The organism is Sulfitobacter geojensis (assembly GCF_000622325.1).
GTDB lineage: Bacteria > Pseudomonadota > Alphaproteobacteria > Rhodobacterales > Rhodobacteraceae > Sulfitobacter > Sulfitobacter geojensis.
The window spans coordinates 115,344-570,374 of sequence record NZ_JASE01000005.1 but is presented as its reverse complement, the minus strand read 5'-3'; the positions used below and the strand labels follow the sequence as shown (position 1 = coordinate 570,374).

The window sequence follows — 455,031 nt, the reverse complement described above, 5'->3', positions numbered from 1 at the left end:
TTGAATCGTTCAGACCTTCGGGAATATGCGCGGGGTCCAATATCACCGCGGCCGCCGTCACCGGCCCCGCCAAAGGGCCACGGCCCACTTCATCCACACCGGCAATGCGGGTGTAACCTTGCGCCATTGCGGCGCGCTCAAATTCAAAATCGGGTTTCATGGTTCTTCAAGACCTCAAACCCGTCAAAGGCTCAATACAAAAAAGGGAGGATGCCCGAACATCCTCCCCAGTCTTCCGGGCAAAGGGACACCCACCCGGATCAAGGCGCGATGTTATCCTCGCGCCAAACGGTATCCGTGCTGGCGCAAACACCGCGCCTCATATCCGCGCCGTTCACCGCGCCCGGTATTAAAGGTATAATTGCACTGGCTCGGCAGGCGGTGGGCAAAGCGATAATTACGCTGCAAGCACCGGCTGGCGAACATGCGCACATGACCCCGGTGGGTTTTGACCTGACGCAAACACTGCTGTGGCAGGTTCTTGCGGCTCACACGATCTGGCAGCGGGCGCGGTTTTGGCTGGTCATAGCGCGGCGGCTGGTAGGCCGGCTGGCGCTGCACCGGTTTTTTATGGACCGGCTTTTTATAGACGGGTGCGCGGTGGACCGGTTTATGCTGGTGATGGCTGGCCTGCTTTTTCTTGTCATTTCTGTCGTGGATAATCTTGCCCACAACAGCCAACCCCAAAAGCGCGGCAACCGCATTCACGGTTTGGCGGTCACCGGCTACAGCCGGAAGCGCACCAAGGGTTGTCAGCGCAATCGACGCAGCCGTAACAGTGGCGATAAACTTGCGGTACATATCTGTGATCCTCTCTGTTGCGCGGTGCAGGACAGCCCGCGCTTTGATGGGATCACTTTCGGCCGGGGCAAGTCAGACAGGCAATAACAGCGCCCCGCTATCAGATAACAGCTGGCTCAACAGCGGCTGGATATTGAATATCACCGTACAAAAGCCCAAGGATGTTGACATGAAACACCTAAACCTTCCCCTCGCCTTCGGGCTTTTGATCGGCCTTGCCCTGCCCGCGCATGCGGCGGGGTGTTATGCCGATTACAAAGCCAAAAAGGACGACCCCTTGCGCCTGCATTATGGTGTTGCGCAAATTAACGGGGCCTGTGATGCCAGATCAGCCGCCGCTGAACTGGCCCCGCGTCTTGCCGCACAGGGCTGGACGTTGCTGCATGTCGTTTCCACTTTCGGGGACGAAGGACTTGACCAAAGGAAAGACAGTGCCGGACAAAACTACCTCCGCTTCTGATGTGCGCCGTTTTGTCGGAATCGGCATTGCCGCGATTGTCGCTTTGCTGGTCGTCGGGGCGCTTGTGCTTTTCTGGACCTTGCCTGACGCAAACCTGTTCAACGCACAGGTCGAACGCATTTTTGTCGAAAACGACGATCTGACCAGTGGGGCAACGATCAAGCTGCTGGAGATCCTTGCGCAATCGGGCACGGCATTTTCCGACACGCTGGCCAGTTACCGGATGGTGATCTTTGTGCTCTTGGTATTTGCCGCTGCAATGCTGATCGCCGCATTGGTCTTTCTAATCATGCTGATCGGGTTCAACCGCCGCATGGCCCAGATCGAACGCGCCGGTATTCAGGTGAATTCCCTGTTGATCAGCCGCGAGGAAAACACCGTTTACCTGAACAACCTTGGTTTCAAACTGACCGATGCCGCGATGGAAACCATGTCCGTTCTAGCGGAGGCGCGGATGGATAATGATGTGATGTCAGGGTCCGAGATCGAAGGCGTCATATCGGGCCGGCTTGCCGCTGATTGTGACGAAGCGGCAGGCGCGACGCGGATCAAACGCTTGCGCGACACGTTAGGCAACCAGATCGTCAGCGAATTGCTGGTCAAAAATATCGCCCGACGCGGGTATATGTTGGCGATCGACAAGGACGTGATCAAGGTGATCTGACGCGGCACCTCTGGTCATTCTGCCCCGCGCAGGTCTAGGGTGCGCGAAAACCCCTGACCAAGGATCCCCCCATGCCCGCCCCAGTGAACACTTTTAAAAAGGCCCTTTCCGAAGGGGAAACCGTTTTCGGCTGCTGGGTCGGCCTTGCCGATACGCTCAGCACCGAGCTGATGGGCACAGCGGGTTTCGACTGGTTGGTGATTGACGGCGAACACGGGCCGAACGATTTGCGCAGCATTCTGGCACAGTTGCAGGTCTTAGCGGCCTCCGACAGCCATCCGGTTGTGCGCGTGCCGGTTGGCGAAACCTATATGTTGAAACAGATGCTGGACGCCGGTGCGCAAACCGTGTTGGTGCCAATGGTCGAAAGTGCGGATCAGGCCCGCCAGTTGGTGCGCGACGTGACCTATCCGCCGCATGGGGATCGCGGTGTCGGTTACGCCCTCAGCCGTGCTGCGCGGTTCTCGCAGATCGCCGATTACGGTACCACGGCAGATGCGCAAATCTGTCTACTGGTGCAGGTCGAAAACCGCAAAGGGCTGGCCTCGTTGGATGATATCCTTGCGGTTGACGGCATTGACGGTGTGTTCATCGGCCCGGCCGATCTGGCCGCCGACATGGGGCATATGGGCGACAGCCTTCACCCCGATGTGCAGGCCGCAATCATGGACGCGCTAAGCCGTATCCGCGCCGCGGGCAAAGCACCCGGCATCCTCTCGACCCATGATCCGATGACCGAAGCGGCCATTGCCGCCGGTGCGCAATTTGTGGCCGTGGGGGCGGATGTTCTTTTGCTCAGCCATGCCGCCCAAACGCTTAGCGCCCGTTGGAAAGACCCCAGATAACATGAGTGTTGGAATTTTTCTGTTGGGGCTGGCCTATGTGCTCAGCCAGTTCTTTCGTGCTTTCCTTGCAGTACTGTCGGAAATCCTTGAGCGCGATCTGGGGGCCATGCCTGACGATCTGGCTTTCGCTTCGGGTCTATGGTTCCTGACCTTCGCCGCCTGTCAGATCCCCATCGGAGCGGCGCTTGACAGCATTGGCCCGCGTCGCACCGCGGGTTGGCTGTTGCTGGTCGGCGGTGCGGGCGGCGCAGCAGTTTTCGCACTGGCGACGGCACCGATACATATCACCATCGCCATGGCCCTGATCGGGGTCGGCTGCGCACCTGTGCTGATGGCCTCCTACTATATCTTCGCCCGCGAATACCCTCCCGCGACCTTTGCCATTCTCGCCTCCGTCATGGTCGGTGCGGGCAGTCTGGGCAATCTGGTCGCCGCCTATCCGATGGCACTGGCGGCTGAAATCATGGGTTGGCGCAGCGCCCTTTGGGGCTTGGCAGGATTGTCAGCTTTGGTCGCGTTCGGCACATTGGCTTGGGTCAAGGATCCGCCGCGCGTCACCGACGGCATCAAGGGATCAATGTCCGAACTGCTGCGCATCCGTGCGCTTTGGCCGATTTGCCTGTTAATCGGGGTCAGCTATGCCTTTCCCGGTGCGGTGCGCGGTCTTTGGATCGGGCCTTATCTCGCAGATGTGTTCAATACAGACACGACCAGTATCGGGCAGGCCAGTTTGCTTATGGGGCTCGCCATGGTGCTGGGGGCACTGGCGTACGGCTTTGCGGACAAACTCAGCAGGTCGCGTAAATGGATGATCGCGGCCGGTACCGCGCTGACCATGGCGGCAGGTGCTGGGCTGGTTGTATCGCCGTCGGGCAATTACACCGCCAGTGTTTTCCTGATGTGCGCCATCGGCTTTTTCGGGGCCACCTATCCGGTGCTTATGGCCCACGGCCGCAGCTTTCTGCCCAGTCATCTGATCGGGCGGGGCGTGACCTTGCTGAACCTGTTCAGCATCGGTGGCGTCGGGGTGGCGCAGTTCTTGTCAGGCCGCGTCTACCGCGCATCGCTGCCCGGCGACACAGCGGCAGCACCCTATACCGCCGTCTTCACCCTGTTCCTGATCGCCCTGACGCTGGGATGTGCCGCCTATCTGTTCAGTCAGGACAAATCAGACTGACTGTCCCTTCATACGCGCGGCGGCCAGCGTATAGCCGCCCGCTCCCCCGTCGATGAAGTGCACGTGGTCATCCGTCATGATCGACGGCACGATACAGGTCATCATCGCCTCGTCCTGCGTCGCCGTGCCATAGTCGATATAGCCTTTTGCCTTGGCGGCGCTCAGCACTTCCTCGATCTGCGCCTGCGTGGCCGGATCACAATCCAGCGTCATCTTCAGCCCGTCATCACGTTTGCGAAAATCCGCGTTCTCTCCGACCACGCGGGCATACCGTCGCGCATCAAACCCGCCGACTTTTAGTCCTGTGCGGATCAACAGCCATGCCACGAAGGATTCAAACAGAACCTTGCGCCGCGCCTTCCCGATTGCGCCACCGCCACGGGTCGCATGCGCCTCAAGCGTGGCCCCTTTCGGGGGCCATCCCGTGCCCGGACCAGTGGCCGGTGCAGGGTGCCCGCCGCGATCCAACCCTTTGGCAAGGCTGACAATTTTGTCATAAACCCGGGTGATCACGCTGTCGTCAGTGCCCGCAACAGGGGCCACGAGGATCGACAGAATCGTACCATTGCGCGCCGGCATTGCTGACCATCGACAAGAAAGCCCCGTCAAATCGGGCAAATCACCCTGTGCTGCGGGGGGGATCGCGTAATGGCCGGCCTTCATTTCCGCCTCGGCCCAATTCATGCCGCCGCCATCAAACATCGCATAATCGACACCATCCGACACCTGAAACCGCGCCACCCGCACATCCTGCGCCGCCGCGCGTACATCTGCGACAGGCACCAAAGCCACCCGCATTTCGATGCCGAATTCTGCCTGCGCCCAGTTGGCCACGCGCGCCAATGCATCGCGCGCAACACTTTCGCTCTGGGGCGGGACCGCAAATCCTGCCCCGTCTCCACCGAAAACAAAAGGAAACGCGGCACCGTCAAGGGCATTCATCATCGCGGAAATTACCGCCGCACCCACCATATTGACGGTCTTGTACTGCCCCCCCTGCACCAGACCTGTCGAATTGACGATGTCAGAAACACCCACGAACCAGTCCTGCGGCAGCGGCGTAAACCTGTCGGTTTGCGTCAGCTGGTCAAACTCCCTGACACGCGCCAATTGATCGTAAAATCTGTCACTTTGGGTCATGCGATCTGCCTTGTTGACTGGTGCCTGCTTATCACGTGGTGCCAATCACAAGCCAGCCCGCAACGCAGGGGTCTTTCCACGGATCGGCAAGCGGTGTATGTGCGCCGCACCACCCCTTATATAACGGAGAAATAAGATGGGTTATCGCGTCGCCGTCGTGGGCGCCACTGGCAATGTGGGCCGCGAAATGCTGAACATCCTGGCTGAACGCCAGTTCCCTGTGGACGAGATCGTGGCCTTGGCCAGCCGTCGTTCCTTGGGGACGGAAGTAAGCTTTGGCGACAAGACGTTGAAATGCAAAGACCTTGATACGTTTGATTTCACGGGATGGGACATGGCCTTGTTCGCTGTGGGCTCTGAAGCGACCCAGAAATACGCCCCCGGTGCCGCCAAGGCAGGCTGTGTGGTGATCGATAACTCGTCGCTGTATCGCTATGATTCCGACGTGCCGCTGATCGTACCCGAAGTGAACCCGCAAGCGGTGCATGATTACGCCAAGAAAAACATCATCGCGAATCCCAACTGTTCGACCGCGCAGATGGTTGTCGCGCTCAAGCCGCTGCATGATCGCGCGACGATCAAACGCGTCGTTGTCAGCACCTATCAATCCGTGTCCGGTTCCGGCAAGGAAGGTGCAGACGAGCTTTGGGATCAGACGAAGTCGATCTATAATCCCACGTCCGATGTGCCCCCGAACAAGTTCACCAAGCAGATCGCGTTTAACGTGATCCCGCATATTGATGTGTTCATGGAAGATGGGTCGACCAAAGAAGAATGGAAAATGGTCGCCGAGACGAAAAAGATCGTCGACAAAAACATCAAGGTTACTGCGACCTGTGTGCGCGTGCCCGTGTTCGTTGGTCACTCCGAAGCGATCAACATCGAATTCGAGGACCATCTGGACGAAGACGAAGCCCGCGATATTCTGCGCGAAGCGCCCGGCATCATGGTGATCGACAAGCGTGAAGACGGCGGATACGTCACACCGGTGGAATGCGTCGGTGACTTCGCCACCTTCATCAGCCGCATCCGGCAGGACAGCACGATTGATAACGGGCTGAACCTGTGGTGCGTATCGGACAACCTGCGCAAAGGTGCGGCATTGAACGCGGTTCAGATTGCCGAACTACTGGGTCGTGAAGTACTTAAGAAAGGGTAACACCCTTTCACCCGCCTGAATTTCAAATCGCCCCTGCCCAACGCGGGGGCGTTTTACGTTTCAGTGGGCAAGGGCCGCCATTCGGTATCAATCACCTCGAACTCCGGCGCATCGTCATTCTGGACGACCGGATTCTCCTTTATCCATTGCTGGCCATGCGGATGTCCGGGCATCGGTGCCCCGAACCGTTTCACCAGCTTGCGGTACCGGAACCCGACCGCGGCCGTATTGCACAGATGCCGCCCGTCTTTTTCGCCGTATATCGCCAGCCCCGTTCCCTGCGCGCGCAGATAATATCCCTGTTTTCGCAAACCCTCCGTCAGGGCAGCCCAATCAGGTGCCGTTTCAAATAGGGGGGCCAAGTGGTGTTTCGGTGGCGCAGTTCCGCAAGGTTCCGGTGCTGGTTTGCCCAAAGGGCCGGTATCAAAACACTGACCCAAGGTGCCGTGCGGATGGCCGGGCATCGCCGCGCGAAAGCGGCGCACCAAAATCCCATAGCCAAACCCGAGTTCGGAGCCTTTGCAAACGCGGGTGCCACAGGACCGCTTGTACAGCGCGATGCCGCCCCCTGCCGGTCGCAACTCGTATCCGTGGCGGGCCAACCGCGCGGCCAGATCACGCCACCCCGTCGCTTCGGCAAAATCACGGGCGAGGAGCGCTTGAAGAGCGGCGACAAGCGCGTCTTCCGCCCGATTGGACGGTTTTGGATGCAGGCGGCGCGCGACTTCTTTCGCAAGCAGGTGCCGCACCAGATGCCCGATTGTGACATCCTGACCCGACGCAACGACGCCTGCATCATCCAGCAACTTTGGCGGCAATTTCAAGGTTACGGTTTCCAGCTTCATACCGGAAGACTGAGACCGAATCAGTTAATGCCGCGTTAAAACCGTTCCGCCCGCAGCACATCACAATCACTGACCGACACGACGCCAATATGGCGCTCCACCACGGCAAAAGCACCGTCCAGCAGATCATCCAGCCGTTCCGGTTTGATAATGCACACCACCTGCACCATGCCCGATGCGCGACTGACCTGACCGGACCTGCTCCATGCACCTGATTTACCGGCCCCCCCCAGAACGGGCAGCACGGTATAGCCTGTCACACCTGCCTTGGTCAGCGCATCGGTCAGGCGCGATTGCATGACAGCTTCGATCGTAATTTCGACCCTTTTCGCGCGATGGGTTTGCATCGGTTAGCCTCCGGTCACGGCTTGGGACACTGCCACATAAAGCGGAATACCAAGCGTCAGGTTAAACGGGAATGTTACGCCCAGCGACAGTGTCAGATACAGCGATGGGTTCGCTTCCGGCAATGCCACACGCATGGCGGCAGGCACGGCAATGTAAGACGCCGAGGCCGAGAGCACCATCATCAACGCAATTCCCCCGCTCGACAGGCCCAGCGCCATTGCAAAGCCAAGCCCGATGGCCGACCCGATCAGCGGCATCAGCACACCAAAGGCCAGCACCGCCGGGCGCAAGATCTTGCTGCCCTCGCGCAGCCCGCGCCCCGCGACCAGCCCCATATCCAACAGGAACAGGCACAAGACCCCCTTGAACGGTGACACGATGAAACTGGATATTTCTGCAAGCCCGTCTTCGCCCGTGGCCCAGCCGATAACAAACGACCCCACCAACAACACAATCGACCCGTTCAACATGATTTCCCGCAGCAAGGCGCTGTCCATGCCCTTGTTGCCGTCCGCACTGCCGCCTTTGGCCACCAGCCAGAGGGCGGACAGAATTGCGGGGGCTTCCATCGCGGCTGCGACCGCGACCATAAAGCCCTCATATCCTACGCCGCTGCTCTCCAGAACCGATGTGGCCGCCACAAAAGTCACGATTGAAATGGACCCGTAATGTGCCGCGACCGCTGCCGCATCCAGCCGGTTCATCTGTGTCATCAACCGCAGCAGGGCAAAGGCGATGAGCGGCAGCACAGCAGACAGAACCACCCCCGCCAACAGCGCCAGCCCGAGGGTGGCGTCAATCCCATGCGCCGCGACGCTGACGCCGCCCTTGAACCCGATAGCAAACAGCAGATAGATCGACAGCCCTTTGGCCACGGCTTCGGGAATGCTAAGATCCGAGCGCGCCAGCGCCGCGGCAACACCCAGCACAAAACACAGGATAATCGGCGAGATCAGGTTCTCCGCCGCCAGAGACAGCAATTGCTCCATGGAAACTTCCCCTTAAACGGTGTGGAATTTTCCGGTTTCGGGGTTGTAATGTTCCAGCCCGCCTTCACCGATATCCGTCCACAACCCATGCAATGTCAGCTTGCCCTCGTTCACCAATGACTCCACCCACGGGAAGGTCATCAGGTTTTCCAACGACGTCACAACCGCATCTTTTTCAAGCGCGCGCATCTGTTCTTCGGGGTCCTGAACATCTGCAACCGCCTCATAACGCGGGCGCAGGATATCCATCCAGCGGCCGACAAAACTGTCCTTTGCTTCCAGTTCCGGCGCATGGCCTTTGCACATGTCGATACAGCCCTTGATGCCACCGCAATTGGAATGGCCCAGCACCATCAGGTTACTGACCTTAAGCACCCGCACCGCGTATTCCACAGCCGCTGACGTCCCGTGATGGTCACCATCGGGTTCATAGGGCGGCACCAGATTGGCAATATTGCGGTGAATGAAAAATTCGCCCTGATCTGCGCCGAAAATCGACGTCACATGCACACGGCTGTCACAGCAGGAAATCACCATCGCGCGGGGGTGCTGCCCGTCACTGGCCAACCGTCGATACCACGCTTTATTGTCGGCATAGCCGGTCGCTTTCCAGCCGTGATAGCGTTGCACCAGGTAGCTTGGCAGCGGTTTCACTCGATCCAGCATTGGGAGTCATCCTTGTTTAAGTTCAGACGGGGGTATCCTAATTTTTCGACAGTTTCGAGAGAAAATGCATCCCGCCCTCAACCATTTCATCATCACTTGGGTGCAGAACACCAACAGCCGTGGGGGCTGATGTAAGGGTGAATAAACATGCAGGTTCTGCAAATTAAACCGATGGAAAGCGTAAGCGTCGATCAGGATCGACTTGGTGCGCTTTATTCTCAACTAGGTGCGGCCAGTGCCGAGGATGTGGTCTGCCGCGCTCTCGAAGAACTGGCGCTGCGCATGTCTCATTGCGAAAGCCTGTTTCGCGAGGCGCATTGGGAGGAATTGCGTAAAAACACACGGTCGCTGATTGCCATTGCGGACCAGATCGGCATGCGCGCCCTCAGCAATGTGGCCTGCGACGTCACCACCTGTATTGATCAAGGCAACGGTGTAGCCATCGCCGCCACCCTGTCACGCCTGATGCGGGTCGGGGACAGATCGCTTACGGCTGTTTGGGACATTCAGGATATCACAATCTAGAACAAGGCCCCATTGCGGGGGCGCGCAAAAAGCGTAGGTTGACCGAACCCGATGTTACAAACAGGTCCACCATGCCCCTTTCCTTTGCCCCCTACAGCGACACCACCATCCCCTTGCATGTCTTATCAGAAGAGCAGCTTGATGCCTGGCTGGGAACACAACCCGAAGCCACGCAAAACGCGCTGGCTTCACAAGGGTTTACCGGTGCACTGGGTCAAACCGCCAGCATCGCCGGGCAGGATGGCCTCCCGCTTATGGCCGTGGCCGGATATGGCACCGCTGCGGCGCGCCGACGCGGCCGGTTTCACCTCGCGGGGGCGGCGGCGAAATTGCCCAAAGGCGACTACCGCATCACCAGCGATCTGGATCCGGGCACGCTGGCGGTCGAAGCACTCGGCTGGCTCCTCGCCAGCTACCGGTTTGATCGCTACCGCAAGCAACCACCGCTGCTGGCACGGCTGGTGGCCCCCGAAGGGATCAATGCCCCCCGCATCGAAGCGCAGGCCAATGGCGAGGCGCTGACCCGCGATCTTATCAACACCCCCGCCAACGATATGGGGCCACCCGATTTGGAACAGGCTGCGCGGGATCTGGCCGACCGGCAGGGCGCAGTCATCACCGTCATCACGGGCGATGATTTGCTCGCACAGAATTTCCCGCTGATCCACACGGTCGGGCGCGCTGCGGATCGTGCCCCGCGCCTGATCGACATGCGCTGGGGCGATACCGGCCCCAAACTCACGCTTGTCGGCAAAGGCGTATGTTTTGATACCGGCGGGCTGAACCTGAAACCCGGGGCCTCCATGGGGCTGATGAAAAAGGACATGGGCGGTGCTGCCGCCGTTCTGGGACTTGCCCAGATGATCATGACGATGGGCGTACCCGTGCAACTGCGTGTGCTCATCCCTGCGGTGGAAAACGCGGTCGCAGGCAATGCCTTCCGCCCCGGCGACATCCTGACCTCGCGCAAGGGTCTTACCGTTGAAATCAACAATACCGACGCCGAGGGGCGTCTGGTGCTGGCCGACGCCCTTGCCCTCGCGGATGAGGAACAGCCCGATCAAATCATCTCAATGGCAACCCTTACCGGCGCGGCCCGTGTCGCCGTTGGCCCCGACCTCGCCCCCTATTTCAGCGATGATTCCGCATTTGCCAGCGCCCTCGAAACGGCCGCCCTCAAAGAATGCGATCCCGTCTGGCGCATGCCCTTTCATACTCCTTACGAGGCGATGATCGAACCGGGCATCGCCGATCTGGACAATGCGCCAAAAGGCGGCTTTGCCGGTTGTATCACCGCCGCCCTGTTCCTGCGCCGCTTTGTCAGCGACAGCCCTTATGCGCATTTTGACATCTACGGCTGGCAACCCGCCGACGCGCCCGCGCGGCCCAAGGGCGGCACCGGCCAAGCCACTCGCGCGCTTTTTGATGCCCTTCCCGCGCTGTTGAAACTGTGAGCGATCCGCGCCTGACACCGGACCCCGCGACTGTCACGCAGGACACACCGGCGCAAATCGCCCGTCCCGTCGTGGACCTGTGCCGCGCCCCTTCCGGCCCGCGCGACCGCCAATTGCTGTTCGGCGATGTCCTGCGCCTGCTCGATACAGCTGCCGGATGGTCCTATATTCAGGCGGAAAAAGACGGCTACTGCGGCTATATCTCCTCTGACAGTCACGGCACCCTTACCACGCCGACGCATTATGTCAGCGCGCCCGCGACCCATCTTTACAGCGACGCCGATTTCAAATCACCCGACCGGATGCGCCTTAACCACACCAGCCGTGTCACCGTCACCGCGCAATCCGGCAGGTTCGCAAAAACCAGTGCAGGGTTCATTCCTGCCGCGCACCTCACCCCAATGGACCAGCACCAAACAGACCCCGCTCAGGTGGCGGCGCTTTACCTCGGCACACCGTATCTTTGGGGGGGCAACAGCCGCGATGGCATCGACTGCTCCGGCCTAGTCCAAGCCGCACTATTATCCTGCGCCATCCCCTGCCCCGGCGACAGCGACATGCAGATGACACTCGGCAAAAGCGCCGACGGCTCCTATCGGCGCAATGATCTGCTGTTCTGGAAAGGCCACGTGGCGCTGGTTACCGACGGTGACACCCTGATCCACGCCAACGCCAGCGCAATGGCCTGCGTCTACGAACCCATCGCAACCGCCATTGCCCGCATCGCAACCCAAGGCGACGGGCCGGTTAAAGCACACCGTCGGCTATAACCGCCTCTTCCCCCTCTTTTTGGCCTTATATACTGTCCGCACCTTCAGCCGGACACCGTCTGTGGCGTTTACGCGCCGCTGCGCTAATCCACGGCACGGATCAGTTTACGCTCCAACACCCGCAACACAGCCCGCAAATCCCCGCCGCGCTTCAACACCTGACCGCCGGCCCCGATCACCGCATACTCCCCTTGCTTGTTGCGCAGTTTGGGGCGCTTTTCGATCCGGTACAACGGCACTTCCGCTGTACGGCGAAAAACCGAAAACACCGCGACCTCGCGTTGGTGGGAAATACCGTAATCGCGCCACTCCCCCGCGGCGACCATCCGACCATAAAGTGACAGGATCACCGACAGTTCGGTGCGGTGAAACGCCACCTGTTCGGGCGGGCGTTCGAACGGCGTGGCATTCGGGGGAAGGTGCATTGTCATGTCTTCACAGTTGCGCTGTTTCGTAATCAGATCAAGAGGAGGGACAATCAAATTTGTTGAAAGCGTTACAGAAAAGTGCAAATGTCCGAAATTATGAAACATGAAAGCAGCCGCAGATGACACCGCAAGACCGTGCACGCAAATCCGCCGACCTGATGTTTGCATCTGACTCTGCCTCGCGCGGGCTTGGAATAGCGATCACAGATATTGGCCCCGGTCACGCTGTTTTGCAGATGAAAGTGCGCGCCGACATGCTGAACGGACATGGCATTTGTCACGGCGGTTTCATCTTTACACTGGCCGACAGCGCCTTCGCTTTTGCCTGCAACAGCTACAACCAGCTTGTCGTCGCCCAGCAGAACCAGATCACCTATGTCGCCCCCGGTCAGGAGGGCGAAATGCTGACCGCAACCGCCACCGAAACCTCCCGCACCGGGCGTTCCGGTGTGTATGACGTGACAGTGACGGGCGAAGACGGCCGCACCGTCGCCTTGTTTCGCGGCCTGTCCCGCACGATCAAAGGCCAACATTTCGACGAAGAAGGAACCCCCGCATGAAAGACCTGACCCCCGCCCGCGACACGCTGGATGCCATCGAAATCGCCAGCCGTGACGAGATTGCAGCCCTGCAATTAAAGCGGATGAAATGGTCCCTGCGCCACGCCTACGACAACGTGCCGTTCTACAAGAAAAGCTTTGATGACGCGGGCGTGCATCCTGATGATCTGCACGATCTGTCCGATCTTGCGAAATTCCCCTTCACCGTCAAAACCGATCTGCGCGACAATTACCCGTTCAAAATGTTCGCCGTTCCGCGCGAACAGGTCGCTCGCATCCATGCCTCTTCAGGCACCACCGGCCAGCCCACCGTTGTCGGTTATACCCAAACAGATCTTGATAACTGGGGGTCGGTCGTGGCGCGCTCGCTGCGGGCCGCTGGCCTGCAACGCGGCGACATGCTGCACAACGCTTATGGCTATGGGTTGTTCACAGGCGGTCTGGGCATTCATCTGGGGGCGGATGCGCTTGGCCTGTCGACCTATCCCATCTCCGGCGGCATGACCCCCCGTCAGGTGCGCCTGATCGACGACTTCAAACCCAAGGGCATCACCGTCACCCCGTCCTATTCCCTGTCGATCCTTGATGAATTCGCCGCCCAAGGGCTGGACCCGCGCGACAGCTCGCTTGAAGTCGGGATTTTCGGCGCTGAGCCTTGGACCAACGCCATGCGCCACGAAATCGAACAGGCCTTTGATATGCATGCCGTTGATATCTATGGCCTGTCCGAGGTCATGGGACCGGGCGTGTCGATGGAATGTGTCGAAACCAAAGACGGGCTGCACATCTGGGAAGACCACTTTTACCCCGAAATCATCAACCCGGAAACCGGTGAACCCGTGGCCGAAGGCGAACAAGGCGAACTGGTCTTTACCTCACTGACCAAAGAGGCGTTTCCGATCATCCGGTATCGCACCCGCGACCTGACGCGGCTATTGCCCGGCACGGCGCGTTCCATGCGGCGGATGGAAAAGGTGACGGGGCGCAGCGACGACATGATTATCCTGCGCGGCGTGAATGTCTTTCCGACCCAGATCGAAGAGGCGCTGATGGCGACCAAAGGCCTTGCGCCGCATTTCCAGATCGAGCTGTCACGCCCTGACCGGATGGACCAGATGCGTGTGCTTTGCGAATGCGCCGACGCCAGCGTGAGCGCAGAGATGCGCGAAACCGCAGCCAAGGCTATGTCCGCCCATATCAAACAAACCGTCGGCATCAGCGTCAAAATCGAAGTGGCCGATGTGGGCGGCGTGGCCCGCTCCGAGGGCAAGGCCGTGCGGATCGTGGACAACCGCCCGAAAGGGTAACGGTTAGCCGCAATCAATCGCGATGATCGTATCCGTGTCATCCAGTTTGATGTTCAACCGCGCCGGATTGAAATCAGTCGTCACCGGATCGCCTAAGCGGTAGGTGCGTTTCGGATCGGGCAAGGACAGGTCAACCACCGCGTCCTGCCCAATCAGGTTCTGATAGGCGGCCGCGTTACACGTATCCGGCCCGCTGGCTGGCTGCGCAGTGCCCGCCGGTTTGGACATCGGCGCGGCCGTACATCCCGCCACCACGACCAGCGCCATCACCGGACCTGCATAAAATACATTTTTCATCTGCTTTCTCCTTCTAATTCCGTGCCGTAACGGGCCATGAACATATCGACCGCGCCCTCGACGACGCGGGTAATCTCTGCTTCCGTCACCGATTTGCTGACCCCGAAAATCAGGCGCGGCCAGATGTCTGCTTTGCAAAGCTCGCCGAACTGGTCCGCCGCAAGCATGTAATCGTCAACCTTCAACACGCCGCGGGCTTCGGCGGCTTCAAAATACTCTGCCATTTCGCTTTGCATCATGACAGGACCCGAATTGTAGAAACTTTGCCCGATCGCTGGAAACCGGTCGGATTCCGCGACGCACATGCGAAACACCTGCAACCCGAATGTCGAGGTGATGAACCGCAGAAAATGATACGCCGTTTCGTACAGAACTTTGCGCGGGGCCGCGTCCATATCAATATGATCCAACGCCTCCTTGGCCTGACGGGCACATTCGGCCGTAGCAACCTCCATGAACAACACACGTTTGTCGGGAAAATAACTGTAAAGCGTGGCCTTGGATACCGCTGCGACCCGCGCGATTTCATCCACGCTCGCCCCTTCAAAGCCGTCCGCCAGGAAGACGGCCCGCGCCCCTTCCAGAACCTGATCATACTTGCGGCCCTTGCGGACCTGAGGAGTGGAAAGGGACATGAATGCTCCGCGGTGGGTAAAAAATAGAATATAAACCGTTTCGTTTAGTTCCAAGCCTTAATCCTACGTAACCCCCTTGCAGCAGGCGAACTTTGAATTTAGAATTATTCTAAATAGCAGGGGTATGCCGATGCGTTTTTCGTTCAACAGGAAGCGGTTCAAGGATCTGAGCGAGCAGGAAGTGCTGGCGCTTGCCATTTCATCCGAAGAAGACGACGCGCGGATCTATCGCGGATATGCTGAAACGCTGCGAGCTGAATACCCCGACTCTGCGGCAGTATTCGATGGCATGGCCGCCGAAGAGGACATCCACCGCCAGCGCCTGATTGATCTGCACCTGCAACGTTTTGGTTCCGTGATCCCGCTGATCCGGCGCGAACATGTGTCGGGCTATTACGCACGCCGCCCTGTCTGGTTGATCGAAAACCTCGGGCTTGAACGGATCAGAACCGAAGCCGCCGCAATGGAACGCGATGCGGAACGTTTCTATCTGGCCGCTGCCGCGCGCACCAAAGACGCGGCAACCCGCAAATTGCTCGGCGATCTGGCCGCTGCCGAAGCCGGTCACCAGAACACCGCCACCGACCTGTCTGCACAGCATCTGGACCCCGATAGCGCTGCCGCCGAGGATGATCAGGAACGCCGCCAGTTCCTGTTAACCTGGGTACAGCCGGGGTTGGCGGGATTGATGGACGGCTCTGTTTCGACCCTTGCGCCGATCTTTGCCACCGCTTTCGCGACGCAGGACACGTGGACGACCTTCCTTGTCGGTCTGGCCGCTTCTGTCGGCGCGGGCATCTCGATGGGCTTTACCGAAGCGGCCTCTGACGATGGCTCCCTTTCTGGGCGCGGCTCGCCTTGGAAGCGCGGATTTGCCTCCGGCATCATGACCACATTGGGCGGGTTGGGCCACGCGCTGCCCTATCTGATCCCCGATTTCTGGACGGCCACCACCGTGGCTTTTGTCGTGGTGTTTGTCGAACTCTGGGCAATCGCGTGGATCCAGAACAAATACATGGACACCCCGTTTTTCCGCGCCGCCTTACAGGTTGTTCTGGGCGGTGCCCTTGTCTTTGCCACGGGTGTGCTGATCGGGTCGGGATAGGCTTGCACGTGCTTGGTTTGCTGGATACTCCTGAACCATGCTCGCGATCTTTCTGAAAACATTGCCGTTCTTCGCCCTGATCGGGTTGGGTTTCTGGGCAGGCCGCACCCGCTTTTTCACCGCAGAGGCGACGGCATACCTTACGAAATTCGTGTTCTACTTTGCCCTGTCGGCCATGCTTTTCCGGTTTTCGGCCAATCTGTCGATGGCCGAGCTTTGGGATACGCGCCTTTTCGCGGCCTATCTATGGGGCACCGCATTCGTCTATGGCATCGCCACCATCGTCGGGTTCCTGCGCGGGCTCGACATTCCCACCACCGCCATCGAAGCCCAGTGTGCGGTCATCGGCAACGCCGGTTTTCTGGGCGTGCCAATGCTGACCCTGCTGCTGGGACCAGAAGCGATCGGCCCCGTCCTGTTGGCCTTGGCCATTGATCTGATTGTATTTTCCAGCCTCATCGTCATTCTCATCACCGGTTCACGGGATGGACAGGTCAGCCTGCGCATGCTGCGCAACATCGGCGTTGGTCTGCTGAAGAATCCGATGATCGTGGCGATCTCGGCCGGGTTTCTGTGGTCCGGCCTGCAGATCCCGATCCCCGATCCGATGAACGATTTCCTTGCCATCCTTGGCGGTGCCGCGACCCCCGGTGCGTTGTTTGCCATCGGCGCTTCGCTGGCCTTTACCGCCCCTGACAACATGCCCGTCGCCGGTTGGCTGACCTTTTGCAAACTCGTTCTGCATCCGCTGTTCGTCGGGTTTGCCGCCCTGTTCCTGTTCGGCGTTGATCCGTTCAAGGCCGGCGTCATCATTGCCGTTGCGGCCCTTCCTGTTGCGGGCAATGTCTATATGCTGGCGCAGCATTATGGTGTCGCACCGGTGCGGGTTTCGACCGCCATCCTTGTGTCGACCGCCATCAGCATTCTTACCGTCAGCCTTGTTATCGGCTGGATCACCACCGCCTGAACCGCTTTTCGCAAAGGACAACCCGATGAAAACCATATCCGAGAATGCCAGTTTTGGCGGCACACAAGGGGTCTATTCCCATGCCTCCACCGCCTGTAACTGCGAGATGACTTTCGGCCTGTTCCTGCCCGCCGAAGCGCGCGATGGCCCCGTGCCGGTGCTGTGGTATCTGTCGGGTCTGACCTGCACCCACGAAAACGCCATGAACAAAGCCGGTGCGCAAGCATGGGCGGCAGAGCATGGCATCGCGGTGGTCTTCCCCGACACCTCGCCGCGCGGCGATGATGTGGCCGATGACGAGGCCTATGATCTGGGCAAAGGTGCCGGTTTCTATGTGAACGCCACCCAAGACCCTTGGAAGCCGCATTTCCAGATGTGGGACTATATCGCCGAAGAACTGCCCGCCTTTCTGGGCGCGCATTTTGCGCTGGATATGGATCGCCAAGGCATCACCGGCCACTCGATGGGCGGCCATGGCGCTCTGACGCTGGCGATGAACCTGCCCGGACGGTTCCTGTCGGTTTCCGCCTTTGCGCCCATCGCCAACCCCACGGGCAGCGATTGGGGCCGCAAACAACTGACCGCATATCTGGGCGAGGATGACGCCAAATGGGCCAAACACGACGCCAGCCTGCTGATGGCCGATGTGGGTTTTGACGGCCCTGTCCTGATCGACCAAGGGACCGCTGACCAGTTCCTTGACCTCTTGAAACCCGAAGCCTTGGCCGCCGCCCTCGCAACCAAACGCCAGCAAGGCAGTTTCCGCATGCAACCGGCGTATGATCACAGCTATTTCTTCGTCTCTACCTTCATGGAAGACCACGTCGCCTTTCACGCCGAAGCGCTGTACGGGGGCTGATCAATGACCGCCCTTTACATCGACGCCGACGCTTGTCCGGTCAAAGCCGAAGCCGAACGCGTGGCGACCCGCCACAAGATCCGCATGTACGTGGTGTCCAACGGCGGGCTGCGCCCGTCACAGAACCCGCTGGTGGAAACGGTGATCGTGCCGGATGGACCCGATGTGGCGGACATGTGGATCGCAGAGCGTTGCGGCACAGGCGATGTGGTGGTCACCGGTGACATTCCGCTGGCCGCAAAATGCGTCGAAGCCGGCGCAAAAGTCCTGAAACATAACGGCGAGGCCTTGACCGCAGCCAACATCGGCAACGTACTGGCGACCCGCGATCTGATGACTGATCTGCGTGCCGCTGACCCGTTTCGCCAGGGCGGCGGCAAAAGCTTTACCAAAGCGGACCGGTCGCGGTTTCTGGATGCGCTGGAGCGCGAGCTGCGCGCAGCGGCACGGTTGTGATCGTTTTCTTCAAAAGAAACCGGCCGGAAACTTCAAAAGTTTCCGCACCCGAACGGAGATGACAGAATGACACCTCAAGCCGTGGTTTTCGACATCGGAAACGTGCTGATCGAATGGCAACCGGAACGCTTTTTCGACAGCGTTATCGGCGCGGACCGCCGCCGTGCGATGTTCGCCACCGTCGATCTGCATGCCATGAACGATCGCGTCGACAGTGGTGAAACCTTCCGCGATGTCATTATCGAAACCGCGCGCGCCACGCCGGAATGGCACAATGAAATCATGCTCTGGCATGACCGCTGGCTGGATATGGCATCCCCCGCGATTGACCATTCCGTCCGGTTGATGGCCGCCCTGCAATCACGCAATATACCGGTCTTTTCCCTGACGAATTTTGGCATCCAGACCTATGAACTTGCCGCCACGCGTTACCCGTTTTTACGCCAGTTCGACCGCGATTTCATCTCGGGGCACCTTGGCGTCATCAAACCCGATGCCGCCATCTATGCCGCTCTTGAAGAAACCAGCGGCCTTCCCCCGCGGGCCCTGCTGTTTACCGACGACCGCATTGATAACATCAATGCCGCCGCGCAACGGGGCTGGCAAACCCATCACTTCACAGGCCCGCAAGGTTGGGCCGACCGGCTTGTCTCGGCAGGCCTGTTAACCAAGGACGACGCAACATGAGCATTCCCATAATCCCGTTCACCGAAGGCGAAGCTGTGCTGGACTGGATCGGCCTGACCGATGCGCTGGCGTCTGGTCACACCCGACCAAAGGCAGAAATTGGCGATACGTTTCTCTATCGCGGCAAGGACACATTGCTCAGCCGCGCAGCATGGATTGACGGTCTGGGCATTGCGGTGAAAACCGCCACCATCTTTCCCGACAATCCGGCCAAGGACATGCCGATGGTGAACGGGGGCCTGAACCTTTATGCGGACGGCGACGGCACGCTTGAGGCGATCGTCGACTTCCACCTTGTCACCAAATGGAAAACCGCCGGCGACAGCCTGCTTGCCGCCCGCCGCCTTGCCCGCCCGGACAGCCGCAACATTCTGATCGTGGGCGCTGGCAATCAGGGCCGCGCCTTGCATGCCGCCTATTCTGCGGCCTTTCCCGATGCGACCTTCACCCTGTGGAACCGCAGCCCGGCCAATGCGGAAAAGATGGCGGGTGAATTGCCCAACATCACCGTCGTGCAGGATCTGCAAACCGCTGTGACAGAGGCCGACATCATCACCAGCGCCACCATGTCCACCGATCCGCTGATTAAGGGCGCGTGGTTGCGCCCCGGTCAGCATCTGGATCTGATCGGTGCCTACCGCCCGGACATGCGCGAAGTCGATGACGAAGCGATCCAGTGCGCGCGCGTGTTTGTGGACAGTTTCGACACCACAATCGGCCACATCGGGGAAATCAACATACCACTGGAGGCCGGCACAATTTCGCGGGACCACCTGATCGCAGACTATTACGAACTGGACGCGTTCAAACGGCAAAGCGCGGATGACATCACCCTGTTCAAAAACGGCGGCGGTGCGCATCTGGATCTAATGACCTCGCGCTACATCCTTGACCGGTGGACCGCCCAAGCATGATCTGGCTGCTGCTGGTCCTTGCCCTGATCATCGCAACGCCACTGGTCATCGAACAGCGGCGCCGCGTGATGAATGACACAGCGCGCGGATCAGCCACCGGCAGCTTTGTCGAACTGTCCCAAGGGGTGACCCATTTCGAATGGCACGGGCCTGCGCGCGGGCCGGTGTTGGTCTGTGTGCACGGGCTGACCACCCCGAGTTTCGTCTGGCGCGGCATGACGCGGGCGCTTGTGCTGATGGGCTATCGCGTCTTGACCTATGATCTTTACGGGCGCGGCTTTTCCAGCAAACCCAAAGGTCCGCAGGACCGCGCCTTCTTTGTCAATCAACTGGCCGAACTTCTGGCGCATGAAGGGGTCGGCGATGATCTCACGCTGGTGGGCTATTCCATGGGCGGGGCGATCAGCACCTGTTTCACGCAGGCCTATCCCGACCGCGTGCACCAACTGGTCCTGTTGGCCCCCGCAGGCATGCGCATTCCAGACGGCGGCATCATTGGTTTCATCAGGGATACACCGCTGATTGGCGATTGGCTGGCCCTCGCCCTGTATCCGCGCCAGTTAAAGCGCGGGATTTTGGCCGAACAAAACCTGCCTACATCCGTGCCCCGCATCACCGATTTGCAACTGCGCGAGCTTGAGGTTAAAGGCTTTGTTCCGGCCGTTCTGGCCAGCCTGCGGGGCATCCTGAACGAAAACCTTGCCCCCGATCACAAGGCGATTGCAGCGCGTGGCACACCTGTTCTGGCAATCTGGGGCGGCACGGACGCGGTGATCCACCCCTCCTCTATCGGCACCTTGGCCGAATGGAACCGCGATGCCCGCCACGAACTCATCGACGGTGCCGGCCACGGGCTGACCTATACCCATACCAACGACGTTTTGCGCCTGATGCGCAGCTGGCTCAAACCCCCGACGGTTTAGGCCGTCACCAGCCCTTCAAGCCGGCGTTCGCGCACCGGCAAATGCACCACCGCGCTGAACGCCCCGATGGCCACACCAATCCACCACACGCCCGTATAACTGCCAAAGGCGTCATACATCCGCCCGCCCAACCAGACGCCCAGAAAACTGCCCATCTGGTGGCTGAAAAAGATGATTCCATACAAGGTGCCCATATAGCGCAGCCCGTAAATATGCGCGACCAAACCGGAGGTCAGCGGCACCGTTGCCAACCACAGCGACCCCATCGCGACCGAAAACAGGATCACCGTCACTGGCGTGATCGGGAACATGATAAACAACGCCGCAACGATGGTGCGCCCCGTATAAATGCCCGCCAGCAGATATTTCTTGGAATATCGCTTACCGGCCCAGCCTGCCGCCAAGGTGCCTGCAATATTCGCCAACCCGATCAGTGAAATCGCCACCGCACCCAGCGCCGATGTCGTGGTGATCCCGATGTTATGCAACACCCCACCGGCAAGGATAGGGCCACACATCTCGGTCACAAAGGCCGGGAAATGCGCGGTGATAAAGGCCAGTTGATAGCCACAGGAAAAGAACCCCAGAAAGATCAGCGTATAGGACGGATCCTTGAACGCCTTTCGCAAAATCTGCCCCAGACTTTCCTCCAGCTCTGCCTTGCTGGCCATCGCAGGCGCGCGCATCAGGGGCAATGTCAGGATCAGCGACAAGACCACCGCAGCAAAGACCAAAAACGTGCTTTGCCACGTCAGGAACGTCAGTAGCCATTCCGCCACAGGCGCGCCGAACACCTGTCCTGCACTGCCCGCAGCGGTCACAATCGCCAAGGTCATCGACCGGTTCTCATCACTCGCCGCGCGCCCCACAACCGCAAGAATGACGCCAAAACCTGTACCCGCGATGCCGAACCCCACCAGCCACGCATAGGCCTGATGCTCGACCGGCGTGGTCGAATTGGCCGACAGAACCAGCCCGACAGCATAAACGATCGCGCCGATGATGATCGCCCGCTTGTCACCGATCTTTTCCGCCATGGCACCGAAAATCGGCTGGCCAATGCCCCATGCCAGGTTCTGGATCGCAATCGCCAGTGAAAATTCGGCCCTTAGCCAGTTGAACTCTTGCGCAATCGGAATCTGGAAAACGCCAAAGGACGCGCGCACCGCGAAACTGACCATGATGATCACGCAGCTGACTATCAAAACGGGGGTAAACATCGGGGTGCGTTGGGACATCGGGGCTTCCTTGGAATTGTCGCGCCACGTTAGTCAAAAGCCGCCTGCGGTCAAATCATCCCTTGTGATGCACCTCGCACATTTCGCGATGAGAACCGCTTTCCAAGCCATTCGGATTTACGCTATGGGAGGGCATGACCAGCTTGCGCGAAACCTATGACAGCCTGATTGCCGCCGGCACGCTTCACGCCGATCCGGCGCAAGAATCCGTGCTGCCCGAGTTTGATCGCATCCGCGCGGCCCTGCTGACGCCCGCGAAAAAGGGGCTGTTTCGCAAGGCCCCCGAACCGCCAAAGGGGTTGTACCTGTGGGGCGGCGTCGGACGGGGCAAGTCGATGTTGATGGACATGTTCGTCGAACATCTGGACGGCATTCCCGCGCGGCGGGTGCATTTTCACGCCTTCATGCAGGAAATTCACGCTGCGATGCACGAGGCACGCAAAACCGGCGTTGATGATGCAATTGCACCGGTTGCGGCGGATGTTGCCGCCTCTGTGCGCTTGCTGGCTTTTGACGAAATGCAGATTACCGACATCACCGATGCGATGATCGTGGGGCGCTTGTTTCAGGCGCTGTTTGCCGCGGGCGTTGTGGTTGTCACCACCTCAAACCGCCTGCCCGACGATCTTTATAAAAACGGCCTTAACCGCGATCTGTTTGTTCCATTTATCGAGCTGATCAAGGACAAGATGGTCGTACATGAACTGGCCAGCCCAAAGGATTACCGACAGGACCGACTTGCCGGTACGCAGGTCTATTTCACCCCTGTGAACGCCGATGCGCGCGCCGCGATGGACGCGGTCTGGAACGATCTTGCCGGCGATGCGGGCGCGCCGCTGATCCTGCGCGTCAAAGGCCGCGATGTGGAAATTCCGCAGTATCACAACGGCATGGGGCGTGCGCGGTTTCATGATCTGTGCGGGACGCCACTGGGCCCTGCCGATTATCTGGCGCTGGCCGATGCCGTGCGGGTTCTTTTGCTGGATGGCATTCCAAGCCTGGGGCGCAGCAATTTTAACGAAGCGAAACGCTTTGTGACCCTGATTGATGCGCTCTATGAGGCCCGCGTGCGGCTGATCTGCTCTGCCGCGGCACAGCCCGAGATGCTGTATCTTGAAGGCGAAGGCACGTTTGAATTCGAACGCACCGCCTCGCGTTTGCGCGAAATGCAGGCCGAAGGCTGGGGCGTCTAATTTCCGATCAGCGAAAAGCTGTCGCGCGTGACCTGATCCTGCGGATGGTAGGGCGCATCACCCATATACAACGTCCAGATCCCGCCAGCGATAATCGCCAGTCCGGTCAGTACAAAAACAACCTGCGACATGCCGCGCCTATCGGCCGTTTCAGACGGTTTTCTGGCAGGTTTTTCCTGTCGGTCCATCGCGCTCTTCCTCATGGCATATCAGCTGTCACACCGCAGCGGTGCGCCTGAATTTACAAGGATACTAAGCGCGTTCCGCGCCATCGCGCAAAGGAGCGGCTAAAAATTATCCGTTCTGACGCAAAACTGCACCAGCCAGATAAAGCGAGCCACAAATCAACACCCGCGCCTGTGGGTCCGACGCCACAATTTCCCGCAAGGCTGACGTCACATTCTCTGCTTCAATCGCCTCGATGCCCACTGCGCGCGCAGCGTTTGCGGTTTCTTCTGCCGACAAAGTTGCCGCCTCACCGGGGATCGACACCGCATGCAGGGTCTGCACATGTTGCGCAAGCGGGCGCATATAGCCGGTGACATCTTTCGTGTTCAGCATCCCGCAGATCAGATGCGTCGGGCGTGCACCGCCCTGCGCCAAGACCGCCGCCAAGGCATGCCCCGCCGCCGCGTTATGTCCACCGTCCAGCCACAGCTCTGCGTCCCCTGCAATTTCCACCAAAGGTCCGGTTTTCATGCGTTGCATGCGTGCGGGCCAATAGGCTTGGGTCACCGCCGCTTCGCACGCCGCCGCATCAATGCCAAAATGGCGCAAGGCCGCCAACGCCGCACCGGCGTTTTGCACCTGATGTGCGCCCAGCAGATTTGGCATCGGCAGATCCAGCAATCCGCGTTCGTCCTGATACACCATCCGCCCCGCTTCAACGCCCACATGCCAGTGCTGACCATAGGCCAGCAACGGTGCGCCCTTACGCGCCGCCACCGCTTCGATCACGTCCAGCCCCGCCTCGTCCTGCGGACCCACCACACAAGGCACGCCGCGTTTGATGATCCCCGCCTTTTCGCCCGCGATTTCCGCCAGTGTTTCGCCAAGGTATTGCTGGTGATCCAGCGACACAGGCGTGATCACACTTAGCGCGACCTTATCGGTCACATTGGTTGCATCCAACCTCCCGCCAAGCCCGACTTCCAGCAGTGTGAAATCGGCAGGTGTACGGGCAAACGCATGCAATGCAGCGGCGGTCGTGATCTCGAAATAGGTGATCATCTTGCCGTCATTCGCGGCGTAACATTCATCCAGAACCGCCGTCAGCGCGTCCTCGTCAATGATCTGCCCCGCCAGTCTGATCCGTTCGTGGAACCGTGCCAGATGCGGCGAGGTATAAGCGTGCACCGTCTTGCCCGCCGCCTCAAGTCCGGCGCGGATCATGGCTTGCGTCGACCCCTTGCCGTTGGTGCCCGCCAGATGGATCACCGGCGGCAGTTTTTCCTGCGGGTTGCCCAATGCCTCAAGCAAACGGAACATCCGGTCCAAGGTCAAATCCATGACCTTGGGGTGCAGGGCCATCATCCGTTCAAGGATGACATCCGAATTCTGCGCGGTCATTTTGCGTCTGGTTCCGCAGCCACATCGGCCTCACTCAGCGCATGATCCAACTCGCCCCCTTCCTGCGGGGGGGGCAAATCACCGCGCACGGCCGGGGGCAAACCCAGCAACATGCGGGTGATGTTGATCAATTCATCGCGCAACTGCGTGCGCGGGGTCACGCGGTCCAGCATCCCGTGATCCAGTAGATACTCAGCGCGCTGAAACCCGTCGGGCAGTTTTTCGCGAATGGTCTGTTCGATCACGCGCGGTCCGGCAAAACAGATCAGCGCATTGGGTTCCGCAATATGCACATCACCCAGCATTGCGTAACTGGCCGTTACACCGCCCGTCGTCGGATGGGTCAGCACAACGATATAGGGCAGGTTTGCTTCCTTCAGCATCTGCACCGCCACGGTGGTACGCGGCATCTGCATCAGTGACAGAATACCCTCTTGCATACGGGCACCGCCCGCGGCGGAAAACAGGATCAAGGGCCGCTTGAGCTTTACCGCTTCTTCAGCGGCGGCAATGATCGCATTGCCGACATACATCCCCATAGATCCCGCCATAAACGAGAAATCCTGACAGGCGGCGACAATCGGCGTGCGCCCCATTTCACCGGTGGCGACCAACATCGCCTCGGCTTCGCCGGTGGCTTTTTGCGCGGCTTTCAACCGGTCGGGGTATTTCTTTTGATCCCGGAAATGCAGTGGATCAGGCGTCGGGGCAGGCACGTCGACTTCGACGAAAATACCGCCGTCAAACAATGACGTGAACCGTTCACGCGCACCGATGGGCATGTGATGGCCGCAGTTGGTGCAGACATTCAGGTTGTCGGACACTTCACGGTGAAACAGCATCGTGCCGCAGTCATCGCATTTGGTCCACAGGTTGTCCGGCGTCTCGCGACGCGAAAAGATCGAGTTGATCCGCGGGCGGACATAGTTGTTGATCCAGTTCATACGACGGTCCCTGATACCTTGGTTTGCACTCAGATAAGCGTGCAGCGACGATATTGCAATCAGCGCCTGATGGCCAGCCGTGCCGCCAGCCAGAACACAAACATCATCGCGAAATCTACCGGCAACCATGCACGCAGGGCCGCCGTGTCTTCCATACCAAAGGGTGTAAGATAGAGCGCCAGACCGGACAGCTCGTCGGGCAGCGATACGAATACCATCGCCGAAACATTGTTCCACAGATGCACCGCAATCGCAGGCCCCAACGACCCAGACCGCGCGGTCAGGTCGGCCATCAACAGGCCGAAAACCCCCGCCCAGATCGCAATCATCACGGCATTATCGCCCGCTGTGTCCGGCAAATAATGCCCCAACGCGAACAAGACTGACGGCAGCACCATCCAGATCAGCGGCGAACGGAACCGCGCGGCCAGTTGCTGCTGCACATAACCTCGAAATACGATCTCTTCGGCGCTGACCTGTAACAGGACGAAAAACAGCGAGGGCAGCAACAAGACCAACCATGTGGCAAAGGGCAGGTTCGGCACGAAATCGCCCCCCATGTCCCATGGGGGCAGCAGGAAAACCAGCGCCATCACCGATAGAACCGCCAGCGACACCATCCTGAAATCACGCCTGAGCAGCGGCAGCGGGCCAAGCAGGGTCACAAACGCGCGGTCGTGCAACAGCCGTGCACTGATTCCCGCGCCAACGGCCATGAACATAAAACTGGACAGCAGGATATACATCGCAAGCGGCGAGGTACCCCCATTAAGGTCGCGCATTAATTGCGGACGAGCGGCGCACAGCCCCTGAATCGTCTGAAAGAATATCTGGCTCAGCGACACATAGACGAAAACCGCCAACACCATGCCGGCCGCAAACCGCCAAAACGCCGGATGCTTGCGCGCCGGTGCGACAAAAGCCTCATGCAAATGATACACAGACATCAAACCTCTTTCGGCGGGTCGCTGGGTGGAAGGGTTTCCATCTCCCGGGGGATCTCCACGCCCGACGCGATCAACACATCCGCAGCACCGGCCAGATGCCCTGCCACCGTGCGCAGCAGACTTAGCAAAACAACGCGGTCGCTTTCGATCACGGAACGGAACTGCTCCGCTCCGATCCGCAGAAACCGCACCTCTTCGGCTGCAACCAGATGAAGCTGGCGCGGCTCGTCCAGAATAACCGCCAGATCACCGATCAACCGCCCCGGTGCCACATCCGACACGTGATGCATGATGCCGTCTTCGTCCTCGTGGCCCAGTTCGGCCAGCCCCGACAGACACAGATAGGCCGCATCAGCCCTGTCGCCTGCTGAAAATATCCGCTGGCCGGCTTCGGCAGTGTACCATTGCGCGGCAAAAGCCAGCAAACGCTGGTGACGCCGGTCCAGCGAGGCAAACAGGTCATTGCGCGCGATAATCCGCAGCTTGCGGCGCAGATCATCCGAGGCAGAGTCCTGTTGATCCAGCTGCTCTGTGGTGTCGACACCGTCGATCTGCCCGTTATTGATTTCAACATGCATGTCAAAATCCTGTGGGGCCGCAAAGGTGTCATCGATGTAGATCTGTGTGGTCTGGGGCAACAGAATGCTTAACCGGTCGCGAATGCGGGCCTGTGCCTCGGCATCTTTGCCCACCAATAGCTGGTTCAACACCAAAACATCGGGGCGTTTGATCACAGCGCGGCCAAATGCGGCACGTTGCTGGAACGCCGCTGGCAAATTCGAACCACCTATCGTTGTGGGCACGTCGAACAGGTTCTGCGACACCAGCCGTTTCATATCATGTTTGGCCAGAATATCGGTCACAACATCGCGGGCAAGATCCGCTTGCAACCCTGCAACAGCGGAAAAACGGCCGTATAAAAGGTTTTCCAGAATTGTCAGCCGTGGCAGATAGTTATCAGGCTCTATCGGGACAAACATCTCATTTGCCTGCTCACGCAACTGCGGCCCCTTGGCTTTGCGAATGCGCAAAATCTCTTTCTTAAAGCTTTCAGGAAAGGCCGGCCCGATCTGTTCGGCGGTAAAGGCAAAAGGCACCGTTAACAGCAGTGCAAACTCGTCGGTAGAAAGCGCCTGATCGCCCTTGTCACGGCGTCGCTGTGCGATATCGACAAGCTGCTCGTAAAGCGGTTCTTCGATGCCCAGCGCGATAAACAACGGATGATCCGTGCCGTCGCGCCCGAAGGTACGGTGCAACATTTCAACCAGCGTTTGTGAAATCGCGATGCCCTGTTCGGCCAACCCCTGATCAATCACCATGGCCAGAAAGCTGTGTTCGGCGGCCAGACCGACCTGACTGATATCACGGCGCGGGGCGGCAAACATCAGGTTCCCGCCCAAAGGCACCGCCGGATTGAACTTATCAGGATCGAACCGGTATATCGCCTTGTCCAGTCCTTGCGCGACCAGCTTGCGGTGCACTTCGCCGCGCAGGGCGACGATCCGGCGGGCCAGTTCCGGGTGTTTTTCCGGGTCCATTTGCGCGTCCAGCATCCGGTCGAAAATCTCATCCGCCGTGCCTAACGCTTCGGTGATGTCGTACCAGAAATCATGGACGTCCTTCACGCTGTTCAGATCGGCGATTTCGGGATCAAGCCAATCCGCGCGGGTGCTATCGGGGCTGTTGCCTGACCGGCGCGCCTCGATGGTGGCGCGGTCGATGTGTTTGGGGTCCCAAAGTACAGTCTTGGGGCTGGTGCGCAGCGGCATCAACAGGTTGCTCCCCACGTTCCCCTGAAACAGATAGGGCTGCGCCTGCGCATATCCGATGCGGGCGGCAACCACCGCTTGATGCAAACCCGCCAGATCTTGACCCGCGATCGTGATCTGTCCGCGTGTCGGGTTGATCTCGCGGGTCAGCACCTCGGACAACAGGGTGCGTTCGGTCTGGTTGCCAACTTGCAAAGCCACTTTGCTGCCCGCTGGAATGTTCAGGGTGATATTACGCAACACCATATCGCCGCTGGCATTACGCACCGACACATTGGCCAGCTCGATGTCCCCGTGCAGATGCGGAATCTCGTCCGCCTCCCCCTCGAACAGGTCCTTGTCAATCATATGCGACGGCGCGAAACGTTCGTTTACCACCTCCCAGCGCAGCGCCATGTCCTGCGTCTGGTTATAATACAGCAACAATTCCTTCCACGGGTTGCTCAGATCCTTATAGGCGGCAAGGGCCGCGACCAGCGCCCCCACGGTAATCTCGCCCTTGATCGCCAGATACCCGCCCACGGCATAAAAGAAAAACGGCGTCAGTTGTGTGATGAAGTTGTTCAGGAACTTCATAAAGAACTTCTTTTGATAGATCCTGAACCGCACATCAAACAGACGTCCCAACCGGTCGGTAAAGGCCGCCAGCCGATACCGCCACCCGCCGTTGGTGCGCAAATCAGTGATCCCCGCGGCCGTTTCACCAATCTCCGACGCGAACTGGCGCACTTCCTTGATCCGCTCCTTGTTCAGCAGGTTGATCTGGCGTTGTAACCGCGGGATCAGCCATGCCTGCAACGGGATCAGCGCCACACCGGCCAACCCGAACCACACCGATTGCAGAAACAGGAACACCACGATGATCAACATCTGTCCGGCCTGAAACACCGGTTGCGCCACCGCATCGCCCATCAACCCGCCCATCGGCTCGGCCTCCGATGTGACCATCGACACCAGCTCCCCCTGACTGGTGTTCTGGAAATAGCTGCTGGGAAAACGCATCATCCGGTTGATCAGCCGATAGCGGAACCGGCGCAGCATGCGTTCGGCGAGCACACCCTTCATGGTGTTCAGCCGCATCTTGAGCAGCCCGTGCACCAGCACCGCGCCCAGATACCCCAAACACAACACCATCAGGAATTGCACTTGGGAAACCTCGGTACCCAGCAGGTCGATCACCTCGGACTGCGCCCCGATCGCGTCGTTGATAATACGCTTGGGCAGCTCAAGCGTGGCATACAGAAACGGAAAGGTGAAAAGCGTGAATGCCAGCAAAGCCATCTGTTCGCGGCGTGAATACTTCCAGATAAAGGAAAAGATGCTGCGTTCCATAAGGTGTCTTTCGCTGGGGTTCGTTCGTAATTAGGCCTGCCGCCGCGTCATTACAACATGAGCACTTGGCCTTGCAGCACCGCCGCCACCCGACTATTCCGGATTAAACGACTTTCAGGGAGCCAAGCCGATGTCCACCAACCAACGTTTTGACAAATCCAAATTGCCCAGCCGCCACGTAACCGAAGGGCCCGCCCGCGCGCCGCACCGGTCCTATTATTACGCCATGGGCATGACCGACGTAGAAATCCACCAGCCCTTGGTCGGCGTCGCCACCTGCTGGAACGAAGCTGCACCTTGTAACATCGCGCTGAACCGTCAGGCGCAAGCCGTTAAGGTTGGTGTGAAACAGGAACAGGGTTCGCCGCGCGAATTCACCACCATCACCGTCACCGACGGCATCGCGATGGGTCACGAGGGTATGCGTTCCTCACTCGCCTCTCGCGAAGCGATTGCCGACACCGTTGAACTGACCATGCGCGGGCATTGTTACGACGCGCTGGTGGGTCTGGCCGGTTGTGACAAATCCCTGCCCGGCATGATGATGGCGATGATCCGCCTCAACGTGCCCTCCGTGTTCATGTACGGCGGTTCGATCCTGCCGGGCAAAGCGCCCGAAGGCGCTGATGTGCCTGCCGCATTCGCCGACCGTGACCTGACCGTGCAAGACATGTTCGAAGCGGTCGGCAACTGGCAGGGCGGCACCATGACCGAAGCCGAGCTTGAAATCCTCGAGCGCGTCGCCTGTCCTTCCGCCGGTGCCTGTGGCGGCCAGTTTACCGCCAACACCATGGCCTGTGTGTCCGAAGCGATCGGCCTTGCGCTGCCGAATTCCTCCGGTGCGCCTGCGCCTTACAAATCGCGTGACGAATATGCGGTCGCCTCCGGTGCCGCCGTGATGAACCTGATTGAAAAGAACATCCGCGCGCGCGACATCTGCACCCGCGAAGCCTTTGAAAACGCGGCGCGTATCGTGGCCTGCACCGGTGGCTCCACCAACGCCGGCCTGCACTTGCCTGCCATGGCGCATGAAGCCGGCATCGAATTCTTCCTCGAAGATGTCTGCGAAATCTTCCGCGACACGCCGCACTTTGTCGACATGAAACCCGGTGGCGCTTATGTGGCCAAAGACCTGTATGAGGCCGGCGGCGTCCCTGTGGTGATGAAAGAACTGCGCAAGGCGGGTCTGATCCACACCGATTGTCTGACCGCAACAGGCTACTCCATGGGCGAAGAACTCGACCGGATCGAACGCGAGGCAGACGGCAAAGTCATTCACGCGATCAGCGACCCGATCAGCAAAACCGGCGGTGTTGTCGGCCTCAAAGGCAACCTTGCCCCCGAAGGTGCCATCGTGAAGATCGCCGGCATGGCCGAAGAAGACATCGTCTTTACCGGTCCCGCGCTGGTGTTTGAATGTGAACAGGACGCTTTCGAGGCCGTGCAGAACCGCACCTATTCCGAAGGCGACGTGTTCGTGATCCGCAACGAAGGGCCGCGCGGCGGTCCGGGCATGCGCGAAATGCTGGCGACCACGGCGGCGTTGTCCGGTCAGGGCATGGGCAAAAAGGTCGCATTAATCACCGATGGCCGTTTCTCGGGCGCGACGCGTGGTTTCTGCGTTGGTCACGTCGGGCCAGAGGCGGCGATGGGCGGTCCCATCGGCCTACTGCAAAACGGCGACATGATCACGTTGAACGCCATCGACGGCTCCATCTCGGTTGATCTTTCGGACGATGAACTGGCCGCGCGCAAGGCGGCCTGGTCCGGTCCGCGGGAAACCAACTATGCCTCCGGTGCCTTGTGGAAATACGCCCAATTGGTCGGCCCAACCTATCTGGGCGCGGTCACGCATCCGGGCGGCAAGGCGGAAACCCATGAATACATGGATCTGTAAAACCACTGTTGCGGCCCTTGCCCTGTCCCTTCTCGCGGCCTGCGAGGAGGGTCAGGGCGGTGCCGTCCTGCAAGGGTCGGACACCGGGGCCGCGTCCCCCAAAGCCATCGCGCTGTCTCAGGCAAACATGGCCTTCGGGGCCGTCACCTTGGTCGCGCCGAACGGGTTTTGCATCGACAAAGCATCGTTGCGGCAGAATTTTGCGTTGATGTCGCGCTGCGAAGCGCTCGGCGCGCCTTCCGCCGGGGCAAACGCGCCTGTCGGCATCTTGACGGCAAGCTTTTCAGCCGCCAGCGCCACGATCCCCAGCCCAAGCGAAACCGCTGCAGCCTTCGGCCTGAACACCGTGACGGATCCCGTTGTATCTGATCGCAGCGTGACGTTTCGGGCCAACGGGCGCGCCCCTGCCAAAGGGCTAAGCGAAACCCATTGGCGCGGCACCGCCCGTGTGGGATCACAAATGATGGGACTGGCCCTGCATGGACCGTCTGGCGGGCGCGCCATCGGTGCAGAAGGGCGCGCAATACTCGATCAGTTGATCAGCAGCCTTGCCGCCGACGGGTGAATTGTTTCCACTTTGGCAACACGGGCATTTAATACCCTGAACTGTCGCCAATTTATTTGTATGAAACCCTTCGCCCCGATAAAGTCACCGCAACGCAGAATAATCCACCAAGGCACGCGCAGACATGTCCAAAATCTCTTTCAGCTTTCTGGACGGCAAAGTGTTTTCCAGAAACATGCTGCGCTGGGCGCGGGCTGCGCGGCGTGCGCCTGAGACCGAATTGCCGCTGTTGCGCCGTCAACGTGCGCGGGCGCGGGCACTGAAAACCCATCTGGACAAGCTGATCCACACCGCGGACGAACGGCTTGCCCTGCCGATGATCGGCTCCACCAGTTTTCCCAAACCACATAACGCCGATTGGGCATGGCGGCCGGAATTGTGGCGTGGTCCTTTGCCAACACCGGGTCTTTCCGCCGTGCAAACTAAATCCATGCTCGGGGATGAAGTCACGCTGTTTCACGACTGCGAGTTTTCCGAACTGACCCTGCGCCAGTTGCGCAACCTGCGCGAAGCCGACCTTGCCCCCTATGGCCTGCGGCTTGATGTTTTCCAGTTCGACGGCTCTTTCCTGTCGCTGGTCGTCGACCTGCCCGAAGACGGCACAAACGGCCTAAAACGCACCCATCTTCTGCGCATGGACGCGATTGTGGAAATGGAAAAACCGCTGGAAATCTTTGCGCGGCTGAATATCAAACACGGGCCGAACACCGAACAGATTGTGCGCGAACTGCCCCTGAACGAAGAAAACCACAGGGTCGAATTTGATCTGGCCTATTCCAACCTCAATGAGAAACGGGTTGAACGGGCGTGGATTGATCTGATCTTTGAAGGGCCGCAAATGAATCAGGTGGTCCTGCGGGATCTTACCTTCTCGCGCCGTCCGCGCGCGCATCTTTAGGAAGGGCCCATCGCCATGTCGCCGCTGCAACTGACCAAAACCAAAATGAAAGAAGGTGTCTGGCAAGGCATCATCACCGGAGCTGTGGACGAAGATGCCCCGCAGATCGAAGTGACCCACGAGGCAACCGTCATCAGCGATATCGTCATGACCCATAATCAAAGTGCGGATCACTGGACACTGTCCGTGCCGATCCCCACCCAGGCGATTGCGGACGGGGTTCAGACATTGATCATCCGCGACAAGGAAGCGGGCGACAAAATCGGCCATATCACCCTGATCGCCGGCGAAGCTTTGGAAGATGACATTCGCGCTGAAATGGACCTCTTGCGCGCGGAACTCGACATGCTCAAAAGCGCTTTCCGCCGGCACTGCGTCGAAACGACTTAAGACGCGGCTTTTGCCTGCTTGCGCCACCCCGACGGGGTCTGGCCGGTCACACGCGCAAATTCGCGGTTAAAGTTGGATTTCGTCGCAAACCCCGCATCAAGCGATACCTCAAGCACGGATTTATCCGTTTCCGCCAACAGCCTGCGGGCCTCGTTGACGCGGAAATCATTCACAAACTGCGACAGGTTCATGCCGCAGATCCGGTTGACGGCATTCGACACCCGCCGGTCCGGCAGCCCCAAACGCCGCGACAGTTTGCGCAGGCTCAGCTCTTCGTTACGGTGCAATCCTTCCTGCTCGAACAATGCGGTCAGCCGCGCGATAATTTCCCCGTCCTCATCGCTGGCGGGCGGTGTCGGGGGAGGGGCTTGTTCCTGGCCCGTATCCGCCGCCGCCGTTTGACCAAGCGCGGCAGACAGGCCGATCACCAGCACAAAGGCGGTTTGCACAAAGGTGACAATCAACCCGATGTGCCGCCCGCCGTTCTGCACAAAATCATAGATCAGATAAACATCCGTCACACTTGATGCGACCAACGCAGCCCCGGTCAGACGTATCGCCCGCAAGGCACCGGTGGCATCGGATATCCGCGAAAGCGGCAATGCATCACTGCCACGCCAAGCAAGCCGCAACAGCAACACCCCAAACCCCAGATAGGTCAGCAGGATCGGCGGATCGACCATCATCGGCTGGAACACCAACACCAGCCAGTTCACCGCGATCACCGCCAACGGCCACAGATTGCGCCGCGACAGCGTATCGGCCAGCGAAAGATACGCGAGATAGGCAAACACCGGCAGACAAGGCGCAAGCATCGCGATCAACGGGGCGACCGCTTCGATCTGATAGCCCCAGCGCAGACACAGCAGCAGGGATTGCACCGCATAAAGCGCCACGACCAGCGCAAACAACCGATGCGCAGTGCGCGTCATATCACGGGTCACGCACAGCCGGATCAAAACAAGGCAAAGTGCGAATGTCGCAAAAAGCGGCAGCGGAACAAAAAGCATATCAGACGGTCACATCCTTAAGGTTTCGCGGTCCTGCATATCCTTGATCGCGATGCAGGACGACCTCAAACGCGTTCTAGGACGCCTGCAGTTGCTGCGCCTCTTAGGTTTGGTGCATCACTTTCACCACAAGGACCAAGATCATGTTCACCTTCAGAACCATCGCCAAAGCCGCCGCCATCCTCGCCGCTTTCGGCACCACCGCATGGGCAGGGTATGAAATCACCCGTGCGCCTTACGCCGGCACAACCGGTTTCACCTATGGCGCGGCCTTCGCCCCTGCCCGACAAAGCGAGGTGGATTTTCACATCTGGTACCCCGCACAGCCGGGCGGGCGCGCCATCACCGTGGGGGGCAACGGCGTGTTCTATGGCACGCCTGCGGGCCGCGATGCGCCGCATGCCACGGGCCAACACCCCATGGTCGTGATCTCGCACGGGGCGGGGGGCAATGCCGGACAATTCGGCTGGATCGCCGCCGCGCTGGCCGATGCGGGGTATGTTGTGGTTCTGCCCAACCATCCTGGCACCACGACCGGCAATGCCTCCGCCCACGCGGCAGTACGCGTCTGGGAACGGCCCAAAGATGTCTCCGCCGTGCTTGATGAAATCACCGGCAATCCCGATGCTTATCCGTTCATCGACACCTCCCGTATTGCCACACTCGGGTTTTCAGCAGGGGGGTATACCGCAATGGCCCTTTCCGGCGCGCGGGTGAACCCGGACCTGTTGCAAACTTTTTGCGATGACACGGACCACGGCATGTCCGATTGCGCCTTTCTGGCCCATTTCGGCGTTGATTTGCACAGCGTTGATTTATCGCCCGCCGCGCAGGACCTGACCGACCCCCGGATCAAAACCGCCGTAATCGTCGATCCCGGCATCGTCGAAACCATGACGCCCGAAAGCCTGCGGAGCATTGAAACGCCAATGTTTGTGATCAATCTCGGCGCGCAGGAAACTGTCCCGATTGGCGTTTATGCCAAAGATGCCGCCGCGATGATTCCCAACGCGACCTATGTTGCCGTGCCCGATGCAATCCACTTCAGCTTTCTGGCCGAATGCAAAGCCAAAGGCGCGGCCATCCTCGCCAATGAGGGGGAGCCTGACCCGCTTTGCGATGATGCAGGAGGGCGTGCGCGGGCCGATATCCATGCGGAACTGACGCAGCTTATTGTCGGCAACCTGCAATCAGCACTGTGATGCAGGGCACATAAAAAGGGCGGCTGTGACCGTAATCACTGCCGCCCTTGTTCAAATTCCGGCGCGTTTGCGTACCGGTCAGATTACTCTTTTGGACCCAATGCGGACAGACCTTTCAGAATATCAATGGCATAGGCCAGCTGATAATCCTCCTCGCGCAATTCAGCCGCCTTTTCAGCCTTCTCACGGTCTTCAAGGATCTGTTTTACCTGATCGTCGGACAGACTGTCATTGTTCAGACTGCCGCGCAAATCCGCCTCCGAACGGCGTGGACGCAGGGCTGACTCTTCTTCCGCATCGGCTTCAGGCGTCAGGCGCGGCTGTGCCACAACGATGTCAGGCGATACGCCCAGCGCTTGGATCGACCGGCCTGAAGGCGTGTAATAGCGCGCCGTGGTCAGACGCATCGCGCCGTTGCCGCGCAGCGGCATCACCGTCTGGACCGACCCCTTACCAAAGCTTTTCGTGCCAACCACGATGGCGCGGCGATGATCCTGCAACGCCCCCGCAACGATTTCCGACGCAGACGCAGACCCGCCATTGATCAAAACCACAATCGGCTTGCCCATGCTCAAATCGCCCGGCGTCGCGTTCACGCGGTCGCCGTCGGCCAACTCGCGGCCACGGGTGCTGACGATCTCGCCCTCCTCAAGGAACGCATCCGAAATCGCGATGGCCTGGTTCAACAAGCCGCCGGGGTTATTGCGCAAATCCAGAACGATACCATTGATGTTTTCGATGCCGCCCGCCGCTTCGACCTGTGCTTCCCAACCTTCTTTCATCTTCGGATAGGTCTGTTCGTTAAACGTCGTCAGGCGCAATACCGCGGTGTCGCCCACGGTGCGGGCTGTCGCCGCCGTCAACTGGATGGTGGCGCGGGTCAGGGTCACATCGAACGGTTCTGCCTCGCCTTCGCGTACCACGGTGATCACGATGTCCGATCCAACCGGCCCGCGCATCAGTTCAACCGCATCGTCCAGCACCAGACCCAACAGGGTCTCGCCGTCCACATGGGTGATGAAATCGCCCGCTTCGATGCCCGCTTCATCCGCTGGTGTGCCGTCAATCGGCGACACCACTTTGACAAAGCCCTCTTCCTGCGTGACCTCAATGCCCAGCCCGCCGAATTCACCGCGCGTCTGCTCGCGCATCTTGGCCGCGTCCTTGGGCGACAGATAGCTTGAATGCGGATCAAGCGAGGTCAGCATGCCGTTGATCGCCGCCTCGATCAGCTCGCTGCTGTCGGTCTCTTCAACATATTGGGCACGGATGCGTTCGAAAATATCCCCGAACAGGTCCAGCTGCTCATAGACGTTTTCGGTCTTGGCACTTTCCTGCGCCAACAGCGGGGCCGCAATCTGGGTTGTGGCAACCACGCCCAGCGCCGTACCCCCAAGGGCCGCCATTACAAACTTTTTCATCGTCTTATCCATCCTCGTCCGTTCGGAACCATAATTCTGGATCCTGTGGCGTGTTATCTTCTCTTACTTCTATATAGAGCGTTTCTGAACGCTCAGTGCCAGACCCTTCACGAAGGGGTGACAATTCTTCGCCGATTTCCGCAGTTGCGCCCCCCATCAGCCCGATTGGTGTGCCCCCTGCGATGACCTGCCCTGCTTCTCCGTAAACCACATCCAGCCCTGCAATGACAAATAGCGCGTTTGCCTGCGGTTCAAGAATCACCACATTGCCAAAATCCAGCAAGCCGCCGGTGTACCTTATCGTCGCCGCCGTGGGGCTGGTAACGATGGCGCCGGGGCGTGTGGCAAGGATCAGACCGGGGCGTTTGACCCCCGCCGCATCCGCCTCGCCCGCGCGGCGCAGGACCAACCCCTGAACCGGCAAAGGCAGATCGCCGATCTTGCCATCAAGGGTCGCGCGCGCGGGCTCCGTTTCATTTGTTACGATCTCGGACAATCCGCTGGCGAACCCGTCTAGCGTTTCGGTCGAGGCAATCAGGATGCCCGTGCGCACCGGATCGGCGGTAAACCGTTTAGGCAAATCCGTGCGCTCCGCCATCGCCTGATTAAGTGCTGTGCGTGCCGATTGCACCTCCGTCAGCCCCGTTTGCAAACGTTTCGCCGCATCCGCCTGAAGCGCGCGCAAGGTCTGCACATTCTCCAGATCCTGACGCAAGGCATCCGCCTGCCGGTTCAACGCCGGCGTCAACTCGGCCAGCAACATCCCCGCCCGTGCCGTGCCCATCGGCCCCTCCGGGTGCAACAGAATGACAGGTGACGGTGCGCCGCCCATGCTTTGCAAAACACCCAGCAATTCGGCCACTTCCGTATCGCGCGAGGCCAGCTTGGCCGTCAACTGCGCCTCGTTGATCGCCGCCTGACGCAGCCCGGCCCGCATCGCGCCCAATCCGGTTTCAAAGGCCTGTATCGTCTGCGTCAAGGCCCGCACCCTGTCGCGCGCGCCGTCGGCCTGATCCAGCATGGTGGACGCAGATTCCAGCGCAGAAACCGCCGTGCGCGCCTGTTCCTCAATAGATTGCGCCGCCACGGCGACAGGCCACAGCAACGCCAATATGACGGCAAACCGGATCATTTGATCAACGACACACCCGTCATTTCAGCCGGCTGTTCCAGCCCCATCAACGCCAGCAAAGTCGGGGCAAGATCGGCCAGCCGCCCGTCGCGCAAAACCGCGCCCTCCGGTCCGCCAACCAGAACGACAGGCACCGGATTAAGCGTATGCGCGGTATGCGCACCCCCTGTTTCAGGATCAATCATCACCTCGCAATTGCCGTGATCCGCCGTCACGATCATCGCACCGCCCGCCTTTTCCAGCGCGTCCAGTGCACGCCCCAAACCGGTATCCACCGCGCGACACGCCGCCATCGCCGCCTCCAGATCACCAGTGTGGCCGACCATATCAGGGTTGGCATAATTCACGACGATCAGGTCATAGCCCTCTTCAATCGCTGCTACAAAATGGTCACTCACCTCGCCCGACGACATTTCAGGCTGCAAATCATAGGTCGCAACATTGGGTGACTTCGGCATCTGCCGCGTTTCCCCGTCAAACGCGACTTCCTCGCCGCCGTTCAGGAAAAACGTCACATGCGGATATTTCTCGGTCTCGGCCAACCGGAATTGACGCAACCCCTGCTTGGCCACCCAATCACCCAAGGTATTGGCCAGCTCGGGCTTGTGATACATCGTGCTCATATAGGCCGCATGCGCTGTGGAATATTGTGCCATCCCCATCATCGCCGCCCATGCGGGGCGTGCGCCAACTGCGAACCCGTCAAAAGCCGGATCGCCCAAAGCCGCCAAAATTTCGCGCGCGCGGTCCGCACGGAAGTTCAAACAGAACAACCCGTCACCGTCCTGCGCACCGCCATAGCCGCCCAGCACCGTCGCCTGAATAAACTCGTCATCCTCCCCACGCGCATAAGCCTTATCCACGGCTTCCTGCGCCGTGTCTTCGGACAAACCCGCACCGCGCAAAACCGCCTGTACCGCTTTCTCCACCCGCTCCCAGCGATTGTCGCGGTCCATCGCGAAATACCGCCCCGTCACGGTAACAATCTTTACCGCGTCGGGCAGCGCGGCCTCCAACGTCTCGAAATACCCCTTTGCAGAGCGCGGGGCCACATCGCGCCCGTCGGTCAAAGCGTGGATCACCACCGGCACACCGGCAGCATCCAGCGCCCGCGCCGCCGCAATCATGTGGTTCACATGGCCATGCACCCCGCCATCGGACACCACACCCATCAGATGTGCCGTGCCGCCGCTCGCCTTCATCTTGCCAATAAACTCAATCAAAGCACCTTGCTGCGCAAAGGTGCCTTCTTCGATCGCAAGGTCGATCTGCCCCAGATCCATCGCAACCACGCGCCCTGCGCCGATGTTGGTATGGCCCACTTCGGAATTGCCCATCTGCCCGCGTGGCAGTCCAACGTCAGGCCCGAAAGTGGTCAGGGTCGCATTGGGACAATCGCGCAAAAGACGGTCCATGGTCGGGGTATCGGCCAGCAAAGGCGCGTTGCCCTCGGAGCGGTCGCTCAGGCCCCATCCATCCAGAATGCAAAGAACCACAGGTTTGGGAGTGTTCATTTTCGCGCGCCTCAGCTTTTTTTGCTTACCGCCTTTTAGCCCCATCGCCGCGCCGCGTGAACCGCTTATCCAACAGTTGCGCAAGAACCGGATTGGCCGCCTTTCCCATCTGCGCCAAACAGGGCCGAATACAGGAGATTTATCATGCACTTTACGGCCCTGCCCACCACCGCCGTGCGCGCCTTGCAAAACGGCGGGACCGACGCCTATGCACTGGCCTGCGAAACCGCCACCTCTGATGGCGCGGGCACACCCTGCCGCCACTGCCTGACCCATATTCCCAAGGGCGAGGACATGCTGATCCTCGCCTACCGGCCCTTTGCCAAGGCGCAGGCCTATGCCGAAACCGGACCAATATTTTTATGTGCACGCGACTGCACGCGGGGCGGCGGCACATCCTTGCCACCGATCCTGACCACGTCCCCCGACTATCTGCTCAAAGGATACTGCGCGCAGGACCGCATCGTTTACGGCACCGGCAAGATCGTCACACCAGCCGAAATTGCGGCCTATGTTGCAGATGTCTTTGCCGACAAGAACGTCGCCTATATCCATGTCCGTTCCGCCCGCAACAATTGTTACCAGTTGCGCATCGACCGCCCCTAACCAACCCTTGCCGCGCCAGCGCGCTTTGGGCATAACGAGGGGCATAAGAAAGCCCCAGCCAAGGACATACCCATGAGCCAGCCCGCGCCAGAGACCAAGGTCGTGAACACCTACCGCATCGCCTGTGACGGCAGCGAAGGGGCGTTGGGCCATCCGCGCGTCTGGCTGCAAATCCCCAAGGACACAGGATTTGTCGAATGTGGCTATTGCGATTGCAAATTCGTCCACGCCGATTTTGAAGGCAAAGTCTGATATAGACGGCGACATCCGGGGGTTGAACTGATCTGCCTGCGGATGAAACATCTGTGGATGAGTTTATGCGCAAGATGATGCCAGCGGCCGCGCATAACCTTGCTGGCAGCGCCTGTCGCTTCGTGGCATTAGGGGCCATGCCCTAAAGGAGATTTGCGCATGACATTCGGCAAAGGCCACCACCTGCACCTGATTGACGGTTCTGCGTTTATCTTTCGCGCTTATCACGCTCTGCCGCCCCTGACGCGCAAGTCCGACGGCTTGCCCATCGGCGCCGTTGCAGGGTTCTGCAACATGTTGCACCGCTATGTCGAAGGCAACACCGGCCCCGATGCCCCGACCCATGTGGCCGTGATTTTCGACAAGGGCAGCCATACGTTTCGCAACGACATGTATGATCTGTACAAGGCCAACCGCGACGCCATGCCCGAGGATTTACGTCCGCAAATGCCTTTGACGCGCAGCGCGACGGAAGCCTTCAATATTGCCTGTAAGGAAAAAGAGGGCTTTGAGGCAGATGACATCATCGCCACCCTCGCCGTTCAGGCCCGTGCCGCTGGAGGACAATGCACCATCATTTCGTCGGACAAGGACCTGATGCAGCTGGTCGGCGACGGTGTTGAAATGCTCGATGCGATGAAAAACAACCGCATCGACCGTGAAGGCGTGTTTGCCAAATTCGGCGTCTATCCCGAACGGGTCGTCGATGTGCAGGCCTTGGCGGGCGATTCGGTGGATAACGTGCCCGGTGCCCCCGGTATCGGCATCAAAACCGCCGCGCTTTTGATCAATGAATACGGCGATCTGGATGCTTTGTTGGAGCGCGCCGGCGAGATCAAGCAACCCAAACGCCGCCAGACCTTGATCGACAACGCCGACCAGATCCGCCTGTCGCGCCGTCTGGTGCAACTCGATGAAAACACCCCGCTGGATTTCACCATTGATGATCTTGAGGTGCGCGACCCCGATCCCGAAACCCTGCTGGGATTCCTCGCGGAGATGGAGTTCCGCACCCTGACCAAGCGCATTGCCGACCAGATGGGCAAAGAGGCCCCCGTCATCGCCGATGCCCCCGCCGCGCCGGATGCGCCAGTGGTTGCGGATGTGCCGTTTGACCCTGAAAAATACGAACAAGTCAGCGATGCCGAAGCCCTGCAACGCTGGATTGATGCGATTTACGAGGTCGGCTATGTCGCCGTGGATACCGAAACCACCGGCCTGAATGAAATGACCGCCGAACTGGTGGGCATTTCACTGGCGACGCAACCCGGCACCGCCTGCTACATCCCGCTGATCCACAAGGCTGGTGCCAGCGACGATCTGTTCGGCTCGGAGGATCTGGCCGACGGGCAGATGAAAACCGAAGACGTCCTGCGCATGCTCACCCCGATGTTGGAGGATCCCGCGATCCTGAAAATCGGGCAGAACATGAAATACGACGCCAAGATTTTCGCGCAAATCGGCATCACCGTCGCGCCCTTTGATGACACCATGCTGATGTCCTATGCCCAACACGCGGGACTACACAATCATGGCATGGACACCCTGTCGGAACGCTATCTGAGCCACACGCCGATCCCCATTAAACCCCTGCTCGGCTCGGGTAAATCCGCCATTACCTTCGACAAGGTGCCACTGGACAAAGCCGTTCAATATGCCGCCGAAGATGCCGATATCACCCTGCGTCTGTGGCAGTTTTTGAAACCGCAACTGCACAGCGCGCAGGTCACCAAAGTCTATGAAACGCTCGAACGGCCGCTGGTGCCGGTGCTCGCGGCGATGGAACGCTCCGGCGTCAAGGTTGATCGTGATACGCTCAGCCGGATGTCCAATGCCTTTGCCCAGAAAATGGCAGGGCTGGAAGACGAGATTTACGAGATTGCAGGCCGTAAATTCAACGTCGGATCGCCCAAGCAGTTGGGCGAAATCCTGTTTGACGAAATGGGTATCGAAGGCGGCAAAAAGGGCAAGACCGGTGCATATGCCACCGGCGTCGATATTCTCGAAGACCTTGCCACCGAACATGAACTGCCGGCCCGTGTCCTTGACTGGCGCCAACTGAGCAAACTCAAATCCACCTATACCGATGCGCTGCAAACCCACATCAACGCCGACACCGGCCGCGTGCACACCTCCTATTCCATTGCCGGGGCCTCCACCGGTCGGCTCGCCTCCACCGATCCGAACCTGCAAAACATCCCGATCCGTTCCGAGGAAGGACGCCGCATCCGAGAGGCCTTTATCGCGGAGGAGGGCAAGACACTGGTGGCGCTGGATTATTCCCAGATCGAGCTGCGCATCCTTGCCCATATCGCCGACATTCCTGCGCTCAAAGAAGCCTTTGAACGCGGCGATGACATTCACGCCATGACCGCCTCCGAAATGTTCGATGTGCCCATGGACGAAATGACACCCGACATTCGCCGCCGCGCCAAGGCGATCAACTTTGGCGTGATTTACGGCATTTCCGGTTTTGGTCTCGCCCGCAATCTGCGCATTCCGCGCAGCGAAGCGCAGGGGTTCATCGACCGCTACTTTGAACGCTTCCCCGGAATCCGTACCTACATGGACGACACCAAGGCGTTCGCGAAAGAGCACGGTTTTGTGCAAACCCTGTTCGGGCGCAAAATCCACACGCCTGAAATCGCCTCCAAAGGGCCGCGTGCCGGATTTGCAGCGCGCGCCGCCATCAATGCGCCCATTCAGGGCACCGCCGCCGATGTCATTCGCCGCGCGATGATCCGCATGCCCGACGCGATCAAGGATTTGCCGGCCACTATGTTGTTGCAAGTCCACGACGAACTCTTGTTCGAGGTCGAAAAAGGACAGGAGGACGCCCTGATTGATGCGGCCCGTGACGTCATGGAAAATGCCAGCGATCCAGTAGTGAAACTGGCCGTCAAACTGACCGTGGATGCCGGCAAAGGGGCCAATTGGGCAGAGGCGCATTAAGCGCCGTGCCGCCGGTTCTCTATTCCTTTCGCCGCTGCCCCTATGCAATGCGCGCCCGTCTGGCCATCGCCAGCGCGGGGGTGCAGGTTGAACTGCGCGAAATCCTGTTGCGTGACAAACCGCAGGCATTTCTTGATGCCTCGCCCAGTGGAACGGTGCCCAGTCTTGTCTTGAGCGACCAGGTTATCGACGAAAGCTTCGACATCATGCTGTGGGCACTAAACCACGCCGACCCGCAAGGGTGGCTCAACATGCCGGCGGAGGGTCACGCGCTGATCACCCGCGTGGATGGCCCGTTCAAAACCGCCCTTGATCGCACCAAATACGCGACGCGCTACCCCGACGAAGATCCGAAAGAACACCGCGCTGCCGCCGCTAGCTTCCTAACCGAACTTGATGCGCAAATTGACGGACATATCTTCGGCAAACCAACGCTTGCCGATTTCGCCACGTTGCCCTTCGTCCGCCAGTTCGCCTTTATCGACAAACCGTGGTTCGATGCGCAGCCATGGCCCGACCTTCAGGCGTGGCTTACTGCTTTTCTGGCGTCTGATCTCTTTGCTCAAATCATGTTAAAATATCCTCCGTGGCAATCCGGTGACGCGCCGCTTCTTTTCCCAGATTAACCAACCGAACGTTGACATCTCGTTAACGCAACAGGCGCGCACGTCGGATTAACATGCGCCCGAAATTGCCAACGGTGCACCGCAGGGTGCATGGGGGGTGCACAGGGGGTGTACGCATGGCACAGCCGATTCGCCCTTGAAAATAAGGGCGTTAACCAAATTCCAGTTGTAGGGGCGCAAATTCGGGCGGCGGCTAGGCCGTCATCCAGCCCAATGTCTCTTCGGTTGGTCCGTTTGGCGCATATTCGCCACTGATCCAGCCGTCATACCCTGTCGCTTTGAGCCGCGCGAACAGCGCGTCAAAATCCACCTCCCCCGTTCCGGGCGCACGGCGATCCGGTGCGTCGCCGATCTGGACATGCCGTATCAGCGGCAGGTACTGATCAAACACCGCCACCGCATCGCCGTGGATCATTTGCGCGTGATAGCTGTCATATTGCAGGCCCAGATTTGGCGCATCAACTGCCCTTATCACCTCGGCCGCCAAGGCATAATCGTTCAGGAAATACCCCGGCTGCGCTACAGAATTCAGCGGTTCCAGCGTCAGGGTCAGCCCCGTTGGCGCCGTCTGCGTCGCCCATTTCAGGTTATCGATCAGCGTCTGCTTTGCCACATTCCCCGCTGCGACGCCTGTCATCACATGCACAAACGACACCTTCAGCGCCTGGGCGTAACGAAAGACGCGTTTCATATCATATTGAAAACGCTCCACCATTTCCGGTTGGGCTGCAAATCCGCGTGCGCCCCCCGTATAGTTTGGCGGCGGCGCGTTGATCAGTACCATTCGCTGGCCATTCGCGATCAGCGCACGTTGGGTGTCCTTGGCCGCGACATCATAGGGAAACAGCACTTCAACCGCCTCGAACCCCGCAGAAGCTGCAGCGGCAAAGCGATCCAGATAAGGAAGTTCGGGCCAGAGATGGCTTAGATTGGCGGCAGGTCTCATTGTCATTCAGGCATCTTCGGGCAATTCATCAGAAGGGATGATGCCAAAGAATGCGCCCTGTGACCACAGACCAAACCAACCCTCGTGGTGCACCCCCAGTTCGACAAGACGGTAAAAGCTTTTGCGGTCGATCAGCGCTTCCAGATTGCGCCGGATCAACACATAGGGGGCGGGTTCTCCGGTTTCAGGGTCGCGCTCAACGCGGATCGGGTTGGACGGGCCGGCGACGGCTGTATCGCCTACATTGCTGGAAAAGCTCAGTTTTTGCGCGTCTCCCTCACCCTCTGCCTCGAAATCGACAGCAACAAACGGCGCATCTTCAACCGTGATCCCGACCTTTTCGACCGGCGTCACAAGGAAATACTTGTCCCCTTCCCGCCACAGAATCGTCGAGAAAAGTTTGACCAGTTCCGGTCGCCCAATCGGGGTTCCTTCGTAAAACCAGGTGCCATCGCGTTTGATGTGCATGTCCAGATCACCGCAAAACGGCGGGTTCCATTTCTCCAACGGCGGCAATCCGCGTGTTTTCGCTGCGCGCGCAGCCTCCGCCAGTGTACTCGCAGTCGGGGTAACGGGATTTTGTCCGCTCATTGCTTTTGCCATTTCCTGTGAAAGAGGTAGGTTAGACTAAACCGATATAACCCTTAGGAAGCAAATGTCATGACCCAAGCCGACGACATGGTGGCCCAGATTGAAACATTGGGCGCAAAGCTTGGCACGGCCAAGCAGTCGATCACCAACCGTTTTATCGGGCAGGAAAGGGTGGTCGACTTGACGCTGACCGCACTTTTGTGTGGCGGTCACGGTCTGCTGGTCGGGTTGCCCGGTCTTGGAAAAACTCTGCTGGTCGAAACCCTTAGCACCGTAATGGGGCTGGATGGCAGTCGTGTTCAGTTCACGCCGGATCTGATGCCCGCCGATATTCTGGGTTCCGAGGTGCTGGATACAGCGCCGGATGGCAGCCGTGCGTTCCGCTTTGTCGAAGGGCCGGTGTTTTGCCAGCTGTTGATGGCTGATGAAATCAACCGCGCCAGCCCGCGCACCCAATCCGCGCTGTTGCAGGCGATGCAGGAAAAGACCGTGACCGTCGCGGGACAGGACCGCACTTTGGGTATTCCGTTTCACGTTTTGGCGACCCAGAACCCGATCGAACAGGAAGGCACCTATCCCCTGCCAGAGGCGCAGCTGGACCGTTTCCTTGTGCAAATCGACGTCGCCTACCCTGACCGCGATACCGAACGCGATATCCTGCTGGCGACCACGGGTGACACCGATGCACAGGCCACACAGGTGTTCACGGCGCAAGAGTTGCTTGATGCGCAACGCTTGTTGCGCCGCATGCCGGTTGGCGACTCTGTTGTTGAATTGATCCTTGATCTGGTCCGCGCATTCCGTCCTGAAGAAGAGGGCGCGAGCGAGCGGGTGCGTGACACTGTCGCTTGGGGGCCCGGCCCGCGTGCCGCGCAAGCCTTGATGCTGGCCGTCCGCGCACGCGCCTTGTTGCAAGGGCGTCTGGCACCGTCTGCGGAAGACGTGCTCGATATGGCGCGGCCCGTGTTGTCGCACCGGATGGCGTTGAACTTTGCTGCCCGCGCCCGCGGAGACAGCCTGCAGGGGTTGATCGATGAAACCGCCATCCACCTGACCGGAACGAAAGCAGCCGCGTGAATACCCCCGTCACCCTTCGCGCCACCGCCGAGGATCAGGCCGCGCGCCTGCCGGCATTGCTGGCGCGCGCCGAACATCTTGCCGGCGCGGTGTTGCTGGGTGCGCACGGGCGCAGGCGGTCCGGCGTGGGCGATGATTTTTGGCAATACCGCCCCGCACAACAGGGCGACAGCCGGCGGATGATTGATCACCGCCGGTCCGCTATGGGAGATCAGGAATTTGTGCGCGAGCGCGAATGGCAGATCGCGCAATCGGTGATGCTTTGGGTGGATCAGGGTGCCTCCATGCGGTTTTCCTCCGACAAGGATTTGGCAGAAAAAGCGGACCGCGGGCGGGTTCTCGGGTTGGCGTTGGCGATCCTGCTGCTGCGGGGCGGCGAACGGGTCGGCCTGACCGGCACCCGCCTGCCGCCGCGCACCGGTAATCCGCAAGTGTTGCGGCTGGCCGAAATGTTCTGCCAGGATGACGACACCGATTATAGCCCGCCAGAACATCGCGCCATGATCCCGCATGCCCGTGCGGTGTTCATCTCCGATTTCATGGGGGACCTAGATGGCGTACAAACCGCGCTGACCAAAGCGGCGGATCGCGGGGTGCGCGGGGTGATCTATCACGTGCTGGATCCGTCCGAAGAAGTGTTTCCTTTTACCGGACGCACGATATTCGAAAGCGTCGGCGGCACGCTGCGCCATGAAACGCTAAAGGCAAATGACCTCAAGGGGCGTTATCTGGCGCGTTTGGCAGAACGCAAAGCGGAGCTTCAGCGCCTTTGCGCCCTGACCGGTTGGCAATACGGGCTGCACCATACGCACACCTCCGCGCAATCGGCGCTTTTGTGGCTATACGGCGCGCTGGACGCCCGCGCCGGAGTGGCCGCATGACCGTTCTGGGAAACATCGGCTTCACCGCGCCCTGGCTGTTGCTGGCGCTTCTGGCATTGCCCATCCTCTGGCTGATCCTTCGCGCGGTCCCACCTGCGCCAATCCGCCGACGCTTTCCCGGTGTCGCATTGCTGCTTGGGCTCAGTGACGACGAAACTGTTTCCGACCGCACCCCATGGTGGCTTTTGTTGCTGCGGATGTTTGCGGTGGCCGCGATCATTCTGGGGTTGGCAGGACCGGTCCTGAACCCGCAAGCGGATCAAACCCCGGGGGATGGTCCCTTGCTGATTGTGCTGGACGGATCATGGGCGGGCGCGACCCGTTGGCCCGAACAAACCGCCGCGATAGAGGCGCAGTTGACCCGTGCAAGCCGTGCTGAACGCACCGTCGGTTTCCTGACGCTCACCCGCCCCGATGCCCCGGCGTTCCAGTCTGCAGATGTCTGGCGTTCCCGTTTGGCAGGGCTTGCCCCTGCCGCGTGGCAACCCTCATCAACCGACATCGAAAAATCTACTGAAATCATGGGCGAACTTGGCGCATTCGATACGATCTGGTTCAGTGATGCGCTTGACTTTGAAGGGCGCGATACGGTGCTGGACGCCATGCAGGCACGCGGCACCGTCGAGGTCTATCAGACGGCGGCCAATGTGCTGGCCATCGCGCCTGCAACTTACGAAGATAGTATCGTCAAACTGTCGGTAGCCCGTGCAGCCGCAGGACCGGAACGAACGGTGGTCGTACAGGCCGAAGGGCGTGACCCTGCGGGCAATGCTCGCATCCTCGCCTCGGCAAATGCGGTGTTCGGCAATGGCACGACCCAAGCCACGGCAGAGCTGTCCCTGCCCGCAGAGCTGCGCGCACGCATCACCGGTTTCGCCATCGCGGGGCAACGTTCAGCTGGCGCAATCACGCTGGTGGATGACGCCCTGCGCCGCCGCGAAGTGGCGCTGATCGGCAGTGACAGCGACCGCGAAGGCCTGCAACTGCTATCGCCCTTGCATTATATCGAACAGGCGCTGGCCCCGACGGCAGACCTGATCGATGGTTCCATAACCGATGTGCTGCCCGCCAATCCTGATGTGATTGTGTTGGCAGACGTGGCGACCCTGGCCGATGCAGAAGCAACACCGCTGCTGGAGTGGATTGATCAGGGCGGCATGCTTGTCCGCTTCGCTGGTCCACGGATTGCCGCCAGCGACATCAGCCGCTTTGACGAAGATCCCTTGATGCCCGTGCGCCTGCGCGCTGGCGGGCGCAGTGTGGGCGGCGCGATGAGTTGGGGCGAGCCCAAATCGCTGGATGCGTTCAAGGACAGTTCGCCCTTCTTTGGCCTGTCGGTGCCCGACGATGTTGTGGTGTCAGCGCAAGTTGTGGCGCAACCCGACCCCACATTGGCGGACCGCGTGATCGCATCGCTCAGCGATGGCACGCCGCTGGTGACACGCAAGGTTGTGGGCCAAGGGCAAATTGTTCTGTTTCACGTCACAGCAACAGCGGAATGGTCCACGCTCCCGCTGTCCGGTCTGTTTGTCGAAATGCTGGAACGGCTCGCTCTGTCCTCCGCAGCGGCCTCGCCTGATGCGGGGGATCTGGCCGGCACCACTTGGACCCCGCGACAGGTAATGGATGGATATGGCGTCCTTTCCGATGCCGGAAATCTGCCCGGTGTCGATGGCGGCGATCTTGTTGGCGCGCCCGCAGGCCCTGCCTTGCGCCCGGGGATCTACAGCAGCGGCGAGCGGCGTCTTGCACGCAATGTGTTCGGTGCCCAAAGCACGCTGACACCAGCCAGCTGGCCCCTTGATGTGCCCGTGCGGGGTCTGGCCGTTCCCCCCGAACAACCGGTGGCGGGTTGGCTGCTTAGCCTGTCGATCCTGTTGCTGTTGGCTGATATCGTTGCATCGCTGGCCCTGTCGGGCAAGTTGTTGCGCCGCAGCAATGCAGCAGCTCTGGTGTTTCTGGCGCTGCCGTTTGCGGGCATCGCCCCGTCCGCAGACGCGCAAACGGATGCCGACGCTTTCGCGCTTGCCGCCACGACCGAGGTATCGCTGGCCCATGTCATCACCGGTAACCCGCAGGTCGACGAAATCGCAGCCGCAGGCCTGCAAGGGCTGTCGGACACGCTGTTTTTCCGCACATCCATCGAACCGGCCCCCTCAACCTCCGTTGATCTGGAGACGGATGAGCTGGCTTTTTTCCCGATGCTATATTGGCCCGTCACGCCGGACCAACCGCGCCCCTCTGCCGAGGCCTATGTCAAGCTGAACGACTATCTGCGATCCGGCGGCCTGATCCTGTTCGATACACGTGACGGCAATATCGCCGGTTTCGGCACCGCCAGCCCGAATGGGCGCAAACTGCAAGACCTTGCCGCGCCGCTGGACATTCCTCCGCTTGAACCGGTGCCCGAAGACCATGTCCTGACGCGCACCTTCTATCTGCTGCGTGATTTTCCGGGGCGCCACACCAGCCGCGACATCTGGGTCGAGGCCGCGCCGCCGAATGCCGAACAGATAGAGGGCATGCCATTTCGCAACCTGAACGACGGGGTCACACCCGTGGTGATCGGGGGCAATGACTGGGCCGCCGCATGGGCTGTGCGCCCTGACGGTGCGCCACTGGTTCCCATTGGACGCGGCTATGGCGGGGAACGGCAGCGCGAACTTGCCAACCGCTTCGGAGTGAACCTGATCATGCATGTGCTGACAGGAAATTATAAGTCGGATCAGGTGCATGTGCCTGCTCTGCTGGAACGGCTGGGCCAATGACCGCAACACTTGTATATGATCCGCTGATCCCGTTTTCCCTGCTGATCGTGGTGACAATCATCGCGCTGATCGGGTTGATATTGGCGATCCTGCGCGGGCTGAACGGATGGGCTTTGCGCGGGGCCGCAGCAGCGGTGGTGCTGGGCGCATTGGCAAATCCGTCTTATCAGCAAGAAGACCGCGCGCCGCTCAGCGACATTGTCCTGTTGGTCGAGGATGAAAGCGCAAGCCAGAAACTGGGCGGGCGGGCCGCGCAAACATCCGACGCGGCACAGGCGCTGGCCGCACAGATTACCGCACGGCCAAATACCGAAATCCGCCGGATCACCGTGCCCGATGGCATGGGCGATGCAGGAACGCAGGTGATGACGGCCATCACCGATGCGCTGGCCGAGGAACCGCAGGCGCGCATTGCCGGCATTCTGGCGATCAGCGACGGGCGTGTGCATGACGCTGATCTGCCTGTCGATCTACCCGCACCGATGCATCTGCTGATGACGGGTAAAGAGGCCGACTGGGACCGCCGCTTGACGGTCAGCAACGCACCTGCCTTTGCGATCATTGGCGAAGCGGTCACGCTGACCTTGCGCATTGATGACCTCGGGAATGCGCCGGCGGGCGAAACCCTTGCGCCGCTGGACATCTCCATCGACGGCGAACCGGCGCAGACCTTTCGCGTGCCGATTGGTCAGGACCTTGAGCTGCCCGTGACCCTGCCCCATGGCGGGCGTAATGTGATCCGGTTTTCCCTGCCGGAAGCGCCCGGCGAGTTGACCGACCGCAACAATGCGGCCCTGATCCAGATGAACGGGGTGCGCGACCGGTTGCGGGTGCTGCTGGTCAGTGGTGAACCACATCCCGGCGGGCGCACATGGCGCAACCTGTTGAAATCAGACAGCTCTGTCGATCTGGTCCATTTCACGATTCTGCGCCCACCGGAAAAACAGGACGGCGTGCCGGTAACCGAACTGTCGCTGATCGCCTTTCCCACCCGCGAGCTGTTCATGGAAAAGATCGAGGATTTCGACCTGATCATCTTTGACCGCTATCAACGGCGCGGCATCCTGCCCGCGCTCTATCTCGACAATGTCGCGAACTACGTGCGTCAGGGCGGTGCGGTTCTGGTGGCTGCCGGTCCTGATTTTGCAACGGCTGACAGCATTTACCGCTCGCCCTTGGGTGCGGTCATCCCCGCCACGCCAACCGCACGCGTGCTGGAAGAACCCTACAGTCCGACTGTGACGGATTTGGGTCAGCGCCATCCGGTAACGACCAATCTGCCCGATAACGGCGATTGGGGACGCTGGTTGCGCCAGATTGATGTCGCCGAACCGCAAGGCAATGTGGTGATGGAAGGCATCGACGGACGCCCCTTGCTGGTGCTGAACCGCGTTGAGGAAGGGCGCGTGGCACTCCTCGCCTCGGACCATGCATGGCTGTGGAGTCGCGGATATGAAGGAGGCGGACCGCAGTTGGAACTGCTGCGCCGTCTGGCCCATTGGATGATGAAAGAACCAGAACTTGAGGAAGAAGCGCTGGTTGCCACGGCCGAGGGCCAAAGCATGCGGATCACACGCCGCACCTTGGGCGAAACCGTGCCACCGGTCACCGTGACCGGACCGGACGGCAGCACCGTTGAGGTACCGCTGACCGAAAGTGCAGATGGTGTGTTTGACGGGGCGTTCGAAGGCCCCGAGATGGGGCTTTATCGACTGGATAACGGCGATCAGACCTCTGTGATCGGCCTTGGCCCTGCAGCCCCGCGCGAATTTGTCGAGACCATTGCCAGCGGCGATGCCTTGGCACCGCTTGTTACTTCGGTACGCGGCGGCGTGGCACGTCTGGAGGACGGTTTGCCCCGGTTGCGCAACGTGCGTGCAGGGCGTCCTGCGGCGGGGCGCGGCTGGCTCGGGATCACGCCGCGCGGCGCTTACGAAACCCGCGATATTCGCCAGACGGCGATCCTGCCCGGATGGTTGGTTTTGTTGCTATCGGCGGCGTTGATCACCGCTGCATGGCTGCGTGAAGGACGCCGTTAAAGCGCGCGCAGCAGCAGGCCACCGGCGAGGAACACAACCGCAATACCTGCCAGCACCTCAAGACCCGCCATCGCCCGCGCGAGCTGGGGTGAGCCGCTGAGCCCTGCCAACATACCGCCGCGCAGACCACCGGCCACCAGCCCGACAAAGATGGTGACAAGCGCTGTGCCGAACGCCATCGCAAAAGCACCCGCAATGCCAAGCCCGCCAATGCCCATTTGCCATGTGATGATCAGCACAAACAACGCACCGGTGCAGGGGCGCACCGCAATGCCCGCGATCAGCATCAAAGCCTCGCGCAGGCTTGTCACATTTTCGACCTGATCCAGCGAAGGACCATGGGCATGCCCGCAACTGGCGCAGTGGTGGTCGTGCCCTTCATGGGCGTGATCATGGGTGTGGTCGTGGTCATGCGTGTGATCATGCTGGGTGCCCGACGCGCGCGACGACAGCTTGCGCACACCACGCCAGACCAGCCACAAACCGATCAACGCGATTGCACCATAGCTGACGGGTGCCATAATCGCTTCGGTCATCTCCACCATCGCTTCGCGGCCAAGGTTCAACACCAGCACACCGGCATAGACCAGAAGCACCGCCGTAACCGCCTGACCCAGCGATGCCGCCAAGGCGATCAGCGACAGGCGCAGCATCGGAACCTTACGCGCAAATCCATAGCCCCCGATCAGGACCTTACCGTGCCCCGGCCCGGCCGCATGTGCCAGCCCATAGGCGAAACAGCCCAACAGCACCGTCGTGATTGCGGCCGCTTCTCCTGCACGGACAAGGCGCAAGGCGCGCGCAATACCGTTCTGGAAATCGCGTTGCTGGGTTGCAGCCCAAAAACCCAAACGGTCAAACCCGCCGGTGAACCAGAACCACCCCAACGCGACAAAAACGAGGCAGGCGGCGATACTCAGGACATGTCGCATGTCACACGCACCGTGGTGGCCATCAGGACGCCAATGTCTGGCGTGTTTTCGTCCGACATTTCATCCATCGCCGCCAATTGGTCGCTCACCTCTTGCATGCGCGCCTGAACATCGGGCACCTCGAATGCCTTGTCGCAGGACGTCGTACCCTTGATGCGTACCGGCAGTGTGACGTCATAAGCGCTGTAATAGGTTGGATCGTAAGGCTTGATCTCGATCGGGGCACCGACGGTTTGATCCTGCGTCACTTGCCGCACATGGGTCGTGGTAATACGCGCGTTTTCATAGACGGCCGTGGCCTGCATCGGCGCAGAAAGCGTCAAGGTGCGCCCGTCTTGCGTGATCACCAGATCGCCGTTGAACCCTTCGGACCATTGCATGTCAAACCCTTGAAGATCGGCTGTTTCCGCTTCGGTCAACACACCGTCAAAGTCGGGGTCAAGCCCGCGGTCTTCGGTGATCAGCAGCGAATAAAACTCGTCATAGGCCCATGTGATCCGCACTTCGCTCAGTTGGCCCTTTGCGTCGAACTGCAAGTCCAGTCCGGTATCCACAAAGATATGCGGATGGGCAGCCAGCGGCGCGGCGGTCATCAGGGATAAGGTAAGGGCGAGCACGTGTTTCATGGTATTTTCGAAATAGGGCATCGGATCGCGCACAACAAGATCACGATCATTCAATCCTGATCTGAACACTTGCCGACTGGCCTGTGGCATCGACCACCGAAATTCGCGAAAACCCTTGATCCAAAAGCGGTAATTGAATGTCGCGGCGGTTCAGGCCGGTCAAAACCGGCACCCCGTCGATAAGGACAGTCAGCGGAAATACGCCAGCCGCAAGTTTCAGCGGCAGCCCGTCACCGTTCCGGCGCAGCACCGCACCTTCTGGAGGGAACCGCACCACCGGCGCATTCACGGTTTTGCGAAACACCGCGTCGCGGGGCCGGAACCGTTGCAGCGGCACCGGCAGGGCCGCCGTGCTAACGATCAACGTTTCGGGCGGTGGCGGAGGCAGCAGCGCCGGCACCGGACTGATCCGACCGAAGGCTTCGAACAGGACAGGAGCCGCCAGCGCACCGCCAAAGGCACCGGGCACAGGCGTGCCATCGGGCCGCCCTAGCCAGACGCCAATGACATGCGCCCCGTCAAATCCGATGGCCCATGCATCACGATGGCCATAAGACGTGCCGGTTTTATAGGCGATGTGACGGACATCTGCCGCGCCCTTGGGTGGGGCGATACTGGCAAGGATATGTGACACCTGCCAAGCGGATGCAGGGGACAGGATGTTGCGCGGCGGTTGCGTAACGCCCTGCCGCCAGATCAACGGATGTACCACACCGCCTTGCGCCAGCCCGCCATAAAGCTGCACAAGGTCATTCAGACTTAGCCCCACACCGCCCAATGCCACGGCCAACCCCGCCTTGCCGGCAAGTTGCGGTTTGGCACCCCCCTTGCGCATCAGCCCCATCAGTCGCGCCGGACCCAGTTCTTGGGTCAACAGCACCGGCGGGATGTTCAGCGACAGTTGCAACGCCTCGCGCACGGTAACGTCGCCGCGAAACGCACCGTCGAAATTCTGTGGCGCATAACGGCCAAAGGCCACGGGGGAATCGTCGATCAATGTATCAGGGTGCGCCAACCCCTGATCGAACGCCATGGCGTAGATAAATGGTTTCAGGGTCGATCCGGGCGACCGCAGAGCCCGCGTCATATCCACAAAACCCAAAGCACCGCCTGTGTCCGCATAAGCGGGCGACCCGACCGAGGCCAGGACCGCGCCACTGCGATGATCCGCGACGACAATCGCAGCGGATACGCCAGCGGGGTGCCCCCGCACTGCACGGGCGGCAAGGGTTTCCATCTGCGCCTGCATCCGCGCATCCAGCGTCAGATCATGGCGCAAGGCAACGGGATCCTGTGCATGCAGCCGGTCCGTCAGATGCGGGGCAAGGCGCACAAGCGGACGCATGGTTTGCGGGATTGCGGCCATGCGGATTTGATCGGGTGCCGCGACCCTTGCCAAAACCCGCGCACGGGCTGCTTTTGCGGCCCTTGGATGACGGTCCGGTCTGCGTGTTTCGGGGGCTTGTGGCAGGGCGACCAGCAATGCCGCCTCTGCCATCGTGAGCCGCCGCGGCTCTTTGCCGAACCATGCCAGACTGCCCGCCCGCAGCCCCTCCATCGCGCCACCATAAGGCGCGTGGGCAAGATAAAGTGTCAGGATCTCATCCTTACCGAGCTGTTGTTCCAACGCCAAAGCCAGCCTGATCTGGCGCAGTTTGCCGGCCCATCGTCCGGTACCGGAGTTTTCCAGCAATCGCGCCACCTGCATCGTCAGGGTCGATCCGCCGGACACAACACGCCCCGACATAACCGCCTGACCCGTGGCGCGCAGCAAGGCCAGCGGATCAACGCCGCTGTGACGGTAAAACCGCTTGTCCTCATATGCGATCAACATCGACACGAACGCCGGGTCCACTTGATCCAACCGCAGTGCCAGTCGGACGCGGCCATCCTCGACCGGAAACACCCGCATCAAAACGCCGTGCCTGTCGCGCATCTCGACCGAGGTTTCGACCAGCACGGGCGGCAAAACGGTGGCACCAACCCAACGGTCCACTTCGTCACGCAAAGCAGCTGCACCCCAGAGGGCCAACACCAGCACAAAAGGGACAAGCCGGCGGATCATGGCGTGACAGTCACCGATCCGGTTGCGGTATTGGCGCGGTATTCAGCGCGGTACATGTCTTCGACCGTGGCGGCGGGGTGATGATAAACCCCCGGTGTCACAGCCCGCACAACATAGGCCAGTTGAAACGGCTTTGCCTCGCGATGGTTCACGGCCGCGACAAAGCGGTCACTGCGGAATTCCGCGTTTTCGCTGTCTTTGGTTTGAAGCCAGTCGAGCGCGCCAATCTCGCCACTGCGCAAAAGGTTCGGGTTGTCGATTTCAAACCCTGCCGGCAGCGGGTCGTCGATGATCAACCGCGCGCCGACTTCCTCAAAGGGGGTGACCTCCAGCACCACAACCAGCCGCGTGCCGGATGGGACAGGCCCCTCAACCGGTGTTCCTTCCATCGTGAAGGTACGGCGCGTGATTTGATATCCGTACCCGCCCGCATCCGGGGCAACTTCGGGCACGCCGTAGGCGGTCATCGTGACGTCCATCGCGCTTGCGCTGATGTTCTCGATCATGGAACTGCCGCCGGTACCCGCGTTCAGGCGTTTCACGACGGGACCACTGGCATCAACCCCATCCACCCTTAGCTTTGCCACCGCATCCGGCGTGCTTAATGCATGTGCTGCCAGCACAACTTGCGCCGCTTCCTGCGTGGACAGGCGGCTGTTGCCAGCATGCAAGCTCGCGGTCAGGGCAACGGGGTCAAGCGCGTCACTTCCAGCTTCGGCGCTGAATTTCAGGACAGCGGCGGTGTCGCGCAGGGGCGTGCCGAAATCGTCGCGCCATTGTCGGGTCGGCGTGTCCCTGTTCAACATCGCGCCCGCCTTGCGGAACATCGCATCAGCCCGCAGCGGATCGCCATAGGCGGCCAGCGCCGTTCCCAGTTGGGCCAGCGCCAGCGGTGTCGCAAAATCCTGTGCTTTGGTATCCGCATAATATCGCAGGTCCCCCATGCTGGCCGCACCGGCACGTGCCAGTACCAGCAGCGCATAAGCGATATCTTCGCCGCCCTGATCGAAATCGGGCGCATAGCTGATCCGGTTGCGCAGATTGTCCATCGCCAGCGAATAGGCAAGGTCCGGTATCGCGTGGCCCTGCGCGCGGGCGCGGAACAGGAAATCGGTGACATAGGCGTCCAGCCAGAATTCACCGGAATTGGCCCGCCATAGCCCGAATGCACCGTTACTGGATTGTCGCGTCAAAATCCGCGCGATGGCCTGTGTGATCTTGTCGTTGATCTGCGCCGGTTCTCCCAGCCCTGCCGATTGCGCGACCGAACTCAGGTAAAGCAGCGGCATCGCACCGGAGGTGAGTTGTTCGGTGCAGCCATAAGGGTAGCGGTCAAGCTGCTGTAGCAAACCCGGCACGTCAAACCGCGCCAGCGGACCGGCAGTCAGGGTGGCGGTGCCCGTGCCCGCACGCAGACCGGCAAAGACATTGTCGTCAAAGGTGAAGGTTTCGCCCGCCCCGAGCGAGAATTGCCGGGTCAGCGCCACCTCTGGATCATTATCGCGCACCGGCATGTTCAGCACCTTGCGCAGCTCGGCCCCCTCCGGTGTGGTCAATACAATAGTGATCAGGTGATCGCCGATTTCACGTGCGGTGACCGGTATGTTCAACCGCGCGCTGGCGTTTTCATCCAGACGCACTGTGGCAGGCACATCGCCCAATGCAACACCGGCATCCGCATAGATCTGCAACGCGACATCACCCGCAGCCCCGGACGCATGTACCAGTTCCAGCAACAAGCGGCTGCTGTCTTGGGGGGCAAGGAAACGCGGCAGTGAGGCGGTGACGACAACAGGGTCTTTCGCAACAACATCAAACGTTGCATCGCCCACAGCGTCTGGCGACCAGGCCACAGCCATCAAGCGGATCGTCCCGTTGAAAGCCGGTTTGATGATCTCGACCTCGGCGTAACCATCCGCGCCAACCGCCACGGGGCCCGTAAAAAATGCCATCAGTTTTTCGGTCGGCGGCGGCGATTGCACCTGAACGCTGGCCGCCGCATCGCCGCCAGAGCGGACTGTGCCCAATGCGCCGTTCATCCCGTCGATCAGCCGCCCATAAATATCGCGCAACCCAACCCCCAGACGGCGCTGGCCAAAGTAGTGGTCTGTAGGATCAGGCGCATCAAAACCGGTAAGGTTCAGGATACCCAGATCAACCGCGGCAAGGGTGACATAGGCGGTCTGCCCTTCAGCAATACCATCGACCAAAACGCGCGCCGTCACGGTGCCCGCCTGCCCATCAAGCTGTTCGGGCACATCAAAACTGACGTTCAGCTTTTTGTCAGCCGGAGCAACGGCAGCATGGACCAATCCCAGTTGACGGCTGGGGTTCAGCCCTGCCGCAACATCCATCCCGCGCAGCACCGAGGCCGTCACATAGGCACCGGTGCCCCAGTCTGCATTCACCGTCAAAGCCACTGTATTTTCGCCCGCAGTAACCGGCACGACGCGGCGTTCAATCACGCGATTAGACAGCACGCTGATCATCGCTACGCCCTCACCGCCAGCGACAAGGCGCAGGGTGGCGGTATCGCCGGTTTCATAGGTTTCTGCGTCAAGGGACAGGTCCAGCCGGTCAGGCGTATCTGTCCCACCGTCACCGCCGTACCAACCGGCAGAAAACTCAATCGAGGATACAGTATACGGGCTGCCGATGCGTTCCGCGACAAGCTCGTACCTGCCCCATTCGGTCGGAGCGGTGATCCGCATGGCAGTGCCATCCAATGCCACATCGCCCGTCGCAACACGGATGCGCCGCGTGACGGGTTCCCACTCCCAATTGCCGTAAAGCTGATACCATTGATACCGTGTTTCGACCTTGTTCACGGTCCAGCGCACAGGCATTTTGCCGGCGGTGCCATCGGGGTTCATTGCGACCAGATCAAAGGCGGCGTCAGCCCCTTCGGGCAGCACCTCGTCAAACGCGGGCTTGATCCCGATCAGGGTCGTTGCAGGCGTGACCGCCTTTTCAACGCGCCGCTCTACCGGACGCCCCGACCCTTCAGCGACACGCAAAGTCACAGTGGCATTCAACGGGGTTTGTGGCTCCTCGTCCAGTTGCGGCAAGCGCAGGGCCAGCGCGGCGCGCCCCTGAGCATCTGTTGTGGCACCTGCGATCACTCGGGTCTGCCTGCGAAAATCCGTATCGTAGCGGCCAAATCTGTAGCCGTGCCAACCGCTTTGTACGCGCGTGGGGCTCAGCCGCACATCGCCGTCCACCTTCAGGTTCGCACCGGGTGCCCCGAAAAAATAGCGCACATCGACACCAAGGGGCGGCGTTTGATCAAGGCGCAAGGGCGCATCAGGCAGGGTGATGTCAAAGTCGATCCGCTCGGGCAGGAAATCCTCTACCAGCACGGTTTGGCTGGCCAGCGCCGGTGCGGCAAGATCGGTGTGAATATCCAACCGCCACGCGCCACGTGGCACATCCCCGCCCAAAGGCAGCGCAAAAACATGACCGCCCGCTTTGCTGTCGCGGCTAAGCTGACGGCTGTATTCAACCCCGTCAGGGCGTTTCAGAACGGCGGTCACCGGCAGCCCTTGCGATGCGCGGGCCTGACCATCGCGCGTCAGCACCGTGGCATAAATCACCTCGCCCACGCGGTACGCCCCGCGATCCGTTGTCAGAAACGTATCAATCGGCGGGGCGGGCGCGTGGCCTTCCACGCCGCGGTCGGACAGATCGAATGCCGGATCCGTCAGCGGCAGGAAGGCTACATCGCTGCTGCCCTCTTCGGCCATCAACAGAGCCGGTTGCGCGGCACCGTTGCCGCGCGTCAGCCCCGCCGGAAATTGTGCAAATCCGTCAGCGTCGGTCGTCACCTCGCCCAGCACCGCATTGGCGCGGCTGATCAAGCTAACCTTGATCCCTGCCGCCCCCCTGGCATTGCCAAGCCTGCGCACGGCGATGTGCATGCCGTCCGTCCCGCTCCATGTTGTAATGCCCAAATCGGACAAGACAAACCATTGCAGCGCAGCGGGGTTTTCATACCGGTCCTGACCTGGCACCGCAGCGCTGAGCGTGTAAACACCCGCAGGCTGATCCTCCAGCGCCGCGGCAAGAGGCAAGCGAGTGGTCATATCCACGTTCAACTCGTTCTGCACCGTGGCTTCGCCGGTCCAGACCTCATTGGCCAGCGCATCCGTGAAACGGTCATCTTCATGTGCGCTTAGCGGACGTCCGAAATAACTTTCGCGGATGGCGCGCACCAGATTGCGATCACTGACCCGACGCAAGGACAGTTCAAGCGTAGTCGCATTCACCGTCTCGACCGGCAAGGCTGCATCGGCACTACGCGGCAGGACATAGGCACGGCCCGCGAAACGGACCGAAGCGGCGCGATCCCGCACATAAAGCTGTAGGGTTACATCCTTGTGCAGTACTTCACCGCTTGCCGCTGGCAGGCCCGCGCGAAGGGTGACCGTATAGCGTGCGCCATGTTCCACCCCGTCGATGCAAAGCTGGCTGTCGTCGGTTTGTACAACCAGACCGCGCCCTTCAACACGCACGAAGGGTTCGTAATCGACGCCCGCCTGTACCAGTTTTTCGGAAAACTCCGTGCAGATGCGCGGCGCGGCTGCATTGTTGTCAACGCGATGCTCCGTGACGCGGAACCCGTATTTACCAATGGCATCCTCAAGCGCAGCACTCAGATCGTCGCGCGGGGTGATGTCCAACGCAAGGCGCAGCGCCGGTATCATGTCGCGGCCCCGATTATTGGCTTCAAGCGCTTGCGCCAATACGCGCAACGCCTCCACACGCGAACCGGACTGATCCGCCCGAAAATACCCGTTGATTGCCGCCTGCAACGCGGCGCGTCGGGCGCTGCGCCGTTCAGCGTTCTGGCCGGATTTGGCCCGCAGCAGGGACAATCGCGCATATGCTGTCCACAAATCCGCGCTGTCTGACAGGGCTGCAGCCTTGCCCGCCCAGCGTTGGGCCACAACGGTTTCACCCGTTTGTTCGGCGCGGATCATCGCGGAGGTCAGATCCTCTATCGTTTCCCCGTCAAAACTGTAGCGCGCCGCGTTCGCCGCGACCAATGCGCGCGCCGCTTCGAAATCACCCGTCTCCAGAAACGCCAAATCATTTTGCCGCGCCGCCTGAGCGGCCAAAACACGCGGTTCTGTCGCGGTCTTTTGTGCCGAAACCGCACCGACGTAAGGCTGACGTTCCGTGATGGCCGATTTCGGGAAACAGGCGTTGTTGCGGGTGTTAAACGTATAGGCGACACAGGCCTCTTCGGCAGAACACGCACGCGCGCAAGCGGCTTGTGTGGTGTCGAACAGATTGGTCAGATCAGCACCGAAGAAATCCGTATCCCGCGATTGCAAATACCGCTGTTCAGGCAGCGCATTCTGGGCTGCCGACTGTATCGCGCCGAGGCTCAAAAACGCCCATGCCAATCCTGCTGCCATCACAAGCCGCATCGGAAATCTCCTTTTTTTATCCTCTCAGCCTGACACGCCGACAGGGAGTCGGGCAAGTCTCGGGCGTGGGGTTTAAGGTATTGTTCACCGGTTTACGCCAATCTGCGCGAAACGAAGGGTCCGATCGGAGCACGGATGAGCCTTGCCAACAAATTAACCGAGGAACGGCGCAACCGGCTTGCCGCCGAGCGTATGCTCGAGCTGAAAAAGGCGGAACTCTTTGCTGCGAACCGGAAATTGGGGAAACACGCCCAGCAATTGAGCGAGGAAATCGTCGAAACACGTGCGCAGGTGGCCACGATCAGGGGCGAAAACCAGCGGGTTAAATCCGATCTGAACGTTGCCAACGAAAAGATCGCGATCGCCGAGCGGCGGCTGTGGCATTCCATCGAAACCATCAGCGACGGCTTTGCTTTCTTTAACGCCGACAATGAAATGATCATGGCCAACCGCGCCTATCTCGCGATTTTTGACGGGCTTGACGTCATTTGCCCCGGGGTGAACTATATCACCATCCTGCAAGTGCTGACGGATGAAGGGATCGTGAAAACCGGCGCACTCAGCAATGCCGGCTGGCGCGAGATGATGGCCGAACGCATCCAGCAGCGCGACCCCGAGCCGATTGTGATCCAGCTGTGGAACGGAAGCTATATCAAACTGGTCGATCAGCGCGGGCCCGAAGGGGATATGGTGTCGCTGGGCCTCGATATCACCGCAACCGTTGTCTATGAAGAACAGCTGAAGGAGGCACGGTCCGTGGCGGAAAGCGCCAACCGCGCCAAGTCTGCTTTCCTTGCCAACATGAGCCATGAAATCCGCACCCCGATGAACGGCGTTATCGGCATGGCAGAATTACTGGCCGAAAGTGATCTTGACGAAGAACAGCATCTGTTTGTCCAGACCATCAAAAACTCTGGCGAGGCGTTGCTGGTGATCATCAACGATGTGCTGGATTACTCGAAGATCGAGGCCCAAAAACTGGAGCTGCACCCGCAGCCATTCGATCTGGAAAGGGCGATTGTCGAAGTTCTGATGCTGTTGCAGACATCGGCACAGGCCAAAGGGCTGCCGTTGCTGTTGGATTATGACCTGTTTTTGCCGACCATGATGGTCGGTGATCCGGGGCGCGTGCGGCAGGTGATGACCAATCTGATCGGGAATGCGGTCAAATTTACCGCGCAAGGGCATGTGTTGATCCGTGTTACCGGCGTGCCTGATCCGGCGCTTGGCACCCTGTCCCTGCATGTGGTGGTTGAAGATACAGGCATCGGGATACCGGCGGATATGGTGGGCCATATCTTTGGCGAATTCAATCAGGTTGAAAACGAACGCAACCGGCAATTTGACGGCACCGGCCTTGGCTTGGCCATTTCGCAGCGGCTGGTCGTCATGATGGGCGGCGAAATTTGGGTGACATCGGAGGATGGCGTAGGATCCTGTTTCGGGTTTCGTGTGGAAATGGGTCTGACCGGGGACAGTGCAATTCCGCAATGGCAGCCACCACAGGGGCTGCGTCACGCATTGATTGTCGACGATGTCGACATCAATCGCAGTATCCTGCAACGTCAATTTACCCAGCTAGGGGTAAAGGTAACCGCTTGCAGTTCCATCGCGCAGGCAGAGGCGGCGATCGGCGATGACATCGACCTGTTGCTTGCGGATCAGGAATACGCACCCCCGCTGCTGGACCACCTGAAATCCCTTGGCCGCAGCGTGCGTTTCGTTGTGCTCAGCCCCCACCCCAGCAAGGCGATCAAGGCATTTGATACCCGTGTCGACGATATTCTGCTGCACCCGCCGTCGCGCCAGAACCTGTTTGATGTATTGGATGCAATATCATTCGGTCCGTCCGGCCCCACTGCGGAGCAGCCGCCGATGTCACAGCGCCGCATGCGGATCCTCGCCGCAGAGGACAACAAGACCAACCAGTTGGTGTTTCGCAAGATGGTCAAGGGTTTGAACATTGATCTGACTTTTGCCAGCAATGGCGAAGAGGCCCTGCGCCTGTTTCAGGAAGTAGCGCCCGATCTGGTCTTTATGGATATCTCAATGCCCAAGATGGACGGCAAAGAGGCGACCAACGCTATCCGTGCGATCGAAAGGGGTTCCCGCACGCCGATCCTTGCGCTGACCGCCCATGCAATGGACGGGGATGATACCGGAATTCTTGCTGCCGGTTTGGACAAATACCTGACAAAACCGCTACGCAAACCCTTGATCCTGCACGAAATAGAAGTGGCGCATGGCGGCAGGTTTGCGTCCCTCCGACCGGATCAGGACGAGGGGTAATCGCGCAGGAATACAGGTTTTTGCGGCGTTGAGAGTTCCGGCTGATAGGCATAACCGCCGGTCTCAAAATCCTTGATCGCCTCTGCATCTGTCAACCGGTTCTGAATGATGAACCGCGCCATCGCGCCGCGTGCTTTTTTGGCGAAAAAGCTGACAATTTTGGGGCCTTTTCCGTCCCCTTTGTCTTCCATGAATTGTGGTGTGATGATGTCCAGCTTCAGGGCTTTGGGGGCCACCGCGCCGAAATATTCCTGACTGGCGCAGTTGATCAATACATCGCTGCCAACCGCCGCACCCTGCGCATTCAGTGCCTTTGACAAGTCATCGCGCCAATACTCGTAAAGGTTCGCACCGCGCCGCGTCTTTAGCTTACTGCCCATTTCAAGCCGATAGGGCTGGATCGCGTCCAATGGGCGCAACACCCCGTAAAGGCCTGACAAAATCCGCAGGTGATCCTGCGCCCACGCCAGTTCATCCGCGTCCAGACTATCCGCTTCCAACCCCTGATAGGTGTCACCGGCAAAGGCCAATGCGGCAGGCCGTGTGATGTCTGCTGCCGGCTCCGCCTCAAAGGCCTGAAACCGGTCGCGGTTGAGCCGCGCCAGATCATCACTCAGATGCATCAGGTCTTTCAACTTGCCCAAGCTCAGATTGCGGGCCGTCGTTGCCAGTCGCACCGCGTCTTCCTGAAAATCGGGCTGCGTAACTTCCACGTCCCGCACGTCCCAGTCCAGCCTTTTGGCAGGCGAAATCACAACCAGCATCTTGGTCCCCTATTTTGACTTGATCCAGAGATAGCGCCGTGGCCCGTGACCACAAGGGGGGATCAACCCGCCTCGCGCAGGACGTCCAGAAACGCAGGGCCGAACCGCGTCGCGCGGCGTTCGCCGAGCAGCCGCTCAATGGCAGTCTCATCCGCATTGCGCAGTTGCGCGACCTTGGCCAGAAGCGATGCAGAACAACTCAGCGGTTTGTCACCGCCCCCCTCGCCACGGGTCAGATCGGCCTGCACCTGCAACAATTGGTCATAGACATTGCCGGCCTCGCGGCCCGCTAGCTTGCGCCGTGTCGGATGCATGCCCGCAGCTTCGCCGTTGATCACCTCAAGAAATGCCAATCCGTAGGTGTCCAGTTTTTTAGCCCCGATCCCACTGATCCCTGCCATCCCGTCCAGATCACGCGGGCGCTTTTCCGCCATCTCGATCAGAGTGCGGTCAGTGAAAATAATATAGGCGGGCACGCGTGCGGCTTCTGCCAGACCGCGCCGTTTGGCTTTCAGGGCAGACAACAGTGGCGCGTCTTCTTCGCTGACCATCTGCTTCACCGCAGGGCGACGGCTGGCCCCTGCGGTTTTGATGGAATCGCGGCGCAGGCTGATCTTGGCTTCGTCGCGCAAAATCGGCAGGGCGGCATCGGTCATGCGCAAGGCACCGTGGCGTTCGGGGTCGGGGCGGATCAGGTCATGGCCCATCATCTGGCGAAACACCGCCTGCCACTGGCGGCGGTCATATTCGCCGCCCACACCAAACGTCGGCAGGCTGGCATGGCCCCGCGCCTTGACCTTATCTGTCTCCACACCCAGCAGGATATCAATCAGATGCCCCGCGCCGAACCATTCTTCGGTGCGCAAAATGGCCGACAGCGCCTTTCGCACCGCCGTTGTCCCGTCAAACACATCCGCAGGCGTGTCGCATAGATCGCAACGCCCGCAGGTTACTTCGGTCTCTTCAAAATACCCCAACAGGGTTTTGCGGCGACATTCCAACGCCTCTGCCAGACCCAGCAGCGCGTTCAACCGCCCGTGATCTGCGGCCCGACGTTCAGGTGGGGCCAGTCCTTCGTCGATCTGGGTGCGGCGCAGGCGGATGTCGTCAGGGCCATACAGCGTTAGTGTTTCGGCGGGTGCTCCATCCCGACCGGCGCGGCCAATCTCTTGATAATAGGCCTCGATACTCTTGGGCAGGTCCGCGTGGGCAACCCAGCGGATATCGGGTTTGTCCACACCCATCCCGAATGCGACCGTGGCGCAAACGATCAACCCGTCTTCCTGCTGGAACTGGCGTTCGGCGATGCGGCGGTCTTCGGCTTCCATTCCGCCATGATAATGGATCGCCTTTTGCCCCGCCTCACGCAGGGCACGCGCAATCCCTTCGGTTTTGGCGCGCGTACCGCAATAAACAATGCCGGATTGCCCTTTGCGGGCAGCTGCAAAATTCAGGATCTGGTCACGCGGTTTGTTTTTTGCCAGAAACGATAAGTGGATATTGGGCCGGTCAAAGCCGCCCAGAAAGGCCGTCGGATCCGTTCCGTCGAACAGTTTTTGCACGATCTCGGCGCGGGTTTCGGCATCAGCCGTCGCGGTAAACGCGGCCAGCGGCACGTTCAGATGTCGGCGCAGTTCGCCGATCCGCAGGTAGTCAGGGCGAAAATCATGGCCCCACTGGCTGACGCAATGCGCCTCGTCCACCGCGATCATGTTAACGCCGACACGTTTGAGCATGCCAGTTACAGATCCGGCGGCAAGTCGTTCGGGGGCCATATACAGCAGTTTAAGCGTGCCATCCTCAAGACCCTGCCAAACGGCATCGGTCTCTTCCTCGGTATTGCCGGAGGTCAATGCACCGGCCCCCACACCGGCCTCTTGCAAGGAACGCACTTGGTCACGCATCAGGGCAATGAGGGGGGAAATCACCACCGTCACCCCGTCACGCATCAGGGCAGGCAGTTGGAAACACAGGGATTTACCGCCACCAGTGGGCATGATGGCCAGCACGTTTTCACCGGCTGTCACCGCCTCTACAATCTCTTGCTGGCCGGGGCGAAACCCGTCGAAACCAAAGACATCACGTAATAGCGTGGCAGCGCCAGTCATGCGGGAACCCTGTATCGTTTTCTGCTCTTTTTATGCAGAATCCCACACTAACAATCTGTGAACAAGCCCAAAGGGCCTTAATAAAACGCCGCTGCGTTATTGACCAAGATGATCCGCGCCACGGCCACACCGATCAGCAGCACCAAGGGTGCTAAATCCAGCCCCCCCAGTTGCGGCAGGATAGACCGCAGACGGCTGTAAATCGGTTCAAGCAGGCGGTTCAACCCGTCCCAGATTTGAGCGACCAAAGGCTGGCGCAAGTTTAGCACCTGAAAATTGATCAGCCAGGACATGATGACATGCGCAATCACGATGAAATAGACGATGTTGAGCAACAGCATCAGTATTTGAAAAATCGAAGCCATGTCGCGCCCTTCTTGCAAACCACTGTGTTGCAGTTAAGCCTGCGGCCAGAAATCCGCAAGAGCGCGGCACGGATCAAGGTGAATGTGCGCGCCACTGGCCCCTAAACCGCACAGTCTCCCTTGCGTGAAACCCAATCGCCTGCTCTACCTGATTGCGGGTTCATCGGGGGCAGGACAATGGCAACAATCACGGCGCGCAAACGCATCTGGGGCTGGTATTTTTTCGACTGGGCCAGCCAGCCATATAACACATTGATGCTGACATTTATCTTTGGGCCCTATTTTGCGCAGACGGCCACCAACGCGCTGATTGAGGGCGGCATGGCCGTCGATGCAGCCAAAGCGCAGGCCCAGGCCTATTGGGGGTACGGATTAACCGTGGCGGGGATCGCAATCGCACTATTAGCACCGGTTCTGGGGGCGATCGCCGACAGCACCGGCAAACGGATGCCCTGGATCTGGCTGTTTTCGGCGCTCTATGTCATCGGCTCTGCCGCGCTTTGGTGGACTGCGCCACAGGGTTTTTCCGTCCTCTGGGCCTTGTTCTTTTTCGGCATTGGCCTGATCGGGATGGAGTTTGCGACGATCTTTACCAATTCCTACCTTCCCGAACTGGACCCCGATCCGGCCGAACGCGGGCGTATTTCCGGTTCGGGCTGGGCCTTCGGTTATCTGGGCGGGCTGGTCGCGCTCATTGCCATGCTGTTGCTGTTTCAGGCGGGGGAGAACGGAAAAACGATGGCGGGCCTTTCCCCATTGCTGGGACTTGATCCGGAAACCAAGGCGGATACCCGCATTGTTGGCCCGCTTTCAGCGGTTTGGTTTGCGCTCTTTATGATCCCGTTTTTCCGGTACACCCGCGATGATCCTGGCGCGCCAAACACCGGATTGAAACTCGGGCAGGCGCTTGCGGATCTAAAGCAAACGCTGCGCAATCTGCCGCGCCACCCCTCGTTGATGGCCTATCTCGGATCGTCGATGTTTTATCGCGATGCGCTGAACGGCATGTACACGTTTGGCGGCATTTACGCGCTGGGTGTTTTGAACTGGTCCATCATCGACATTGGTATTTTCGGCATCCTTGCCGTTCTGTCCGGCGCGGTATTTTGCTGGGTCGGCGGACGTGTAGACCGGCGTATCGGGCCAATGCCCGTGATTGTGTTTTGCTGCATCACCCTGATTTTGACGGCGATCCTGATCATCTCGCTGACCCCGACATCAGTGATGTGGGTGCCGGTACCGGATGGTTCTGCCGCACCTGATATCGCCTTTTTCATTGCCGGTGCGTTGATTGGCGCAGCAGGTGGTGCGTTGCAGGCATCATCGCGCAATATGCTGACCTATCAGGGCAACCCCGAGCGGATGACAGAGGCCTTTGGCCTTTATGCGCTTTCGGGCAAAGCGACATCATTTCTTGCCCCAGCGTTGATTGCCATCACCAGCGATCTGACCGGCAGCCAAAGATTGGGCATTACCCCCGTCGTAGGTCTGTTCATCATCGGGTTGATCCTGTTAGCATGGGTGAAACGAAACGGAGATTTTGCCAAATGACCCTTTCCCGCGTTGTGATCTGTGCCGCACTGGCGGTTGTCCTTGCCTCCTGTGGTGGGGGTGGCCGTGACATCAGCGGCGCGAAACAAGTGTTGCCGACGATTGGGTCGTCCGGTGGTGCGCTTAGCAATGTGCAGGCGAAAAAGTTGTTTGGCGCGAAATCCTTTGCCTCGGCACAAAGTTCAGCACCCTATGGCAGCTACGCTAAGGGGTGTCTGGCTGGCGGTGTGCAACTGCCGGAAACCGGCCCGACATGGCAGGCCATGCGATTATCACGCAACCGCAATTGGGCGCATCCCGAAACGGTTGATATGGTCAAAAAACTGTCGGCCTTCGCCGCGAGGCAACCCGGTTGGGAAGGTCTGTATGTGGGCGATATGAGCCAGCCACGAGGCGGGCCGATGTTGACCGGTCACCGCAGCCACCAGATCGGATTGGATGCCGATATCTGGATGTTGCCGCCTAAATCGCTTGGGCTGAGCCGCAAACAGCGCGAGAACATTTCCTCGATCTCCATGCGCCGCTCAAAAGGGGCCTATGTGAACAGCTCCTGGACCAAAGCGCATCACAATATCCTAAAGGCCGCTGCCAAAGACCCGCGTACCGCGCGTATCTTTGTTTTTCCCGGCGCCAAGGTGCAGATGTGCAACGATGAAAAGGGCGACCGCAGCTATCTGCGCAAAATCCGTCCCTGGTATGGGCATCATTATCATTTCCATGTCCGGCTAAACTGTCCCAAAGGTCTGCGCGGATGTGTAAACCAGTCACCGCCACCTGCAGGGGACGGCTGTGCGGACGCGCGCCAATGGCAGGCAAATATCCTGAACCCGCCAAAGCCGAAACCCAAAGACCCGAACGCCAAGCCCAAGCCGCCGCGTCGCGAGTTGGTGCTGGCGGATTTGCCGGCGCAATGTAAGGCGGTACTGAACAACTGAGACACCTTGTTTGCGTTTTGACGGTGGTGCTTTGGGGTGCCGCCTTGCCCGCCCGCGCGGAGCCTTCCCTGCGTCTGGTGTCCACAGTCACATGGGAATGGGACGCCGCGTGGTTTGGCGGGTTCTCCGGGCTGGAGTTGTCGCAAGATGGCCGCTTGATGACCGTGCTGTCTGACCGCGGGACGTTGGTGCAGGTCAATCTGATCCGCGACAACGGCATCATTCAGGCGCTCGATCCGCAACGCTACAATTCCTTTTTCGATCAGGACGGCAGCGCCCTTGGCTCCGATTTTCGCGATGTCGAAGGGCTCGCCGTGTCACAGGACGGGATGGCCTATGTGTCTTTCGAACATGCACATCGTATCGCAAAGTTGAATATACAGAGCGGCAGAACACAGGACCTTCCGGGCCACCCCGACTTTGCCAAACTGTCCGAGAACACGGGGTTGGAGGCGCTGGCGATTCATCGGGACGGCCGGCTTTTTACCCTGTCCGAAGCAGCGGCTGACGAAAGCGGTACAACGCCGCTTTATACATATGAAAAAGGGCGCTGGCAGATCAGCCACCGCGTGCCTTTGCCCGGCCCGTTCCGGCCGGTGGGTGCGGATTTCGATGATCGCGGACGGCTGTATCTGTTGGAACGCGCCGTGACGCCGTTGGGGTTTCGCAGCCGGATCAGGCGACTGGATTTGAACGCGTCACCCGTCAAGACCGAAACGTTGTTGACCAGTTTTCCCGCCGCTTTTGACAACCTTGAGGGAATAAGCGTCTGGCAGGATCAGACCGGCGCGACGCGCCTGACCCTGATCTCGGACGACAATTTCTTTTCGCTGCAAACCACCCAGATCGTCGAATTCGCCCTGACGGAATGACTTGCACTGCCTGTCGCAAAGGCATAAAGCGCCCCAGTCTGCGATACCCGCAGGCCAAGTCGCCGCACCCTTGCAAAAAACGGTTTTATATTATGACACGCAATACACTCCCCGGCATCATTGCCATGGCCGCCATCGTTGTGGCCTCCAATGTCCTTGTTCAATTTCTCTATGGTCAATGGCTGACCTACGGGGCCTTCACCTATCCACTGGCGTTTCTGGTCACCGATGTGATGAACCGCGTTTATGGCACCGCTGCGGCGCGCCGCGTGGTACTTGTCGGCTTTGGTGTCGGGCTTGTTTGTTCGCTTATCGGGACGCAGATCATGGGCGAATTCGGCCCGCTGGTCACCGTCCGCATCGCCATCGGTTCTGGTCTTGCCTTCCTTGTCGCGCAATTGCTTGATGTATCGATCTTTGCCGCGCTGCGCGGCGGGACATGGTGGCGCGCGCCACTGGTCAGCACGCTGATCGGCGGCACGCTGGATACCGCGCTGTTCTTCTCTGTCGCCTTTTCCGGCGCATTCAGCTTTATCCATCCGGCGACCGATGTCAGCTGGGCGTCCGAAATGCTCCCCCTGTTGGGTTCCGGTCCGGTTGCACCGCTTTGGGTGTCGTTGGCTGTGGCGGACTGGAGCGTGAAAATCGCCATCGCGTTGCTGGCGCTGATCCCTTTCCGCGTGTTGACCGCACGGATGCTACGCGCAAGCTGATCCATCGCAATAGCGACAATTAGTTCAAAAAAGTTCTTTGCGTTTTGAGAAACCTGTGCAACGATTCAGGTGAGTTCAACAAATGTAAAGGAGGTGATCTAGTGTCTAGAAAGGTACTGGAGCGAGGTGTCGGAACAGCTTGGGAGGTATCCCGTTAGGGCAGCCCCTGACGGTTGATCAGCCCGAGTGGATTCAGGTCTAACCGATCCCCTCCTTAAGCCATTCATTTGGGCCGCTCCGGTATTCGGGGCGGCCCATTTCCTTTCCCCCGTTATTTTGCCCACATCCGTATCGGCACCGATGCCGTTTTGACCTTCGTCGCACAGAATGCAACAAAGGCCCCATGTTACGCATCAACGACACCATCAGCATACAGGACTGGGAGCTTTCCGAGCAGTTCATGCGCGCCTCCGGCCCCGGCGGGCAGAATGTAAACAAAGTATCCTCGGCAGTGGAGCTGCGGTTTGAGGCGGCGACCTCGCCCTCCCTACCCGCACCCGTGAAAACGCGGTTGCGTCGCTTGGCCGGACGGCGCTGGACCAACGAGGGTGCCTTGGTCATTCAATGTGATGAAACCCGCAGTCAGGCCCGCAATCGCGACATAGCACGGGACCGGCTGGTTGCCTTGATCACACAGGCGCTGACCCCGCCGAAACGGCGCATTGCCACGCGCCCGACGTTGGGATCAAAGAAGCGCCGGCTAAAGGCCAAGAAGGTGCGCGGTGACGTCAAGGCGATGCGCGGCAAGGTCGATCCCGACAGTTAAGGCCGTGCGGTCCGCCGGCCTTACATTTTGCGCAGAATGTAGATGTCCATGATCCAGCCGTGGCTTTCCCGCGCCTCTGCCCGCATTTGAATGATCCGCGCGCTGACCTCGGCCAAGGGTCCTTCGCAGGTGATCTGCTCTTTCATACCGACATAACCGCCCCACCAGATATGCACACCCTCCGGCGGCAGGGTCTGAAACGCGCAAGCACCGTCCAGCATAATCGCCAGCGTATCCACGCCAGCCGGCCACCCCCCGTCACGCAGCCGCCGCCCTGTGGTCACGACAAAGGGTGCGCCGATGTCGTTGATCGGGATCGCATGGGCCGCGGTCAACGCCTGCAAGGATGTGATGCCGGGGATCACTTCGATCTGCGGTGCGGGATTGAGGCGCGCGGCAATCCGTAAGGTGCTGTCATAAAGTGACGGATCCCCCCAGACCAACAGCGCCACCTTGCCAACAGATGTGCCACCCATCGCATTTACCCAAGCCAGTGCAATCGCGTCATGCCAGTCATCCACCCGCTGGCGGTAATCCGGCGTTGCCTCATCCCGCACAGGAAGATCGAATTCGACAATGCGGGTGGTGGGGTTTGTCAGAACCTCGTCGCAAATGGCACGGCGCAGCTCAGCCAAGTCGGCTTTGCCCGCACCCTTGCGCGGGATCAGGATCATGTCTTGGGCATTGATCGCACGGATCGCCTGAAGCGTCAGATGTTCGGGATTGCCGGTGCCGATTCCAATCAGGGTCAACTGCATCGCTTTACCCCGGGATCCGCGCAATGGCTTTGGTACGCAAGCTGCCCAATACGCGGGCGTCGGCAAAGGTGCCATCCTGCGAAAGCGCATATAGACGCGCAAAGTTTTGCAATTCTGCAAGGTCGTCGCGCGTTAAATCACCGAACAAATACGCCACCTTGCCGCTGGCGCGAAAGGCAACAGTCTGTGCACGGGTGCAGCCGGACATACACTCAACGCTTTCCACCTCGATCCCCTGCAATCCTTTGCGCAGAAAATCGACAAACTGCGCTTGCGGCGCGCAGGATCGACATACGGATACTTTCATTCTTCCAGCTCCGCGAGGGGACCGTAAAAGATCAACGCAGGCGTTGTGCTGCTCGTGGCTTCCAGATGTTTCGCAAGACTTGCGATCGTATAGCGCGTCAGCTTTTCAGCAGGGGTCGATACCGCTTCGGCCAGCATGGCCGGTGTATCGCCCGGCAGCCCATGTTCGATCAACCGTGCGGCCAATCCGGTAAAGGTGCGTTTGCCCATGTAGACCACCGTGGTCGCCGCCGGATCAGCAAGCGCCGCCATGTTCACATCTGCCGGCAAATTGCCCGTCACATCAGCACCGGTGATAAACTGTACACGTCGCGCGGTAAGGCGACGCGTCAAAGGCATGCCCGCCGCCGCAGCAGCAGCCGAAGCGGACGTAACACCGGGGATAATTTCAAACGCGATACCTGCGGCTTTCAGCGCGGTGATCTCTTCCTCAAGCCGGCCGAACATCCCGCTGTCACCGGATTTCAGGCGCACCACCCGCAGCCCCGCCTTGGCGTGATCGACCAGAACCTGCGAGACATGGTGCTGCTTGGGCGACGCCCGCCCCGCACGTTTACCGACGCCAATCAAATCCGCATCCGGTCCGGCATGTTCAAGGATCGGTCCCGCGCTCAAATCGTCGAACAGGACCGCTTCGGCCTTTTGCAACCGGTCAACCGCTTTGACCGTCAACAGATCAGGATCGCCGGGGCCGGAGGATACAAAGGAAACAAAACCGCTCATCACTCTTCGCCAATCATGTGGAAAAAGGTGCCTGTTGCGCGGCCTCCGCCCTCGAAATGTCGAACGGAACCGGTTTCAGCGACCTCCAAATCATTGCTGTCGCAGATTTTTGCCAGCGGCGCGTCGGGTTCATCCAATATGGTCGCATAGTGGAATTCATGCCCGCGCAACCGCGCCAAAGCGTCAAAGCCGGGGACCGGCGCGTTCAGGGTGGCCTTGCGATAGCCGAGGTGAAATTTGCGTTTCTCGAATGACGTCTCAAGCCCCAAAAGGCCGGTCATTTCGTGACGCGCGCCCTCTTTGTCGACCAAACCGGCCCCCATCGCCATATAGCCACCGCATTCGCCATGCACCGGCTTGTCGCGCGCAAATTCTTGAAGACCCTTACGGAAATTGATCGCGGCTGCCAATTGTCCTGCGTGCAGTTCGGGATAGCCGCCGGGCAGCCAGCAGACATCGGCAGACGGGTCTGGTGCCTCATCCGCCAACGGCGAAAACGGCAGTACCTCGGCTCCGGCGACCCGCCAGCCGGCCAGCAAATGCGGATAGACAAAGGCAAAAGCCGAATCCTGCGCCAAGGCGATACGTTGGCCCGGTGGGATGACCGTTGCCGGTGCTGGCGCATCTTGCAAGGTGCCCGCAGCCGCTGCACGCAGGGCGGCAAGGTCAACGTGTTCGCTGACGAAAGCAGCGGCCCCTTCCAGTATTTGCGGCAGGTTTTCCTGTTCGCCCGCTTGGACCAGCCCAAGATGCCGTTCCGGCAGCTCTATCTCTTTGCGGCGCGGCAAAACGCCCAAGACGCGCACGCCTGCCGCTTCCATCCCGACCCGCACCAATGCTTCATGACGGGGCGACGCGACGCGGTTCAACACCACCCCCGCCAGCGTCACATCAGGGCGCATCATCTTGAAGCCCAAGGCGGTCGCGGCCACCGATTGCGCCGCCCCCGACACATCCAGCACCAGCACCACGGGCCATCCCATCAGCGCCGCAATATCCGCGCTTGCGCCGTTTCCGCAGGCCCCCGGAATTGCCACACCGTCGAACAATCCCATCGACCCTTCCGCAAGGATCAGATCCGCACCGGCGGCATTGCCAACCAACCCGTCAATCGTAGGCCGCGCCATGGACCAACTATCAAGGTTGAAAGACGCGCGACCAGAGGCTGCCGTGTGAAACGCCGGATCAATATAGTCGGGGCCGCTTTTGAACGGCTGGACCTCGATGCCCTGTGCGCGAAACGCAGCCAAAAGGCCCAGCATCAGTGTCGTTTTACCGGTGCCCGAGGCAGGCGCGGAAATCATCAGGCCGGGGGGGATCATTCCGCGCTCTCCGGGAAACGGGGTGCGGTGCCGACGGGGCGGAACCTGCGGTCGTAATCCCCTGCATAGAGCCTGCTTTCGCCGAAATCCTCTGCGCCGATGGCATGGCCGACAAGGATCAGCGCGGTGCGCTCCATCTCTGCACCAATGGCGGTTTGCAGGGTCTCAAGCGTCGCTTTGACCACCCGTTGATCAGGCCAGCTGGCCCGCCAGACCACAGCAACCGGACAATCCGCCCCGTAATGTGGTGTCAGGTCGGCGACCACTTTTTCCAGCACATGCACCGACAGATGGATCGCAAGGGTCGCGCCGGTCTTGGCAAAGTTTTCCAATGCCTCGCCTTCAGGCATCGCCGTGGCGCGGCCGGAGGTTCGGGTCAGGACAACCGATTGCACCACACCGGGCAAGGTCAATTCCGCGTTCAACGCAGCGGCAGCAGCGGCGAACGATGGCACACCGGGCGTCACGTCATAAGGAATATCAAGGGCGCGCAAACGGCGCAGTTGTTCGCCCATGGCGGACCAAACGGACAAGTCACCCGAGTGCAGTCGCGCAATGTCGTGGCCCGCAGCGTGGGCTGCGCTGATTTCATCCATGATTTCATCCAGCGACATCCGCGCCGTGTTGATGATTTTCGCGCCATCAGGACAATGCGCAAGCAACGCCTCGGGCACCAGTGAACCGGCGTAAAGGCACACAGGGCAGGCCGCAATCAGGTCGCGACCGCGCAGGGTGATGAGGTCGGGCGCACCAGGGCCAGCGCCAATGAAATGGACGGTCATGTTTGGGTTTCCTCGAAATTTTGCGCGATGGCGGCAGTGGCTTTACCATCGCCCGAGACGACGCGCGGTGCAACCAGCCGCGCATGTGGGCCGGCGGCGACAAGGGCCGCAGCCTCGGCCAGTGATCCGGTCCCGAACCTGTCCTGGATGCGTTGCGATTGGGTGGGGGTGATCATCTTTTGCAGATCCTCTTGGGTGACACCAAGACCGGGAACACCCATCAGGCCCGCCAGTTCCTGAAACACCTTTTCGCGTGATTTCGCCGCTTCGGTGACCAGCGCGTCGATTGCGCCCCCGTTTACCCCCTCTAGCGCCAGACGCAAAGCATCTTGCAAGCTGGCGAGGTCAGCGGCCGCACGAAATCCAAGGCCTGCAACCCTCATAGTGTCACGCTCCATTGCACGACAGGTCGGGCGGGTTGCCAGCCGCGCATGCTGCCCAAGGGTTGTGCCTGTGCCAATTCGATCCGCAGCAGGCTTCCGCCTTTTGCGGCATGAAGCGTGGCAAGCAGCGTTTCGGTTTCAAGCGTCACGCCATTTGCGACAAGACGCGTGCCCACAGGCAGGATCGCAAAGAGTTTTTCAAACAGCGCCGCCGTCCCGCCGCCACCGACGAACACCGCATCGGGGGGCGTCTGGTTTTCGATTGTCTGGATTGACGCCCCTTCAACCACGCTCATGCGATGCCCAAGCCCGAAATCATGGATGTTTTGCGTGATGTTTTTGGCACGCTCGGATTTTAGCTCAAAGGCCGTGGCGCGCCCGCCTGCAAGACACCATTCCACTGAAATAGAGCCTGATCCCGCCCCGATGTCCCAGAGGGTTTCACCGATGCGCGGTGCCAGCGCAGAGAGGGTAAGGGCACGCACGGGGCGTTTGGTGATCTGGCCATCATTGGTAAAGCTATCGTCCGGCAGACCAGAGGCACGCGGAAGGCCGACACCCGCAGGCAACTCAACTGCGACAGCTACTGGCGCAGCCACAGCATCGAGGTCAAAACCGGCAGCCGTGGTTTCGCGGGTGCGTTGGTTTGTCCCGCCCATCCGTTCACAGACATGCATGGTGGCACCACCCGCACCTTGTCCGGTCAACCATTTGGCCAGTGCCGCAGGGGCGTCGCCATCCCGCAGGAGGCAAATCAAACGGCCATGGGGCGACAGCACCCCGCGCAGCTGTTCAAACGGGGCGGCGTGTAACCCGTGGCACGTCAGCCCCTCTATCCGCCAGCCTAGGTGGCCCGCAACCAGTTGGAATGTCGACGGCGCTGGCAATACTGTCCACTCGTCACGCGACAGGTGGGTCGACAGGCTTGCGCCCGCGCCGAACCAGAACGGATCGCCGGAGGCAAGAACCACGCAGGCTTTGCCTTTGGCCGCCAGTACCGGTTCGACGCTGAACGGAACCGGCCACGGCTGGCCTTTGGCCGCCGCATCGACCAGCTCCAAATGACGCGGGCCGCCAAAAACCACCTCGGCGCGCGCAATCGCCTCACGGCTTGCGGGGGGCAAGGTGCCTGCGCTATCGTCCGGCATTCCGATGATCGTCAGCCAAGGGTTATCCAACATGCGCATCCTTTTGCTCGGCGGCACAACCGAAGCTAGCCAGATGGCCAGAACCCTTGCCGCGCAAGGACTGGATGCGGTGTTTTCCTATGCCGGGCGGACGGCCACCCCCGTGGCGCAACCCCTGCCAACACGGGTCGGCGGATTTGGCGGAGTTGACGGGTTGGCCACTTATTTGAGGGCCGAAAACATCACCCACGTGATTGACGCCACGCACCCCTTTGCCGCCGGGATGAGCCGAAACGCCCATGCCGCTTGCGCGCGCGCGAATGTTGCGCTGATCCGGTTGGAACGGCCCGCTTGGGCACCGGCTGACGCAGACAGATGGACGTTGCTGCCGGAAATCGAGGAGATTCCTGCCGCCCTGCCCGACACCCCGTCGCGCATCTTTCTGGCGATCGGGAAACAACAGATCGGATTGTTCGCCGCGAAGCCTCGACATCACTATCTGTTGCGTCTGGTGGATCAACCCGAGTCCGGTTTGCCGCTGCCCGATGCAGCAGTTGTAATTGCGCGCGGCCCGTTTGATGTGGCGGGGGACGTGGCGCTGATGCGCACACACCGGATCACCCATGTCGTCGCTAAAAACAGCGGTGGACAGGGCGCGCGGGCCAAGCTGGAGGCGGCGCGGATCTTGGGCTTGCCGGTCCTGATGGCGCAGCGACCTGTGTTGCCCGATGGCGATCTGGCCAATACCGTCGAGGGCGTTTTGAAATGGTTGTCTCACGAGGCCGACCGAGGCGTATAGACATAGCGCCCGACAAATTTTGTGGCTGAATTGCCCACGATCACAACAGTTTGCATATCGGCCATTTGCGGCGTCGCGTCAGCCAGGGGAACAGTTACCAGCTTTTGGTCCGGTTTGCTGACCGCACGCGCAAAGGTGATCAGCCGGTCGGGGCCACATTCCTCGCGCAGCACTTTCAGCGTTTTTTCAAAGCCGTGCGGGCGGGATTTGGAACGCGGATTGTAAAACGCCATCGCGAAATCGCCACGGGCGGCCATGCGCAAGCGATGTTCGATCACCTCCCAAGGCTTGAGGTTGTCGCTGAGGTTGATCGCGCAGAAATCATGCCCCAGCGGCGCGCCGGCAGCGGCGGCGGCGGCGAGCATGGCGGTGATGCCGGGCAAAACGCGAATGTCTGTTTCCGTGTACTCGGGATGTGCTTCTACCGCTTCGAAAACGGCAGACGCCATGGCGAACACCCCCGGATCACCGGAGGAGACAACCACAACACGCGCACCTTGGGCGGCCAGTTGAAGGGCATGCAGGGCGCGGTCCAGTTCGACACGGTTATCGGTAGGGTGCAAGTTTAACCCGGCACGGGGCGCGATACGCGCTACATATGGAATATAGCCGATGATGTCGGTGGCCTGAGCAAGCGTTTCCGTGACCTCTGGCGTGATCAGCGCATCATTTCCCGGCCCAAGACCGGCGATGGCGACCCAACCCGTCATTCTGCCGCCTCGGGGCGGCGGCCCTGACCATGTACCAGAACAATCGCGAAATAAGGGCAGTCATCATCAGCCACATCGGCAAGTTTCGCGATACGTTGATCCGGCATCGTGCCTTTCTCGACCAGCCATGCATCGTCCAACCGGCCAGCAGCAGCAAGCGCGCGTTTGACGACAGGAAGGTTGCGACCGGTTTTCATCACCACCAAGGCATCGGCGCGTTTCATGTGTGCGATCAGGTCTGCCTCGGGCAGGGTTCCCATCAGCACCGTCATCACGTCATCGCCCCACGTGAAAGGCATATCAAGCGCGTTCCAACAGCCGACCATACCGGGGATCGCCGGCAGCACCTCAACCTCTGCCCGGCCTTGCAGGCGGGTGTGCAAGTGCATGAACGACCCATAGAAAAACGGATCGCCCTCGCAAAGCACGACAACCTCTTCGGTCTTGGCCAGCTCTTCCAGACGGTCCGCCCACTCGGCATAGAAATCGACCATCAACTGGCGGTATTCATCGCTGTCAAAGCGCAGTTCCGTCGTGACGGGGTATTCCATCGGATATTCGATCACATCATCGCGCAACATACCGTTGACGATTCTGCGCGCCTGCCCCGCGCGGCCCTTTTTACGGAAATAAGCGAGATGTTTCGCCCCCCGAATGGCTCGGTCGGATTTCACGCTCATCAACTCGGGGTCGCCGGGGCCAAGGCCCGCGCAAATGATCCTGCCCATGATTATTCCACCCTGCTGGCAAGGGCGTTCACGGCCGCCACGGTGATCGCGGAACCGCCCAGACGGCCCCGCACAATCATCGAGGGCACGGGAAGGTCCTGCATCAATGCTTCCTTGGATTCAGCGGCACCGATGAACCCCACAGGACAGCCAATGATCGCCGCGGGGCGCGGGCAATCGGGGTCTTCCAGCATGTTGATCAGGTGGAATAGCGCGGTCGGGGCATTACCAATGGCAACAACGGCACCAGCAAGATGTGGACGCCAAAGCTCAAGCGCGGCAGCGCTGCGAGTGTTGGACATCTCGGCCGCCATATCCGGCACACGCGGATCACGCAGGGTGCAGATCACCTCGTTCTCGCGCGGCAGTCGTTTTCGGGTGATGCCCTCGCTGACCATATAGGCGTCACAGAGGATCGGCGCGCCGCCTTCCAATGCGGCACGGGCCTTGATCGCCATGTCGGGCGAAAACTGCACGTGTTCCTCAAGCCCGACCATACCAGCGGCGTGGATCATGCGCACGGCAACGATTTCTTCTTCGGGTGTAAAACGGGCGAGTGCGGCCTCTGACCGGATCGTGGCAAAGGACTGGCGATAGATTTCAGCGCCGTCTGTGATGTAGCTATGGGGCATGCGAAAGCGCCTTGATAATGTCGTTCTGGGTGAGGTTGCTGGCCGCCGGTGTGTCGCCCGCGCGGCCCTGTTTGACAAGGTCGAATCCGTTTCCGGTTGCGGTGAGTGTCAGCGGCGCGGCTTTCGGATGTGCGCAGCCTTTGGCACAGCCCGAGATGTGGAGGGTTTGCGAAGGCTTCAAGTGCGGCGCAAGGTGGCGTGCGAGGGCGCGCGTTTGGCTCAGCGCTTGAGCGCAGTCGGGGGCACCGGTGCAGGCCGTGATGCGCAGCAAGGGATGGGTCGGGTCGGTGATCAAGCTGTCAGGCTGTGGGGCGTGTTCGCACCCCTCCATCAAGATCATGCGCCAAGGTGTCAGGCGGATATCCCCAAGCGAGGCAAACACCGCGGCTGTCACTTGACCAAAAGCCATTCCCGCAATCATGCCTTGCGGTGTTGGGCCGGGAACGGGGGCGTAGGTTTGCGTTTGACGCGCTGTGTTGAAACCGTCGGGCAAGGTTGCCCCGTCACCAAGCAGTTTCGCCATGCGGTTATGCGTGGTGCGGGTGCCCATAAACCAGTTGGCCAGTGCCAATGCTTCGCCAATGCAATTTTCTACGGCGACGGGTTTGCCCTTAGACATGCCATCAGCGACAAGAATGAGCTCCCCCTTTAGATCACGCTCCAGCCGGATGTCAGCGGGGGCGGTATGCAGCACAGGCTTAGGACCGGTGTCGATGGCAAACCCGAATTTATGCGGCAGCGCCGGCGCGTGTGACTGGCCAAGTGCGTCGGTCAGAGCATGCGCCGCGGCGGGCGTTTCCCCGAAAGGGGTCACGATGACATTGCGCCGGCTTTCGACCGCTTCGCTCGGGTCGATCAACGACAGATCACGCAGGGCGTCGATCAAGGGGGCATGCGTATCCGGCGTCACACCACGCAACTGAACGTTGGCCCGGCTGGACAGATCAATGATGCCGTTCCCGTAGCGCAGGGAAAGGGCGGCGATGCCTTTGGTTTGCACGCGGCTCAGGCGACCGTTGTAGGGGCGGATGCGCACAACCAAACCGTCGCCGGACATCATCGGGCGCAGAGCACCAGGGCAGTAGCCCTTGATTTCCGGGGCATTCATTGCGCGACATCCATCTGGGCGTTGATCGAATTGCGACGCGTGATCCAAAGGCCAGCATCGCGCAGCGCGGCGAAGCGGTCTTGCATGGCCTTTAACGCTGCCGGATTTTCGCGTTCCATAAATGCCACCAGATCATCCCGACCAAGGGTTGCGTCGTAATAGAGGTCAAACAGATGCGCCGGCACCTCGCGGGTCAGATGTGCGAAAGCGGCAAGGTTATCGAGGGTCGCCGCGATTTCGGCGGCACCACGGAAGGCATGGCGCATCATGCCGCTGGCCCAATCAGGGTTCGCGGCGCGGGCACGAACGACGCGGGCGATTTCTTCGGCCATGGTGCGGGCACGGGGCGTGCCTATTTTCGTCGTGTCGACGTGGTACATGGCGGGTTTGGAGGCCCCCAGATGGGCCATGGCCGCAGCAAAACCACCCTCGTGACTGGCGTAATCCGAAGCAAGCAGCACATCGGATTCGGTAAGATCCTGAATATGAGCGAAGGTGTCAGCGCTTTGCAGCCGCTTCTCAAGCGCCGCGCGGTTCTGATGCGCCTCGCCGTTGGCATCGACAGACCATTCGGAGGCTTTCAACCACGCCTCACCGGCTGCGGCGCGCCCCTCTTGCGAATAATCCAGCATCGCCGCTTCCATATTCATGCCATATAAACCCGGTTTTGGGCCAAAGACGCGGGGGGATTTAACCTTATAGGGATTCATATCCGCCGCCTCTTCCCGCTCGGCGAGCGCAAGTGCGCCGGCCTCGAACAGCTGTGAAAGCGCGGGAAAAACATCGCGGAACAGGCCGGAAATACGCAGGGTGACATCAATGCGGGGACGGTTGATCAGGGTGAGCGGTAAAACCTCGAAGCCGCTGACGCGTTCGCTGCCTGCGTCCCATTTTGGCGACAGCCCCGCAAGGTGCAGCGCCATGGCCACCTCTTCGCCCGCAGTACGCATGGTGGCGCTGCCCCATAGGTCAACGACAAGCCCTTTGGGGTAGTCCCCTTCGTCCTGCAAGTGGCGGCGGATCAGTTCCTCGGCCAGCTTGACCCCTTGGGCGTGGGCCGCCCGGGTCGGCACGCTGCGCGGGTCAACGGCATAAAGGTTGCGCCCCGTGGGCAGCACATCCGACCGGCCCCGATAGGGTGAACCGGAGGGACCGGATGCGACACGCTTCCCGTCCAGCGCAGCGAGCAGCCCGTCGGTTTCGCCCTCGCCAAGCCCATAGGTATGGAGCCCGTCGCCATATTGCGATTCCTTGATGTCACAGACAAAGCGGTCGATGCGCGTGATCGCCTCTGCCATGCAGGTGTCATCGGTGATGCCAAGATCGCCCTCAACTCCAGCGGCACGTGCCTCGTCACGAATGGTGTCGATCAGCCGGTCACGGCGGGCAGGGTCAAGCCCGTCGGCGGTGGAATATTCGTCGAGCAGACGTTCGAGTTGCAACAGACCATCGGGCGTCGCGCTATCTTTCATGGGCGGCGGCAGGTGGCCAAGGGTCACGGCCCCGACGCGGCGTTTGGCTTGGGCCGCTTCGCCCGGATCATTGACGATAAACGGATAGATGACAGGCAGATCACCGGTCAGCGCCTCGGGCCAGCAATCATCGGACAAAGCCACGGATTTACCCGGCAACCATTCCAGAGTGCCGTGCGCGCCGATGTGGATCAGCGCATGCATCCCTTGGGCGCGCAGCCAGAGATAGAAAGCAACGTAAGAATGGCGCGGGACACGGGCAAGGTCGTGATAATCGGTTTCGCGTTGATCAATTGCCCCCCGCTCGGGTTGCAGAGCAACAAGCGCGTTGCCACAGGTTTGAGCGGGAAAATGGAAGGCACCGTTTGCGTAAAGCGGGTCTGCATTGATATCGGGCCATGCTGTTTTCAGATCCGTCTGGAGTTGCTGCGGTAAGTCGCCGAGCGCCTTTTCATACGCGCCAATCGGCCAAGGTATCGTTGTGTTGGGAAGCGATTTGCCAAACCCGATACGGGGCGTGACGGTGTAATCCGAACTGGCAAGCGTCATCAGCATATCTTCGGCTGAGGCCAGCGCGTCTAGGCCAACTGCATGGGCAATCTGATCTTCGCGCCCCGGATAGGTGGACAGAACGAGGGCAAGTTTTCTGTCGGCAGTCGGGGTCGCGGCAAGGCGGTGCCAGCCTGCGATCCGTTCGACGACTGCCTTGATGCGCAGAGCGTTCGCGCGGTGGGAAAAGCGGGAGTATTGCAGGTGCGGGTCTTTTTTCTCGGGCGCTTTGAAACTGACAACGCCGGAGAAAATCCGTCCGTCAACTTCGGGCAAAACGACATGCATGGCAAGGTCGGTGGGGGAGAGGCCGCGTTCGGACGAGGCCCATTCTTTCTGCCGTGCGGTGGAAAGAGCGACCTGAAAGATGGGACAACCAGGCGCGTCGAGGGGCGATGTGCCGTCCGCTCCGCGCCCCGAAAATGCGGTGGCGTTTACGATCGCGGCTGGGGCGTGATCTGCAAGAGCCTGATCCAGAAAGGACCGGCCGTCGGGGTTTTTCAAGGAGGGCACAAAGAGGCCAAGTGCGTTGAATCCCGTGGCGCGCAGTTCACGGATCAGGGCATCGACGGGGGATGTATCCGCAGCGGTCAAATAACTGCGATAGAAAGTGACGGCCACCAGCGGCAGATCATCCAGCATGCTACGCGGGCAGATCGAGACGATGCCGCGATCAGGATCGTAATAGCCTGCGGTCGGGACGGTTTTGGTGCCGGTGACCGGACCGGCGTAGAAACCGGCGGCAAGGGCAAGTTGGGCAAGGGCCGCTTGGGCCGCAACAGCGCCGCCTGCATCACACAGATGCGAAAGGCGGCGCAGGGTAGAAACAGGGAGCGTTGAGTGTTGATCAAGTGCCGGGTCTTCGCGACCATCCGCTGGCAGGATCGCAAGCGCGATATCATTGCGCCGCGCAAAATCCTGCACTTGCATAATGCCATAGGGCCAGTAATTTTCGCCCCCGATCAGGCGGATCAGGATGCCTTTTGCTCCTGTTAGGGTCTGTTCAACGTAGTTGTCGACACTCGCGGGATGGCGCAGCGCCGTAAGGTTGCACAAGCGAAGCGTGGGCAGTTTACCCTCGGCCCCGCCCCCGCGATGCCAGCCTGCCGCGAAAGCACCGAGGTCGCTGTCGGAGAACGAGAGCACCACCAGATCAGCGGGCGTCTGGCCCGGATCATAGGGGGTCTCGCTATCCTCTAGCCCATGGCTTTCGCGGAAGACGACGTGCATTTTATCACGCGCCCAATGTGGCGCGGATGGCAGCGGTATCGATGTGATCGTGTTCGGCAATCACCACCAGATGCCCCTGACGCGCATCGGTGCCCCAAGGGCGGTCAAACTGTTGACGCACGCGGGCACCTACGGCCTGAACCAGCAAACGCATGGGTTTTCCGGTGACCGCGACATACCCCTTTACCCGCAAAATGTGCTGTTCGTTCGCAAGCTTTTCGATGGCAATGACAAGGGCATCGATATCATCGACTTCAGGCATCGGCACGACGATGGTTTCAAAATCATCGTGTTCGTGATCGTCGTGGCCGTCGTGATGCGAAGGGCGCGCGTCAAGGTCGTCCTCGGCCTTGGCATTCAGGCCAAGCACCACGTTGGGGTCGATCACGCCTTCGCTCATCGACAGGATCGGGATACTGCGAGGGCTTTCTGCTTCGATCACCTTGCGCGCAGCGGCAAGACCGGTTTCGCCCGCAAGATCCGCCTTGGACATCAGGATGATGTCAGCGCAGGAAATCTGGTCTTCGAAGACCTCGGACAGGGGAGTTTCATGGTCGATGCTGTCATCGGCCTTGCGCTGTTCATCAACCGCATGTTCATCGGCGGCGAAACGACCGGCGGCAACCGCTTCGGCGTCGGCCAGTGCAATCACCCCGTCCACGGTGATTTTGGAGCGGATGGCGGGCCAGTCAAATGCCTTGAGCAGCGGTTTGGGCAAAGCCAGACCGGAGGTTTCGATCAGGATGTGATCGGGTTTCGTCGGCAGCGCCATCAGCGCCTCGATCGTCGGGATGAAATCATCCGCGACGGTACAACAGATACAGCCATTCGCCAGCTCGACGATATTTTCCGCAGGACAATCGGGGATTGCGCAGGATTTTAGGATATCGCCATCAACACCCACGGTGCCAAATTCGTTGACCAAAACGGCAAGGCGGCGACCACCAGCGTTTTGCATCAAATGGCGGATCAATGTGGTTTTGCCGGAGCCCAGAAAACCGGTAATCACGGTCACGGGAATTTTGGAAAGATCGTTCATGTCAGTGCCTCCACGGGCATATTAAAGGGGGGAACGCGGGCAAGGCTTTGTTTGCGAAACACCACGGGGCGTTCGCGCCATGGGACAAGCCCGTCTTTGGATGCGGCATATGCGGCAGCACCGGCAAGGATTTCCGGCGCATTTTCAGGGGTCATACGACCGTAAACATAAGTCCATTTGCCAGGTTCGGACAGGGCCACCGCAGCCCCTTGCGAACATGCGGACAAGCAGGACACGCCGATGATTTCAACATCTTCGGGTGTCTCTGCGTCGGTCAATGCCGCATGCAACAATGCACCCGGGCGCGGCGCGTCTTCTTCAAGAACCTCACCTGCGCGACAGGTGGTGCAGACGTATAGGGTTGCGGTCATGTGGCGGGCCTCATTCTACGGTGATCATCTGCGTGGCGGAAACGGGGGTGCCGTTCACAGCCAGCGGGCGGTGGTCATTGGTGTTCAGGGTCACTTTGACCTCGATCTCGCCTTTGGGCAGACCGTCAATATGCATCCACGGGTTATACAAACGGCCCAGTTTTTCGCCATTGATATAGACGTGTGCGTGGCCTTCGCCAGCGACATTGGCAAGGCTGGCGCGTTCAGGAGAAAAGGTGAAATTCTCCGCCACCACATGCAGGTTATAGCCGGCCATCGGGTCCGGCATCACCATAAGGGAAACCTGCGGCGCGTCGGCGGCAGGCACGTCAACCGGTGTGTCATGCATCATGGCGTGATCCATGTCGCCATGATCCATACCCGCCAGATGTGCGCCGTGGTCATGACCATCGAACGTCACGCCATTGGCGGCAGCGATGGTAAAACCGATACCACCGCCGAAAACCAGCCCGATTGCAAAGAGCGAAAGTGAACGGTTCATTTCGCCACCTCCTATGCGTTGGCTTGGGCGTCGGCGTGGGCACCTTCGCGTTGCCAGAAGTAGCCCGCGAAACAGCCCAGCAGGACCCATACGGCAAGACCAACACCGAACGCGCGGGCGGCAAACAGCGCGCCGATTTCCGTCGGAACGGGACCGGTAAACACATCAGGCTCCGGCGCACCGATCAGATGTGGGGCCAAGAGCAAAGCGGCAGCGATGGCCCAGACAATCCACGTGCGTCCGAAGGCGATTAGCCAAAGCGCGACACCCGCCGTGCTAACCGTCGCGAACCACCAGATCTGGCGGGCCGACACATCAGCCGCGGCAACACCGGGCACTTCGGGTGCCAGTGTGAAACCGGGGGCAAGGTGAAACGCCACAAACCCTGCGACACCCCAAAGGATGCCCGAGCGCCCGTCGATCCGCGCCCCGCGATCTTCGGCAATGCCCATCAGCGCGATCATGATCAGCGCGTAGCCGGTATAGGTCAGCATGGTGAAAACCAGGCTAAGCCCGTCACGCATGGCGTCGAATCCGGGCAAGTCAGGATGCGCCGAGACAGCAGCAGCCCCGAAATGGACCAGTTCGCCCGATTCGTAGAGTTCTGCATGCAGCAACACCGGCTGGACGAAGATCAGTTGAAGGAGACCAGCGATCAGGCCTGCGGACGCACCTGCAAAAAGTGCTGAAATAATGAAACGAGAATACATTGAATGAACCCCTATGTTTAGCAAAGCGCAAACCGTGCCCGCGCGAAAACGCTAGACACTGTTGCCGCCTGAAAGGCCGGCAGAAACCGTATGACTGTGACGCAACACCAAAATGCCAATAGGGCGGGCCGCAATGCGACACGCCCAGAACAGTGCTTCCGGCCCGATTAAGGCTGTCTGCTTAGTGGCAGGGGAATCCGGTGGCGTGACGCACATCATGGGCGGCATCGTGCAAGGCGGCTGCCTGTACGTGGCCGGTCAGTGAAATCACGGCGAAACCCAGCGCCAAAGCGAACAGGGCGGGCATCATACGCAGGTTGCTGCGGGTCATTGTCTGTGTCGTCATGTCTTCTCTCCTTTACCGTCACACCCGACGGCTGTTGTTTCTCTCGCGCTTGGCAGGTCTCCTGGCTCGCGGGTCGTGGCCTTTTCCCGCCTTCCCTATCTTGCGATAAGTGGCATATCGGGTCGGGCTCACCGCTTACAGTCGCGGGGGCGGCTTCAGCTTGGGGCGGCTGCCTTGACTGAATTCCCTGTTAGGTCCCGCATGAAAACCATCATGCATCGGGACACCAAGCCCACAAGACTTCGCATTTTGCCCCCCTTAGCGCAAGGCGGATTTGCGACAGTATAGTGCCACAAAACGCGCATATGCTGGCAACCGGCACCGCTTTGGTCCTAACGTGCCGACAGGATTGCACGCGTGCGAATCCCCTGACCCCACCGGAGCATCGCCGTGCCGTTGAACAAAACCACCCTTGCGATTGTGTATTCGCTGATCGCAATCATGTTCTTTGATGCGATGGGTCTGCTGATCAAACATCTGTCGGTGCATTATACGGCCGCGGAATTGTCGGCCTATCGCAATATTTTTGGGTTGGTCCCTTCGGGACTGGTGTTGTGGGGATCTGTGGCATGGCACCGCAAAGGGCGCATTTGGAAAGTCCGGCAATGGCGACTGGCGCTGTTGCGCGGGGCGGTCCTGACGATAGCGCAATTGTCGTTTTACATCTCGCTGGGTGTACTGAGTTTCGCAACCGCATCGACAATCACCTACGCCAATGCCCTGTTTCTGGTCGCGCTGGCAGTGCCGTTGTTGGAGGAAAAGGTGGGCGCGATGCGCTGGTCTGCGGTATTGGTCGGCTTTGTCGGCGTGGTTCTGGTGGTCGGGCCCGGGCGTGACACCTTTTCGAATGCCGCGCTGATGCCGTTGCTGGCGGCGTTTTGTTATGCCTTTGTCGGGGTCACGGCGCGCATGATGGACGACGACGTGCCGACCCCGCTGATTAACCTTTATTCTACGGTCATCGCGGCAATCGGGGCCTTTGCGCTGGTGCCGGTGCTTGGCGGGTTTTCCCCCCTACGCGCCCCGAGCGACCTGATCTGGATCGCGGGCATGGGGGCCTTTGGGGGAACCGCCGTGTTGTTGATGATCACCGCCTACCGGATGGCAGATCAAAGCGATCTGGCACCTTTCAGCTATTTCGGCATTCCCATCGCCTTTGTGCTGGGATGGGTGTTTTTCGACGAAGCGCCGTGGTCAGAGTTGTTTCCTGGCGCGTTGCTGATCATCTTTGGCGGCTTGATCATCATTTGGCGTGAACGGCGGTTGCGGCAGTCTCAGACCACCACTTCTTCCGCCACCTGATCCCCGACACCGAACACGCGTTTATAACGGGCAATTTCATCCGCAGGCCCCATCGCTTTTCTGGGGTTATCGGACAGTTTGACCGTCGGCTTGCCATTCGCAGATACCGCTTTGCACACCAGTGAAAACGGCGCGAGCGCGTCGTCCGGCACCAGTTTGCGGAAATCGTTGGTCAGCAATGTACCCCAGCCGAAGGACACGTTTACCTTGCCTGCAAATTCACCATGCAGTGTTTTGATTTTTTCCACGTCCAGCCCGTCGCTGAAGATTACCCGCTTATTGCGTGGATCTTCGCCGCGTGATTTCCACCACTCGATTGCGGTGTTTGCCGCCGTTGCGGGATCGCCGCTGTCGACACGGATGCCCGTCCAGCCAGCCAGCCAATCGGGGGCGTTTTCAAGGAACCCCTTGGTCCCGTAAGTATCGGGCAGGATGATCCGCAGGTTGCCTTCGTGTTCTTCATGCCAGTCCTGCAAAACGTCATAAGGCGCTTTGGCAAGGGCCGCGTCGTCGGGGGCAAGGGCCGCATAGACCATCGGCAATTCATGCGCGTTGGTGCCGATCGCCTCGACTTCGCGACTCATCGCGATTTTGCAATTCGACGTGCCGGTAAAAGCACCGCCCAATCCTTCACTCATCGCCTGAACGCACCAATCCTGCCACAGATAGGAATGCCGGCGGCGTGTACCGAAATCGGCAATCGACAGATTGGGGATATCGCGCAGCGTTTCGATTTTTTCCCAGACACGCGTCATCGCGCGGGCATAAAGTACCTGCAGTTCGAATTTACCCATCGTGTCCAGTACAGCGCGGCCTCGCAGTTCCATCAGGATCGCGAGCGCGGGAATTTCCCACAACATGACCTCATGCCACTTGCCCTCGAAGGTCAGTTCGTATTGATCGCCCTTGCGTTCCAGGTGGTAGGGCGGCAGGCGCAGCCCCTCGAACCACTCCATGAAATCGGGGCGGAACATCTGGCGTTTGCCGTAAAATGTGTTGCCTCGAAGCCATGTAGATTCGCCGCGCGACAGGGAAAGCGAACGCACATGATCAAGTTGTTCGCGCAATTCGCCCTCGTCGATCAATTTGGCCAGCGGAACATGCGTGGACCGGTTGATTAGGCTGAATGTGACCTGTGTGTCTGGTTTGTTTCTAAAAATAGACTGACACATCAACAGCTTATAGAAATCCGTGTCGATCAGGGATCGCACAATCGGGTCGATTTTCCATTTGTGGTTCCAGACGCGTGAGGCGATATCGACCATGAGGGATTCCTTAAAAGTTCAGGCCTTTGTGGCAAAACTGGCAAGGGAGGGGCAAGGGTGATTTAATTTGCGCCATAAGCTTGCCAAATTCGGCCTGCATTCTGAAGGTCTATGAACTGGAGAGCACCGTGACACCGATTGAAATTCTGACACCGATTGTTCTGGTATTGGCTTTTATCGGCTATGCCTTCTGCCTGTCCCGTCTGATGTGGGTGACTTTGGGCGTGACGGCGGCGATCGGGGCGTATTTCGCACGCACATATCCGTTTGAAGGGGAGAACCTGTTTTACTGGGGTGTTCTGGGGGGCGTGGTGTTTACCGCCTGGCTGGCCGCGATGGTCCTGCGGCGCGCCGAAGCGGGCGGATTACCTGCGCAGCAGAAAAAGAATGCTCAAAAGCCAACGGGGCAGCGCAAGGGTCAGCAGAAACATCGCGCTACGCCCAAACAACGGGTCGCCGCACGCAGAAAGCAACCGATAACACCTAAAGGCGACGTACCGGGCGTGGTGATTGACGGCACGAACGTGATGTATTGGGACGGTCAGGCGGATTTGCACACGTTGCGCGTTGTTGTGGACAAATTGCGGGGCAAAAACTTGTCGCCCCATGTGTTTCTTGATGCCTCGTCGCGCCATCATCTGGGCGATAAGTCACTGGACCAATACAGCTTTGCTGCTGCATTAGGGCTTGCCCCCAATCAGGTCACGGTGTGCCCTGCACAAACAGAAGCCGATGCATTCCTGCTAAAATTTGCCAAAGAAAACAACGTACCCGTTGTGTCAAACGACCGGTTCGGGGACCGCGCATCACTGGCAAAGGGATTGAAGCTAATCAAAGGTGTGATCGCAGGCGGCAAGCCGGTGTTGCAGGGCCTCTAGCGCAGTGCGCTAATGTTTGCGCCCTTTTTTCGCCAAATTGTACGGGTACCTTGCCCCATCGCGTAAGGGACAGCCCATGACAATGTGCTATGACATCGACATTTCCTACCTCTGTGCGCCCGAGGTTTTTGATGATCCTGCCAAGGGCGCTTTGCTGCGCCGAAACGGTCTGCAGCCCCATTCGCGCGCCAATTATGTGGCGAAATTTCGCGACCCCCGCACCGCGCGCGCCTTAGCTGAGGCCCCCGAAACGGTGAGAGCCTATTTTCAGGATTGCGGCTTTGCTTTTGTCGCGTCCGGTGTGTCCTTGCCAAGCGGTTCGATTGATTACACTTTTGGCAATCACCTGAAAGACGTCGCCGTACGGATGCATGAAAACCTGTCGGTCTACGATATCTCCGGGGTGCCCCTGAACGGTTTGGATATCGCAGCCTGCATCAAGGCGATCGAAGAAGCGCGGATGGTTGATCCCACCGCGTTGCGCGGCGGCCATGGTTTTTGGTTGAATTTACTGCGGCCCACGCTTGCCCTGCCCGCTTTGGCACTTGGTGTGGTTTTTACGTTGCACACTGTCGGCAGCATTCAGGATCCGTCGACGTCCTCAAGCCTGATCGATGCGGATGTCACCCGCCTGATGCCCGCCGGCAGATAGTCATCAACCAAGGGTAACCCCCGCCGCCGTCATCCCCTCGACCGCCGCCGCCAGTGAACCGCTCATATCAATGGCGCGACACAGATCCTGCCGCACAGTCACGTCAAAGCCCAGCTTTGCGGCATCAACAGCCGAATAATTTACGCAGAAATCCAGCGCCAGACCAACCATGGTCACGCCAGTGATGCCGCGCGTGCGCAGATACCCTTCAAGGCCGGTAGGCGTTTCATGGTCGTTTTCGAAAAAGGCAGAGTAACTGTCGATCGCTGGGTTATAACCCTTGCGGATGATCATATCCGCGCGGTCCTGATGCAGCTCCATATGAAATTTCGCCCCCAAACTGCCCTGAATACAATGATCGGGCCACAAAACCTGCGGGCCGTAAGGCATGTCGATCAACTCCAAAGGTGCCTTGCCCGTGTGGGAGGAGGCAAAAGAAGAGTGGCCCGCCGGATGCCAGTCCTGCGTCAGGATCACTGAGTCGAAATCGTTCATCAGCGCATTGATGCCCTGCACAATGTCATCGCCCCCCGCGACGGCCAAGGCTCCACCGGGGCAAAAGTCATTCTGGACGTCAATCACAACAAGGGCTTGCATGGTGTTTCCTTTCAGCAGGCGTGTCGGACGGGTTTTAACCCACCGCCCCCTTGCAAAACAGCCCCTTTGGGGCCTATTTCACCGCCCATGTACACAATCGCCGCGCTTTATCACTTTACCCGTTTCCCCGACCCCGCCGCGTTGAAACCCGCGCTGCTGGATCTATGCTTGGCGCAGGGCGTCAAAGGCACGCTGTTGCTTGCCGGCGAAGGGGTGAACGGCACCATTTCAGGATCGCGCGCGGGCATCGACGCGGTGATCGCGCATCTCCGCAGCCTGCCGGGGTGCGCCGGTTTGGAGTGGAAAGAAGCTACGAGCGAAACGCCGCCCTTTCCGCGCATGAAAGTGCGTTTGAAGCGCGAAATCGTGACCATGGGGCAGCCTGATGTCGATCCGGCCAGCAAGGTTGGCAACTATGTGGATCCGGCAGACTGGAACGAACTGATCAAAAGCCCCGATGTAGTGGTGATCGATACGCGCAACGATTACGAAGTGGAAATCGGCACTTTTGAGGGTGCTGTTGATCCGCAGACCAAGACTTTTGGCGAGTTTCCCGAATGGTGGGCGCAAAACAAGGACCGGTTTCACAACAAACGTGTGGCGATGTTCTGTACCGGTGGCATTCGGTGTGAGAAATCAACGAACTATCTGTTGGGTCAAGGGGTAGAGGATGTGTTTCACCTGAAAGGTGGCATCCTGAAATACCTTGAGGAAGTCCCGCAGGAAGAAAGCACATGGGAAGGCGATTGTTTTGTCTTTGACGCGCGGGTCAGCGTCGGACACGGTTTGGTCGAAGGCCAGCACGTGCTGTGCCACGGTTGTCGTCAGCCGATCCTGCCGGAAGATATGAAACGCCCCGAATTCGAACAGGGTGTGAGTTGCCACAAGTGTTTTGATCAGACAACTGATTGGGACAAGGACCGTTTTCGCGAACGGCAAAAGCAGATCAAGCTGGCAGAGGCGCGGGCGCAGAAGTGACGCGCGGGCCGCGCGGCGTACTGCGCAGCAAAAGCCACAGCATGATCGCGATGTTGAAACCGTTCCATATGATTCCGTTGATAAAGGCCCATTCATAAGAACCGGTCCAGACATAGATCTGCCCCGACATCCAACCGCCCAGCGCCATTCCCATAATCGTCGCCATCAATACAAAACCGACCCGCGCGCCGGCCTCTTTGGCGGGCATATATTCGCGCACGATCAGGGCATAGCTGGGCACGATGCCGCCTTGGGACAATCCGAAAACAAGGCTGACGATATAAAGCGAGATAAGGCCGCCTGCAGGCAGGTAAAGGAATAGCGCAAGGCATTGCAGGGTCGACCCGATCAGCAAGGTACGCACCCCGCCCAAACGGTCCGCCAGCACACCCGACACAATGCGCGATCCGACACCGCCCAGCAGCATAAGCGAAAGCATTTCTGCACCGGCAACAGGGCCGAACCCCATGTCGACACAAAGCGACACGATATGTACCTGTGGCATCGACATGGCCACACAACAAGAAATACCGGCGAACCCTAGCAAATAGGCCAGTACGCGCGGGCTGACGCCGGAAGATTGCGCTTTCAGGGTCGAGGCCAGCTGCGCGGCATCACGGGTGGCATCCGACGTGGCACGGCGCAATAAAAAGGCCAGCGGGATGACGCCAACAAAGGTCGCGACTGCCAACACGGTATAGGCTGCCCGCCAACCGTCACTTGCCAGAACACCAGCCAGAAGCATCGGCCAGATCGCCCCTGACAGGTAGTTCCCGCTGGCCACCAAAGCCACGGCAATCCCGCGCCGGCGCACAAACCAGTGCGATATATCCGCAATTAACGGCCCGAACCCGACAGCCGAGGCAAGACCGACAATCAACTGGGCGATAGAAAGCATCACGATCGAATGCGACAGGATCGCAAGAACCAACCCTGCGACGATCCCCAAGGCCGCAAGGATCAACGACACCGTGACCCCGAAACGATCCAGCGCGCGCCCGATCGCAAAATTTCCCAGCGCGAAACCGATCATATTCAGCGTGTAGGGCATGGAAGCCGCAGCACGACTTGCTCCGAATTCCGCCTCGACCGCCGGCATGATGACGATAATCGCCCACATCCCGGCATTGGCGATAACGGCCACCAGCACCGTGACACACAACCTGAACCACGCATACCGGCTGTCGGTTTCTGTCTGATCTGTCACGGGCTGTTCCTCTCGCAGGCATCAAGCCCCTTTCCACGCCCCCCTGCAAGAGCGAAGAGGAAATACAAGCAATTGAAACTGTTAAGCTCCCCTTAGCGCCCTGTCTGATACGCCTGCACTTGGGTGAAAAAGGGTGATGAAGATGGGTGCGCAAGCAAATGCGGCACCAGTCATTATCAAACGCAAAAAGGTTGTTAAGGGCGGTGGGCATCACGGTGGTGCCTGGAAAGTCGCTATAAGCATGTTCCTTCAGTCATAGACGCTTTGCGTCCGTTGTGTCCGCTCCCTAGGGGCTGGACGAGATGTCATTCTGAACCATGCATGCTTTTTGTTTAAAAGATGCGCCACCCGACCTCGGATGCACGCTTAGATTTGGCGTAGTAGTCTTAACGATTACTGAACCGGCCCACGCCAAATCTTGGGGTTTTTAATCAATTGCTCAAACCCGGTGTTCAACCGAGCTATCAATATCCAATTGGATGTCATGACGTTTGCCGTCCGCGCCATAAGTCTCCAGTGCCCCCTTTACCTCGCGCAGGCGCGCCATACGGACTGCGACTGCACGAATGCCTTCAAGTGCGCCGTCCAGCAAAAGCTGGTTGCGCTTTACCTTACTGTCGAGCATCTGCATCGTCGTCAAATCTGTCTGGGGCACTGCGTTCATCGCCTCAATCAGCGCTTCTTTGGACACCAGCAACGCGTTCAACTTCTCCAGATCGCCTTTCAAAAGCGCCTCACGCTCTGCATCCAGCAGTTCACTCAGCTCTTCGGTTGCAACTACATTACTCTTTGCCGTCATTGTTTCGCTCCTTGAGTGCTTCATAAATCGATTCGCTCAGTCCGATGCCGCCCGCCCGGACCATCGCCATGGCCTGTTCAGCGACCAGAAAGGATGCAAACTGATCCTCCCCGGGACCACCGCCAAACCCATCTGGAGACGCGCCAAGCCCTGCTGATTTCAGCATTTCCGCAAGGAAATTCGCCTCCAACTGCATCGCAGCATCACGCAACGCGTTTTCTCCTTGTGGCTGATAGGTCGGGGCCACAACAGGGGGGATCGCTTCCATAGCAGGTTCCTTAAATTGCTGTCTACTTTCCCAAATATGCGCTGATTTCGGTAAACAACTGGTAACGATCTTCGCCCATAACCGCGTCAGTCGGAGAAGAAATCTCGGAGGACTAGGTGCAACATATTTTGACCCAATCCCTATTACCCGCGAAGGGTAGCGTGCAACAAACAGGCTCAAATCGTGACATTGAAACTGCCAAATCTGCGGCGCAAGATATGCCGCACACTGCTGAAAAAAGCCTGAGCTTTACGACCATATTAGCAGATTTTACCGTCGCTTCTGGCGAAGAGCCTATTTCGACCGACCTTACACTTGAACAAGGCCCGCCAACCGCCGGTTCCCCGCAAAACGCGACGCTAAAAACCGACAAGGCCGATGTAACGGAAACCGAGCGACCTCCCCTAAATGCTGTAATTTCGACCGCGCAGCCAAGCGGCGCAGATGAGGGACCTCTTGATGCGGCCAAAGCACCCATGCCAGTGCAATCCTTGGCTCAAACTACGGACGATCCAAGCGAAATCGCGATACCGGCCTTCGAAACGCGTCGCACAATTGAACGCACCCAACCAAAGGCGATCCCGTTAGGTGAACCGCTAGAAACGGGTAACAGCACGGTAGCGCAAACCCCTTCTCAATCGTCAGGGACGTTAACATCGACAAACGCCCGCCCCACAACCGTTCCGATCTCGGACCAAGCGGTTCTTCAGCCGGATCAAACGCGCTTCGCTTTGCCAGCGAACGCTTCAAAGCCATGGTCTTTAGCGATCCATCCAATTGCGCTTTCAAACGCATCTGGCGAGATGGCGCGCGATTTTCCTGTCGTATCGCACTCTTCCAATCCTGAAGGTGCCGTGCGTGTGGCGGCCTCCACACCTGCCCCAACGACCGCTACTTTGAGAACCAAAGCGCCAGATGTCACCGTCCCAAACAACCAGATCACAACTGACGCCAACCAAGCGGATCAGGCACAAGCAAGAGCTGAAACATCGAACGCGACCGTCGCGATATCCCATACGTTCTCCGCAACTTCGCAGACGCCAGTAATGACACAGTTGGCAACTTCAACTGTTCCTTCGGTCGATTCAGCCTCGCGCAGATCATCTGCGGACCGGACTGCGGCAGCGGATCCCGCAGTTGCGACATTCACAGCGGCAAAGCCCGCAACGCCTCTTTCGCCGCTGCAGACCAGCACCACCTTCAACGTTGTCCAAGCGGGAGCGGCCCCAATGTTTGACACCGCCAAGAACGCCGTCAATCCGGCGGAGGCAGATCCCCTTGTCACCCTGCGTGGTGATGTTTCCATTGCCGCAACTGCGCCGCAGAACCAGCCGGTCCACCCGACATTATCTCTGCCGCAACATGTCGCCCGACAAATCGCGGAAGCAATGCAAAACATGCCGAACCGGCCCGTTGAAATATCGCTCAACCCAGAGGAGTTGGGCCGCGTGCGCCTGGCCCTCTCCGCGTCAGAGACGGGACTGGTCGTGAACGTCCTGGCTGAGCGGCAGGAAACCGTTGATCTTATGCGTCGGCATATCGCAAACCTTGAATCCGCCTTTCAGGACATCGGTTATAACCATATCGCCTTTTCCTTCACCGGCGGAGATCAGTCCCAGACAGAGGCTGGCAATGATTCAGTCCCGACAAAAAACAAAAAGGACGGGATGGAATTTGACGCTTCTACCCCCGACACCACTCAGATCACCCTAACGGCTGGCCCATCTGCCGGTCTTGATATCCGGCTTTGAACAGGACCTCTTATGGACATCAATACATCACCCGTTGCGAACGCCACCGCCGCTGGGGCTGCCGCCCTTGCCAATACGGCCCCCCAGACCGAACCGGTTCTGTCGTCGGACTTTGAAACCTTTTTAAAAATGTTAACCGCGCAGGCCCGTTTTCAAGACCCGCTTGAACCGATCGATTCATCTCAATACGCGGCGCAACTGGCCCAGTTTTCGATGGTTGAACAACAGGTCTTGTCGAACGATTTGCTGACCTCTCTTGCCTCGCAGATCGGGTCCGGAAACATGGCAGAACTTGCCAGCTGGATCGGAATGGAAGCACGCACAACCGCGCCGGTTCAATTCGACGGTAGCCCGATCGTGATCAATCCAAATCCCGCTGCAGCCTCTGACGAGGTTTATCTGGTTGTACGTGATCGTTCCGGCGAAGAGGTCCAGCGTTTGCAATTGCCGGTCTCGGCAGAACCTGTGGAATGGGCAGGCGTTGCAAATGACGGGACGCCCTTTGCCACTGGGCTCTATAGCTTTGATATCGAAAGCCGCGCCAATGGCGAAATAATCCTGTCAGAGCCGACAGAAACATTTGGTCGCATCGTCGAAACCCGCCTGCAAGGCAGCGACACTGTTCTGATCCTCGAAGGTGGCAGCGCCATTCTGGCGAGCAGCGTTGACGGGTTACGCGAACCGCCGGCGTAACATCAGCGATCTTTCAAGCCAAAGCCGGCGTATGCGATGGGCATGATTGCGCGGCGCCAACGGCCGAGTTCAAATTTGGCAAGCGGGCGCTGGACCGCCTTAGGGTAAATCTGGCTTGGCTTTTTGTCCTGCACCAAATCCGCCAGCAGTGCCCCGCAATAGCTTGCCATCGCCACGCCGTTCCCGTGATAACACAGGCTGGCAAACAGACCCGGACTGTCAGGTACTTGCCCAACAAACGGCATCTGGTTTCGGGCAATACAAACCATTCCCGACCAGGCGTTCGGCGTCTCTACCCCGCGCCATGCCGGGAACATGTCATCGAAATCGGCGCGCGCCCGCTTGATGGCCCGCGCCTCTGATCCGGCAGTCGCCATCAACCCACCGCGCACCCCGAACAACATCCGCTTGTCAGGCATCAGCCGGAAATAATGCAGCAAGTTACGCGAATCGTAGGACGCTTGATCACTGTTCCAGCCCTGAGCGGCCAACTCCGTTTCTGTCATCGGGCGGGTGACGATAATGCTGGATTGTGTCGGCATGTACCGGCCAGCAAGCCAATCTGGCAGGTCTTCGGAGGAATAACCGTTCGTCGCCACAATGACTTTTGCTGCCTGTACTGTTCCCTGCGGGGTCTCCAGCGAAAACCCTCCACTTGGACGGGACATGCCCGTCACAGATGTGTTGTGGAAAATCTTAGCGCCTGCGGCCTCGGCGGCGGTGGCGAGACCGGTGATGTACTTACGCGGGTTCAATCCGAAACCCACGGGGATCGTAATCGCACCTTCGAAACCTGCGTTCATACCTTCCGACGCCAAATCAGACTTGGCTGTCAACTGCGCTTCGAAACCGTAGCTTTCGGCGTAATGATCCACCGATGCTTTCATGATTTCGTAATCGCGCGCGCGGTGCGCCAATTGCGTTTCACCCTTGGAATGACGGTCAACCTCGATGCCGAAACGGTCGATCAACCCTTCGACGTATCGGATCGACGCCAGTTCGGCCTGATGCCATTCATCGCGTCCCTGTCTGCCAAACGTCTGGTCCAATTGTTGGTTGTCGAGCATTCCGCCCCCCAAGCAACAAAACCCGCCGTTGCGCCCCGAAGCACCCCAGCTGACATAACGGCTTTCCAAGATGGTTACCGAAACCCCTGCCTGCGCAAGCTGAAGCGCTGCGGATACGCCGGTAAATCCGCCGCCGATAATCGCGACATCACAGCTGTGGTCGCCGCCCAAGGCTGGCCGATCAGGCGCTGCGCAAGTTTCATCCCACCAACACCCCGCGCGTGGCGTATCGGAATAGGCAAAATCAGGATAGATACGTTTCATCACCCTGTCGCCCGCTCTGCCGCCTGCGCGTCGGTCTGGGCGCGTAGGGCATTGCGTTTCGTCACAAGCGATGCGGTTACGACCCCTATGGTCACAATCAAAATCATAATAGTCGACAGTGCGTTGATCTCGGGTGACACCCCAAGGCGGACAGCCGAAAATATCTTGATTGGCAAGGTTGTTGCGGACGGACCGGACGTGAACGAGGCGATGACCAAATCATCGAGACTAAGCGTAAATGCCAGCAGCCAGCCCGAAATCACAGCCGGTGCGATGATCGGCAAAGTGACCAGTCGAAAAGCCTCCCAAGGGGTTGATCCAAGATCAAGCGCTGCCTCTTCCAAAGAGCGGTCAAAACTGACCAAGCGCGAAGAGACCACCACAGAAACATAACACATGGAAAAAGTGGTATGTGCCAGCACGATGGTCAAAACGCCACGATCCAATCCGATGCCAATAAAGAGCAGCAACAAAGACAGGCCTGTGATAACTTCAGGCATCACCAAAGGCGCATAGATCATCCCTGAAAACAGCGTGCGCCCCATAAAACGCCCGCCGCGCACCAGCACATAGGCGGCCATGGTGCCCAGTACGGTGGCAAAGGTTGATGAAATCACGGCCACCTTCAGCGTGACCCAAGCCGCATCCAAAAATGCCTCGTTCTGGAAAAGCGTGCCGTACCATTTTGTCGAAAACCCTGCCCAAACGGTCACCAGTTTGGAGGCGTTGAAACTGTAGATCACCAGCACCAGCATGGGCAGATACAAGAATGCAAACCCCAGCGTCAGCGATGTAACGTTAAACCACGACATCCGCCTCATTGTTCGGCCTCCTGCTGTTTTTGCTGGTTGCGCTGGAACAGGACAATCGGCAGAATCAGGATCAACAACAAGATGACGGCAACGGCCGATGCCACAGGCCAGTCGCGGTTGTTAAAGAACTCTTCCCAAAGAACCTTACCGATCATCAACGTACCCGATCCGCCCAGCAGCGAAGGGATCACAAATTCGCCCAGCGCCGGGATAAACACCAGAAAAGACCCGGCAACGATCCCGTTTTTCGACAATGGAATGGTGACCAGCCAAAAGGCCTGCATGCGCGTACAACCCAGGTCCTGCGCCGCCTCATCCAGGGACGCGTCCAGCCGGTCAAGGGCGGCATAAATCGGCAGGATCATAAAGGGCAGATAGGTGTAAACGATACCGATGTAGACCGCTGTCGTGGTGTTCAGGATCACCAAAGGTTCGCTTGTCACCCCCAGCCACATCAGCAATTGGTTCAACAACCCTTCGTTGCTGAGAATGCCCATCCACGCGTAAACGCGGATCAGAAATGACGTCCAGAACGGCAGGATCACCAACATCATCAGCGTGGCGCGCCATTCCTCCGGCGCTTTCGCCATACCGTAGGCAATCGGATACCCGACCAGCAAGGTCAGCACCGTCGACACAAAAGCGATACGCAGGGAACTCAGGTAGGCTTTCCAATACAGATCGTCTTCGGTGAGGAAGACAAAGTTCTCGAAATCCAGCTCGCTGATCAAGGCACCGATGCCGTCTTTGAGATTCGGTGTGTAGGGGGGGATCGCCAAGGCAGCATCGGACAGCGATATTTTCAGAACGATCAGAAAAGGTGCAAAGAACAGCAGCAAAAGCCACAGGTATGGCACGAGGATCAGGGTGGCGCGGCGCATCATTGTTCCAACATCACGCCAGCGGTTGCGCTCCACGAAATCCAGACGGGGTCTTCCCATGTAATATCACGTCGCGCGATGCGGCGGGTATTGGCGGTCTGGGCTTTAATCACCTGACCACCGGGCAGTTCCACGTGATAGGTAGACAGGTTTCCCAAATAAGCGATGTCCAGAACCTTGCCCTGCATGGCATTCACCGCATCTTCTGGTTTCTCTGTCGAAATGCGGATCTTTTCAGGCCGGATCGCAAGGTGGGCCTTTTGACCCTCACTGAATGTCTTTTGCGACGTCGCGGTGATCGGGGCTTGTCCGTCACTCCACGTCAGCGCGTATTCTTCTGTGCCCGACGGGCTTGCCAGCCCTTCGATGATGTTCACGTCCCCAATGAAATCCGCAACATAAACGGAGTTCGGATATTCATAAATCGCGGCAGGCGTCGCCACCTGAATAACGCGCCCCTCGTCCATTACGGCCACACGAGAGGCCACGGTCATCGCTTCTTCCTGATCATGTGTCACGATAACAAAAGTAGTGCCGGTGGTTTCCTGAATGTCCATCAGTTCGAACTGGGTTTCCTGCCGCAGTTTCTTGTCCAAAGCGCCCAGCGGTTCGTCGAGCAGCAGTAGTTTAGGTGCCTTCGCAAGCGAGCGGGCCAAAGCCACGCGTTGGCGTTGACCGCCGGAAATCTGGTGTGGTTTACGGTGGGCAAATTTTTCAAGCCGCACCAGCTTGAGCATCTCTTCAACCCGCGCTTCGATCTCGGCTTTGCTTTTCTTATCGCGGCGCAGGCCGAAGGCGATGTTTTCCCAAACACTGATATGGGGGAAAAGCGCGTAGGACTGGAACATCATATTCACCGCACGTTCATTCGGCGGGACCGGACCAATGTCCGCACCGGCAAGTTCGATCCGCCCTTCGGTGACGGTTTCAAACCCTGCCAGCATGCGCATCATCGTCGTCTTGCCGCAGCCTGATGGTCCGAGCAGTGCAAAGAATTCCTGTGCAAAGATATCAAGCGTCAGATCGTCAATAGCGGTGAATTCACCGAATTTTTTCGTCACGTTCTGGAACCGGATCAACGGTTTTTCGTCGGGATTTTCCCAAGGGGCAAAAACGGTTTGGCTCACGTTGCGGTCATCCCTGTTTGATCAGATGAAAAAGAGGCGCGGTTGATCCCAACCGCGCCCCGCATTGGCAACTTATGTACCGGACTTAATTTTGGTCCACATCCGCGTCACGCTGCGCTGCACCTTCGGGCCATAGGGCGACGTGGTATACAGGTTCTCAAGCGTCGCAGCATCAGGGTAGATCGCAACATCACCGATCACATCTTCAACCAGAAACTCCTGTGACGCCTTGTTACCGTTGGCATAATAAACATAGTTCGACGCCGCCGCCATGTTCTGCGCATCCATGATAAAGTTCAGGAACTTATGCGCAGCATCCGGGTTTGGTGCATCGACCGGGATGGCCATGTTGTCGAACCACATCAACGCGCCTTCTTTGGGGGCGTAATATTCAATCTCGACGCCGTTTTCGGCCTCTGCTGCACGATCGCGGGCCTGCAAGATGTCACCGGACCAACCGACGGCCACGCAGATGTCACCATTGGCCAAAGCGTTGATGTATTCCGAGCTGTGGAATTTCTGCACAAAGGGCGCAACAGCGGAAAGCACCGGCTCTGTCTTGGCGATGACATCGGTATCCTGACTGTCGGGGTCCTCACCAATATAGGCCAGTGTCGCGGGAATAATCTCTGCCGGCGCATCAAGGAAATGCACACCGCATTCCGACAATTTTTCCATGTTCGCAGGATCAAGCACCAATGCCAGCGAATCCACCGGCGCGTCATCGCCCAGCACTTCTTTGACTTTGTTGATGTTCACGCCGATGCCTGTGGTGCCCCACATATAGTTGATCGCATAGGCACCTTCGGGGTCATACTTTTTCAAGCGGTCGTTGATCGTATCCCACATGTTGTCCATGTTCGACAGCTTGGACGGGTCCAATTTCTGGAACGCGCCCGCCGTGATCTGGCGTTGCAGGAAAGTGCCCGACGGCACAACAACGTCATAGCCCGACCCACCCGCCAGCAGCTTGGTCTCAAGCACTTCATTGCTATCGAATACGTCATAGATCAGCTCGATGCCGGTCTCTGTCTCGAACTTTTCCAGCAAAGCTTCGTCAATATAATCCGACCAGTTGTAAACGCGGACCTCTTCGGCGACAGCAGCACCCGCAGTCAATGTGGCAATGGCGGCGGCACCCAACATACGATTCTTCATATCTTACTCCCTTATGTTTTCCGGATTTAGTCCGGCATTGATTTAATTTGATCAAGTTTTGCCTCTTGCGGCAAGTTACTTTATGGTTTGACGCAGAAATGACCGGTGCAAGCCGTGTTCCAACTATTGAAAAGCAGGCAAGTGCGCATGAATGTGGATGTGATCACCCCGACAAACCCGTTTCTTGGGCCTGAAACAGGAAAAATGCCCGCGCATCAGGCAGTTTATGAAAAACTGCGGGTGATGATTCTGTTCGGGGACCTCGCCCCCGGTCAACCGGTGACGATTCAAGGGCTGACCGATCAGTTGAACGTCGGCATGACACCGGTACGAGAAGCGCTGCGTCGCCTCATTGCCGAAGGGGCATTGACCCACCAAGGCAACCGTCGCGTCAGTGTACCGATTTTGACATCCGACTGCGCTGACGAGCTGGGATTTATGCGCAAAACACTTGAACCCGAGCTTGCACGGCGCGCGACGTTACGGCTCACGCCGGTCGCTTTGGATGCGATTACGGCCTGTGACGACGCGCTGAACCGGGCTATCGCACAGGGGGATATCGGCGGCTATCTGACCCACAACTATCGTTTTCACGCAATGATTTACGACGCCGCCGATGCCCCGATCATGGCCGCCACCGTCGACCGGCTTTGGCTGCGCTTCGGCCCGTCGCTCAGGGTGGTATGTGGAAGGTTCGGCACCGATAGCTTGCCGGATAAACATCAGGACTTGCTTGCTGCGCTGCGGGCCCGTGACGTGGGCGCCGCCGCCTTAGCCATGGCCGAGGACGTCGCGCAGGGTGTCGAACAGATTTGTTCCGCCCTACAGGACAGCTGATCACCTACGCGATTCGATTGACTTTGCATAATTTGATCATATTCTGGGGCGAAGTTGTTTTTCCCTCCGCAAAGGTCGATCTTCATGTCCGCAATCACCAACCATTTGCCTACCGCCGAACTACAGGCGCTTGACGCTGCGCATCACATGCACCCCTTTACCACCGGCGACGAGTTGGCCGCAAAAGGCGCGCGCGTTATCACACGTGCCAAGGGCGTTTACCTGACCGACAGCGAAGGCAATGAAATTCTGGACGCAATGGCTGGGCTGTGGTGTGTGAACCTCGGCTACGGTCGCCCTGAAATGGGTCAGGTCGCGATGCGCCAGATGAATGAACTGCCCTATTACAATACGTTTTTCCAAACCACCCATGTGCCTGTGATTGCCCTGTCGGCGGAACTGGCAAAGCTTGCGCCGGGCAATCTGAACCACATCTTTTACGCCGGATCAGGGTCTGAAGCCAACGACACCAATCTGCGGATGGTGCGCACCTATTGGGCCGAAAAGGGCCAGCCGGAAAAATCACATATCATCAGCCGCAAGAACGCCTATCATGGCTCTTCGGTCGGGTCCGGCTCTTTGGGCGGCATGACCTACATCCACGAACAGGGCGGCATGCCGATTCCGGGCATTCACCACATCGGCCAGCCGGATTGGTGGTCCGAAGGCGGTGATCAGACACCTGAAGAATTCGGCCTTGCCCGCGCGCAGGAACTCGAAGCAAAAATTCTTGAACTGGGCGAAGAAAAAGTTGCCGCCTTCATCGGCGAACCGGTGCAGGGCGCGGGTGGCGTCATCATCCCGCCGGCGACCTACTGGCCTGAAATTCAGCGTATCTGTAAGAAATACAACGTCCTGCTGATCGCGGATGAGGTGATCTGCGGCTTTGGGCGCACGGGCAACTGGTTCGGATCCGAAACAATGGGCATCACACCCGACATCATGACCATCGCGAAAGGGCTGTCATCTGGCTATGCGCCCATTGGTGGCTCTATTGTCTCGGACGAGATCGCCGAGGTTATCAACGCCTGCGAATTCAATCACGGGTACACATATTCCGGCCACCCGGTTTGTGCCGCTGTCGCGATGGAAAACCTGCGGATCATGCAGGAAGAAGACCTGATGTCCCATATCCGTAACGTGGCCATGCCCGCGCTGCACGCTGCATTGAAAGATCTGGGCGAGCACCCCTTGGTTGGCGGCGTGAATGTGTCAGGCCTGATGGCCTCCCTGCCCCTAACACCGCATAAAGAAAGCCGCGCCAAATTTGCCGGTGACGCAGGAACCGTCGGCTATATGTGCCGCGAACATTGCTTTAACAACAATCTGGTAATGCGCCACGTTGGCGACCGGATGATCATTTCCCCGCCTTTGGTGATCACGCCCGAAGAAATTGACGTTTTCGCAAAACGCGCAAAACAGGCGCTGGACGCAACCTATAAAGACCTGAAAGACAAGGACATGCTAAAAGCCGCGTCTTAACACGGGGGTATCCGCGACCTACAATGCACGCAGACGATCCAGCACGGAAAGCGACGGAAAGCCATCGGGAACAAGCCCTTTGGCTTTCTGAAAATTCCGTACCGCGTTGATCGTAAGCGGGCCCATCTTGGCGTCAATTTTGACCGTATCAAACCCTGCTGCCGTCAGTCGTTTCTGTAGTTCGATCCGCTCGGGCTTGCTTAGCGCCCGCAGATGGCGTGGCCAGCTGTGTTGTATGCCATTGCCACCATTTATTCTGTCACTCAAATGTCCCACGCCGATCACATAGGCGTCGGCGGTATTGTACTTTTCCAACACCGCGAAATTGGCAAAGATCATAAATGCCGCCCCCTCCGCGCCCCCGGGTAAAAGGATCGACGCGACGCCATCTGCGTCATCAAACGCACCGTTTAACGGCGCAATGCCCAGCTTCGCCCAAACGCTTGGCAGTTGGGTATTGCCGCGATCTGCCAGCGTATAATCAAAATCTGCCGGCAGGCGGACTTCAACACCCCATGGTTGCCCTGCCGTCCAGCCAAAATGCTTAAGATACGCGCCTGTTGAAGCCAAAGCATCGCGGGGATCTTCCCCCCAGATGTTTCGTTTGCCGTCACCGTCAAAGTCCACCGCATGGGCTGCGAAAGACGAAGGCATAAATTGAGTGTGGCCCATGGCACCCGCCCAACTGCCGCGCATCAACGCTGGAGACGTATCCCCGTCCTGCAAAATGCGCAGGGCGTGAATCAACTCACCTTCGAAAAACGCGGCGCGGCGCGCATCATAGGCCAGCGTCGCAAGCCCATTGAGGACCGGAGCGCTGCCACGAAACGTACCGTAAGCACTTTCCAGCCCCCAAATCGCTACGATTACCTCTTTTTCAACGCCATATGTCGCTTCGATCCGGTTCAAGGTGTCCTGAAACCGTCCCATCGATTTGCGCCCGTTTGCAATGCGCAAATCGGATACCGCCGTATCCAGATAATCCCAGATCGTCTTGGTGAATTCGGCCTGATTGCGGTCGCGTTTGATAATCGCGGGATCATAAGTGGCGCCTTTTAAAGCGACGTCAAAAGTAGTCCCATCAATGCCTTGCGCCAATGCACGGGTGCGAAAGCCAGCGATCCAATCGGCCAATCCTGCATCGGTTTGCGAACGATCGGTCTGATCAGTGACATTGATTTGACGTTCTGCCGGCCTTACTGAGGTTTCCGGCCCAATTGCCCAAACAGGGACCGACCACACAAAGGCCATGAAGATCAGGATCGCACGACGATACATAGGTTTCCCCATTCAGAATTGCTGCTCAACGACAGCCTAACTTGCCCGTTGAACCGGCAACACCCTTTTCATCTGTCCGCGCGGCGTTCCGCCCGATCCAGCGCTTCGGCCCTCAAAATCGCGGTATAGTCTCGCAACATAGGCACACGCCTTGGTCTGAAACTGCGGCCTGTCCGCGCGAGATCATCCATTCGATCCAACCGGAACACCCTGAAATCACGACGCAAATGACACCATGCCATCAACATGTTTGTATCCTGCAAAAACACAAGTCCCAGCGGATCAACCTCACGGGTGGTGGGTGCGCCCTTACCGTCGGTATAGGAAAACCGCACGGTCTCTTCCTCCCATGTTGCGGCGCGCAGACCGGCCACGTCAATGCGCGGTGCGGCGGGTCGGAAAAACCGGCGCGCGTCCAGAATGGCATGTTGCAAACGATGTGCCTGGCGCGGCGGAACACGCGCCGTCAGCTTGGCCAGCGCCGTTTCGGCCGCTTTCGCAAGCGCCGGATCCCCAATCACCGCAACGTCGCGCAGGCCCAACACCAGCGCCTCAAGCTCGTCATCCTCAAAACCTAACGGCGGCAGCGCGGCATCTTCGATCAAGGTATAGCCAAAACCAGCTTCGCCGTCGATCACCGCCCCTAAACCGCGCAGCGCCTCAATATCACGGTAAACCGTGCGCAAAGACGTGCCCATTTCATCGGCAAGCTGCGTCGCCCTAACCGGCGCAGGTAACCGGCGCAGGGTTGTCATCAACTGGAACAGGCGGTGCGTGCGGGTCATGCCCTATCCTTACTCCATACTGACAAAAATTGACAGCATCCGATGTTAGGACAGGCTAACATCAACAAGGACAGACACATGATCACGCTCATCACATACCCCGCATCATTCGGCCAGCCTGCCGCGAGTCCCTTCTGCATAAAAGCAATCTGGCTGCTCAACATGTCGGGTCAAAACTGGGCGCGCCAAGACACTCCCGACCCGCGCAAAATGCCAAAGCAGAAACTGCCTGCCATCCGCGTGGATGAACGCATCATCCCCGACAGTGAAAACATCCGCAGCTATCTTGAAACGCGAGGCGCTGATTTTGACGCCGGGCTGACGGACATGGAAAAATCCACCTCTCGCGCTTTTATCCGCATGGCCGAGGAACACATGTATTTCCACGTCGTCATGGAACGTTGGGGCGATGACACGGTTTGGCCCATCATCCGCGACACCTATTTCTCCGCGATTCCACGTCTGTTGCGGGGAACGATCACCAACAAACTGCGCAAGACGCTAATGCGCGGCATGCATGCGCAGGGGCTGGGACGGTTTACACCACAGGAACGTCTGGACCGGTTGGAAAGTGATTTACAGGCCATCACCACACGGCTTTGGCACGGCCCATTTCTGTTTGGGAATAAACCAACAGCAGCAGACGCTTCTGTGGCGGCAATGCTGGCCAACATGCGCGCGACACCGGGGAACCCTCGCATGAAAATGCGCATCGCAGAAGATGAAATTCTCTGTCGTTATATCGACCGCGCAAGCGACGCGATGAACCAGCCAGTCACCGCCGCGTCCGCGACACTTTGCGCTTGATCTTGTCTTTCTTGCGCTTGGCTTTGTTTGATTTCCGGCGCGGGTTACGCCCGGCCGGTGATCTGCTGCCCTGCTTGATCTTCTGATCTTCCAGTTCCAGCAATTCCAGCGATATACCACCTGTGACCGGCACCGCCTCTGCCAGACGCACTTTGACACGTTGACCAAGGCTGATGATCATGCCGGTGTCGGATCCGCGCAGGGTCTGTGTTTCGGCATCGTGATGGAAATATTCCCGCCCCAATGCCCGCATCGGCAGCAACCCGTCAGCGCCGGTTTCATCAAGCTTCACAAACACACCGAACCGCGCGATGCCGCTGATACGGCCGGTAAATTCGTTGCCGACACGTTCGGACAGATAGGCGGCCAGATAGCGATCGGTTGTATCGCGCTCAGCAACCATCGAACGGCGCTCTGTATCGGAAATATGCGCGCCGGTTTGCTCAAGACTTTCAAAATCTTCAGGGCGCAGACCGTCCTTGCCCCAACCGTGCGCGGTGATCAACGCGCGGTGCACAATCAGGTCCGCATAACGGCGAATGGGCGAGGTGAAATGCGCATAAGAGCGTAGTGCCAGACCGAAATGCCCAATATGCGCAGGGCCGTAATAGGCTTGCGTCATGGACCGCAGGGTCGACAGGTTGATCAACTCGGCCTCATCCGTTCCGGCGGCATCGTTCAGCAGCTTGTTCAGATGCCGTGTCTGCAACACCTGCCCTTTGGCCAGCGTAAAACCCGACGCCTGTGCCGTCTCGCGCAAGCTTTCGAGTTTATCTGGCGAGGGCTCTTCATGGATGCGGTACAATAGCGGTACCTTTTTCGCCAATAGAGTCTCGGCCGCAGCGACATTGGCCAGCACCATGAACTCTTCAATCAGCCTGTGCGCGTCCAGACGGTCCTTGAAGTTGATCGATTTAACAGTGCCGTCTTCTGCCAGTTCCACACGCCTTTCGGGCAGATCAAGATCAAGCGGTTGACGTTCGGCACGCGCCAGCTGCAAGGCCGCGTAGGCTGCATAAAGCGGCTCTAATACAGGCTCTAACAAAGGTTTTGTGCGCTCGTTGGGCCGCCCGTCGATGGCATCCTGCACCTCTTCGTAATGCAACGACGCAGGCGAGCGCATGAGGCCGCGGTGGAACGTATGCGACAGCTTGTTACCCTTGGCGTCGAGCACCATGCGCACGGCTATACAGGCACGCGGCACGCCTTCATGCAGTGAGCACAGATCACCCGACAACCTGTCGGGCAACATCGGCACCACACGGTCGGGGAAATAGGTGGAGTTACCACGTTTGCGCGCCTCGCGGTCCAGTGCGGAATCCGGTGTGACATAGGCCGCGACATCGGCAATCGCGACCCAAACAACATGGCCGCCTTCATTCTTGGGATCGCCATCCGCATGGGCATAGCAGGCATCATCGTGATCACGCGCATCTGACGGATCAATCGTGATCAACGGCAGTTCTTGCAGATCTTCGCGCCCGTCCAGCCCCGCAGGCGTGGCTGCATCTGCCTGTGCTACAACGTCATCTGGAAACACGTCAGGAATGCCGTGCTGGTGGATTGCAATCAGTGACACGGCCTTGGGGGCAGACGGGTCGCCCAATCGGTCGGTGATCCGCGCCTTGGGCAGCCCCATACGGCCCTTTGGGCCGGCTTGCTCTGCCTCGACCAACTCACCGTCTTTGGCACCGTTGATGTCGCCCTCGGAAACCGTCCATTCGCGATCCGCGCCCTTATCGATGGGGACGATCCGCCCGCCTTCACTGCGCTTGCGAAAGACGCCCAGCAGCTTTTTCGGGTTCGTCCCGATGCGACGGATCAACCGCCCCTCATAGGCGTGAGTGTCGTCCTTGACCAAGGTCAGCCGCGCCAGAATACGGTCGCCTTCACCCAGCGCCGGATCGCCAGCTTTGGGGATCAACAGCACGTTCGGTTCGCGGGCTTCGCCGTGCCATTCCATCGGTTTGGCAAACAGGTCACCCTGACTGTCGGGCCCTGTGACAACCAATACCGACACTGGCGGCAGGCGATCAGGATCTTGATAGGATTTCTTGCGCTTTTCCAAATGCCCTTCGGCCTGCAGCTCTTTAAGAAGCTGTTTCAGATCAATCCGCGCAGACCCCTTGATGCCGAACGCTTTTGCGATGTCGCGCTTGGCCGTCAGGGTCGGGTTCTGTTCGATCCACTCAAGAATCTCGGCTTTGGAAGGTATTTTATTCATACTGCCGGACGTATCACGCGGCATGGCCTACGTCATGGGCAAATCGTCAGCCGTATCTACATCCCGCAGGGTCGCGATGCGGGCAATGCGGTGATCCGGCAGGGTCGCGATGCTATCTGCCAGTGCGTTTTCGCTGGACCAGCGCACATTCTTGAAGAAATGCGGTGGTTGGCGGCGGGGATGCTTCAGGCCGATCAACCAGAAACCGCCGTCCGGTGCGGGTCCGAACACCGCATCGTGATTGCCCAGCGCCGCGAACCCTTGTGCAATTTCCTTGCGGGTGATGGCGGGGATGTCGGCACCGATCAAACAGGCAGGTCCCCGGGGCACCTGCCCCAGCACCCGCGCCATGCGCGCGCCCAGATCACCGCGCCCTTGCGGGCGACGCTGTAACTCCTGTGGCCAGACGCGACTTTGCATCCCTTCGCGGTCGGGACTGACGGCCAGCACAATATCCCAACGCGGATCACGCAACCGCCTTAAAAGGCGGCGCGTTTGATGGCGAAACCACCACGCTGATGCAGTAAGGCCAATGTCGCGACCAAGGCGGGTTTTCACGCGGCCGGGCCGCGGCTCTTTGACCATGATGATCAATGTGCCCTTCATAGGTCACGCACCATGTTGCGGTGTGGAATGCCGGCATCGTCAAAAATCGGGCCGCTGACCGTGAACCCCAATGCTTCGTAAAACCCGATGGCGTGGGTCTGTGCCCCGAGCTTGGCCTGCGCTGCTTTGCCCCGTGACACATCCAGCGCCTTGCGGATCAAGGACGCCCCCAACCCCGTGCCTCGATGGGATTTCAGCACGCAAACACGACCGATCTTCGCCAAACCCTTGGTGATATGAACCCGCGCAGTTCCGACCGGAATGTCATTTTCGACCGCAAGCAGATGCAGGCAAACATCGTCCAGATCATCGATTTCATCCGCTTCTGACACGCCTTGTTCATCTACAAACACCACGCGGCGCAGCGTGCGACATGCTTCGATATCATCCGTTAGGGCGATCGTTACACTCACGCGAAATAGTCCTTGAGGATGCGTGTATAAATGGACTTGAGCTGATGGATGTGATCGACGCGAACATGCTCATCCACCTGATGCATCGACTGACCGACCAGCCCGAATTCCACTACCGGACAATGCGCTTTGACAAACCGTGCGTCTGATGTGCCACCGGTTGTGGACAGTTCCGGTGTCACGCCCGTTTCTGCCGTGACCGCGTTCGCGACAAGCGTGGACAGTGCGCCGGGTGGCGTGATGAAACTTTCGCCGGACACCTTGATGCGCATCTCGATTTCGACACCGAATTCGGCCCGCACCCTCCTCACCTCTTCCTCAAGCCATTTGGTCAAGGATTCCCCTGAATGCCTATCGTTGAACCTAATGTTTACCGCCGCGCTACAGGATGCAGGGATCACATTGGTCGCGGGGTTTCCGGTATCCACTGTCACCACAGCCAAGGTTGACGGATCGAAGTGTTCGGTGCCCGCGTCGAGTTCATGCGAAGCCAAACGATCCATCAGCCGAACCATGGCAGGCAGCGGGTTATTGGCGCGGTGCGGGTAAGCGGAATGGCCCTGCGTACCGGTCACAGCAATCCACGCCGTCATTGATCCGCGCCGACCGATCTTGATCATCTGGCCCATCACATCAGGGCAGGTCGGTTCACCCACCAGACAGACATCCATACGTTCGCCATTGTTCTGCATATGCTCAAGCAGGGCAGTTGTGCCGTCAATCGCGTCGCCCTCTTCATCACCCGTGATGGCAATCACCACCGATCCATCCGGGGGCGTGTCGCGCACGAAATCCACCGCAGCCGCGGCAAATGCCGCGACGCCTGATTTCATGTCGGTCGTGCCGCGCCCGTACATAATGCCGTCTTTGATTTCAGCGCCAAAGGGCGGCATTGACCAGTCTGCTTCGTTCCCGATTGGGACAACATCTGTGTGGCCGTTAAATCCGAAAGACCGCGTGTTCCCTTTGCTGCCCCAGCGCGCAAACAGGTTGCGAATGCCACCGCGATCCGCCCAAGCGCAATCAAAACCGGCCGCGCTAAGCAACTCTTCCAAAATTTCCAACGCACCCGCGTTCGCAGGCGTTACAGAGGCACAGCGGACCAATCGGGCGGTAAGGGCAACGGGATCAACAGGCGACATAGGCGTTCCTTTTCAGACAAGAGCGGCCTTTTCAGGCGAAAACCGGATAACCCCCTTCTTTTGTGGCGAAAAAGGCGCGGCGCCAAGGGGGCGCATGAAGGAAATGCTTAACAGCCGCCGCGCCACCTGTTAACATTAAGTCAATAATATGACCCGAGGCAGGGCATCAGCAGTACCGCAGTCCCCCGAGCACCTGAAAACAGGGCCGATCCGACCGCACCACCACAAGACAGACACGGGCGCTTTGCGTCCAGAATTCTGTGCTGATCATTGCTATCCGGTCCCAAGGTGTGAGGCAGGACAATGGTAGCGGCATCAGAACTTCCGATTAATACGGTGCGCGAAGGCACCACAGCCACCCAAATGGCGCAAACCATCTTTGGCAATGGTGTGACTGTCACGGGTGCCACCTATTACGGGGATAATGACAGTGCCGGCATCTATACTGGCGGTGATGCTGTCGCACCGGGCGTCACCCCCGGAGATACTGGCGTCATCATGTCGACAGGCAACGCGCAGGACTTTACCAATTCCTCAGGCCAAGCAAACCAAGACACCGACACCTCGACGAATACATCCGGTACAAACAACTTTGGCCAATACAATTCTGCCGCCGGCGCGCGAACCTATGACGCGGCAACGCTGGACGTAGACTTTATCCCCGACACTGACATCATGACGATGCAGTTTATCTTTTCGTCCGAAGAATATCCCGAGTTCGAAAACTCGATCTATCAGGATTTTGTTGGCGTCTGGGTCAATGGCAGTCTGGTGCCGATGGATGTCGGTAACGGCGACGTTGATCCCGGCAACGTCAACACCACCAACAATATCAACATGTACGTCAACAACCAGAATGACGACTTCAACACCGAGATGGACGGCTTTACCATCACGCTAACGCTCACGATGAACGTGAACGCCGGCGAGACAAATTCCATCCGCATCGCAATCGCGGACGTGTCTGATACCAATTATGACTCAAATCTGCTGATCGCAGGCGATTCCGTACAAACCGGTCTGGTCGCCCTGTCGGATAACATTGATCTGTTCCCCGATGGCGACAAAGTTATCGACGTGCTGGCCAATGACATCAACAATGGCCCCGGCAGCCTGACCATTACGCAGATCAACGGCGTTGATGTCGTGGCGGGGGACACGATCACTCTTCCGACCGGTCAAACCGTCGAACTGAACGCCGATGGCACTTTTACCGTAACCGGTGATGGCGATGTCGAAAACTTCAACTTCACCTATACGATCGACAATGGCATCGACACGGATGTAGGGTTTGTCAACGCAACCGGTGTCCCGTGCTTTGTCGCAGGCACCATGATCGCCACGCCGGAGGGCGAGCGCCCTGCCGAAACACTTGTGCCCGGTGACCTGGTGCTGACACAGGACGATGGCCCCCAGCCCCTGCGCTGGATCGGCACACGCGAAGTTGCCGCGACCGGCGATTTCGCCCCGATACACATCCGCGCAAATACCTTTGGCATGCACCGCGATTTGCTGGTTTCGCCGCTGCATCGCGTTTTGATCCGCGACAATCTGGCCGAACTGTTGTTTGGCGAAGCTGAAGTGCTGATCGCAGCGCGAGATCTGGTCAATGACCGCTCTGTGCGCCGGCGCGCAGGGGGCGAGGTGACCTATGTTCATCTGTTGTTTGATCGCCATCAAGTTGTGTTTTCCGAAGGGCTGGAGACAGAAAGCTTCCTTCCTGGTCCGCAGACCACCAAAAGCTTTGAACGCGAAATCGTCGACGAAATCTGCGCGATCTTTCCTGAAATTGATCCTGAAACCGGCCAGGGTTATTCCCCTGCGGCCCGCCGCACTCTGAAGCGTTACGAGGCGGACCTGCTGCGCGCCGCCAAGGTGGCCTAAAATGACGTGGCTGGCGCTATGTGATCATCAGGACCGGCGGCTGTCCCTGCGCGGATTGGGCTGCGACAAGAAAGACGCGCCGCTTTTGGCAGATAACCCGAATACCGTGCTGTCCCAAGGCAGCATCATGTTTGAAACACGCCTGTCAGCGGACGGACGCCCGCAAGTTTTGTTCGGCTATAAGAACACGTTTCCCAAGCTGCGCAGCCTGACTTTTCAGGCCATTCCGGGCGGCGGAATCGCGATGGTTCAAGTGCAGGACGACGAAATTTCACATGCCGCCATCCAGCATGCCGAAGCGGGCCGCACCGATGTCGTGCGCATTACCTATTCTTGGGATGTCGCGTCAAACTGGGGCCGCATGACCCTTGAAAAACCCGAGGAAACAGAAGTTCGCAGTGTCTACATCGACAATCCGCGCGCGCTGTCCCTCGACGACATTCGTGACCTGATGCTGGGACGCAATGATCAAACCTTTGCCTCCGACATGATCTTCGCCGCCTTGTCGGATCAGATTGAGCCGATTGGCCCGATGCCCACGCTTCTGCCCGCCACGCCACTGGCGACCCCTTGGGGGTATAAACCTGCGTCAGATTTAAGGCGCGGCGATACTGTGATGACACGTGATGATGGCGTGGTTCCCGTTTTACAACGTCTTAAACGGACGGTTCCGGCGCGTGGCAGTTTCCGCCCGATCCGCCTGCGCGCCCCTTACTTCGGGCTGCAACAGGATATCATTGTTGCCCCCGACCAGCGTTTGATCATCGACGGGCCGGAGGTGGAGTATCTGTTCAGCCAAGAGGCTGTGCTGGTGCCTGCCCGCCATTTGGTCAACGGCTTTGCCGCGCTGACCGAACCTTGCGGCCCGATGATCACATACAGCCAGCTATTATTGCCCCGCCACGAAACATTGCTAGCGGCCGGTACATTTGTCGAAAGCATCTACGTCGGGCGCATCCGGCGGCAGGAACATCATCTGCAAAGCAGTCTTTTGCACAGTTTCGACCGCGCCCTGCTGCCCGAACATCCGCGCCCCGCGCATCACGTTTTGCGCTGGTATGACGCGATCCATCTGGCGCGCCGGCGTGCAGCCTAGTCGAAAAAGGGCGTCATCTGCGCGATAATGACCGAATTTTCGTCCAAAGCCCGCTGCATCAATGCGCGTTCTTCATCGTCGATCTCGTGACCTTCTTCTTCGCGCTCGGCCAAGGTGCCATAGCCGGTCACATCCAGCGGGTTAGTGTCGGCCTGTTTCAGGATCGCTACGGTTTCACGCACCGCTTCCGCTTCGTCGATGCCAGAGGCAAAGCACATCAACGCCGCGCCGGTCGCTTTGTCTGGCAGACCGTCACCGTCTTTGCGGCCGATCTGTACCAGCAGGGTAAACACCTGCTGACGTGACGGTTTCTTGGGTTTTTTATCGTCTGACATGGAAAGGGCCGCCTTTCAGTTGAAAAGCAGCCCTAGCGCGATACGGCGATTTTGAAAAGTCCTATGCTTAGTCGCGCAACAACTCGTTGATCGAAGTCTTGGAACGCGTTTTCTCGTCCACGCGTTTCACGATCACTGCGCAATACAGATGCACACCGTTTTTCGACGGCATCGAACCGGCAACAACAACGGATCCTGCAGGCACTTCGCCATACATCACTTCGCCGGTTTCACGGTCCAGAATCTTGGTCGACTGGCCGATGAAAACACCCATGCCCAGCACCGATCCTTCGCGCACGATACAACCCTCGACGACTTCCGACCGCGCCCCGATGAAACAGTTGTCTTCAATAATTGTCGGGCCGGCTTGCATCGGCTCCAGAACGCCGCCGATACCCACACCGCCGGACAGGTGTACGTTTTTGCCGATCTGTGCGCAGGAGCCGACAGTCGCCCAAGTGTCCACCATTGTGCCGGTATCAACATATGCACCGATGTTCACGAACGAGGGCATCAAAACCACGCCAGGCGCGATATAGGCTGACTTGCGTACGACGCAGTTAGGCACAGCGCGAAAACCTGCGGCCTTCCACTGATCGTCACCCCAGCCTTTAAACTTGGAATCAACTTTGTCCCACCAGCCGGCACCTTGCGGTCCACCGTCCTGATGTTCCATATCCTTGATGCGGAACCCCAGCAGAACAGCCTTTTTGGCCCACTGGTTCACATGCCAGCTGCCGTCATCCTGTTTCTCAGCGACACGCAGCGCACCGCTATCCAGCGCATTCAACGTATCCTCAATCGCATCGCGGGCTTCACCAGTCGTCGCGGAGGTAATCTGGTCACGGGCGTCCCATGCAGCTTCGATGGCGGTCTCAAGTTGGGCGTTGGACATGGCGGTTGCTCCTGATGCAAAAACTTTCCCCCGCTTTATCCTCAGGGCCGTGTCAGTGCAATCATTCAGCGTCTTTTGCCCGAACGATACGGCAAGAACGCCCGATTGATCGATCGGCAAACGGTGTCGGGAACTTGATTGATTGTGAAATCCTCCTAGCTTCTCGGCTTCGCGCGGTATCTTGCAAGTCGGCCATAACCACGCCACCCTGACGCCAACCTATTTTCGGAGAGTTCCATGAAAGACGACCAACGCCGCCATCCCCTGCGCGATGCAAAAACGGATCGCACCGCCGCCCAAGCGGCCCCCGATACGCCACAAACCCGCGCGTCGGCCTATCAACTGGCGTTCACTGATCAGGAATTCATGTGCCGCGAGGAGTTGCGCCCCGTCCGGTTGCAGTTGGAATTGCTTAAGCCCGAAATGATGCTGGACGCCGAAGGGATCACATCAACCATCGTGCTGTTCGGCGGTGCGCGTATTCCCGAACCTGCGAAAAAGGACACGGCCCGCACCAAAACCTTGGCCGACCTGTCAAAGTTCTATGACGAGACCCGCGAGTTTTCACGGCTTATGACATTGAAATCAATGGCTGGCGGCGGCACCGAGGACGTGATCGTCACGGGCGGTGGACCGGGGGTGATGGAAGCAGGCAATCGCGGCGCAATCGACGCGGGCGGGCGTTCCATCGGGCTGAACATCGTATTGCCGTTTGAACAGGCACCAAACGAATACGTCACGCCGGAGCTGTGTTTCAACTTTCACTACTTCGCGATCCGCAAGATGCATTTCCTGATGCGGGCGAAAGCGATCTGTGTGTTTCCCGGTGGTTTCGGCACCATGGACGAATTGTTCGAAGCGCTGACACTGATCCAAACAGGCCGGATGCAGCGGGTGCCCTTCCTACTGTTCGGCAAGGCGTTTTGGCAAAAGATTATCAACTGGGATGCGCTAGCCGATGCCGGCACCATTTCAGCCGAAGATCTGAACCTCTTCCGGTTTGTCGACAGCGCAAAAGAAGCGATGGAGCTGATTGAAAACTGGGACGCCCCGACCGCGCGGGACAGTGTTCCCGGCAGATAGGCAAAGCCCCGAAAGGATCAGCTTCAGGCGCTTACTTCTGCCGGCAGAACGCCAACCTCTACGTGGTGCGGCAGCGTTTCAACAATCTGACCGTGGTCGGTGTCTTTGATCGCATAACCATAGCCGGCAAGGCGATGCTTCCATTCGCGTGCCGACAGAGAGCAATCGCGTTCGCGCAGGACAAGGTCGATGACTTGTGCGGTGATGAAGGGGTCTTTGTTGTACATGATGGACATGGGTTCAATCCTGATTATCTGTTCCGATGGAAACAATCTGGAAGCCAACCAAGGCAACAGTCGCGCCGAAATACGGCGGAACAAGGGTCATTTCAGGGAAGCCATCGCAGGCTTCCCTTACGTCCAATTCAAAGTAAATACATACAATTCAGCACCTTAAGTCATTGCCCTTATTCATCCCCTCCGCGAAAGAGGCGATAAATTCGCCTTGTTCCGCTGTATCGGGAATTGAAACACCCCTGGCCCCGCTCACCATCGCGATCGCCGTTTGCGCAGTTTGCCCCATGCCTACAAGCGTGCAGGCTGCCGCCATTCCGCTACGCCCGATGCCTGCGCGGCAATGAATCGCGATCGAACGGCACTCCGCAAGCTGCGCCTTGAGATCTGCAATCAAACCGTTGAATTTTTGCGGATCAGGCAGGGCGAAATCAGGGATCGGGTGAGACAGGAATGTCATACCCAGCGACGCACAAAGGGCTTCTTCGTGCTCCATTCCCAAATCGGATGCTTCTGCCGCCGGCAGCATCGACAGAACACAATCAATACCCGACGCACGCAATTCTGCCAATCGTTCCGCTGTCGGACAGGGCATGATCCAAAGCGATCCCGCGCCGGACACCGGCACGGGAAAACACCACGCGGCCATTCAGGACAGGCCCGCCTCCGCCTCGATCTGTTTGCGTGACTTGCGGGACCGCTCGGTCGCGGATTTCAACTGACCACAAGCCGCCATGATGTCTTCGCCGCGCGGTTTGCGCACAGGCGAGGCGTAGCCTGCATTATACACGATCTCGGAAAACGCGCGGATACGGTTATTTGACGATCGTTTGTACGGTGCACCGGGCCATTCGTTGAATGGGATCAAATTGATCTTTGCCGGAATACCCTTGATCAACTCAACCAAACGATGCGCATCTTCGTCGCTGTCATTCACCCCGTGAAGCATCACATATTCAAACGTGATCCGTTCGGAGTTCGACACTTTCGGATAAGACCGCAAGGCTTCCAGTAATACCTCGAGGTTCCACTTTTTGTTGATCGGCACCAGTTTGTCGCGCACCTCATCCGTGGTCGCATGAAACGATATTGCCAGCTGGCATCCGATTTCTTCGGCTGTACGGGCAATCTCCGGCACGACGCCCGATGTGGACAGGGTAATCCGGCGGCGCGACAATTGAATCCCCTCTGGGTCCATCGCGATCTTCATCGCGTCGCGGACGTTCTCAAAATTATAAAGCGGCTCGCCCATGCCCATCAGGACGATGTTTGACAACAGTCGCCCTTCGACATTCTTGGCACCAATTTCAGGCCATTCGCCCAGATCGTCCCGCGCGACCAAGACCTGGCCGATGATTTCACCAGCCGTCAGGTTGCGCACCAGCTTTTGCGTGCCCGTATGGCAGAACGAACAGGTCAGCGTGCACCCCACCTGCGAAGAGACACAAAGCGTTCCGCGCCCCTCTTCGGGAATATAAACGATCTCTACCTCATGGCCGCCCGCAATGCGCACCAGATACTTGCGTGTACCATCCTCGGACACCTGCCGCGTCACCACCTCCGGGATTTCGATCACGAAATTCTCGGCCAACTCGGCACGGAATGCTTTGGACAGATTGGTCATTTCGGCAAAGTCGCGCACGCCCCAGCCATAGATCCACTGCCAGATCTGCCCAACACGCATCTTGGCCTGCTTTTCCGGTGTCCCATGGGCAATCAACGCGTCGCGCATCGCCTCGCGGGTCAACCCGATCAGGTTCTGCGGACCCTCCGGCAATTTGCGCGGTATGGTGTGAACATCTTGGGTAATCGGTGCAGTAACGGACATGGGGCGACTCATCTATGTAAGGATGTGCTTGCTATATAGGACTGCGCGGCATTTGCAAAAGACCCGCATCCCTCCGGTAGCTTACCGCCGGCGCGCATCAGCTTGTCCGTATACGCGATCTTGCCGCCGCGAGATGCGCAAATCGCTTGGATGCCCCTGCCGGGTCAGGTGGGCACGCTGCCCACCCTGCGATCAGGATCAGCCGCCGCAGCGCTTTGCCGCGTCTTCAACTGCCGCTGTAAAGCCCAGCAGCGAAAAGGTATCTTTGGTTTTCGTCCCGCGACCGGATTGACCGGACAGCACCGCATTGGCACCGCGCTTCATCGAGGTGATGATTTTGGCATCATCATCCGTGGTCGCAGGCCAGGCCCACTCCCCTTCGGTGAACAACTCGAAAGAATTGCCCGAAATATCCATCGTCACGGTGGACCCCGATGCGAAGGGATATCCGCCGGTAAAGGCAACCTGCCCTTTGGCACCCGCTGACGGACGGTAAAATACCATCAACAGGGTCTGCCCGCGATTCACCGCAACAACACGACCATCGCGCGAGTTAACAGTTTCCTTGGGCGTGGAAACCCCCCAGCATTCTGTCGGGTTATCCTCGACAAACACGCTCCAGTCGGTTTTCGCCGCCACGCGGTTTGTGCTTTGCTGTTGCGCAAATGCGGCAGGTGCCAGCAATGCTGCTACCCCGATCGCACACCCGAAATTCTTCATCATTCCCATCTGTCCAGCCTCCAAGCTGTCCTAACCTCAATACCGACCAAGCCCTATTGGCGGTGCTTTGTGCATCGCTCTTGCGTCAAGTGCCTGTTATCTTTTTGACAAAGAGCATATTAACGCGAAACAGGCGACAGACGAAACCCTGATTGGCAGGATTTCGCTTAATTTGAAGGTGAAATATGACCCAAGCAGCCCCCTTTACCGAAGTTTGGCGCGGCCCCTTCCTTGAAAGCGTTCATTCCGGCCATGCTGTGATATGCGATGCAAGTGGTGAAATCGTGCAGGCTTGGGGTGATCCGACCCGCACCATTATGCCGCGTTCTTCGTCAAAGATGATTCAGGCGTTGCCGCTGATCACGTCAGGCGCGGCCGACAAACGCGGGCTGACAACCCAACAACTGGCCATTGCCTGCGCCTCCCATCAGGGCGCTGCAATCCATACCGATCTTGTGGCGACATGGCTCGAAACACTTGGCCTGAACGACGATGATTTTCGCTGTGGCCCGCAGGATCCCGCCGATAAGGACGCCCACGAAGGGCTGATCCGCGCCCATAAATCCCCCTGCCAGATTCACAACAATTGTTCGGGCAAACACGCGGGTTTTCTGACGTTGACCCAGCACCTGAAAGCGGGGCCGGATTATGTTGATCCCGATCACCCCTTGCAACGCGCCTGCCTTGAGGCGTTTGAAACCGTTACCCAAGAAACGTCTCCCGGATACGGGATCGACGGGTGTTCTGCGCCGAATTACGCCTGCACCCTGCATGGCATGGCCCGCGCCATGGCGCATTTTGCCGCCGCCCCCGAAGGTTCCGCCGAGGCGCGCCTGCATCAGGCGATGCGTCTACACCCGGAACTGGTTGCCGGTGAAACCCGTGCCTGTACCGAGTTGATGCGGGCGATGGACGGTAAGGTCGCGTTGAAAACCGGTGCCGAAGGGTTCTTTATCGCGATCCTGCCGGAACAGAAACTTGGCATCGCGCTGAAGGCGGCCTGCGGCACCACCCGCGCTGCGGAATGTGCGATTGCGGCGCTGTTGGTCAAATTAGGCGTGCTCGACGCCAATCATCCAGCCACGCTGAAACGGATGAACGCGCCGATCAAGAACTGGCGCGGCATTGAAACCGGTATTCTGAAACCGGCCGCCGGTCTTCTTTAAGCCGCCAAGTGGTACCCTTTCGAAAAGGGGTGCCACTTTGCCTGTCGCTGCCTAACCGAATGCCCGATGGCGGATCAATCAGATGCCGTCCGTGCGCGAACGGTCAGGACAGGAATTCATCCTTCGCATATCCCTGCACGTAAAGCAGCGCCGTCAAATCGGCGAAGTTTACCCGGACATCACATTGCGCGGCGACCGATGGTTTGGCGTGCAGCGCGACCCCCATGCCAGCGCGACCCAGCATTCCCAGATCATTCGCCCCGTCCCCAACCGCAAGCACGTCAGCATCTGTTAACCCCAAACGGGCCGTGATCTCCTCCAAGGCATCAACTTTGGCCTGCTTGCCAAGAATCGGCATGCCGACCTCACCGGTCAGAACGCCATCTTCAATCAACAATGTGTTGGCGCGGTTTTCATCAAAACCCAGTGCTGCGGCAACCTTGGCGGTAAAGGCGGTGAACCCGCCTGACACCAGCGCCGCATGGCCACCATTGGCCTTCATGGTTGCCAACAGGGCCTTACCACCGGGCATGAAACTGATCCGCTCATCCAGAACCTTGTCGATCACGGACGCGTCCAGCCCCTTCATCAACCCGACGCGTTCGCGCAGGGCGCCGTCGAAATCCAGCTCGCCATTCATGGCGCGTGCAGTGATGTCTTTGACCCTTTCGCCAACGCCAGCTTCGTCCGCCAGTTCGTCGATACATTCCTGCTGGATCATCGTACTGTCCATATCGGCCAGCAGCATCTTTTTGCGCCGCGTTGCGGTCGGCACAATCACCAGATCCACCTGCATCGCCTGACAGCTTTCCCAGACCTCCCAACGGTTCGCCGGTATTTCAGCGACGGTGAATTCCGCAGCCTCATCCGGTGCCAGCCAAATGGCGTCCCCGCCCCCCCAAGCATTGCGCAGGCTCTCAACCAAGGACGGCTCAAGCCCGCCTTTTTCTGGAGAAGTCAGCAAAACAACTGTAAACATGTCAAAGTTTCCGATCCGCGCTAGGCACATCGCTTAAATGCGATCATGCGGCGGTCTAGTCCCGTTTTTGCGATTTTGCCAGCCCGCAGTGCTCCTTAAACGCGGCAGCGGGACACTGCCTTACTCAACAATGCCGCCAAACCATTTCTATATTTTCGTTCAGTTACACATGCCTATTTTGCGGCCAGCCCCGCACAGGGCGTTTCTGCAACCCTGTCGCACAGTTTAGCCGGATACATACCGACACAACAAACTGGCGGGCTTCCAGAAGCGGTCGCTAAAGCAGTCAAAAACCTATCGGCGTGATGATCAGTAAGCCGCTTATGATTGCGACGCCCCATACCCCGCACGTCGTCCAAACACCGCGCCTGACGTAAGGCCTGATCCGCCCGGATAACCCGCAAAAAATACACCGCCGACAATTTCACCGCAGGCAAACAGGCCGGCAACCTTTGATCCATCTTCCCTAAGGACATTACCCTTGGGGTCTACTTTCAGCCCCCCATAGGTAAACGTTATCCCGCCGGTGACCGGAAATGCGCGGAAGGGCCCCTTGTCTATTTTCTGGGCCCAATTTGATTTGGGCGGCGTCAAGCCATCGGTTGCTTTGCCATCCAGGACGGTTGGATCAAACGCGGTTTGGGCATCCACCGCATCGTTGTACGCATCAAGCGTAGCGGTGGCAGCCTCTGCGTTTACGCCAGTCATCAGGGGCACCAGCGCGTCCAAGGTATCAGCTTCTACAAAATGGGCATCATGAAATCTGTATTCGGCATAAAGTAGATCGAACACTTTGCTATCGAAAACCTGCCAAGCAAACTGGCCCGGCTGCTCGAGAATGGCGGCACCGTATTGCGCATAAGTGTAGTTGCGGAAATTGGCACCCTCATCGACAAAACGTGCGCCATCGGCATTCAGCATTACGCCCAAAAAATATGAAATTTTGCGGTAGTTCTTGCGTTCACCAGCGGGCAGGTCAAGGTTACCGAAATCAGCCATATGTAGGTCCATGGGTGTTGCATGGCATCCAGCATAAAAACCATATTCCGCCGCGCCGACTGCGCTCGCCATTGTCAGCCCGTCGCCGGTGTTGTGCGGCGTGCCGCGTACTTTCGCGGCTTTCCAGTTCGGGCCCATATGTTTGACCCGCATCTCGTCATTTGCCTCAAATCCACCAGAGGCAAGGATTACGGCGTCTGCATACAGTACCTCATCACCAACCCGTACACCGATAACCTCATCACCTTCAGTCACCAGACCGGTGACAGCGCTATTATAGCGGACTTTGCCACCCATCCGCTCAACCGCCGCTAGCTCCATATCGAATAGGCCAACCCCTTCGTTCTCTGCTGCCAGTGTCAAGCCGCCCCAAAACACATGTCGTCCGTCTTTTTCAAAACTTTGCCGGCTATAGATCGGCTCGAACTTTACGTCATGGGATGCAAGCCAGCGCATCGTCTCGCCCGACAGGTTGACGAGCGCTTCTTGCTCCTCCGACAGCGGGCGGCCATCGTTAAACGCCAGCAGGTTGCTGGCGAATTTCGCTGTGTCATAGCCCCCGAAGTCAGCGTTCTGAACGCGAGGGTCATCGGGATTGCGCAACAGCGGCAAAAGATCCGCAGCCCCGTCATAGGCAAAGCGCATCGCGCCTGCCGTATATTTGGTATTGCCACCCGCCAAAGCCTGATCAGCCTTTTCCAGCAGCGTCACCTGCGCCCCGTTTTCCAACGCCGCGATCGCGGCACAAAGCGCGGCGTTACCTGTTCCGACGACAATCACTGACTTTGACACTGGTGTTTCCTTTTCATATCTATATTGTATCCAGGTGGATACAATATGGGTCTCACTAAGATGCACAGCACAGAATTGCAAGACATGTCTCAAGGGGAGCTTGCGTACCATCGATTGCATGCGGCGATCAGGGCGGGGGAATTCCAGCCGGGTGACCGTCTGCGCGAAATCGACGTGGCGAAGAAACTCAGCCTGTCGCGGACTCCGGTGCGGGAGGCCTTGCGCAAATTGGAAAGCGACGGGATCGTCGAACACCGCCCCCGCTTGGGCGCTGTCATCCGCACGTTGAGCACCACAGAAATCGTTGAGCTATACGAAATGCGGCTGGTCCTTGAGCGCACGGCCGCCGAGATGGCCGCCAAACATGCAAACCCCGCCGAAGTGGATCTGCTCAAAGAGATCAACGAACAGATTGATGGTGCCGGCCAAGATACTCCTCGCGCGGCCGCACTCAATCAGGATTTTCACCGCAGCATCTACCTCGCTACGCGCAATCGCTTTTTGCTGGCGTCAGCACGTGCGCTCAACAATGCGTTGATTCTGCTGGGGCCAACCACGCTGGATGACGAAGCGCGGATTAAAACGGTCAGCAGCCAGCACGCACAGATTATCACGGCGATCGCTGCGGGCGATCAACAGGCTGCGGGTGACGCGGCAGAGGCGCATTTGCAAACCTCCCTGCGCCACAGGCTCAAGGTGTTACAATCGTGATGCCCCATCTTTACGCCTTTGTGGTCGCCGGAATTGGTGTTCTGGCTTTCAAGATGATGCAGCTGCCCCTGCCTTGGCTGCTGGGGCCGATCTTTGCGTGCCTGATTGCCGCAATGGCGGGTGTTCCGATGCGTGGGATTAAGCTGGTGAAAGATGCGATGCGCACCATTCTGGGCGTAGCTGTAGGTGCGACATTCACAACCACCCTACTCGGTTCCATGGTGGGGATGTGGCCGACCTTGCTGATGATCCCCGTGATGACCAGCTGTATCGGGGTGGTCGGGGTCCTATATTTTCAACGCCTCTGGGGGTTTAATTTCGCAACCAGCTATTATTCCTCCATGCCGGGTGGCTTGCAGGATATGCTTGTCTTTGGAGAGGAAGCTGGCGGCGATGTGCGCGCGCTGTCACTCATCCATGCGACGCGGGTGATGGTGATTGTCGTGGTTCTACCGTTTTTGCTGAAATGGGTCTGGGACGCTGATCTAAGCAACCCTCCGGGTGCCCCCGCCGCAAGTATTGCGCCTGCGGAACTTGCGATCATGGTGTTTTGTGGTCTTGCCGGATGGCAGATGGCGAAACGCGCGGGCATGTTCGGCGCTACAATTCTGGGTCCGCTTTTGCTCGCAGCGGCATTTGCGATGGCTGGAATTCTGAACCATCGCCCACCTGCCGAGGCGATCTGGGCCGCCCAGTTTTTCATTGGCATGAGTGTGGGCAGTAAATATGCAGGTGTCACCATGGTCGAAGTGCGCACAGATGTAACAGCGGGTCTGGGATTTTGCGTAATCCTTCTGGTGCTGACCATGATCTTTGTTGAGGTCATTCATGTCGCAGGCCTTGCCCCGCCGATGGAAACGATTTTGGCTTTCGCGCCGGGCGGGCAGGCAGAACTGACAGTGCTGGCTTTGATCGTAGGGGCTGATATGGCCTTTGTAGTGGCCCATCACGTGCTACGTATATTTGTGGTCATTCTAGGCGCGCCGCTGTTTGTTCGGCTGTTTGATACAAACACTGGAGAAGGGAAATAACGATGCAGGCGGAATTGAAAACACTGGCACACGACGGTGTGCTGCGCGTCGCAATCAATACTGGCAATCGCGCCTTGGTCCATCAGGACGGCGATCAACTGAGGGGCGTCAGCCCCGCGCTGGCCAAAAGACTGGCGGACGAGATCGGGGCCCGCATGGAGCCTGTTATCTATAGCGGTGCAGGCAAAGTATTTGATGATGCACACCTTGATAAATGGGACGTAGGGTTTCTGGCAATCGACCCAATGCGTGCCGAAAAAATTGCCTTTACCGAACCCTATATTGTGATCGAAGCGACCTTTGCGGTGCGCAGCGATTCCGCATTTGTAGACGTCGAAGATGTCGATGCAACCGGCGTAAAGATCTTAACGTCGACCGGTTCGGCGTATGACATGCATCTGACCAAAAACCTGCAGCACGCAACACTGGAGCATTTAGGCACACCGCCCGAAAGCTTTGAAGAATTTCGCGCAGGCCGGTGCGATGCCGTCGCCGGTGTTCGTGCCTCGCTAGAGGCCGCGTTTTCAACATCGCCGGACGTTCGCATCCTGACCGGCGTACTGACCTCGGTCCGTCAGGCGATGGTACTGCCTGATAGTACCGATCCGCGCATCGCCGCGCTTAATGGTTTCGTAGCCCAAGCCATATCGGACGGGTTCGTTGAGGCCGCGCAAACCGCTTAAGGAAATACCTCGGGGTTGATCATATGAATAGGCGCGCCAGCCGCGTAGGCGTTGATCTGATCAAAGATGTCAGAGAACTGAAGGTCGAACTCGTCCTCGGTCACAAATCCGATGTGAGGGGTGGCCAACACATTGGGGTGTGTCAACAGGATGTTTGACGTATCAGTCAGTGGCTCATGATCAAAAACATCGACAGCGGCGTGCAGTTGATCCTTTGCCACTTCCGCCTCAAGGGCGCCGGTCTCGACCAGACCGGACCGCGAGGTGTTTACGAAAAGCGCACGGGGCTGCATCTGCGCCAGATCAGCAGCAGTGATCAGACCGCGCGTTTCCGGCTTGAGCCGTACGTGAATACTGACAATATCTGATGTCGCAAAAAACGCGTCGCGCGACGGCGCAACGGTCTCACCCGCCGCAAGAGCACGGGAGCGGCCAGCCTCTGATCCCCACCATTGCACGTTGATACCCAACGCCTTGGCATATTCCGCGACCGCACCCGCGATGCGCCCATACCCATAAAGCCCAAGCGTTCTGCCGCGCAGCGTGCGACCAACGCCGGATTGCCAGTGGCCCGCCTTGATCGACGCCGTCTGCTGCGGGATCTGGCGATAGCTGGCAAGGATCAGCGCCAGTGTATGCTCTGCTGCTGCATAAGACGGCGCGCCCGCGTGCATGTTGGAGCTTAGCAGGACGCCATGCGCCGTACATGCGGTCACATCCACATGGGGATAAACGCTGCGCTGGGAGATCAGCTTGAGGTTTGGCAAACCCGCCAGCAATTCAGCACCCACTTTTGTGCGCTCGCGAAACAGAACCAGCGCCTCGGCGTCTTGCATCCGCGCGGCAAGCTTGACCGGATCGGGTTCATGGTCAGTCCAGACGGTGACCTCGTGATCGTCAAGTTTCGCAAAGCAGGGCAAACCGCGCAGCGTATCGAACCAATCGTCAAGAATGTGCACTTTCATCGGTCTATTCCTCGTTACATGCGGTGTTACACGCCAGCCCATACTGATTGAGGGACAAAAACACTTCCACTGGCAATTTTGCGAGCTGTGCGGATCAAACCTGCGGATTTGATCTGAAACCCTGCATCGGTTTGCGCATAGTCTACCATGACATCGATGCTGCCCGAGGCATGCTCTAGCGTGATGGGCGCAGGTGTTTCGTTCGGTTTGGCCGCCATCCCCTCCGCAACCGTGCCGGGCGTGAGCACACAAGCAGCAAGGCATTGCGCGCCTGTCACCGCCATCGTCGGATGAGTGTTCCACGGCATGAAATAACGGGTCGCAATGGTGCCCCCCGCACGGGCGGGTGCCAATAGCCCGAATTTGGGTGTAACAGATTCGCTGACATCGCCCATTCCCATCAGCGCACCGGCTTTGATGCGCAGGGCTTCCATCTTGGCAAAGAAACTGCGGTTTTCATCCAGCTCGGCCGCACTCTCATAACCGGTCAGGCCAAAATCGCTGGCCTTGGCGATCACCATTGGCATGGCGACATCCATGCAGGTCACAGCGATACCGTCGATGACATCAACCAGATTGCCCGTGGGCAGAAATGCTCCCGTAACGCCGCCGACTGTTTCCATGAACTGCAAAGCTACGGGTGCCGACGTGCCCGGCACGCCATCAATCTGCGCATCGCCCTGATAGCTGACCTTGCCGCCCGGCGTTTGCACAACGGCGGCAACCCGCGCTTCGGTATTCACGGCGCGAATGTTAACAGCTGTCTCGCCGTCTTGCGCTGCCACCAACCCCATTTCAATGGCCGCAGGGCCAACACCAGACAAGATGTTCCCGCAGGTCGGTTTGAAATCTACCAGGCGGTCCTCAACGCTCACCTGCGCAAAGAAGTAATCGACATCGGCCCATTCATCATCGGATTTCGATAGCATTGCGACCTTGGTTGTCACCGCAACGCCACCACCGATCCCGTCGATATTCAGCGGATGGCCTGAACCCACGATAAAGATGAGCACCTGCGCCAAGCTTTCCAGATCTTCGGGCAGGTCAGCCCGGTTGAGGTATGGACCGCGCGAAGTGCCGCCGCGCATGAAAAGGAAAGGGATTTCTGTCTGGGTCATGTGAAGGGCCATGGCAAAGTGAAGTATTCCTGTAACAGACCGGGCGGGAAATCACGGTTCAGCAGCCACGCCATGGCACAAATGAACGCAAGGCCCGCGGCGGTGTATCCGGCGGCAAAGACCATGCTGACCCGCGCACGGATCACCATGAAGGCGAATAGGAAGATCGTCAGCGCAAGGATGAAGCCGAGCAGAGAGGTCAACACCAACAGCGCAGCAAACCACGCCAGCGTTGGCCACAAACCATGGGTCGCCTGCGCGTCTTCGCCATTCAGCTCGCGATCGGCAAAGATCGTGTGCGTCTCGGGCTTGAGCATCATCTGGATGACAAGAAACGCACATCCGATAAGACAAATGCTTGCCACAAAGATCGGGAAGGTCCGGTCGCGGCTGTAGCTGGGGATCGCATTCGCGTCATAAAGAGCATAGCCGATGAAGGCGGTGACCAGCAGCATAAAGACCATCGGCGCGCGTTTGGAGCCTGCTGTGATGTCACCTTCGGCCATGATGTGTTTGGCCTGACGCAACCCCAGCACGACGGAGATCACTGTGATAACCAGCAAAACAATAACGATGGGTGAGAAAATATAGTCGATCCCCTCGCCGAACCCTTTGCGGAAGCGTGATTGCGCGATCTGAATGGCTTGGTTCGCGTAGTTTTCGGCAGGGTTTGACAGGACGAAGCCGATAAGGAACGCGGGACGCGACCAGTCAAACCGCCGCATGAGGATGCCGAGGAATCCGATCGCGAACAGTGCCACGAGGTCCATCAGGTTTTGGCCCGATTGGAACGCCGCAAAGCTGATGATCATGAACAGGAAGGGTGCCAGCAGAACAAAGCGGATTGTTGTCAGCTTTGCGATGCCACCAGAGGCAGCGATACAAATAACTGTGCCAACCACGTTGGCCAGTGCCAGCAGCCATACGATCGCATAGGTGATATCGAGGTTGTTTTTCAGCATCGCAGGGCCAACTTCGATCTGGCCAGATCCCAGCAGGGCAATCGCACCGATAAAAATCGCCATAGAGCCTGAGCCGGGGATCCCGAAAAGCAAGGTGGGTACCAGCCCGCCGCCCTCTTTGGCGTTATTCGAACTCTCCGGCCCGATTACGCCGCGGACTTCGCCTTTGCCGAAGTTGGATTTGTCTTTCGTCGTTTGCACCGCGTGGCCATAGGCAATCCAGTCAACCACGGACCCGCCAAGACCGGGGATAACGCCCACGATAACCCCGATGATGGAACACCGTACAGACAGCCAGATATTGGCAAACCAGTCTTTGACACCATCGATCCAGCCACCGCCGATTTGCGGCTCTTCGCTGATGGCGCGGTCCTGGCGCAGCAGCGAGATGATCTCGGGGATGGCAAAGATACCAAGACCGACAATCACCAGTTTCAGCCCGTCAGTCAGATAAGGGTAATCGTAGGATGACATCCGCAGATCGCCCGAAGAGGCACCTTCGCCGATCATACCGATCAACATGCCAAGGCCTGCCGCGACAATCCCTTTGATCGGGATGCGGCCCGCAAGAATGCCGACCATGGACAGACCGAAGATGGTGATCATTAACAATTCAGGGGTGCGGAACTCCAGCACGATGGGGCGTGCAATCAGAATGAACACCGTCAAAAAGCTGGCCCCGACCAACCCGCCAAACAAGGATGAGGCGAACGCCGCTGAAAGCGCACGTGCAGCCATGCCCTTTTTGGCCATGGGAAAGCCGTCCAGCACTGTCGCCTGACTGGCCGAGGACCCCGGAATACCCATCAGCACAGAGGCGAATGTGTCAGATGTCGGAACAACCGCAACCATGCCGATCATTAGCGCCAGGCCCAAAATCGGGTCCATGCCGAACATAAACGGCAGCAAAAGCGATAGGCCTGCAATGCCGCCCAATCCCGGGAACACGCCGATACACAGGCCCATCAGGACGCCCATGACCAGATATCCCAACACAACAGGTTGCAAAATCAGCGTCCAAGCGTCGCCGAATGCAGGCAGAGCCTCCATGATGATTTCCATGAAATGATCCTCCCACTTTCCTTGGGTAAACGCCCCACCCCTGCGGGCGGGGCGCTCAAAAAGGAAAGTTTAGTTCAGCGAAACGCCGTATTTTTCCTGCAGCCAGTTCACGATGAACGCTTTGGCTTCGGGGGATACTTTGGTCGCGCTCGCTTTGGCTGTTTCAGCTGCGGCACCGGTCATCTGGGGGTATTTGCCCAAACGCTTTCCCGAGATTTCAGCGAAATCAGGGCGTGCCTTGATCGCCTCGAAAGCGGCGGTGTAGGTCGCCATAGCGTCAGGGGTCGCACCCTGTGGCAGGAACACCATCTTTTGTGCAGGGAAACCCGCAATAAAGAACGCTTTCCACGCCTCCCATTTCTCGCCAGAGGTCTCGCATCCTTCGGTGGCATCACAGACTTCCTTGAACGTCGGTGTGTCCGGGAATGTGGGGTCACGCACGATGTTGCCCGCATCATCCAAGGCACCCCAGGTCATCATCGGGACAGCAGTGCCCGCTTCGACCAATGGCGTTACGCCAGACAGGTAGGAAGAAGACGTCTGATAGTCGATGTTGGCTTCACCACGCTCAAACATCAAACGGCCGTCACCGCGACCCTTGATGCCCATGACGCTTTCGACGTTCAGGCCCAGCATTTCCCATGCCAGTGTCGGGACCAGGTCAAGGCGTGTGGCCCCTTGGTTGCCATAGATAAAATCAGTGTCTTGCAGACCGGAGGCGTCTCGGCCGTCCATCTTCTCTGCCAGTTCTGGCGGCAAATAGGCCACGCCGCCGGTGCCGGAGGCAAGAACAACGTTCCAGTCAGCGTATTCGAATTTCACCCGCGGATCGCCCAACAGATAAGGGAACTGAGTCGAGCCTGAAGAACCGAAGATCAGCGTGCCGTCCTCATAAGACTGCTCTTGGAAAAAGTTGGCACCCTTGGTCGAGCCCGCACCTGGCATGAACTTCACAACAACAGTCGGCTGGCCTGGCAACGCCTCGGACAGCAGTGGCGCATAGAAGTTGGCCCATTTAGCGGAACCGCCAGTCTCGGAGAATGGAATGATCCATTCAACGGTTTTGCCCGCCAGATCGATGCCATGACCGCCAGCATTCGCTTGCAGACCAAATGTTGCAGCAGCCGCAGCGACAAGGCTCACGGCCACGCGGCGCGTGGTTTTGAAAATGGACATATATTCCTCCCGGTTTTGCATGCCCCTTCTCCCAAAGGGACCAATTTCGAATCGTTCCGGGGGTGTCCGCCCCCGGTTGATGTATGCCTTTTGACCTGCGAACCTTGCACCAGACTTGCATTATCGGGATTCATTCAACGTGCGGATCACACTGGTCGAGGACAACGTCAGCCTTGCAAAGGGTATCACCTACCGTCTTGAGGACGCTGGCCATGCTGTAGATGTGCTGCATGACGGCAGCGCAGCGGAGGGGTATCTGGCCCACGATCAGGCTGATTTGGTTATCCTTGATATCAATCTGCCAGGTCAGGACGGGCTGTCGCTGCTCAAGCAAATGCGCGGGCGGGGCGATACCAGACCGGTGATCCTGCTTACCGCGCGAGCGGATACAGAAGATCGGGTGACGGGCCTTGATGCGGGGGCGGACGATTACCTGATCAAACCGTTCGAGATGGCAGAGCTGGAGGCGCGTGTGCGGGCCCTGTTGCGCAGGCGTGATATCCCCCAGCAACAGTTACGCACTTTCGGCGCGTTGCAGTTTGACCCTGCTGCGCGGCAGTTGTTCGACGGTCAGACCGAAATAGACCTACCGCGCCGCGAGATGTCTGTCTTTGAATGTCTCTTGGCCGCGGAAGGGCGCACGGTTTCAAAAACCGCCGTTCTGGATCATGTCTATGGCGTGGGGGCCGATGTCGAAGAGACCGTTGTCGAAGTCTATGTTTCGCGCTTGCGCAGCCGCCTGAAACAATACGGGATCACGATCCGTACGCGGCGCGGTCTCGGGTACCAGATGTCAGCCGAGACATGACAATGAAGCTAAAGTCCCTGCGCGCGCGGCTTACCTTGATCATTCTGCCGCCGCTTCTGGTCATCTCTCTTATCGCTGCTGCGTGGCAATTCGATACAACGACAGACCGGGCTGAAAACATTTTCGACCGCGGTCTCTTGTCCGCAGCGCTTGCAATCTCGCGCGATGTGGCCTTGTCGGATGGTGACGCGATCAGCCCCTCTACGCAGCGGCTTTTAAACGACACATCCGGTGGGCCGATCTTCTACCATGTCTATGCGCCTGACGGGGTGTTTGTGACCGGTTACTCAACGCCGCCGGTTCTGCCAAGCGCTTTGCGCGATGAGCCAACCGACCCTCAGTATTACAACAGCACCTATCAAAATGAAAACGTGCGCGTATTGCGCTATCGCGACAGTACCGTGGTCAGTGGTGTGGCGGGTGTTTTCAGTATCACAGTCTGGCAAAGCGCGCAGGTACGCAGCAGCTTTGTGCGCGATGTCCTGTCACGCTCCTTTGCCGTGATTACACTGCTTGTGCTTTGTGTCGCTGTGGTGGTCTGGTTTGGCGTCGGGCTGGGACTGCGCCCCCTGCTTGATCTCGAACGCGCCATCGCAGAACGAAGCCCAACCGAGCTTAAGCCCATCCGCCGTGCTGTGCCTGTAGAAGCGCAGGGGCTCGTGAGTACGCTCAATGCTTTGCTCGACCGCATTTCGCGAAGGATCAGTTCCAAAGATGAATTCATCTCCAACGCCGCGCATCAACTCAGAAACCCCGTTGCAGGCGTGCTCGCGCTAGCTGAAGCCGTTGAAAACGCGCCAAACCCGAACGCGGCACAAAAGCGTAGTGCCGAATTATTGCTTGCCGCAAGAGAGGCAAGCGATCTTACGAATAAGCTTTTGTCATTCGAACGCGCAAGCGGCACAGATATTCTGCGTTCAGGACAACCTGTTGAACTCGGCGCTTTCGTCCGCAACGTCGGCAGCGCGTTTGTCCAGCAACACCTCGAGAGTGAGGTATCGCTGACCTATGACCTTCCTTCAGCGGAGGTGACTGTAACAGGGGATAAAACCATGTTGCATGAAGCTGTGCTGAACCTGCTGACCAACTCGATCATCCACGGCGGTAAGGATCTGACACAGATTACAATGGAGTTGTCACAGGGCGGAGGAAACGCAACTTTGATCATCACCGATGATGGCACTGGCATCCCTGCTGATCGCCACATTGCAGCGCTGAGCCGCTTTTCACAAGCAAGTGGTGGACCAGGCAGTGGCTTAGGGCTGCCTATTGCAAGCAGAGTGATGGAAAATCATGATGGGCGCTTGGAGCTTATCGAAAGCGCTTCAGGCGCTTCGATCAGGCTAACGATACCTCTCGCGCGCTAAGGTCTAACCCTGCCGATCTGTCGCCTACGGCTCCCTCTTTCACAATCGGGGTCTGCGAGTCTGGTTTGCAATTCTACGCGCCAGTGCTCTGCCTCAAATCCAGATCCGCTTGTGTCGGATATGCGCCAATAGGAAACACGCGTTCCTGCATCGGTCTGTAAAAGACCACATTTCCCTAAAACCCGCGTCCCTTTGCCTGTTGCTGTTTTTACCGGTGTTCCGTATGTCCGGCGGTGGGACACCCTTCCCCAACGAAGGGCGCATATCTGAAAGGATAGCATCAATGGCTACTCAACTACCGGCAACGCGGCCGGCCAATCCGCGTTTTTCATCAGGCCCCTGTGCCAAACCCCCCGTATTCGATTTGCAGAACCTCGCGGACGCGCCTTTGGGTCGCAGTCACCGTGCGGCCGAAGGCAAATCCAAACTGCTTGAGGCGATCGAGACCACCCGCGAGATTCTGGGTGTTCCGGCCGACTACAAGATCGGTATCGTACCTGCATCCGACACCGGCGCATTCGAGATGGCCATGTGGTCCATGCTTGGTGAGCGCCCTGCCGAGATGGTCGCGTGGGAATCATTCGGCGCAGGCTGGGTCACAGATGTGGTCAAGCAGCTGAAGATTGAGGCGACCACCCATACCGCCGACTACGGCGAAATCGTCGATATGACGACCCTGAATTATGACAATGACGTTTGTTTTACATGGAACGGCACGACTTCCGGCGTGCGCATGGCAAACGGTGATGCGATCCCTGCCGATCGTGCCGGTCTAACCCTTTGCGATGCAACTTCTGCTGCATTTGCTATGGATTTGCCCTGGGACAAGCTCGATGTGACGACTTTCTCCTGGCAGAAAGTTCTGGGCGGCGAAGCGGCCCACGGCATGTTGATCCTCAGCCCACGTGCAGTCGAGCGGCTGGAAAACTATACACCAGCATGGCCACTGCCCAAGATTTTCCGCCTGACCAAAGGTGGGAAACTTATCGAGGGTATATTCAAGGGTGAGACGATCAACACCCCTTCGATGTTGTGTGTTGAGGATTACCTGCAAGCGCTGAAATGGGCCAAATCCGTCGGTGGCCTGAAAGGGCTGATCGCGCGGGCAGATGCGAATGCACAGGCGATTGCCGATTTTGTCGAACAGCACGACTGGATCGAATTCCTTGCCGCTGATCCGGCAACGCGGTCGAACACCTCTGTGTGCCTCAAGTTCAATGACGACCGCATCACTGATGGTGCGGCATTCGCCAAGGCAGTTGCAAAACGTCTGGCCGATGAGAACGTCGCGCTTGATATCGGCGCCTACCGTGATGCCCCTCCGGGACTGCGCATCTGGTGTGGTGGCACGGTTGAAACCTCCGACATCGCAGCGATGCTGCCGTGGCTGGACTGGGCATTCAACGCCGAAATCGACGCCTGATCGCAGGCGGGAGCATTCCCGCCTTCCCCATATACCGTAGGGCGGGGTTCACCCCGCCACCCCCTATTTGATTAAAGGACCAACACCATGGCCCCCAAAGTACTCATCTCCGACAGCCTCAGCGAAGCAGCTGTTCAGATTTTCCGCGACCGCGGCATCGACGTCGATTTCCAGCCTGACCTTGGCAAAGACAAGGACAAGCTGGCCGAAGTCATCGGCAACTACGACGGTCTTGCCATCCGCTCCGCGACCAAGGTCACTGAAAAGATCCTCGCCAATGCGCCAAACCTCAAGGTGATTGGCCGCGCAGGGATCGGGACGGACAACATCGACAAAGACGCGTCCTCCAAAAAGGGTGTGATCGTGATGAACACGCCTTTCGGCAACATGATCACCACCGCCGAGCACGCCATCGCGATGATGTTTGCCGTTGCACGCCAGATCCCCGAAGCCAGCGCCTCAACGCATGCCGGCAAATGGGAAAAGTCCAAGTTCATGGGTGTCGAGCTGACAGGCAAGACGCTGGGCGTGATCGGTGCAGGCAACATCGGCGGTATCGTTTGCGACCGCGCACGCGGCCTCAAGATGAAAGTTGTGGCCTATGACCCCTTCCTTGGCGAGGAAAAGGCCGAGAAGATGGGCGTTGAGAAAGTCGAGCTGGACGAACTGCTGGCCCGCGCCGATTTCATCACGCTGCATGTCCCCTTCACCGATCAGACAGCGAACATCCTGAGCCGTGAGAACCTTGAAAAAACGAAAAAAGGCGTACGCATCATCAACTGTGCGCGTGGCGGTCTGGTGGACGAGGAAGCGCTGGCCGATCTGCTGAAGTCCGGTCACGTTGCTGGCGCGGCCTTTGACGTGTTCAAGGAAGAGCCCGCTAAGGAAAACCCGCTGTTCAACCTGCCGAACGTTGTGTGCACACCCCACCTTGGTGCGGCAACAACCGAGGCGCAGGAAAACGTAGCTCTGCAAGTGGCCGAACAAATGTCGGATTATCTTCTGACAGGTGCGGTCAGCAACGCGCTGAACATGCCATCCGTCACCGCCGAAGAAGCAAAGGTCATGACCCCGTGGATCAACCTTGCCGGACACTTGGGTGCCTTTATCGGCCAGATGACGGATGAACCGATCAAGGCGATCAACATCCTTTATGATGGTACAGTATCCGAAATGAACCTTGAGGCACTGAACTGTGGCGTTGTTGCAGGCATCATGAAACGGGCCAATCCGGATGTGAACATGGTCAGCGCCCCCGTGGTTGCCCGTGAAAAGGGCATTCAGATCAGCACGACCAATCAGGACAAATCAGGCGTATTCGACGGCTACATCAAGGTGACTGTTGTTACGGAAAAACGCGAACGCTCTGTCGCGGGTACCGTATTTTCCGATGGAAAGCCGCGCTTTATCCAGATCAAAGGCATTCAGGTCGACGCCGAAATCGGCGCGCATATGCTTTATACCACCAACGAGGACGTGCCGGGTATCATCGGGACCTTGGGTCAGACCATGGGCGAAAACGGCGTGAACATCGCGAACTTTACCCTTGGCCGGTCCGAGGCAAAGGGCGAGGCGATTGCGCTGCTTTATGTTGATGAACAGGTGCCTGCACCGGTCATCGACAAGCTGGCCGCTACAGGCATGTTCAGACAGATCAAGCCACTTCAATTCGACGTGGCCTGACACTCATTCCAGTGTTAGAGACACAGCGCCCGTCCCATTCTGGGGCGGGCGTTATTTATGACGGGGTGCCCCAAATGACGACATCAATTTATGCCGTTGGCGATATTCACGGACAACTGACCGAATTGCACCGCGTGCTTGGCTTGATCGAAGCGGACGGCGGGCCGGATGCGGAAATCGTTTTTCTGGGCGATTACACGGATCGGGGACCCGACAGCAAAGGCGTGATCGACCTGTTGGTCGAAGGACAGGCGCAGGGGCGCAACTGGACCTATTTGCAGGGCAACCATGACCGCATGTTCCATTGGTTCATGCGCGACTACCCCCAGCACGAAGCCTATCTGCCGGTCGAGCGCTACTGGCTGCACCCGCGTCTGGGCGGCGATACGACGCTGGCCTCTTATGGTGTTGAATTTACCGAACGTTCGCGCATGCTGGACGTGCATAAAATGGCGCGCGATGCTGTGCCGCAGTCCCACATCAAATTCTTGCAAGAGGCGGTTTTATCCCACGAAACAAAGGCGCTGTTCTTTGCCCACGCCGGCATCCGCCCCGGCGTTGCCCTGGCTGAGCAGGACGAAGAAGACCTGCTTTGGATTCGCAAAGAGTTTCACGTTGATCCGCGCATGCACCCGAAACTGGTTGTGCACGGGCATACACCAGTGGACGAACCGCGCCATTACGGCAATCGCGTCAATCTTGATAGCGGTGCAGGATATGGCAAACCCATGACCGCGGCGGTGTTTGAAGGCACTGATTGTTGGGTGCTTGATGCCGGCGGTCGCACAAAGTTGGTGCCAAATCCGACGTAGGGTTTACCTATCGCAGCGGTCCCTTTGCCCCTATTCATAAAGGCAACACTTTGGGGGACATATCATGAGCACTGAAATCGTTATTCTGGGCGGCGCGCGCACTGCGATCGGCACTTTTGGCGGGGCGCTGGCCGGGACTGCACCGGTTGATCTGGGTACTGTGGTGGCCAAGGCCGCGCTTGAACGCGCTGGGGTCGAGGCCGGCCAGATCGGGCATGTGGCCTATGGTAACGTGATCAACACCGAACCGCGCGATATGTATCTGTCTCGCGTCGCCGCGATGCAGGCAGGTATCCCCGACAGCGTGCCCGCGATGAATGTGAACCGGCTTTGCGGTTCGGGCGTGCAGGCGATTGTTTCAGCCACCCAGTCCCTGATGCTGGGCGATGCGGAATTCGCGCTTGCGGGCGGGTCAGAGAATATGTCGCGCTCCCCCTATATTCTTTCGGGTGCCCGTTGGGGCCAGAAAATGGGCGATGTGGCAACCGTGGACATGATGTTGGGTACGCTGAACTGTCCGTTCGGGACGGGTCATATGGGCGTCACTGCGGAAAATGTCGCGGCAGAACATGACATCAGCCGCGCGGATCAGGACGCATTTGCGTTGGAAAGCCAACGCCGCGCCGCCGCCGCGATTGAAGCGGGTTATTTCAAGGATCAAATCACGCCGGTCGAGGTGCGTGTGAAACGTGACATGGTCCCGTTCGAGGTGGACGAACACCCCAAAGCGACGACAATCGACGCGCTGACCGGTTTGCGCACCGTATTTCAAAAAGACGGTACCGTTACGGCAGGCAATGCCAGTGGCATCAACGACGGGGCAGCCGCGGTTGTGCTGGCCACAGCAGATGCGGCTGCGCGCGCCGGTCTGACACCACGTGCGCGGGTCATCGGTTATGCCCACGCGGGCGTGCGTCCCGAAGTGATGGGCATTGGTCCTGTGCCAGCGGTGCAAAATCTGTTGGACCGTACAGGGCTGAAAGTGACGGATTTCGACGTAATCGAAAGCAACGAAGCCTTTGCATCGCAAGCCTTGGCGGTCAGCAAGAACCTTGGGTTCGACCCGGCAAAGGTGAACCCGAATGGCGGTGCCATCGCATTGGGTCATCCGGTGGGCGCAACCGGTGCGATCATCACCGTCAAAGCTCTGTACGAACTGGAACGTACGGGCGGCAAACGTGCGCTGATCACCATGTGCATCGGTGGCGGTCAGGGCATCGCATTGGCGATCGAACGGATTTAACCCCGCCTATAAAAGGGCGTCGATCACCAACAACGCCCCGACACCGGTTACCGCGCCGACAAAGCCCGCAAGGACAAACCAGCGTTTGCGCGGGCGACGGTCCACCTGTGGCGGGTTGGTCTGGCGCATTAGGGCATCCTCGACCAGACCAGGTAAACGCGGGCCAAAGCGGGCCAGCACCATTGCCGTGTTCGCCAGATCGGTGACAACGGCACGCGGCCCGATGGATTTGCTGATATAGTCGGTCACAATCGGGCTGGCGACTTCCCAGATGTTCATATTCGGATTCAGCGACCGTGCGACCCCTTCAACAACCACCATGGTGCGTTGCAAAAGAATCAGCTCGGTGCGTGTTTCCATTCCGAACCGTTCGGTCACTTCAAACAGATAGGCCAGCAGCCGCGCCATGGAGATATGTGTGGCGCTCATCCCGAAAATCGGTTCGCCCACCGCACGCAGGGCGCGGGCAAATTCATCCACATCTTTGTCGGCGGGCACATATCCCGCTTCGAAATGCACCCGTGCGACACGTTTGTAATCCCGCCGGATAAAGCCGAACAGGATCTCGGCATAAACGCGGCGGGTGTATTCGTCGATGTGTCCCATGATGCCGAAATCATAGGCGATAATATCACCGTTTGGCGCGACCTTCAGGTTGCCTTGATGCATGTCCGCATGAAAATACCCGTCGCGCAGCGCGTGACTGAGGAACAGTTGCAGCACCCGATTGCTGAGTGCAACGCGGTCATGTCCCGCCGCATCGATCGCGGCGTTGTCGCCCATCGACACGCCGTCTGCCCACTCCAGTGTCATCACACGGCGCGAGGAGTGATTCCACATAATCGCCGGCAGCTGGAAACCTTCGTCTTTGACCGTGTTGGCCGCGAATTCGGACGCGGCAGCACTTTCCAGCCGCAAATCCAACTCGCCGCGCACCACACCGTCGAAATGTTCGATCACTTCCATCGGGCGCAACCGGCGCGAACCGGGGGAAAACAGTTCAACCAGACGGGCCGCCAGATAAAAGGCGTCGATGTCCTTACGAAATGCCTTTTCGATACCGGGGCGCAACACTTTGACAGCGACGTCCGCGCCTGTGTCGACCAAAGTGGCGCGGTGGACTTGCGCAATGGATGCCGCAGCAACCGGCGCGCTGAATTCGGAAAATATCTGGTCCAGCGGCAAACCCAGTTCTTGTTCAACCGCGGCTCTGGCCTGTTCTGTCGAAAACGGGGGCAGCTTGTCTTGCAAAACACGCAACTGCACGGCGAGCTCGTCCCCCACAACATCTGGGCGGGTCGACAGAACCTGCCCGAATTTGATGTAGGCCGGACCAAGCGCGGTTAACGCACGGGTGGCGGGCGGCATGGTCGGATCACCCCGATACCCCAGAAACTTGAACGGCAGGCCCAGCGCACGCGCGACGAAGCGCAAGGCCGGCGTCGCCTCGAAGGCGTCCAGCACGACGTTCATCGCGCCGGCACGTTCCAGTGTCGCGCCGGTGCGGATCAGCCGCCAGATATTATGCGGGCCCCTCAAAGTTTCCAACCCGAATGCAGGGCGGCGATGCCCATGGTAAGGTTACGGTATTTCGCCTGATCAAAACCGGCCTCGCGCACCATGCCAAGAAAGGTTTCTTGGTCGGGGAAGTTCCGAATGGATTCAACAAGGTACTGATAGCTATCGCGGTCATTCGCGATCAACTGTCCCATCCGCGGGATCACATTGAAACTATAGGCGTCATAGGCTTTTTGCATCATCGGATTCGGCAGTTGGCTGAACTCAAGTACCATCAGGCGGCCCCCCGGACGCAAGACGCGGTAGGCTTCGTTCAATGCCTCCTGCGGGCGGGTGACATTGCGGATGCCAAAGCTGATCGTATAAACGTCAAACGTGTTATCCTCGAACGGCAGCGCCATCGCGTCACCCACAACCCAGTCAAGACTGTCGGCCATCGCATCCGCTTCGGCGCGTTTGCGCCCCTCGACAAGCATCCCTTCGGTCAGGTCACACACGGTCGCATGGCCGGACCCTGCACGTTTCAGGAACTTAAACGACACATCCCCCGTGCCGCCGGCCACATCCAACAGCTTTTGTCCGGCACGCGGGGCCAGCCAATCCATCATCGCCTCTTTCCAGATGCGGTGGATGCCGACGCTCATCACGTCATTCATAATGTCGTATTTATTGGCCACGTCGGAAAACAGGCTGCGCACCATGCCCGCCTTGTCGTCCTCGGGTACAGTTTGAGAACCGAAATGGGTTGTCTTGTCGTTCATGGCATGCGTCCCGATATTGTCAAAGACGAGATATAGCGCCAGAGCTTCAGATACAAACAGCCAATTGCCGCAGGGCCACGGGAAGGAACGCCAATGCCAGAGTTACCCGAAGTAGAAACCGTGATGCGCGGGTTGGCCCCTGCAATGCAGGGGGCGGTGATTGCCCAGGCGGATGTGAACCGGCCCGATCTGCGCTGGCCGTTCCCGGCGGACATGGCAGGCCGGTTGACGGGGCAAACCGTGCTGCAACTGCGCCGGCGGTCCAAGTATATTCTGGCGGACCTGAGTTCGGGAGAATCACTGCTGATCCATCTGGGGATGTCAGGGCGCATGTTGGTGTCGGGCGATCCTTTGGGCCAATTTGTGCGCGAACACCCCATGGCCGAAAAACACGATCATGTCGTGTTTCACATGGCGAACGGGGCGCGGATCACATTCAACGATCCGCGTCGTTTCGGTGCGATGGATCTGTTGGATACAGCAACCGCGGCGCAGCATAAATTGCTGGCCGTGCTGGGGCCCGAACCGTTGGGCAACGATTTTCACGAGGCGCATTTGATTGCCGCATTCAAGGGGCGCAACACGCCCGTAAAATCCGCGCTGCTGGATCAGCGGATCATCGCAGGGCTGGGAAATATCTATGTCTGCGAAGCACTTTACCGCGCCGGCATTCATCCCGCCCGCAAGGCTGGCAAACTGTCGCGCCCCCGCGTCGCCGCCCTTGTCCCGATCATCCGCGACGTTCTGGGCGAGGCGATCCAAGCGGGGGGATCGTCGCTAAAGGATTTTCGTCAGGCAGATGGAGAACTGGGGTATTTTCAACATAGTTTTGATGTTTATGGGCGCGAAGGTGCGCCCTGCAAAAGCCCCGAATGCACACAGGTGATCAAGCGGATTGTCCAGTCGGGACGCTCGTCTTTCTACTGTAGTCAATGCCAAAGATAGCTTGAAACGGTACGAACCCGTGGTATGCAACAACGCCAGAGCGGAACAACAAAAGAGCATTCTTGATGGCTTATGAAACGATCACGCTAGATGTCGACAATCATGTGGCTCTTGTCACCCTTAACCGGCCTGACGCGCTGAACGCGCTGAACGATGTGCTTATGGGTGAACTGGCTGATGCCTTGCGGGGCTGTCAGGACAACGACAAAGTCCGCTGCATCGTGATCACCGGATCGGAAAAGGCTTTTGCCGCCGGTGCCGACATCGCGATGATGAAGGACAAGTCGTTTGTTGATGTCTTTTCAGGCGATCTTTTCACACCGGAGACCGAACAGATCATGCGGGTCCGCAAACCGATCATCGCTGCCGTATCCGGCTATGCGCTGGGCGGGGGATGCGAACTGGCGATGATGTGCGACTTTATCATCTGTTCGGAAACCGCGAAATTCGGCCAGCCGGAAATCAACCTCGGCGTTGTTGCTGGCATCGGGGGCACGCAGCGTCTGACCCGCTTGGTGGGCAAGTCCAAAGCAATGGACATGAACCTAACGGGCCGCTTTATGGATGCCGCTGAAGCGGAGCGTTCCGGTCTTGTCTCGCGCGTGGTGCCTGTGAAGAAACTGATGGAAGAGGCGCTGGCCGCTGCCGGCAAGATTGCCGAGAAATCTATGATGTCCGTGATGGTCGTAAAAGAAGCAGTGAACCGCGCATATGAGGTGCCATTGCGCGAAGGCCTGTTGTTTGAACGCCGGATGTTCCATTCACTGTTCGCGACCGAAGACCAGAAGGAAGGTATGTCCGCCTTTATCGAAAAGCGCGAGGCGCAGTTTCGGGACAAATAGCGCATGATTGCTTACGTCACGGTCGGCGCTGACGATATCCCACGTGCGCGCCGGTTTTATTCGGCCTTCCTGCCAGAGCTTAATTACGGGTTAAAGGAAGGCACCGAGGGGCTAAGCTTTGTGCTCCCCGTGACATCAGATCAGCGCCCCGTTTCGCCGGATTTCTATGTGAAGCCCACATTTGACGGGCGTCCGGCATCATCTGGCAACGGAACCATGGTTGCCTTTGAAGCCGACAGTCAAAGCCAGGTTCGCGATCTACACGCCGCCGCTCTGGCCGCAGGCGGATTTGACGAGGGCCAGCCGGGGTTTCGGGCGGACTACGGTCCGAATTTCTATGTGGGCTATCTTCGCGATCCGCAGGGCAACAAGATCGCGCTGTTTTCCAGCAACCCCGACGAACCCGGACGGGACGGATAAAACCGAACAGATTGCGCTGCTTGGTTTGCAGGGTGTCGAAGGTTAGGGCACCCTCAATCCGCCATCCACACGGCACACCTTTACAACCTGACCCTAATCCCGCTATAGCCCAGCTCATACATGCGCGTGCAGCCCGCTCAGGCTAGAATCACCTTCCCCGACGGGGAACCGTTTCAAAGCGGTCAGGGTTTGGCGTCACGCGTCGAAATTTTGAATATGACCCAAAGGTAGATCCGCATGGCCAATACACCACAAGCCAAAAAACGCGCACGTCAGAACGAAAAGCGCTTCCAAATCAACAAAGCACGCCGTTCGCGTATCCGCACGTATCTGCGCAAAGTTGAAGAAGCCATCGAATCCGGTGTTAAAGACGACGCAGTTGCCGCACTGAAAGCGGCCCAGCCAGAGCTGATGCGCGGCGTGACAAAAGGGGTGTATCATAAGAACACCGCTTCTCGAAAAATGTCCCGTTTGGCGGCACGCGTTAAAGCGATCGCATAAGAATCGTGATTCTCGTTCCCTGAGGATCAGCTAATCGATTGATAAAAAAGGCGTCGGCTTCCGGCGCCTTTTTCTTTGGAAAACTTGTCTCAAAAAATGACGAGAGATTCTTTTCAGCAATTCCCGAGTCAAGTTTGAAGATGTGTTGAAGCGCACCCTGAACAATTGCTACCACAATAAGGCGATTCACGTCGCAGGGGGACAGGCTTTGGATTACGGGTGCAGATTGCCACGCACCATAAAAGCCCAAAGATCAGAACAGACCATCAGGTCTAGATAGACAAATTGCGGATATGTTAACGCGTATCTGCCCTGTCACATGAGAATGGAAGCGGACGGTTTCGTCTGACGGATGACACTTAGAGAGGTGTCAGCATGTTGGCGGATCGGTTTGTAGTGTGTCTACCGGACGCAAGTCGGTTGCTTGGTTGCAGCCGGAACGGTTTTTGCGTGCCGGTCGGTGGGTAGTTGGTAGTTTGCCGGAGTTTCCGGTGTTGGGGATACAGGGACAGAATGTACAAGATGACGCAGGAACAGTGGAGCAATATCAGGCAGCGCCTGTTGAAGACCGTAGGACAAAATAACTTCACGACATGGATCGCGCCGATGGTTCCGGGCGAGATCAACGATGGCATCATCACCCTGAACGTGCCGACCAATTTCTTTGGTAATTACGTCAGCCAGAATTTTTCGGATCTGATTCTGCACGAAACCAACGCAGAAGGCCTTGATGTCTCGCGTTTGAATTTCGCGCTGGCCGCCAAACCGGCTGCAAATTCGGAAACTGCCCCCGAACAGGCCAAACACACCACGGCGGCCACCAAACCGCCTGCCGTCCCGCCCAGCGTTACGTCGACTGCCCCGCTTGATCCGCGTTTCAGCTTTGACAACTTTGTTGTAGGTAAACCGAACGAACTGGCCCATGCCGCCGCGCGCCGCGTTGCCGAAGGCGGGCCGGTCACTTTCAATCCGCTGTTCCTTTATGGCGGCGTCGGCCTTGGTAAAACCCACCTGATGCACGCGATTGCCCGCGAATTGCAGCAGCGTCAGCCAGAAATGTCCGTCCTATATTTGTCGGCTGAACAGTTCATGTACCGTTTCGTTCAGGCCCTGCGAGATCGCAAAATGATGGACTTCAAAGAGCTGTTTCGCTCTGTCGACGTCCTGATGGTTGATGACGTACAATTCATCGCCGGCAAGGACAGCACGCAGGAAGAGTTCTTTCACACCTTCAACGCGCTGGTCGATCAGAACAAACAGATCATCATTTCGGCGGACCGTGCGCCCACGGACATCAAAGACCTTGAAGAACGCGTGCAATCGCGTCTGCAATGCGGGTTGGTTGTTGATTTGCACCCTACGGACTACGAATTGCGTCTCGGGATTTTGCAAAGCAAGCTGGAAGTGCAGCAAAAAACCTATCCCGGCCTTGATGTTGAAAACGGGGTGCTAGAGTTTCTTGCCCACCGGATCACTTCGAACGTGCGTGTCCTTGAGGGGGCGTTGACACGTCTCTTTGCCTTTGCCTCGTTGGTTGGCCGCGAGATCAACATGGAATTGACGCAGGACTGTCTGGCAGATGTACTGCGCTCAAGCGAGCGCAAGATCACCGTCGAGGAAATCCAGCGTAAGGTTTCAGAACATTACAACATCCGCCTTAGCGATATGATCGGCCCCAAGCGTCTGCGCAGCTATGCCCGTCCGCGTCAGGTCGCGATGTACCTGTCCAAGCAGTTGACCAGCCGGTCCTTGCCCGAAATCGGACGGCGTTTTGGCGGGCGGGACCACACCACAGTGATGCATGGCGTGCGCCGGATTGAAGAGCTAAAGCAATCCGACAGCCAGATCGCAGAAGACCTTGAATTGCTTGGTCGCGCGCTCAAGTCGTAAGCAGCATTGCAACGGCTTTATTGATTTAGCGAGGGGCCTTGTGGCCCCTCTTGCAATTGCACCCACAAAAGCCCAAAAGTCTTGCGAAAGACGGGGAACCGGGTAGTCTGCCTTTCCCGGCAGTCATTGGGAGACGGCACATGAAATTCAGCATCGAACGCGCGGCACTGCTTAAGGCCGTAAGCCAGGCCCAGTCTGTTGTGGAACGGCGCAATACCATTCCAATTCTCGCCAACGTCCTGATCGAGGCCGAAGGCAGCGATGTGTCGTTTCGCGCCACCGATCTGGATATCGAAGTGGTCGACAAGGTAGGCGCGCAAGTCGAGCGGGCTGGTGCAACCACGGTGTCTGCGACCCTGCTGCACGAGATTGTGCGTAAGCTGCCGGACGGTGCGTTGATCAACCTGACAGCTGATAGTGCCGCGGGCCGCATGACGGTAGAAGCCGGGCGTTCCAACTTTTCGCTTGCCACCTTGCCGCGCGAAGATTTTCCCGTGATGGCAACGTCCGAATATGCCTCGAACTTCAGTGTTGCTGCCCCTGTGCTGCGCCGCCTGTTCGATAAATCCAAATTCGCCATCTCAACTGAAGAAACGCGGTATTACCTGAATGGCGTTTATATGCATGTTTCGGATGCCGATGGGGGCAAGGTGCTGCGCTGTGTGGCGACGGATGGTCACCGCCTCGCGCGCATTGACGCGGAACTGCCAGAAGGCGCATCGGACATGCCCGGCGTGATTGTACCGCGCAAAACAGTGGGCGAGTTGCGCAAGCTGCTGGATGACGACGACATGAAAATCGCGGTCTCTGTCTCAGAAACCAAAGTGCGATTTGCCACGCCCGAAATCACACTGACGTCCAAGGTCATCGATGGCACCTTCCCCGATTATACCCGCGTGATCCCACAGGGGAACACACGCAAGATGGAAGTCGACGCCTCAGATTTTGCCAAAGCGGTGGACCGCGTTGCGACTGTAAGCTCGGAGCGTTCGCGCGCCGTAAAACTGCAGCTCGACGAGGATCGTCTGGTGCTTTCCGTCAATGCGCCTGACAGCGGTGCCGCCGAGGAAGAACTGGTTGTAGCTTACGGCGACGAACGGCTAGAAATCGGGTTCAACGCGAAATATCTGCTTGAGATTGCCAGTCAGGTGGATCGAGAAAACGCTGTTTTCCTGTTCAACTCCTCGGGTGATCCGACCTTGATGCGCGAAGGCAATGATATGTCGGCCGTCTATGTCGTCATGCCGATGCGTGTATAAGGGGCGCGGAAGCTTTCAAAGTTTCCGGACGTTTTCTTTGAAAGAAAACGGACCTGCCGATGGGTAGCCTGCATCTCTCTCAACTGACGCTGTCGCATTTCCGCTCGCACAAACGCGCTGTGGTTGATTGCGACGCGCGACCTGTCGCCATTTACGGGCCCAACGGCGCGGGTAAAACCAACATCCTCGAAGCGGTTTCCCTGCTGTCTCCCGGACGCGGGCTGCGCCGCTCCAGCGCCGAAGACATGACGCGCCGCCCTGAAGCTTTGGGGTGGAAGGTCACTGGTGTACTGCATTCGCAAAAACAGGTTCACGAACTTGAAATCTGGTCCGAAGCCGGTGCCGCGCGTCAGACCCGCATTGATGGCAAAGCGGCCCCTCAAACCGCGCTTGGGCGGATCGGACGGGTCTTGTGGCTGATCCCCGCGATGGATCGCTTGTGGATTGAAGGCGCGGAAGGCCGGCGGCGGTTTCTGGACCGGATGACGCTTAGTTTTCTGCCCGATCACGCCGAACATGCGCTTAGCTATGAAAAGGCCATGCGCGAACGCAACAGGCTGCTTAAGGATATGGTGCGCGAACCTTCGTGGTACAGCGCGCTGGAACTGCGCATGGCCGAAGCGGGCACCGCCCTGCACGCCGGTCGCCTGAAGGCGCTTGAGGCGATAGAGGCTGCGCAAGAGCAGGCCGAGACCGCCTTTCCCACTGCAACCCTTGCCTTGCAGTGCGACATGCCCGCCGCCGCACAGGATTTTCGCGATGCACTGGCCGACAATCGCGCGCGGGACTTGACAGCAGGACGGACATTGATCGGGCCACATCGGGCGGATCTATACGGGGTGTATGCGGCCAAAGATGTCCCCGCCAAGGATTGCTCCACCGGGGAGCAAAAGGCGTTGTTGGTGTCCCTGATCCTTGCCAATGCCCGTGCGCTTGCCGCAGACATCGGTGCGCCACCACTTTTGCTATTGGACGAGGTGGCCGCACATCTTGACGCAACCCGTCAGGCCGCGCTTTATGACGAGATTTGCGCGCTTGGCGCACAGGCGTGGATGACCGGCACAGGCCCCGAAATGTTCACCGCTTTGGCGGATCGTGCCCAGGTTCTGGAGGTAACGGAAGAGGCCGGAGCATCGGTTGTCAAACGGGTCTGATCCTTCCACAGGGTCACCCACAAAATATTGTGCCATTTGCGTGACAATCCCTTGGGAAACCACTATAAATCGGGCAACAAAAAGAGGTTTTTCCGCATGTCCGAACAAGAGAAAGCGCCAGAAGAGTACGGTGCCGATTCTATCAAGGTTCTCAAAGGGTTGGAGGCCGTTCGTAAGCGCCCTGGCATGTATATCGGGGACACCGACGACGGCTCCGGTTTACACCACATGGTCTATGAGGTCGTGGACAACGGCATTGACGAGGCATTGGCCGGTCATGCGGACGCCGTGAACGTCACAATCCACGACGATCTCTCTGTTTCGGTCAGCGATAACGGGCGCGGTATTCCGGTCGGCATCCACGAAGAAGAAGGCGTTTCCGCCGCCGAAGTCATCATGACGCAGCTGCATGCGGGCGGCAAATTCGACAGCAATTCCTATAAGGTTTCCGGCGGTCTGCACGGCGTGGGCGTATCGGTTGTTAATGCCCTATCCGACTGGCTGGAGCTGCGCATCTGGCGCGACGGCAAGGAGCACGTGGCACGGTTCGAAGGCGGCTTTACCACAGAGCACCTTAAGGTCGTCGGCCCGACGGACCGCAAGGGCACCGAAGTGCGTTTTATGGCATCGACAGACACGTTTTCGAACCTCGAATATTCCTTCGAAACGCTGGAAAAACGTCTGCGTGAACTGGCGTTTCTGAACTCCGGTGTGCGCATCATTCTGACTGACGAACGCCCTGCCGAACCCCTGCGCACCGAATTATTTTACGAAGGTGGCGTAAAGGAATTTGTGAAATATCTTGATCGTAACAAAACCTCGGTCATGCCTGAACCGATCTTTGTGACTGGCGAACGCGATGACATCGGTGTCGAGGTAGCGATGTGGTGGAACGACAGCTATCACGAAAATGTCCTGCCCTTTACCAACAACATCCCACAGCGCGATGGCGGCACCCATATGGCGGGTTTTCGCGGCGCGCTGACGCGGACCATCAACAATTATGCGCAATCCTCCGGCATCGCCAAAAAGGAAAAGGTCACCTTTACCGGTGATGATGCCCGCGAGGGTCTGACCTGTGTGCTCAGCGTCAAAGTGCCGGATCCCAAGTTCAGCTCGCAAACCAAGGACAAATTGGTATCCTCCGAAGTTCGCCCCGCCGTTGAGGGTCTGGTCAACGAAAAGCTGGCCGAGTGGTTCGAAGAGAACCCGAATGAGGCCCGTGTGGTTGTCAGCAAGATCATCGAGGCCGCCCATGCCCGCGAGGCGGCCCGCAAAGCGCGTGATCTCACGCGGCGCAAGACCGCGATGGATGTGAATTTCCTTGCGGGCAAGCTCAAGGATTGCTCCGAAAAAGACCCGTCAAAGACCGAAGTCTTTCTGGTGGAGGGGGACTCCGCCGGTGGTTCTGCGCAAACGGGTCGTGACCGTCAGACACAGGCGATCCTGCCTCTCAAAGGTAAGATCCTTAACGTTGAACGCGCGCGGTTCGACCGGATGCTCGGCTCACAAGAGATCGGCAACCTTGTGATGGCGCTTGGCACCGGCATCGGGCGCGACGAATTCAACATCGACAAACTGCGCTACCACAAGATCGTCATCATGACAGACGCGGACGTCGACGGGGCGCATATCCGCACCTTGCTGCTGACCTTCTTCTTCCGGCAGATGCCACAGCTGATCGAACAGGGGTATCTCTATATCGCCCAGCCGCCGCTTTACAAAGTGTCGCGCGGGAAATCGGAAGTGTACCTGAAAGATCAGGCAGAAATGGACGATTATCTGATCACCCAAGGCACTGATGGCGCCATGCTGCGCCAGGGCAATGGCGAGGAAATCACAGGTGCCGATCTGGCACGGGTGGTCGACAACGCACGCCAGCTCCGCCGTGTTTTAGAAGCATTTCCAACACATTACCCGCGCCACATTCTGGAACAGGCCGCCATCGCCGGTGCCTTTGTCCCCGGTGCGGTCGAGGCCGATTTGCAAGGTGTCGCAGACAAGGTTGCCAAGCGCCTGAACCTTATCGCGCTTGAGTATGAACAGGGTTGGCAGGGCCGCATCACGCAGGATCACGGCATCAAACTGGCCCGCATCCTGCGCGGCGTCGAAGAGGTGCGCACCCTTGACGGCAAAATGCTGCGTTCGGGCGAGGCCCGCAAATCCGGCAGCTTTACCGAGCACTTGCAAGACGTCTATGAACTGCCCGCGACGCTGGTGCGCAAGGATCGGACACAGGTGATCAACGGCCCAATGGACCTGTTGGAAGCCATCCTCGCCGAAGGTGAAAAAGGTCTTTCCTTGCAGCGCTACAAAGGTTTGGGCGAAATGAACCCTGACCAGCTTTGGGAAACCACGCTCGACCCGGATGCCCGCACGTTGTTGCAGGTAAAGGTCGAAGATATGGCAGAGGCCGATGATCTGTTCACCAAATTGATGGGCGACGTGGTGGAACCCCGCCGCGAGTTCATCCAGCAGAATGCGTTGAACGTCGAAAATCTGGATTTCTAGGCACGTGTAGGGAAGCGGATAAGTTTGCGTGGCGCGCATAAGTTTGCGAGTCACGCGCCCTCGAAATCTGAGAACCCCATTTACGAACGACCTGCGCCCCGAGGCATCCGCTGCGGTGTTCATCTGCGCGCAACCCACTGCGGGTTGCCATCAATGGCCCAAAGACGTTCGAATTTTGAAACGAACCTGTCCCAAGCAGATGGCCGTGTTGCGAAAATCGTTTTTCGCGCACAACTGTTTCCTATTGATACCCTAGGTGACCTTCTCATTGAGGAAACTGGCAGCCTCAAACTGCGAAAGGAACACTTGTCCGCTTAACTCGGACAAAAAATGTGCTTTCTTCAGCCGATCCATGACAGGGCCTTTCACTTCGGATAGATGCAAAAAGACGTGCATCTCGCGCAGGCGCTCGTTGATTGCCTCTAATGACTCCAAGGCGCTGAGATCAATTTCATTGATCGCCGCGCATTGCAGGATGACGTGGCGGATTGCCTTGTCCCCCGCCACTCTTGCCTGAATTTTATCTTCAAGAAAGCGGGCATTGGCGAAGTAAAGGCTCTCGTCCACGCGCAGGGTCACGACATTAGGTGCCGTGATGACCTCATGACGCAAAATGTTGCGGAAGTGTTCGGTCCCCGGCACCTGTCCAACTTCGGCGATATGGGGTTTCGATGATTTATAAAGATGCAACAGCAGCGACAGGCCGACACCTGCGGATACGCCCGCGTCAACGCCGATGCCAAGTGTGATTACGATGGTGGCCAAGACGGCGGCGAAATCTGCTTTGGAATAGCTCCAACTTCTCTTTAGGATCGAAAAGTCCACAAGGCTGAGAACCGCGACGATTATTGTTGCGGCCAGCGTTGCCTTGGGGAGGAAATAGATAAGCGGCGTCAACGCAAGGGCTGCAATTGCAAGGCCGATGGCTGTGAACGCACCGGCTGCGGGGGTTTCGGCGCCTGCATCGAAATTCACGACCGATCGCGAAAATCCACCGGTCACCGGAAAGCCGCCGGTCAAAGATGCACCGATGTTGGCTGCACCAAGTCCGATGAGTTCCTGGTCCGGGTCGATCCGTTGCCGTTTCTTGGCCGCCAGCGTTTGCGCGACGGAGATCGACTCAACGAACCCGATGATCGAGATCAGGAACGCCGGCAGGAGCAACTGCCCGAGAAGATCCGGCGAAAATGAGGGTAAGGTGAACGGCGGCAGGCTTTGGGGGACTGTACCAACGATTTGCACGCCCTTTTCATCAAGGCCGAAAGCCCAGACCGCGAGTGTCGTCGCCACGACAACGAAAACCGGTCCGGTTTTGACCAAGACGCCTGTTGGACCTGCCCCCACGCCAAGGCGGCTCAGAAGTGGCTTTAATCCTTTGCGCACCCAGAACAAGAACCCCGTGGCCAGGACCCCGATCAACGCGGTGATCCAGTCGATCTGTGACAGATGAGTGAATAGCGACCCCACGAGATCCAAAAGGTTGTGCCCATGCGCGTCGATCCCGAAGATATGGCGGAGCTGGCTCGTGGCGATGATGATCCCAGAGGCGGTGATAAAACCGGCGATCACAGGGTGTGACAGGAAGTTCGCGACAAACCCCAATCTAAACAAGCCCATGGACAGCAGTATTATCCCCGACAGACCTGCGAGCGAAAGTGCCGCAACGCCGTAGCCCATTGTGCCTTGCTCAACGATATTGCTGAGCGCCGCAGCCGTCATAAGTGAGACAACAGCCACCGGCCCAACCGCCAGCGCGCGGCTTGTTCCGAAGACGGTGTAAAGCAGGATCGGAACAATCGACGCATAAAGCCCCGCCTCTGCCGGAAGCCCGGCAAGAAGGGCATAGGCCAGCGACTGTGGGATCAGCATGATCGTCACGATCAACGCCGCCATCAGGTCGTTTGAAAGCGCCGCCCGTGAATAGGACCGTCCCCATGAGAGGATGGGAAAGTAATTTGTCATGTGTCTTGTCCAAAATTGGCTGCCCCGCGTATTCGCACAGGGGCAACCGGAGTGTTACTCAGCAGTGATCATTTCAGGCTTTGCCATCCACTCACGACCTTTAAGCATACCTTTCCAATAGATCGGCGGCAGCATCTTTTCCTTGAGGAACCACGCGGCACGGGTAGGCTTTGTTCCGTCGACCAGAAATTTGGGGAAACTGGGAAGCATGGTGCCCCCATAACCAAATTCAGCCAGCACGATCTTGCCCCGCTCGACGGTCAGCGGACAGGACCCGTAACCATTGTATTGCGCGACCGGGGACCCACCGCGCATGTCCGCCAGTATGTTCTCGGCCACAATGGGGGCCTGAATACGTGCTGCGGCTGCAGTCTTGGCATTGGGCGCGTTCATCACATCACCAAGCGACCAAACGTTGTCAAAAGCTTTGTGCCGCAATGTTGCCTGATCCACATCGACCCAACCTGCAGCATCTGCAAGGGCGGATACGCGGATGAAATCCGGCGCGGTCTGCGGCGGACAGACATGCATCATGTCAAAATCCATCTCGACGCGTTCTACAGGTGTGTCGGGCTTGGCGACATCAAACCACGCCTTTTTGGCCGGACCGTCCACCGCCACGAGGTTGTGAAAGAAGTTTAAGCTGGCGTCATATTTCTTCACATATTCCATCAATGCGGGAACGTAATCTTTGACCCCGAACAGGACTCCGCCTGCGTTGTTGAACTGAATGTCGATGTTTTTTAGAACTCCGCGCCGCGCCCAAGCATCGCCTGACAGATACATCGCTTTTTGCGGCGCACCTGCACATTTGATCGGCATGGGCGGTTGGGTAAAGATCGCGCGCCCTTCCTTCATTCCCTCCACCAGCTCCCACGTGTAGGGGGCCAGATCATAGCGATAGTTCGAAGTAACCCCGTTTTGCCCAAGCGTATCAACAAGACCTTCGATCTTGTTCCAATCCAGCTTGAGACCCGGACAGACGATCAAGCGCGTGTATTTCACGACCCGACACCCATCAAGGATTACCGCGTTGTTTTCAGGTTCAAACGCCGCTACCGCCGCCTTGATCCAATGCACCCCCTTGGGAATCAATGACCCCATGGTGCGCGATGTTTCCTGCGGTTCAAAGATACCGCCGCCAACCATGGTCCAGCCGGGCTGATAATAGTGGATGTCAGCGGGATCGATAATCGCGATCTCAAGATCAGGCTTGCGGGATTTCAGGCTGGCCGCCGCAGCGATCCCCCCTGCGCCGGCACCAACAATCACAAGGTCGTATTGCGCGTCGCCAGTGTCAGTGGGGGTTTTGCCGCCATTTACGATGCGCCGCACAACGCCGGCCATGTCGTAACCTGCCGCTTTCGTAGCCGCGAGGATATCGGCAACACTGCGGGTCTTTGCCTGTGACAGAGACCAAAGCGTTGCGGAGCGTGTTCCCGAACGGCAATAGGCCAGCACCGGGCCGGGCAAACCGGTTGAAATTCTGTCAAAGGCGGCCGCATCGTCATCAGAAACCTTGCCTGTCACAATCGGCTGATACGCCGCTTCTATCCCGATCTTTTTGGCTGCGCTTTCGATTTCGGCAAAGGTTGGTTGATCCGCGCCTTCGCCGTCAGGGCGATTACAGATAATCGCACGAAACCCGGCATCCTTTATCGCCTGAATGTCCGCTGTCGTGATTTGCGGGCTTACAGAGAGACCCGCTGTGAGTGTTTTGATGTCCATAACTTCTCCTCCGAACGGTCGATGACGACCCGTCCTGTCAAAGTGGTTTGCCTAAGTACTGCTATTCACCGCTGTCTTCTGAGAAGGACACCTGTTTGGCGCTGTAAGTCTTTTCGCCAAGGCGTTCGATGAGTTCCAGTTGCAGTTCGAGCCACGCTTTATGGCCTTCTTCATCCAGCGCAATCTTTTCAAAGAGGGCCCGTGATCCAACGTCGTCGCTCTCATTGGCCTGCCGCGCGGCTTGGATATAGAACCTGATGGCTTCTTCTTCATCGGCCAGATCGGCGCGAAACATCGCCTCCAGCGTTTCCGCAGGTTTTGGTGGCTTTGCAAAAGCAATGTCAGGCACACCTTTCAAGAATAGAATGCGTTCGATGAAGAGGTCGGAATGACCGATCTCTTCCGCCTGTTCCGCGCGCATTTTTCCGGCAAGGATGTTCAGCCCCCAATCATTCAGAACATGGGCGTGCAACTGATACTGATGCGCTGCGCTCATCTCCATCTGGAGTGCTTTGTTCAAGTTATCGACGGTAAGTGAATTGGACATATTGTTTCCTTTGATCCCGCGTGTTTCCGCTGGCGGACTTACAGTCCGTTTACCGGCACCTTGAGTACCGGATTGCCGTCGTCATCTGTTGGCACCTCACCAGCACGCATATTCACCTGCAAAGACGGGATAATCAGCTTTGGCATGTCTAATTGCGCATCCCGCTCGGTCCGGAATTTAACGAATTCTTCTTTCGTTTTGCCGCCACCCACATGGATGTTGTGGGCCTTCTCTTCACCCACGGAGGTTTCCCATGCGATATCGCGTCCATTGGGACCATAGTCGTGACACATGAAAAGGCGCATGTCGTCCGGCAGCGTCAGCACACGCTGGATGCTGTCATAAAGCTCGCCCGCATCACCACCGGGGAAATCGGCACGCGCTGAACCGCCATCGGGCATAAATAGGGTGTCGCCCGTAAAGGCCGCATTGCCGATCACGTGCACCATGCAGGCAGGTGTGTGACCAGGCGTGTACATGGCAAAGCCCTGCATGTTGCCGATCCGGTAGGTGTCGCCATCCTTGAACAGCGCGTCAAATTGCGATCCGTCGCGTTGAAATTCGGTGCCTTCGTTGAATACCTTGCCGAACGTTTCCTGGACGACCATGATCTTTTCGCCGACACCGATCTTACCGCCAAGCTTTTGCTGGATATAGGGAGCAGCGCTCAGGTGGTCGGCGTGCACGTGTGTCTCGATGATCCATTCCAGCGTGCCGCCCATTTCGGTGACGCGCGCAATCATGGTATCCGCATGGTCATGGGTGATCCGCCCGGCGGCATAGTCGATGTCCATCACGCTATCGATGATTGCGCAGGCATCGGACGTAGGATCTTTCACGATATAACTGATCGTGTTGGTTGCTTCATCAAAGAAGGCTTCGACCTCGGGTTTCACAGTCATATCTACGGGATAGGATGTCATTCTCACTTCCTCCTCAGTTCAATTTGTTGCTGTTGCCGCACCTACCGACGACAAAAGCCGACGCAGGTAAAAACCGACAATCACGGCCGCCACGAAAAGGGCGACTTCCCAGCGGCCCGTGCCCAGTGCCGGGATGGCAGCACCGGGGCAGAAACCGGCGATGCCCCATCCAATGCCAAACAACGCAGAGCCGCCGACAAGCTTCTTGTCGATGGTGCTGTTGGTTGGGATCTGGAAGCGTTCCCCAAACAAGGGGGCGCTGCGTTTCCACGCAAGGCGGTAGCCAACAAATGTGACCACCAGCGCGCCACCCATAACAAAGGCAAGGCTGGGGTCCCAAGTGCCCGCAACGTCAAAGAAGTTGAGGACTTTTGCGGGGTCCATCATGCCCGAAATCGCGATGCCTGTGCCGAAAACCACACCGGTGATAAGTGCAAATATCTGTTTCATAGCCTAGCCTCCAAACACATGGCGGATCAGGAAAACGGTGACGGCACCCGTCAACATAAACGTCGGAACGGCCACCAGCGAGCGCGCCGACAGGCGGGAAAGCCCGCAAACGCCGTGACCGGATGTGCATCCTGACCCCAGGCTTGCGCCAAGTCCGACGATCACGCCGCCAATCACGATCATCGCAGGATTCACCGGAATGGTTAGCGTGGGCATCGACCCCGTAACGACGAAAAGCAACGGTGGAGCCAAAATCATTCCGACAACGAGCGCGGCACGCCAAGACAGTTCATCGCGATTTTCAAAGAAGATGAGGCCCGAAAGGACGCCCGTTGCACCAAAGATGCGGCCAAGTCCCAACATCAACAAGACTGCCGCGAGACCAATCAAGGCCCCGCCGCTAAGCGATTGAATCGGAGTAAAAGCTGTTTCGAACATCACAGGCCACACGTCCGAATGCCAAAGATGCGGTAGAGCGGGCAGAACTTGATCGCCGATGTGCCCAACATCACAAGGCCCACGACAACTGAAATCATTGTAGCGGCTGTCCCGTCGAACATCGCTAGTCCACTGACAAAGGGTACAATCAGAAGAACGATGCCTAACAAGGCGCGGAATATGCGGTCGATAGTACCAACATTTACGGTCATTTTGCAGTCTCCTATAAAAGCTATATTCACAATAGCTCTTTCGGCTGCAAAAGTTTGGTGATCTTATCACCAAACTCCAAAATTATTTACGCGCCATGGTCTGCAAGCTTTTCGAGCTGATCGCGATCGAGAAAGCTGATGCTGCCCCGCGCTTGTTCAATCCAGCCGCGCCGTTGGAATTCTTGGAGCTGGCGCGAGATAACTTCACGCGCGGAACCCAACTCAACGGAGAGCTTTTGATGCGTTGTGTCCACCTTTTCCATCCCGTTCGACAGAGAAATGAGTTTATCCGCAAGCCGCACATCAAGGCGTTGAAACGCCACCTCATCGATCATCTGGAACAAGTCGGTAATGCGTTTGGAAAAAGCTGCAAACACAAAATCACGAAACGGTTTTGACTGCGCAACGAGATCATCAAACACCACGCGTGGAACCGCCGCAGCCGCGACGGCTGTTTCGGCAATACCCTCCGCGGAATAATCTTCGTAGGACAGCAAACAAGCGGTTGTCAGAACGCAGCTTTGTCCCGCTTCAATCCGGTAAAGCACGATCTGATGGCCAGTATCCGACACCTGCTGAACCCGCACAGTCCCGTCCAGAAGAAACAACATGTTCTCCGGAGAGTTACCGGGCCCGAATATCATCGTGCCTTTGGGGACTTTGACAATTTCACTGCGTGACGTGAGCAATTGCCGCGTTGGCAGGTCAAGCCGTGACAATCCCGGGAACCGGTCGACCCATTCGGAGGGGGCATTCATTGTGTCGCCTTTTCAAGCCTTGGTGTTTCGAGCGGGGCAATCCGCTCCATCAACTGGCCCCGATTGGCCGCAATATCTGCAATCGTCAGATCATCCAGCACAGCCATGAACGCCGCCGTGGCCTCCTGCATCTTTTTTGACAGGACGCAGATACCCATTAACGGACAGGTGTTCTTTTCCGGGTTGAAGCACTCAACCACATCCAACGGGCCCTCGGTGATCCGAACAACTTCACCAACGATAATATCTTCTGGGGGGCGGGCAAGCCGGAAGCCGCCGCTGCGGCCACGCACTGTTTCCAGGTATCCGGCTTTGCCCAGTTCATGCACGATCTTCATGATGTGGGGGCGGGACAAGTTATGGATTTTTGCCACATCATCAATCCGCACAAGCTCTGGCGCCTTCAAGGCCGCCAATTGCAAAGAGCGCATCGCGTAGTTGGTGTAACTCGTCAGTTTCATGGCTGCATCCTGTTGTCGCACCAAAAAGATATATTCAAACTATTGCTTTTGTAAAGAGGTCACGCTAGATCGAATTAAAGAACTATTTTAAATATAGGAAATACAGCATGACCCTTAGAATTGGCGATACCGCCCCGGACTTTACCGCAGACACAACAACAGGCCCGATCCGTTTTCATGACTGGATCGGCGATGACTGGGCGTTCTTTTTCAGCCATCCGGCTGACTTCACGCCTGTTTGCACCACAGAAATGGGCCGAACATCACAGCTGTCAGCGCAGTTTTCCAAACGCGGGGTAAAGCCGATCGGCCTGTCCACAGACACCGTGGAAGAACATGTGAAATGGATCGACGACGTGAACGACACGCAGAACACAAACCTGCAATTTCCCATCGTTGCCGATGCCGATCTGACCATCGCCAAGCAGTACGACATGATCCACCCGAGCGAGAGCGAAACCGCCGCAGTGCGCTCGGTCTTCATCATTGATCCCGACAAGAAAATCCGTCTGACAATGACCTACCCCATGAGCGTCGGGCGCAACTTTGACGAGATCTTGCGGGTGATCGACGCTTTGCAGACCGGCGACACATACAAGGTTGCCACACCTGCAGACTGGATGCCGGGGCAAAAGGTCATCATCCCGCCCTCGGTCTCGGATGTGGATGCGAACGCGGCGTTCCCGCAAGGCTTCGATACTCTCCGCCCGTATCTACGCACCGTCAAACTTTAAGAAAGGGCGCTCACATGAAACGCTCACTTCTCGTAGTAACTATGTTTTGTTTTCCCCATGTTTTGCTCGCACAGCAAACGCCCGGCACACATTTTATCGAAAACTGGGATATGGACACCAACGGCTCTGTCACCCTTGAAGAAATCACCGAACGCCGCGGCGACGTATTCTATATGTTTGACCAGGACGAAGACGACCTGCTTAGCGCAGAGGAATACGTTCTTTTCGATGAAACCCGTGCCGCAGATATGGCTGCAAATGCAGGAAATCATGCGCAGGGCAAAGGGGCGGGGCGCATGCAAGAGGGGCTTACACTTGGCTTCAACGATACAAACAAGGACGGTCAGGTGTCGCGAGCAGAGTTTCTGGCCCGCTCTTCCGCATGGTTTGAAGTGATTGACCGAAACGGTGATGCAATTGTCACCGCGGACGATTTCGGGCCACGTAGCAACTAACCGCAGGCCAAAACGGAGCCTCCCATGTTCGATAGTTTCACAGCAGAAACACTGGCACGGATGCAGTTTGCGTTCACCGTTTCCTTCCATATTGTCTTTCCCGCATTTTCCATTGGTCTGGCCAGCTACCTTGCGGTGCTGAACGGCCTTTGGCTGAAAACGCGGAATGAGACCTATTTGACGTTGTTCACCTACTGGAAGAAGATCTTCGCAGTGGCCTTCGGAATGGGGGTCGTTTCTGGCATCGTTATGTCCTATCAATTCGGGACCAACTGGTCGGTTTTTTCAGACAAAACCGGACCGATCCTTGGCCCGCTTATGGCCTATGAGGTTCTGTCGGCCTTTTTTCTGGAGGCAGGTTTTCTTGGCATCATGCTGTTTGGCCGGGAGCGTGTGGGCGACAAGCTGCATATGTTCGCGACTGCTATGGTCGCCTTTGGTACCTTGATGTCCGCGACCTGGATCCTGTCCGTGAATTCCTGGATGCAGACACCTGCGGGTTACGGAATCAACGAACTGGGGCAGTTTGTACCGGAAAACTGGTGGGAAATCGTATTCAATCCGTCATTCCCCTACCGTCTGACGCACATGGTGCTGGCGGCGTACCTTACAACAGCTTTGGTCGTCGGGGGGGTTGGCGGCCTGCACTTGCTGCGCAACCGTGACGACGCACCAGCGCGCCGGATGTTTTCGATGGCGATGTGGATGCTTGTCGTCGTGGCTCCGCTGCAAATTCTTGCCGGAGACATGCACGGCATCAATACTCTTGAACATCAGCCGGCAAAAGTTATGGCAATGGAAGGTCACTACGACAGCCATCCCGACGGTGCGCCGTTGATCCTGTTCGGCATCCCGAATGCCGAAGAACGCCGTATCGATTACTCTATCGAAATCCCGAATCTTTCAAGCCTGATCCTTAAACATCACTGGGACGCGCCGCTGGATGGGCTCGACACCATTCCCGATGATGAAGAACCCCCCGTCGCGATCGTATTCTTTAGCTTCCGCGTTATGGTTGGTCTTGGGTTTGCGATGCTGGGCCTTGGTGCCTGGAGCCTTTGGCGTCGCGTGAAAGGGCGCCTTTATGACGATCGCCTCTTGCAACGTGCCGCGATACTTATGGGACCTATGGGATTTGTGGCTGTGCTTGCAGGCTGGATCACCACCGAAGTAGGCCGCCAACCCTTCACTGTTTACGGTCTGCTGCGTACCTCCGACAGCCTTGCGCCCGTAGCGGCACCGGCGGTTGCAGCCTCCTTGCTGGCATTCATCGTGGTCTACTTTTTCATTTTCGGTGCCGGCACGTTCTATCTGCTGCAGATGATGAACAAACCCGCGGCCACACCGCATCTGGGCTTGCAAGACGGGCCAATCCGCACCGCCGGAACCACACCGGTGGCCCAAACCAATCCTGAATCCATTCCCGGCGAATAGGAGTATTAAGATGTTTGAACTTTCTTTTATTTGGGCCGGGATCATCGCCTTTGCAGTTCTGACCTATGTGATCCTTGACGGCTTTGATCTTGGCGTCGGAATCCTGTTCCCATTTGCTGATGGCGAACGTGAAAAGGCCACCATGATGAACTCCATCGCGCCGATATGGGATGGAAACGAGACATGGCTGGTCATGGGCGGCGGCGGGCTTTTTGCCGTCTTTCCGCTCGCTTATGCCGTCGTCATGCCCGCGCTTTATATGCCGATTATTCTCATGCTGTTGGCGTTGATTTTTCGCGGGGTGGCGTTTGAATACCGTTGGCGAACCGAGCGCTGGAAACCCGTCTGGGATTTCGCGTTTTTTGGTGGCTCCCTCGTTGCGGCCTTTATGCAAGGTATCGCTTTGGGGGCTCTGGTTCAGGGCATTGAGGTCGCCGACCGTTCATACGCTGGTGATTGGTGGGATTGGTTAAGTGCCTTTTCCCTCCTGACCGGTTTTGCGGCTGTGACCGGATATGCGTTGCTCGGTGCCACTTGGTTGATCCTGAAAACCGAAGGCAGCCTGCAACGCCAGATGCAAGGATTTGCATGGTGGCTAGCCGCCGGCACACTTGCGTTTATCGGAATCGTCAGCGTCCTGACACCGTTTCAAGATCCAGTCTATTTTGAGCGCTGGTTCAATCTGCCTGGGTCAATACTAAGCGTTATGATGCCGGTAGCGGTTTTTGCCGCGGCTTGGGCGCTGTTTACCGGGTTGAACGCGGGCAAGGACGGTCAGCCGTTTTTGGCAGCGCTTACGCTTTTCGTTTTATGCTTCATCGGCATCGGGATCAGCTTTTATCCCAACATTGTGCCCCCCAGTCTTACCATCGCGGAGGCCGCAGCCCCGGACGAAAGCCTGTTGTTCGCGCTCGTCGGAACGGTCGTATTGGTGCCGATGATCCTTGCTTACACGGCCTACGCGTATTGGGTGTTCCGTGGGAAAATTAATCCGGAAGAAGGGTACCACTGATGCAATCCGCTACCCTGCGCAAAATCGGATGGTTCATTGCAATCTGGTTGGCAAGCGTCGCGGCCCTCGGGGTTGTCGGTTATGCGATCCGTTTGGCCATCCTCATTTAGAAAGCCGCTTACAACAGGAAAACTTAGCGGCGTTTCTCAATAAACTTGCCGGTACGGTTGGCCTTGCGCCAACTGTACCGGCCGCTAATTCGGCCTGCGCTACGAAAGCAGGTCGTCGACGGCGTTATAAACATCACGGATACTCACCAAGCCGGCGTTTGAATTGGTATGAAGCCGTTTGATCAAAGACAGCTTGATCGCCTTTGACCCACGATCCGTGCCGTTGTCAGGTTTTGTGGTTTTGCGAGCCCTGACGGCCGAATCGACCCCAAGCGGGCTGTCCATTGACCTTTTGGCGTTTTGGTTGCTGGATTGATAAGCCTTGCGGATATTGTGGCGGGAGCGCACATGCGGAACGGCCTCCGAAACGCTCAGCGCGATGGCTTCCGTTCCGCTAAGGTGCATGGAGCATGTCCGAAAAATGCGTGCGTCGGTGTCAGCTGCAGAATGGTCAGGTGTTTTCCGCATTTCTACCACCCAAACCGAACACTGGCGTCGGGCGCAGTTTGCTCCGCAGCGGGATGCGATATGCTGAGGCCGCAAAGATGGCGCTGTTGCCCTATGGGGCCTTTCAAACAGCGCGCGACATTGTTCGTTTTGGTAGTCATGGCAGACTCTTTCAACAGGCAGCCCCCACTGCTGTTGAATTGAAATTACCCGCTAAATGTGGCGAAAAAGGGGCGGATGCCGTTTTTCCACCCAATTCATCGCTGAAATCGTCATATTTTTCGTTAGGCCAACGACATTAGGCCACATTTCGAAAGACTGACCATAATTCAAACACAACGAGAAAGGGCCCGACCTGTGATGAGAATCACGGATCGGGCCCGACGACAGTTATATATGTAAACGTTAATTAGTAGCCGACGGAGTTGCCAGTAAAGCGAAGCTTAGGCGGCCAAGGTATGGGTCTGCGCGGGGTCTTCTTCCCAATCTTGATCTGCGTCTTCGTCTGACTGCGAGGCGGCAAAGCGGGGCAAGGTCATGGTAAAGGTACTGCCTTGTCCCATCACACTTTGCGCGGTCAGCTCACCCTTGTGCGCAATCGCAATATCGCGGGAGATCGCCAATCCCAGACCCGTACCGTTGTGCTTGCGGGTTGATGTGGAATCGACCTGATGGAAGGCCTCAAACACATTCTCGATTTCTTCCGGCGGAATACCGATCCCGCTGTCTTTTATTTTGAACACAACTGCACTTTGGGTTGCCGTGGCGGAAACGGAAATTGTCCCCTTTTCGGTGAACTTCGTAGCGTTGCCGATCAGATTGATAAGCACCTGCTGGATGCGCTTGGGATCAACATTAATATCGCAATTGACCACATCGACCTCTAGCGCCAGATTTTTGCTTTCGACCATCGGGCGCATCTGTTCGACCACCGTATCAACGATTTTTGGTACCGTCGTATGGTCGAACTCCATCGCCAGAGTGCCGGATTCGATCTTGGCGAAATCAAGGATCTCGGAAATCAGAGTATATAGCTGGTTCCCGGAGTTTTCGATCGAACGGGTCATCGTCGAAAACTTTGAAACGACCTCTTCCAGTTTTGGCATGATGTTCTCAGCGATTTCTGGGTGCTTTTCGATCTCTTCGATCAGTTTCCCATAAACCGGCATGTTCACGACATTCTGCGCAAGACGGGCGTGACCCAGAATGATCGTAAGCGGTGTGCGCAATTCGTGGCTCAGCACGCCCATGAATTCGGTCTTCGCGCGGTTTGCAGCCTCTGCTTCCCGCTGGGCGATCCGCAAATCAGAAACATCAATGCGCAGACCAACGACCGCACCGCAGTCCATCGACCGGTCGTAAGCGCGGATAAAGGTACCGTCCGCCAGAATTTGTTCGTTGTCAGCGTCCTGGATCTCCAACCTTTGGGACCACTTCTCGTACCACTCGTCCTCGATCCCCACAGCATCAGGAATAAGGCCAAGGCGCAGGTTTGCTTTTACAATGTCTTCGTATCGCGCGCCGACCCGCACCATGCCCGACCCGCCTGCGATCTCTTTATATCTCTTGTTGAAAGCGACCAGCCGGCGGTCGGCGTCGAACATAACGAACCCGTGGTCGAGCGCCTCTATGCCCACAGACAACATCCGTTCGGATTCACGTTGCTTGTCATGCATGCGCAAAACCAGACCAAACCCGACCAGGCAAGCCGCAATGCCCAGAAAGTAACTGATCTTGCGTGTCAAATGGTTGGGCAAATGGGGCGGCCACCCGCCATCGGTTGTCGCGGCAAGCTCCCAAGACCCGAAGGGCAGGTTAAAATTCAAAAAGACCGGATCTGCCGCGAGAACGGAGCTGTCCCCAAGCAATATGTCACCTGGTTCCGCACCTTGCGCACTGGTTTCGTGAATCAGGATATCGAAGCCTTCGACATATTCAGCGATACCAAGGTTTGCGAGAAATTTGTCGTAATCCAGAATAACCGACAGAATGCCCCATGGATCACGCTTGCCTGAAGCATTCAGCGTGAAAACCGGTGTCCTGAGAATAAGACCACGGCCGCCTGACGTTAAATCGATCGGACCGGTCATGATGCTGTCGCCCGAGTCCATAGAGGCATTGATTTTCGCCAGATGCTTAGGCAAGTTCTGATAGTCAAGTCCGACAACATTTTCGTTGCCTGTTTTTGGGAATACCATCGAAACAACCAGATCAGGTGCGGCAGCGACAAGTTTGACGTCATTGTTTAATAGAACGAAATCAAGGGCTTTGATGTTGAACTCGGTCGCGTTCATATCCGGGTTCTGACCAATGATTGTCGCAAGTTCACTCAATGCAAACACGCGCGAGATCACGCTGTTCTTGATCCGCTCGCGCACTTCGACCATCTCGATTGTGGTATTCAGTTTAAGATCCTGAACATGGCTTTCATAGGTCAGTTTCTCGAATTTATATGCCAAGGCAGACAGAACAACAGCCAATGCCGTCAAAGCAACTACCTGCTTAATCAACGCCTGCTTGCGCCTTAGATACACGGCCCATCGTTTCAGGTGCCGTGTGGTGCTCATTTTTGACATACGCATGAAAAACATCCCGCGACTCCTACCACTCAACAATCATAGCTATGGAAGCGCATTGTGGATATTTTAGGGCAATAGCAGAGCTTTTCTAGTATAAGGTGTATTGAGTTAACTTTTCGGATTTGTCTGCCTTGAACACAACTGATCGGTAATGCACCTGCGTAAATACTCAGCCCCGATACCTTTGATCAGCCGCAATATACCCGTATTTGTGAAATCAAGGCGCGCGGCCATAAGGGGCAACGAGACAAACATCTGTCTTTGACACGCCCCAAGGATTATATAGCGGCCCATACTCTCGCCATCCAAACCAGCGCAGAAACAGCATCGGAAAACAGCATGTCATCACATGACACTCTTATCGCGCGCATTTTGGAAACACCCCGAAAAGGACACAGACGTCTCGTTGCCTTGGCAGGGGCCCCCGCAAGCGGAAAATCGACCCTGGCCGAACAACTGGCCAAGGACCTGACAAACGCCGGATGCGCGGCACAAGTCATCCCGATGGACGGATTTCACCTGCATAACCCGACCTTAATCGCCCGCAACATGCTTGATCGCAAAGGCGCGCCGGATACCTTTGACGCGTCCGGCTTTGTAAATCTTGTCAAACGGTTGCACGATGAAACCGAGGTCTTTTATCCAACCTTCGACAGAGCCCGAGACATTGCAATCGCCGGCGCAGGGTGTGTCGACCACACATGCGACACAGCAATCATCGAAGGCAATTACCTGCTGTATGATGCCCCCGTCTGGCGTGATCTAGCGGGGCATTGGGACATCTCGATACGGCTTGAAACGCCGATAGCCATCTTGGAAAAGCGGCTGATTGACAGGTGGGTTTCCCATGGTCTGACTCCAGAACAGGCAACCGCCCGTGCCGCGACGAACGATTTGCCGAACGCGCAACTTGTCACAACTTCCGCCTTGCCCGCTGACATCATTCTATAACTCCGGCAAACTACACTCATTGCCCAGCTTTGCGGGCGGCTTATTCCTGCAAACTGATTCCCTAGCGCCCCGCTGCACGTTACCGTTTTAACTCAAATTTTTAGCGGGAATGCGCGGTCAGTGTAGCGATGGCGATAGAAAGCCCAGAAAAATTACCTGCAAACTTTCATTAAATTTCAAAATGTTATCGTAGAAACCAGATTTGGTGAAAACTTTATCGAAACTGGCAAAACTTTGTTTTCTTTTCGTTTCTAAGTTCTTCTCAATAACGAAGGATAGCAGATGTTTAACACCTTACCCCTTTCGCAAATCGAACAGGTACTTGACCTGTTTAGTGTCCCTATGTTTGTGATTGAACGGCAGGAGCCGGCAAATCGGTTTAGTATTGTTGCGACGAACGCAGCGCTCGAACGCCTTGTCGGACAGCCACGGTCCGAAATCCACGGCAGATCCATTTCCGAAGTGGGTCTGATTGGCATGCCGGACAGCGCCAATGACAATTTTCAAAAATGTGTCGCGGAAAAGCAGGTCGTGCATTTTACCTACCTCTTCATGCAGGACGAAGGTGAGGTCCGGTGGGATACAACCCTGCAATATTCGCGCAGCCTTGAAGACTCCGATCTGGTGATCGCGACAACGATAAAAGTCCCGCAAGAGCGCCCGTTACTACAAGACAGGCTGGCGTTTGAAGACCTGCGCTATTTCTCCTCCATTGCCGATCTGCAACTCGAAAACCTGAGCAGTGCGTTCAGTTCTGCAACCACCGAAGCGCGGGTAACCCCAATCGACGAAGAGCGTATCATGCGGTTACACGCGGTGTGCCGGACCGTGCAGCGCAGCGTTTGCGATATTCAGGACGTTGTCCGGCGCGCGCAGTCGCGCCATGCAGCTCTTCAAAATCAACCGTTGAAGAAACCGCCCCCCGGCCTTGAAATTCCCAATGACTCCGACGGCATGCAAACCGTTCGTGTATTTGCGGAAACCTGGGAGACACCACAAATCTGGGCTAACCCGTAAGACAAACCCAAAAGCGTTACCGAATCCCTCAGACGAAAGCATTTTCGTAACATTTTTCTTGCCCGCTGCCACATGATCCCCTAGGTTTAACACCAAATTAGGGAGATACTTATGTCAGCATTCATCTGTGACGCGCAGCGCACACCGATTGGTCGTTTTGGTGGGGCACTTGCATCAGTGCGCGCGGATGACCTCGCCGCTATTCCAATTGCGGCCCTTATGGCACGCAATCCGGATGTCGACTGGTCCCGCGTCGATGATGTGATCTTTGGCTGTGCAAATCAAGCGGGTGAAGACAACCGCAATGTCGCACGTATGGCGTCGCTTCTTGCCGGACTTCCGGTAGACGTGCCAGGTGCCACCATTAACCGTCTTTGCGCATCCGGCATGGACGCTGTTGGTGCCGCGGCCCGCGCGATTCGTGCTGGCGACATCGACCTTGCTATTGCCGGTGGCGTCGAAAGCATGACGCGCGCACCCTTCGTGATGCCGAAAGCCGAAACCGCCTTTTCGCGTAACAACGCCGTCTATGACACGACCATCGGCTGGCGCTTCGTCAACCCGAAGATGAAAGCGCAATACGGCGTCGATTCAATGCCACAGACGGCTGACAACGTCGCCGAAGACCATGATGTAAACCGCGCCGATCAGGACGCTTTTGCCGCGCGCAGCCAGCAACGCTGGGCCGCGGCTGACAAAGCAGGGCTTTTTGCCGAAGAAATCGCACCCGTCACAATCCCACAACGCAAAGGCGATCCGATTGTTGTTGATCGCGACGAACACCCGCGCCCCGACACCACAGAAGAAAAACTGGCCAAGCTACGCGGAATCAACGGCGCCGATCTGACCGTCACGGCGGGCAATGCTTCCGGCGTTAACGATGGTGCTGCCGCGATGCTGATTGCGTCGGAACAGGGCGTAAAAGATCATAATCTCACCCCAATCGCACGGGTTGTTGCCATGTCCGCCGCCGGTGTTGAACCGCGCGTGATGGGTGTGGGCCCGATCCCCGCCTGCCAAAAGGTATTGGCCCGCGCGGGTCTGAGCATTGAGCAAATGGATGTGATCGAGCTGAACGAAGCCTTCGCTTCTCAAGGCATCGCAACCTTGCGGGCGCTGGGCGTCGCCGATGATGCACCGCATGTCAACGCAAACGGCGGGGCTATCGCGATCGGTCATCCGCTTGGCATGTCCGGTGCGCGCTTGGTGATGACCGCAGCGTTGCAACTCAAACGCACCGGCGGCCGCTATGCGCTTTGCACCATGTGTGTGGGCGTCGGCCAGGGTGTCGCGCTGATTCTGGAGCGCACCTAAAACGAAACCCGTTCTTGAAAGGATCTGAACGATGTATGCACAGATGATCAAGTCTACCGGCGAAGGCGTCAAATCCCTTGACGAGATGGAGCCCGACGAACGCGCCTTTCAAGAACGGATCAACGCCGGCGGCAAAATCGAGCCGAAAGATTGGATGCCCGAAGGGTATCGCAAGAACCTGATCCGCCAGATCGGTCAACACGCGCACAGCGAAATCGTCGGCCAACTGCCCGAGGGCAACTGGATCACCCGCGCGCCGACATTGGAACGCAAGGCGATCCTGCTTGCCAAGGTGCAGGATGAAGCGGGTCATGGCCTCTATCTTTACTGTGCCGCTGAAACGCTCGGTGTCACGCGTGACGATCTCACACGTGACCTGCTGTCGGGCAAGATGAAGTATTCTTCGATCTTTAATTACCCGACACTGACTTGGGCCGATATGGGCGCGGTTGGCTGGCTGGTCGATGGTGCCGCTATTATGAACCAGGTGCCCTTGCAACGCACATCTTACGGTCCCTATGCCCGCGCGATGGTCCGAATTTGTAAAGAGGAATCCTTTCACCAACGCCAGGGCTTCGACATCATGATGAAGATGGCCAACGGCACGGAGGCACAGCGCAAAATGGCGCAGGATGCGCTGAACCGGTTCTGGGGCCCCTCCTTGATGATGTTTGGTCCGTCCGACGCCGAATCCGTCCATTCCGCGCAGTCCATGGCGTGGAAGATCAAGATGAACTCGAACGACGAGTTGCGTCAGAAATTCGTCGACCAGACCGCACCGCAGGCGGAATACCTTGGCCTGACGATCCCCGACGAGACCTGCAAGCTGAACGAAGAAACCGGTCATTACGATTTTGCCCAACCGGATTGGGACGAATTTTTCGATGTGCTGCGCGGCAACGGCCCCTGCAACACGGAACGGCTTGAGGCGCGTAACAAGGCGTGGGACGACGGGCGCTGGGTGCGCGAAGGTCTTCTTGCCCACGCTGCGAAAAAGCGCAGTGCGAAACTGGCAGCGGAGTAAGAACATGAGCAGCCCTGAAACCAGCCCCTACAAAAATAGCGAAGCCAGCCCGCATGGCGAAACCCGCAAAACCGAATGGCCCCTTTGGGAAATCTTCATTCGCGGTCAGCACGGCCTAAGCCACCGGCACGTGGGTTCACTGCATGCGCCCGATGCCGAAATGGCGATCAAAAACGCGCGCGATGTGTACACACGACGCAACGAAGGTGTCAGCATCTGGGCTGTCGAAGCCTCTGACATCGCCGCCTCCTCGCCCGAGGAAAAAGGCGCGCTGTATGAGCCTGCGAACGACAAGGTTTACCGCCACCCGACGTTTTTCGATATCCCTGATGAAGTGGGTGCAATGTGAGCGATCCCCTGTTCGAGTTTCTCTGCCGTATGGGCGACAACACGCTGGTGTTGGGCCACCGCGTGTCCGAATGGTGCGGCGTCGCTCCGGTGTTGGAAGAAGACATTGCGCTGGCCAATACCGCGCTTGATCTGATCGGACAGACCCAGCTGTGGCTGGGCATGGCTGGCGGAGTCGAGGGCAAGGGACGCGATGCGGACAAGCTGGCGTTCCACCGCGATGTCTGGGATTTTCGCAATGCGCTTTTGTGCGAACAGCCCAACGGTGATTTTGGCCAGACGATGATGCGCCAGTTTCTATTCGATACATGGCATCTGATCACACTCAAGGCGCTGGCCGGTTCGTCGAATGAACAGATCGCCGGCATCGCCGAAAAGTCGGTGAAAGAGGTGACGTATCATCAGGAGCGTTCTGCCGATACGGTGATCGGACTGGGGGACGGTACCGAAGAAAGCCATATGCGGATGCAAAAGGCGCTGGACCGTCTTTGTCCCTACGTTGGTGAGTTGTTTATCGCCGATGAGATAGACAAGGCAATGGTTGAGCAGGGTATCGCGCCTGATCCCACCACGTTGCGCGCCAGCTTTGACAGCCAGCTCGATGCGGTTCTGGCCGCCGCAACCCTGACCAAACCGGCCGATGATTTCGCCCACAAAGGGGGCAAAACGGGCGCGCGCCATACCGAACATTTGGGTCATATGCTGACGCAGATGCAATGGCTGCAACGCGCCTATCCGGATGCGACATGGTGATCGAAAAGCCCGCGTTAGAGACTGTTTGGAGCTGGCTGTCCGCCGTGCCGGACCCGGAAATTCCGGTGATCTCCCTTACGGATCTGGGAATTATCCGTGATGTCCAGTGGCAAGGCGACACTTTGGAAGTGACCGTAACGCCAACCTATTCCGGCTGTCCCGCGACCAGTATCATCAATCTGGACATCGAAACCGCGCTGCGCGGACATGGCATTGAAAACCTGACACTGAAACGACAATTGTCACCCGCATGGACAACCGACTGGCTGACCGACAGTGGGAAGGCCAAGTTGGAAGAATACGGCATCGCCCCGCCGCAACCGGCTGGCGGCCCGCAACACTGTCCGCGTTGCAAATCCGCAGCGGTTGAGCGGATCAGCCAGTTCGGATCAACCCCCTGCAAGGCGCAATGGCGGTGTACCGACTGCCTAGAACCCTTCGACTATTTCAAATGTATTTGAGGCCCTGATATGAGCCAGTTTCACCCCGTAACAGTGACTGATATTCATCACACCATCCGCGACGCGGTTGTTTTGACACTAGAGCCGGAAAATGCCGAAGCCTTCGCGTTTACTCAAGGCCAGTATCTGACCTTCAAACAAGATTTTGACGGAACCGAGCTGCGCCGCAACTATTCCATCTGCGCCGGTCTGGACGATGGCAAATTGCAAGTTGGCATCAAACGCGTGGACGGCGGGGCCTTTTCGACCTTCGCCAATACCACGCTAAAGGTCGGCGACACCCTGCAGGTCATGCCGCCACAGGGCAAGTTTTTCACCGCATTAGAGCCTGATCGCGCCAAAAACTATCTGGGTTTTGCCGGCGGATCAGGTGTGACCCCCATCTTGTCGATCCTGAAAACAGTGCTGAAACGCGAACCGCTTAGCACTTTCACGCTGGTCTATGCCAACCGCGCCGTGAACACGATCATGTTCCGCGAAGAACTGGAAGACCTCAAGAACAAATACATGGGCCGGCTGACGATCATACATATGCTGGAATCGGGACAGGATATCGACCTGTTTACAGGGCGCGTGGATCAGGCCAAATGCGAGACCCTGTTCAAACAATGGATTGATGTGAAATCAATCGACACCGCATTCATTTGCGGCCCCGAGCCGATGATGCTGGCAATTGCCGACAGCCTAAAAACCCATGGGTTAGAGCCTGATCAGATCAAGTTTGAACTGTTCAGCGAAAGCCAGCAGGGCCAGCTTGCCAAACAGGAAATGGTCAAGCGCAGCGAGGGGCAGAAAGGCACCGAACTGACCGTGATCATCGAAGGGGCCCAGCGCACATTCGAGATGCCAAAAGGGCAATCCGTTCTGGATGCCGCCCTTGCCAACGGACAGGACGCGCCATTCGCCTGCAAGGCGGGCGTTTGTTCGACCTGTATATGCAAGGTGGTTGAGGGCGAGGTTGAAATGATAAGTAACCACGCGCTTGAGGATTACGAGGTGGAACGGGGTTATGTGCTGTCCTGCCAGTCCTACCCGCTGACGGATAAACTCATCGTCGATTACGACACACATTAAGGAGCCATCATGCTGGATGTCCAAAGTTTCGCTGCCGGTCAATGGCTTCCTTCCGGTGCCGGCGCCCGCAATATTGCCAGCGCGATCACAGGTGACGTTATTGCGCAGGCGGGCAGCGACACCTTGGATGTGCAGGCGATGTTGGGCTATGCGCGTGGTGTTGGCGGGCCTGCCCTGCGCAAGCTGACGTTCCATGACCGCGCCCGCATGCTTAAAGCTATTGCGCTTTATCTGATGGAACGCAAACAGGTCCTTTATGACCTGAGCTATGACACCGGTGCCACCCTTTCCGATCACAAGATCGACGTGGATGGTGGCATCGGCACAATGATGGTTTTCGCCTCAAAAGGGCGGCGCGAAATGCCGGACGGGCATGTGTTTCTGGATGGTCCTCCCGAACAACTGGGCCGCACGGGCGCCTTCATGGGGCGGCACATCTGCACCCCGTTGCAGGGCGTTGCCGTTCATATCAACGCCTTCAACTTTCCCGTCTGGGGGATGCTGGAAAAGCTGGCCCCGACTCTGTTGGCCGGTGTGCCCGCCATCGTGAAGCCCGCCACCGCAACCTCTTACGTGACAGAGGCCTGCGTGCGCATGATGCTGGAAAGCGGGTTGTTGCCAAAAGGGGCCCTGCAATTGGTCAGCGGTGGTTTGGGCGACATGCTGGATCACCTCGACTGTCAGGACGCCGTGGCCTTTACCGGATCCGCAGACACCGCATTGATGTTGCGCAGCAATCCCAAGCTGATGGAACATTCGGTCCGCTTCGCTTCTGAACAAGACAGTTTGAACGCCTCTGTGCTAGGGCCGGATGCGGTGGCCGGCACGCCCGAGTTCGATCTGTTCGTCAAAGAAGTTCAACGCGAGATGACCGCGAAGGCGGGCCAGAAATGTACAGCAATCCGCAGGATCATGGTGCCGGAGGCGCAGATTGATGCGGTTATCGCCGCGCTGGGTGAACGTTTGGCCAAGACAACCATTGGCGATCCGCGTTTGGAAAACACCCGCATGGGCGCATTGGTTTCGGCGGGACAGAAACGCGATGTGTTGGAAAAAGCGGCTCTAATAGGGGAAGAAGCGGAATGCGTTTTTGGCAACACCGATGATTTTTCCGTTGAAGGTGCCGACAAGGACAAAGGTGCCTTCGTCCCGCCGATGCTGTTTCATTGCGCCAATCCCGACACCGCAGAGCGCGTTCATGACACCGAAGCTTTTGGCCCCGTGTCCACCGTCATGCCCTACCGCGATCTACCCCATGCGATTGATCTGCTGAACAAAGGCAAAGGATCATTGGTTGCCTCGATCATCACCAATGACGGCAATGTGGCGCGCGAAGTTACACTCGGATCCGCAGCGTTTCATGGGCGCCTCTACTTTAACAACCGCACGTCGATGTCAGAGGCCACCGGCCACGGTGCCCCCCTGCCGCATATGGTACACGGTGGGCCGGGCCGTGCGGGAGGTGGCGAAGAACTGGGCGGCATCCGCGGCGTGATGCATTACATGCAGCGCACCGCCATTCAGGGTAGCCCCGACATCCTGACCGCCATCGGCGAACAATGGGTGCCCGGTGCGCATGAAATCAATGACCGCGCGCATCCTTTCACCCGGACCTTTAACGAAATTGAACTGGGCGAAACCTTCAACTCCCCTTCCCGCGAGATCACGCTTGAAGATATCGAAACCTTTGCGCATTTCACCGGCGATACGTTTTACGCCCATATGGATGACGAGGCCGCCAAGGCGAACCCGTTTTTCCCCGGTCGCGTGGCGCATGGCTATCTGTTGCTTAGCTTTGCCGCGGGTCTGTTTGTACAACCCGATCCGGGGCCAGTGCTGGCCAATACGGGCTTGGACAATCTGCGCTTTATGGCCCCTGTCGCCGCCGGTGACAGCATACGCGTGCGCCTGACCGTCAAACACAAGACACCGCGCAACGAAGAATACGGCGAGGTGCGCTGGCATGTAACCCTGTACAACCAGAATGATGAAGCCGCCGCGGAATACGAATTGTTGACGATGAATGCCTACTAAAGGGTTTGATACCCTGACCGCCGGCCTGCACGGGCTTGGCGGGCAACGGGTCTGGTCTTTGATGATCAGCCTTTTCGGTGATCTCGCGCAGGCCCCGAAACAACATATCGACGGGCCTCTGCTTTCTGCGATCATGCAGGGGTTGCGCGTCAAACCGGAAGCAGCTCGTGTGGCCCTGCACAGACTGCGCAATGACGGTTGGATCATTTCGCAAAAGGTAGGGCGGATCAGCCGTCACTCTCTGACTGACAAGGGGCGGGCAGAATGCATTGCCGCCAATCCGCGCATCTATGCCGATCCCGCGTTATCCACCGGTCGCTGGAATCTGGTGCTGACCGAAGACACCTCCGCCGAACAGATCGCAGAGATGACGCAGCGTGGGTTCGCGCCATTGGTGCCGCGCGTATTTGTGGGGCCGACTGATAGCGCTGCACCACAGGGCGCATTGGTCCTGTCAGCGGATCACGCCCCAAGCTGGCTGCGCAAACAGATTGCCCCGCAGATACACCAGACAGGCTACGAAAACCTGCTTGTTGCATTAAGCAATGTGAAACCGGATTTGCCCGCGCCGGAAGACATGGACGCCATCGACATCGCCGTCTTGCGCTGCCTTGTGGTGCACAACTGGCGCCGCTTGGTTTTGAAACATCCCGAACTGCCCGCCCCGTTGGTGGACCCTGACGGGGCAAGTCACCAATGTCACCTGTTGGTTGCCGATCTGCTCGCGCGCTATCCCCGCCCAGAGCTTTCAGCGATCAAGCGGTGTCATAGCGCCGCGTAACAGCCGCTTTCCCAACTGTCACAGGCAGGCTATAGCATACGCCATGACAAATTATCTCTATCAGGGCGATCTGCCCGATGACCTTGATCTGGGCGACACGGTTGCCATTGATTGCGAAACGATGGGCCTGCATCCGCACCGCGACCGTCTGTGCGTTGTACAGCTGTCGAGTGGGGACGGGAACGCCCATCTGGTACAAATCGCCAAAGGCCAGACAGAAGCACCGAACCTCTGCCGCTTGCTGGAAGATGCCAAGGTGCTCAAACTGTTTCACTACGGCCGGTTTGACATTGCCGCGATGCTGAACGCTTTTGGGGCCACCACCGCACCGGTCTATTGCACCAAAATTGCCAGCCGTCTGGTGCGCACCTATACGGACCGTCACGGGTTGGCGAAGCTGTTGCAAGAACTGCTCAGTGTCGACATTTCCAAACAGCAGCAATCCAGCGACTGGGGCGCTGACAAGCTGAGCAAAGCGCAGATTGACTATGCCGCGTCGGATGTTTTGCACCTGCACAAATTGCGCGACCAACTGAACGAGATGTTGATCCGCGAGGGCCGGATGGACGTCGCGCAGGCCTGCTACGACTTTCTACCGACACGGGCGAAACTTGATCTGCTCGGCTGGCCTGACACAGACATCTTTGCGCACGCATGAAGACACCTTTTATAGATACCGCCGCCCGCGTCATTCGCGCTGAAGCCGTCGCTTTGAACCGGTTGGCCGATGCGCTGGATGATCGTTTCCGCGCTGCCATCGACCTGATGCGCGAAACCAGGGGCCGCGTGATTATAACCGGCATTGGCAAATCCGGTCATATCGCCAACAAAATCGCAGCGACCCTTGCCAGCACCGGGACGCCCGCGCAATTCGTTCACCCGGCGGAGGCAAGCCATGGGGATCTGGGCATGATCACCCGCGATGATGTGGTGTTGGCCATTTCCAATTCAGGCGAGGCGCCCGAACTGGGCAACCTTATCGCCTATTCGCGCCGCTACGAGATTCCGCTGATCGGGTTGACCAGTCGTGAGGACAGCACCCTGGCCCGCCAGTCGGACGTGATCTTGCTGCTGCCCAAAGTGGCCGAAGCCTGCAACACCGGTGTTGTGCCCACCACCTCGACAACCATGACGCTTGCGATGGGCGATGCGCTTGCCGTGGCGCTGATGGAGCACCGCGATTTCACCGCCGAACATTTCCGCGCCTTCCACCCTGGTGGCAAGCTGGGCGCGCAGCTGAGCCTTGTGCGCGATCTGATGCACGTCAATGGCGCGATCCCGCTGGTCAGCGAAGATGCGGCGATGGCCACCGTCATGGCGGAAATTGGCAACAAAGGTTTTGGCGTTACCGGTGTCACGGATGCAGATGGCAAACTGGTCGGCATCATCACCACGGGCGATCTGGGCCGTCATATGGAGGGGCTGTTTGCCCTGAAAGCACAGGATGTGATGACCCGAAATCCAGTCACCATCGACCCCGAAGCGCTGGCTGAAAAGGCGGTTGGCCTGATGAACATGCGCAAGATCACCTGCCTTTTGGTGGTCGACCCCGCAGTGCCCGAGCGTCCCGCCGGTCTGCTGCACATACACGACTGCCTGCGCGTCGGGTTGGGTTAGGCACCATGCAGGCCGACAGGTACTCCCGCGCTGTGGGCTGGCTGAAGGTGCTGTTGCCGCTGATGGCGCTGGCACTTCTGTCGACGCTATTCCTGTTGTCGCGCGTGATTGACCCCCAGGCGGTGATCCCCTTTGCCGACAAGGAGATTCAGGACCGCCTGCGCGATCAGCAGGTGACCGGTCCGATCTATTACGCGGTTACGGCAGACGGCGACGAGATTTCGTTCGCGGCCGAAAAGGTAACCACACCGGACGGCAAGACCGGCGGCAACGAAGCCGAAGACGTCGAGGTTGTGATGAAACTCGGGTCGGGTGCCGACATTGTGTTGAACGCGCAGCGCGGACATTTTGACATCGCGGCGGACAGCAGCAAGCTGCAAGGCGACGTCGTGATAAACACCTCTACGGGATACCGCATTAACAGCGATCTGCTGGTCACACAGATGTCCGTTCTCGGTGTGAACTCGCCCGGTCCGGTATCCGCGATCGGGCCTGTTGGCACGCTTGATGCAGGTGCGATGACACTGAACGCGGGCAAACCGTCCCATTTGGTTTTCACAAACGGTGTGAAGCTGATATATACCCCTGAACTAGACAAAGAGTGACGCCGTGAAATACCTGAAAATCTTGGTCCTGCCCTTATTACTTGGCCTGTCGGCGGCACCGGTCATGGCACAAGGCACCAATGTGGCCTTTGGCACGCTTGCGCAGGATACCAAACTGCCGGTCGAGGTAACGGCCGACAATCTGGCAGTCGATCAAGAAACAGGTGAGGCGGTTTTCACTGGAAATGTGTTGATCGGTCAGGGCGAAATGCGCCTGTCTGCCCCGCGTGTTCTGGTGATTTATCTGGCCGAGCAAAAAGGGATCGAACGGATGGAGGCGACGGGCGGCGTCACGTTGGTCTCCGGTCCCGATGCCGCCGAATCAGAGCGCGCGGATTATAATATCGCCCAAGGCACCATTGTGATGACCGGCAACGTACTGCTGGATCAGGGACCAAATGCCCTGAGCGCAGACAAAATGACAGTACAGATATCCGATGGCACAGCACAGATGTCGGGCCGCGTGAAAACAATCATCCAACCGGGTAGCGACAACTGATGACCCCGCCAGATTTGCAGGTCGCGACAGGAAGCGCCGGTTTACGCATCGCGCATCTGCGCAAATCCTACCGGAAAAAGGTCGTGATCCGTGACTTTTCAATGCACCTCAACCGGGGTGAGGTTGTTGCCCTGCTGGGCCCGAACGGATCTGGAAAAACCACAACGTTCTATGCGGTCGCCGGTCTGGTTACACCAGAAGGTGGCACAGTTGAGGTAGATGGCAAGGATGTCACCACCCTGCCGATGTACCGGCGCGCACAGCTTGGCATTGGCTATCTCCCGCAGGAAATGAGCATCTTTCGCGGGTTGTCAGTTCAGGACAATATTTCCGCCATCCTCGACATCTCCGTGCCCATCCGTCGCCAACGTCGTGAACGGCTTGAGGAATTGCTGTCGGAGTTTTCGATCGAGCATTTGCGCCGGGCACCTGCGCTGGCCCTGTCAGGCGGGGAACGCCGCCGCGTAGAGATTGCCCGCTGTCTGGCTGCGAACCCGAACTATCTGTTGCTTGATGAACCCTTTGCGGGTGTCGATCCGATTTCGGTCGGCGATATCCGGCATCTGGTTGCAGATCTGAAAAACCGAGGGATCGGAGTGCTGATCACTGATCATAACGTACGGGAAACATTGGAAATTGTTGACCGCGCTTACATCCTGCACGAAGGTAAGGTGTTGATGTCCGGCACACCGGACGAAGTGGTCCAGAACGAAAATGTGCGCCGCGTCTATCTGGGCGACAACTTCCGTATTTCTTAATATTTCGCAAACGTTGATCGGCTTTATTTCGCTGTAGCGTGATCTCCGAACCATTGACTTTGAACCCAATTCCGCGCCTGATAGGGACATGGTAACACTGCGTTCCAGTCTGTTTCGGCATCGGCCTTATTGCCAAGGCTCGGCTGACTTTAACCTGAACGCAGCGCCATTTCCCGCACTTTGCACCGCTCAAAACCCACACAATTGGTGTCTTTGACGGCAGCACGGTGACACGTACAAGGAGAACTTATGCGATACCAAATCAGCGGCAAACAAATCGACATCGGCGATGCGCTTCAGACTCATGTCAAAGCGGAGTTAGGCGAAGGCGTTAAGAAATACGCCGAACGTCCGACAGAAGCCGTCGTCATCTTTTCGAAGTCGGGACATGAATTTGTCTGTGAAGCGACCGTGCATCTTTCGACGGGGCTGACCGCCTCGGCAAAAGCGCATAGCACCGACATCTATGGCGCTTTTGATTCGTGTAACGAAAAAATGGAAAAGCAACTGCGACGCTACAAGCGGCGGTTGAAAGATCATCACAAAGACCGCGCAGAACCTGTTGAGTTTCTCGGCGCTTCCTCTTATATCCTCGCCTCAGATAGCGATTCAGACGCACAGGAACCTGAAACCCTCCAACCCATGATCATCGCGGAAATGCAGACCAAGATTGCAACCTTGTCTGTCGGCGAAGCGGTTATGCAGATGGAAATTTCAGGCACGCCCGTTCTGGTGTTTCGCAACGAAGGCAAAGACGGGGTGAACGTCGTATACCGCCGCGAGGACGGTAACATCGGCTGGATCGACCCATAAGGAACCGGGTGAGGGCAGCCTCACAGCGATAACAGAGTGGATTGAATGAATTTTTCAAAACTTCTGAAGCCGGAGGCGGTCAAGGTTCTGACCTCCGCCTCCAGCAAGAAGCGGCTGATGCAAGAGCTCGGTGACTTGATGTTTGCTGCGCACGGGTTGCAAGCCGACCGCGTTGTCGAAGCCCTGAATGCCCGCGAGGCATTGGGGCCAACGGGTGTGGGCCACGGTGTGGCCCTGCCCCATGCCCGGCTTGCGGGGCTGCAAGAGGTTGTCGGCGCGTTTGTGCTGCTCGACACGCCGATTGATTTCTCTTCCGTTGATCGCCAGCCCGTTGATCTGGCCTTTGCTCTGTTCGCGCCTGAAGATGCCGGTGTTGAACACCTTAAGGCGCTGGCGCTGGTGTCACGGACATTGCGCGATGCATCGATCTGCAACAAATTGCGGTCTAATTCGGATGCGGGAACGCTTTATACGATCCTGACTGAAGAGAAATCCGCGCAGGCTGCCTAAAGCGTCGGCCGCTCTATTTCCAAGCAGAAAAACCTAACATCACATAGTCGCGCTGATACGCATCCGCCGTCAGTTTTTCGATTTCCGCATCATAAATCTGTTCCAGCGCAAAGGGCTGGTCCGGTGCGGCTTGCGGAACAGGCGGCACATCTGTCCGGCCAACAACCCGCGCCAGATCGGACAGCTCAGCTGCAAGATCGTCCTCGCGGATAAGGCGGTCCGGCAGGCACAATTCGGCAAAACCCATGATCGCCTGCGTCTGTGTACACCACGCCGGATCAACCCGAATGGCGGTCTGCCCTGACAGATTCCCTTTCAGAAACCTCAGGAAAGCAACGAAAGCGGTCCGGTGCGCGGCCAGATCATACCGTTCATCGGGCCCGTTTTCTGGCAATGGCATCTTATAGCGCCGCATCATGGTCTTGCGCAGCTGAACATAGCTGCCTTTGTCGACCGGCAAGATGTGGCGGCAAAATGCATCATGCGCGCGCTGCACCGGATGGCGCAGAACCGCGAAACTGCGATGGCCGGGGTGTTTGCGTTTCCACTGCCGCAAGTCTTTTTGCGTCATCTTGGTCTGTAAATCAGACCGCGTCACGCCGTCCAAATCTGCCATCCAGCGTAAAACAGATGCCTGCGGCCCCGACCGCAGTGGCAAATACAACAACGCACTGTCAGCCGCGGCCACATAGGATGGCACAACCGGCCCACGGCGCGGTTCAAAATTGGGCGTTCGGGTCAGATCAAACCGGTCCAGTTGCGACAACGCTTTTAGCATATCGTCGTAGTTACGCACTTTCGCCGATATCGGGCTCGGGTTCTGCTTTTTGAGACTTTTATCCAACGCTTCCATCTGCGGGTCGACACCCAGATATCTGGCCAACCCGTTCATCACATCAACGCTTTGCAGATCCTCGTAGGCCACATAAAAGGCAGTCTGTCCTGTGGTTTGCAACCGGTTCAGCAGGGTGATCTGAAACGCCTGCAATGCCTCAAGATGGGCGGAAAATTCTTTTGCATCAAACTGGGCCTGTCCTGCCTTATGTGCCTTCACATCGGTCAGTTTCCACTGACCGGTTTCCTGTGCAATTTTCCAACTGACATAGCTTTCGACAGGGTTGCGCGTCAGAATCACCTTGGCGCAGGTCTCGTCCGCCATGATATCATCAAACACCCGCGGGTCATGATCGTGAAAATAGCGAAATCCGCTGAGCCGTGCGGTGTTGTTACGGATCGCTGACAACAACACCTTGGGGTCGGCATCGCGGGTTTTCAGATCGACACCTAGGATCGGGTCATTGTTGGGATAGCCGATGAAATGGGGATTAAAGGCCTCTCCGTGGCAGTTGATCCCGTCAAAGGCGTTTAAATTGGCCTCTAGAAAGTTCGATCCGGTACGCATCTCGGCAAAGACGACAAAGCTTTGAAACTTGGGAGACATGATTATTGCACCAGATAGGGTTTGCGCTGCGCTTTAGGCGTCGCCGCGACACCACGTTCAACAGGGAAGTCACCCATAAGATAGGGGTGCATCCCCTGATTTTTGAGGTTCTGTAGGAATTGGCCAAAGCCCGCCAGATCAACCATTTTCGGTGCCTCTGAAAGCCGGCTCAGCTTGGTACGTCCAATCTCGTCCAGAATACCTTGCAACGGTTCCATCGGGGCCTCAATGAATTCGGCCATTGTCCAGATCCGCACACGCGCCTTGGTGTAGGGTGAACGCAGGATATCCATGTGTTCGCTTTCCAGCTTTTGCAGATTGGCCGCAATGGCGCGGATGTCGGCAAAATCACGGTTGGAGCGAAACAGCGGAACCGCCCAAGCGCCGGTGATCACCGAAACTTGCGCATTCGGGTCTTTTGCCACCCGCCAGCAGATGTCCTGATTATCGGCGGGTCCGAATTGGAAACACTGCCGCTCGCCACGCGTATTCCAAATCAAGTTCGTCAAAAACCCCTTGCCGTTATAGTCGCGCAACACCGCGCTGTCAGAAAGCGCGCCGTTGATCGCGGTTTGCCCGTCGGCGTAATGCACTTTATCCTTGGCAAACAAATGTCCATGCACCCGGGCGCCGGTCGCCGAGGCAAGCCAGGGTTCGAAATTCTCGAACAGTTCGGCAAAGCCTTGAAACATCGAATAGGGCGCGGCGGTCACGCCGTTTTCCCAATCCTCGTTCGGGAAACGACTTTGCATATAAAGCCCCGAACGCCCGCGCGTCCGGCGTTCAACCGCTTTGGAAAAGATACGGTCAATCTTGCCTGGGTTCGGTTCCGTCTTTTTCATCGCGCCGGCGGCATCCGTCAAAAACGCCTCGTACAGGCGATCCGCATAGGGCCAGACTTTCCGCGCAACAAAACAATCAGACCGGCGCAAAAGTTGCAGGTGATCATCGTAAAAGATGTGCGGCTTACCTTGGAAATCGAACTTCGACAGCGTCAATGAACGGCTTTCGATATTACTGGAATAATGCCGCGCAAGGGTCTGGAAAAAGCTTTCGTCCGGTATCCAGACATGGCGGAAAAACCGGTCATAGGTCGGGCGTTCGGGATCTTGCAATATGGCCGACAGGGTACGCCGCGTCAGGCACCACCATTGCGACCCCATATGCGGAACGATGCCGTTGGGCATCTTGCGCTGCAATCCCAACGACCGCTGCGTGTTGACCAGAAAATCAAACAGATGGCGGTTGCGTTTCCACGACACAGGAAAACGGAGGGTAAAACGCTCTTCATCCAAGCCGCCAACGGTCCAGGGCACTTCGGAGGTGGTTGCGCTTTCGATAAAATCGGTTTGCGGGCGTTCGCGCAGATAATCGAGCAATTCTTCAACCGGACGCAACGGCAGACAGGACCCCGACGCCAGATAGACATGTCGCACTTGGGCGTACTGCGCCAGCATCTGTTCCGATGCAGCCTGCGTGGCCTGAACGATCCCCCATGTGCCCCACTCACAGCGAAACCGTGTGCTGAACGTCACATGTTCCAGATCCGACAGAGCCGTGACAAAACTCTCGTAAGTCTTGCGTTCGACCATCTTGTCCACGTGGATCACGACCGGACAGCCCGCCGCCGACCAATGCCGTGCAACCTGCTCCGCCCGGCCAAGGGCGGTGTGCACCAGCATTACAATACCGACGCTCACGCCCAGTTTCCTTTGGACATCAGACCCAGAATTTCAAGTTGGCGCCAGTTGATATAGCGTTCCGACCACTTGCACCAAAGCTGCGGGTCATCCTTGATCCGCTCTGCATAAGCCTTGTATTCAACAGACCCTGCATAATGCTGACTGCGCTCCAGTTCCTCTTTGGCCTTCTCGCCAAAAGTGTCAAGAAACTTGGCATGCAACAGAACGCCAGAGGCTTTTTCACCGCCCCATTCATCATAAACTTGATTCAAACCGCGCGGCAGCAACATATGCGTAGAGCTTACGTAGGCATACCGCTTATCCCATTTGACCAATGGAACCTTGTTCAAGGCCGGTGCCTTTTCCGGTGTGTCGGGAAAAAAGACGCGGCTGCGGGGGCCACCTTGAATCCAAAGGTTTCCAAAACTGTGATTGCGTGAAATCGTATAATTACCACTGTCAAACCAGCAGGCGATATCAATGGGGTTCTGACCGGCCTGGTAGGGTTGCTCGTCCAGCCGCCCTTTAGGGTACATATCCAACAGCATCGCCGAAAACGACTTGATCGACGAGGCATCCAGCCAGTCGGTCAGCGCCCGCAAGGGTCGCGTATCGCAGAAGGGGAATACCAGAAACTCGTCCGGATCAACGGTCAGCACCCAATGCCCATGGGCGTGTTTCATTTGCAGCCAGTTCAGCCAGTCAACGCCAAAGCGGGCGCGTTTATAGCTGGCTTTAGTGCTCCAGACCGACACGTCAGGTTGATCCGCAAGATAATCCAGGGAACCGTCGTCACTGTCATTGTCCACAAAAAAGAAATGGCCAATGCCCATCTTACGATAGTATTCCAGAAAATAGGGCAGACGAACGCCTTCGTTGCGCTGGGTGCAGAACAGCAAAAGGTCGTCCGAACGGATCTGACCCGTTCGGTTCGCGACACGCTTGAGTTCTCGACGCTTGCGGATCGCACGCGCCCGCCACCGTTTACGTTGAAGCCTCAGCCCATATGACCGAAATATGCCCAAACACCACCTATTTCCTTTGGAAATCTACCGCTCGTTGGCGCAATATCATCTTAACCTTAACACGGTCTTGAAGTGATTGGTCCAGCTTGGACCTACAAAGATGGCTTCTTTGTCTGCAGGCGGCGGCATTTCTTTCCAACTTTGAATTGTTTTTAGCCATAATTCAGGATTGGAAACAGGGGCAAATGTGGCGTTATCGCCAATTATTTCATGTAATACAGTCAAATCGTTGCATAAAACACGCGTTCCAAGCTGCAGTGCCTCGATAGGTGGCAAACCGAACCCTTCGGCATGGCTGGGAAACAACATGCCTGCGCTCCGTTCAACGAGCGCTGACATGGCACCATCGTTCAGGTTTGCTATCTCCCGTATCCGCCCCTCAGGGGTAAGTTGATCGAGCTGCGCAAAGACCGCATCATTGTTCCAACCTCGGCTTCCACAGATCAGCAAAACCGGTGCATCAGCCCCCATCCGTCCCCACAAATCCAGCAGAAACCGGTGGTTTTTGCGCGGTTCGATTGTCCCTGTCGTGATAAAATACGGCTCTTGCGGCGGCAGACCTGCGGGGAGTTCAGACAGCTGCGGGACCGTTGAAATTGTTCCTAAATGCGAAACAATACCGCGCGGCAGCGGTCCCCATTCCTGCATCACAGTTTCGGTCCGCTGACGGGTATCTTCAGAGTTGTAGATCACCCTGTCTGCATGCCTACGCACACGTTCAAGTTTGGCGCGAAACGGCGCGATGGTTCCGGGCCGTTGGTATTGCGGGTATTCCAGCGGGATCACATCATGGATCATCACCTCAATAGAGCCGGACGCCGAGTGAACATTTTGAAACACTCGGTCGGTCAGATTGCTGTGTCCTACGTTGTAGTACGCAAAACCTGAGGGAAGGTATTGTTGCAACATCCGGCCCAACCGTGGGGGCAAACAGCGCGCCATCGCGTGGCGGCGTACGTCCGTTTCGGCCTGTGTTAGAGCCTGTTCTCGCCGCCATGGCAGCCGCGACAAAACATCAGCGCGGCCCCATTTTAAATTACCGTTTAACCGGTCACGAAAGGCAATCATTCCGTCACGATCCAAAAGAACGTAACCGAAAGCGGTACGTATCAACCCCAACGCGGGCACATCGTCGTTGATAAACTGATCGAGATAGGCGTGTTCGACGCGGTCGACACCGGTGGGCATGCGGCCCGCACGGCGCAGGCTCCTTGTAAGGTCAAGCAGCCGCGCTGGGGGCATCCTAGGCGTCGTAATGGCCGGACTGGTGCCATCTCCACGCGTCGGTAATCATCTGTTTCATCGTGGATCTATGGGGGTTCCACCCCAATTCGGCCTTGGCGCGCGACGACCCCGAAACAAGCTTTGTGCAATCCCCCGCGCGGCGCGGTCCTTCGTGACACGGCACGGCGCGATTTGTGACCGCATGGCTTTGATCCAGCACTTCGCGCACCGAAAACCCCGTACCTGTCCCAAGGTTGAACACCCTGCTTTTTTTGTCATCCGCAAGCCATTTTAGCCCCAGAACATGCGCATCAACCAGATCACAAACATGCACATAGTCCCTGATACAAGTGCCGTCTGGCGTATCATAGTCGGTGCCAAATATTGTCAGGGCGTCGCGTTTCCCGTCGATCGCATCCAGCATCAATGGCACAAGATGTGTTTCCGGCCGGTGGAATTCGCCAACCTCGCCGTCAGGATCGGCCCCCGCCACATTGAAATAGCGAAAGATCACATGTCGCAACCCGTGTGCTGTTTCAAAATTGGCGAGCATATCCTCGATCGCACGTTTGGACGCCCCATAGGCGTTGATCGGCATTTGAGCGCTGTCCTCGTCCAGCACAACATTGTCCTGATCACCATAGGTCGCACAGGTCGATGAAAACACAAAGTTCAGACACCCCGCCGCAACGGCTGCCTCGATAAGGTTCAAAGATCCGGACACGTTGTTGCGCCAATAAAGTCCCGGATCCTGCATGCATTCGCCGACCAGACTGAGCGCTGCGAAATGCATCACGGCAACCGGTTCATATTGGGCAAAAACAGAGTCTAATCTGGCACGATCCAGCAAATCTCCCTGTTCAAAAGGGCCGAATTTAACCGCATCTTGCCAACCTGTTACAAGGCTGTCGTAAGTGACCGGCGTATATCCCGCCGCCCTCAGCGCCTTACAGGCATGCGAACCGATATAGCCCGCCCCCCCCGTCACCAATACATAGGCCATTGTGTCGGCTCCTCGCCTTAGGTGTCGCCGTCCAACATGATGCTTTTCAGATAGGTCCGCAGATCATCGCGCAACTCTTCGCGCGCCAGACCAAACGAAACAGTCGCCTGCAGAAACCCTGATTTAGAGCCGCAATCGAACCGCTGCCCGCGAAAACGGTAGCCATGAACGTTGTTCTCGTTCGCGATGTCCTGCGCGATGGCATCGGTCAGCTGGATCTCCCCACCGGAGCCTGACTTCATCTTGTTGAGGTTCTGCAACACGCTGGGCGACAGAATATACCGCCCAATCACCGCAAGGTTTGACGGCGCTTCGCCCGCTGGCGGCTTTTCAACCATACCTTTGACCTTGACCAACTGACCGTCGTCTTCGGAAATATCCAGCACCCCGTATGACGACGCGCGCTCGGGGGCCACTTCCATCGCGGCAACCATATTGCCACCGGTTTCTGCATAAGCTTCGACCATTTGCTGCAAACACGGCTTTTCCGCCGCGATCACGTCGTCGGGCAACATCACCGCGAAGGGTTCGTTGCCGATCAGCCGCCGCGCACACCAAACCGCGTGGCCAAGCCCCAGTGCCTTGTGTTGACGCACATAGGCAATTGCGCCGCTGTCCATGTTGGTCGATTTCAAGATCTCAAGCAGCTCGGTTTTACCCTTCTTACGCAGCTCTTGTTCTAGCTGTGGCGCAAGGTCGAAATAGTCTTCCAACGCCCCTTTGCCGCGCGAGGTGACAAAGATGAATTCTTTAATCCCTGCGGCCCGGGCCTCGTCAATCGCATATTGGACCAGAGGGCGGTCAACGAGGGTCATAATTTCCTTGGGCACTGATTTGGTTGCCGGCAAGAAGCGGGTTCCCATGCCTGCCACCGGAAAGATCGCTTTCGTTACCTTTTTACGCATCTCTTACCTCAAAATATTTCAGTGTGGCTTGTGCCATCTCATTCTCCACTGGATCATCCCAGTCTCTGTTAGCCTAGTCTTTGCCGAAACCACGCTGTCTGGCAACGCGCCTTTGTTCCTTTTCAAGCCGCCGTGACCTTGTTGTCATACGACATAGCGGTTGCGTACGGTCCGACTTTCCAAAAAGCCCGCCCCGCTGCACCCAAACCCCGTCCTCGTTCAATGCGAGTTGATGATACATAGCGGTCATCGACAAGGTCATCAGGGTGACGATTTCACCATTTTTCACCCTTTCCGCCGCGACCTTTAAGTCTTTGCGAAAAGTGAACGGGCGCGACGACATCTGGATCGACTCTCGGGGCAATGCCGGAAAGGCTTTAAACGGTGCGGCCGGATGTGCAGGCAGCTTGAGGGGCGTCAGGTCGCGCTGGCCGCCTTCGGTAAATCCAAGGTCCAGCCGGTGCATCAAACGACGTACTGACCGCGGTTCTAATCCCCCCGCGACCAGATGGCGAAGCAACCGGCGACGTTCGGACGCCCGCAAGCGCGCCCATTGCCCAGCGCGTTCGGACATCACCACGTGTTTTCGCTGAAAAACTGCCCAACTGGCCCCGATGTCAAACAGGTCGCGCGGCACACGGTTGGCGCTGCGCATTCTGTTTGCGGCAAATCCGTGATGGACCTCGGCCAAAGGCACCAATGCAGTCGCGTGCCCCGCACGGGCCAGCCGCATGTTCAAATCCGTTTCGTCAAGAAAGTAGTGGAACGCCGGATCAAAGCCACCCAACTCGATCAACACGTCACGGCGAAACGCCATGTTTGTGCCTTCGGTTTTTATCGCGCGCCCTTTGGGCGGATGCAAAATGGTCGGCGTTTCTTTTTCCAGCTCAAGGGCATGCGGTTCGCCAAAGCGGTCGAGGCTACGGGCCTTCCACTGGAACGAGATGCCGTTACGACCACGCACAAATCCACCCATCGCCGCGACATCCCGCTGGGCGGCGGGTGCCACAAGGTGGTGCAACCATTGGGGTTCGGGCACAGCATCATCGTCGATGAATGCCACGATATCGCCGGCAGCCTCGACAATCCCGAGGTTACGCGCCGCCGAGATATTGGGTTTGTCAAAAGGTACCAGCTTTAGATCGGCGGCAAACGGCAGGCTTTTCGCGGCCTTGATACCTGACGGGTCGCTGACAATAACGACCTCGAAAACCGGATACTGAAGCTGCGCGATACCAAGCAAGCAACGTTTTAGTGCATCAGGTCGGCCCCGACTAACAACTACGACGCTGACCGACAGATGGTTCATTCAAGGCCCATTTTTTCCATCATAGCCTCTATCTTCGGCACATCCTCTGGGTTGTTCAACTCCCAGAACTCGCGCCCGTTGGCTTCCACCTCAACACACAGAACCGAACGGCCGTTTTCCATAAACCGCAACTGTTCCAACCCCTCAAGCTGTTCAAGCGGGCCGGTGGGCCATGACGGGTAAGCCGCCAAAGCGTCAGGGCGATAGGCATAAACCCCGACATGGTGGAAAACGGGGGTCATATCCGTCTCTGAATAGCGTTTTGACGTAAACGGCACCACTTCTTTGGAGAAATACATCGCGCTGTGATCGGTTGCAAAAACCGCTGTTGTGCCACCAACGCGATCCGCTTTCCGGTCCGCCAGCAGGGCGTTTAATGTGGCCCCGTCACACCGCAAAACCGGTGTGGCTATTTCAGCATCGGGGGCAGATATCAGACCCTGTACAAGGCTTTCGACGAACCAATGCGGGGTCAGCGGCGCATCGCCTTGCAGGTTCACAACGATGTCAAAACCACCGCCAAGCGCGGCATGCGCCTCTGCGCAGCGTTCGGTGCCATTCGCGCATTCTGTTGATGTCATCACCACTTCTGCACCAAAGGCTTCGGCAGCATCTTTGATGCGGTCATCATCGGTCGCGACCACAACGCGGTCTACTCCGTTTACCGCGCAGGCGGCCCGCCATGAACGTTCAATCAACGACAACGACCGGCCAGTTGCCCCCTTGAGTTCGGCCAAAGGTTTGCCGGGATAACGAGTCGACGCAAAGCGGGCGGGGATGGCGATCAGGACAGACATCAGGCGGGTTTCAACGCGACAGACGGTGAATGCGCGATAAAGAACGAATTGGCGAAATCGGCCTTGCCATACGTCAGCGGGGTGTGGTCATCAAACCGAACCACATCACCCCCGGCCCCAAGCAGAACCGCATGGCCCGCCGCAGTATCCCATTCCATCGTGCGACCAAGGCGCGGATACACGTCCGCTTCGCCTGTCGCGATCAAACAGAACTTGAGCGATGATCCGGCGCTGGTCATGTCACGCACGTTGTATTTAGCAATATAATCATCCGTGGCCTGATCACGATGCGATTTCGACGCGACAACCATCAACGCGGAATTATCCGCGTCAGAGACTGATATCGGCGTTACTGTACCAACCTGATCCTTGTGAAAATCACCGGTTTCCTCGACCGACTTCCCGTCAGCCAAGGTAAAGAACATGCGCGATTTTGCCGGCGCATAGACCACGCCGCGCGTCGGTTTGCCGTTTTCGACCAAAGCGATGTTCACGGTAAAATCGCCCCGCCGGTGAATAAACTCTTTTGTGCCGTCCAGCGGATCCACGATCAGAAATGTGTCGCCTTTGGCATCATGTGTCGCAGATTGTTCTTCGGTCACCAGCATCACATCGGGGAACGCGGCGCGCAGTCCCGCACTGATGATCGCATCCGCGGCTTCATCCGCTGCGGTAACAGGGCTGTCGTCCGACTTGGATTTCACATCGAAATCATCGCGACCATAAATCTCCATGATCTTGTCACCGGCTTGCAATGATAGCTTGCGCATCACAGTCACTAAGTTTTCATAGTCCATACGGGGCATCCCTTTAGGCTTTGGTTGATCGAGGCATTCTTCCTCCTTATGCTGTCCACGTAACGGAACAGCAAGAATTCCGTGCGACGATGGGCTTTGTCAAAGGGCAGCAGTGATGTTTCAATCCAAGCGGAAACCCAAGGGCGGCATTTCGATAGTGCTCTCTATGGCAGAGTTGGTGTACCACTCGATCGTGCGCAGTGTGCGTAAACAACACAACAACGCCTTCGTCGCGATTGCCATTAACGTGATGCAAACCGTGATGTTTGTCGCCGCCTTCTACCTCATGTTTACAATCCTTGGCGTACGCGGTGCGGCGATCCGTGGTGATTTTCTGATTTACATCATGTCGGGCATTTTCCTGTACCTTACACATATCAAATCCATTGGTGCCGTTATGGGTGCCGAAGGACCGGCAAGCCCGATGATGCAACACGCACCGATGAACACAATCATCGCAATTCTCTCGGGCGCTTTGGGTGCGCTTTATGTTCAGGTGCTGTCGTTGTTTCTGGTTCTCTTTGCCTATCATGTCGCGTGGAGCCCTGTGAACATTGACCAGCCGGTCAACGCGTTCCTCATGGTGGTGATGGCATGGTTTACGGGGTGTTCGCTGGGTCTGGTGTTTCTGGCGTTGAAACCTTGGTTCCCCGCCTTCGTTGCCATCGTGTCGCAGCTGTATCAACGTGCAAACATGCTGGCGTCGGGCAAAATGTTTGTGGCTAACACCTTGCCCAGTTTCATGCTGGCGATGTTCGACTGGAACCCCCTGTTTCACGCGATTGATCAGGCCCGCGGCTTTGCCTTTATCAATTACAACCCGCGCTATTCGAATTGGGAATATGCGTTCTGGGTCGCGATTGTACTGATCATGATTGGACTGATGGGCGAGTTTTACACCCGCAAACATGCCTCGCTCAGCTGGAACGCACGACGCTAGGGTTAATCCACAACGCGCAGGGTCAGGTTGATCCGCCCGCCCTTGGGCAACAGGCTTGACGAACCGGCGCGCAACCTGTCGACGCCGTGATAGGCCAGCCGCGCGGCACCGCCCATCACCACAACATCCCCCGATTGCAGCCAGATCGACTCCGTCTTGCCACCGCGCGATGTATTCCCGATCCGAAACAACGCATCATCGCCAAGCGAGACGGAGACAACAGGCCACTGGAAATCCGCCTCGTCCTTGTCCTGATGCATCCCCATTCGGGCATCCGGTGCATAATAGTTAATCAAACAACATTCCGGTTTGCGGGCAAGCCCGGTCACACGGTCCCAGATGTCCAGAATATTTGACGGAATTGGGGGCCACTGCGTGCCATTGGGATGCGTTGGGACATAACGATATCCCGTTCGACCAGAAAGCCAGCCATAGCGACCCGCCGCCGTCATCCGAACCGACATCTTCTTGCCATAAGGTGTATCAGGACGGAAAAGCGGTGCCGACTTCACCACCCCGCGCACCGCTTCTACGACAGCGCGCTGATCGGCAACCTCAAGCAATCCTTTATGAATAATGAAGCCACGCAGCGTTAATTCGGTCATTTGATCCCTGTTCTGCGCTAATTTCTGAAAAATCCGTACAAATTCCTCATTTCTCTTGGGTGCCAGTGCTTGCGAGCCCGAACACCGCTCCTTATATACCCACCGAACCGCTGGAGGCCTACTGCTTTCAGTGTCATCAGATCGGGGCAAGGGTGCCATAACGGGCCTGCGCCTCGTGTCATCGCCTTAACGAAGAAAAGGGATCGAAAACATGGCCAAAGTAATTGGTATTGACCTCGGAACAACAAACAGCTGTATCGCCATCATGGACGGCAGCCAGCCTCGCGTAATCGAAAACGCTGAAGGCGCACGTACAACCCCATCTATCGTCGCCTTCACGGACGACGAGCGTCTGGTGGGCCAGCCTGCAAAGCGTCAGGCCGTCACAAACCCCGACAACACCATTTTTGGTGTGAAGCGTCTGGTCGGCCGTCGCAATGACGACGCGGATCTGGCGAAAGACAAAAAGAACCTCCCCTTCAATGTGATCGACGGCGGTAACGGCGACGCATGGGTAGAGGCACGCGGCGAGAAATATTCGCCTTCGCAAATCTCTGCCTTCATTCTGGGCAAGATGAAAGAAACTGCCGAGAGCTATCTCGGTGAGGACGTCACGCAAGCGGTTATCACCGTTCCTGCGTATTTCAACGACGCCCAGCGTCAGGCCACAAAAGACGCCGGTAAAATTGCCGGTCTCGAAGTGCTACGCATCATCAACGAACCAACTGCTGCGGCGCTGGCCTACGGCCTGGACAAAGAGCAGACACAAACAATCGCGGTCTATGACCTTGGTGGTGGTACATTTGACGTGACCATCCTTGAAATTGACGATGGTCTGTTCGAAGTGAAATCCACCAACGGGGACACATTCCTTGGCGGTGAAGACTTTGACATGCGCATCGTGAACTACCTTGCGGATGAGTTCAAAAAGACCAACGGCGTTGACCTGACAAAAGACAAGATGGCGCTTCAGCGTCTGAAAGAAGCTGCTGAAAAAGCCAAGATCGAACTGTCCTCGGCTTCTCAGACGGAAATCAACCAGCCATTTATTTCCATGGGTTCCGATGGTTCGCCGTTGCACATGGTCATGAAGCTGACGCGCGCCAAACTGGAAAGCCTTGTTGGCGATCTGATCAAGGCCTCAATGAAGCCTTGTAAAGACGCGTTGAAAGATGCCGGCCTGTCCGCATCCGACATCGACGAAGTTGTTCTGGTTGGTGGTATGACACGCATGCCGCGCGTTGTTGAAGAAGTGACCAAGTTCTTCGGTAAAGAGCCGCACAAAGGTGTGAACCCTGACGAAGTTGTGGCCCTTGGTGCCGCCATTCAGGCCGGTGTTCTGCAAGGCGACGTTAAAGACGTGGTTCTGCTGGACGTGACTCCATTGTCCTTGGGTATCGAAACCCTCGGCGGTGTTTTCACCCGTCTGATCGACCGCAACACCACGATCCCGACGAAAAAATCTCAGGTCTTCTCGACCGCCGAAGATAACCAGAACGCTGTGACGATCCGGGTTTTCCAAGGTGAGCGTGAAATGGCTGCCGACAACAAGATCCTCGGTGCCTTCAACCTTGAAAACATCCCGCCTGCCCCCCGTGGCATGCCGCAGATCGAGGTAACCTTTGACATCGACGCCAACGGTATCGTTGCAGTTGGCGCGCTTGATAAGGGCACTGGCAAAGAGCAGAAGATCACGATCCAGGCATCTGGTGGTTTGTCCGATGCTGATATCGACCAGATGGTAAAAGACGCGGAAGAAAACGCCGAGGCGGACAAGGATCGTCGCGAGCTGATCGAAGCGAAGAACCAGGCGGAAAGCTTGATCCACTCGACCGAAAAGTCCGTGGAAGAGCATTCCGACAAGGTCGACCCGACCACAGTCGAAGCGATCGAACTGGCAATTGCCGCACTGAAAGACGAGCTGGAAACAGAAGACGCGGGCAAGATCAAAGCCGGCATCCAGAACGTCACCGAAGCAGCGATGAAGCTGGGCGAAGCCATCTACAAGGCGTCAGCCGACGCCAGCGAAGATGACATGGCCGCAGCGGCTGACGAACAGGGCGGACCGGCGGATGACGACATCGTCGATGCCGAGTTCGAAGACCTCGACGACGACAAACGCGCTTCTTAATCGTACGCGGAACACGTGATAGGGGCCGGTCCGATTTGACGGGCCGGCCCTTCACGTTCCTTGTAAAGGACATGATCCATGGCAAAACGTGATTATTATGAAGTGCTTGGCGTCGCCAAGGGTGCGTCAGCGGATGAGATCAAAAAGGGATTTCGCAAGAAAGCCAAGGAGCTGCACCCCGACCGCAACTCCGACAACCCCGACGCCGAAGCACAATTCAAAGAGGCCAACGAGGCCTATGACGTCCTGAAAGCCCCCGACAAAAAGGCCGCTTACGACCGCTACGGTCATGCTGCTTTTGAAGGTGGCATGGGCGGCGGCGGCGGGCGTCCCGGTGGCGGGATGGGCGGCGGTCAAGGCGACTTCGGCTCAGCGTTTTCTGATGTTTTCGACGATCTGTTTGGCGATTTCATGGGACAACGCGGGGGCGGCGGCGGCCGTCGTGCCGCGCGTGGCGCCGACCTGCGCTACAACCTGCGCATCACGCTGGAAGACGCCTACGCCGGCATGCAGAAATCCATCAATGTGCCGACGTCAGTACAATGCGACAGCTGCTCCGGCTCCGGTGCTGAAGGTGGCGCAGAACCCACAACCTGCCCGACCTGTTCCGGCATGGGCAAGGTCCGCGCGCAGCAGGGTTTCTTTACCGTCGAACGCACCTGTCCCACCTGTTCGGGCATGGGGCAAATCGTCAAGAATCCTTGTAAAACCTGCCGCGGCGCAGGACGCACCGAAAAAGAACGGTCGCTAAGCGTTAACATCCCCGCTGGTGTTGAAACAGGCACGCGCATTCGCCTTGCCGGCGAAGGCGAGGCCGGCATGCGCGGCGGACCGTCCGGCGATCTTTATATCTTTATCGAAGTGGCTGAGCACGAGCTGTTCGAACGCGACGGGCCGAACCTGTTCTGCCGTGTCCCCGTCTCGATGAGCACTGCGGCATTGGGTGGCAATATCGAAGTACCCACCATTGATGGCGGTCGCGGTCGCGTCCAGATTCCGGGTGGCAGCCAGTCCGGCCGTCAGATGCGTCTGCGCGGCAAGGGCATGCCACCCCTGCGGGGTGGTGGGGTTGGTGATATGATCATCGAATTGGCGGTCGAAACGCCGGTGAACCTGACCAGCCGTCAAAAAGAACTCCTGCAAGAGTTTGAAGAACTGTCTTCGGAGAACAACCCCGAAAGCAGCAGCTTTTTCTCAAGCGTCAAATCGTTCTGGGATTCGATGAAGGGCTGATAAATACAAGGCGTCCATCCTCTTCTGGCTGGGCGTCTTAACCGAATCCTAACCATGTCTGCACAATCTGTGCGTATGACACATTTTGCCGAACAAGCACTGCCATTTTTGTTGGACACGCTGGATAACATCCGGCCAATCGATGTGAAACAACCGTCTTATATGCGGGACCATCGTCAACGGTTGCGCGCCCGTTTCATGGTCGGCGGCGCAGATGCGATGCCCGATTACGAACTGCTCGAACTCCTGCTGTTTCGCGCGATCCCGCAGGGAAATGTAAAACCATTGGCGAATGCAATGATCGACCGCTTCGGCGATTTCAATCGCGTCATTTCCGCGCCTGAGGGACGGCTGCTGGAACTTGATGGCGTCAGCGAGGACGTGGTTGTTGAATTAAAGATCGTCGAGGCGACAGCCCAACGGCTGGCCCGCGCCAAGGTCATGCGGCGCCAGATCGTATCCAGCTGGGATGATCTCCTGACCTATTGTCACACCAAAATGGCGCACCGCGAAACAGAACAATTTCGCGTACTTTTTCTGGATAATAAAAATGTCCTGATCGCTGACGAGGCACAAGGCCAGGGGACAGTAGATCACGTGCCGGTCTACCCGCGTGAGGTGGCCAAACGGGCGCTTGAACTCAACGCCTCCGCGCTGATTCTTGTCCACAACCATCCCTCGGGCGATCCGACTCCCTCAGCCTCCGACATCGACATGACAGAGCAAATTGCGCGGGCTTGCGAAGCCTTGGGTTTGACGCTGCACGACCACTTGATCATCGGCAAATCAACCGAACTTAGTTTTCGATCCGAAGGATACCTTTAACGCACCCAGACCTCGACCCGCCGGTTCACCTGACGGCCCCAGCTGGTGTCGTCACACGCCATTGGCATAGCCTCGCCAAAGGCATCAACACCAAGATCGACGCGCTCCAGATTGGCAGTCACAGCCGCTGCGCTGACCGCGCGCAACACAGCTTCTGCACGGCGCAGGGCAATGTCACGGTTGGGCTTGGCAGCACCTTGTCCGTCACTGAACCCGACAAACAGGATTTGTCGGGCGTCATAGCGGCCCTGCTCCAATGCGCGGGCAAGCTGCTGCACGTTCGAGCGGGATTGCGCATCAAGCCGGATCGACCCTGTTTCGAACCGGAACGAGGTTGTTAGCCGCGCCATAGGGGACAGCGTGGCCACCATACGCTGCATTTCCTCAAGCGGGATTTCCGGCCCTGCAACTGTGATCGCATTTGCAAACCGGTTGCCTTGCGCTGAAATCGAAATTTCCTCCGGGGCTTGGTCGACGAAACCGGCCCGCCGGATAACATTTTGCGCCGCGCCACTGCGTGAGAACGCAAGAAACTCGCGGGCAATCAGCGGCAGTCGGCGTGCCGGAAAATACAGGAACATCGGCGCGGTCAGGGGGTAATCTTCTGTTTTGATGGTACGACGCGCCGCATCCAGCGCGAAACCGCAAGTGCCACCCAAGGTCAGGACACGCGTGCTCTGGCGCTCGGCATAACTGGTTAATCCGATGGCCAAGGTATCTTTCGCGACGGCTTGCGCGATGTCCGCGGGCGTTTGATTGCGAATGGCATCGGATGACAATTCAAGTTTGGCAGGTTTCAAAACCTGATCTTCTAACGCTTGCGATAACCCGCTGGACACGTTTGGCACATGTAATTCGATCGGTGCGTCCGGCCCCCCTAACGCGTTCCAATTTGTGATCTCCCCCGCAAACACCTGCGCCAAGTTCAACGGAGAGATGCTGCGCAGCGGGTTGCCAGCAGCGACGATTGGGACAACAGCATCCAGCGCCAGCACCCGACTGCGATTTGGACCGGTCAGATCTCCCATGCCGGCCTCTCGCGCAAGCTTGCGTTCATCCGGGCGAATTTCGCGTAGCGCCATCACAATATCTGCTTCGTCAGCTAAAAGATCGGCGAAACCTTCGTCCGTATTGCTGGCACGAAACCCGAACCGCGCGGCGCGTTTGCCTGTTGCGACATCGGTAAGCGACAGTACAAAGCGGGTCGCATCGACGTCTTCGCGTGACACGGAGTATCCGCTGCGCTGCGCATAGGCATCGATAAGGGCGGGCATCAAAACCGCACCCATCGTCGCAGAGCCGGACAGTTCAATTTCGGCGACGAAGTCCTGCAAATTCGGGCAACCCGGCCCGGTGCAGGACACCCCGGAACCATCGATGGTAAGTTCGCCATAATCGGTGGACAGGCGGTAAAATTCGCCATCAAACCCCAAGAGCGTTCCGCTCAGTTCTACCTTTCCATCCCGCGAGCTAAGCGAGACATCTTGTGCCATGGCACCAGTGGTGGTGAACAGAAAAAGCGCGGCGAGAACCGCCGCACGTTTCAGAATGATCATGTGACCTCAGGGGCGTTGTTATTTGCCAGCGACTTTCAGGTCTTGGAGCAGATTATTCAACACAAGAAAACTCCCTTCGGCATCACAATCCGGGACAGGCAAGGTCAGGTTCTGGGTCTTGATTTTGCCATCTGGCTGAATCTCCAGCGACTGCGCCTCGATCTCCAGCCCGCAGTTCGTTGCGGTCACTTCCGTCTCGACACTCAAAGCAATGTTGCCCTTGCGCGCATTATAAGCCTTTGGAAAACTGTAAACTTCTGCAAGCAACGGGTCAGCGGCCTGCATGTCCCCGTGACGGGTCAAAACACCACTGTTGCCGGAAACAGCATCCGCGATTTCGCCCGGTGCCCCGCTCCACAAATGTCCTGCAGAACCGTAATCGGCACCAAACTCACGGGCGTGGATTTGAAAGCCAGTGTTGCCTTTCCACTGCAGAACGGAGCGGTCAAAATCGGCCAGCTCCTCAACCGTGGTCTGCGCGACCGCCCCGTCACCATTGGTAAAGGCAAGGATGAACACCGCTTCTTCCGCCAGCGCAGGGACGCGTAGCGAAATTTCACCCTTGGCTGATGTTGTGACGGTAAAAATCATACCATTGTGGTGCACTGTCACGCGCTCGTTGGGCAAACAGGGGGCTTGCATGCTTAGATCGACCATTGCGGCAGCAACCGGACGGGCCAGCGCGGATATTTCACATGTAGCCGCAGGTGTGGCTTCGGATGTTTCGTACATCTTTGGCTCTGCCAATGCGCTCGAAGGTGTCGAAACTTTCGTCACTTCGGCCTCGGGCTGGGGAAGCTTGATACCCGTATCAAACTCGGCGCTTGTCAGCTTAATTTCCTGCACGTCCAATAGCGCATTGGCAGCCGAGGCACCTTTGAGCTCCGGCATGTCTTCGGGATGTTGGATCTCTGTCGGGCCGTACAGCGCCTGCGCAGAGTCAGAGTTCTGCATGATAAACCCAATGCCGATTGCACAGCCGAGGGCCCCAATAGCAGTCAGAATTTCCTTTGTGCGCAACATCGTCTTGTCCCTTCAAACGGAATCGTTCGAAGTATTGATCGCGCATCATCAGGGCCGGGTTATGGCCCTGATGAGGGAAGTTCTTGGCGGAATAGAGGCAGCTTTATGCCGGACGTCCATGGCAATGTTTGAACTTCTTGCCAGATCCACACGGGCAATCGTCGTTTCGACCCGGAGAACCCCAAGTGCTCGGGTCGTTTTCGTCAAAACCAGCGATGGCGGTGCCAGCATCAGCTTTTGGCGCATCACCAGCTGCGTCTTTGCCGGCAGCGGCGGCCGCAGCGGCCTGCATCGCAGCCTGCTGCGCACGCAGTTCTTCCATCATCGCTGCGCGCTCGTCCTCTGACATTGGCTGGATTTGACCCAGCTTTTGCGTCACTTCCAGCCGCAGGCTGTCCAGCATCCCTTCGAACAACTGGAAGGATTCGTTCTTATACTCATTCAATGGATCGCGCTGCGCATAGCCGCGGAAACCGACAACAGAACGCAGATGCTCCAGCGTCATCAAGTGTTCTTGCCACTTGGTATCAATCGCCTGCAACAACAGCTGCTTTTCGATGTTGCGCATATTCTCGGCACCAAAGACTTCTGCCTTCTCGGCCATCATCTTGTCTGAGGCTTCGATCAATCGCTCACGGATCACATCGTCGTCGGCACCCTCTTCCTCGCACCATGCGACCATCGGCAGGTCCATGTTCAGATGTTCGGCCACACCTTCGGCAAATCCTTTGGAATCCCATTGGTCGGCATAGGTTTTCGGCGGCATATAGGTGTCGATCAGGTCATCAATTACCTGATGGCGCATGTCGGTCGTGATCTCGGACAGGTCTTGCGATTCCATGATGTCACGACGCTGGCCAAAGATCACCTTGCGCTGCTCGTTCATCACGTCATCGAATTTCAACAACTGTTTGCGGATGTCAAAGTTGCGCCCTTCAACCTTGGCCTGCGCCCGTTCAAGCGATTTGTTGACCCAAGGGTGGATGATCGCCTCGCCTTCTTTCAGGCCCAGCGAAGTCAGCACTTTTTCCAACCGTTCGGATCCGAAAATCCGCATCAGATCGTCTTCCAGAGACAGGAAGAACGAGGTACGGCCCGGGTCACCCTGACGGCCGGAACGGCCACGCAGCTGATTGTCGATACGGCGACTTTCATGCCGCTCGGAGGCGAGTACATAAAGGCCACCTGCCTCCAGCACCTTTTTCTTTTCTTCGGCGTGTTCCGCTTCGATCCGCGTGCGGATCGCAACAGGATCGGCGTCGGGATCGGCATCCAGCGCTTCGAGCACTTTCAATTCGACGTTGCCACCCAACTGGATATCGGTCCCGCGTCCGGCCATGTTGGTGGCGATGGTGACCGCCCCCAGTTTGCCGGCGTCCGCGATGATCTGCGCTTCCTGCTCGTGCTGGCGCGCGTTCAGAACGTTGTGCTGGATGCCAGCAGCGGTCAGCATCTGGGACAGTTGTTCGGATTTCTCAATCGACGTGGTCCCAACAAGGCAAGGCTGGCCCTTGGCGTTCGCCTCTTTCACCTTGTCGATCATCGCCTGATATTTTTCGCCTACGGTACGGTAGACTGCATCATCCTCATCGACACGTGCAATCGGCACGTTTGTGGGGATCTCGACAACACCCAGACCGTAAATTTCGCCGAATTCTTCGGCTTCGGTCAGCGCTGTCCCGGTCATACCCGCCAGCTTGTCATAAAGTCGGAAGTAATTCTGGAAAGTCACAGACGCAAGCGTGACGTTCTCGGACATGATCGATGTGCCCTCTTTCGCCTCAATCGCCTGATGTAGCCCGTCCGACAGGCGGCGGCCCTGCATCATCCGTCCGGTGAATTCGTCGATCAACATGATCTCGCCGTCGCGAACGATGTAGTCCTTATCCTTGGTAAACAACGTATGCGCGCGCAGGCCCTGATTAACATGGTGCACGATTGTCGTGCTTTCGGGGTCATACAGCGACTGACCCTCCTCCAACAAACCCTCGCCGCGCAGCAGTTCTTCCAGAAACTCGTTGCCGTCATCGGTAAAGGTCACATTGCGCGTTTTTTCGTCCAGCTCGTAATGCTCTGGCTTTAACGACGGGATCAACTTGTTGATCGTGACATACATGTCCGACCGGTCCTGCGCCGGGCCAGAGATGATCAATGGTGTGCGCGCCTCATCGATCAAAATACTGTCCACCTCATCGACAATCGCAAAGAAGTGATGCTTTTGCAGAATTTCGTCCAGGTTCGACTTCATGTTGTCGCGCAGATAATCAAAGCCGAGTTCGTTGTTCGTCGCATAGGTAATGTTGCAAGCATAGGCTTCGCGCTTGGCCTCTGTGCTCATACCGGCAATCGCCGCACCTGTGGTCAGGCCCAAAGCGGCAAACACCTTGCCCATCCAGTCCGCATCGCGCTGCACCAGATATTCATTCACCGTCACAACGTGCACGCCCTTGCCCGGCAAGGCGTTCAGATAGGCGGCCAAAGCGGCCGTCAGGGTTTTGCCCTCGCCGGTCTTCTGCTCGGAAATATTGCCCTGATGCAGAAAAATCGCCGCCAGCATCTGTGTATCAAAAGCGCGCAGGCCCAGGGTACGCCGCGCTGCCTCTCGGCAGTTGGCAAATGCTTCGGGCAACAGATCGTCAAGACTTTCACCGCCCATGGCACGTTTGGCCAGCTCTTCGGTCTTGTCCTTCAGACCCTCATCGCTCAGCTTTTCGAAATCCGGCTCAAGCGCATTAATCTTTGCCACCAGCGGGCGGGTCGCTTTGATTTTGCGATCATTTGGCGTGCCAAAGACCTTTTTGGCGATTGTTCCGATACCCAGCATGTGCTCTCCAGCCGACGTTTGAATTCTGCGCAGCGATGTGCTTGCCCAAGCCTCAGTCAGCCCATAGATAGATGGGGAACGTGGCTTGCGTGTGCGCCCTTTAGGGCGATGTAAGGGCCGCACCATAGGCTGTCAATGTAGCAGCCCTGTACAGAGCTTAACGATAGGACGATCCATGCAAAAACCCCTCACTTATCTGGCATCTTTGGCGCTGGCTGTTTCATTGGCCCTGCCTGTCGCTGCGCAGGACACGCCAACCGTTGATACCGTGGTTGCAACCGTGAATGGCAAAGACATCACTTTGGGCCACATGATCATTGCCCGTGCAACTTTGCCGCAGCAATATCAGGATCTGCCGGACGAGGTGTTGTTCAAGGGTATCCTCGACCAGCTGGTGCAACAAACAGCGCTTGCCGACACATATGAGGGCGATCTGCCCAAACGTGTGACCCTGTCCTTGGAAAACGAAACCCGTTCGCTGACAGCCGGTGAAGTCATCGAAGGTGTCATGGCGGCCCCCGTGGACGAGGAAGCCGTCAAAGCCGCCTATGACGCGCAATACACAGATCAGGAAGCGGGTGAGGAATATAACGCCTCTCACATTCTGGTTGAAACCGAAGAAGAAGCGAACACGATCAAAACAGCCTTGGACGACGGTGCGGACTTTGCCGAACTGGCGCGTGAAAAATCCACTGGCCCGTCCGGTCCGGGTGGCGGATCATTGGGGTGGTTCGGTGCCGGCATGATGGTGCCCTCTTTCGAAGCTGCCGTGGTTGCAATGGAGCCAGGCGCCGTATCCGCTCCGGTTGAAACGCAATTCGGCTGGCATGTGATCAAGCTGAACGAGACCCGTAAAACCGAAGCCCCCGCATTGGACGATGTGCGCGAAGAACTCGAACTGCAGGTACGTCAGACGCTTGTGCAAACCCGCATCGAAGAAATCACCAATGACGCAGATGTGGAACGGATGTCAGAGCAGGAAATCGACCCCGCGCTGATCAAAAACATCGACTGGCTGGAGTAACGCGCTTGGGAAACATCACAAAGGTATCGCCGCTGGCACCGTCCGGTTTCCCTGATTTGCCTGTGATTGAAGGTGTGCAATTTGCCACCATCGCTGCGGGCGTCAAATATCAGGGACGCACGGATGTTATGTTGGCGCAGATGGCACCCGGCACCGCGATTGCGGGTGTATTCACCCGGTCGCAAACCCGTGCCGCCCCCGTATTGGATTGCCAAACCAAGATTGGCCAAAAATCCGACGAAGGCGCGGCGATCCTCGTGAATTCGGGCAACGCCAATGCCTTTACCGGTCGTCGCGGCATCGAAGCCGTCGAGGCAATCACCGCCTGCGTGGCCAAGGTCTGCGACCTGCCGCAATCGCGTGTGTTTACGTCCTCGACCGGTGTGATCGGCGAACCCCTGCCTTTTGAACGGGTGACCTCCGTGATAGAGGATGCCAAATCCGGATTGGACGCAGGCCATATTGCACAGGCGGCGCGGGCAATCATGACCACCGACACCTATGCCAAAGGTGCGTGTGCGACGGTGAATGTTGGCGGAAAAACCGTTTCTATCGCGGGTATAGCCAAAGGGTCCGGCATGATTGCGCCGGATATGGCGACGATGCTGGTTTATATCTTTACCGATGCTTTGATTGATCAAGATGCATTGCAGGCGATGGTTTCTGCAGACGCCGACCGGACGTTCAACTGTATCACAGTGGATAGTGACACATCGACCTCTGACAGCCTGATCGTTGCAGCGACCGGCGCGTCAGGCGTGGATGCGTCAAGCGATAGCGCATTTCGCGATGCCCTGCATGGTGTGATGCAAGACCTTGCATTTCAGGTTGTGCGCGACGGTGAAGGCGCGACAAAATTCGTCGAGATTGCCGTAACCGGTGCCGCGACTGATGCCGATGCCAAGCTACACGCAATGGCCATTGCAAATTCACCACTGGTGAAGACAGCAATCGCCGGGCAAGATCCCAACTGGGGTCGTATTGTTATGGCGATCGGCAAATCCGGCGCAGCCGCTGATCGGGACCGGCTTTCGATCCGGTTCGGGGATGTTGAAGTCGCCAAAGACGGGTGGCGTAGCCCATCCTATTCAGAGGAAGATGCCGCCGCTCATATGAAAGGCGAAGAAATCCAGATTACTGTCGATATCGGCATTGGATCGGGAGCATCAACAGTTTGGACCTGTGACTTGACCCACGGCTATATCGAAATCAACGCGGACTACCGGTCGTGAAGGTTGTCTTGGTGTCGGCCGTCGCGCTGATCGACGTAGACGGGCGGATTTTGTTGGCTCAACGCCCCGAGGGGAAATCCATGGCTGGTCTGTGGGAATTCCCAGGCGGCAAGGTCGAAGCAGGCGAAACGCCCGAAGCTGCGCTGATCCGAGAGCTCGAAGAAGAGCTAGGCATCAACACCTGGAAATCCTGCCTTGCGCCGCTGACTTTTGCCAGCCACAGCTACGACGATTTTCATCTTTTGATGCCGCTGTTTGCCTGCCGGAAGTGGGAAGGAACGCCTTATTCGAAAGAGAATCAGGCTTTAAAATGGGTCCACGCAAAAGACCTACGCGATTATCCGATGCCCGCGGCAGACGTCCCGCTGATCCCCATTTTGCGGGACTGGCTTTGATAAGTTAGAGTTCTATTGAGATTCTCGCGTATCGGGAAACAATGTACTGGCGCGTTCACAAATTGTTGATTATGTTGTCCCCACTGTCTGGGGAGAGAGAAAATGCTGCGTACAATCACGCTTGGATCATGTGTATCCGTTCAAGGTATCTTTGTGAAAGATTTGGCTGATGGCCGTGTCGCTGTCAAAGTCGATGACACTGTATTTGCCGGTACTCCTGTCCGCAAAAACTAATTCCACCGGTTTGACCGGAACGTAAAAAGGGGCTGCATTCGCGGCCCCTTTTTTGGTGTCGTGGTGTTAAAAAGGCCGGACATTTCTGCCCGACCTTTGATTTTATTTCAATGTCCGCGTGACTTCTTCACGGGTGAAGATTTCGATCACGTCATCTGGACGAATGTCTTCGTAGTTCTCAAAGGCCATGCCGCATTCCTGACCGGACTGCACTTCTGGCACCTCATCCTTGAAACGCTTGAGAGTCTTGAGCGTCCCTTCGTGGATTACCACGTTGTCGCGCAGCAAACGCACACCGGCAGAACGACGCGCCACACCTTCGGTGACAAGACAACCGGCAACCTTACCAATACCCGTGACCTTGAACACTTCTTTGATATTCGCATATCCGATGAAGTTTTCTTTGATCTCGTTGCTAAGCAGGCCAGAGGCAGCGGCTTTCACGTCGTCAACCAAATCATAGATGACCGAGTAATAGCGGATCTCGACACCTTTCTGGTTCGCCGTGTTACGCGCAGATGCGTTCGCACGCACGTTAAAGCCCATGATCGGCGCACCGGAGGCTTCGGCCAACCCAACATCGGTTTCGGTGATCGCACCCACACCTGAGTGTAGAACGCGCACGCGTACCTCGTCGTTGCCGATTTTCTCCATCGCCTGAACGATCGCTTCAGCAGACCCCTGAACATCCGCTTTCAGCAGGATCGGCAGTTCGCTGATGTCTTCGTTCGCCTTGGCATTTGCCATCAACTGTTCCAGCGTCGTCGCCGCACCGGCCGCTGCGCGTTTGTCTTTGGCAGCACTTGCACGGTAATCCGCGATCTCGCGCGCCTGCGCTTCGGTGCTGGTTACGTTCAAAACGTCGCCCGCTTCGGGTGTGCCGTTCAGGCCCAGAACCTCAACCGGAACCGATGGGCCCGCTTCTTTCACGCGGTTGCCCTGATCGTCGATCAGCGCGCGGACCTTACCGTACTGCTCACCCACAACAAAGATGTCGCCTTGGCGCAACGTACCGTTCTGAACCAGAACAGTCGCAACAGGGCCGCGACCCACGTCAAGCTGCGCTTCGATCACGGCACCAACCGCGGCGCGGTTCGGGTTGGCCTTAAGTTCAAGCAACTCAGCTTGCAACGCAATGGCTTCCAACAGTTGATCCAAACCCTGACCGGTGGTTGCAGAAACCTCAACGTCCTGCACCTCACCAGACATCTGTTCCACGATCACCTCGTGCTGCAGCAGGTCTGTCCGCACCTTCATGGCATCAGCGGCAGGTTTGTCGATCTTGTTGATCGCCACGATCATTGGCACTTTTGCCGCTTTCGCATGCGCAATCGCTTCGATTGTCTGAGGCATCACAGCGTCATCCGCCGCAACCACCAGAACAACAATGTCGGTCACCTGAGCACCGCGCGAACGCATCGACGTAAATGCCGCGTGGCCCGGTGTATCAAGGAACGAAAGCACTTGGCCGCCATCGGTTGTGACCTGATAGGCACCGATGTGCTGCGTGATGCCGCCCGCTTCGCCCGCGACAACTTTCGCGTTACGGATTGCGTCAAGCAAGGACGTTTTACCGTGGTCAACGTGGCCCATGATTGTAATGACCGGTGGACGACCTACCAGATCTTTCGGATCGTCTTCGATCTCTTTGATCACATCTTCAACGTCGGCATCGGAAACGCGCACAACTTTGTGGCCGAATTCCTCGATGATCAATTCAGCGGTATCCGCATCAATGGTTTCGTTCTGCGTCACCATCATGCCGTTGGTCATCAACGCCTTCACAACCGCACCGGTCTTTTCGGCCATACGGGCCGCAAGCTCGGACACAACGATCGCAGGGGGCAATTGCACTTCGCGGATGATCTTTTCGCGCTCGACGTTGCCGCCCATCGCTTTTTGGCGCTGACGCTCTTGTTTGCGCTTCATTGCGGCCATCGAACGCTGGCGCCCGCCTTCACCACCTGTAAGCGCCTGATTCACTGTCAGTTTGCCAGAACGGCGATCGTCAGTGCGGTTCTTTTTGTTGGTTTCTTCGCGGTCACGTTCGGTTTTGCGAACCGCCGGCCCCGGTGCCACCTTGTTAGGCGTCGGCCGCGCAGCAGCTGGCGCTGCAGGTGCGGCAGCAGCTGCCTGTGCAGCGGCTTCTGCGTCACGCTTGGCCTGCGCTTCTTCTTCGGCTTTTGCCTTCAGGCTTTCCTCGCGCTCGCGATCTGCCTTTTCTTTCGCATCAATCTCGGCACGACGGCGCTCGCGGTCTTCCGCGCGGGCCTTCTCCTCTGCCAAACGGGCGGCGGCCTCTTCGGCTTCACGTGCCTTGGCGGCCTGAACCGCCTTCAAACGGCGCTCCATCTGTGCGTCTGTAATGCCCGCAGGACGTTTGGAAGGGTCGCCCACAGGTCCGGCACCCGGCCCGGTTGGCTTTTGCCCACCCGGCTTTGGCACCACAACGCGTTTGCGCTTGGTTTCGACCACGACGTTCTTGGTACGCCCGTGGCTAAAGCTCTGCTTTACGTTGCTGGGACGCGAACCGCCCAGACCCAATGTTTTTCTGCCGTCTGTATCGCTCATTTAGCTCGTCATCCTTCCGGCTGGCCGCTGCCAGCCTCGTTTTGTCGCACGCCTTTTAGTCGTTGGGCTTCCTCTACAACACGCAGAGTGAGTCCACCAGAGGCGAGCGCCCCATGTATCACAGTTTGGCGTCCGAATGCCAAACCCAATTCATCCGCCGTCAGTACGCCAATGTAATGGCCGTAGTGAGGCGTGCTCAGTTTCGTTTTACCGCGTTCAGACCCATCAGTGGCCTGAATAAGCACTTCGGCTTCTTCGTTCTGAAGCCAGCTTTTGACTTTTTCGTATCCCGCCACGGCGCGTCCGCCTTTGCGTTGCAGCGAAATCAGGTCAACCACACGCCGCGCAAGTTGCTTTTCAACTTCTGCCAGCAGATCATCCTGTACCTTGACCTGCTGTTTTGCAGCGCGGGTGAACAGCTTTTTGCTGATCGCCAGTTCAATCGCCGCCCGATCAGCAGCAACATACATACCACGTCCCGGTAATTTGCCCAAGATATCAGGATAAACCTGATCATCCGGCCCGACCACAAATCGCACTAAACCATATTTAGGCTGCACTTCGCCCGTGGCAATGCACTTGCGGTCAGGACCGTCTTCCCGGTCTTTGGAGGCGCCACCGCGGCTCATCTGGAACAATCGAGGCCTGAGATCAGGCCTCGACCTCCTGTTCTTCTGTGTCGTCGTCTTCGGGCTCTTCCGCTTCCAGTTCGGTTGGATCAACCCAACCCAGCATAACACGGGCGGTCATGATCATGGCCTGCGCATCTTCCAATGAAACCTCGAACGGCTCCAACGAACCGTCATCTTTCACACGCTCGCCGTCTACTGTTGTCCAGCCACCGGCCAGCTCCCAGTCCGCACATGTCGCGAAATCTTCCAGTGTTTTCACGCCATCCTTTGCCAGTGCCTCAATCATCTGGGGTGTCAGGCCGTCAAATTCAATAAGGCTGTCCTCGACACCCAAGGCACGGGCCGCTTCAAGCGCCGCTTTGTTCTGCGCTTCCAGCACATCCTGCGCGCGGGCCTGCAGTTCCTGCGCCGTGTCTTCATCAACACCGTCAATGACCAGCAGTTCGTTCACTTCGACGTAAGCAACTTCTTCAAGGTTGGTGAACCCTTCGGATACCAGCAACTGGGCAAAGAACTCATCAAGGTCGAGGTTATCCATGAACAGCTTGGTACGCAGTTCAAACTCGGCCTGACGGCGCTGGCTTTCCTGCTCTTCTGTCATGATGTCGATATCGAGACCGGTCAGCTGTGACGCCAGACGCACGTTCTGGCCACGACGGCCAATAGCAAGCGAAAGCTGCTCTTCTGGAACAACCACTTCGATCTTGCCCGCTTCTTCGTCCAGAACAACCTTGGAAACTTCCGCAGGCTGCAATGCGTTCACAAGGAACGTGGGCTGATCGTCATTCCATGGAATGATGTCGATCTTTTCACCCTGCAATTCGTTAACTACGGCCTGCACACGTGAACCACGCATACCGACACATGCGCCTACGGGGTCAATCGACCCGTCATAGGAGATCACAGCGATCTTCGCGCGCGAACCGGGATCACGGGCAACCGCCTTGATCTCGATGATGCCGTCGTAAATCTCTGGCACTTCCATCTTGAACAGCTCGGCCATGAATTCAGGCGCGGTACGGCTCAGGAAAATCTGTGGGCCACGCTGCTCGCGACGCACGTCTTTGATGTAAACGCGGATACGGTCATTCGGGCGATACGATTCGCGGCCGATCTTTTCGTTGCGGCGCAGGATCGCTTCACCAGCGCCCACATCGACGATGACGTTGCCATACTCTTCACGCTTGACCAGACCATTGATGATCGTACCTGCGCGGTCTTTAAATTCTTCGTACTGACGATCCCGCTCGGCTTCGCGGATCTTTTGCAGGATGACCTGCTTGGCTGATTGTGCCGCAATCCGGCCCATTTCAACCGGCGGCACTTCTTCGATGTACTGTTGGCCGATCTCGGGGTTATCCATGTACTGCTTGGCCTGATCCACCGTGAATTCAGCCTGATAGTTCTCAAGCTCGTCTTCGGCGACCACGGTACGCACACGGGTAAACGTTGCGCGACCGGTCTTGCGGTCAATCGCCACGTGAATATCCATCTCTGCGCCGTAACGCGACTTTGCCGCGCGGGCGAGCGATTCTTCCATCGCTTCGATGACCAAAGCGGGGTCGATCATCTTTTCGCGGGCCACAGCCTCGGCGGTCTGCAACAACTCAAGCTGGTTGGCGGATGTAATGGCCATTAGTCTTCTCCCTCATCAGACCCTTCGGTCTCGATCTCGTCAAACTTGGTTTCGTCAATTGCGCCCGATTCTTTGCGTTGGCGCAGCATTTCGGTGATCAACTCGTCGGTCAGCACCAGTTTGGCATCCGACAACCAGTCGAATTTCAAACCAACGGTGCCTTCTTCGACGTTGATCAGCACCTCGTCCCCGTCGATGCCAGCCAATTCGCCCTTGAAGCGACGGCGGCCGCCGACCAGTTCTTCGGTTTCGATCTTGGCTTCATAGCCTTCGAACATGTCGAAATCCTTGAGCCGCGTGAGCGGACGGTCAATCCCGGGCGAGGATACCTCAAGCGTGTATTCCTCGATGATCGGATCTTCGACGTCCAGCACCGCACCCAGCGCCTGATTGATCTTGGCCAGGTCATCAACCTCAATCCCGCCCTCGGGTTTGTCGGCCATAATCTGCAATGTCGTCACTTTGCCTGACATCAGACGCACGCGCACCAGTTCATAGCCCATATCCTCGATCACCGGTGTGATGATCTCGGCCATGCGGCGGTCAATGGCGGCTTTGGCAATAAGGTCGTTGGTCATGGTTTCCTATCGGTTTCCATTAGGCACAAAAAAACGGGCGCGCGGCCCGTGTTCAAGATCGGTGGAGCGTTTGGTTTGGACCCGAACGCGCCGCTGTTGATGGGCATATACGCAGAGTAAGCTGAGTCTGCAAGGCCTGTTCACGCAAACCACCAGCGTTCAGCCGCGCGCAGGTTATCCAGCGGGCGTAAATGGCTGATGGTGGCAGGCTGTATCACGTCAGTGGATACCGCTTGGGCCGGATGGCGGTGATCGGGCTGAAAGGTAATGTCAGCCAGACCGGCCAAGGCACCCGCCGCCTTTAGATCAACCGCATCAACCAGATATTCGCCCAGCGCTTGCCCGCGAACGGGTTCGGAAGAGATCGAAGTCAGCTCAACCTCGTCAAACCAACCCGCGCTCTCCCCTTTATAGTGATCTGCAACGCGGGTCGCCAACAGGCGCTGGCCCGCTGTGAAGTTTTCAACCCGATACAGGCCGGTGCCGATCCCGCTGTCTGGTGCATGCGCTGAACGGATGAAATACGATGGCTGGGCAAGTCGCATCGGCAGGCGCGGGTCGCCGTGATCCAATGTAAACGACACCTGATAGGTGCCGACAGCCTGCACCGCGCCACCGGCAAAGCTTGCAGCGCTTGCAACAACATCCTGTGCCGTGAAGGACTTACCATCGTGAAATGTAACATCCTGGCGCAGATCAAACAGCCATCTGCGGGCGTCCGGTGACGATGACCAACCTGTCGCCAATTCGCCGCGCAACGTGCCGTCCGCGGCGACTTCGGTCAGCGTGTCAAAGACAACGCCCTGACGCGCCACCTGCATAAACAGACCATCACCGCGCGACCACGTGTCGTCGCGCAAGGCGCCCGAAAGCGCCATCCGCAACCGTCCCCCACGCGTGGGGCCAGCGGCGGAAACTCCGGTTGCCGCCAGCAATGCGGCGGCGGCCGCGCTGGAAAACAGCGCACGGCGGTCCAGCAACGACCGGCTCATCCCAGCGCTCCGATCCGGTCCATCGCCCGCACCAGTTCTGCCGAAATACCCGGTTCGGACAGGGCATGACCCGCGTTGCGCACCATCTTCAATTCGCCCTGCAACCAGTTTTCGGCCAGCTCATAGGCGCTGCTGGGGGGGCAGATCATGTCGTACCGTCCCTGCACAATCACACCGGGAATATGGGAGATTCGCGGCATATGCGCCAAAATCTGGCCGTCAAACTCCAAGAAACCTGCATTGGTGAAATAGTGATTCTCTAACCGCGAAAAGGCCCGTGCATAATCCGCCGGCCCTTCGTGGGATCCGCCCGTCGAATGGATCGACGCCAATGCGTTTTCCCAAGCGGCCCAAGCACGGCCATAGCGTTGCTCAACCGACAGATCGCCGGAAAACAGACGGCGGTGATACGCTTTGATCAGGTCATCCTGTTCGTCTTCGGGGATCAGCGATGTAAACCGCGCCCAGACTTCGGGCCAGAATTTACCGGCACCACCGCCATAAAACCAATCCAGTTCCGATTGCGTCATCAGGAAAACGCCGCGCAAAACCAGATTGCGCACGGCCTCGGGATGGGTCTGGGCATAGATCAGCGAAAGCGTCGCCCCCCACGAGCCCCCAAAAACGATCCACCGGTCAATCCCCAGCTCGCGGCGAATCATTTCTATGTCTGCGACCAGATGCCACGTCGTGTTATCCGTGACGCTTGCGTGGGGTTTGGACCGCCCGCATCCGCGCTGGTCAAACAGGATCACGCGAAACTTTGACGGGTCGAAATAACGCCGCATAGAGGGGCTGCACCCCCCACCGGGCCCACCATGTAGTACAACAACCGGTATGCCATCGGGATTGCCGCATTGCTCAACATAGACAGTATGGCCCTGCCCAACGGCCAACATCCGCTGATCGAACGGGTCAATCGGCGGATAAAGATATTGAACTGCGCGTTTTTGATCGGGAAACTTGTCCATATCAGCCCTATATACGTCTCAGATATACAAGAACATAGGGAGCGCGAAATGCAAACGGCTCAATCTACGGTAGACGCAGGGGAAATCGCAAAATTTGAAGCGATGGCCGCCGAATGGTGGGATTTGAACGGCAAGTTCAAACCATTACACATGCTGAACCCCTGCCGGTTGGATTACATCACATCGCAGATCGCGGGCGAGTTTGATCGCGATCTCACCTCCGAAACTCCTTTCAAGGGCCTGCGTATCCTCGACATCGGCTGCGGCGGTGGCCTGCTTTCCGAACCGATGGCGCGTTTGGGGGCCACGGTTGTGGGGGCCGACGCCGCCGCTGGCAATATTCCTGTGGCACAGGTGCATGCCGCGCAATCAGGGCTGGAAATTGATTACCGCCACACCACTGCCGAAGATATGGCCGCAAATGGTGAACAATTCGATGTCGTGTTGAACATGGAAGTCGTTGAACATGTCGCGTCTCCGCCGGATTACCTGCGCGCCTGTCACGATCTGTTAAAACCCGGCGGGCTGCATATCTGTTCAACGATCAACCGCAATCCCAAATCATTCATGATGGCGATTGTCGGGGCCGAACACATCATGCGCTGGTTGCCCAAAGGCACCCACGAGTGGTCCAAATTCATCACCCCCGACGAATTGTTCGCCCTGATAACAGAGGCAGGGATGGAACCGGTGGACCGCAAGGGGTTCGTATTCAATCCGATCGCCTGGAGCTGGAGCCTGTCGGACAAAGACCTGAGCGTGAACTACGTCACCGCGAGCCTTAAGTCAGCTTAAGCCTGATCTCGCGCAGGATGGGCAGGGCCGCGCGGGCCTGCTCTTCGCCCAGATCCTCGACAACCTGATTGATCATCGGGGTAATCGCCGCCACGGCTGTGTCACGCGCATTGCGTCCTGCGGGGCTGATGGCGACCATTTTGCGTCGCGCATCGTCCCAATCAGGGCGGATGTGAACGTAGCCGGACCACTCCAGCTTGTTCAACGTGTTGGTCATGGCGCCGCGCGTTACGCCGAACCGTTCCGCCAGTTGCGCAGGCGTAGATTCGGCGTCCTTACGGGAAAGATGGTTGAGCACCGAGAAATGCGAGATTTCCATACCTTTGGGTAAAACGCGGCTCAATCGCCCACGCATTGAATGATCTGCCGCCAGAATTTCGCTGAACAGCATGATCGCCAAAGTATTTTTGTCATCGCTCATACGTCGGCCTGTATAGCACCCCCTCAGGGGCCGGAAAAGTCGCGCGCGTTGGCAAGGCTTGGAACCTTACGTCGTGCTGCCTCGCCTTTTTCCATATCAAGCGCGAAAGTGTAAACGCCGGAAACCGTTCCGGCATCGAGCAAAACCTCACCCCACGGATCAACGACCAGCGAGTGTCCGTAAGTATCACGGGTTTTATGAACAGCGCTGGCATGGGTGCCGGTTTGGGCCGGCGCAATCACAAAACACCCCGATTCGATCGCCCGCGCCCGCAACAACGCATGCCAGTGCGCGGCCCCCGTTACCGGTGAAAACGCAGCAGGCACTGTCAGGATTTGTGCGCCAGCTTTGGCCAACGCGCGATACAGGCGTGAAAACCGCACGTCGTAGCAAACGCTCATGCCGATTTTGGCAAAATCGGTCTGCGCCAACACCGCGCGGTCGCCCGGACGGTAGCCTTCGCTTTCACGCCATGTTTCGGTTTCGCTAATCTGAACGTCGAACATGTGGATCTTGTCGTATTTCGCCACAATGCCGCCGTCCGGTCCGATCATGAACGACCGGTTGGCAAACCGCTTGTCGGCATCGCCCGTTTTAAGACCCAGCGACCCGATCAACAGCCACACGCCCGCCGCTTTTGCTTCCGCGCGCAATGCAGCAAGGGTGATGTCATCTGCTTCGAATTGCAGCACCTCTTGCTGATGCGCGCGACTGGTCGATACGCAATTTGTCACTTCGGGCGTCAGAATAAACTGCGCCCCCTGCGCCACCGCCTTGCGAAACATATCCAGCGTAATGGCCAGATTTGCGACAGGATCATCGCTGACGTTAAGCTGGAGAATGGCGCACTGCATCACGCGGCCAGCAAGGCATCAAGTTTGCCTGCACGCTCCAGGGCATGCAGATCGTCAGAGCCGCCGACGTGGATATCGCCAATGAAAATCTGTGGCACCGTGCGCCCGCCATTGGCCCGTTGGACCATCTCTGGTTTACGCTCTGGCTGGGCCAGAACATCAACTTCGGAAAATTCGACACCTTTGGACGTCAGCAACCGCTTGGCCGCGTGACAAAAACCACAAAGGGGCGACGTATAGATTTCGACAGGTTTCATGAACCGGTTCCTTTCAACATTAAAACAGTGCGCCACCAGAAACACGGATCGCCCCGCAGCCTCAAATCAAAGATTTGCGAGCCGTGAGCGGTGCCTGAAACATCAAGCGTTCGGTGAAACACTTTGTTAAAAGGTCATTTAAGCATCTTTAGCCACGCGCGCTAGTGTCACGACGTTCACAGGCCCCGAACCCGCGTCAAGACAGGCCTGCGTGCAGGCAGCCAAAGTCGCGCCTGACGTCATTACGTCATCCACCAGCAACACGGGCCGCCCGATCAAACGGTGCCGCCGCAAGGGATGCACGCGAATGGCATTTTCGACCGCTGTGATCCTTTCGCTGCGGCCAAGGCCATCCAGTGTCTGCGTCCGCCTGACCCTTTGCAATAAATCCGGCGACCACGGCCGCTCGATTCTGTTTGACAGCGCTTTTGCCAGTAGCGCGGATTGGTTATACCGCCGCTTGATCATCCGCAGCCAATGCAATGGAACCGGTGCGATCAAGGTATTCTGCGTCACGACATCCGCCACAGCATTCGCCAGCCAAAGCCCCGCAGGGCGTGCAATTTCCTGTCTGTCCCCATGCTTCAACGCCAGCACCAACTTGCGCCCCGTGTCGCGATACAACATCGCGGCGCGCCCCTTGGACCAAGGCGGCGGGTTTTCCATACAGCTGTCACAGTGCAGAATGTCGCCCTCGTCCGCGCCCGGCAACGGGACGCCGCAGGAATCGCATATCGTACCCCCGATAAAGGCCGTGTCGCGCCAGCAGGCTCCGCAAAGCCCGAAATCGCCGTCGACAATTGAACCGCATGTCAGACAACGTGCAGGGTAAACTGCGTCTAACCCTGTTTGAAGTCCGCTCAACAACGACATATTGGTTTCCAATGACCCAACAAACTCTCATGACCGATGCGGGGGCGCTCGCATTGCATCGCCACCGTGCAACCGCAGACGCGATGTTCCTGCACCATGCCGCCGCTGACGAGGTGCAGGATCGTATGCTTTTGGTTAACAAGTCGTTTAACGCGCCGGCAATTGTGACCGGACACCGCGCGATTTGGGGTTCGTCTTTCCCGCAGGCCACCGTGACACCTGACAGTGAAACATTGGCGTTGGACGTAGGCGCGCATGATCTGGTGGTGCACGCCATGGCGTTGCATTGGGCCAATGATCCGGTCGGGCAGTTGATTCAATGCCGGCGCGCGCTGATGCCTGACGGTTTGTTCCTAAGTGTCGCGTTCGGCGGGCAGACCCTGCACGAACTGCGCGCCTGTCTGGGACAAGCCGAAGCAGACGTCACCGGCGGGATGTCCCCGCGCGTCGCGCCCATGGCCGACCTGCGCGATATGGGCGGGCTGCTGCAACGCGCGGGTTTTGCCCTGCCCGTCGCCGACAGCCAGACCCTGAATGTTGAATACAGCGACGCCTGGACCCTGATGCGCGATCTGCGCGCGATGGGCGAAACCAACGCACTGGCCTCGCGCCTGCGCCGCCCGACCCGCCGCGCCGTTCTCGAAACTGCCGCGCGGCTTTATCAGGATAACTTTGCCACCTCGACTGGCAGGATCACCGCCACCTTTGATCTGATCTTTCTGACCGGATGGGCCCCCGCCGACAGCCAGCCCAAACCGTTGCGACCGGGTTCTGCGCAACAGCGACTTGCCGACGCTTTAGGCACAGGTGAGACAAAGTTACCCAATTGACCGCAGCCAGAATGCCCCTATTTGAACGCAAGCAAGCCACCCAAGGACACGCCATGCAAACCGCACGCCCTGACCACGCCAGCAAAGATCACCCCAAAGTACCAAAGCAACGCGTGGGCGTACTGCTTGCCAATCTCGGAACGCCGGACAATTACGACTATTGGTCGATGCGCCGGTATCTGGGTGAATTCCTGTCCGACCGCCGCGTGATTGATTACAGCCCCTGGCTTTGGCAACCTTTGTTGCAACTGGTGATCCTGACAAAGCGGCCCTTTACCTCTGGTGCGGCGTATAAATCGATCTGGAACCACGAAGCAGGTGAAAGCCCGCTGCTGACCATCACAAAATCGCAAACCGCCAAAATCGCCGAAACCATGAAGGCGCGCTATGGGGATGACGTGATGGTCGATTACTGCATGCGCTATGGCAATCCGTCGACCAAATCCAAGGTGGCGGCGATGACTGCGGCGGGATGCAGCAAAATCCTGTTTTTCCCGCTTTACCCGCAATACGCCGGTGCCACATCCGCCACGGCCTGTGATGCATTTTTCGCGGCTTTGGGGCAGGAAAAATGGCAACCGATCGCGCGTGTGGTTGAACCCTATTTCGATCGGCCCGATTACATCGAGGCGCTCGCCACTTCGATCGAAACTGCCTATGCTGCGGCTGAAAAGCGCCCTGACATCCTGATCTGTTCTTACCACGGCGTGCCGATCCGCTATCTGACAGAGGGCGATCCGTATCATTGCCAGTGTCAGAAAACCACGCGCCTGTTGAAAGAACGCTTGGGGTGGAAAGACACTGAAATCATGACAACCTTCCAGTCGAAATTCGGCCCTGAGGAATGGTTACAGCCCTACACCGTTGAAGAGGTCGCGCGTCAGGCCGAAGCGGGCAACAAGAAGATCGCGGTCTGCGCGCCCGCATTTTCTGCGGATTGCATCGAAACCCTTGAAGAGATCAACGAAGAGATCAAAGAAAGCTTTGAGGAAGCGGGGGGCGAGCATTTTACCTATATTCCCTGCCTCAACGACGATGATCTGCACATCAAGGCGCTGTCGGCGACAATTGAAGAAAACCTGCAAGGATGGCTTGCCTAGGGTTGACCCCCGATGCCCCTTTGATAGCCTTTCATGAACCCCGTGAAAGGACATATCATGAGCTCTGCAAAACCACGCGTTGGTGCCATTGTCGAAGCTGCCAGTTTTCTGCATGTTGACGGCGGCACACGCCAGATTGGCCAAAACCGTGACCGGTGGAGCGTTCTGTTTGTGTACCGTGGCAAACACTGTCCCCGCTGCAAACGCTATCTGAACAAGCTTAACGCAGCCCTTGATCAATGGACTGCCAAGATGGACGTGATCGTCGTGTCCGCCGACACGCAGGAAAAGGCGTTGGCAGACCGCGCGGAATTCGGCTGGAATTTCGATCTCTGTTACGGAATGACCGAAGAACAGATGCGCGCCTTGGGGCTTTATGTGTCCGACCCGCTGTCAGAAACCGAAACCACCACACGGTTTGCCGAACCGGGCACCTTTGCGATGCGCCCGGATGGCAGTTTGATGCTCGTCGATATCTCTAACGGACCAGCCGCCCGCCCCGATCTTGAAGAGTTGTTGGACGGGATGATTTTCAACATCGATAACGACAGACCCATTCGCGGCACCGCCTGATTAATGGTGCCTATTCGGGCATGATTGCACCGCGATGCTGAACAACCTTGGCGGCCAGTTGATGGCCGGCCATTAGCGCATCCGCCTGTGATTTACCGGACAAGCGCGCGCCAAGATAACCGCCGTTAAAGCTGTCACCGGCGGCGGTTGTATCAATGACCCGTTCGGCAGGCGGATAGGCTTGGGTGACTTGCGATCCCAACGACATCGGCCCGTTTTCGCCGCGCTTTAACGCCCCTTGTCCACGATGCCTCGCAAAACGTGTTTCAACCTGCGCCGCAGTTTCCCCGAAAAGGGCCATTTCGTCGTCAATCGACGGCAACGCCACGTCGGCACGATCCCACATCGCCTTGGTGATTTGTTGTGCCTGTGCCTCATTTTCCCACAAGCGGGGGCGATAATTGCTGTCATAGATGACTTTGACTTGAGCGGTTTCAAGCCATGCAACCAATGCCGTCCTGACAGGATGTGGCAGGATCGCCATCGAAATCCCTGACAAATAGACTGCATCGAACCCCGCAAGTATGCTGAAATCCAGATCCGCAAACAACTGCCGTGCGGCCGATGCGTTGCGCCAATAGGTAAAGCTGCGCTCGCCATCTTCTGTGGTGGTGATGGCATATAGACCGGGCGATGACCCGGCAATCCGGTGGATCGTATCTGTGCCGACCCCTTGGGACGCAATGAAATCCGAAATCCGTTGCGAAAACGGATCGTCGCCAAGGCATGTCACAAATTCAACCTGCAATGCAGGGGCTTCACGGTGCAAATAGATCGCGGTGTTTAATGTGTCCCCCGCGACACCCAATTGCGCGTCCTCTCCTGCCATCGACAGTTCGATCATCGCCTCACCAATGCACGCTATCCGCATTATGTTTGCTCTCTTTTCCAAATAATAAGCCCCGCCAACATGATCACGAACGCCCCGATGAGGGTCCAGAAATCCGGTACAGTGCCAAACAACAGATAACCCCAGATCGCAACATAGATTAGGAACGAATAGGTGAATGGCATCAGCTGGTTGGCACTGCCGAACCTGTGCGCATTCGTCAAAAACTGGTGCCCAGCCCACCCCATGACGCCAAGACCCAGCAGTACAGTCATCGCCCATCCCGATGCTGGCGCAACCCAAGCCCAGATCGCGAACGGTGCCATAATCGATGTGCCCACAAGACCAAGGTAGAATTGCATCGTATCCACAGCGACGATCCCCGACAGCTTGCGCGTCATGATCGAATAGAACGCCAGCGCCGTCGCATTATAGATGATCAGCAGCATCGCGGGATGAAAGGCCGTGCCAAAGGGGCGCACCACAATCAGCACACCGATAAACCCTAACAGAATGGCACCCCAGCGCCACGGGCCAACCTTTTCCCCCAGTACCGAAATGGACAGGAAGCAGACGATCACCGGACTGGAAAACATGATCGCCGAGGCGACAGTCAGCGGCAGAAAATGCAGCGCATAAAAGTTCGACAATGTCGCCGTGACCAGCAATACAGCGCGGCTTACGACTTGCCACAGATGGTCCGTTTTGAACCGGTCCACCGACCATCCGCCCTTGGCAACCACCCCGATCGAAATCACGAAGTGCCCTGCATAGCGCATGAATGCCAATTGGAACGCAGGAATACCCGCCACCGCCAACCATTTTGCACCGGTATCAACCAGCGAAAACAGCAGCCACGCCGCCAGCATCAAAACGATGCCGAGGCGCGGTAAATCGATGTTGGACTGGGCGGCGACGGCCATGATCTAGCCTTTGAACCGCTTGGCAAAGAAATCAACCATCTGGCTGACCATCTCATCACCTTGCCCGCTGTCACGCGCTTCGTTTAGGGCGGTAAGCGGTCCTTTGGACATGATTGAATCCACGCCGGCATCCTCTGCCATGCGGGCATAATACCCGACATCTTTGGCTGCGTTCTTGATCGCGAAAGCCAGCATGGTGGGGTCTTTTTCCACGCCGTAGGCTTTGACGAAATCCATCATGCCGGAATGCAACGGGCCAGCGGCCATAACATCATACAATTGCGCGCGATCCACACCTGCAACATCTGCCATTGCAAAGGCTTCGGCCATCGCATTGGCAACCGTCATGCCAAAGAAGTTGTTGATAAGCTTGATCGTATGGCCCGAACCAACCGGCCCAAGGTGAAAAACGTTTTCGCCAAGGTCTTTGAGAACAGGTTCAACCGCATCAAACGCCGCTTTGTCGCCGGACGCCATGATGTTGAGCAGCCCGTCCTTTGCATGCGCCGGCGTGCGCCCCAGCGGAGCGTCAAGGAAACTTCCACCAGCAGCTTGGACCTCATCGGCCAAACTACGCGAGCTGCCCGGCAGCGAGGTACCGAAATCAACAACTGTCGCGCCCTTACGCAGGCCAGCAATCACGCCGTCCGCCCCACGCATGCGCGATTCAACATGATCCGAGGTGCCCATGCAAAGCATCACGATGTCGCTCGCTTGCGCCACCTCTTTGGCGCTTGCAGCTTCCACTGCACCGCGTGAAACGGCGGCGTCCAGATACGTCCGGTCGCGATTACCCAGCACTGTCACGTTGTAGCCCAAGTCTTGCAAACGGCCGACCATCGCGCCGCCCATCAGGCCAAGGCCGATAAATCCGATTGTTGGTTTACTCATGTTATGTCCTTTCAAAGTCCCATTTGGTTCAGCACGTTTCATGCCGATCTGATGTTTTTTGGTTCCGACCAGCTATTGGTCCCGAGTTGTTCTTCGATCCGCGCAGCAACGTCCAAAGTGCGGGCAGCATCAGCGACATCAATCAAGGGCAGCGCGCCCTCCATCACCTCAAGGAAATGATCAAGCTGGGCGTCCAGCGGTGGTTTGACATTTTGCGCAGGCGTTACGCGGCTTTGCTGTGCCGCACGCCCCCATTCCGTGCCAAGCCACAGTGTCATCGATGGAAAGCTGACCGCCCCTTCGGTGCCGGTGATCCACAACATATCCTGCCCGGTCTCGCCGATGTTCGGGTTCTCCCCTGTCGCCGCCTCGAACCCCCAAGGGGACGCAGCGGTATCAGCGAAACTGATCGTTCCGGTCGCACCATTTTCGAATGCAAGCGCAACTGCCCCACTTTCAATCCGACCCCCGTCGCGCCGGTTTACCCCCCGCAAGGCCACAGTTTCGGAGATTTCACCGACACAGAACCGCAGCAAATCAATGTCATGAACAAGGTTGATCATCACAGGGCTACCGTCGAAGGTGCGCCAGTTATCCGCAAAATATGCATCAGGCTTGCACATGGCCCAGATCAGCGTTGTATTGACGACCTGCCCGATCACCCCGTCAGCGATCAGTGATTTCAGTTGTCGAACGCAGGCATGATAGCGCCGGTGATGCCCGACGAGCGATTTCACCTGTGACCGCGCCAGCGCATCCTCAAGGATTTGTGCGTCTTGCGCGGTCCCTGCAACGGGTTTCTCGATCAACATATGCCACCCTCTTGCGGCGGCTTCGCAGCCGTGAGCGGCGTGCAAATCTGTTGGCGTCGCAATAATGACGCCGTCAACAGACGCTGTAACCTCCGCCATCGTGGCAAACCGCGCGGTATCCGTGGTTATTGACGGGTCGGGATCGACAAGCCCGACCAGCGTACAGCCGTCATGCGCTTGCACTGCCTGCACATGGCGCATGCCGATCAGCCCGCCACCGACGACCAGAATGCGTTTCACATGACCGCTCCGATTTGCCATGGGACGAATTCGTAATCGCCCAAACCCTGCGCTTCGGATTTTGTCACCTCACCCGATGCCACACGCAGGAACATCTCGTAAATCTCGCGGCCCTTTTCCTCAACTCTGACGCCTTTCGACAGGATCTCCCCCGCGTCGATGTCCATGTCTTCGGACATGCGTTTCGCCATTTCCGAGTTTGTCGCGACCTTGACCGTTGGCGCGGGTTTGGAGCCGAAAGCCGACCCGCGGCCAGTTGTGAAACACACAAGGTTGCACCCGCCCGCGATCTGGCCCGTCACAGAAGCAGGGTCATATCCCGGAGAATCCATAAAGGTAAATCCGCGCGTGGTGACCGGTTCTGCGTATTTGAAAACACCGGTCAGCGGGCTTGTGCCCCCCTTGGCCGCAGCGCCCAATGATTTCTCAAGGATCGTGGTCAAACCGCCCTGCTTGTTGCCAGGGGACGGGTTGTTGTCCATCGACCCCCTGTTGCGCGCGGTGTAATCCTCCCACCACTTGATCAACCCGATCAGTTTGTCGCCTGTGGCCTGATCCACCGCACGGCGCGTCAACAAATGCTCGGCTCCGTAAATCTCCGGCGTTTCGGCCAGCACGCCGGTCGCGCCCTGAGCCGTCAACAGGTCACACGCATAGCCCAGCGCGGGATTTGCCGTAACACCGGACCATGCATCCGATCCCCCACATTGCAAGGCCACCATCAATTCAGACGCGGGGCATGCGGTGCGGGTCGCTTTGTTGGCGATTGGCAGCATGGCTTTGATCTTGTCGATGCCCATGTCGACGGTTCGGCGCAGTCCCGCAACATTCTGGATGTTCATCGTTTGGAACGTCGGCCCTTGTTCAAGGCCGTAAGCCTCAAGCAGCCAATCAATCTGGTTCATTTCGCATCCCAGACCCACCATCAGAACGCCGGCGTGGTTGGGATGTTTGGCATAGCCCCACATCACGCGTTGCAGCGCTTCGAAACCGTCACCATCGCCCGCCATGCCACAGCCCGTGCCATGCACAAAGGCGGCCACACCATCAACATTGGGATATTCTGCCAGAACCTCAGGGGTAAAGTGGTCCGCAATCATCCGTGCGGCAGTGGCGGAACAATTCACCGAGGTAACAATCGCAATGTAATTGCGGGTGCCCACGCGCCCGTTTTCGCGACGATACCCCATAAAGGTATCTCGACTGGTTGCCGGCGCAACGGGTCGCAAATCCGTCGAGAATTCATAGGCCATATCGGTATTTCGAAAGGCCACGTTATGGGTATGCACATGATCGCCTGCTGCAATATCCACAGAAGCATAGCCGATCAACTGTGCGTATTTGCGCACGGGATCACCTGCAGACATCGCCACAGTCGCGACTTTGTGACCCGACGGGATCAAAGCAGTTGTTGTGACATCTTCAATCGCAACCCCAACCTCTAGGGCGCGGGTTGCGGTGACGACGGTATCGGCACGATCCAAACGTATATAATCCATGGTCTAACGCTTTCTCGCGCCCGATCGGGTCACAGCAAAAGTGAAATGATGTTGGGCCAGATCAACAGCACCGAAAGCGCCAGTATCTGGATACCGATAAAGGGCAGGAAGCCGCGAAAGATATCTGTCAGGCTGATATGGGGCGGTGCCACGGATTTCAGGTAAAATGCGGCAGGGCCAAAGGGGGGCGACAGAAAGCTGACCTGCATGTTCATACAGAACACCACACCAAACCAGATCGCGACATGTTGAGGCTCCAGCTGGCCGATGAAACCGATTTCCTCAATGGGCAGGCGCAAGACGATAGGCAGGAAGACGGGAATGATCAGCAGCACAATGCCGACCCAATCCATGAAGGCCCCCATAAACAAAAGGATCAGCATCATGGTCAGGATCACACCCATAGTTGGCAGGTCCTTCCCGACGATCAGATCCGCCACATACTGCGGACCGCCCGCAATGGTATAGGCCCCCGCAAGGGACGCCGCACCGATGGTGACCCAGATGATCGTGCCGGTTGAGCGCAGCGTGCGCATCAGGCTTTCCCAGACCAGCGCAAACGACCCTTCCCCGCGCAAGATCGCGATGATCAGCACCGCGGCGGCCCCCATGCCGGCAGCTTCCGTGATGCCGGTGATGCCGCCATAGATGGATCCCATCACGACACCAATCACGACCATGGGCGCGACCAGTCCTTTGCCCATATCCCAACCGGTTTTTGCGCGCTCCTTGCCAAAAACAAAGTAGATCAACAGCAACGCCACAATCGTAATGCCGGCAAGCCACGGCATATGTGCCGCTGTGCCAAGGCGCGCAGGATCACCGTCACTGGCCGCGTTAGAACCCGACAGCTCAAAGAATGTGGCGCGCAAAAACAGGAATGTCGAAAAACCGGCAACCACGATGGACATGAATGCCATGAACAACAAACGTTTCTCTGCGCGGGGCGGATCGTTTGGGTCCTCTTCTGGCAGCGGCGCGTCTTCGGGATGAAGCTGTGTGCGCACGATAATGTAGGTAATGATCATCGAGGCGAGCATAAAACCGGGGATGAAAGACGCGGTGAACAGCGCCTTGATAGAGGTTTCGGTGATCAAACCGTAGATGATAAGGACAATGGATGGCGGGATCATCGTGCCCAGCGAACCGGATGCGCAGATCACACCAATCGCGAGGTTTTGACTATATCCAAGGCGCAGCATCTGCGGCAGCGCGATCAAGCCCAGCAAGACAACTTCGCCGCCGATGATCCCCGACATCGCAGCCATAATCACCGCCATGATCGACGTCACGATCGCGATGCCCCCACGGGTACGCGACAGCCAGACGTTCAACGATGAATACATGTCCTTTGCAATGCCGGACCGTTCCAGCAGGGACGCCATAAAGATGAACAGCGGTACCGATATAAGGACATAATCCGTTAAAAGCCCGTATATCTTTTGCGCAAGAATATAGAGCGGTCCGGTCCCCGGCCTGCCTGTCAGAATACCATCACCAAAGGAAAACGGGTTTGTCAGCAACGCCGGTTCAAACTTCATCACCAGCACAAGAACGGCCAAAGAGGCCGAGGCCAGACCAAGTGGCATCCCGATGGCAAGGAGCACAATAAGCGCCAGCATCAGGATAAGCGAGATTGTTCCAATATCCATCAGTCTTGCCCCACTGCGCGTTTCAGCGCGTCAATTTCATCTTGATCCGGTTCATCCGTGTGGATTTCCGGCATTTTGTTCCAGTCTTGAAAAAGGTTCAGCACCGCTTGCAGAGCGACCAACGTAATCACGATCAACACCATCGGCTGCAGGGTCGCAGGGATCGGCGGGTTAAAGGCCGAGCCGTAAAGTTCCCATTTGTAGAGCTTGTTCACGAAAACCTGCTTGTAGCTGCCGTAAACCAGAAAGAAGGCAAAGAGCACGATCAGGAGGGTCGAGAAGCTGTCAAACACCCGTTGCAACCAGCGCGGCACCATATCGTAGAGCAGGAAAATGCGGATATGGCTGCGCTGCTGCATGGCGTAGAATCCCGACAGCAGAAAGGTGAAGCTGGCAAACCAAAGAGTCATTTCATTGGCCCACTCGGTGGGCTTTTCCATGATATACCGCATGAAAACTTCGTAGAGCATCACGACAGTCATGACCGCGATCATCATCATCGTGACCCGCCCGATAAACAGCGCAGCGCGGTCAATTGTACTGGCCCCCAAAAACTCCATCCCCGCAGGCCGCACGCCCCGCGCCCCGATAACCGCAATGATCGGGGTCAGGATCAGGGCCAGCATGTCGATAATGTCGATGTGACCGCCAAAGATTCCAGCCAGATTGGGCGTTACATCTGCCCGCAGATAGATCGCTTCGACCTGCCCGCGCATCGAGTCTGACGTATAGGGAAGCCAGTCCAGCAGGAACGCCGGTAAATGCCAGATCAACCACGAGGTCGTGGCGACAAAGGCCAGCGGAACCAGCCATTCGGTAATTTCACCCGTGCTTCTTTGCATCCCCGTCATCCCCTGCCCTAAGCGTCAATTTCGTAGTGTTTGATAAAATCCATGTCAGGCGTCACGCCGATCCCCGACCCTGTCGGGATGCGCACCCGCCCTTTGTTGGCTTTGACTTGCCCCTGCATATCCAAGGGTTCGGCCAGCAATTCATCGCGGAATTTGTTGTCCGTTGTGTCGAACTCCAGCATCGGTTCCCACGGGTGCATTCCCCCTGGCAAGGGCGGCATGGCGGCAAGCAATTGCAAATTGGTCGCTACAGCAATGGCGCTGCCCCAAACGTGGTTGATCACAGGTGTGAAATGCGCGTGACACAGCGCAAGCACGCGTAAATACTCGCTGATCCCGCCCAGCGCGCAAACTTCCGGTTGAGCGATATCCAGCCCGCGGTTTTCCAGAATATTACGCCAACCCCAACGGTTGAACTCCGCTTCACCGCCCGAGATGTTGACGCGCAAACCGGCCCGCAATTCACGGTAACCGTCAAGATCTTCGGGGGCGATAGGTTCTTCGAACCAATAGGCGTCAAGCTCGTCCAAGGCGCGGCCCACATAGAACGCGTCGGACGTCGTGTAGCAATGGTTGGCATCAACCATGAACTTATACGCATCCCCAACGCCGCGCCGGACCGCTTCGCAAAGTTTCACATCGGGTTTGGGCCCGAAACCGACTTTCATCTTGGTCGCGGCAAACCCCATATCCTTGATCGCCGCAGCCTCATCTTCGAACCTTGCCGCCAGTTCCGCGACCGGTTCATCACGCAGCATCATGCCATAACCATAGCAGGGCACATCATCGCGATGGGCCCCCCCGATGAGTTTGTGCAAGGGCAGGTTTGCGACCTTGCCTGCGATATCCCACAGCGCAATATCGACACCCGACAACGCCTGCATCGGCATGCCTTTTTGCCCGTGATCTCGCAGAAGGTTATAAACCTTGTGCCAAATCACGTCCCGATCCATCGGATCCATCCCCAGCACCATCGGCTGGATCACTTTTTCCACGATCCCCTTGTTGGCAATCGCGACATTGCCCGGCCCGAAACATTCGCCCCAGCCGGTGACACCCTCATCCGTTTGCACCTCGACCAGATGCGCGGAGCGTTTGGCATAATATTGCTGCGAATAGCCCAAGACCTCGGGCATGTCGTAGGACAACACATGGCTGATGATACGCGTGATTTTCATGGGATTCCGAAGGTCAGAGGGTAAAACGGCAAGGCTATGTGAACAGCCTTGCCGCATAGGTTAATCAGCGATGTGCCAATTACTTCATCGCGCCCATGTCCTTGAGGAACGCAATGTGGCTTTCCAAAAGCGCTTTGGCTTCGGGTGTCGTGGCGAACTCGGTCCAGCCAACCTGCACCGCATCGCGGTAAGACTGCAGATCCTCAGGTGTCCATTCATACAGGTTCACACCCTTGGCGGTCAGGTCTTTGGCGGTCTGGGCGTTCTGCACTTCGTTGATCGTCGCATTGTGCAACGCAAGGCTATCCATCGCGACTGTCATAATGCGCTTGTGCCCGTCTGGCATCGCATCCCAAACGTCCTTGCGGCAGGCAAGGTGGTCCGCTGGCATTGAGTGGAAACCGGGGTAGTTGGTATGCGTCGCGATGTCATAAAGACCAAGACCCACGTTATTGGTGAGGTTCGCCGCATCGGCACCGTCAATGATACCCGTTTCGAGTGCCGTAAAGATTTCGTTGAAATCCATCACGATCGGCGAGGCACCCATCGCTGCGAAAACCTTGGTCGCAAGGCCGGGGGGCGAGCGGAATTTCCAGTCCTTGAAGTCCTCGGCATTGCGGATCGGTGATGTTGAGGCCAGTGATTCAGGGCCAGGGATCCACCAACCGATGAATTCCATGTCATACCCGTTATAAAGCTGGTTCAGCGCCGCACGACCGTCGCCATGCAGCAACCACGCCATTTGCTGGTAAGGGTTCTGGTAGCCACCCATCAAGTCACCGGCAAACTGGAACGCAGGGTTCTTACCGGTCTGATAGGCACCGCCCGTCATGTCGCAATCAAGGATACCTGTTGCAGCGGCGTCGAATGTTTCAACCGACTTAACCACGGATGAGGAATAAAACATCTCGATGGCGATTTCACCGTTGGACATGGTTTGCACGTCGTCGATGTACTTTGCGGCCATTTTGCCCGACAGCGTCTCGGGCGAGAAATGTGTCTGAATGCGCAGTTTGGTTGTTGCATGGCCGTCTGCCATTGCCGTAACGGCAACCATTGCCGCGGCGACGGCCGCTGTGGCCGCTGTCTTCAAAAGTTTCATGTTGTCCTCCCAGACATTGAGCGTGTGGTTTCGGAGGTCTGCATGCCCCCGCTCGAATAACGCTGCCCGATGCTAGGCCGAAGAATCGGTTCCAACAAGAAAAAAATGAAATTACTCATAATTTCGAGATTTTACTATATTATCGAAATAATCTGCAGTACCGTCGTACGCACCAACACAAGGCCCTTTCCCTATGCTGCCAGATGCCGACATCTATCTTTCACTGAAACAGCGGCTTACCTCGAACGGATTTGCCCACGGATCGAAACTGCGCGCAGAGGCGTTGCGGCGCGAATTCGACTGTTCTGCAAGCACGGTGCGCGAAGTTCTGTTTCGGCTGTCCACCGTCGGTTTGGTCGATTTCAAAGAACAGCGCGGCTTTCGCGTACCCGAAAGGTCACCGGAAAAGCTGATCGAGCTGACCCATATGCGAGTCCTGCTGGAAGGCGAAGGCACCGTTTTGTCGATCCGCAACGGCGGTGTCGCATGGGAAGCACGCCTGACCGCAGCGCATCATCAGCTCAGTCATATCGAAAAGCGAATTCATGGTACGGATGATCCGACCGACCTGGTCGAGATCTGGTTCAGCTCGGAAAGAGAATTCCACCAAACGCTGATTTCTGCCTGCGGTTCAGAAACGCTCAAGCAGATGCACGGGCGGATCTATGCGCAGTTTCGTCAGCAATTGATGGTCTCGGACCGGCGGTTCAATTTCATTTCAGAGAATATTGAGCACCACGCCGAAATCCTTGACGCTGCCCTTTCCGGCGACGAAGCCTTGACCCGCAAAAAGATTCACGACCACCTTGCCCGCCACCTGACCGGCACCACCCTTGGCGATTGACGGTGCGCCCTAAACCGCCAGATCGTCCTCCATATAGACCGCGATAATCTCGTCAAAACTGCTTTCGGCCTCAAATCCCAATTCAAGCGCCCGAATGGGCGCAAAATCGCGTGGCCAACCCGCAACAATTCCCATGATCGTTTCATCCGGCACATGTTTGATCAGATCGACGGCCTTTTGCCCTGCGGCGCGGCGTAACGCTTCGATTTGTTCAGCGACCGAACAACCGAACCCGGGCAGGTTCAAAGCACGCCGACCCTGCAACAGATCGGTGTCCAAACCCGCAGCATGGGTCAGGAACTTGGCTGCGGCACGGGGGCTGGCATGGGTCTGGCGCACCGTATCCGCGACCGGCAACACCGCTTCGACGCCATTCAGGGGCTCGCGGATGATCCCGGAAAAGAATGACGATGCCGCCGCATTCGCCTTGCCCGGTCGCACGCAAATGGTGGGCAGCCGCAGCGATAGGCCATCAATGTAACCTTTGCGACTGAAATCACTGACCATCAATTCGCAAGCTGCCTTTTGCGCGCCATAGCTGGTTTGGGGGGCCGACAGGAATTCATCGTCGATCTTGTCAGGGTAAGGCCCGCCAAAAACAGCAATCGACGAGGTAAAGACCAGCCGCGGGCGATAGGTGCCACCGGATGCGTCATGCTCCGCTTTCAATGCATTCAGAAAATGCCACATCGCCATCATGTTCACATTCCAGCCCAGCGCGAACTCAGCCTCGGCCTGCCCTGACACGACAGCGGCAAGCGAAAAGATAATATCGGGCCGTGCGGCCGCCAATGTCTGGGCCATCGCCGGGTCGGATGCATCCCCCGTTATCGTCTTGGCAGGAACACCGACAGCTGGAAAGGCACGGTCAAACAAGGTCAGGTTTGCGCCTTTAAAAGTGTCATGGGCGATGATCCGACCTGCCAATTTCTGGCCGATCATTCCGCCGCCGCCAAGAATCAATATATTTGTCATGTCAGGTTGTTCCGTTTCTTGAGTTCCAGATACAGACCGGCATGGTCCAGATCACCGCCGTCCATTTCATCGATAAAATATGCGAACCGGTCGCGCACTGCTTGGGCTGCTGGCAACTGCAAACCCAAGGATTCCGCCTCACCCAAGGTATTGTCGAGGTCTTTGACCTGAAACTTTGACGGGCCACCGGGCACAAAATTGCCCTCAGACATGCGTTCGCCGTGCTGTTGCAATATCACGCTGTCGGCGAACCCGCCCTTGAGTGCCGCGCGCAAGGCGGCCGGATCAGCACCGCCTTTCTCTGCCAGCAATGTCGCTTCGGCCACGGCGGCAATCGTCACGGCTACAATCGTCTGGTTCGCCAGTTTGCACAGTTGTCCCGCACCCGAAGGCCCGACATGCACAGGCCGGCCCATGGCCCTTAACACATCAGATATGGCTGCAAACACGGATGCATCCCCGCCCACCATAATCGCAAGGCTCCCGGCTTCGGCCCCTTTGGTACCACCGGAAACCGGCGCATCCAGATGGCTCACGCCCATCGCAGCCAGTTGAGCAGATTGGGCGCGTGCATGTTCAGGCTTGGCGCTAGACATGTCGATCCAGACCATACCGTCAGCCAGCGCGCCGCGAAAATCATCGTCCGCAAGCAGGGCTTCGATCGCATAACCATCACTCAACATCGTGATGATCACCTCGGCACCGGCAACCGCTTCGCCGGCGGTTACTGCGGTCTTGGCACCCTCAGCAACCAAGGGTGCCGCCCTTTCAGGGCTGCGGTTCCATACGGTCAGATCATGCCCCGCTTTCATCAGGTTGCGCGACATCGGCGCGCCCATCAGGCCGGTGCCGATCAGGGTTATTTTGCTGGTCTGGCTCATGTGTATGTCCTTTTCTGCAAGAGGCGCAGGCGGGTTATGGTCAAATCGAAATCTCTGTCATACGCTAACGTCAAAGATCAAAAGGGCCAGAGGGCGCAGTTGATTGAGCCGGAAAACATACCGGCAAGGAGGGCAAGTTCCGCTCAGACGGGCCTGTCCTGCGTATCAGGGAGAGGAAGGTATTATTGTGACAGGTCAAAGACTTGAGGGTAAACGTGCGCTGGTAACTGCCGCGGGTCAGGGGATCGGACGCGCCAGCGCGATCGCCATGGCAAAAGAAGGTGCAGAGGTCTTTGCGACCGACGTGAACATGACGGCGCTATCCACGATTCGCGACGAGAATCTCGAAAATATCCAAATTTTCGAACTCGATGCGCGTAGCACTGACAGCGTCACAGCAGGTGTAGCCAAGGCAAATCCGGATGTCCTGTTTAACTGCGCTGGTTTCGTGCACCACGGTACAATTCTGGAAGCGACTGATGATGAACTCGACTTTGCCTTTGATCTCAATGTCCGCTCGATGGTGCGCACGATGCGTGCCGCGTTGCCCGGAATGTTGGAACGGGGGGGCGGGTCGATTATCAACATGTCCTCTGCATTGGGTTCCATCATGGGCGCACCGAACAGGTTCATCTATGGGACCACCAAAGCGGCAGTCGTCGGGCTGACAAAATCCGTGGCGGTTGATTACATCAAACAGGGCATTCGGTGTAACTGCATCTGCCCTGGCACAGTGGAATCACCCAGCTGGCATGATCGCGTAATAGCACTTGGCAAAGAGCTGGGCGATTATGATGCCGCGATGGCACAATTTGTCGCCCGCCAGCCGATGGGCCGCGTGGCCACCCCAGAAGAAATCGCAGCGCTTGTTGTTTACCTTGCAGCAGACGAAAGCGCCTTTACCACCGGACACACACATATCATCGACGGAGGCTGGTCAGGCCAATGACAAAACGCATTACCAAAGACGATTTACGTTCACGCAAATGGTTCATGAATCCCGATAACCTTGAAATGACGGCACTCTATCTGGAGCGGTATCTGAACTACGGGCTGACACGCGAAGAGCTGCAATCGGGCAAGCCGATCATCGGCATCGCGCAGACCGGCAGCGACCTGTCGCCCTGCAACCGCCACCATATCGAACTGACCAAGCGCGTGCGCGACGGGATCATCGCGGCGGGGGGCACGTGCATTGAAATTCCGGTGCATCCCATTCAGGAAACCGGCAAGCGCCCCACCGCGTCACTGGACCGGAACCTTGCCTATTTGTCTTTGGTAGAGACGCTTTTTGGCTATCCGCTGGACGGTGTTGTCCTCAACATCGGGTGTGACAAAACCACGCCAGCGCTGTTGATGGCCGCTGCTACGGTGAACATTCCCGCCGTTGCCCTATCCGTTGGTCCGATGCTGAACGGATGGTGGAAAGGCGAACGTGCAGGGTCAGGTACGGTGATATGGAAAGCGCGTGAACAGCTGGCCGCGGGGGATATCGACACTGATGAATTCATGGAAATCGCCGCCGCCTCTGCGCCCTCTGTCGGGTATTGCAACACCATGGGCACGGCCACGACGATGAACTCGCTGGCCGAGGCATTGGGCATGCAATTGCCCGGGTCTGCCGCGATCCCGGCACCCTACCGCGAACGGGGGCAGATCAGCTACGAAACCGGCAAGCGCATCGTCGATATGGTTTGGGAGGACATGCGCCCGACAGACGTGATGACGCGGGAAGCCTTTGAAAATGCCATCGTGATCAATTCGGCAATCGGCGGTTCGACCAATGCGCCGATCCACCTGAACGCGATTGCGCGGCATTTGGGTGTACCGCTGGACAACGACGACTGGCAAAAGCACGGGCACGACATTCCGTTGCTCGTGAATATGCAGCCTGCGGGCAAATATCTGGGCGAAGATTACCAGCAGGCAGGGGGTGTTCCCGCCGTCGTGGGTGAATTGATTGCCGGTGGATTGCTGCCCCACCCCGATGCGGTAACGGTAAACGGGCAGACGATGGGCGCGAATTGTGAAACCCAACGTTCCAAAAATCAGGACGTGATCAAAACGACCAGTGAACCGATGAAAGAACAGGCCGGTTTCCTGAACCTGTCCGGCAATCTGTTTGAAAGCGCGATCATGAAGACCTCTGTCATCTCGCCCGCGTTTCGCAAAACCTATCTTTCAAACCCTGATGATCCTGACGCCTTTGAAGGGCGCGCAGTGGTTTTTGACGGGCCCGAAGATTTCCATCACCGTATCGACGATCCCGCTGAAGAGATCACCGAAAACTGTGTTTTGTTTATGCGTGGCGCGGGCCCGAAAGGGTACCCCGGCGCGGCCGAAGTTGTGAACATGCGCCCGCCGTCCTACCTGATCAAACAAGGGGTCGAGGCCTTGCCTTGCATTGGGGACGGCCGTCAATCCGGCACCTCGGGCAGCCCTTCGATCCTGAACGCCTCACCTGAAGCGGCGGACGGCGGCGGGCTGGCTTTGTTGAGAACAGGCGATACCGTGCGGATTGATCTGGGCAAAGGCACCGCCGACATGCTGGTTCCGCTGGAAGAGTTGAACGAACGTGCGCGAGAACTGGTCGCCAACGGCGGCTATGACATGCCCGTCAGCCAAACCCCTTGGCAGGAACTATTCCGCGAAAAAGTTGGCCGTCTGGATCAGGGGATGACCCTGCAAGGTGCCGATCAATACAAAGATATCGCCCGCACGTTCATGCCGCGCAACAACCACTAAGCTAAAGAAAGCAAATTCATGAAACTCATTCGTTACTGTGCCGAAGGCGCTGAAAAACCTGCAATGCTCGACGATGCCGGCCTGCTGCGCGACCTGAGCGCCCACATTGCTGACATCACGGGTGACACACTGGACGATGCGACGCTGACAAAACTGCGCGCGCTTGATCCTGCCGACCTTCCCATCGTTGAAGGCGAACAGCGCATTGCACCCTGCGTCGGCAATATCGGCAAATTCCTGTGTATCGGATTGAACTATTCCGACCATGCCGCGGAAACCGGTGCCGCCATTCCTGAACACCCCATCCTGTTTTTCAAAGCGAACTCAGCCATTGTCGGGGCCTATGACGACGTTGTGATGCCACGCGGATCGACCAAAACAGATTGGGAAGTCGAACTGGGTGTGGTGATTGGCAAGACCGCAAAATACGTCTCTAAAGCGGAGGCTTTGGACCATGTTGCGGGGTATTGCATCGTCAACGACGTGTCCGAACGCCATTACCAGACCCAATTGACAGGCCAGTGGACCAAGGGCAAATCCTGCGACACCTTTGGCCCGACCGGTCCTTGGCTCGTCACGCGCGACGAAATCGCGGATCCGCAAAACCTTGATATGGCGCTGGACGTAAACGGTAAGCGGATGCAGACGGGCAATACCGCCACGATGATCTTTACTGTGGCTGAAATCATCGAACATCTTTCCAGTTTAATGACCCTGCATCCTGGTGACGTCATCACAACAGGCACCCCTCCCGGTGTCGGTCTGGGCATGAAACCGGAACCGGTGTTCCTTAAGAAAGGGGATGTTATGGATCTGACCATTCAGGGGCTGGGCCATCAGCGGCAAAAGGTTGATCAAGATGCCTGATCTTTTGCAAATCGGTGGCATCACCGACACGATGCGCGAACGGCTTTCAGCGGCTTTTACGATCCACCAACTGGATCACTTTGATCCCGAAAAGATCACCCATATTGTGACAAACGGCCATTCCGGTGTGGCCCCTGATCTGATGGCTTCCCTGCCGAACCTCAAAGCGGTCAGCGGCTACGGTGTAGGTTATGATGCGATTGACGCAAACGAGGCCGCGCGGCGCGGGATCATCGTGACCCATACGCCAAACGTACTGAACCAAGAGGTCGCAACCACTGCGGTAATGCTGATGCTCGCCTGTTACCGCGAAGTGTTGCGCGATGATGCCTATGTGCGGTCGGGTAAATGGGAAACCAAGGGCGGCGCGCCGCTAACCCGTTCAGCAGATAACCAGACCGTAGGTATTTTGGGACTGGGCCGGATCGGACAGGCGATCGCGGACAAACTGGCCCCGTGGAACGCCAAGATCATCTATCACACGCGCACCCCAAAAGACGTGCCTTACACGTATTACGATAATCTGACCGATATGGCACGGGATGCGGATGTTTTGATCTGCATCACGCCGGGCGGGCCGTCGACGAACAAGATCGTGAGTGCCGAAGTTCTGGCCGCCCTCGGGCCGCAGGGCACGCTGATCAATGTCAGCCGTGGCTCTGTTGTTGACGAAAAAGAGATGATCAAAGCCTTGCAAGACGGCACTCTTGGATGGGCAGGTCTTGACGTGTTCGAAGGTGAACCGCATGTGCCCCAAGCCCTGCGCGACCTGCACAACACCGTGCTTTTGCCGCATGTCGGCAGCGCGACCGTTGAAACACGCGCCGCAATGGGGGCCCTGACCGTCGATAACCTGTTGCAACATCTCAAGGATGGTACCGTCATCAGTGCCGTGCCCGAATGTGCGCATCTGTAACGACAAGCCAGCGCACCGATGATTGAGTTTGCGCTGGCGGTTTTCTTTTTGCTGATCACGCCCGGTCCCGGGGTGCTATCCACAGCCGGGATTGGCGCAGCCTACGGCTATCGCGCCGGTTTTGCCTATTTGGGCGGGCTGATGCTTGGGGGTGGCGTCACGATGCTGCTGGTGATTACGGGGCTGGCGGCAATTATGCTCGCTGTCCCTTGGCTGCGGTTTGTATTGCTATTGGCCTCGGTCGGTTATCTGACCTATTTGGCGTGGCGAATTGCCAGCGCCGGTACGCGGATCGGATTTACCGCCGCAACCAAACCTTTGGGGTTTCGCAACGGGTTTTTACTGCAATTCATCAACCCCAAAGCATACGTCGTGCCAACAACGCTGTTTTCCGGCTTTGCGTTTTTGCCTCAGTCGCCAGTCTGGGAAGTCATCATCAAAGTAATCATCTTTAACGCGATCTGGGTGCCTGTGCATCTGATCTGGTTGGCCGCCGGTGCGAAACTGGGCAGTCTGGACCTAAGCCACCGCATGCAACGCACGATCAACATAGGCATGGCCGGCGCAATGTTGGCTGTTGTTGCCATCGCTTTGCTAGCAAACCGCTGATTCCATCACCCAAAATGCAAAAAAGGCGGCACCGAAGTACCGCCTTTTTCGTTTGGATTGTCGATTCCGATTAGTCGGAAGCAACAGCCGCAGCAACCAGAGCCAACAGGATCAGTGGCAGTACGATACCGCCAGAAGAACCGGATGCTTCTTCAACGATTACTGGTGCTTCGATGATTGGATCTGCCAAAGAACCGGCATATGCAGTCGATGCAGCAGCTGTCAGAGCAGCGGCGAGAACGAGTTTTTTCATAGTTATAACCTCCGATAAAAGGCGTACAGCACAATTGTGCGCACGCGCCCAAGACTTACCTCGTAAGACTTTCTAAACAGCATCAGCGCGAGATTGCAAACCCGGATTCAGCGACTTAGCCTTACAAGCAACACGATGTCGTCAAATAAGCAACACTTGCGTACCCACGTTTGCCATCTCGTATAGCTCTTCAATGTGCTCGTTATAAAGCCCGATACAGCCGTTCGAGGACTTGCGCCCGATCTTGCGCGTATCGTGGGTGCCGTGGATGCGATAATAGGTCCAGCTCAGGTGCAACGAACGTGTTCCCAGCGGATTCTCCGGGCCCGGTCCGATGAACGGGGGCCAATCAGGATTACGCTTGAGCATCGACGGCGTTGGACGCCAGGACGGTTCCGGATCTTTCAGAATCACACGCGTGCGCCCGCGGCGCGTCAAATCATCGGTCAGCGGAACGCTTGAGGGGTAAAGCTTGTAAACGCTTTGATCTTCGGACCAATAGTGGACGGCGCGACTGTCGATATCGACCAGAATCGCCCCGTTTTTCGTATTGTCGAAGTATGGCTGCCAATCCAGTGTACGAAAGCTAGAGATATTGCGCCGGACGACTTCGGTCAGGTCGCGCTCTGTCTCGGTTGTTGCGGCAGAATTCACCGAAGATGTGGATTGCGCCAAGGCGGGTGTCGCAAGCAGTGCGGCACTGCCGGCAAGAAAGCTACGGCGGCTTTTCAGGTTAAATCGCTTGTCAGACATCAGAGTCTCCATCGCTGTGAAGGAATTTTCCTTAACATATGGCCCGAAAGACGCAGTATCAAATCAAACAAGCGTCATCCGGCGTGGTAACGCCGATGTGCGTTTGAACTGCAACGCCCTGCAGGGTAAGGCAGGGTTACACAAACGTCGTTGGAGCGGTTTTATGTTGCGAATTTTGTCTGTTTTGCTTGCAGTTGCTGTCACCCTGTCAGCCTGCGCCCCGTCTGCACCTCAACTTGGTCCGGACGGAAAACCCCTTCCCAAGGCATATCGCATCAGTCGCTCCGATACCGGCAAAATCCAGTTTCGCATGCTTGATTCGGTCAATGCACTGCGGCAGGCTGCAGGTCGCAGCGCTATCGAGCTTAGCCCGCAGTTGAACGCCGCCGCCGCCACCCATGCCCGTGACATGTCTGTTCAAAACCGCCCTTGGCATTTCGGATCAGACGGATCGTCACCGATCGACCGGATCAGCCGCGTCGGATATGCTGGTAAACTGGTGGGCGAAACCATTTCCGAAACCTATGAATCAGAGCTGGAGACCTTGGCCGCATGGATGGACCAGCCCGACACCCGTCGTGTGATCATGTCCGAAGAAGCCCGCAACATGGGGTTTGCGTGGTTTCAGGAATCGGGCGGCAAGATCTGGTGGACATTGGTGATGGGCAGCTAAAGCCCCATATCATCGATCAAGAAACTGACGCTAAAATCAGGGCGGGGCGGTTAACGCCCCAGCCGTTTAAGGGTTGATCTGGATCGGCGTCCCGTCCCCGACCATCGCATAAATCTGCTCCATCTGCTTGTTCGTGACCGAGATGCAGCCCCAGGTCCAATCATCCTTGTCCTTCCGGGTTGGCACCCGCTGTCCGTGGATAAAGATTTCGCCACCCGGTGACTTCCCCATGGCCGCCGCCCGCTGACGGTCCCGTTCGTTAGGATAGGAAATACCGATCGACAGGTGGAACCGGCTATTGGGGTTGCGGCGATCAATCCAATAGATGCCTTCAGGTGTTTTCCCGTCGCCTTCGATCTCTTTATGACCTGTCGGTGCGAAACCAAGCTTGATCGGGTAGCTTTCAAGCACCTTGTCGTGATGCAACAGATACATGTTACGCGCGCCTTTGTTCACCACAACATAGGTGACCTCTGGTCCGTAATACCGTTTGAATTTGCTGTTACCACCACAGGCGCCCAGCGCGACAAGCGCCGTGCCCCCGAGAATCAGATTTCTGCGTTTCATACCCGACTGCCTTTTGTACCGGATGTTACCGGCGCGTTTCTTATGGCGCTATCATATACCAAAAAAATTCGCGTTCAAAAAGCCGTGAGGTTCAGTTCAGGCGGGCGTCCACCGGAAATTGTGAAACAAGCCGCAAGCTCAACATGTGCAGCCCAGCGGAACTGGTCGACAACCTGAACCCAGTCAAGGCTATAGCCCGCTTGCACCAGCATCTGCGCATCACGGGCAAAGCTGACCGGATTACACGACACATAGGCAACGCGCGGAACATGCGACGTGCAAATTTCCGCAACCTGACGTTCCGCACCGGCACGAGGCGGGTCAAGCACAACAGCATCGAGATCGCGCATCTCGTCTGGCAAAATCGGGCGGCGGTACAAATCGCGGGCCTCGGCCTTAAGCGGTTTTAACCCCTTTGTCTTGCGCCACCCCTGATCAAGCGCATTGGTCATTGCGGCATCGCCCTCAACGGCGAACACGCGGGCATTTTGTGACAGGGGCAAAGCAAAGGTGCCACAACCGGCGAACAGATCCGCAACAGATCCTGCATCACCAACGGCTTCTTTGACAGCGGCCAGCAATGCCGCCTCACCATGTTTGGTGGCCTGCAGAAATGCGCCGGGGGGCGGCACCACGTCTGCCTTGCCGAACCGTTGCAACGGGGGTAACCGCGTGCCAATCACGTCCCCGTCCCAACTCAGCCGCGCCAGCTTTAGCCGGTCACACAGCTCTGCAAGGATCTGGCGCAACGGCCCGTCAAGCGGTTTGCCCTGTGCAACAGCCACATCCAGACCGTTAGATGTCAGGGTGACGGTCACCGCCAACGCAGCCTTGCGGCTGGCACCGACCATGGCCATCTCTTTCGCAACATCCAGACCCGACATCAATTCAGGGTGAATCAACTGGCAGTCAGGAATTTCGATAACCGTATCGGAACCGCGGCTGTAGAATCCGGCCATCGCACCTTTTTTGGTTCGTTTGGCCGCAAAGGTTGCCCGTCTGCGGGACTTGGCAGGCGATGTCTGGATCGGGCGAAAGTCGGTTTCAATTCCATGGGCATCCAGGGCCGCACGGACAATCGATACTTTCCAATCCGCCACGAAATCATCCGCCGCGTGTTGCAACGAACATCCCCCACAGGATTTGAAATGCCGGCATGGCGGGGCCACGCGATCAGAAGATGGCGTGACAATGCGCACGTCTTTCAGGTTTTGACCCTCAAGTGCGCCTGTTACCACCTCACCCGGCAAGGTAATTGGTGCGAATACCGGTCCATGGGCGATCCCGTCGCCGTGCTGACCCAGTCTGATGATGTTATATTCCGTCATGCGCCTGCTCTAGCCTGCAATCGCGCACATCCCAAGCCTATTCGGCAGCCTGCGTGTTCAAAAAACCACCAGATTGGCGGTGCCAGTACCGCGCATATACCCCGTCTTGGGCCAAAAGCGCCGCGTGTGTTCCGCTTTCAACGATCCGCCCGGCATCCATTACGATGATCCTGTCCATTTCGGTAAGCGTCGACAGGCGGTGCGCGATCGCCAGCACTGTCTTGCCCTCCATCACATGGGTCAGTGCAGACTGGATCGACGCCTCAACCTCGCTGTCCAGCGCGCTTGTCGCCTCGTCCAGAACAAGGATCGGCGCGTCCTTCAGTATAGCGCGGGCCAGCGCGATGCGCTGCCGTTGCCCACCCGACAGCTTCACACCCCGTTCACCCAAATGCGCATCATACCCTTTGCGACCTTTGTGATCCTCCAGATCCTGAATGAACCCGTCCGCCTCCGCACGTTTGGCGGCGGCTATCACGTCGTCTTTTGTGGCATCGGGTCGCCCGTACAGGATGTTGTCACGCGCGGACCGGTTGAACATCGCGGTCTCTTGCGTGACCATCCCGATATTGCGCCGCAAACTTTCTTGGGTCACGCCCCGGATATCTACGCCATCTATCAGGATTTCGCCGTCTTCCCCTTCATAGAGCCGCATCAGCAATGCGACGAGTGTGGATTTACCTGCACCAGACGCACCGATAATCCCCAGTTTCTCCCCCGGGTTGATCGTTAAATTGATCCCTTCAATCCCACCCGATTGACGCCCGTACGCAAAGCTGAGGTTGCGCATTTCGATCTTGCCGCTTGGCACTTCCAAAGCGGACGCATCGGCCAAATCATCAACTCTGTTGCGCGGCGTCAGGGTTTTCATCCCGTCCTCGATCTCGCCCACATTTGAATACACCGCCATCAGGGTAAAGCTGACCCAACCGGTCATTTGCGCAATCCGAATGGCAACCGCGCCCGACGCCACGATATCCCCTTCGGTGGCGATGCCGCGTTGCCACAACAGGATTGTTCCGCCGATCAACAGAACCGGCAAAACGCCGGCGAGACTCATCAACGCAAAGCGAAAACCGGCCGCGAGAAACCCGAACTCCAACGCGCGCTGGCGAAAGGCCCGCATTGCGCCCAGCGCCGCGCGGTCCTCGTGATCTGCATGGGCGAACAGCTTGACCGTTTTGATGTTGGTGATCGTATCCACCACCTGCCCCGACACCATCGCCTTGGCCCCTGCCCGCGCGGCTGAGCGCATGCGCACCCTTGGCAGGAACCACCTGATCAGCGCGAAATACCCGACCAGCCAAAAGGCGAAACCAACCGCGACCCGCCAGTCAATCGCCACCAGCAAAGCCACCGACCCCGCGAGTGACGCCAACGCAAAGGCGACAACATTGATCATCTCGACCGCAACATCGGTTACAGCACGCGATGTCTGCATCTGTTTTTGCGCGATGCGTCCGGCGAAATCATCGTCGAAGAACCCGACATTCTGCCCTAATGTCCAACGGTGCAGCCGCGATAGAACCAGCGGATTTACGTTCGGCGCGACCATGATTGCGTTCGCGCCCGAGGACAGACCAAACAACACCGGCCGCGCGATCAGGAAAAACGCAATCGCCCCAAGGATCAGCCCGATGTTGCGCCCGTCAAAGAAAGCTTCCGGTCCGGCGCTGATGCTGGCATCAATAACGCGACCCAAAATCCATGCGGTCCCTGCCTCCATCGCACCTGCCAAAGCAGAAAGGAGCGCGGCAAGAAACAAAACCGCCCATGCGCCATTCAAACTCCACCGGATGAAAGCCCCCAAGGTTTGCGGCGGCGGGCCGTCGGCTTTCGCAAAGGGGTTGATCCAGTCGGAAATCTTGTGAAGACTAGTCATCGGTCACGTCATCCAGTTTTAGAAATCCGCCTGATTGACGGCTCCAGAAATCTGCATATAGCCCGCCCTGCGCCAAAAGCGCGTCATGCTTGCCTTCTTCGACAATCCGCCCCGCATCAAGCACGATAATCCGGTCCATTTCGGCAATCGTCGACAGGCGGTGCGCAATAGCGATCACGGTCTTGCCCGCCATCATTCCGTAAAGCGTTTCCTGAATGGCCGCTTCAACCTCACTATCAAGCGCACTTGTGGCTTCGTCCAACAACAGGATCGGCGCGTTCTTAAGGATAACCCGTGCCAATGTAATGCGCTGACGCTGCCCGCCGGACAGTTTCACACCGCGTTCGCCCACACGCGCATCATAGCCGCTGCGCCCTTCGGGGTCGGACAAATCCAGTATGAAATCATGCGCCTGCGCCTGTTTCGCGGCCGCGATCATTTCCGCCTCAGTGGCATCGGGACGCCCGTAAAGGATGTTGTCGCGCACCGAGCGGTGCAACAGGGAGCTGTCCTGCTGAACCATACCGATGTTCTTGCGCAGGCTGTCTTGGGTGATGGAAGTGATATCCTGACCGTCGATCAGAACCTGCCCGCCTTCCGCATCGTAGAACCGCAAAAGCAGTTTAACGAGGGTCGATTTACCGGCGCCGGATCGGCCCACCAGACCGATACGTTCGCCCGGTTTCACAACCAGATCAAGCGATTGCAAACCGCCTTGGTCACGCCCGTAGTGATGGGTCAAACCGCGCAATTCAATCTGACCGTTCGATAACTTAAGCGGCTTGGCCTCCGCCTTATCGACCAGCGTAATCGGCTGGGCAATCGTTTCCATCCCTTCGGCCACAACGCCAAGTTCGCGAAAGAAGGATGACAGCGCCCACATGATCCAGCCGGTCATGGAGTTCAGCCGCAAGGTCAGCGCAGCAGCAGCAGCAACCACACCCACGCTTGCCTCACCCCATGTCCACAAGGCCAGCGCCCACCCCACAACACCAACGATCAGCAAGCCGTTCAGCAGGACCAGCGTGACATCCATCACGGTGAAAATCCGCATCTCTTTCTGGAAAGTCACCCGGGCATTTTCGATGGCTTCCTTGGCAAAATCGACCTCAAGGTCGTGATGCGCGAACATTTTGACCGAATGGATGTTGGTATAGGCATCAACAACACGCCCGGTAACCTGCGACCGCGCATCCGACGCCGCCTTGGACGCGGGCCCAACGTTGCGCACCGTCCAGCGGATCAGCCCACCATAAAGGGCCATCCACCCCAAGAGCGGCAGCATCAGCCGCCAGTCCGAGGCAAGCAAAAGGATCGCGGCGCCGACCATATAGGCCAGTGCATAGGAAATCGCATCGAAGGTCTGAAACACCACCTCACCCGCCGCCGGGGGCGTTTGCATAATGCGATTGGCGATCCGCCCCGCGAAGTCATTTTCGAACCACCCGACCGATTGACGCAAGACCTGTTTATGCGCCCGCCAGCGGATCAATGTGCCGAAATTCGGCAAGATCGCATTGTTCAGCAAAGCGACATCCAAGCCTTGCATCAAAGGGCGGATGATCAGCACAAAACCGGCCAGCAGTAGCAGTTCAGTCCCGTAGGTCCGCCACATCTCTGCCGGATCCGTATCAAGCAGATCGACAATGCGCCCCATATAATAGATCAGCCCGATTTCGATCGCGGCTACAACAATCGACATAAGGCCGGTCAGGATAAAGACACCCTTAAACGGACCACAATAATCCCGCATGAACGGCCACAATTTGCGCGGCGGCGCGTCTTTTTCAGTGTAGGGCGTATAGGGGTTAACGAGGTTTTCAAAGAAACGGAACATGGGCGCGGGCCTTGAGAATTAATAGACAAAATGACCGGTCAGTACTGTCGTACAACCCGGCAGGAAAAATGGTTAAGACAGCTTTAGCTGAACCAAATCCCGGCAATCATTTTGCAATCCTCCATATTCTCACACCTGACTAGCTAAGATGTGGCATTTTGTCGAGGGCTATGCACCGCGCAAGATCTCTTGCGCAGACAAGGTAAAGCCGGAATCGATCCAACGCTGTTCAAGCTGACGCAGCTTCTTTCCCAACGCGGGTCCTTGAAATTCGGGCATCAGATCGCTGGCCGTCACGGGAAATTTCGCCTCTGCGGCGCTTAATACAGTCTCTAGCAAGGCCCTTTCTGGCATTTGTTCGGCCAGAACCGCGCGCAGCAACACAGTGCTTTGCCCAACCTCGGTACCATATCGGTACGCGATTTCAGTAACCGGCGGACCCGAAAATCCGACCTCGCGCAGGACTGCGAGTTTTTGCGCATCTGCCTTGCTCAGCCGGAAGCGTGCTGCGAGGTCTTCCCCGCCCAACACAGCAAGCCGACGCTTCCAATCTGGCGCTATGCCCAGCGCGGTTTCCATATGGATCAAAATCGCGAGCATGCGGTCATCGGACCCCGGCAGAACTGTCGACAACACACCTGTCTGGCGCATCACCGCAACGGCAGGCGCGGGATCAGGCGCATTAAGCAATTTGACCATCTCTTGCCCGACACGTTCCGCTGAAAGTGTCTCTAACCCTTCAGTATTCGTCGATATTGCGGCCAATGCTTCCGCATCAAATCCTTCAACGGGATTTCCGTACCATGCCGAAAACCGAAAGAACCGCAGGATGCGAAGGTAATCTTCCTTGATCCGCGCATCAGGGTCTTCGATAAATCTGATACGCCGCGCCAATAGATCGCCCATACCGCCAAGCGGGTCGACGACCTGACCGTCGGGCGTTGCATATAGCGCATTCATGGTGAAATCGCGCCGGCGAGCATCATCGTGGATATTATCCGAAAACGCGACCACCGCATGTCGGCCGTCCGTTTCCACGTCCCGACGGAAGGTTGTGATCTCGAATGGGGTGCCCTTAACAACCACCGTGACCGTTCCGTGATCGATCCCCGTCGGAATGGCCTTGAGCCCTGCAGATGTCGCAAGCTCCATAACCTTTTCCGGATGGGCATTAGTCGACATATCGATGTCGCTGTCGGCCAGCCGCATGATCGCGTTGCGCACGCAGCCGCCTACAAAGAAAACATCATATCCCGCAGCGGTAATCACGGCGCAAACGTCCTGCGCTTCGGGGTTTTGCAGCCAGCTTGTGTCGGCTGGTATCATGTCATGCGGTCGGCCCATGCCCGCAGCATACGCGCAGTTGCGCCCCAGATGTAATAGGGGCCGTAGGGTACTGTGAAATAATGTCGCCGCGTACCGCGCCAGCGCCGTGACTGGATCACAAAATTCTGCGGATCCAGCACGTGATCCAAAGGTACGGAAAAGACTTCGTCAACTTCGCCCGGTTCCGGTTTGATATCAAAATCATCTCTAACAAGGGCAATCACAGGCGTAACGCTAAACCCTGTAACTGTCTCATGGGTTGGAAGCGTCCCCAAGACATCGACGATATCTTCCGGCAAACCGATTTCTTCGCGGGCTTCGCGCAATGCAGCAGCGATCACATCTGCATCGGTATCGTCCTGCTTGCCGCCAGGAAACGCGATCTGTCCTGGATGGTGCTTTAACGCCGACGAACGTTTGGTCAGCAGCAGATGCAGCCCGTCGTCGCGTTCGACAATAGGAGCGAGGACGCCGGCAGGACGCAACACACGATCTGCCGGCAGAACCGCTTCGGGGTTCAGATCAAAGTCGGAAGACTGCGTTCCCGACGAAGCCAAAGCGGCCCTGATATCAGAGATATGATCAGTCACCTGCGGGGGTTTCTGCTTCGAACCCTACTGTTTTCGGATCCAAATCGTAATGCGCCCCGCAGAATTGGCAGTCTGCTGTGACCCGTCCGTCATCTGTTGTCATATGGGCAATATCCTTGGCTGAATAAATCGACAGGCTTTGCCGCACGCGATCTGCCGAACAGGAACACCCGAACCGGACCGCTTGCGCGTCATAAACCCGCGGCTGTTCCTCGTGAAACAAGCGCAACAACAGATCGGATGGCGGCACGGAAGGACCGATCAGTTCAAGGTCTTCGACCGTATCAAGCAGGACGTTCACACGTTTCCAATTCTCGGCTTCTTCCCCGTCAACAAGATCATTTGCCGACAGCAACGCGCCCTCCCCTTCGGTTTTGGCGACGAAAGGCGAGGCCTTGGGCATGTGTTGCAACATCACGCCGCCTGCGCGCCAATGCTCGGGTTCGTTCGGGCCTGACGATTTGCCAAAGCTCAGCGAGAAACGCGTTGGCAACTGTTCCGACTGCGCAAAATAGGCCTCGGCACAGGCAGACAACGATCCACCTTCCAAGGGTGTAATTCCCTGATACGGCGTCATGCCCTCGCCCTGATCAATCATAATGGCGAAATATCCTTCGCCGACCTGATCAAACGGTGCTGCATCGGTCAAACGATCCGCATCATAGCTTGCATAGGCTCTGATCCGCGCGGAACCGCCTTCCTTTTCGGGGCCGTAGTAATCGGTGGCAATCATCCGCACAGGCCCTTTGGACTGCACTTGCAGTTGCAACTTCCACCGCAGTTTCATCGTCTGCCCGATCAGCGCCGCAAGCAAAGCCATCTCGGCAACCAATGCCTCGACCTGGGGTGGGTAGTCATGTTGGCTCAGAATTCCTTCAAGGACCCCGTCAAGCCGCCCGACACGACCGCGGATATCGCTGTGATCAAGCTGGAACGGCAGAACACTGTCATCCCATGCGATCTGGTTTCCGTGCTGATTGGGCGCTGTCATGGAGGGTTTCCTTATCTTGGGCCGCTTGGCATACCGCGTCTATATAGGCGCAGCAAGCGCAGGATAAAGGGGAACACGAATGATCAGACGCGTAGGCGCACCACCATTGGCGCAACAGCACTACCGCATGCGTCCCGGCGTTTACGCCATCTTGCCCCTCAAGCGACGGTTTTTGCTGACAGCACAGGTTACGGACAAAGTCGATGTTCAGCTGCCCGGAGGTGGCATTGATCCCGGAGAATCCCCTTTGCAGGCGCTACACCGCGAGGTTCTGGAAGAAATCGGTTGGCGTATTGCGACACCTCTTAGGTTGGGTGCGTTCCGCCGGTTTGTATATATGCCGGAATACGATCTTTGGGCCGAAAAACTGTGCCATGTCTATGTCGCACATCCCGTACGGCAGATCGCAGAACCGATAGAACCCGATCACATCACGCTGGTCATGTCGGGAAATGACGCGGTCGATGCCTTGGGCAACGCGGGCGATAGCATGTTCATGCGTCGGTTTATTGGCTAGGCGGGCCGCTATATTCGAACAGGATCGCAGAGACGTCGTCGGGAAATTCCTCGGTGCCGGCGAAACTGGACAGCTCCCACATCAAAGCCTCAAGCAAAGCATTCTGGCGAACACCGCCCATTTGTTCAATCATCGCGGTCAGCCCTTCCTCGCCCAGCATTTCACCACTGTTATCGGGGCATTCCGTGACCCCGTCCGACAACAACAACAAGCGGTCGCCGGCTGACAATTGCACATCAAACTGTGTAAAACTGACACCTTCGATCAAGCCCACGGGGAACCCGCCTGATCCAGATTGTTCCACCGACCCGTCCGCACGCTGGATTAAGGGATGCGGATGGCCCGCCTGTGCAATCGTAACGCGGCCACTTGCCATATGGACAAAGGCAAGCAGCAGGGTGAAATAATGCTCGGTATCCATCTCAGTAAGCACCAGATCATTCAGCTTTTCGATGACCTTCGCAGGTGGGTTTGTATGATACCTACCATCCGGCTGTCGGGACAGGGCGATATTCTGATCCGGTGCCGTGGCCGACAGATATCCGGCAAGCCGCGCCGTCATCAACGCCGAGCTGATCCCGTGACCGGACACATCGATGGCGAAAAGACCAAGCTGCCCGTCATCTGCGGGAAAGAACCCGACAAGATCACCGCCAACATGCCCCGACGACCGCAGCATCAATGAAAGATGCCCTTCCTCGAAACTGCGCTGTCGTTCTCGCAAAAGCGATTGCTGAAGCTTCTTCGCCTCAAGCAAATCCTGATCCAGCAAGTCATACACGCGTTGCAATTCGCCAAGCGTTTCACTGACCAACCTGTTTTTTAGGGAGAGTTCCCGTTGCATCCGCAAAATCCGTTCACCCGCCGTGATCCTTGCGCGCAACTCGTCGGCATCAACCGGTTTCGTCAGGAAATCATCGGCCCCTGAATCAAGTCCCTCTGCCACTTCGATCTTCTCGCTTTTAGAGGTGAGCAGGATGAAATAGGCGTAATCGTCTTGCGGCATCTCGCGCAGCGCACTGCAAAACTCGATGCCCGACATACCGGGCATGATCCAGTCGCTGACGATAAGGTCCGGCATCCGCTCTGCGCAGAATTCCAAAGCTTGGGCACCGCTTGCCGCCTCGGTCACGTCAAAGCCCCACTTGCCGAGCATTTTTGACAGAACCCGCCTTTGCAGCCGGCTGTCGTCAACGATCAGAATGCGATGGGGTCTGGCCTGTTGCGGCACCTCACCTGTCACCTTCGGGGCGCGTTGCCGGTGTTCCATCTTATTCCTGATCCAAAGCTCTCACTCCGGCTCTTTGGCAGACCTGCCTTAAGAGCAGGTGAAAGCCCAAAGTTGGATAAAATTGCGGACACAGGCTCGCGATTTTTTAAGCAAGATCAGCGAAACATGCGTTTCAAAAGGGGTGTTCTAAAGTGATTGATTGGGCGCAAGTAAAGAAACTGTGTCACGAAGTCGGCGCGGAGGATTTTGATGAAGTCATCGCGTTGTTCTTTGAAGAGGTGGCAGATGTGATCGACAAACTGGATAACCAAACGGACAGATCGGGTTTGGCAGAGGACATGCATTTCCTGAAAGGCAGCGCATTAACACTTGGCTTCACGCAGATGTCGAACCTGTGTCATAGCGCCGAAAAAACCGCAGCCACCGGCAATGCACAATGTGTCGACATTGGTGCGGTCATTCAGTGCTATGTAGACTCTAAACAGGCGTTCATGGCTGAATACCTTATGAAACTGGCCGCGTGACGCTACATTAGTTTATAAAAGTTTTCGACCTGAATGCCGCCAAAGGTGTCCATCGCTTTGGCACGTAGCATTTGCATCCCGGCAACCCAACGGTCGTGATCCTTCGCGCGATGTACAGCGTAGGTTTGGACCTCTGGATGGGACAGGATCAGGAACCGCCCGGCCTCTACCCCGTCAATCACTGCGGCCGCGACATCGTCCGCGGTTAGCAATGATGCTTGTTTCGAAGCATCCGCATCCGACATGCCCAACAAAGGCGTTGCCACATATTGCGGGCACACAACCGACGCGCCGATCCCGTCAGCACCATGCGTAATCGCCAGAGATTCAGCAAAGCTGACGGCCGCATGTTTGGTCGCTGAATAAGCCGCATCACCGATCTGGTTCAACAATCCGGCAGCAGAGGCAACATTCACCAGATGGCCAGATTTGCGTTCAATCATGCCCGGCAATAACGCCCGCGCCGCATAAACATGGCTCATCACGTGAACCTGCCAGTTCAGTTCCCAATGCGCATCAGACTGGGACGCCGCATGATCGGGATCGCCTTTACCCAAACCGGCGTTTGAAACGTAAATGTCGATGTCACCATGCGCTTTGGATGCTTCGGCGATCATAGATTTGATCTGTGTTTCGTCGCGCACATCGCAAACAATTGCCAAGCCACCGATTTCGTCGGCGACAGCTCTGGCTTTGTCCCCATCCAAATCGGACACGCAAACTTTCGCACCCTTGGCTGCTGCGTGACGGGCAATCGCCGCGCCGATGCCGCTGCCTGCACCTGTGACAATAACCGAACTGCCTTCGAACTTCATGGGTCTCTCCTTAGATCACAAACTGGGCGAGCGTTTCATCGTTGGTGATGTCGGTATAGGCGAAACCAGCCGTTTCGATGCGTTGGAACATCGCCGGAAAATTCTCCGGCGCGTCCGTCTCGATGCCGATCAGAACGGAACCGAAATTGCGGGCTGATTTTTTCATATATTCGAACCGTGTGATGTTATCGCTCGGCCCGAGTGCATCCAGAAAGTCCCGCAATGCACCGGGGCGTTGCGGCAAGCGTAGGATAAAGTATTTTTTTACGCCAGAATAACGCTGCGCTCGTTCTTTGACTTCGGGCAGACGTTCGAAATCAAAGTTGCCGCCGGATGCGATGCAAACCACTGTTTTACCTTTGATTTGCTCGGCCACTTCGCCCAGCGCCTCAAGTGCCATCGCACCGGCAGGTTCCAGAACGATGCCTTCGACGTTCAGCATCTCCACAATGGTGCAACATATCCGGTCTTCTTCCAACGCAATGACGTCCTCCGCACGGATCGGCTTGAGCCGTGCAAAGGTGCGCGTTCCGATTTTGGCCACCGATGCACCGTCAACAAAGGTATTTACCGGTGAAACATCCACGGGTTTCCCTTCGCTGATCGCGGCGGCAAGACTTTTGGCACCCTCGGGTTCAACAAATGTATAGCGGCATTCGGTATCGAAGTAGCTGAAGATACCTGCGGACAACCCGCCGCCCCCAACCGGCAGAATAATGTGATCAGGAACACGCCCCAACTGCTGCTCTATTTCGACAGCGACCGACGCTTGGCCTTCGATCACATCCTCATCATCAAAGGGGGACAGGAAATGCGCCCCTTCGCTGGCGCAAAATGTCTGGGCAGCCTCAAGCGTGGCATCAAAATAGTCACCAACAAGACGGATCTCGACCTGTTCACCGCCAAACATCCGCGTCTTCAGGATTTTCTGTTCTGGCGTGGTGACTGGCATAAAAATAACGCCCCTTACCCCGAAATGACGGCACATAAACGCCACCCCTTGCGCGTGATTGCCCGCAGACGCGCAAACAAACAGCGATTTTTCCGGGATCACCTTGCGCATGGCGTTGAACGCTCCGCGCAATTTATAAGACCGTACCGGGCTCAGATCCTCGCGTTTGAGGTAAATATCAGCGCCAAACCTATCTGACAGCAGTTCATTACGCATCAACGGGGTCTCGGGAAATACCGGCCGCATTTTGGCCGCTGCCAGGGTCGCCATCGCTTGAAAATTCTCGGTCACGGGTCCGCCTTTCGCTTTTGGCCCATCGTTAGGCCTGCGCGCACGACAGGTCAACGCGAGGGCAGCATCTTGCCCGCACCCACAAAACCCGATACCTCGCGTCTAATTGCCAAAGGAGCCGACCATGTTTGTCCCTAAAAAAGTTGTTCTCGCCTATTCCGGCGGTCTTGATACCTCGATCATTCTCAAATGGCTGCAAACGGAATACGGCTGTGAGGTTGTGACCTTTACCGCCGATCTGGGTCAGGGCGAAGAGCTGGAGCCCGCCCGCGCCAAAGCCGAAATGATGGGCGCGTCAGATATCTATGTCGAAGATGTGCGCGAAGAGTTCGTGCGCGATTTCGTTTTTCCGATGTTCCGCGCCAATGCTGTTTATGAAGGGCTGTATTTGCTTGGTACCTCTATCGCCCGGCCTTTGATCTCCAAACGACTGGTCGAAATTGCGGCTGAAACCGGTGCTGATGCCGTGGCACACGGGGCAACCGGCAAGGGCAACGATCAGGTACGCTTCGAACTGGCCGCTTACGCATTGAACCCCGACATCAAAGTAATCGCACCGTGGCGTGAATGGGACCTGTCCAGCCGGACCAAGCTGTTGGAATTTGCTGAAAAGAACCAGATCCCTGTCGCGAAAGACAAACGCGGCGAAGCGCCGTTCAGCGTGGATGCGAACCTGCTGCACACATCCTCTGAAGGTAAAGTGCTGGAAGACCCTGCAGTCGACGCGCCCGATTATGTTTATCAGCGCACGGTTAACCCGGAAGACGCCCCTGACACCCCCGAATATGTCGAGGTCGGTTTTGAACGCGGCGACGCAGTGTCGATCAACGGCGAGGCAATGTCCCCCGCGACAATCCTGACCAAGCTTAACGAGCTGGGCGGCAAGCACGGCTGTGGCCGTCTTGATCTGGTTGAAGGTCGCTTTGTCGGGATGAAATCACGCGGCATCTATGAAACACCCGGTGGCACCCTGTTGCTTGAAGCGCACCGTGCGATTGAATCGATCACGCTCGACCGCGGTGCCATGCACCTTAAAGACGAGCTGATGCCGAAGTATGCCGAATTGATCTACAACGGTTTCTGGTACAGCCCGGAGCGCACAATGCTGCAAGCAGCAATTGACGCCAGCCAAACCCATGTGACAGGCACCGTGCGCCTGAAACTTTATAAGGGACATGTGCGCACTGTTGGCCGCTGGTCGGATCACTCCCTGTACTCGGAGGCACATGTGACCTTTGAAGATGATGCCGGTGCGTACGATCAAAAAGACGCGGCCGGTTTCATCCAGCTGAATGCCCTGCGCCTCAAGCTGCTGGCGGCACGCGACAAACGCATGAAATGATAAAAAACAGGCCCGAACCATTCGGTCCGGGCCTCATACTCGTTACGCGTCAGAAAGTTTCAGCGAAACTTACTTCGCCTTCACAACTTTCATGACAAGCTTACCATCTGGTTTAATCGGGCCGTCTTCTTTGGCACCCAGAGTGTATTCAAATACGCCGGTTTTCATGCCGCCCTGTTCGGCGTGCACCATCAGCATCAACATTTCGCCGGATTTCACTTCTTCTTGCAGGATTGCTGCAACGTCGGTGTTTTCACCACCGCGCAGCGGGGCATAACCGACAACCGGACCGGGCTTCATTTCGGCGTCGGTGCGGTGCACAACCAGCCAACCGTTTTCGCCGGCAACTACTTTATCAGCGCTTACGACGCCGTTTGACACGTCCTGATCAGCGGCTTCAACCATAGGTGTCGCATGCGCAGCGGCAAAGGCCACGCCGGCAGCACAGGTAAGGGCGATTGCAGAACTCAATAGATATTTCACAGTGTATCTCCTCATTGGATGCAGAGAACCACGAGGCGATAAACCGGATAGTTTCAGAAGTTTTTCAATTCAAACAAATTTTCTTCATTTTCTGATAGTATGGCATCGCCTGATCCAGAAGCTCCGTCATTTCAGGGTCGAGTTCGGGCAAAGCGCCTTCTGCTCCGGCAAACCCGTTGCTTTGATGAACCGCATGATACCAGTGTTTTGCCCAAACTCCGTCTTCACTGCGCGGACCTGCGGGCCAGTGCAACATTGCCGGATCGAACGGCAGATCAATCGCCGCACAGAGTTTTCGTAACATTCCTTCTGGATCGGCACGGATATCAGTACTGTCGATAACCACACCGCCCAATGTTTCAAACAGACGTGCTTGCTGGCTAAACCCGATATCTTCCAATGTGGGAGCTTCGCGTTTGGCCGCATAGCTGGCAATGACCCGCGCAGGATGCCGGATCAGATGGACATGCACGCATCCCGCTGCCCAATCCATCGGAAACCCCTCAACCATGTGATGGGGCATATGTTTCATATAAAGGTGCGGTTCGCCGTCTCGCTGGCAGGCCACGCTCACCTTATCAGGGTCCGTTTCATGGGCCGCCAATATCTCTTCACGCATTGGGTGGATCGTGCCCGTCCTATCCAGATAGGGCGCATAAAACGGTTCATCCATCACTGCGAAATCACGCCGCGCGCCAAAACTATACATCATGGCCGTGCTAAGATTACGCGGCCCGGACCACATTGCGATACGCATCATTGTTTCCCTTTTTCGGGTGACGCTAGAAATGTTACGACCCGTTGCCAAGCGGTAAAGTACCATCACCACCGCGTGAGGCGTCCGCGTGCGACCTTGCCCAAAATCCGCGAGAAGCGCAGCATAGGGAAAAGGAGACAGACATGTTCAATATCTCTACGTTCAAACCCCTCGCACTTGCCGCCCTTATTTCTGTTGGGCTTTTTGCGCAATCTGGCGCTGCAAAAGCTGCTGAAACCGAAACCTTGACCGTCGCAGGTGGATGTTTCTGGTGTGTGGAATCCGATTTCGAATCTGTACGCGGTGTGAAAGAAGCTGTTTCCGGCTTTGCTGGCGGTAAAACGGCAAACCCGACCTATAAGCAGGTCACCAAAGGTGGAACGGGCCATTACGAAGTGGTCCAGATCCGTTTCGATCCCGCCGTTGTCAGTCGTGAAACCATTTTAAATATGTTCTTCCGGTCCATTGACCCCACGGACGCAGGCGGCCAGTTTTGTGACCGTGGCGAAAGCTATCGGAGCGCAATTTTCGCGGCCAACAACACACAGAAAGCGGCCGCTCAAAAAGCGAAATCAGAAGCACAAGCAGCGTTGGGGCAGAAGGTCGTGACACCGGTTTTAGGGGCCAGCACCTTTTATCCGGCAGACGATTATCATCAGGATTATTACAAAAGCAGCGACCGTTTGGCGGTGACTTCTGTTGGCTTGGGAGTGAAAAAATCAGTCGCCTATAAACGCTATCGCAAGGGTTGCGGTCGTGATGCGCGGGTCAAACAGCTTTGGGGGGCCGATGCCCCGTTCGTGAACTAGGAAAAATCGTGGTCCTGGACTTCTTTGAGGTCCGGGATCACATCTGCTGTACCGTTCCGCCCGACCATGAGCGCCCCTGCACGTTGGGCAAGATCAAGGGCCGTGGCCATATCAAATCCACGGTCCAGACCTGCGACCAGAAAACCGGTGAAAGTATCGCCCGCACCCGTTGTATCGACAACCTCAACAGGAAATGACGGAAAGCTCTGGACCGTATTCGCCTTGTTAGACACCCATTTACATCCGTCGCCGCCCAAGGTGATGACAATATCATCAACCGGCAGCTCCTTCAGGTCGCACCCTGTCGCTTCTTCCAATTGAGCAGCCTCAACCGCATTCAATATTAGTAAATCAACATGCGCGATCACCGTTTGCACCGCATCCGCAGAAAACGGCGCAGCGGCGTAAGCGACCCGTAGGCCCAGCGTTCTGGCCGTTTGCACTGCAAATTCCGCGCCGGTGGTTTCATTTTGCATCAAAAGAAAATCGTTTGGCGTTGCTTCGGAAAGGGCCGCACCAATCATCCGGTCGTCGACCTCATGGTTCGCACCTGAAAACAACACAATGTTGTTCTCGCCTTGCGCATCGACATTGATGTTCGCATGGCCTGTCGGTTGCTCGACAACGGATATGTGCTGCGTGTCGACTCCGTATTCCAGCAAGCGGTCCACTGCCCATTTTCCATCCGGCCCCACAGCGCCGATATGCACCACTCGGGCCGCGGCGCGGGCTGCGGCAACGGACATATTCGCCCCTTTGCCGCCTAAACCCTGTTGGAAACTATCCGCTGCAATGGTTTCCCCCGGCCCGGGTAAGTGGCTGAGATAATAGAAATTATCCGCGTTTATCGAGCCGAGGTTCCAGATCATCCGCCGACCTTACATGCCGACAGGATCGCCATGTTCAGAATGTCATTCGCGGTTGCTGCGGTTGAACATAGCTGAATGCTTTTGTCCAAGCCGGTCAGGATCGGTCCAATCACTGTCGCGCCGGCCATTTCCTGCATCAATTTAACCGAAATGCTGGCGGAATGTCGTGCCGGCACAACCAGAATGTTCGCAGGCCCCGTCAGCCGCGAGAACGGGTACTGCTTTTGAGCCGTCACGTTCAGCGCAACATCAACGGTCATCTCGCCTTCGTATTCGAAATCAACACCGCGACCGTCCAGCACTGTCGGAGCAAGGTGCATTTTTTCGGCACGTTCGGACACCGGATACCCGAAGGTTGAAAAGCTGACAAAAGCCACGCGCGGTTCCAGCCCCATATGACGGGCAACCGCCGCACCGCTTTCAGCGATGTTTGCCAAATCATTCTCGTCTGGCCATTCATGCACCAGCGTATCTGCGATAAACACGATCCGGCCTTTGTGCATCAATGCAGTGATGCCCGCCGCCCCATGTTTCGCGTTCGCATCAAACACATGGTTGATCCGTTCAAGCACATGCGCCGATTTGCGGGTCGCCCCCGTCACCAACCCGTCACCATGTCCATGCGCCAGCATAAGCGCGCCAAAAACATGACGGTCGCGTGCAGCAAGACGGTGAATATCCTTATGATCCTGCCCGCGACGCTGAAGCCGCCCGTAGAGGAAATTCTTGTACGTTTCCAAATGCTTGGTATTCGCCGCGTTCACAACCTCAAGCTCGCGCACCGCATCACTCATGCCTGCTTCTTCAAGCTTGTTTTTGACGTCATCAGGGCGGCCCACAACCAACGCTTTACCAAGCCCCGACCGCTGGTATGTCACCGCAGCCCGCAATACCCGTGGATCATCCCCTTCGGCAAAGATCATCCGCGCCTGAGCGGTCCGCGCACGGGCGTTGATCCCGCGCAGGATGTTTGCCGTCGGGTCCATCCGTGATTTCAGGTTCAGCTCATAGGCGTCCATATCGATGATCGGACGGCGCGCGGCCCCTGTGTCCATTCCGGCCCGCGCAACCGCAGGCGGAATACGCCAGATCAGGCGCGGATCAAAAGGTGTAGGAATGATATAGTCCCGTCCAAATGACAGGGTTTTCCCATAAGCAACCGCAACCTCATCGGGCACATCCTCGCGGGCGAGGTTGGCAAGAGCATGCGCGCAAGCGATTTTCATCTCGTCATTGATGGCACGGGCGTTAATATCAAGCGCCCCACGGAACAGATAGGGAAAGCCCAGCACGTTGTTAACCTGGTTCGGATAATCCGACCGGCCGGTTGCAACGATCGCATCCATGCGCACCGCATGGGCTTCTTCGGGTGTGATTTCAGGATCAGGGTTCGCCATGGCGAAAATCACCGGATTGTCGGCCATGCTGGCCACCATATCCGGCGTCACCGCGCCTTTGACTGAAACGCCAAGGAACACATCCGCGCCGTTCATCGCCTCTTCAAGACTGCGCAGTTCTGTGGTTGCGGCATGGGCCGATTTCCACTGGTTCATCCCCTCGGTGCGACCCTGATAGATCACGCCTTTGGTGTCACACATGATGCAATTGTTATGCTTGGCGCCCATCGCTTTGAGCAATTCAAGACAGGCGATGCCCGCAGCACCGGCACCGTTCAACACAATACGGACGTCTTCGATTTTCTTTCCAGAAATATGCAACGCGTTGATCAGACCGGCGGCGCATATAACTGCCGTGCCGTGTTGGTCATCATGGAACACCGGAATGTCCATTTCTTCCTTCAACCGTTGCTCGATGATGAAACACTCGGGTGCCTTGATATCTTCAAGGTTGATACCGCCGAATGTGGGGCCCATCAGCTTGACGGCATTAATGAACGCTTCGGTGTCTTCGGTGTCCAGTTCGATATCAATCGAATTCACATCCGCGAACCGTTTGAACAGAACCGACTTGCCTTCCATCACCGGCTTGGAAGCAAGCGCGCCCAGGTTACCCAGCCCCAACACCGCAGTCCCGTTCGAAATAACCGCCACAAGGTTACCCTTGTTCGTATAATCATAGGCCAGTTCAGGGTTTTGCGCGATTGCCTCGCAGGGGACGGCAACACCGGGCGAATACGCCAGCGACAGATCGCGCTGCGTCGTCATCGGTACGGTCGCGGAAATCTCGAACTTGCCGGGGGACGGTTCAAGATGAAAGGCAAGCGCCTCTTCGTCGGTAATTCTGTTTCTGGTCACGGGACGCACTTTCAGTTGTTTGACATGTCATATCTTTGATCGACACGACGTTCAATCGACCCGAACACCTATGCGACAAAGCGGACCCAGCTATGGTTTGAAACAAAGGCGTCATGCCGGTCGGGAAAATCGACTTTCAACCGAGCCAAGGCCCAGCGGATCACCTGCGGCCGCTCGCAATGGTTTGCACACCAAATCATACGTACCAGCGTTTGCCAGCGCCCCGGATCCGCTTTGTGTGCTAGATCCAGCGCAACCAACTCGGACTTCGGTTCGCCGAGTTTTTTGTGACAATCGGCCTTGATCAGGCACAGCCTGCCGTTGTTTCGCACCAAATCATCATGCTTTTCCAACAGGCCGATAGCGTGCTCTGCCCCGCCGACTTGCAAAACCTCTGTCGCAAGCTGGGCCAGCACGCGTGGTCTTTTCAAATCGGGATAATGGCCAAGGATCGTAACAATGAACGCCATCATCTGGGCAATCGCCTGCTTTGACAGGGATGCCGCAACGATACCGTCTTTATTAAAATCAGGCTCTAACAGTGGGTTTTCCGCTTTGAAATCACCGTAAAAGCTTATGTATTTGCACCGCGAGGCATGTGCCACAGGCCAGAAATCACCCCATCTGATTTGCGCGGTCTGCAAGGTGCCGATCTCAACAACATAGGTTTCAGGCGATGCAAAAAGCATATTGGTAAAGCCGGCACCGTGATAGGAAACCATCATTTCGGCGCGTGCCATCAGTGCAATTTGTTCAAGCGGACTCAGGCTTTCGAACACGACATATTCAAACCCGAACATTTCCAAATGCTCGAATAACAGATCCTCGCCTTCCAAGTGTCGCGCCCGGCTTAACCGCGTATCCCGACCGGCGAAAAAACGTTTCGGCAGATGCTCAAAGCTGTGTCCCTCTATCGCGCGCAAGGCCCGCTCGCGCAGGGCAAGCAGGTTTGAACTTACCGCATTCATCGACAGCGGCACGCGCGCCTGCATCGATCCAACCGCGCCCGGCTGATTTAATGCATCAGGCATGTGTTCGCCTAACCCATCAAAATCGGCGTCCGGCGCCATGTGATGCCCGCCTGCCAACTCAAACGCGGTGACAACTTTGGCATAGTCTTTGGGCACGCGTTCGAAAAATATTCTACCTTTAAATTCGGGAAACAACGCCTCGGCAAAGGCTTGTGCAAAAGGACGCTGTTTGTCCTCACTGTTGGGGAAATGAAAATAAATGTTGCCCTGAAAATCCAACCCGTCGAGGACTGTCAGCTGGGACAGCGATTCAGTGATGAAATGGAAGTAGTTAAACGTGTTCCGGCATACGATGGCGAAGGGCACATCACGCTCTAACAAGCCGGAATAAACCGGTATCTCTTTCCCTTCATTCTGCGCACGACAGGTTGAAAAAAACTCGTCCAGCCGCGCATCTGCGTCTATATCTGCGCCATTATTTTCCCAACGATACTGGTTGATCGCCCGCGTGCCGGCCGCCCCGCTAAGCACAACACGGTCGCGCGCCAAGGCAAAGGATTTGCGGAAATTCGCACGATCCAACATCACAGGAACCGAATTGAAAGCGACAGGCGTGGCGAAGGTTCGGTTCTTCTTTGTCCCCTTCAAATGCTGCTCGATCTTTTCGTTGATTTCCCTGTGCGCACTGGCGGCAAATCCTGCGATGTTCCCGCCTTTGATCGGACGCCAGTTATACTCCGGTTCAAGCAGCAGGCGAAAACCCGGATCCCGCCAAGGGTTCAGGAACAACACATCGGGGGGAAGCGTTAGATCAATTTTGTTGCGCATGATTTTTGCATGCTTTCTTGCTCGGAATTCCTTTGTTTTACCATGAAAGCACAACCCGTCTAGCGTGAAGGCCTGCCTGCGCCTCTTTCCTCGGGGGGCGTGGTTTTGTACAGACAGGAGAGCCGTAGGGGGTAATCGAGTGAGCGACGCAAAAACAACGCCAATGATGGCGCAATATCTTGAGATCAAGGCGGAACATGAGGGCGCACTGCTGTTCTACCGGATGGGCGATTTCTACGAGATGTTCTTTGACGATGCTGTCGCCGCTGCCGAAGCGCTTGATATTGCCCTGACCAAGCGCGGCAAGCATGACGGCAACGACATCCCCATGTGTGGCGTCCCGCATCATGCTGCCGAGGGGTATTTTTTAACCCTTATTCGCAAAGGGTTTCGTGTCGCGGTTTGTGAACAAATGGAAAGTCCGGCAGAGGCTAAAAAGCGCGGACATAAATCAGTTGTGCGCCGCGAAGTCGTGCGGCTGGTCACCCCGGGGACGCTGACCGAAGATTCCCTGTTGGAAGCGCGGCGTCACAATTATCTTGCCGCCTTCGCCGAGGTTCGCGATGCGCAGGCTTTGGCATGGGTCGATATTTCAACGGGTGCCTTTCATGTCATGCCCTTGCCGCTTGTAAGACTCGGACCCGAACTGGCGCGGCTGTCCCCGTCCGAACTGGTTGTGTCCGAAGCAAAAGAGGGCGAACTGCGCGGGCTTGTCTCTGATTTCTACATCGCCCTGACCGAGCTTTCACGCGCGTCCTTCGACAGTACAAGCGCTGAGAAACGGATATGTGAGCTTTTCTCGATCGCTACGCTGGACGCTTTTGGCAATTTCTCCCGCGCTGAAGTTTCTGCCATGGGCGCGTTGATCAATTACCTTGAGATTACCCAAAAGGGTAAGCTTCCGCTGTTGCGTCCGCCGCAAAAAGAGAATGAAGCACGCACCGTTCAAATTGATGCCGCGACGCGACGCAATCTTGAACTGACCCACGGGCTGAATGGCGGCCGGGCCGGTTCGCTTCTTGGGTTGATGGATCGCACACAAACCGCCGCGGGCGCACGTTTGCTGGAGCGACGGATTTCCAGCCCCTCCCGCGTTTCCCAAACAATCGGGCGCCGGTTAGATGCTGTCAGCTATGCTTTTGAAAACAGTCGCCTGCGTCAGGAAGTACGCGATACCCTGCGCAAAACCCCTGATTTGGATCGTGCGCTTTCACGGCTTGCCCTTGATCGGGGCGGTCCGCGTGATCTGGCGGCCATTCGCAACGGTCTGGCCGAAGCTGAACGATTGGCGCAGCAGACGCAGGGCAGCGCATTACCCGAACTGATGCAAGATGCGGCCAAAGGCCTGGTCGGGCATGATGCCTTGATCACCCTTCTTGAAGAAGCGTTAATCGCAGAACCACCCCTACTGGCACGTGATGGCGGTTTTATTGCGTCAGGGTTTGACAGCGAGCTCGATGAATCACGCAAGCTGCGCGACGAGGGGCGCAGTGTGATTGCTGCAATGCAGGTGCAATTCGTCTCTGACACCGGGATTTCCGCGCTAAAGATCAAACACAACAACGTGCTGGGGTATTTTATCGAAACCACCGCGACGCATGCGGAAAAGATGTTATCGCCCCCCCTTTCCGAAAAATTCATCCACCGGCAAACCACGGCCAATCAGGTACGGTTCACGACGGTCGAACTGTCGGAAATGGAAACCAAGATCCTGAATGCCGGCAATCATGCGTTGGAGATTGAAAAACGTCTCTACGAAAAACTGCGGGGCGCGATTTTGGAAAGATCTGCAGAAATCGGCGTCACCTCGACAGGTATTGCCGAGGTCGATCTGGCGTTTGCATTGGCCGAGCTTGCAGCGGTTGAAAACTGGGTGCGCCCGAAGGTCGACGACAGCCGCGCATTCAACATCGAAGGGGGTCGTCATCCCGTTGTCGAGCGGGCCTTAGCCCAACAAAGTGGCGATCCGTTCATCGCCAACCACTGCGATCTGACTGCGGAAAGTGGCGCAAACATATGGCTGCTGACCGGTCCGAACATGGCGGGTAAATCGACCTTTTTGCGGCAGAATGCGTTGATCGCATTGATGGCGCAAATGGGCAGTTTTGTGCCGGCAACCTCGGCCCATATTGGCATTGTCAGCCAATTGTTCAGCCGCGTTGGTGCATCGGATGATCTGGCGCGCGGGCGCTCGACGTTCATGGTGGAAATGGTCGAAACCGCCGCGATCCTCAATCAGGCTGACGATCGTGCTTTGGTTATTCTCGATGAAATCGGTCGCGGCACGGCAACCTATGACGGCCTGTCCATTGCGTGGGCCACATTGGAACATCTGCACGACGTCAACAAATCGCGGGCGCTGTTTGCCACACATTATCACGAAATGACCGGTCTTTCTGCCAAATTGGATGGCGTCGATAATGCGACAGTCGCCGTGAAGGAGTGGGAAGGCGAGGTGATTTTCCTGCACGAAGTACGCAAAGGTGCGGCTGATCGTTCTTACGGTGTGCAGGTGGCGCAGTTGGCCGGCCTACCCGACAGCGTGATAGCCCGCGCGCGCGTCGTTCTGGAAGCCTTGGAAAAAGGTGAACGTGAAGGGGGGGCCAAGCAGAAAACCCTTATTGATGACTTACCACTCTTTTCGGCAATCCCGGCTCCTGCGCCGCAGCCCGTCAAAACATCGGCGGTGGAGGAAAAACTGAAAGAAGTCAGCCCGGACGAATTGACCCCACGGGAGGCGCTTGACCTGCTTTATAAACTAAAAGAAGCGGCCAAATCCTGACCGCTTCTTTCTTCAAATCTTGTAAATCGTCTTACGATGCAGGTTGAGACGAAACCCCGACCTGCGCCGGACGCAGCAAGCGGTCGTGCAGCATAAAGCCCTCTGCGGCGACCTGAATAATATCGCCCGCTTTGGTGCCTGGCACGGGGGCTTCGAACATTGCCTGATGCTGCTGCGGATCAAAACGATCTCCAACTGCCGGCGAAATCACTTCGATCCCGTGCTTTTTGAAAACGTTCAGCAATTCGCGCATTGTCAGATCGACACCTTCCAGCAACGGGCCTGAAACCTCGCGCTGCTCGTCGGTTGCGGATTCCAGTGCACGTTTCATATTGTCATATACAGGCAACATGTCGCGGGCGAGCTTGGATCCACCATAGTTTTCGGCCTCGCGCCGGTCTTTCTCGGACCGCTTGCGCGCATTCTCGGCATCAGCCAAAGCCCGCGTGAAACGGTCCTTGTATTGATCACGCTCCGCACGCAGTTCATCCAACTGCAGCGCTTCGTCGTCAATCTCGGCCTCTTCGGCCGCATATTCTTCTGCCATTGCCTCTTCGATATTGTCGAGGAATTCGTTTTCGTTCGCCTCTGCCATCTTTACCCTCTAGCTCCGATCGGACACCAACTTGCCGACAAGTTGTGCCGTGTAATTCACAATTGGGACAATGCGCCCATAGTTCAAACGTGTGGGGCCAATCACCCCTACTGCGCCAATCACCTTACGGTCAGCGTTCATATAAGGAGAAACCACCAGAGAGGAACCCGAAAGTGAGAAAAGTTTGTTCTCCGAGCCAATAAAAATGCGCACACCTTGACCTTCTTCGGCCAGATCAAGGAACTCCGCGATGTCGCGTTTGCGTTCCAGATCATCAAACAGGTTTTTGATCCGTTCTAAATCCGCCTCTTCGGCCTCGTTTTCCAACAGGTTCGACCGGCCCCGAACGATCAGCCGTTCAGAGCTTTCATCGCTTCCGGTCCAAAGCGCCAAACCACTTTCAACCAGCTCTTGGGCCAGCGCGTCGATCTCCTGACGCCGGTGGGCAATTTCGTTGGTAACCGCCCGCTGAACTTCGCTGATTGTCTTGCCCTCGACAATCGCATTCAAAAAATTTGCCGCTTCGCGCATTGAACTCGGGGTTTGACCAAGGGGGGGCGTGAACAGCCGGTTTTCAACATGACCATCCGAAAACACCAAAACGACCAAGGCGCGCTCGGGCGACAATGAAACGAATTCGATATGCTTGATCGGGGCCTCGTGTTTGGGCGTCAGTACGAGCGATGCGCCCTGCGTGACACCAGACAGGGCCGAACCGACACGATCAAGCAATCCGCCCACGTCGGCTGCATTGCTACCCATGGTTGCGTCGATCTTTTCACGGTCCATATCGGTCGGATCGCCAATCTCGATCATGCCGTCGACAAACATCCGCAGCCCCATTTGCGTGGGAATGCGCCCCGCGCTGGTATGTGGAGAGCCAAGAACACCCATAAACTCGAGATCCTGCATCACATTGCGGATCGTTGCAGCGCTTACTTTTTCGCTAAAGTCCCGCGTTAACGTCCGCGATCCAACGGGATCGCCGCTTGCCAGATACCCTTCGACGACGCGTCGAAACACCTCGCGCGAACGGGCGTTCATATCTTGCAGTAAATTTGAGGTCTCGGATTTGGAGTCAGTCATAATAGGGCCAATAAAGGTGTGCAGAGGGCAAACGTCAATCAGGGTTGCATCCTGTCGGCATGGGGCGGTATCCCAGATCAACATCAAAAAGGAAATATTATGCGTCCCTCCGGCCGGAAACTCGATGAAATGCGTGCTGTCTCTGTTGAAGTCGGCTTTACCAAACATGCTGAAGGCTCCGCGCTGATCAAGATGGGCGATACCCACGTGCTGTGCACCGCGACCATCGAAGACCGCGTGCCGCCGTTCATCAAAGGATCAGGTTTGGGCTGGGTTACCGCGGAATACGGCATGCTGCCCCGCGCCACGAACACACGCATGCGCCGCGAGGCGGCAGCGGGCAAACAAGGCGGGCGCACCGTCGAAATTCAGAGACTAATAGGGCGTTCCTTGCGCGCGGGAGTTGACCGTGTCGCTTTGGGCGAACGTCAAATTACGGTCGATTGTGACGTGTTGCAGGCCGATGGCGGCACGCGCTGCGCGTCGATCACCGGTGGCTGGATCGCGCTGCGTTTGGCCGTTAACAAATTGATGAAGGCGGGCGACGTTATCACCGATCCACTGGTTGATCCGGTTGCCGCAATCAGCTGTGGGATCTATGCGGGACAGCCGGTTCTGGATCTCGACTATCCAGAGGATTCCGAAGCCGGTGTTGACGGTAACTTTATCATGACCGGCAGCAAAAAGCTGATCGAAGTGCAGATGAGCGCCGAGGGATCTACATATTCCCGCGATCAAATGAACCAGTTGATGGATCTTGCCGAAAAAGGCGTGGGTGAACTGGTTGCAATCCAAAAGGACGCCACCGCGTGAGCCGCAAGTTTACCGAAGACCGCATTCTGTTTGCGACTCACAACGCCGGCAAGCTTGAAGAGCTCCAAGAGCTTTTCAAGCCCCATGGCGTAAAGGTTGTCGGCGCGGCTGAAATGAACCTGCCTGAACCGGATGAAACCGAAGACACCTTCGTCGGTAACGCCCGGATCAAGGCCCATGCAGCAGCCAAAGCAACCGGCATGCCCGCGCTGTCAGACGATTCAGGTATTCAAGTTGAAGCCTTGGACAATGCCCCGGGGGTTTATACCGCAGACTGGGCCGAAACACCGAACGGCCGCGATTTCCTGATGGCGATGACAAAAACCCATACCCTGCTGGAAGCGAAATCTGCCCCCCACCCGCGCCGCGCCCGTTTTTGTGCCACGATGGTGCTGGCATGGCCCGACGGTCACGACGAGGTCTTTGAAGGGCGCGTAAATGGAACCTTGGTCTGGCCGTTACGTGGTGATCTGGGGCACGGGTACGATCCGATGTTTCAACCCGATGGCCATGAGCAAACATTCGCGGAAATGACCCACGCAATGAAAAATGAAATCAGCCATCGCGCAGACGTATTTGCGAAGCTGCTGAAAGGTTGTTTTGACTGAAGACTGGCAACAAGGCGGTTTCGGCCTCTATATTCACTGGCCATTTTGCGAGGCCAAATGCCCCTATTGCGATTTCAACAGCCACGTTTCGCGCAGTATTGATCAGGCCGCATGGCGCGACGCCTATCTGGTCGAACTAGCACGGGCCGCATCTGAAACCAAGGGTCGGGTATTGAATGCGGTCTTCTTTGGCGGCGGCACGCCCAGCTTGATGGATCCTGACACGGTTGCGGACATCATATCCGCCATCCGATCTCATTGGCCCACGTCCAACGATCTTGAAATCACGCTTGAGGCAAATCCGAGTTCTGTCGAAGCCGGGCGGTTCGCTGCATTTCGTCACGCAGGCGTGAATCGTGTTTCCATGGGCATACAGGCCCTGAACGACATGGATCTGAAACGCCTTGGGCGTTTGCATAATACCAGCGAAGCTTTGGCGGCATTCGACATTGCCCGGACGCATTTCGATCGTGTGAGTTTTGATCTGATATATGGCCGGCAAGACCAAACCAGCAACGCTTGGGAAAAGGAATTAAAGCAGGCTCTAACGCTCGCGATAGACCATGTTTCGCTTTATCAGCTTACCATCGAAAACGGGACCGCTTTTGGCGACCGATACGCCCGTGGAAAACTGAATGGCTTACCCAGCGAAGACCTTGGTGCGGATATGTTCCAACTTACTCAAGAGGTCTGTGATCTTCACGGTATGCCTGCTTACGAAGTATCAAACCACGCTCGTGATGGCGCGCAGTCCCGCCATAACCTGATCTATTGGCGTTACGGCGATTACATCGGTATTGGACCTGGCGCGCATGGGCGGTTAACGCTTGCAGGGCAAAAATTTGCGACTGAATGCTACAGTAATCCCAATCGCTGGCTTACGGGTGTCGCAAAACAGGAAACCGAGCGGCCGCGTGAGCGCCTAAGCACCACCGAACAGGCGACCGAATTTTTGCTGATGGGTCTTCGTGTTAAGGAAGGAATTTCACTTAGCCGCTATGCAAAGATCAGCGGCGCACCCCTTTCAAAGGATGCGCTTGATCATCTTTCCGACATTGGCATGATTGAGGTCACTGGTGATCGTTTAGTTGTTAAGAATCAAGGTGTTATGGTTCTCAACGCAGTGATCGAGGCATTGATCCCGCATTAACTTCCGCTCAACATCCGACACAGCGCGTCCAGTTCGTCCAACGACTTGTATTGAACTGATAACCGCCCGCTTTCTTGCCCCGGCTTGTGATCCAAAAGCACTTTCATGCCTAAAGTCGCTGATAGATCACCCTCAAGTGCAACCGTATCGGCATCTTTATCTTCGCTGGCTGTCGATTTAGGTTTCGGTTTAGCTTCACCACCCTGCGCTTCCCGCTTCACCAAAGCTTCTGTCGCGCGCACAGAAAGACCACCTTTGACAATCTGCTTAGCCAACCCTACCGGATCTTGTGCCGGGATCAACGCACGCGCATGACCCGCGCTTAAATCTCCTGTCCGCACCATTTCCACAACGCTATCCGGCAAATTTAGAAGTCGCATCAGGTTGGCGATGTGGCTTCTGCTTTTCCCTAACGCTTCCGCGAGTTTTTCTTGGGTGTGACCAAATTTGTCCATCAACTGCCGATACCCGGCCGCTTCCTCGATTGCATTCAGATCTGCGCGCTGAATGTTCTCGATTATCGCAACTTCAAGTACTTCAACATCTGTGAATTCGCGCACGATGACAGGAAGAACATGCAGCTGCGCAATCTGGGCGGCACGCCAACGCCGCTCGCCCGCCACAATCTCGTACCTTTGATCACCTGATTTGCGAACAATTAAGGGCTGGATCACACCCTTCTCTTTGATGGACGATGCCAGATCAGAAAGATCGCTGTCTTCGAAACGCTTGCGCGGTTGATCTGGGTTCGGAGAAATCTGTTCGATCGGGACCAAATGCTCAGCTGATGCCGGCCCCTGCGCTGAAACTGCTTCAGTTTCTGCCACATCAGCCATAAGTGCGGATAATCCCCGTCCAAGGCCCCGCTTTTTGTCTGGTCTATCCGCCATGAAATTCTCCCCTAGGCCTGATTGTTCTCTATCATTTCTTTTGCCAATGCCCGATAGGCAACCGCACCTTTGGATTGACTGTCATAGCTCAAAACCGGCATGGCAAAACTCGGCGACTCCGATACCCGAACATTTCGAGGGATCATGGTTTTAAACACCAAATCACCAAGGTTGGCGCGCGCGTCGCTTTCTACTTGCTGGGAAAGATTGTTGCGTTTGTCATACATTGTTAACACAACCCCCTCGATCCTGAGTTCCTTATTTCCGCTCTGCCTGACTTCTCGGATCGTCATCATCAACTGACTCAACCCCTCAAGCGCAAAAAACTCGCTTTGCAACGGAACTAGAATTGAGTGGGCTGCGATCATTGCGTTTACAGTCAGCAAGTTTAGAGATGGCGGGCAATCGATAAGGATATAGTCAAATTTGAACGCATCCATCTGAGTTTGGCGCAACGCATCATGCAGTAAAAAGCTACGCTTTTCACTCGACATCAACTCGATATCTGCCGAACTTAGATCAACTGTCGCTGGAACGATGCAAAGACCGTCATAGTCTGTTTTGTGAATGACATCGTTCAAGTTCAGGTCTTCCAAAAGAAGTTCGTAGGTCGTGAACTCACGATCATCGACTTCAATCCCCAGACCAGTTGACGCGTTACCCTGTGGGTCAAGATCAACAACCAACACGCGACGCCCCTCCTCAACGAGGGCCGCAGCAAGATTTATTGTAGTTGTCGTCTTGCCCACACCGCCTTTTTGGTTCGCGACAGCAATAATTTTCGGCCCTTTCGGGCGTGACAGGTCAGACACGAACGATATCCTTGATCTTCAGAATTGCAGCCTCAGGGTTGGACCTACTTTTAATCACATCATAGCTGCATTGCCACTGTTCTTGCGCGGATTTAAGTTCTTTTTCCCACTGCGCTCCCTTGGGAAAAAGCGCCAATCCGTTGGCATCAAGGTGCAAATCCGCAAACCCGCACAACCCTGCCAGATCAGTCAGCGCACGCGCTGTCAGAATATCAGCCTTCAAAGGGGCGAGGTTCTCAATTCTCTCGGATAAGACCTTAGCGTCAAGCGCCAGTTCCCTTATTGCTGTTCTTAGAAAAACAGCTTTCCTCTGATCGCTTTCAACCAACGTTATCTCATGGTCAGTTCCCGCGCCTTGTGCGAGTATTGCAACGACGATACTTGGGAAACCCCCACCGCTCCCCAAGTCGACCCAGCGTCCTTTTCGGGGTGCCAGTTCGAAAAGTTGTGCAGAATCCAGGATATGCCGGTTCCAAAGATCTTCAGAGCTGGATTTCGATACCAGATTAATTTTCACTGTCCATTTCTGAACCAACGCGGCAAAATCTTCAAGCTTCGCGATTGTTTCACGTGAAACATTATCAAGAGGACTAGTCATCATGCCGACTCAGCCGCTGGCGAATGCCGAAGCTTCGCCAGAATCAAAGTTAAGGCGGCTGGCGTGATACCATCGATCCGTGCCGCTTGCGCAAGTGTCTCCGGCCGCGCAGCAATAAGCTTGGCCTTCAGTTCATTGGATAGACCGCCGAGATTGGCATAATCAAAGTCGAATGGTATCTTCTGGGCTTCGTCTTTCTTTAGTGCATCTATTTCTGCCTGCTGGCGTCCCAAATAGTTTGAATAAAGCGCGTCCCGTTCGATTTGGCGCCTAATCTCGAAATCGACATCCTCCAGCTCAGGCTGCAGCGGAATCATCTCTTCGAAATTCGCACCTGGAAAAGACAGCAGCTGAAACGCGGTCCGGCGTGTTCCATCCTGACTGACCGACAATCCACACGCAACTGCTTCAGACGGAGTGAAAGCTTTCGCAGTCAACAATGATTTCGCAGTATTCAATCTCTCGATCTTTTCGCCAAAGGCACGCACCCGTTCATCTGAAATGCAACCAAGCTCAATAGCTAAAGGCGTCAAACGCTGATCCGCATTGTCAGCACGAAGCGATAGCCGGAATTCCGCGCGAGACGTGAACATACGATAGGGTTCTGACACACCACGCGACGTAAGATCGTCAATCATAACGCCGATATAGCTGTCGGCCCGACTAAATACTACTGCATCTTGACCTCGAACCGACCGTGCGGCGTTCAGCCCGGCCACCAACCCCTGGGCTGCTGCCTCCTCGTAACCGGTTGTACCGTTTATCTGTCCCGCTAAATACAGCCCGGACACAGCGTTGAGTTCTAGACAGCTATTCAGGGCACGTGGGTCGACGTAATCGTATTCGATCGCATAGCCAGGCTGGAGAATAACAGCCTCCTCCAATCCCGTCATCGAATGGACGTAGTCCAACTGAATATCTTCTGGCAAAGATGTAGAGATGCCGTTTGGATAAATCGTAAAGTCATCCGCGCCTTCAGGTTCCAAAAACACTTGATGGGAGGTCTTATCCGCGAACCTCACAACCTTATCTTCAATAGATGGGCAATATCTTGGCCCCACACCGTCGATATGCCCCCCATACATGGCGGACCGTTCCAAATTCGCGCGAATAATTGCGTGAGTTGCTTCATTGGTATGGGTAATGCCGCAGGAAATCTGCTTTGCTGATACCGACTTCGACAAAAAGGAGAAAAGAACAGGATCGTCGTCTCCGGGTTGGCTCTCGAGCGTACTCCAATCAATTGTTCGCCCATCCAACCGCGGCGGTGTACCCGTTTTAAGTCGCCCCATTGGCAGGCTGAAACTTCCGATCCGGTCGGCAAGTTTGATCGACGCTCTATCACCCATTCTGCCACCGGAGTGGGAAACGTCTCCGATATGGATAACTCCCCGCAAGAAGGTGCCGGTGGTAAGGATCACAGCTGACGCTTGTATTTCTTCCCCGCCTTCTAGCTCTACCCCTCGAATACCATTATCGGCCAGAAGAAAATCGGTGACTTCGCCTTCGATGATTGTCAGGTTTTTCTGCTGTTCCGTTTCGGCTAGCATCTCTTTCTGATAAATGCCGCGATCAGCCTGCGCACGCGGACCCTGCACAGCTGGCCCTTTTCGACGGTTAAGCAGTCGAAACTGGATACCGGCCTTATCCGCAACGCGTGCCATAACACCGTCCAACGCGTCGATCTCGCGAACAAGGTGCCCTTTACCCAGGCCACCAATGGCGGGGTTGCAGGACATCACACCTATGCCGCCGCGCGACATGGTTATCAAAGCAGTTTCTACACCCATTCGCGCCGCGGCATGCGCCGCTTCGGTTCCTGCGTGGCCGCCGCCGATTACGATGACTTCATAATGTTTCACGTGAAACACTCCCCTACTTCCCGATGCAAAAACTCAGGAAAATTTCATCAAGCAGATTCTCAACACCGATCCGACCCACGACAACTTCAAGCGCCTGCACCGTTGACCGCAATTCTTCGGCCGCAATATCATATTCGTCCGCGCCGTGAGAGAGAATCGTTTCCACGACCTCGATACCAGACAAGGCCCGCAACATAGCGGAACGATGACGTTCATGCGTTGCAACACCTACCGCAGAGCTACGATGCATCAAAACTTCGGTCACGCGACCGATCAAAGTACTAAGTCCCGCCCCGGTATGTCCTGAAACAGCACCCTCCACATCGGGATATAGGTCAGCCTTGGGGTGCACAACAATATCGTCGCCAGATGGCTCAAGCGGCAAAGTATCATCGTCCTGCATGAGAAAGATCCGCAGATCCGCCGCGACAGCACGCTGCACAGCACGTTCTATTCCGATCGCTTCAACAACATCGTCACTTTCACGCAGACCGGCAGTATCCAAAAGGGTGACTGGCAGGCCTGAAAGATGCATCCGAACCTCAACGACGTCCCGCGTTGTCCCCGCAATTTCTGACGTAATCGCAGCATCACGGCCGGCAATCGCATTTAGCAACGTCGATTTCCCTGCATTTGGCGCACCAATGATTGCAACTTCAAAACCCGACCGTATGCGCTCTGCGATCTTTGAGCCAGCCACTTCAGCCTTCATCTCACGTGCAACACCCGCCAACAGATCTGAAACCTCGGGCGTCACATCAACAGGCACGTCTTCATCTGCGAAATCGATCGTGGCTTCCAACAATGCCGCTGCCCGGATTAGATCAGCGCGCCAACCATCAACAGTTTCCCCCAAATGGCCCGAAAAAACGCGAATCGCTTGTTTCCGTTGGGACTCTGTTTCCGCTTCGATCAAATCGGCCAAGCCTTCGACCTGTGCCAAATCCAGTTTACCGTTTTCCAAAGCGCGCCGTGTGAATTCTCCCGCTTCAGCGAGACGTGCCGACGGAAATTCAGACAGGCGTCTAAGAACGGTCTGCATCACCGCGATACTACCATGTAACTGAAATTCAACGACATCTTCGCCAGTAAAGCTGTTCGGCCCTTCAAAGGACAACACAAGTGCCTGATCAACTACGCTGTCGTCCGCGTCCTTGACCAACCGCAATGCGGTTTGATGTGTCGCTGGTAACGAACCCACCATCTTACCAGCTATATTAAATGCATCAGGTCCCGAAATTCGGACAACCGACACACCAGCCCGACCGGCAGCCGTCGCTTGCGCAAATATCGTATCCATTTTTACATAACCTTTTGTTATTAAATAACAATTAGGTGTTCATCGAGTCAAAGAAGTCGGAATTCGTCTTGGTCTGCTTCAGCTTACCGATCAGGAATTCAATCGCGTCGGTGGTACCCATCGGGTTGAGAATCCGGCGCAGAACAAATGTCTTTTGCAGATCAACCTTATCCACCAACAGATCTTCCTTACGGGTACCGGATTTCAGGATATCCATCGCCGGGAAGACGCGCTTGTCTGCAATCTTGCGATCCAGCACAATTTCAGAGTTACCCGTGCCTTTGAATTCCTCAAAGATCACCTCGTCCATCCGCGATCCCGTATCGATCAGCGCTGTCGCAATGATCGTCAATGAACCGCCCTCTTCGATGTTACGCGCAGCGCCGAAGAAACGTTTGGGGCGTTGCAGCGCGTTTGCGTCCACACCGCCGGTCAGAACCTTGCCGGATGACGGAACGACAGTGTTAAACGCCCGACCCAGACGCGTAATGGAATCGAGCAGGATCACGACGTCACGTTTATGTTCAACGAGACGTTTGGCTTTTTCGATAACCATTTCAGACACTGCCACGTGGCGGGTCGCCGGTTCGTCAAAGGTCGACGAAACAACCTCGCCCTTAACCGAACGCTGCATGTCGGTGACTTCCTCGGGACGTTCATCGATCAAAAGGACGATCAGATAGCATTCTGGATGATTCTTTTCGATCGAGTTCGCAATATTCTGCAGCAGAACGGTTTTACCAGTGCGTGGCGGGGCAACGATCAAACAGCGCTGTCCCTTACCGATGGGCGACACCAGATCAATGATCCGCGAAGACCGGTCTTTGATCGTCGGGTCCTCGACTTCCATCGTCAACCGCTCGTCAGGATACAGCGGTGTCAGGTTTTCAAAGGCAACCTTGTGACGCGCCTTCTCAGGCTCCTCAAAGTTGATCTTGGTGACCTCTGTCAGGGCAAAGTAGCGTTCGGTATCGTCAGGGGCCTTGATCAGCCCCTCAATGGTATCACCAGTGCGCAAGGAATGCTGCCGGATCATGTCAGGGGAAACATAGATGTCATCAGGGCCCGGCAGATAGTTCGCTTCGGGCGAACGCAGAAAACCGAAACCGTCCTGCAAGACTTCAAGAACACCGTCGCCGGAGATTTCCCAACCTTCATCCGCCCGCTCGCGCAGGATCTGGAACATCATCTCGCCTTTGCGCATCGTGGAAGCGTTTTCGATCTCCAGTTCCTCGGCCATTGCCAGCAGGTTCTTGGGAGTTTGCGCCTTAAGATCAGCGAGGTTCAGCGTATCGGTTGTCATGAAGAAATCCTGTTCAGCCACGCGAAAACCGTCGGCTGGTCGTAATGTGGAATATAGCAGCTAAGACCGGTCCCCGAACGGGGTGGTCCGCAGGATATAAGCGGCAGACCGTTGCGAGTCAATCAATCAGAATTTTACCACAACCGAGAAGACGATGATGATCATCAAAACTGTCGGCACTTCGTTCATCATCCGGTAATGACGCCCGGTCACTGTGTTCTCCCCGCGTTGAAATGCCTTCATGCGGATGATCAGCCATGTATGAAACCCTGTCATCGCAATGACGCTTGCGGCTTTCGTCCAGGGCCAGACCGCTGACCAGTCAACAATGCCCGGTGTAAAGACCAGAAGTAAACCAAAGATCCACGTCGCATGCATTGCTGGCCGCATGATGACACGTGCCAGTTTGAATTCCATCATCGCAAAAATATCATGGGTCGGGCCGGTTAACCCGCCTTGTTCCGTGTGATGCACAAACAGACGCGGCAGGTAGAACAGCGCGGCCATCCACGAAATCACCGATATGATATGCAGGGCTTTGACCCATGGGTAAGCAAGCGCAAGGATGTCTGACATATCTTACTCCGTTCTCTGATCCTTCTTATAATAATAAAGAAGATAAGAAAGATGATGATGTAAGTAGGGAAGCGATTTTCTGTGGATTAATGATTTGTCCCAAGGTTTATCTTGTTACTTGGATTTCATCCAAGCCCTGTGGGTAAACTCGTGTAAATATGTAAAATATCATTATATATCTGATGTTTAGTCAGGTATTTCTGGAAAAAATTTGTGTGTAAAATCAGGATAACCGAGCGTGAAACCGATTCCTCCACGTGTGAAGGTTGTTCTTTTCCTCAGGTGTACGAAACAGGCGGCGGCACGGACAAATCGCCGAAACCCGCGGACTTGTTTCGTCTTCGTAAATTCTGCACTAAAACTCCTTAAGAAGCTCTTAACATCGTCCACAAGGTTATCCACATGCCGCAGCCTCTTATCCTCGCATCAGGTTCTGCCATCAGGACAGAACTATTGTCGCAAGCCTGCGTAGCGCACAGTGTTCAGGTACCGCGGATTGATGAAGAGACGATAAAACAAACCCTGTTGGCTGAAAATGCGCCGCCAAGGGATATTGCCGATACGCTTGCTGAAATGAAAGCGCGCAAGATCAGCGAAAAGAACCCCGGCGCCCTGGTCTTAGGCTGCGATCAGGTGCTTGATCACAAGGGCGCGCTTTTGTCGAAAGCAAACAGTCCTGAAGAGGCATTGGCGCAATTGCAATCCTTGCGCGGCGATCGCCATAGTTTGCTTAGTGCCGCGGTCATCTATGAGGACGGTCAACCGATATGGCGCCATGTTGGTCAGGTCCGTCTGCGTATGCGCGATGCATCTGACGCCTATCTTACTGATTATATTGCCCGAAATTGGGACAGCATTCGCCATGCCGTCGGGTGCTACAAACTGGAGGAAGAAGGCGTACGCCTGTTTTCAAACGTCGAAGGGGATTACTTTAACGTTCTTGGTATGCCACTTCTTGAACTGCTCAACTATCTGACACTACGCGGGGACCTCGCCACATGAATATGCCCAACATTCCCTTGGCCGGGGTCATTGGATCACCCATTGCCCAATCCAAATCCCCGCAGGTACATCGGCACTGGCTCAAGACCTATGGCATTGCCGGTCACTATATCCCGATGGACGTCAGCACGGACAACCTTGAAGAAGTTGTGCGTGCCCTGCCAAAAATGGGCTTTGTCGGTGCCAACGTCACGTTGCCACATAAGGAAAAGATCATGTCGATTGCGGATCTGGTAACGGACCGGGCAATCCTGATCGGTGCGGCAAATACGTTGATTTTCCGCAAAGATGGCAAGATTCACGCGGATAACACCGATGGCTACGGCTTCCTTGAAAACCTTAAGATTGGCGCGCCTAACTGGTCGCCGAAATCCGGTCCTGCCGCCGTGCTCGGTGCCGGTGGCGCCGCGCGTGCTGTGATCGCCTCGCTTCTGGATGCTGGCGTTCCCGAGATCCTTTTGTCCAACCGCACGCGGGTACGGGCGGAAAAGCTGAAGGCGGATTTCGGTAACCGGTTGCGGATTTTCGATTGGGTGCAGGCTGGTAATATGATGGAACACGCAGCTTTGGTCGTGAATACAACGTCGCTGGGGATGATCGGCAAAGGCGAGATGCGCGTGCCGCTCGACGGGTTGAACGCGGCGACGGTTGTGACCGATCTGGTCTATGCGCCCCTTAAAACGAACTTACTTGAAACAGCCGATCAGGTGGGGTGCGTCACGGTGGACGGCTTGGGCATGTTGCTGCATCAGGCGGTGCCGGCCTTTGAGCGTTGGTTTGGCACACGCCCGGAAGTGGACCGCGCAACCCGTGCGGCGGCGCTGCGCTGATGTTCTTATTGGGGCTGACAGGTTCAATTGGCATGGGCAAATCGACCACTGCGAAACTTTTCGTCGACGAAGGCTGTGCGCTTTGGGATGCGGATGCTGCCGTACACCGCTTGTATGGTGCAGGCGGTGCTGCGGTTCCTTTGATAGGCGCAAGCTTTCCTACGGCCATCGAAGAAAACGCAGTGTCGCGGGAACGTTTGAAACAGATTATTCTGGACGACCCGACAGCGTTGAAACAGATCGAGGGAATTGTGCATCCTCTTGTGGGGAAGGATCGCGCCAGCTTTATCGCGCAGGCGAAAGAAGACATTATCGTTCTGGATATCCCGTTAATCTACGAAACCGGCGGTGAAGGTAAAGTTGACGCCGTTGCCTGTGTGATCATCGATCCCGAAACGCAAAAACAACGGGTGATGGCGCGCGGTACAATGACGCCCGAACAATTCGAGGTGATCCGCACCAAACAGCTGCCCGCTGACGAAAAAGCAGCACGCGCCGACTATGTGATCAAGACAGATACGATTGAAAACGCCCGCCGTCAGGTGCAAGAGGTGGTCAAAGACATCAGGGAAAAGCTACGCCATGCGTGAGATCGTACTCGACACAGAAACCACAGGATTTGACCCCGAATCCGGTGATCGCATTGTTGAAATTGGTGCGGTTGAACTGATCGGCCATGTGGCGACCGGCGAAACCTATCACCAATATATCAACCCGGAACGCGGCATGCCGCAGGAAGCTTTCGAAGTGCACGGGTTGGGGGATGATTTTCTGCGCGACAAGCCAAAGTTCGCCCAGATTGGTCAGGCTTTTCTTGATTTTATCGGCACGTCAAAACTGATCATTCATAACGCCGCGTTCGATATCAAATTCCTGAACGCAGAACTGAAATGGATGGGCCTTCCACAAATCCCGTGGGAACAGGCGCTTGATACATTGGCCATTGCGCGCAAACGGTTTCCCGGATCGCCTGCCTCTCTGGATGCCCTTTGCCGCCGGTTCAACATCGACAATACGTCCCGTACATTGCACGGCGCTTTGCTGGACAGTGAAATTCTGGCCGAAGTCTATCTTGAACTGATCGGTGGCCGGCAACCCGATTTTGCCCTGTCATCGCAGCCGGAAACCGGTACCGGAAATGTCGCGCCACAATGGACACCAAAACCACGGCCAACGCCCCTGCCCTCGCGGCTTACTGAAAAAGAAAACGCCGCCCATGCCGAGTTTGTCAGCAAGTTGGGCGGCGATGCGATGTGGTCTAAGATTTAGGCGTCGGCGGGGGGTGGTGTGCCTTCGGCGGCCTGACGGCGCGCGATTTCGTTGCGGTACAGCGAAACGAAATCAATGTTTTCAAGGTTGAGAGGCGGGAAACCACCGTCACGGGTCACATCACTGACGATCCGGCGCAGGAACGGGAAAATCATCCGCGGGCATTCGATCAACAGAAACGGGTGGATTTGGTCGTCTGGAATGTTTTCGATGTGGAAAATACCGACGTAATCAACTTCCAGCAGGAACAGCGTTGTGTCGCCAGCCGTGTCCTTGGACGTTACATTCAGCTTGATGGCACTTTCGTACTGGTTTTCTACGGTGCGCTTTTTCGCATCCAGCTTGACCTCGACCTGAACGTCGGGCTGCACATCGGCACCGCCACCTTTCTGCGCCATGATGTTTTCAAACGACATATCGCGGATGTACTGGCCCAAAACGCGCATCTGCGCTGGTGCTGCTTCTTCTTCGGCCATGAGGCTTTCCTTTTGTAAAAATATTTGACGCGGGCTTAGCAGAAGGCGCGGCAGCCCTCAATGGTTTGTCCCGCTTCAGTGTTTTGTCCAACCTGACGGGCCGCTGTCACTCGGTGCGCCCTCGACGATTTCGTGGTAATCGGCGTCAATCACGTCGCTTTGGCGGTTGGTGTGCGAAGGCCCCTGGCTTCTTCCCTGCCCCGGCGTTCCGAAAGACTGCACATTCACCCGCGCCCTTAGGGCCTTATATGCGGCCTGCCGGATTGACGGCACCAGAAAGGCAAACCCTACCGCATCGGTAAAAAACCCCGGTGTCAGCAATAATGCGCCTGCAAACAGGATCATCGCGCCGTGGACCAGTGGTTCGGTCGGATCGCGCAGATCAGAAAACGATGTGCGCAACTGCCCCAACGCCATGGCGCCCTGTGTACGCACCAGCCAAGTCCCCAAAACCGCCGTTACCAGCACAATGGCAAGCGTCGGAAACAGTCCGATCAGACCCCCGACTTGAATAAAAAGCCCGATCTCGATGAGCGGAACAGCGATAAATGCGATCAATAGCCACATGAGGTGTTTGTCCTTTTACTTGGGGCAGAGTGGACTCACCCTACCCAAGCACCTACATAAGACCAAAGCGCGCATATTTCCATGTTTCACACCGTGAGGTTTCGATGAATTCACCTTTGATACAGCTTCTGGTCCTTGCCGGTATCGCAGTATTCCTGATCCTGCGGCTCAAAAATGTGCTGGGTACACGCGAGGGGTTTGAAAAGCCTCCGGTGACCGATCAGGCACCGCGGTCCCGCAAAAACAGTCCTGCCTTTGAAGTGATCGAAGGGGGTCCAGATCTGGACATCACCGATCACGTGCCTGAAGGCAGCGATGCCGCCAAGGCACTTGCGAAAATGAAGCGGCTTGAGCCGTCTTTTGGCGTCGACGATTTTCTAGGCGGTGCGCGGCAGGCCTATGAAATGATTGTGATGGGATACGAACGTGGCGATCTGGCCGACATCCAGCCGTTCCTGTCGGAAGAAATCTACGAAAGCTTTGTTGACGGCGTTGCTGCCCGCGAAGATCAGGGGCTGACCATCGAAGCAGAGTTCAATGGTGTGCGCGAGACAGAGTTGATGGACGCGACACTTGACGACACCACCAACGAGGCCGAATTGACGATCCGTTTCGTCGGTGAATTGACATCGGCAGTGCGCGATGCCGGTGGCGATATCGTTGAGGGCAGTTTGACAGAGGTGAAGCGCCAAAAGGATGTTTGGGTCTTCTCCCGTATCATGGGGTCGGATGATCCAAATTGGCAGCTGGTTTCTACAGACGGATAAGCCGTGCATTTGCGGCATCAGTTTGGGCCGGAGTTCTTATGATGACTCCGGCACATGCTACTGATGTCAGCTATGATGTACTAAGCTTTGATCAGCTGGACGGCTGGGCCGCGGATGATCATGCTGCGGCTCTTAAGGTGTTTCTAAACACCTGTCGCGACATGAAAGATCCTGATTGGCGGGCGCTGTGCAAATACGCGGCCCAAGGCCCAGAACCGCGCCAGTTCTTTGAATTGTTTTTTCGCCCTGTGGTGATTGATGACGGGCAGGACGCGATGTTCACCGGCTATTTCGAACCCGAACTTGAGGGCGATAAATTCCGTTCGGGACGCTATCGTTATCCGGTCTATGCAATCCCGCCCGACCATTTGCGCACTCTCAGCCGTCGCGAATTGCTTGACGGGGGCGCATTGTCGGGGCGTGGCCTTGAAATTGCTTGGGTTGATGATCCGGTTGAGCTGTTTTTCCTGCAAATTCAAGGGTCCGGCCGGATCAAATTGCCGGATGGTTCCTATATTCGGGTGGGATATCGGGGATCAAATGGACATGAATATCGCTCCATTGGTGTCGAACTGGTGCGGCGAGGGATCTATCAGCCCCATCAGGTCAGCGCCGAAGTGATCAAGAATTGGGTCCGCCGCAATCCGGTTGAAGGGCGCGATTTGCTGTTTCACAACCCGTCCTATGTGTTTTTTCGCGAGGTCAGCAAAGTGCCCGCAGATCAGGGGCCATTGGGGGCTATGAACCGGTCGGTGACCGCCATGCGCAGCATCGCTGTTGATCCGTCATTTGTGAAACTCGGATCGCCGGTTTGGGTTGAGAAAGATGGCAAAAAGCCATTGCGCCGCTTGATGATGGCACAGGACACAGGGTCCGCAATCAAAGGGGCGCAGCGGGCCGATGTGTTTTTTGGCACCGGCGACCGGGCCGGCAAAGAGGCAGGCAAGCTGCGCGATCCCGGCCGCATGGTTGTGTTGATGCCGATCCAGCGCGCCTATGCCCTGCTGCCCGAAAGCGCGATTTGATGCGGCATCGCAAGCACGGGCATTTAAACGACGACGATCTGGCGCTTTGGCGCAAGGTGACCGAACGCACCGAAAAGCTGGATTTGAAATCGCTGTTTGTGGCCGAGATCGACGCGCCACAACCGCCTCCGACGGTGTTGCGCAAATCGAAATCAGTTGTATTGGGCAAACCTACTGGCAAAACGCGAAAATCGACGCACGATCTGGCGCCGTCCCTGCCCGATCAAATGCGACATGTGCCGGTCCAGATGGACCAAAAGGCGTTTGGCAAACTCAAACGCGGCAAATTGAAACCTGAAGGGCGTCTTGATCTGCATGGCATGACACTGGACCGCGCCCATCCAGCCCTAAGCCGGTTCATCCTGTCCTCGCATAAGGCTGGCAAGCGGTTGGTTCTGGTGATCACCGGCAAGGGCAAACAACGTGACGAAGGCGGGCCAATCCCCGTGCGCCACGGCGTCTTGCGCCATCAGGTGCCGCAATGGCTGGGCATGGCGCCATTGAAATCTGTAGTTTTGCAGGTCAGTCAGGCCCACATCAGCCACGGTGGGGGTGGGGCGTATTACGTTTATCTGCGCCGCCAGCGTTAGCGTCCAAGTGTCGATTGATAACGTTTGATGCCATAAGCGGCGAGGCCAGCAGCGATCACGTAGTAGATAGAAATCGGCAACATCTGGTTGGGAAAATCAATCCCTAGGTCAATTAACGCTCCAGTTACCCCGGGCCCAATCGCAGAACCGAACACCATCAATGCAGCGGCAACAGACTTGATCGCGCCGATGTGGCGCGTGCCGTAATACTCGGCCCAAAAGGTCGACGTTGCTGTGCCTTGCAACCCCTGCCCCATACCAAAGATGACCAGCCCAAGTCCGGCCATAAAAATCGTATCGGCAAACGCCAGTACCGCAAAACTAAGCGCAAAGGGCAGCATCTGGAACGGCACGATGCGGCTAACCCCGTAGCGGTCAATCGCCCAGCCTGACGCAAAGGTCGTGGCGATTGTCGACACCGTATAAACCGGCATCAAGGCCACATAGGCGACCAGTTCCCACCCTTTAACCTGCGCCAGATGCACCTGCTGAAAGAAAAGCGCAGTTCCCCAAGCCGCAGGGCCGACAATCAGCGGGATCATCAGGACAAACAGCCCCGAGCGCAGCATTTCCGCCCTGCTCCAGTGACGCCCGTACATTCCTGCAATCTGGGTTTCCTGCGCCATGGATTGTGGGGTGCGTTCCTGACGCAGCAACATCACCAGAAGGGGGATCGTCAGCACAACGATTGCGGCGGCCAAAAGCCAAAGCGCGCGCCAAGAGGTGACGGCAAACAGCGCGACAAAAACAATCGGTAGAATGGCCTGCCCCGCCGCGAAACCGGTCGAGGACAGCGAAAGCGCCTTGCCGCGATTGGCCTCGAACCAGCGCACCATAGCGACAGCGCCTAGTTGCGACATCATCCCCTGCCCCGACAGACGCAGCGCGAAAATAACCACGATCAACAGCACCCAGGACGTGTTCAGCGCCATAGCAACACAGGCTGCTGCAAGCGAGAGCATCACGCCAATCGCGAGCGCACGTACGCGAAACTTGTCCGTCAATACACCGGCCCAGATCATCGCAACCGCCGACATGGTCGTGCCGATGGTATAGATGCCGCCCCATTGTCCGTCACTCAGGCCAAAATCGGTTTTGATCTCACCCGCGAACAGCGAAATGAAATAGGTTTGTCCATAAGACGACGTGAATGTCAGCAGAAAGCCAGCCAGCAAAAACAGCCAGTTCGTACGAAGAAATGAAAAGTAGCCCATCCTGTCTTGGTCTCAGGATGGGCCGGGAATGAAAAGCCCTAAAGCACGTAGCGGCTGAGGTCAGCGGATTTGCTGAGCGCACCAAGGTTCTGATCCACGAAGGCTGCGTTGACCTCGATCACATCGCCTGACCGGTCCGGGGCGCTGAACGACAGTTCTTCAAACACACGCTCCATCACGGTGTAAAGCCGGCGTGCACCAATGTTTTCGACCGATTGGTTCACGTCCGCCGCGATTTTGGCCAACGCGGCAATGCCGTCATCGGTGAAGTTGACGGTGACCTCTTCGGTACCCATCAGCGCAGTATATTGCAGCGTCAGCGCATTGTCGGTTTCCGTCAGAATACGCACAAAATCCTCTTCGGTCAGCGCGCGCAATTCTACTCGAATGGGCAGACGTCCCTGCAATTCGGGCAACAAATCGGACGGTTTTGCAATGTGGAATGCGCCTGACGCGATGAACAGCACATGATCCGTCTTTACCGGCCCGTGTTTGGTGCTGACGGTTGTCCCCTCGATCAGCGGCAGCAAATCGCGCTGCACACCTTCGCGGCTGACATCGCCGCCACGGGCGTCGGAGCGCGCGCAGACCTTGTCGATTTCGTCAAGAAACACGATCCCGTTCTGCTCTACCGCTTCGATGGCTGCCTTGGTCACGGTTTCATCATCAAGCAGCTTGTCCGCTTCTTCACCGATCAGGATTTCATAGCTTTCAGCGACCGACAGGCGTTTCTTTGTGGTGCGTCCGCCCATGGCCTTGCCAAACAGATCGCCAAGATTCATCATCCCCGCGCCCATGCCCGGCTGCCCCGGTATATCCATCATGGGAAAGGGGCTGGCGGTTTCGGCGACCTCCAGTTCGATCATCGTATCGTCCAGCAATCCGTCTTTCAGCTTTTTGCGGAACATATCGCGTGTGCCATCGCGCGCTTCCGCACCTGCAATCGCATCAATCACGCGTTCCTCTGCGGCCTTATGGGCCTTGACCTTCACATCTTCGCGCATGTGTTCGCGGGTCATTGCAATGGCGTTGTCGACCAGATCGCGAATGATTTGCTCCACATCCCGCCCGACATAGCCGACTTCGGTAAATTTCGTCGCCTCAACCTTAAGAAACGGCGCGCGGGCGAGTTTAGCCAAGCGCCGGCTGATTTCGGTTTTGCCAACACCGGTGGGCCCGATCATCAGGATGTTCTTTGGATAGACCTCGTCGCGCAGATCGTCGGACAGTTGTTTGCGCCGCCAGCGGTTGCGCAGCGCAACGGCAACAGCGCGCTTGGCATCGTTTTGCCCGATGATGAACCGGTCCAGTTCCGAAACGATTTCGCGGGGTGTCAGATCAGTCATTTGGAAATTTTCTCCACGGTCAGATTTCCGTTGGTGTAGACGCAAATGTCGGATGCAATAGCCATTGCGTCACGTGCGACTGTTTCGGCGTTGCGGTCGCTGTCCATCATGCCACGTGCCGCCGCCAGCGCATAGTTTCCGCCGGACCCGATGGCCGCGACGTTATGTTCCGGTTCCAGAACATCGCCGGCGCCGGTGATGATCAACAACTCCGTCCCGTCGGTGACAATCAACATTGCCTCCAGCTTTTGCAGGTATTTGTCGGTGCGCCAGTCCTTTGCCAGCTCGACACTTGCACGAGCGAGCTGCCCGGGTGTCGCCTCCAGCTTGGCCTCAAGCCGTTCCAGCAAGGTAAAGGCATCCGCAGTCGATCCGGCAAACCCCGCGACCACATCGAAACCGCCCGGCGACAGCCGCCGTACCTTGCGTGCAGTGCCCTTGATCACGGTTTGACCAAGGCTGACCTGACCGTCGCCGGCAATCACCACCTCACCGTCTTTCTTTACACCGATGATCGTGGTGCCGTGCCAGCCGGGGAATTCGTCTCGTGTCATGCGGGGCTCCTTTTGTTGGTTTGTTATATGGCGTTCGGGGCTCAAACGCACAAGGGCGCCCCTATGTGGGACGCCCTTGTTGTCTTGAAATCAGGTAGAAGGCTTAGATGGACTCTTCGATCCAGCTTTGCAGCGCTGCCTTTGGTTTGGCGCCGGCCATGTTTGAAACGACTTCACCGTTCTTGAAGATGAACAGCGCCGGAATGCCGCGCACACCCATCTGGGCGGGGGAATTCGGGTTCTCGTCCACGTTCACTTTGACGATCTTGACCTTGCCGTCCATCTCGGCGGACAGCTCCTCAAGGGACGGCCCGATCTGTTTACACGGGCCGCACCATTCTGCCCAAAAATCCACCACAACGGGGATGTCGGAATTCTTTACTTCGGTGTCGAATGTGTCGTCTGTAACTGCGAGCGTGGCCATGAGGCTCTCCTGCTGAGAATTGCGTTAGGGCGAACCTATGAACGCTCATGCGCGGCGTCAAGGTAGGGTGACAGTGCAAGTGCCTTTGTCACAAGATCGTGCGGCAAGGGCATCAGTGTCGCGTTGGCTGTCCATAAGACCGCCGTTTCGATCTGCTTGTCAGGGTAAATCTGCGCAAGCATAGCGGCATAAGCGCCCATTTGCCGCAGAATACCATCGGGACAACTGGCAGGCGTGTCGGGAACGGTGCGGTTTGTTTTATAATCAATCAAAAGGGCACGATCCCCTTCGATCACCAGCCGGTCGATGATCCCGTGTAAACGTGTGCCCGCAACGTCGGCGGTTACCGGCACTTCGGTTAGGGTGCCGGATGCAAATACCCGCGCAACCGACGGGGCATCCAGAACGCGCTTAACTTCTGCAATCGCTTGCGCTGCATCTTCGGGTGCGACGCCTTGGGTCAGATGACGTGCCGCGTTCGAAAATGCCGGTTCGCTCAATCCGGGTAGTGTTTCAAGCAACCCGTGCACCAAGGTGCCATAGGCCATCGCCTGTTCGCTTTCCTCACCCAGCGCGCCAGCCAGTGCTTTTTTCCCACCCAGATCTGATGGCGAAAACACAGTCTTCTCATGCGAGAAAATTGGTAACGCCTGTTCAAAAGTGGTCTCTAATATGGGCGTATCAACTGTCTTTGTCTCTTGCGCTACGATTTCCAGACCGTTCCAATCGCCTTCTTCAAACCGTCTGATGCCGCTGCTGCCAACCTCGACGCCATTCACATGATCCATCGCGTCTTCGGCAATTTGATACCAGTCGGTTTTGTCTTTGGACAAATCGCCCGCCGCCGCGATCATCAGCCATTTTTCGGCCCGTGTCATCGCAACATAGAGCAGCCGCAGCCGCTCGGCATATTGGGCATCTTTCATTCCGTCCAGCGTGGCGCGCATCGCTTCGGGCAAATCAGCTGCGGCGGGTTTCCAGACCGGCGTTTCGTCTATCTCGACGATCTCGTCTTTGATCACGATGTCGCGTCGCCCCGTATCCGGCAGGATTACAATCGGTGCCTCAAGCCCCTTGGAGCCGTGCACTGTCATCACCCTGATCTGGTTTGACGCGCTGTCAATCTGCCGCTTGATTTCAAGATCATCGGTTTGCATCCATTCGATAAAACCTGTCAGGCTAGGAATATCGTTGCGCTCGTATGCAAGCGCTTGGGTCAGCATCGCGTTGATCCCGTCCTCTGCCTCCGGTCCCAATCTTGCCAAGAGTTTTTCCCGCCCGCCATGACGTGTCAGGATGCGTTCGATCAGATCATAGGGGCGCAGGAAATCGACCTGCCCGCGCAGGTCATTCAGTACGTTCAATGTGTCCCAATACTCTTCCTTACGGTCGCGCATTGCCCGTGTGAGACTTGAAGTGATCCGCTTGTGGGCCAGTTCAAACAGGTCTTGCTCGGACCAACCGAAAAGTGGCGATTTCAGCGCTGTCGCAAGCGACAGGTTGTCGTCCGGTGTGGCAAGAAATGACAGCAACGCCGCCAGATCCTTGACCGCCAGTTCAGCCCCGACTTTCAACCTGTCAGCGCCGGCAATCGGCAGGCCCGCTGCTTTGCACGCACGGATGATTTCGGCAAAAAGCGCAGAGCGCCGTTGCACGAGAATAAGGAAATCACCGGCACGGATGGGACGCCTGATCAGAGTTCCCTGCGTGGCCCCGTCATCGGGAATATATGACGGGTTTTCGGGGTCAGTCAGTTCCTTGATCTGTGCCGCGATCTGTTCGGCCAGAATGACCGTATGGTGCTGCTCGGAGCGGCGGTCCAGCGGGTCAGTCCATGGCCGGTCTTCGTCCGGTTCGGCCTTGGCTACAACCGGCCACAGGTCAACCCGCCCCGGCAAGGTGTCCTTGAACGCGATATGCTGGCTTTGCCGGTCAAACTCCGCACGGCGGGTTGGATCAAAGATGGTGTCTACAAAGCGCAAAATCGCATTCGAGGACCGGAATGAATAATCAAGACTGCGGTGCTGGAACACCTGATCTGCGGCTTTGATCTTGGCCTCGAAGGACAGGCTTTTGCGATCAAACTCAAGTGGGTCAGCACCCTGAAAGGAATAGATCGACTGTTTCTTGTCCCCCACCACGAACAATGTGCGGGCAACCTCGGTGCGCGCGCCTGATCCGCTGTAAAACTCATCTGCCAGCAGCTCGATGATGTCCCATTGGTGGGGCGAGGTATCCTGTGCTTCGTCCACCAGAATATGGTCGATCCCGCCGTCGATGCGGTACAGCACCCAAGCCGCAACTCTTTCGTCTTGCAACAATGCGCGGGCACGCAGGATCAGATCGTCAAAATCCAGCCAGCCGCGGATTTGTTTGGCGTTGGCATAGCGGGCAAGAAAGGTCTGCGCAAACTGATGCAGCGCCTCGCCTTTCTCTGCTGCTTGAAGGGACAACCGGGCATTACGCGAGTCCTCAACCCGCAACATCAAGGCTTCAAGCGGGTCCATCAAGGTACCAAGGATCGCTTGCGTGGCTTTGGTTGGAAAGCTGCCGATCTTTGCTGTGAACGGCGATTTGGCACCGCTTCCTGTAAGAAAAATACTCTCTAACTCGGGCAAAACCGCCATATTCATTGCGGTGATGTCTTGTAACCTTATGCCGGCTTTCTGGTCATTCCCGCCCTTGGCCAATAAATGCGGAACGATCGCGGCGATCAGTTCAGCTTCACCACCAAGAAACACACAGGCCTCGACCGTTTGGGCATCAAGATCAGAGGGCTGACCCAATCCGGCGAGGATGTCGCCCCGCGTTACAGGCGTGCTGAACCCCTCCCGCATACCAACGATACGTTTCGTGAGCTTTCCAAAATCCTCGCCCGTATAAAATCGGGCAATATTGCTGATCAAGCGGGCGTCGGGCCCTTCTGACATCTCGTCGACAATGTCGGCGCGCAGCAGATCAGCGGCGCGATCTTCGATTTCCGAAAACTGCGGGCTGACCCCTGCTTCAAGCGGAAAACGCCGCAACAGAGACGCGCAGAACGAGTGGATCGTCTGAATTTTCAGGCCACCGGGTGTCTCAATGGCCAGCGCAAACAGCGTCCGGGCCTTGCGCAACTGTTCTTCGTCAAGGACACCACCAACCCCAAGGTCCGCCATGGCCTCCCTTAGGTCAACATCGCGCAGCATCGCCCATTCGCCCAGCCGTTTAAACAGGCGGTTCTGCATCTCGGACGCGGCCGCTTTGGTATAGGTCAGGCACAGGATATGTTGCGGCTCGACACCGTTTAGCAGCAAACGGGCCACCCTGTCTGTCAGGACGCGTGTTTTGCCCGATCCCGCATTTGCGCCAAGCCATGTAGAGGCATCAGGTCGCGCGGCTTCGATCTGGGCGCGGGTGGCATCGTTGAGGATCATGTCAAATCTTCCGGTGTTGCAGGCGTCGTGCCATCCCATTCCCCGAACCGCGCCAGTTGATCGTAATCTCCGGCGATGTCCTCGGTTTTAACAAGGCGGCGCGCGGTGAAACCCTGCTGGGCGGACAGGTAGGTTTCGATCAGCGTATGCAGACCGGCAAGGACCGCGGCGGGCGGTTCATCGTCCAAAGGCGCGGCGACCTCTCTTGGACTGCTGCCCAATCCGATGAATACCGCATTTGCGACCGTCGCCACGCCTACGTTTTCAAATCCGCCTTCTTCGATCATGGCCGCCTCAAGCAGTAATTGTTTGTCAAAGAACTTCTGTTCCTTGGCGCTGGGCGGGTTGCCTGTCTTGTAGTCATATATCAACACATCGCCAAATTCGGTCCGGTCAATCCGGTCGGCAAACCCCTTTAGCCTGAAACCCAGATCCTTGAATTCATGCACACCCTTGGCCGCTTCTTCGAACAACATTGGCGTTGCGAACTTTTGGCGTTCCTGTTCGTTCTTGACGAACCAGTCGGCGATCCGTTCCACGCGGGCCTGCCACATCAACCGCGCGGCGGGCCAGGGCACCTCGTTTTTCAACACCTCTTGGGTAATCTTGATCAGATGGTCGCGGTTCAGGCGGTCGGGGTCGTCGCGTACCGATTTAATGAACAGCTCCATGATCTTGTGAACGATAATCCCGCGAACAGGCGCGTCGGGCGATTGTACCAGCGGATCAATCGGGCGCAGGCGCAAAGTGTGTTTTGCGTAAATTGCATAGGGATCACGGATCAAACGTTTGATCTCCGTCACCGACAGGGCGTGGGGCCGCGCGATCACGGGTGGCCGTGGCGACGGACGCGGCGCGGGGGCGACACGGTCGAACGCCTCGATGGCGCGCACCTGTCCGGTCCAGTACTGCCCTCGTTCGCGCATCGCCTTAAGCGCGGTTTTCCCCTGCCCGTTCGGCAATCCGTTCATCAGGTTTTGCAACCTGTTCAACCAGCGCGACGGCACTGTTTCGGCCTCTTCGGAACGGATTGCCCGCGTCAGCCAAACCTCGGGGGCGGCAATGGCCTGTTGGAAATCATGCGCCGACAGGCCGATGCGCCGTTCGGGCAACAACATCCCTGCTTGAAGACGCATCTGACGGTTCAACCAAGGGTCTGGCGGGGGCGCTTCGGGCCATGTCCCATCGTTCAACCCGCCCATGATCACCAAATCCGCGCCCTGAACGCGGGCTTCTAGCGTACCCCAGATCATGACGTCGGGATGCGGCGCATCGCGGTCGCGCACCTCCTCCGCCGAAAGCAACGCACCAATCAGATCGCTGTAATCAGAGGCTGACATCGCACCGCCATGTGCGGCATGTTCAACCAAAGCATCAACGGTGTCGCGGGCCTTGCGCCCGGCCTTTTTCTGCCAAAGCTCGTGCTTGTCGTCGCCCGACTGCCCGGCGGCAATCTTTTCGGCAAGGCCAAGGTGTCCCGTTACCCAATCAGACAGGGGTTTTTCCGCATCAACAGGACATTCGCAAAATGTTTCGCCAACCCACGTCACCCACGCCATAAACGTTTCGCGGCTGGCGCTGTCTTCGATCTTGTCCGCGGCCTTGGTGCCGACCTGCAACAATCCCTCACTGTCAGGATACGGCAGACCCTCACGGCGGATTCGCATTTCCAGAAGTTGGGTATTCAACTGGTGCTGGTTGCGCCCCTCACCGCTATGGGTCAGCGGATGTTTCAGCAAAACCAACAAGGCTTCTGCATCGAGTTTGCGTAGAAACAATGCTGCAATATGGCGCAAAAACCGACCGGGCGGCGAAAGATGAAGTGGCGTGCCCGCGCTGTCGTCCGGCAGGATATTCCAGCGGTCCAATGCGGCAGTCACTTGCCGTGTTAGCATCCGGTCTGGTGTAATCAACGCCGCCTTCTGCCCATCATTGACGGCTTTACGCAAACGCATCGCGATCGCCAGCGCTTCGACACGTGGTGTTGGTGCCTCAAGCAGTGTCAGGTCTTGGGTGGCAAGGTCGATGTCTTTCAGGTCCGGTCCCTCGCTAAGCCAAGTATCCGTTACAGGGGCAGGCCGCAGTGACAGCGAAACAAGAGCATTGCGCGCAGATGAAGGGGGCGGCGTTTGGGTCCAGCTTTGCAGAGGTGGATCAATATCCAACTTTTGCATCAGATCAAAGAAACGGTATTGCGGATGATCCTCTGGCGGTGTTTTTCCGCTAAGGACGGGCCATTGCGAAAGAGGCATGGCAAAATCGTACCCCGGCAGGATCAACGCCCCTTGCGGCAATCGCGCGACGGCTTGCATCAGCAACGACGTTGTGCCCCGCGACCCTGTCGAGCCTGCGACAATAACCGGATTCTGCGGCGGGTGGTCTTGCCAATGCGCCACTATCATGTGTGTCAATTGACGTTGGCGGGCCTGTGCATCCGGCGCCGCATCCATCCCGCTTAGGTAGGTGTTCGCGATGTCCAGAAACTGCTTTGCACGCTCCCAGTGGCCGGATTGATCCGTGACGTCTAAATTCGCAATATCTTCCGCGCTCACGCCTTCGCCCTGCATCTCATCAATCAGGGAGGCAAGGCTGTCGGACAGCGCATAAAGCGAGGCACGCGGCGCAATGCTGGGGTCCGCGGTGATCAATTTCGATACAAGCTGTATCAACTCAAGACGACGTCGCAAGGGCGGCGTCGCGGCGGGCAAGGTCTGGCCCGGAACAATTGTATCCAGATCGCCAAGAAGCCGGATGTTGGGCAGAAATCCAGCGGGGCCTGCATCAAATATCTCTCGCAGGCGCCGCGCCATCCGGCGGGTGTTCACAATCAGATCGACCCGCGCAATGGCTTCGGGGGGCTGGCCCGACAGTTTTTGGCGCAATCCGTCAACCAGCGCTTGGGGAAAGTCCACGCCGGGGCTAACGCCAAAAACGCGCGGCTGGTCGGTCGAATCAAACATCGAAACGATCCAGCATATCCTCGGCCAGTGTGATCCCGTCAGGATGCCCGACATCACACCATTGTCCCGGGTAGGACAGGCCGAACAAACGTTTATCTTCCAGCATCTTGTTCCAAACGAGGTTCAGCGAAAACTTGTTCTCTTCGATGTCGTGCAAGCGATCGGTTTTGATGATCTGAATGCCGCCATAAACAGTGCCGGGGCCCCGTTCGATCCGGCCGGTTTCTGAAAGCGTGAAATCGCCGGAACTTTCATGCCCGATGGCCGAACCGGTCGGCACACAAATTAATAAGCCATCCATCTTCTCGGGCTTCCATGCGCGGCAAAGCAATTCGATCGGGTTCGGTCCTGCCCAAATCGCATCGGTGTTCTGGGTAATCACCGGCCCTTGCCCCAACAGTGGCAATGCATTTCGCAATCCGCCCCCGGTCTCAAGGATTTCGGGCGTCTCGATGACCGTTTGGACAGAACGGGGTTTCAAATGGGCGTCCAGCATAGCGGCCTTGTAATGCAAATTCGCAACGATCGGATCGCAGTCTGCAGCTTTGGAAAGCGCCAGCGCGTGATCTATCAACGCTTTACCGGCGACCTTTATCATCGGTTTGGGCTGGTCTTGCGTCAGCTCTTTCATCCGCGTGCCAAAGCCGGCGGCGAACAGCATTACGGGATAGGTTTGTGCGGGCATTGGCGTTTCAGGTGCTCCAGAAAAGACGGGGTTGGTTCGGGCAACAGCGGGGTCAGCACGACAGAAAGCGCAGCGAGATCGGGGTGCGCCAGATTGCGCTGCACATAGCCCCAGACGCGCGGGATCATGTCGACATACTGCGCCTTGCCATCCCGCAGGCAAAGGCGGGCAAAAATACCCAGAATGCGCAGGTTCCGTTGCAGACCAAGGATCGCATAACTGGTCTGGAAAATGGCCGGATCATCGCCCGTTTCGGCCAACATATACGCGATGATTTCATCTTCGACTTCGGGGCTGACCGCACGGCGGGCGTCTTGCAGGATCGACACAAGGTCATAAGCCGCCGGCCCGACCAGCGCGTCCTGAAAATCAAGCAGGCCAACACGTTTTACCCCGTTGTGATCTGGCAGCAGAAGCAGGTTTTGAGCGTGATAGTCCCGCAGGATCAATACGGGGTCACCGGTTACAGCGCGGTCGGCGAAGGATTTGAATTCAGCGATGAACGCTGCCTGCGCCGCTGCGTCGACGTCTTGCGCATACCATTCGAACAGGGGCGCGATCATATCGACAAGCCATTCGGCATCGCAAACAGGCAGATTCGGATTTGGCACCGAACGCAGGTGAATCAGAACATCAGCGGCTGCGCGGTACAGCGGGATTTCCTGTGCGGGGTCTTGTGCGATCAGGTCTGCAAAAAGGGCGTCGCCAAAATCTTCGATCAAAAGCAGTCCGGCACGCGGGTCCTGATGCAAAATCTCGGGCGCGCTTAGCCCAATTGTCCGCAGATGGTTGGCGATCGCGATGAACGGGCGCACATCCTCGCCGGTGTCGGGGGGCGCATTCATCAAGATGGCTGTGCTACCGTTTTGGTCCGTTAAACGGTCATACCTGCGCGCAGAAGCATCGCCCGCAACCGGCTTGCGCGTCGCGTCTGCCCAGCGGGTATTTTCAAGAAAGCACGCGATTTCACCGGCCCGTTGCATCATGTTTTCCAGCGGCTGATTTTCCCGTCCCATTTTGTGTCTGTCCATGCGACGCTGATCTGCCGTGTATCGTCGGCTGTGCATGTTTCAAACACAATGTTCAACGCATGTTCCGGCGTCATATCGCCCAATCTGTCCGGCCATTCGACAAGGCAGATATCGGTTTCAAACGCCTCCGTCAGCCCAAGCTCTTCAACCTCCTGAACCGAGGTCAGCCGGTATAGATCGGCATGCCATATGTCACAGGTGCTGGCCGGATAGGTCTGGACGAGGGTGAAGGTGGGCGATGGCACGTCCTCGGCAAAGCCAAGGATCGACTGGATCAAGGTGCGCGCAAAATGTGTTTTACCCGCGCCGACATCGCCGTGCAGCAAGATGACATCACCCGCTGACAAAGCAGGGGCCAAAAGGGCCGCAAGAGATGCTGTGTGCTCAGCGGACGTCGAGGTGATTTTAAGGTTTTTTGCGCTCATGCCATATGGTGACAACCGGCCCAATCTTGCGCAAGTCGAAAGCGGCGGGCAGGGCGAATTCTGCGTCTGTTCCTAATGGTCTGCCGGTGCGCTGCTTTCTATTGGCACGACAGTGCTGGCGTTTTGAGAAAACCGGACCAACGTGGCATCGGCGGCCAAGGGACAAAGGGTGCAGCGCAATTTCGTGCCCTGAGTCAGGGTAAGATCAAAATTATCCACGGGGCGCGGGCCGATCACGGTGGTAAAGCGGATCAGCTTTGACCAATCGGTATCTTTGTGCGCCTTGTCCTGCCAAAGCTTCGCGGCATCATGGACCGTGACATCGGCAAATGCTGCTTCGGGGTTTTGACCCCACATCTTTCGATAGGCTGCATTGCAAAAGGTCAGAACGCCGGTAGACGAAAAGACCACCAGCGCGTCATCGACTGTGTCGAGGAGTGTCTCGAATTGTTCGACTTCGGCACGGTAGCTGCGCGACAGGGTGATTTCTGCACTGATGTCTTCGATCAGAAACGCCGTTGCCCCGTCGGGGTGCGGGCGGCCCTGAACGCTATAGGTGCGGCCATCCTCAAGCGTCCATGTTTCATGGTACTGACCATCAGATGCTGCTGTAATGACATCTGCAATGTCTTGGCGCCACGACCGGTAGTTTTTGGGTTCGGGCATCCGGCGGTTTTCACGCAATGCGTCGAAAAAGGCCATCATCGTAGGCTGCGTTGCAAGAAAGCTTGCCTGTAACCCGGACAAATCCACCAAAGCGGGATTGAAAATGCCGAGTTGCCCGCGTCTGTCGAAAATCGCGAGCCCAACCGGCAAATGTGCAAAGGTCTTTGCAAGAGTTTGCACAAAAGTGCGCTGGGCCTCTTCCGCGTTGACCAAGGCCGTGATTGGCGTTGCATGGTTCATACTGCCGGTTTCGGTCTGATGGGTCACAACCTCGAACCACTCCTTGTGGCCCTTCGCGTTGATCGCGGAACAGCGTTGCGTGTTTTTCGTACCGTCGAGTGAAAACAGGGTGCCGTCCTGCAAAGTGCCAAGTCGACGTTCAAGCAGGTCATAGGCGTCATTGTGCCAGCCCACCCGACCGTTTGCGTTCACCTCCCACGCCGGCTGCACCATGGTTCTCACACATCGTTCCATCGGGCCGGTTTCGCGGGCGGATAATCCGGACTGCCTGCTGTTCTCGACGACGTCGTTCAGCTGCACCCAACACATCCCGTCGCGCCAGTTCATTTCAAGCTCCACACGGTCATTGGACTGGGCCGGACGCAGTTTCATACTGCCGGTTGCGCCAACGCCGGGGCGCTCTGGAAAGTCGGGGAATCGGCCGAGCAGCCCGCCACGCAAATCGTCCCAGACATGGGTACCGGGGGCGAGCGAAAACCGCTGCATCGCAGAAGTGCTTGCGTGGTGCAGCACGCCGTCGTCAAACAAAAAGGACAAAGGGTCGGAATTTTCTGCCGCGAGAGAGGCGACAGGAGTGCGGGTGTCCTTTAGAAAATATCTTGCAATGAACGCGGTGAGCGTGGCGATCAAAGTCACAAAGATGATTTCGGAGTTCGCCAGCATGTGCTTGCCTCTTTGGCCCTATGGGCAAGATGACAAGCTAGGTACGTTTGGTTAATTTTCTATTAACAACAACTCAGATTGTTTGTCATTTATTAACGTTTTACCGCACCCATCATCCCCCATGGGCGTCAAATTGTTGGTTCTCGCCCATGCCTTCTGAATCCGGTAGGGTGCGGGATTGGAGGTTGTCCCGCGGCCAGATGACCTCAACCACTGCGCCACGGGTTTCGGCAGTGTGATTTTGGCCGCGACCATTGGCAAAGCGCAACGTTGCGCCGGAGCGTTCGAGCAACGTTTTGGCGATGAACAATCCCAGTCCCATCCCCTCGTATTCGGGGCGCGATAGCGTGGTGCGCGCACGCGCCCTGTCTCTCATAAACGGGTCCCCGATACGGCCCAGAATATGCGCTGGAAAACCGGATCCGTCGTCCATGATGCGTATCGAAATGCTGGACTCGGACCAACTGGTTTCAACCCAAACTGTGCTGCTGGCGAAATCGACGGCGTTCTGGATCAGATTGCGCAGCCCGTGAATGATCTCTGGTTGGCGCGGGATCATCGGTTGGGTTTTGCGATCCCCGCCTTCCGGTGTCTGGGTGAGAATAACCGCCTTGCCACGGTCCATATGCGGCTCGGCGGATTCAAGAACGACAGCTTCCAATGGTGCGTTATGCATGTGCAAATCGTCTTTACCGGCCCGCCCCATGTCGCGCAGGATGTCGCGGCAACGGTCCGCTTGATCACGGATCAGGGCCGCGTCTTCTGCAAGATCGGGATTTTCGCTTAGATCGTTCAGCAGTTCAGTTGACGCAAGTTTGATCGTCGCCAAAGGCGTGCCGAGTTCATGTGCCGCCGCCGCAACAACGCCGCCCAGATCCGTCAGTTTTTGTTCACGGGCCAGCGCCATCTGTGTGGCGGCCAAAGCATCGCCCATTGAATGCACCTCAGTGGTGACACGGCGGGAATAGGCGCTGGTAAAAACGATGGCGATCACAAGTGCAGTCCACTGGCCAAAAACAAACAGGCGCGGGATGCTAAGTGTATCGCCGTCCAATGTCGTAAGGGGCAGGTGAAAGACCGATAACAGCGTGACCAGAACAATCGCGGTAGAGCACAAAACCAGCGTTGAACGCAGGCTAAGCGCTGTTGCGGAAATGGTCACCGGACCCAGCAACAACAGCGCGAAAGGGTTGTTCAACCCACCGGTCAGGAACAACAGAAAGGCAATTTGCAGCAGATCGAAACTGATCATCCACAGGTTTTCAAACTCGGACAGACGTTTGTTTTCGGGAAAGATGAAGGTGGCGACAAGGTTTGCGATCACTGACGCCCCGACGGCCAGATAACACAGTCCCAGCTCCAGCTGGATGCCATAAATCAACTGGGCCACATTGATTGCAATCAACTGCCCCGCAATGGCGACCCAGCGCAACACGATCATGGTGCGCAAGCGTATCCAGTTGGCCCGCGTGCGGCCCGAAAGAGGGCGGATTGTTGCCTGCGTCATCTGCGCACCTTTTGTTTATTCGCCGTTGCGTCTGCGATTTTGTAGCGTAGGTCTGCACCAAAGCACGATCAAGAGCGCCAATTGGCACAGGAGCCCAAGATGAACCGCACCATTACATTTACTGCAGTTGGCGTTGCCGCCGCGTTCCTGTTGGGAACGGTCTGGATTTCGTCGCAAGGCGCAGGTGGCGACAAGTTTGCGCAATGCCGTGCATCGGCGGTTGCCGGTGATCTGGGTGGCCCTTTCGAGTTGGTCAATGCGCAAGGGCAAACCGTGACCGATGCGCAGGTGCTGACCGAGCCGTCGCTGATCTATTTCGGGTATACCTATTGCCCTGATGTCTGCCCGATGGATGTGGACCGCAACGCCTCTGCCATCGAGATCCTTGAAGAGCGCGGCAAGCAGGTAACGCCTGTTTTCATCACGATTGACCCCGCACGTGACACCCCCGAAGTTGTGGGTGAATTCGCCGAGGTGATGCACCCGCGCATGGTCGGGTTGACCGGTTCACCCGAGCAGATCAAGGCGGCGAGCCAGGCCTATAAAACCTATTACAAGGCCCACCCTGCGGTGGACGGGGAATACCTTGTTGACCATTCCACGTTCAGCTATCTGGTGCTGCCCGAAGACGGGTTCGTGCAGTACTTCCGGCGCGAAACCCCGCCCGAATTGATGGCCGAACAGATTGGCTGCTTTCTGGAGAACGCTTCATGAGGCGGGCATCTTAAATTGACGGATTTGCGCATCGGACCATATGGTATCGCAAGTCAAACGGACTTGAGCGCAAGGAAGTGAGCATGGACCAAATTGAGATCGGACCGGATAAGTCGTTGCTGTTGGTGGACGATGACGAACCCTTTCTGCGGCGTCTGGCCAAGGCGATGGAAAAACGCGGCTTCGAGGTCGAGACCGCCGACAGCGTTGCAGGGGGCCGCGCCATTGCAACAGCCCGACCGCCCGCCTATGCGGTGATTGATTTGCGGCTTGGCGACGGCAACGGTTTGGATGTGGTCGAGGTGCTGCGCGAAAAGCGGGTAGATGCGCGCGTGGTGGTGTTGACCGGCTATGGTGCGATTGCCACGGCTGTGGCTGCGGTCAAGATTGGTGCGACGGATTATCTGTCCAAACCTGCTGATGCCAATGACATCACCAACGCGCTGTTGGCGACGGGCGACGACATGCCACCGCCGCCTGAAAACCCGATGAGCGCGGACCGCGTGCGGTGGGAACATATCCAGCGGGTCTATGAGCTGTGTGATCGTAATGTATCGGAAACCGCGCGCCGGTTAAGCATGCACCGGCGCACATTACAGCGGATATTGGCGAAACGCTCACCGCGGTAGAATATCCTCAAAAAGGGGGGGTGACATGCGTACACCCCCTGTGCACCCCCCGTACACCGGGCGGTGCATCATCGGACTACAGGTCGTAGCGTTTAAGGCGCTTGTCGACGATATCGCCATTGGCCATTTCGTAGTCTTCGATCACACCGTAATCCTGAAACCCGCGGCTTTGATAATAGATTAGCCCACCCTCGTTATCAGCGCGGATGTTGGCGTTGATCCAAACATATCCCATCGCTTTGGCCGCTTTTTTGGTCGCCTCGAACAAGGCTGATCCGATCCCAAGGCCGGTTTGGCCGATCTGTACGAAAGTGGCGATATCGACGGCACCTTTTGGCAGGTCTTCTTTCGGATTGATCCACTGGAAGCCGACGATGTTTTCCTTTTGATCGACAGCCACGTGCCATGCGCTGCGCTCGGGTTTGAAGGCCATCCGTTCGATCAGGTCCGCCCCTGTCACAGGGCGCGTGAGTGCGGTGGTGCCCCCTTCGGCAATGATTTCGTTCAGCAGCTTTGCCATGTTGGGGGCATCAAGGCTGATGGGGCGACGGACCTGGATCATTACAGTTGCTCCAGCAAGGAAACATGGCGGGCAGTAAAGGCGTTGCGCGTTTCCACCGGTGGGCGCAGGACGATATGCAAACCTTCCATTAAGGAAGGATCGGGTTTGCCAAAGAATTTGGACGACTCAGCTTCGGAGAAGCCGGCAATTTGCACGGCTTCCATCCACGCGCTGATTTTATCCGCCTTCTTGATCTGCTTTTTCACCGAAACCGGCAGGCTGGAGGGCAGGCCAAAGCGCAGATGGATGGCGGCGGTCAGCCGGTCATCCAAGGCACCATAATTTGGTCCAACCGCAGCTTTGACCGGCGAGATCATATCGCCAATCACATACTCCGGCGCATCATGCAGCAGCGCAGCCAAGCGCCATTTGGCGGGCGCCTTGGGATTGATCCGGCCAAAGATTGTTTCGACCAGCAGCGAATGTTCTGCAACGGAGTAGGCGTAATCGCCACGGGTTTGCCCGTTCCACCGCGCGACAAACGCCAGCCCATGCGCGATATCTTCGATTTCGATGTCAACGGGTGTCGGATCCAGCAGATCCAGCCTGCGACCCGACAACATCCGCTGCCATGCTCTGGGTTGTTGCGCCATGCGGGGCTTCCCTAACGTCATTGGAATAAATGGAACTATTCGTCGCTTGCGGTGTTTTTCACATGAAGGAGAGACTGATGAAACTGTTTATTTCGACCATGACGCTTGTTCTTGGAGCCACGTTTGCCACGACCGCTATGGCGGACAGCAACGTCTGCATGCCGGCCGGTGAAATGAAAGCAGCCTTGACCGACTGGTACGGTGAAAAGCCGGTTGCCGCGCCTACGGAAGCGAAGGAGCAGCTTTGGGTATCGCAGGAGACCGGCACCTGGACGATGATCAAAGGATTTTCCGACGGCAATGCCTGTGTGATCGCCCAAGGTGATGACTGGATGACGGGCGCGGATCAGGATCAAATTCTTGCGCAGTTGCAGGATTAACAGGCTGTAAGTGGCTCAAGCATCATATGTTGAGAGATCGCGCCAAAACTGTTAGGCGGCGGTCAAACAACTTTGATCGAGGTGCCCCTATGGCAAACGACTATATCGTAAAAGACATCGACCTTGCTGCATACGGCCGCAAGGAGCTGGACATCGCCGAAACAGAAATGCCGGGCCTGATGTCCCTGCGTGAGGAATATGGCGAGAGCAAGCCGCTGAAGGGCGCGCGCATCGTCGGTTCGTTGCACATGACAATTCAGACAGCGGTGTTAATTGAAACGCTGGTTGAGCTGGGTGCGGATGTGCGCTGGGCGTCCTGTAATATCTTTTCTACCCAAGACCACGCTGCGGCGGCAATTGCTGCGGGCGGCACGCCTGTGTTTGCCATCAAGGGTCAAAGCCTGACGGAACACTGGGATTACTTGGACAAGTCTTTCATGTTCCCTGAAGGTCCGAACCTGATTTTGGACGATGGCGGCGACGCAACATTGTACATCCTGCTTGGCGCACGCGCCGAAGCTGGTGAAGATATTATCGCCGTGCCAACATCGGAAGAAGAAGAAGCGATCAAGGCACAGATCAAAAAGCGGATGGAAGCGAGCCCCGGCTGGTTCACCAAGATGCGCGACCAGATCGTTGGTGTTTCCGAGGAAACAACAACCGGCGTTCACCGCTTGTACGAACTGGTCCGCGATGGCCAGCTGCCCTTCCCTGCGATCAACGTGAACGACTCTGTCACCAAGTCGAAGTTTGACAACAAATACGGGTGTAAGGAATCGCTGGTTGACGGCATCCGCCGCGCCACGGACACGATGATGGCGGGCAAGGTTGCCGTTGTCATGGGATACGGCGACGTTGGCAAAGGCTGTGCCGCGTCACTGGTTGGTGCCGGCGCGCGTGTGATCGTGACCGAAGTTGACCCGATCTGCGCATTGCAGGCGGCGATGGATGGTTTTCAGGTGACCACGCTGGAAGATGTGGTCGCGACGGCAGATATTTTCGTCACGACCACCGGCAACAAAGACGTGATCCGCATCGAGCATATGCGCGAGATGAAGGACATGGCGATTGTTGGCAACATCGGTCACTTCGACAATGAAATTCAGGTGGCCAGCCTGAAGAACCACAAATGGACCAACATCAAAGAACAGGTGGACATGATCGAGATGCCGAACGGCAACCGGTTGATCCTGTTGTCCGAGGGGCGTCTGTTGAACCTTGGCAACGCCACTGGCCACCCGTCGTTTGTGATGTCCGCGTCCTTCACCAATCAGGTGCTGGCGCAGATCGAATTGTGGACCAAGGGCGACGAATACAAGAACGAAGTCTACATTCTGCCCAAGCATCTGGATGAAAAGGTTGCGCGCCTGCACCTGGACCGGATCGGTGTGAAACTGTCCACATTAAACGCGGAACAGGCGGCCTATATCGGCGTGACGCCGGAAGGACCGTTCAAGCCGGAACATTACCGTTACTAAGATTTGTAGCATGGCGATTGCCACGTGATGCACGAACGCCGGAACATTGATGTGTTCCGGCGTTTTTGTTTTTGCGCGATAACGATGCCTGTAGCCGTACGGCCGGTGATAAGAGGTGAATTTGCCAAGGGGGACTGGCTTGGAAATTTCCCCTTTGAGGTGTCAAATTTAATGCGTAGTGTCGGCCCCAAGATCAGACGTGCTGGTCAGAATATTGAAAAAGGGACGATTTTAATGGGCAAACGGGATGAGTGGATCGCGAAATATGCGGACGATCTGAAGAACAAATGTGGCATGACGCCGGACATGGACCTTTTGACAAAGGTGACGATTGGCTGCGGTCCGTCGATCTATAACGCCGATGCACAGACTGTTGCCGGCAGCCAGGCGAGCGAGCTTGAGACCGTCAAGAACAACTTTCTGATCAAGAAGTTGGGTTTGCCCGATGGTCCGAACCTGATGGAAGGCATCAACAAGGCGATTGAGACCTACGGCAAGTCGGAGCGCAACAAATACCGCGCGGTGATCTATTACATGCTGACCAAAGAATTCGGCAAAGAGTCCGTTTACGGCTGATCCCGAAAAACCGAAGATATTGCATGAGCGCCTGCTGTTTTGACAGCGGGCGTTTATCATTTGAAAAGTAATTTAGATATCAATTGCTTGGCTTGCGCCGCACAACTTGGTACCCATTACCCAACGGCTAGGATGGCCAGAACATATTTCGATACGTGTGTGGGTAGTGGAGCACGCGGGGTGAGAAAGGGTTCTGGCATCGGTGCCGGGACCCTTTTTTCGTGAGTGTTCTAGAACAGGGTCAGGATAAGTCCCATAATGGCGCAGCCGAACGTGGCATAGCCGCCGTCGATCAGCGTCAGACGGAAGGGGCGACCGCCGTAGCCGTTGTTGATCATGATCCACGGGCTGATGAAAAACAGACCAATCCCCAGCCCTGACATCAATCCTTTGCCGGGATCGTCAATTTCCGAAAGGGCAAAGGTGTGGCGCATCATGCCTGCCACCAGCACCATTGCGACCGCAGCCATAACAAAGGGTAGGGGAGATTTGTCGATGGGTTTCCCGTCGGCATCGACTTGGATATTGGCGGCTGCGACCCAAGGTTTGGCCAATGCCATGTACCAGATTGCGCCAAATCCAAAACCTGCGGCCGCTGCTACAATGACTGCGACAATTCCCATATCAACCTCCCCTAACGCGCTTTGGGGGGAGTATGCACAGGCTCGCCAAAATTAGCTATGGTTTCGTCTGACCCATGGCACAGACCAATTGCCATTCTGCGTCGGTCACCGGTTGCACCGACAGACGCGAATTGCGCACGAGGATCATATCGGCAAGCTGTTCCTCACCCTTGATCTGATCCAAAGTTACGGGTTTCACGAAGGGGCGCACCGCCTGAATATCAACGCATTCCCAGCGTGGATCATCGGTTGTGCTGTCGGGATGTGCCTCTGCGATCACCTTGACGATGCCAACCACGGATTTTTCTTTCATCGAATGATAAAAGAACCCCAAATCCCCCAGTTTCATTTCGCGCATGAAGTTGCGGGCTTGGTAATTACGGACACCGTCCCATTCCTCGCCCGCGTCCCCTTTGGCCAGCTGATCGTCCCAACCCCATGTATTAGGCTCTGATTTGAATAGCCAATAGGCCATTACCCGACAACCCTGACCCATTCGCGCAGGGTCACGTTTTCGAATAATCCGGCCTTGGCGTAAGGGTCATTCGCGGCCCAGTTTTCAGCGGCGGCAAGGTCCGGCACATCCAGAACGATCATGGATCCGCACATGTCCCCTTGGGCATTTTTCATCGGTCCGGCCAAGGTCACGCAGCCTGTTGATTCAAGATACGCAAGATGCGCCTCGCGGTTTTCTTTGCGTATTGGCAGGGCACCGGATTTGTCGTGGGCCATCAGACAGACAAGCATTTCATTCTTCCTTTAACGGGCGCGCCAGAAGGTCACGCATTGCGGTTGCCACATCTAGCCTGTTCTCGAGCAGGCCTGCAACGGCTGCGGTGATGGGCAGATCAAGTGCGCTTTCTTGTGCCAGAAGGTGCACGGCCTTGGCGGTGGCGGCCCCTTCGACAGTGGTGTTGGGGTCAAAGCGCGTACCCTGGCCCAAAGACAGGCCAAGACAATAATTGCGCGATTGTTCAGATGTGCAGGTCAGGGTGAGATCGCCAAAACCGGACAGCCCCGACAGCGTTTGTGGATCAGCCTTCAGATGCGCGGCCAGACGCTGCATTTCCGCGAAGCCACGGGTCATCAGGGCGGCGCGTGCGCTTTCGCCCAGACCTGCACCCATCGCCGTTCCGCAGGCAATTGCGATGACGTTTTTCAAGGCTCCGCCCAGCTCTGCGCCAATGGTATCAGTGGTTCGGTAAAGGCGCAGGTTCGCGGTGGTAAGTTGCTGCTGAAGGTCTTGGCCAGTTTTATCGTCCGCGCACGCGAGCGTGAGCGCCGTTGGTAGCCCGCGTGCGATGTCCCGCGCGAAGCTGGGGCCGGTCAGAATGGCAGGCACCGCAATGGGAACCACGTCTGCAATCACGGTGACGGGGCCGGCACCTGTTGCCAGCTCGATACCCTTGCAGCAGGCAACGAGGGTTTTACTGGCGAGCAAAATCTTGTTCGCTTGGAGAAACCCGCGCAGTTTTTGGGTGGGTACAGCGATGAGAAGGATGTCCGCGTTTGCTGCCTGTGCCAAATCGCCCGTAAGGATCAAGGATTCAGGGAACGGACATCCAGCCAGTCGCGCGGTGTTTTCCCGCGCTTCGGCCATATTTGCCGGATCCCGCGCCCAAAGGGTGATAGGCCCCTTTCGCGCCAGGGAAATGGCCAGCGCCGTGCCGAATGCACCCGCACCCACGACGGCGACGCTCATGCTTTTGCACCCTTTTTGCCGCTTCCCAACATGGATGGTTGCGAGATGTCCAAGGGCCAGCGGGGACGAGCGGAAAGGGTAAGATCATCGGGCGAGCGGAAACGAGATTGTTCACCGCCAGCATAAGCGATCATGGCGGCATTGTCGGTACAAAGCGCAAGCGGAGGGGCGACGAAACCGGCGGTGAAATCCTGCGCAACAGTCTCTAACGCGGTGCGAATGGACTGGTTTGCGGCAACACCGCCAGCGACACATAAGGTACGGGGTGCCGCGTCTGGATAAAGAGCAAACGCACGGCGGGTCTTTTCCGCGAGAACGTCAACAACGGCCGCTTGAAAACTGGCGGCGAGGTCTGCCTGATCCTGTGGGGTCAGCCCGCCCTTTTCAAGAACCACGGCATCACGGGCCCGCAACACGGCGGTTTTCAGGCCGGAGAAAGACATGTCACACCCCGCGCGGTCCAAAAGAGGGCGGGGCAGGGCAAACCGTTTGGGATCGCCAGATCTTGCACAGCTTTCGATCGACGGCCCCCCCGGTTGTGGCAGGCCGATCAGGCGGGCGACCTTATCGAAAGCTTCGCCTGGCGCATCGTCGATGGTTCCGCCAAGACGTTTGAAGTCATCAGGGCCAAGGACCATCAAGAACTGGCAATGCCCGCCGGACACCAGCAGCATCAGGTATGGATAGGGCACATCATCAGTCAGGCGCGGCGTTAAAGCGTGACCGGCAAGATGGTTGACGCCAAACAGCGGCTTTCCCGAAGCCAAGGACAGACCTTTGGCACACATGACGCCGGATACAACCCCGCCAATCAGACCGGGACCGGCGGTTACGGCGATCATGTCAATGTCGGAAAGGGTCGTATTTGCCTGTGTTAGAGCCTGTTCAACACAGTAATCAAGCTTTTCTGCATGGGCACGGGCGGCGATTTCCGGCACGACACCGCCAAAGGCGGCATGCAGATCAACCTGTCCGTCCACAACCGAGGACAGGACAGAGGCGCGCCCGTCAGCGGGCAGATGCACGACAGCGGCCGCGGTATCGTCGCAGCTGCTTTCGAGTCCCAAGACTGTGAGTGAGGACGGCATGGCGGCTTTCCGTTGCAAGGGGGTCCCCCCGCAGGTATCACCACAGGCGATGGCAAACAATGCTCGGACCTCAAATGGATAAGCCTGCGCTGCTACTGACGCGGCCCCGCGACAGCGCCGAACGGTTTGCCGCGCGTCTGTCAAAGAGTGCATTACAAGATGTATCGATCTGCATTTCGCCCTTGTTAGAGATTGATAAGTGCGGTGAAGCGCCGGATGTGTCACGATATGACGGTGCAATCTTTACCTCTGCGCGCGCGCTGGATTTTGCACCGACACTTTCGAATGGCATTGCATTTTGTGTGGGGGTACAGACGGCCAAAGCGACTAAAGCCGCGGGCTGGCAGGTGGAAATGGTGGCGCAGACGGCGGATGAACTGGTGGCACGCATGCGGGACGCCAAAGTCACGGGCAGGTTTGTGCATCTGGCGGGAGAACACCGGCGCGGGCAAATCGCGCAGCGTTTGACACAGGCCGGTATGCAGGTTGATGTTTTCACCCTGTACACGCAACATTTGCGGCCGTTGTCAAAGGATGCACAAAGGATGCTTGCGGGGGAAGTACCGGTTATTGTTCCCCTGTTCTCTCCGCGTACGGCCGCGCAGTTTGTCGATCAGGCGCAGGACCTGCGACGTGTTGCAGTCGCGGCGATTAGCCCTAGTGTAGCGGAGGTTTTTCAGGGCAAGTTACCGAAAGCACTGCACATCGCGAAGGCACCGACGGGTGAAGAAATGGTCCGAACGGTTGAAATGCTTTTGTGCGGCGATAGGTTTCCTTGAAGCAGGGCGACGTTGGCGGGTAAGGTGTTAGAGTTCATCTGGCGCAGGTCAGAATCAGAAGGGTATGCAGTGTGGCGAAAGCGAAAAAACCGACCCCGAGCAGTAAAAGCAGTTCGGTAGCGTCGAAAGATTCAAGCGCTAAGGCGGACAGCAATGTGAGTAAAACGCAAACCGGTGCGTCGACGGACCAACCGGCAAAACCTGCGCCATCGCGTAAGCCTGCGTCTGCTGGCAAGAAAGACGCTGAGGCGGTTACCAAGACGGCCAGCACCCCTGCGAAGGCACCGCAATCTGCCAAGGCGCCATCTGCAAAAACGGTGAGCGCCCCGACAACAAGTTCAATCCCGAAAACGGCCAAACCGGATGCGGCGAAGAAGGTTGCCGAACCGGAAGCGTCGAAAAAACCGGATGACGCTGCAAAACCGGACGACAAGCCGACGGAAGCAGCAAAGACCCCCACGCCAAAGCCGGCAGCGCAAGACGTAAAGCCAACAGCGCCGCCACCCCAGCAGACAAGCGAACCCAAGGGCAGCGTATTTTGGCCCCTGGTCTTTGGTGGTGTGATCGCGGGGGGACTGGGGTTTCTTGCGGCGGAAATGAATGTTTTCAACACACGTGCTGATCTGGACGGGATTGACCGGACCCTGAGCGCGCAGGCTGACCGCATTGCGACTTTGGAAAATGCTGAGGCACCTGTCGTTGAAATTCCCGAATTGCAAGATGTGCAAAGCAGTATCGCTGCGCTGTCCGACACTGTGTCGCTGATTGAAGTACGGCTGAAAGAGTTGGAGAACCGGTCCGCGCCATCGGGTGAGGGGAGCGGCGTTTCAGCAGAATATGCCGAGGTTCTGGAGACGTTGCAGGCGTCGGTCGAGGAACAGAAGAGCGAAATTTCACGGCTGCTGGAAAACGCCTTGAGCGTGGAAGAGGCAACAGCGAATGCGGCCCGCGCGGCGCAGGCACAACAAGCATTGACCGCGATTACAGCGGCCTTGGGGACGGGTGCCGGGTTTGAAGCCGCTGTACAGGATTTGACCGACAGCGGTGTCGAAAACATACCCGCGGCGTTGAACGAGAATGCAGACGGGGTTGCCCCCTTGTTGAGCTTGCAGACGACTTTCCCTGATACGGCGCGCGCGGCCCTGTCCGTGGCCCGCGCCAGCGGTGGTGATGATACCGCAGGCGGTGTCGGTGCGTTTTTGAAACGTCAGCTGGGTGCGCGATCCGTGGCCCCACGCGAAGGGGATGACCCGGACGCGGTGCTGTCACGTGCCGAAGCGGCTGTGCGTGAAGGCCGCGTTGCCGATGCTTTGACGGAAATCGAAACGCTGCCCGCGCCGGTGCAAGACGCGATGGCGGAATGGCTGGCAGCTGCGCGCGCACGTGCCGCGACAGAAGCCGCGGTGCAGGATCTGTCCCAACGCCTGACGGCAAACTGAGAAAGTTAAATTTATGTTGTGGTCATTGATCAAGATTATTCTGTTTGTTGCTGTTGTGGCGGCGTTGGCATGGGGTGCGGGGTTCTTGCTGGAAAGCGAGGGCGGTATTCAGGTCACGGTGATGGGTACCGAATATAGTTTCGGCCCGCTGCAATCCGTCATTGGCGTTGCGGTGTTGATGATCGCGGTCTGGCTGCTGCTGAAAGTGTTTTCACTGCTGGTTGCCACGTGGAAGTTCCTGAATGGGGACGAGACCGCGTTGTCGCGCTATTTCGATCGCAACCGTGAACGCAAAGGATTTGATGCACTGGCTGAGGGGCTGATGGCGCTTGCCAGCGGTGAGGGCAAGGTCGCGATGGCCAAGGCGGCGAAGGCGGATAAATATCTGCAAAAGCCTGCGTTGACCAATCTGTTGACCGCACAAGCCGCCGAAATGGCGGGCGATACCCGCAAGGCCGAAGAGACGTATCGCAAACTGGTAGAGGATGAGGCGACCCGTTTTGTCGGGGTGCGCGGCATCATGAAACAAAAGCTGGCAGAAGGCGACACAGAGACTGCATTGAAGTTGGCCGAGAAAGCTTTTGCCCTGAAGCCGAAACATGCGGAAACCGGTGATGTGCTGTTGCAATTGCAGGCCGGCAAGGAAGACTGGACCGGTGCGCGCAAAACATTGAGCGCCAAGCTGAAGAACGGTCAGTTGCCCCGCGATGTGCATAAACGCCGTGATGCCGTTCTGGCGCTTTCCGAAGCCAAGGACATCATCGACGAGGGCAAAGATATCGAAGCCCGTGAGGTGGCGATTGAAGCGAACCGTTTGTCGCCCGATTTGATTCCGGCTGCTGTACTGGCCGCGCAGGGTTACATTGAACAGGGCAAACCACGTTATGCGGCCCGTGTTTTGAGTAAAGCGTGGAGCGTGCAACCGCACCCCGATCTGGCCGCTGCCTTTGCCGCGATTGAGCCGGATGAGAAGCCCGCAGCGCGGATCAAGCGGTTCCAGGCGTTGATCAAATCGCAACCGGACCACGCCGAAAGCAAGATGTTGAAAGCCGAACTTTTAATCGCGGATGAGGATTTCCCCGCTGCGCGTCGTGCGCTGGGCGATCTGGTGGAAACCGATCCAACCGCGCGTTCAGTGACCTTGATGGCTGCGATTGAACGGGGCGAAGGGGCGTCGGATACCGTGGTAAAAGGCTGGCTGGCGCGCGCATTGGCCGTGTCACGTGGCCCGCAGTGGATCTGCGACAACTGTCAGAACATTCACAGCGAATGGGCGCCGATCTGTGGCAATTGCAAAAGCTTTGACACGCTGTCGTGGAAAACGCCGCCGATGTCAGAGGTCGTGATGCCCGGTGGTGTGCAAATGCTGCCGCTGATTGTCGGCGCGGTTGAGGATAAATCCGGTGCGGATGGTGCTGGTGCCGTTGTGATGAGCGACACAATCGAAGATGTCGAGTTGATCACCGACCCGCCGGAAGACGGGCCGAAGGCAGAAGAACCCGCAAAGCCCTAGGGCGCGCGGGTTACTTACCCTTCCAAACGGGATCGCGTTTTTCTGCAAAGGCGCGGGCGCCTTCCATCTGGTCCTCTGATGAATAAAGCAGATCAACCGACGGCAGTTGTCGCCCTGTGATGCGGTTCATCGCGTCCTGAAACTTGGCATCTTCGGCATCGCGCACGATTTCCTTGATCGCGGCGTAAACCAGCGGCGGACCGGAGGCCAAAAGCCGCGCCAGTTCCCATGCGCGATCCATCAGCTGATCCGCAGGCAGGATTTCGTTGACCAGTCCCCAGCCCTTGGCCTCGTGAACGTCAAACCAGCGCCCTGTCAGCAATAGTTCCATCGCGATGTGATAGGGGATCCGTTTTGGCAGTTTGACAGAAGCGGCGTCCGCCACGGTGCCGGAGCGGATTTCAGGCAGGGCGAAAGTGGCGTGATCTGCAGCAAGGATCATGTCGGCGGAGAGGGCCAGTTCCAAACCGCCCCCGCAGGCAATGCCGTTCACGGCGGCGATCACCGGTTTGTTCAGGCCGCGCAGTTCCTGCAACCCGCCAAAGCCGCCGACGCCGTAATCCCCATCGACAGCATCCCCGTCAGAGGCCGCTTTGAGATCCCAACCGGGGCAAAAGAATTTGTCACCACCGCCGGTAATGATTGCCACGCGCAGTTCGGGATCGTCGCGGAAACCGGCAAAGACCTCGCCCATCAGGCGCGAGGTTTTCAGATCAATGGCATTGGCTTTGGGCCGGTCCAGCGTGACTTGCAAGATGGCACCGTCGCGGTGGGTTTTGACGGGTGTGTCGGACATGGGTGTTCCTTTTCAAAGGCTGCGGCGCAACAGGGCATCGGCGGCGATGGCATCTGTTGGCGTGCAGAGGAGGGGATTTATTTCAATCTCTTGCAGATCATCGCGATGGGCAATGGTGAAATCCTGAACCGCGTTGATGGCGCGCAAGATGGCGGGGAGATTAACAGCGGGTTTGCCGCGATAGCCCAGTAGCATTGGTGCGATACGCAGGCGGTTAAGGGCGGTGATGATTTGATCATCCGTGGCAGGGATCAAAAGCGAAACGGTGTCGCCCAGTATTTCGGTCAATGTGCCGCCCGCGCCTAAGGTCAGGACAAAACCGTGTGCGGGATCGTTGATCACACCGACCAGCAGTTCGACGATTGTGTCTGTGATCATCTGTTCGATCAGGAAGCTGGAGGCGCTCATCGACTGCGCGGCGGCGCAGGTCTCTTCGCGGGAGGTGAGGTTAAGCTTTACCGCGCCCGCTTCGGTTTTATGGGCGATGCCTTCGCCCTTTAGCACCTGTGGGAAACCGATGTCTGGCGCAATTTCCTGCACCGCGCTGATGGAGGTGCATCGGGCTGATTTGGGAACGGCGAGACCAAAGGCCGCAAGTGCGGTTTTCGCTGCGCCTTCCGGTATGAGTGTCGCTGCTGTGCCTTGGTTTGGCAAAGTGAGCGGATCGGGGTTGTGGGGGATCAGTGTGGCGGCAACGCAGGCGGCAAGTGCTTCGCTTAGCCCGTTGAAAGGCACGACACCCGCCGCCATGAGCGTACGCGCGACCGTTTCGGGCATAAGCTCGGGCAGGGTCGCTGCCATTCCGTATAGCTGTCCGGTTTCGCGCGCAGCCCCGATGGTCGCGTCAATTACGCAGTCCCAATCGGAGGGATCACATAGATCGGCACGGGGGAAATCGACGATAAGCAAGGTTATGGCGACGCCAGCATCGGCCATTGCAGCAAAGGTGCGGGTCATCGCGGGTACATCACGCCAGATATAGGTGTGGTAATCCAGCGGATTGGCAAGCGCGACACGCGGGCCAAGGGCGGCACGCAGATCGGTTTTCTGGCGGGCATTCAGCGGGGGGAAGGTGACGTGGTGGGCCATGCCGGTGTCCGCGGCAAGGCTGGCCTCCCCGCCAGAACAACTGATCGTCGCGACAGTGTTTTGCGACAGCGGACCGGCAATGTGCAGAAGTTTGAGTGTTTCCAGAAACGTCGGCAGATCATCGACCCGCGCGATGCCAAGACGGGAAAGCAGTGCGGCCGCGCCAGCGTCCTGTCCGGCCAAAGATGCGGTATGCGACACGGTGGCGGCCCGCGCCTGATCCGAACGGCCCACTTTGATCGCGACGATAGGTTTGCCCAGATCGCGCGCGCGTGCGGCCAGAGTTTCGAAGGCACGCAGATCGCCGACCCCTTCGATATGCAGACCAAGGGCCGTCACGCGGGGATCATCCAGCAGGGACATACCGATGTCTGCGATGCCCGATTGCGCCTGATTGCCTGCTGTGACGACATAGGCGAGGGGCAAGGCGCGGGCCTGCATGGTGAGGTTGATCGCGATGTTCGAGCTTTGCGTGATGATCGCAACACCACGATCCACCCGCGTGCCGCCATGTTGATCCGGCCACAGCAGCGCACCATCAAGGTAGTTGATGAAACCATAGCAATTGGGCCCAAGGATCGGCATGTCGCCAGCAGCAGTCAGGAGTGCGGTTTGCAGATCGGCACCTGAGGCATCTTCGGCCTGTGCTTCCAGAAAACCGGAGGCAAAGCAGACAGCACCGCCTGCGCCCTGCGCGCTAAGGTCGGCAACGATGTCAATCGTCGCCTCGCGGTTCACGCCAATGAAGGCCGCGTCGGGGGGATGGGGCAGATCACCGATGCTGCGAAAAACCGGCAGCCCGTCGATGGTGTCGCGTTTGGGGTGCACAGGCCAGATGTCACCGGTAAACCCCATCTTGCGAGATTGCAGCACAACCTGTTTGCACCACGCGCCACCGCCCACAACGGCGATGGATTTCGGCCGCAACAGCCGGTTCAGATCGCGCGACATTCAGGCCCCCAACGGACGCAGCAGATCACGCGAAATAATGTGACGCTGGATTTCCGAAGTCCCGTCCCAGATGCGTTCAACACGGGCGTCACGCCAGAACCGTTCAATCGGGAAATCATCCATCAACCCCATGCCGCCAAATATCTGCAGAGTGGTGTCTGTAACGCGTGCTAGAGCCTCTGATGCGTAAAGTTTCGCACTGGCGATTTCGCGGTTTGCAGGCAACCCTTGATCCAGCCGCCAAGCTGCTGAAAGGGTCAGCAAATCAGCTGCGTCGATCTCTGTAATCATATCTGCAATCTGGAACGAGACACCCTGAAACTTACCAATCTGCTGGCCGAATTGTTTGCGTTCAGCGGCGTAGTTCAGGGCATAGTCAAAACAGCGCCGCGCCCGGCCCACGCTGAAGGCGGCGACGGTGATACGGGTGGCATAAAGCCATTCGTTCATCACGGCAAAACCACCGTCAACCTCGCCCAGCACCTGGGCGTCGGGCAGGCGGCAATTGTCGAAATAGAGGATGCAGTTTTTATAGCCTTTGTGGCTGACCGAATTATAGCCATCGCGCACCTCGAACCCCGGCGTGCCACGATCGACAAGGAAGGTTGTAATACGTTTCTTGGGACCTTTGGGGGTTTCATCAACGCCGGTGGCAATGAAAACGATAAAGAAGTCGGCATGTTCAGCGCCGGAAATGAAGTGTTTCGACCCGTTGATCACCCAATCCCCGCCATCGCGTTGGGCACTGCATTTCATCCCGCGCACGTCTGAACCGGCATCAGGTTCCGTCATCGCCAAAGCGTCCATGCGTTCACCGCGCACGGCAGGCAACAGGTAGCGTTCGCGTTGTTCGTCGTTGCAGGCCATCAGGATGTTTTGTGGGCGCCCGAAAAAATGCGTGAGCGCCATGGACCCACGGCCCAACTCGCGTTCTACCAGCGTGAAATCAACATGAGACAGACCCGCACCGCCGACGCTTTCGGGGAAATTACAGGCGTAAAAGCCCAGATCAATGACTTTTTGCTTGATCTCTTCGCCCAGTTCGTGGGGCACTTGTCCGGTGCGCTCGACCTCGGCTTCATGGGGGTAAATCTCCTTTTCCACAAAGCTGCGCACGGTAGAGACGATCATCTCTTGTTCTTCGCTGAGGCCAAAATGCATAGGGGTATCCTTTATCGGTCGGTTTTCGTGACCTTAGGCAGATCAGCGCGGAAATCTATCTGCTAAATGCGACATCGCGCGGCAAAAGTTAATCTTCTGTTTACTGCTTTCGAGGCAGAACAAAGGGAGGGCATGGCGCAGATTGTCAGGCCCTGCGGGATGGGCCCGCCCAAAAAGGAAGATGATGATCCGTTCGTTCAAAACGCCCTTCACGCGGCCCCAGCTTGGGGCGTACCACCACGGCGTGATGCAATACCACTACCGCGATGTGATGTGTAACAAATCGCCGATTGATATCGCGCTATATCTGCATCTGATCCATGCGGTTCAGCCCGCCACATTCATTGAAATAGGGACGAAATTCGGCGGTTCAGCCATGATGTTCCGTGATGTGGTCAGGATGTACGGTTTGCAGACGCAGATCGTGTCGATTGACCGCGCACCGCCGGATGTTGACGACCGGTTTGACGGTATCCGCTTTGTCGCCGGGGACGTCATGGCGTTGGAGCAGACTTTTGAACAAAACGCACTGTTCGATCTGCCACGCCCGTGGATATTGTCAGAGGACAGCGCGCATACGTTTGATGCCTGCATGGCGGTTCTGGAGTTCGGCGCGCAACATCTGCGGTCGGGTGAATATCTGATCATGGAAGACAGCGTGCTGGCCGAGCTGGATCTAGCGGACCGGTTTGACGGCGGCCCCAGCCGCGCGCTGGAAACCTATTTGACGCAACATCCCGACATCTACGATATCGACAAAACCTATTGCGATATGTTCGGGGTGAATGCGACGACCAATCCCAACGGCTATCTGCGAAAGCGCTAGGATGGGTGTTCTTCAGCCAAAGTTTGACCCTAGGGCTTTTGCCGAAGACATCCGGCTGGTGATCTGGGATCTGGACGACACATTCTGGGACGGCACCCTGACCGAAGGGGGCATAAGGTATCGCGATGATCATCATGCGCTGGTAATCGAACTGGCCGCACGCGGGATCATGTCGGCGATCTGTTCCAAGAATGACGCAAGCGATATTGAGGCGCTGCTAAAGGAGCGCGATCTGTGGGATTACTTTATCTTTCCCAGCATTGATTGGACCCCGAAAGGGCCACGGATTGCTGCGATGCTGGGGCAAATCGGGTTGCGCGCGCCATCGGTGCTGTTTCTGGATGACAATCCCATGAACCTTGCGCAAGCAGCAGACGCCAATCCGGGGTTGAATGTCGGTTTGCCAGATTTGATCTCCGATCTTTCGGATGCGCCACAGCTTCAGGGCAAGCCCGATCCGGAATTCAGGCGACTGGCGCAATACAAGATCAAAGAAAAAAAGCTGTCGCGTCAGGTGGTGTCGAGGGCGATACGATCGCGTTTTTGCGTAAATCGAACGTGCGCGTGCAGATCGAGTATGATGTAGAGATGCATCTGGACCGCGCGATTGAATTGATTAATCGGACCAACCAGCTTAATTTTACCAAAATCCGACTGCCCGATGATCTGCAAGCGGCGCGCGCCGAGCTTGCCGGATTGCTGGCGTTGAACACAACTGATGCCGCGTTGATACGAGTTTGCGATGATTTTGGCGACTATGGTTTTGTCGGTCTTTATCTGACTGAGCGACTGCATAACGTTCGGAAAATAAAACATTTTTGCTTTTCATGTCGCATATTGAATATGTACATCGAACACTGGACTTACGCACATCTGGGACATCCGCCAATGCAGATCGCCGGTAGCGTTCTGTCAGATGTGATGCAGCGACCTGTAAGAGTGGACTGGATTGAGCCCACCACAGCACAGGAGATGTGCACCGCAAAAGCGGATCCGATGCTCCGGTTTGATCATATCATCGCGCGGGGCGGCTGTGATCTGGCCAGTTTGATGCACTATTTTGCGTTGCACACGGATGATCTGACCGAGGAGTTCAACCAGCCATTGAATGGGCAAATGTTCCGGCGCGATCATTCCTCATTTTTGATGCCGGCACTTGAAACACCTCTGAACGAGAAACAGCATGCGGCGGCGGCATTGCTTGGTTACGCGGACAGCGATTTCACCTCGCAACTTAGCGTCATTCCACAGGGCCGAACGTTGTGCTTCCTCAGCTTTTGGGCGGACGCCGACATACCGGAATACCGCCATAACGAAACAGACTTGTCTTTGCCCTATTGGCTTGTGGGTGCGCAGAATCATGATTTGATTGCCAAAACTGAATTGCGCGAAGCAGTGGCAGAGACGGATGTGCAACGCCAAAGGCTGGGTATTCTGACCCGCGACTTTACCCATCAGGGGTTGTTGTCAGACGTGGAAATGACGCGCAGATATACGCGAATTCTTGACCATATTTCGCAAGATGCACAGGTGGTGATTGTATTGGCCCCTGAACGCGGCCCGTTACACTTTGCCAACCCGGACAGACCGCCCCATCCGCACCATCAAAGGTTGAATGTGAATCTTCGCTCCGTCGCGCGGGGGCGCAAAAATATCATCCTGCTTGATCCGGCAGATTTTATTGAGGGAGCAGAGGATATGATTGATCTGAACCACTTTAAACGACCCGTGTATCACCGGATGTACCAGAGCGTTATCGAACGGTTAAGCGCGGAATACGTGGGAGAATCTGATGTCTAAGGCGCTGTTTTCCAACCTGTTTCTAAGTGTCGGCGCGATGAAGGCGGGAACCACCTGGCTTTATGCTGTTCTATCGCGCCACCCCGCGCTGCATTTCGCGATGGAAAAGGAAATCCATTATTTCTACCACCGCTATGTGAACCCGAACCAGCTTAGCGAAGCCTATCGGCTGCGCGAGGCAAAGAACCGGTATCTGTTCCGGTTTGATCCCGAGAAGGCAAATATTGATGCCATTCGCGCAAACCTCCATTGGGTCGCGCAATATCTCAGCAGGCCTGTGGATGACTACTGGTATCGCAATCTTTTCCATATGCGCGATCATCAGCAATATGCTTGTGATTTTTCAAACTTGCATGCGCAACTGCCGATGGAGGCCTGGCCGCAGATTTCAAGCAAATGCGACCGGTTGCGGGTTCTTTATACAATGCGCGATCCGGTGCAGCGGTTGTGGAGTCATACCAAATTTCATCTGCAATTGACCGGCCATTTGGACAAGCTGGACACTTGGGGTCCACCGGAATTTGCTGAGTTCATCCAGCGTCGCCACATATGGGTAAACGCCGAATATGGAACGGTATTGCGGAACCTCAAGGGGGGGCTTTCCCCGGAGATGTATAAGGTTATTTTCTACGAGAACCTGCATCAGGACCAGCGGGGAACCCTACGCGGAATTGAGGATTTTCTGGATCTGCCGCCGTTTGACTATCCTCAAGCGGTACTGGAGCAGCGGTTCACGGAAAGCGTGAAGCACAAGATGCCAGCGTTTTTTCCGACCCTTGTTCGTGAGGACGTTATGCGGATTTGCGACGAGGTGTCGGCGGAGGGGTATCAGGTGCCTGACCGTTGGACCGTTCCTGCACCGGTCGACGCGTGAGCGAGGAGATTTCGCGCATGGCGCAGCAGCTTGAAATCGTCGCGGTTGGCATCTTCCAAGACCCTGCGCATGTCGGGGGAAACGGATTGAACGGAATTGTGGCCCGATGCGTTGGCGATCACGGGCTGCCAATCGAATTCAGGGAAGTGAGGTTTGATCAACACGCTTAACCGGGCCATCGCGGCGTCAAATTCTGAAACCAAACCCAAAATACCCGTCCGCGCGATCAGAGCGGCAGCGGTTTGTGCGCGCGTCAATTCATCGGCCATTGGGTCTGAGCTAAGTGCCGCCAGACGATGGGTTTGAAAATTGCGACACTGGCGATCGCCGTTTGTCTCAAGTCGTGCGTGAACGTAACCGGCAAACCCGTTCTGGCGGGCCAGTTGCGCCCCGCGGGTATCGGCTTTTTGTGTGCGTTCGAAGCGGTAGGCGGAGGCAATCCGGTCAACCGGATCCCGCAGCAGGATGATCGGAATGATGCGAACGTCGGGAAGGGTGGGTAAGACAGTTTGTATTGTATGGGAAGAAAAGGCGATTGCGTCGGGGTTGCCGTTAATCCAGCCGGCGATATCGCGAGTTTTGTCAGGGCGCGGATCAGGAAATTCCCGGGTGACCCAGCGCCCTTTGAAGTTTTGCTGCAGGATATGGTCGACAGAGGTGCCAGCGTTTTTGAATAGATGGTTATGAAGGATAATATGGCGCATCGTTTGATCAGGCCCGACTGCCATACATATCCGCCGCTTCAAAAGCTGCCCGCATCAGGTCGCGCCCCCGTTGGAACGAAAAGCTGTTGTGCATATACCCGCGGGCATTCTGAGACAGGGTTTCCCACAAGATATCATCGTGGCTTAGCAGATCAATCGCATCTGCCCATTCTTCGGGTCGTTGTGCAACGATGCAATCATAACCGGAACGTAGCCCGATCCCTTCGGCAGCGACAGGACTGAGGACGCAAGGAATGCCATGCGAAAGCGCGCCAAGCACTTTGCCCTTGATGCCGGCGCCGGACAACAGCGGTGCTACGAAAACACGGTGAGCGTTATAAGCATCAGCGGCATTGTCGATAAACCCATGCGGCAGGATATGGTCGGTTTGCAGGGCACGAATATCGTCCCCCATGCCAGAGCCGTAGATCGAAAGATGCGCAGAGGGATCTTGTGAGATCAGCCGAGGCATCACGTCGCGGACAAACCACTGGATGCCTTCGGTATTGGGGTGATGGCGAAAGCTGCCCAGAAAGGACAGACCCTTGCGGGCGCGCGCGGCGGGAATGGCGCTGGGGACATCGACAACCCAAGGGCAGGTGACAACGGTGGATTGCCCGTCAGTATAGGCCTCGATCACCGAATGTTCGATGTCATTATAGGACAAGACCACATCGACATTGCGGATCACCTCGATTTCCTCGGTACGGGTTTGACGCGCGCGTTCGAGTTTGCCTGCGTCATCTTCGCTTTTGGCGGTGCGCAGTTCGCGCAGGAAATGCAGGTCGGCGTTGTTGAAAAGCACGCGCGCATTCGGGGCCAGCCGCCGGATCTGTTCCAGAACGGTCTGCGCCACATAGTAGCGGGTGATGTAAAAGGCATCGAATTCAGCGGCATGCCGGTCAAGGTATTCGCCGGCGTTCATATAGAACGGGGCATAGATGACTTCGACACCGGACTTTTGCAGGTCTTCGGTATATTTGCCCAGATGCGCCATGTTGGTCGAAACAAAGGTAACCTTGTACCCCAGCGACTGCACCAGCCGCATTTCTTGCAGGGCCGCATATGAACCGGCATCCTTGTCGGCGCGGGGCGGTGCATAGTCGATGAACAGAACACGGCCGACAATGCCGCGATCTTTTTCGAGGTCGGGCGATTGCCCTTCGACCCCGTGAGGTCCATAGGCACTGGCCCAGTTGCGTTTGAACTTGGGGCGGTTGATTTCCTGAAATTTTTTAAACCCGGTGGTGACATCGGTGCCAGAGGTCATTCCTTCGAAGTGGTACACAACCGAAGAGGGAACGAACCACGTGGTGTACCCAGCCGCCCGCACCTTGAAGGCGAAATCCGTGTCCTCAAAATACATGGGTTCGAGATAGGCGGAGAGCCCGCCAACTTCGTTCCACACGGAAGCGGGCGCGAGCATGGCGGCGCCTGACAGATAATCGGCCTGGCGTGCATAGCAAAAACGCGGATCGTTGGCGTTTTGCCTGTTCCCGTAGTTCCAGGGATTGCCACTGCCCCAAACAATGCCACCTGCGTCTTGCAGATCACCGTTGGGGTAGAGCAGTTTCGAGCCAACCAACCCGACATTCTCGAACCGGTCAAAGGCGGCGAGCAATTCGTCCAACCAGCCGTTGGTCACTTCGACATCGTTATTCAAAAGCGCAATAAATTTCCCCCGCGCGCGTTCCGCCCCCGCATTGCAGGCGCGGATAAAGCGCTGGGCGATGGGGTGGCGCACGAGTGTAATGCCGGTGACCAGTTCCTCGATATGCGAGGTTGCGTCGGTAGAGGCATCATCGACCAGGATCACCTCGAAAGAGACCTTGTTTTGAGCGATCAACAAGGAGCAAAGCGCAAGGTAGGTCAGATCAACGTGGTTATGTGCCGGTATAATGACCGACACATCGGGGTTGTCGACTTTGGGAAAATGCAGGGGTTTGAAGGAGACGTTCGCATGCCCCCCTTCAAGGGTTTCGACGGCGTGCAGAAGTTGGGCGAAATCGGTTTCCGGCTTGGCCGTCGCCATCAGCGCCTTCAGGGCATTGTACCGATAGGGGGTTGCTGGCAGCAGCGCATTGGGGAAAGGGGCGCAGGATTCCCGCCGCATCACGTCCTCGGGCGTGAGAATGCAGGGCATTAATTGGTGATCCTCAAACAGGACAACCGACCCTGATTTGTCTTTGAGCGCGAGGTGGCGCACGTGACCGTTCAGGTAGCGCGCCGGCAAGCGGATGACATTGTCGCCCTGCGTGATCTGCAGGGCTTGAACGCATTCCCCGTCAATCGAAAGCACCAGTTCCATCGCTTGTGCAGACTGGCACACCAATGTGTGACCATAGTTTTCGCGCACCGAAAATTCCGGTTTGGACATCGGTGTGATGGGAAAGACGTCATGACCCATCTGTACCGAAAGCCCCTGACCGGCGGCCAGCATGTCGGGCAAATCGGCGCTGAGCCATTGCCCGTCGGAGACTTCGGTGCGTCCGTATATCCATTCGGGTTCAAGGATCAGAGTTTCTGATTCTTCTGATTCCGCACCCGCCACATGAACGTCGGCAAGAAACAGAAAGGGTTCGGTGCCCTTGTTGTCGGGCAAATGTTTGCGATATTCGATTTCGAAACTGACATCACAGCTTTCAAAATGTTGAGGAAGCGGGTGGCGGACATGCGCGTATCCGCTGCGCGCGGTGCCCCCTGAATGCGCCGTGTCGAAAGGAAGAAAGTGCCGTTCTTCTTGCTGCGAGACGGGATCGCGAAAGATAAGGCACAGGCTAGCGGCAGCGCGATGGGCCGCAAGGCTGGCTTGGAAAACCATTCCGTCCTTGACCTCGGGCACCGAAATTTTGTTATCGAAAAAGATCTGGCACTGTGCCTCGAAGCGATTGATCATGACCTGAACGGTCTGGCTGCCACTCAGCGTCCAATCGTCAAGATGGTTCACCCAGCAGGCATAGACTTCCCCGGGAAGGGATTCTGCGGGAAGTGAACTGGAGCGTTGCGCCATGTTCTGCGTATCCAACCGCAGGGTCGCCGCACGTTTAAGGATGGGTGCCGGGTTGTGGGCACAAGTTTCGAACGGGGCAAGCGCACCGCCCAATCTGATTTCCATCGGTCGGTCGGTCGCGGTTTGATCAACGTTTCCAAAAACCTTGCCGTCCAACATGACAAGGCAACGCAATTCCGATGAAAAATCGAGTGACATGGATGGGTGACCTCTTGTTCCTGCGCAACTGCACATGATTTCCGAAGGTCACTACCGCATAGATTGTCTTAAATTTGAGTTAACTTTGATTAAGCGGGTCTTACTTATCCAGAATGTCCCGATGATAGCGGTTCAGAAGGAACAGTCCGGCCATCGTCGTCATTGCGGCCACTGCAAGAGGATAGGCGATAGAGACATAGGTGGGTTGATAGAACGGATAGAATCCGTCGCGCATTAAACCGGCAATGTGCACGATCGGATTGAACCACAAGTAATCCGAATAGGGCTGTGGAACGCTTTCGAAAATGAAAAATACACATGATACCAAGAACAATGGACGGTTCAGGATCGACCACGCTGTCTGCCAGACCGGATAGGCGAGCGTGAGAAAACTGTTCAATGTGCCGATGCCAATAGCCAGCGCAACTGTCAAAAGATAAGCTTGGCTGATTTTGGAATAATCCAGCGTTGTCATCGGTTTAAGGAAGATCAGGATAAACCCCAAAACGATGCAATGTACCATCATCTGCGTCAGGAAGTTCAGGATGAACCGCGCGATCAAGGCATCGAGAAACGTGATCCTTGGATAGGTTAACAGGGCGCGGCTGAATTGGATTGTCTGCGCCAATTTGGTGGAAATATCGGTGTACATCATCAATGGCAAAATGCCTGCCGCGTAAAAAAGCGCGAAACTTGTCCCCAAAGGGGGCGTTCTGAAGCCGACGGAAAACACGAGCGTTAGCAGTGTAATTCCCGCGGCAGGTTCTAGGATTGCCCAGATATATCCCCCGGGGGATCGACCATAAGTTGTTGTGATTTCACGCAAAACCAGCGCACCAATAGCGCGGAGCGTGGCATGGGAACGGGTGTGGGACCTTAGTTTGGTCGAGATTTCTGGATGGATCGACATCTGTTACCTCTCCGCAGTTCAAGGTTACCAAAAATTAACCTTAACGAGCATATTCTTTCATAAAGACAACCAAAAAGTTAACGTACATGCCGGACAGCTCCCAAGATGATGCGCAATTGATTGGCAAAATCAGGCATCTCAAACATTCAGCGCAGAGTGGTGCGGCACCGGCGGGTGCGGCCGCTGGTGTCGATCTGTCAGAACCGGCCCCTGCCCGACCGGTTGGCCCGGACATTCCGAAATTTAATATCAAACCACCGGCCAAACCTGCGCGCCCGCGCAAAAGACACCGGTTTCTGGTGTTCACCTTTATGTTGCTTGTGGTCAGTCCGATTGTCCTTGTTGCCTATTACCTGTGGACCCAAGCGGCGGATCAGTATGCCTCTCGCGTTGCCTTTTCTGTCCGTACCGAAGAACAAAGTTCAGCCATCGAGCTTTTGGGGGGCATTACAGAGCTTTCCGGCTCCAGCTCGTCCGATACCGATATCCTTTTCGCTTATCTTTCCAGTCAGGAACTGGTGTCACGGGTCGATCAGCGTGTGGATTTGCGGACGGTCTGGTCTCGCATCAACATAGAACAAGACCCGATATTTGCCTTTGATCCTGAAGGAACAATCGAGGATTTGCAGGAGCATTGGGAGCGAAAAATCTCGATCATCTACGACAGCAGCACGGGTTTGATTGATCTTGAAGTGCTGGCATTTGATCCGCAAGATGCGCTGCGGGTCGCGCAAGCGATCCTTGATGAATGTACTGCGATGATCAATAGCCTGTCGCGCATCGCGCAAGAGGATTCTATCCGCTTTACCCGCGAAGAACTGGCAAGTGCCGTCGAGCGGTTAAAGACAGCGCGGCGCGCCCTGACGCAATTTCGCAACCGGACCCAAATTGTAGACCCCAGTATAGATACGCAAAACCAGATGGGGTTGTTGGTGACTTTGCAGCAGCAATTGGCAGAGGCGTTAATTGACCATGATCTGTTGCAAGATACAACGCGCGAAAATGACCCGCGGATTACGCAAGCGAAGCGGCGGATCGAAGTGATCGAGGGACGGATTTCATCCGAGCGCGGTAACCTTGGGCTTGGCGTTGATGGCGAAAGTGGAGAAGCCTTTGCCAATTTGGTGGGGGAATACGAAGGACTAATTGTGGATCGGGAATTTGCCGAAGCAGCCTATGTCGCGGCACTGGCGGCGCATGATTTAGCATTGGCCGAAGTCCGAAAACAAAGCCGCTATTTGGCCGCCCATGTAAAGCCGACGTTGGCAGAGAGAGCGCAATTTCCAAAGCGGGAACTGATCCTTGCGCTGAGCGCTGTGTTTTGTTTTTTCACGTGGTCGATTCTGTGCCTGGTGTATTATTCGCTTCGCGACAGAAGTTAAGCATATGATCTATCTTGAAAACTTGACCAAACATTTTCCAACACGCGGTGGACGCCAGACGATTGTCGAAAACCTTACGGCTACTTTTCCGACCGGCGCAAGTGTCGCGCTTTTGGGCCGGAATGGTGCGGGTAAAAGCACCCTCTTGAAACTTATCGCGGGGACGATCCGGCCGACGTCCGGTCGGGTTTTATCAACGGGTAGCATTTCCTATCCAGTTGGTTTTCAAGGATCGTTTCATCCTGATCTGACAGGGGTGCAAAACACCCGATTTGTGGCGCGGCTTTATGGCGTGGACAGCGACGGTCTGGTCCGGTTTGTTGAGGATTTTGCCGGGTTGGGAGCACATTTTCGCATGCCGTTGCGCACCTATTCTGCGGGCATGAAATCGCGCCTGTCGTTCGGCGTGTCGATGGGCATTCCGTTTGATACTTATCTGGTCGACGAAGTGACCTCTGTCGGGGATGGGGCGTTCCGACACAAGAGTGTTCAGGTTTTCGACAAAAGGAATGAAACCGCCGGGGCTATTGTTGTAACCCATTCTGCGCCGATGGTGCGGCGGCTGTGTAATATGGCGGCGGTACTTGAGCGCGGGCAGCTGCATTTTTATGAAGACCTTGATGCAGCATTGGAGCATCACGAATACAATCTCGCGCTTCCACCTGAGGGTTAGCGGTGCGCAGAACCGACCGCACAAGTGCACGGGCGTTGCGTGCAAAAATAGCTGGTGCCCAATGCGCACGCCAAACCCGTTTAATGCTCGCGCGCAGAGTGGCGGCGTTGCGATCGAATTCATTCAGTAGGGCAATGATCCGTTTTGCTTCATGCGCAAGGTTTTGGTCGCCCATAACCAACCCGCAAGGGTGTTTTGAAACAAGATCGTTTGCACCGTCAAAATTGCGCAGGATGATCGGTAGCCCAGCTTCGAATGCTTCGAGAGCACCGATTGGCGTCCCCTCGTACCGCGAGGTCAGCAAATATGCGTCTGCGGTACTGATGGGTTGGCGTGCATCTGGCAAGGGACCCGTAAACGTGATCCGATCGAAAACCGCTTGAGTGGTCAGCGCGGCGATGTTGGACTGGAATTTAAGATCGTCTGTGCCCGGTCCACAAAGGGTAAGCCTAAAATGGTCCGGAAGTTCAGCAAGAAGCCGGATCGCGACATCGTAGTCTTTTTGACGACCAGTTCGGCCGGTCATGACAAGCCTTTTGATTCCGGTCTTGTGCACCTGTGGAAGGGGGCGCAGGTTCGAGCAATTTGGTAAAATGTGAATACGATGACGGGCTAATCTGGTTGCATGTGCGTCCCTGGCCATCCACCCTGCCATCCGGTGATTGAGAAATACCAGATCCTGCGGTGGGCAGGTTGCGACAAGCAGTTTTTCCAACCCCTTACAGATGCGATGGACCAGCGGGTGATATCCGCGCCCGTATGGGAGACCATGGTGGGTAAATACAACCGGACAGTTGGGTTTCCATATCCGAAAGGCCAACAGCAACCGGCAAACCAGCACCTGCAACCGTGCGTGGACCCAGATCATGTCGGACGCCTCGTTTCTAAGGGTGTTCAAAAGGCTGGAAATTCCGTGCCAATGGTGGCGCAAGGACGGGCGGTTGGTCAGCCCTTTGATCACGATGTGTCGGACCTTCATCTCCTGCAAAGCGGTATAGCCACCTTCGTCCTTGTCGCTGATGACGGAAAGGTCGGCTTCTTCCTGCAGGACGGAGACCAGATGAAGAATATGACGCGGCACGCCTGAGGGGCGCCCGTCCCCGCCCACCAGCGTGATTTTCGGTTTAAAACTATAGTCGGCCAAGACTTGCAGCCCCCCAATATCCCAGCGTGTCAGCGCGGTGTTGGCGATACAGAGAAATCCGGCGCATGGCCGCAAGTCGCGCCAATGTGGATTTGCGGCGGGCTTGGGAAAAGCGGCGACAGATATCGCGGGCTTGTGGTGTCATCAGGTCCTCTATTGCGAACAAAGCCTGAAGGTTTCCATCAATTCGTCGGGAAAAGACGCCGCGCAGGACACCGGATTTTCGATGGATTTGTGCAAGCAACCCTTTTCCGGCCCCGATGACATTGCGGGGATGTTGTCGGTAAAAAATGGCAGGCGGGCCGTTGTCAAAATGAACAATGCCACCCGTCGCCGTCATCAGCAAATACAGCCACCAATCATGGGCAAAAACAGACGGCGTCCGGCAGGCGGCATGCTGTGCAAGTCGGGCAGCGGCAGGATTGAGCATGATGGTGTTTCCAGTTGCCACATTTTCAATGAGCGCATTGCGCAGGGTGAAGGGGCGCATCATTTCCGGTGAAGTGACTTGCCGGTTTGTTGTTGGATACCAATAGGTTTGTCGTCCGCAATACAGCGCGGGCGTAGATCCGATATTGTTTAACTGCCGCAGGGCGCGGGTAAGTTTTTCAGGGTGCCAGACGTCATCCTGATCGGCGAAACTTACATATCCGGCTTCCTTTGGAAGGGCGCATATCATGGACATGAAATTATGCGAAAAGCCTCTGCATGGTCCGACGTTAAGGGTTACCTGACCCGGATGGGATTTCGCGAAATCGCTTAAAATGGCCAGACTGTTATCGGTCGATCCATCATCGCTGCAAATCAGGTGCCAATTGGCGTGGGATTGCCGTGATATACTTTTCAATTGGGCGTTCAGGTGGTCCGCACCATTGTGGATACCCAACAGTATCGTGACCTTTAAAGGGCGGTCGTGGGAGGTTGAATTGCTTGTCATGTCCATCTCAGAACAAACTAAAAAAGTTCACAAATTGTTAAGTGTCGTCAATTAGTTCTCGTCCTGACCGCGACAAAGGAGAGTTCTTGTGCCGAAATTGCCCTTGCTGACATTGCTTAAGCGGTTCCTGTCGGTCGTGAAGCAGGAGGGCGTGGGGCAGGCGGTTCAACGGGCGTTTGACTATGTTTCTCGGCGGGTGCGCGGGTCGGGAATTGGCTCGGTATCCTTGGTGGCCGGTTCAGGCGCCAAAGCGCCCGACCAATACCTGCATGGGGTCTGGCAGGCGCTGGCACAGCAAGAGGCTTTTCACGTGCTACAAGCGCCAGCTCTTGAACGGGGGCGGCGCCAGATTGCGATGATTGCTGATTTGAATCTGCCGCAATGCCGGAAATACCGTGTTGAGCAACTTGCCGGGTTCTGGCGGAGCAGGGGGGTTGAATTCGAATATTCACATTATCAGGATATCCCGCGTGCAGCACGGATCATGCAACACGCAACCCATCTTATGGAATATCGACTGCAAACAGGCACGGCGGCGGACATGATCCGGTACGAGGCGCGGCGGCTGCGACTGCCAATTCTTTATGATCTGGACGACCCACTGTTTTCGGTTTCCGCTTACGAGACCTATCGAAATATGGAAGCTCTGGACCCCACAATGAAGAGCCATTTTGTGTCGGAGGCACCGAAGTACCTTAGCATGATGAACGGCGCTGATGTCTTGTCCGTTTCGACCCCCGGCATGGCAAAGCATGCGGCGCTTTATACGGGTCGCCCGGTGCATGTCAGGCGCAATTTTGCCGATGCACAGACACTTCAGGCGGGTGCCGCAGCAATCGCTGAACGGGGGGATAAGGACGGGCTTTTTCGTGTGGCATTTGCAAGCGGATCACAGGGTCACGAGATTGATTTGGGCGAGATCATCGCCCCCCTGTCAGAGTTTATTCAGTCTGACCGAAATCGCCGGCTGATGCTCATCGGGCATTTTGATATGACACACCTGCCTGACGGACTGGAGACGCAAGTCGAGACGGTGAAGTTCCTGGATTATGACCGTTATCTTGCCAGCCTAACGCGGGCGAACTGTACCGTGATGCCGCTTTGTGATGATGCATTCAACCGATGCAAAAGCGCTGTGCGGGTATTGGATGCGGCGTCCGTTGGCGTGCCCGCGATTGTTGCAGATGTCGGTGATCTGCCCACTGTTGTGAAAAACGGCGAAACAGGGTTTGTGGCGCGTGAACAACACGACTGGATGAATGCCTTGCGCGCGATGGCGGCCAGTCCGCAGATCGCAGAGAGGATGGGTCAAAAGGCCCGTTCCAATTTGGAAAATCATTGGCAGGCCTCTGACCAACCTCATATCATCGCGCCTGAACTGCTTGAGTGGGTTGAGGCATGAATGCGCGCCATATTCTGGTAGCGAATGTGTTTTTCGCGCCTTTCAGCTATGGAGGTGCTACAGTTGTTGCCGAACAGGTTGCATCTGCGCTGGTAAAGAAGGGTGGATATCGTGTGACGGCCGTGTCCCTTTGTGCGCGCAACGATCTTGCCCCTTATGTTGTGATCAAAAGCCAAAAAGGGAGCATTGTTAATTATTTAATCAATGTTCCAGAACATCGATCATATGCCGATATATATAACAACCCTGAGGTCACCGCGCGACTGGCCGAGTTGATCAGCGCGCTGGAGCCCGATTTGATCCATGCGCATTGCATTCAGGATATCGGCACAGGCATCATAACCGCGGCGGAGGCATCGCATGTGCCGGTAATCCTGAGCGTGCATGATTTCTGGTGGCTGTGCGAGCGGCAGTTCATGATCAAACTGGATGAAAAGTACTGCGGTCAAAACCCCGTTCGAATCGAAAACTGCAAAGGTTGCGTGGATAATTTCTGGGCCGCGAAGATGCGGTTCAATCATCTGAAAAGCATGAGTGAAAAGGTAGCGCTGGTCACCTATCCGTCGCAGTTCGCAAAGGATTTGAGCGAGGCGTCTGGCTTTGCCGAAGGGCGCGGTGTTGTTTGGGAAAACGGGATAAAACCGCCGGATCGGGACTTTTTCGATAAACAGGCAGCGCGCCGTACACGGGACACTAGAATTACGTTTGGTTATGTTGGCGGGCCCGCGCAGATCAAGGGCTGGCCGCAAATCGAACAAGCCTTTACCGACCTGAAGACGGATGATTTCAGGGGTCTTGTCGTTGAAGGCAGCCGCGACAATTCCTGGTGGCAGGAAAAACACTTGCGCAAGCTTTCGGGCGCTTGGGAGATTTACCCCCGCTTTGAACAGCACAACATGGATGACTTTTACGCCGAGATTGATGTGCTGCTGTTCATGTCACAGTGGAAGGAGACCTTTGGCCTTGCCATCCGCGAAGCATTGGCGCGCGGCATCACAGTGATCCAGACCGATAGCGGTGGCACGGTTGAACACGGTGCTGTGCGGTCGGAAAACCTGATCCCGATCGCAGCCCCGCCTAACCGTCTGCGTGATGCGGTTTCGCAGGTTTTGCAAAAGGACAGGCGAAACAGACCGGTCTATCCGGTCGTTTGCTTTGACGATCAGGCGCAGGCATTTGCGGCGCTGGTGGATCAAGTTCTGCATGACACTGAACGCGCCGCGTGACTTAGAACACAAAATCATTTTCATCCAAATCGGTTAGGTTAACGTGGGTCAGTTTGATCGAGCTGTTTCCACCGGTGTTGATCACGACGTCCTGACCCGACTGATTGGCCGCGTTGAGCACATCCGTGAACCGATTTAGGCTGTCCAGTCCCGACAGGTCGATGACCTCGTTATCGTTCAGCGCATCGAAATCGCCAATCGTATCGTTGCCATGGTTGTTCCCGAACAAGAACTCATCCGCATTAAAGCTGCCGAACATCATGTCATTGCCTTCGCCGCCGATGATCGTGTCAAATCCTGCGTCGCCGTAAATCGTGTCGTTTTCGGTGCCGCCGTCTATGATATCATCGCCTTGGCCGCCAAAAAACGGTCGCCGCCCTCGCCCCCCCACATTGTGTCGTTGCCTTCCTGGCCAAACACTCCGTCGCCCGCGTCACCGCCGAAAATCCGGTCATCACCGCGTCCGCCAAACAGCCGGTCGAACCCGAGACCACCGAGCAAGATATCGTAGCCATCCTCGCCATAAAGATTGTCCGACTGGTGGCCACCGTCCAGCACGTCATCGCCGTCACCGCCGTTCAACAGGTCGAAACCGGCGTTGCCGAACAAGGTGTCGTTGCCGCCTTCACCAAAGACGCCATCGACACTATAGCCATAGTTGCTGCCGGCGCTGATCCAGTCGTTGCCTTCACCGCCCCAGACGCGATCGGGGGAGGAGCCTGCCCAGACGCGGTCGTGTCCGGATCCACCCCTGATTTGGTCAAAACCGTCGCCGCCCAGCATCACATCATTGCCAGCACCGCCCGAGAGGGAGTCAGCAAAGGTATCGCCGGAGATTGTGTCGTTCCCGTTGCCCCCGTCGATCGTGTCAAACCCCGCCGCACCAAGTAAAAAGTCGCCATCGTCGCCGCCGTGAATCAGATCGTTCCCGCCTTCGCCATTCACTGCATCGCGGCCTGAACCCGAATGAAGCGTATCGTTCCCCAAGCCACCGAAGACGCGGTCATTGCCGCCACCGGTTGTGATTTGGTCGTGGGCATTTGTGCCGCCATTGTCGTTTCCGCCGCGGTTCAGGGCATAGGTGGGTTCGTTTTGCCACGCGGGGGCAAGTGTTTCAGGATCAATTCCTGTCGGATTTGCGCTGGATCCAGGGTTTGAATCAGGGCGCGCCGGACCCGTACCGCCGGGATATAGCGCGGGGTCGGTTTGAATGCGGCCGCCGGTGATAAGGTTCGTCGTGTCAAAATCCTGCGCATAAAACCGTGATCCGTCAGCTGAGCGGACCTCTAACACATCTGCGCCCAGCCGAAACTCGGCACCCCAACTTTGCGACACGATGGTCATTTCGCCAAAGGCACCGGTTTGGCTAAAGTCGGTCATGTCAATGCGGTCGTACCCCATCTGAAAGTCCTGAATAACGTCTCGTGCGCCGTCTTCGGTCAGTACAAAGGTATCAAGCCCGCCGTCACCGCGCAGCGTATCGGCACCGGCCCCGTCGAGCAAAATGTCGTTGCCAAAGTTGCCGTTCAACCGGTCATTGCCTGCGCCGCCGGACAGCACATCATCACCAACACTGCCGTTCAGCGTGCTGCCGGTCGCGCTGGCCCCCAAATTGATGCCGAGGTTGGGCAGAGCAACTGAAAATTCTGCCAGATAGGGCGCGGCTTCGGTAGAGACCCAGAACCGCAAGCCATCGGGCGTTGACATAGCGTCGATCGAGGTGATGCCACGCAGGGGCGTAGCTGCTTCCGCTGGCATGGCGTCGATATGCTGGAGCCGGCCACCAGGCAAAACCGTGAACATGCTGACCCCGCTATCGGACCCTGCCGCGAGGACAAAGTTCTGACCGTCAACCGTGACGCTGGTCACGTGGCTGGCATCGGCGAAACGGGTACCCAGACTGTCGATCAGGTGATCCACGGGCACCATGCCTTGGGGAGTGACAGAAAATGTGGAAAGTGAATCACTGCCCGACCCTGCAACCACGACATAGAGTTTACCGTCGCTGGAAGATGTCACGGTCAATGCGCCAGGGCGATCAACCCAAAACCCGTCACTGGCATCGACATCGTTAATATGGGTCATCGTGCCATTCGTGCCTTGGCGAAACATGCTCACGGTGTCTTCGCCCTGATAGGTGACGAAGGCATAGGTTTGACCGTCATGTGTGGCGCTGGTGATGCCGGTCGCGCGTTCGCCCTGCATGGCGCTGCCTTGGTTGATGTTGGACACGTTCAGGGTGCTGCCTGTGCCAAACGAGAGATTGACCAGCCCGCCATTACGCAGCGCACCAAGGCCGGTATTGCCATCGCCAATCAACTCCATTTCCGAAAGCCCGCTGAGGTTGCGACCGGCAGCCGAATAAGTAACCCCGCCATCAATGGCAGTGCCGGCACCGTCACTGTCCAGTCGAACGCCGGTCAGAGCGCTGTTGTTCAGGCCAGCCATGTACAGTTGCTGTGTGCCGCCCAGATCGTGCAACACCAGATCGGTGGTTTCCAGTTGCAAAAGATGGGGGGCAATGCGCCATTGTTGATCCAGCACAGTGTTGCCCGCGCCGCCACCCAGATCATAGGCCGACAGCCACCCATCCCCACGGGTTGCAGCGAACAACATTGGCCCGCCCGCGCCGTCCACGACCGTGATATCGTTCAGCCCGACAAGGCCGAATTCCTCGGACGTGGGCAGCGCCCCGTGATTGGTGAATACCGCTCTGACAATAGATCTGTCTCCTCTTTCGATGAGACTGGTCATGTTGTCGTTTCGTGGAAGCTGCGGGGTCGGAACATGGCGGTTCTGGGGCGAATATGGCTGATTTGAAATGTTCCATGTTGCCTAAAACCGGATCTATGCGGCCGCAGGGGTCAGGGTATGTTTAACCAACTGTTACAGGGTTCGGGACGTTGAGAATTCATTCACGTTACAAAAGGACCGCCCATGTCTCAGACGTCTCCGACCTTGTCGCTGCCTTACATCCAGCCGGCACAGGCGCAAAAGCATGTGACCCATAATGAGGCGCTGCGGATTTTGGATGCTGTCACGCAATTGAGCGTGATCAGTACAACGCTCACCACACCCCCGGGCCAGACCGCCGAAGGGGATCGTTTTATTGTAGCGGATGCGGCGACTGGCGTGTGGGCCGGGCAAGAGCATAATGTCGCTGTCTGGGTCGATAACACCTGGCAGTTTTTTACGCCCAACATTGGCTGGCGGGCAGATATTGCCAGCAGTGGCGAAGAGGTGCGGTTTGATGGCACCGACTGGCAACCGGCGGGTGGCGGCGGCGCAGGTGGTGATTTGCAGAATGTTCCCCTGCTGGGCGTCAACACAACGGCGGATGCAACAAACAAGCTGGCAGTTTCAGCGGATGCAACGTTGTTGAACAATGCCGGCGGGGGGCACCAGTTGAAGCTGAACAAGGCCGCGGCCACCGATACGGCGAGCCTGTTGTTTCAAACCGGATTTGGTGGCCGCGCGGAGATGGGCACCGCCGGCAATGACAACTTTGAAATCAAAGTCAGCCCGAACGGAAGCAACTTCAAAACGGCCATTCGTACCGAAGCGGCGACCGGCGCTGTCCAGATGCCCAGTGGCCAGTCCTATTTTCAGGATGTGTTTATTCTGAACGACAGCGCATGGTCGGTGACCATTCCGTGGTCCAATCCGTCCCGTATCCTTATGTGGTTGAGCGTCAATCAGGAGGGCCGGTATTTTCTGTTTTCGATCACGGGCACGCTGACTGGCGTGAATAACTTTGGCGAAATGTTCGCCAATCCGCCGGGGACCTTGACCTATCAGACCGGTCCGCTCACCGGCACGACCGGCCCTGCGGGAGGGATTAACATTTCAATAGATGTAACCGGTCCGTCACCCAAATTGTTTGTTGAAAACCGTATGGGCACCAATCGTTTGTTTACACTGTCCACGCTGGGGAAATGATATGACTGATGTTAATGAAACCGCCACGCTTTATCGCACCGCGAATTTGCCCGGTTTGGGCGAGGTGCAAGTGCCACAGGGAATGTCGGACGCCGAAGTGCTAACGCAGGTTTTTGGCGCGGAACCGGATGCTGCGGCAACACCGGCGAAGAAAACCAAGAAAAAGCCGTAAAAGCGGCGTCAAATCGCTGCGTCCCTTGTATTGTTAGGCTGTAAAGCAGGCGATCAGGGACGGAGCGACCAGTTGGATTTCATAACACCTACAAAACTGCCCGGAGTGGTTTTGGTGAGCCCGCCGCGTTTTGGTGACGCGCGCGGGTTTTTCAGCGAAAGCTGGAACAGCAAAAAAATGTCGGAACACGGCATCGATATTGATTTCGTTCAGGACAACCATTCGGTTTCTGCTGCGGTTAACACAGTGCGCGGGCTGCATTTTCAATCCCCGCCGCATGCACAGGCCAAATTGGTACGCTGCGGGCGCGGTGCGTTGTTTGATGTTGCTGTGGATGTGCGCAAAGGGTCTGCAACATTCGGGCAGTGGGTCGGCTATGAGCTGACAGCGGAAAACGGGCTGCAATTATTGATCCCTGCCGGTTTTCTTCACGGTTTTGCAACACGTGCGCCTGATACAGAAATCATCTATAAATGTAGCGATTATTATGCCCCTGAATGTGACGGCGCGGTTCGGTTCGATGATCCCGATATCGGCATCGACTGGGGGTTAAGCGGCGATGCGGTATTGTCTGACAAGGACGAGAAAGCCCCGTTTATGTGTGATTTCGACAGTCTATTTACGTTCGAGGGCCCGGCATGAAAATCCTAGTGACAGGCGGCGCAGGTTTTATCGGGTCCGCCGTTGTTCGGCTTGCCGTCAGCCGCGGGCATGAGATCGTTAATCTTGATGCGCTGACCTATGCGGGATGTCTGGAAAATGTGGCAAGCGTGGCGGATAGCCCGCTTTATGCGTTTGAACAGGTGGATATTCGGGACCGAGCCGCACTGGACGCTGTCTTTGCGCGCCACAGCCCCGATGCGGTGATGCATCTTGCCGCCGAAAGCCATGTGGACCGGTCGATCGACGGGCCCGGTGATTTTGTCGAAACCAACATCACCGGCACTTACAACATGCTGGAAGCGGCGCGCAGCTATTGGGTTGGTGCGGGCAAGCCGGAAACGTTCCGCTTTCATCATATCTCGACCGACGAGGTGTTTGGATCGTTGGGGAATGATGGATTGTTCACCGAAGAGACACCTTATGATCCACGCTCGCCCTATTCCGCGTCCAAGGCCGCCAGCGACCATTTGGTGCGGGCATGGCACGAGACATATGGTTTGCCGGTGGTTCTGACGAATTGTTCAAACAACTACGGTCCGTTCCATTTCCCTGAAAAACTGGTGCCGGTGGTGATCCTGAACGCTTTGGCGGGCAAGGATATTCCCGTTTACGGCGAAGGTTTAAACGTGCGCGACTGGCTGTTTGTCGAAGATCACGCAGACGCTTTGTTGCTGGTGTTGGAAAAAGGCGCGCTGGGCCGCAGTTACAATATCGGCGGCGAAAACGAGGCGCGCAACATTGATCTGGTGCGCAGCATTTGCGCCATTCTGGATCGGACGCGTCCCAAAGACAGCGGTTATGCGGATCAGATTACCTATGTTCAGGACCGCGCGGGACATGATCTGCGTTATGCGATTGATCCTTCGCGCATCCGTGACGAGTTGGGCTGGCGGCCTTCGGTCACGTTAGAGCAGGGGTTGGAGCGCACAGTTCAATGGTATCTGGACAACGAAGACTGGTGGCGGGCCTTGCAGGCGCGTGACGGCGTGGGCCAACGTCTGGGGGTCAAGGCATGAGCATTCTGGTGATCGGAAAGACCGGTCAAGTGGCGCAGGAATTGGCGAAATTGCCCGACGTCATTTGCATCGGGCGGGATGAGGCGGATTTGACTGCGCCCGAACAGGTTTCGCATGCGATCCACGCCTATACGCCAAGCGCGGTGATCAACGCGGCGGCCTATACCGCGGTCGACAGGGCCGAGGATGAAGAGGCGCTGGCGACATTGATCAACGGCGATGCGCCCGGTGTGATGGCCCGCGATTGCGCGGTTCTGGGGATCCCGTTTGTGCATATCTCGACGGATTATGTATTTGACGGGGGTGGCACACAGCCGTGGCGACCGGATGATGCGACCGGACCGTTAGGTGCTTACGGGCGATCAAAGCTGACAGGTGAGAACAAGGTGCGCGCTGCTGGTGGGGCCTATGCGATTTTGCGGACTTCTTGGGTTGTCTCGGCGCATGGGAATAACTTTGTCAAAACCATGCTGCGCCTTGGGTCAGAGCGGGATGCGTTGAATGTCGTAGCGGATCAGATCGGCGGACCCACGGCAGCGAAAGACATTGCGTTGGCCTGTCACAGCATGGCGCGGCAGTTGATCGAAAGCCCCGACAAGGCAGGCACCTATCACTTCGCGGGCGCGCCGGCATGCAATTGGGCCGAGTTTGCCCGTGCGATATTCGATCAGGCGGGGCTCGCCTGCGCGGTGACCGACATTCCGACCTCTGCTTATCCCACGCCAGCCGAACGTCCGTTGAATTCACGGATGGATTGCACGTTGAGCGAAACAGTTTTCGGCATCACGCCTCCTGACTGGCGGACCGGCCTGACTGAAATATTGAACGACCTCGGAGCAGTAAAATGACCAATCGCAAAGGCATCATTCTGGCGGGCGGGTCCGGCACGCGGCTGTACCCGATCACCATGGGGATCAGTAAACAATTGCTGCCGATCTACGACAAACCGATGATCTATTATCCGATTTCGGTGCTGATGCTTGCCGGTATCCGCGAGATCGCGATGATCACCACCCCTCAAGATCAGGCGCAGTTCCAACGCTCCCTTGGCGATGGGAGCCAATGGGGCATTTCCCTGACCTATATCGTGCAGCCGTCACCGGACGGTTTGGCGCAGGCCTATATTCTGGCGGAGGATTTTCTGGATGGTGCGCCCTCTGCTATGGTGCTGGGGGATAACATCTTTTTCGGCCACGGCTTGCCCGAGATACTGGCCGATGCGGATAAGCAGACCAACGGCGGTACGGTGTTCGGCTATCACGTGGCTGATCCCGAACGCTATGGTGTTGTCGGTTTTGACAAGGCCGGTGTGGCGCAGACCATTGTTGAGAAACCCGAAAAACCGGCGTCAAATTACGCCGTTACGGGGCTATATTTTCTGGATGCGGACGCGTCGAAACTGGCGCGGGAGGTTGTGCCCTCTGCTCGTGGGGAGCTTGAGATTACGACCCTGCTGGAGATGTATCTGGCGCAGGGGTCGCTGCGGGTGAACCGGATGGGACGTGGGTATGCCTGGCTGGACACCGGCACCCATGCGAGCCTGCTGGATGCGGGAAATTTTGTGCGCACGCTGACACAACGACAGGGGCTGCAAACCGGCTGCCTTGAGGAAATCGCCCATGATCAAGGTTGGATCAGCGATGATGAGTTGCTTAAGCGCGCCGAGATGTTCGAGAAAAACGATTACGGTCGCTACCTCAAGGATCTATTGAAATAGCAGCCTACCCTTTGGCCCCCTGGCCACGGGAATAGACGTCTTCATAGCGCACGATGTCATCTTCACCCAGATAGCTGCCGGTCTGCACTTCGATCAGTTCCATCGGGGTGTCGCCTGGGTTTTCCATGCGGTGAATGGCATGCAACGGGATGTAAACGGATTCATTCTGGTTGACCATTTTGACGTCCAGATTATCGCGGTCCGGCCCGACAGTGACTTTGGCCGTGCCCACCACAACGATCCAGTGTTCAGAACGATGTTCATGGCTTTGCAGGCTAAGTGCGGCACCGGGGTTCACCACGATGCGTTTCACTTGAAAGCTGTCCGACAGGATCAGCGTTTCGAAAAACCCCCATGGCCGGTGATCTTTGGGAAAGTTATCGGCCTGCGGCACGGCGGCGGCGCGCATTTGTTTGACCACATCGCCCAACGTTGAGGTACGGCTGCGATCAGCGACCAAGACGGCGTCGGGCATGGCCACGGCCACAATGTTTTCCAGCCCCAGACCAACCAGTTGCACCGCGCCGGACTCCGAACGCAGCAAGGTATCCTTGCATTCCACCGCATGGGCGGCACCCTGAAGGGCAACGCCGTTCGCATCCTTTTCGGCATGCATATGCACCGCGTTCCAGCCCCCCATGTCAGACCAGTCCCCGTCATGTGCGATGACACTGAGGTTGCTCACCTTTTCCATGATCGCAAAGTCGACAGAGATATCTTCGCATTTCGCCCAAGCGTTGGGGTCAAGGCGCAGAAACCCCAGATCGGGTTCGGCGGCATCGACGGCGGCACGTACATGGGCCAACATTTCGGGCGCATGCGCCGCAAAGGCGTCGATCATTGTTTGCGCGGCATACATGAAGATACCCGCGTTCCACAGGTATCCGCCCGCATCCAGCATTCGCTGTGCTTCTGCCAGAACGGGTTTCTCAACAAACCGCTTCAATGGCATCGCGCCATGCACGGTGTCTGTTCCCAGTTCAAGATAACCATAGCCGGTTTCAGGCTTGTCGGGCGTGATGCCAAAGGTCACGATTTGACCCGCTTTGGCGGCGGCAACACCGCGGCACACGTTGTCGCGGAAAACATCGGCCTGCGTGATATAGTGATCCGACGGTGCGGCCAGCATCAGTTGTGCGGGATCTTTCTGCGCGGCAACCAAAGCAGCCGCCAAAAGTGCCGGCGCGGTGTTGCGCGCTTCGGGTTCGATCAGGACAGAGTTCGGTGTGATGCCCGCGTCATGCAGTTGCTGCGTTGCGATGAACCTGAAATCAGAGTTGGTGACAATGATCGGTTCTGCAAACCCATTGCCGGACAGGCGTTTGCCGGACTGCTGAAACAGGCTGCCTTTACCGATCAGATCAATGAACTGTTTTGGAAAACTTTTGCGAGAGACGGGCCAAAGACGCGTTCCTGATCCGCCACAGAGGATCACCGGAGTGATGTCATTGGTTGTCATTTGTCGTCCTTTTCGTTGCCGCAGCCGTTAACGCCTTCTGTTAAAGTGGCGTGCCCCTGAGTTGCAAGAGACAATAGACCAGTCCACCCAGAGTATGAGTGGGATTTCGCCAAGTCACGAATTTTGTTGGAGTTTGGCAGGTAAATACCCTGCATGGTGGTATTCCATGGGAAAAACTTTGAGAGAATTCGATAACGCTCGATCGCCCGATCCCCACCGAGGTCGGGGCGATTGATTTGCGACTGTGTCTTGACCTTCCAGTTGCTGGAACCCCTATGTGAGAGAAAGGAATGATAATAGGGGCGACGGTTTTGGGAAATACAGTGGTTTTGCCGATACGCAACATGACCTGCGGCGGCTGCGCGGCACGGGTCAGCCGCGCGATCGAAGGTATCAGCGGAGTGCAGGGTGTTTCGGTAAACCTTGCCGATGAAACGGCGCAGTTTTCAGCGTCGGATGAGGAAACCGTGCGGGACGCGTTGTCGGCATTGAACGCCGCCGGGTATCCAGCGGAGTTCCAGGAGATCCGCTTGATGGTCGATGGCATGTCTTGCGCGTCCTGTGTCGGAAGGTTGCACAATGCGCTGGGCGCGGTGACCGGTGTGGTGGACGCACAGGTCAACTTGGCGGATGATTCCGCGACCGTGCGGTTTGTGCCGACCCTGATCACAGCGCGAGAACTGGCTGATGTTTCGGCCGCTGCGGGGTATCCCGCGACGCCGGCGAAAGACGGGGTTGAAGATCGCAGCGCACGCAAGGACGCAGAGGCAGATCACCAGCGCCGGATGACGTGGATCGCTGTCGCCTTGTCGGCTCCGGTTTTTGTGTTGGAAATGGGCGGCCATCTGTTTCCGGCCCTGCATCACCTCATCGGGCGTAGCATCGGTTTTGAAAACAGCTGGATGATCCAGTTTGTGCTGACCACCGCAGTTCTTTTCGGGCCCGGACGGCAGTTTTTCACCAATGGATTGCCTGCGCTTTGGCGGCTTGCGCCAAATATGAACAGCCTTGTTGCTTTGGGTGCCGGGGCGGCGTGGGTGTTTTCGACCGTTGCATTGTTTGCCCCCGCCGTTTTGCCGCAAGGAACACGTGCGGTTTATTTCGAAGCGGCCGCTGTGATCGTAACGCTGATCCTTTTAGGGCGTTGGTTCGAAGCGCGCGCAAAAGGGCGCACAGGCGCTGCGATCCAAAACCTGATTGGCCTGCAGCCGCGTAGCGCGCGGGTCGCCCGTGGAACGGAGTGGATCGAAGTGCCCGTTGCTGACCTTTCGGTGGGGGACCGGTTTCTGCTTAAACCCGGCGAGCGCGTACCGACGGATGCCATTGTGATCGACGGTACAGGCGCGATTGACGAAAGCATGTTAACGGGCGAGCCGATGCAGGTGGCGAAATCATCGGGTGACGCGCTGACCGGCGGGACGGTGAACGGCAACGGCAGTCTGACCTGCGAGGTCACGCATGTTGGTCATGATACGACTTTGGCGCAAATCATCAGGATGGTGCAACAAGCCCAAGGCGCGCGTTTGCCCATTCAGGCGCTGGTGGACCGTGTGACGCTTTGGTTCGTGCCGGCGGTCATGGGTATTGCGCTGTTAACCGTCGGTGTCTGGCTGGTTTTCGGGCCTGATCCGGCGCTGTCTTACGCATTGGTTGCAGGTGTTTCTGTCCTGATCATCGCCTGCCCCTGCGCAATGGGTTTGGCAACGCCCACCTCGATCATGGTGGGCAGCGGGCGCGCGGCCGGGCTGGGGGTGTTGTTTCGCCAAGGGGACGCGCTGCAATCGTTGGCTGACGTAAAACTTGTGGCATTTGACAAGACCGGCACCCTGACGGAAGGAAAACCTATGCTGACAGAATTCGTCAGCAGTGACTCCGGTCGGGAAGACGAAATGCTGGCATGGGTTGCGGCCGTTGAAACACGCTCGGAACATCCGCTTGCCCAAGCGGTTCTTCAGGCAGCAAACGACAGGGGGCTGACATTTCCAGAAGTTTCAGAGGTCGAAGTCACTTCGGGGCAGGGCATCAGCGGATCTATCGAGGGACAGCGCATCACCGTGGGAAACAGTCGGATGATGAAGGAAATAGGGGCATCGACAGACAGTTTGGATGCCCGCGCGTCAGAGTTGAAAGCCCAAGGGCATACCGTATTCTTCGCCGCAATTGACGGTGCGATTTCAGCGTTGATCGCTGTGTCCGATCCGGTGCGGTCCACCAGCAAAGCTGCAATCGCAGCATTAAAAATGCGCGGAGTACAAGTGGCGATGATTTCGGGTGATGGCGCGGGGACAGCCCAAGCCGTTGCGCAAAACCTCGGTATCGAAACGGTGGTTGCTGATGTCCTGCCTGAGGGCAAGATTGACGCGCTGAAAGCGTTGCGCGCAACATATGGTAAAACCGCTTTTGTCGGCGATGGTATTAATGACGCGCCTGTACTGGCCGATGCCGATGTAGGGATCGCAATCGGCACCGGCACCGATGTCGCGATTGAAACAGCTGACGTAGTATTGATGTCGGGTGACGTGCAGGGCGTGGTGCATGCGATTGATTTGTCTCGCAAAACATTGCGCAACATCAAACAGAACCTGCTTTGGGCGTTCGGATATAACGCGGCGTTGATCCCTGTGGCAGCCGGTGTTTTCTATCCCGCATTCGGCGTTCTTTTGTCGCCGGGCCTTGCGGCGGGCGCCATGGCGTTTTCATCGATTTTTGTGCTGGGTAACGCCCTGCGGTTGCGGCGTGTGGGGATTTCGACATGAACATCAAATCCGTAAGTATTGCCACCGGATTACCGACCAAGACGATCCGCTATTACGAAGAAGTCGGCCTTGTCCGCCCCTCGCGACAGGCCAACGGGTATCGGGTTTTCTCAGAGAATGACGTGCACAAACTGGCGTTTTTGGCGCGATCGCGCTCATTGGGGTTTCCTGTTGAAAGCTGCCGCAGCCTGTTGGCGCTTTACGACGATCAGGCCCGCGCCAGCGCTGATGTCAAAGCTATCGCAGAGCAGCATTTAGCGGAGATCGATCAAAAACTGGCGGAATTGGGCGCGATGCGCGAGACGCTGAACACTTTGGTGCGATCTTGTGCGGGCGACAATCGCCCTGATTGTCCGATCCTCAACGATCTTGCGCAGGAGGTAGAGGGATAAACAAGCGCGGTTAGGGACTATAATCGGTCAGGTCTTGCTGGCATGTTGCCCATGATCAATCCAGACCTCGAAAAGGAAACCGCAGATGTATGTATTTGACGCGCCCGAACAGGCCAGCCTTGCCGTTCAGGGCAGCACAGACCGCTTTCCAATCCGCCGTATCTTTTGTGTGGGCCGCAATTATGAGGCCCACGCCCGCGAAATGGGCAAAGATCCGACCCGCGAGGCCCCGTTCTTTTTCACCAAACCTGCGGATGCAGCGCTGGATACGCCCTGTACGATCCCCTACCCCAAGTTAACCGAAGATCTGCATCACGAGATCGAACTGGTCATCGCAATCCACAAAGGCGGCTCTAACATTGCGGAATCCGACGTAATGGACCACGTCTGGGGGGCCGCTGTTGGTTTGGACATGACCCGCCGTGACTTGCAAGGAGAGGCAAAGAAGATGGGCCGCCCGTGGGACTGGGGCAAGGCCTTTGACCACTCCGCCCCGATTGGTGCGATCAAACCCATCGCAGAGGTGCCCAGCGTTGAAAACGGGCGAATCTGGTTGGCGGTGAACGGGGTCACCCGTCAGGATGCCGATATTGCGGACCTGATTTGGTCGGTGCGGGAACACATCTCAATCCTGTCGCATTCCATGGAATTAGCGCCGGGCGACATCGTTATGACGGGGACGCCTGCCGGGGTCGGGGCCGTTGTCACAGGGGATGTGATCACTGGCGGTGTTGACGGGATCGGCACGTTGGAAGTCACCATTGGACCACGCGTATGAATGATCTGGCGCTGCATAACTACTTTCGCTCTTCGACATCAGTGCGTGTGCGTGCGGCGCTGAACCTCAAGGGCCTTGGGTATGATTATGTTCCGCTGTCGCTTTTGAATGGCGAACAATCGGGCGCGGAACATCTGGCGTTGAATCCGTCGGGGTTGGTACCAACGCTGGCGACACCGCAAGGGGCCCTGCCACAGTCAATGGCGATCCTTGAGTGGCTGGAAGAGGTGTATCCGGACCCGCCTTTGCTGCCCCGTGATCCATGGGAACGTGCACGGGTGCGTAGTCTGGCGCAGATCATCGCCGCAGACATCCATCCGGTGAACAATCTGCGTGTCCTCAAACATCTGGAAACCGAATTCGGCGTCGATGCTGCGGGCAAAGCGGCGTGGTTTCGCAAATGGGCGCATGCAGGAATGACCGCGCTAGAAACACGGCTGGCATCCGATGCGGAAACCGGTGCGTTCTGCCATGGCGACATCGTTGGATTGGCGGATCTATGCCTTTACGCGCAGGTGCTGAACAACGCCCGCTTTGACGTGGATATGACCGCTTATCCCACAATTCGGGCCATTCACGCCAATTGCATGGCTGTGCCCGCCCTTGAACAGGCAGCACCTGCCAACCAGCCTGACGCAATCTAGATCGGGTGCGCGGCCAGAAATTTTGTCAGATGTGCGGCCACGTCTTGCGGGGCATCCCAATGGATTGAATGTCCGGCAGAATCTATCGTGGCCTCTGTCAGGTTGGGAATGCCTGCAAAACTGGGCTGCGCCGCGGCCGGCGGCACCATCAGGTCTTGCCCCGCATAAAGCACCAAGGTGGGGCAGGTGATCTGTTCCGGCTTGGCCTTCGGGCGAAAGCTGGCGAAAGCAGCCATTTGATGTGCCATGGCCTGTGCTGTTTGGGCGTGAGGATAGGCAAGGCTTGTTGCGAGTGCGGTTTCGATGTTTGCCGGATCTTCGAAAAACGCATGGCCAAACAACCACGGATATAGGGCGCGCAGCCATGTTTCCTCGCCTTCCGGCGCACGGCGCACGGCAAGCAACGCGTCAAAAACTGCCGCAGTACGGGGTACGCGGATACGACCCGACGCAAGCACCGCGCAACTGGCCACCTGATCCGGTGCCATATGGGCGATTTCGAGCGATAGCAGACCGCCTAGCGAATGCCCCCCGACATGAAAGCGGTCAAAGCCAAGGTGGTTCATCAAAGCCAGTGCATCTTTAGCCATCAGGTTGCAATCCGCGGGCGCGTCCCATGGGGTGGTGCGACCGGTGGTGCGGTTGTCCGGGCGAATGACGGTGAAGTGATCCTTGATCAGCGGCACAAATGCCCCCCATGCGGCACTGTCACTCAGCATGCCGGCGAGCAACAAGAGCGGTGGGCCGTTGCCGTCGATTTCGTAATGTAGAGTCACATCGTCAAGAGGCAGATCAGGCATTCAGGGTTCTCCAGCAGGGCAGCAAATCATCGGGTTTTGGCGTCGCTTCATAGATGGCGCGGGCAATGGCACGGGCCAGACATAGCGACGCGGCGTGGCCGATCAGGGACACATCGCCCGCCGGCTTGCCGTTTGTGGTCATTGCAAAGACCAGATCCCCATCCATCGGGGTATGCGCAGGGACGGTCGCCCGCCCGATCCCGTCATGGGCGGCAACGGCGACACGTTGGCATTCGGCCTTCGTTAGGGTCGCATCTGTCGCAATGATCGCGATTGTCGTATTGGCGCGCTGGGTCATGGCGACGGTCTTGCGGCTTTCCAGCGACATGCCGAGACCTGAAGCAGGATCAGGGCCAATGCCGCCGAATTCCGCGTTCAGTTCAAACGGAGCGGCGTAAAAATGTTTGTCACCGGGGGTGGTCACAGCCCCTACAGGGTTTGCGGCGACCAATGCGCCCACGGTACTGCCATCGGGCAGAACCAGCGAAGCAGAGCCAAGGCCGCCTTTCAGCATTGCCGACATCGCGCCGGTACCTGCCCCCTGTGTCCCAAGCGCAAAAGTTTCACCCGCGTCATCAAAGGCCTGTCGGCCCAAGGCGCGGTAAGGGTTTTCATCCCAGCCCTTGTCACCGCCATTCAGCAGATCAAACAGGATCGCGCCGGGAACCAAGGGGATGGTGGCGGTGCCAACCTGAAACCCACGGCCCGCCGCCCGCAAGCCGTCAACGACGCCTGAACATGCATCCAAACCATAAGCAGACCCGCCAGACAGGACCAAGGCATCCACCGCTGCAACGGATTTATCAGGCGCCAGCAAATCGGTTTCACGCGCACCGGGTGCGCCGCCCATCACATGCACAGAGGCGGTAAAGGGCATGTCGGCCAGAACCACCGTTGCGCCGGATTTCAACGTGTCATCCTGCGCATTGCCGACAAGCAAACCAGGCACGTCGGTGATCAGATTTTTCGGACCTGCGATCATAGCCGTGGCTTTGCCGCTGCGGTGGCGGGATCCCCTGTGTTCGGCTCGCCTTTTGGTTCAATCAAAAGAACTTCGCATTCTTTTTCGGCTCTGGAGCGATGGGTTACACCTTTGGGCACAACGAATATTTCGCCGGACCGCACAGGATGGGAGGCGCCCTCAAGATCCATCACCATCTCGCCTTTCAGAACCAAAAAGAAATCATCGGTGTCTTCATGCAGATGAAACGGAAATTCCCCCTGAAACTTCACCACCATGATGTCGTTGCCATTATAATCGGCCACCACATGCGGATCCCAATGGGTGCTGATTTGGGCTAGTTTGTCGGCAAGATTGACGGGCATTGTCATGCGCATTCTCCGATGTCGGGCAGCACAGGCGCGGCTGCGATAAGGGTTCGGGTATAGCTGTGTTGCGGGTTTTCAAACACATCTTCGGTCGGGCCTTGCTCAACAATTTTGCCAGATTGCATCACCAGCACACGGTCGGTGACGGTGCGTACCACCGAAAGATCATGAGAGATAAACAGATAGGTCAAATTGTAAGACCCGCAAAGGTCGGCCAGTAGATCAAGGATCTGGGCGCGCACAGAAACGTCCAGTGCGCTGACCGCTTCATCAAACAGGATCAATTCTGGCTTGATGATCAGGGCGCGGGCGATCGCGATACGTTGACGTTGACCACCGGAAAACTCGTGGATGTATTTGGTGGCGTCGTTTGGGGAAAGACCCACAGCGGTCAGCGCCTCGTCAATCGCGCGCGTTCGGTTATTGCCGGTTGGCGGGTCGGGCAAAAGGTGGAAGGGTTCGGTAATCAACCGGTCGACCCTGTGGCGCGGATTGAAGCTGCCGAAGGGGTCTTGAAACACCACTTGCATCTTGCGACGGACATCAAAATTGGGCGCCGTGCCGGAAAACACAGGATCGCCATCCAGTGTAATTGCGCCGCCTTGAACCTTTTCCAGACCCAATAATGCCCGTGTTAGAGTCGATTTCCCGCAACCGCTTTCGCCAACCAGCCCAAGTCGTTCGCCCCGTTGCAGATCGAAAGAAACATCATCAATGGCGCGAAAAGATGCGGGCGGTCCGAACAGGGTTTTTCGCGGCAACCGGTAGTCGCGCACGACGTTTTTGACCTCAAGCAAGGGGCGCGGCGCAGGGGCGGCGGGCAAATCAACCTGATGGTTCGACGCAGCAAACAGCATCTTGGTATAGGGGTGTTGCATGTCGCGCAGCAGGCTTTGCGTCGCCCCCTGTTCGACAATCTGGCCGTTGCGCATGACGATGATCCGGTCGGCCATATCAGCGACGACGGCCAGATCATGGGTGATCATCAAAAGACCCATGCCATCCTCGCGGGCGAGTGATTTCAGCAGATCAAGGATTTGCGCCTGTGTGGTGACATCCAGCGCTGTTGTTGGCTCATCGGCAATCAGCAAGCGGGGCCGCAACGCGATGGCCATGGCGATGACAACACGTTGGCGTTGCCCGCCTGACAATTCATGCGGATAGCGCGACAGGGGAAAGCGATCTTGCGACAGGCCGACGCGCGTCAGGGTTGCGGCGGCTTGCGCTTCGGCGTCTGCACGTGAGATGTTTGCGTCATGGATGCGGATCGTTTCGGCCACCTGTGCACCGATGGTTTGGACAGGGTTCAATGCCGTCATCGGTTCCTGAAACACCATGCCCATGTCACTGCCGCGCATCTTGCACAGGTCCGGTTCACTTAGCTGCGTCAGCTCTTGATCGCCAAGCAGGATGTGACCTTTGGTCCGTGTCCCTTTTGGCAACAACCCCATGACGGCAAGGGCCGTCATGGATTTACCTGACCCGCTCTCGCCGGTAACGGCAACGATTTCGCCGGCGTCAATCGAAAGGGTCACATCGCGCAGGATATCAAAATTATAGATCGACAGACTAAGGTTGGTGATCTGCAAAAGGGTCATGTCCGCGCCACCCGCAAACGTGGATCAAGATAGTCGCGCAATCCGTCGCCCATCAGGTTTAATCCCAGCACGGTCAGTATGATCGCGAAACCCGGGACCAGCGCCATATGGGGCGCGATGCTGACCAGTGTTTGCGCATCCGCGAGCATCCGCCCCCATGATGGCGTCGGCGGTTGCGCCCCTAGCCCAACATAGCTGAGCCCCGCCTCGGCAAGGATACCAAGGCTGAACTGGATGGTGCCCTGAACAATCAGCAGATTGGTTACATTGGGCAGGATATGTTCGATGGAAATGCGCCGCGCGTTTTTGCCCGCAACGCGGGCGGCCATGATGAATTCGCGCTGCCAGAGGGAAAGTGCAGCACCTCGGGTAATGCGGGCGAAAACGGGAATGTTAAAGATGCCGATGGCGATGATGGCGTTGATCGCACCGGCCCCGAAAATCGCTGTGATCAGAATGGCGATGACCAAACTTGGAAAGGCAAACACCAGATCATTGCCGCGCATGATCAATTCATCCACCATTGTGCCTTGCCGCGCTGCCGCCCAAAGGCCCAGTGGCACGCCCAGACCCATGCCGATGCCCACCGCCACCAGCGCCACTGCGATAGAGGTGCGCGCGCCAACCATAATCATGCTTAGCAAATCGCGACCGAAATGATCGGTCCCCAACAAGTGGGTGGAGGACGGCGTTTGTAGTTTGTCAGGGATATTCAGGGCCGTGTGATCAAACGGGGTCCAGACAAAGCTGATGAGTGCCGCAAACAGGAAGACTGCGGTCAAAAGGCTGCCAAGGATTAGGTTCCGGTTCATGATCGCGCCCTCAATCGCGGATCGACAAGGGCATAGGCCAGATCAACCAGAAAGTTCACAAGGATCACGGAGAAAACCAAGAGCATTACAACGGATTCCACAACAATCAGATCGCGTGCTGAAATGGATTGAAACACCAGTCGCCCCAGACCGGGCAGGTAAAACACTTGTTCGATGATGATAGAGCCCGCCAGCAGAAACGAGAATTGCAGCCCGATGATCGTTAGCACCGGTATCAGCGCATTGCGCAAACCATGCCGCCAAAGCGCCTGTCGCGCCGTGAGCCCTTTGGCCCGCGCGGTACGCATGAAATCTTCGCCCATCACGTCAAGCAGAGAGGATCGCATCACCCGCGCAAGGATCGCAGCCTGCGGCAGGGCAAGGGCAATGGCCGGCAGGGTCAAACCGTGAAGTCCGGTGAAAAACCCCTTGTCCCAACCGACAAACCCGCCAGCAGAAAACCAACGCAGGTTGATGGCAAAGAGCAGCACCAGCATCATGGCGAACCAGAAATTGGGTACAGCCACGCCCAGTTGCGTGGCCCCCATCACCCCGATGTCCCCGGCCTGTCCCCGACGGCTGGCGGCGTAAATTCCGGCAGGAAAGGCGACCAGCGTGCTGAGTACCAGCGCGTAAAGCGACAAGGGCAAAGAAACCCACAGCCGGTCGCCGATCATCTGTGAAACAGGGGTGCGGTAAGTGTAGGAAGTGCCGAAATCGCCGGTCAGCATGCCGGTAACCCAAGTGACGTAACGCTCGACCTTGGAAACATCGAGGCCGAGTTCCGACCGCAGAGCAGCAAGCGTTTCGGGCTGCGCATTCATTCCCAACATAAACGACGCAGGGTCGCCCGGTGCCACTTCGATCACCACGAAAATCACCACCGAAGCGACGGCGAGACTGATGATCAACGAGACCAGACGTTTGAGGGCATAACGTAACATTTCGCGAGGGTATGCGCGGTCAGGGGTGGCGTCCAGTGGTGTTAACTTCTGACCTTACTTCCTTTGCAATACCTGCCTGAAAATGGAGCAGTCAGAATGTGATGCAGTGACATGAGATATTTTACCTCATGTTTTACGACTTTAGTTTCAATGGGTTACAAGAGTTATTCGTTAACGAAACGCTGGTTTCTTCCCAAAGCAGCGGAACTGTTTGCGACATTGGCTGGTTGATCTCACAACAGAACATGAGGAGAAAACAATGACCCGTACGTTTAAAACAATCGCCGCCGCCGCCCTGCTGAGCTCCATGTCTATGCCCGCTTTTGCTGCGGCGCACCTCGACATGACGACCATGACATGTGCCGAGTTCAACGCGCTTGAGTCCGGTGACCAGATGAAGGTCGCTGAAATGGCAATCGCCGAGATCGATGATGGTGCCAATGGCGTACCCACCGACGGCGAACCAAAAGCGACAGAAGACTCTGTTGGTACAACGACTGCCGCTGAAGCGACCGAAGGGAACACAACTGCCGGTGCCAAGGCTGATGGTAACGAGGACAACACTACTGAAGAGTCCCAGATGACCGAAGCGATGGAAGCGCTTGTTGCACAGTGCGACCGCAATCTGGACACATTGGTCAGCGAAGCCGCAGCCGGTCTTGACGGCACGCGCTAAGCGATAAGAAATTACGGATCAAAGGGCACCTTCGGGTGCCCTTTTTTTCGGCGTCGTCTAATATCAGACAATGCAGATACCGAAGTTCATAGGTCACGAGATTTTCCGCCATTCAACCTATGGCCGTTGGCACCCGTTGCGGGTTCCGCGTGTTTCGACAGTAATGGACCTAAGCCGTGCGCTGGGCTGGTTGCCGCCCACCCAGTTCATAACCTCGCCGCGCGCGAAACCGGCCGCATTGCAGCATTGGCACAGCCCGCGTTATATCGCGGCACTGCAACGGATTGAGGCAAGTCAGTCTGTCACGCCCCAAGACCGTGATTTGCACGACATCGGCAGTGTTACCAACCCCGTTTTCCCTGAAATATTCCGCCGCCCTGCAACGGCGGCTGGCGGGTCGATCCTTGCGGGTGAGCTGTTACAGGAGGGCGGTGTGATTTACAATCCGGCCGGCGGCACACACCATGGTATGCCGGATCGCGCAAACGGATTTTGCTATCTGAATGATCCGGTGCTGGCGATGCTCAGCCTGCGTCATCATGGGGTGCGGCGCATTGCCTATGTGGATATTGATGCCCATCACCCTGACGGGGTCGAGGTCGGGTTTGGCGGCGATCCTGATTGTCTGATGATCTCTGTCCATGAGGCGCGGTTGTGGCCGCGCACCGGCAAGATCGAGAATGACGCAGGCGGCAATGCGTATAATCTGCCCGTGCCGCGCGGTTTGAACGACAGTGAAATGGCCTGTATCAGGGACGAATTGATCCTGCCCAAGGTCGCGGCGTTTCGCCCTGATGCGATTGTCCTGCTGTGCGGGGCGGACGGGCTGGAGGAAGACCCCCTGTCGCATATGGCGCTTAGCAATAATGCGCAGTTGGATGTCCTGCGCGGGCTGATGGGCATGGCCCCGCGCCTGCTGGTCCTTGGCGGCGGCGGGTATAATCCGTGGTCGGTTGGACGGTTATGGGCGCAGGTTTGGGGTGTGCTGAACGGACGGGAGGCGCCGGAGGTCTTGCCCGACGCAGCGCAAACTGTTCTGCGCGGCTTGCGGTTCGACGGCAACAGACGCGGCAAAAACCCGCCAGAGCATTGGTTCACGACGTTAAGGGACGCAGCGCGTGAGGGCGATGTGAGAGATGAGGTGAAAGACGCGGTTTGCGCGCTGCTCCGCCGTAAGATGCGCTAGCGCTTTCTTGGCGGGGGCATGCGGTTAAAGACCCGCTTGGACCATATCGCGGATTTTTACAGCCTTTTCGAAGTGATCCAGCCGGTGTGTTTTGATCCACCATTCAGCCGCTTCCATTAACAGTTCCGGGTCGTCGTTCTTGTTGGCAAAGAACGCATAAAAGGACAGCCCAACGGTATCGCCCTTTTTTGCAATCTTGTCGGTACAGACCGCAACGGTTTTGTCTCTTAGACTCTTTCGCATCGTGGCTCCTGTCAGAAAACAGGCCCCCGCGGTGCAGGGGCCCTTGGTCGCGTGTTTTTCGGTTTTAGTCGGCCCAGCTGACGCTGGTCAGGTCGTTTGCCTGTGTCGGTGCATTTTCCCACAGACCCTGAACACCGGCCTGTGCGACGGTGGGCAAGGCCAGCTGGAACAGGTAGCCGTTCACATAGTCATCGGCGATGATCTGCTGCGCCTGCGCCATCATTTCGCCGCGCATTTCAGGATCGGCCGTCGTGTTGAACTTGGCAATCAGATCCTGAAACTCCTTGTTTTCATACTGGAAATAGTATTCTGGGTTTGCGTAGATCCCGATGTCCATCGGTTCGGTATGGCTGACGATGGTCAGGCCGAAATCCTTGCCCTTGAAAACCGTTTCCAACCACTGTGCCCATTCGACGTTGGTGATTTTGGCGGTGATGCCAACCTCTGCCAGCTGTGCAGCAATGATTTCGCCGCCGCGCCGCGCGTAGGAAGGGGGCGGCAGGTGCAAAGTGGTTTCAAATCCGTCCGCAAATCCGGCTTCGGCCAATAGGGCCTTGGCCTTTGCGGGGTCGTAATTGGATTGCGCCGTCAGATCGACATAGGCGGGATTATGCGGTGCAAAATGCGTCCCAATTGGTGTGCCCAGACCGAACATTGCACCGTCGATGATTGCTTGACGGTCAATCGCATGGGCCAGCGCCTCGCGCACCTTTACGTTGTCAAAGGGTGGCATCTTGTTGTTCGTCGACAGGATGGTTTCACCCTCGGTTGACCCGACAAGAACCTGAAAACGCGGGTCTGCTTCGAATTGCGGCAGGTTTTCCGGGGCGGGAAAGCCGGAGAACACATCAACGTCTTCAGCCATCACCGACGCAAAAGCAGCGGTCGGATCAGAGATAAATTTGAACGTTGCCGAGGCCAGCGCAGGGGCGTCCCCCCAATAGGCGTCGTTGCGGGACAGTTCGACCTTGTCGCCCTGCGTCCAGCTGTCAAACTTGAAGGCGCCGGTGCCGATGGGCGTCTGTTTGATACCTTCGATGCTTTCGGGTGCCACGATCACGGCATCACCCCATGCAAGGTTGAAGATCAGGTTGCCATTCGGTTCGGAGAGTTTCACCTCGACCGTCATTGGATCAACGACGTTCACTTCGGAAATGGCTGAATACAGTGCCTTTTGTGCATTCGCGCTGTCTTCTGCCCCGATCCGGTCGAGGCTGAATTTCACATCCTCGGCGTCCATCGTCGTGCCGTCGTGAAATGTTACGTCAGAGCGCAGTTTGAACGTATAGGTTAGCCCGTCATCGGAAATGTCCCATGATTCCGCGAGGCCCGGCACAACCGAACCGTCGCTCATAAAGCGGGTCAGACCCTCGAACACGTTGGAATAAAGCACCGAATCGATGGCACCGGCTGCGGCAGATGTCGGGTCCATATGAGGTGGCTCAAGCTGGATCGCGATGGTGATATCGTCTTTGGCCAAGGCGGCACCGGCCAAAAGGGCTGCGGTGCTGACGCCAAGCAGAAGGCGGGGCAGGTGTAACATGGGTGGTCTCCCTTATTGATTATGGAATGAAGGCTAGCCAAAACACAGGGCCGTGACCAGTGGCCGCAAGCAGGGTTTGCCTTTACCGCGCGTAGCGCCTAAAGACGCGGGCTTGCGAAGAGGGTCAGGTGATGTCGGCAACACTGGGTATTGATTTCGGAACATCAAATTCGGCGGCTGGGGTTTGCGTGAATGGCAAACCGCAGTTGATCGCATTGGAAGGCGGCGCGCCGACCATGCCCACAGCGGTGTTCTTTGACTATGAAGAAAAGAAGATGCTGGTTGGCGCGGCTGCCTCTGATGCCTTGTTGGGGGGCGACGACGGGCGCTATATGCGGGGCCTCAAAAGCCTGCTGGGCACAAGGCTGATCCGCGAAAGCCGGATGTTGCTGGGTGAGCGGCTGGATTTTATCGACATTGTGGCGCGGTTCCTGACCGAACTGAAAACACGCGCTGAAGCGACGACCGGCCAAACCTTTACCCATGCCGTATCGGGGCGCCCTGTTCGGTTTCATTCAGAGGACGAAGCGCGCAATGTGCAGGCATTGGAAGACCTCAAGGAATGTTACGCGCGCGCCGGGTTTGAAGGTGTGCGCTTTTTGAACGAACCCGAAGCGGCCGCACGGGCCAGTCGCGATGTGCTGAACGCAGGTGATCTGGGTCTGGTGGTGGACATCGGTGGCGGTACGTCGGATTTCACCCTGTTTCGCCAAAGCGGCAGCACCGACATCGACATTCTGGCCAGCTATGGCGTGCGTATCGGCGGTACGGATTTTGACCGCCGCCTCAGCATTAAACGGGTGATGCCGCAGCTCGGCATGGGCAGCCAGATCCGCCATGCCTTTGGCGGTGATACGCATATCGCACCTAATGCGATCTTTAACGATCTGGCGACATGGGCAAAAATTCCGTTTCTTTACGGCCCCGACACCCTGCGCGCGGCGAAGGATTTGCATAAATATGCCGTGCATGAGGGACGTCTGGCGCGGCTGGTCAAGGTGTTGGAGGAAGAGCTGGGGCATGATCTGGCCTTTGCCGTCGAGGCGGGCAAGATTATGGCGAACACGCCGGGGATCGAGAACCCGGTGATTAAGGTCGGGATGCTAAAGCGCAAGGCGGTGCTGCCGCTGCCAGCCGAAATGATGACGGCGAAACTGGCGGTGCTGGCAGACCAGATTGGCACCGCGGCAGAGGCGACACTGGCCGCTGCCGACGTAGAGCCGGACGCGGTGGACAAGCTGATCTTTGTGGGCGGTTCCAGCCTGATGCAAGTGGTGCAGGACGCGCTGACCACGCGGTTGCCGCGCGCGCAAGTGCACCGTGGTGCGGCGCTGACCGGTATCGTGGACGGGTTGGCGTTGGCCTCAGGTGACGGGAAGTAAAAGCGTCTCTAACGCGGCTCCCATCACCTTGGCGCTGTCGATCATATCGTCGATGCCGATGTATTCATCGGGCTTATGCGCGAGGTCCAGAATGCCCGGCCCATAAGCGATGCAATTCTTCAGCTTGCCGATCCGGTCGATGTGTTTTTGATCGTAGCTGCCGGGCGACGCGACATATTGGGGCGGTACGCCCATCACATCCTCAATCGCTTTGGCTACGGTACGCACAACCGGCGATTCCTTGTCGGTCATGGACGGTAGAACCGAGTTACGTTCGGTGATCTCGTATTCGAAATTCGGACGGCTTTCGCGCAATCCGTCAAGCAGGCCGGTGACCTCGTCGCGCACTTGATCCAGCGGTTCCTCGACGAGGAAACGCCGGTCGATCACGATGCGGCAGGAATCAGGGACGCAATGGGCCTGTAGCCCGTCAAAATCATCGGCCGGTTCGTTTTCACCACCATGAATAGAGTTGATGTTCATCGTCGAATTGCGCGCCCCTTCGGGGACAACCGGCATTTCGGTGTAGCGGGCGGCCATCGCGGGAAAAAGCTTATCCTCAAACTCCTGCAACACCGCGCCCATGTGGCGCACGGCGCAATCGCCAAGGAAAGGCATCGCGCCATGGGCAATCTCGCCCTTGGTTTCGATCTCGGCCCACCAGCCGCCGCGATGTCCCAGACAAATCCGGTCTTTGTTCAGCGGTTCGGGAATGATCACATGCTGAACCTTGTCGGGGCTGAAATGGCCGTGCTCGGCAAGGTAGGCCACACCGCCATAGCCGCCGGTTTCTTCGTCCGCCGTGCCCGAAATCTCGATCGCGCCCGCGAAATCGGGATGTTGTTCGATAAAAGTTTCGGCGGCGATGATCGATGCGGCAAGCCCGCCTTTCATGTCGCAGGTGCCGCGCCCGTAAATTTTGCCGTCCGAAATTTCGGCACCGAAGGGGTCAAAGGTCCAACCGGCGCCTACCTCGACCACATCGGTGTGGCTGTTGAAATGCACACATTCGCCGGCATGTTTGCCGTCGCGCCGCGCGATGATGTTCCAACGTGGATATTTTTCGCTGTCCCCGGGTGTGCCAAAAGCGCGGATCATCTGGGTTTCAAAACCATGCGCGGACAGGCGTTTGTCCAGATATTCGCAGATCAGACGATAATCCTGACCGGGCGGGTTTAACGTCGGGATACGGATCAGGTCTTGGGTCAGCGCGATCAGGTCGTCGCGTTTTGCGGCAATGGCTTCTGAGAGAGGTGTGTTCATACGGGCATCGTTTCTCTGTTCATCGGTATTGGCAAGAGCTAGCCGGCGATATCCTTCATCGCTGCAAGTAAATTACGCACTTCTTCAAGGGTGTTGTAGTGGCACAGCGATACGCGGACCGCTGCCTCAAGCCCGAGAGGGTTAAGAATATTGCCAGAATAATGATCCGCACGACGGATGTGGGTGCGAATGCCCTGCGCGTTCAATTGGTCAACGATATCGCTGGTTGGGACGTGATCCAGTGCAAAACTGACCAGGCCTTCGCGATCAGGATTATCCCGTCCGCCAAGGATCGTGACCCCGGGTAGATCGGCCAGTCCGGGCAGGTTATCCACCCCGTTCAGCATCGCATCGGTCAGGGATTTTTCATGGGCGTGGATCGCGGCACCTGCGGCTTCGATCCGCGCACGCGGGTCTGTTGCGTCAGAGGTTTCACCGCCCAACCAGTCAAAATAATTTACAACATCGCTGAAGGTCGCATAGGCCCCCGTGTCGCGCGTTCCCATTTCCCAATTGCCGACGGGGCCATCTTTCAAAGTTTCAATTGGCAGCGCGGTCAGCCGGTCGGACGCCCAAGCGACACCGTACCCATGGCGCGAAAACACCTTGTAGGGGGACACAACATAACCGTCGATGTCATAGCTGGCGATATCGATACGTCCGTGACTGGCGTGCTGAATGCCGTCAACGATGACAAAGGCATCCGGCGCGACTGCGCGAATGGCTGACACAATGGCGGGTACATCATTGCCGATACCCGTAACCGGAGAGGTATGCAGGATCGTTGCAACACGCACGTCCGGCGTCATGGCCGCGGCGTAGGCCTGCGCCGTTACCTGACCGGTGGCATCGTCATGCGGTACATTGATGTAATCCTTGCCCGCCACATCGGCCCAATGCAGCGCGGCACTGCGCGACGCGGGATGCTCTACCGACGACCCAATCACCTTGCCGCCCTCAGGCGCGCCCATGACAGCGGTGCGGATCAGACGAAAGGTCAGTTCGGTGCCGGACTCACCTACAAAAAACTGGCCGTCGGGCGCGTTAAAGAACAGCGCCATATCGGTTTTGGCCTGTTTGATCACAGCAACCAACGCGTGTGATGCGGCATTTCCCCGCCCCTGGTTATCCGGAATGGCCGCGAATTTGGCAGAGGTTTCAACCACCGAATTCAACGTCAACGCCCCCCCTGCGTTTTCGAAAAAGATGCGCGGACCAGAGAACGGACAGTTGTCCACATGGGCAAAGCGGTCACGGATGGCACGGGTCAGGGAAGGGTCGGCAATGGTCATGTGATGTCCTTTCGATCTGGCGGCATCATCGCGCAAGCGCGCGGCACTGCAAGAGCAATTTCGCGCGCGGCAAGGTTTACAGCCAACCGGTTTTTCCTTGCCAGCAGCGCCAGTGCGCCCCATTTGTAAAAGGGGCTAGGGAGAACTGGTACAAATGCAAATCTCCAGACTTGGTTTTCGCGGGTATTGGGATGTGTTCAAGTCCAGCGTAACCCAGATTGGCGAAAGTAATCTGGCGTTGATTTCTGCCGGTGTCGCGTTCTTTTCCATGCTGTCGTTGTTTCCCGCCTTGGCGGCGCTGATTGCCATGGCCGGGATCATTGCCGATCCGGCAGAGGTCGTCGCGCAACTGGAAGACCTGCGCGAGTTGATGCCAGCGGATGTGTTCGAGATCATTCACCAACAGGTCGTCAGCCTTGTCTCTGCGAGCAGTGATACGTTGGGCTGGGCTGGAGTGGTTTCCCTTTTTCTCGCGCTTTGGTCAGCACGTGCAGGGGTTGGCGCAATGATCATCGGGCTGAATTCTGTCTACTTTCAACCCAACCGCAACACTGCATGGCATTATTTGCGGGCGCTGATGCTGACGGCCGCGTTGGTTGGCGTCGGCCTGGTCGCATTGATCAGCCTTGTGGTGATCCCCGTGCTGCTGGCGTTTTTCCCGCTTGGGCTGATCGGCACCTTGTTGATTGACGGATTGCGCTGGATCGTAGCGATTGTGGTGTTGTTTGCGGGTGTCGGATTGCTGTACCGCTATGGTCCCAATCGCAAGGTTGCGCGGTTTCGCTGGCTCTCTGCGGGTGCAATTGTTGCCGTTGCGCTTTGGGTAATCCTGTCCCTTGGTTTTTCCTATTACGTCACCAATTTCGGCAATTACAATCAGGTTTACGGGTCGATTGGCGCGGTGGTGGCGATGTTGATCTGGCTATGGATCACCAGTTTTCTGGTGCTCTACGGGGCGGCACTGAACGCGCAGATTGAGGCGTGGCTCAAGGAAAACCACCCGGTGACGCCCCTGCAAGAAACTTTCTAGATCTGTTCCACGGGTGCAAAGGTTTCTGCGCGCGCGCGGGACCAGCGGTTTTTGTTGCCGTTGAAATCTTCGGCATCATCATCCAGTAAATACCCTTCGGGCAGGTAACCATAGACATCTTTGGCCTCGACCATGCTTTTGTCACCCTGACGCAGCATCATATGGTGGGGCAGAAAATCGCTGGGATGGTGCAGACCGGCAGCGCCGGTCATCTCGCCCAGCGCCTCCATCGTGTTGCGGTGAAAACGGGCGACGCGTTCGCTTTTGTGCCCGACGTCAAGGGCGCGCATGCGGGTTTTGTCTTGCGTTGCGACACCGACAGGGCAGTGATTGGTGTGACATGCCTGCGCCTGAATACACCCGATCGCAAACATGTACCCGCGTGCCGAATTGCACCAGTCCGCGCCCAAAGCCAGCGCCCGCGCAATATCAAAGGCCGACACAACCTTGCCCGCTGCGCCGATCTTGATTTTGTCGCGCAGTCCAGCACCGCGCAGTGTGTTGTGCACAAAAGTCAGCCCTTCAATCATCGGCATGCCGACGTGGTTCGAAAATTCGACCGGTGCCGCGCCTGTGCCGCCCTCGGTACCGTCAACAACGATGAAGTCCGGGGTGATACCAGTCTCTAACATGGCTTTCACCATGCACATGAATTCACGCCGGTGCCCGATGCACAGTTTGAAACCCACCGGTTTGCCGCCCGACAATTCGCGCAGCCGGCCAATGAATTCCATCATTTCGATGGGTGTGGAGAAAGCGGAGTGAGCGGCAGGGGACACGCAATCCTTGCCCATCGGTACGCCGCGTGCCTCTGCAATTTCGGGAGTGATCTTGGACGCGGGCAGCATCCCGCCATGACCGGGTTTGGCCCCCTGGCTGAGCTTGAGCTCGATCATCTTGATCTGCTCAAGCGAGGCCGTTTCGCGGAACTTGTCAGGGTCGAATGACCCGTCCGCCGCGCGGCTGCCGAAATAACCGGAGGCCAGTTGATAGATCAGATCACCACCGCCCGCTTTGTGATAGCGGCTGACCGATCCTTCGCCGGTGTCATGGGCAAAACCACCAAGCTTTGCACCGGTATTCAGCGCCTGAATGGCATTGGCCGAGAGTGATCCAAAACTCATCGCAGAGATGTTATAAAGTGACGCTGAATAGGGTTTGGTGCACTGCGGTCCGCCGATCGTTGTGCGAAAGTCGAAGTCATGGATATGTACGGGGGCGACCGAATGGGTAATCCACGAATATCCTGCATCATAGACCCGCATCCGTGTGCCGAAGGGGCGCGAATCCTCTTCACCCTTGGCGCGTTGATAGACCAGGGACCGGCTGTCGCGGCTGAAGGGTTCTTCGTCTTGGTCGGATTCGATCAGATATTGCCGGATCTCGGGGCGGATTCCTTCGAAAAAGAAACGCATGTGACCCAGCACAGGATAGTTGCGCAGGATCGAATGTTTGATTTGGGTGACATCATAGATACCCATACCTGTAAGGGCAGCAAACAGGGCGAAAGGCAGGACGAACCAGCCGCTCCATGTGAAAATCAGGATAAAGCTGACCAGCGTCAGGGCACCGGCGGCGGCGAAAGTGGTAAATCTGGTCATCGACCCCAAGTCTGGCATATCGTTCCTATCGTGCTGTCACATTGGCGTTTGCCTTAGTGTGACGGGATTGGCAGGTTTCGCAAGCTCTTGCTGTGTTACAGATCATCAACAGCCCGTGGTTAAGGAACAGATATGAACAAAGGTCCGTTGGCATCATTGAAAGTCGTCGAGTTTTCCGGCCTTGGCCCTGCGCCGCTGGCAGGTCAATTGCTGGCAGACTTGGGGGCGCAGGTCACGACGGTTGATCGCAAGGAAGTTGTGCCGGATCCGGCCGACATTAACCGGCGGGGCAAACAATCGGTTGTTATGGATCTCAAGTCCGATGCAGGAATTAAAGCGGCGCGCGACGTGATCGACGCAAGTGACGTGTTGATCGAAGGATTCCGGCCCGGTGTGATGGAACGCTTGGGTCTGGGACCGGAAACCTGCCCTGAAAATTTGATCTATGCGCGCATGACCGGTTGGGGCCAGACGGGCCCTTGGGCGCATATGGCGGGCCATGACATCAATTATCTGGGGCTGACCGGCGCGTTGAACGCGATGGGGGAGGGGGGCGCACCGCCTGTGCCGCCGCTGAACCTTGTGGCGGATTACGGGGGCGGCACGATGTTCCTGATCTTTGGCATCCTTTCAGCGGTGATCGAACGGGGCGTCACCGGAAAGGGACAGGTTGTAGATGCCGCGATGGTAGATGGGGTGCCCGCGATGATGGGGCTGATCCATGCGATGTTGGCGCAGGGCAGTTGGCGCGAGGACCGCGCGTCGAACTGGCTGGACGGGGCCGCGCCGTTTTACCGGTGCTACACCTGCGCGGATGGCAAGTTTGTCGCAGTCGGGGCGTTGGAGCCGCAGTTCTTTGCCATTTTGTTGGAAAAAACCGGGCTGCCTGCCGTTTATGGCAAGGACCAGAATGACAGAACGAACTGGCCAGCCCGCACGGCGGAATTCGCGCAGATATTCGCTTCACGCAGTCGTGATGACTGGGCCAAGATCTTTGATGGCAGCGACGCTTGTGTCACGCCCGTGCTGAGTTTTTCCGAGGCTGAAAACCATCCCCATATGGCGCAGCGTGCCACTTTGGTCCGTCGCGACGCGGTGCTGCAAGCGGCCCCCGCCCCGCGTTTTCGACCGCTTAGATCCTCTGCGAATTGAGGTGTAACATGGGGGATAAATCCTATATCTTTACGCGATGAAGGATTTCGCCGCCTCTGATCCCACGGCCCTGCTGGATGACTTGATTGTCTGTCCGCAATGCGACGCGGCCTACCGGATGAAAAAACCCGAAAACGGTGAGCGCGCGGTCTGTCAGCGGTGCCACAAGGTGCTGATCGCGCCGCGCCGCAATGCCGGTTTGCATATCATTGCCGTTGCCCTTGCCGTGCTGTTCCTGATCATTGGCGCGGCGGTATTTCCGTTTCTGACAATTGATGCGGCCGGTAACAAAAACGCGGTCTCTATCCTTGATGCCGCATTGGCGTTTTCGGGCGGGCCGATGATCGTTCTATCGCTGGCGACGGCCGCGCTGATCATTTTTGTACCGCTCGCGCGGGTGCTGCTGACCCTTTATGTGCTGGTGCCTGTTGTGCTGGATCGTCCCGCCGCACGCCACGCCATTCGCGCGTTTCGTATTTCCGAGGCATTGCGCCCGTGGTCAATGGCCGAAATTTTCGCGATTGGCTGTGCTGTGGCGCTGGTCAAAGTAGCCGATCTGGCGACGGTCGGTTTTGGTCCGGCGTTCTGGATGTTTGGAATTCTTGTTGTTCTTGTCATCGCGCAAGACAGTTTTATGTGTAAATGGTCAGTATGGTATCGTCTGGAACATCCGAAAAATTCGTGAGCGCACGCAGCTTGGGCATTGTCGCCTGCCGCCGCTGCACCAAGGCGTGGCCGATGGACACGGCTGTCTGCGGGCGCTGCGGGCACAAACTGCAATCGCGCGATCCGCTTAGCCTGCAACGAGTCTGGGCCTTCTGGGTCATGGGTGCGCTTTGCTACATCCCGGCCAATGTCTATCCGATGCTGCGTACTCAAACGCTGTTTCAGGTCGACGAAAGCACGATAGTTTCCGGCGCGGTCGAACTGGCGCATCACGGCAGCTTTGGCATTGCGGCGATCATCCTGTTTGCATCGGTGGTGATCCCGCTGGCCAAATTCTGGGCTGTTGCCTATCTCGCCGTGAGCGTAAAAACACCAACCCGCGTTTCGAACTACCGCCGCCAGATGCTTTATGAGGTGGTGGAATACATCGGGCGCTGGTCGATGATCGACATCTTTGTGGTTGCGATCCTGTCAGCGCTGGTGCAACTCAAGACACTGGCGTCAATAAACCCCGGTCCGGCTGCGATTTTCTTTGCCCTGTCGGTAATATTTACCATGCTGTCTGCTCAGGCTTTTGATTCCCGTATGATCTGGGATGCACAGGCCGAAAATGAGGGTTCGAAACACGATGACTGATGACGTGCCACAAGTGTCTGTTTCGCCCGCCCGCAAAGCTTTTCTTAGTGGCGCATCCGTGGTGTGGATCATCCCGCTTGGTGCGTTGCTTGTCGCGCTGTTTGTCGCTTGGCAGTCCTATACCGCCCGTGGTCCGATCATCACCATCGAATTTGAAACCGGCGCGGGCATCAAATCCGGCGAGACGGAGTTGCGGTATCGGGATGTGACGGTTGGCGTTGTTGAAAAGGTCAGCTTTGCCAGTGGTTTAACGCGTGTTCAGGCGCATGTTCGCGTGGACAAGGATGTGGCCCCGTTTATCGACAATGGTGCGGTGTTCTGGATCGTGCAGCCCGAGGTGTCAGCGCAGGGTATCACCGGCCTCAGCACAGTGCTGAGCGGTGTGTATATCGAGGGATCATGGGATGATCAGCAAGGGCCCGTACCCGCATCTTTCAGCGGCGCGTCCGAAGCGCCTTTGATCCGTCCGGGGCAGGGTGGACTTGAGATTGCCTTTCGCACCGTGGCCAACAGCCAGCTGACCGATAACGCCCCGATCTTGTACAAAGGCATCGAAGTGGGCCGGATCGGCCGCGCGCGGATTTCTCAGCGGGGTAATTTTGCGATTGTCGAGGCGCTGATTTTTGAAGACCACCGCAATTTGATCAACCAGTCGACCCGTTTTTGGGATGCCTCCGGTTTTAGTGTCAGCATCGGCACGGCGGGTGCCGAAATCGATTTCTCCTCGCTTGCGACACTGATCGGCGGCGGGATCACCTTTGACACGTTTGTGTCAGGCGGGGGGCGCGTGTCGGACGGCACCGTTTTTGAAGTTTTCCCTGACCGTGAAACTGCCCGCAATTCTGTTTTCAACGCGTCGGAGGTTGAACCGCTGGGCGTCAGCGTAATCTTTGACGAGAATATCTCTGGCCTGACCGTTGGCGCACCTGTTGAACTGAGTGGTTTGAAAATCGGCGAAGTTGAATCGCTTTCGGGCATCGTCAACTATGACCAATTCGGCGACAGCCGTGTGCGTCTGAACGTAATTCTGTCCATCCAACCCGCGCGTCTGGGCCTGCCTGACGAAGTCACAAGCGAAGCGGCTTTGGCCTTTTTGCAGAACCGTGTTGTTGCTGGCCTGCGCGCGCGACTTGCTTCTGCAAGTTTGTTGACGGGTGGGCTGAAAGTCGAACTTGTGATGGTGGAAGACAGCCCGTCCGCGCGACTGGTGGGCGAAGTTGATGATCTGCCTGTACTGCCGACAACGCAGAATGAAACCTCTGATGCCTCTGCTACAGTTGAGGGGGTGTTTACCCGCATCAATAATCTGCCGATCGAAGAACTGCTGAATTCTGCCATCACCTTTATGGATTCCGCCGAAAGTCTGGTGTCCAGCGAAGACATCCGCGCGACACCGGGTGATTTGCGCGCGCTTCTGGGTGAAGTGCAGGGGCTGGTCGCCTCCGACGATGTGCGCAACATTCCTGTGAGCCTGAATGCGACGTTGAAGCGTGTCGAAGCGCTTGTCGCGGAGTTGGAAAAAGAGCGGGTCGCGACCAAGCTGGCCGAGGTGCTGACCTCCGCTGCCGGTGCGGTCAGTGTGGTAGAAACCTCTGTCGCGGGTGTGCCTGCCTTGTTGTCACAAATCGAAGCAGTGGCTGCCAAGGTCGAAACCCTTGAGCTGAACGAGTTGGTGACCGAAGTCACAGCCCTGATCAAATCCGCCGAAGCGATGGTCGATAGCGACGACGTCAAAGCATTGCCCGGTGCGGTCAAACGTACGTTGGACGAGGTCAACGTGACCCTCAGCGAAGGTCGTTCGCTGTTGGGCGAGGTGCAAGGATTGGTCGCCTCCGACGATGTGCAAAACATCCCTGTTACGCTGAATGCGACCTTGGTGCGGGTCGAAGCCTTGGTGGCGCAGCTGGAGCAGGAACGCATCACCGCCAAGATTTCCGAGGTACTGGATTCAGCAATGAGCGCTGCCCAAACCGTGGAAAATTCCGTTGCCGGTGTCCCCGCGCTGATCACCCAGATCGAAGCGGTTGCGGCCAAGGCGGAATCGCTTGAGGTTAACGAGTTGATTGCGGAGCTGACAGCCTTGACCAAAGCCGCCGAAGCCGTGGTTGCGACCGAGGACGCCAAAGCGCTTCCGGGGTCATTGAAACGCGCGTTGGACGAGGTGAATTATACCTTGCAAGAACTGCGTGAGGGCGGCGCGATTGAAAACGTGAACCAGACGCTTGCCTCGGCCCGCAATGCCGCCGACAGCATCGCGGTGTCGTCCAAGGATCTGCCCAAGATCGTGGAACGCCTGACCGCGCTGTTCGCCCAAGCGGGGCGCACCATTGAGGGCTATAACAAGGGCGACCAGATCAGTCGCGAGGCACAAACCACGATGCGAGATATTCAAAAAGCGGCTGACGCTCTTGCCTCTTTGGCCCGCTCCATCGAACGTAACCCCAATTCGCTTTTGCTGGGAAGATAGACATGACCTTTGCTGCCCGTTTTATTCCTTTTGCGCTGCTGACGTTGATCGCAGCTTGCGGATCGCCCGAACGCTTTGCCGTCAGCCCGCCGGTGATTGCGGAAACCATGCGCATCGGGTTTGCCTCGGTCGAGGTCAAGGACGTTTCCCTGCCCAGTTACGCAGCATCTGACGAAATCTCTATCCGGCGCGAAGACGGCACGCTTACCAGTTCATCCGATGTGCTGTGGGCCGACGCGCCTGATCGCGCGATTGCGCTGGAGCTTAGCCAGAACCTCGCGCGGCTCACGAAGCGTCGCGTCGCGTCCGAACCCTGGCCTTTTGAAGAGTTTCCCGATGCCCGCTTGGAAATCCGTTTCTCTGAACTGGTCGCAACTACCAGCGGGTCATTCAACACGTCCGGTCAGTATTTCGTGGCGGTGGCGGACGGTCGACGCGAGCGCTCCGGCCTGTTCGAGCTGAGCGTTGCTTTTGACCCCAAGGGCGGCCCGAACGCCATTGCCCGCGCGCGTGGCCAATTGATCCTTGATCTGGCGCAATACATCGCGCGCAACGGGTTGAAGTAAGGGCGTACACACGCCTCTAGGGCCAGCCTTTGTCGCAGCATCAAATGCGCGGTTTCTGCGAAACGGGTCGGCATAATTGCGTGTTTTCCCTGACTTAATTGGCACGCTTTTGCGAACCGGACGCGGCTGGAAGTTTTTGCAGCGGTACACGCTTGCGCAATCACAGTTGTTGCAGTTCCCGATCTTCTGTCCTATCGATAGCACATGAATTCTGCTGCGGCGTCGTCAGACACGGCACCGCAGTAGCGAAATTATCCGTCGGGGGGCCCGTTTGGGCTGAGAGGTGCGTGCACCGACCCGTCGAACCTGATCCGGGTTATGCCGGCGTAGGGAACGGGTAGATTGTGCGACCGATACCGCACGAGGCTCATTCTCACGTTGGCACACCCATTGTATGGAGATGTGCACGTGACGAACCAGACCCCGATTGCCCTGACCATTGCCGGCTCTGATAGTGGCGGCGGAGCTGGTGTGCAGGCCGATCTAAAGGCGATGTCGGCGAACAGGGTCTATGGTGCCAGTGTCATTACTGCGGTAACGGCTCAAAATACCCAATCTGTAACTGCTGTTCACGAAATCCCCGCAGATGTCGTTGCCGCACAAATCGACGCGGTTCTGTCGGACCTTGCTGTGAATGCGATCAAGCTGGGGATGCTGTTCTCTGTTTCGATCATTAAGGCGACGGCGCAGCGCTTGGCGACATTTGACGGGCCAGTTGTTGTGGATCCGGTGATGATTGCAAAATCGGGCGATGCCCTGTTGCAGGACGCCGCTGTCGCTGCGTTGATCGAACAGATCTTACCGCTGGCCAGCCTTCTTACCCCGAATTTGCCGGAGGCTGCGCGCCTGTTGAATGAAGCAGAGGCGACGACACCGGAAGAAATGATCGCGCAGGGCGAGCGGCTTGTGGCGATGGGGCCACGCGCTGTTTTGATGAAGGGGGGGCACGCGACCGGCGGCATCTGCACCGATGTGCTGGTCGACAAGGGGGGTGTTGTAATCACGCGATCTGCGCCGCGCATTGACACCGCAAACACCCATGGCACCGGCTGTACCTATTCTGCGGCGATCGCGGCACAACTGGCGCAGGGACTTGCCCTAAACGAAGCGGTAAGCGTTGCGCACGGGTATCTTCAGGCGGCGATCAAGGCTGCGGACAGTTTGAAAATCGGCAAGGGGCACGGGCCGGTCCATCACTTTCACGGTCTTTGGACATGAGTGATGTCACGGTCATAGGGGCGGGCGTTGCAGGCCTGTGTGTGGCACGCGCATTGTTGGATCGCGGGGCCAGCGTGGTCGTGGTGGACCGGCACGACACCGCTGGTCCGCACGCCTGTTCATGGTGGGCAGGTGGCATGCTGGCCCCGTTCTGCGAGGGCGAAAGCGCGGAAGAGCCGGTTGTCCGCTTGGGGTGCGAGGCGGCTGATTGGTGGGATGCCAAAACCGGTGCGGTGCAGCGACGTGGCTCTTTGGTTGTGTCGCCGGCCCGTGACAAATCCGACCTCACGCGGTTCGCGCGGCGCACGACGGGATATCGCGAAGTATCAGGCACCGAAATTTCATCCCTTGAGCCGGACTTGGGGGATCGCTTTGCAAAAGGCCTATTCTTCGAAAGCGAAGCCCACCTTGCCCCGCGTCGCGCCCTTGCCCAACTGCGCGCGCGCCTGTTGGCGGATGGTGCGCGGTTTGAACAGGATGACGCCGATCCTGTGGCATATGCCCAACGCGGACTGACCGTTGATTGCCGTGGATTTCAGGCCAAGGCTGATTTGGCCGATTTGCGTGGCGTCAAAGGTGAAATGCTGGTCCTGTCCTGCCTGGAGGTCACATTGACCCGCCCTGTCAGGATGCTGCACCCGCGCGTGCCGCTTTATATCGTGCCGCGGGGCGATGGTGTTTTTATGCTGGGGGCCACGATGGTTGAGGGTCACGCAGGCCAGCATGTAACCGCGCGCGCCTTGCTGGAATTGCTCAGCGCAGCCTATGCGTTAAACCCAGCGTTTGGCGAAGCAGAAGTGCTTGAAATCGGCGTCGACAGCCGACCGGCCTTTCCCGACAACCTGCCGCGCATCCGCCGCGATGGTAATCTGATCCGCGCCAATGGCTTGTTCCGGCACGGTTTCCTGTTGGCACCTGCCCTCGCACGCATGGTCGCCGCGCTTATTTTTGACAATGAAATACCCGAGGTGATGGATGAGACTGCAGCTTAATGGTGAACCAATTGATGTGCGGGTTACGACCTTGGCCGACCTGATCACGGCCGAGGGTCTGGGGGACGCCAAGATTGCAACCGCGGTGAACGGGGTCTTTGTGCCGGCAACGGTACGTGCGCAGCATGCGCTCAGCACCGGCGATACTGTCGAGATCCTTGCACCGATGCAGGGAGGATAAGAGATGCGCCCCTTCTATGGCACGCAACTGACCAACGGTTTCATGTTGGGGACCGCCCAATACCCGTCACCGGCAATCTTGGCTGATGCCTTTACGCGCAGCGGCGCCAGCGTCGCGACCGTGTCCTTGCGACGCGAAAGTGGACAGGACCGCGCGGGACAGGATTTCTGGGAACTGATCAAGGACCTGGGCGTACACGTACTGCCCAACACCGCTGGTTGTCACAGTGTGAAAGAGGCGGTCACGACGGCGCATATGGCGCGCGAGGTTTTTGACACCAAGTGGATCAAGCTGGAGGTGATAGGCGAAGAAGATACCTTGCAACCCGATGTTTTCGGCCTTGTCGATGCGGCGCGCATCCTGACCGAAGACGGGTTTCAGGTGTTTCCCTACACAACCGAAGATCTGGTGGTGGCTGACAAATTGCTGCACGCAGGATGCGAAGTGCTGATGCCATGGGGTGCACCGATCGGGTCGGGGCTTGGGCTGAACAATATCTTCGGGTTGCGGGCCATGCGTGCGCATTTTCCTGACGTGCCCTTGGTAATTGATGCCGGTCTTGGCCTGCCATCACAAGCCGCCGCTGCGATGGAGCTGGGATTTGACGCAGTTCTGCTCAACACCGCTGTGGCAAAGGCCGGTGACCCTGCCGCAATGGCCGAAGCATTCGCAATTGCCATCAAAGCGGGACAACTGGCCCAGGCCGCAGACCCGATGGAACCGCGCGACATGGCATCCCCTTCGACCCCTGTGATCGGAAAGGCATTCCTGCAATGACACTGGATCGCTTTTACCCGATTTTCGACAGCGCTGACTGGATTGAACGACTTGTTCCCTTGGGCATCAAGCTGGTGCAGCTGCGGATGAAAGACATGCCACCCGACGTCGTGACGGCGCATATCGAGCGGTCGAAACTGGTGTGCGCGCGCCACGGTTGCACCTTGATCGTTAACGATTATTGGCAGGCGGCGATTGATACAGGATGCGATTATATCCACCTCGGTCAGGAAGATCTTGATGATGCAGACATCGCGGCCATCCGTGCGGCTGGCCTGCGGCTCGGGATCAGCACGCATGACAAGGCAGAGTTGAGACGGGCGCTGGCGCTTGCGCCGGATTACATCGCACTCGGGCCGATTTACCCGACAATCCTGAAAAAGATGAAATGGCACGAACAGGGCGTTGCCAAACTGGCCACATGGCGCGCTTTGATCGGGGGCACGCCTTTAATTGCAATCGGGGGCATGTCGATTGACCGCGCCGCGGGCGCATTCGACGCGGGCGCTGATGTGGTGGCGGCCGTCACCGACATCACGCTGAACGAAGACCCCGAAGAACGCGTAAGCGCGTGGCTGAAAGCGACGCGATGAGCAGGTATGAACGCCAAACCGTTTTACCAAGCGTCGCCGATGCTGGGCAGGCGGCAATCCGGCAAAGCCATGTTCTTGTGGTTGGTGTTGGGGGGCTTGGCGCGCCGGCATTGCAATATCTGGTCGGGGCGGGTGTTGGACGGCTGACAGTGATGGACGGTGACCGCGTGAGCCTGTCCAACCTTCATCGTCAAACACTGTTTCGCGAAGCTGACGTTGGTAAAACCAAGGTGGAGGCGGCGGCAGAAACACTGCGCGGATTGAACACGGACTGCACGATTGAAACGCTCGAAGCGCAACTCGATCCGGTGAATGCACTGGCGCTTGTTTCGCAAAGCACGCTTGTTCTGGACTGCGCCGACAGCTTTGCGACCAGCTATATTCTGTCCGATACGTGCAAGGCACTTGATGTCCCGCTTATCAGCGCCTCTGTTTTGGAGTTCGGCGGGTATGTCGGCGGGTTTTGCCATACCGCGCCCTCGTTGCGCGCCGTATTTCCCGACCTGCCTGATCGCGCGGCGACTTGTGCGACCGCAGGCGTGATGGGGCCGGTTGTGGGCATGATCGGCGCGGCAATGGCGCAGATGGCTTTGGCGCATTTGATTGATCAGAAACCATCGCCCTTGGGACAGCTGATCCGATTTGACATGCAACGGTTCCACTCCAGCAGCTTTCGCTTTGATCTGGCACCGGACCCTGCGCCGGATCTGAAATTTATTGCGGCATCCGAGATCGACGTCAGCGATTTCGTGGTTGAACTGCGCGACACCACCGAAGCAACCGTTCCTGTTGCCCGCCAAGCGCGCCGTCTGAACGTCGCACAGTTTGCCGAACAATGCCCGAGGCCCGCAGCCAACCAGCGCGCGGTCTTTGCATGCCGTTCCGGTTTGCGGGCTTGGCAAGCGGCAACGCATCTTCGTTCCTATTGGGACGGCGAGATTACCTTAATCGCAATGGGCGATACGCCCGAAACTGAAAGACAACCGACATGAAACTTACTTCCCTTACCGCCGCGATTTCGTTTGCGGCGGCACCGCTGATGGCGGCCGATGACATGACTGTTCTGCTGGATTGGTTTGTGAACCCGGACCACGGCCCCATCATCGTCGCACAAGAAAAGGGCTATTTCGCCGAACAGGATCTTGAGGTGGAAATCATTGCACCTGCCGACCCGTCCGACCCGCCAAAAATGGTTGCTGCGGGGCAGGCTGATCTTGCGATTTCATATCAGCCGCAACTGCACCTGCAAATCCACGAAGGGTTACCTTTGCAACGTGTCGGCACATTGGTCGCGACCCCCTTGAATTGCTTGCTAGCCCTTGCCGACGGTCCCATTCAGTCCCCGGCGGATTTGGCAGGCCGAAAGGTCGGGTTTTCTGTCGGCGGCGTGGAAGAAGCCGTCTTGGGGTCGATCCTGCGGCATCACGGGTTGTCTTTGGACGACGTGGAGTTGGTAAACGTGAACTGGTCCTTGTCACCCTCTTTGATGTCCGGGCAGGTCGATGCGGTGATCGGTGCGTATCGCAACTTTGAATTGAACCAGATGGAAATCGAAGGGATCGAGGGCAACTGCTTTTTCGTCGAGGAAGAAGGCCTGCCACCTTATGACGAACTGATCTACGTGGCGCATTCTGGCACGATGGACAAAGGCATGATTGCCCGCTTTCTGGCCGCGACCGAAAAGGCGACGCAGTATATCGTGAACCATCCCGAAGACAGCTGGAAGATCTTTTCAGGCACATCTGCTGAATTGCAGGACGAGTTGAACGCCAAAGCATGGGTCGATACATTGCCTCGTTTCGCCCTGCGCCCCACTGCAATGGACGAAGGGCGCTATGCGGCGTTTGAAGCGTTCTTGCACGAGGCAGGATTGATCCCCTCACAAAACCCAGTTTCGCAAATCGCAATCGACGTGACGGCGAACTGATGACACCGGATTATGGAAAAACCTTCGCGCTTTGGCGCGAGGGCGCGGCGGGGCTGTGGCATGATTATACGCATCACGCCTTTGTGCAGGGGCTTGGCGATGGCACCCTGCCGCGTCCTGCGTTCCTGCATTATCTGGTGCAGGACTACGTTTTTCTGGTTCACTTTGCGCGGGCGTGGTCACTTGCCGTGGTCAAATCGGAAACGCTTGATGAAATGAAAATCTGTGCGGGTACCGTGGATGCCTTGGTCAATCACGAGATGTCGCTGCACGTCAAAACCTGTGCGGCAGAAGGCATCGACGAAGCAACTTTGTTCGCGGCGACCGAAGCTGTCGAGAACCTTGCCTATACGCGGTATGTTATGGACGCGGGGCTGCAAGGCGACTTTCTTGATTTGATGGCTGCGTTGTCCCCCTGCGTGATGGGGTACGGAGAAATCGGGTTGCGCTTGGCCGCGAGCAAAGCGGACGACACGCCCTATGCGGATTGGATCGCCACCTATGCGGACCCTGAATATCAAATGGTTTGCAAAAACGTGGGTACGATGATCGATGCCGCTGTAATTCGCCGGATCGGTGATCTGACGCAGGCCAGCCGCGCCAGCGTTCTGCAAGACCGCTTTAGCATGGCCACAAAACTGGAAGTCGGATTCTGGCAAATGGGGCTGAACGGTCGATGATCCTGTCGCCGGGTATCTCGATCAAGGGACGACATTATATCAACGGCGATCTGTTGTTTGATGTCGATCTCGACATTCCCGGTGGTCAATGGACCTGTCTTTTGGGGCGTTCCGGCGTTGGAAAATCAACGATCCTGCGGTTGATCCTTGGTCTTGAGACAGGTGGCAGATTTGACGGCACTATTCGGGCCACAGACGGGGCGGTAATTGACGGTCGCATCAGCTATATGGCGCAGTCGGATTTGATGCTGCCGTGGTTGACCGTTTTGGACAATGTGCTGATCGGCGCGCGTTTGCGCGGCAAACCCTTAAACAAAGATCGGGCCAGCGATCTGTTGCACAGGGTCGGGCTGTCCGGCCATGCAGATCAAAAACCCACCACGCTGTCAGGGGGGATGCGCCAGAGGGCTGCCCTTGCCCGCACACTGTTCGAGGATCGGCCGGTTGTTTTTCTGGATGAACCGTTCTCTGCCTTGGATGCGGGAACAAGGGCCGACATGCAGGAATTGGCGGCGGAGTTGCTGGTGGGGCGCACCGTCCTGTTGGTCACCCATGACCCCGCCGAGGCGGCACGGCTTGCCCATCAGATTTCTGTCATGTCAGCGCAACGCACGCAAAACTGGCCCGTGCCGCCGACCAAGGCTTTGCGCGACATTAACGCGCCTGAAACACTGACATGTCAGGCCAAGTTGCTGGCGTACTTACGGGGGGCACCGCATGAGGTTGCGTGACATCCTGTTCGCTGTGTTGATCGGATTGGGTCTGTGGCAAGCGGCTGTGATCCTTACCAATGCGCCCCATTTTATTTTGCCGTCGCCGTGGCGCGTCGCACAGGCAGCATATCATAGTCGGGCGATCATCGCGCAAAACGCTTGGGTAACCACAATCGAGGTATGTCTGGGGTTGTTGATCGGGACAGTGCTGGGGGTTGTAACGGCGATCCAGCTGTCCATGTCTAAAACGGCTGAGCGGCTAATGCTGCCGATCCTTGTCTTTACACAGGCCGTACCGGTGTTTGCCTTGGCTCCTCTGCTGACACTTTGGTTCGGTTACGGCATGGGGTCAAAAATCGTGATGGCGGTTTTGATCATCTATTTTCCCGTCACCTCGGCATTCCACGATGGATTGGCGCGGATCGACAGCGGATACCGCGATTTGTCGGTGTCGATGAGTGCAGGCAAATGGAATTTCATGCGCTACGTCCAAATACCTCAAGCCCTTCCTGCACTTGGCTCGGGTTTGCGGCTTGCGGCCGTTTACGCCCCGATCGGGGCTGTGATTGGCGAATGGGTCGGGGCTTCAAAGGGGCTTGGCTATCTGATGTTGCTGGCCAATGGACGGGCAAAAATTGATTTGATGTTCGCCAGCCTGATCGTATTGGCGTGTCTGACCGTGCTGCTGCATCTTGCCGTTGGCGTACTGGCTTCGCGGTTGACCCGCTATGCGCAGGGACGGCCAAGACCTTAAAAGACGCCGAGGCGACGTATTTGCGGGTTCCCGCAAAATTGCTGCGTGCATCGCAGACCCTGTTCAATGGCAACCGGATTATAAACCAGCCCGACACCGCCGGTGGCGGCAGCTGTTTGCACAGGACCGATAGAGCATGCGGCTGGATCTGCCGGTGGATAAATACACAATCGAGCCTGTCCCGATTGACGATGCGCGTGTGTCTCAAGCTGTGGATATCAGCGCGCATGATTATGACGACGCTCAGACCAGGATAGCACCCTAGCTTACGTTCCTGCACGACCACCAGAACCCGTTTGATGTTAAAGAACAGCCGGATATTAAGAGGTTAAGTTGATAAAAAAACCGGAGTATGATCAACTGAACACATCCAAGGAGGGGGGGTATGCTCTTATGCCAAATGCCGCTGAAGCTTTGGATTGTTATCTGTCGATTGCGCAGGCCATTGCCGGTCCGACAGATTATGAGCTGGTTCTTGAGAACTTTGCCAATCGCCTGCGTGTGTTGATCGCCCACGATCACCTCGACATCGTGCTGTTGCATCCGACCGGGACGCAGATTTGCTATGAGGCCCGCATGCATACGTCATGGAGCCATACGCAAGCCCCCGCAAAACCGACAGAAAAAAGCCCGATCCGTGCGGTGTTGCGCGGCGACGTACCCCATATTCTGACCAACGACGCATGGACTGATCCGGTTTTCCATTTTGAGGGGTCAGACAGCAAACCGATTTTTGAGGCCAACCTGCGAAGCCGTATTGTTGTGCCGCTGCGCGTGCAGGGTGAACTGATCGGCTCGCTTGCCATTTCCAGCCACAAACAGAACTTTTACAGCGAAGATTTACTTGTGCTCGCCCAAGGGGCTGCTGATCTTGTGTCGGCCTATCTGTTTGCGCTGGAGCGGGGAAAAGAAGCAAAAGATTCTGCAGTCACAGAGCTTGAGGCAACCGGGCGCGAGCGCACTTTGCGCATTGGAGCCCTGCGTTTGACCGAAGGCATGGAGCGCGAACGCCAGCGGTTGGGGATGGACCTTCACGATCAAACGTTGGCAGATCTGTCGCGGATACGGCGGCGCATGTCTCGCATCGAGGGCGGGTCGAAAGCGGCCATGGACGAAATCGCGGCCATTCAGGACGAACTGGATCACTGTCTGGACGAGGTCCGTGGTATTGTCGAAGATATGAAACCGGGTGTGCTACAGCTTTTTGGTTTTGCGGAAGCTGTTGATGCTCATTTGCAGCGGTGTCTCAAGAACACGCATCGTCCGATAGAGATGCATGTTGATGATGCATCCAATGGCAAGATGGATGATCTGCAAGATACCGTGCGCACCGCAGTTTACCGTATCGTTCAGGAAGCCGTAAACAATGCGCTGAAACACGGGGAGTGCAGCCGGCTTGACGTGCGGATCGCACAATCCGGTGCTGATATGACGGTTGCAATCGACGACAATGGCACAGGCATTCAGGAGGCTGATTTGAAATCCCATAGCGGTATCAGCAACATCAAGACCCGCACGGATCTGATATCCGCACAGGTCTTTTTCGAACGTCTGGATGGTCCTGTCGGAACCCGCGTTATGATCGTGGTTCCGATGAATGCGGGTCAGGTCGAAAGTGACAACATTTAACTTCTTAAAGCGGAACACTGCATGCGCCTATTAATTGCCGAAGATGACAAGCTGCACCGGACTTTTCTGGAGAGCTTGGCGCGCAATACCTTCGCTGAGTTGGATGAGTTGACGCTGACAAGCGACGGTGAGGGGGCGATTGAGGCCTTTAGATCTGCAGAATACGACTGCGTCCTTCTGGATCTGCAAATGCCCAAAGTAACCGGTGTCGATGTAGCAAAAGCGATCTGGGCCAAAGCGCCCGCGACGAAGATCCTGTTTTGGTCGAACTATACCGAAGAGGCTTATATCCGCGGCATTACCAAAATTGTGCCGGAGGCCGCTGTTTACGGATACATCCTGAAATCGGCCCCTGATGAACAGCTGAAACTGGCACTTCAAGGCGTTTTTATCGCAGAGCAATGTGTCATCGACCGCGAAGTGCGCAGCGTGCAGCAAAGGGCAGGAAACCGTCTTTCGGGGCTAAGCGAGCTGGAATTCGAGGCGCTTGTCGATCTTTGTCTGGGCCTCACGGACAAAGCGATGGCAGCGCGGCGGAACGTATCCTTGCGCGGCGCACAAAGCAGATTGCAGAGCCTTTACCAGAAACTTGGTTTGGATAAGGACGACATTCCTTCTGGCGCGTGGGGGGCAAGCTTCAATTCGCGCACGCGGGCGATTTCTCTGGCGTTGACGCAGGGTATTTTAAACGCAGAAGCATTGCGCCGCGAAGAGGAAAAACTTGAGGCCTGGATATCGCTTTCTTCAAACTAGCCAAGGCCACTTACGTATTTGCGGGTTCCCGCAGATATGATGCGCGACCCTACGCATACCAAGGGTGCCATCTCTTTTAATCGTTCTTCTGGAAAACTGGACGTTTTGGATTTGATCCAAATCAGAAAATACTGGGAGAGACGAGATGCCGTTTGTGAACATCCGCATTGTAAAACAGGTGATAGAAAAAGACCCGGATGGCATTAAGGCCAAGGTGCAGGCCGACGTGACGGAGTCTTTGGCTCAGGCTGCGGGAATTCCCGCCGAAAACGTTTGGGTCACTTTTGACGAGATCGACGAAACGGATTGGTTCGCCGGTGGAACGCGGGTCAAAGAATTGCGGGCGAACTCATGAGCGTCGAAATCCGCACTGAGGGCATGCATGATATCATTGATGCCAACGCAACCCTCGAAAAAGTAGCGGGTGGGTTCCTGTTCACCGAAGGGCCGATCTGGCATCCGGTGGAAAAGCACCTGACCTTTTCCGACATCCCCGGCAACGAAATGTTTCGACTGGGGCCAGACGGCAAGGTTGCGTCGTTTCGCAAGCCAAGCAACATGGGCAACGGCAATACCTATGATGCGCAGGGGCGTATCTTGACCTGTCAGCACGCCACCAGTTCACTCACCCGTACCGAAGCAGACGGATCAATCACAACGCTGGCCACCCATTTTGACGGCAAAGAACTGAACAGTCCGAATGACGTAGTAGTGCGCAACGACGGGTTGATCTATTTCACCGACCCGACCTATGGGCGACTTGATTATTTTGGCGTCGAACGCGAACTCCAAATGGGGGCTCAAGGCGTCTATTGCGTGACGCCCGACGGCAAGACCATCACCCGTCTTGCGGATGACTTTGCACAGCCCAACGGTCTGTGTTTCTCGCTCGATCACGCGACGCTTTATGTCAACGACACAGAACACAAGCACATCCGCAAATTCGATATTGCCGAAGACGGGACAGCAACGGGTGGCGATGTCTGGGTCGAGGTCACTGTAGGCGAGGGCGAAGGCCACCCTGACGGGATGAAAATCGACAGCAAGGGAAATGTCTATTGCACAGGTCCCGGCGGGATCCACGTAATCACGCCGTCACGCGAGACGTTAGGCGTGATCCGCACGGCAGAGTTTACGGCCAACTTTGCTTGGGGGGGCGAGGATTTGACAGACCTCTACATCACCTCTTCAACATCACTGTATCGCATAAGCGTCAAATCCTCAGGCCTCCCGCTGTTTTGACGCTTGCTGGCCGAAGGCATGACCCCTTCGGCCAGAAAAATCCGTTCTAAAAATGAAACAACCGGGGCTGCGTTTCGAACCTCACTGCAACGCAAGCGATGACCCGGACTTCGCACAGAAAAACCGATCAACGACAGGAGAAACCTATGGCACATGTGATGCCCGACCTATTCAAAATCGATGTATCCGGTCATGCGGTCAGCCATGCGCGGGCCGAGATGATCGCCCGTGGCAAGGTGGTGACGACAGACGAGCCGCCAGAACGCGGTGGCACGGATCTTTTTGCAACGCCGCTGGAAACGATGTTGTCGTCCTTTCTCGGCTGTACGAACGTCATCGCGAATTATGTTGCCGGTGTTCTCAAGATGAATGTGCGCGGCATGGAATTTGACGTTTGCGGGCATTTCGACACGCGTGGCGTGTTCGGCAAAGCGGAAATCGGAACGCCATTTCCGGTGATCGAACTCAAGGTCGTTTTGGACACAGACGCTGATGATGCGCAGATCGCAAAGCTTGCCAAAGTCGTTGGCGAAAAATGCCCTGTCTCGGTTTTGCTGCGCCGGGCAGGCTGTGAAATTCAGGAAAGCTGGGTGCGAAAGTGACTGGAGCTTTGCGTCGATAAAGGGCCTTGCGGATGTGCCCCGTCTTGGTGCGGGTACCCGCAAAGTCACGGCGCGAACCCCCGTGCCAACCCATTCGAAAGGAAGTTAAGCAAAGATTAAGCGATTAGGCCGTTCAGGCAATTTCGGCAGTGAGGAGACTGCCGATATGTAATTTTATCGCTGTTAAGGGAGACCGCTTTGCGTTTGCAAAAGCGGGAAATAAAGGGAGAGGAAAAAACATGAATTTTGTTAAAACGCTATGTGCAAGCGCCTTGGTTGCAGCAGCATCGCTGGCGGTACCGACGCTGTCTATGGCCGAGGAAATCAACCTTAAGTACCATGCATTTACGGGCAAAGGTCCATCCAATCTGGCAACGCGCTGGTTTATGGACGAAGTTGAAAAACGCACAGAAGGCAAGGTGAAGTTCACCCGCATCTTCGGCGGCGCGCTTGGCAAGCTTTCCGGTCAGCCGGAAAACATCAAGGTCGGCGCATTCGACATGGGGGATTTTTCCCCGGTCTATAACCCCGGCCTCTTTCCGCTTGCGAATGTGACGTCGCTGCCGTTCATGACAGACAACCCGATGGCGCACGTGCACTCAGGTCACGAACTGTTCCAGACGCCGGCGGTCGAAGCTGAGTTCACTGCGATGAACCAAAAGTATCTGTTCCCGGGTCAATGGGGGTCCATCCAGATGCTGTCTCACGATCCGATCCGTTCGGTCGAAGACCTCAAAGCTGCCAAGATCCGCGCGCACGGTGGTGCGGCCGAGTTATTGAAAGCACTGGACATCACGGTTTACGGTATCCCTTGGGGCGAACTGCCAGCTGCTGCAGAACGTAAAGTTGTCACAGCGGCGATCATTGGTGCGCCAGCAGATGCATATGCCTTCGGCTTTGGCGAAATCTTCAGCTACTGGGATGCGGTAGATTGGTTCTACTTCCCACTGCCAGTATCCATCAACCTAGATACTTGGAACGGTCTGCCTGATGACGTGAAAGCTGTGATCGAAGAGGTTCGTGACGAGACAGTTTCGCAAGCGCGCCTGCTGTTGGAAGCAACTGAAGGTGAAGCGATTGATGCCCTGAACCAACAGACTGATGTCGTTAAGTTCGACGAGGCAGAATGGGAAAAGATGATCAGTGCGCGTGATGTTGCCTGGCAGAACTGGGTCGATGCACGCGAGGCAGATGGCCTTGCGGGTCAGGCCGTACTGGACGAGTTCGTTGCGCTTCTTGAAAAGAACGACGACCTTTAAGTTCAAGTTCAGGCCACTCGCCTGAACACAAAACGCGCCGCCCGGAACATCTGAACAGTTCTGGGCGGCGCGACCTATCGGAACGCTATGGGATTGTGCGGGCTGTCTGGTCCTCGACTTAACTCAAGACGTGTTCTGTCTGTTCGAATTCCTACATTTTGGAGGGGGATGTCTGAATGACAAATTTAGCCAGCCGCGCCCTGTTGGTGCAAAAGAAGCTGGAGGAAATCGCCTGTTATGTGTCGGCGATGGCCGTCGCGACAATGATGACAATCACCGTACTCGAAGTTCTTGCGCGGGCATTGTTTTCCAAAAGCTTACCCGGCGCCTATGAATATGTCAGCTTGATGTTTGTCTATCTGATCTATCTGGGCCTTGGATACTCGCAACGCCACGACGCACATATCACAGTGGGCATTCTATATGACCACATGCCCCGAAGCGTCAGAAAGACGATCGAAGGTGTCTACCTTCTTGCTGCGTTTTTGTTCTTTTCCATGCTGACATGGACCAGCGCTGAATCCGCGTGGACCAATTATCTCATGGGTGACACGGTCCTTGGCATCATCGAAGTAAAAACATGGTGGGCCCGCGCTGGCATCCCGATTGGGCTGGCGCTGTTTGCGCTCAGGTTTCTGACCCAATTGATCCATCTGATCACAAAAAACGAATTGTTTGAGGACTCTGGCGTCAATGATCTTTCGCATCAGGGTGCCGTTGAAGCCGGGGAAAAGCCATGATTGAATCACTTCAACTACCGTTTGTGATCGGCATGGTCGCGGTCTTGATGATCATGCGCGTGCCTGTGGGGATTTCCCTGCTGTTGGCGGGGGCGACGGGATTTGCATTCATTCGCGGTGTAACAATCACCTTTGATGCCATTGGCGGGCGGCTTTTCGATATCGGCTCCGGTTATGCGCTAAGCGCGGTGCCCCTGTTCCTTTTGATGGGGCACGTCGCAGCCAAGGCTGGTATCACGCAAGATATCTATCGGGCCACGCGCGCCTGGCTGGGACACCTGAAAGGCAGCGTAGTGATCGCAACGACAGTTGCCGCCGTTGCCTTTGCCGCGTGTTCGGGGTCTACCACGTCCTCCACCGCTGTTTTCGGGCGCGTGGCGATCCCTGAAATGCTGCGCCTGAAGGTAAACCGCAAGCTTGCGGCCGGTTGTGTCGCCACCGTGGGCACGCTGGCCGGGATGATACCGCCAAGCATTAACTTGATTGTCTACGGTATTATCGCGCGCGAATCCGTGCCCAAACTGTTGATCGCCGGCATTGTTCCGGGACTGCTGACCGCTTTTGCGTATCTCGTGATGATCTATATCCGCGTCAGCCGTAATCCGGAAATGGCACCCGCCCTTCCGAAAGCCGGTATCGAAGAACGTTTACAGTCCTTGAAGGGTGTCTGGAGCTTCCTGACCCTTGGTGGCATCGTGATCGGCGGTATCTACGCGGGCATCATCACCCCGACGGAGGCAGGCGCAATTGGTGCTGTCGGGTCTTTCCTGATCGCTTTGCTGCGCAAGCGGATGTCATTCGCCGTCTTGAAGGAAGTCTTTCTCGATACGGCGCAAACAACATCGGTCATTTTCATCATTCTCGTGGGGGCTCTGATTTTCTCGTCCTACCTTGCGGTAAGTGGCGCATCAGGGGCGGTGTCGGAGTACATCGTCGGCCTTGATATGTCGATGATGGGCATCGTGTGCATCTACGTGCTGCTCTTGCTGGTGTTGGGCTGCATGGTAGATCCGGTATCGGTGATGTTCCTGACTGTGCCGATCTTTGTGCCGCCGCTGATCGAACTGGGTGCGCATCCGATCTGGTTGGCGATTGTTGTGGTCAAAACGCTTGAGATTGGCCTGATCACACCGCCTGTCGGGTTGAACGCTTTTGTCCTGAAAGGTGTCGCGCCCTCGTTCTCGCTGAAAGAGATCTTTGGCGGCATCTGGTGGTTCTTGCAGGTCGAGGTCATTACCCTGCTGATGATCATGTTCATCCCGGCCATCGCCACCTTTTTACCCGAACTGGCGTATGCAAAATGAGGGTGCGGTGATCCCCGCACGCTGTCGATCAAAAGCGGCCAATGATCCGAAGTATACATTCGGTTCTGGTCGCTTTTGTATGCGAGGCCAAATTGCTGCCGTTTCTTTGCGCGCCTCGCCTAACGCAGAACCAGTTCTGCGGGAAACGATTGTGCCAGAATGGGTTCAAGGGGCGTGGGTGCGGATATCAATGTAAGGGCGCATTCTACCAGATGGACAACGGGCACCCTGATTGTTGTTACGCCACCGTTCACCCACTTGTAAAACGACGGGTCGCCGTAACCCACAAAAGCCGGTTTTGAACCATCGCTACCGGTATGATCCATGAATGCACTCAGGGCACCGTTCGATATTTCGAACCCGCCACACACCAGTGCGGTTGCCGATCCCGACGCCAGAATATCGGACGCATTTTTGCGCCCCATTTCGAACGAAGGAGTGCCGGTTCGTATCAACGTGCCCGGGGCTTCCAGCCCTGCCTCCTGAATGCCGCCCAGAAATGCAGCAAGCCGGCCGCGGCCGCTGGACAGGGATTTGTCCGCACCAATATAGGCAATTCGGCTGTGCCCTGCCTGTGCCAGATGTGCAACCGCTGCGCCAATGGCTGGGGAATCCTCGACCAGAATTGCGGGGTTCGGCGTTGGGCTATCCCGCCGGCGGATCAATTCGATAATCCGCATAGATCCTTGGTGATCCGCTTTCGAATTAGCCTGACCCGGTGCAGGAACCATTACAACGCAAGACGCCTGAATTTCGCGCAGCCGTTCCAATGCCTGTTCTTCGGTTTCCATATTATCGTTGGTCAGATGAATGACCAGTTGCAAGGATTGCGCATCACAGGCGAGCGCCATGGCATTGGCAAAACGCGCATAGAATTCGTTTACAATATTGGGCAAAACCAAGCCGACAATTTTCGCTCCATCCCCCCGCATCGCCATGGCTGCCGCGTTTTTGACATAGCCAAGCTCACGCGCACGGTTTTGAACGGCATCGCGCGTTTCTTTCAGAACATTAGGATTATTTGACAGCGCGCGGGACACCGTCATGTGCGAAATGCCAAGGTCTTTTGCAATTGATTTGATCGTAACGCGGGCCACTGGGGAAACCTTTCAGAATTCCGGTTTAGTAGCATTTAGATTGTGATGTGTCTTGACATAAAAAGCGGCATTACAATATATGTTCACGTGAACATTAAGGTGGATTAGTGGCGAATGACCCAGACACTTGAACAAAAATGCAAAGACCTGATTGTGGATTTGAACCTGGGTCGCAGCGACGAAATAGCGTCAATTGTGCCGCTGACGGGGGGCGTTGCGTCCGATATTGCCACGGTCGTGGTGGGTGATACGCAGTATTGCGTCAAGTTCGCTTTGCCCAAGCTCAAGGTCGCGGCAGATTGGCGGGCACCGGTCCACCGCAACGCGGCCGAATACGCGTGGTTGCAGGTTGCCGCAGACATCGTGCCGCAAAGTGCTGTGCAGCTTTTTGGCAGGTCGGAACAGGCGCACGGTTTCGCAATGGAATATGTGACCGGCAATGACGTTTACCTTTGGAAGGCCCGATTGCTGGCGGGTGCCGCCCCGAAAGGGGAGGCCGCGGTCGTTGGTGATATGATCGGGCGCATTCATGCAGCGTCAAGCGCAGGGGGATTTGATCGCACCCCGTTTCAAAACCGTGACGATTTCCGCGCGCTTCGCATTGAACCCTATCTTACGTTCACGGCACGGTCCCATCCGGATGTTGCTGGGCAACTGAATGCATTGGCGGGGATGCTTTATGACAGTTCCGCGGTTTTGGTGCATGGCGACGTTAGCCCCAAGAACATCCTGTTTCGCGACGGTGGCGCGATCATTCTGGATGCCGAATGTGCAACGATGGGGGATGCCAGTTTCGATCCGGCATTTTGCCTGAACCATCTGGTGCTTAAATCCGTGCACATCCCCGAACGGCGCAGCGAATTATTGGCCGAGGTCGGCGCGTTCTGGTCTGCCTATGCCGCGCACGTCACTTGGGAGCCGACAGACGTGTTGGAGGGTCGCATTGCCCGTCTTCTGCCAGCGTTGATGTTGGGGCGCGTCGACGGAAAATCACCGGTGGAATATCTGGATGAGGCCGAGCGCGCGCAGGTGCGTGCCTTGGCGATTTCCCTGATCAAAGAGCCGTCTTCGACCCTGTCAAAAGGGATTGAGCGCCTGATAACAGGTTTAAAGGAAGCATAAACATGTCGCATATCAAAGACGTATTCGCGCGGCGGGTCTGGGACTCGCGCGGGCATCCAACCGTCGAAGTTGATGTTATTTTGGAAAATGGCGTCGTCGGGCGCGCCATTGCGCCAGCAGGGGCATCGCGCGGCACACGCGAGGCGATTGATCTGCGAGATGGCGGCGCGGCCTTGCAAGGCAAGAACGTCGTGCAGGCGCTGAAGAACGTTAACGGGCCCATCGCTGCCGCACTAAGGGGGCGTAATGTGCAAGACCAGTCAGGCGCTGACGGTGCAATTCTTGCGCTTGATCCATCCCCGCTGAAAAAGACGCTTGGTGGCAACGCCACGGTTGCGACCTCCCTTGCGGTTCTTCATGCGGCGGCGGCGGATGCGGGTTGCGCCCTGTGGCAACATGTGGCGGAGCAAAACGGGTTTACGCCCTCTCTGCCCTTGCCCGAAATCCAGATCTTTGGCGGCGGGGCCCATGCTGGACGCCGCGTCGATATTCAGGATTTTATGATCATGGTCCCCGGTGCCAACAGCTTTGACGAGGTGATGGAGATCACCAACGAGGTCTATTTCGCCGCTGGCGACATTATGCAGTCCAAAGGAAAACTGGCAGGCGTCGCGGACGAAGGCGGCTGGTGGCCGATGTTCGACAGCAACGAGGAAGCTTTGGAAACCCTGATCGGTGCGATCGAAAAAGCGGGTGAAAAGCCCGGTGATCGGGTTGTCATATCACTTGATATTGCGGCTTCCGAATTCTGCAATGACGGCCGTTACCGGCTGGCACTTGAAGACCGTGATATGGATAGCAACGCCATGATCGACATGCTGGGGGGCTGGCTTGACGCCTATCCGATTGCATCCATCGAAGACCCGCTTGCCGAAACCGATAAAGAGGGGACTTGCGAATTCACCCGCCGTTTCGGGGACAGGGTGCAGATCATCGGCGATGATTATCTTGTGACCAACGCGACCCTTGTTGATCAGGCGCAGAAAGACGGCGCATGCAACGCAGTGCTGATCAAGGTCAACCAAGCCGGCACTGTCAGCGAAAGCATAGAGGCGTTCCGAAAAGCGCAAAGCGCCGGATGGCGGGCGATTGTATCTGCGCGGTCCGGCGAAACCGAAGATGTCTCAATCAGCCATCTGGCGACAGGATTGGGCGGAGGCCAGTTAAAGGTTGGCTCGTTTACCCGATCCGAGCGGATGGTGAAGTGGAACGAATGCCTGCGCATTCAGGACGTTTTGGGCGCAGCAGCCTTTGTTGGCGGCGCGCCATTGGCAAACACATGGTGGGGCAAAGAGAATAAAAAGGGACCAAAAACATGAAACTATCGCGTTACGGCGACCGGCACGGTACGAAAACCCCGTGCATCATTGACGATGATGGCGTGGCACGCGACGCGTCGTCGATCGTTACAGATTTCGGTCCGCGAACTATGTCCCCAGAGCTGTTGGAGCAACTGTCTAACACCGACCCCAAAACCTTGCCCGTTGCGGATATCGCAGGCAAGCGCTTGGCACCGCCCGTGGCGCAGCCCTTTAACATCTGGTGCGTCGGTCTGAATTATACAGATCACGCGAAAGAAGCGGGGCTGCCCGTGCCTGATGAACCTATTCTGTTCAACAAATCCACGGTGACCTACTGCGGACCGAACGATAATATCTTGAAATCCGCGCAGATGACAAAGCTCGACTGGGAGGTCGAGTTGGGTATCGTGATCGGCAAACCTGCGCTGAACATTTCCAAAGAGAATGCGATGGATCATGTCGCCGGTTTTGTTTTGGTGAACGATCTGTCCGAACGCGCCTGGCAGATGGAGCGGGCAGGCCAGTGGGTCAAGGGAAAGAGTTTTCCTAACTTCTGTCCGACAGGGCCATTCATGGCGACGCAGGACGAAATTGAAAACGTGCAAAGCCTTGGCATGTGGCTGGAGGTGAATGGCAAGCGCATGCAAACCGGCAATACCGCGACCATGATCTTCGATGTTGAAACCATCGTGAGCTATATGTCCGAATTCACCCGTCTGGAGGCGGGCGATTTGATCTGCACCGGCACTCCTCCGGGTGTGGGCGCCGGTATGAAACCGCCTGTCTGGCTGAACGAGGGCGATGAAGTGTCCCTTGGTATCGACGGGCTAGGCACACAAAAGCAAACTGTTACCGCCCTTTAGGGACATACGTGACACGACGAAAGTGACCAATATGAATACTCTGGACCTCAAGGGCCGTCGGGCCGTGATCACGGGTGGCGCGCGCGGCATGGGTTTTGCCTTTGCCAAACGGTTTTTGCAAAGCGGGGCTTCTGTCGCCCTGTGGGACGTCAACGAAACGGCGCTGGCGCGCGCCAAAACCGCGCTTGATCGATTGGGTGATGTGGTCGTCAACAAGGTTGATGTATCAGATTACGCCACCGTCGAAGCAGCAGCCAAAAGCGTGTCCGAGGCCCTTGGCGGTATTGAAATTCTGGTAAACGCGGCAGGAATTGCGGGGGTTAACACAGCCGTGGTCGACTACCCCCTCGACACGTGGAACGCCGTGATGAACGTGAATTTGAACGGCATCTTTCACACCTGCCGCGCCATCGTGCCCTACATGCAAACAAGCGATTACGGGCGGATCGTGAACATCTCGTCCATGGCAGGCAAAGAGGGCAATCCCAATGCCTCGGCCTATTCGGTGTCCAAGGCGGGCGTGATCGGGTTGACCAAGAGCTTGGGCAAGGAGCTGGCGACAAGCAACATCCGCGTGAATGCGATCTGTCCCGCTGTGATCAAAACCGAAATGCTGGATGACGTCACCGAAGAACAAATCGGTTATATGCTGGCCAAGATTCCGATGGGGCGCATGGGAACAGTTGAAGAGATTTCAGCGATGGTCGGCTGGATGTGTTCGCAAGAATGTTCATATTCTACGGGCGCGGTGTTCGATCTTTCCGGCGGCCGCGCGACTTACTGAATGTGTCGCGCGGGCGAATGGCATATTTTGCATAGGTCCGCGTAACGGACACCTCCGGCGCGCCGTTTGGCCGTGAACCATACGCGGCCACAGGCGCTGACCCATTGTAACGGATACCTGCAAGGACGCGACTTGCCACCCGAGGTCAATTTTTGCAGGCTTGGATCTATGACATCCGATATGCCGCTACTTGTATTCACTGATCTTGACGGGACGCTGCTGTCGCACGGTGACTATCGCTGGGATGCAGCGCTGCCGGCCCTTGAAAGACTGGCGCATATTGGTGCGGGGGTCGTGTTGGCCAGCAGCAAAACGGCGCTCGAAATCAGTGAATTGCGTCAAGAAATGGGACTGCAACACTGGCCTGCGATCGTTGAGAATGGCGCAGGACTGCTTGCGCCACATGCACAGGCCGTTGCGGACGGTTTCACTTATGCCCAATTGCGCGCCGTTCTGGGTAATATTCCGGCAAACCTTAGGCGGGGCTTCTGTGGTTTTGGCGATATGGATACGGCGCAAGTCGTCCGGCTGACGGGTCTGACGGCTTCGGCAGCGGCCCTTGCCAAGCAGCGCGGATATTCGGAGCCCGGAACGTGGTCGGGCACATCCCAAGAAAAAGCCCAGTTTCTTGAAGATCTTACAAAACAAGGTGTTGTCGCTCGCGAGGGGGGGCGGTTTTTGACGCTTTCGTTTGGTGGCACAAAAGCCGATCAGATGGCGCAGATCATTGATGAACTCCGCCCCCGTCACACCATTGCCCTTGGTGATGCGCCCAATGATGCCGAAATGCTGGAGAGCGCGGATTTCGGTGTCATCGTTGCAAATCCCCACGGCGCAGACCTACCCTTGCTTGAAGGCGAAAAGACGGGGCGGATCATGCGCACCCGACTTGCTGGACCGCAGGGGTGGAATGCGGCGATCATGGGCCATCTCGCCCGCCTGAAACTGTAGAAAAGGACGAGTCCCGATGGCTGATTTTCATCAAAACGGAAATATCACAACGCTTCATAACCTGCGCACGCGCTCGGTTGCGGAAATGACGTCCGACCTCGAAAGCTTTGCCCAGACGCGCAAAATGTCGCTGGTTTTGCCGTGTTTGTATTCGGAACTGGAGACGGACGCGATGCCGCGGATATTGGACGAGCTGTCCAAGGTCCCCTATCTCCACCGCATTATCATCGGTTTGGATCGCGCTGACGAGGCGCAGTATCGCCACGCCAAAGAATTCTTCAAAGGGTTGAACCAGAACCATATTGTGATCTGGAACGACAGTCCAAGGATGCTGGCGCTTGGTGAAAAGCTTGTCGCGATGGGGTTGGCACCGTCGGAACCTGGCAAGGGCAAGAACGTCTGGACATCGATCGGCTATCTCATCAGTTGTCAGGACAGCGCGGTCATGGCGATACATGATTGCGATATCCTGACCTATACGAACGAGATGTTGGCGCGGTTGGTTTATCCTGTTGCGAACGTGAATTTTCCTTATCAATTGGCCAAAGGGTATTACGCGCGCGTTGGGCAGGACCGCTTGAACGGTCGCGTGTCGCGCCTGCTTGTCAGCCCGTTGCTGATTGCGCTGAAGAAGGTGATGGGCGACCGCGATTACATCGATTATTTGCGTAGCTTCCGCTACCCTCTGTCCGGCGAATTCGCGATGCGCACAACAATGTTGCCTGATTTGCGGATCCCTTCGGATTGGGGTCTTGAAATTGGAATCCTGTCCGAGGCTTGGCGCAATCTGGCACCGCAAGCGGTCTGTCAGGTCGAAATCGCGGACCAATACGACCACAAGCATCAAGTGCTAAGTGAGGATGACGCAAATGCCGGCCTTAGCCGTATGTCGACCGACATTTGCAAGGCGATCTTTCGCAAGCTTGCCGCGGATGGCACTGTCTTTACACCGAATGTTTTCCGGACGCTCAAAGCGACCTACTATCGCTGCGCGCTTGATGTGATGGAAGCATATTACAACGATGCCAAGATGAACGGCCTCAGCATCGACCGTCACAAGGAAGAACGCGCCATCGAACTGTTTGCAGAAAACATCATGCGCGCCGGGCAGTTCTTTCTGGATAACCCGCATGAGACCCCTTTCATCACCACATGGAACCGCGTCCATTCGGCAGAGCCGGATTTTCTTGAAGAACTGCACGCCGCCGCAGCTGCGGACGAAGCCGAGTATGTCTAGCGCTTAGGTCCTGTTCGAAATCCACATGCATTGATAGGGGGCGACCGTCAGTTCGTCGGCGGTTGCGTCAATCGGGGCACCGCTTAGCAAATCCACCCATTCTTGATCTTCGATCAAGTTGAGCGCGGCTGCGGGAACGGACACATCGGCGTCACTGACGTTGTGGAGTGCGAAAATGGACTGATGGCGATCTAGACTTTGGCGCCAGATCCCGAACACGCGTTCATCCCCCATGTTGACGGTGAACTGCGTGGCATTGGGGTGAAATGCCGCCTGTTTTTGCCGGATTCTCAGACGCGCGGAAAGATCCGCGAGCACGCGCGCATTGGGTGTAGTTGGATCGGCTAACAAGGCCCGCAGGCTGGGATAATCCCAGCGATGCCGGTTGATGGCACGGTTCATGCCGCGATGCACGACGCCGTCGTGATCATTGGCCGTTGCCAGCATCGCGTGGATGTAAAACGCGGGAATACCCTCAAGCGACATCACGATGGTTTGCGAACAGATAAACCGTGCGTGTTGGTGCGTATCCGGCCCCGCAAAGGTACGCGACATCGCATCATAAAAGGTTGTGTTCAGCTCGTATGGGCTTTCGCTGCCGTCAGGCATTGTGCGCATCGATACCAACCCGCCAATGTCGCGTACCGTGTCAATCACCGCCTGTTTCTCGTCGTCCGGCAATATTCCCTCGGCGGGGCGCATACCGATGCCATCGTGGCTTGCCGTGAAATTAAGATAGGCGCATCCCATTGGTGCGGGCGGCATGCCACGTTGCCACTGGCGCAAGTACCGCGCGTTCCCGGACATCATTGCGTGCAGGATCAATGGGGGTAAAGGAAAGTTGTAGATGGCGTGGGCCTCGTCGCCTAACCCGAAATAGCTTAGGTTTTCGGCCTTTGGCACATTGGTTTCCGTCAGCAGGATCACCTTCTCCGTGGCAAAATCGCACAGCAGCCGCATCAATTTGATCACCGCATGGGTTTGCGGCAGATGAATTGAAGAAGTGCCGATTTCCTTCCACAAGAAGGCCACAGCATCCAGCCGGATGATTTGTACCCCGTTGTCGATATGCAGGCGAATGATGCGCAAGAATTCCAACAGGACTTCGGGATTGCGAAAATCCAGATCAACCTGGTCATGGCTGAAGGTACACCAGACATGACGCGGCCCGTTGCTAGTTTCGACTTCGCGCAGCAAGGGCGTGGTGCGCGGTCGGACGACATCACGCAGATCATCGTCGGGGGACGCTTCGAAGAAGAATTTGTCGTAGGGCGCTTGGCCCTGCCGGTAGGCGTTGAACCAGTTGCTTTGGCTGGACACATGGTTGAGCACGAGATCAGACATCAGCGTGAACTCTTGGGCAATCCGGTTGATGTCCGGCCAATCCCCGAGTTGCGGATTTACGCTGCGAAAGTCGGACACGGCAAATCCATCATCAGATGTATAGGGAAAGAACGGCAGGATATGCACCGCGTTCAGGGAGTCTTTCAGATAGCGGTCCAGAAAATCGGACAGCAAATCCAGCGGTTTATGGGCACCATCGGTGATCGAGTTCCCATAGGTAATCAGCATGGCATCTTTCTGCGACCAAAGTGAATTCCCTCGGCGGCGTCCGCGTTGACGTCTGGGTTTGCCATCGGGCCAGAACGCTTCCAGAACCATGCTGGACAGAATTGCGCTGTCAACGTTCGGGTAAATCTGCCCGAGGAGCATCGCCAGTTTAGGACCAATCGAATGCGCGGGGTCTGTCATGAAGGTCTAACTCACAGTTATGGGCGGCCTTCCCGTTGTTACCACGCGAAGACCTGCTTCGCGAGATTGCGCCAAGCATGATGCTGTTCAAACCGAAACCTTTCATGCCATTGCGAAAATCGGGCAATATGTCACCGCCGTTGCCAATTAATTAGGCATGATTTCTATGAGGTTCGTTTAGCGGGCCTGCCAAAATACAGTCGTAATCTGATTGTTCATCGCAAATCGGTTGAAGAGCCCGTATTCCCTACACGTGCGTCGGGAAAGACGTCACGGTGGCGCAGTTTTGTAGGATCTCAATGAATTTGAGTGCTTATTGGGCAGATCAAATCGCGCGTCGCAATGTTACGCGCGGTTCACACTGCGCAAGCGCGCCCAAGCATTCAAAATAGCTTTTCCAACCATAGCTCCAGCCTATTTGCGCGGACTCCACGATCCGTATTTCTTCTGCGGCAAATAACGCTCAACAGGAGAGACCAAAAATGAAATCCCCAATCACGCTAATCAAAGGCGGCCTGCTCGCGGCCAGCCTTGCGGCTTTCGCACCGGTTGCCGCATTGGCCGCCGACGTGTCGATCCGCCTTGGCCACGTCCTGCCCGAAAGCCACAGCTGGCACAAAGCCGCCACCGGTTTCGCAGAAGAGGTCAACAGCCGCACCGAAGGCCGCGTCGCCATTGAAGTTTTCCCGTCCGGGCAGCTTGGCAGCGAAAAAGAAGTGATCGAGGGTCTGCAATTCGGGTCGGTACAGGCCGGTCTGATCGGTTCGGGGTCGTTCCAAGGTATCGAACCACGCATGGGCATTATTGAAATGCCCTACGCTTGGGGCGCACGGGATCAGGCCTTTGCCGCACTCGACGGCGATCTGGGTGTCGCGCTGGCCGATATGCTCGACGGCAAGGGCATCAAAGTCCTGGGCTGGTGGGAAAACGGTTTCCGCAACATCACCAACAATGTCCGCCCCGTTGAGAAGCCCGAAGACCTCGCCGGTCTGAAAATCCGTGTCACGCCAGACAAGGTGCGGCTGGCCACATTCGAGGGTCTGGGTGCAGAACCTGCGCCACTGTCTTTCGGCGAGCTGTACTCCGCACTGCAACAAGGTCTGTTTGATGCGCAGGAAAACCCACTTGCGATCATCTATTCTGCGTCTTTCTTCGAAGTACAGAAATACGTTTCGCTCTCCGAACACATCTGGGGTGCCGCAACACTGACCATGTCGAAATCAGTCTGGGACAAGATTTCGGCCGAAGATCAGGCCATCGTTATGGAAGCCGCCACCTCTTGGGGTCTGAAACAGCGCGACATGGTTGCCGCCGCCAATGACGAATTGATCGCCAATCTGGAAGCAAAAGGCATGCAGTTCAACGAGGTCGACAAGGCCGCCTTTATCGAAGCGGTCGATCCGATTTGGGAAAGCCAGAAGGACGTCTATGGCGAAGAGCTTCTGACCATCCTGAACACCTACCGCAAATGACGCTGCGCCCTGAAATAACAGAAGTTGCATCGGTGGAGCCGGTGCAACTTTATGACTTCACACAGAAAGTGTTGTTTTCCCCTGCTGCGCGCGGCGAAGGCTTTATCAAACTTTCCGTGACCACCGGCAAAAAGGGCGCGAAATCCACCGCCCACAGCCATCCCCGCGACGAGGTGACCCTGACGCTGAAAGGCGAAGCGATCCTGCGCGCGGCGGGCGAGGAATACCACATGACCGAAGGCACCGCCGTGCGGCTGCCCCCCGGTCTGGACCACACGGTAGAGGTGATTTCGGAGGAGTGGGTGGTTGTCGCGGCTTATTGCGACGAATGCATGCTCTGTCGCGGACCAGAAGGATTTCTTAAACCATGACACTTGGGAACGGGTCGCTGCGCGCGGCCATTATTATCGACCGCGCGGCGCGCTGGGTTGGTGCAGCGTTGGTTGCGGGGTTCGCGGCGATAGTCGTGTATGTCGTTATCTCGCGCTACCTGTTCTCTTCGACGCCCCGCTGGGCCGAGGAATTGCCACGCATGGCGCTCGTTTGGTTGACCTTTGTGGGTGCGATTTCGGGCTTTGTGCGTGGCTCGCACTTCCGCGCGGGGCTGCTTGATTTGGTGACGATGCCCGCGCCCTTGCGCCGGAGTCTTGGTGTTCTGGCATGGCTGGCGAGTTTTGTTTTCCTTGCGGTGTTCATCTGGACCGGTTGGAAGCTGACCCAGATCACATGGTCGCATCAGACCACAGCGCTTTCGCTGCCTGTCGGGCTTTTCTATCTCTCCCTCCCCGTTTGCTGCGGATTTGCGCTGCTGGGTCTTATCCTGAAAGGGGGCCGCACATGAGTCTCGCGCTTGCCTTGCTTCTTGTGGTCTTTGTGGCGCTGGTGCTGCTTGATGCGCCCATCGCCGTGGCGCTGGGCCTGTCTTCGATGTTTTACCTGCTGATCGCAGATGCCGCGCCGATGATGGTTGTGGCGCAGCGCGCCGTTGCGGGCATCAACAGCTTTACACTGCTGGCGATTCCGCTGTTTCTGCTGGCGGGTCTGCTTATGGTCCACGGTGGTCTTGCCCCCCGCATCATTGCGCTGTGTTCGGCGTTGATCGGGCGGCGCACCGGCGGGTTGGCGATGGTGATGATCATCGCCTGTATGATGTTTGGCTCGCTCTCGGGGTCTGGTGTGGCAGATGTGGTGGCCATCGGCACGATGATGCTGCCCGCGATGAAGGATCAGGGCTATGCCCCCGGATTTTCGGCCTCTGCCTTGGGGTGTGCGGGATCGCTTGGCACCGTCATCCCACCGTCAATCGTTCTGATTGTTTACGGCACCGCCACCAATAGTTCGATTGGACAACTTTTCATCGCCTCAATCCTGCCCGGTATCCTGCTCGGCCTTGGCCTTATGCTGGTTGCTTGGTGGATTTCCCGTCGCCACGGCTGGCAAGGGGGTGAGCCATTCTCTTGGGAAGAACTCGGCCGTGCCGCAAAAGGGTCGATCCTTGCTATGCTGGCACCGATCATCATCGTGGGTGGTATTCGCCTTGGTATCTTCACCCCAACCGAAGCCGCCGGGATCGGCGTTGCCTATGCGCTGTTCATCGGGGTGTTCGTCTATCGTGCGCTGACGCTATCCACTTTAATGCGGTTGCTGCGAGAGACGACGGAGATGACTGGCGTGATCCTGCTTGTCATCGCTTCAGCCTCGGTCTTTGGCTGGATCCTTGCCGCCGAACAAGTGCCGCAGATGGCGGTCAACGGCATCACACAAGCAACTGAAAGTGCGACCGTGGCGCTGTTGATGATGATGGCGGTTCTGTTGATCCTTGGCACCTTCATGGAAAGCATCGCGATCATCCTGATCCTTGCGCCGGTGTTCCTGCCGATCCTCGGCTACTACGACATCGATCCGGTTTACTTCGGCATCCTGCTGACCATCAATCTGGCCATTGGCGCCAACACACCTCCCTTGGGCATCGACCTTATGGCCGCCTGTCGGGTTGGTGAAATCCCGCTCAGCGCGTCGTTCAAATACCTGATCCCCTTTCTTGGCGTGATGGTCGGCGTGCTGCTGCTTCTCGTCCTCTTCCCCGCACTGATTACCGAACTTCCGGGCATTTTGTTTTGATCCCGGCCATCGAAAGAAAGAAGGTTTCCATGTCGATTACCCCCGATACCCGTGTCGATCTTGACCGCTTCTGGTCCACCATCGAAGCCTCTGGCGAGATTGGCAAAGGCCGTCCCGGCGGGCTGTCACGCCTGACGCTTGGCGATGCCGACCGCGACATGCGCGATCTGTTCCGGTCGTGGTGCGAAGAGGCTGGATTAAGCGTCGAAGTGGATGCCGCCGGCAATATCTTTGGTCGCCGCGACGGCACGGACAACGACCTGCCGCCGATCTTGATCGGTAGTCACCTTGATACCCAGATCAACGGCGGACGTTTTGACGGGATTGCCGGCGTTCTGGCCGGACTGGAAGTGATCCGCAGCCTGAACGATGCGGGCCACGTCACAAAACGCCCCATCGTGGTGGTTGACTGGACCAATGAGGAAGGCGCGCGGTTCTCCCCGCCGATGGTCGCCTCCGGCTGTTTCGTTGGTAAATATGACATCGACTGGGTGCATGACCTGATCGGCGATGATGGCGCGCGCTTCGGTGATGAGCTGGAGCGGATCGGTTACAACGGCGAACGTGCCTGCAAAGCGGGCGAGATCGACGCCTATTACGAGTTGCATATCGAACAAGGGCCGATCCTTGACGCCGAGAACCGGCAGGTTGGCATCGTCACCGGCGGCTATCCGGTGCGCGGGATGCGGGCGTCGTTCAAAGGCCAGACCTCGCACACCGGGCCAACGCCGATGGATTTGCGCAAGAACGCGCTGGCCGCCGGCGCGCGCTGGCTGACCGCTGTGGATGACATCGGCTGGGATTTCGCGGTGCATGATGGCAAGGCAACTGCCGCGCGACTGACCGCTTGGCCCAACAAACCGGGGATCCTGTCCGACACTGCCGAAGCCGTCTGTGACGTGCGCCACCCCGACCCGATCACGACCCGGGCCATGGCGGAAAAGATGCGCCGGGCGCTGTTTGAATCTGCTGCACGTTGTGGCTGTGAGGCGCAGATCGAGGATGAATGGGAATGGGGCGGCGACATCTTTGATCACGAGATGATCGACGGCATTCGCGACGAGGCGGTGCGCATGGGCTTCAACTGGCTCGATATCGAAAGCCAAGCGGGCCATGACGCCTATTTCCTTGCCACCCATTGCCCGACCGCGATGATCTTTGCACCTTGCGAAAACGGCATTACGCACAACAACGAAGAAAACTGCACGCCAAAGGATTTCGTCGCAGGGCTTAATATTCTGCTGCATGCCGTCGTCAAACGTGCGGACCGATGAGCACATTGATCGGGCACGAAGCGCTGGAAACCGCGCTGGATTGGTCTGGTCTGATCGGTCAATTGCGCGACTGGTATCGCGGCAACGCAGTACAGGCACCTGACCGACAGGTTCTGACAATTGAACAGCCGGACGGGAGCAAAGCATCGCTTTTGATCATGCCCGCGTGGGTCCCCGGTGAAAGTATTGGCGTCAAGGTGGTCACCTTTTTTCCGGACAATGCCGCCAAGGGCCGCCCGACGATCAATGCGGGCTACCTGCTGTTTGATGGCGAGACGGGTCAGATGCAGGCGGCGCTGGATGGAGATACGCTGACCGCGCGGCGCACCGCAGCGGCGTCGGCACTGGCGGCAGATATTCTGGCGCGCAAGGATGCACGCAATTTACTGATCGTCGGCACGGGGCAATTGTCCCTTGCCGTCGCGGCGGCGCATTGTGCGGTGCGGTCGTACACTTCGGTTTCGATCTGGGGGCGCAGCGGGGATAAAGCAGCGGCTGTTGCCGCAGATCTTAGGGAACAAGGCCTGCCTGCTCAGACAGTGACCGACCTCGAAGCAGCGTGCCGCGCAGCGGATGTGATTAGCACGGTCACGGCCTCAACAAGGCCCGTCATCCATGGCGACTGGCTCAAACCCGGCAGCCACCTAGATCTGATTGGTGCATTCAAGGGCGACATGCGCGAAAGCGACGATCAGACGATCATGCAGGCCGAGGTTTTCGTCGATCTGCGGGCAGGGGCGTCGCTCGCGGGGGACCTTGCCCAACCGCTGGAGGCGGGGCGGATTTCACCTGATCACATCCGCGCCGATCTGGCTGAATTGTGTCAGGGCACGCATTCCGGCCGCAGCGATGATAGTGCCCGCACCGTGTTCAAATCTGCCGGCATGGCGCTACAGGATCTGGCCGCAGCCAATATGGCGCGCGTTCACACCATATCGGGGTAAATCGCCAGAAGCTCCTGCGCGATATCTACGAAATTCTGTTCCGAGGGAGATAGTTTCTCTCTCGGGGCGTGAACCAGATACACATCGGCGCCAATCGTTTCATCTGTGATCTTGATCGGCCACAGATCGCCGCGCCTGATGTCGTCCTGCGCGGTCATCAACGGCAGGATGCCAATTCCCATGCCGGCTACGATCATTCTTCGGACTTCTTCGATGTTGGTACTCAAACCATTGATGCGGTTGCCCAGCCTCGTGCCTTCGCGCAAGACCGACATCGGTTCCAGTCCCATCCCTTCAGTGGCGCAGGCAAAGCTGATGAAGGGCTCGCGCTGAAGATCGCGAAGCGCGACGCTTTCCTGTCCGAACAGCGGATGCTCGGCGCCGCAGAATACGTAAAACTCCTCGCGGAACAGGCGTATCGAGGGCAGGTTCACCATTGGCTTGGCCAACAGGCAGAATCCGATCGTGCCCCGACCTTGCTGGATCGAGCGCACGATCGCTTGACTGTTCTGGACCTCGCTTTGAAAGACCACGGATGGATGTCGCTGATGATAGAGGCGCAGCAACTCGTCCAGCATAGGTGATACCAGATTGCTGATGATCTGATACCGGACCTGCCCGCGTTCCTCTTCTTCGGCACCGCGAACCAGAAGGTTGATCCGCTCGGCGCTGTGAAAAATGTCGCGGCATTCCTGAAAAATCTTGTCGCCGCGCGTTGTCAGTTCGAAGTGGCGGCTATCGCGAAAGACCAGCTGGCAACCGAGTTGTGCTTCGAGCTTTTGCAGTGCGTTGCTGACCGAGGGCTGGCTCAGGCCAAGCCGTTTGGCGGCCTTGGTGATGCTTTCCTCCTTTGCAATCATGTAAAACATGCGCAGCAGGTTCCAGTTCAGATCGGATTGCGGCAGAGCGTTCATTCGAATGATTCGTTTCTTGTTTGGGTCTGGTCAGAGTGCCCTATCTTTCATCATCAATCATATAGTCAATACGAATACATCATATCGACGGTGGCTATGGTGCCCATCTGTGCGCCTGCGGTGCGGTCGGCTAAGATTGCCACTCATTTCATCAGGAAGCAAAAAACATGACCATCACCCGTTTGCACCCCGGCCCTCGCATGAGCCAAGCCGTCGTTCACAATAACACCGTTTACCTTGCCGGTCAGGTTGGCACCGCCGGTGCCGATGTCGCGACCCAGACCCAAGATTGTCTGGATGCCATCGACCGCCTGCTGGCAGAGACAGGCAGCGATAAATCCAAACTGTTGCAGGTCGTTATCTGGCTTGCCGACATGGCCGATTTTCAAGAAATGAACGCTGTCTACGATGCGTGGATCGACCCTGCCAACCCGGCAGCGCGCGCGTGTGGTGAGGCGAAGTTGGCGACGCCGGATTACAAGGTGGAATTCATCGTGACCGCGGCGATCTGACCGCCGCTTTCGACCCGGAGGTTATGGTAAGTATAACCTCCGGCTATTTGACCCTGCCGCTGTCCCGCCGCCATCCTTTCCTACAAATCAGGCGGCAGGACAGTGCATGACATCTCAAATCGACCTTTCAGACATCGAAACAGCAACGCTGGGGCATTTTCTTGAATCGGGCTTCATGTCACCTGCGTTGCAGGGCCTTTTGCCCGGTCGAACTGTCTTTGGCCCCGCCCTGACCGTGCGTATGCTCGGCGATGATGGCGCAATGCTGACCGAGGCATTGTCCGCCGCAAAACCCGGACAGGTTATCGTCATCGACCGTTGCGGCGATCTGCGCCATGCCTGTTGGGGTGCGGTCACGACCGCAGCTGCCAAGGCGCGCGGGGTCGTAGGCGCGGTGATCGACGGCTTTGTCACCGACCGCTCCGCGATAGAACAGGCAGACTTTCCAGTCTGGTGCCGCGGCCGGTCACCGATCACGACCAAGTCGCGCGGGCTTGGCGGCGACTTTAATGTGACCGTGGGATGTGGCGGCGTCTCGGTCCGGCCCGGCGATATCATTCTGGCCGACGAAAACGGGGTTGCTGTACTGGATAAAGATCAGGCCGCAACACACGCCGCCCGCGCCCGAAAAATGCAGCAGGACGAGATAACAATCCTCGAACGACTGCGTGCTGGCGAGACACTTGCCGAAATAACGCGGGGCGCAAAGCAGCCCGCATAGAACCGGAAAACCGGCGCACCACATCTTCCCTTCACTCAACTGACAGAGAGATCCATGACACAGAAATTCTCCTTAAAAGGCCTCACTTCATTGGCTGTCCTTGCTGCCAGCACTGCGCTGACACTGGGTACACCGGCCCTTGCCGACAAGGCGTCTAACACGCTTAATGTTGCTTTCGCCGCAGAGCCGGAGCCGCTTGATACCTACAAGATCGCCGGTCGTCAGGGCCTGATCCTTGCACGGCACATCTATGACGGGTTGCTTTACAAGAACCTCGACACGGGCGAGATCGTACCGGCGCTGGCGGAATCCTGGGACTTCACCGGCCCGCTGACGATGGAGTTCAATCTCCGCCAAGGCGTCAAGTTCCACAACGGTGCCGACTTTACCGCCGATGACGTAGTTGAAACGCTCAACACCGTGATCACCGCTGAATATGGCACCCGCTATTCGATTTCGGTCGACTGGATCGACAGCGTCGAAAAGCTGGACGATTACAAAGTCCGCATCAACATGTCCAAGCCCTTTGCCGGTGCGGTCGAGATGCTGGCCGATGCGCTGCCGATCTATCCGCACGCCTTCTTTGCAGAAAACGGGTCCGCCGGTATGGCTGCAACCCCTATCGGCACTGGCCCTTACAAGCTGGTCAGTCAGGAGCCGGGCATCCGTTACGAAATGGAGCGCTTTGAGGATCACTATGAGGGCAGCCCCAAATCCGGCGCGACCATCGACAAGATTTCCGTTCGCACCATTCCCGAAATGAACACACAATACGCCGAGCTGATGTCCGGTTCGCTGGATTGGATCTGGCGTATTCCTCCGGATCAGTCATCGCGCCTTGAAGGTCGCGTTCAGATCATCAGCGCGCCGATCATGCGCATCGGTTATGTTGGTTTCGCCCCCGAGGCGATGGCCGGTGACACACCGATTGCGGACAAACGCGTGCGTCAGGCGCTGATCCACGCCACCAACCGCGGCGCGATTGTCGACGCATTTGCAGGCGGTGCTTCCGAGGTTCTCAACACGCCGTGCAACCCGGCGCAATTTGGCTGTGAGCAGGATGTTACGGCCTATGAATATGACCCCGAAAAAGCCAAGGCTTTGCTGGCCGAAGCCGGGTACGAGGATGGTTTCAAGATGGAAATGGTGTTTGCCGCCATGCCCCGTCCGACTGCCGAAGCTGTGGCTGCCGATCTCGCCAATGTCGGCGTGACTTTGGAGCTGAACGAGCAGCAGTATTCCTCGGGTATCGGCAAGTGGCGCGCCAAAGAGCTTCCGGCGTTCTTCTCCAACTGGGGCAGCTATGGTATCGGTGACACCGCATTTATCCTGTCGAATTTCTTTGGCGGCGGTGCGGATGACCTTGTGCAGGACGCCGACCTGGCAACCTGGCTGACCGAAGCAGACACGGCATCAGACCGTGACGTGCGCGCCGAGAACTACTCCAAGGCTGTCAAGAAGATTGCCGAGGAAGCCTATTGGATGCCAATGTACAACTTTAACGTCAATTATGGCCTGTCCAATGACCTGAACTTCACTCCACATCCGGATGAGTTCGCCCGTTGGTGGGGTGCCAGCTGGAAGTAAGCTGACCCTGTCAACATAACGGGCCGGACGGTCCTCTCCCTGCTGTCCGGCCCCCACAACGGAAAGACCTATGCTCTCTTTCATCTCTAAACGTTTGCTCGTGGCGTTCTTGGTCTGTCTGACCGTGTCGGCGCTGAGCTTTGGTCTGATGTTCGTGTCCGGCGACCCTGCGATTGCCATCGCGGGCGCTGGTGGCCGCGCCGAGGATGCCGAAGCAATCCGCGTGGCCTATGGTTTTGACCGGCCCTTGGTTGTTCAATACCTCGACTGGATCGGCAGCGCTTTGACCGGAGATCTGGGGCAGAGCATTTATTTTAATGTGCCGGTGACAGAGATCATCGGCAACCGTGCCGGCGTCACGCTGACGCTCGGCTTCATCTCATTCCTTGTTGCCTTGGTGATCGCGGTGCCCTTGGGCGTTGCGGCGGCGCTGAGGCCGAACGGCTGGATCGACCGCCTTGCGCTGGTGATCGCCGTTTCTGGGCAGGCAATCCCGAGCTTCTGGTTGGGCTTGATGGCCATTGTGGTCTTTGGTGTGTGGTACGGCTGGGTTCCTATTTCCGGCGCGGACACATGGCAGGGCTACATCCTGCCTGTGATCGTGCTGAGCTATTACGCCATCCCCGAACTCATGCGTATCACGCGCTCGGGCATGATCGACGTGCTGGCCACGGACTATGTCCGTGCGGCCAAGGCCAAGGGCTTGCCGATGCATTTGGTGATTTCACGCCATGCTTTGCGCAACGCGGTACTGCCGCTTGTATCTTTGGCAGCGGTTCAATTGGGGCAGTTGCTGTCCGGCTCCATCGTGATCGAAAGCGTCTTCGCGCTGAACGGGCTGGGACGACTGGCGTGGGAATCCCTGCTGCGCAGTGACCTGCCGGTGGTGCAGGCGATCATCCTGATCCTGTCGCTGCTTTACGTGGTGCTTACCACGCTGGCCGATATTCTGAACGCGGTGCTGGATCCGCGCCTGCGGGGGAGCTCCTGATGTCCGAGGTCAATATCGAAACCGCACGCCCGTCTGTCTGGCGCAAGATGCGCGGCAATACCGGCGCGCTGATCGGGGGCACGCTTTTGGCAGTGATCATCCTGATCGCTCTGCTCGCGCCGCTGCTGGCCCCGCATGACCCGATTGCGCAGGACCTAAGCCGCCGATTGTTACCACCTTTCTGGCATGATCGTTCGGTGCCCGAACATCTTCTTGGAACCGATCACCTCGGCCGTGATTACCTCTCTCGTATGATTTACGGGGCGCGGGTGTCACTGGGTGTCGGGCTTGGGGTGATCCTTGTCTCCGGCACCATCGGTATCACGCTCGGCCTGATTGCGGGCTATTTCGGCGGCTGGATCGATATGGTCATCAGTTTTGCAATCACAACACGGCTGTCATTGCCCATCGTGCTGGTCGCACTGGCGGCCGTGGCGCTGGGCGGCGCTTCGCTGACCACGTTGATTACGGTTTTGGGGCTGCTTTTATGGGACCGGTTCGCCGTCGTCACGCGCGCTGCCGCTCAAAGCCTGCGACATCAGGAATTCATCATGGGCTTGCAGGCCATCGGAGCCAGTCGGACGCGCATCCTGTTTCTCGAAATTTTGCCAAACATGCGCGCTACGATCCTCGTGGTCGTTTCGCTGGAGGTTGCAAACGTGATCCTGCTGGAGGCGGCATTGTCCTTCCTCGGGCTGGGGGTGCGTCCGCCAACGCCAAGCTGGGGGCTGATGATTTCCGAAGGCCGCGACAATATTCTCTTTGATCCCTGGCTGATCGCGCTGCCCGGATCGGCGCTCTGCTTGCTGGTACTGGCGGTCAACCTTTTTGGCGACGGCATGCGCGATATAACGGGGCCTGCACGAAAATGACCGAAATGATGCTTGATATTCGCAACCTGAAGGTGTCGATCCCCACGGACCGAGGCATGTTGAACGCGGTTCGGGGTGTCGATTTACAGATCGCAAAGGGAGAGACACTTTGCCTTGTTGGCGAGTCGGGCTGCGGCAAATCGCTGACGGCGACCTCGATCATGGGACTGCTGCCGCGCTACGCCAAGGTGACAAGTGACCGTTTCGAAATGGCGGGGCAGGACCTGACCACCAAAACCGATGCCAAGTTGGCAAAGCTGCGTGGTCGGGATGTGGCGATGATTTTTCAGGACCCGACCAGCGCACTTAACCCGACGCTTACCATCGGACGACAACTGACCGAAGGCGTCATGCGCCACGAAAAGTTGAGCCGGAACGAGGCCGACGCCCGCGCTATTGAAATGCTCGATCGCGTGGGAATCGCCAATCCGGAAGCACGCTTGACGCAATATCCACACGGGTTTTCCGGTGGGCAACGCCAGCGCATTATGATCGCCTCGGCACTCATGGGGCGGCCCAAACTTTTGATAGCGGACGAGCCGACGACCGCGCTGGATGTGACTATTCAGGCCCAGATCCTGACGCTTCTGGGCCAGTTGCAGGCCGATCTTGGCCTGTCTCTGTTGCTGATTACCCATGATCTGGGTGTGGTTGCGGCCATCGCGAACGATGTTGCGGTGATGTACGCCGGACGCATCGCTGAACGCGCGCCCGTTGCAGGTCTGTTTGCTGCGCCGGGCCACCCTTACACGCAGGGGTTGCTCGCTGCGATCCCGGTCCCGGGCGTCACCCCGCGTGGCAGCGAATTGCCTGCCATTCCGGGGCGTGTCCCCGGGCTGATTGGCACGCTGCAGGGCTGTGCCTTCCGCGATCGCTGCGCCCTTGCCGGACCAGAGTGCGCCAAGGACCCTGTGCCGCGCATCGACGCTGGTCCCGGCCATTTCGTTGAATGCTACAAGGCAGCGGAGGTGGCGGCATGAGCCCGATGATCCGTATGTCCAATATCCACAAGACCTACCGCCTGCGCCGTGGCATGTTCGCCCCGACCGAAGAATTGATGGCCGTGAACGACCTATCGCTTGAGGTGGCCGAAGGGGAAACGCTTGGCCTTGTCGGTGAATCCGGTTGCGGCAAAAGCACAGCAGTCAGCATCATGCTGGGCTTGTTGCAACCCGATCACGGTGAGGTCGAGATCGCGGGACAGAAGATCGGCACAATGCCTGTGGCCGACCGTGTGCGGTTGATCCAGCCAGTGTTTCAGAACCCCAATGCCTCGCTTAATCCGGTCAAACGTATCCAGACTTTGGTCGGTCAGCCGTTGCGCTTGCATGGCGGCGCCAATGTCGATGCAGAGGTCAAACGCATGCTTGATCTGGTGGGGCTACCCTCGCGGTTAGCCGATGCCTATCCCGGCGAGCTTTCCGGCGGGCAAAGGCAGCGGGTCGCCATCGCGCGCGCGCTTATCCTCGGGCCACGCGTTTTGATTTGTGACGAGCCGACTTCCGCGCTTGATGTTTCGGTGCAGGCGCAAATCATCAACCTGTTGCTATCGCTTAAGAAAGAGCTTGGCCTTACAATGGTGTTTGTGAGCCATAACCTTGCCGTGGTTGAGCATCTGGCGGATCACGTGGCTGTCATGTACCTCGGACAGAAGATCGAGGAAGCCGCGACCGATGCGCTCTTTGCGGATGCCGGTCACCCCTATACCCGCGCCCTCCTTGCCGCGACCTTGCTGCCGGACCCACAAGCGGGCCTGCCCGAACAAAAACTGGGCGCAGCGGCGGCGGACCCCTTTGCGACGCACCAGGGCTGTTTCTTCGCGCCACGCTGTCCGGATATGAGGCAAAGCTGTGTTGAAGACCCGCAAAAGCTTCGGAAGTTACGCGAAACCATGGTTAGATGCGAAAGGGCAGTGTGACATTTGGACAATTTCGGGTTCATCGGCATTCTGCCCGACGCGCAATAATATCCGCTTCCCTACACAAGCGTAGGCGTTCGCGTGAACTCTCGCACCATCCCTTTTGATTTCAACGGGATATGAAACCTTTGCGCTGTTGGACGTCCGTCGACTCAGCACATCGTTCTTCGCGAGAAACTACAGAGCAAGCGTTGAAGTCGGCGCCGCCGTCCGACACGGCCCGTCCGCCGTGACAGGTCCCGATTAGCCCTAGCGCAAGCAACTGACGCCGATCCGGTCCTTGAAGAGTACGATATTCGGCTCGAAGAGTAGTGTCTTCTTAGATCTGCTGGAACCCTTCTTGCGAAGTAAAAGATGTCGTCCTTGCGGAAGGTATATGGTGCTGATTTGCCCCCCGACATCTGCGACGCTTTTCTGAAAAGCCGATATAAATCAGTATGCTGTTCCGGAAAAGTGGTGCCCAGGAGAGGACTCGAACCTCCACACCGTTGCCAGTACTAGCACCTGAAGCTAGCGCGTCTACCATTCCGCCACCTGGGCAGGTCACGTGAGGGCTCACTAAGGCCAGCCTTCGCGGGTGTCAATCGCAATTTAGGCAAAAAACATAGGTTCTTGCGTGCCGACGGTCCTTGGTCGTCCAATTGTTGCTTGTCGCAAGCGGAACGGAGCGGTACATCACCCGTAGTCAATGCGCAGGCAGGAGCATCACCATGTCCAAGCTGGTTACAATTTACGGCGGGTCCGGTTTCGTCGGACGCTACATTACACAACGTATGGCACGGGCCGGATGGCGTGTGCGGGTGGCCGTGCGCAATCCGAACGAAGCGCTGTTTGTCAAACCCTACGGCGTGGTTGGACAGGTTGAGCCGATCCTATGCAATATCCGCGATGACGCCTCTGTGCGTGCGGCGCTGACGGGGGCGGATGCGGTTGTGAACTGCGTCGGTATTCTGGTCGAAAGCGGCAAAAACAAATTCGGCGCGGTACAGGCCGAAGGTGCCGAGCGGGTTGCGCGGCTGGCTGCTGAACAGGGCGTGAAGCGCATGGTGCATATCTCTGCCATTGGTGCCGATGCCGAGTCGGAAAGCGATTACGCGGCAAGTAAGGGCGCTGGCGAGGCGGGCGTTCTGGAACACATGCCGGGTGCCGTGATCCTGCGGCCCTCAATTGTGTTCGGCCCCGAAGATGATTTTTTCAACCGTTTTGCGGGTATGTCACGCCTGAGCCCTGTTTTGCCTATCGCAGGCGGGGACGTGCGGATGCAGCCAGTTTACGTCGGTGATGTTGCCGAAGCGGCAGAGATGGGTGTCACCGGTAAGGCGGCTGGCGGCATCTATGAGTTGGGCGGTCCAGAGGTCGACAGCCTGCGCGGGTTGATGCAGCGGATGCTGGGTGTTGTGCATCGCCGGCGTCTGGTTTTGAACCTGCCGACATGGATTGCGGGCATCATGGCCTGGGGCTTTGATATGGTGCAGGCTGTGACGGGCGGACTGGTTTCCAACGGGGTGTTGACCCGTGACCAGCTCAAGAACCTGACCAAGGATAACGTGGTGAGACAAGACGCCAAGGGGCTTGCCGAGCTTGGCATTACGCCGGTGGCCATGGAAGCAGTATTGCCTGACTACTTGTGGCGGTTCCGGCCGTCCGGCCAATATGACGCGATCAAGGATTCTGCGCAGAACCTGCGCAACAGCTGATGGATCAGTCGACCACGCTGGTCGCGGCCTTTCTGGGGCTGCTTGAGGGATTGACCGAGTTTATTCCGGTATCGTCAACGGGTCATTTGCTGTTGGCTGGTCACTTCCTTGGCTTTGAAAGCGCGGGGCGCGCGTTTGAGGTGGTGATCCAGCTGGGTGCGGTTCTGGCGATTCTATCGATTTATGCGACGCGGCTGTGGGCGGTGTTTTCTACAGCACCCCATGACCCCGCCTCACGGCGGTTTATCCTATCGGTGCTGGTGGCCTTTATGCCTGCGGTGGTGATTGGTGTGCTGGCGCATGATTTCATCAAGACCGTGCTGTTTGAAACGCCGGTTTTGATCGCGGTGATGTTGATTGTCGGTGGCGTCATCCTGCTGTTGGTGGAGCGCGTTGCGCCAGAGACAAAGCATGACGATGCAATGGATTTCCCCTTATCGATGGCCTTGAAAATCGGCGTTATTCAGTGCCTTGCGATGATCCCGGGTACATCGCGATCGGGGTCGACGATTGTCGGGGCATTGATGTTGGGCGCCAGCAAGCGCGCGGCGGCGGAGTTTTCGTTTTTCCTGTCGATGCCGACAATGGCCGGTGCGTTTGCCTATGACCTCTATAAGAATCGCGATGTGCTGGACGCCAATGCGATGGGGGAGATTGCGGTTGGATTCGTCTTTGCCTTTATCGCGGCGGTTTTGGTTGTGAAGTGGCTGTTGGGCTATGTCAGCAAGCATGGATACGCCTTGTTCGGGTGGTGGCGGATCATTGTTGGCGGTGTTGCTTTGGCTGCTTTGATGGCTGGCTATTGACAGTAGGTCCGGTTCGGACCCATTTTCCAAACCAATCTGATAGATTTGGCGGGGCAACCGGAAAAATCTCACATATAGGTCAGCACTGCTGACTTTTATTCCTTTTCGACCTGTAGTATCCGGTGCTTCTGGCAGGTGACACGTAAGGAATAGACCATGGCAAAGCAGCCGATGTTGAAATTTGTAAGTCTTGAGCGGGACATGCCGGAAAAGCGTCCCCCTGATTTACGTCGCACGGATTTCAACGAGATTTACGCAGAGTACGCGGATGCCAAAGCCAAGGAGCAATCCAGCCGGTGCAGCCAGTGTGGCGTGCCGTACTGCCAAAGCCATTGCCCGCTGCACAACAACATCCCTGACTGGCTGCGCCTGACCGCCGAAGGGCGGTTGGAAGAGGCCTATGAAGTGTCCCAAGCGACCAATACGTTCCCCGAGATTTGTGGCCGCATCTGCCCGCAGGATCGCCTGTGCGAAGGCAACTGTGTTATCGAATCCTCAGGTCATGGCACTGTGACTATCGGTTCTGTCGAGAAATACATCACCGATACCGCGTGGGAAAAAGGGTGGGTGAAGCCGATCAAGCCGCATGCGGAACGCACAGAATCGGTTGGCATTATTGGCGCAGGCCCCGGTGGCCTGGCGGCGGCAGATGTGCTGCGCCGGCAGGGCGTGCAGGTCACGGTGTACGACACCTATGACCGCGCGGGCGGCTTGCTGACTTATGGTATCCCCGGTTTCAAGCTGGAGAAAGATATCGTGATGCGCCGCAATGAACAGCTTGAGGCTAGCGGCGTGACGTTCAAGTTGAATTGCACCGTCGGCAAGGACATCAGCTTTGCCGATATTCGCAAGGCGCATGATGCGGTGATCATTGCCACAGGTGTTTATAAAACAAGGGAAATTCAGGCCCCCGGCGTGGGTGGTGTGGGCCTTGAGCGGGCGATTGATTTTCTGACCGCAAGCAACCGCAAAAGTTTTGGTGATGCGGTTGAAGAATTTGATTCCGGTCGTCTGGATGCCAAGGGCAAGCGGGTGGTTGTGATCGGCGGTGGTGACACGGCGATGGACTGTGTGCGCACGTCGATCCGTCAGGGTGCCGAGAGCGTGAAGTGCCTGTATCGTCGGGACCGCGCCAACATGCCGGGCAGCCAGCGCGAAGTGGCCAATGCCGAAGAAGAGGGCGTGCAGTTTGAATGGCTGACCGCGCCCAAAGGCTTTGTCGGGGATCCGGTTACAGGTGTGATGGTGCAAAAGATGCGTCTGGGCGCACCGGATGCGACAGGCCGTCAGGCACCAGAGGTGATAGAGGGTGCGGATTATGTCGAAGACGCCGATCTGGTGATCATGGCGCTTGGTTTTGAACCGGAAGATTTGCCGACGCTTTGGAACGAGCCCGAGTTGCCGGTAACACGCTGGGGCACGATCAAAACCGAATATGTCACGGGCGCCACAGAGATGGACGGCGTTTATGCGGTAGGAGACATCGTGCGCGGTGCGTCGCTGGTGGTTTGGGCGATCAAGGACGGGCGCGATTGCGCCGAAGCGATCCTTGAGCGGTTGAACGGTGTGGCGGATATCGCAGCGGAGTAAGGGGGGGCACCCCCCGTGCACCGGGTGTACACCCCCTGTGCACCGCCGCAGCGCAGCAAAGTGGTTAGCGCAATATGAATAGGTCAGCGTCGCTGGCATGAAGAAGCGAAAGAATGAACAATGTCTAAAGAGATAAGGGGCCAGTGTTTATGCGGCGCGGTGCAGGTGACGGCATCGGTCGACACGCCAGCGGTGCGCGCCTGTCATTGCGACATGTGCCGCCAGCATGGATCGGGCCCGTTCTTTTCCATCGAGACATTGCCGGACAGCATCACGGTGACCGGACCGGCGACGGTGTTCGCATCCTCAGAGTGGGGCGGACGCGGATTTTGCGCCACTTGCGGATCGACGCTTTGGTACGAAACGAAAGACGACGGTGCGCGCAACCTGTCGGCGGGGCTTTTCCCCGATGCGGGCGGCGGAAAACTGACGGTAGAATATTTCACAGACAAATGCCCGCAGGCCTATGCGCTGAACGGCGATCACAAGAAACTGACGACACAAGAAACACTTGCAATCTTTGCACCTGAAGAACTGGAGAAGCCCAATGACTAAGTATGATGACGCATGGGTAGCACGCGAAGAAGCCAAGCGTGCGATGATGGCCGAAAAGGGTCTGTATTCCCCCGAAGAAGAGCATTCTTCGTGTGGTGTTGGCCTTGTCGTGAACATCGACGGATCGCGCAGCCGGTCGGTTGTTGAAAACGGCATCAAGGCGTTGAAAGCAATCTGGCACCGCGGCGCGGTAGATGCGGATGGCAAGACCGGTGACGGTGCAGGCATCCACGTGCAAATTCCGGTGCCGTTCTTTTATGATCAGGTGCGCCGTACAGGTCACAAACCGCGCGAGGACGAGATGATCGCGGTGGGTCAGGTGTTTTTGCCCCGCTCGAATTTTGCCGCACAGGAAACCTGCCGCACGATCGTGGAATCCGAAGTGCTGCGGATGGGCTATTACATTTATGGCTGGCGCCATGTGCCGGTAAAGACCTCGTGTTTGGGCGAGAAGGCGAATGCGACCCGCCCCGAGATTGAACAAATCCTGATTTCCAACTCCAAGGGTGTGGATGAGGATGTGTTCGAGCGCGAATTGTATGTCATTCGCCGTCGCATCGAAAAGGCGGCTGTCGCGGCGGGTATTGCATCGCTTTATATTGCGTCGATGTCGTGCCGGTCGATCATCTATAAAGGCATGATGCTGGCCGAACAGGTCGCGGAATTCTATCCCGATCTGATGGACGAGCGGTTCGAAAGTGCCTTTGCGATCTATCACCAGCGGTATTCCACCAACACTTTCCCACAGTGGTGGTTGGCACAGCCGTTCCGCATGCTGGCGCATAATGGTGAGATCAACACGCTGAAGGGCAACCTGAACTGGATGAAATCCCACGAAATCCGCATGGCGTCGGGTGCGTTTGGCGAGATGGCGGAAGACATCAAGCCGATCGTCGCGTCGGGATCATCGGATTCGGCCGCATTGGATGCGGTGTTCGAAGTTCTGGTGCGCGCGGGCCGTTCGGCACCGATGGCGAAAACCATGTTGGTGCCTGAAAGCTGGTCCAAGCAGGCGGTCGAATTACCACAGGCGTGGCGCGACATGTATTCCTATTGCAACTCCGTGATGGAGCCATGGGATGGCCCTGCGGCATTGGCGATGACCGATGGGCGCTGGGTGTGCGCGGGACTGGACCGCAACGGATTGCGCCCCATGCGCTATGTGGTGACCGCCGACGGGATGCTGATCGCGGGATCCGAAGCAGGCATGGTGCCGCTGGACGAAGCGAATGTGATCGAAAAGGGCGCGCTTGGGCCCGGTCAGCTGATTTCGGTTGATATGAAAAAGGGCAAGTTGTTCCACGACGCCAAGATCAAGGACAAGCTGTCGCAGGCTTTGCCGTTTGGCGAGTGGGTGGGCAAGATTGTCGAGCTGGATGCGCCCTTGGCCAAGGTCACAGAGCAGCCGGTGTTTACCGGAAATGATCTGCGCCGCCGTCAGGTTGCAGCCGGCTATTCAATTGAGGATCTGGAGCAAATTCTGGCCCCGATGGCAGAGGACGCCAAGGAAACGCTGGCGTCGATGGGCGATGACACGCCATCGGCCGTGCTGTCCAAACAGTACCGCCCGCTGAGCCACTTCTTCCGTCAGAACTTTTCTCAAGTGACAAACCCGCCAATCGACAGTTTGCGCGAATTCCGCGTGATGAGTTTGAAGACACGGTTCGGTAACTTGAAGAACGTGTTGGACGAGGATGGCAGCCAGACCGAAATTCTGGTGCTGGACAGCCCGTTTGTTGGCAATGCCCAGTTTGAAGAGCTGTTCAAGCATTTCAACGCGGATGTTGTGACCATCGACTGTAGTTTCGATGCGTCAGAGACCAACCTGAACGCCGCCTTAGGCCGTATTAGAGAAGAAGCAGAAGACGCTGTGCGCTCGGGCGCGGGCCATCTGGTGCTGACAGATCACATGAGTGATGCGGCCAAGGTCGCGATGCCGATGATTTTGGCCACCAGCGCGGTGCACAGCCATCTGACGCGCAAGGGGCTGCGGACGTTTACATCGTTGAACGTACGCTCTGCCGAATGTGTTGATCCGCATTATTTTGCGGTGCTGATTGGCTGTGGTGCGACCGTGGTCAACGCCTATCTGGCAGAGGATTCACTGGCGGACCGTATCGAACGCGGCCTCTTGGATCAGACCCTAACAGAGGCGGTTCAGCATTATCGCGAAGCGATTGATCAGGGTCTTCTCAAGATCATGGCGAAGATGGGGATCAGCGTTGTGTCGTCCTATCGCGGTGGCATGAACTTTGAGGCGGTGGGGCTGAGCCGTGCCATGTGCGCCGAATTCTTCCCCGGTATGACCAGCCGCATTTCCGGCATTGGTGTCACCGGTATCCAGCGCAAGGCCGAAGAGATCCACGCCAAAGGCTGGCAAGGTGACGGTGTGGTGCTGCCGATTGGCGGTTTTTACAAGGCACGCAAGTCTGGCGAGACCCATGCATGGGAAGCGTCATCCATGCATTTGCTGCAAATGGCCTGTAACAGAGCCTCATACCAGATGTGGCAGCAGTATTCGGCCAAGATGAAAAGCAACCCGCCGATCCATCTGCGCGACCTGTTGGATATCAAGCCCTTGGGCGAAGCGGTCGGGTTGGAAGAGGTGGAAAGCATCACGTCGATCCGCAAGCGGTTTGTGACGCCCGGCATGTCGCTGGGTGCGTTGAGCCCGGAGGCGCATAAGACGCTGAACGTGGCGATGAACCGGATTGGTGCGAAGTCGGACAGCGGCGAGGGCGGCGAAGATCCGGCACACTTTGTGCCGGAATCGAACGGCGATAACCCGTCGGCCAAGATCAAGCAGGTTGCATCGGGTCGCTTTGGTGTCACAGCCGAATACCTGAACCAGTGCGAAGAGTTGGAGATCAAGGTCGCGCAGGGTGCCAAGCCTGGTGAGGGTGGTCAGTTGCCGGGGATGAAGGTCACAGACCTGATTGCACGGCTGCGCCATTCGACCAAAGGTGTGACGCTAATTTCACCTCCCCCGCATCACGATATCTATTCCATCGAAGACCTTGCGCAACTGATCTATGACCTGAAACAGATCAATCCGCGCTGTAAGGTGACGGTAAAGTTGGTCGCAAGCTCCGGTGTTGGTACAATTGCCGCCGGTGTGGCCAAGGCCAAGGCGGATGTGATCCTGATTTCGGGTCACAATGGTGGCACCGGTGCGTCGCCTGCGACGTCGATCAAGTACGCCGGTCTGCCGTGGGAAATGGGCCTGACCGAAGCGCATCAGGTGCTGAGCATGAACAACCTGCGGGATCGCGTGACCTTGCGCACCGACGGTGGTTTGCGCACGGGGCGTGATATTGTCATGGCAGCGATGCTGGGTGCTGAGGAATACGGCATCGGCACTGCGGCACTGATCGCAATGGGCTGTATCATGGTGCGTCAGTGCCAGAGCAATACCTGCCCTGTCGGTGTCTGTACGCAGGACGAAGCCCTGCGCGACAAGTTCACCGGCAATGCGGATAAGGTTGTGAACCTGATTACCTTCTATGCCACTGAGGTGCGTGAAATTCTGGCAAGCATCGGTGCCAAATCACTGGACGATGTGATCGGGCGCGCCGATTTGCTGACGCAGGTTTCACGTGGTTCGGCGCATCTGGATGATCTTGACCTGAACCCGCTGTTGATTACTGTCGATGGCGCGCATGACAACGTTTACGATCGTGACAAGCCCCGCAATGCGGTGTCCGACACGCTGGACGCGCAGATTGTACGTGACGCGGCGCGCTTCCTTGAGGATGGTGAAAAGATGCAGCTGTCCTATGCGGTCCAAAATACGCACCGGACCGTGGGCACGCGGGTATCGAGCCATATCGTTAAGCAATTCGGCATGCGCAACACCTTGCAGCCGGATCACCTGACGGTGAAATTGACCGGATCGGCCGGGCAGTCCTTGGGCGCGTTTGCAGCACCGGGGCTGAAACTGGAAGTATCTGGCGATGCCAACGATTATGTCGGCAAGGGTCTGTCGGGGGGGACGATTGTCGTGCGTCCGCCGATGTCGAGCCGGATCACAGCGTCGCAGAATACCATCATCGGTAACACTGTTCTGTATGGCGCGACCGAAGGGTATCTGTTTGCTGCCGGACGTGCGGGAGAGCGGTTTGCGGTCCGTAACTCCGGTGCGAAGGTGGTGATCGAAGGCTGCGGCAGCAACGGTTGTGAGTATATGACCGGTGGCGTTGCGGTGATCCTCGGGGCGATTGGTGCGAACTTTGCTGCTGGTATGACGGGGGGCATGGCCTATCTGTATGATCCTGACGGCGAGGCAAGCAAACTGATGAACCATGAAACAGTGGTGACCTGCCCTGTAACTGTGGATCATTGGATGGGCCAGTTGGAAGAGTTGATGGAACGGCATCTGGAAGAGACCGGCAGCCGCAAGGCCGCTGACATCTTGCAGCACTGGGATTTGGAGAAGCAGAACTTTTTGCAGATCTGTCCCAAAGAGATGCTGGCGCATTTGCCCGCCCCGCTGAGCCATGAAACCACCGCGATGCCGGCTGAATAACGTGATGTGGATCGTCCGGATTGCCGCAGTTGTTCTTCTGCTTGCGGGGTGCACGGATCGTGCCCCCCGCGGCGGCGGCGATGTGTTGGTTCTGGGCGATTCCGTTTTGGCGTGGAATGCGACCAAGGGAGCGTCGATCCCTGATGTGATGGGGCAGGCGTTGGGCCGCACTGTAATCAGCAAAGCGGTGCCCGGCGCGCAGTTTGATAACGAGTCCACCTTTGCGGGGGCGGTCGGGTTTGACATCCAGCGCCAATTTCCCGGCGGGCGCTGGAATTGGATTGTGCTCAATGGTGGCGCAAATGATCTGAACGCGGATTGCGGTTGTGGTGCCTGTGGCGCGACAGTTGACGGATTGATTTCGCAAGACGGCAGCGGTGCAGTACCGGCGTTTATCACGCGGATGCAGCGCGAAACCGGTGCGCGGGTGATCTGGATGGGGTACTATAAGGGCAACGGTAAAGGATCGTTCGAGGGCTGCCGCGATGATCTGGTCGAGATGGAGCGCCGGTTGGCGCAATACGCGGCCGGACGCGATGGCGTGTTTTTTGTGGATTCCGAGGATGTGATTGATCCACGTGATCCGGCACAGTTTGCACCTGATAACAATCACCCTTCGGTCACGGGATCGGCCCTGATTGGCAACTATCTGGCGCAGACAATTCAATTGCGTTCACAAAACTGATCCTGCGTCCTATAGCAGTGGGATGGCGCGCAAAACGACATCAAAGAAGAAACCGGTAAAGAAAACCGAAGGTTTGCCATGGCGCAAATGGCTGCGGCGTTGGGTGCTGCGGTTGGTGTCGGTTGTGTTTCTGGTGGTGGTGGCGCTGGTGGTGCTGGGCGCGCTGATCAATCCGCCGACAACCGCCTATATGTTTTCCGAAGGCCGGCGGCTGGGCGGGGTGAAACAGACATGGGTGTCGATTGATAACGTCGCACCTGTGATGGCGCGGTCTGCGGTGGCGGCGGAAGATGCGAATTTCTGCGAGCATTGGGGGTTTGATCTGGCCGCGATCAAACTGGCGATTGAACAGGGATCGTCCCGCGGGGCATCCACGATCAGTCAGCAGACGGTCAAGAATGTGTATTTGTGGCACGGGCGGTTATGGGTGCGAAAAGCGGCCGAAGCCCTCATCACGCCACTGGTCGAAGCGATCTGGTCAAAGCGGCGCATCATCGAAGTTTACCTGAACATCGCGGAATTCGACGAGGGTGTTTTCGGGGTTGAAGCGGCGGCGCGACATTATTTCGGCGTTGCTGCGGCTGACCTAAGCGGGACCCAAGCCGCGCGGCTGGCGGCGATATTGCCATCGCCCAAAACACGCTCGGCATCCAAGCCCAGCGGATATGTGCGCAAACGGGCCCGCCAAGTGCGTGACGGGGCGGCGACAATTGGCAGGGACGGACGCGCGGATTGTTTCGAGAGTTGAATTGCGCAGCGTTAGCAGGCATTGAGGATTGATATCAGTTCAGCATGAGATTTTGTAATGGCGCGCCTGTTTCACGTTCCCCTTTCCCCGTTTTGCCGCAAAGTCCGGTTGAGCCTCGCCGAGAAAAAGATCGAGGTGGAGCTGGTTGAGGAGCGGTATTGGGAGCAGGATCCTGACTTTATGCGCCGTAACCCTGCCGGAAAGGTACCGGTGCTGCGGCTTGACGGGATCATCATGTCCGAAAGCGCGGCGATCTGTGAGTATCTGGAGGAAACGCGGCCCGACCCGTCGCTGCTGCCCTCTGACCCGGTACAGCGGTTGGAAGTGCGCCGGCTGGTGAGCTGGTTTGACGACAAGTTTCATACCGAAGTGACGTCCAAGCTGCTGTATGAACGGGTCAACAAAAAGATGATGAAGCAGGGGTATCCTGACAGCAAGAACGTCAAGGCCGGTGCCAAAGCAATCAAATATCATCTGGATTATATGACCTGGCTGCTGGACCATCGCCGGTGGCTGGCAGGGGACAAGATGACGCTGGCGGATTTTGCCGCCGCCGCACATTTGTCGTCGCTGGATTATATTTCGGACGTGGATTGGAACCGGTCTGATGTGGTGAAGGACTGGTACGCAAAGATTAAATCACGCCCCGCGTTTCGCGCCCTTTTGGCAGATCAGGTGTCAGGCTTTCCTCCGCCAAAGCATTATAACGATCTGGACTTTTAAGCGGTGGCCCCCGCGAGCGGCAGCGCGCGGAGAGAGTGCGGACAGTATATAAGGCCAAAAAGAGAATGGACCTGAAGGCACGGTTGGTTGAACAGGCTTTGGCCGAGGGGTTTGTTGCCTGCCGGATCTGTCGACCGTGGGATGTGCCCGAGGTGCCGGCGCGGCTGGAGGCGTTTGTGCAAGCGGGTTTTCACGGGCAGATGGCGTGGATGGAAGACCGGATGGCGTGGCGCGGCAACCCTGCGGCGCTGTGGCCCGAAGCGAAATCGGTGATCATGTTGGCCGAGAGTTACGCCCCCGAGCATGACCCGCTGGCGGTGCTGGAGCATCCCGAGAAGGCTGCGATTTCTGTTTATGCGCAGGGGCGCGATTACCATGATATTGTCAAGAAACGTCTGAAACGGCTGGCGCGGTGGCTGATCGAGCAGAAACCTTGCGAGGTGAAGGTATTTGTCGATACCGCCCCTGTGCCAGAGAAAGCATTGGCGCAAGCCAGCGGTTTGGGGTGGCAGGGCAAGCACACCAATGTGGTAAGTCGCGATTGGGGCAATTGGGCCTTTTTAGGGTCTGTTTTTACCACATTGGATCTGGCGGCTGATCAGCCGGAGGTCGACCATTGCGGGTCGTGCACCGCCTGTCAGGACGTTTGTCCGACCGATGCGTTTCCCGCCCCTTACCAACTGGACGGGCGGCGCTGTATTTCCTATCTGACGATTGAGCATAAGGGGCCGGTGGCCCTTGAACTACGGGGCAAGTTGGGCAACCGGATTTACGGGTGTGATGATTGTCTGGCGGCCTGTCCGTGGAACAAGTTTGCGGTGCAGGCAAGCGACATGCGGTATCACGGGGCATTGCGTGACGCCGCCGATCTGGCCGAATTGGCGGGGCTGGATGATGCGACGTTTCGGTTGCGGTTTTCCGGTTCGCCGGTGAAACGGATCGGGCGGGACAGGTTTGTGCGCAACGTGCTTTATGCCATCGGGAATTCCGGTGTTGCCGCGTTGAGAGGCCCTGCGCAGGGGTTGATCAATGACCCGGACCCGGCCGTGGCTGACGCGGCGCGCTGGGCGGTCGAGCGTCTGGCGCAGGTTTGACGCAAACAGACTGGACCATTTTGCGCCAGTCGATACACCTGATCATGAAAAACAAGGGGGACAACCATGGCATTGCTTTTGGGGGTTGATACGGGCGGCACCTACACCGATGCGGTTTTGATCCGTGATGAGGAGGTTGTGATTGCCTCGGCCAAATCTCTGACCACGCGGTATGATCTTGCGGTGGGTGTCGGCGCCGCCGTACGGGCCGTGCTGGCGCAGGCTTCTGTGGCCCCGTCTGATATTGCGCTCGCGTCCTTGTCGACCACCCTTGCCACTAATGCGTTGGTGGAAGGGCAGGGGGGGCGCGTGGCGCTGATCTATATCGGGTTTCGCGAGAAGGATCTGGAGGGGCATGGTCTGGCCGAGGCATTGAGGGGGGACCCCTGTATCGTGTTGGAGGGGGGGCATAATCATGCAGGCGGAGAGGCTAGGCCGCTGGATGAAGCGGGGCTAATCGCCTTTTTAGAGACACATAAAGATCAGGTGAGCGGTTTTGCCGTGGCCAGCCAGTTTGCCACCCGTAATCCCGCGCATGAGCTGCGCGCGGCGGAATTGGTGGTTGAGATCACGGGACGGCCTGTGTCGGCCTCGCATCAATTGTCGGCCAAGTTGAATGGACCCAAGCGGGCGTTGACGGCAGTGTTGAACGCACGGTTGATCGGGATGATTGACCGGTTGATCGGACGGGCCGAAGACACGCTGATTGATCTGGGGATCGAAGCACCGCTGATGGTGGTGCGCGGGGACGGGGCGTTGATTTCCAGCGGGCAGGCACGAGAACGGCCGATTGAGACGATCCTGAGCGGGCCAGCGGCATCGATTGTGGGCGCGCGGTGGATGACAGGCGTGGATCACGCGTTGGTTAGCGATATTGGCGGGACGACGACCGACGTGGCGTTGTTGCAAGACGGACGGCCCGCGATTGATCCAGCGGGTGCGCGGGTTGGTGCCTATCGCACCATGGTCGAAGCAGTAGCGATGCGCACCACGGGGCTGGGCGGGGACAGTGAGGTGCATTTTATTGCCGAGGGGTTGCAGGGTGGTGTGACTTTGGGCCCGAAACGGGTGTTGCCGGTGTCATTGGTCGCGGTTGATGCGCCCGATGTGGTGCACGCTGCGCTGGATGCGCAGTTGCGGGCGACGACGCCGGGGGAACATGATGGACGCTTTGTGCGCGCGGTGCAGGGGCTAAGCCGTGAGGGGATCGGGCCACGCGAAGAGGCGTTATTGGAGCGGATCGGTGAGCCGCTGCAACCGTTGGGGAATGTGCTGCGGGCGCGGATTGATCAGGGTGCGTTGAAACGGCTGGTGGAGCGCGGTCTGGTGCAGGTTGCCGGTGTGACGCCGTCGGATGCAAGTCACGTGTTGGGGCGCGTGATGGAATGGGACGCAGGCGCGGCCCGCAAAGCTTTGCAGTTGTTCGGGCGCAGGCGCACAGGATCGGGGACGGTGCTGTCCACTAGTGAAGAAGACGTCGCGCAGATGATTGTGGATCGTTTGACGTATCAGACAGTTTTGGCTTTGTTAGAGACTGCTTTTGCCGAGGAAGAGCCGTCGTTTGATGCTGATCCGGCGGTCTTGGCCAAACATGTGTTGATGCAGCGCGGGATGGCGGGGAAACGCGGTTTGGTCAAGTTAGAGACTGGTTTAAATGTCGCGGTGGTCGGGCTGGGGGCTTCTGCGCGCAGTTACTATCCGGCTGTGGGCAAGATGCTGGGCTGCGAGATGATCCTGCCTGAATACGGGGGTGTCGCAAATGCGATTGGCGCTGTGGTTGGGCGAGTGACGATGCGTGAAAGCGGAACAGTGACCGCACCAAGTGAAGGAAAATATCGGGTGCACCTGTTGGAAGGGCCGCAGGATTTTGCGGATCAGGACAGTGCGCTGGACGCTTTAGAGACTGTTTTAAGGGAAGACGCCGTGGCACAGGCCAAGATCGCCGGTGCAGAGGATATTCAGGTGAGCGTGAAACGTGACATTCGCACAGCCGGCGTGGAGGCCCGCGAGGTGTTCATTGAGGCGACGATCACGGTTGAGGCGGCCGGACGTCCGCGTGTGGCGGTTTAGGGAGGGGGTGTAAGGCGGGGTGAACCCCGCCCTACGGTGTCATTCGGCGGCGGCGCGTTTGGGCAGCACCCAATCGGCACGCGGGAAGTGGCAGGTATAGCCGTTCGGTGTGCGTTCGAGGTAGTCCTGATGCTCCGGCTCTGCCTCCCAGAAATCGCCGACCGGTTCGACTTCGGTGACGACTTTGCCCGGCCACAGACCGGATGCTTCGACATCGGCGATTGTGTCTAGCGCGACAGCTTTCTGGTCTTCGTCCGCGTAATAGATCGCGGAACGGTAGCTCATTCCAAGATCGTTGCCCTGACGGTTCACTGTTGTCGGGTCGTGGATTTGAAAGAAGAATTCAAGTTGTTCACGAAACGAGGTGACCGAGGGGTCAAAGATGACCTCGATCCCTTCGGCGTGGGTGCCGTGGTTGCGATAGGTGGCGTTGGGCACATCGCCGCCGGTGTATCCGACGCGGGTCGAAATCACGCCGGGACGTTTGCGGATCAGATCCTGCATGCCCCAGAAACATCCGCCTGCCAGTACTGCGCGTTCGGTTTTCATGCTACGTCCTCCACTTGGGTGATATAATCGCCATAACCTTCGTCGGCCATGTCATCGCGATGGACAAAGCGCAACGAGGCCGAGTTGATGCAATAGCGCAGGCCGCCCCGGTCCGGTGGCCCGTCGTTGAAAACATGCCCGAGGTGGCTGTCGCCATGTTTGCTGCGCACCTCGGTACGGACCATGCCGAGTGACGCATCGCGGTGTTCGGTCACGTTTTCGATCGGCTTGGTAAAGCTGGGCCAGCCGCATCCGCTTTCGTATTTGTCGGCAGAGGCGAACAGTGGCTCACCGGATACGATATCGACATAGATGCCCGGTTCTTTGTTGCCGAGCAGCTTGCCGGTGCCAGGACGTTCTGTCCCGCTTTCTTGGGTTACGTGGTATTCTTCGGGTGACAGGTTTGCGACGACCTCTGCGCGTTTTTCGTATTTTGACATGGCGTCCTCCTTTGCGCGTGTATTTGCCTTATTAGATGGGGTGCTATCTTGAAATTCAAAGGGTTTCTGCCCCCTGTGCAACTTCATGTGATCTGATTGCGTGTGTTTGGCAGGGAATAACGTGAGAGGGGAATGCGATGCGTTGGATTTTCGGGCTGGTTTTGGCGGTGATCGGGACTACGGCGGTGGCGGTGCCGCGTGATGTGAGTTTCGCGAATATTGACGGCGGCACGTTGCACCTAAGCCAATGGGCGGGGCAACCGGTGCTGGTGGTGAACACCGCGTCGCAATGCGGGTTTACGGGGCAGTACGAGGGGCTGCAGGCCTTGCACGACCGGTATAAGGATCGGGGTCTGGTTGTGCTGGCGGTGCCGTCGGATGATTTCAATCAGGAGCTGGCCAGTGGCGCAGAGGTCAAAGAATTCTGCGAGATCGCGTTTGGGCTGGATTTACCGATGGCCGACATCACCCATGTGAAAGGTGCCAAGGCGCACGTGTTTTACAAAGCAGTTCAGTCCGAGACGGGGTTTGTGCCGCGTTGGAATTTCAACAAGGTGCTGATCGGGCCGGATGGTGCGGTACTGGGCACATGGGGGGCGACGGTCAAGCCGCAGTCGCGCGCGATTGTAAGGATGATTGAACCGTTGTTGAAATGATTTAGCCTTGTTAGGCTCTGGTTTGAGGGGAGCCTGTAATGAAAGATCCTGACCTTGATGCGGCCTATGCGCTTGAAACACCAGCGGATAACCGACGTCTTTATGCGGATTGGGCCGAGAGTTATGATGACGGTTTCGCCAAAGATATGGACTATCGCCTGCCACAAATTGTAGCGGACATGCTGGTCGATTTGTTTGACGGGCAAGGCGTGGTGTTGGATGTGGGGGCGGGCACAGGTTTGGTTGCGCAGCGCGCCGCGCGCCGCAAACAAATGACAATGGATGCATTGGACATTTCGCCGGATATGTTGGCCGTTGCCGCAGAAAAAGGTCTTTATAGAGACACAATTGTCGGGGATTTGACGGGGCGGTTGGATATTGCGACCGATACATATGATGCGATTGTCAGTTCCGGAACCTTCACCCATGGGCATGTCGGCCCCGATGCGCTGGATGAGGTCATCAGGATTGCAAAGCAGGGTGCAGTTTTTGTGCTATCGATCAACGCGGAGCATTTCGTGGCGCGGGGATTTCAGGACAAGTTCGCCTTGTTAGAGCCTGATATTGATGGATTGGATCATCGCATCGTCGATATCTACGGGCCGGACGTCGAGGCGGCGCACAGGCAGGATAAGGCGCATATCGCCGTATTCCAGAAACGATAAGCTAGGTCTTGTCTGCGTCCGACCAAAGGACCTTGCCATCGGATGCTTCGCTGCCCGGTGGGATGCCATAGGTCGCGCGGTAGCTTTTTGAGAAATGGGACAGGGATTTGAAGCCGCAGGCAACGCAGACATCCGTTACGCTTAGATCGGTCTGTCGCAGCAGGTTTCGGGCCTTATCCAGTCGGAGATGCAGGTAGTAGCGTTTGGGTGAGGTAATGAGATACCGCGAGAACAGACGTTCCATCTGGCGGGTGGACAGTTTGATAAGCCCGGCGATTTCTTCGGGGCGCAGGGGATCTTCGAGGTTGTTTTCCATGATCTGCATGGCGAGCAGCAGCTTGGGGTTGCGCACATCGGGACGGGATTGCAGCGACAGACGCTGGCCCTGCGACTGGGCGCGCGGCGCGGTATAGACCATCTGGTCGGCGACCCATGTAGCAATGTCGGCCCCGTAATCCGTGCGCACGCGGTGCAACATCAGGTCCATCGATGCCGCCCCGCCCGCCGAGGTAAAAACGCGTCCGTCAACGGTATAAAGCGAGTCCTCCATAATGACATCGGGCAGCATTTCGGCGAGGGCGGTTTTATATTCCCAATGGGTGGTGACGCGTTTGCCCCCGATCAGCCCTGCAAGTGCCAGCGTATAGGTGCCTGAGGACAGTGCCCCGTAATCCATGCCTTTGCGGGTCTCGCGGCGCAGCCAGTTGAGCACCGGTTTGGTGCTGCCCCGACCGGCGTTTTCGCCAGCGCAGACAATCAGGGTTTCGTGCCGCTCCAGCTCGGTCAATCCGCTGTCCGCTTCGATGCGCACCCCGTTGTAGGCTGGGACGGACAGACCGTCCGCAGAAAGCAGGCGCCACCTGTAGAACTTTCGGCCAGAGGGGTGATGGTTGGCGAGCGACAGGCAGTCCAACGCGCAGGAAAACCCCAGCGTTGAAAACCCCGGGAGCAAGAGGAAAGCGTAAGGCTTGGGTGCGTCGTCTGTGATCATTCACCCAGTCTAAAGCGCAATACAACGCACAGGTGCCGTCGCACAGCGGCATCCGGTGTCGCGTTTAAGCTTTGGACTGGCGCGAGAGTTGAACCGCAAGGATACCCGCCGTGATGATAGCCACGCCAAGGATGTCGCGAGCACCCAAAGCTTCGGACAGGAGCAAGGCGGCGATGGCGACTCCGAAGAACGGGTTAAGGAAGTGGAAGGTAGCGGCCCGCGTCGCGCCAACGCGGTTGACCAGCCAGAACCAGATGATGGTCGCGGCAAGACCGGGGAACAGGCATGTATAGGTAAAGGCCAGGGCAAGCGGCATGGTGAGATTCAGGCGGGGTGTTTCAAACACGAGGGTAGCCAGTGCCAGAGCGACACAGCCGACCAGCATCTGAAGGCCGACGATCATCAGGAAGTTTCCGCCTGATGTGGCTCCGCGCACCAGCAACGTCGCTGCCGTCAACGCAATGACGCCAATCACACAAAGGCCGAGGCCAACCATGTCGACGCCGCCATTGATCCGCGCGCCCATGATGATCGCCACCCCGACCAGGCCGGCCACAAGGCCCGCGATGCCCAAGGGCCGCAGTTTTTCGCCAAAAATGATCCAGACGGCAAATCCGACAAGCAGGGGCATGGTAGAAGCGATGATCGCTGCAAGGGATGCTTCGACGGTTTGCATGGCGACAAAGTTCAGGCCGAGGTAGACGGCATTTTGCAGAATGCCAAAGATGATTGTGGCGCGCCACTGGGCGGGTGTCAGGCGCATGGACTGGCCAAGCGCAAGGGCGATACCAACACCCAGCAGGCCGCTGATCAGATAGCGGCAGGACAAAGCGAACAGGGGTGACATGTCCGCCACGATGATCCGCGCTGAAGTAAAGGCAGAGGACCACATCATCGCGAAAACCAGCCCCATCAGAATTGCGCGAATGTCCATGTGCCTGCCTTTGGGATGCCCTGTTTCGCCGCACAGTTTCCCAGAACGCCGGCAGGGGCAAGGGGGTTGTGCCCTTTGTCATGAAGCGGCCGCATTTTCCGGATATTTGCCGACCAAGACGACGGGAGACATGGAGTGAGCTGGGACATGGAAACGGTATTTACGGGGCTGCTGGTCGCTGTGGTTATCTGCGCCTTTGTTGTGAAAGAATACGCTTTTAACTGTTTGCCGAAATCCCATTTTCTGAACGGGTTTCTTAATAATGGCCCGGACGCGAAATCGCGTGGGGGATCGTCGGGCTATCATGGGGGAAGCGGTACTTCGGGAGGTGGTTACGGAGCGGACAGTTCAGGTTTTCATTCAGGTTCTGGGGATGTCGGCGGTGATTGCGGTGATTGAAGTTTTAGGTCGGCGCCCGGTGGTAGTGATAAGAAAAAGGGCTGCCCGAATGGACAGCCCTTTACGAGTAACGAAAGCCGGTTGGCTTAGCCGTTCACGCTGTCTTTCAGCGCTTTTGCGATGGTCATTTTCACAACCTTGTCCGCGTCTTTCTTGAACTGTTCGCCAGTTGCAGGGTTACGCACCATGCGCTCTGGGCGTTCGCGGCAATAGATTTTGCCAACGCCTGGAAGGGTCACGGCACCGCCGCCGGAAACTTCTTTGGTGATCAGGTTACAGACGGCATCCAGTGCTGCGCCTGCGGATTTTTTGTCTGTGCCCATTTCCTCGGCCAGTGCGGCGACGAGCTGAGTCTTTGTCATTGGTTTGGTTGCCATGTTCTTTTTCTCCTTAGACCGCCCGATGTTGGGCCTCCTGCGCAGAAAGTAACGGTATGTTGTAGGGGAGCACAACGAATAATCGGGCGAAAATCAGTGAAAACAGCGGTTTTTCGCGGTTTTTCGGTGTGGCGGGCGGTCAAAGGAAGGCGGTTTCGTCGAAAGAACGCAATTTCCGGCTGTGAATGCGTTCCAGCGGCGTAGAGCGCAAAAGCTCCATCGCGCGGATTCCGATCATCAAATGGCGCGAAACCTGCGTTTTATAGAAGTCAGACGCCATGCCCGGCAGCTTGAGTTCGCCATGCAGCGGCTTGTCAGAGACACAGAGCAATGTGCCGTAAGGCACGCGGAAGCGATAGCCGTTGGCAGCGATCGTGGCGCTTTCCATATCCAGCGCGATGGCGCGGGATTGGCTGAGGCGCTGCACGGGACCGGATTGATCGCGCAACTCCCAATTGCGGTTGTCGATGGTGGCCACGGTACCGGTACGCATAATGCGTTTGAGTTCGTACCCTTCAAGCTGGGTCACTTGCGCCACGGATTGTTCCAGCGCGATCTGGATTTCGGCAAGCGCGGGGATCGGGATCCAGACAGGCAGGTCGTCGTCCAACACGTGATCTTCGCGCAAGTAGGCATGAGCGAGAACGAAATCACCAAGCGCTTGTGTGTTGCGCAGTCCGGCGCAGTGCCCGACCATAATCCACGCATGCGGGCGCAGCACGGCGATGTGATCGGTTGCGGTCTTGGCGTTGGAGGGGCCGACACCGATGTTGACCAATGTAATGCCCGACCCGTCCGCGCGTTTCAGGTGATAGGTCGGCATTTGCGGTGTCTTCATGGTTTCCGCAATGGGCGTGTCACCATCGGTGATTTCTACATTTCCGGTCGAGACAAAGGAGGTATAGCCGCTGTCGGGATCGTTCAGCTGTTTGCGTGCGTATTCTTCGAACTCGGTAACGTAGAACTGGTAGTTGGTGAACATCACGTGACACTGAAAATGTTCGGGATCGGTTGCGGTGTAATGCGCCAGACGGGCCAGCGAATAATCCACGCGCTGGGCGGTGAAGGGGGCCAGCGGGCGCAGTTCGTCAACAGGTTGATAGGTGCCGTTGACGATATCGTCGTTTGTGGTGGACAGGTCCGGTACATCGAAAATATCGCGCAGGGTGAAATCGGCCGCGCCGTCCTGAGGGATGTTGACGGCGTTATCACCGGTGACGGCAAAATGCACCGGAATGGGCGTGTCGGATAGACCGATGGTGACGGGCTGTCCGTGGTTTTCGATCAACAGGCCGATCTGCTGGATCAGATAATTGCGAAACAGGTCGGGCCGCGTGATCGTCGCGGCAAAACGACCGGGGGAGGACACGTGGCCAAAGCTGAGGCGGCTGTCGACCTGCGCATAGCTTGACGTGGCAAACCGCACCTCGGGGTAAAATGCGCGGATGCGGGTATTGGTGACAGGGGTTTCCAGAACGCTGGCGAAATTGTCGCGCAGGAATTCGGTGGCCTGCATATAAAGCGCGGTCAGGCAATCAACGGCGGCGGTGGCGTCGGTAAATTCCTGCGGGTGCGGGGTATCGGGTGTGAGTATTTTCATTTTCGGTCTTTCTATTCTTTTTGGGGCGGTCCTGCCCTTTTGAGGTTTGTGACGTGTCGATGTTACGAGACGATAACATCGGTAAATTCGAAGGTACGCACATCAACAAGGCCGAGGTCGCTGATCCGCAGTTCGGGGATCACAACAAGGGCCAGCAGTGAATGTTGCATATAGGCATTGTTCAGCGTGCAGCCACAGTCGCGCATGGCTTGCATCATCTCTTCGGTCTTTGCGGCGATGCTTGCGGCGGGTTGATCCGACATCAGGCCCGCGATGGGCAGTTCCACCAGGGCCAGCTCAACGCCGTCCTTAAAGATGGTAATCCCGCCGCCAACGTCGCGCAGGCGGTTCGCGGCCAGCACCATCTGGTCGCGGTCGGTGCCGACGACGATCATATGGTGGCTGTCATGGGCCACGGTCGACGCCATCGCCATCGTGCCGGTATAGCCAAAGCCCGAAACAAATGCATTGACCACATTGCCGGTGGCGCGGTGACGTTCGACAAGCGCGATCTGCGCAACTTCGCCGGTCGCTTGCACGCGGCCATCGGTGACGGGCAGTTCGAATTGCAGCGCCTTGGTCGGGGCCTGATTTTCGACCACACCAATCACGTTGGCGGTGACCCCGTTGGCCCCGTGCGGGGCGTGGATGGTAAAGTCGTCACCGCCCAGTTTTTTGCCCATGTTCACGGTTTTACGCGCAGTATCGGGCCAGTCGTAATGCGGGCATTCCACAAGGCATGTACCGTCCTGCGCGACGATCTGGCCACGGGCAATAACAGTCTCTATCGGGAGGGTTTTGAGGTCTGACGTCAGGATCACATCGGCGCGACGTCCCGGCGTAAGGGAGCCGATATCGCGCTCCAGCCCAAAGTGGGTGGCGGTATTGATTGTCGCCATTTGCAGGGCAATCAACGGGTCACAGCCGCAGTCGATGGCATGGCGCACAACGCGGTTCATGTGGCCGTCGTTGACCAAGGTGCCCGAGTGGCAATCATCGGTGCACAGGATCATGTTGCGCGGATCAAGGCCGCGTTCGGTGATCGCCGTTATCTGCGTTTCAACATCGTACCATGCAGAACCAAGCCGGATCATTGATCGCATCCCCTGACGCATGCGCATGATCGCGTCCGCTTCACAGGTGCCCTCGTGATCATCGGCCGGACCACCGGCGACATAGGCGGCAAAGGCGGGCCCCAGATCGGGCGAGGCATAGTGCCCGCCGACGGTTTTGCCGGCCCGCTGGGTCGCGGCGATTTCGGCCAGCATTTTGGGGTCGGCGTTTGACACACCGGGAAAATTCATCATCTCGCCCAGACCGATGATGCCGGGCCAGTGCATCGCCTCGGCCACGTCTTCGGCGCTGATCTCGAAACCGGTGGTTTCCATACCAGGCGCGGAGGGCGCACAAGACGGCATCTGGGTAAAGATATTGATCGGCTGCATCAGTGCTTCGTCATGCATCATGCGCACGCCGGCAAGACCCAGCACGTTGGCGATTTCATGCGGGTCGGTGAACATGGAGGTGGTGCCATGCGGGATCACGGCGCGGGCAAATTCGGCGGGCGTCAACATGCCGCTTTCGATGTGCATGTGACCGTCGCACAAACCGGGGATCATATAGCGGCCTTGTGCCTCGATGATTTGGGTATCGGGTCCCCGACAATGGGACGCGTCCGGCCCGACAAAAGCGATACGACCGGCGATGATGGCAATGTCGTGATCGGGCAACGCTTCACGGGTGTGCACATTTACCCAGATGCCACCGGTAATGATGGTATCGGCAGGGGTACGGCCCGCAGCAGTGTTAACAAGTTGCGGGGCGACATCGGGCCATGAAGGGAAAGGTTCTTGCGTCATGTCCCAAGGTGGCACAGTGTTTTGGGAGGTTCAAGCAGGAGTGAACGCGATGGATTATGAAACCATTGGAGCAGAGGATTTCGGCGCATCTTTGCGCGGCATCGGGTTGAACCTGCTGGTGCGGGATGTCGCGGCCCAAATTGCCTTTCTAGAGACTGTTTTTGACATGAAATCGTTCCAGCCGACGGCCGATTTTGCGATCATGAGCTATGGCGAACAGGTGTTTCAAATTCATGCGGACGGCACCTATCATTCCAACCCTTTGTTGGGGTTGTTACCAGAGAATCCACCGCGCGGCGGCGGGATTGAAATTCGCCTGTATGACACAGACCCCGAAGCGGCCTGCACCAAGGCGGCAGCCGTTGGTGGCACGGTGTTACAGGAACCGATGGACAAACCACACGGGCTGCGCGAGGCGTATATCCTGTGCGAAAACGGCTATGCTTGGGTGCCGAGCAGAGTGAAATAGAGACTAATAAGGAGCTTTCGATGAGCGTGACAGAGATGAAACCGAATATGGACCACTGGCAGGAACGCGTTGATCTGGCTGCTGCCTTTCGTTGGACCGCGAGACTGGACATGCATGAAAGCGTGGCGAACCATTTTTCGCTGGCGGTGAATGACAGCGGATCGCAGTTTCTAATGAATCCGAACCAGATGCATTTTGCACGGATCAAGGCCAGCGATATGTTGCTGATTGATGCGGATGATCCAGAAACCTATCAGGGGCCAAATGCGCCTGACCCAACGGCATGGGGATTGCATGGCGGGGTACATGCCGCCTGTCCACATGCGCGTTGTGTCATGCATGTGCATTCGATTTACGCGACCGTGCTGGCCTGTTTGCAGGACAGTCGTTTACCGCCGATTGATCAGAATGCCTGTACGTTTTTCAACCGGATCGTGATTGATGAAGAATACGGTGGATTGGCGTTTGAGGATGAAGGCGAGCGATGTGCGAAACTGCTGACCGATCCCAAGCAAAAGGTGATGGTAATGGGATCGCATGGCGTGATGGTGATTGGCGATACGGTCGCCGATACCTTTAATAGGCTCTATTATTTTGAACGCGCGGCCGAGACGTACATCAAGGCATTGCAGACAGGATTGCCCCTGCGTCGGATCTCGGACGAGATTGCGGAAAAGACGGCGCGCGAGTTGGAGGAGTATCCCGAACAGGACGCGCGGCATTTGGCGGAGCTTAAGGCGATATTGGACAGTGAAGGGTCTGATTACGCTTATTAGGGTCTGGTTTTCAGGTGATTTCAGTAGGTGCGTTATCGGTGAACGAAGCAAGGGGGCGTGACGGGAGTGATGCGTTGCGCCTGCCCTGCCGTTTCGATTTACTGTGCGTTAAGGTTAACGCGTTAGGGCAGCCCATATGAACATCCTATTTGTGCATCAGAACATGCCCGGACAGTACCGCGAATTGGTGGGGTGGCTTGCTGCGCAGGGTGAACACCGGATTTTCTTTCTGACGCAGAAGAAAGATGCGCCGACCCTCGCCGGTGTGCGGACGCGGATTTACAAGGCGCATCGCAAGCCGCTGAAAGATGCCTATGGGCTATCCAAGGTTTGGGAAGAAGCGGCAGGTGCGGGTTTTGGTGCTGCGATGGCCGCGCGCAAGATCGAGGCCGAGGACGGGTTTATCCCCGATATCGTGATCGGGCATGTCGGATGGGGCGAGTTGACCTTTTTCAAACAGGTCTGGCCGCATGTGCCTATTATTGGCTTCTTTGAATATTACTACAATATGACCGGCGGGTTGGTCGGTTTTGACCCTGAGGAAAATGTATCGGCGCATGCGCCGTTTTTGATGGCCGCCCGCAATGCGGTGCCCTTGGCGAATATCGAATTTGTTGATCAGGGACATGTGCCGACCCTGTGGCAGCGCGATCGTTTCCCCGACAGTTTTCATGACCGGATGTATGTTTGTCACGATGGCATCAGGACCGACCGTTTGGTACCGAATCCTGATGTTGAATTGCATCTGGGACGGTTGGACAATCCGATCAGGCAGGGTGACGAAGTGCTGACCTACGTCGCGCGCAATCTGGAGCGGGCGCGGGGGTTCCATGTGTTCATGCGGGCATTGCCGCAGATTATGAGGGAACGGCCCAATGCACGGGTGCTGATCGTCGGCGGCAACGACGTGTCTTATGGCGGGAAAAGCAGTGATCCGCAGGGGCTGCGCGGCGAGATGGAGCGGGAGGTGGGCGACGATCTGGATTGGGATCGACTTCATTTTCTGGGACGTATTCCTTATCCCGACTATCAAAAGCTGGTGCAGGTCAGCCGCTGTCACGTCTATCTGACGATGCCCTTCGTTTTGTCGTGGTCCTTGCTGGAATCGATGTCGATGGGGGCCACGGTTGTGGCCGCCGATGTGGCACCGGTGCGCGAGGCGATCACCCACGGCGAAACCGGCATGTTGGTTGATTTTCATGATTCACAAGCGCTTGCCGCTCAAGTGGTGGATGTCTTGGGCCAACCGGAAAAATACGCGCATCTGGGCGGGGCGGCACGGGCGCATGTCATCAAGGAATATGATTTCTTGACGAAGTGCCTGCCGGAACATGTGGCGCAGATCAACGCGTTGGTGTCGGCGGATAAACGCATCAATATGGGGTGATTGCCCCTTGTGGTGCGCGGCGGCGCGGGCCATTTTCGCGTCATGGATAAAGTGCTCTTTTCATTCGGTCACGGCTTTAGCGCCCGCGCCCTGGCGGCACGGCTGATCCCGTTGGGCTGGCGGATCATCGGGACGACGCGATCAACAGAAAAGATGGAAGAGATCGCCGCCACTGGCGTTGAACCCGTGTTGTGGCCAGGCACGGATGTCACGGGTTTTCTGAAAACAGCACCCTATCTGCTGATTTCGGCAGGTCCGAATGCTGACGGTGATCCGGTTTTGAATGCGTTGAAGGACGAGATCACTGCGGTCGCGCCCGCGTTGCGTTGGGCCGGTTACCTGTCGACCACAGGCGTTTACGGGGATCATCAGGGCGCTTGGGTGGATGAGGACACACCGTTGTCCCCTGCAACCAAGCGCGGACAGTTGCGGGTAGAGGCAGAAGCGGCATGGCAGGCCATTCCCGACCTGCCGCTGCATATTTTCCGGCTTGCGGGGATTTACGGGCCGGGGCGCGGCCCCTTTGCCAAGGTGCGCAAAGGCACGGCACGGCGGATCATCAAGGAGGGGCAGGTGTTTTCGCGTATTCATGTCGAAGACATTGCGCAGGCGCTGGAGCTTTCGATGGCACGCCCTGATGCGGGCGCGATTTATAATCTTTGCGACGATGATCCCGCACCGCCACAAGACGTAATCGGCCATGCGGCGGAGTTACTGGGCGTGCCCTTGCCCGAAGCGGTGGATTTCGAAACGGCGGACATGACCCCGATGGCACGCAGTTTTTATGCCGAGAGCAAAAAGGTGCGGAATGACCGGATCAAGGATGCGCTGGGCTGGCGGCCGACGTACCCCGATTATCGCAGCGGTCTGGCGGCAATGTTGCGCGATGACCTGTAAGGCCAAGCAACGCCATGTCTGATGATCCCGATAACTCTTTGATGCAATTGCTGGATGGTGTGGCCCATGCCGCCCGCGGTGACGTCGTGACCCTTTCCGACATGCTGGATGAATTCGGGAACCGTGCCGTGACGCCGTTCATTTTGCTGGTGTCATTGTTGCTGGTATCGCCCTTGTCGGGGATCCCCGGCGCGCCGACCACCGGGGCGGTGGTTATCATCGTGCTCGCGGCGCAGGCGTTGTTGGGGCGCGGCACGATTTGGTTGCCAGAATGGGTCAAACGCAAAAGCATCGCTGCAAAACGCGTGCGTAAGGCGGTGTCATGGATGCGCAAACCCTGCGCCTTTATCGACCGACATTCGCGGGCGCGGCTTCGATTTCTGACCCAAGGGCTGATGCGTTGGGTGACCCTGCTGATCTGCGTGATCCTGCCGATGAGTTGGCCCCCGTTGGAAGTTTTGCCGTTCTTTTCGTCTTTCGGGGCTCTTGTCATCGCCTTACTGTCTTTCGGGCTTTTCACACGGGACGGTATTTACGTTCTGGCCGGCTATTTAGTGGTCGGGTTAGGCATCGCAGCGGCAGTTATTACATTGTTCTAGGCACAGCGCTTGTTCTGGCCTGTTGCTGCCTTCATATAGAGCGCGACCTTCCCTAGTTTCGGATCTTTCTTCGTGCGTCACAAAATTCAAACGCTTCTGGAAAGCGGCCCTTTTGGTAGTTTTATCATGGGGGTAATCGTCTTTAACGCCGCCCTGTTGGGGCTGGAGACATCGCAGCGGGCAGTTGATGCATTCGGACCGTTGATGTTGGCGCTGGATACCCTGTGTCTGGCGATATTTGTGATTGAGTTGTTGCTCAAAATGTATGTGTACCGGCTGGCGTTTTTCCGGGACGGGTGGAACATTTTCGACTTTGTAATTGTCGGGATTTCATTGGCGCCGGCCGCGGACGGATTGTCGGCCTTGCGGGCCCTGCGGATTTTGCGAGTGCTGCGGCTGGTGTCGACAGCCCCGCGTCTGCGCCGCGTGGTCGAGGGGTTTATTACCGCGCTGCCCGGCATGGCGTCGGTTTTCACACTGATGGCGTTGATCTTTTACATCGGTGCGGTGATCGCCACCAAACTGTTCGGTAGCGCCTTTGAGGAATGGTTCGGAACGCTGGGGCGGTCGGGATATTCGCTGTTCCAGATCATGACATTGGAAAGCTGGTCAATGGGGATCGTGCGGCCGGTGATGTTGGAATACCCTTATGCCTGGGTGTTTTTCATCCCCTTCATCATGGTCACAACTTTTGCGGTGGTGAACCTTTTGGTGGGTTTGATTGTGAACTCGATGCAGGATGCGCATGCGGAAGAAAGCAACGCCGAAACGGATTCCTATCGCAGCGAAATCACCGCGCGTCTGACAGCCATCGAAGAACGTCTGGACGCCCTGATCGAACAGAAAAAAGACTAGGGTCGGGCCGCTTCAGGCCCGCTGTGCCCCGATTTGCGCGATGCCCAGCACATCCAGCACCTTGGCTTCGATCTGTTCGGCGTTCATGCCGGCAACCGCGTACATATCGGCAGGCGATGCTTGGTCGATAAACGTATCGGGCAAAACCATGGAGCGGTATTTCAGGCCCTCGTCGAACACACCCTCGTCCGCCAGCAGTTGCGCCACATGAGAGCCGAATCCGCCGATTGCCCCTTCTTCGATGGTGATCAGCGCCTCGTGATCCGCAGCCAGCGCAAGAATCATGTCGCGGTCCAACGGTTTGGCAAAACGGGCATCTGCAATCGTCGGGGTGATCCCCTTGGCCGCCAGTGCTTCGGCGGCTTTTTCCACTTCGGCAAGACGGGTGCCAAAGGACAGTAGCGCAACGCGCTTGCCTTCGGCGATGATGCGGCCCTTGCCGATTTCCAGCGGGATACCGCGTTCGGGCAGGTCGACACCGTTGCCTTCGCCACGGGGAAAGCGGAACGCGATTGGCCCGTCGTCATGCGCAACGGCGGTGGCGACCATATGTTTCAGTTCAGCCTCGTCCGCGGCTGCCATGACGACGAAATCAGGCAGATTGGCAAGGTAAGCCACGTCGAACGCACCGGCATGGGTCGCCCCATCCGCGCCGACAAGGCCCGCGCGGTCAATGGCAAAGCGTACTGGCAGACGTTGGATCGCGACGTCATGTACAACTTGGTCATAGCCGCGTTGCAGGAACGTGGAATACATCGTGCAGAAGGGTTTCATGCCGCCAGCGGCCAAAGCGGCGGAAAAGGTCACGCCATGCTGTTCGGCGATGCCCACATCAAAGCAGCGCGAGGGATAGCGTTCGGCAAACAGGTTCAGCCCCGTGCCGTCAGGCATCGCTGCGGTAACCGCGCAAATCTTATCGTCCTCGGCGGCTTCCTGCAACAGGCTGTCGGCGAAAACCGAAGTATAGCTGGGTGCATTGGACGGTGCTTTTTTCTGTTCGCCGGTGACCACGTTGAATTTGGAAACACCGTGGCCTTTGTCGCGGGCCTGTTCGGCGGGGCCGTACCCCTTGCCCTTTTTCGTCAGCACATGGATCAGGATCGGCCCTTTTGCACGGGCTTTCACGGTGCGCAGAACCGGCAAAAGCTGGTCCATGTCATGCCCGTCAATCGGCCCGAGATAGGAGAAACCCAATTGTTCAAACAAGGTGCCGCCCACAGCGATGCCCTTCAGCATGTCCTTGGCACGTTTCGCCCCCTCGCGGAAGGGTTCGGGCAGTAGGCTGACCGCGCCTTTGGCGGCGGCCTTGAAATCCTGAAACGGCTCTTCGGCGTAAAGCCGGCTGAGGTAGGAGGACATCGCGCCAACTGGCGGCGCAATCGACATTTCGTTGTCGTTCAGGATCACGATCAAGCGTTTTTTCAGGTGGCCGGCATTGTTCAGCGCCTCATAGGCCATACCGGCGGACATCGATCCGTCGCCAATCACCGCGATCGCATCCCCGACACCTTCGGGCGGGTTGCCGCCCAGATCGCGCGCCACGGCAAAGCCAAGCGCGGCAGAGATCGAGGTAGAGGAATGCGCCGCGCCAAAGGGATCGTAGGGGGATTCACTGCGTTTGGTGAACCCGCTCAGCCCGTCCTTCTGACGCAAGGTGCGAATGCGGTCGCGCCGTTCGGTCAGGATCTTATGCGGGTAACATTGGTGGCCGACATCCCAGATCACCTTGTCACGCGGCGTGTCAAACACCGCATGCAGCGCCACGGTCAGTTCGACCACGCCAAGGCCCGCGCCCAGATGCCCGCCGGTGACTGACACGGCAGAAACAGTTTCGGCGCGCAATTCATCCGCCAGTTGGTGCAGCTCTGCGTCGCTGAGCGCTTTCATATCCGCAGGGCGCGTGACACGGTCCAGGATCGGGGTATCGGGTCGGTCGGTCATGAAGTCCCTCAGTTCTTGCGGGCGACAACAAAGCGGGCTGCGTCGCGCAGTGTATCTGCATCCCCGCCATAAACACTTAATGCATCACAGGCAGATTGCATCAGTTCATTGGCGCGGCGTTTGGCCCCATCCAGACCCAGATGCGACACGAAGGTGGCCTTTCCGGCAGAGGCATCCTTTCCCGTGGCCTTGCCAACAGTGGCGGTATCGCCGGTCACATCCAGAATGTCATCCGCAATTTGAAACGCAAGCCCCAGCGCTTTTGCATAGGCGGCCAACGGCGCTGTATCGGCACCGGCCATGCGCGGTCCGGCAAGTGCGGCCCAAGCAATCAAAGCACCTGTTTTGCCCTGTTGCAATGCGGTTATGGCATCCAGTGACAGCGGTTCAGGCGCGGTTTCCGCTGCAATATCCAGTGTCTGTCCCAAAACCATGCCCTGCGCACCAGCAGCAACCGCAAGGGTGCGCGCCAGTTTCGCACGTAAATCGCCGCTGCCGACCTCTGGCGCGGTGACAAGTTCAAAGGCCAGCGCCTGCAAGGCATCGCCGGCCAGTACTGCCGTCGCCTCGTCCCACTTGCGATGCACGGTGGGGAGGCCGCGCCGCAGATCGTCATCATCCATGCAAGGCAGATCGTCATGCACCAGCGAATAGGCATGCAATGCCTCGATCGCTGTGGCCGGCCAAATCGCGACCTCGGCACCGATCCCGTGCAGCCGTGCTGTTTCCAACACCAGAAACCCGCGCAAACGCTTGCCGCCATCCGTGGCATGGGCCATCGCCTGCGTAAGTGGCAGATCATCGAGCTGCGCCAAAACGTGATCGAAATGTGCGGCCACTCGTTGCGCCGCTTGGGTCAGAGCTGCGTCAAACACGTGCCCCTATAACCCCTCAACAGGTTTTAGTCCCGTCGGATTGCCATCCGCGTCCAACGTGATGGCGGCAACCTTTTCCTCGGCTTCCTTCAGCTTGGTCTCGCAGCGGGCCTTTAACGCCGCACCGCGTTCGTACAATGCGATACTTTCGTCCAGTGCAACATCGCCACGTTCCAGTTGGCCCAGAACCTTCTCCAGTTCCGCCATTGCCGCTTCGAAACTCATCTCTTCAATCGCTGTGTCAGACATCGCCGCGCCTCATACTTCTTCATTCAGCGCCACAATAAACAGGAACCGCTTCCTTCGCCAGACACGCTCTGCATCTCTTTTTGGCCTTATATACTGTCCGCACCCTCAACCCGCGCCAACAGGCGCTAATCCGGTGCCAACATATATCCCGCGCCGCGCACCGTTTGCAGGTAGCGCGGCTGTTTGGGGTTGTCCTCGATCTTGCGGCGTAACCGTGTGATCTGGACGTCGACCGCGCGTTCTTGTGCCTGACCGCGATCCCGACCTAGTTCCTCGACCAGTTTTGCACGGCTCAGCGGTTCACCGGGTTGCGCCGAAAAAATCTTCATCAGCTGCACTTCGGTGGCGGTCAACCGCACCAACGCGTCGCCTTCCCACATCTCGCCGCGTTCCAGATCATAGCGGATGGCCCCCAGCGACATCACCTTGGGCGCAACGTCTGCGGCACCGGCTTCGGGCATGCGCCGCAGGATCGCGTTGATCCGCAGCAGAAGTTCCTTGGGCTCGAACGGTTTGGCCAGATAATCGTCGGCCCCTGCTTCCAACCCTTCGATGCGGTTTTCAGTCTCGCCTTTGGCGGTTAGCAGCAGGATCGGCGTTTGCATGGTTTCACGCAAGGAAGCTGTCAGCGCCAGACCATCCTCGCCCGGCATCATCACATCCAGCACGATCATGTCGAAATCCAGACCCGCAAGGATACGCCGTGCATGGGCGGCGTCGCGTGCGGCTGTTACCAGAAATCCGTGCCGCATCAGGAACTTTTGCAACAGACTGCGAATGCGTTCGTCGTCGTCTACGATCAGCAGGTGGGCATTCATGTCGCTCAAAGGCCGGTCTCCCGTAATTTGGTGTAGCTGCTGTGCATTTCAGGGTCCATCATGGCCTCCAGAACGGTGCGAAATCCTGCAACGGCTTCAGGACCGGCATCGCGAAACGCGGCCCGCAACCGCGCCCGCTGCGCATCTGACAGCTTTTGTTCCAATGCCCGCCCTTGTTCCGTAAGATGCAAGTGCCGTTCCCGTTTGTCGTTCCGTCCGATTTTGCTTTCGACCAGACCATCGGCAATCAATGTGCGCAACACACGATTAAGCGATTGTTTCGTGACCCCCAGAATGTTCAGCAGATTGTTCACGGTTGTTCCCGGTGCGCGTCCGACAAAGTGCAAGGCGCGGTGGTGGGCCCGACCATAGGCCATGTCCGCCAGAATTCGGTCAGGATCGGCGGTAAATCCGCGATAGGCAAAAAACATCGCTTCGCTGCCTTGGCGCAGCTGTTCATCGGTCAGAAACAGCAGGTTTTCACCGCGGGCAGGTTTCGGATGGCGCGTGTCGGGCATAGGGCGGCTCTTTTGTCGGTTACGGACGGATCGCTGCTTTGAGTTTACGTCAGCCTTGTTGACACTCCAAGGGTGAAAGGCTAGTCAAATCCAGCTTTTGCGACAGTAAATATCCATATCGGACCTATCTGCGCAATATTCATAAAAAGACTAAGGTTCAGGAGAAATACCATGGCGGGTGCATATGATGATCGGGACGGCCAGATCTGGCTGGATGGCAAGTTGGTGGAGTGGCGTGACGCCAACATCCATATCCTGACCCATGCGATGCATTACGCATCTTCCGTGTTCGAGGGGGAGCGCGCGTATAATGGCAAGATTTTCAAAAGCCGCGCACATTCGGAGCGGTTGAAGCGCTCTGCCGAGATGGTCGATTTTGAAATCCCGTGGACCGCCGACGAAATCGAAGCGGCCAAGGTTGAAGTGCTGGCCGCCTCTGGTCTGCAAGACGCTTATGTCCGTGCCATTGCATGGCGCGGTGCGGGCGAGGACATGGGGGTGGCATCGGCCAAGAACCCCGTGCGTCTTGCGATTGCAGCATGGGAATGGGGTGCCTATTACGGTGATGCCAAAATGAAAGGTGCCAAGCTGGACATCTCCAAATGGAAGCGCCCGTCGCCCGAGACCATTCCCTGTCACGCGAAAGCGGCGGGGCTTTATATGATCTGCACGATGTCCAAACACGCCGCAGAGGCGAAGGGTTGTTCAGACGCAATGATGTTTGATTATCGCGGCTATGTGGCCGAAGCGACGGGCGCGAATATCTTTTTCGTCAAGGATGGCGAGGTGCACACGCCCGATCCCGATTGTTTCCTGAACGGCATCACGCGCCAGACGGTTGTGGGGATGCTGAAGGAAAAGGGCATCAAGGTACACGAGCGCCACATCATGCCCGAAGAGTTGGAAGGGTTCGAACAGTGTTGGCTGACCGGCACGGCGGCAGAGGTCACACCGGTTGGCCAGATTGGCGATTATACGTTTGAAGTGGGCGCGATGACACGCGACATCGCAGAGAGTTACGAAAAGCTGGTGCGGGTTTAACCGACCAGCTTTGATCAAGGCGGGGCGGTGCAAACCGTTCCGCTTTTCCATTCTGCCCCGAGAAGGGCGCGCAAGAGCCCCTAAAAATCAACACCACGCTGGGCTTTGATACCGGCTTTGAACGGGTGTTTCACCTCGGTCATTTCAGTCACCAGATCGGCATATTCACAAAGCGCCGGTTTGGCATCGCGGCCCGTCAGGATCACGCCGGTGCGTTTGTCGCGTGCGTCCAGGCCTGCGATGACGTCCTCGACCGAGATATATTCATAGCGCATGGCGATGTTGATTTCATCCATGACGATCAGGTCGTAATCGCCGCTTTCCATCATCTCGCGGCCCTTGGCAAAAGCAGCCTGGGCGGCGGCGATATCGCGGTCCTTGTCTTGGGTGTCCCAAGTAAATCCTTCGCCCATGGTGTGCCATGTGACCTCGCCCAGACGGTCGAAAAACTGGCGTTCGCCGGTTTTCCATTTGCCTTTGATAAACTGTACAACGCCGACCTTCTGTTTCCAGCCCAACGCGCGCACAATCACGCCGAAGGCGGATGAGGATTTGCCCTTGCCGGCACCGGTATGCACCAGCACCAGACCTTTTTCAGGGTCTTGCAGTTCGGCCACTTTGGCGCGCTGGGTGGCTTGGCGTTCTTGCATTTTGGCTTTGTGATCGTCTGACATAGGATGTCCTCAATTAGGCGAGCCTGCGGGGGCGATGCTGGGTTTTGATTTGCTGCGGTCCAACCCCAGCTGGCGTTCGCGCCATATGATCAGCACACCTCCGGCAATGACAAGGGTGGCACCGATCAAAATCGTTACTGTCGGAATTTCGCCAAAGACCATCCAGCCGATCAGCGTGGCAAAGATCATCGAGGAATAATCGAAAGGGGCCAGCATGGAGACGGTGCCAAAGCGGTAAGACGAGGTGATCATAATTTGCGCAACGCCGCCGATCAGGCCGGCACAGACAACCAGTCCGATGATGCCGAAACCCGGGAACGTCCATGCCAATGCAGGTGTTGGAAAAATCCAACCCAAGGGCAGGCTAAGCAGGGAAACAACTGTCGCGGTCAGCGAGAAGTAAAAGACGATGGCCGAGGTGCTGTCGGTTTGCACCAGTTTGCGCACGTGGATTTGCACCATTGCGCGCAGAACTGCGGAGATCAGGATCAGCAGCGCGCCAAAGGTCGCGGCATCGGAATACCCTTGATCTATAGAAATGCGCGGGGCGAGGACCACCATGACGCCCACAAGGCCAAGGGCAACAGCAGAGAGACGGAACAGCCGCACCTGTTCGCCCAGGAAAATCGCCGCAAACAGTACAGTGAACATTGGCGTGGCATAGCCGATGGCGGTGACTTCGGGCAGGGGCAGCAAGGCGAGGCCGGCAAAAGACAGCGCCATCGCGGTTGTCCCGAACAGCCCGCGCCAGATGTGGCCAAGGATGTTGTTGGCTTTGAATCCGTCGTGCAAGTGACCTTGTTGCCAGAGCCAGCCGATGATGATCGGCATGGCAAAAAAGGACCGGAAGAACACGGATTGTCCCGGGGGGACATATTCAGAAGCGGCTTTGATCAGGGCCGACATGACCATAAACAGGAATATGGCACCGGTTTTCAATGCGATAGCGCGTCCGGGCCGGTTTTGAATAAGGGGTGCTGCCATGCGGCATTTAATGCGCCTCTGGTCGGGGAAGTGCAAGACGGGTTCGCAAGAGGGCAGGTGTTTCTTGGAAAACCCGTCGCCGTCAGCCGATATGCCCGCGGTTTTCGCCGACCTGACCGCGATGAAGCAACATGTGATCCAGCAACACGCAGGCCATCATCGCCTCGCCGACCGGCACCGCTCGGATGCCAACACAGGGGTCATGGCGGCCCTTGGTGATGATCTCGGTTTCTTCACCGGTTTTGGTGATGGTCTTGCGGGTGGTCAGGATACTTGAGGTCGGTTTCACCGCAAAGCGCACAACGATGTCCTGTCCGGTGCTGATCCCGCCAAGAATACCGCCAGCGTGGTTTGACGAATAACGGGGCTGGCCATCGTTGCCCATATAAATCTCGTCTGCGTTCAGCTCGCCTGTGAGCATCGCCGCTGACATGCCTTCGCCGATTTCCACACCTTTGACGGCATTGATTGACATCATTGCAGCGGCAAGATCGGTGTCTAGTTTGCCGTAAACGGGCGCACCCAGACCGGCAGGTACATTGCGCGCGGTCACTTCGATGATGGCACCCACGGAGGAGCCGGACTTGCGCAAGCCATCAAGGTAATCGGCCCATTCCGTTGCGGCTTTGATATCCGGCACCCAAAATGGGTTTTGTTCGATCTGGTCCCAGTCAAAACTGTTGCGGTCAATCTGGTGCGGCCCCATCTGCACCATGTAACCGGTGATTTGCAGGTTGGGGGCCAGCGCCTTGATCGCTTCGCGGGCCAGACCGCCCGCAGCGACACGGGATGCGGTTTCACGGGCCGATGACCGTCCGCCCCCGCGATAATCGCGGATGCCGTATTTCTGGTAATAGGTGATGTCGGCGTGACCGGGGCGGAACTTGTCCTTGATATCGCCGTAGTCCTTGGAGCGTTGATCTGTGTTCTCGATCATCAGCTGGATAGGCGTGCCGGTAGTGACGCCCTCAAACACTCCCGACAGGATGCGCACCTCGTCCGCCTCGCGCCGCTGTGTGGTGTATTTGTTCTGCCCCGGTTTGCGTTTATCAAGCCAGTGCTGGATCATTTCCGCATCCACCGGCACGCCGGGCGGGCAGCCATCGACGGTTGCACCCAACGCCGGCCCGTGGCTTTCGCCCCAAGTGGTCACGCGGAAAAGATGGCCAAAGCTGTTGATCGACATATGCGGTGCTCCTGTTGGGGAGAGCTTTAGCGGGCGAGGAGAGGTGGCTCAAGGGGCTTAGAGACCAAGAGGGCTATGCGCAGCGGCGATTGGGTCACCCTTTTTGTCTGTCAGCATATCTTTGATCAGCGACTGAAAATGGGGGCATTCCAGGTGTGACTGTGCCGTACAGGACGAGATATGGTCCAGCAGATCTGCTGTGGCCTGAAGTTCAGTTGCCTGTTGTCTCAGCGCGGTGGCCTGATCGCGCAGATCTTGTCGACACAGGCGAATGTTGTCTTCTTTCAATTGAAACAGGGTCCCGATTTCGTCCAGGGAATAACCGGCACGCTGCCCCAGAGCGATTAGGGCCAGCCGGATCAGGACACCATCGTCGTACTGCCTGCGCAAACCATGCCTGCCGTCCGAGGCGATCAACCCCAATTTTTCATAAAATCGCAGAGCCGACGGGGCAATGCCGCTTTGCTGTGCGACCTGAGAGATATCCAGCCGTAACATATTGACCTCAACCACGCTTCAAGTTGCACAACAGGTGCGGGATTCTTGAGAGAAAGGAAAGCATATGAATTTCGCAGAGCTGGTGTTTTGGGGTGCGTTTATCGGATTGGGTGCGACAGTTGTGACAGATGTTGTGGGTGTCATGCGCCAGGGATGGTCGGCCACACATGGGTTTTATCGTCTGGTCGGGCGATGGGCTGGATCGGCACGCCATGGGGTGCTTGCACAGGGGGACGTTCGCAACTTGGAACCGGTCCGGACCGAGGCCGCCCTTGGCTGGAGCGCTCATATCGCGCTTGGGGTCGTGTTCGGTATCGGGTTTGTGGCCATATTCGGGCCCGACGCAGTAACAACGCCTGATCTGGCCCGGTCGTTGATCTTTGGGCTGGTAACAGTGTTCATTCCCTGGTTAATCTTTCAGCCGCTTTTCGGATGGGGTGTCGCGATGGCAAAGGCATCTGAGCCTTGGAAGATGCGGGTAAAGGGCATTATCACTCATACGATTTTTGGTTTTGGCCTGTGGGTAAGCGCGATGGTGGTCCGATTCATTGCTTGATCGGGATCGGATATTGAAAAATCTAAGGTCCCGTCCGTCAGGCACACTACCTCCGATGCCGAGGCTCTTGCCAACCACCCCCCTTGCCCCTATCCCTTTCCCCACCTCGGGGGGCTCGAAAGAGCTGAGATAGCGCAAGCTGACCCGTCGAACCTGAACCGGTTAACACCGGCGGAGGGAAGGTCTGGGACACGCTCCAATACCTCTCTGCGCCGCATTTTGGAGGATGCCATGAAGGCTCTTACACTTGCTGCCACAACACTGATTGCCGCGTCAGCAGCCGCTGCGGATACGCCTGAACTTGTTGTATATACCTATGACAGTTTTGTCGCGGATTGGGGTCCGGGCCCGCAGATTGAAAAGGCGTTCGAAGAAACCTGTGGCTGTGATCTGGAATTTGTCGGCAACGGCGACGGCGCGGCGTTGCTGGCGCGGCTCAAGCTGGAAGGCGCGCGCACGGATGCGGATCTGGTCTTGGGGCTGGATACCAGCTTGATCGCTGCGGCCAAGGATACCGGCCTGTTTGCGGATACCGAAGTCACGGCCGATTACGCGCTGCCGGTGGATTGGACCGACACCACCTTTGCGCCCTATGACTGGGGGTATTTCGCCTTTGTGCACAACAAGGAACTGGCCGCACCTGCGAACTTCAAGGCGCTGGGCGAGAGCGATCTGAAAATCGTGATCCAGGATCCGCGTTCATCGACACCCGGTTTGGGTCTGCTGATGTGGGTCAAAGATGTGTACGGCGACGAGGCCCCCGCGATCTGGGAAGGTTTGGCGGATAACGTTGTGACTGTAACCAAAGGCTGGTCAGAGGCGTACGGCCTGTTCCTTGAGGGCGAGGCGGACATGGTTTTGTCCTACACGACCTCGCCTGCCTATCACATCATCGCGGAAGAAGATGAAACCAAAGCGGCCGCGATTTTTGATGAAGGGCATTATATGCAGATCGAGGTTGTCGGCCGTTTGACCGGATCGGACCAGCCCGAACTGGCAGCAGAGTTCATGCAGTTCATGGTGTCGGATGCGGCGCAAAGCATTCTGCCGACCACCAACTGGATGTATCCGGCGGTGATGCCATCGGGTGGTTTGGCCAAAGGGTTCGAAGCCTTGGTAAAGCCAGAAAATGCGCGTTTGATTGATGCGGATAAAGTGCCTGCGCTGCGCGAAGAGGCGCTGGCCGAATGGCTGTCCGCGCTTTCCCAGTAAGCACAAAATCAGGGATCAGCGCGGCCGCTTTGGTTGTCACGCTGATCCTTGGTGCCCTGTGCGCCGTGATATCGCGGGCCGAGGCCGGCACGGGGTTTATCGGCGCAGACTGGAGCGCATTGCGTTTTACGGTCTGGCAGGCGTTTTTATCTGCGTTATTCTCGGTCATATTGGCTGTGCCTTTGGCGCGGGCCTTGGCGCGGCGGCGGTTTGCCGGGCGCGGTGTGTTGGTCACGCTTTTGGGTGCGCCGTTTATCTTGCCGGTGATTGTTGCGGTCTTGGGGTTGCTGACAATTTTTGGCAGGAGTGGCTGGCTGAACGGGTTGCTCGCGCAGGTCGGATTGCCGTCGATTTCGATCTATGGATTGCACGGCGTGGTATTGGCGCATGTGTTCTTTAACCTGCCGCTGGCGACGCGATTGTTGTTGCAAGGGTGGCAAACCGTGCCGGCCGAACGGTTCCGGCTAGCGGCGCAATTACGCCTGACGCCTTGGGCGATGTTTCGGGTGATCGAAGTGCCCCTACTGCGCCAGATCGTGCCGGGGGTGGCGGCGCTGATTTTTGTGATTTGCCTGACCAGTTTTGCCGTGGCGCTGACGTTGGGTGGCGGGCCCAAGGCGACGACGCTGGAACTGGCGATTTATCAGGCGTTCCGCTTTGATTTTGATCTGGGCCGCGCGGCTTTGTTATCAGTTGTACAATTAGGGGTGGCGGGGGGCGCCGCGCTGGTCGCGCTGTGGGTCTTGCCGGTGATTTCGCTTGGCGGTGGTCAAGACCGGCCGCAACGCCGTTGGGACGCGCGGGGCGGGGTGCAACGCGGGCTGGATGGCGCTGTGATTGCACTAGGCACGGCGTTTCTGGTGCTGCCGCTTTTGGCGGTTGTGCTGCGCGGGCTTTCAGGGGCGGCACAGATGCCGACGGCCGTTTGGGCCGCGGCGGGATCATCGCTGTTTGTAGCTGTGATCAGCGTATTGGTTTTGATTGTTCTCATGCTGCCGATGGCAGGTTGGATTGCGTCGAAACGCGCTGGCGGGGTTGAGGCGATCGGCCTGCTGGGCCTGTCCGCGTCGCCGCTGATGATCGGGACGGGGTGGTTTATTGTAATCAATCCTGTGATGAACCCCGCGGATCTGGCATTGCCGGTGACGGCGCTGGTCAATGCCCTGATGGCATTGCCATTTTGCCTGCGTATCGTTGTACCACGCTTGCGCGATACGGTGCAGGATTTCGGACGGTTGAGTGCAAGTTTAGGCCTGCGCGACTGGCCACTGTGGCGATGGGTGATCCTGCCGCGACTGGCCCCGCAACTGGGGTTTGCGACGGGTCTGACGGGCGCGCTGTCGATGGGTGATCTGGGCGTGATCGCGTTGTTTGCCGATACCGAACGCGCGACCTTGCCCTTGCAGATGTATCGTTTGATGGGGGCCTACCGGATGGAGGCAGCGGCAGGGGCTGCATTGTTGCTATTGGTGATGGCACTGGGCATTTTCTGGGCCTGTGATGCCATGGGGAGGCGATATGCTGCGGCTTGAAGGACTTGAAATTAGGCAAGGGACCTTCCGCATGGGTGCGGATATGGCGCTGGATCAGGGGCGCAAATACGCGGTGATCGGGCCGTCTGGGGCAGGCAAATCGACGTTGTTGGGCGCGCTTTGCGGTTTTGTACCTTTGGCGCAGGGGCGGCTGTTCTGGCAGGACGACGAGATCACGGATGCAGACCCCGGTGAACGGCCAATGACGATGCTGTTTCAGGATAACAACCTGTTTCCGCACCTCAGCGTGAAGCAGAATGTCGGTTTGGGGATCAGACCGGATCTGCGGTTGAGTGCGCAAGACAAGACGCGGGTGGCACAGGCGCTGGCGCGTGTCGGGTTGTCCGATCAGGCAGGCAAGAAACCCGGTGCATTGTCGGGTGGACAGCAAAGTCGCGCGGCCCTGGCGCGGGTGTTGGTTCAGGCGCGGCCGTGGGTGCTGCTGGACGAACCTTTTGCGGCATTGGGGCCTGCGCTGCGCAACGAGATGTTGGATCTTGTGCAGGATCTTGTCACGGAAACCGGTGCCGGTTTGGTAATGGTGACCCATGCGCCCGAAGACGTACGCCGCATTGCGGACGAGGTGGTGTTTGTCGGATCAGGACGGGCCGAAGCCCCGCAGCCAGCGGCAGAATTGATGGATAATCCACCGCCGGCGTTACGGGCCTACCTCGGTTAGGCATGTGCCTCATGCGGCGACGGTGTCGTGCGCCTTGAGGATCGCCAGCGCGGCGGAGGCAGCTTCGCGCCCCTTTGTGACAAAGTGGTCCCGATAAATCGCGTTGTGATGGTCGGTTTCCTGATATTGATGCGGTGTCAGGGAGACGGACAGCACCGGCACACCGGTATCAAGGCCGACCCGCATCAACCCGTCAACAACAGCACTGGCGACAAAATCATGCCGGTAGATGCCGCCATCGACGACAAAAGCCGCGCAGATTACCGCATCATATTTGCCGGTTAGAGCCAATTTTTGCGCCATCAAGGGCATCTCGAAAGCGCCGGGCACGTCAAAGGTTTCAATCTGGCTGAGTGGAATCGTTTCGGTAAACCCGTCCAGGCTGCGGTCGACGATATCGGCGTGCCACTGGGCTTTGATAAATGCGAAACGGGCGGGGGCTTGAAGGCCATGTGTCATGATGTGATCTCCTTTAGGTTCAGACACGTCCACCCAAGGCGATCACGAATCGACACACGGCAAGCCGGGCATCAACACGCATTCTCTTTCATCCGGACTATGACCGTCGGCTCTGGAATTGGACCAGATCTGCTGACACCTCGTGAAAGGCCGCTCGCGGGCTTGTGGGAAACCCACCTACCGCCGGTGGGGAATTGCGCCCCGCCCTGAGAATTCTTGCACATTGCCGTTAGATTGTGGTCTGTGCAAGGCTGGACGTTCCGTCAGAAAGGTTGGCCCATGCATACGAACCCGATTTATCACGACGCCGATTTCGCGCGAAATGTCGGATTTGCCCGTGATCGTGGCTTTGGCGTTCTGGCTGTGAATGGCGCTGATGGCCCTTTGATCAGCCATGTGCCGTTTCTGATAAACGCAGAAGGCACGATTGCCGAATTGCATCTGGTGCGTTCCAACCCGATTGCGCGGGCGTTGAAGGAACCGCTGGCGGCACGCATCGGGATTGTGGGCGGGGACAGCTATATTTCACCTGACTGGTACGGCGTGGCGGATCAGGTCCCGACATGGAATTATGTGGCGGTGCATTTGACCGGCACGCTGGCGCTGCGACCGCAAGAAGAATTGCATGATCTGCTGGACCGGCAATCGGCGGCCTATGAAGAAAAGCTGTTGCCCAAACCGCCGTGGAAGACTGCCAAGATGTCAGAGGGTGTGATGGACAAGATGATGCGGATGATTGTGCCCTGCCGGATGGCGATCAGCGGGATTGATGGCACATGGAAGCTTAGCCAGAACAAACCGGACGCGGTGCGCCTTGCCGCGGCGGAACAGGTTAAGGGATACGGGTTCGGGGCGGAGACGGATGCCCTGTCAGCGCTGATGCGCGGCGCGGGCGATGGTGAAACGCAGAGGAGGGATTGAAATCGAGCGATTGCACCTTTGCTGCGTTCCAGTGATAGTTTGCCGAACCAATCAGGAGCCAGCCCATGAAACTCGCTTATTCCCCGACTTCCCCCTATGTGCGCAAGGTGATGGTGCTGCTGCACGAGACCGGCCAGTTGGAAGACGTCACCCTTGAGGCGCGCGCGACAACTCCGCTTGCGCCCGACCAGACGTTGCTGCCCAGCAATCCGCTTGGCAAGGTGCCCGCGCTGGAGCGTGCCGAAGGTCCGGCGCTTTATGACAGTCGGGTGATTTGCGCCTATCTGAACGATCGCGCCAAAGGGTCACTTTATGGATCGGGCGCACGGCATTGGGATATTCTGACGCTTGAGGCGACGGCAGATGGTATTCTGGATGCGGCGCTGTCGATGACCTATGAATGGCGGATGCGCCCCGAAGACAAGCGGTCGGATGAATGGGTCGACGGGCAATGGGGCAAGGTTGCGCGGGCCTGTGCTGCGTTAAACACCCGCTGGATGAGCCATCTTTCAGGGCCATTGGATATGGGGCAGATTGCGGTGGCCTGTGCGCTTGCCTATGTCGATTTCCGCCATGATGCCCGTGGCTGGCGCACTGGAAATGATGCTTTGGCGGCTTGGTACGCCCAGTTTGATTCGCGCCCTTCCATGCAGGCAACACGCCCGCCAGCGGCCTGAGGGGTTCAATTGAGCTCAGTTTTCATGATCTTAACCCCCTCCTGCGACCCTTTGCGCGTGATTGGCATCTAGACGCACGGGGGTCTGCGGGCTAGATACCGAACCAAATCAGGTGACGTCCCGTGCGTCACCTTCATTGCTGGTGGTCCTTTTTGGACCCGAAAGATTGGAGAAAAGACGTGTCCAACGCAGAAGACCACGAAGGCACACGCAGGGATTTCCTGTATTATGCAACAGCCGGTACAGGCGCTGTCGCCGTAGGTGCCGCAGTCTGGCCACTGGCCAACCAGATGAACCCGTCCGCGGATGTTCTGGCCCTTTCATCGATTCGCGTCGATGTGGGTGATCTGGAAGCCGGTTCACAGCTGACGGTCAAATGGTTGGGCAAGCCGGTGTTTATTCGCCGCCGCACAGCAGAAGAAATTGAAGCCGCCCGCGCGGTTAAATTGTCGGACCTGCCGGATCAAGGCGCGGAAAACGGCAACCTGCCGGCTGGCGCATCTGCGGATGATGCCAACCGCACGCTGGACGAAGCCGGCGAGTGGCTGGTGATGATGGGCGTTTGTACGCACCTTGGCTGTGTGCCTTTAGGTGATGCAGGCGATTTCGGTGGCTGGTTCTGCCCCTGCCATGGTTCGCACTACGATACTGCGGGCCGCATCCGCAAAGGGCCCGCACCGACCAACCTGCCGGTGCCTGTGGCTGAGTTCGTGAACGATACCACGATCAAACTGGGTTAAGGGAGCAAGAGATGTCCGGAATTCCTCACGACCATTACGAGCCGAAGACCAAAGGCGAAAAGTGGCTGAACAGCCGTTTGCCGGTTATTGGCCTCGTGTACGACACATTGATGATCCCCACACCCAAGAACCTGAACTGGATGTGGATCTGGGGCATCGTGCTGGCCTTCTGTCTGGCCCTGCAAATTGTCACCGGTATTGTGCTTGCGATGCACTATACACCGCATGTTGATCTGGCGTTCTCGTCGGTTGAACATATCATGCGTAACGTGAATGGCGGGCATATGCTGCGCTATATGCATGCCAACGGTGCCTCGCTGTTCTTTATCGCCGTTTATGCGCATATTTTCCGTGGTCTTTACTACGGTTCTTATAAGGCACCGCGTGAAGTGACGTGGATTGTAGGCATGCTGATCTACCTGCTGATGATGGCAACCGGTTTCCTGGGCTATGTTTTGCCTTGGGGGCAGATGTCATTCTGGGGTGCTACGGTTATTACCGGCCTGTTCGGCGCGATTCCGTTCATTGGTGAAGGTTTGCAAACCTTCCTGCTGGGCGGACCTGCGGTAGATAACGCGACGCTGAACCGTTTCTTCAGCCTGCACTATCTGCTGCCCTTCGTGATTGCCGGCCTTGTGATTGTGCACATCTGGGCGTTCCACTCTACCGGCAACAACAACCCGTCAGGTGTTGAAGTGCGCCGTGGCTCAAAAGAAGAAGCGCAGAAAGATACGCTGCCGTTCTGGCCCTACTTTGTGATCAAGGACCTGTTCGCACTGGCCGTGATCCTTGTGGTGTTCTTTGCGGTTGTCGGCTTTATGCCGAACTACCTTGGCCACCCTGATAACTATATCGAAGCGAACGCGCTGGCGACGCCTGCACATATTGTGCCTGAATGGTACTTCCTGCCGTTCTACGCCATCTTGCGTGCCTTTACTTCCGAAGTCTGGGTTGTACAGATCGCGTCCTTTGTGACCGGTGGCATCATTGACGCCAAGTTCTTTGGGGTGCTTGCGATGTTCGGTGCGATTGCCGTGATGGCGTTGGTGCCATGGCTCGATACCTCCAACGTACGTTCGGGCCGCTATCGCCCGATGTTCAAATGGTGGTTTGCTCTGCTGGTTATCGATTTCTTCGCCCTGATGTGGCTGGGTGCGATGCCTGCGGAAGAACCCTATGCGAGCTTCTCGTTGATCGCATCTGCCTATTGGTTCGCCTATTTCCTGGTGATCCTGCCGCTGTTGGGCGTGATTGAGAAACCGCTGGCGCAACCTGCGACCATCGAAGATGCCGTGAAGGCGAAATATGCAAAACAGAACGGTGGCACCGCGACCACTGTAAAGCCGGCGGAGTGATTGAGATGAGCATGATCAAGAAACTAACCGTCTCTGCGATTGCTGCCCTGGGCCTGAGCACCTTTGGTGCGATGGCTGCGGGTGGCGGTGACCAGCATATCGAAGACTTTGACTTCTCTTTCGAGGGGCCGTTCGGGTCTTACGACGTAAACCAGCTTCAGCGTGGCTTGCAGATCTACACAGAAGTCTGTGCCGCGTGTCACGGGCTGAAGTTTGTGCCGATCCGCACCTTGGGTGATGAAAACGGCCCGACATTGCCCGAAGAGCAGGTCATCGAATATGCCAAGCAGTTCGAGGTCTATGATGACGATCTGGAAGATTTCCGCGAAGCGCTGCCAACGGATCATTTTCCCGAATCCAATCTGGAAAATGCGCCTGACCTTTCGCTGATGGCGAAAAAGCGTGCAGGTTTCCACGGGCCTTATGGTCTGGGCATCAACCAGTTCTTCAAGGGGATCGGCGGACCGGAATACATCGCATCGCTTTTGACCGGTTATACCGGTGAGGAGAAAGAGCAGGCCGGTGTGACCTTTTACGAGAACACCGCGTTTCCGGGCGGCTGGATTGCAATGGCACCCCCACTGGGTGACGATTCGGTCGAGTTTGTAGACGGTCACGACGCCGATCTGCATCACCTCTCAGCGGATGTTTCTGCCTTTCTGATGTGGACCGCTGAACCCAAGATGATGGCGCGTAAACAAGCAGGTTTCGCCGGCGTGGTGTTTCTGACCTTGCTGTCGGTCCTTTTGTACCTGACCAACAAACGCCTTTGGGCACCGGTTAAGCGGAAGTACAAAGACGAGGTGTAATCGCACCTATCGAGATTAGAAAAACCCCCGCGGCTTTGCTTCGGGGGTTTTTGTTTGCGATATCCGATGCGATCGGGCGCGTTTTCTTTCAAAGAAAACGATCGGAAATTTTGAAAGTTCCCGCGCGCCGGCGATCAGGCGATCAAGTGTTTGTCAGTGGCACCGCAAATGGTTGCATGTACGATCTGCCCCTCGATCTGCGCCGTGTCAAAATGCACTTCGGTGAACTGCTCTGTCCGGCCCATTGTGGCATTTTCCATCAAAACCTGATGGTGCTGGCCGACCTGCGCTGCCAGATGACGCTGCACCTGCGTCTCGCCCGCGGCCCGCAGACGCGCGGCGCGTTCTTTGATGGCTTTGCCGTTCACGGCAGGCATCCGTGCGGCAGGCGTGCCCGGACGGGCCGAATAAGGAAAGACATGCAGCCATGTCAGGTCGCATTCCTGAACAAGCGCTAGCGCATTTTCAAACATGGCTTCGGTTTCGGTCGGGAAACCGGCGATGATATCTGCGCCGAATGTCATATCGGGCCGTAATTTGCGGGCCTCTTGGCAAAATGCGATGGCGTCACCGCGCAGATGCCGACGTTTCATGCGCTTGAGAATCATGTCATCGCCGTGTTGCAACGACAGATGAAGGTGCGGCATCAGGCGCGGTTCCGTGGCGATCGCTTCCATCAGGTTTTCGTCGACTTCGATACTGTCGATCGAACTGATCCTCAGGCGCGGCAAATCGGGCACCAACCGCAGAATACGCATCACCAGATCACCCAAACGCGGCGTCGCGGGCAGGTCCGCACCCCAAGAGGTCAGGTCAACGCCGGTGAGCACAACTTCGTTTAAACCCTTGTCCACCAAACGCTTGATTTGGTCCACTACGACCCCCGCAGGGACAGACCTCGAATTGCCGCGCCCGAAGGGAATGATGCAGAAGGTACAGCGGTGGTCACAGCCGTTTTGAACCTGTACGTATGCCCTGCTGCGGGTGCCGAAGCCGTCGATCAGATGGCCGGCTGTTTCTGTCACTGACATGATGTCGTCGACCTGAACGGTCTCTGTTTCGCCAATGAAATCAGCGGCAAGGCCTTGCCAGGTCGCCCCCTGCATCTTTTCGGTATTGCCGATGACAGCATCGACTTCGCCCATGTTGGCGAAAGTGTCGGGTTCAGTTTGGGCCGCGCATCCGGTGACGATCAGACGTGCCTCGGGGTGCGCCTTGCGCAGCTTGCGGATATCCTGACGGGCTTTGCGCACGGCCTCGGCGGTTACGGCGCAGGTATTGACGATCACGGCATTTTCCAGCCCCGCCTGACCGGCAAGATCTTTCATTGCCTCGACTTCATAGGCGTTCAGCCGGCAACCGTGATTTGAAAAAACGGGGGCGCTCACAGGGTGCCTTTCAAAAACTCGGGCGTCAGGGTCGCGCTAAATACATGTGCCGAAGGGCCGGTCATCCACACGCCATCTTCGCGCCAGTCGATGTGCAGGGTTCCGCCGTCCAGATCAATGCGCACAGCGCGCCCTGTAAGGCCACGGCGTGCCGCTGCGACGGCTGTCGCGCAAGAGGAGGAGCCAGAGGCCCATGTGACGCCCACGCCCCGCTCCCAGACGCGCATGCGGATGTGGTCGGGGGCAATGATCTGTGCGACCTGGACATTCGTACGTTCAGGGAACAGCGGGTGATGTTCAAATTTCGGCCCGATCTGCGCAAGATCAACGGCGTGCACGTCGTCGACGAAAAAGGTGCAATGCGGATTGCCCATCCCGGTTGCTGTCGGGGCGCCGTCAATCGGCAGTTCAAGCGTGTCCATTTCACGGGCCAGTGGAATGTCCTGCCAGTCAAGCAGGGGATGCCCCATGTTCACCGAGGTCATGCCCTCGCCCATGTCGCGCGCAGCCAGCGTTCCGCGTTCGGTGGTCAGTTCCAGCGTCTGTTTGCCAGTTTCGTCCATCAGAAATCGTGCGATGCAGCGAGTCGCGTTGCCGCAAGCCGCAGCCTGCGAGCCATCCGCGTTGTAAAACGTCAGATGCGCATCGCCGGTCCCGTCTGAAATCATCGCCAATTGGTCGAACCCGACACCAAAATGGCGATGTCCGATTCGTTTTGCCAAATCTGCCGTCATAAACGGCGCACGTCCCCGCAAGTCCACGACAACAAAGTCGTTTCCCAGCCCGTGCATCTTCATAAAGGGCAATCCGTTGGAAAATTCGCTATTCATTGGGCGCATATAACGCCGCCTTTGCAACTTATCCAGCAGGCGTCCAAAATTTAACGCTTTATGGGCTTGACCCCCCCGCCGCTCCTTTCTAAGTACAGCGCCTAGTGGGCCTGTAGCTCAGTTGGTAGAGCAACTGACTTTTAATCAGTAGGTCTCCGGTTCGAACCCGGACGGGCTCACCACTTTTATCCAAACCTGGTCAGGGACTTAGGTAAATGGTGTGAAAGTGGCGGGTGATACGATGACCCCCAATCTACCCCCTCAAAATCGGTTTGAGATAAAGTCGACAAAGACCCGAATCTTTGGCGCGAGATTTCGTTTGTCGGTGAACAATACCGCGACGTCAGCATGCTTCTGCGCGTACTCGGGGAACAACCGGATCAGTTTTCCTTCGGCGATTTTCCGGCTCACCAGATAGGTCGACAGCCGCGCAATCCCCAGTCCAGCGAGGGTTGCCAAATAGACGGCATGGGCGCTGTTCCCTTCGAAATTCCCCATCGCATCGACAGTATATGTTTTGCCGTCCAGCTCGGCCTGCCACGCGTTTCTGCCAACCGCATTCGATGTGCGCAGGCAATTGAACCGCGCGAGATCGCTAAAGGTCGCCGGGGTGCCGTGACGTTCAAGAAACTTGGGCGCGGCGCACAGGATGCGTTCGTTGGTCATGACTTTTTTGGTGATTAGGTTCTGTTTTCTGTTTTGCTCGGCAAAATTCAGGGCCACGTCAAAACTGTCTTCATCCAGATCAATCGGCCGGTCCGTCAATTCAAGCGAAACAGAAATATCTGGGTAGAGATCAAGAAATTCGGGCAGCACCGAAATGAGATTGGATTTGCCAAAGGCGACACTTGAAGCGATCCGCAGGTTGCCTTTGGGTTGGCCGCTGGCATTGGTGATATGCGCTTCGGCTTCCAGATATTTGTCGGCGACGGCCCTGCATTTTTCGTAATAGGCTGCACCTTCTTCGGTCAGGGTGACGCCTGCGCGTTTGCGGTGCAACAACCGGTGGCCGACATGGTCCTCAAGGTGTCCAATTTGTTTGCTGACGGCAGACGGGGTCTGTCCGCTTGATCGTGAGGCGGCCGAGATGCTGCCCATCTCAACCACTTTCACAAAAGCAAGCATTTGCGATGAAACGTCCATTTCTCAAAACACCCTTTCCAAAATGGCAAGGCACCTATGCGCAATCAGCGGGTTGGATAAGTGGCCTGTACGTCCTATCTCTGCATTGCAGCATAGATACTGCAGTGCAGCAATGTCGAAAGGAGCCCGCAGATGGCAATGACACTTTCACGCACAAATATTAAGCTGGCCAGCTTTCTGGATAGCGCCCGTGAGCACTATTTTCAGGCACGCGAAGCTGTGCATCAGGCCAGACTGCGCCGCGCCCGATATCGCGCCACTCTTTCCGAGTTGGTCGCCTTGTCGGATCGGGATCTGAAAGATCTCGGGATCGCCCGCGCAAACATCCGCAAGATTGCGAAACAGGAACTTCTGATAGGAGAAAACGAATGAAACCGACTGGAAACACAATGCAGGCACCGATCTTTGCACCTGCCTCCAAACTTTCCTTCGCGGCGATTCAAGCTGCTCCGAAGCAGCTGTTGACCACATTGGGCAAGGGCCTTTCAAAGGGGCTTACCAAGATCCAGATCAACCGGATGCAGTCTGTGTTGAACTCGATGAGCGATGCCCAGCTGGCTCAGGTCGGGATCGACCGCAGCCAGGTCAAAAGCCACGCCGAGTACCTGATTACCTACAAGTATGACGGCCTTTGAACGCATAGAATTTACGACATCAACCGCCCGCCTTGTAAAAGGCGACGTTGTCAGGTTTCGGACCTCGCTCCTCCCAGAGTCAATCTGAAACCGCCCTTAACGGTCTTTCCTCCCGAAACCCGTTATTTCTCGGCCAGCACGCTCATCCTCCTCCCGAGCTTGCTGGCCGATGACCCTTCCCCTTAATGCAAAACGACTGGCCTGTGAGGGCCGCAGGCCTCATCGATGTGGCACGTTTGACTGTTTCCATTTCGCGCGCATTTCGCCAAAAAACGGAATTTTGTCGCCAAAGCCCTAGTTTCGCCACATTTAGCTGGCACCTGTTACCATGCCCCAAGAGCGGATGATTTTGCGCTTTCCTTAGGGGCCTTTGCCAGAAGGCGACCCAGATTCCTTGCGGGGTGATCCCCCACAAAGGACAATAGGTGGCGCAGCCCAAGTGGCTGTTGGCGTTTCATGTATTCAGGATTTTGCACAGATCAAAAACGGCAAATGCACAGGATGCAGGTGCGGTTGTGTCAGATGCACATCCGGTTGGGTGGTTGTTATGGAACCTGCGCCAACACAGAACCATGCGAAAGCTGAACGGGATGACCGCTCTCATCTCCTCCTTGGACAAGCTGTTCCAGCTGCGCAAATTTTTCCTGTTCCGGGTGCTTTTGGTGGCGGTGACACTGGCCTGTCTCGGACCGGCGACGGCGCAGGATGTTCACAACGAGGAAACGGAAATTACTTTTGGTGTGCTCGCCTCTGAGGGGGCGACCAGAACGCTTGAGGCATGGGCCCCGACGGTTTCGCTGTTGAACGATACAGCACGGGACCAAGACCTGCCTTACCGCTTCCGGCTTGAACCCCACAACGAAGCCTCGCTGCTGGAGGGGTTGGGCCGCGGCGCGATTGACGTCTTTTTAAGCGACCCTGCTGCCTTTGTGACCGCCGAAGTTGAAGAGGGCGCGCGGGCGATATTGTCAGTGGCCCAGATGTGGCAAAACAAGACGTATAACCAGACCGGTGCCTTGGTCTTTACCCGCAATGACAGCCTGCTGCGCGGGTTTGAAGGTTTGGCGGGTCGCCGTGTGATGGCTATGGCCCCGAACGAGCTGACAGGTTGGAAGCTTGCGGTGCAGGAAGCGCGCAAATACCGGCTGGATCCCGAAAGCATCGGCGCGGATTTGCTGTTTTCAGGCGGGAACCAGCGCGAAGTGGTTTATGCCGTGCAGAACGGTTTGGTTGATGTCGGGGTGATCCGTGCCGGTGTGCTGGAAAACCTCGCCAAACAGGGCATTATCAAGCTAGATGATTTCCGTCCGGTTGCACCGATGGCACATGCCGGTTTCCCGTTCTGGGTCAGCACACCCTTGTTCCCTGACTGGGTGATGGGATCAATGCCCAACGTGCCGGATCAGGCGCTTGGGCTGTTGATCGGGACGTTGCTTGCCGTGGATGCGCAAAGTCCGCAAGCGCGCGCCGCAGGTGGCATTGTCTGGCAGGCCCCGCAGAATTATCTGCCGGTTCATGATCTGTTGATCTCGCTTCATGCGCGACCATACCAGAATTACATCAAGCAAGCAGGGGCGCGTATTTATCGGGCCTATAAATGGCCGACACTGGGGCTGGCGGCTCTGATCGGCTTTTCGATCTTGCTCTTGCTGTTTGAACTCAGCCGGACAAAGCGTTTGGCCGAAAACCGGAAAGATGTATTGCACTCCGAAGTCCGCTCGAAGCAGTTTTATCGCAACGCCATCGAGGACCACACGGTCTTTTGCATGCTGACAAAGGACGGTGTGATTTCCCATGTGAATGACCACTTTGTCGCAGTGTTGGACCGCAGTCGCGGCAGTCTGGTTCAGAACCCGTTCGCGGACATATTGGACGAAAGCAATCAGGACGTGCTGAAGTCCCAGGTCATGCGGGCGATGCAGGCAGGTGCCACATGGGAAGGGGCGCTGCAGTTGTTGAAGAGCAATGGCAAAGCGGCGTGGTTGCAATGCACCGTCATTCCGGTGGCGGGTGCGTCAAAGGCGTTGGGTGAAATTGCCATTGTCGCGTCGGATGTCACACAGACGCGGGCGGGCGTTTCCGAGAAACGGTTTAACAATACGCTTGAACTGATCCAGGATCAGGTTGTGGTGCTGCGCCCCGGGACGATGGACGTGCTGTTCGTCAATGCCGCAGCGGAAAACCGGCTGATCAAGGGCCGTATGGGTGGTGGTTGGAAAGGCAAGACAGCCGCCAACTTTATCAGCAACGAAGATTTGGAGGCCCTGAAGAAAAAAGCCGCCGCTTTGGCGAATGGGCCGGAACGTCGGATGACATGGGAAGTGACCGCAAAAGGCGACATCACGTATGAAATCAGTCTTGAATACGCGCAACCAGATCAGGAAGAACCGCGTCTGATCGCGATCTACCGCGACATTTCAGAGCGCAAAGAGATCGAGAAGGCAAAGACCGCCTTTATCGCAACGATCAGCCACGAATTGCGTACACCGCTTACCTCGATCAAGGGCGCGCTCGGATTGACCCTGTCGGGGGCGACCGGTGAAATGCCGCCCAAGATGAATAACTTGGTCAGCATGGCCGCGACAAACTGCGAGCGCCTGATCACATTGATCAATGACATTCTGGATCTTGAAAAGATCGAGGCCGGAAAAATGGACTACAAGCTGGAGACCTTTGATCTCGGCAAGATGCTGACCACCGCTTTGGACACCAACAAATTCTTTGCCGACAAGTTTGGCGTGGCTGTGCGCAGGTTTGCAGATGAACATGACGGCCCCGCGCTGACTTATGGCGACCCCACGCGCCTGACGCAGGTTGTCGATAACCTGATGTCGAATGCGGCCAAGTTCTCTGATGCGGGATCAGAAATTCAGGTTTCGTTGAAAGAAGTTGCCGGTCGCTGGCGCATCTCTATTCGCGATTATGGTGAGGGCATTCCGAAACACGCCCAGCCCACGATGTTCGACAAATTCACACAAGCGGACAGTTCCGACACACGGTCCAAGGGGGGGACCGGATTGGGCTTGTCGATCGTCAAAATGATTGTCGAGCAACATCAGGGGCGCATTTCCTTTGTCAGTGAGGAAGGGGTGGGCACAGAGTTCTTTATCGATCTGCCGGTGGTGGTTGGCGAAACCGTGATGCCAATACCGGAAGCGGAAGAGAATATTCAAAACCCGCAGCAATTTTCAACGGATGCGATTGCAGGCGAGATTGATCGAAATCAGGCCCGCGCGGATCGGGCGCCGGTTGCGGTGTTGGAACAGGGCCGCATGTCGGGACAGGACAGCGATGTTGTCAAAAGCCACAGTGGCGAGGGCATCGTATCGAAGTTCTCAAGCGCAGGCGGTCGGCGGCGAAGCTAACTCACTGTGAAAGTTTGCCACTACGGGCAAGCATGAACAGGGCCCGCCCCGCATCATCCATTTGCGAGGCGGTGGCACGGGCCTCTTCTATTGCAACTTCCGTTTTCACGCGTTGTAAAACCTGTTCAGTGGTCTTGGCCTCGCGAAAGGCTTTAAACAGCTCTTCCTCAATGGCTGCGGTTTTTTCGGCCGCCGCAGCTTGTCGTTCTGCAAGGTCTTCTTGGCGCAGTTTCACGGAGTTCAAATAGGCGGGAAGGAAGATGCGGGTATCTTCTGTGCTGTCGGCCGCTTCGCGCACTGCGTCCTCGTGCAGTTTGACGCTTTGGTCCGATAGATCTTTCTCGGTCGCGCGACGTTCGGTGAGATCAGCGCCGATCGTTTCCATCTCGTGCTGCTTGATCCGGTCAATCAGCTTCAACGCCGCCATACGGTCGCGCAGCGCCATGTTTTTATGCCGCCGCTTGCATGTTCTGGCGGGCTTCTTCCATCTCGTAAAAGGTGGGCTGTAGCGAGGTCGGAATGTTACCGCGCCCGATTTCAGTGCAGATGGCAGGCGAATGATTGTGCAGGATCGCGATGAAAATATCGCGGATCACGCCGTAATAGATGCCATCCTGATCTTCGATGGCCTGAAGCCGGTTCGCAATTGGTGAAACGAAACAGTAAGCCAGAAAAACGCCAAGGAAGGTTCCCACAAGCGCGCCACCAATCATGGCCCCAAGAACAGCTGGCGGTTTGTCAATGGATGACATGGTCTTGATAACACCCAGAACCGCCGCAACGATGCCGATGGCAGGCAGCGCATCCGAGACGGTTGTCAATCCATGTGGTGCCACCAGCGCCTCGTGGTGGTGTTTTTTGAGCTTCCGGTTGATCACATCTTCGGCCTGATAGGGGTCGTCGAACTGCAAGGCGAGCATGCGGAAGCTGTCGGTGATCAAATCAATCGCAAAATGGTCGTTCTGCAGTTTGGGGTATTGCGAAAAGATCGAACTTTCCATTGGTTTTTCAATGTGTTCGTCCAGCGACAAGATGCCGTTCTGCTGATACATCCGGGCCAAAGTATACATCAGGTTCAGCAGGTCAATGTAATCGGCTGGCTTCCACTTCGGGCCCTTCATCGTCTTGAGAAGACCCTTGCCCGCCCCTTTGAGGTTCGCAAAGGAATTTGCGGCAATGAACGATCCCAACGCTGCCCCGCCGATCATCATGCCCTCAAAAGGAAGGGCGTGCATGATGATGCCCATTTCCCCACCGGAAAGCATGTAGCCGCCGAAAACCATGCCCAGAATAAGGATAAATCCCAGAAGAATAGTCATATCATGCCCGCCCGTTCATTTTTAGTGACCATGCTTAATATTTCGCCAAATTTCAAGGATAGTTGATAGATGTTAAGTATAAAGTTTAGAATAGCAAATACAGTTGACACCACAGTGCGACGAGATACATGTTTAGTGGTATCTTACCTGAAACCGGAGGCCCCGCTTTATGACTGACACATCAAGCATTCTGGTTGTCTTGATAGATGCAGATGACGTGAAACATGTCTTTGCAGCGTGGCCGGATCATATCTGTTTGGCGGCGTGCCTAACGCGGGACGGCGATTGCAGCATGGTCGTATTTCGCAGGGACGAAAGGCATGCGGTTCCGCAGCGGTTGTTGGGAATTTTGGCCGCCCGCAGCGACGAGGTGTGTTTCGTTCCAAAGGTGCGCGGATTTGAAACCAGACATTTCCTGTATTCTGATGAACGTCGCTTGATGGCTTTGGTGGCTTCTGATCCTGACCTGTTGGACGAAGCGATTGATTATTCGATAAATTATACCTACGCGTTGGAGGAAGGGTTGGACCCTGCTGTTGTGCTTGGGTTGCGCCGCCCCGCAGAACCGGCGGTGCCATATAAACCTGTAGCACCGGTTGTGGCCAAACGCGCCCCGTCTGTCCCCCAGCCCGAAGCCCCGAAAGCGAAAACAGAGCTTAGCCCGCTATTGCCGGAATTCTTGCGCAAATCCGCCGAAGGAACGCGCCGGCCAACGTTCGCAAGTGTGCGCAAAGCCAAAGAGGGGATGCTTGCCGCGCTGTCCTAGCGCAGCGCATTCCGCAAGTTCTGAAATACCTGATCGCCGATTGGTGCAACGGTTGGCGGCGCAAGATTTGCCTGTTTCACCATAGGGTCGTCTTCACGTTTCGCGGGCGTATCGGGGGATGTCATCGCAGCATCCTGAACCGGTTTAGCCGAAAGCGGCACCTTATCCTGATAGCGGACCATGATCGAAATCCGGCGGTTCGACGGATCTGTGGGAGTTTCAGGCACCAGTAACTGGGTGTCTGCCATGCCCGAGACGCGAATGATGCGGTCCCGCGAGACGCCGGATGCTTCGAATACGCGGCGCGTGGCGTTGGCGCGATCTGATGAAAGGTCCCAATTGTCGTATTTCGCGCTGTTGGCAAAGCGGATGGCATCGGTGTGGCCGGAAAGCACAATAGGGTTCGATAGCGCAGCCAGCGAGGTACCGAGGTTGCGCAACAAGGTGTCAGTTGCACCGGTCATTTCGGCACGCCCGCTTTGGAACATGGGTTTGCCTTCCTGATCAATGATTTGAATGTGCAGCCCTTCGGGCGTTTGTTCAAAGATCACATTTTGCATAAGCGGGTCGAGATCGGGACTGTCCTGCATGGCTTGCCGGATTTCGTTCTGCAACTGCTCGAACTTCATATCGTCAAGCGGGTGCTCGGCACCGGATTTACCGTTGGACGCTTCTGCAAGCTGATGTGTTTCGCTTACATCAGCGGCTGCCGGGTTCTCATGTACGCCTTCTTGGCTGCCCTGGACCTTCTCTTTGGGATCAGAGGTTGAGGTGGTGTCGCGCACTTCCCATTTTGAAGGGGCCGGATCATCAATTTTTCCCAACTCGGATCCGCGCGCAACGACGCTGCCGTTTGATGCGGTAAGTGTACCGGGAGGGCCAAGTGTTGATCCATCCAGAACACCGATGCCGCCTGGCATGGATGCATTGGTGAAATATTCAGCAATACCACGGAGTTTCTGTTCGTCCGAACTGGCAAGGATCCACATCAACAGGAAAAAGGCCATCATCGCAGTCATAAAGTCGGCATAAGCCACTTTCCAACCGCCACCATGGTGGCCGCCACCTTCGATGATCTCGTACTTCTTAAAGATTTTGGGCTGCGTGTTCGCTGCCATTTGCTCTGCCTCATAACGCCGAATTTATCGGTCGTTTTGCGAAGCTGCTTCTGCTGCCACGCGTTAAGGCATGATAATAGCGGTAAACAAGGGGTTAGCAGGGCTGAATTGTGGCAATTTTGGGGCAGCGGGCCCGATTACAGCGTCGGTGCAGCATCCTGCGCGGGGGAATCTTCGCGTGCGTATTTACCCAGTCCGATCCGTTTGGCGTACTCTGCCTTGCGGATGGAGTAATTCGGGGCGACGAGAAGATGTTCTTCGGGCAGGCCGAATTGTGCACGATACTGCTGCTCGGAAAGCCCGTGCTCGGCCTTGAGGTGTCGTTTGAGCATCGTAAAGGATTTGCCGCAACACAGACAGGTCACGGTGTCATCAGATACCGACTGATCAATCGCCACCGCAGGCCGTGCGGTTTGCAGGCTGTTAATTGCTGCGGTTTTCTGTTCGGG

Annotated in this window: 444 protein-coding genes, 2 tRNA genes, 3 pseudogenes and 4 riboswitches (2 of these 453 running past the window's edge); of the genes and pseudogenes, 232 read left to right on the top strand and 217 right to left on the bottom strand. The window is 57.3% G+C overall.

The genetic code is table 11. The annotated features are described in order from the left end of the window. On the bottom strand, positions 1-160 hold the 5' portion of the coding sequence (locus Z947_RS0104830) for a ribonuclease HII (RefSeq protein WP_025043188.1). The gene continues 446 nt to the left of window position 1, outside the view; 160 of the gene's 606 nt are visible here — the first part of the coding sequence; the start codon lies at positions 158-160; the stop codon falls past the left edge of the window. A 50-nt stretch (positions 161-210) separates the two neighbouring features. Here Z947_RS0104830 and Z947_RS0104825 point away from each other — a divergent pair, with 50 nt between their 5' ends. The 5 genes from Z947_RS0104825 to Z947_RS0104805 all read left to right on the top strand — a co-directional run bounded on the left by Z947_RS0104825 (position 211) and on the right by Z947_RS0104805 (position 3,947). Next, a complete protein-coding gene (locus Z947_RS0104825; protein ID WP_156026622.1) occupies positions 211-888 on the top strand; it encodes a hypothetical protein in 678 nt (225 codons plus the stop codon). An 82-nt stretch (positions 889-970) separates the two neighbouring features. Continuing rightward, positions 971-1,261, top strand: a complete 291-nt coding sequence (locus tag Z947_RS0104820) for a hypothetical protein (RefSeq protein WP_025043186.1) — start codon at positions 971-973, stop codon at positions 1,259-1,261. Beyond that, positions 1,233-1,925, top strand: a complete 693-nt coding sequence (locus tag Z947_RS0104815; RefSeq protein WP_025043185.1) for a winged helix-turn-helix domain-containing protein — start codon at positions 1,233-1,235, stop codon at positions 1,923-1,925. The genes Z947_RS0104820 and Z947_RS0104815 overlap by 29 nt, the downstream gene beginning before the upstream one ends. A 71-nt stretch (positions 1,926-1,996) precedes the next feature. Next, positions 1,997-2,770 (top strand): aldolase/citrate lyase family protein, encoded by a 774-nt coding sequence (locus Z947_RS0104810; RefSeq protein WP_025043184.1) that lies wholly within the window; start codon positions 1,997-1,999, stop codon positions 2,768-2,770. A gap of 1 nt (position 2,771) precedes the next feature. Next, positions 2,772-3,947 (top strand): MFS transporter, encoded by a 1,176-nt coding sequence (locus Z947_RS0104805; protein WP_025043183.1) that lies wholly within the window; start codon positions 2,772-2,774, stop codon positions 3,945-3,947. Here Z947_RS0104805 and Z947_RS0104800 read toward each other — a convergent pair. After that, positions 3,939-5,087 (bottom strand): DUF3095 domain-containing protein, encoded by a 1,149-nt coding sequence (locus Z947_RS0104800; RefSeq protein WP_025043182.1) that lies wholly within the window; start codon positions 5,085-5,087, stop codon positions 3,939-3,941. The genes Z947_RS0104805 and Z947_RS0104800 overlap by 9 nt on opposite strands. A 136-nt stretch (positions 5,088-5,223) precedes the next feature. On the opposite strand from Z947_RS0104800, the gene Z947_RS0104795 reads away from it, so the two are divergent. Beyond that, a complete protein-coding gene (locus Z947_RS0104795; RefSeq protein WP_025043181.1) occupies positions 5,224-6,246 on the top strand; it encodes an aspartate-semialdehyde dehydrogenase in 1,023 nt (340 codons plus the stop codon). Positions 6,247-6,299: 53 nt separating this feature from the next. Here the strand turns inward: Z947_RS0104795 and Z947_RS22255 are convergent, their stop codons facing one another. Genes Z947_RS22255 through Z947_RS0104775 form a run of 4 tightly spaced genes read right to left on the bottom strand, consistent with a single transcriptional unit; the run spans position 6,300 to position 9,091 of the window. Further along, positions 6,300-7,091, bottom strand: coding sequence for a hypothetical protein (locus Z947_RS22255; RefSeq protein ID WP_025043180.1), 792 nt, complete (start codon positions 7,089-7,091; stop codon positions 6,300-6,302). Between the two features lie 35 nt (positions 7,092-7,126). Then, entirely contained in the window at positions 7,127-7,438 is a 312-nt protein-coding gene (locus Z947_RS0104785; RefSeq protein WP_025043179.1) for a P-II family nitrogen regulator, read from the bottom strand. A 3-nt stretch (positions 7,439-7,441) separates the two neighbouring features. Next, positions 7,442-8,428, bottom strand: a complete 987-nt coding sequence (locus tag Z947_RS0104780; protein WP_025043178.1) for a sodium-dependent bicarbonate transport family permease — start codon at positions 8,426-8,428, stop codon at positions 7,442-7,444. Between the two features lie 12 nt (positions 8,429-8,440). Further along, positions 8,441-9,091, bottom strand: coding sequence for a carbonic anhydrase (locus Z947_RS0104775; RefSeq protein WP_025043177.1), 651 nt, complete (start codon positions 9,089-9,091; stop codon positions 8,441-8,443). Between the two features lie 150 nt (positions 9,092-9,241). On the opposite strand from Z947_RS0104775, the gene Z947_RS0104770 reads away from it, so the two are divergent. The 3 genes from Z947_RS0104770 (at position 9,242) to Z947_RS0104760 (ending at position 11,843) form a co-directional block, all read left to right on the top strand. After that, on the top strand, positions 9,242-9,619 hold the full coding sequence (locus tag Z947_RS0104770; protein ID WP_025043176.1) for a hypothetical protein: 378 nt from the start codon (positions 9,242-9,244) through the stop codon (positions 9,617-9,619). 71 nt (positions 9,620-9,690) lie between these two features. Further along, complete coding sequence (locus Z947_RS0104765) at positions 9,691-11,073, top strand: leucyl aminopeptidase family protein (protein WP_025043175.1); 1,383 nt, start codon at positions 9,691-9,693, stop codon at positions 11,071-11,073. After that, positions 11,070-11,843: a C40 family peptidase gene (locus tag Z947_RS0104760; protein WP_025043174.1), complete on the top strand. Its 774-nt coding sequence runs from the start codon at positions 11,070-11,072 to the stop codon at positions 11,841-11,843. The genes Z947_RS0104765 and Z947_RS0104760 overlap by 4 nt, the downstream gene beginning before the upstream one ends. 83 nt (positions 11,844-11,926) lie before the next feature. On the opposite strand, the gene Z947_RS0104755 is transcribed toward Z947_RS0104760, so the two are convergent. Beyond that, positions 11,927-12,274 carry a DUF2794 domain-containing protein gene (locus tag Z947_RS0104755; protein WP_025043173.1) on the bottom strand — a complete coding sequence of 116 codons (348 nt, stop codon included), beginning with the start codon at positions 12,272-12,274 and terminating at the stop codon, positions 11,927-11,929. Between the two features lie 116 nt (positions 12,275-12,390). Here Z947_RS0104755 and paaI point away from each other — a divergent pair, with 116 nt between their 5' ends. Together paaI and paaK are read left to right on the top strand one after the other, a co-directional pair. Then, positions 12,391-12,831, top strand: coding sequence for a hydroxyphenylacetyl-CoA thioesterase PaaI (paaI, locus tag Z947_RS0104750; protein WP_025043172.1), 441 nt, complete (start codon positions 12,391-12,393; stop codon positions 12,829-12,831). Next, positions 12,828-14,138, top strand: coding sequence for a phenylacetate--CoA ligase PaaK (paaK, locus tag Z947_RS0104745; protein WP_025043171.1), 1,311 nt, complete (start codon positions 12,828-12,830; stop codon positions 14,136-14,138). The genes paaI and paaK overlap by 4 nt, the downstream gene beginning before the upstream one ends. Before the next feature lie 3 nt (positions 14,139-14,141). On the opposite strand, the gene Z947_RS0104740 is transcribed toward paaK, so the two are convergent. After that, entirely contained in the window at positions 14,142-14,435 is a 294-nt protein-coding gene (locus Z947_RS0104740) for an I78 family peptidase inhibitor (RefSeq protein ID WP_025043170.1), read from the bottom strand. After that, entirely contained in the window at positions 14,432-15,070 is a 639-nt protein-coding gene (locus tag Z947_RS0104735; protein ID WP_025043169.1) for a TetR/AcrR family transcriptional regulator, read from the bottom strand. The genes Z947_RS0104740 and Z947_RS0104735 overlap by 4 nt, the downstream gene beginning before the upstream one ends. Before the next feature lie 130 nt (positions 15,071-15,200). Here Z947_RS0104735 and mbfA point away from each other — a divergent pair, with 130 nt between their 5' ends. The 7 genes from mbfA to Z947_RS0104700 all read left to right on the top strand — a co-directional run bounded on the left by mbfA (position 15,201) and on the right by Z947_RS0104700 (position 20,981). Continuing rightward, positions 15,201-16,175 (top strand): iron exporter MbfA, encoded by a 975-nt coding sequence (mbfA, locus tag Z947_RS0104730; RefSeq protein ID WP_025043168.1) that lies wholly within the window; start codon positions 15,201-15,203, stop codon positions 16,173-16,175. A gap of 37 nt (positions 16,176-16,212) precedes the next feature. Further along, positions 16,213-17,142 (top strand): AEC family transporter, encoded by a 930-nt coding sequence (locus Z947_RS0104725; protein ID WP_025043167.1) that lies wholly within the window; start codon positions 16,213-16,215, stop codon positions 17,140-17,142. Positions 17,143-17,167: 25 nt separating this feature from the next. After that, complete coding sequence (fghA, locus tag Z947_RS0104720; RefSeq protein ID WP_025043166.1) at positions 17,168-18,001, top strand: S-formylglutathione hydrolase; 834 nt, start codon at positions 17,168-17,170, stop codon at positions 17,999-18,001. A 3-nt stretch (positions 18,002-18,004) separates the two neighbouring features. Next, the gene (locus Z947_RS0104715) at positions 18,005-18,457 is read left to right on the top strand and encodes a YaiI/YqxD family protein (RefSeq protein ID WP_025043165.1); all 453 of its coding nucleotides are present in this window, start codon (positions 18,005-18,007) and stop codon (positions 18,455-18,457) included. 66 nt (positions 18,458-18,523) lie between these two features. Continuing rightward, positions 18,524-19,144 carry an HAD family hydrolase gene (locus tag Z947_RS0104710; protein ID WP_025043164.1) on the top strand — a complete coding sequence of 207 codons (621 nt, stop codon included), beginning with the start codon at positions 18,524-18,526 and terminating at the stop codon, positions 19,142-19,144. Continuing rightward, the gene (locus tag Z947_RS0104705; protein ID WP_025043163.1) at positions 19,141-20,058 is read left to right on the top strand and encodes an ornithine cyclodeaminase family protein; all 918 of its coding nucleotides are present in this window, start codon (positions 19,141-19,143) and stop codon (positions 20,056-20,058) included. Before Z947_RS0104710 ends, Z947_RS0104705 begins: the two co-directional genes overlap by 4 nt. Then, on the top strand, positions 20,055-20,981 hold the full coding sequence (locus Z947_RS0104700; protein ID WP_025043162.1) for an alpha/beta fold hydrolase: 927 nt from the start codon (positions 20,055-20,057) through the stop codon (positions 20,979-20,981). The genes Z947_RS0104705 and Z947_RS0104700 overlap by 4 nt, the downstream gene beginning before the upstream one ends. Here the strand turns inward: Z947_RS0104700 and Z947_RS0104695 are convergent. Beyond that, positions 20,978-22,219 (bottom strand): MFS transporter, encoded by a 1,242-nt coding sequence (locus tag Z947_RS0104695; protein ID WP_025043161.1) that lies wholly within the window; start codon positions 22,217-22,219, stop codon positions 20,978-20,980. The two genes, Z947_RS0104700 and Z947_RS0104695, sit on opposite strands and share 4 nt — an antisense overlap. 134 nt (positions 22,220-22,353) lie before the next feature. On the opposite strand from Z947_RS0104695, the gene zapE reads away from it, so the two are divergent. Then, positions 22,354-23,412 carry a cell division protein ZapE gene (zapE, locus tag Z947_RS0104690; protein ID WP_025043160.1) on the top strand — a complete coding sequence of 353 codons (1,059 nt, stop codon included), beginning with the start codon at positions 22,354-22,356 and terminating at the stop codon, positions 23,410-23,412. Here the strand turns inward: zapE and Z947_RS0104685 are convergent. The 5 genes from Z947_RS0104685 to Z947_RS0104665 all read right to left on the bottom strand — a co-directional run bounded on the left by Z947_RS0104685 (position 23,409) and on the right by Z947_RS0104665 (position 29,973). Then, on the bottom strand, positions 23,409-23,600 hold the full coding sequence (locus Z947_RS0104685) for a hypothetical protein (protein ID WP_025043159.1): 192 nt from the start codon (positions 23,598-23,600) through the stop codon (positions 23,409-23,411). The genes zapE and Z947_RS0104685 overlap by 4 nt on opposite strands. 106 nt (positions 23,601-23,706) lie before the next feature. Further along, positions 23,707-24,981 (bottom strand): bifunctional folylpolyglutamate synthase/dihydrofolate synthase, encoded by a 1,275-nt coding sequence (locus Z947_RS0104680; protein ID WP_025043158.1) that lies wholly within the window; start codon positions 24,979-24,981, stop codon positions 23,707-23,709. Beyond that, positions 24,978-25,925 (bottom strand): acetyl-CoA carboxylase, carboxyltransferase subunit beta, encoded by a 948-nt coding sequence (gene accD / locus Z947_RS0104675; RefSeq protein WP_025043157.1) that lies wholly within the window; start codon positions 25,923-25,925, stop codon positions 24,978-24,980. Before accD ends, Z947_RS0104680 begins: the two co-directional genes overlap by 4 nt. 59 nt (positions 25,926-25,984) lie before the next feature. Then, the gene (locus Z947_RS0104670) at positions 25,985-26,872 is read right to left on the bottom strand and encodes a CPBP family intramembrane glutamic endopeptidase (RefSeq protein WP_025043156.1); all 888 of its coding nucleotides are present in this window, start codon (positions 26,870-26,872) and stop codon (positions 25,985-25,987) included. Then, positions 26,872-29,973 carry an ABC transporter transmembrane domain-containing protein gene (locus tag Z947_RS0104665; protein WP_025043155.1) on the bottom strand — a complete coding sequence of 1,034 codons (3,102 nt, stop codon included), beginning with the start codon at positions 29,971-29,973 and terminating at the stop codon, positions 26,872-26,874. Before Z947_RS0104665 ends, Z947_RS0104670 begins: the two co-directional genes overlap by 1 nt. 130 nt (positions 29,974-30,103) lie before the next feature. Here Z947_RS0104665 and ilvD point away from each other — a divergent pair, with 130 nt between their 5' ends. The 4 genes from ilvD to Z947_RS0104645 all read left to right on the top strand — a co-directional run bounded on the left by ilvD (position 30,104) and on the right by Z947_RS0104645 (position 33,723). Then, complete coding sequence (gene ilvD / locus Z947_RS0104660; RefSeq protein ID WP_025043154.1) at positions 30,104-31,870, top strand: dihydroxy-acid dehydratase; 1,767 nt, start codon at positions 30,104-30,106, stop codon at positions 31,868-31,870. Continuing rightward, complete coding sequence (locus Z947_RS0104655) at positions 31,851-32,435, top strand: hypothetical protein (RefSeq protein ID WP_025043153.1); 585 nt, start codon at positions 31,851-31,853, stop codon at positions 32,433-32,435. The genes ilvD and Z947_RS0104655 overlap by 20 nt, the downstream gene beginning before the upstream one ends. Before the next feature lie 124 nt (positions 32,436-32,559). Beyond that, complete coding sequence (locus Z947_RS0104650) at positions 32,560-33,333, top strand: DUF6478 family protein (RefSeq protein WP_025043152.1); 774 nt, start codon at positions 32,560-32,562, stop codon at positions 33,331-33,333. A 15-nt stretch (positions 33,334-33,348) separates the two neighbouring features. Next, on the top strand, positions 33,349-33,723 hold the full coding sequence (locus tag Z947_RS0104645; RefSeq protein ID WP_025043151.1) for a hypothetical protein: 375 nt from the start codon (positions 33,349-33,351) through the stop codon (positions 33,721-33,723). Here the strand turns inward: Z947_RS0104645 and Z947_RS0104640 are convergent. After that, entirely contained in the window at positions 33,720-34,733 is a 1,014-nt protein-coding gene (locus Z947_RS0104640) for a helix-turn-helix domain-containing protein (protein WP_025043150.1), read from the bottom strand. The genes Z947_RS0104645 and Z947_RS0104640 overlap by 4 nt on opposite strands. Before the next feature lie 143 nt (positions 34,734-34,876). Between Z947_RS0104640 and Z947_RS0104635 the strand changes: the two genes are divergently transcribed. Further along, positions 34,877-35,935: an alpha/beta hydrolase family protein gene (locus Z947_RS0104635; protein ID WP_025043149.1), complete on the top strand. Its 1,059-nt coding sequence runs from the start codon at positions 34,877-34,879 to the stop codon at positions 35,933-35,935. Between the two features lie 83 nt (positions 35,936-36,018). On the opposite strand, the gene Z947_RS0104630 is transcribed toward Z947_RS0104635, so the two are convergent. The 3 genes from Z947_RS0104630 to gpmI are packed head-to-tail and all read right to left on the bottom strand — an operon-like array spanning position 36,019 to position 40,002. After that, positions 36,019-37,356 (bottom strand): S41 family peptidase, encoded by a 1,338-nt coding sequence (locus tag Z947_RS0104630; RefSeq protein ID WP_025043148.1) that lies wholly within the window; start codon positions 37,354-37,356, stop codon positions 36,019-36,021. 4 nt (positions 37,357-37,360) lie between these two features. Further along, positions 37,361-38,488, bottom strand: coding sequence for a murein hydrolase activator EnvC family protein (locus tag Z947_RS0104625; protein ID WP_025043147.1), 1,128 nt, complete (start codon positions 38,486-38,488; stop codon positions 37,361-37,363). Continuing rightward, positions 38,485-40,002, bottom strand: a complete 1,518-nt coding sequence (gene gpmI / locus Z947_RS0104620) for a 2,3-bisphosphoglycerate-independent phosphoglycerate mutase (RefSeq protein WP_025043146.1) — start codon at positions 40,000-40,002, stop codon at positions 38,485-38,487. The genes Z947_RS0104625 and gpmI overlap by 4 nt, the downstream gene beginning before the upstream one ends. 144 nt (positions 40,003-40,146) lie before the next feature. Between gpmI and Z947_RS0104615 the strand changes: the two genes are divergently transcribed. The 4 genes from Z947_RS0104615 (at position 40,147) to Z947_RS0104600 (ending at position 44,438) form a co-directional block, all read left to right on the top strand. After that, positions 40,147-40,608, top strand: a complete 462-nt coding sequence (locus Z947_RS0104615; protein WP_037938703.1) for a DUF1203 domain-containing protein — start codon at positions 40,147-40,149, stop codon at positions 40,606-40,608. A gap of 72 nt (positions 40,609-40,680) precedes the next feature. Further along, complete coding sequence (locus Z947_RS0104610; RefSeq protein ID WP_025043144.1) at positions 40,681-40,860, top strand: zinc-finger domain-containing protein; 180 nt, start codon at positions 40,681-40,683, stop codon at positions 40,858-40,860. A 159-nt stretch (positions 40,861-41,019) separates the two neighbouring features. After that, positions 41,020-43,812, top strand: coding sequence for a DNA polymerase I (polA, locus tag Z947_RS0104605; protein WP_025043143.1), 2,793 nt, complete (start codon positions 41,020-41,022; stop codon positions 43,810-43,812). Positions 43,813-43,817: 5 nt separating this feature from the next. After that, positions 43,818-44,438 carry a glutathione S-transferase gene (locus Z947_RS0104600; RefSeq protein ID WP_025043142.1) on the top strand — a complete coding sequence of 207 codons (621 nt, stop codon included), beginning with the start codon at positions 43,818-43,820 and terminating at the stop codon, positions 44,436-44,438. 193 nt (positions 44,439-44,631) lie between these two features. Here the strand turns inward: Z947_RS0104600 and Z947_RS0104595 are convergent, their stop codons facing one another. Further along, complete coding sequence (locus Z947_RS0104595; protein ID WP_025043141.1) at positions 44,632-45,384, bottom strand: hydroxypyruvate isomerase family protein; 753 nt, start codon at positions 45,382-45,384, stop codon at positions 44,632-44,634. 6 nt (positions 45,385-45,390) lie between these two features. Further along, positions 45,391-45,975 carry a DUF1285 domain-containing protein gene (locus Z947_RS0104590; RefSeq protein WP_025043140.1) on the bottom strand — a complete coding sequence of 195 codons (585 nt, stop codon included), beginning with the start codon at positions 45,973-45,975 and terminating at the stop codon, positions 45,391-45,393. A 69-nt stretch (positions 45,976-46,044) separates the two neighbouring features. Between Z947_RS0104590 and Z947_RS0104585 the strand changes: the two genes are divergently transcribed. Genes Z947_RS0104585 through Z947_RS0104570 form a run of 4 tightly spaced genes read left to right on the top strand, consistent with a single transcriptional unit; the run spans position 46,045 to position 52,740 of the window. Then, a complete protein-coding gene (locus tag Z947_RS0104585) occupies positions 46,045-47,052 on the top strand; it encodes an AAA family ATPase (protein WP_025043139.1) in 1,008 nt (335 codons plus the stop codon). Continuing rightward, on the top strand, positions 47,049-47,933 hold the full coding sequence (locus tag Z947_RS0104580) for a DUF58 domain-containing protein (protein WP_025043138.1): 885 nt from the start codon (positions 47,049-47,051) through the stop codon (positions 47,931-47,933). The genes Z947_RS0104585 and Z947_RS0104580 overlap by 4 nt, the downstream gene beginning before the upstream one ends. Beyond that, entirely contained in the window at positions 47,930-50,701 is a 2,772-nt protein-coding gene (locus Z947_RS0104575; RefSeq protein ID WP_025043137.1) for a DUF4159 domain-containing protein, read from the top strand. Before Z947_RS0104580 ends, Z947_RS0104575 begins: the two co-directional genes overlap by 4 nt. Beyond that, entirely contained in the window at positions 50,698-52,740 is a 2,043-nt protein-coding gene (locus Z947_RS0104570; RefSeq protein ID WP_025043136.1) for a membrane protein, read from the top strand. The genes Z947_RS0104575 and Z947_RS0104570 overlap by 4 nt, the downstream gene beginning before the upstream one ends. Here the strand turns inward: Z947_RS0104570 and Z947_RS0104565 are convergent. Genes Z947_RS0104565 through Z947_RS0104550 form a run of 4 tightly spaced genes read right to left on the bottom strand, consistent with a single transcriptional unit; the run spans position 52,737 to position 61,795 of the window. Further along, the gene (locus Z947_RS0104565) at positions 52,737-53,672 is read right to left on the bottom strand and encodes a nickel/cobalt transporter (protein WP_025043135.1); all 936 of its coding nucleotides are present in this window, start codon (positions 53,670-53,672) and stop codon (positions 52,737-52,739) included. The two genes, Z947_RS0104570 and Z947_RS0104565, sit on opposite strands and share 4 nt — an antisense overlap. Beyond that, on the bottom strand, positions 53,657-54,352 hold the full coding sequence (locus Z947_RS0104560; RefSeq protein WP_240477510.1) for a DUF1007 family protein: 696 nt from the start codon (positions 54,350-54,352) through the stop codon (positions 53,657-53,659). The genes Z947_RS0104565 and Z947_RS0104560 overlap by 16 nt, the downstream gene beginning before the upstream one ends. Continuing rightward, positions 54,345-56,363 carry a penicillin-binding protein 1C gene (pbpC, locus tag Z947_RS0104555; RefSeq protein ID WP_025043133.1) on the bottom strand — a complete coding sequence of 673 codons (2,019 nt, stop codon included), beginning with the start codon at positions 56,361-56,363 and terminating at the stop codon, positions 54,345-54,347. Before pbpC ends, Z947_RS0104560 begins: the two co-directional genes overlap by 8 nt. Beyond that, complete coding sequence (locus tag Z947_RS0104550; RefSeq protein WP_025043132.1) at positions 56,360-61,795, bottom strand: alpha-2-macroglobulin family protein; 5,436 nt, start codon at positions 61,793-61,795, stop codon at positions 56,360-56,362. Before Z947_RS0104550 ends, pbpC begins: the two co-directional genes overlap by 4 nt. Positions 61,796-61,930: 135 nt before the next feature. Here Z947_RS0104550 and Z947_RS0104545 point away from each other — a divergent pair, with 135 nt between their 5' ends. Continuing rightward, a complete protein-coding gene (locus Z947_RS0104545; protein WP_025043131.1) occupies positions 61,931-64,084 on the top strand; it encodes a response regulator in 2,154 nt (717 codons plus the stop codon). Here the strand turns inward: Z947_RS0104545 and yaaA are convergent. From yaaA to Z947_RS0104530, 3 genes are all read right to left on the bottom strand, one after another. Then, the gene (yaaA, locus tag Z947_RS0104540; protein ID WP_025043130.1) at positions 64,069-64,848 is read right to left on the bottom strand and encodes a peroxide stress protein YaaA; all 780 of its coding nucleotides are present in this window, start codon (positions 64,846-64,848) and stop codon (positions 64,069-64,071) included. The genes Z947_RS0104545 and yaaA overlap by 16 nt on opposite strands. A 62-nt stretch (positions 64,849-64,910) precedes the next feature. Next, positions 64,911-66,956: a DNA helicase RecQ gene (recQ, locus tag Z947_RS0104535; protein ID WP_025043129.1), complete on the bottom strand. Its 2,046-nt coding sequence runs from the start codon at positions 66,954-66,956 to the stop codon at positions 64,911-64,913. A 77-nt stretch (positions 66,957-67,033) separates the two neighbouring features. Further along, a complete protein-coding gene (locus tag Z947_RS0104530; protein WP_025043128.1) occupies positions 67,034-67,321 on the bottom strand; it encodes a YggT family protein in 288 nt (95 codons plus the stop codon). A gap of 177 nt (positions 67,322-67,498) precedes the next feature. Between Z947_RS0104530 and Z947_RS0104525 the strand changes: the two genes are divergently transcribed. The 5 genes from Z947_RS0104525 (at position 67,499) to arfB (ending at position 72,158) form a co-directional block, all read left to right on the top strand. Further along, the gene (locus tag Z947_RS0104525) at positions 67,499-68,872 is read left to right on the top strand and encodes an MFS transporter (RefSeq protein ID WP_025043127.1); all 1,374 of its coding nucleotides are present in this window, start codon (positions 67,499-67,501) and stop codon (positions 68,870-68,872) included. Continuing rightward, positions 68,869-69,807: a penicillin-insensitive murein endopeptidase gene (gene mepA / locus Z947_RS0104520; protein ID WP_025043126.1), complete on the top strand. Its 939-nt coding sequence runs from the start codon at positions 68,869-68,871 to the stop codon at positions 69,805-69,807. The genes Z947_RS0104525 and mepA overlap by 4 nt, the downstream gene beginning before the upstream one ends. 44 nt (positions 69,808-69,851) lie before the next feature. Further along, entirely contained in the window at positions 69,852-70,679 is an 828-nt protein-coding gene (locus tag Z947_RS0104515) for an esterase-like activity of phytase family protein (protein ID WP_162171864.1), read from the top strand. Between the two features lie 92 nt (positions 70,680-70,771). Further along, a complete protein-coding gene (locus tag Z947_RS0104510; protein ID WP_025043124.1) occupies positions 70,772-71,392 on the top strand; it encodes a queuosine precursor transporter in 621 nt (206 codons plus the stop codon). A 343-nt stretch (positions 71,393-71,735) separates the two neighbouring features. Next, the gene (gene arfB / locus Z947_RS0104505) at positions 71,736-72,158 is read left to right on the top strand and encodes an alternative ribosome rescue aminoacyl-tRNA hydrolase ArfB (protein ID WP_025043123.1); all 423 of its coding nucleotides are present in this window, start codon (positions 71,736-71,738) and stop codon (positions 72,156-72,158) included. Between the two features lie 20 nt (positions 72,159-72,178). Here arfB and cobF read toward each other — a convergent pair whose 3' ends face one another. From cobF to Z947_RS0104470, 7 genes are read right to left on the bottom strand one after another with little or no spacing between them, the layout of a single operon-like run. After that, complete coding sequence (cobF, locus tag Z947_RS0104500; protein ID WP_025043122.1) at positions 72,179-72,916, bottom strand: precorrin-6A synthase (deacetylating); 738 nt, start codon at positions 72,914-72,916, stop codon at positions 72,179-72,181. A 4-nt stretch (positions 72,917-72,920) separates the two neighbouring features. Continuing rightward, positions 72,921-73,223 carry a DUF1636 domain-containing protein gene (locus Z947_RS0104495; protein WP_025043121.1) on the bottom strand — a complete coding sequence of 101 codons (303 nt, stop codon included), beginning with the start codon at positions 73,221-73,223 and terminating at the stop codon, positions 72,921-72,923. Further along, on the bottom strand, positions 73,220-73,945 hold the full coding sequence (gene cobA / locus Z947_RS0104490) for a uroporphyrinogen-III C-methyltransferase (protein WP_025043120.1): 726 nt from the start codon (positions 73,943-73,945) through the stop codon (positions 73,220-73,222). Before cobA ends, Z947_RS0104495 begins: the two co-directional genes overlap by 4 nt. Beyond that, complete coding sequence (locus Z947_RS0104485) at positions 73,945-75,267, bottom strand: cobyrinic acid a,c-diamide synthase CobB (protein WP_025043119.1); 1,323 nt, start codon at positions 75,265-75,267, stop codon at positions 73,945-73,947. Before Z947_RS0104485 ends, cobA begins: the two co-directional genes overlap by 1 nt. After that, positions 75,264-76,049, bottom strand: coding sequence for a precorrin-4 C(11)-methyltransferase (cobM, locus tag Z947_RS0104480; protein WP_025043118.1), 786 nt, complete (start codon positions 76,047-76,049; stop codon positions 75,264-75,266). Before cobM ends, Z947_RS0104485 begins: the two co-directional genes overlap by 4 nt. Beyond that, a complete protein-coding gene (locus tag Z947_RS0104475; protein WP_025043117.1) occupies positions 76,046-76,432 on the bottom strand; it encodes a cobalamin biosynthesis protein in 387 nt (128 codons plus the stop codon). Before Z947_RS0104475 ends, cobM begins: the two co-directional genes overlap by 4 nt. After that, positions 76,429-77,610 (bottom strand): bifunctional cobalt-precorrin-7 (C(5))-methyltransferase/cobalt-precorrin-6B (C(15))-methyltransferase, encoded by a 1,182-nt coding sequence (locus Z947_RS0104470; RefSeq protein ID WP_025043116.1) that lies wholly within the window; start codon positions 77,608-77,610, stop codon positions 76,429-76,431. The genes Z947_RS0104475 and Z947_RS0104470 overlap by 4 nt, the downstream gene beginning before the upstream one ends. Before the next feature lies 1 nt (position 77,611). Here Z947_RS0104470 and Z947_RS0104465 point away from each other — a divergent pair, with 1 nt between their 5' ends. Beyond that, on the top strand, positions 77,612-78,358 hold the full coding sequence (locus Z947_RS0104465) for a cobalt-precorrin-6A reductase (RefSeq protein WP_025043115.1): 747 nt from the start codon (positions 77,612-77,614) through the stop codon (positions 78,356-78,358). On the opposite strand, the gene cobJ is transcribed toward Z947_RS0104465, so the two are convergent. The 10 genes from cobJ to Z947_RS21785 form a co-directional block, all read right to left on the bottom strand. Further along, complete coding sequence (gene cobJ, locus Z947_RS0104460) at positions 78,334-79,068, bottom strand: precorrin-3B C(17)-methyltransferase (RefSeq protein ID WP_025043114.1); 735 nt, start codon at positions 79,066-79,068, stop codon at positions 78,334-78,336. The two genes, Z947_RS0104465 and cobJ, sit on opposite strands and share 25 nt — an antisense overlap. Continuing rightward, positions 79,065-79,796 (bottom strand): precorrin-2 C(20)-methyltransferase, encoded by a 732-nt coding sequence (gene cobI / locus Z947_RS0104455; protein ID WP_025043113.1) that lies wholly within the window; start codon positions 79,794-79,796, stop codon positions 79,065-79,067. The genes cobJ and cobI overlap by 4 nt, the downstream gene beginning before the upstream one ends. A 2-nt stretch (positions 79,797-79,798) precedes the next feature. Continuing rightward, entirely contained in the window at positions 79,799-80,428 is a 630-nt protein-coding gene (locus Z947_RS0104450) for a precorrin-8X methylmutase (RefSeq protein ID WP_025043112.1), read from the bottom strand. Next, positions 80,418-81,536 carry a hypothetical protein gene (locus tag Z947_RS0104445; RefSeq protein WP_025043111.1) on the bottom strand — a complete coding sequence of 373 codons (1,119 nt, stop codon included), beginning with the start codon at positions 81,534-81,536 and terminating at the stop codon, positions 80,418-80,420. Before Z947_RS0104445 ends, Z947_RS0104450 begins: the two co-directional genes overlap by 11 nt. Then, a complete protein-coding gene (cobN, locus tag Z947_RS0104440) occupies positions 81,533-84,787 on the bottom strand; it encodes a cobaltochelatase subunit CobN (protein WP_025043110.1) in 3,255 nt (1,084 codons plus the stop codon). The genes Z947_RS0104445 and cobN overlap by 4 nt, the downstream gene beginning before the upstream one ends. Positions 84,788-84,791: 4 nt before the next feature. After that, complete coding sequence (gene cobW / locus Z947_RS0104435; RefSeq protein ID WP_025043109.1) at positions 84,792-85,826, bottom strand: cobalamin biosynthesis protein CobW; 1,035 nt, start codon at positions 85,824-85,826, stop codon at positions 84,792-84,794. Beyond that, positions 85,823-86,197: a DUF1636 family protein gene (locus Z947_RS0104430; protein ID WP_025043108.1), complete on the bottom strand. Its 375-nt coding sequence runs from the start codon at positions 86,195-86,197 to the stop codon at positions 85,823-85,825. Before Z947_RS0104430 ends, cobW begins: the two co-directional genes overlap by 4 nt. Positions 86,198-86,207: 10 nt before the next feature. After that, positions 86,208-86,699: a hypothetical protein gene (locus tag Z947_RS0104425; protein WP_025043107.1), complete on the bottom strand. Its 492-nt coding sequence runs from the start codon at positions 86,697-86,699 to the stop codon at positions 86,208-86,210. An 11-nt stretch (positions 86,700-86,710) separates the two neighbouring features. Next, positions 86,711-87,409 carry a CbtA family protein gene (locus tag Z947_RS0104420; RefSeq protein WP_025043106.1) on the bottom strand — a complete coding sequence of 233 codons (699 nt, stop codon included), beginning with the start codon at positions 87,407-87,409 and terminating at the stop codon, positions 86,711-86,713. A 181-nt stretch (positions 87,410-87,590) separates the two neighbouring features. After that, entirely contained in the window at positions 87,591-87,755 is a 165-nt protein-coding gene (locus tag Z947_RS21785) for a CbtB domain-containing protein (protein WP_081781116.1), read from the bottom strand. A 34-nt stretch (positions 87,756-87,789) separates the two neighbouring features. Then, a riboswitch (cobalamin riboswitch) is annotated at positions 87,790-88,001 on the bottom strand. Between the two features lie 144 nt (positions 88,002-88,145). Between Z947_RS21785 and Z947_RS0104410 the strand changes: the two genes are divergently transcribed. After that, positions 88,146-89,057 (top strand): DMT family transporter, encoded by a 912-nt coding sequence (locus Z947_RS0104410; protein ID WP_025043105.1) that lies wholly within the window; start codon positions 88,146-88,148, stop codon positions 89,055-89,057. Here the strand turns inward: Z947_RS0104410 and pncB are convergent. After that, the gene (gene pncB, locus Z947_RS0104405) at positions 89,030-90,322 is read right to left on the bottom strand and encodes a nicotinate phosphoribosyltransferase (protein ID WP_025043104.1); all 1,293 of its coding nucleotides are present in this window, start codon (positions 90,320-90,322) and stop codon (positions 89,030-89,032) included. The two genes, Z947_RS0104410 and pncB, sit on opposite strands and share 28 nt — an antisense overlap. A gap of 128 nt (positions 90,323-90,450) precedes the next feature. Here pncB and Z947_RS21445 point away from each other — a divergent pair, with 128 nt between their 5' ends. Then, positions 90,451-91,200, top strand: a complete 750-nt coding sequence (locus Z947_RS21445) for an NYN domain-containing protein (protein WP_156026620.1) — start codon at positions 90,451-90,453, stop codon at positions 91,198-91,200. Positions 91,201-91,276: 76 nt separating this feature from the next. Then, entirely contained in the window at positions 91,277-91,852 is a 576-nt protein-coding gene (locus Z947_RS0104395) for a hypothetical protein (RefSeq protein ID WP_025043102.1), read from the top strand. A 3-nt stretch (positions 91,853-91,855) separates the two neighbouring features. Here the strand turns inward: Z947_RS0104395 and pncA are convergent, their stop codons facing one another. Further along, positions 91,856-92,449 carry a bifunctional nicotinamidase/pyrazinamidase gene (pncA, locus tag Z947_RS0104390; RefSeq protein WP_025043101.1) on the bottom strand — a complete coding sequence of 198 codons (594 nt, stop codon included), beginning with the start codon at positions 92,447-92,449 and terminating at the stop codon, positions 91,856-91,858. Positions 92,450-92,536: 87 nt separating this feature from the next. On the opposite strand from pncA, the gene trhO reads away from it, so the two are divergent. After that, positions 92,537-93,427 (top strand): oxygen-dependent tRNA uridine(34) hydroxylase TrhO, encoded by an 891-nt coding sequence (trhO, locus tag Z947_RS0104385; protein WP_025043100.1) that lies wholly within the window; start codon positions 92,537-92,539, stop codon positions 93,425-93,427. Here the strand turns inward: trhO and Z947_RS0104380 are convergent. After that, complete coding sequence (locus Z947_RS0104380) at positions 93,396-94,634, bottom strand: MFS transporter (RefSeq protein WP_025043099.1); 1,239 nt, start codon at positions 94,632-94,634, stop codon at positions 93,396-93,398. The two genes, trhO and Z947_RS0104380, sit on opposite strands and share 32 nt — an antisense overlap. A 142-nt stretch (positions 94,635-94,776) precedes the next feature. On the opposite strand from Z947_RS0104380, the pseudogene Z947_RS22320 reads away from it, so the two are divergent. Then, positions 94,777-94,884: pseudogene (locus Z947_RS22320) on the top strand (chemotaxis protein MotB); the annotation flags it as partial. 189 nt (positions 94,885-95,073) lie between these two features. Here the strand turns inward: Z947_RS22320 and Z947_RS0104370 are convergent. Next, positions 95,074-95,433, bottom strand: a complete 360-nt coding sequence (locus Z947_RS0104370) for a flagellar protein FlgN (protein ID WP_025043098.1) — start codon at positions 95,431-95,433, stop codon at positions 95,074-95,076. Next, on the bottom strand, positions 95,417-95,701 hold the full coding sequence (locus Z947_RS0104365) for a rod-binding protein (RefSeq protein ID WP_025043097.1): 285 nt from the start codon (positions 95,699-95,701) through the stop codon (positions 95,417-95,419). The genes Z947_RS0104370 and Z947_RS0104365 overlap by 17 nt, the downstream gene beginning before the upstream one ends. 1,229 nt (positions 95,702-96,930) lie before the next feature. Here Z947_RS0104365 and fliK point away from each other — a divergent pair. Both fliK and Z947_RS0104340 read left to right on the top strand, forming a co-directional pair. Beyond that, positions 96,931-97,452, top strand: a complete 522-nt coding sequence (fliK, locus tag Z947_RS22155; protein WP_162171863.1) for a flagellar hook-length control protein FliK — start codon at positions 96,931-96,933, stop codon at positions 97,450-97,452. Positions 97,453-97,464: 12 nt separating this feature from the next. Further along, a complete protein-coding gene (locus Z947_RS0104340) occupies positions 97,465-98,145 on the top strand; it encodes a flagellar hook capping FlgD N-terminal domain-containing protein (RefSeq protein ID WP_025043093.1) in 681 nt (226 codons plus the stop codon). A 2-nt stretch (positions 98,146-98,147) separates the two neighbouring features. Here the strand turns inward: Z947_RS0104340 and Z947_RS0104335 are convergent, their stop codons facing one another. The 5 genes from Z947_RS0104335 to Z947_RS0104315 form a co-directional block, all read right to left on the bottom strand. Beyond that, positions 98,148-99,476, bottom strand: a complete 1,329-nt coding sequence (locus tag Z947_RS0104335) for an NAD(P)/FAD-dependent oxidoreductase (protein WP_025043092.1) — start codon at positions 99,474-99,476, stop codon at positions 98,148-98,150. After that, a complete protein-coding gene (locus tag Z947_RS0104330) occupies positions 99,476-100,297 on the bottom strand; it encodes an ABC transporter permease (protein WP_025043091.1) in 822 nt (273 codons plus the stop codon). The genes Z947_RS0104335 and Z947_RS0104330 overlap by 1 nt, the downstream gene beginning before the upstream one ends. Next, positions 100,294-101,169: an ABC transporter permease subunit gene (locus tag Z947_RS0104325; RefSeq protein ID WP_025043090.1), complete on the bottom strand. Its 876-nt coding sequence runs from the start codon at positions 101,167-101,169 to the stop codon at positions 100,294-100,296. Before Z947_RS0104325 ends, Z947_RS0104330 begins: the two co-directional genes overlap by 4 nt. Beyond that, complete coding sequence (locus Z947_RS0104320; protein WP_025043089.1) at positions 101,169-102,296, bottom strand: ABC transporter ATP-binding protein; 1,128 nt, start codon at positions 102,294-102,296, stop codon at positions 101,169-101,171. The genes Z947_RS0104325 and Z947_RS0104320 overlap by 1 nt, the downstream gene beginning before the upstream one ends. A gap of 72 nt (positions 102,297-102,368) precedes the next feature. After that, positions 102,369-103,454: a polyamine ABC transporter substrate-binding protein gene (locus Z947_RS0104315; RefSeq protein WP_025043088.1), complete on the bottom strand. Its 1,086-nt coding sequence runs from the start codon at positions 103,452-103,454 to the stop codon at positions 102,369-102,371. A gap of 147 nt (positions 103,455-103,601) precedes the next feature. Between Z947_RS0104315 and Z947_RS0104310 the strand changes: the two genes are divergently transcribed. Together Z947_RS0104310 and Z947_RS0104305 are read left to right on the top strand one after the other, a co-directional pair. Continuing rightward, on the top strand, positions 103,602-104,291 hold the full coding sequence (locus tag Z947_RS0104310; RefSeq protein ID WP_025043087.1) for a GntR family transcriptional regulator: 690 nt from the start codon (positions 103,602-103,604) through the stop codon (positions 104,289-104,291). Positions 104,292-104,375: 84 nt separating this feature from the next. Next, the gene (locus tag Z947_RS0104305; protein ID WP_025043086.1) at positions 104,376-105,773 is read left to right on the top strand and encodes an aspartate aminotransferase family protein; all 1,398 of its coding nucleotides are present in this window, start codon (positions 104,376-104,378) and stop codon (positions 105,771-105,773) included. A gap of 18 nt (positions 105,774-105,791) precedes the next feature. Here the strand turns inward: Z947_RS0104305 and Z947_RS0104300 are convergent, their stop codons facing one another. Next, the gene (locus Z947_RS0104300) at positions 105,792-107,063 is read right to left on the bottom strand and encodes a lytic murein transglycosylase (protein ID WP_240477509.1); all 1,272 of its coding nucleotides are present in this window, start codon (positions 107,061-107,063) and stop codon (positions 105,792-105,794) included. 56 nt (positions 107,064-107,119) lie between these two features. After that, the gene (locus tag Z947_RS0104295) at positions 107,120-107,836 is read right to left on the bottom strand and encodes a helix-turn-helix transcriptional regulator (protein ID WP_025043084.1); all 717 of its coding nucleotides are present in this window, start codon (positions 107,834-107,836) and stop codon (positions 107,120-107,122) included. Positions 107,837-107,914: 78 nt separating this feature from the next. On the opposite strand from Z947_RS0104295, the gene Z947_RS0104290 reads away from it, so the two are divergent. After that, positions 107,915-108,643: a glutathione S-transferase family protein gene (locus Z947_RS0104290; protein ID WP_025043083.1), complete on the top strand. Its 729-nt coding sequence runs from the start codon at positions 107,915-107,917 to the stop codon at positions 108,641-108,643. Here the strand turns inward: Z947_RS0104290 and rnr are convergent. From rnr to dapE, 4 genes are read right to left on the bottom strand one after another with little or no spacing between them, the layout of a single operon-like run. Further along, positions 108,612-110,867 (bottom strand): ribonuclease R, encoded by a 2,256-nt coding sequence (rnr, locus tag Z947_RS0104285; protein WP_025043082.1) that lies wholly within the window; start codon positions 110,865-110,867, stop codon positions 108,612-108,614. The two genes, Z947_RS0104290 and rnr, sit on opposite strands and share 32 nt — an antisense overlap. Positions 110,868-110,894: 27 nt before the next feature. Continuing rightward, positions 110,895-111,473, bottom strand: coding sequence for a TIGR04282 family arsenosugar biosynthesis glycosyltransferase (locus Z947_RS0104280; protein WP_025043081.1), 579 nt, complete (start codon positions 111,471-111,473; stop codon positions 110,895-110,897). Further along, entirely contained in the window at positions 111,470-111,886 is a 417-nt protein-coding gene (locus tag Z947_RS0104275; RefSeq protein ID WP_025043080.1) for a GNAT family N-acetyltransferase, read from the bottom strand. The genes Z947_RS0104280 and Z947_RS0104275 overlap by 4 nt, the downstream gene beginning before the upstream one ends. After that, a complete protein-coding gene (gene dapE, locus Z947_RS0104270) occupies positions 111,883-113,028 on the bottom strand; it encodes a succinyl-diaminopimelate desuccinylase (RefSeq protein ID WP_025043079.1) in 1,146 nt (381 codons plus the stop codon). The genes Z947_RS0104275 and dapE overlap by 4 nt, the downstream gene beginning before the upstream one ends. Positions 113,029-113,331: 303 nt before the next feature. On the opposite strand from dapE, the gene Z947_RS0104265 reads away from it, so the two are divergent. Both Z947_RS0104265 and Z947_RS0104260 read left to right on the top strand, forming a co-directional pair. Further along, the gene (locus Z947_RS0104265; protein ID WP_025043078.1) at positions 113,332-114,912 is read left to right on the top strand and encodes a Hint domain-containing protein; all 1,581 of its coding nucleotides are present in this window, start codon (positions 113,332-113,334) and stop codon (positions 114,910-114,912) included. Position 114,913: 1 nt separating this feature from the next. Beyond that, positions 114,914-116,008: a Hint domain-containing protein gene (locus tag Z947_RS0104260; protein ID WP_025043077.1), complete on the top strand. Its 1,095-nt coding sequence runs from the start codon at positions 114,914-114,916 to the stop codon at positions 116,006-116,008. On the opposite strand, the gene Z947_RS0104255 is transcribed toward Z947_RS0104260, so the two are convergent. Together Z947_RS0104255 and dapD are read right to left on the bottom strand one after the other, a co-directional pair. Beyond that, a complete protein-coding gene (locus Z947_RS0104255; RefSeq protein ID WP_025043076.1) occupies positions 116,005-116,343 on the bottom strand; it encodes a hypothetical protein in 339 nt (112 codons plus the stop codon). The two genes, Z947_RS0104260 and Z947_RS0104255, sit on opposite strands and share 4 nt — an antisense overlap. Before the next feature lie 67 nt (positions 116,344-116,410). Then, on the bottom strand, positions 116,411-117,238 hold the full coding sequence (gene dapD, locus Z947_RS0104250) for a 2,3,4,5-tetrahydropyridine-2,6-dicarboxylate N-succinyltransferase (RefSeq protein ID WP_025043075.1): 828 nt from the start codon (positions 117,236-117,238) through the stop codon (positions 116,411-116,413). Between the two features lie 237 nt (positions 117,239-117,475). On the opposite strand from dapD, the gene Z947_RS0104245 reads away from it, so the two are divergent. Next, positions 117,476-118,321, top strand: coding sequence for an LOG family protein (locus Z947_RS0104245; RefSeq protein ID WP_025043074.1), 846 nt, complete (start codon positions 117,476-117,478; stop codon positions 118,319-118,321). Positions 118,322-118,344: 23 nt separating this feature from the next. Here the strand turns inward: Z947_RS0104245 and Z947_RS0104240 are convergent, their stop codons facing one another. The 4 genes from Z947_RS0104240 to Z947_RS0104220 all read right to left on the bottom strand — a co-directional run bounded on the left by Z947_RS0104240 (position 118,345) and on the right by Z947_RS0104220 (position 121,102). Next, on the bottom strand, positions 118,345-118,557 hold the full coding sequence (locus Z947_RS0104240) for a hypothetical protein (RefSeq protein WP_025043073.1): 213 nt from the start codon (positions 118,555-118,557) through the stop codon (positions 118,345-118,347). A gap of 148 nt (positions 118,558-118,705) precedes the next feature. Continuing rightward, positions 118,706-119,203 carry a protein-tyrosine phosphatase family protein gene (locus Z947_RS0104230; RefSeq protein ID WP_025043072.1) on the bottom strand — a complete coding sequence of 166 codons (498 nt, stop codon included), beginning with the start codon at positions 119,201-119,203 and terminating at the stop codon, positions 118,706-118,708. Continuing rightward, on the bottom strand, positions 119,204-120,382 hold the full coding sequence (gene rlmN, locus Z947_RS0104225; protein WP_025043071.1) for a dual-specificity RNA methyltransferase RlmN: 1,179 nt from the start codon (positions 120,380-120,382) through the stop codon (positions 119,204-119,206). Positions 120,383-120,580: 198 nt separating this feature from the next. Then, positions 120,581-121,102: an invasion associated locus B family protein gene (locus Z947_RS0104220; RefSeq protein WP_081781115.1), complete on the bottom strand. Its 522-nt coding sequence runs from the start codon at positions 121,100-121,102 to the stop codon at positions 120,581-120,583. Between the two features lie 185 nt (positions 121,103-121,287). Here Z947_RS0104220 and Z947_RS0104215 point away from each other — a divergent pair, with 185 nt between their 5' ends. After that, entirely contained in the window at positions 121,288-122,268 is a 981-nt protein-coding gene (locus tag Z947_RS0104215) for an asparaginase (protein WP_025043069.1), read from the top strand. Between the two features lie 103 nt (positions 122,269-122,371). On the opposite strand, the gene serB is transcribed toward Z947_RS0104215, so the two are convergent. Further along, entirely contained in the window at positions 122,372-123,247 is an 876-nt protein-coding gene (gene serB, locus Z947_RS0104210) for a phosphoserine phosphatase SerB (protein WP_025043068.1), read from the bottom strand. 321 nt (positions 123,248-123,568) lie between these two features. Then, entirely contained in the window at positions 123,569-125,038 is a 1,470-nt protein-coding gene (gene tcuA / locus Z947_RS0104205; protein WP_025043067.1) for an FAD-dependent tricarballylate dehydrogenase TcuA, read from the bottom strand. Between the two features lie 45 nt (positions 125,039-125,083). On the opposite strand from tcuA, the gene Z947_RS0104200 reads away from it, so the two are divergent. Genes Z947_RS0104200 through Z947_RS0104190 form a run of 3 tightly spaced genes read left to right on the top strand, consistent with a single transcriptional unit; the run spans position 125,084 to position 127,463 of the window. Beyond that, entirely contained in the window at positions 125,084-125,749 is a 666-nt protein-coding gene (locus Z947_RS0104200; protein ID WP_240477508.1) for a GntR family transcriptional regulator, read from the top strand. Next, a complete protein-coding gene (locus Z947_RS0104195) occupies positions 125,749-126,780 on the top strand; it encodes an AbrB family transcriptional regulator (RefSeq protein ID WP_037938692.1) in 1,032 nt (343 codons plus the stop codon). The genes Z947_RS0104200 and Z947_RS0104195 overlap by 1 nt, the downstream gene beginning before the upstream one ends. Before the next feature lie 2 nt (positions 126,781-126,782). Continuing rightward, positions 126,783-127,463, top strand: a complete 681-nt coding sequence (locus Z947_RS0104190; protein WP_037938690.1) for a transporter substrate-binding domain-containing protein — start codon at positions 126,783-126,785, stop codon at positions 127,461-127,463. On the opposite strand, the gene Z947_RS0104185 is transcribed toward Z947_RS0104190, so the two are convergent. The 4 genes from Z947_RS0104185 to Z947_RS0104170 all read right to left on the bottom strand — a co-directional run bounded on the left by Z947_RS0104185 (position 127,460) and on the right by Z947_RS0104170 (position 132,746). After that, a complete protein-coding gene (locus Z947_RS0104185) occupies positions 127,460-128,428 on the bottom strand; it encodes a D-2-hydroxyacid dehydrogenase family protein (RefSeq protein ID WP_025043063.1) in 969 nt (322 codons plus the stop codon). The genes Z947_RS0104190 and Z947_RS0104185 overlap by 4 nt on opposite strands. A 26-nt stretch (positions 128,429-128,454) precedes the next feature. Next, on the bottom strand, positions 128,455-129,546 hold the full coding sequence (locus Z947_RS0104180) for a 4-oxalomesaconate tautomerase (protein WP_025043062.1): 1,092 nt from the start codon (positions 129,544-129,546) through the stop codon (positions 128,455-128,457). Beyond that, entirely contained in the window at positions 129,543-131,570 is a 2,028-nt protein-coding gene (locus Z947_RS0104175) for a tripartite tricarboxylate transporter permease (protein ID WP_025043061.1), read from the bottom strand. The genes Z947_RS0104180 and Z947_RS0104175 overlap by 4 nt, the downstream gene beginning before the upstream one ends. 69 nt (positions 131,571-131,639) lie before the next feature. Further along, the gene (locus tag Z947_RS0104170) at positions 131,640-132,746 is read right to left on the bottom strand and encodes a type 2 periplasmic-binding domain-containing protein (RefSeq protein ID WP_037939159.1); all 1,107 of its coding nucleotides are present in this window, start codon (positions 132,744-132,746) and stop codon (positions 131,640-131,642) included. 139 nt (positions 132,747-132,885) lie between these two features. Here Z947_RS0104170 and Z947_RS0104165 point away from each other — a divergent pair, with 139 nt between their 5' ends. The 6 genes from Z947_RS0104165 to Z947_RS0104140 all read left to right on the top strand — a co-directional run bounded on the left by Z947_RS0104165 (position 132,886) and on the right by Z947_RS0104140 (position 140,082). Continuing rightward, positions 132,886-133,554 (top strand): response regulator transcription factor, encoded by a 669-nt coding sequence (locus Z947_RS0104165; RefSeq protein ID WP_025043059.1) that lies wholly within the window; start codon positions 132,886-132,888, stop codon positions 133,552-133,554. A 2-nt stretch (positions 133,555-133,556) separates the two neighbouring features. Then, entirely contained in the window at positions 133,557-134,921 is a 1,365-nt protein-coding gene (locus Z947_RS0104160) for a sensor histidine kinase (protein ID WP_025043058.1), read from the top strand. Positions 134,922-135,204: 283 nt separating this feature from the next. Next, positions 135,205-136,344, top strand: a complete 1,140-nt coding sequence (locus tag Z947_RS0104155) for a phosphoserine transaminase (RefSeq protein ID WP_025043057.1) — start codon at positions 135,205-135,207, stop codon at positions 136,342-136,344. Between the two features lie 87 nt (positions 136,345-136,431). Then, positions 136,432-138,027, top strand: coding sequence for a phosphoglycerate dehydrogenase (gene serA, locus Z947_RS0104150; RefSeq protein ID WP_025043056.1), 1,596 nt, complete (start codon positions 136,432-136,434; stop codon positions 138,025-138,027). 74 nt (positions 138,028-138,101) lie between these two features. Further along, entirely contained in the window at positions 138,102-138,839 is a 738-nt protein-coding gene (locus Z947_RS0104145; RefSeq protein ID WP_037938687.1) for a metallophosphoesterase family protein, read from the top strand. A 64-nt stretch (positions 138,840-138,903) separates the two neighbouring features. Further along, positions 138,904-140,082 (top strand): acetyl-CoA C-acyltransferase family protein, encoded by a 1,179-nt coding sequence (locus Z947_RS0104140; RefSeq protein ID WP_025043054.1) that lies wholly within the window; start codon positions 138,904-138,906, stop codon positions 140,080-140,082. A gap of 6 nt (positions 140,083-140,088) precedes the next feature. Here Z947_RS0104140 and ubiB read toward each other — a convergent pair whose 3' ends face one another. Together ubiB and ubiE are read right to left on the bottom strand one after the other, a co-directional pair. After that, positions 140,089-141,621 carry a 2-polyprenylphenol 6-hydroxylase gene (gene ubiB / locus Z947_RS0104135; protein ID WP_025043053.1) on the bottom strand — a complete coding sequence of 511 codons (1,533 nt, stop codon included), beginning with the start codon at positions 141,619-141,621 and terminating at the stop codon, positions 140,089-140,091. Next, the gene (gene ubiE / locus Z947_RS0104130; RefSeq protein WP_025043052.1) at positions 141,618-142,361 is read right to left on the bottom strand and encodes a bifunctional demethylmenaquinone methyltransferase/2-methoxy-6-polyprenyl-1,4-benzoquinol methylase UbiE; all 744 of its coding nucleotides are present in this window, start codon (positions 142,359-142,361) and stop codon (positions 141,618-141,620) included. The genes ubiB and ubiE overlap by 4 nt, the downstream gene beginning before the upstream one ends. Positions 142,362-142,454: 93 nt before the next feature. On the opposite strand from ubiE, the gene mutM reads away from it, so the two are divergent. From mutM to gyrB, 8 genes are all read left to right on the top strand, one after another. Further along, a complete protein-coding gene (gene mutM, locus Z947_RS0104125) occupies positions 142,455-143,306 on the top strand; it encodes a bifunctional DNA-formamidopyrimidine glycosylase/DNA-(apurinic or apyrimidinic site) lyase (protein ID WP_025043051.1) in 852 nt (283 codons plus the stop codon). A gap of 65 nt (positions 143,307-143,371) precedes the next feature. After that, positions 143,372-144,148, top strand: coding sequence for an enoyl-CoA hydratase (locus tag Z947_RS0104120; RefSeq protein ID WP_025043050.1), 777 nt, complete (start codon positions 143,372-143,374; stop codon positions 144,146-144,148). A 3-nt stretch (positions 144,149-144,151) separates the two neighbouring features. After that, positions 144,152-144,568 carry a VOC family protein gene (locus Z947_RS0104115; RefSeq protein ID WP_025043049.1) on the top strand — a complete coding sequence of 139 codons (417 nt, stop codon included), beginning with the start codon at positions 144,152-144,154 and terminating at the stop codon, positions 144,566-144,568. 237 nt (positions 144,569-144,805) lie between these two features. Beyond that, entirely contained in the window at positions 144,806-145,069 is a 264-nt protein-coding gene (gene rpsT / locus Z947_RS0104110; protein WP_025043048.1) for a 30S ribosomal protein S20, read from the top strand. 522 nt (positions 145,070-145,591) lie between these two features. Then, positions 145,592-146,959 carry a chromosomal replication initiator protein DnaA gene (gene dnaA, locus Z947_RS0104105; protein WP_025043047.1) on the top strand — a complete coding sequence of 456 codons (1,368 nt, stop codon included), beginning with the start codon at positions 145,592-145,594 and terminating at the stop codon, positions 146,957-146,959. A gap of 140 nt (positions 146,960-147,099) precedes the next feature. After that, positions 147,100-148,218, top strand: coding sequence for a DNA polymerase III subunit beta (dnaN, locus tag Z947_RS0104100; protein ID WP_025043046.1), 1,119 nt, complete (start codon positions 147,100-147,102; stop codon positions 148,216-148,218). Positions 148,219-148,277: 59 nt separating this feature from the next. Beyond that, a complete protein-coding gene (gene recF / locus Z947_RS0104095; RefSeq protein ID WP_025043045.1) occupies positions 148,278-149,372 on the top strand; it encodes a DNA replication/repair protein RecF in 1,095 nt (364 codons plus the stop codon). Positions 149,373-149,468: 96 nt separating this feature from the next. Further along, positions 149,469-151,883, top strand: a complete 2,415-nt coding sequence (gene gyrB, locus Z947_RS0104090) for a DNA topoisomerase (ATP-hydrolyzing) subunit B (protein ID WP_025043044.1) — start codon at positions 149,469-149,471, stop codon at positions 151,881-151,883. Positions 151,884-152,135: 252 nt separating this feature from the next. Here gyrB and Z947_RS0104085 read toward each other — a convergent pair whose 3' ends face one another. From Z947_RS0104085 to Z947_RS0104045, 9 genes are all read right to left on the bottom strand, one after another. Beyond that, positions 152,136-153,845, bottom strand: coding sequence for a SulP family inorganic anion transporter (locus Z947_RS0104085; protein ID WP_025043043.1), 1,710 nt, complete (start codon positions 153,843-153,845; stop codon positions 152,136-152,138). A 54-nt stretch (positions 153,846-153,899) separates the two neighbouring features. Further along, entirely contained in the window at positions 153,900-155,573 is a 1,674-nt protein-coding gene (locus tag Z947_RS0104080; protein ID WP_025043042.1) for a bifunctional protein tyrosine phosphatase family protein/NAD(P)/FAD-dependent oxidoreductase, read from the bottom strand. A 61-nt stretch (positions 155,574-155,634) separates the two neighbouring features. Next, complete coding sequence (locus Z947_RS0104075; protein WP_025043041.1) at positions 155,635-156,120, bottom strand: bacterioferritin; 486 nt, start codon at positions 156,118-156,120, stop codon at positions 155,635-155,637. A gap of 38 nt (positions 156,121-156,158) precedes the next feature. Continuing rightward, the gene (locus Z947_RS0104070) at positions 156,159-157,043 is read right to left on the bottom strand and encodes an MBL fold metallo-hydrolase (RefSeq protein ID WP_037938684.1); all 885 of its coding nucleotides are present in this window, start codon (positions 157,041-157,043) and stop codon (positions 156,159-156,161) included. 18 nt (positions 157,044-157,061) lie between these two features. After that, positions 157,062-157,493 carry a DUF6691 family protein gene (locus Z947_RS0104065; protein ID WP_025043039.1) on the bottom strand — a complete coding sequence of 144 codons (432 nt, stop codon included), beginning with the start codon at positions 157,491-157,493 and terminating at the stop codon, positions 157,062-157,064. Positions 157,494-157,496: 3 nt separating this feature from the next. Next, positions 157,497-157,931 carry a YeeE/YedE family protein gene (locus tag Z947_RS0104060; protein WP_025043038.1) on the bottom strand — a complete coding sequence of 145 codons (435 nt, stop codon included), beginning with the start codon at positions 157,929-157,931 and terminating at the stop codon, positions 157,497-157,499. Continuing rightward, a complete protein-coding gene (locus Z947_RS0104055) occupies positions 157,931-158,143 on the bottom strand; it encodes a YgaP family membrane protein (RefSeq protein ID WP_025043037.1) in 213 nt (70 codons plus the stop codon). The genes Z947_RS0104060 and Z947_RS0104055 overlap by 1 nt, the downstream gene beginning before the upstream one ends. 86 nt (positions 158,144-158,229) lie before the next feature. Beyond that, positions 158,230-158,901, bottom strand: coding sequence for a Crp/Fnr family transcriptional regulator (locus tag Z947_RS0104050; protein WP_025043036.1), 672 nt, complete (start codon positions 158,899-158,901; stop codon positions 158,230-158,232). Continuing rightward, positions 158,898-159,362 carry an RrF2 family transcriptional regulator gene (locus Z947_RS0104045; RefSeq protein WP_025043035.1) on the bottom strand — a complete coding sequence of 155 codons (465 nt, stop codon included), beginning with the start codon at positions 159,360-159,362 and terminating at the stop codon, positions 158,898-158,900. The genes Z947_RS0104050 and Z947_RS0104045 overlap by 4 nt, the downstream gene beginning before the upstream one ends. A gap of 107 nt (positions 159,363-159,469) precedes the next feature. On the opposite strand from Z947_RS0104045, the gene Z947_RS0104040 reads away from it, so the two are divergent. From Z947_RS0104040 to Z947_RS21780, 5 genes are read left to right on the top strand one after another with little or no spacing between them, the layout of a single operon-like run. After that, positions 159,470-160,096, top strand: coding sequence for a peroxiredoxin (locus tag Z947_RS0104040; protein WP_025043034.1), 627 nt, complete (start codon positions 159,470-159,472; stop codon positions 160,094-160,096). A gap of 14 nt (positions 160,097-160,110) precedes the next feature. Then, positions 160,111-160,551, top strand: coding sequence for a calcium-binding protein (locus Z947_RS0104035; protein WP_025043033.1), 441 nt, complete (start codon positions 160,111-160,113; stop codon positions 160,549-160,551). A 24-nt stretch (positions 160,552-160,575) separates the two neighbouring features. Continuing rightward, positions 160,576-161,985, top strand: a complete 1,410-nt coding sequence (locus tag Z947_RS0104030) for a cytochrome ubiquinol oxidase subunit I (RefSeq protein WP_025043032.1) — start codon at positions 160,576-160,578, stop codon at positions 161,983-161,985. A 10-nt stretch (positions 161,986-161,995) separates the two neighbouring features. Then, complete coding sequence (cydB, locus tag Z947_RS0104025; RefSeq protein ID WP_025043031.1) at positions 161,996-162,997, top strand: cytochrome d ubiquinol oxidase subunit II; 1,002 nt, start codon at positions 161,996-161,998, stop codon at positions 162,995-162,997. Next, positions 162,997-163,107 (top strand): DUF2474 family protein, encoded by a 111-nt coding sequence (locus Z947_RS21780; RefSeq protein WP_081781113.1) that lies wholly within the window; start codon positions 162,997-162,999, stop codon positions 163,105-163,107. The genes cydB and Z947_RS21780 overlap by 1 nt, the downstream gene beginning before the upstream one ends. A gap of 99 nt (positions 163,108-163,206) precedes the next feature. Here the strand turns inward: Z947_RS21780 and Z947_RS0104015 are convergent, their stop codons facing one another. Continuing rightward, positions 163,207-163,512 carry a hypothetical protein gene (locus Z947_RS0104015; RefSeq protein WP_025043030.1) on the bottom strand — a complete coding sequence of 102 codons (306 nt, stop codon included), beginning with the start codon at positions 163,510-163,512 and terminating at the stop codon, positions 163,207-163,209. Between the two features lie 485 nt (positions 163,513-163,997). Then, a complete protein-coding gene (locus tag Z947_RS0104005) occupies positions 163,998-166,136 on the bottom strand; it encodes a sensor histidine kinase (protein WP_162171862.1) in 2,139 nt (712 codons plus the stop codon). A 279-nt stretch (positions 166,137-166,415) separates the two neighbouring features. Here Z947_RS0104005 and Z947_RS0104000 point away from each other — a divergent pair, with 279 nt between their 5' ends. From Z947_RS0104000 to Z947_RS0103920, 17 genes are all read left to right on the top strand, one after another. Further along, positions 166,416-167,084 carry a nucleoside/nucleotide kinase family protein gene (locus Z947_RS0104000; RefSeq protein ID WP_338057841.1) on the top strand — a complete coding sequence of 223 codons (669 nt, stop codon included), beginning with the start codon at positions 166,416-166,418 and terminating at the stop codon, positions 167,082-167,084. Positions 167,085-167,366: 282 nt separating this feature from the next. After that, positions 167,367-168,101, top strand: coding sequence for a PAS domain-containing protein (locus Z947_RS0103995; protein ID WP_025043026.1), 735 nt, complete (start codon positions 167,367-167,369; stop codon positions 168,099-168,101). Between the two features lie 111 nt (positions 168,102-168,212). After that, complete coding sequence (gene pcaF / locus Z947_RS0103990; protein ID WP_025043025.1) at positions 168,213-169,415, top strand: 3-oxoadipyl-CoA thiolase; 1,203 nt, start codon at positions 168,213-168,215, stop codon at positions 169,413-169,415. Between the two features lie 31 nt (positions 169,416-169,446). Further along, a complete protein-coding gene (gene paaA, locus Z947_RS0103985; protein WP_025043024.1) occupies positions 169,447-170,439 on the top strand; it encodes a 1,2-phenylacetyl-CoA epoxidase subunit PaaA in 993 nt (330 codons plus the stop codon). A gap of 4 nt (positions 170,440-170,443) precedes the next feature. Beyond that, positions 170,444-170,788, top strand: coding sequence for a 1,2-phenylacetyl-CoA epoxidase subunit PaaB (gene paaB, locus Z947_RS20790; RefSeq protein ID WP_025043023.1), 345 nt, complete (start codon positions 170,444-170,446; stop codon positions 170,786-170,788). A 29-nt stretch (positions 170,789-170,817) separates the two neighbouring features. Then, positions 170,818-171,540, top strand: a complete 723-nt coding sequence (gene paaC, locus Z947_RS0103975) for a 1,2-phenylacetyl-CoA epoxidase subunit PaaC (protein WP_025043022.1) — start codon at positions 170,818-170,820, stop codon at positions 171,538-171,540. Further along, on the top strand, positions 171,534-172,001 hold the full coding sequence (gene paaD, locus Z947_RS0103970; protein WP_025043021.1) for a 1,2-phenylacetyl-CoA epoxidase subunit PaaD: 468 nt from the start codon (positions 171,534-171,536) through the stop codon (positions 171,999-172,001). Before paaC ends, paaD begins: the two co-directional genes overlap by 7 nt. 9 nt (positions 172,002-172,010) lie before the next feature. Next, positions 172,011-173,075 (top strand): 2Fe-2S iron-sulfur cluster-binding protein, encoded by a 1,065-nt coding sequence (locus tag Z947_RS0103965; protein WP_025043020.1) that lies wholly within the window; start codon positions 172,011-172,013, stop codon positions 173,073-173,075. Positions 173,076-173,084: 9 nt separating this feature from the next. After that, on the top strand, positions 173,085-175,109 hold the full coding sequence (gene paaZ, locus Z947_RS0103960) for a phenylacetic acid degradation bifunctional protein PaaZ (protein WP_025043019.1): 2,025 nt from the start codon (positions 173,085-173,087) through the stop codon (positions 175,107-175,109). Continuing rightward, a complete protein-coding gene (locus Z947_RS0103955) occupies positions 175,099-175,890 on the top strand; it encodes a PaaX family transcriptional regulator C-terminal domain-containing protein (protein ID WP_025043018.1) in 792 nt (263 codons plus the stop codon). Before paaZ ends, Z947_RS0103955 begins: the two co-directional genes overlap by 11 nt. 43 nt (positions 175,891-175,933) lie before the next feature. Beyond that, positions 175,934-176,548, top strand: a complete 615-nt coding sequence (locus Z947_RS0103950) for a ribonuclease D (protein ID WP_025043017.1) — start codon at positions 175,934-175,936, stop codon at positions 176,546-176,548. Continuing rightward, on the top strand, positions 176,545-177,507 hold the full coding sequence (locus Z947_RS0103945; protein WP_025043016.1) for a KpsF/GutQ family sugar-phosphate isomerase: 963 nt from the start codon (positions 176,545-176,547) through the stop codon (positions 177,505-177,507). The genes Z947_RS0103950 and Z947_RS0103945 overlap by 4 nt, the downstream gene beginning before the upstream one ends. Positions 177,508-177,512: 5 nt before the next feature. Continuing rightward, the gene (locus Z947_RS0103940) at positions 177,513-178,112 is read left to right on the top strand and encodes a hypothetical protein (RefSeq protein WP_025043015.1); all 600 of its coding nucleotides are present in this window, start codon (positions 177,513-177,515) and stop codon (positions 178,110-178,112) included. Between the two features lie 64 nt (positions 178,113-178,176). Continuing rightward, on the top strand, positions 178,177-178,611 hold the full coding sequence (gene lptA / locus Z947_RS0103935; protein WP_211100893.1) for a lipopolysaccharide transport periplasmic protein LptA: 435 nt from the start codon (positions 178,177-178,179) through the stop codon (positions 178,609-178,611). Then, on the top strand, positions 178,611-179,369 hold the full coding sequence (gene lptB / locus Z947_RS0103930) for an LPS export ABC transporter ATP-binding protein (RefSeq protein ID WP_025043013.1): 759 nt from the start codon (positions 178,611-178,613) through the stop codon (positions 179,367-179,369). The genes lptA and lptB overlap by 1 nt, the downstream gene beginning before the upstream one ends. Positions 179,370-179,618: 249 nt before the next feature. After that, positions 179,619-180,182: a ribosome hibernation-promoting factor, HPF/YfiA family gene (gene hpf / locus Z947_RS0103925; protein WP_025043012.1), complete on the top strand. Its 564-nt coding sequence runs from the start codon at positions 179,619-179,621 to the stop codon at positions 180,180-180,182. A 45-nt stretch (positions 180,183-180,227) separates the two neighbouring features. Further along, entirely contained in the window at positions 180,228-180,692 is a 465-nt protein-coding gene (locus Z947_RS0103920) for a PTS sugar transporter subunit IIA (RefSeq protein WP_025043011.1), read from the top strand. A gap of 13 nt (positions 180,693-180,705) precedes the next feature. Here the strand turns inward: Z947_RS0103920 and Z947_RS0103915 are convergent, their stop codons facing one another. The 9 genes from Z947_RS0103915 to cysQ all read right to left on the bottom strand — a co-directional run bounded on the left by Z947_RS0103915 (position 180,706) and on the right by cysQ (position 190,875). Continuing rightward, on the bottom strand, positions 180,706-182,133 hold the full coding sequence (locus Z947_RS0103915) for a sulfotransferase family protein (RefSeq protein ID WP_025043010.1): 1,428 nt from the start codon (positions 182,131-182,133) through the stop codon (positions 180,706-180,708). A gap of 2 nt (positions 182,134-182,135) precedes the next feature. Further along, the gene (locus tag Z947_RS0103910) at positions 182,136-183,833 is read right to left on the bottom strand and encodes a DUF5927 domain-containing protein (RefSeq protein ID WP_025043009.1); all 1,698 of its coding nucleotides are present in this window, start codon (positions 183,831-183,833) and stop codon (positions 182,136-182,138) included. After that, positions 183,830-184,840 (bottom strand): glycosyltransferase family 2 protein, encoded by a 1,011-nt coding sequence (locus tag Z947_RS0103905; protein ID WP_025043008.1) that lies wholly within the window; start codon positions 184,838-184,840, stop codon positions 183,830-183,832. Before Z947_RS0103905 ends, Z947_RS0103910 begins: the two co-directional genes overlap by 4 nt. 45 nt (positions 184,841-184,885) lie before the next feature. Next, entirely contained in the window at positions 184,886-186,028 is a 1,143-nt protein-coding gene (locus Z947_RS0103900) for a glycosyltransferase (RefSeq protein WP_025043007.1), read from the bottom strand. Positions 186,029-186,083: 55 nt separating this feature from the next. Continuing rightward, positions 186,084-187,067 (bottom strand): UDP-glucose 4-epimerase GalE, encoded by a 984-nt coding sequence (gene galE / locus Z947_RS0103895; protein WP_025043006.1) that lies wholly within the window; start codon positions 187,065-187,067, stop codon positions 186,084-186,086. 17 nt (positions 187,068-187,084) lie between these two features. Continuing rightward, a complete protein-coding gene (gene galU, locus Z947_RS0103890; RefSeq protein ID WP_025043005.1) occupies positions 187,085-187,972 on the bottom strand; it encodes a UTP--glucose-1-phosphate uridylyltransferase GalU in 888 nt (295 codons plus the stop codon). A gap of 73 nt (positions 187,973-188,045) precedes the next feature. Beyond that, complete coding sequence (locus Z947_RS0103885; protein WP_025043004.1) at positions 188,046-189,281, bottom strand: glycosyltransferase family A protein; 1,236 nt, start codon at positions 189,279-189,281, stop codon at positions 188,046-188,048. Next, entirely contained in the window at positions 189,278-190,078 is an 801-nt protein-coding gene (locus Z947_RS0103880; RefSeq protein ID WP_025043003.1) for a 3-deoxy-manno-octulosonate cytidylyltransferase, read from the bottom strand. The genes Z947_RS0103885 and Z947_RS0103880 overlap by 4 nt, the downstream gene beginning before the upstream one ends. Next, positions 190,078-190,875, bottom strand: a complete 798-nt coding sequence (cysQ, locus tag Z947_RS0103875; protein ID WP_025043002.1) for a 3'(2'),5'-bisphosphate nucleotidase CysQ — start codon at positions 190,873-190,875, stop codon at positions 190,078-190,080. The genes Z947_RS0103880 and cysQ overlap by 1 nt, the downstream gene beginning before the upstream one ends. Before the next feature lie 115 nt (positions 190,876-190,990). Between cysQ and Z947_RS0103870 the strand changes: the two genes are divergently transcribed. Continuing rightward, positions 190,991-191,815 (top strand): ABC transporter permease, encoded by an 825-nt coding sequence (locus tag Z947_RS0103870; RefSeq protein WP_025043001.1) that lies wholly within the window; start codon positions 190,991-190,993, stop codon positions 191,813-191,815. A gap of 2 nt (positions 191,816-191,817) precedes the next feature. On the opposite strand, the gene Z947_RS0103865 is transcribed toward Z947_RS0103870, so the two are convergent. Then, positions 191,818-192,420, bottom strand: a complete 603-nt coding sequence (locus Z947_RS0103865) for an alpha-ketoglutarate-dependent dioxygenase AlkB family protein (RefSeq protein WP_025043000.1) — start codon at positions 192,418-192,420, stop codon at positions 191,818-191,820. 211 nt (positions 192,421-192,631) lie between these two features. Here Z947_RS0103865 and dnaK point away from each other — a divergent pair, with 211 nt between their 5' ends. The 3 genes from dnaK to radC all read left to right on the top strand — a co-directional run bounded on the left by dnaK (position 192,632) and on the right by radC (position 196,609). Beyond that, positions 192,632-194,551, top strand: coding sequence for a molecular chaperone DnaK (gene dnaK / locus Z947_RS0103860; RefSeq protein WP_025042999.1), 1,920 nt, complete (start codon positions 192,632-192,634; stop codon positions 194,549-194,551). 78 nt (positions 194,552-194,629) lie between these two features. Next, positions 194,630-195,784, top strand: a complete 1,155-nt coding sequence (gene dnaJ / locus Z947_RS0103855; RefSeq protein WP_025042998.1) for a molecular chaperone DnaJ — start codon at positions 194,630-194,632, stop codon at positions 195,782-195,784. Positions 195,785-195,859: 75 nt separating this feature from the next. After that, entirely contained in the window at positions 195,860-196,609 is a 750-nt protein-coding gene (gene radC / locus Z947_RS0103850; RefSeq protein WP_025042997.1) for a RadC family protein, read from the top strand. Here radC and Z947_RS0103845 read toward each other — a convergent pair. The 3 genes from Z947_RS0103845 to secA all read right to left on the bottom strand — a co-directional run bounded on the left by Z947_RS0103845 (position 196,606) and on the right by secA (position 202,012). Continuing rightward, complete coding sequence (locus Z947_RS0103845; RefSeq protein WP_037938673.1) at positions 196,606-198,165, bottom strand: substrate-binding domain-containing protein; 1,560 nt, start codon at positions 198,163-198,165, stop codon at positions 196,606-196,608. The genes radC and Z947_RS0103845 overlap by 4 nt on opposite strands. A gap of 18 nt (positions 198,166-198,183) precedes the next feature. Continuing rightward, on the bottom strand, positions 198,184-199,188 hold the full coding sequence (locus Z947_RS0103840) for a hypothetical protein (RefSeq protein ID WP_025042995.1): 1,005 nt from the start codon (positions 199,186-199,188) through the stop codon (positions 198,184-198,186). 103 nt (positions 199,189-199,291) lie between these two features. Continuing rightward, the gene (gene secA, locus Z947_RS0103835; protein ID WP_025042994.1) at positions 199,292-202,012 is read right to left on the bottom strand and encodes a preprotein translocase subunit SecA; all 2,721 of its coding nucleotides are present in this window, start codon (positions 202,010-202,012) and stop codon (positions 199,292-199,294) included. A gap of 175 nt (positions 202,013-202,187) precedes the next feature. Here secA and Z947_RS0103830 point away from each other — a divergent pair, with 175 nt between their 5' ends. The 4 genes from Z947_RS0103830 (at position 202,188) to Z947_RS22450 (ending at position 204,897) form a co-directional block, all read left to right on the top strand. Continuing rightward, the gene (locus tag Z947_RS0103830) at positions 202,188-203,036 is read left to right on the top strand and encodes a peptidylprolyl isomerase (RefSeq protein ID WP_025042993.1); all 849 of its coding nucleotides are present in this window, start codon (positions 202,188-202,190) and stop codon (positions 203,034-203,036) included. A 5-nt stretch (positions 203,037-203,041) separates the two neighbouring features. Then, positions 203,042-204,268, top strand: a complete 1,227-nt coding sequence (gene argJ, locus Z947_RS0103825) for a bifunctional glutamate N-acetyltransferase/amino-acid acetyltransferase ArgJ (protein WP_025042992.1) — start codon at positions 203,042-203,044, stop codon at positions 204,266-204,268. Further along, a complete protein-coding gene (gene mutT / locus Z947_RS0103820; RefSeq protein ID WP_025042991.1) occupies positions 204,265-204,663 on the top strand; it encodes an 8-oxo-dGTP diphosphatase MutT in 399 nt (132 codons plus the stop codon). Before argJ ends, mutT begins: the two co-directional genes overlap by 4 nt. 102 nt (positions 204,664-204,765) lie before the next feature. After that, positions 204,766-204,897: a hypothetical protein gene (locus Z947_RS22450; RefSeq protein ID WP_268778035.1), complete on the top strand. Its 132-nt coding sequence runs from the start codon at positions 204,766-204,768 to the stop codon at positions 204,895-204,897. A 102-nt stretch (positions 204,898-204,999) separates the two neighbouring features. Here Z947_RS22450 and infB read toward each other — a convergent pair whose 3' ends face one another. From infB to pip, 6 genes are all read right to left on the bottom strand, one after another. Then, the gene (infB, locus tag Z947_RS0103810; RefSeq protein ID WP_025042990.1) at positions 205,000-207,468 is read right to left on the bottom strand and encodes a translation initiation factor IF-2; all 2,469 of its coding nucleotides are present in this window, start codon (positions 207,466-207,468) and stop codon (positions 205,000-205,002) included. An 8-nt stretch (positions 207,469-207,476) separates the two neighbouring features. Then, the gene (locus Z947_RS0103805; protein ID WP_025042989.1) at positions 207,477-208,097 is read right to left on the bottom strand and encodes an RNA-binding protein; all 621 of its coding nucleotides are present in this window, start codon (positions 208,095-208,097) and stop codon (positions 207,477-207,479) included. A gap of 22 nt (positions 208,098-208,119) precedes the next feature. Further along, complete coding sequence (gene nusA / locus Z947_RS0103800; RefSeq protein ID WP_025042988.1) at positions 208,120-209,736, bottom strand: transcription termination factor NusA; 1,617 nt, start codon at positions 209,734-209,736, stop codon at positions 208,120-208,122. Beyond that, positions 209,736-210,314: a ribosome maturation factor RimP gene (gene rimP / locus Z947_RS0103795; RefSeq protein ID WP_025042987.1), complete on the bottom strand. Its 579-nt coding sequence runs from the start codon at positions 210,312-210,314 to the stop codon at positions 209,736-209,738. The genes nusA and rimP overlap by 1 nt, the downstream gene beginning before the upstream one ends. A gap of 140 nt (positions 210,315-210,454) precedes the next feature. Next, a complete protein-coding gene (locus Z947_RS0103790) occupies positions 210,455-211,306 on the bottom strand; it encodes an ABC transporter substrate-binding protein (protein WP_025042986.1) in 852 nt (283 codons plus the stop codon). Next, entirely contained in the window at positions 211,303-212,277 is a 975-nt protein-coding gene (pip, locus tag Z947_RS0103785; RefSeq protein WP_025042985.1) for a prolyl aminopeptidase, read from the bottom strand. The genes Z947_RS0103790 and pip overlap by 4 nt, the downstream gene beginning before the upstream one ends. Before the next feature lie 48 nt (positions 212,278-212,325). On the opposite strand from pip, the gene ubiG reads away from it, so the two are divergent. Further along, entirely contained in the window at positions 212,326-213,072 is a 747-nt protein-coding gene (gene ubiG, locus Z947_RS0103780; protein ID WP_025042984.1) for a bifunctional 2-polyprenyl-6-hydroxyphenol methylase/3-demethylubiquinol 3-O-methyltransferase UbiG, read from the top strand. On the opposite strand, the gene Z947_RS0103775 is transcribed toward ubiG, so the two are convergent. The 4 genes from Z947_RS0103775 to Z947_RS0103760 form a co-directional block, all read right to left on the bottom strand. Further along, on the bottom strand, positions 213,059-213,493 hold the full coding sequence (locus tag Z947_RS0103775; RefSeq protein WP_025042983.1) for a MarR family winged helix-turn-helix transcriptional regulator: 435 nt from the start codon (positions 213,491-213,493) through the stop codon (positions 213,059-213,061). The two genes, ubiG and Z947_RS0103775, sit on opposite strands and share 14 nt — an antisense overlap. Positions 213,494-213,516: 23 nt before the next feature. Beyond that, positions 213,517-214,347 (bottom strand): carbon-nitrogen hydrolase family protein, encoded by an 831-nt coding sequence (locus tag Z947_RS0103770; RefSeq protein WP_025042982.1) that lies wholly within the window; start codon positions 214,345-214,347, stop codon positions 213,517-213,519. Further along, complete coding sequence (grxC, locus tag Z947_RS0103765) at positions 214,347-214,604, bottom strand: glutaredoxin 3 (protein WP_025042981.1); 258 nt, start codon at positions 214,602-214,604, stop codon at positions 214,347-214,349. Before grxC ends, Z947_RS0103770 begins: the two co-directional genes overlap by 1 nt. Positions 214,605-214,742: 138 nt before the next feature. After that, on the bottom strand, positions 214,743-215,477 hold the full coding sequence (locus Z947_RS0103760; RefSeq protein ID WP_025042980.1) for a ComF family protein: 735 nt from the start codon (positions 215,475-215,477) through the stop codon (positions 214,743-214,745). 11 nt (positions 215,478-215,488) lie between these two features. Between Z947_RS0103760 and Z947_RS0103755 the strand changes: the two genes are divergently transcribed. Genes Z947_RS0103755 through Z947_RS0103745 form a run of 3 tightly spaced genes read left to right on the top strand, consistent with a single transcriptional unit; the run spans position 215,489 to position 217,980 of the window. Then, complete coding sequence (locus Z947_RS0103755) at positions 215,489-216,307, top strand: methyltransferase domain-containing protein (protein WP_025042979.1); 819 nt, start codon at positions 215,489-215,491, stop codon at positions 216,305-216,307. 53 nt (positions 216,308-216,360) lie between these two features. Beyond that, entirely contained in the window at positions 216,361-217,407 is a 1,047-nt protein-coding gene (hemH, locus tag Z947_RS0103750; protein ID WP_025042978.1) for a ferrochelatase, read from the top strand. A gap of 57 nt (positions 217,408-217,464) precedes the next feature. Beyond that, the gene (locus tag Z947_RS0103745) at positions 217,465-217,980 is read left to right on the top strand and encodes a redoxin domain-containing protein (protein ID WP_025042977.1); all 516 of its coding nucleotides are present in this window, start codon (positions 217,465-217,467) and stop codon (positions 217,978-217,980) included. Positions 217,981-217,990: 10 nt separating this feature from the next. Here Z947_RS0103745 and Z947_RS0103740 read toward each other — a convergent pair whose 3' ends face one another. The 9 genes from Z947_RS0103740 to Z947_RS0103700 all read right to left on the bottom strand — a co-directional run bounded on the left by Z947_RS0103740 (position 217,991) and on the right by Z947_RS0103700 (position 227,957). Beyond that, positions 217,991-218,851, bottom strand: coding sequence for a sugar kinase (locus tag Z947_RS0103740; protein ID WP_211100840.1), 861 nt, complete (start codon positions 218,849-218,851; stop codon positions 217,991-217,993). Next, complete coding sequence (locus tag Z947_RS0103735) at positions 218,851-219,732, bottom strand: DMT family transporter (RefSeq protein ID WP_025042975.1); 882 nt, start codon at positions 219,730-219,732, stop codon at positions 218,851-218,853. Before Z947_RS0103735 ends, Z947_RS0103740 begins: the two co-directional genes overlap by 1 nt. Before the next feature lie 3 nt (positions 219,733-219,735). Then, positions 219,736-220,665: an NAD(P)-dependent oxidoreductase gene (locus Z947_RS0103730; RefSeq protein WP_081781112.1), complete on the bottom strand. Its 930-nt coding sequence runs from the start codon at positions 220,663-220,665 to the stop codon at positions 219,736-219,738. Continuing rightward, a complete protein-coding gene (locus tag Z947_RS0103725) occupies positions 220,662-221,675 on the bottom strand; it encodes a Gfo/Idh/MocA family protein (protein WP_025042973.1) in 1,014 nt (337 codons plus the stop codon). Before Z947_RS0103725 ends, Z947_RS0103730 begins: the two co-directional genes overlap by 4 nt. Then, positions 221,672-223,174 (bottom strand): UxaA family hydrolase, encoded by a 1,503-nt coding sequence (locus Z947_RS0103720; protein WP_025042972.1) that lies wholly within the window; start codon positions 223,172-223,174, stop codon positions 221,672-221,674. Before Z947_RS0103720 ends, Z947_RS0103725 begins: the two co-directional genes overlap by 4 nt. Positions 223,175-223,203: 29 nt before the next feature. Continuing rightward, positions 223,204-224,826: a TRAP transporter large permease gene (locus tag Z947_RS0103715; RefSeq protein ID WP_025042971.1), complete on the bottom strand. Its 1,623-nt coding sequence runs from the start codon at positions 224,824-224,826 to the stop codon at positions 223,204-223,206. After that, positions 224,826-225,668, bottom strand: coding sequence for a TRAP transporter small permease subunit (locus tag Z947_RS0103710; protein WP_025042970.1), 843 nt, complete (start codon positions 225,666-225,668; stop codon positions 224,826-224,828). The genes Z947_RS0103715 and Z947_RS0103710 overlap by 1 nt, the downstream gene beginning before the upstream one ends. A gap of 17 nt (positions 225,669-225,685) precedes the next feature. Beyond that, complete coding sequence (locus tag Z947_RS0103705) at positions 225,686-226,855, bottom strand: mandelate racemase/muconate lactonizing enzyme family protein (RefSeq protein ID WP_025042969.1); 1,170 nt, start codon at positions 226,853-226,855, stop codon at positions 225,686-225,688. Positions 226,856-226,934: 79 nt separating this feature from the next. Beyond that, entirely contained in the window at positions 226,935-227,957 is a 1,023-nt protein-coding gene (locus Z947_RS0103700) for a TRAP transporter substrate-binding protein (RefSeq protein WP_025042968.1), read from the bottom strand. 193 nt (positions 227,958-228,150) lie between these two features. On the opposite strand from Z947_RS0103700, the gene Z947_RS0103695 reads away from it, so the two are divergent. Then, on the top strand, positions 228,151-228,801 hold the full coding sequence (locus Z947_RS0103695; RefSeq protein WP_240477507.1) for a GntR family transcriptional regulator: 651 nt from the start codon (positions 228,151-228,153) through the stop codon (positions 228,799-228,801). Between the two features lie 9 nt (positions 228,802-228,810). On the opposite strand, the gene denD is transcribed toward Z947_RS0103695, so the two are convergent. Further along, a complete protein-coding gene (gene denD / locus Z947_RS0103690; protein WP_025042966.1) occupies positions 228,811-229,776 on the bottom strand; it encodes a D-erythronate dehydrogenase in 966 nt (321 codons plus the stop codon). After that, positions 229,773-230,666 (bottom strand): annotated as a pseudogene (locus Z947_RS22495) (NAD(P)-dependent oxidoreductase); the annotation flags it as partial. The pseudogene Z947_RS22495 and the gene denD, both read right to left, overlap by 4 nt. A gap of 178 nt (positions 230,667-230,844) precedes the next feature. Here Z947_RS22495 and Z947_RS0103680 point away from each other — a divergent pair. From Z947_RS0103680 to Z947_RS0103660, 5 genes are read left to right on the top strand one after another with little or no spacing between them, the layout of a single operon-like run. After that, positions 230,845-231,606 (top strand): SDR family oxidoreductase, encoded by a 762-nt coding sequence (locus Z947_RS0103680; protein ID WP_025042964.1) that lies wholly within the window; start codon positions 230,845-230,847, stop codon positions 231,604-231,606. Next, positions 231,603-233,402 carry an IlvD/Edd family dehydratase gene (locus Z947_RS0103675; protein ID WP_025042963.1) on the top strand — a complete coding sequence of 600 codons (1,800 nt, stop codon included), beginning with the start codon at positions 231,603-231,605 and terminating at the stop codon, positions 233,400-233,402. Before Z947_RS0103680 ends, Z947_RS0103675 begins: the two co-directional genes overlap by 4 nt. Positions 233,403-233,420: 18 nt before the next feature. After that, complete coding sequence (locus Z947_RS0103670) at positions 233,421-234,269, top strand: fumarylacetoacetate hydrolase family protein (RefSeq protein WP_025042962.1); 849 nt, start codon at positions 233,421-233,423, stop codon at positions 234,267-234,269. Then, complete coding sequence (locus tag Z947_RS0103665; protein ID WP_025042961.1) at positions 234,262-235,185, top strand: 2-hydroxyacid dehydrogenase; 924 nt, start codon at positions 234,262-234,264, stop codon at positions 235,183-235,185. Before Z947_RS0103670 ends, Z947_RS0103665 begins: the two co-directional genes overlap by 8 nt. A gap of 18 nt (positions 235,186-235,203) precedes the next feature. Then, on the top strand, positions 235,204-235,794 hold the full coding sequence (locus Z947_RS0103660; protein WP_025042960.1) for a LysE family translocator: 591 nt from the start codon (positions 235,204-235,206) through the stop codon (positions 235,792-235,794). 70 nt (positions 235,795-235,864) lie between these two features. Here Z947_RS0103660 and Z947_RS0103655 read toward each other — a convergent pair whose 3' ends face one another. Next, positions 235,865-236,047 (bottom strand): hypothetical protein, encoded by a 183-nt coding sequence (locus Z947_RS0103655; protein ID WP_025042959.1) that lies wholly within the window; start codon positions 236,045-236,047, stop codon positions 235,865-235,867. Between the two features lie 141 nt (positions 236,048-236,188). Then, complete coding sequence (locus tag Z947_RS0103650; RefSeq protein ID WP_025042958.1) at positions 236,189-236,800, bottom strand: L,D-transpeptidase; 612 nt, start codon at positions 236,798-236,800, stop codon at positions 236,189-236,191. Positions 236,801-236,963: 163 nt separating this feature from the next. Between Z947_RS0103650 and dalA the strand changes: the two genes are divergently transcribed. Further along, the gene (dalA, locus tag Z947_RS0103645) at positions 236,964-237,473 is read left to right on the top strand and encodes a divisome-associated lipoprotein DalA (RefSeq protein ID WP_025042957.1); all 510 of its coding nucleotides are present in this window, start codon (positions 236,964-236,966) and stop codon (positions 237,471-237,473) included. Between the two features lie 66 nt (positions 237,474-237,539). On the opposite strand, the gene Z947_RS0103640 is transcribed toward dalA, so the two are convergent. From Z947_RS0103640 to hslO, 7 genes are all read right to left on the bottom strand, one after another. Beyond that, positions 237,540-238,040 (bottom strand): L,D-transpeptidase family protein, encoded by a 501-nt coding sequence (locus Z947_RS0103640; protein WP_025042956.1) that lies wholly within the window; start codon positions 238,038-238,040, stop codon positions 237,540-237,542. Positions 238,041-238,114: 74 nt separating this feature from the next. After that, complete coding sequence (locus Z947_RS0103635) at positions 238,115-239,368, bottom strand: class I SAM-dependent RNA methyltransferase (RefSeq protein ID WP_025042955.1); 1,254 nt, start codon at positions 239,366-239,368, stop codon at positions 238,115-238,117. 37 nt (positions 239,369-239,405) lie between these two features. After that, entirely contained in the window at positions 239,406-241,250 is a 1,845-nt protein-coding gene (locus Z947_RS0103630) for an ABC transporter ATP-binding protein (RefSeq protein WP_037938666.1), read from the bottom strand. Next, positions 241,243-243,087, bottom strand: a complete 1,845-nt coding sequence (locus Z947_RS0103625) for an ABC transporter ATP-binding protein (RefSeq protein WP_025042953.1) — start codon at positions 243,085-243,087, stop codon at positions 241,243-241,245. Before Z947_RS0103625 ends, Z947_RS0103630 begins: the two co-directional genes overlap by 8 nt. Positions 243,088-243,255: 168 nt before the next feature. Further along, entirely contained in the window at positions 243,256-244,413 is a 1,158-nt protein-coding gene (locus Z947_RS0103620) for a CCA tRNA nucleotidyltransferase (RefSeq protein WP_025042952.1), read from the bottom strand. Next, positions 244,410-245,003, bottom strand: a complete 594-nt coding sequence (locus tag Z947_RS0103615; protein ID WP_025042951.1) for a CoA pyrophosphatase — start codon at positions 245,001-245,003, stop codon at positions 244,410-244,412. The genes Z947_RS0103620 and Z947_RS0103615 overlap by 4 nt, the downstream gene beginning before the upstream one ends. Beyond that, a complete protein-coding gene (gene hslO, locus Z947_RS0103610; protein ID WP_025042950.1) occupies positions 244,996-245,994 on the bottom strand; it encodes an Hsp33 family molecular chaperone HslO in 999 nt (332 codons plus the stop codon). The genes Z947_RS0103615 and hslO overlap by 8 nt, the downstream gene beginning before the upstream one ends. Before the next feature lie 79 nt (positions 245,995-246,073). On the opposite strand from hslO, the gene Z947_RS0103605 reads away from it, so the two are divergent. Next, positions 246,074-246,511 (top strand): NUDIX domain-containing protein, encoded by a 438-nt coding sequence (locus Z947_RS0103605; protein WP_025042949.1) that lies wholly within the window; start codon positions 246,074-246,076, stop codon positions 246,509-246,511. On the opposite strand, the gene Z947_RS0103600 is transcribed toward Z947_RS0103605, so the two are convergent. Then, positions 246,501-247,781, bottom strand: a complete 1,281-nt coding sequence (locus Z947_RS0103600; protein ID WP_025042948.1) for a PP2C family protein-serine/threonine phosphatase — start codon at positions 247,779-247,781, stop codon at positions 246,501-246,503. The two genes, Z947_RS0103605 and Z947_RS0103600, sit on opposite strands and share 11 nt — an antisense overlap. Positions 247,782-247,933: 152 nt before the next feature. On the opposite strand from Z947_RS0103600, the gene Z947_RS0103595 reads away from it, so the two are divergent. Further along, positions 247,934-248,266, top strand: coding sequence for an Hpt domain-containing protein (locus Z947_RS0103595; protein WP_025042947.1), 333 nt, complete (start codon positions 247,934-247,936; stop codon positions 248,264-248,266). A gap of 2 nt (positions 248,267-248,268) precedes the next feature. On the opposite strand, the gene Z947_RS0103590 is transcribed toward Z947_RS0103595, so the two are convergent. Further along, positions 248,269-249,081, bottom strand: a complete 813-nt coding sequence (locus tag Z947_RS0103590) for an SDR family oxidoreductase (protein WP_025042946.1) — start codon at positions 249,079-249,081, stop codon at positions 248,269-248,271. A gap of 10 nt (positions 249,082-249,091) precedes the next feature. Next, positions 249,092-250,303: a threonine ammonia-lyase IlvA gene (ilvA, locus tag Z947_RS0103585; RefSeq protein ID WP_037939144.1), complete on the bottom strand. Its 1,212-nt coding sequence runs from the start codon at positions 250,301-250,303 to the stop codon at positions 249,092-249,094. Between the two features lie 145 nt (positions 250,304-250,448). Here ilvA and Z947_RS0103580 point away from each other — a divergent pair, with 145 nt between their 5' ends. Then, a complete protein-coding gene (locus Z947_RS0103580) occupies positions 250,449-251,666 on the top strand; it encodes an argininosuccinate synthase (RefSeq protein WP_025042944.1) in 1,218 nt (405 codons plus the stop codon). Between the two features lie 69 nt (positions 251,667-251,735). On the opposite strand, the gene Z947_RS0103575 is transcribed toward Z947_RS0103580, so the two are convergent. After that, entirely contained in the window at positions 251,736-252,071 is a 336-nt protein-coding gene (locus tag Z947_RS0103575) for a DUF7282 domain-containing protein (protein WP_247879320.1), read from the bottom strand. Positions 252,072-252,213: 142 nt separating this feature from the next. Beyond that, on the bottom strand, positions 252,214-252,906 hold the full coding sequence (locus Z947_RS0103570) for a sulfotransferase-like domain-containing protein (protein ID WP_025042942.1): 693 nt from the start codon (positions 252,904-252,906) through the stop codon (positions 252,214-252,216). Positions 252,907-253,049: 143 nt separating this feature from the next. Here Z947_RS0103570 and msrA (Z947_RS0103565) point away from each other — a divergent pair, with 143 nt between their 5' ends. Further along, positions 253,050-253,715 carry a peptide-methionine (S)-S-oxide reductase MsrA gene (gene msrA / locus Z947_RS0103565; protein WP_025042941.1) on the top strand — a complete coding sequence of 222 codons (666 nt, stop codon included), beginning with the start codon at positions 253,050-253,052 and terminating at the stop codon, positions 253,713-253,715. On the opposite strand, the gene Z947_RS0103560 is transcribed toward msrA (Z947_RS0103565), so the two are convergent. The 3 genes from Z947_RS0103560 to Z947_RS0103550 form a co-directional block, all read right to left on the bottom strand. Next, positions 253,712-254,584, bottom strand: coding sequence for a ribokinase (locus Z947_RS0103560; protein WP_025042940.1), 873 nt, complete (start codon positions 254,582-254,584; stop codon positions 253,712-253,714). The genes msrA (Z947_RS0103565) and Z947_RS0103560 overlap by 4 nt on opposite strands. Then, the gene (locus tag Z947_RS0103555; RefSeq protein ID WP_025042939.1) at positions 254,581-256,839 is read right to left on the bottom strand and encodes an NADP-dependent malic enzyme; all 2,259 of its coding nucleotides are present in this window, start codon (positions 256,837-256,839) and stop codon (positions 254,581-254,583) included. Before Z947_RS0103555 ends, Z947_RS0103560 begins: the two co-directional genes overlap by 4 nt. Before the next feature lie 68 nt (positions 256,840-256,907). Then, positions 256,908-258,638 carry a glycosyltransferase 61 family protein gene (locus Z947_RS0103550; RefSeq protein ID WP_025042938.1) on the bottom strand — a complete coding sequence of 577 codons (1,731 nt, stop codon included), beginning with the start codon at positions 258,636-258,638 and terminating at the stop codon, positions 256,908-256,910. Positions 258,639-258,801: 163 nt separating this feature from the next. On the opposite strand from Z947_RS0103550, the gene mutS reads away from it, so the two are divergent. Then, positions 258,802-261,420 (top strand): DNA mismatch repair protein MutS, encoded by a 2,619-nt coding sequence (gene mutS / locus Z947_RS0103545; protein WP_025042937.1) that lies wholly within the window; start codon positions 258,802-258,804, stop codon positions 261,418-261,420. Positions 261,421-261,451: 31 nt separating this feature from the next. Here the strand turns inward: mutS and Z947_RS0103540 are convergent, their stop codons facing one another. Further along, entirely contained in the window at positions 261,452-262,015 is a 564-nt protein-coding gene (locus Z947_RS0103540; RefSeq protein ID WP_025042936.1) for a nucleotide exchange factor GrpE, read from the bottom strand. A gap of 9 nt (positions 262,016-262,024) precedes the next feature. Beyond that, positions 262,025-263,059, bottom strand: a complete 1,035-nt coding sequence (gene hrcA, locus Z947_RS0103535; RefSeq protein ID WP_025042935.1) for a heat-inducible transcriptional repressor HrcA — start codon at positions 263,057-263,059, stop codon at positions 262,025-262,027. A 141-nt stretch (positions 263,060-263,200) separates the two neighbouring features. Here hrcA and rph point away from each other — a divergent pair, with 141 nt between their 5' ends. Genes rph through hemW form a run of 3 tightly spaced genes read left to right on the top strand, consistent with a single transcriptional unit; the run spans position 263,201 to position 265,672 of the window. Beyond that, the gene (gene rph / locus Z947_RS0103530) at positions 263,201-263,914 is read left to right on the top strand and encodes a ribonuclease PH (protein WP_025042934.1); all 714 of its coding nucleotides are present in this window, start codon (positions 263,201-263,203) and stop codon (positions 263,912-263,914) included. Beyond that, positions 263,911-264,522, top strand: coding sequence for an RdgB/HAM1 family non-canonical purine NTP pyrophosphatase (rdgB, locus tag Z947_RS0103525; protein ID WP_025042933.1), 612 nt, complete (start codon positions 263,911-263,913; stop codon positions 264,520-264,522). Before rph ends, rdgB begins: the two co-directional genes overlap by 4 nt. Further along, positions 264,515-265,672: a radical SAM family heme chaperone HemW gene (gene hemW / locus Z947_RS0103520; protein WP_025042932.1), complete on the top strand. Its 1,158-nt coding sequence runs from the start codon at positions 264,515-264,517 to the stop codon at positions 265,670-265,672. Before rdgB ends, hemW begins: the two co-directional genes overlap by 8 nt. Here hemW and Z947_RS0103515 read toward each other — a convergent pair. From Z947_RS0103515 to Z947_RS0103485, 7 genes are all read right to left on the bottom strand, one after another. Continuing rightward, positions 265,669-266,562, bottom strand: coding sequence for a ParB/RepB/Spo0J family partition protein (locus tag Z947_RS0103515; RefSeq protein WP_025042931.1), 894 nt, complete (start codon positions 266,560-266,562; stop codon positions 265,669-265,671). The genes hemW and Z947_RS0103515 overlap by 4 nt on opposite strands. Positions 266,563-266,573: 11 nt before the next feature. Next, entirely contained in the window at positions 266,574-267,374 is an 801-nt protein-coding gene (locus Z947_RS0103510) for a ParA family protein (RefSeq protein WP_025042930.1), read from the bottom strand. Beyond that, positions 267,367-267,975 (bottom strand): 16S rRNA (guanine(527)-N(7))-methyltransferase RsmG, encoded by a 609-nt coding sequence (gene rsmG / locus Z947_RS0103505; RefSeq protein WP_025042929.1) that lies wholly within the window; start codon positions 267,973-267,975, stop codon positions 267,367-267,369. The genes Z947_RS0103510 and rsmG overlap by 8 nt, the downstream gene beginning before the upstream one ends. Then, on the bottom strand, positions 267,972-269,834 hold the full coding sequence (gene mnmG, locus Z947_RS0103500) for a tRNA uridine-5-carboxymethylaminomethyl(34) synthesis enzyme MnmG (RefSeq protein ID WP_025042928.1): 1,863 nt from the start codon (positions 269,832-269,834) through the stop codon (positions 267,972-267,974). Before mnmG ends, rsmG begins: the two co-directional genes overlap by 4 nt. A gap of 13 nt (positions 269,835-269,847) precedes the next feature. Continuing rightward, entirely contained in the window at positions 269,848-271,134 is a 1,287-nt protein-coding gene (mnmE, locus tag Z947_RS0103495) for a tRNA uridine-5-carboxymethylaminomethyl(34) synthesis GTPase MnmE (RefSeq protein ID WP_025042927.1), read from the bottom strand. A gap of 31 nt (positions 271,135-271,165) precedes the next feature. Continuing rightward, positions 271,166-272,437: a transcription termination factor Rho gene (rho, locus tag Z947_RS0103490; RefSeq protein ID WP_025042926.1), complete on the bottom strand. Its 1,272-nt coding sequence runs from the start codon at positions 272,435-272,437 to the stop codon at positions 271,166-271,168. Between the two features lie 126 nt (positions 272,438-272,563). After that, entirely contained in the window at positions 272,564-273,013 is a 450-nt protein-coding gene (locus Z947_RS0103485) for a CopD family protein (RefSeq protein WP_025042925.1), read from the bottom strand. Between the two features lie 402 nt (positions 273,014-273,415). Between Z947_RS0103485 and Z947_RS0103480 the strand changes: the two genes are divergently transcribed. The 4 genes from Z947_RS0103480 to dnaQ are packed head-to-tail and all read left to right on the top strand — an operon-like array spanning position 273,416 to position 276,114. Continuing rightward, the gene (locus Z947_RS0103480) at positions 273,416-274,015 is read left to right on the top strand and encodes a Maf family protein (protein WP_025042924.1); all 600 of its coding nucleotides are present in this window, start codon (positions 273,416-273,418) and stop codon (positions 274,013-274,015) included. After that, positions 274,012-274,845: a shikimate dehydrogenase gene (locus tag Z947_RS0103475; RefSeq protein WP_025042923.1), complete on the top strand. Its 834-nt coding sequence runs from the start codon at positions 274,012-274,014 to the stop codon at positions 274,843-274,845. The genes Z947_RS0103480 and Z947_RS0103475 overlap by 4 nt, the downstream gene beginning before the upstream one ends. Then, positions 274,845-275,435 (top strand): dephospho-CoA kinase, encoded by a 591-nt coding sequence (gene coaE, locus Z947_RS0103470; RefSeq protein WP_037938662.1) that lies wholly within the window; start codon positions 274,845-274,847, stop codon positions 275,433-275,435. The genes Z947_RS0103475 and coaE overlap by 1 nt, the downstream gene beginning before the upstream one ends. Continuing rightward, positions 275,428-276,114 (top strand): DNA polymerase III subunit epsilon, encoded by a 687-nt coding sequence (dnaQ, locus tag Z947_RS0103465; protein WP_025042921.1) that lies wholly within the window; start codon positions 275,428-275,430, stop codon positions 276,112-276,114. Before coaE ends, dnaQ begins: the two co-directional genes overlap by 8 nt. Here the strand turns inward: dnaQ and secB are convergent. Both secB and Z947_RS0103455 read right to left on the bottom strand, forming a co-directional pair. Further along, on the bottom strand, positions 276,111-276,590 hold the full coding sequence (gene secB, locus Z947_RS0103460; protein ID WP_025042920.1) for a protein-export chaperone SecB: 480 nt from the start codon (positions 276,588-276,590) through the stop codon (positions 276,111-276,113). The genes dnaQ and secB overlap by 4 nt on opposite strands. A gap of 75 nt (positions 276,591-276,665) precedes the next feature. Beyond that, the gene (locus Z947_RS0103455; protein ID WP_025042919.1) at positions 276,666-277,157 is read right to left on the bottom strand and encodes an FxsA family protein; all 492 of its coding nucleotides are present in this window, start codon (positions 277,155-277,157) and stop codon (positions 276,666-276,668) included. Positions 277,158-277,261: 104 nt separating this feature from the next. On the opposite strand from Z947_RS0103455, the gene Z947_RS0103450 reads away from it, so the two are divergent. From Z947_RS0103450 to Z947_RS0103440, 3 genes are read left to right on the top strand one after another with little or no spacing between them, the layout of a single operon-like run. Continuing rightward, complete coding sequence (locus Z947_RS0103450) at positions 277,262-277,924, top strand: Tim44/TimA family putative adaptor protein (protein ID WP_025042918.1); 663 nt, start codon at positions 277,262-277,264, stop codon at positions 277,922-277,924. A gap of 38 nt (positions 277,925-277,962) precedes the next feature. Next, positions 277,963-278,949 (top strand): murein transglycosylase A, encoded by a 987-nt coding sequence (mltA, locus tag Z947_RS0103445; protein ID WP_025042917.1) that lies wholly within the window; start codon positions 277,963-277,965, stop codon positions 278,947-278,949. Then, positions 278,949-279,539 carry a Smr/MutS family protein gene (locus tag Z947_RS0103440; protein ID WP_025042916.1) on the top strand — a complete coding sequence of 197 codons (591 nt, stop codon included), beginning with the start codon at positions 278,949-278,951 and terminating at the stop codon, positions 279,537-279,539. Before mltA ends, Z947_RS0103440 begins: the two co-directional genes overlap by 1 nt. Here Z947_RS0103440 and Z947_RS0103435 read toward each other — a convergent pair. The 11 genes from Z947_RS0103435 to regB form a co-directional block, all read right to left on the bottom strand. Next, positions 279,536-280,753, bottom strand: a complete 1,218-nt coding sequence (locus Z947_RS0103435) for an MFS transporter (protein WP_025042915.1) — start codon at positions 280,751-280,753, stop codon at positions 279,536-279,538. The two genes, Z947_RS0103440 and Z947_RS0103435, sit on opposite strands and share 4 nt — an antisense overlap. Before the next feature lie 38 nt (positions 280,754-280,791). Beyond that, positions 280,792-282,099: an ATP-dependent protease ATPase subunit HslU gene (gene hslU / locus Z947_RS0103430; RefSeq protein ID WP_025042914.1), complete on the bottom strand. Its 1,308-nt coding sequence runs from the start codon at positions 282,097-282,099 to the stop codon at positions 280,792-280,794. After that, the gene (gene hslV, locus Z947_RS0103425; protein WP_025042913.1) at positions 282,096-282,653 is read right to left on the bottom strand and encodes an ATP-dependent protease subunit HslV; all 558 of its coding nucleotides are present in this window, start codon (positions 282,651-282,653) and stop codon (positions 282,096-282,098) included. The genes hslU and hslV overlap by 4 nt, the downstream gene beginning before the upstream one ends. A gap of 103 nt (positions 282,654-282,756) precedes the next feature. Next, positions 282,757-283,077 carry a thioredoxin gene (gene trxA / locus Z947_RS0103420; RefSeq protein WP_025042912.1) on the bottom strand — a complete coding sequence of 107 codons (321 nt, stop codon included), beginning with the start codon at positions 283,075-283,077 and terminating at the stop codon, positions 282,757-282,759. A gap of 35 nt (positions 283,078-283,112) precedes the next feature. Then, complete coding sequence (gene addA, locus Z947_RS0103415; RefSeq protein WP_025042911.1) at positions 283,113-286,493, bottom strand: double-strand break repair helicase AddA; 3,381 nt, start codon at positions 286,491-286,493, stop codon at positions 283,113-283,115. Then, a complete protein-coding gene (gene addB / locus Z947_RS0103410; protein WP_025042910.1) occupies positions 286,490-289,453 on the bottom strand; it encodes a double-strand break repair protein AddB in 2,964 nt (987 codons plus the stop codon). Before addB ends, addA begins: the two co-directional genes overlap by 4 nt. Then, positions 289,446-290,138, bottom strand: coding sequence for a nucleotidyltransferase family protein (locus Z947_RS0103405; RefSeq protein WP_025042909.1), 693 nt, complete (start codon positions 290,136-290,138; stop codon positions 289,446-289,448). The genes addB and Z947_RS0103405 overlap by 8 nt, the downstream gene beginning before the upstream one ends. Then, positions 290,114-291,154, bottom strand: a complete 1,041-nt coding sequence (locus tag Z947_RS0103400; RefSeq protein ID WP_240477506.1) for an aminoglycoside phosphotransferase family protein — start codon at positions 291,152-291,154, stop codon at positions 290,114-290,116. Before Z947_RS0103400 ends, Z947_RS0103405 begins: the two co-directional genes overlap by 25 nt. Further along, positions 291,121-291,594, bottom strand: coding sequence for a tRNA (adenosine(37)-N6)-threonylcarbamoyltransferase complex ATPase subunit type 1 TsaE (gene tsaE / locus Z947_RS0103395; protein ID WP_025042907.1), 474 nt, complete (start codon positions 291,592-291,594; stop codon positions 291,121-291,123). The genes Z947_RS0103400 and tsaE overlap by 34 nt, the downstream gene beginning before the upstream one ends. A 72-nt stretch (positions 291,595-291,666) precedes the next feature. Then, the gene (locus Z947_RS0103390) at positions 291,667-293,163 is read right to left on the bottom strand and encodes a PAS-domain containing protein (RefSeq protein WP_025042906.1); all 1,497 of its coding nucleotides are present in this window, start codon (positions 293,161-293,163) and stop codon (positions 291,667-291,669) included. Between the two features lie 112 nt (positions 293,164-293,275). Then, complete coding sequence (gene regB, locus Z947_RS0103385; RefSeq protein WP_025042905.1) at positions 293,276-294,670, bottom strand: sensor histidine kinase RegB; 1,395 nt, start codon at positions 294,668-294,670, stop codon at positions 293,276-293,278. Positions 294,671-294,769: 99 nt separating this feature from the next. Between regB and Z947_RS0103380 the strand changes: the two genes are divergently transcribed. Beyond that, positions 294,770-295,384 (top strand): SCO family protein, encoded by a 615-nt coding sequence (locus tag Z947_RS0103380; RefSeq protein WP_025042904.1) that lies wholly within the window; start codon positions 294,770-294,772, stop codon positions 295,382-295,384. A gap of 83 nt (positions 295,385-295,467) precedes the next feature. After that, complete coding sequence (locus tag Z947_RS0103375) at positions 295,468-296,013, top strand: ActR/PrrA/RegA family redox response regulator transcription factor (protein ID WP_037938653.1); 546 nt, start codon at positions 295,468-295,470, stop codon at positions 296,011-296,013. 76 nt (positions 296,014-296,089) lie between these two features. Here the strand turns inward: Z947_RS0103375 and Z947_RS0103370 are convergent, their stop codons facing one another. Together Z947_RS0103370 and Z947_RS0103365 are read right to left on the bottom strand one after the other, a co-directional pair. Then, the gene (locus Z947_RS0103370; RefSeq protein ID WP_025042902.1) at positions 296,090-296,575 is read right to left on the bottom strand and encodes a GNAT family N-acetyltransferase; all 486 of its coding nucleotides are present in this window, start codon (positions 296,573-296,575) and stop codon (positions 296,090-296,092) included. Beyond that, positions 296,575-297,168, bottom strand: coding sequence for an HD domain-containing protein (locus Z947_RS0103365; RefSeq protein WP_025042901.1), 594 nt, complete (start codon positions 297,166-297,168; stop codon positions 296,575-296,577). Before Z947_RS0103365 ends, Z947_RS0103370 begins: the two co-directional genes overlap by 1 nt. Positions 297,169-297,245: 77 nt before the next feature. Here Z947_RS0103365 and Z947_RS0103360 point away from each other — a divergent pair, with 77 nt between their 5' ends. The 3 genes from Z947_RS0103360 (at position 297,246) to Z947_RS0103350 (ending at position 299,602) form a co-directional block, all read left to right on the top strand. Next, positions 297,246-297,548: a hypothetical protein gene (locus tag Z947_RS0103360; protein WP_025042900.1), complete on the top strand. Its 303-nt coding sequence runs from the start codon at positions 297,246-297,248 to the stop codon at positions 297,546-297,548. Positions 297,549-297,637: 89 nt separating this feature from the next. Next, positions 297,638-299,026 (top strand): adenosylhomocysteinase, encoded by a 1,389-nt coding sequence (gene ahcY, locus Z947_RS0103355; protein WP_025042899.1) that lies wholly within the window; start codon positions 297,638-297,640, stop codon positions 299,024-299,026. A gap of 234 nt (positions 299,027-299,260) precedes the next feature. Beyond that, a complete protein-coding gene (locus Z947_RS0103350; RefSeq protein WP_025042898.1) occupies positions 299,261-299,602 on the top strand; it encodes a DUF2853 family protein in 342 nt (113 codons plus the stop codon). 230 nt (positions 299,603-299,832) lie between these two features. Here Z947_RS0103350 and Z947_RS0103345 read toward each other — a convergent pair whose 3' ends face one another. Genes Z947_RS0103345 through tsaD form a run of 5 tightly spaced genes read right to left on the bottom strand, consistent with a single transcriptional unit; the run spans position 299,833 to position 303,015 of the window. Further along, a complete protein-coding gene (locus Z947_RS0103345) occupies positions 299,833-300,225 on the bottom strand; it encodes a DUF1761 domain-containing protein (RefSeq protein WP_025042897.1) in 393 nt (130 codons plus the stop codon). A 55-nt stretch (positions 300,226-300,280) separates the two neighbouring features. Then, complete coding sequence (locus tag Z947_RS0103340; RefSeq protein ID WP_025042896.1) at positions 300,281-300,700, bottom strand: EVE domain-containing protein; 420 nt, start codon at positions 300,698-300,700, stop codon at positions 300,281-300,283. Further along, positions 300,700-300,972: a YciI family protein gene (locus tag Z947_RS0103335; protein ID WP_025042895.1), complete on the bottom strand. Its 273-nt coding sequence runs from the start codon at positions 300,970-300,972 to the stop codon at positions 300,700-300,702. Before Z947_RS0103335 ends, Z947_RS0103340 begins: the two co-directional genes overlap by 1 nt. Position 300,973: 1 nt before the next feature. Then, the gene (locus Z947_RS0103330; protein ID WP_025042894.1) at positions 300,974-301,927 is read right to left on the bottom strand and encodes an NAD(P)H-dependent glycerol-3-phosphate dehydrogenase; all 954 of its coding nucleotides are present in this window, start codon (positions 301,925-301,927) and stop codon (positions 300,974-300,976) included. After that, positions 301,924-303,015, bottom strand: coding sequence for a tRNA (adenosine(37)-N6)-threonylcarbamoyltransferase complex transferase subunit TsaD (tsaD, locus tag Z947_RS0103325; RefSeq protein ID WP_025042893.1), 1,092 nt, complete (start codon positions 303,013-303,015; stop codon positions 301,924-301,926). Before tsaD ends, Z947_RS0103330 begins: the two co-directional genes overlap by 4 nt. A gap of 74 nt (positions 303,016-303,089) precedes the next feature. Between tsaD and Z947_RS0103320 the strand changes: the two genes are divergently transcribed. From Z947_RS0103320 to Z947_RS0103310, 3 genes are all read left to right on the top strand, one after another. Beyond that, a complete protein-coding gene (locus Z947_RS0103320; protein ID WP_052880595.1) occupies positions 303,090-303,794 on the top strand; it encodes a uroporphyrinogen-III synthase in 705 nt (234 codons plus the stop codon). A 155-nt stretch (positions 303,795-303,949) separates the two neighbouring features. Continuing rightward, positions 303,950-305,233, top strand: coding sequence for a COG4223 family protein (locus Z947_RS20785; RefSeq protein WP_240477505.1), 1,284 nt, complete (start codon positions 303,950-303,952; stop codon positions 305,231-305,233). A 13-nt stretch (positions 305,234-305,246) separates the two neighbouring features. After that, a complete protein-coding gene (locus Z947_RS0103310; protein WP_025042890.1) occupies positions 305,247-306,746 on the top strand; it encodes a heme biosynthesis protein HemY in 1,500 nt (499 codons plus the stop codon). Between the two features lie 10 nt (positions 306,747-306,756). Here the strand turns inward: Z947_RS0103310 and Z947_RS0103305 are convergent, their stop codons facing one another. The 3 genes from Z947_RS0103305 to Z947_RS0103295 are packed head-to-tail and all read right to left on the bottom strand — an operon-like array spanning position 306,757 to position 310,743. Next, positions 306,757-307,542, bottom strand: a complete 786-nt coding sequence (locus tag Z947_RS0103305; protein WP_025042889.1) for a carnitinyl-CoA dehydratase — start codon at positions 307,540-307,542, stop codon at positions 306,757-306,759. 12 nt (positions 307,543-307,554) lie between these two features. Then, entirely contained in the window at positions 307,555-309,582 is a 2,028-nt protein-coding gene (locus Z947_RS0103300) for an acetate--CoA ligase family protein (RefSeq protein ID WP_025042888.1), read from the bottom strand. Beyond that, positions 309,583-310,743 (bottom strand): acyl-CoA dehydrogenase family protein, encoded by a 1,161-nt coding sequence (locus Z947_RS0103295; protein WP_025042887.1) that lies wholly within the window; start codon positions 310,741-310,743, stop codon positions 309,583-309,585. It abuts the gene before it with no gap. A 184-nt stretch (positions 310,744-310,927) separates the two neighbouring features. Here Z947_RS0103295 and Z947_RS0103290 point away from each other — a divergent pair, with 184 nt between their 5' ends. Genes Z947_RS0103290 through Z947_RS0103275 form a run of 4 tightly spaced genes read left to right on the top strand, consistent with a single transcriptional unit; the run spans position 310,928 to position 314,243 of the window. After that, entirely contained in the window at positions 310,928-311,569 is a 642-nt protein-coding gene (locus Z947_RS0103290; RefSeq protein WP_162171861.1) for a CmcI family methyltransferase, read from the top strand. Position 311,570: 1 nt separating this feature from the next. Beyond that, positions 311,571-312,155 (top strand): hypothetical protein, encoded by a 585-nt coding sequence (locus Z947_RS21430; RefSeq protein WP_025042885.1) that lies wholly within the window; start codon positions 311,571-311,573, stop codon positions 312,153-312,155. Further along, positions 312,113-313,369 (top strand): hypothetical protein, encoded by a 1,257-nt coding sequence (locus tag Z947_RS21425; protein WP_156026618.1) that lies wholly within the window; start codon positions 312,113-312,115, stop codon positions 313,367-313,369. Before Z947_RS21430 ends, Z947_RS21425 begins: the two co-directional genes overlap by 43 nt. Continuing rightward, on the top strand, positions 313,362-314,243 hold the full coding sequence (locus Z947_RS0103275; RefSeq protein ID WP_025042883.1) for a sulfotransferase family protein: 882 nt from the start codon (positions 313,362-313,364) through the stop codon (positions 314,241-314,243). The genes Z947_RS21425 and Z947_RS0103275 overlap by 8 nt, the downstream gene beginning before the upstream one ends. Here the strand turns inward: Z947_RS0103275 and Z947_RS20775 are convergent. From Z947_RS20775 to Z947_RS0103260, 3 genes are all read right to left on the bottom strand, one after another. Then, positions 314,198-314,947 (bottom strand): sulfotransferase family 2 domain-containing protein, encoded by a 750-nt coding sequence (locus tag Z947_RS20775; protein ID WP_025042882.1) that lies wholly within the window; start codon positions 314,945-314,947, stop codon positions 314,198-314,200. The genes Z947_RS0103275 and Z947_RS20775 overlap by 46 nt on opposite strands. Before the next feature lie 7 nt (positions 314,948-314,954). Then, the gene (locus Z947_RS21420) at positions 314,955-318,155 is read right to left on the bottom strand and encodes a glycosyltransferase (protein ID WP_025042881.1); all 3,201 of its coding nucleotides are present in this window, start codon (positions 318,153-318,155) and stop codon (positions 314,955-314,957) included. A gap of 100 nt (positions 318,156-318,255) precedes the next feature. Beyond that, positions 318,256-319,065, bottom strand: a complete 810-nt coding sequence (locus Z947_RS0103260) for an ABC transporter permease (protein ID WP_025042880.1) — start codon at positions 319,063-319,065, stop codon at positions 318,256-318,258. A gap of 86 nt (positions 319,066-319,151) precedes the next feature. Between Z947_RS0103260 and Z947_RS0103255 the strand changes: the two genes are divergently transcribed. Both Z947_RS0103255 and Z947_RS22315 read left to right on the top strand, forming a co-directional pair. Then, positions 319,152-320,447 carry a KpsE/RkpR family capsule polysaccharide export protein gene (locus Z947_RS0103255; protein WP_025042879.1) on the top strand — a complete coding sequence of 432 codons (1,296 nt, stop codon included), beginning with the start codon at positions 319,152-319,154 and terminating at the stop codon, positions 320,445-320,447. Positions 320,448-320,451: 4 nt separating this feature from the next. Next, positions 320,452-321,120: an ABC transporter ATP-binding protein gene (locus Z947_RS22315; protein WP_025042878.1), complete on the top strand. Its 669-nt coding sequence runs from the start codon at positions 320,452-320,454 to the stop codon at positions 321,118-321,120. A gap of 73 nt (positions 321,121-321,193) precedes the next feature. Here Z947_RS22315 and Z947_RS21775 read toward each other — a convergent pair. Both Z947_RS21775 and Z947_RS0103235 read right to left on the bottom strand, forming a co-directional pair. Then, positions 321,194-322,201, bottom strand: a pseudogene (locus tag Z947_RS21775) (glycosyltransferase family 4 protein); the annotation flags it as partial. 49 nt (positions 322,202-322,250) lie between these two features. Beyond that, positions 322,251-323,201, bottom strand: a complete 951-nt coding sequence (locus tag Z947_RS0103235; protein ID WP_025042876.1) for a glycosyltransferase — start codon at positions 323,199-323,201, stop codon at positions 322,251-322,253. An 88-nt stretch (positions 323,202-323,289) separates the two neighbouring features. Here Z947_RS0103235 and Z947_RS0103230 point away from each other — a divergent pair, with 88 nt between their 5' ends. Beyond that, positions 323,290-324,603, top strand: a complete 1,314-nt coding sequence (locus tag Z947_RS0103230; RefSeq protein WP_025042875.1) for a glycosyltransferase — start codon at positions 323,290-323,292, stop codon at positions 324,601-324,603. Further along, a complete protein-coding gene (locus Z947_RS0103225; RefSeq protein WP_025042874.1) occupies positions 324,600-325,829 on the top strand; it encodes a glycosyltransferase in 1,230 nt (409 codons plus the stop codon). Before Z947_RS0103230 ends, Z947_RS0103225 begins: the two co-directional genes overlap by 4 nt. A 1-nt stretch (position 325,830) precedes the next feature. Here the strand turns inward: Z947_RS0103225 and Z947_RS0103220 are convergent, their stop codons facing one another. Together Z947_RS0103220 and Z947_RS22030 are read right to left on the bottom strand one after the other, a co-directional pair. Further along, a complete protein-coding gene (locus Z947_RS0103220) occupies positions 325,831-326,220 on the bottom strand; it encodes a calcium-binding protein (RefSeq protein WP_156026616.1) in 390 nt (129 codons plus the stop codon). Beyond that, positions 326,166-328,583: a calcium-binding protein gene (locus Z947_RS22030; RefSeq protein ID WP_025042872.1), complete on the bottom strand. Its 2,418-nt coding sequence runs from the start codon at positions 328,581-328,583 to the stop codon at positions 326,166-326,168. The genes Z947_RS0103220 and Z947_RS22030 overlap by 55 nt, the downstream gene beginning before the upstream one ends. 183 nt (positions 328,584-328,766) lie before the next feature. Between Z947_RS22030 and Z947_RS21415 the strand changes: the two genes are divergently transcribed. The 6 genes from Z947_RS21415 to rfbA all read left to right on the top strand — a co-directional run bounded on the left by Z947_RS21415 (position 328,767) and on the right by rfbA (position 333,336). Beyond that, a complete protein-coding gene (locus Z947_RS21415) occupies positions 328,767-329,768 on the top strand; it encodes a DUF2793 domain-containing protein (protein ID WP_025042871.1) in 1,002 nt (333 codons plus the stop codon). Between the two features lies 1 nt (position 329,769). After that, positions 329,770-329,940, top strand: a complete 171-nt coding sequence (locus tag Z947_RS22025; RefSeq protein WP_156026615.1) for a hypothetical protein — start codon at positions 329,770-329,772, stop codon at positions 329,938-329,940. An 81-nt stretch (positions 329,941-330,021) separates the two neighbouring features. After that, positions 330,022-330,582, top strand: a complete 561-nt coding sequence (gene rfbC / locus Z947_RS0103200; protein WP_338057840.1) for a dTDP-4-dehydrorhamnose 3,5-epimerase — start codon at positions 330,022-330,024, stop codon at positions 330,580-330,582. Beyond that, entirely contained in the window at positions 330,579-331,619 is a 1,041-nt protein-coding gene (gene rfbB, locus Z947_RS0103195; RefSeq protein ID WP_025042869.1) for a dTDP-glucose 4,6-dehydratase, read from the top strand. The genes rfbC and rfbB overlap by 4 nt, the downstream gene beginning before the upstream one ends. Continuing rightward, a complete protein-coding gene (rfbD, locus tag Z947_RS0103190; protein ID WP_025042868.1) occupies positions 331,616-332,467 on the top strand; it encodes a dTDP-4-dehydrorhamnose reductase in 852 nt (283 codons plus the stop codon). The genes rfbB and rfbD overlap by 4 nt, the downstream gene beginning before the upstream one ends. Next, on the top strand, positions 332,464-333,336 hold the full coding sequence (gene rfbA / locus Z947_RS0103185) for a glucose-1-phosphate thymidylyltransferase RfbA (protein WP_025042867.1): 873 nt from the start codon (positions 332,464-332,466) through the stop codon (positions 333,334-333,336). Before rfbD ends, rfbA begins: the two co-directional genes overlap by 4 nt. A 4-nt stretch (positions 333,337-333,340) precedes the next feature. On the opposite strand, the gene Z947_RS0103180 is transcribed toward rfbA, so the two are convergent. Then, positions 333,341-334,795 carry a mannose-1-phosphate guanylyltransferase/mannose-6-phosphate isomerase gene (locus Z947_RS0103180; protein ID WP_037938647.1) on the bottom strand — a complete coding sequence of 485 codons (1,455 nt, stop codon included), beginning with the start codon at positions 334,793-334,795 and terminating at the stop codon, positions 333,341-333,343. 311 nt (positions 334,796-335,106) lie between these two features. Between Z947_RS0103180 and Z947_RS0103175 the strand changes: the two genes are divergently transcribed. The 4 genes from Z947_RS0103175 (at position 335,107) to maiA (ending at position 339,365) form a co-directional block, all read left to right on the top strand. After that, positions 335,107-337,551, top strand: coding sequence for a heavy metal translocating P-type ATPase (locus Z947_RS0103175; RefSeq protein WP_037938644.1), 2,445 nt, complete (start codon positions 335,107-335,109; stop codon positions 337,549-337,551). After that, positions 337,548-337,943 carry a Cu(I)-responsive transcriptional regulator gene (cueR, locus tag Z947_RS0103170; RefSeq protein WP_025042864.1) on the top strand — a complete coding sequence of 132 codons (396 nt, stop codon included), beginning with the start codon at positions 337,548-337,550 and terminating at the stop codon, positions 337,941-337,943. Before Z947_RS0103175 ends, cueR begins: the two co-directional genes overlap by 4 nt. Before the next feature lie 85 nt (positions 337,944-338,028). Next, a complete protein-coding gene (locus tag Z947_RS0103165; RefSeq protein WP_025042863.1) occupies positions 338,029-338,721 on the top strand; it encodes a fumarylacetoacetate hydrolase family protein in 693 nt (230 codons plus the stop codon). Further along, positions 338,718-339,365 (top strand): maleylacetoacetate isomerase, encoded by a 648-nt coding sequence (gene maiA, locus Z947_RS0103160; RefSeq protein ID WP_025042862.1) that lies wholly within the window; start codon positions 338,718-338,720, stop codon positions 339,363-339,365. The genes Z947_RS0103165 and maiA overlap by 4 nt, the downstream gene beginning before the upstream one ends. Here the strand turns inward: maiA and Z947_RS0103155 are convergent. Genes Z947_RS0103155 through Z947_RS0103130 form a run of 6 tightly spaced genes read right to left on the bottom strand, consistent with a single transcriptional unit; the run spans position 339,362 to position 344,848 of the window. Further along, the gene (locus tag Z947_RS0103155) at positions 339,362-340,165 is read right to left on the bottom strand and encodes an alpha/beta fold hydrolase (RefSeq protein WP_025042861.1); all 804 of its coding nucleotides are present in this window, start codon (positions 340,163-340,165) and stop codon (positions 339,362-339,364) included. The genes maiA and Z947_RS0103155 overlap by 4 nt on opposite strands. Then, a complete protein-coding gene (locus Z947_RS0103150; RefSeq protein WP_025042860.1) occupies positions 340,158-341,147 on the bottom strand; it encodes a P1 family peptidase in 990 nt (329 codons plus the stop codon). The genes Z947_RS0103155 and Z947_RS0103150 overlap by 8 nt, the downstream gene beginning before the upstream one ends. After that, positions 341,144-341,497 (bottom strand): cupin domain-containing protein, encoded by a 354-nt coding sequence (locus Z947_RS0103145; RefSeq protein ID WP_025042859.1) that lies wholly within the window; start codon positions 341,495-341,497, stop codon positions 341,144-341,146. The genes Z947_RS0103150 and Z947_RS0103145 overlap by 4 nt, the downstream gene beginning before the upstream one ends. Continuing rightward, positions 341,494-343,092 carry an ABC transporter ATP-binding protein gene (locus tag Z947_RS0103140; RefSeq protein ID WP_025042858.1) on the bottom strand — a complete coding sequence of 533 codons (1,599 nt, stop codon included), beginning with the start codon at positions 343,090-343,092 and terminating at the stop codon, positions 341,494-341,496. Before Z947_RS0103140 ends, Z947_RS0103145 begins: the two co-directional genes overlap by 4 nt. Next, the gene (locus tag Z947_RS0103135; RefSeq protein WP_025042857.1) at positions 343,089-343,904 is read right to left on the bottom strand and encodes an ABC transporter permease; all 816 of its coding nucleotides are present in this window, start codon (positions 343,902-343,904) and stop codon (positions 343,089-343,091) included. Before Z947_RS0103135 ends, Z947_RS0103140 begins: the two co-directional genes overlap by 4 nt. Further along, the gene (locus tag Z947_RS0103130) at positions 343,901-344,848 is read right to left on the bottom strand and encodes an ABC transporter permease (RefSeq protein ID WP_025042856.1); all 948 of its coding nucleotides are present in this window, start codon (positions 344,846-344,848) and stop codon (positions 343,901-343,903) included. The genes Z947_RS0103135 and Z947_RS0103130 overlap by 4 nt, the downstream gene beginning before the upstream one ends. Before the next feature lie 259 nt (positions 344,849-345,107). Here Z947_RS0103130 and Z947_RS0103125 point away from each other — a divergent pair, with 259 nt between their 5' ends. Both Z947_RS0103125 and Z947_RS0103120 read left to right on the top strand, forming a co-directional pair. Further along, entirely contained in the window at positions 345,108-345,524 is a 417-nt protein-coding gene (locus tag Z947_RS0103125; protein ID WP_025042855.1) for an HdeA/HdeB family chaperone, read from the top strand. 70 nt (positions 345,525-345,594) lie between these two features. Continuing rightward, the gene (locus tag Z947_RS0103120; protein ID WP_025042854.1) at positions 345,595-346,710 is read left to right on the top strand and encodes an acetoin utilization protein AcuC; all 1,116 of its coding nucleotides are present in this window, start codon (positions 345,595-345,597) and stop codon (positions 346,708-346,710) included. Positions 346,711-346,734: 24 nt separating this feature from the next. On the opposite strand, the gene Z947_RS0103115 is transcribed toward Z947_RS0103120, so the two are convergent. Further along, complete coding sequence (locus Z947_RS0103115; protein WP_025042853.1) at positions 346,735-346,953, bottom strand: DUF6500 family protein; 219 nt, start codon at positions 346,951-346,953, stop codon at positions 346,735-346,737. 64 nt (positions 346,954-347,017) lie between these two features. Continuing rightward, positions 347,018-348,496: an ABC transporter substrate-binding protein gene (locus Z947_RS0103110; RefSeq protein ID WP_025042852.1), complete on the bottom strand. Its 1,479-nt coding sequence runs from the start codon at positions 348,494-348,496 to the stop codon at positions 347,018-347,020. 131 nt (positions 348,497-348,627) lie between these two features. Here Z947_RS0103110 and Z947_RS0103105 point away from each other — a divergent pair, with 131 nt between their 5' ends. After that, positions 348,628-349,878, top strand: coding sequence for an Hsp70 family protein (locus Z947_RS0103105; RefSeq protein WP_025042851.1), 1,251 nt, complete (start codon positions 348,628-348,630; stop codon positions 349,876-349,878). Here Z947_RS0103105 and Z947_RS0103100 read toward each other — a convergent pair. Both Z947_RS0103100 and Z947_RS0103095 read right to left on the bottom strand, forming a co-directional pair. Further along, positions 349,861-351,141 carry an acetylornithine deacetylase/succinyl-diaminopimelate desuccinylase family protein gene (locus tag Z947_RS0103100; RefSeq protein ID WP_025042850.1) on the bottom strand — a complete coding sequence of 427 codons (1,281 nt, stop codon included), beginning with the start codon at positions 351,139-351,141 and terminating at the stop codon, positions 349,861-349,863. The two genes, Z947_RS0103105 and Z947_RS0103100, sit on opposite strands and share 18 nt — an antisense overlap. 38 nt (positions 351,142-351,179) lie before the next feature. Continuing rightward, on the bottom strand, positions 351,180-352,433 hold the full coding sequence (locus tag Z947_RS0103095) for an aminotransferase class V-fold PLP-dependent enzyme (RefSeq protein ID WP_025042849.1): 1,254 nt from the start codon (positions 352,431-352,433) through the stop codon (positions 351,180-351,182). A 154-nt stretch (positions 352,434-352,587) separates the two neighbouring features. On the opposite strand from Z947_RS0103095, the gene Z947_RS0103090 reads away from it, so the two are divergent. Further along, a complete protein-coding gene (locus tag Z947_RS0103090; RefSeq protein ID WP_025042848.1) occupies positions 352,588-353,463 on the top strand; it encodes a YihY/virulence factor BrkB family protein in 876 nt (291 codons plus the stop codon). On the opposite strand, the gene Z947_RS0103085 is transcribed toward Z947_RS0103090, so the two are convergent. Continuing rightward, positions 353,460-355,082 carry an FMN-binding glutamate synthase family protein gene (locus Z947_RS0103085; protein WP_025042847.1) on the bottom strand — a complete coding sequence of 541 codons (1,623 nt, stop codon included), beginning with the start codon at positions 355,080-355,082 and terminating at the stop codon, positions 353,460-353,462. The genes Z947_RS0103090 and Z947_RS0103085 overlap by 4 nt on opposite strands. Positions 355,083-355,196: 114 nt before the next feature. On the opposite strand from Z947_RS0103085, the gene Z947_RS0103080 reads away from it, so the two are divergent. From Z947_RS0103080 to Z947_RS0102965, 23 genes are all read left to right on the top strand, one after another. Then, a complete protein-coding gene (locus Z947_RS0103080) occupies positions 355,197-356,216 on the top strand; it encodes a CaiB/BaiF CoA transferase family protein (protein ID WP_025042846.1) in 1,020 nt (339 codons plus the stop codon). 37 nt (positions 356,217-356,253) lie between these two features. Then, the gene (locus Z947_RS0103075) at positions 356,254-356,901 is read left to right on the top strand and encodes a paraquat-inducible protein A (RefSeq protein WP_025042845.1); all 648 of its coding nucleotides are present in this window, start codon (positions 356,254-356,256) and stop codon (positions 356,899-356,901) included. Then, the gene (locus Z947_RS0103070) at positions 356,859-357,518 is read left to right on the top strand and encodes a paraquat-inducible protein A (RefSeq protein ID WP_179453252.1); all 660 of its coding nucleotides are present in this window, start codon (positions 356,859-356,861) and stop codon (positions 357,516-357,518) included. The genes Z947_RS0103075 and Z947_RS0103070 overlap by 43 nt, the downstream gene beginning before the upstream one ends. Beyond that, a complete protein-coding gene (locus tag Z947_RS20760; RefSeq protein ID WP_025042843.1) occupies positions 357,511-359,985 on the top strand; it encodes an MlaD family protein in 2,475 nt (824 codons plus the stop codon). Before Z947_RS0103070 ends, Z947_RS20760 begins: the two co-directional genes overlap by 8 nt. A 2-nt stretch (positions 359,986-359,987) precedes the next feature. After that, positions 359,988-360,551 carry a PqiC family protein gene (locus Z947_RS0103060; protein ID WP_025042842.1) on the top strand — a complete coding sequence of 188 codons (564 nt, stop codon included), beginning with the start codon at positions 359,988-359,990 and terminating at the stop codon, positions 360,549-360,551. A gap of 249 nt (positions 360,552-360,800) precedes the next feature. After that, positions 360,801-360,901, top strand: a riboswitch (TPP riboswitch). Positions 360,902-360,959: 58 nt separating this feature from the next. Further along, a complete protein-coding gene (thiD, locus tag Z947_RS0103055; RefSeq protein ID WP_025042841.1) occupies positions 360,960-361,769 on the top strand; it encodes a bifunctional hydroxymethylpyrimidine kinase/phosphomethylpyrimidine kinase in 810 nt (269 codons plus the stop codon). Further along, positions 361,766-362,761 carry an FAD-dependent oxidoreductase gene (locus Z947_RS0103050; protein ID WP_025042840.1) on the top strand — a complete coding sequence of 332 codons (996 nt, stop codon included), beginning with the start codon at positions 361,766-361,768 and terminating at the stop codon, positions 362,759-362,761. Before thiD ends, Z947_RS0103050 begins: the two co-directional genes overlap by 4 nt. Continuing rightward, the gene (thiS, locus tag Z947_RS0103045; RefSeq protein WP_025042839.1) at positions 362,745-362,942 is read left to right on the top strand and encodes a sulfur carrier protein ThiS; all 198 of its coding nucleotides are present in this window, start codon (positions 362,745-362,747) and stop codon (positions 362,940-362,942) included. Before Z947_RS0103050 ends, thiS begins: the two co-directional genes overlap by 17 nt. 3 nt (positions 362,943-362,945) lie before the next feature. Next, positions 362,946-363,719, top strand: coding sequence for a thiazole synthase (locus Z947_RS0103040; RefSeq protein WP_025042838.1), 774 nt, complete (start codon positions 362,946-362,948; stop codon positions 363,717-363,719). Then, entirely contained in the window at positions 363,716-364,312 is a 597-nt protein-coding gene (locus Z947_RS0103035; RefSeq protein WP_025042837.1) for a thiamine phosphate synthase, read from the top strand. The genes Z947_RS0103040 and Z947_RS0103035 overlap by 4 nt, the downstream gene beginning before the upstream one ends. Next, positions 364,309-365,304: a HesA/MoeB/ThiF family protein gene (locus tag Z947_RS0103030; RefSeq protein WP_025042836.1), complete on the top strand. Its 996-nt coding sequence runs from the start codon at positions 364,309-364,311 to the stop codon at positions 365,302-365,304. The genes Z947_RS0103035 and Z947_RS0103030 overlap by 4 nt, the downstream gene beginning before the upstream one ends. After that, the gene (locus Z947_RS0103025; protein WP_025042835.1) at positions 365,301-366,239 is read left to right on the top strand and encodes an ABC transporter substrate-binding protein; all 939 of its coding nucleotides are present in this window, start codon (positions 365,301-365,303) and stop codon (positions 366,237-366,239) included. The genes Z947_RS0103030 and Z947_RS0103025 overlap by 4 nt, the downstream gene beginning before the upstream one ends. Continuing rightward, a complete protein-coding gene (gene tenA / locus Z947_RS0103020; protein ID WP_025042834.1) occupies positions 366,239-366,919 on the top strand; it encodes a thiaminase II in 681 nt (226 codons plus the stop codon). The genes Z947_RS0103025 and tenA overlap by 1 nt, the downstream gene beginning before the upstream one ends. Further along, complete coding sequence (locus Z947_RS0103015; RefSeq protein ID WP_025042833.1) at positions 366,916-367,650, top strand: ABC transporter ATP-binding protein; 735 nt, start codon at positions 366,916-366,918, stop codon at positions 367,648-367,650. Before tenA ends, Z947_RS0103015 begins: the two co-directional genes overlap by 4 nt. Continuing rightward, positions 367,637-368,386: an ABC transporter permease gene (locus Z947_RS0103010; protein WP_025042832.1), complete on the top strand. Its 750-nt coding sequence runs from the start codon at positions 367,637-367,639 to the stop codon at positions 368,384-368,386. The genes Z947_RS0103015 and Z947_RS0103010 overlap by 14 nt, the downstream gene beginning before the upstream one ends. A 393-nt stretch (positions 368,387-368,779) precedes the next feature. Further along, positions 368,780-370,015, top strand: a complete 1,236-nt coding sequence (locus tag Z947_RS0103000; RefSeq protein ID WP_025042831.1) for a GAF domain-containing sensor histidine kinase — start codon at positions 368,780-368,782, stop codon at positions 370,013-370,015. Between the two features lie 21 nt (positions 370,016-370,036). Further along, positions 370,037-370,768: a response regulator transcription factor gene (locus Z947_RS0102995; RefSeq protein WP_025042830.1), complete on the top strand. Its 732-nt coding sequence runs from the start codon at positions 370,037-370,039 to the stop codon at positions 370,766-370,768. 145 nt (positions 370,769-370,913) lie between these two features. Beyond that, on the top strand, positions 370,914-371,123 hold the full coding sequence (locus Z947_RS0102990) for a tautomerase family protein (protein WP_025042829.1): 210 nt from the start codon (positions 370,914-370,916) through the stop codon (positions 371,121-371,123). Further along, positions 371,120-372,010 carry an SMP-30/gluconolactonase/LRE family protein gene (locus Z947_RS0102985; RefSeq protein WP_025042828.1) on the top strand — a complete coding sequence of 297 codons (891 nt, stop codon included), beginning with the start codon at positions 371,120-371,122 and terminating at the stop codon, positions 372,008-372,010. The genes Z947_RS0102990 and Z947_RS0102985 overlap by 4 nt, the downstream gene beginning before the upstream one ends. A 146-nt stretch (positions 372,011-372,156) precedes the next feature. Beyond that, complete coding sequence (locus Z947_RS0102980; RefSeq protein WP_025042827.1) at positions 372,157-372,612, top strand: OsmC family protein; 456 nt, start codon at positions 372,157-372,159, stop codon at positions 372,610-372,612. A 149-nt stretch (positions 372,613-372,761) separates the two neighbouring features. Beyond that, positions 372,762-373,871, top strand: a complete 1,110-nt coding sequence (locus Z947_RS0102975; RefSeq protein WP_156026614.1) for a TRAP transporter substrate-binding protein — start codon at positions 372,762-372,764, stop codon at positions 373,869-373,871. 176 nt (positions 373,872-374,047) lie between these two features. Next, entirely contained in the window at positions 374,048-374,611 is a 564-nt protein-coding gene (locus tag Z947_RS0102970; RefSeq protein ID WP_025042825.1) for a TRAP transporter small permease, read from the top strand. Then, positions 374,608-375,915, top strand: a complete 1,308-nt coding sequence (locus Z947_RS0102965; protein WP_025042824.1) for a TRAP transporter large permease — start codon at positions 374,608-374,610, stop codon at positions 375,913-375,915. The genes Z947_RS0102970 and Z947_RS0102965 overlap by 4 nt, the downstream gene beginning before the upstream one ends. Before the next feature lie 119 nt (positions 375,916-376,034). Here Z947_RS0102965 and Z947_RS0102960 read toward each other — a convergent pair whose 3' ends face one another. Further along, complete coding sequence (locus tag Z947_RS0102960) at positions 376,035-377,012, bottom strand: LacI family DNA-binding transcriptional regulator (RefSeq protein ID WP_025042823.1); 978 nt, start codon at positions 377,010-377,012, stop codon at positions 376,035-376,037. A 114-nt stretch (positions 377,013-377,126) separates the two neighbouring features. Between Z947_RS0102960 and Z947_RS0102955 the strand changes: the two genes are divergently transcribed. From Z947_RS0102955 to Z947_RS0102930, 6 genes are all read left to right on the top strand, one after another. Continuing rightward, on the top strand, positions 377,127-378,134 hold the full coding sequence (locus Z947_RS0102955; protein ID WP_025042822.1) for a phosphotransferase family protein: 1,008 nt from the start codon (positions 377,127-377,129) through the stop codon (positions 378,132-378,134). A 2-nt stretch (positions 378,135-378,136) separates the two neighbouring features. Beyond that, positions 378,137-379,453 carry a phosphopyruvate hydratase gene (eno, locus tag Z947_RS0102950; protein ID WP_037938638.1) on the top strand — a complete coding sequence of 439 codons (1,317 nt, stop codon included), beginning with the start codon at positions 378,137-378,139 and terminating at the stop codon, positions 379,451-379,453. Further along, complete coding sequence (locus Z947_RS0102945) at positions 379,450-380,298, top strand: fumarylacetoacetate hydrolase family protein (RefSeq protein ID WP_025042820.1); 849 nt, start codon at positions 379,450-379,452, stop codon at positions 380,296-380,298. Before eno ends, Z947_RS0102945 begins: the two co-directional genes overlap by 4 nt. Before the next feature lie 31 nt (positions 380,299-380,329). Then, positions 380,330-381,082: an SDR family NAD(P)-dependent oxidoreductase gene (locus Z947_RS0102940; protein ID WP_025042819.1), complete on the top strand. Its 753-nt coding sequence runs from the start codon at positions 380,330-380,332 to the stop codon at positions 381,080-381,082. 168 nt (positions 381,083-381,250) lie between these two features. Next, positions 381,251-382,033: an HAD-IIB family hydrolase gene (locus Z947_RS0102935; protein ID WP_025042818.1), complete on the top strand. Its 783-nt coding sequence runs from the start codon at positions 381,251-381,253 to the stop codon at positions 382,031-382,033. A 16-nt stretch (positions 382,034-382,049) separates the two neighbouring features. Next, positions 382,050-383,270 carry a glycosyltransferase family protein gene (locus Z947_RS0102930; protein WP_025042817.1) on the top strand — a complete coding sequence of 407 codons (1,221 nt, stop codon included), beginning with the start codon at positions 382,050-382,052 and terminating at the stop codon, positions 383,268-383,270. Between the two features lie 3 nt (positions 383,271-383,273). Here Z947_RS0102930 and Z947_RS0102925 read toward each other — a convergent pair whose 3' ends face one another. Further along, entirely contained in the window at positions 383,274-385,022 is a 1,749-nt protein-coding gene (locus tag Z947_RS0102925) for a sugar phosphorylase (RefSeq protein ID WP_025042816.1), read from the bottom strand. A gap of 482 nt (positions 385,023-385,504) precedes the next feature. On the opposite strand from Z947_RS0102925, the gene Z947_RS0102915 reads away from it, so the two are divergent. The 6 genes from Z947_RS0102915 to lhpI are packed head-to-tail and all read left to right on the top strand — an operon-like array spanning position 385,505 to position 390,833. After that, a complete protein-coding gene (locus Z947_RS0102915) occupies positions 385,505-386,494 on the top strand; it encodes a TRAP transporter substrate-binding protein (RefSeq protein ID WP_025042815.1) in 990 nt (329 codons plus the stop codon). Then, positions 386,491-386,865 carry a cupin domain-containing protein gene (locus Z947_RS0102910; RefSeq protein WP_211100844.1) on the top strand — a complete coding sequence of 125 codons (375 nt, stop codon included), beginning with the start codon at positions 386,491-386,493 and terminating at the stop codon, positions 386,863-386,865. The genes Z947_RS0102915 and Z947_RS0102910 overlap by 4 nt, the downstream gene beginning before the upstream one ends. Next, positions 386,862-387,335 carry a TRAP transporter small permease gene (locus Z947_RS0102905; protein WP_025042813.1) on the top strand — a complete coding sequence of 158 codons (474 nt, stop codon included), beginning with the start codon at positions 386,862-386,864 and terminating at the stop codon, positions 387,333-387,335. Before Z947_RS0102910 ends, Z947_RS0102905 begins: the two co-directional genes overlap by 4 nt. After that, positions 387,332-388,615, top strand: a complete 1,284-nt coding sequence (locus Z947_RS0102900) for a TRAP transporter large permease (RefSeq protein WP_025042812.1) — start codon at positions 387,332-387,334, stop codon at positions 388,613-388,615. Before Z947_RS0102905 ends, Z947_RS0102900 begins: the two co-directional genes overlap by 4 nt. 29 nt (positions 388,616-388,644) lie before the next feature. Continuing rightward, positions 388,645-389,889 (top strand): Zn-dependent hydrolase, encoded by a 1,245-nt coding sequence (locus Z947_RS0102895; RefSeq protein ID WP_025042811.1) that lies wholly within the window; start codon positions 388,645-388,647, stop codon positions 389,887-389,889. Further along, on the top strand, positions 389,886-390,833 hold the full coding sequence (gene lhpI / locus Z947_RS0102890; RefSeq protein WP_025042810.1) for a bifunctional Delta(1)-pyrroline-2-carboxylate/Delta(1)-piperideine-2-carboxylate reductase: 948 nt from the start codon (positions 389,886-389,888) through the stop codon (positions 390,831-390,833). Before Z947_RS0102895 ends, lhpI begins: the two co-directional genes overlap by 4 nt. On the opposite strand, the gene Z947_RS0102885 is transcribed toward lhpI, so the two are convergent. After that, positions 390,815-391,747, bottom strand: a complete 933-nt coding sequence (locus tag Z947_RS0102885; RefSeq protein WP_025042809.1) for a LysR family transcriptional regulator — start codon at positions 391,745-391,747, stop codon at positions 390,815-390,817. The two genes, lhpI and Z947_RS0102885, sit on opposite strands and share 19 nt — an antisense overlap. A gap of 167 nt (positions 391,748-391,914) precedes the next feature. Between Z947_RS0102885 and Z947_RS0102880 the strand changes: the two genes are divergently transcribed. The 7 genes from Z947_RS0102880 to Z947_RS0102850 all read left to right on the top strand — a co-directional run bounded on the left by Z947_RS0102880 (position 391,915) and on the right by Z947_RS0102850 (position 398,348). Then, positions 391,915-392,259 (top strand): RidA family protein, encoded by a 345-nt coding sequence (locus tag Z947_RS0102880; RefSeq protein WP_025042808.1) that lies wholly within the window; start codon positions 391,915-391,917, stop codon positions 392,257-392,259. Positions 392,260-392,365: 106 nt separating this feature from the next. Then, a complete protein-coding gene (locus Z947_RS0102875) occupies positions 392,366-392,980 on the top strand; it encodes an RraA family protein (protein ID WP_025042807.1) in 615 nt (204 codons plus the stop codon). A gap of 54 nt (positions 392,981-393,034) precedes the next feature. Next, entirely contained in the window at positions 393,035-394,567 is a 1,533-nt protein-coding gene (locus Z947_RS0102870) for an ABC transporter substrate-binding protein (protein WP_025042806.1), read from the top strand. A gap of 70 nt (positions 394,568-394,637) precedes the next feature. Further along, on the top strand, positions 394,638-395,558 hold the full coding sequence (locus tag Z947_RS0102865) for an ABC transporter permease (protein WP_025042805.1): 921 nt from the start codon (positions 394,638-394,640) through the stop codon (positions 395,556-395,558). Beyond that, positions 395,558-396,430 carry an ABC transporter permease gene (locus Z947_RS0102860; protein ID WP_025042804.1) on the top strand — a complete coding sequence of 291 codons (873 nt, stop codon included), beginning with the start codon at positions 395,558-395,560 and terminating at the stop codon, positions 396,428-396,430. Before Z947_RS0102865 ends, Z947_RS0102860 begins: the two co-directional genes overlap by 1 nt. Before the next feature lie 5 nt (positions 396,431-396,435). Beyond that, positions 396,436-397,410, top strand: coding sequence for an ABC transporter ATP-binding protein (locus tag Z947_RS0102855; protein ID WP_037939096.1), 975 nt, complete (start codon positions 396,436-396,438; stop codon positions 397,408-397,410). Continuing rightward, positions 397,407-398,348: an oligopeptide/dipeptide ABC transporter ATP-binding protein gene (locus Z947_RS0102850; RefSeq protein WP_025042802.1), complete on the top strand. Its 942-nt coding sequence runs from the start codon at positions 397,407-397,409 to the stop codon at positions 398,346-398,348. The genes Z947_RS0102855 and Z947_RS0102850 overlap by 4 nt, the downstream gene beginning before the upstream one ends. 152 nt (positions 398,349-398,500) lie before the next feature. On the opposite strand, the gene Z947_RS22520 is transcribed toward Z947_RS0102850, so the two are convergent. Continuing rightward, on the bottom strand, positions 398,501-398,749 hold the full coding sequence (locus tag Z947_RS22520) for a DUF6538 domain-containing protein (protein ID WP_420804492.1): 249 nt from the start codon (positions 398,747-398,749) through the stop codon (positions 398,501-398,503). A 53-nt stretch (positions 398,750-398,802) separates the two neighbouring features. Beyond that, positions 398,803-398,888, bottom strand: a tRNA-Leu gene (locus Z947_RS0102845). Positions 398,889-399,058: 170 nt separating this feature from the next. On the opposite strand from Z947_RS0102845, the gene Z947_RS0102840 reads away from it, so the two are divergent. The 10 genes from Z947_RS0102840 (at position 399,059) to Z947_RS0102795 (ending at position 412,841) form a co-directional block, all read left to right on the top strand. Continuing rightward, positions 399,059-400,045 (top strand): complex I NDUFA9 subunit family protein, encoded by a 987-nt coding sequence (locus tag Z947_RS0102840; RefSeq protein WP_025042801.1) that lies wholly within the window; start codon positions 399,059-399,061, stop codon positions 400,043-400,045. After that, on the top strand, positions 400,045-400,851 hold the full coding sequence (locus Z947_RS0102835; protein WP_025042800.1) for an undecaprenyl-diphosphate phosphatase: 807 nt from the start codon (positions 400,045-400,047) through the stop codon (positions 400,849-400,851). The genes Z947_RS0102840 and Z947_RS0102835 overlap by 1 nt, the downstream gene beginning before the upstream one ends. A gap of 156 nt (positions 400,852-401,007) precedes the next feature. Then, the gene (locus tag Z947_RS0102830; RefSeq protein WP_025042799.1) at positions 401,008-402,441 is read left to right on the top strand and encodes an NAD(P)-dependent oxidoreductase; all 1,434 of its coding nucleotides are present in this window, start codon (positions 401,008-401,010) and stop codon (positions 402,439-402,441) included. A 120-nt stretch (positions 402,442-402,561) separates the two neighbouring features. Beyond that, the gene (locus Z947_RS0102825; RefSeq protein WP_025042798.1) at positions 402,562-402,996 is read left to right on the top strand and encodes a GFA family protein; all 435 of its coding nucleotides are present in this window, start codon (positions 402,562-402,564) and stop codon (positions 402,994-402,996) included. Beyond that, the gene (gene gltB, locus Z947_RS0102820) at positions 402,989-407,521 is read left to right on the top strand and encodes a glutamate synthase large subunit (protein WP_025042797.1); all 4,533 of its coding nucleotides are present in this window, start codon (positions 402,989-402,991) and stop codon (positions 407,519-407,521) included. Before Z947_RS0102825 ends, gltB begins: the two co-directional genes overlap by 8 nt. A 4-nt stretch (positions 407,522-407,525) precedes the next feature. Then, a complete protein-coding gene (locus Z947_RS0102815; protein ID WP_037939093.1) occupies positions 407,526-408,206 on the top strand; it encodes an SGNH/GDSL hydrolase family protein in 681 nt (226 codons plus the stop codon). Positions 408,207-408,228: 22 nt separating this feature from the next. Continuing rightward, positions 408,229-408,954, top strand: coding sequence for a monofunctional biosynthetic peptidoglycan transglycosylase (gene mtgA, locus Z947_RS0102810; protein WP_025042795.1), 726 nt, complete (start codon positions 408,229-408,231; stop codon positions 408,952-408,954). Between the two features lie 57 nt (positions 408,955-409,011). Next, the gene (gene fzlA / locus Z947_RS0102805) at positions 409,012-409,677 is read left to right on the top strand and encodes an FtsZ-binding protein FzlA (RefSeq protein WP_025042794.1); all 666 of its coding nucleotides are present in this window, start codon (positions 409,012-409,014) and stop codon (positions 409,675-409,677) included. Between the two features lie 65 nt (positions 409,678-409,742). Then, positions 409,743-410,771 (top strand): tRNA epoxyqueuosine(34) reductase QueG, encoded by a 1,029-nt coding sequence (gene queG, locus Z947_RS0102800; protein WP_025042793.1) that lies wholly within the window; start codon positions 409,743-409,745, stop codon positions 410,769-410,771. 66 nt (positions 410,772-410,837) lie between these two features. Then, positions 410,838-412,841 carry a hydantoinase/oxoprolinase N-terminal domain-containing protein gene (locus Z947_RS0102795; protein WP_025042792.1) on the top strand — a complete coding sequence of 668 codons (2,004 nt, stop codon included), beginning with the start codon at positions 410,838-410,840 and terminating at the stop codon, positions 412,839-412,841. Between the two features lie 39 nt (positions 412,842-412,880). Here Z947_RS0102795 and msrA (Z947_RS0102790) read toward each other — a convergent pair whose 3' ends face one another. Further along, positions 412,881-413,390 carry a peptide-methionine (S)-S-oxide reductase MsrA gene (msrA, locus tag Z947_RS0102790; protein ID WP_025042791.1) on the bottom strand — a complete coding sequence of 170 codons (510 nt, stop codon included), beginning with the start codon at positions 413,388-413,390 and terminating at the stop codon, positions 412,881-412,883. Next, positions 413,387-413,830, bottom strand: coding sequence for a peptide-methionine (R)-S-oxide reductase MsrB (gene msrB / locus Z947_RS0102785; protein WP_025042790.1), 444 nt, complete (start codon positions 413,828-413,830; stop codon positions 413,387-413,389). Before msrB ends, msrA (Z947_RS0102790) begins: the two co-directional genes overlap by 4 nt. 137 nt (positions 413,831-413,967) lie before the next feature. Between msrB and Z947_RS0102780 the strand changes: the two genes are divergently transcribed. Both Z947_RS0102780 and Z947_RS0102775 read left to right on the top strand, forming a co-directional pair. After that, on the top strand, positions 413,968-414,486 hold the full coding sequence (locus Z947_RS0102780; RefSeq protein ID WP_025042789.1) for a glutathione peroxidase: 519 nt from the start codon (positions 413,968-413,970) through the stop codon (positions 414,484-414,486). Between the two features lie 38 nt (positions 414,487-414,524). Beyond that, positions 414,525-415,151 (top strand): class I SAM-dependent DNA methyltransferase, encoded by a 627-nt coding sequence (locus Z947_RS0102775; RefSeq protein ID WP_025042788.1) that lies wholly within the window; start codon positions 414,525-414,527, stop codon positions 415,149-415,151. A 1-nt stretch (position 415,152) separates the two neighbouring features. Here the strand turns inward: Z947_RS0102775 and Z947_RS0102770 are convergent, their stop codons facing one another. Both Z947_RS0102770 and Z947_RS0102765 read right to left on the bottom strand, forming a co-directional pair. Beyond that, a complete protein-coding gene (locus Z947_RS0102770; protein ID WP_025042787.1) occupies positions 415,153-416,142 on the bottom strand; it encodes a GlxA family transcriptional regulator in 990 nt (329 codons plus the stop codon). Between the two features lie 64 nt (positions 416,143-416,206). Then, positions 416,207-417,076 carry a DMT family transporter gene (locus Z947_RS0102765; RefSeq protein WP_025042786.1) on the bottom strand — a complete coding sequence of 290 codons (870 nt, stop codon included), beginning with the start codon at positions 417,074-417,076 and terminating at the stop codon, positions 416,207-416,209. A gap of 135 nt (positions 417,077-417,211) precedes the next feature. On the opposite strand from Z947_RS0102765, the gene Z947_RS20755 reads away from it, so the two are divergent. Further along, positions 417,212-417,475 (top strand): hypothetical protein, encoded by a 264-nt coding sequence (locus tag Z947_RS20755; protein WP_156026613.1) that lies wholly within the window; start codon positions 417,212-417,214, stop codon positions 417,473-417,475. 86 nt (positions 417,476-417,561) lie between these two features. Here the strand turns inward: Z947_RS20755 and Z947_RS0102760 are convergent, their stop codons facing one another. From Z947_RS0102760 to ade, 3 genes are all read right to left on the bottom strand, one after another. After that, complete coding sequence (locus Z947_RS0102760; protein ID WP_025042785.1) at positions 417,562-417,852, bottom strand: HU family DNA-binding protein; 291 nt, start codon at positions 417,850-417,852, stop codon at positions 417,562-417,564. 139 nt (positions 417,853-417,991) lie between these two features. Next, positions 417,992-419,452, bottom strand: a complete 1,461-nt coding sequence (locus Z947_RS0102755; protein WP_025042784.1) for an AMP nucleosidase — start codon at positions 419,450-419,452, stop codon at positions 417,992-417,994. A gap of 62 nt (positions 419,453-419,514) precedes the next feature. After that, positions 419,515-421,311 (bottom strand): adenine deaminase, encoded by a 1,797-nt coding sequence (ade, locus tag Z947_RS0102750; protein WP_025042783.1) that lies wholly within the window; start codon positions 421,309-421,311, stop codon positions 419,515-419,517. Positions 421,312-421,360: 49 nt separating this feature from the next. Here ade and Z947_RS0102745 point away from each other — a divergent pair, with 49 nt between their 5' ends. The 6 genes from Z947_RS0102745 (at position 421,361) to Z947_RS0102720 (ending at position 426,294) form a co-directional block, all read left to right on the top strand. Further along, positions 421,361-421,780, top strand: coding sequence for a VOC family protein (locus tag Z947_RS0102745; protein WP_025042782.1), 420 nt, complete (start codon positions 421,361-421,363; stop codon positions 421,778-421,780). Positions 421,781-421,800: 20 nt separating this feature from the next. Next, the gene (locus Z947_RS0102740; RefSeq protein ID WP_025042781.1) at positions 421,801-422,556 is read left to right on the top strand and encodes a class II aldolase and adducin N-terminal domain-containing protein; all 756 of its coding nucleotides are present in this window, start codon (positions 421,801-421,803) and stop codon (positions 422,554-422,556) included. Between the two features lie 136 nt (positions 422,557-422,692). Then, positions 422,693-423,943 carry a glycosyltransferase family 4 protein gene (locus Z947_RS0102735; protein ID WP_025042780.1) on the top strand — a complete coding sequence of 417 codons (1,251 nt, stop codon included), beginning with the start codon at positions 422,693-422,695 and terminating at the stop codon, positions 423,941-423,943. A 42-nt stretch (positions 423,944-423,985) separates the two neighbouring features. Then, on the top strand, positions 423,986-424,840 hold the full coding sequence (locus Z947_RS0102730) for an SDR family oxidoreductase (RefSeq protein WP_025042779.1): 855 nt from the start codon (positions 423,986-423,988) through the stop codon (positions 424,838-424,840). A 14-nt stretch (positions 424,841-424,854) separates the two neighbouring features. Continuing rightward, a complete protein-coding gene (locus tag Z947_RS0102725) occupies positions 424,855-425,439 on the top strand; it encodes an exopolysaccharide biosynthesis protein (RefSeq protein WP_025042778.1) in 585 nt (194 codons plus the stop codon). Between the two features lie 72 nt (positions 425,440-425,511). Continuing rightward, on the top strand, positions 425,512-426,294 hold the full coding sequence (locus Z947_RS0102720; protein WP_025042777.1) for an ion transporter: 783 nt from the start codon (positions 425,512-425,514) through the stop codon (positions 426,292-426,294). A 12-nt stretch (positions 426,295-426,306) separates the two neighbouring features. On the opposite strand, the gene dxs is transcribed toward Z947_RS0102720, so the two are convergent. From dxs to Z947_RS0102695, 5 genes are all read right to left on the bottom strand, one after another. Further along, positions 426,307-428,235, bottom strand: coding sequence for a 1-deoxy-D-xylulose-5-phosphate synthase (gene dxs / locus Z947_RS0102715; protein WP_025042776.1), 1,929 nt, complete (start codon positions 428,233-428,235; stop codon positions 426,307-426,309). 8 nt (positions 428,236-428,243) lie between these two features. Further along, a complete protein-coding gene (locus Z947_RS0102710) occupies positions 428,244-429,110 on the bottom strand; it encodes a polyprenyl synthetase family protein (RefSeq protein ID WP_025042775.1) in 867 nt (288 codons plus the stop codon). 6 nt (positions 429,111-429,116) lie between these two features. After that, positions 429,117-429,359: an exodeoxyribonuclease VII small subunit gene (locus Z947_RS0102705; RefSeq protein ID WP_025042774.1), complete on the bottom strand. Its 243-nt coding sequence runs from the start codon at positions 429,357-429,359 to the stop codon at positions 429,117-429,119. A 125-nt stretch (positions 429,360-429,484) separates the two neighbouring features. Further along, positions 429,485-430,177: a response regulator gene (locus tag Z947_RS0102700; protein WP_420804508.1), complete on the bottom strand. Its 693-nt coding sequence runs from the start codon at positions 430,175-430,177 to the stop codon at positions 429,485-429,487. 5 nt (positions 430,178-430,182) lie between these two features. After that, positions 430,183-430,695 carry a MarR family winged helix-turn-helix transcriptional regulator gene (locus Z947_RS0102695; protein WP_025042772.1) on the bottom strand — a complete coding sequence of 171 codons (513 nt, stop codon included), beginning with the start codon at positions 430,693-430,695 and terminating at the stop codon, positions 430,183-430,185. 171 nt (positions 430,696-430,866) lie between these two features. On the opposite strand from Z947_RS0102695, the gene Z947_RS0102690 reads away from it, so the two are divergent. After that, positions 430,867-431,736 (top strand): branched-chain amino acid aminotransferase, encoded by an 870-nt coding sequence (locus Z947_RS0102690; protein WP_025042771.1) that lies wholly within the window; start codon positions 430,867-430,869, stop codon positions 431,734-431,736. An 80-nt stretch (positions 431,737-431,816) separates the two neighbouring features. Here Z947_RS0102690 and cobO read toward each other — a convergent pair whose 3' ends face one another. From cobO to Z947_RS0102670, 4 genes are all read right to left on the bottom strand, one after another. After that, positions 431,817-432,410 carry a cob(I)yrinic acid a,c-diamide adenosyltransferase gene (gene cobO / locus Z947_RS0102685; RefSeq protein WP_025042770.1) on the bottom strand — a complete coding sequence of 198 codons (594 nt, stop codon included), beginning with the start codon at positions 432,408-432,410 and terminating at the stop codon, positions 431,817-431,819. Between the two features lie 9 nt (positions 432,411-432,419). Beyond that, the gene (locus tag Z947_RS0102680) at positions 432,420-433,394 is read right to left on the bottom strand and encodes a DMT family transporter (protein ID WP_025042769.1); all 975 of its coding nucleotides are present in this window, start codon (positions 433,392-433,394) and stop codon (positions 432,420-432,422) included. A gap of 82 nt (positions 433,395-433,476) precedes the next feature. Continuing rightward, entirely contained in the window at positions 433,477-434,580 is a 1,104-nt protein-coding gene (aroC, locus tag Z947_RS0102675) for a chorismate synthase (protein ID WP_025042768.1), read from the bottom strand. Between the two features lie 57 nt (positions 434,581-434,637). Further along, positions 434,638-435,078, bottom strand: a complete 441-nt coding sequence (locus Z947_RS0102670; protein WP_025042767.1) for a MerR family transcriptional regulator — start codon at positions 435,076-435,078, stop codon at positions 434,638-434,640. Between the two features lie 64 nt (positions 435,079-435,142). On the opposite strand from Z947_RS0102670, the gene Z947_RS0102665 reads away from it, so the two are divergent. The 4 genes from Z947_RS0102665 to Z947_RS0102650 all read left to right on the top strand — a co-directional run bounded on the left by Z947_RS0102665 (position 435,143) and on the right by Z947_RS0102650 (position 439,057). Continuing rightward, positions 435,143-435,634, top strand: a complete 492-nt coding sequence (locus Z947_RS0102665) for a DUF2938 family protein (protein ID WP_025042766.1) — start codon at positions 435,143-435,145, stop codon at positions 435,632-435,634. Between the two features lie 97 nt (positions 435,635-435,731). After that, a riboswitch (TPP riboswitch) is annotated at positions 435,732-435,831 on the top strand. A 34-nt stretch (positions 435,832-435,865) separates the two neighbouring features. After that, positions 435,866-436,846, top strand: coding sequence for a thiamine ABC transporter substrate binding subunit (gene thiB, locus Z947_RS0102660; RefSeq protein WP_025042765.1), 981 nt, complete (start codon positions 435,866-435,868; stop codon positions 436,844-436,846). Beyond that, positions 436,822-438,378 (top strand): thiamine/thiamine pyrophosphate ABC transporter permease ThiP, encoded by a 1,557-nt coding sequence (locus Z947_RS0102655; protein ID WP_025042764.1) that lies wholly within the window; start codon positions 436,822-436,824, stop codon positions 438,376-438,378. Before thiB ends, Z947_RS0102655 begins: the two co-directional genes overlap by 25 nt. Continuing rightward, on the top strand, positions 438,365-439,057 hold the full coding sequence (locus tag Z947_RS0102650) for a thiamine ABC transporter ATP-binding protein (RefSeq protein WP_025042763.1): 693 nt from the start codon (positions 438,365-438,367) through the stop codon (positions 439,055-439,057). The genes Z947_RS0102655 and Z947_RS0102650 overlap by 14 nt, the downstream gene beginning before the upstream one ends. Before the next feature lie 9 nt (positions 439,058-439,066). Here Z947_RS0102650 and Z947_RS0102645 read toward each other — a convergent pair whose 3' ends face one another. Beyond that, the gene (locus tag Z947_RS0102645) at positions 439,067-439,516 is read right to left on the bottom strand and encodes a 6,7-dimethyl-8-ribityllumazine synthase (RefSeq protein ID WP_025042762.1); all 450 of its coding nucleotides are present in this window, start codon (positions 439,514-439,516) and stop codon (positions 439,067-439,069) included. Between the two features lie 76 nt (positions 439,517-439,592). After that, positions 439,593-439,734: riboswitch (FMN riboswitch) on the bottom strand. A gap of 61 nt (positions 439,735-439,795) precedes the next feature. On the opposite strand from Z947_RS0102645, the gene Z947_RS0102640 reads away from it, so the two are divergent. The 5 genes from Z947_RS0102640 to Z947_RS0102620 all read left to right on the top strand — a co-directional run bounded on the left by Z947_RS0102640 (position 439,796) and on the right by Z947_RS0102620 (position 444,018). After that, complete coding sequence (locus Z947_RS0102640; protein WP_025042761.1) at positions 439,796-440,437, top strand: FMN-binding negative transcriptional regulator; 642 nt, start codon at positions 439,796-439,798, stop codon at positions 440,435-440,437. 65 nt (positions 440,438-440,502) lie between these two features. Further along, positions 440,503-441,114: a glutathione S-transferase gene (locus tag Z947_RS0102635; RefSeq protein ID WP_025042760.1), complete on the top strand. Its 612-nt coding sequence runs from the start codon at positions 440,503-440,505 to the stop codon at positions 441,112-441,114. A gap of 179 nt (positions 441,115-441,293) precedes the next feature. Then, entirely contained in the window at positions 441,294-441,854 is a 561-nt protein-coding gene (petA, locus tag Z947_RS0102630) for a ubiquinol-cytochrome c reductase iron-sulfur subunit (protein ID WP_025042759.1), read from the top strand. 11 nt (positions 441,855-441,865) lie between these two features. Then, positions 441,866-443,209 carry a cytochrome b gene (gene petB, locus Z947_RS0102625; RefSeq protein WP_025042758.1) on the top strand — a complete coding sequence of 448 codons (1,344 nt, stop codon included), beginning with the start codon at positions 441,866-441,868 and terminating at the stop codon, positions 443,207-443,209. A gap of 11 nt (positions 443,210-443,220) precedes the next feature. Next, complete coding sequence (locus Z947_RS0102620) at positions 443,221-444,018, top strand: cytochrome c1 (protein WP_025042757.1); 798 nt, start codon at positions 443,221-443,223, stop codon at positions 444,016-444,018. Positions 444,019-444,152: 134 nt separating this feature from the next. On the opposite strand, the gene mtaB is transcribed toward Z947_RS0102620, so the two are convergent. After that, entirely contained in the window at positions 444,153-445,406 is a 1,254-nt protein-coding gene (gene mtaB, locus Z947_RS0102615; RefSeq protein ID WP_025042756.1) for a tRNA (N(6)-L-threonylcarbamoyladenosine(37)-C(2))-methylthiotransferase MtaB, read from the bottom strand. After that, positions 445,403-446,236, bottom strand: a complete 834-nt coding sequence (gene dapF, locus Z947_RS0102610) for a diaminopimelate epimerase (protein ID WP_025042755.1) — start codon at positions 446,234-446,236, stop codon at positions 445,403-445,405. The genes mtaB and dapF overlap by 4 nt, the downstream gene beginning before the upstream one ends. A 106-nt stretch (positions 446,237-446,342) precedes the next feature. On the opposite strand from dapF, the gene Z947_RS0102605 reads away from it, so the two are divergent. Then, positions 446,343-446,418, top strand: a tRNA-Lys gene (locus tag Z947_RS0102605). Between the two features lie 79 nt (positions 446,419-446,497). Here Z947_RS0102605 and Z947_RS0102600 read toward each other — a convergent pair. After that, positions 446,498-447,379, bottom strand: a complete 882-nt coding sequence (locus tag Z947_RS0102600; protein WP_025042754.1) for a LysR family transcriptional regulator — start codon at positions 447,377-447,379, stop codon at positions 446,498-446,500. Positions 447,380-447,511: 132 nt separating this feature from the next. On the opposite strand from Z947_RS0102600, the gene Z947_RS0102595 reads away from it, so the two are divergent. The 3 genes from Z947_RS0102595 to Z947_RS0102585 all read left to right on the top strand — a co-directional run bounded on the left by Z947_RS0102595 (position 447,512) and on the right by Z947_RS0102585 (position 451,379). Next, positions 447,512-447,751, top strand: a complete 240-nt coding sequence (locus Z947_RS0102595; RefSeq protein WP_037938631.1) for a YjiS-like domain-containing protein — start codon at positions 447,512-447,514, stop codon at positions 447,749-447,751. Beyond that, positions 447,748-448,014, top strand: coding sequence for a hypothetical protein (locus Z947_RS0102590; RefSeq protein ID WP_025042752.1), 267 nt, complete (start codon positions 447,748-447,750; stop codon positions 448,012-448,014). The genes Z947_RS0102595 and Z947_RS0102590 overlap by 4 nt, the downstream gene beginning before the upstream one ends. A gap of 590 nt (positions 448,015-448,604) precedes the next feature. Beyond that, complete coding sequence (locus Z947_RS0102585) at positions 448,605-451,379, top strand: ATP-binding protein (RefSeq protein WP_162171859.1); 2,775 nt, start codon at positions 448,605-448,607, stop codon at positions 451,377-451,379. A gap of 1 nt (position 451,380) precedes the next feature. On the opposite strand, the gene Z947_RS0102580 is transcribed toward Z947_RS0102585, so the two are convergent. Both Z947_RS0102580 and motA read right to left on the bottom strand, forming a co-directional pair. Then, positions 451,381-451,824, bottom strand: a complete 444-nt coding sequence (locus Z947_RS0102580) for a hypothetical protein (RefSeq protein ID WP_025042750.1) — start codon at positions 451,822-451,824, stop codon at positions 451,381-451,383. 4 nt (positions 451,825-451,828) lie between these two features. Next, a complete protein-coding gene (gene motA / locus Z947_RS0102575) occupies positions 451,829-452,698 on the bottom strand; it encodes a flagellar motor stator protein MotA (RefSeq protein ID WP_025042749.1) in 870 nt (289 codons plus the stop codon). 169 nt (positions 452,699-452,867) lie between these two features. On the opposite strand from motA, the gene Z947_RS0102570 reads away from it, so the two are divergent. Then, positions 452,868-453,464, top strand: a complete 597-nt coding sequence (locus Z947_RS0102570) for a hypothetical protein (protein ID WP_025042748.1) — start codon at positions 452,868-452,870, stop codon at positions 453,462-453,464. Here Z947_RS0102570 and Z947_RS0102565 read toward each other — a convergent pair. Beyond that, on the bottom strand, positions 453,461-454,582 hold the full coding sequence (locus tag Z947_RS0102565; RefSeq protein WP_025042747.1) for a flagellar motor protein MotB: 1,122 nt from the start codon (positions 454,580-454,582) through the stop codon (positions 453,461-453,463). The two genes, Z947_RS0102570 and Z947_RS0102565, sit on opposite strands and share 4 nt — an antisense overlap. A 137-nt stretch (positions 454,583-454,719) precedes the next feature. Beyond that, positions 454,720-455,031: the 3' portion of a Ros/MucR family transcriptional regulator gene (locus Z947_RS0102560; RefSeq protein ID WP_025042746.1), read on the bottom strand. It continues 150 nt past the right edge of the window; the window shows 312 of its 462 coding nt (coding positions 151-462); the start codon falls outside the window, past its right edge; it ends in the stop codon at positions 454,720-454,722.

What these genes read in the sequence shown, in the direction of transcription:
- aroC (WP_025042768.1), bottom strand. Translation starts at nt 434,580, where the DNA reads ATGTCGATCAACAGCTTTGGCCATCTTTTCCGCGTGACCACTTGGGGC.
- Z947_RS0104070 (WP_037938684.1), bottom strand. Translation starts at nt 157,043, where the DNA reads ATGACATCCTATCCCGTAGATATGACTGTGAAACCCGAGGTCGAAGCC.
- Z947_RS0104465 (WP_025043115.1), top strand. Translation starts at nt 77,612, where the DNA reads ATGCGCATCCTTTTGCTCGGCGGCACAACCGAAGCTAGCCAGATGGCC.
- Z947_RS0103870 (WP_025043001.1), top strand. Translation starts at nt 190,991, where the DNA reads ATGTTTCAATCCAAGCGGAAACCCAAGGGCGGCATTTCGATAGTGCTC.
- Z947_RS0103095 (WP_025042849.1), bottom strand. Translation starts at nt 352,433, where the DNA reads ATGACCATTGCCGACCCTTCCCTGACCCGTGCCATCCGTGACCGCTTT.
- Z947_RS0102690 (WP_025042771.1), top strand. Translation starts at nt 430,867, where the DNA reads ATGGCGGGTGCATATGATGATCGGGACGGCCAGATCTGGCTGGATGGC.
- pcaF (WP_025043025.1), top strand. Translation starts at nt 168,213, where the DNA reads ATGTCAGCATTCATCTGTGACGCGCAGCGCACACCGATTGGTCGTTTT.
- Z947_RS0103015 (WP_025042833.1), top strand. Translation starts at nt 366,916, where the DNA reads ATGATCCTGTCGCCGGGTATCTCGATCAAGGGACGACATTATATCAAC.
- Z947_RS0103400 (WP_240477506.1), bottom strand. Translation starts at nt 291,154, where the DNA reads ATGGGACGGGAAAATCAGCCGCTGGAAAACATGATGCAACGGGCCGGT.
- Z947_RS0102825 (WP_025042798.1), top strand. Translation starts at nt 402,562, where the DNA reads ATGTCTAAAGAGATAAGGGGCCAGTGTTTATGCGGCGCGGTGCAGGTG.
- Z947_RS0103350 (WP_025042898.1), top strand. Translation starts at nt 299,261, where the DNA reads ATGGGCAAACGGGATGAGTGGATCGCGAAATATGCGGACGATCTGAAG.
- gltB (WP_025042797.1), top strand. Translation starts at nt 402,989, where the DNA reads ATGACTAAGTATGATGACGCATGGGTAGCACGCGAAGAAGCCAAGCGT.
- Z947_RS0103320 (WP_052880595.1), top strand. Translation starts at nt 303,090, where the DNA reads ATGGATAAGCCTGCGCTGCTACTGACGCGGCCCCGCGACAGCGCCGAA.
- Z947_RS0104315 (WP_025043088.1), bottom strand. Translation starts at nt 103,454, where the DNA reads ATGAAGAATCGTATGTTGGGTGCCGCCGCCATTGCCACATTGACTGCG.
- rfbA (WP_025042867.1), top strand. Translation starts at nt 332,464, where the DNA reads ATGACCAATCGCAAAGGCATCATTCTGGCGGGCGGGTCCGGCACGCGG.
- Z947_RS21430 (WP_025042885.1), top strand. Translation starts at nt 311,571, where the DNA reads ATGGGTGTTCTTCAGCCAAAGTTTGACCCTAGGGCTTTTGCCGAAGAC.
- paaC (WP_025043022.1), top strand. Translation starts at nt 170,818, where the DNA reads ATGGGCGACAACACGCTGGTGTTGGGCCACCGCGTGTCCGAATGGTGC.
- Z947_RS0103655 (WP_025042959.1), bottom strand. Translation starts at nt 236,047, where the DNA reads ATGAAAAAACTCGTTCTCGCCGCTGCTCTGACAGCTGCTGCATCGACT.
- Z947_RS0102770 (WP_025042787.1), bottom strand. Translation starts at nt 416,142, where the DNA reads ATGATCACAGACGACGCACCCAAGCCTTACGCTTTCCTCTTGCTCCCG.
- Z947_RS0103730 (WP_081781112.1), bottom strand. Translation starts at nt 220,665, where the DNA reads ATGAAACGTGCTGAACCAAATGGGACTTTGAAAGGACATAACATGAGT.
- Z947_RS0103080 (WP_025042846.1), top strand. Translation starts at nt 355,197, where the DNA reads ATGAACAAAGGTCCGTTGGCATCATTGAAAGTCGTCGAGTTTTCCGGC.
- maiA (WP_025042862.1), top strand. Translation starts at nt 338,718, where the DNA reads ATGAATGATCTGGCGCTGCATAACTACTTTCGCTCTTCGACATCAGTG.
- Z947_RS0104200 (WP_240477508.1), top strand. Translation starts at nt 125,084, where the DNA reads ATGGGTCTCACTAAGATGCACAGCACAGAATTGCAAGACATGTCTCAA.
- Z947_RS0103720 (WP_025042972.1), bottom strand. Translation starts at nt 223,174, where the DNA reads ATGGATTATATACGTTTGGATCGTGCCGATACCGTCGTCACCGCAACC.
- Z947_RS0104040 (WP_025043034.1), top strand. Translation starts at nt 159,470, where the DNA reads ATGACCCTTAGAATTGGCGATACCGCCCCGGACTTTACCGCAGACACA.
- Z947_RS0103550 (WP_025042938.1), bottom strand. Translation starts at nt 258,638, where the DNA reads ATGCGCAACAAAATTGATCTAACGCTTCCCCCCGATGTGTTGTTCCTG.
- Z947_RS0104755 (WP_025043173.1), bottom strand. Translation starts at nt 12,274, where the DNA reads ATGACAATGCACCTTCCCCCGAATGCCACGCCGTTCGAACGCCCGCCC.
- Z947_RS0104550 (WP_025043132.1), bottom strand. Translation starts at nt 61,795, where the DNA reads ATGCGGCTTGTGATGGCAGCAGGATTGGCATGGGCGTTTTTGAGCCTC.
- Z947_RS0103605 (WP_025042949.1), top strand. Translation starts at nt 246,074, where the DNA reads ATGATCAGACGCGTAGGCGCACCACCATTGGCGCAACAGCACTACCGC.
- Z947_RS0103580 (WP_025042944.1), top strand. Translation starts at nt 250,449, where the DNA reads ATGTTTGTCCCTAAAAAAGTTGTTCTCGCCTATTCCGGCGGTCTTGAT.
- cobF (WP_025043122.1), bottom strand. Translation starts at nt 72,916, where the DNA reads ATGCAGTTGACCCTGATTGGAATCGGCACCGGCAATCCCGAACATCTG.
- Z947_RS0104655 (WP_025043153.1), top strand. Translation starts at nt 31,851, where the DNA reads ATGAATACATGGATCTGTAAAACCACTGTTGCGGCCCTTGCCCTGTCC.
- Z947_RS0104420 (WP_025043106.1), bottom strand. Translation starts at nt 87,409, where the DNA reads ATGTATTCTCGTTTCATTATTTCAGCACTTTTTGCAGGTGCGTCCGCA.
- Z947_RS0103110 (WP_025042852.1), bottom strand. Translation starts at nt 348,496, where the DNA reads ATGTTACACCTGCCCCGCCTTCTGCTTGGCGTCAGCACCGCAGCCCTT.
- arfB (WP_025043123.1), top strand. Translation starts at nt 71,736, where the DNA reads ATGTTACGCATCAACGACACCATCAGCATACAGGACTGGGAGCTTTCC.
- Z947_RS0104695 (WP_025043161.1), bottom strand. Translation starts at nt 22,219, where the DNA reads ATGTCCCAACGCACCCCGATGTTTACCCCCGTTTTGATAGTCAGCTGC.
- Z947_RS0102645 (WP_025042762.1), bottom strand. Translation starts at nt 439,516, where the DNA reads ATGACACATGGCCTTCAAGCCCCCGCCCGTTTCGCATTTATCAAAGCC.
- Z947_RS0104085 (WP_025043043.1), bottom strand. Translation starts at nt 153,845, where the DNA reads ATGACAAATTACTTTCCCATCCTCTCATGGGGACGGTCCTATTCACGG.
- Z947_RS0103840 (WP_025042995.1), bottom strand. Translation starts at nt 199,188, where the DNA reads ATGTTGCGCACAAAGGAAATTCTGACTGCTATTGGGGCCCTCGGCTGT.
- Z947_RS0102640 (WP_025042761.1), top strand. Translation starts at nt 439,796, where the DNA reads ATGCATACGAACCCGATTTATCACGACGCCGATTTCGCGCGAAATGTC.
- mepA (WP_025043126.1), top strand. Translation starts at nt 68,869, where the DNA reads ATGACCCTTTCCCGCGTTGTGATCTGTGCCGCACTGGCGGTTGTCCTT.
- cueR (WP_025042864.1), top strand. Translation starts at nt 337,548, where the DNA reads ATGAACATCAAATCCGTAAGTATTGCCACCGGATTACCGACCAAGACG.
- Z947_RS0104155 (WP_025043057.1), top strand. Translation starts at nt 135,205, where the DNA reads ATGGCTACTCAACTACCGGCAACGCGGCCGGCCAATCCGCGTTTTTCA.
- Z947_RS0103695 (WP_240477507.1), top strand. Translation starts at nt 228,151, where the DNA reads ATGCTGCCAGATGCCGACATCTATCTTTCACTGAAACAGCGGCTTACC.
- addA (WP_025042911.1), bottom strand. Translation starts at nt 286,493, where the DNA reads ATGATCCTCAACGATGCCACCCGCGCCCAGATCGAAGCCGCGCGACCT.
- Z947_RS0104280 (WP_025043081.1), bottom strand. Translation starts at nt 111,473, where the DNA reads ATGAAGGGCACATTGATCATCATGGTCAAAGAGCCGCGGCCCGGCCGC.
- Z947_RS0104635 (WP_025043149.1), top strand. Translation starts at nt 34,877, where the DNA reads ATGTTCACCTTCAGAACCATCGCCAAAGCCGCCGCCATCCTCGCCGCT.
- hemH (WP_025042978.1), top strand. Translation starts at nt 216,361, where the DNA reads ATGCAAACCGCACGCCCTGACCACGCCAGCAAAGATCACCCCAAAGTA.
- Z947_RS0103145 (WP_025042859.1), bottom strand. Translation starts at nt 341,497, where the DNA reads ATGACAATGCCCGTCAATCTTGCCGACAAACTAGCCCAAATCAGCACC.
- dnaQ (WP_025042921.1), top strand. Translation starts at nt 275,428, where the DNA reads ATGCGTGAGATCGTACTCGACACAGAAACCACAGGATTTGACCCCGAA.
- Z947_RS21780 (WP_081781113.1), top strand. Translation starts at nt 162,997, where the DNA reads ATGCAATCCGCTACCCTGCGCAAAATCGGATGGTTCATTGCAATCTGG.
- hslV (WP_025042913.1), bottom strand. Translation starts at nt 282,653, where the DNA reads ATGACACGAGACGAATTCCCCGGCTGGCACGGCACCACGATCATCGGT.
- Z947_RS0103330 (WP_025042894.1), bottom strand. Translation starts at nt 301,927, where the DNA reads ATGAGCGTCGCCGTCGTGGGTGCGGGTGCATTCGGCACGGCGCTGGCC.
- Z947_RS0103260 (WP_025042880.1), bottom strand. Translation starts at nt 319,065, where the DNA reads ATGTCGATCCATCCAGAAATCTCGACCAAACTAAGGTCCCACACCCGT.
- Z947_RS0104080 (WP_025043042.1), bottom strand. Translation starts at nt 155,573, where the DNA reads ATGGACATCAAAACACTCACAGCGGGTCTCTCTGTAAGCCCGCAAATC.
- Z947_RS0102700 (WP_420804508.1), bottom strand. Translation starts at nt 430,177, where the DNA reads ATGAATGCCCACCTGCTGATCGTAGACGACGACGAACGCATTCGCAGT.
- Z947_RS0103945 (WP_025043016.1), top strand. Translation starts at nt 176,545, where the DNA reads ATGAAGACACCTTTTATAGATACCGCCGCCCGCGTCATTCGCGCTGAA.
- dalA (WP_025042957.1), top strand. Translation starts at nt 236,964, where the DNA reads ATGTTGCGAATTTTGTCTGTTTTGCTTGCAGTTGCTGTCACCCTGTCA.
- Z947_RS0103060 (WP_025042842.1), top strand. Translation starts at nt 359,988, where the DNA reads ATGACCTTTGCTGCCCGTTTTATTCCTTTTGCGCTGCTGACGTTGATC.
- Z947_RS0103310 (WP_025042890.1), top strand. Translation starts at nt 305,247, where the DNA reads ATGTTGTGGTCATTGATCAAGATTATTCTGTTTGTTGCTGTTGTGGCG.
- Z947_RS0104115 (WP_025043049.1), top strand. Translation starts at nt 144,152, where the DNA reads ATGATTGCTTACGTCACGGTCGGCGCTGACGATATCCCACGTGCGCGC.
- Z947_RS0104365 (WP_025043097.1), bottom strand. Translation starts at nt 95,701, where the DNA reads ATGGAAGCGATCCCCCCTGTTGTGGCCCCGACCTATCAGCCACAAGGA.
- Z947_RS0102760 (WP_025042785.1), bottom strand. Translation starts at nt 417,852, where the DNA reads ATGGCAACCAAACCAATGACAAAGACTCAGCTCGTCGCCGCACTGGCC.
- Z947_RS0103155 (WP_025042861.1), bottom strand. Translation starts at nt 340,165, where the DNA reads ATGCCTGATCTGCCTCTTGACGATGTGACTCTACATTACGAAATCGAC.
- pncB (WP_025043104.1), bottom strand. Translation starts at nt 90,322, where the DNA reads ATGGTCGATATCGCCTCACGCGTCTGGAACCACAAATGGAAAATCGAC.
- Z947_RS0104045 (WP_025043035.1), bottom strand. Translation starts at nt 159,362, where the DNA reads ATGAAACTGACGAGTTACACCAACTACGCGATGCGCTCTTTGCAATTG.
- hslU (WP_025042914.1), bottom strand. Translation starts at nt 282,099, where the DNA reads ATGACTGATCTGACACCCCGCGAAATCGTTTCGGAACTGGACCGGTTC.
- cobI (WP_025043113.1), bottom strand. Translation starts at nt 79,796, where the DNA reads ATGGGCAGGATCATTTGCGCGGGCCTTGGCCCCGGCGACCCCGAGTTG.
- Z947_RS0102895 (WP_025042811.1), top strand. Translation starts at nt 388,645, where the DNA reads ATGTCGATTACCCCCGATACCCGTGTCGATCTTGACCGCTTCTGGTCC.
- Z947_RS0102880 (WP_025042808.1), top strand. Translation starts at nt 391,915, where the DNA reads ATGACCATCACCCGTTTGCACCCCGGCCCTCGCATGAGCCAAGCCGTC.
- Z947_RS0104325 (WP_025043090.1), bottom strand. Translation starts at nt 101,169, where the DNA reads ATGCGCCGCGCCACCCTGATCCTCGTGCCATACCTGTGGCTTTTGCTG.
- Z947_RS0104180 (WP_025043062.1), bottom strand. Translation starts at nt 129,546, where the DNA reads ATGACCCAGACAGAAATCCCTTTCCTTTTCATGCGCGGCGGCACTTCG.
- Z947_RS0104715 (WP_025043165.1), top strand. Translation starts at nt 18,005, where the DNA reads ATGACCGCCCTTTACATCGACGCCGACGCTTGTCCGGTCAAAGCCGAA.
- Z947_RS0103135 (WP_025042857.1), bottom strand. Translation starts at nt 343,904, where the DNA reads ATGAACCGGAACCTAATCCTTGGCAGCCTTTTGACCGCAGTCTTCCTG.
- Z947_RS0104705 (WP_025043163.1), top strand. Translation starts at nt 19,141, where the DNA reads ATGAGCATTCCCATAATCCCGTTCACCGAAGGCGAAGCTGTGCTGGAC.
- Z947_RS0103640 (WP_025042956.1), bottom strand. Translation starts at nt 238,040, where the DNA reads ATGAAACGCAGAAATCTGATTCTCGGGGGCACGGCGCTTGTCGCGCTG.
- Z947_RS0103000 (WP_025042831.1), top strand. Translation starts at nt 368,780, where the DNA reads ATGCCAAATGCCGCTGAAGCTTTGGATTGTTATCTGTCGATTGCGCAG.
- pip (WP_025042985.1), bottom strand. Translation starts at nt 212,277, where the DNA reads ATGGACAAGTTTCCCGATCAAAAACGCGCAGTTCAATATCTTTATCCG.
- hpf (WP_025043012.1), top strand. Translation starts at nt 179,619, where the DNA reads ATGCGATACCAAATCAGCGGCAAACAAATCGACATCGGCGATGCGCTT.
- Z947_RS0104495 (WP_025043121.1), bottom strand. Translation starts at nt 73,223, where the DNA reads ATGAAAGTATCCGTATGTCGATCCTGCGCGCCGCAAGCGCAGTTTGTC.
- Z947_RS0104665 (WP_025043155.1), bottom strand. Translation starts at nt 29,973, where the DNA reads ATGGAACGCAGCATCTTTTCCTTTATCTGGAAGTATTCACGCCGCGAA.
- Z947_RS0102780 (WP_025042789.1), top strand. Translation starts at nt 413,968, where the DNA reads ATGCGTTGGATTTTCGGGCTGGTTTTGGCGGTGATCGGGACTACGGCG.
- Z947_RS0103710 (WP_025042970.1), bottom strand. Translation starts at nt 225,668, where the DNA reads ATGCAAAGAAGCACGGGTGAAATTACCGAATGGCTGGTTCCGCTGGCC.
- Z947_RS0102855 (WP_037939096.1), top strand. Translation starts at nt 396,436, where the DNA reads ATGATGCTTGATATTCGCAACCTGAAGGTGTCGATCCCCACGGACCGA.
- Z947_RS0104700 (WP_025043162.1), top strand. Translation starts at nt 20,055, where the DNA reads ATGATCTGGCTGCTGCTGGTCCTTGCCCTGATCATCGCAACGCCACTG.
- Z947_RS0104190 (WP_037938690.1), top strand. Translation starts at nt 126,783, where the DNA reads ATGCAGGCGGAATTGAAAACACTGGCACACGACGGTGTGCTGCGCGTC.
- dapE (WP_025043079.1), bottom strand. Translation starts at nt 113,028, where the DNA reads ATGTCGCCTGTTGATCCCGTTGCCCTTACCGCCCGATTGGTCCGCTGT.
- Z947_RS0104475 (WP_025043117.1), bottom strand. Translation starts at nt 76,432, where the DNA reads ATGAGGGTTGCAGGCCTTGGATTTCGTGCGGCCGCTGACCTCGCCAGC.
- Z947_RS0102860 (WP_025042804.1), top strand. Translation starts at nt 395,558, where the DNA reads ATGTCCGAGGTCAATATCGAAACCGCACGCCCGTCTGTCTGGCGCAAG.
- regB (WP_025042905.1), bottom strand. Translation starts at nt 294,670, where the DNA reads ATGACGCAGGCAACAATCCGCCCTCTTTCGGGCCGCACGCGGGCCAAC.
- Z947_RS0102980 (WP_025042827.1), top strand. Translation starts at nt 372,157, where the DNA reads ATGGCACATGTGATGCCCGACCTATTCAAAATCGATGTATCCGGTCAT.
- Z947_RS0103775 (WP_025042983.1), bottom strand. Translation starts at nt 213,493, where the DNA reads ATGAGCGATGACAAAAATACTTTGGCGATCATGCTGTTCAGCGAAATT.
- Z947_RS0104170 (WP_037939159.1), bottom strand. Translation starts at nt 132,746, where the DNA reads ATGTCCATTTTCAAAACCACGCGCCGCGTGGCCGTGAGCCTTGTCGCT.
- Z947_RS0102875 (WP_025042807.1), top strand. Translation starts at nt 392,366, where the DNA reads ATGACATCTCAAATCGACCTTTCAGACATCGAAACAGCAACGCTGGGG.
- Z947_RS0103305 (WP_025042889.1), bottom strand. Translation starts at nt 307,542, where the DNA reads ATGTCCGACACACCCGTCAAAACCCACCGCGACGGTGCCATCTTGCAA.
- dnaA (WP_025043047.1), top strand. Translation starts at nt 145,592, where the DNA reads ATGACGCAGGAACAGTGGAGCAATATCAGGCAGCGCCTGTTGAAGACC.
- Z947_RS0103450 (WP_025042918.1), top strand. Translation starts at nt 277,262, where the DNA reads ATGAATTCACCTTTGATACAGCTTCTGGTCCTTGCCGGTATCGCAGTA.
- rpsT (WP_025043048.1), top strand. Translation starts at nt 144,806, where the DNA reads ATGGCCAATACACCACAAGCCAAAAAACGCGCACGTCAGAACGAAAAG.
- Z947_RS0104030 (WP_025043032.1), top strand. Translation starts at nt 160,576, where the DNA reads ATGTTCGATAGTTTCACAGCAGAAACACTGGCACGGATGCAGTTTGCG.
- tsaD (WP_025042893.1), bottom strand. Translation starts at nt 303,015, where the DNA reads ATGCCGTCCTCACTCACAGTCTTGGGACTCGAAAGCAGCTGCGACGAT.
- dapF (WP_025042755.1), bottom strand. Translation starts at nt 446,236, where the DNA reads ATGAATAGCGAATTTTCCAACGGATTGCCCTTTATGAAGATGCACGGG.
- infB (WP_025042990.1), bottom strand. Translation starts at nt 207,468, where the DNA reads ATGAGCGATACAGACGGCAGAAAAACATTGGGTCTGGGCGGTTCGCGT.
- Z947_RS0103435 (WP_025042915.1), bottom strand. Translation starts at nt 280,753, where the DNA reads ATGGGCTACTTTTCATTTCTTCGTACGAACTGGCTGTTTTTGCTGGCT.
- Z947_RS0104005 (WP_162171862.1), bottom strand. Translation starts at nt 166,136, where the DNA reads ATGCGTATGTCAAAAATGAGCACCACACGGCACCTGAAACGATGGGCC.
- Z947_RS0103345 (WP_025042897.1), bottom strand. Translation starts at nt 300,225, where the DNA reads ATGGGAATTGTCGCAGTCATTGTAGCAGCGGCCGCAGGTTTTGGATTT.
- Z947_RS0104765 (WP_025043175.1), top strand. Translation starts at nt 9,691, where the DNA reads ATGCCCCTTTCCTTTGCCCCCTACAGCGACACCACCATCCCCTTGCAT.
- paaA (WP_025043024.1), top strand. Translation starts at nt 169,447, where the DNA reads ATGTATGCACAGATGATCAAGTCTACCGGCGAAGGCGTCAAATCCCTT.
- Z947_RS0103085 (WP_025042847.1), bottom strand. Translation starts at nt 355,082, where the DNA reads ATGCCAGACTTGGGGTCGATGACCAGATTTACCACTTTCGCCGCCGCC.
- Z947_RS0102965 (WP_025042824.1), top strand. Translation starts at nt 374,608, where the DNA reads ATGATTGAATCACTTCAACTACCGTTTGTGATCGGCATGGTCGCGGTC.
- Z947_RS0102870 (WP_025042806.1), top strand. Translation starts at nt 393,035, where the DNA reads ATGACACAGAAATTCTCCTTAAAAGGCCTCACTTCATTGGCTGTCCTT.
- Z947_RS0102775 (WP_025042788.1), top strand. Translation starts at nt 414,525, where the DNA reads ATGAAAGATCCTGACCTTGATGCGGCCTATGCGCTTGAAACACCAGCG.
- Z947_RS0102595 (WP_037938631.1), top strand. Translation starts at nt 447,512, where the DNA reads ATGGCAATGACACTTTCACGCACAAATATTAAGCTGGCCAGCTTTCTG.
- Z947_RS0103830 (WP_025042993.1), top strand. Translation starts at nt 202,188, where the DNA reads ATGCAAAAACCCCTCACTTATCTGGCATCTTTGGCGCTGGCTGTTTCA.
- dapD (WP_025043075.1), bottom strand. Translation starts at nt 117,238, where the DNA reads ATGTCCAACGCCCAACTTGAGACCGCCATCGAAGCTGCATGGGACGCC.
- Z947_RS0104430 (WP_025043108.1), bottom strand. Translation starts at nt 86,197, where the DNA reads ATGACCGCAACCCTATACGTCTGCACCACCTGTCGCGCAGGTGAGGTT.
- cysQ (WP_025043002.1), bottom strand. Translation starts at nt 190,875, where the DNA reads ATGGACTATGAAAACTTAGTGACTGTGATGCGCAAGCTATCATTGCAA.
- Z947_RS0102680 (WP_025042769.1), bottom strand. Translation starts at nt 433,394, where the DNA reads ATGGCAGCACCCCTTATTCAAAACCGGCCCGGACGCGCTATCGCATTG.
- Z947_RS0102590 (WP_025042752.1), top strand. Translation starts at nt 447,748, where the DNA reads ATGAAACCGACTGGAAACACAATGCAGGCACCGATCTTTGCACCTGCC.
- Z947_RS0103965 (WP_025043020.1), top strand. Translation starts at nt 172,011, where the DNA reads ATGAGCCAGTTTCACCCCGTAACAGTGACTGATATTCATCACACCATC.
- Z947_RS0104820 (WP_025043186.1), top strand. Translation starts at nt 971, where the DNA reads ATGAAACACCTAAACCTTCCCCTCGCCTTCGGGCTTTTGATCGGCCTT.
- thiB (WP_025042765.1), top strand. Translation starts at nt 435,866, where the DNA reads ATGAAGGCTCTTACACTTGCTGCCACAACACTGATTGCCGCGTCAGCA.
- Z947_RS0104740 (WP_025043170.1), bottom strand. Translation starts at nt 14,435, where the DNA reads ATGAAAAATGTATTTTATGCAGGTCCGGTGATGGCGCTGGTCGTGGTG.
- Z947_RS0103475 (WP_025042923.1), top strand. Translation starts at nt 274,012, where the DNA reads ATGAATATGCCCAACATTCCCTTGGCCGGGGTCATTGGATCACCCATT.
- Z947_RS0104055 (WP_025043037.1), bottom strand. Translation starts at nt 158,143, where the DNA reads ATGACCGTAAATGTTGGTACTATCGACCGCATATTCCGCGCCTTGTTA.
- Z947_RS0104255 (WP_025043076.1), bottom strand. Translation starts at nt 116,343, where the DNA reads ATGTCAGACGATAAAAAACCCAAGAAACCGTCACGTCAGCAGGTGTTT.
- Z947_RS0103745 (WP_025042977.1), top strand. Translation starts at nt 217,465, where the DNA reads ATGAGCTCTGCAAAACCACGCGTTGGTGCCATTGTCGAAGCTGCCAGT.
- hslO (WP_025042950.1), bottom strand. Translation starts at nt 245,994, where the DNA reads ATGACAGCGCCCAATCAGCACGGAAACCAGATCGCATGGGATGACAGT.
- Z947_RS0103900 (WP_025043007.1), bottom strand. Translation starts at nt 186,028, where the DNA reads ATGCCCACCGGTGTCGACCGCGTCGAACACGCCTATCTCGATCAGTTT.
- rho (WP_025042926.1), bottom strand. Translation starts at nt 272,437, where the DNA reads ATGACAACCGATACGCTGAACCTCGCTGATCTTAAGGCGCAAACTCCC.
- Z947_RS0103100 (WP_025042850.1), bottom strand. Translation starts at nt 351,141, where the DNA reads ATGAACACACCTCTCTCAGAAGCCATTGCCGCAAAACGCGACGACCTG.
- Z947_RS0103670 (WP_025042962.1), top strand. Translation starts at nt 233,421, where the DNA reads ATGAAACTCATTCGTTACTGTGCCGAAGGCGCTGAAAAACCTGCAATG.
- rlmN (WP_025043071.1), bottom strand. Translation starts at nt 120,382, where the DNA reads ATGTCCGTTACTGCACCGATTACCCAAGATGTTCACACCATACCGCGC.
- Z947_RS0104530 (WP_025043128.1), bottom strand. Translation starts at nt 67,321, where the DNA reads ATGGCTTCGATTTTTCAAATACTGATGCTGTTGCTCAACATCGTCTAT.
- Z947_RS0102620 (WP_025042757.1), top strand. Translation starts at nt 443,221, where the DNA reads ATGATCAAGAAACTAACCGTCTCTGCGATTGCTGCCCTGGGCCTGAGC.
- nusA (WP_025042988.1), bottom strand. Translation starts at nt 209,736, where the DNA reads ATGGCCATTACATCCGCCAACCAGCTTGAGTTGTTGCAGACCGCCGAG.
- Z947_RS0102815 (WP_037939093.1), top strand. Translation starts at nt 407,526, where the DNA reads ATGTGGATCGTCCGGATTGCCGCAGTTGTTCTTCTGCTTGCGGGGTGC.
- ade (WP_025042783.1), bottom strand. Translation starts at nt 421,311, where the DNA reads ATGACGCAAGAACCTTTCCCTTCATGGCCCGATGTCGCCCCGCAACTT.
- Z947_RS0103660 (WP_025042960.1), top strand. Translation starts at nt 235,204, where the DNA reads ATGATTGAGTTTGCGCTGGCGGTTTTCTTTTTGCTGATCACGCCCGGT.
- trhO (WP_025043100.1), top strand. Translation starts at nt 92,537, where the DNA reads ATGTACACAATCGCCGCGCTTTATCACTTTACCCGTTTCCCCGACCCC.
- Z947_RS0104450 (WP_025043112.1), bottom strand. Translation starts at nt 80,428, where the DNA reads ATGCCCCATAGCTACATCACAGACGGCGCTGAAATCTATCGCCAGTCC.
- mutM (WP_025043051.1), top strand. Translation starts at nt 142,455, where the DNA reads ATGCCAGAGTTACCCGAAGTAGAAACCGTGATGCGCGGGTTGGCCCCT.
- Z947_RS0102840 (WP_025042801.1), top strand. Translation starts at nt 399,059, where the DNA reads ATGTCCAAGCTGGTTACAATTTACGGCGGGTCCGGTTTCGTCGGACGC.
- Z947_RS0102735 (WP_025042780.1), top strand. Translation starts at nt 422,693, where the DNA reads ATGAACATCCTATTTGTGCATCAGAACATGCCCGGACAGTACCGCGAA.
- Z947_RS0102865 (WP_025042805.1), top strand. Translation starts at nt 394,638, where the DNA reads ATGCTCTCTTTCATCTCTAAACGTTTGCTCGTGGCGTTCTTGGTCTGT.
- Z947_RS0104145 (WP_037938687.1), top strand. Translation starts at nt 138,102, where the DNA reads ATGACGACATCAATTTATGCCGTTGGCGATATTCACGGACAACTGACC.
- eno (WP_037938638.1), top strand. Translation starts at nt 378,137, where the DNA reads ATGTCGCATATCAAAGACGTATTCGCGCGGCGGGTCTGGGACTCGCGC.
- paaK (WP_025043171.1), top strand. Translation starts at nt 12,828, where the DNA reads ATGAAAGACCTGACCCCCGCCCGCGACACGCTGGATGCCATCGAAATC.
- secA (WP_025042994.1), bottom strand. Translation starts at nt 202,012, where the DNA reads ATGCTGGGTATCGGAACAATCGCCAAAAAGGTCTTTGGCACGCCAAAT.
- Z947_RS0103480 (WP_025042924.1), top strand. Translation starts at nt 273,416, where the DNA reads ATGCCGCAGCCTCTTATCCTCGCATCAGGTTCTGCCATCAGGACAGAA.
- Z947_RS0103115 (WP_025042853.1), bottom strand. Translation starts at nt 346,953, where the DNA reads ATGCGAAAGAGTCTAAGAGACAAAACCGTTGCGGTCTGTACCGACAAG.
- Z947_RS0103635 (WP_025042955.1), bottom strand. Translation starts at nt 239,368, where the DNA reads ATGACGGAATATAACATCATCAGACTGGGTCAGCACGGCGACGGGATC.
- denD (WP_025042966.1), bottom strand. Translation starts at nt 229,776, where the DNA reads ATGACAAATATATTGATTCTTGGCGGCGGCGGAATGATCGGCCAGAAA.
- cobN (WP_025043110.1), bottom strand. Translation starts at nt 84,787, where the DNA reads ATGCACGTCGTCTTCCGCGAAAGCCATGGGCTAGAGGATAGCGAGACC.
- Z947_RS0102600 (WP_025042754.1), bottom strand. Translation starts at nt 447,379, where the DNA reads ATGGACGTTTCATCGCAAATGCTTGCTTTTGTGAAAGTGGTTGAGATG.
- Z947_RS0103715 (WP_025042971.1), bottom strand. Translation starts at nt 224,826, where the DNA reads ATGGATATTGGAACAATCTCGCTTATCCTGATGCTGGCGCTTATTGTG.
- Z947_RS0103235 (WP_025042876.1), bottom strand. Translation starts at nt 323,201, where the DNA reads ATGACAAGCAATTCAACCTCCCACGACCGCCCTTTAAAGGTCACGATA.
- gyrB (WP_025043044.1), top strand. Translation starts at nt 149,469, where the DNA reads ATGTCCGAACAAGAGAAAGCGCCAGAAGAGTACGGTGCCGATTCTATC.
- Z947_RS0104445 (WP_025043111.1), bottom strand. Translation starts at nt 81,536, where the DNA reads ATGAATGCCCCGGAAATCAAGGGCTACTGCCCTGGTGCTCTGCGCCCG.
- Z947_RS0103290 (WP_162171861.1), top strand. Translation starts at nt 310,928, where the DNA reads ATGATCCGTTCGTTCAAAACGCCCTTCACGCGGCCCCAGCTTGGGGCG.
- Z947_RS0104590 (WP_025043140.1), bottom strand. Translation starts at nt 45,975, where the DNA reads ATGAGCGGACAAAATCCCGTTACCCCGACTGCGAGTACACTGGCGGAG.
- Z947_RS0102655 (WP_025042764.1), top strand. Translation starts at nt 436,822, where the DNA reads ATGGCTGTCCGCGCTTTCCCAGTAAGCACAAAATCAGGGATCAGCGCG.
- Z947_RS0102635 (WP_025042760.1), top strand. Translation starts at nt 440,503, where the DNA reads ATGAAACTCGCTTATTCCCCGACTTCCCCCTATGTGCGCAAGGTGATG.
- Z947_RS0103165 (WP_025042863.1), top strand. Translation starts at nt 338,029, where the DNA reads ATGTATGTATTTGACGCGCCCGAACAGGCCAGCCTTGCCGTTCAGGGC.
- Z947_RS0104725 (WP_025043167.1), top strand. Translation starts at nt 16,213, where the DNA reads ATGCTCGCGATCTTTCTGAAAACATTGCCGTTCTTCGCCCTGATCGGG.
- Z947_RS0103225 (WP_025042874.1), top strand. Translation starts at nt 324,600, where the DNA reads ATGAATGCGCGCCATATTCTGGTAGCGAATGTGTTTTTCGCGCCTTTC.
- fzlA (WP_025042794.1), top strand. Translation starts at nt 409,012, where the DNA reads ATGGCGCGCCTGTTTCACGTTCCCCTTTCCCCGTTTTGCCGCAAAGTC.
- Z947_RS0104305 (WP_025043086.1), top strand. Translation starts at nt 104,376, where the DNA reads ATGTCCGCAATCACCAACCATTTGCCTACCGCCGAACTACAGGCGCTT.
- Z947_RS0104240 (WP_025043073.1), bottom strand. Translation starts at nt 118,557, where the DNA reads ATGTCCATCATGTACAACAAAGACCCCTTCATCACCGCACAAGTCATC.
- Z947_RS0103455 (WP_025042919.1), bottom strand. Translation starts at nt 277,157, where the DNA reads ATGTGGCTATTGATCGCATTTATCGCTGTTCCGCTCATCGAGATCGGG.
- Z947_RS0104735 (WP_025043169.1), bottom strand. Translation starts at nt 15,070, where the DNA reads ATGTCCCTTTCCACTCCTCAGGTCCGCAAGGGCCGCAAGTATGATCAG.
- cobW (WP_025043109.1), bottom strand. Translation starts at nt 85,826, where the DNA reads ATGAACGATCTTTCCAAAATTCCCGTGACCGTGATTACCGGTTTTCTG.
- Z947_RS0103025 (WP_025042835.1), top strand. Translation starts at nt 365,301, where the DNA reads ATGAAACTTACTTCCCTTACCGCCGCGATTTCGTTTGCGGCGGCACCG.
- paaB (WP_025043023.1), top strand. Translation starts at nt 170,444, where the DNA reads ATGAGCAGCCCTGAAACCAGCCCCTACAAAAATAGCGAAGCCAGCCCG.
- Z947_RS0103440 (WP_025042916.1), top strand. Translation starts at nt 278,949, where the DNA reads ATGCGGCATCGCAAGCACGGGCATTTAAACGACGACGATCTGGCGCTT.
- Z947_RS0103140 (WP_025042858.1), bottom strand. Translation starts at nt 343,092, where the DNA reads ATGACCCTTTTGCAGATCACCAACCTTAGTCTGTCGATCTATAATTTT.
- Z947_RS0104570 (WP_025043136.1), top strand. Translation starts at nt 50,698, where the DNA reads ATGACCGCAACACTTGTATATGATCCGCTGATCCCGTTTTCCCTGCTG.
- Z947_RS0104585 (WP_025043139.1), top strand. Translation starts at nt 46,045, where the DNA reads ATGACCCAAGCCGACGACATGGTGGCCCAGATTGAAACATTGGGCGCA.
- msrA (WP_025042791.1), bottom strand. Translation starts at nt 413,390, where the DNA reads ATGAAAACCGAACGCGCAGTACTGGCAGGCGGATGTTTCTGGGGCATG.
- galU (WP_025043005.1), bottom strand. Translation starts at nt 187,972, where the DNA reads ATGCGTAAAAAGGTAACGAAAGCGATCTTTCCGGTGGCAGGCATGGGA.
- Z947_RS0102935 (WP_025042818.1), top strand. Translation starts at nt 381,251, where the DNA reads ATGACATCCGATATGCCGCTACTTGTATTCACTGATCTTGACGGGACG.
- Z947_RS0104425 (WP_025043107.1), bottom strand. Translation starts at nt 86,699, where the DNA reads ATGAACCGTTCACTTTCGCTCTTTGCAATCGGGCTGGTTTTCGGCGGT.
- Z947_RS0104060 (WP_025043038.1), bottom strand. Translation starts at nt 157,931, where the DNA reads ATGTTCGAAACAGCTTTTACTCCGATTCAATCGCTTAGCGGCGGGGCC.
- Z947_RS0103540 (WP_025042936.1), bottom strand. Translation starts at nt 262,015, where the DNA reads ATGGCAGAGGCGAACGAAAACGAATTCCTCGACAATATCGAAGAGGCA.
- Z947_RS0104670 (WP_025043156.1), bottom strand. Translation starts at nt 26,872, where the DNA reads ATGTCTGTGTATCATTTGCATGAGGCTTTTGTCGCACCGGCGCGCAAG.
- Z947_RS0103575 (WP_247879320.1), bottom strand. Translation starts at nt 252,071, where the DNA reads ATGGTTGAAGCCGCTGATCAGGACGTGTCAAACGGCGTCGTAAGCGCT.
- Z947_RS0104615 (WP_037938703.1), top strand. Translation starts at nt 40,147, where the DNA reads ATGCACTTTACGGCCCTGCCCACCACCGCCGTGCGCGCCTTGCAAAAC.
- Z947_RS0102585 (WP_162171859.1), top strand. Translation starts at nt 448,605, where the DNA reads ATGACCGCTCTCATCTCCTCCTTGGACAAGCTGTTCCAGCTGCGCAAA.
- Z947_RS0103620 (WP_025042952.1), bottom strand. Translation starts at nt 244,413, where the DNA reads ATGATACCAGCCGACACAAGCTGGCTGCAAAACCCCGAAGCGCAGGAC.
- Z947_RS0102990 (WP_025042829.1), top strand. Translation starts at nt 370,914, where the DNA reads ATGCCGTTTGTGAACATCCGCATTGTAAAACAGGTGATAGAAAAAGAC.
- paaZ (WP_025043019.1), top strand. Translation starts at nt 173,085, where the DNA reads ATGCTGGATGTCCAAAGTTTCGCTGCCGGTCAATGGCTTCCTTCCGGT.
- Z947_RS0103700 (WP_025042968.1), bottom strand. Translation starts at nt 227,957, where the DNA reads ATGAAACTTTTGAAGACAGCGGCCACAGCGGCCGTCGCCGCGGCAATG.
- Z947_RS0104630 (WP_025043148.1), bottom strand. Translation starts at nt 37,356, where the DNA reads ATGAAAAAGTTTGTAATGGCGGCCCTTGGGGGTACGGCGCTGGGCGTG.
- Z947_RS0103915 (WP_025043010.1), bottom strand. Translation starts at nt 182,133, where the DNA reads ATGTCTCCCAAGTTTCAAAGCTTTGTCGTCTTTGCCGAGATGCGTACC.
- Z947_RS0104545 (WP_025043131.1), top strand. Translation starts at nt 61,931, where the DNA reads ATGAGCCTTGCCAACAAATTAACCGAGGAACGGCGCAACCGGCTTGCC.
- Z947_RS22030 (WP_025042872.1), bottom strand. Translation starts at nt 328,583, where the DNA reads ATGACCAGTCTCATCGAAAGAGGAGACAGATCTATTGTCAGAGCGGTA.
- Z947_RS0103130 (WP_025042856.1), bottom strand. Translation starts at nt 344,848, where the DNA reads ATGTTACGTTATGCCCTCAAACGTCTGGTCTCGTTGATCATCAGTCTC.
- Z947_RS0104300 (WP_240477509.1), bottom strand. Translation starts at nt 107,063, where the DNA reads ATGGGGAAACCTATGTATCGTCGTGCGATCCTGATCTTCATGGCCTTT.
- Z947_RS0103880 (WP_025043003.1), bottom strand. Translation starts at nt 190,078, where the DNA reads ATGTCTGTCCTGATCGCCATCCCCGCCCGCTTTGCGTCGACTCGTTAT.
- Z947_RS0102945 (WP_025042820.1), top strand. Translation starts at nt 379,450, where the DNA reads ATGAAACTATCGCGTTACGGCGACCGGCACGGTACGAAAACCCCGTGC.
- Z947_RS0104805 (WP_025043183.1), top strand. Translation starts at nt 2,772, where the DNA reads ATGAGTGTTGGAATTTTTCTGTTGGGGCTGGCCTATGTGCTCAGCCAG.
- Z947_RS0104215 (WP_025043069.1), top strand. Translation starts at nt 121,288, where the DNA reads ATGACCCAAGCAGCCCCCTTTACCGAAGTTTGGCGCGGCCCCTTCCTT.
- lptB (WP_025043013.1), top strand. Translation starts at nt 178,611, where the DNA reads ATGACCCCGCCAGATTTGCAGGTCGCGACAGGAAGCGCCGGTTTACGC.
- Z947_RS0103070 (WP_179453252.1), top strand. Translation starts at nt 356,859, where the DNA reads ATGGTCAGTATGGTATCGTCTGGAACATCCGAAAAATTCGTGAGCGCA.
- Z947_RS0104370 (WP_025043098.1), bottom strand. Translation starts at nt 95,433, where the DNA reads ATGACGGCAAAGAGTAATGTAGTTGCAACCGAAGAGCTGAGTGAACTG.
- cydB (WP_025043031.1), top strand. Translation starts at nt 161,996, where the DNA reads ATGTTTGAACTTTCTTTTATTTGGGCCGGGATCATCGCCTTTGCAGTT.
- Z947_RS0103570 (WP_025042942.1), bottom strand. Translation starts at nt 252,906, where the DNA reads ATGCGTATCGCAATGTGGTCCGGGCCGCGTAATCTTAGCACGGCCATG.
- Z947_RS0103885 (WP_025043004.1), bottom strand. Translation starts at nt 189,281, where the DNA reads ATGAACCATCTGTCGGTCAGCGTCGTAGTTGTTAGTCGGGGCCGACCT.
- Z947_RS0102745 (WP_025042782.1), top strand. Translation starts at nt 421,361, where the DNA reads ATGGATTATGAAACCATTGGAGCAGAGGATTTCGGCGCATCTTTGCGC.
- dnaN (WP_025043046.1), top strand. Translation starts at nt 147,100, where the DNA reads ATGAAATTCAGCATCGAACGCGCGGCACTGCTTAAGGCCGTAAGCCAG.
- pbpC (WP_025043133.1), bottom strand. Translation starts at nt 56,363, where the DNA reads ATGATCCGCCGGCTTGTCCCTTTTGTGCTGGTGTTGGCCCTCTGGGGT.
- Z947_RS0104595 (WP_025043141.1), bottom strand. Translation starts at nt 45,384, where the DNA reads ATGAGACCTGCCGCCAATCTAAGCCATCTCTGGCCCGAACTTCCTTAT.
- rimP (WP_025042987.1), bottom strand. Translation starts at nt 210,314, where the DNA reads ATGACCAACGACCTTATTGCCAAAGCCGCCATTGACCGCCGCATGGCC.
- rfbB (WP_025042869.1), top strand. Translation starts at nt 330,579, where the DNA reads ATGAAAATCCTAGTGACAGGCGGCGCAGGTTTTATCGGGTCCGCCGTT.
- mutS (WP_025042937.1), top strand. Translation starts at nt 258,802, where the DNA reads ATGATGGCGCAATATCTTGAGATCAAGGCGGAACATGAGGGCGCACTG.
- serA (WP_025043056.1), top strand. Translation starts at nt 136,432, where the DNA reads ATGGCCCCCAAAGTACTCATCTCCGACAGCCTCAGCGAAGCAGCTGTT.
- Z947_RS0102740 (WP_025042781.1), top strand. Translation starts at nt 421,801, where the DNA reads ATGAGCGTGACAGAGATGAAACCGAATATGGACCACTGGCAGGAACGC.
- cobM (WP_025043118.1), bottom strand. Translation starts at nt 76,049, where the DNA reads ATGACCGTCCATTTCATTGGCGCTGGCCCTGGTGCGCCCGACCTCATC.
- pncA (WP_025043101.1), bottom strand. Translation starts at nt 92,449, where the DNA reads ATGCAAGCCCTTGTTGTGATTGACGTCCAGAATGACTTTTGCCCCGGT.
- Z947_RS0102985 (WP_025042828.1), top strand. Translation starts at nt 371,120, where the DNA reads ATGAGCGTCGAAATCCGCACTGAGGGCATGCATGATATCATTGATGCC.
- Z947_RS0103405 (WP_025042909.1), bottom strand. Translation starts at nt 290,138, where the DNA reads ATGCCCGCACAAACCTATCCCGTAATGCTGTTCGCCGCCGGCTTTGGC.
- Z947_RS0102580 (WP_025042750.1), bottom strand. Translation starts at nt 451,824, where the DNA reads ATGGCGCTGCGCGACCGTATGGCGGCGTTGAAGCTGATTGACCGGATC.
- lhpI (WP_025042810.1), top strand. Translation starts at nt 389,886, where the DNA reads ATGAGCACATTGATCGGGCACGAAGCGCTGGAAACCGCGCTGGATTGG.
- addB (WP_025042910.1), bottom strand. Translation starts at nt 289,453, where the DNA reads ATGTTTGATTCGACCGACCAGCCGCGCGTTTTTGGCGTTAGCCCCGGC.
- Z947_RS0104825 (WP_156026622.1), top strand. Translation starts at nt 211, where the DNA reads ATGCCCGAACATCCTCCCCAGTCTTCCGGGCAAAGGGACACCCACCCG.
- Z947_RS0102900 (WP_025042812.1), top strand. Translation starts at nt 387,332, where the DNA reads ATGAGTCTCGCGCTTGCCTTGCTTCTTGTGGTCTTTGTGGCGCTGGTG.
- msrB (WP_025042790.1), bottom strand. Translation starts at nt 413,830, where the DNA reads ATGTCAAAATACGAAAAACGCGCAGAGGTCGTCGCAAACCTGTCACCC.
- Z947_RS0103390 (WP_025042906.1), bottom strand. Translation starts at nt 293,163, where the DNA reads ATGCTGGCGAACTCCGAAATCATCTTTGTGACTTTGATCGCCACGCTC.
- cobO (WP_025042770.1), bottom strand. Translation starts at nt 432,410, where the DNA reads ATGTCAGACGATCACAAAGCCAAAATGCAAGAACGCCAAGCCACCCAG.
- Z947_RS0102670 (WP_025042767.1), bottom strand. Translation starts at nt 435,078, where the DNA reads ATGTTACGGCTGGATATCTCTCAGGTCGCACAGCAAAGCGGCATTGCC.
- Z947_RS21420 (WP_025042881.1), bottom strand. Translation starts at nt 318,155, where the DNA reads ATGTCACTCGATTTTTCATCGGAATTGCGTTGCCTTGTCATGTTGGAC.
- rnr (WP_025043082.1), bottom strand. Translation starts at nt 110,867, where the DNA reads ATGAATAAAATACCTTCCAAAGCCGAGATTCTTGAGTGGATCGAACAG.
- Z947_RS0104220 (WP_081781115.1), bottom strand. Translation starts at nt 121,102, where the DNA reads ATGAAGAATTTCGGGTGTGCGATCGGGGTAGCAGCATTGCTGGCACCT.
- trxA (WP_025042912.1), bottom strand. Translation starts at nt 283,077, where the DNA reads ATGGCCACGCTCGCAGTTACAGACGACACATTCGACACCGAAGTAAAG.
- queG (WP_025042793.1), top strand. Translation starts at nt 409,743, where the DNA reads ATGGACCTGAAGGCACGGTTGGTTGAACAGGCTTTGGCCGAGGGGTTT.
- Z947_RS0103375 (WP_037938653.1), top strand. Translation starts at nt 295,468, where the DNA reads ATGGACCAAATTGAGATCGGACCGGATAAGTCGTTGCTGTTGGTGGAC.
- Z947_RS0103030 (WP_025042836.1), top strand. Translation starts at nt 364,309, where the DNA reads ATGAGCAGGTATGAACGCCAAACCGTTTTACCAAGCGTCGCCGATGCT.
- Z947_RS0104650 (WP_025043152.1), top strand. Translation starts at nt 32,560, where the DNA reads ATGTCCAAAATCTCTTTCAGCTTTCTGGACGGCAAAGTGTTTTCCAGA.
- Z947_RS0103150 (WP_025042860.1), bottom strand. Translation starts at nt 341,147, where the DNA reads ATGATCGCAGGTCCGAAAAATCTGATCACCGACGTGCCTGGTTTGCTT.
- cobA (WP_025043120.1), bottom strand. Translation starts at nt 73,945, where the DNA reads ATGAGCGGTTTTGTTTCCTTTGTATCCTCCGGCCCCGGCGATCCTGAT.
- tsaE (WP_025042907.1), bottom strand. Translation starts at nt 291,594, where the DNA reads ATGAGCGCAAAAAACCTTAAAATCACCTCGACGTCCGCTGAGCACACA.
- Z947_RS0103950 (WP_025043017.1), top strand. Translation starts at nt 175,934, where the DNA reads ATGACAAATTATCTCTATCAGGGCGATCTGCCCGATGACCTTGATCTG.
- Z947_RS0104260 (WP_025043077.1), top strand. Translation starts at nt 114,914, where the DNA reads ATGACGTGGCTGGCGCTATGTGATCATCAGGACCGGCGGCTGTCCCTG.
- Z947_RS0103300 (WP_025042888.1), bottom strand. Translation starts at nt 309,582, where the DNA reads ATGTCGCGCGATCTGAACCGGCTGTTGCGGCCGAAATCCATCGCCGTT.
- dnaK (WP_025042999.1), top strand. Translation starts at nt 192,632, where the DNA reads ATGGCCAAAGTAATTGGTATTGACCTCGGAACAACAAACAGCTGTATC.
- Z947_RS0102695 (WP_025042772.1), bottom strand. Translation starts at nt 430,695, where the DNA reads ATGCCCGACACGCGCCATCCGAAACCTGCCCGCGGTGAAAACCTGCTG.
- radC (WP_025042997.1), top strand. Translation starts at nt 195,860, where the DNA reads ATGACACATTTTGCCGAACAAGCACTGCCATTTTTGTTGGACACGCTG.
- Z947_RS0104140 (WP_025043054.1), top strand. Translation starts at nt 138,904, where the DNA reads ATGAGCACTGAAATCGTTATTCTGGGCGGCGCGCGCACTGCGATCGGC.
- Z947_RS0103790 (WP_025042986.1), bottom strand. Translation starts at nt 211,306, where the DNA reads ATGAGCCGGTCGTTGCTGGACCGCCGTGCGCTGTTTTCCAGCGCGGCC.
- rsmG (WP_025042929.1), bottom strand. Translation starts at nt 267,975, where the DNA reads ATGATGACTAGTCCTCTTGATAATGTTTCACGTGAAACAATCGCGAAG.
- recQ (WP_025043129.1), bottom strand. Translation starts at nt 66,956, where the DNA reads ATGACTGGCGCTGCCACGCTATTACGTGATGTCTTTGGTTTCGACGGG.
- grxC (WP_025042981.1), bottom strand. Translation starts at nt 214,604, where the DNA reads ATGAAACCTGTCGAAATCTATACGTCGCCCCTTTGTGGTTTTTGTCAC.
- secB (WP_025042920.1), bottom strand. Translation starts at nt 276,590, where the DNA reads ATGGCCGAAGAAGAAGCAGCACCAGCGCAGATGCGCGTTTTGGGCCAG.
- fghA (WP_025043166.1), top strand. Translation starts at nt 17,168, where the DNA reads ATGAAAACCATATCCGAGAATGCCAGTTTTGGCGGCACACAAGGGGTC.
- Z947_RS22520 (WP_420804492.1), bottom strand. Translation starts at nt 398,749, where the DNA reads ATGTCGGGGGGCAAATCAGCACCATATACCTTCCGCAAGGACGACATC.
- Z947_RS0103755 (WP_025042979.1), top strand. Translation starts at nt 215,489, where the DNA reads ATGACCCAACAAACTCTCATGACCGATGCGGGGGCGCTCGCATTGCAT.
- dnaJ (WP_025042998.1), top strand. Translation starts at nt 194,630, where the DNA reads ATGGCAAAACGTGATTATTATGAAGTGCTTGGCGTCGCCAAGGGTGCG.
- Z947_RS0103105 (WP_025042851.1), top strand. Translation starts at nt 348,628, where the DNA reads ATGTCGGCAACACTGGGTATTGATTTCGGAACATCAAATTCGGCGGCT.
- Z947_RS0104780 (WP_025043178.1), bottom strand. Translation starts at nt 8,428, where the DNA reads ATGGAGCAATTGCTGTCTCTGGCGGCGGAGAACCTGATCTCGCCGATT.
- Z947_RS0103805 (WP_025042989.1), bottom strand. Translation starts at nt 208,097, where the DNA reads ATGAGCCGCGGTGGCGCCTCCAAAGACCGGGAAGACGGTCCTGACCGC.
- Z947_RS0104800 (WP_025043182.1), bottom strand. Translation starts at nt 5,087, where the DNA reads ATGACCCAAAGTGACAGATTTTACGATCAATTGGCGCGTGTCAGGGAG.
- Z947_RS0104230 (WP_025043072.1), bottom strand. Translation starts at nt 119,203, where the DNA reads ATGGCCGCGTGGTGTTTTCCCGTGCCGGTGTCCGGCGCGGGATCGCTT.
- Z947_RS0104485 (WP_025043119.1), bottom strand. Translation starts at nt 75,267, where the DNA reads ATGATCCCCCCCGGCCTGATGATTTCCGCGCCTGCCTCGGGCACCGGT.
- galE (WP_025043006.1), bottom strand. Translation starts at nt 187,067, where the DNA reads ATGGCCTATGTATTGGTGACGGGGGGGGCGGGCTATATCGGTTCGCAT.
- Z947_RS0104195 (WP_037938692.1), top strand. Translation starts at nt 125,749, where the DNA reads ATGCCCCATCTTTACGCCTTTGTGGTCGCCGGAATTGGTGTTCTGGCT.
- Z947_RS0103590 (WP_025042946.1), bottom strand. Translation starts at nt 249,081, where the DNA reads ATGAAGTTCGAAGGCAGTTCGGTTATTGTCACAGGTGCAGGCAGCGGC.
- zapE (WP_025043160.1), top strand. Translation starts at nt 22,354, where the DNA reads ATGACCAGCTTGCGCGAAACCTATGACAGCCTGATTGCCGCCGGCACG.
- Z947_RS0104015 (WP_025043030.1), bottom strand. Translation starts at nt 163,512, where the DNA reads ATGCACCTTAGCGGAACGGAAGCCATCGCGCTGAGCGTTTCGGAGGCC.
- polA (WP_025043143.1), top strand. Translation starts at nt 41,020, where the DNA reads ATGACATTCGGCAAAGGCCACCACCTGCACCTGATTGACGGTTCTGCG.
- thiS (WP_025042839.1), top strand. Translation starts at nt 362,745, where the DNA reads ATGAGACTGCAGCTTAATGGTGAACCAATTGATGTGCGGGTTACGACC.
- Z947_RS0102915 (WP_025042815.1), top strand. Translation starts at nt 385,505, where the DNA reads ATGAAATCCCCAATCACGCTAATCAAAGGCGGCCTGCTCGCGGCCAGC.
- Z947_RS0104335 (WP_025043092.1), bottom strand. Translation starts at nt 99,476, where the DNA reads ATGAAACGTATCTATCCTGATTTTGCCTATTCCGATACGCCACGCGCG.
- Z947_RS22315 (WP_025042878.1), top strand. Translation starts at nt 320,452, where the DNA reads ATGATCTATCTTGAAAACTTGACCAAACATTTTCCAACACGCGGTGGA.
- lptA (WP_211100893.1), top strand. Translation starts at nt 178,177, where the DNA reads ATGGCACAAGGCACCAATGTGGCCTTTGGCACGCTTGCGCAGGATACC.
- Z947_RS0104295 (WP_025043084.1), bottom strand. Translation starts at nt 107,836, where the DNA reads ATGACCCGCACGCACCGCCTGTTCCAGTTGATGACAACCCTGCGCCGG.
- Z947_RS0102795 (WP_025042792.1), top strand. Translation starts at nt 410,838, where the DNA reads ATGGCATTGCTTTTGGGGGTTGATACGGGCGGCACCTACACCGATGCG.
- Z947_RS20775 (WP_025042882.1), bottom strand. Translation starts at nt 314,947, where the DNA reads ATGCGCCATATTATCCTTCATAACCATCTATTCAAAAACGCTGGCACC.
- Z947_RS0104645 (WP_025043151.1), top strand. Translation starts at nt 33,349, where the DNA reads ATGTCGCCGCTGCAACTGACCAAAACCAAAATGAAAGAAGGTGTCTGG.
- Z947_RS0103180 (WP_037938647.1), bottom strand. Translation starts at nt 334,795, where the DNA reads ATGACAACCAATGACATCACTCCGGTGATCCTCTGTGGCGGATCAGGA.
- Z947_RS0104265 (WP_025043078.1), top strand. Translation starts at nt 113,332, where the DNA reads ATGGTAGCGGCATCAGAACTTCCGATTAATACGGTGCGCGAAGGCACC.
- Z947_RS0102830 (WP_025042799.1), top strand. Translation starts at nt 401,008, where the DNA reads ATGGCAAAGCAGCCGATGTTGAAATTTGTAAGTCTTGAGCGGGACATG.
- Z947_RS0103370 (WP_025042902.1), bottom strand. Translation starts at nt 296,575, where the DNA reads ATGATCCAGGTCCGTCGCCCCATCAGCCTTGATGCCCCCAACATGGCA.
- Z947_RS0103035 (WP_025042837.1), top strand. Translation starts at nt 363,716, where the DNA reads ATGACACTGGATCGCTTTTACCCGATTTTCGACAGCGCTGACTGGATT.
- Z947_RS0103125 (WP_025042855.1), top strand. Translation starts at nt 345,108, where the DNA reads ATGACCCGTACGTTTAAAACAATCGCCGCCGCCGCCCTGCTGAGCTCC.
- Z947_RS0102835 (WP_025042800.1), top strand. Translation starts at nt 400,045, where the DNA reads ATGGATCAGTCGACCACGCTGGTCGCGGCCTTTCTGGGGCTGCTTGAG.
- Z947_RS0104510 (WP_025043124.1), top strand. Translation starts at nt 70,772, where the DNA reads ATGACACGCAATACACTCCCCGGCATCATTGCCATGGCCGCCATCGTT.
- ubiE (WP_025043052.1), bottom strand. Translation starts at nt 142,361, where the DNA reads ATGAACGACAAGACAACCCATTTCGGTTCTCAAACTGTACCCGAGGAC.
- Z947_RS0103600 (WP_025042948.1), bottom strand. Translation starts at nt 247,781, where the DNA reads ATGGAACACCGGCAACGCGCCCCGAAGGTGACAGGTGAGGTGCCGCAA.
- recF (WP_025043045.1), top strand. Translation starts at nt 148,278, where the DNA reads ATGGGTAGCCTGCATCTCTCTCAACTGACGCTGTCGCATTTCCGCTCG.
- Z947_RS0103955 (WP_025043018.1), top strand. Translation starts at nt 175,099, where the DNA reads ATGCCTACTAAAGGGTTTGATACCCTGACCGCCGGCCTGCACGGGCTT.
- Z947_RS0102850 (WP_025042802.1), top strand. Translation starts at nt 397,407, where the DNA reads ATGAGCCCGATGATCCGTATGTCCAATATCCACAAGACCTACCGCCTG.
- Z947_RS0103650 (WP_025042958.1), bottom strand. Translation starts at nt 236,800, where the DNA reads ATGTCTGACAAGCGATTTAACCTGAAAAGCCGCCGTAGCTTTCTTGCC.
- msrA (WP_025042941.1), top strand. Translation starts at nt 253,050, where the DNA reads ATGTTCAATATCTCTACGTTCAAACCCCTCGCACTTGCCGCCCTTATT.
- Z947_RS0102940 (WP_025042819.1), top strand. Translation starts at nt 380,330, where the DNA reads ATGAATACTCTGGACCTCAAGGGCCGTCGGGCCGTGATCACGGGTGGC.
- mltA (WP_025042917.1), top strand. Translation starts at nt 277,963, where the DNA reads ATGATGACTCCGGCACATGCTACTGATGTCAGCTATGATGTACTAAGC.
- Z947_RS20760 (WP_025042843.1), top strand. Translation starts at nt 357,511, where the DNA reads ATGACTGATGACGTGCCACAAGTGTCTGTTTCGCCCGCCCGCAAAGCT.
- Z947_RS0102755 (WP_025042784.1), bottom strand. Translation starts at nt 419,452, where the DNA reads ATGAAAATACTCACACCCGATACCCCGCACCCGCAGGAATTTACCGAC.
- Z947_RS0104310 (WP_025043087.1), top strand. Translation starts at nt 103,602, where the DNA reads ATGAATGTGGATGTGATCACCCCGACAAACCCGTTTCTTGGGCCTGAA.
- Z947_RS0103050 (WP_025042840.1), top strand. Translation starts at nt 361,766, where the DNA reads ATGAGTGATGTCACGGTCATAGGGGCGGGCGTTGCAGGCCTGTGTGTG.
- Z947_RS0104160 (WP_025043058.1), top strand. Translation starts at nt 133,557, where the DNA reads ATGAAGCTAAAGTCCCTGCGCGCGCGGCTTACCTTGATCATTCTGCCG.
- mnmE (WP_025042927.1), bottom strand. Translation starts at nt 271,134, where the DNA reads ATGGATACGATATTTGCGCAAGCGACGGCTGCCGGTCGGGCTGGTGTG.
- Z947_RS0103740 (WP_211100840.1), bottom strand. Translation starts at nt 218,851, where the DNA reads ATGCGGATAGCGTGCATTGGTGAGGCGATGATCGAACTGTCGATGGCA.
- Z947_RS0104810 (WP_025043184.1), top strand. Translation starts at nt 1,997, where the DNA reads ATGCCCGCCCCAGTGAACACTTTTAAAAAGGCCCTTTCCGAAGGGGAA.
- paaI (WP_025043172.1), top strand. Translation starts at nt 12,391, where the DNA reads ATGACACCGCAAGACCGTGCACGCAAATCCGCCGACCTGATGTTTGCA.
- Z947_RS0104640 (WP_025043150.1), bottom strand. Translation starts at nt 34,733, where the DNA reads ATGCTTTTTGTTCCGCTGCCGCTTTTTGCGACATTCGCACTTTGCCTT.
- cobJ (WP_025043114.1), bottom strand. Translation starts at nt 79,068, where the DNA reads ATGACGGGTTGGGTCGCCATCGCCGGTCTTGGGCCGGGAAATGATGCG.
- Z947_RS0103705 (WP_025042969.1), bottom strand. Translation starts at nt 226,855, where the DNA reads ATGAAAATCACGCGTATCATCAGCCATGTGTTGTCCTACGACATGCCC.
- Z947_RS0103075 (WP_025042845.1), top strand. Translation starts at nt 356,254, where the DNA reads ATGAAGGATTTCGCCGCCTCTGATCCCACGGCCCTGCTGGATGACTTG.
- Z947_RS0103625 (WP_025042953.1), bottom strand. Translation starts at nt 243,087, where the DNA reads ATGTTCCGTTTCTTTGAAAACCTCGTTAACCCCTATACGCCCTACACT.
- Z947_RS0104710 (WP_025043164.1), top strand. Translation starts at nt 18,524, where the DNA reads ATGACACCTCAAGCCGTGGTTTTCGACATCGGAAACGTGCTGATCGAA.
- Z947_RS0102885 (WP_025042809.1), bottom strand. Translation starts at nt 391,747, where the DNA reads ATGAACGCTCTGCCGCAATCCGATCTGAACTGGAACCTGCTGCGCATG.
- Z947_RS0104185 (WP_025043063.1), bottom strand. Translation starts at nt 128,428, where the DNA reads ATGAAAGTGCACATTCTTGACGATTGGTTCGATACGCTGCGCGGTTTG.
- Z947_RS0102765 (WP_025042786.1), bottom strand. Translation starts at nt 417,076, where the DNA reads ATGGACATTCGCGCAATTCTGATGGGGCTGGTTTTCGCGATGATGTGG.
- Z947_RS0103380 (WP_025042904.1), top strand. Translation starts at nt 294,770, where the DNA reads ATGAACCGCACCATTACATTTACTGCAGTTGGCGTTGCCGCCGCGTTC.
- Z947_RS22025 (WP_156026615.1), top strand. Translation starts at nt 329,770, where the DNA reads ATGACTGATGTTAATGAAACCGCCACGCTTTATCGCACCGCGAATTTG.
- Z947_RS0102930 (WP_025042817.1), top strand. Translation starts at nt 382,050, where the DNA reads ATGGCTGATTTTCATCAAAACGGAAATATCACAACGCTTCATAACCTG.
- Z947_RS0103940 (WP_025043015.1), top strand. Translation starts at nt 177,513, where the DNA reads ATGCAGGCCGACAGGTACTCCCGCGCTGTGGGCTGGCTGAAGGTGCTG.
- Z947_RS0104050 (WP_025043036.1), bottom strand. Translation starts at nt 158,901, where the DNA reads ATGAATGCCCCCTCCGAATGGGTCGACCGGTTCCCGGGATTGTCACGG.
- Z947_RS0104340 (WP_025043093.1), top strand. Translation starts at nt 97,465, where the DNA reads ATGGACATCAATACATCACCCGTTGCGAACGCCACCGCCGCTGGGGCT.
- coaE (WP_037938662.1), top strand. Translation starts at nt 274,845, where the DNA reads ATGTTCTTATTGGGGCTGACAGGTTCAATTGGCATGGGCAAATCGACC.
- fliK (WP_162171863.1), top strand. Translation starts at nt 96,931, where the DNA reads ATGTTTGACACCGCCAAGAACGCCGTCAATCCGGCGGAGGCAGATCCC.
- Z947_RS0104075 (WP_025043041.1), bottom strand. Translation starts at nt 156,120, where the DNA reads ATGTCCAATTCACTTACCGTCGATAACTTGAACAAAGCACTCCAGATG.
- serB (WP_025043068.1), bottom strand. Translation starts at nt 123,247, where the DNA reads ATGTTTACAGTTGTTTTGCTGACTTCTCCAGAAAAAGGCGGGCTTGAG.
- Z947_RS0102910 (WP_211100844.1), top strand. Translation starts at nt 386,491, where the DNA reads ATGACGCTGCGCCCTGAAATAACAGAAGTTGCATCGGTGGAGCCGGTG.
- Z947_RS0104525 (WP_025043127.1), top strand. Translation starts at nt 67,499, where the DNA reads ATGGCAACAATCACGGCGCGCAAACGCATCTGGGGCTGGTATTTTTTC.
- petB (WP_025042758.1), top strand. Translation starts at nt 441,866, where the DNA reads ATGTCCGGAATTCCTCACGACCATTACGAGCCGAAGACCAAAGGCGAA.
- Z947_RS0103340 (WP_025042896.1), bottom strand. Translation starts at nt 300,700, where the DNA reads ATGGCCTATTGGCTATTCAAATCAGAGCCTAATACATGGGGTTGGGAC.
- Z947_RS0102905 (WP_025042813.1), top strand. Translation starts at nt 386,862, where the DNA reads ATGACACTTGGGAACGGGTCGCTGCGCGCGGCCATTATTATCGACCGC.
- Z947_RS21415 (WP_025042871.1), top strand. Translation starts at nt 328,767, where the DNA reads ATGTCTCAGACGTCTCCGACCTTGTCGCTGCCTTACATCCAGCCGGCA.
- Z947_RS0103120 (WP_025042854.1), top strand. Translation starts at nt 345,595, where the DNA reads ATGCAGATACCGAAGTTCATAGGTCACGAGATTTTCCGCCATTCAACC.
- rph (WP_025042934.1), top strand. Translation starts at nt 263,201, where the DNA reads ATGCGTCCCTCCGGCCGGAAACTCGATGAAATGCGTGCTGTCTCTGTT.
- Z947_RS0102650 (WP_025042763.1), top strand. Translation starts at nt 438,365, where the DNA reads ATGCTGCGGCTTGAAGGACTTGAAATTAGGCAAGGGACCTTCCGCATG.
- tenA (WP_025042834.1), top strand. Translation starts at nt 366,239, where the DNA reads ATGACACCGGATTATGGAAAAACCTTCGCGCTTTGGCGCGAGGGCGCG.
- Z947_RS0103760 (WP_025042980.1), bottom strand. Translation starts at nt 215,477, where the DNA reads ATGTCGTTGTTGAGCGGACTTCAAACAGGGTTAGACGCAGTTTACCCT.
- Z947_RS0104035 (WP_025043033.1), top strand. Translation starts at nt 160,111, where the DNA reads ATGAAACGCTCACTTCTCGTAGTAACTATGTTTTGTTTTCCCCATGTT.
- Z947_RS0104395 (WP_025043102.1), top strand. Translation starts at nt 91,277, where the DNA reads ATGACAATGTGCTATGACATCGACATTTCCTACCTCTGTGCGCCCGAG.
- Z947_RS0103515 (WP_025042931.1), bottom strand. Translation starts at nt 266,562, where the DNA reads ATGGCGGATAGACCAGACAAAAAGCGGGGCCTTGGACGGGGATTATCC.
- Z947_RS0103360 (WP_025042900.1), top strand. Translation starts at nt 297,246, where the DNA reads ATGAAACTGTTTATTTCGACCATGACGCTTGTTCTTGGAGCCACGTTT.
- Z947_RS0102995 (WP_025042830.1), top strand. Translation starts at nt 370,037, where the DNA reads ATGCGCCTATTAATTGCCGAAGATGACAAGCTGCACCGGACTTTTCTG.
- yaaA (WP_025043130.1), bottom strand. Translation starts at nt 64,848, where the DNA reads ATGCTGGTTGTGATTTCGCCTGCCAAAAGGCTGGACTGGGACGTGCGG.
- paaD (WP_025043021.1), top strand. Translation starts at nt 171,534, where the DNA reads ATGGTGATCGAAAAGCCCGCGTTAGAGACTGTTTGGAGCTGGCTGTCC.
- Z947_RS0104175 (WP_025043061.1), bottom strand. Translation starts at nt 131,570, where the DNA reads ATGGAAATCATCATGGAGGCTCTGCCTGCATTCGGCGACGCTTGGACG.
- Z947_RS0104120 (WP_025043050.1), top strand. Translation starts at nt 143,372, where the DNA reads ATGGCTTATGAAACGATCACGCTAGATGTCGACAATCATGTGGCTCTT.
- Z947_RS0104290 (WP_025043083.1), top strand. Translation starts at nt 107,915, where the DNA reads ATGATCACGCTCATCACATACCCCGCATCATTCGGCCAGCCTGCCGCG.
- Z947_RS0103920 (WP_025043011.1), top strand. Translation starts at nt 180,228, where the DNA reads ATGAATTTTTCAAAACTTCTGAAGCCGGAGGCGGTCAAGGTTCTGACC.
- Z947_RS0103735 (WP_025042975.1), bottom strand. Translation starts at nt 219,732, where the DNA reads ATGGCCGTCGCCGCCCAGTCCAACATCGATTTACCGCGCCTCGGCATC.
- Z947_RS0104330 (WP_025043091.1), bottom strand. Translation starts at nt 100,297, where the DNA reads ATGAGGCGGATGTCGTGGTTTAACGTTACATCGCTGACGCTGGGGTTT.
- Z947_RS0103275 (WP_025042883.1), top strand. Translation starts at nt 313,362, where the DNA reads ATGTCTAAGGCGCTGTTTTCCAACCTGTTTCTAAGTGTCGGCGCGATG.
- hrcA (WP_025042935.1), bottom strand. Translation starts at nt 263,059, where the DNA reads ATGAACGCCCGTTCGCGCGAGGTGTTTCGACGCGTCGTCGAAGGGTAT.
- Z947_RS0103335 (WP_025042895.1), bottom strand. Translation starts at nt 300,972, where the DNA reads ATGCTTGTCTGTCTGATGGCCCACGACAAATCCGGTGCCCTGCCAATA.
- Z947_RS0104770 (WP_025043176.1), top strand. Translation starts at nt 9,242, where the DNA reads ATGCAGGTTCTGCAAATTAAACCGATGGAAAGCGTAAGCGTCGATCAG.
- Z947_RS0104245 (WP_025043074.1), top strand. Translation starts at nt 117,476, where the DNA reads ATGAAAGACGACCAACGCCGCCATCCCCTGCGCGATGCAAAAACGGAT.
- dxs (WP_025042776.1), bottom strand. Translation starts at nt 428,235, where the DNA reads ATGACCGACCGACCCGATACCCCGATCCTGGACCGTGTCACGCGCCCT.
- Z947_RS0103995 (WP_025043026.1), top strand. Translation starts at nt 167,367, where the DNA reads ATGTTTAACACCTTACCCCTTTCGCAAATCGAACAGGTACTTGACCTG.
- ahcY (WP_025042899.1), top strand. Translation starts at nt 297,638, where the DNA reads ATGGCAAACGACTATATCGTAAAAGACATCGACCTTGCTGCATACGGC.
- Z947_RS0104610 (WP_025043144.1), top strand. Translation starts at nt 40,681, where the DNA reads ATGAGCCAGCCCGCGCCAGAGACCAAGGTCGTGAACACCTACCGCATC.
- Z947_RS0102570 (WP_025042748.1), top strand. Translation starts at nt 452,868, where the DNA reads ATGACTGACACATCAAGCATTCTGGTTGTCTTGATAGATGCAGATGAC.
- Z947_RS0103090 (WP_025042848.1), top strand. Translation starts at nt 352,588, where the DNA reads ATGCAAATCTCCAGACTTGGTTTTCGCGGGTATTGGGATGTGTTCAAG.
- Z947_RS0103255 (WP_025042879.1), top strand. Translation starts at nt 319,152, where the DNA reads ATGCCGGACAGCTCCCAAGATGATGCGCAATTGATTGGCAAAATCAGG.
- Z947_RS0103040 (WP_025042838.1), top strand. Translation starts at nt 362,946, where the DNA reads ATGCGCCCCTTCTATGGCACGCAACTGACCAACGGTTTCATGTTGGGG.
- Z947_RS0104065 (WP_025043039.1), bottom strand. Translation starts at nt 157,493, where the DNA reads ATGAAACAGATATTTGCACTTATCACCGGTGTGGTTTTCGGCACAGGC.
- Z947_RS22450 (WP_268778035.1), top strand. Translation starts at nt 204,766, where the DNA reads ATGCTGCGTACAATCACGCTTGGATCATGTGTATCCGTTCAAGGTATC.
- Z947_RS0102665 (WP_025042766.1), top strand. Translation starts at nt 435,143, where the DNA reads ATGAATTTCGCAGAGCTGGTGTTTTGGGGTGCGTTTATCGGATTGGGT.
- Z947_RS0103010 (WP_025042832.1), top strand. Translation starts at nt 367,637, where the DNA reads ATGAGGTTGCGTGACATCCTGTTCGCTGTGTTGATCGGATTGGGTCTG.
- Z947_RS0103560 (WP_025042940.1), bottom strand. Translation starts at nt 254,584, where the DNA reads ATGATCTGGAACCTCGGCTCGATAAACGCGGATAATTTCTATTATCTC.
- Z947_RS0102705 (WP_025042774.1), bottom strand. Translation starts at nt 429,359, where the DNA reads ATGTCTGACACAGCGATTGAAGAGATGAGTTTCGAAGCGGCAATGGCG.
- Z947_RS0103675 (WP_025042963.1), top strand. Translation starts at nt 231,603, where the DNA reads ATGACAAAACGCATTACCAAAGACGATTTACGTTCACGCAAATGGTTC.
- accD (WP_025043157.1), bottom strand. Translation starts at nt 25,925, where the DNA reads ATGAACTGGATCAACAACTATGTCCGCCCGCGGATCAACTCGATCTTT.
- Z947_RS0103295 (WP_025042887.1), bottom strand. Translation starts at nt 310,743, where the DNA reads ATGCATTTTGGCCTCAGCGAAGAACAAGAGATGATCGTCTCTACCGTG.
- Z947_RS0102925 (WP_025042816.1), bottom strand. Translation starts at nt 385,022, where the DNA reads ATGACAGACCCCGCGCATTCGATTGGTCCTAAACTGGCGATGCTCCTC.
- ilvA (WP_037939144.1), bottom strand. Translation starts at nt 250,303, where the DNA reads ATGGCGACCCTGGCAGCGGCCAAAATGCGGCCGGTATTTCCCGAGACC.
- Z947_RS21785 (WP_081781116.1), bottom strand. Translation starts at nt 87,755, where the DNA reads ATGACGACACAGACAATGACCCGCAGCAACCTGCGTATGATGCCCGCC.
- rfbD (WP_025042868.1), top strand. Translation starts at nt 331,616, where the DNA reads ATGAGCATTCTGGTGATCGGAAAGACCGGTCAAGTGGCGCAGGAATTG.
- Z947_RS0103485 (WP_025042925.1), bottom strand. Translation starts at nt 273,013, where the DNA reads ATGTCAGACATCCTTGCGCTTGCTTACCCATGGGTCAAAGCCCTGCAT.
- mbfA (WP_025043168.1), top strand. Translation starts at nt 15,201, where the DNA reads ATGCGTTTTTCGTTCAACAGGAAGCGGTTCAAGGATCTGAGCGAGCAG.
- Z947_RS0104575 (WP_025043137.1), top strand. Translation starts at nt 47,930, where the DNA reads ATGACCGTTCTGGGAAACATCGGCTTCACCGCGCCCTGGCTGTTGCTG.
- Z947_RS22255 (WP_025043180.1), bottom strand. Translation starts at nt 7,091, where the DNA reads ATGAAGCTGGAAACCGTAACCTTGAAATTGCCGCCAAAGTTGCTGGAT.
- gpmI (WP_025043146.1), bottom strand. Translation starts at nt 40,002, where the DNA reads ATGAACACTCCCAAACCTGTGGTTCTTTGCATTCTGGATGGATGGGGC.
- Z947_RS0104680 (WP_025043158.1), bottom strand. Translation starts at nt 24,981, where the DNA reads ATGACCGCGCAGAATTCGGATGTCATCCTTGAACGGATGATGGCCCTG.
- Z947_RS0103630 (WP_037938666.1), bottom strand. Translation starts at nt 241,250, where the DNA reads ATGACTAGTCTTCACAAGATTTCCGACTGGATCAACCCCTTTGCGAAA.
- Z947_RS0102565 (WP_025042747.1), bottom strand. Translation starts at nt 454,582, where the DNA reads ATGGCAGCGAACACGCAGCCCAAAATCTTTAAGAAGTACGAGATCATC.
- motA (WP_025042749.1), bottom strand. Translation starts at nt 452,698, where the DNA reads ATGACTATTCTTCTGGGATTTATCCTTATTCTGGGCATGGTTTTCGGC.
- Z947_RS0103665 (WP_025042961.1), top strand. Translation starts at nt 234,262, where the DNA reads ATGCCTGATCTTTTGCAAATCGGTGGCATCACCGACACGATGCGCGAA.
- ubiG (WP_025042984.1), top strand. Translation starts at nt 212,326, where the DNA reads ATGCAAACGGCTCAATCTACGGTAGACGCAGGGGAAATCGCAAAATTT.
- Z947_RS0102725 (WP_025042778.1), top strand. Translation starts at nt 424,855, where the DNA reads ATGTCTGATGATCCCGATAACTCTTTGATGCAATTGCTGGATGGTGTG.
- ilvD (WP_025043154.1), top strand. Translation starts at nt 30,104, where the DNA reads ATGTCCACCAACCAACGTTTTGACAAATCCAAATTGCCCAGCCGCCAC.
- Z947_RS0103865 (WP_025043000.1), bottom strand. Translation starts at nt 192,420, where the DNA reads ATGACCGAATTAACGCTGCGTGGCTTCATTATTCATAAAGGATTGCTT.
- Z947_RS0104565 (WP_025043135.1), bottom strand. Translation starts at nt 53,672, where the DNA reads ATGCGACATGTCCTGAGTATCGCCGCCTGCCTCGTTTTTGTCGCGTTG.
- mtgA (WP_025042795.1), top strand. Translation starts at nt 408,229, where the DNA reads ATGGCGCGCAAAACGACATCAAAGAAGAAACCGGTAAAGAAAACCGAA.
- Z947_RS0102955 (WP_025042822.1), top strand. Translation starts at nt 377,127, where the DNA reads ATGACCCAGACACTTGAACAAAAATGCAAAGACCTGATTGTGGATTTG.
- Z947_RS0103845 (WP_037938673.1), bottom strand. Translation starts at nt 198,165, where the DNA reads ATGATCATTCTGAAACGTGCGGCGGTTCTCGCCGCGCTTTTTCTGTTC.
- Z947_RS0104785 (WP_025043179.1), bottom strand. Translation starts at nt 7,438, where the DNA reads ATGCAAACCCATCGCGCGAAAAGGGTCGAAATTACGATCGAAGCTGTC.
- Z947_RS0104625 (WP_025043147.1), bottom strand. Translation starts at nt 38,488, where the DNA reads ATGATCCGGTTTGCCGTCATATTGGCGTTGCTGTGGCCTGTCGCCGTG.
- Z947_RS0103365 (WP_025042901.1), bottom strand. Translation starts at nt 297,168, where the DNA reads ATGGCGCAACAACCCAGAGCATGGCAGCGGATGTTGTCGGGTCGCAGG.
- Z947_RS0102970 (WP_025042825.1), top strand. Translation starts at nt 374,048, where the DNA reads ATGACAAATTTAGCCAGCCGCGCCCTGTTGGTGCAAAAGAAGCTGGAG.
- Z947_RS0103770 (WP_025042982.1), bottom strand. Translation starts at nt 214,347, where the DNA reads ATGCAGTGCGCCATTCTCCAGCTTAACGTCAGCGATGATCCTGTCGCA.
- Z947_RS0104685 (WP_025043159.1), bottom strand. Translation starts at nt 23,600, where the DNA reads ATGGACCGACAGGAAAAACCTGCCAGAAAACCGTCTGAAACGGCCGAT.
- Z947_RS0102730 (WP_025042779.1), top strand. Translation starts at nt 423,986, where the DNA reads ATGGATAAAGTGCTCTTTTCATTCGGTCACGGCTTTAGCGCCCGCGCC.
- Z947_RS0104795 (WP_025043181.1), top strand. Translation starts at nt 5,224, where the DNA reads ATGGGTTATCGCGTCGCCGTCGTGGGCGCCACTGGCAATGTGGGCCGC.